The organism is Dyadobacter psychrotolerans, from assembly GCF_004349265.1.
GTDB classification, from domain to species: domain Bacteria; phylum Bacteroidota; class Bacteroidia; order Cytophagales; family Spirosomataceae; genus Dyadobacter; species Dyadobacter psychrotolerans.
This window is the reverse complement of sequence record NZ_SMFL01000001.1, coordinates 288,357-749,729: the sequence shown is the minus strand read 5'-3', so window position 1 is coordinate 749,729 and position 461,373 is coordinate 288,357. Positions and strand designations below refer to the sequence as shown.

The following is a 461,373-nucleotide window of genomic DNA, read 5'->3' as shown; positions in this document are numbered from 1 at the left end:
TGGGCCGCCACTTTCCCGGATCATGTTTTCAGTTACACTTTTTTTGACGAAAAACTCAGCAGTTTTTATGATAAAGAACAAAAGCTGTTTGATCTGTTTAGGATATTGGCGGGTATCGCCATCTTTATCGGTTGCCTTGGACTTTATGGCGTTGTAGCTTTTATGGCCGAATCCAGAACCAAGGAAATGGGAATCCGGAAAGCCATCGGAGCATCGGCGCTCCATATTTTCGGTCTGTTTTCGATTGATTTCGTCAAACTGATCATCGTAGCACTTGTCATCGCGTCACCCATCGCCTGGTACGCCATGAACGAATGGTTGCAGGACTTTACTTACAAAATCGAAATCAACTGGAGTGTATTTGTGCTAACCGGAGTTGCCGTGGTTCTCATTGCTTTAATTACGATCAGTTTCCAAAGCATAAAAGCAGCCTTGATGAATCCTGTGAAAGCGTTGAGGAGTGAATAGCTGAGGCAAAAAATTTAAAAAACAGAGAAGGAGAGCCATTGAGAATCCTTTTCTGCTTTTTACATTTGGGCGTGTCCCTGCGGGCCGGGCTATCACTGCAAGTCCTCGCAGCTCGTGCCTCACTGCTGCGGGCTTTCCGTTCTATCCCTCACGCGGCATTTCAACCGAGAGGTAACGTTATTCTAAAACGCCTGATTCAATAATTCTCTTAATCCTTCTCGTTCCGGAGCCGATTGTTCTGTAACCAATAAATTCTCCGTTTTCCTGTAGATAATCAAAGTCAGTTTGTTCATCGGCAACAAGTCCTACGCCGGAAGCATACACTTTAAAACCCAGCCTGAATTGAGCCTGCCCGGTTGTATCACTGCGTTCCGATACTTTTATCGTTTTGTCAAAATTCAGATTGTTGACAGTAAGAGCCTGGTTGATATTCTCATAATGGTGCTCAGAGCCATATCTTGGGTCCTGGTCATCCATGTTGAAGTACTGATACCCATCCCAGTTAATAGTGGAATTATAAGGGAAAACGAGCGGTAAAAAAACTTCATTGTCCAGATTAACCACCACTCTGTCAGCAAAGTGCTGCACACTGAATTCTTTAATTTTTTGCCACGACTGGGCTGCGGTATTTCTTGTAGAACGGGAGAAAATATAAGTTTTATTTCCGGAAGCATCTTCACTTACACTTGTTACTTCATCTTTTTCCTGCCATTTTTTCGTAACCGGAACTCTGCTGCCGGTAGAGTATACATCTTCATCTACCTGATAAATTTTGTACTGGCCTAGCTGAACCGGATAGTAGTCGTAAGGATCAATGGGATCTGTATCGGAAGTGCTGCATGATTGAACGGCAAGGACCGCCAATACTGCGAACAAAACAGTGGCTGCCTTCAAAAATCCTGATTTTATAGCGGGAGGTAAAGTTTGTTTCACAAATAGAATAATTTATATAAATGGAAAACGGATTTTCCTGTTTTATAGTATGCTACTGCATATTTAAGGAAATAGCCATTCATAATGAAATTATTGCCATTATTTTATCCAAATAAGGCCATCAAACCATTCAAATATTTACTTATATCCGATACAAAAATCCCAATAGAAAAGATGGAAAAATTGCTTTGAATAACATCCCTTATAAGAGTTATCCAATGAAATATAAACAGATTTTACTTCGCCTTAGTGGTGCATTTTTTTTACTGGGCATAATCACATCGGCTTCCGGTCAAACACCAATCTGGACAAAGTTTGAAAAGCAATTTCAGAGTGCCAAAACCTATGAAAATCCGGTTTATAACTTACAGCGTTTTCACGTTCGGTTTGAATCTCCATCCGGCAGGGTTAAAATTATAAACGGCTTTTGGGACGGAGACAAAACATGGAAAGTCAGGTTTTCTCCCGACGAAACCGGTTCGTGGGTGTACCAATCCTTTTGTTCGGACACTTTAAATACCGGTTTACACCATATTGAAGGAACGTTTGAATGTTCAGAGCCAAATAGTACTCTTGCTATTTATTCCAAAGGGCATATCGTTCACCCGAAAGGATCCTATTACTTGTCCCATGCCGACGGAACGCCGTTTTTCTATACAGCCTGCACCGCCTGGAACGGCACGCTTAAATCCACCGCTGAGGAATGGAGCATGTATCTGGACGACAGAGTAAAAAATCATTACAATGTAATTCAATTTGCCGCGACCCAATGGCGTGGCGGAGATAAAAATAGCGAAGGGCAAGTTGCTTTTGAGGGAAGCGGCCGCATTAAAATAAATCCGTCTTACTTTAAGCATCTTGACAAAAAAATAGATGAAATAAACAAACGCGGACTTGTTGCCGCTCCTGTGCTTTTATGGGCTTTACCGGTATCCACAGGAAGAGAGCTCAGCCCTGGTTATTACCTGCCGGACCAGGAAGCGGCTCTACTTGCGAATTACATGGTAGCACGTTATGGAGCCAATCATGTGATCTGGATTTTGGGCGGCGACGGTAAGTACACGGATGAAAATGAGCAGCGCTGGAAAAACATTGGCCGGTCTGTATTTGGCGGAGAACATCCTGGTGTGGTTTCTCTGCATTCACAGGGGAAATCATGGATAGGGAAAGAATATGCAAATGAAGAGTGGCTTGACATTATTGGCTACCAGACTGGCCATGACAATGGAGCCAACACTGCAAACTGGATCACAAAAGGGCCGGTAGCGACGGACTGGATGAAATTGCCACCGAAAGTTTTTATCAACATGGAGCCTTGTTATGAAGATATTTCACCGGCTATTAAAGACAAACAGGTTCGTAATGCGAGTTACTGGAGTTTATTTTCAACACCTGTCGCCGGTATTGCTTACGGTGCCAATGGGATATGGCCATGGATCCGGCCCGGCGAGGAAATTTTGAACCACAGAAAACCTGCTTTCCTGCGTCCCTGGTTTGAAAGTATTAAACTTCCCGGCAGCATCCAGATTGGGTTACTTTCGGATTTTATTGAAAAATATAATTGGTGGAATTTGAAACCGGCTCCTGAATTAAACTTGTCGCAGGTCACCAGGCCTGAAGAATTTGTATCCATTGTAAGATCTGACGGTCATCGGCTCGTCATGGCTTATGTTCCTGTAAAAACGGTTCTACGTCTTGCTAACAGCGGTGGTATAAAATATAGCGGAAGCTGGTTTGATCCTTCAAATGGAGAATCCCGGATCGCAAATGTTCTTTACAAAAAAGGGACAATTGAAATTACATCTCCTTCGGAAACGGACTTTATTCTAATACTGCAAAAGAACTAAAACCATTTCATCGGCGAATTGTAACCGTTCGTCTACTGTGATACTGTTTCGGTAGATTGCTCTTTCAGCCGTTTAAACGTTGATGAAAAAAGGCCCTCTAACTATCATTAACGAACAAATTTAAACATTAGAAACCATGAAAAAGGCAATCTTCGCAATCGCAGCTTTGGCAATACTTACAGTAGGTAATGGTTTTGCTCAAAAGGGTTATCCATCAAAAGAAGTATATCAGTCAAAGGGACACAGCGGTCCGGTTTACAAAAATAATGCACGTGTAGATAATTCAGTTGAAGAGTACGATGTCAACAAACTTGACAACATTGTAAGTTTGACACGCAACCAGGAAATTGAGATTAAAAAAATCGAAAGTTATTATGACCGGGTTGTCAAAAGCAGCAAAAAATCGCAGACGCTGGAAAGTATCAAACGACTTGAAGTACAAAAACAACACGATATTCTCGAAGTACTGACTTCTTACCAACGTCAAAAACTAGTAGCCTTCGAAAACGCTCAGAAATACAATGGTCGTGACAAATTTGACAGTAGCAACAAAAATAACAGCCGCAGAGGTTAGAGTTTAAGAGTAAGCCATGAATTTTAAATAGTTTTCCTCCGACATACCGGTTTCAGGTTTGTCGGAGGATTTTTTTGTTTTATATCTTGCGTTGATATTTTTTTAAAAGCATAAATTAATATGTGTTAGCTGATAACAAACAACTATATTTCTTCAAAAAGGAATTATTTCCATTTATGGCTATGAACAATATTTACAACTACTATTTTGTATTTATTCTTTTTGTTTTTTTCTCCTGCGGTCAGTCTGGGATACGGGAGGCTGCGACTTCAGAACAGGAGGAGGTGATTTTGGAATTCATTGATTACCAAGATTTTGAAAAAGTCTTTAGAGTAAATCGAAATTCGGAACTGATAACAAAAAAATTTGACTTGGTTTCAATTTTACTGCTGGATTCTACGAATGCAGAAATACTCTTTAAGTTAGATCCAAAATTAGAAGAGGATTTTCACTATGCTATGCTTGTGAGCAGACTAAGCATGTCAACCGTAGGTTTTGTAACAGATTTAGAAACATTACGTGATGTGCTTCTTTCGAAGGAAGAAAGAGACATGATCATTACTTGTGTCCATGGAGAGGGAGCGGATAACATGAAATATAATATAGGCAGTCCTGTATACATTAAAAATAACACGGCTATCATTCAAATTCTTGGGCCTTCTTCTGTCGACGATTACTATGTGACGATAAATAGCGGAGTAGTTCAACTTAATTTTTTGGGAGGGATTATTGAGGATTAAAGATCATAAATGGGGATCGACTCGTGAGCGCAGCCTGGAACTGTCCATTCTCATCAAACAACTTTGTTCGTTGCCAACGAACAATTTTATTTGATTTAAAAATCAGCCTACTTAAAAATTTCTCAACCGTGGTCTGTGTCATCACAGAACTAATATCAAGTAAGACTCGATTGGAGACTTACGTTCCCTCTTGCACTAAATGAAGACCGAGTTGAACATGAACATTTTTACAAATAGGTTAAGGTAAACCGTGAACTACAAAAGTTCGGATTTTACATATTCGGGAAATAAAAAAGTGTTCGTTACTATCAAACAATCTTGTTCGTTATAAACGGACACTTTATTTTATTTAAAAAACGAAACAACTCACCCAAATAACCCTGTTGGTCGATTAATACCACCACCTCATCTACTGTAAACCCCTACCGGTAGATTGCCTTTTGTGCCCGTTAAACTACATAGCAAAAAGCCCCTCTAACTATCATTAACGAACAATTTTAAACATATAGAAACCATGAAAAAGGCAATCTTCGCAATCGCAGCTTTGGCAATACTTACAGTAGGTAATGGTTTTGCCCAAAAAGGATATCCATCGAAAGGACACGACGTTCCGGTTTATTCAAATGGTCGTTTGGACAACGCAATCGAGGAATATCAGATCAACCAACTGGATAAAATAGTAAAGCTGACACGGAAACAGGAAAATGAAATCAAGAAAATTGAAAACCGTTATGACCGAATGGCTTTCAACAACAGAAGAGGACAATCGCAAAATACAAAACGTCTGGAGCAGCAAAAACAACGTGAGATACTTTCTGTTTTAACGCCAGTTCAGCACCAACGGTTGATGGCTTACGAAAGAGCGCAAAAGTTTGACCGTTACAACGATCGTCCCCGCAGCAGAGGTTAATAATCAGAAAAGAAGCCATGAATTTTAAATAAGTAGTCCTCCGGCAAACCTGCCGGAGGACTTTTTTGTGCCAAAATATTTACGTCAATTCGCAGGATCGGCAGGCGTGCTGGTATTGTTTTGTCTTTCGTTGGTTGGATAAGGATACCAGGTACGGTTACGTTCTGTTTCCGGCCTTGCAAAGCGGCGTGAATCTTCCAGTTTTAAACCAGACATAAACAGTTCGATACAACGGTTACGATAAATTTCCGTCAAAACAGAGGCTGCATCTTTTGCACCGCTATAAGCCGGCAGACCGGCACCTAATCCCCAGACATCGGTAGTTTTAGTAAGGACTTTATTAAGTTCAGCAATCGACTCATCGAATTTGCTCTGACGGGCCAACACCTCTGCTTTAATAAGCATGATTTCACCGGGAAGGTAAACCGGGACAGCCGCATTGTTTGCCGTAAAAAATCCGGTTCCCAGGTTTTTCGCCGGCGCAGCTGTCTGCGTATAAAATGCTACTCTCTTATCGGCAACAGCTGGTTTCAATGCATCAGGAAGTCCAAGAGATGTATTGATCGGTTCGGTTACATTTCGGTTTCCGAAGGAAAGAAAGAAGATCGGATTTTGACTCACGTCGTCAAAATTAAAGGCTGATTTTTTAGTCAGATCCACTTTGTTGGCTGCGGCAAGCGCCTTGTCATATTGTCCCAGCATAAGCGAATAGCGGGCGATCAGCGCCTGAATTGTATTTGGCATGTCAACGCTATTAACAACACGACTGGTGAATTCGGCCGACGGTGCATTTGTTGCAATGGCGGTTGCTGCACTTTCCAGCACCGTTACAGCCTCTTTCAAAACATCTTCGCGGGAATTGAATGTTATATTTTTCCCGGTTCCAATCGGAGCCTGCTGCCAGAATTCTGCGAGCGCGCCCAAAGACAGCGCTTTAAAAATAGAGGCATAAGCTGTTAAACCGCTTTTTATCGAAGCATCCGAAACGATTCCCAGATTCTTTAAAATGATATCCGCGTTGGATTTGGTCAAATGACTTTGAGCCCATAAGGTGCTGATCGTTGCATTATTGCCCTGAACATTTCCGGAGCCTTTGCTCAAAAGGTCCAGATCCGTATTACCGGCATTAAGTACAAGTAGTTCCTTAGTCGTTAACCCGTTTGCGGAAATGAGACTATAAAGTGCACCGCTAGCCCCGGCACTGACAGTGTAACGATACTGTAAACCGTTTGCCAAAGTAATAAGGCCGTTTACATCGGTAATAACCTGCATTTCACTGGCAGAACTCGGGTTGAGATATTCTTTTTGTTCACAGGAAGTGAATGTCAGAATTCCGGCCGTTAATATTGAAAATATGAATCTTTTTTTCATTTGAATATTCATTTGGATGATTGAAGAGCTGGTTTTTAACTCTTATTTGGTTATCGTGGAAATTAAAAACTGGCTGAAACTTTCAGCTGATAAGTACGCGGAATTGGCACATTACCAAAATCCACATTACGTATCAGATCACTGTTTCCACCTGCGTTGGTTTCAGGATCGTAGCCATCATAATTATCCCAGGAAATCAGGTTTCTTCCGGTGAGTGAAATGTTGATGCTTTTTACATTCTTCATAAAATCAGGAAGCTGGTAGGACAAACTTACTTCACGTAATTTCACAAAAGAACCGTCATCGACACGCCATTCTTCGGTATTGTAAATCGAATAAACATAACCACGCGGCAATTCACCTTTCAGCTCTTTTTCGGAATAATCGCCAATTCCAACACCCTGACGGGTACGACGATCGGCATTAAATACTTCCACACCCTGAACAGCGTCAAGCAGAAAACGGAAACCTAAACGCTTGTAAGTAAGGTTGCTGACAAATGATCCGGTCCATTTTGGATTTGGATTACCGATAATTTTCCTGACGTTGGTATTTGTTAAAAACTGACCATTCGATCCTTTTTCAGCTGGGGTATAATCCAGTGGATTTGTTGCCGACTGAACGCCTTTTTGCGATTGAGGTAAATTTTGGGTTGTTAAAAACGGACTGCCATCTGCATTTTTGGCAAAAAACGTTCCGTAAAAAACACTCGCAGCCTGTCCTTCAATCAGATAAGCAGGTGCTCCGGTAACAGTTGTCAGCGCCACCAAGGGACTGCCTAATTTGGTGATTTTGTTTCGGTTATGGCTATAAATAACATTCACATCCCAGTTGAAATCCTTGGTATTAATGACCATGTAACCCAAACTGACTTCAAAACCCTTATTTTCCATTTCACCTACGTTGTCAACTCTGCCAGTACCACCTTCGGTTGGGGCCAGAACGCGGTTTACTACCAGGTCGGTAATTTTTTGTTTGTACGCTGTCAGGCCCAGCGATAATTTATTTTCAAGAAACGTGAGATCAACTCCTCCTTCATTTTCGGTCATGAATTCAGGCCTGACCTGCGGATTGGCCAGCGTTGAACTTGGAACTATCGTGTTTTTTCCTAAGTATGGAACAGGTTGAAACTGCCAGAAACGGTCATAAGAACCAAGTCCGGTAAGGTTACCAGAGCGTCCCCATGAATAGCGAAGTTTTGCTGTATTGACGATTTTTTCCAGACTTGCCTTTTTCCAGAATTCAAGATCTGATGGAATAAAGCTGGCACTGAATTTAGGATAGGTCTGGTTTGACTCGGAAGGAGAAAATTTTGACGAGCGGTCTCTGCGTACTGCACCAGTTACAAACAAGAGATTTTTATAGCCTAAGGTAGCTTGCGCAAAAACGCCAGACAAATCAAATTGGTCGAAATTGTAGGTGGATCTGATTGCGCTTGTCGCGCCGCTTACAGTTTCAATAAATGGAGATAAATTCTGTCCGCTTCCGTAAGAAATATCCGTTTTACTGTTTTGATAGCTGGTACCGGCGACCACATTCAGCTTCAGAGATGGGGTCAGATCTTTTTCATAGGAAACATTGATATCGCTATTGTATAAAAACGTTGTAGCGTTCACATTCGCAGCAAAACCATTTGGAAAACGTTCGGCAGGCAAGCCCGCAGATGCTCCATACGGATAGGGCGGAATCAGGTTTTTTCCAAGCTGAGAAAAAGCATCAATACCAAAAATCCAGTCGATGTTTAAACCTTTGAGCGGCGTAAGATTCAGCTGTAAATCGTTAACGGTTCGGTTTACAGCTTGTGTAAATTTCATCTCCTCAATAACAGTTAGCGGATTTACACGTGTGGGCTCAACGGCCGGCAGATTCCCGGCGCCATCACGTCTGGTGATATCATAAATGTTGTTGGTGATATTAATCGAGTTGATCGGACTGTAAAATACATTTCCGTTTGGTTTTTCATTGGAAAAGCTGTTTGAATAGGTCACGCCTGCAGAGATTTTTGCCCAGTTGGCAAGACGCTGCTCCAGCCGCACGCGCAATCCGTAGCGCTGAAAATCAGTTCCTTTTATGATACCCTGGTTTTTGAGATAAGATAAAGAAGCAAAGTACTGCGTTTTATCTGTGCCTCCGCTTACCGAGATTGAATTATCCGTTCCTAAACCTGTTTTGTAAATTTCATCCTGATAGTCGTAACGCTGCACATCAACCTGATTTGTAGACAAATCAGCAAAGGCGCCGTCGCGGTTAATTCTTGTTACAGTCGTTCCGGGATTCGCTGCAATTTGAGCGGCAGTTAAACCTGTAATTGTTCCCAATCGAAGACTTGTGAAGCCAAATTGTTTTCCATAAGTACTGATTTTGAACTTCTTACGAAGCTCATTTACACTCAGGCTGGTTGAAAAATTAACCTGCGGAGCTCCGCTTTTTCCTCTTTTGGTTGTAATCAAAACGACTCCGTTGGATGCCCGTGACCCGTATTGAGCCGCGGCAGCAGCGCCATTGATAATACTCATCGACTCAATGTCGGTAGGATTGATATCTGCCATACGGTTTGTACCGATAACGGCTTGTCCAACCTGATCGGCCAGAGCAAACTGTGACACGTTTGCCGAAGAATTGCTGACAATAACACCATCAATTACATAAAGCGGATCGGAGCTTCCCTGCAGGGATTTAATTCCGCGAAGACGGATCGTCATACCACCTGCGGGATCACCCGAATTTTGAGTGATTTGTGCACCTGGGACTTTTCCCTGCAAAGCAGAAAATAAATTACCCGTTCCGGCTTTTTGCAGATCAGTAGAATTGATTGAGTTAATGGAATTACCCAGCTGTCTTCTGGTTGATCTTATGGTAGATCCAGTTACAATAACTTCGTCTAAAAGTGCGATGTCATCACTGATGGTGACGTTTATGGTCAGAGCAGTTTGTGTTCCCAGAGTTAGCTTTTGCGTTACTGTTTTGAATCCCACCGATGAAAAGTCAAGTGAATAATCTCCTGCGGAAAGATCCGTGCTAAGTGAATATTCGCCTTCTGCGTCCGAAATACTTCCCTGGCTGGTGCCCCTTATTTGAACAGAAACTCCCGGCACGGATTGTCCTGACCCGTCTGTGACTTTTCCTTTAATCACATAAGACTGCGCAAATGCTCCCAATGAAATCAGCATCGCTAAGGCAAAAATTGCGATGGATTGGATGGGAGGAAATAAAGAATAGAATTTTTTGCTCATAGATTTGAGTAGAAATGGTGAATAGTGGAAATGAAAGATTGTTATTATCAAATATCTGCATTGAAATTCCATATTCAAGCGGCTATTAGCTTATTTATTTTTGATATGGCAGAACATTCGTTTGCGTAATCGATTTTGACTAAAATAAAATTGGGTAACTGAGTATTACGGTGTGATTTCAATCTCAGATGAAGAAAAATGGAGCATCTCATGACCGACCAGCTTGTCCACAGCCGAACAATGTTGTTCGGTATCGGACACTACTAATATATTATAAATTGTAATTTACTGTAAATCAGATAGTAGGAAAATTGGTATAGCTTTTATATAACTAAGATCTGGATAAACGCCTGAGTTTTAATTTCTGTTTTACTCTTTCTTTTGCAGCTATGATCCGGAACTACTTCAAAATTGCATGGCGGAACCTGTTCCGTAATAAAGTGTACAGCTTTATCAATGTTGGCGGACTGGCAATGGGGATCGCAGCTTTTCTACTGATCCTCGAATATGTAAGTTTTGAAAAAAGTGTAAACCAGTTTCATGCGAACCTTCCGCAAATTTACCGTCTGTTGAATTTTGGGCAAAAGGGTGAAACCTGGACCGAAATTGAACCGGGCTGGGCAGCGAAGGCAAAACAGACTTTTCCGGAAATAAAAGATTTCTGCCGTTTTGCAGAAGGTACCGCCAAAGGAATCGTAAAAAGGGAAGGTGCCAACAGCGAGTCTTTCAGAGAAACGGAAATTGGTTATGCGGACGGAAATTTCTTCGATTTTTTTAGTTTCCCAATAATTAACGGAGATAAATCTGCTTTGAAAAAGCCAAAAGTGGTATTTATTTCAAAAAAGACAGCAGTAAAATATTTTAGTGAACAGGATCCGCTGGGAAAAACGCTGACGCTTTCAAACCAGTTTGGTACGCTGTCTTACTCGGTTGAGGGTGTTTATGATATTCCCGCCAATTCGGATATTCAGTTTGATATGCTCTTTTCTCTCGAAACGCTGGCCAATCCTGCAAATCTGAATGGAAACAGCTGGGCAAGATTGGACAACACCGAATCACAATACATCAATACCTATTTTTTGCTTAATGATCAGGTAAATCCTGCAAATCTGCAATCCAAACTTACGGCGATGCGCACCAGTTTGAAGGCAGATAAAGACGGTGTTCAGTTCAGATTGCAGCCATTAAAAAATATTCATTTGGCCGATAAACTGAGTGACACCTATCAGACCAGCGGAAATTTGAAATATGTGTACATGCTTCTGATCATTGCCGTTCTGATTCTCTGCATTGCCTGGTTCAATTATATCAATTTATCAACGGCTCATGCTTTAAAACGTGCCAATGAAGTTGGCGTCAGAAAAGTAATCGGAGCAACACCATGGAATCTGATCAGTCAGTTTTTGGGAGAGTCGGCTTTGGTAAATATGTTAAGTTTGTCCCTTGCTGTGGTGTTGGTCTATTTACTTCAGCCGCTTTTTAACCAGCTTATCGGAAGAGAACTTACACTGGAAGCGCTGGGAAATTCACCGGTTTGGATTGCCGGTCTTGGTGTTTTGTTTTTAGGGTCGCTGCTCTCCGGAATTTATACAGCCTATGCGCTTTCCAATTTCAATCCCGTCAAAATTCTCAAAGGTAATTTATCTAAAACCTCCAAAGGTATTTTGCTGCGGAAGTCGCTTGTTGTTTCCCAGTTTACGATCTCCATCGTCCTGATTTTAGTAACCATTGTCATTTACACCCAGCTGCGTTTCATGCAAAGCCAGAACCTGGGCATGAAAACGGATCAGCTACTGGTTGTACGCGGGCCGGAAGTTGGGAAAGACAGCACGTATAAAAACAGACAGGCAGCTTTTTGGAATGAACTGGAGCAACAGAGTTTTGTGAAAGATTACAGTCTCTCCGGAACCGTACCGGGAAGCTTCTTTAATTTTGCCACATCCGGTTTCACGCAGCCTGGATCCAAAGCAGGAGACGAGCTGAAACCTTACTTTTTCGCAATCATTGGCGACCGTTACCTGAACACTTACGGCATAGAGCTAAAAGCCGGCAGGAACTTTACAGAGCAGGAAGTAAAAGTGGATTGGGACGAAAACAGTAAAATTCTTTTAAACGAAAAAGCGGTTGAACAGTTCGGTTTCAGATCAGCTGAGGAAGCTATAAATAACAAAGTTAAATGGGATGAGAGATTTCTGGAAGTGATTGGAGTCGTGAAGGATTATCATCACCTAGGTCTGCAAAAAGCAATTAATCCTATCATTTTTTATCCTCAAAACAGTACTTCCTACATCACGATAAAGCTCACGCCTGATCAGATTCAAAACAAAATGGCGAAGCTGGAAGGGATGTATAAAACCTTTTTTGCGGGCAATCCTTTTGAGTACTTTTTTGTGGATGAAAATTTCAATAAACAGTATTTTTCTGAAAATCAATACGGGAAAATATTTACAACCGCCTCTGTCTGGGCAATTTTTATAGCCTGTATGGGATTGTTTGGCCTTGCGACCTTTACCGTGGAAACGCGAACTAAAGAAATTGGAATCAGAAAAGTGCTTGGAGCGTCGGTGGCCAGCATTGTCGGCTTACTTTCATTTGATTTTTTAAAACTTGTCGTTGCAGCCATTCTGATTGCCAGCCCGCTTGCCTGGTATTTTATGACGGACTGGCTGAAAGATTTCGAATACCAGATCAAAGTTTCCTGGTGGATCTTCGCAGCCGGGGGGGCAACAGCAGTAATCATCGCCATCCTGACCATCGGTTTTCAAAGTATAAAAGCAGCGCTGATGAATCCGGTAAAATCTTTAAAAAGCGAGTAGCGGTAAGCTAATAGCTACGGTATTACATATTCGAAACAGATTTACTATTCGATTTTTTATAAACATCTAATTGTTGTTCCTAAATGCTAATCGCTATTAGCTAAAAGCTTCAAAATGTTAAAAAACTATCTAAAAATCGCAGTTCGTAACCTTTTCAGAAATAAAGGTTATTCATTTATCCAGATCACGGGTCTTTCGATCGGGCTTTGGGCATGTATCATGGTGGCGACTGTTGTGATTGATGACCTTTCTTACGATAAAACGTGGAGCCGCAATAACGATCTTTACAGAATTATTTCAGTAAATAAAATGGGTGAGGACCTTCATGAACGAAGTGCATCTTCATTTGCAGGGCTGGCTCCGCAACTTAAAAGGAATTACCCTGAGGTAGAATCTTATTCGGAGTTTTACACGGGCGACCTTCATTTAAAACTAAAAGAAGGAGAACAAAATGGCGTGAAAGTGATGGCGCTGCATGCTGATTCTACTTTTTGGGGAATGCTGGACATAGAGGTCCTGGCAGGTAATCCGAGAAAATTTGTTGCAGATAACAGCAATTTGCTTATTTCCAGATCTTTCAAAGAAAAATTTTTCCCGGGCCAGGATCCGGTTGGGAAAGTGATTTATGATGTGCCGGCTTACAGCACAAAGCCCAAACCTTTTTTAATTACGGGTATCATTGAAGACCTTCCCGGCAACAGCCATCTTCGGGCAGATGTAATATGGGTACATAAAGGCAGGGTGGAAGAGTTGAATCCGAAGGGTTACGGTTCGTTTTCTCAAAATTATATACTCATGCGGCCTGGTACCAATATGGCTGGATTTACGGCTAAGGTAAATAAATGGTATAAAGGTTTTGTCACTGAAAAAAGAACTTACCATTTTGAATTTCAGCCAATGACGGATGTTTACCTGCACTCGGATTTTGCCAATTACCAAACGGTAAAGGGAAATGCCGATAACGTCTATATTTTTTCCGGCGTTGCCATCCTGCTTTTATTTATTGCCTGCGTCAACTTTGTCAATTTGAGTACAGGCAGGACTTTTACACGGTTAAGAGAAACTGGCGTCCGTAAAGTTTTAAGTGCTTCACGTTACCAGATCATATTGCAGTATATGACCGAAGCCATGTTGTATTTCGGGATATCTGCTGTTTTGGCGACGTTTCTTTATTATTTCTCTGTTTTACCTGTCGAGAATTTTCTAGGTTATCATTTGGTAAAAACCTATCTCACAAATCTTCCTTTTACGATTTTTACCCTTGCGGCCATATTTTTAACCGGCTTGTTAACAGGATTATATCCTGCCTGGCTGATGTCAGGATTTAAACCTGCGAATACTTTAAAAGGCATATTTTCTTCATCAGGATCTTACAGGCAAAACTGGCTGCGGCAGGGACTTGTTGTTTCGCAGTTTTCTATTTCGGTTGTGGTGCTGCTTATCATGCTCATGGTTCGCCAGCAGCTTCATTTTCTGGAAGGAAAAGACATCGGTTTTAATCCGGATAATCTTTTGAACATTGACTTTATCAGTTGGGAGAAAAAGGGAGATGCCTTCAAAAATGCATTGCTAAGATTTTCCGGTGTTGAAAGTGCGAGTATGACGCAGTGGATTCCTTCTCAGGGTGCGGGTTACATGTCCAAAGATGTGGAAGATCCTGCTGATCCTGGCAAAAAGGTTAAAGTTTGGTATATATCGGGAGATGTGAATCTGGCCGAAACGATGGGATTCAGACTTAAAAGTGGTCGTTTGCTAAGCAAAAAATTTACAACCGATGCCCTGAATGCCGATTCGCTGCAGAATGTTAGCTGGGAAAAGTATGAAGAGGAGACCAGTCGCCAGGTTTCAATGATTTCGGCGTCCGCAGCCAGAATTTTAAAGGTGAAAGAGCTGAACAAACAAATCCCGAAGGCAAATACAGTTCCTGTTGGTATTATTGAAGATTTTAACAATGAATCCCTACGCGAGCCAATAAAACCTACGGTCATCATTGCGCAAAGATCATCGGATTACGGAGGAATGCTGATCAGGATTAAACCCGGTACAGAGAAAAATGTAATGGCTTCCTTACAAAAAATATGGAAGCAATTTTATCCTGACAAACTTCTGGAAATGAATATGGTAAAAGACATGCTTAATAAACAATATGAAGCTGAAAGTAAACTCCAAAGCATATTTATGTTTTTTAGCAGTCTGACAATGTTTCTTGCAGCTTTGGGCATTTTTGGTTTGGTCGTTCAGGCAGCGGAACAGCGAACAAAAGAAATTGGAATCCGTAAGGTTCTGGGAGCTTCCATTGCGGGAATAGTTGCACTGCTTTCAAAAGATTTCATCAAACTTGTTCTGGTTGCAGTTGTCATCGCCTCGCCGGTTGCCTGGTATGCAATGGAAAAATGGCTGCAGGGATTTGCTTACAGAATTGAAATCAGCTGGACAACTTTCCTCATCGGCGGAGCCACAGCGCTGATAACGGCATTTATCACACTAAGTTTTCAGAGTATAAAAGCAGCGTTAATGAATCCGGTAAAATCTTTGAAGAGCGAGTAGCTAATGGCGGTAAGGTAAGAGTTACAGTCGTACCAATTCGAAACAGATTTACTATTCGATTTTTTGTAAACATATCATTGTTGTTCCTAAATGCTAATCGCTATTAGCTAAAAGCTTAAAAAATGCTAAAAAACTATCTCAAAATCGCCTTTCGCAGTCTTTGGAAATACAAGACTAACTCATTCGTAAGTATCACCGGCCTTGCTATTGGCATCGGGTGTTTTTTACTGTTGGCAACCTATGTGCTTCATGAATTGAGGTATGACAGGTTCCAGGAAAATGGCGAGCGCATTGTTCGTGTGAACTTGTTTTATAAATCAGGAGACAGCGAACCGATAAATGTTGCTGTTACACCCACGGCCGTCGCGCCGTTATTCGTAAGGGAATTTAAGGAAGTTGAAAGCGCGGTGAGGTTGTATGCATACGGAATTGTCCCGGTTCAGTTTGGTGATAAGCTGTTTAATGAAAAGAATATCGTTTTCGCGGACTCCACGTTTTTTGGCATTTTCTCATTTCCTTTTATTGAAGGGGACAGAAAAACAGCTTTATCCCAGCCCAACTCTGTTGTTGTGGATGAAACGACTGCGAAGAAATATTTTGGCGATGAAAGTGCAGTAGGCAAATCGCTGAAAATCAACGACAAACTGACTATGCAGGTAACGGGCGTAGTAGCAGATGTTCCTTCTTATTCGCATATTAAGTTTAATTTTCTGTGCAGTTACAGCACTTTAAGTAAATCCAAAACAGAATCCTTTGATTCGGCGAATGATTACACTTACCTGTTGCTTCAGCCCAACGCGGACATCAAAACTTTACAGTCAAAAGTAGATGCGCTGGTTGACAAAAACATGAATGATCCGAAGGATCCGTCCTCAGAAGTTAAATTACAGCTGGAAGCTTTCAATCGTATTCATCTGTACTCGACGGTTTCCGGAGGGATGGAAGTTTCAGCTAATTACAAATATATTTATATTCTCTCCGGTGTAGCAGTACTAATTCTGGTAATTGCCTGTATCAACTTTGTAAATCTGGTTACGGCACGTTCTGCGGTGCGGGCGCGTGAGGTAGGCGTACGAAAAGTGATGGGTGCAAGGCGGGTGGAAGTATTTCGCCAGTATTTGTTTGAATCCGGAATTATTACGCTTGTGTCGATTCTCGTCGGTATTGTCATTGCTTTACTGGGTTTTTCCGGTTTAAGCAATCTGACTGGCACTTTATTGAACCTTCATGTTTGGCCTTCCTACTCGGTTGTGTTGCTTTTGCTGGGTTTAGCAGTCGTCGTAACCTTGTTATCCGGCGTATACCCTGCAACGGTGTTGTCGGGTTTTGAACCTGTGAAAGTCCTGAAAGGAAAAATATTATCAACTGCCGGCGGAAGCGGATTGAGGAGTTTTCTGGTTGTATTTCAATTCTCGATTTCGATTTTGTTTATCATCGGTACACTCATTGCAAATCAACAGCTCAGCTATATCCAGAATAAAAACCTGGGTTTAAATCCATCTCAGATAATTGTGATGGACCTTGGTTCGGGTATTTCGAGAACCAAACTGGCAGCCATGAAAAGCGAATTGCTGAACAATACGGCCGTTCAGTCCGTATCCGCTTCATACGATTCTCCGCTCAATGTGCAGGGGGGTTACACCATTAGCGCCGCGGACAAACCACAAGGTTTCCAAATGAATATCACCGCTATTCCGGTTGAAAAAGATTTTGTCCCAACACTTGGTATGAAACTCATCGCCGGTGAAAACTTTAATGAGAGCGATGTGCTCCGCGCGGTGAATGACTCTTTTGAACTCAGGAAATTTGCATTTATCCTGAACGAATCTGCAGTGAAAGCGCTGGGCTGGACTCCCGCAAAGGCGATTGGTAAAGAAGTCAGAATGAATGGCAGAACCGGACAGGTTAAAGCCGTCGCGCAGGATTTCCATTTTAGGTCCATGCATGAAAAAATCAGTCCGATTGCTATCATTCCTGAATATAATTATTTTGGCAAAGTGATGGTAAAAGTTAGAGGAGATGATGCTACCAAAGGCATTGATCTGGTGAGACAAAGCTGGAAGGCGAACTTCCCAATGCGTCCTTTTGAATATCACTTCCTGAATGAAGAGTTCGATGATATGTACCGTGCCGAAAGCAGGGTTTCTACAATCCTTACTGTGTTTTCTGTCATTACCATTCTGATCTCATGTCTTGGATTGTTCGCGCTTGTTGCCTTTATGTCAGAGCAGCGTACCAAAGAAATAGGTATCCGTAAAGTGCTGGGTGCATCGGTGGGTGGAATTGTATTATTGTTATCCAAAGATTTTGTAAAACCGATGCTGATCGCAATTGTGATTGCGTCACCCGTTGCCTGGTATTTTATGAATCAGTGGCTGGTAGATTTTGCCTACAGGATCGAAATAAATGCATGGGTTTTTGTGACAGCAGGAGCAATCACCATCGCAATAGCCTTGTTCACAGTAAGTTTTCAAAGTATCAAAGCAGCATTAATGAATCCGGTTGAATCACTTAACATGGAATAGGAACGAAGGAAGAAAGGGAGGAAAGAGCAAACTTCCTTTCTTTCCCTTCTTCCATCTGCCTTTTCTCCCAATTTAACATCATGCTTCAAAACTATCTGAAAATTGCGCTGCGTAATCTTGTGAAAAACAGGATGTACTCTTTTATTAACATTGCCGGACTGGCTACCGGGATGGCGGTGGCGGTTTTAATTGGTATGTGGATTTTTGATGAACTTTCTTTTAATAAATCGCACGCCAACTATGACCGCATTGCGCAAGTAATGCAGAACCAGACCTTTAACAATGTAAAAGGTACACAAACAGCGGTTCCGTATCTGCTGGGTGAAGAAATCCGCAACAAGTTTGGGAGTGATTTCAGACATGTGATTATGTCGTCCTGGATCAGTGAGCACATTCTGTCTGTCGGGGACAAAAAGTTAAGTAAAAAGGGGAATTTCTACGAGCCCGGAGTGACCGAAATGTTGTCAATGAAAATGCTTAAAGGTAACCGTGGCGGCTTAAAAGAGCTGAATTCGGTAATGCTTTCTGAAACCACAGCAAAAGATTATTTTGGAGAAACCGATCCGATAAATAAAGTGATGCGGCTTGATAACCGGTTTGATGTGCGCGTTACGGGGGTGTATGAGGATTTACCATATAACTCTGTTTTTAAAGATCTGAAATTCATTGCTCCCTGGCTGTTATACCTTAACGGTGAAGAATGGTCTGAGAAAAGAACAGATCCATGGCGGGCAAATATGTTCGAAGCTTATGTTCAGGTAGCCGATCATGCGGATATGGATCAAATTTCTGCTAAAATAAAAGACATAAAACTAAACAAGGTGAAACGTCCTGACGCCGAATTTAAACCTGAAATATTCCTTCATCCGATGAGCAAATGGCATCTTTATTCTGAGTTTAAAGATGGTAAAATAAGTGGTGGAGGAATCGGGTTTGTCTGGCTTTTCGGAATTGTTGGTACCTTCGTTTTGCTGCTGGCATGCATCAATTTTATGAATTTAAGCACCGCCCGCAGTGAAAAGCGTGCAAAGGAAGTAGGCGTGCGAAAAGCGATAGGCTCAGTTCGCAGTCAGTTGGTCATTCAGTTTTTTAGTGAATCTCTGATGGTAGCGTTCATGGCATTTGTGCTCTCCATCCTTTTGGTGCAGATAGCGTTGCCTTCTTTTAATGAAATGGCAGACAAAAAAATGATCATTCCATGGGCGAGTCCGCTGTTTTGGTTAACCGGAATTGTTTTCAGTTTGTTAACCGGAGTTGTATCGGGAAGCTATCCTGCTTTGTACCTTTCTTCTTTTCAGCCGGTTAAAATATTAAAGGGCAGTTTCCGGATTGGCAAATTTGCAGCTATTCCGCGAAAGGTTCTGGTGGTTGTTCAGTTTACTGTTTCTATCACATTAATTATCGGCACGATAGTCGTTTACCGTCAGGTTCAGTTTGCTAAAAACCGGCCTATTGGTTACGAAAGAGATGGTTTGATGACCGTTTCAATAAACACGCCTGATCTTCAGGGCCGTTATGGTGTAATCAGGAATGATCTGATGCAGACAGGCGTTGTTGCCGAAATGTCGCAGTCTTCCAATCCGCCAACCTACATCGCTGCGGTTAACAATGGATTTGAATGGGACGGGAAAGATCCCGCAACCCAGGGAAACTTTGCTGCCATGTCTGTTTCTCATGATTTTGGTAAAACCGTCGGCTGGAAATTTGTAGCAGGCCGTGATTTTTCAAGATCATTTTCAACGGATTCTTCAGCGGTTGTCATCAACGAAACAGCCATGAAATTTATGGGACTTAAAAATCCTGTTGGTTCGATAATCAAAGAAGACGGCGTTCCCCATAAAGTCGTCGGTGTGATTGAAGACATGGTGATGGGTTCCCCATATATGCCTTCCTTCCGAACCATTTTTGCACTGGATTATAAGTGGGCCGGCGTTTTTAATATTAAAATAAAACCTGAAACACCGGTGAATGAAGCATTGGGTAAAATTGAACAGGTTTTCAAAAGGTATAATCCCGCCGCTCCATTCGACTATAAGTTTGTTGATGAACAATATGCCAGCAAGTTTGCCGCAGAAGAGCGTATTGGAAAACTGGCTACTTTTTTTGCAGTTCTTGCGATTTTTATCAGCTGCCTGGGATTGTTCGGACTGGCTTCTTTCACAGCAGAACAGCGTACTAAGGAGATCGGAATCCGGAAAGTACTGGGCGCTTCAATCTTCAATTTGTGGCGTTTACTGTCGCGCGATTTTGTGTTTCTGGTTGTTTTATCCTGTCTGATTTCCGCTCCCATTGCCTGGTACTACCTGGATGGCTGGCTGTTAAAATACGAGTACAGGACTCAAATTTCATGGTGGATTTTTGCAGTGACTGCAATAGGTGCGCTTATCATTACTTTGTTAACCGTAAGTTTTCAATCAGTAAAAGCTGCCCTGATGGATCCGGTAAAATCTTTGAAAAGCGAGTAGCCGTTGGCTGTAAACCTCAGAAAAGCCTTTATTACAAAAAAATCATAGGATTAATTAATGTCCGTTATCCATCTATTAGCTTACAGTTAATCGTTAACAGCCCGAAAATGCTAAAGAACTATCTAAAGATCGCCTTAAGAAACCTGGCTAAACACAAGGTTTATTCTTTTATCAACATTGCCGGCCTGGCAACGGGTATGGCGGTTGCGATGCTTATTGGTTTGTGGCTGTATGACGAACTTTCCTACAATCGCTATCATGAAAATTATGACCGCATCGCGCAGGTTATGCAGCATCAGACTTTCAATGGAAATACAGGAACGCAGAATGCCAATCCGTACGTGATGGCGGAAGAGATACGGAATAGTTATGGAGAGAATTTTAAATATGCGCTGCAATCTACCTGGACGGGCAGTCACGTGCTCACATCTGGTGATAAGAAGTTTACTAAAATGGGAAATTACTTCGAACCTCAGGTGACAGAAATGCTTTCTTTGAAAATGTTAAAAGGTGACCGCGCCGGTTTAAAAGAACCTAATTCTATTCTACTTTCCGAATCTGTTGCGAAAACCTTCTTTGGCGAAGCCGATCCAGTTGGTAAAATCATGCAGATCGACAACAAACAGAATGTAAGAGTAACCGGGGTCTACGAGGATCTGCCACACAATTCTGATTTTCGTGAGCTGACATTTATTGCTCCCTGGCAGCTTTTTGTTAATGACTCTCAATGGCTGAAGGAGTTGGATACACCCTGGGGCGCCAATTTTACACAGACTTTCGTTCAGATCGCGGATCAGGCTGATATGGATCAGGTTTCAGCGAAAATCAAAGATCTGAAAATAAACAAAGTGCCCCAGGAAGACAGGAAATACAAACCGGAAGTTTTCCTTCATCCGATGCGTAAATGGCACTTATATTCGGAGTGGAAAAACGGTGTGATTTCCGGAGGCAGAATTCAGTTTGTGTGGCTTTTTGGCATTATCGGTGGATTTGTACTGCTGCTGGCCTGTATCAATTTTATGAATCTTAGTACGGCCCGCTCCGAGAAACGTGCGAAGGAAGTGGGTATACGGAAAGCAGTGGGTTCGCTGCGTAAACAGTTGGTTTTACAGTTTTTTAGCGAGTCGCTGCTTGTTGTATTTTTTGCCTTTGTCCTTGCAATTTTACTGGTACATCTTATTTTGCCATTTTTCAATGAAGTGGCGGGTAAGGAGATGACCATTTTATGGACCAGTCCTTTGTTTTGGCTTTTCGGAATTGGTTTTTGTTTGTTGACGGGAATAGTGGCGGGAAGTTATCCGGCACTTTATCTCTCATCTTTCCAGCCCGTGAAGGTTTTGAAAGGAACATTCCGGGTTGGCCGGTACGCAGCTATTCCCCGCAAGGTACTGGTTGTATTGCAATTTACCGTTTCGGTTACGTTGATTATCGGTACGATTATCGTTTTTCGTCAGATTCAGTTTGCTAAAAACCGGCCGATCGGGTATGACAGAAACGGACTTGTGGCGATGTACATGTCGACTCCGGAAATCCATAATCATTTTGACATAGTCCGCGATGAATTAAAAAAAATGGGTGCGGTGATGGAAATTGCCGAATCGGGCAGCCCGACTACTGAGATATGGAATACCAACGGCGGATTCGAGTGGGAAGGGAAGGATCCGGCCCAGGCCGTAGATTTTCCAAACAATGAAATAACCGAGGGATATGGAAAAACGGTTGGCTGGCAATTTCTAGTGGGCCGGGACTTTTCCAGAGACTTTGCTTCTGATTCAGCCGCCTTTGTAATTAATGAAGCTGCTGGAAAATTTTTGGGTTTGAAGAATTCCGTTGCGGTCGGTTTTACGCTGCACTGGAATGGTAAGCCGTTTAAAATCATTGGCGTAATAAAAGACATGGTGGTGCAATCGCCGTATGAACCCGTAAGGGCGTCTATTTTTCATCTTTCGGGAGATATGAAAGGAGTAGTGCTCATGAAATTGAATCCCGCACGCAGCGCTCACGAATCACTGGCCAAAATTGAAACCATCTTCAAAAAATTTGATCCGGCAACGCCTTTTTCTTATGAGTTTGTGGATGACGCATATGCCAAGAAATTTGGTGATGAAGAACGTATCGGTAAGTTGGCAACCTTTTTTGCAGTTTTGGCTGTTTTTATCAGTTGTTTGGGGCTTTTTGGTTTGGCATCTTTCGTAGCGGAACAACGGACAAAAGAAATTGGTATCAGAAAGGTTCTGGGCGCTTCTGTTTTCAACCTTTGGCGGTTGCTATCTAATGATTTCGTGCTCTTGGTTATTATTTCCTGTCTCATTTCGGCCCCGATTGCCTGGTATTTATTGGATGGATGGCTGATGAAATATGAATACCGGACAGAAATTTCGTGGTGGATTTTCGTCTTGTCGGCAGCAGGTGCATTGGTTATCACTTTGCTGACTGTAAGCTTTCAGTCCATAAAAGCTGCATTGATGGATCCTGTGAGGTCTTTGAAGACGGAGTAGGGGGCTAAGGGAAAAGGGAGAAAGGATTAGGTTTAGTATGACGCCTGATTTTCTAACAAGTAGGCAGGGTTGTAGTTCATTGCTTTGAATAATCTGCCCACATATTTGTGCTTTATTCCGGAAGCATCGTAATCATATTGAAATGTTCTAGTGTCAAGCGTTACCGTCTTCGGTAAATTTAGAAAATTATAGGTTAAAACTGCACCCCTGTTTCCATCGGATGTCATATTCCCATTGGCATTATAAAAAAAGCCACTTGTCGCCAAGTTTCCCAAGCTGAACAAAAAACATATCCTCTATGCGCTCGATGCCATGATCAATAATGTAAAACTTAAAGCTGTTCAAAAGCAAAAGGCCCCGGGTCACCAGGGCGTTTTCATTTTATATTACAGCTATTTTCCTACTTTTCGCTTCCAAAGATATAATAACACTATTGCAACAAACAGAATAATGACGTTTCTCAAAAACGCCATTTCTGTATCTTTTGGAATATTATGCCCACTGCCGTAAGCCAAAAACCAAATGAATAGTTGTCCTACTAGCAGTAAAATTGCCAACCCAAATAAGATTGTTGATAGTAGTTTCATTCTCTGATTTGTACGCACATTAGCTAATTTTAGCCCGCTTCCCGCCTACACATAAAAGAATTAAAACTATAACCAAAATTATGGCTGATAGAATAACAGAGGAATTCGTATCTTCAGGAACGTTGTGTCCGCTCGCATGAATGGCAAACCAGAAGAGAACGTCTAAAATTAACAAAAGGGATACAATCCATTTTAAAACTATTGTAAGTGATTTCATCATTCTAATCCGTTTTGATATTCCCTTGAAAACCTTGTTTTACCAGTAACTGCAAAACCTGTTGAAGTTGCCCCCCGGACATGCCAGTAACATTTAATCTATCTCCATCTTTTAAGTTGGCTTTCTTCCCTTGCAATAAATCTGTAACAATGAGAGCAGATTTCGTAAGATTTGATGCTTGGCGTGTAGAGCCAAACATGTCTGTAAATAAAGTCTGCTTTACTGATGAAAAATTAAATCCTAAATGATCACTGGTTTTCTTCCCTTTATGACCCATTGCGTCTTGTAACGCATGTAGGCCTTGCCCGAGTTTACCCAAGTCTTTTCCGCTATCGGAGTCAAATATATTATCCCAGCCAAATTTTAAGCCTCTATTCATAGCATCTTTTTCTGTCATACCAGCATCAGCTTCTGCATCGCTCATCATAGAGTGCCAATTGCTGTTCGATTCTTCCTGTGAGTTTGCAGTTTTATCATAAGCAATACCTTGACTCATTCTGTATGCAAGAGGGTTTCTTGAAGGGCTCACCCCATGTCCCATATTATCCAGTAGCATCGGACCTGCATTTGGATGATCAGCATAAGTGCTAGAATAATGGGCAATTAAGTCTGCCCTTTCTCGAGAATAGCCTAAGCCAATCAGTGTTTTGTAGGTGATGTCATAATGCACAGAAACGGCATACCTGCCATCCCTATCAACCATACTAATCGGATTGTCGTTGGCGTAAGCATATGGGCTAAAACTCAAAGTTTTCTCCGGCATTGGATCTACCGTTTACCATCTCCCAATCTCTGACATGTACATCCTGGCACCATAATCCAGCCAACCGGTTTCAGGCTGCTTTTCTTTTCCATTGAATAAGTAACGGTTAACCGCATTCCTCGCCGCAGGAGTCTGAACCGGCATATTTCTGTCGATCTCCAACCCAAAAGCAAAATAATCACTTTTCTGAATAATCTGCCCACTTTCATCCCAAACCAGTGGAACGCCACCCCGGCCGTACATTTCCCAGATGATCTTTGAGGAAATAATCAAACCTTAAAGTATCGCCTGATGGAACCAGTTGCCCTTCGCTGGTAGAAACCCTCACTAAATTATTAACCGATCCCACCTGTCTATACTCAAACCTGCCCGCATACTTGATATTTACCGTATCGCCTGCATATTTGTGCTTGTTTCCACCAGAATCGTAATCATATTGAAAATTCTTTCCCCCAACTGCTATGGTCTTAGGCAAATTTAAGTAATTATAACTAAGCGTTGCTCCCCGGTTACCGTCACTCGTCATATTTCCATTCGCATCATAGCCGTAGCCACTGCCCCCACTTTTTACCCCGGTATTATTTCCGGAACCATCGTTGACTGAGGTTAGCCGGTTGCCGGTGTAGGAATAACTCAAATTATCCACCGCAGCGCCGGCCCGGGTGAGCGTTTTGATATTCCCATTTTTATCGTAGGTAATCCCGCTCTGTATCCGCATAGCAACTAATACCGGTAGAAGTTTTCAGTCTGCGAGTGGAAAATTCGGTGTAACTGACCACCTCAATTCGGTTTAAGCTGACCACCTGTTCCGGGCGAAATTGACCACCCGAATTCGGAGTAAATTGACCACCTGAATTCGGAGCAAACTGACCACCCGGAGAGCAAAAAATGCTGTGGAATCAACCTTACTTTTGACACGAACCAATCGTGTGAAGTATGGCTAATTCGACAATCAGCATGAGTAAGATAAGACAGATTTTAAGAATGTACAGTCAGGGTCGCAGCAAACTTTCAATTGCTGAGCAGACCGGTGTTTCGCGTAATACAGCCAAGAAGTATATGGCGACTTATGATGCGAGCGGGCTTACCTTCGAACAGATCAACAGCCTCAATGATAAAGAACTGGACGACTTTTTTGGCACGGTTAAAGAACCTCCATCACAGGACCGCTTACTGACTTTACAGCGTTGTTTCCCCCATATTGACAAGGAGCTAAAACGAACCGGCGTAAACCGACGCATGCTTTGGGAAGCTTATAAAAAGGAATTTCCCGACGGTTTTGCCTATACCCAGTTCTGTTTCCATTTAACCCAATGGAAAGCCAGGGTAAATCCTGTGATGCATCAGGATCACAAGGCTGGCGATAAACTATATGTCGATTTTGCTGGCGTCAAGCTGAGTCTAACGGATAAAGAGACTGGCGAAGTGACTGACGTTGAAGTGTTTGTTGCTATTCTTGGTGCTAGTCAGCTTACTTATGTAGAAGCTGTTATGAGCCAGCAGAAGGAGGATTTTATAGCTGCCTGTGAGAATACACTTCATTATATTGGTGGTGTTCCGGCTGCCATTGTTCCGGATAATCTAAAGGCAGCAGTTACCAAAAGTCACCGTTACGAGCCCACCCTGAATGAAGCGTTTGCTGATTTTGCTGATCATTATGGCACTACTATTTTGCCTGCACGTGCTTACCGTCCGCGTGACAAAGCCTTGGTTGAAGGAGCGGTTAAAATCGTTTACAGCCGCATTTATGCTCCTTTGAGAAAACAGGTATACAGCTCACTGACTGAGTTAAATTCTGCAATCCTTCAAGCTCTTGAGGTACATAACAGTCAGCTCCTGCGAGGACGTAATTACAGCCGCCGGCTTCAGTTTGAAGAGATCGAGCGCTCTGCGCTGGCTCCGCTTCCGCTATTGCGGTATGAGTTTAAAAAGCACGCCCATGTAACGGTAATGAAGAACGGTCATGTTTGTCTGGGGGCAGATAAGCATTATTATAGTGTTCCGTACCGCTTTATTGGTAAAAAAATCAAGCTTTTATACTCCACTTCTCTTGTTGAGATGTACTATCACTACGAGCGCATAGCCCTACACAAGCGTGTCAAAAGTCCCTACAGCTATTCCACAGATAAAGAACATCTGGCCAGCACGCACCGCTTCGTGACGGACTGGACGCCTGAACGTTTTTTGGAGTGGGCCGCATCAATCCACGACGATGTCAGATTATATATTCTTAAAATCCTGGACCGCAAACAGCATCCTGAACAAGCCTACCGCTCCTGTATCGGTATTTTATCTTTTGCAAAAAAGGCTGGTGAGCAAAGGTTGATCAGCGCCTGTCAGAGGGCCTTAAGTTATGGGATATATAACTACAAGACTATCCAGACCATCCTCGAAAAGAACATGGACCAATACGAAGACAGCCTTTTTGCAGATGAATTGCAAATGCCAAAACATGATAATATCAGAGGTGAAGATTACTATCAATAATCCTTTAAACAATCTATACAATGAATAGCAGCACATTAGAAAAGTTACGCAAGCTTAAGTTCTTTGGCATGTTCCATGCCTTTAAAAGCAGCCTGGAAACTGGACAGACCAACAATTATACACCAGATGAGCTTTTGGCTCATCTGGTTGACGCTGAATGGGATGATCGAAACAACCGTCGTGTGGAACGGCAGATTCTGTCTGCACGCTTCCGCTATAAGGCCATGGTTGAAAATGTACATTACCACGCTGACCGGAGTATCGACCGGAATCAGGTTATGCGCCTGGCAGAGTGTACTTTTATCGAGCGCAACGAGAATCTGCTAATCACTGGAAGCACAGGGATCGGCAAAAGTTATGTAGCGTCTGCGATTGGCCATCAGGCATGTATCCTGGGCTACCGCGTATTTTACGCAAGTACTCCCAAACTTTTTGCCAAGCTCAAAATGGCTAAGGCTGACGGATCTTATATCAAAGAAATTGCTAAAATCGAGCGGCAGCAGCTACTGATTCTTGACGACTTCGGCATCCAGCCCTTCGACGCTCAAAGCAGGGCAGCGCTGATGGAAATCATTGAAGACAGGCATGGCAAGACATCGCTTATCATTACTTCTCAATTACCCGTAAGCAAATGGCATGAAGTAATAGGAGAAAAAACAATTGCGGATGCAATTTTAGATCGCATTGTTCATGATGCACACCGCATCGAATTGAAAGGGGAATCTATGAGAAGAAAGCGAAAACCGGAGCCTGAAAACGACTACCTGTAGTTATACTTTTTATTTACTAATTTTGACAACGCTTCTACAGCATTTTTTGCTACCGGCCGCCAGCTAATTTGGTGGTCAATTTGCCACGGAATCAGGTGGTCAACTTCTCCGAAATATCCATGCGAGCTCCATCATAGGTAAAATTTGAACCTTTTGGTTAGTAAAGTAGGTTTCTAAAAAATGCCCGATGCTGACAGAAAGTAGGTTTTTATAGCCATTGACGCACTGATACGTGATTTTAATGCCAAAAGGCAATATGCTGTATAACAAAACAGGCTCCGGTTCCGGAGCCTGTTTTGTTAGTTTAGGGGATACAAATTACTTGTCGGTCTCATTTGACAATAACTCCCTTTCCATTTCAGCTGCATTTTCTTTTGCATAGTCCGTTAAAAACATTTTCGAAGAAGCTTGACCAAATAAGTAGGATCGATTGTTTTTAAAAACTATAACATAGAAGTTCAAATAACTCCTCAATGGCCTAATTTGAACGAAATCACTTTTTACGAAGCGAGTGCTCCCGAAAAAGTTTTGCACAACAATTTCCTCAGAAGTATACTTGATGTTGGAAAACCGGGACGAAATGTACGCTAATAATAAAAACATTACACCCAAATATATCATTACTAACGAGCTATCATCCTCTATAAAGTAAGAGGATATCAAAAATATCGCCGCAAAGCATACAATTGAAATAATTAACCTCATTTGCAAAACGGAACCTTTAGTACTTATATACCTGTATTTCATGGTTTCTTTTCTTCAACTGGTACTCTAAATTTAAAACCAAATTCTGCATTATTATCGGTTACCACTCCAGCACCTCCCTTATAACCAGCACTAACTCCAATTTGAACGGAAGATTGCCCTGTCAATTTATCGGTTTCAAATTTACCAAATATTGCAAAGGGAGGCGCGATGGTGGCAGCAACTTGAACCTCTGTTGTTCCTTCCCCAGATACTCTACCACTAGAATTGACTTGATATTCAGTCTTGGCACCCCCTCCGTATACCAGTGCAGTTCCTTCAACACCATGAGAAATTGTCATGGTTTTTTGACCTTTCGCATCAGGTTTAGATATGTAATCAACATCGACTTTTCCTTTTTTGTTATCCTTTGAATCGTATGAAGCTTCAACTTTCAACAACCTTGCAGATGCTGCATTCATATCTCCCGATGTTGCTTTCCCAATTCCCAGAGCTACTCTATACCCGCCAGTAACTTCGGCACTCCCCTTAGCATACATACTTGCATTTTGAGTCAGATAATTTTTTGCACCATTCCACAACTTCTTAAAGTCATCACAAATAGGGCAATCCCCGTTGGGATCAGAATATCTAATGGGATTATTCCAGCCATACTGATAAACGCTTAATTTCTCCTGACTTTTTGTGACAGGGTCAACTTGAATGAACCTTCCGGTTGCTGGATCGTAAAACCGCCTTTTGAGATCCATGTAACCCGTTTCCGGCTGACTCTCACGGCCTAAGAACGTGTAACGATTGATTCCATTCCTAACAGCCGGTGTTTGAACGGGGTTATTCCGATCAATCTCCAACCCAAAAGCAAAATAATCACTTTTCTTAATAATCTGCCCACTTTCATCCCAAACCAGTGGAACGCCACCCCGGCCGTACGTTTCCCAGATGATCTTTGAGGAAATAATCAAACCTTAAAGTATCGCCTGATGGAACCAGTTGCCCTTCGCTGGTAGAAACCCTCACTAAATTATTAACCGATCCCACTTGTCTATACTCAAACCTGCCCGCATATTTTACGGTCAGCGTATCGGCCATGTATTTAAGCTTGTTTCCACCCGCATCGTAGTCATAAGTTAGTGTTTTTCCTCCGACAATTACAGTTTTTGGAAGGTTTAGGTAATTATAAGTGAGTGTTGCGTTTCGGTTTCCATCGGAAGTCATATTCCCGTTGGCATCATACAAGTATGAACTAGTGCCTATCTTTACACCACTGTTACTGGCGGAAGCGTCTGTAATAGATCCAAGTCGGTTGTCGATGGTACCGTAATTATATGTCAGATTATCCACCGCCGCGCCGGCCCGACTGAGCGTTTTTATATTCCCATTTTTATCGTAGGTAATCCCACTTTCTGTGTCAACGTATGTATAAGTTGCGCCAGCTGGTTTGACGGCTGAAAGTAACCGGTTTGCTTTGTCGTAGGTAAATGATAGCCCACCTGAAAAAGCAGCTTCATCTTTACCGAGCCACTCCATTTTACTGATATTGCCATTAGAGTACTGGGGCCCATAGAGCACGTTGTTATAGGAAAGGCTGAAAGCATAAAACGGTAGATCAGTTCCTTGGGTTACTTGATATGCGGTCTTCGCATCGGTAAGCCATCCCAGGATATTGTTGGTGTAATTGGTGCGGCGGCGGAACCTGGAAGGGTTTGCGGTGTAGCCGTGAAACCATTTTGATTGCAGCTGCCCGAGCGTATTGTAGCGCTGGGCAAGCGTGTAGGCTGTTTTTGTCTTTGCACCGGCAGTCACTGTTTCGGCTACGCTCAAAAGCCTGTCTGCATGATCGTAGGTATTTACAGCAACGTGTGCGTGTGTGATACCGCCTACCAGCTGAACGGTTGTTTGCTCTGCCACGACCGCTGCCAGATCGTATTTGTACAGTGTTGAAACCCGCTCGTCGGCACCCGCCCCCAGGTCATATAATTCCCTGACAGTCTGGATAGGCCGGTATTCGCCGTCATAGTAGGTTACGTTTGTGATCCAGCCGCCAGCCGTCCCGTTTCCAGGAAGCATTCTGGCACGGCCTCCGGTGATCAGGGATTTTACCGAGGTATTTTCCGAGGCCGGATAACCTGCCATACTGCTATACCCGAAACCTGGCGGTTTTGAGAAAGCGTAATCATCATAAAAAGTGATGGTCAACAGATTGGCTTCTGTTGCGGTGGTCGGTGCGGTCAGGTTTAATGAGTAACCTGCAACCGCTGCATTATCACGGTTTTCGTGGTGCGTTGTTCCTGTATCAACCGAACCTGCCAATGCAGCTCTTGTGGCACTCGATGTAATTTCTCCCGTTACAACCGGCCGGTTGAGCTCATCGTATTTGATGAAGGCCCAAACACCCCTGGCAAGCTGATTGGCATCCCTGGAATAAACGGGTCTGTCGTACCTATCGTAAACGATTTCTGTTGTACCTGCTCCGGGAACTTGCTTTCGAACCATTCTTGCCTGGTCATCATAATCGTATAAAAAGGCAGAATTTGCCAAAGAACCGTCGTCCTGAAAATTGGGCTGTAATACACCACGAAGCAGTCCCAGATCGTCGTATATATAATAGGTAGATAATACCACAGCCGGGGTGGCGCCTACTGCATCAGCCGCAAGTACACGCTTGCAGACCAGCTGTCCGAGCATGTCGGTATATTCCCTTGTTTCAAAATCCTGTTCGTCTTTAAAAACGGTGGATTTTAGTGTTCCGGCTGCATAATCGCCAGGCGTGGTAATGAGATTGGTTACAGGATCATAATCATATCGTTTTACTTCGCCTGCGGCGTTTACCTTGTACATATTGGAAGCAGAACGGCTTCTTCCTCCGGGAGTTTGATTCGAAATGACACGGCTCAGCGGACCCGGCTCAAAAACGGTTTCATGAAACGGCCTTTCCAGATCCTGGTAGGTTACGTTGGTTTGCTGTAAGCCAGCCGGGTTATCTTTATAAAATTTAAAAACATTGGGATTGGTAGGAGAATTAACCAGTGCATCGCTTTGGTATTTCCCGCTACCAGCTGCAATGAAAGGTAAATATTGTCTTGGTTGCCTTCCTGCTGCGTCATATGCCCTGGGTATAATGATGTCTGTTCCCGCAGGGCTTTGTCCTACGGTTACTTCTTGCAATGGACGGCCTAATCCATCTATATATTGCACCTGTGTAACAACCTTACTTACGTCGTTTACATTAGCGCCGGCCTGTTTATAGGTTCGTGATATAATGTAGTTCCGGGTCTGGGTCTGCTGACCGGAGGCGGACAGCCAAAAAGCCAGCAGAAACGGTAAAAGGGGAAGAATATATTTTTTGATCTGTTTCATATCGGTTCGTCGTACGATTTGATGTTTTAAACCGACCGCCAAGAACTGACGGCCGAAAGCCGCTTACTGTTTTACTACCCGGTGCGTGCTCAGACTTCCGTCTGTATACGTGATTTGAACCATATACAAGCCGGGTGCGAGTCTGGTCGTGTTGATCTCCCTGGTGGGATTTGACTGATGAACCATTCTGCCGGACGTGTCAAAAATTTTGATGGTGGCTATCTTGTCCAGATCATCGGTAAGCAGCGTCAGCTTTTCGCCGATCGTAACCGGATTGGGGTACAGCGCTACTTTTTCGGAGCTATTAAATGTGACGCTCCGGATCCGGCTGAATGCGAATGTTCCGTCCTTATCGATCATCTTTAAGCGGTAGAGATTTTCGCCTTCACGGTTCGGCGCATTATCAGAGAACTCATAATTTTGATTGTCACTGCTTTGTCCCTTTGCCGCTACGGCACCGAGAGTATTCCATTTTTTACCATCCACGCTACGTTCAATATCGAACCTCTCACTGTTGGTTTCGATGGTAGTCGACCACGATAACTGAACGAATTTTTCAACCTTGGTAGCCTCAAATTCTACAAGGGTAACAGGAAGTGCGCCTGGAATTCCAATTAAGACCAAACCAGAGGGCGCAATGCTTCCCGTGGGGGCAAGCGCTGTGCATGGCGTCAGCTGACCGGCGTAGTTGTAGCAGTATGAAGCCCGGGCATTGCCATTAGGATTTTTAACGGTAATGAGCCTGCCAAACTCATCATAATCATAGTTGATTGTTTTGGAATTGGGGTCTGTGATGGCCTGCACACCTATCAAAGGCGTGTAGTTGTAGGACGTGGCCTGTGATCGGGAAGCGCCATCAGCCAATGTCCGTTGTTTTAACAGATCGGTCTTCCCGGCATCACTGGTCTGATAGTAATCCAGCTTGGTCGTCAGGCCGTTCTTTTCTTTGTAAGTCAACAGATTGCCCCTTGGATCATAGGTCAAAAATTCAATGTCCGTGTTGGTAGCTCCGCTGGCTCCCAGCTTGCTTTCAACTTTTGAAGGCAGATAAGGGGCCGTGGAATTGAATGTCACGGTTTGCAATTTGATTGCAGACGGTGCGGCTTCTGTTCCGGTATATTGGAATACTTCAAATGGGGTAGCTATGATATTGGCCAGTGTCATGGCAGGACCTGGTGCTGCTACCAGATTAGGTGGGTACTTGTACCAGGTCTTTAATGTGCGGCCCCGGCTATCGGTCTGTCCGCTGATATAAAGCTGACCGTTTGGCCAATAGCTTTTACTGGCAGTTTCAGCAACAAACGAAGCGACATTGTCCTGATCGTAAGTGTATTTTGCTTCCTGGGAGGGAAAGAATTTCCGGACATCGATAACATACCCCGTTGCTTCGAAAACACTATTAAACGTGTTGCACAAATAAGCTGTACTCGCCTTTACGGCCCGGGCATTATCAGTTGCGGTGCCGACAAGGGTGTAAGAAATCTCTGACTTTGACGCCAGCTTACCATTTTGAAAGTACCGTTCCTGGACCAGTGTCTTTCCTCTTTGGAAGGCTGTGCTGTTATAGGGTTGATAGGGTGTACTGCTGGGTTGTATAAATCCCGAAGGCGCATTGTCGCGGTAGCCATTGTCAAAATTTGAAAACTTATGTATTGTCCATCCTTCCGTAGAAGTGCGTTCCACGACCTGAGAGTATCCCAGATGTGACCCCATGGAATTCTCGGAAGCAGGCAGTACCGATTGCGTTGAGAAAATTTCTTCTTCTACGTTAATGCCCGCGTTATCTGGCAGCGGCATGTAATCCGGCCAGTAATACTTTGCCCTTCCGCCAAGAATACCACTCGACAGTACCGCTGTCGAGGTATCAGGACTGGCGGGATTAAAATTGGATAAGTAATAATACTTTTTTGAAACGACCGGGCCTGTTACGTTATCGTAGCTGTGAATTTCTTTGATCCTGAGCCCGCCTGCGCGCTGATTGATGGCATGGCTGTCCTCTCCATCCCATCTTTTCAACATGACCTCTTTGGCGAATGTATGGGGCTCGAATATGAACCTGGTCACCCCGCCGGTCGGGTATTGGATTGAGGCTATTGATCCTATTTTCTGGTGCCGTACGTCGGTGGCCGGGCTTCTGTATGTTGTCCCATAGGTCCCCACTGAATTGAAGTCAGTAGCAGTATTGATCAAAAGCCCGTTGTTAAATCCCCAGTGATTCGTGTGCGATTTACTGTAACCCGGAAGTGTAAAGGAGCCATCAGTAAAATAGGTGAAAGTATAAGGAGGGATCACCTTAGTGCCCGACTTTTCCTGAACGGATTGCAGCATAAGCCTGGAAGTGACAACATCGAGGTACTAAAGTTCAAATTCCCGGATAGTCGTTCCGTTACCATTCTGGATTTCGATGTTGTTCAGTTTTCGCCATTTTAGTTTTGCCAGGAGTGTTGCCAGGGTGGTATTGTAGTCACAGGTTCCCGGGGCGCTATTCACATGATAAAAGCAGTCATACAGGAAGGTCAGAAAATCTACTTTGCTCTGACCATTGTTAATCATATAGTTTACATACGGATCAAAAATGTCCTGGTTATATGGGAGTTCATTACTTACACTCGACGTAAATTTGACTTTGAAATTAGTGCCCGAAATTTCTTTGAGATAAATTGGTGAGATAAGCTTTCCGTTGTAAGGGCCTTTTTGGCTCATCAATGAAGACCAGTTTGAGCAGGAGAACCACGAACCCCCGTTAACACGTGCTGATTTATTGTAGATAGAAAAGTACATTTGGGCCACGAAGTCGCCACGCTCATAATTAAAATTCAGGACTTGTCCTGTTTGTCGGGTAATTGATTTGAGATACCAGGCATTGCAAATCCAGGTGTCTTTCCCCTGATCAAAAAAATCCATGCTATACTCGACGTTGGCATTCGAGCCCCCGAACTCGTATTGTGTACCCACGTCATCGGTAAGCCGAAAACCTGCGAGATGGGGCATGTAGTTTCCCAAAGTATACCACATGTTACCGGTCCAGTGCGGTGGAAAGAAGGGCGTGTCGATCAGGATGTTGGTAATGTATTCTACCTTTACGGGCTCGTCGCACTGGATTTTCCACAAACCATCCTGGCCCATATAAAACTTTCCCGAAAGCCCGGGAGCTGTAAAACTGTATTCATCCGGCTCTGTGTCCAATGCGTTCGAATTGTTTGCCAAAGCTTTCAGTTTAGCTGGAGAAACCCAATCAGCGGCACCGTAGTTAAGCAAATTACGTACATTGGGTCTGATATAACCTTCCTGCACCATCGAGATCCCTTCCGGTCCTTCGTCCGGGGCGTCTCTGATCGTCCTCACAATCGCAAAGTTCGTCGACAAATTGAAGTTGAGGCCTACCCAGCCAGGGTGTACATCGGGGCGGACTCCTGAGGCATCATAATTGAGAGATATTGGAATATTCACAGGGCCGTCGGAAACAGCATGCAAATTGATATTGATTTCCGGTTTCCCGGTGTAGAGTGAAACAGGTATTTCACCATAGGAACCTAGCCCGGCGGCATTAGGGCTTTGAATCGTTTGCGGCGCTTTTGGAACGTGTTCCTGGGCAAGAAGACTTCCAACAGCATCTGCAAGTTTGGCAGAATCCTCAGGATTTGGTTTAGGTTTTACATCCTGGGCGATACTGTGGCAAATGCCAAAAATCAGGGCGACAAAGAAAACAGGCAGGCTTTTTCTCATAATTAATGGTTTTGTGGTGTACGGGTGGTAATGAAAAGATTGAAAAAGTGATGAGCCCAGGCATTGAAAGCAATGCATAAGGCGCACGAATTTTGTTCAACGGCCAGGATGGCGTCGAGAGAAGTTTTTCACAAATTGCGTTGAGAGGTCGGTATGCCGTTATAATATTGACTTACCGGGTATGCTTATGCTGTCTTGTTTAATGACAGGAATTTGAAGTTTTCAATTCAGAGTGTTTTTATTTGCCTAGATGATGACGTAACGGTTTACAACTAGTTCTCAAACCTATACTTTTTCTTCTTAACGGCTTGTAGAATAGTGAAAAAAACTTATTAAACGGTAAAACGCAAAAGCGCAGGCGGATCTTAGTGCTCGTACCAGAGGGAGCGGGCACGCGGTCGAAGTCCACAATACAAAGCGAAGAGAACGCTCACGCCTACACGCAGGTACGTCAATTTGCTGCGTCCACCACTGAACAGATGTGTTCGTTTATGAACACTTTATCAAGATTTTTAAGATGTAAAAATCTGATAATTAGTTCTTTGTAAATGTGGCATACATTTTCTGTATTACCATCAAAAGCGAATCGCTTTTAACAAAATAGCCGCGCTGAGCCATGTTAAAAAACTACCTGAAAATTGCATTTCGTAACCTTTGGAAACACAAGGCTTTTTCTTTTATCAACATCATGGGCCTGACAGTCGGGATGTCTGCCGGTTTTCTCATTTTTCTGTATGTTAATTTTGAATTGAGTTACGATGCTTTTAATTCAAAAGCGGACCGGATTTACAGGCTCGTTACCGATCTGAAAACACCTTCTGAAACGATTAATTCCTCAACGTGTTCCTGGGCATTTGCTCCGCCTCTTAAAAATGATTTTCCTGAAATAGAAGCTTTCACCAGATTGTCCGGCGGGAGTTTTCTCGTCAGAAAAGGAGATGTTAAATTCCAGGAAACGAAAACGATATTTGCAGATTCGTCGCTGTTCAGAATCTTCGATTTTAAATTGATACACGGAAATCCGGAAACAGCTTTGAAAGAGCAGTTGAGTATTGTTTTTACAGAAAAGGCTGCGAAGAAATACTTTGGAGACAGCGATCCTGTGGGGCAAACGCTCTTGCTTTCAGGAGAAGGTCTACCGGCAACCGTTACTGGTGTAATGCAGGATATTCCGGAGAACTCTCATATCAAAGCCGATATGTTTGTCTCCATGTCAACCCTCACCCAGCGTTTTAATAAAGGTATTGATGACCAATGGGGAAACTTCGGAGCCGATACCTATTTCCTTTTAAAACCGGGTGCATCTCCCAAATCACTGGAAAAGAAGTTTCCTGCTTTTCTGCAAAGTCATGCAGGTAAGACAATGAAGGAAAGTCAGATGTTTTATACCTTGTTTCTGGAGCCGTTGAAGGATATTCATCTGCACTCAACCAGAGGATCTTTGGATGCGGGTAGTATCAATAATGTCTATATATTTTCAGTCGTTGCACTATTTATTCTGCTCATTGCCTGCATCAATTTTGTCAATCTTACCACGGCCAGGTCGGTCGAAAGGGCGAAGGAAGTTGGTATCCGTAAAGTAGTCGGCGCACCGAAGTCGCTTCTTGCCAAACAGTTTATCAGTGAATCCATTCTGGTATGCCTTATCGCTTTTGTGTTTTCACTTGCTCTCTCTTCCGCGTTGCTGCCTTTGTTTAACACACTTTCGGGGAAAATAATAAGTCAGGGGATTTTTTATGATCTTCCGTTTGTCGGGGCCCTGTTTCTTGCCGCGATTGTAATTGGAATTCTTGCCGGATTGTACCCGGCTTTGGTTTTGTCTTCCTTCGAGCCAGTTGTTGTTCTGAAGGGGCGTTTTACAACCAGTTTTAAAGGAATTTTATTAAGAAAAGGACTGGTTACCCTGCAGTTCGGTATTTCGATTGCGCTCATTATTGCTACGATTGTCGTTTACACGCAAATGGATTTTATGCGAACCCGTGATCTTGGTTTTACAAAAGATCAGATGCTGATTATCAATACAGAGGGCGATCCAAAACGTGACGCTTTCAGGAATTCAATCAGCGAAGTAAGCGGTGTAAAATCTACGGCAACTTCTTCAAGTGTACCTGGCGGCGGAAATCCGGGAGCTTACTCAGAACTGGAAAACAAAAGCGGCGACATGCAGATCGCCAACCTGGATTTATACTTTGTTGACTTTGATTACGTGCCCCAGTTTAATCTCAAAATGGCGGCTGGTCGTGCATTTTCAAGAGAATTTGGTACAGATACAACCCAGGCCATGCTCATCAACGAAGCAGCTGTAAAGCTGCTGGGCTATAACTCGCCCGAGCAGGCAGTTGGCAAACGTTTCAGGCAATGGGGCCGTGAAGGTAAAATTGTTGGTGTGATCAAAGATTTTCATTACCGTTCTCTTCAGGAAAAAATTACCCCTTTAACCATGCGTATCGAACCACGGAGCAGTGATCTGGTATCTGTCAAAATTGACGGGGAAAACATGAAGGAAACAATCGCTGCGATTGAAAACAGATGGAAGACAACGATGCCGGAACGGCCGTTCAGTTATTATTTTATGGATGAGTTTTTTGATCGCCAATACCGAAGTGAAGAGCGTTTTGAAAAGCTGTTTTTTAACTTTTCGATTCTGGCCATATTCATTTCCTGTCTTGGACTGTTAGGGCTTGCTTCATACAGTACCATGCAGCGAACAAAGGAAATCGGTGTCAGAAAAGTAATGGGTGCTTCTGTTGGGAGTATTGTTGGACTTTTATCAAAGGATTTCCTTAAACTCGTATTGATTGCCTTTGTCATTGCATCACCTCTTGCCTATTACGGTATGTTTAAATGGCTGGAAAAATTCGCCTATCGAACGGATATTAAATGGTGGGTTTTTTTAACAGCCGCAGTTCTTTCTTTTATAATCGCTTTTGCAACAGTTAGTTTTCAAAGTATAAAAGCCGCTTTGATGAATCCGGTGAAAAGTTTGAAATCAGAGTAGGAAGTAAGGAGAAGGTATGAGACTAGGAAGAAGGAAAGGGTGACTCTTTTGTAAATATAAACTAGCTGGATGCTGACTGCTGATAGCTAACAGCCAGCTATGATAAAAAACTATTTCAAAATCGGATTCAGGACTTTAATTCGTAACAAGAGTTATGCATTTATCAACGTAGCTGGTCTGGCGTTGGGGCTGGCTGCCTGTATTGTCATTTTTTTAGTGGTTCAAAATGAACTGGGCTATGATCGTTTCCATAAAAAGGCCGACCGGACATATCGCGTGACATTACACGGACTCGACTACAACCCGAGCGTGTCTTTCGCCATTGCGCCTGCGTTCAGGAACGACTTCCCAGAGGCGGAACAGGTTTCTCAATATTATTATCAAAATAATGGGTTGCTGAAAGTAGGACAGGAGCGTTATAACGAAGAAGGTTTTGCCTATGCAGACGGTAATTTTTCTAAAATTTTTGATTTCCAATGGCTTTCCGGCGATCAGTTAACTGCACTCAAAGATCCGAATACAATTGTTTTGACTGAAAGTATTGCAAAAAAATACTTTGGTGAAAAGGATGCATTAGGTAAAATTATCAGGTTGGATAACAGAAATGATCTGACCGTGACAGGTGTGATTAAAGACCTCCCGTCAAATACACACTTCACTTTCAATTTTCTGGTATCCTGGGAAACGATAAAAAAGGATGTTGATATTTCGAATTTCTGGTCCATTCAGGGAGGAATGCTTTATGTAGCTTTACCTGAGGGATTTGCTGCCAAAAACGTTTCCGACCATTTTCCTGCCTTTATCAAAAAGAACTGGGGAGCTGATATTGCGAAAGATACGGAACTGATTCTTCAGCCGCTTACAGATATTCATTTCGATCAGAACTATCTCAATCAGGTTAGTATGCCACGGTCTAAACAAACAGTTTACGGACTTGCCGGCATTGCATTATTCATTATTTTGACAGCATGTATCAACTTTGTAAACCTTGCAACGGCGCAGTCGTTACAGCGCGCCAAGGAAGTAGGGATACGTAAAACATTGGGCGCTTACCGCAAACAGCTTATCGCTCAGGTAATGGGTGAAACGACTTTGCTGGTAGGTTTGGCGGTTGTGTTTGCATTAACAGCGGTTTGGCTTTTTTTACCGTCGACAGAGTCCTTGTTAAACATAAAGATCGATTCTGTTCAGCTTTTTAATCCGCAGATTGTAGTGGCGATAGCGGCCGTGACAGTCTCCACGATACTTATTGCCGGCCTTTATCCGGCATTGATCCAGTCCGGGTTTAAGCCTGTTAAAGCTCTGAAGTCAGGTGTTACAAATCATTCTGTCGGAAATTCAAATTTCAGAAAAGCACTGGTAGTTGTTCAGTTTGCTATAACCCAGGTTCTTATTGTAGGTACTATCGTTGTCGGCAGCCAGATGGATTTCTTTTTAAACCAGGAAATGGGTTTTGAAAAAGACGCGGTCATTACCTTTCCAACGGGTGAAAAAAGAGAAGTTTTAAATCAAAAATTATTGGATAATCCCGGTGTTGAGGAGGTTAGCTTTGCTTCGGGCGGGCCGGTTTATAACTCAAATTTTGCTCCGTTTTCTTCTCCTGAGTTGGGTATGGCGGATACCGATGTTACCGAACTCAAATTTGTAGACGAAAATTACATCCCAATGTATGAGTTGCAACTGCTTGCAGGAAAATCTATTACAAAAATTGTAAAAAAGGATTCTGTTTTTAGCGTGGTTGTAAATGAGACTTTGATCAAACGCCTTGGTATTCAGGATCCTGAAAAGGCGATTGGGAAACGAATATTAATTGGTCAGAGCCCGGCAAGGATCAATGGCGTAGTACATGATTTTCAAAGTGAATCGAAACATGATAAAATAAGGGCCTGTATATTAACATACAATTCAGGGCTGTTCTGGCAGGCAAGTGTGAAACTTCATCCTGAAAACAAACGCCAAACTTTGGCTTCCATCAACAAAGACTGGTCGGAGCTTAATCCCGAATCATTGTTTACCTATGAATTTGTCGATGAGCATATTGCGAAACTGTATGTACAGGAAGAGAAAATGTACAATGCGTTTAAAATCTTTTCGGGTATTGCAATACTGATTGGCTGTTTAGGGCTCTACGGTTTGGTGTCGTTAATGGCGGTTCAAAAAACAAAGGAAATTGGTATACGAAAAGTTCTGGGTGCTTCTGTTCCGGGAATCGTTTTGCTGTTTTTTAATCAGTTTATCTGGCTTATTGTCGCCGCCTTTGTAGTAGCAGCACCGCTTGCCTGGTTTGCTATGGGTAAATGGCTGGAGGAGTTTGCTTATCACATTCAAATCGGTCCCGGAATTTTCACGGTTTCGATTCTGGCTACCGTTATCATTGCTGGTCTTACGATCAGTTATCAGAGTATCAGAGCAGCTTTGATTGATCCGGTTAAAAGTTTAAAATCCGAATAACCGATTTAAGGGGTGTAGGGGGCGAGGGAGGAAAGGGAATTTGAAGAACTTTTATATTCCGGTTTGTTGTTTTTCCAGCTCAATAAAATCTTGCCGCACGGGAGTGAAACAGTCAAGTACTTTGCATTCAGTGAGCGCTTTCGCAGAATGCGGTGCCCAGGAAGGAATGAAGGCAGACATACCTGCGGTCAGAATTTTTTTTTCTCCGGCAATATCAAATTCCAGTTCTCCTTCCAGCACGTGACACCATTGCTCATGAACGTGGCTGTGTTCAGGTAAACTTGTACCGTTATCGATTGTGAATCGGCCAAAAGTTGATGTCCCGGAATGCGCAAGGGTACCGTAAATTCCGTCCCAGATCTTTACTATTGGTTTATGGTTGTAATCTATGAATGGCATGATCAATCTATTTCTGATTTAAAATGCCAAGTTAGTAAAAAGTAAAATCTAACAATACAAATTTGAAAATGCGGTTTTTGCTGTTGGTGATTTTGCCTTTTAATCATTGGTTGTTTTAATCTGCTGACAGCCTGGTCTTTGTTAACTGGCAGCAAGGCCATTCCGTATTTATATTATTATCTACATAGTAAATTCCTGGCTACGCACGAGTATTCCTGACTATTCTATTCTAAATTTATACAGCTTTGTAATCCTAAAATCACTTTTTCACGTACATAACGTGTGCGAGGGATTTGTTAGTGAAATCTTAATCCTGAATAATCCGGGATATAGTGTTTAATATCTACATTTATGCCGTTAAATCAGGCAGTTTGTCAGATTAGATTGATAAATAAACAATACAGGATGGATTCATATTACTGACTTGCATTTATGCGTTTTTTCAAAGCCTCCCTTTTCGTTATATTTTTAGAGATAACCTTTTTGCTCTCAGTTAGTTTTGGTCAGTCACTTACCAAATACCGTATTGGTGCTGAGGTTGAGGTAGGTACAATAGTTTCTTCCAATTCAGCCATTCCCTTTTGGTTAAGAACAAATCAGTTTGGTGTTGTACCGGCTCAGGCTCATGCGGGTACAGGGCAGTTTAGGATTTGGCGTGATTACTCGGTTACGGACAGCTTAAAAAAGAAGAAAAATATATTCGATTGGGGCTTCGTAGTTAACCCGGTATCAATTTACGAAAAAGCAAATGGATTCAGTTTTGTACTTCCGGAAGCACACGTTAAAGTCAGATATAAGTCAATTGAGATTTTTGCCGGAAGAAGGCGTGAGGTGATGGGGCTTGGAGATACAACCCTGTCCTCAGGTTTTTATGCAGTTTCCGGAAATGCGCTTCCCATCCCGAAAATCCAGATTGGCACGGTAGGATACGTCCCTGTTGCATTTAAAAAGTTTCTTGCGATCAATGCAGGTTTTGCCCATGGCTGGATTAATACGCCGCCCTACATTTACGGAGCGCGGTTTCATCAAAAATATTTGTATTTCCGGCTGGGTAAACCTGTTTCCAAATCTAAGTTATATTTTGGTATCAATCACCAGGCTACCTGGGCTGGTCATTCCGATTATTTGGCGCAACGTCCTGATCTGGCAACAGATGGAAAACTGCCCGATGATTGGAAATATTATAAGTACATTGTTTTGGGCTATACGCCAAAAGACTGGCAGGAAAGTACTACCATCACTTATTTTGACAGTTACCGGATTGGGAATCACCTGGGTAGTTATGATATTGCTTTTGAAACAAAAATTAATGGTAATAAACTGCTTTTATATCATCAGCACGCTTTTGAAGATGTATCCAGTCTGGCGTTTCAAAACTTTCCGGATGGGTTGTACGGAGCAAATCTTGTTTTACAAAAAGCCAACAAATTTGGTGATTTCAGCCTTACACGGCTGACTTTGGAATTTCTGACAACCAAGGATCAGTCAGGCTCCGGATTCGATGTGCCGGGAAGCATTTATCAGGGCGGGGATAATTATTTTAATCACACACAGTATTACGAAGGCTGGTCCTATAAAGGCACAGGAATAGGGACGCCGTTTATTACACCTCGTTCAACACTTGACCTTTCCCAGCCTGTATCTCCAAGATTTTTTCCAAATAACAGAGTGAATATGTTGTACCTGGGTGCTCAGGGAACCTACGGTAAGTCGCTTTTGCTTACACTGCGTACTTCATACAGCCGTAATTATGGAATACTGGGAGATGCATTTTCGCCTCCCCGCGGCCAGTTTTCTTCTTTTCTGGGTGCACAACTAAAACTGAAATCGTTTTACAACACGACGCTTTTGGCCAAATTATCAGTGGATAAAGGCGATCTGTTCCGTGATTCTTACGGAGGATATCTGGGGATTAGAAAAAGTTGGTAAAAAGTTTTTAAACAGAATTGCTGCCGACGTTCAGACCCGGACAAAGCTGTTCGTTATCGGACGATTTAATGTTATAATAGTTATTTAAATATCTGAAATTGAGATAGTTGTGTATTTGGCATACATTTGTTGATGCCGGGTTTGCGTATTGGAAATAATGGATTTTTCAGTACTTAAACGCATTTGCAAAAACCAATATGCTTAAGAACTATCTGAAAATTGCTTTCCGTAATATCTGGAAAAACAAGGTATTTTCTGCTATCAACATCGTTGGTCTTTCCATTGGGATGGCTGCCTGTATCATCATCATGCTTTTCGTTTCCTACGAAAGGAGTTTTGATAAAACACACACAAGGAATATTTACCGGCTCGATGAAGTTCAGAAGTTTAAAGGTATGACCGAGCCTCAGAATGTCGCGCTTTCGATGTTTCCGATGGGGCCGATGCTGAAAAATGACTATCCTGAAATAGAGGATTTTTGCCGAATAAATAATTCCGACAAGGTATTGATCCACAATAAGGAGAACAAAGCGGAGCTCCCTCATGTATTCTGGGCTGATGCTAACTTCTTTACCATGTTTGATTATAAACTGATCAGCGGCGAAAGAAGCAATGTGCTGAAGGAACCGAATACCACAGTTCTCACACAGAAAACCGCTGCCAAATTATTTGGTAACGAGTATCCAATTGGTAAAACCATTACGCATTACGGTAATGACACACTTGCTCTGAAAGTAACAGGAATTATGGAGGATGTTCCGGCAAATTCACATCTGCAGTTCGATGCCATATTTTCTTTCAACACCATCATAAAACCCGATTTTATGGAAAACTGGGGCGGCAACTGGCTCGTGACGTATCTTGAGCTTTCCCGCAATGCGAACATTTCAGAATTGGAGAAAAAATTTCCGGCTTTTCTTCAAAAATACATGAAGGGCGATGGTTGGAAAGAGTATGAGTTGTTTTTGCAGCCGCTAACCGAAATTCATTCAAACTCCACAAATATTACACACGACTACATCAATTTCCAGAAGTTTGACGGGAGTTACACTTATATTTTTTCGGTCATTGGAATCATTGTCCTCATTATTGCCTGTGTCAATTTTATGAATTTGTCTACCGCCCGTTCGATGGGCAGGGCCAAAGAAGTGGGAATTCGTAAAGCAATCGGGGCGCAGCGCTTTCAACTCGGGGCTCAGTTTATTGGGGAATCGGTTATGCTATCATTTTTAGCCCTCATTTTGGCTGTTTTGATGGTGAAACTGAGTTTGCCTTATGTTTCTCAATTTAGCCAACGAGCCCTTGAATTTTCTATTTTTAGCAATCCTTCTTTGCTCTTATTGGTTTTGGTCGGGGCGCTTATTATCGGTATATTTTCAGGTTTGTATCCCGCAGTTTTCCTGTCGGCCTTTGAACCCATTAAGGTCCTAAAGGGAACCCTGAGAATTGGGAAGAGCAATCTGAGAAGTTCACTTGTGGTTGCCCAGTTTTCCAGTGCGGTTTTTTTGATTATCGCCACGGCTTTTACTTTGAAACAGCTGCAATTTATGCAGGACAAAGATCCTGGTTTTGTTAAAGATCAGGTTGTTGTGATTCCTCTCGACAGCAAATCACAACCTAAATACGATGCGCTAAAAAAAGAATTGTTATCTGGTTCATTTGTTGAAAGTGTGACCGGTTCGGGCCAACGCCTGGGAAATAACTTCCATCAGACCGGAGTGAAGTTTCAGGGAGATGGTCCGGCGAAAGAAATTGCTTCGTCACAGGTTATTGTCGATCCGGATTATTTGACATTGTATAAAATTAAACTGATTGCCGGAAGAAACTTTAAAGATTCACCAGCGGACAATTCCAGGACTTACATCGTCAATGAATCGCTGGCAAAGGAATTGTTAAAAGATCAGCCAAAGCAAACGATGCAGTCACTCATAGGAAAACCTTTTGGCTTTAATGGCATGGATTCGTTAGGAACCATTGTAGGTGTCGCCAAAGATTTTAACTTCAATTCCTTACATCACAAAATTGAAACGCTTTGTCTATTCAACCAGAAGAATTGGGGTTACAGCGAAATGTCTGTACGGATTAAAGGTGGAGATACAAAACAGGCAATTGCGTCCCTGCAATCGGTTTGGAACAGACAGGTTCCTGAAAAAGACTTCACTTATTCGTTTCTGGATCAGCATTTCGCAGAGTTGTATAAATCCGACAGGCAGGTTAGTGAAATCGTCGGTATACTGGCAGGACTTGCAGTTCTGGTTTCGTGTTTGGGATTGTTTGGTTTGGCCTCTTATTCAGCGGAAAGAAGAATCAAAGAAATTGGGGTTCGGAAAGTATTGGGTGCTTCTGTTGCCGGAATCGTAGCACTTTTATCTTCTGATTTTATCAGACTGGTAGTCATTTCAATACTTATTGCTTCTCCGTTAGCCTGGTGGGCGGTGAACAGCTGGCTGCAGGATTTTGCATACCGTATCGAAATTCAATGGTGGGTTTTTGCAGCAGCCGGTTTGCTTGCGGTAGGTATCGCTTTGCTGACGATTAGTTTTCAAAGTATCAAAGCGGCTTTGGTGAATCCGGTGAAGTCACTTCGTTCTGAATAAATTAACCCTAAATCTGAAAATATAAAAAAATCATTAAACATCATTCGCTATGAGCCACATTGCTATCCCGATCCCCAACCTGCAAGGCAAGCAGGATATCGAAGTACAGGTTACGATCAATGGTTTAAAACAGCAGCTTCATTACCGGGTTGAACTTTTTTATTGGGAGAACTGCTCAAATCCCACTGCGCACCGCGCCGACTGTATCAGCGAAATGCTTTCGCATCAGGATCCGGACTGGACAGTTTATTACATCGGTGCGCCAACGGATGAATTTGTGCCGATTACATTTGTAAAAAACGAAAGCCGCAGTCTGATTAAACAGGCAATGGCATAACTCCAAATTTAATATAATTTTCACCTCTGTGCTATTCGGTACAGAGGTTTTTTGTTAGTATGGATAGGTAATTGATTGCAGGTTTTCAACCCTTTTCGAGGTTGACCGATGCTGGGAATATTTTTCCCTGGGTTGCTCCCCCCCCCGGCTATTCAGGTTGAAACCCTTAAAGGTTTTGCGGGTAACTTTTCCGGAAGATAAATACTTCCGGATTAATAAAACTCGCTATATGGAATCCTTTATGGTTTTGCAGGAAACTAAAAATTCCTAAGGGGATGAATTTGAATATCCCCGGATCCAATCAAGGGAAGATTAATTCCCGAGGTAGTCGATCAACCTGGATTGGGTTGAATCTTAATCTTCTATCACTTTTAATTTCTTTTTAATCTTTCTTGCAACTTAGTTGCACATTTAAATTTCTCATTTATATATTTGCATCATTGTTGCATTTAAATAAAAGGATATGAAAAGGAATTTATTAAAAACGCTGTTAGCCATCACCATCATTTCGTCGCTTGCTTCCTGCGAAAAAGGCAAAGAGGAAGTTGTCAATCCTGTGGAAGACACCGAGTACAAGTTTATCCGGATCCTTGTCAACGATGAAACTACCAAACAGCTATCGCTGGTAGATCCGATTAAACTTTCAACGGAAACATTTGAAGCGCTTCATGCTAAGTCGGCAGTTTACGGAACGCAGGCAGGCCGTTTCGGGGCGCTGGTGAATAGTGCAAACAATTTTGTTCAGCTTTTTGACACAGGTTTTGAAGGTCATGGCGACCATGTGGATGTGAAAGGAACTCCAAAGTTCGGTGCTTTGACCGGCGATGGCAATAAGCCTACACACTTCAAAAGTAAAGGTGATGAGATTATTACCTTTAATGATGGAGATGGTACGCTTGGAATTGCTAAGGAGGCTGAATTTCATGTTGCAGGTGCTAAAATGCAGACGATCCGGGCGACAGGTTACAAGGCACATCACGGGGCTATGACAAAATTTGACAATGGAACTTATGCCATTACTGAAAAAGATGGATCTGTTGCCGGTACACTTCCCGAACGTGTCAGCATAATTGACATATCGGGTAAAATTCTTTTTCAATCTACAATTCAGACCAAAGGAATTCATGGCAATGCCAGCGACGGAAAGGTTTCTCTTTTTGGTTCTTCAAGTGGTATTTTGGTTGTGGAACCAACTGGCGCGCAAAGGTTGATCCCACATCCGGCAAACTTTGGAACGGCCTGGTTCGGATCGATCCTGGAAGCGAAAGGAGCTGGAAGTTTTATTGGTTATTCGGCCGCTGTTGGTGCTTATCTGATTGACGTAACCTTGGGAAAGATCACGCCGATAATTGAAAGTACGGATTTGATTCAGGTAAAAACCGACTATGCCGGCAATAATCTGATTGCATTTCTGCACAGTGGCGAGGTTAAGATTTATGATTTAAAAACCAATACCTTAAAGAAAAGCGGATCGATTTTGCCGGCAACTGCAAAGGATGAAACACAAAAGCCGCAGCTGGAAGCTACATCCAGGTTCTTGTATGTGACACAGCCAAAATCAGGAGAATTGCTTCAGATTAATATCAATGATTTCAGCAAAGTAAATAAGATAAAGGTCTCCGCTACGCCTTACAGACTTAGCATCTTGGGTATTGAATCCAGTGAGAGTCATTGATTTACTGCCTGAAAGACCTGGCAAGTTTTGCAAACTTGCCAGGTCTTTGTCAAAACCACCACCTATCCGATCCGGAAAGTGGTTTCCATTTTTCCTTTGGTTCAAAGTGGTTCCATATAATCTCAGAAACCTTTCGGATTAATACATAACCCTCATTTTCTCTTCCCCATTTCTGATCTGCCTGGTTTTTGGTTGTGATGCAAAAAACATAATCACCATGTGGGGCGTGTACTATCAATGCTTCGGATTTTGCCTGATTTACGGCCCCGCTTTTTGCTGCCGTTTTGATATACGGCGGAATTTGTGAAATTGCTTCTCCATCCCAGAATTGCATGCCCAGGTAGCGGTACATTCTTTCACTGATATCCGGACTAATTGCTTTTCCGTTCCGAATCATGGCAATAAGTTCCGCCATTTCTCTGGGTGTTGTTTGTCCCCAGCCATAGGTCGCCTGTGCCTGTTTTCTGCCCGGTGTGCGGGAGTTTACCCTTGTATTTGTAAAGCCGTTAGTGGCCAGCCAGTCATTAATTGTCGAGCCGCCGCCTGCCATGGCTTGTAACCACAAACTTCCGGTATTGTCGCTCAGGGAAATCATGAGATGAACAACTTTTGGTAGTGGTATCTTTGTGCTGTCGCGGAAAGAGCCAACAATGCCGTTATCATATTTTAGCGAATCACGGTAAATCAGTTCCTCATCAAATTTTACTTCTCCTTTGTAAATCTTATCAAAGATGCCGCAAAGAATAGGCACTTTGATCATGCTGGCGGTGGGAAAGAGGCTGTCTGCATTTACAGCCGCTGTCCGGTTTGTTTTTATATTCCGGACATAAACGCCCACATCGCCATGAAAACCGGATAATGCTTTTTCAAGTTTAGTTTTTAGTTTTTTATCAATTGAAATATCCTGAATAGCTCCGGGCTGGCAAACTGCCCGAAAACTCAACAGCATTAAAAAACAAAGAAAAAAGTGGAAGCGTTTCATTATCCATTTCAGAATTTTAACAAGAATGTAGTCAGGACAGATCTTTCTCAAAGTAAAGCACATCGGAGTAGGGGTTGTAATTATAAGGTTTCGTTTCCAAAAAACCGAAGGATTTGTAAAGCCCGACAGCCGGTGTCATTTTCGCAAGTGTATCGAGTTTTACTGTTTTATAATTAATAGCCTTTGCTTCATTGATCGCGCTTTGCATCAGCATTTTTCCTACGCCCTTACCCTGGTATTCCGGCCTGATGTACATGCGTTTCACTTCACAGGTTTCTGCATTTTCGATCTGGCGTAATCCCACCGCGCCAACATAAAGGGCATCGTCTTCAACCAGCAGTAGTGCGCCCGTTGGGGGGCCATACATAACAGGTAAAATGGTAAGCTCATTATCGAAACTCTGAAATGAGAGCGTAAAGTCCAGTGAATCAGCATAATCCTTGAACAAGAGTGCTCCTGCTTCATACTGCTCAGGTGTGGTTGCCTTGACTATTTTTATCATAATTAATTAAAAATTCCGGTTGTGTATAACATGTTCATGCCCAGGCCGGAGCAGAATGTGGCTGGCATAAATCTTAAAATAAAAAATATTGTAGAAATTTTCATTTTTGAACGCTTCGAAATATTTACGACTCCCCACAATGCCCATCTCAATACACAGGTAAATGACACGAAAACACTGGAACAATATTGATAAACAAAATTCTGCATTCCTGTATTTACAAAAAAATATAACGATAATTCATCCCTGGATAATGAGCCATAAATCTACCTTCACCGAACAAGAACTGGTTTCACAGTTGAAAAGTAATAATCGCGAAGCTTTTGAATATTTGTACGATCGCTATTCTTCCGCATTATATGGAATTATCCTGAAAATAATTAAGGATGAAGAAAAAGCGGCAGATGTGATGCAGGATGTATTTTTAAAAATTTGGAAAAATATTAGCAGTTACAATTCGGAGAAGGGAACATTATTTACATGGATTTTGAATGTGGCTCGTAATACTGCAATAGATAAATTGAGGATGGATGTAAAAATGCAGCTGAATGTTAGCTGGGATGCGGTGAAGGAAATCGAGTTGACACCAGGTGCCATATTTACGCCAACACCTTCGACAATTGATATTCGCGCTATTGTGGAATTACTGCTTCCGGAAAGAAAGCTTCTCATTGATATGGTTTATTTCCAGGGATATACACATGAAGAAGTTTCAGAGAAACTAAGTATTCCGCTTGGTACGGTTAAATCCCGGATTCGCAAGTCTCTTCAGGAATTGAGGGGTGTTTTTGGTGTAAACACTCCTGTTTTTCAGCTTGCCAGCTAGGGTTAAGTTTCCAGTTAATCTTCACGACTGACCTGCAGTCTTTTTGCGAACGCAACCGCCTCCGCAGATTCTTTTTAACCATAATTTTTTACGCTGCGTTAATAATTGAAATAAACGTCATTCGAAGCAGCGGATGTTGGTTATAAGTTCTATACCTTAATTTTCTTTCTATTTCCCTAATTCAGGAAAATCTTCTCTTTAATAAATATTGATTAAGTTATTTTCAGCTTCGCTGCCGGCAAGTTGTAACTACGTATGTTACCAAAAGTGATTTGTGAACATAACCGGGCTCTGACCAGGATACCCGTTTCGCTGCGGACGATTCCAGGCCGGGATTAGGGTATTAGTGCTAACGCAAAAAGCGTAATTAGACCTCTAAGTAAATTTCGGTATTCTATTTGTCCCCTCTCATTGTCTGCCTGGTCCTTATCGTTCACGCTCTCAGTGATATCCATTCAGTTTATTCAAATTTCTGGCTTTGATGGTATATTGGAATAGTACAATTTATTGTTATCGACTGTTTTGCTCTAATTCACTAAGCGATCATTTAATAAGAAAAATTAATTAGCTTAAAAACAGCAAATTACTGTCTTTTTACGATTAGAATTACTTTTAGTAAGTGTAGTAACGTTAATTGTATTCACTGCATAGAATTAATTTTGGAAAAATTGTAATATAAAAAAAATTATATTATTTTATATCCATTTTTCGAATTTCGACTATACCTTTGGCGGTATAATACAAGAAAATATCACTATACTTAACATCATTATTATGAGAAAAACAGTTACTCAATTTATCTGTCTTTTATTCTTCTTAGCCTCTTTTGGTGAAACACTTACCGCCAAAAACCTGACAACAATCCCTAACGATGAGAATATCACTTTGGAAACGAAGGCTGTAACGACTGATGCCTGTGCCTGCAGTAGCCAGGAGCTAACAAACGGAAGTTTTGAAACTACTAAAAGGGTAAATGGTGTTGATGTGCCAACGGACTGGAATTATTCCGGTAATTTCCGAATGACTCAGGATTACGATGTGTGTGGTACCGATAACGGTCTGTTAACAGGTGCAGGTAGTTTTTGGCAGGATGTTGAAAACGTGGTACCTGGTAGTTTGGTGACACTTAATATCTGGGGAGGGTATCACAATAAGAACGGCCAGTTTTTTAAGCTTATTTTCCTTGGCAAGAATGGAGAAGAGCTTTTGGTTAAGGAAAAGGAATTGGTTAAATCTGTTTCTCAAACCGGAGGAATTCTTACAAAGTACACCCTTAGCGGAACTGCTCCTGCAGGAACATTGGTGATACGTGTTAAAGGCGTTGCAACCGGTGATTATTTCAAGGTTGATGCAGCTTGCCTTTCAATTGAAAAACCTGCATTCGACTGCAAAAGCTGTACGGCAAACAAACTTGTTAACCCAAGTTTTGAGACAACGAAAATTTCCGGTCAGAAGGAAGTGCCTACTGATTGGGTTGGAGTTAACTTTATCAAAGATGCAGGTTTTGTAGTATGTGACAGTAAAAATGGTTTAGTAGATAACGGGGCAGGAAGTTTTTATCAGGATGTACGTACGACGCCGCTAAGCAAAGTGACGCTAAAAATCTGGGCAGGTTACCACGTATTTGACGATCACAAACTGGAACTGATATTTTTTAGTGAAACAAGTACAAAGGCGCTGGCTACTACGACGGTTTATCTGGATAAATCTGTGGAAGATCTTAAAAATAAACTTAAGCAGTATACTTTAATGGCAACTGCTCCTGCTGGAACTGCCTATGTAAGAGTAAAAGGATCAGCGGGAGGTAATTATTTTAAAGTGGATGCAGCCTGTCTTACGATCGAAGAGCCGGCTCAGTGTGTGGCTTGTACAGGCAACAAGTTGACAAACCCAAGCTTTGAAACTACTACCGGCTGGACTAAATCAAACAGCGGGACTTTTACTACTTCTGATCAATACGTTGTTTGCGGTTCCAAATCAGGATTTGTAAGTGGTGCTACGACAATTACCCAGGATATTCAGAATGTAAACGAGGGAAGTGACGTGACACTTACAATCTGGGGTGCATATAAAGCAGCAAGCTCACAGAAATTTAGCCTTTATTTTTACAACGCTCAAAATGCCATGATTGGCTCGCAGGGAGCAACCGTTAACCAGAACCTGACAGACAACGTTGAGGGACTTAAACAATATACAGTTACTCAAAAGGCACCGAAAGGCTCGAAATTTGTTCGGGTGGAAATTTCTTCAGGAGGAAGTGAATTCCGTTTTGATAATGCCTGTCTTACAATTACCGCAGGATCTCTGCCGGTTGTGCTAACCGATTTAAAAGTTGTCAAGGCTGAAAGTTCTGCTAAAATAACCTGGAGTACTGTTTCTGAGACAAATTCAAGGGAATTCGAAGTGCAGCAAAGCACAACCGGAAATGATTGGACAACACTTGGAAGTGTGGCTGCGAAGGGCGAAAGTAAAGTGACAGAAGATTATGAATACATTCATTTATCACCTGTTGCTGGAAACAATCTTTATCGTCTGAAAATGATTGATGCAGATAACACGTATTCGTTTAGCAGAATTGTAAGTGTGAAGTTTGAAAATTTGTCAGCGGTGTCGGTTTATCCTAATCCTGCTACCGATCACATTAAAGTAAATGCTGGTACTGACCAATTATCAAGTGTAAGAATTTACAATGTTGGAGGGGTATTGGTGAAAGACGTTACGCCTGCTTCCGGTAGTGAAGTAAACCTCACGGGCCTGGCACAGGGAGCGTACATCGTGAAAATTAATCACCTGAGCGGTTTAACTACTACAAAGCGTATTCAGGTTGTTAAATAAGAAATCAATTTCAGATTTTAATCAGTTAACAAAAGCTTTTTATTGCCCTTCATCTGTTTGTGCGGATGAAGGGCTTATTTTTGATGTACGTTCTGTATTTTCAGATACTGTGCTTAAAGCAATTTTATGAATGTTAAGGAAGAAATTTTCACCAAAGCCGACTTTGGAAGTGATTTTCACTGGGGAGTAGTTACTGCTGCTTTTCAGGTGGAGGGCGCAGTAAGTGAAGATGGTAAAGGGATGTCGATCTGGGATACTTTTAGTCATAAAAAAGGCAAAATAAAAAACGGACATCATGCAGATGTAGCCTGTGATTTTTACCAGAGATATGAGTCGGATCTGGAACTGGTTTCGCAGCTGGGTTTTAGCGATTTTCGGTTTTCTATCTCCTGGTCCCGTATTTTGCCTGCGGGTACTGGTGAAATAAATACAGCAGGAATTGATTTTTACAATCGTTTGATCGATAAGTGTATATCTGTGAATATCACACCCTGGATAACGCTATATCACTGGGATCTTCCCCAGGCGCTGCAGGATAAAGGCGGTTGGAAAAACAGGGAAATTTTAGAATGGTTTAGTGAGTATGTTCTATTATGTACAGAGCGATTTGGTGACCGGGTTAAGCACTGGATTGTACTGAACGAACCGTTAGCCGTTGCCGCGCTGGGTTACACAACCGGTTTGCATGCGCCGGGTCTGAGGGGACTCTGGAATTTTCTGCCTGTGGTTCATCATCTCGTTTTATGCCAGGCAGAAGGTGCAAGGGTCATTCGCCAAAATGTGCAGGATGCGTATGTTGGAACTGCATTTTCATGTTCCTTTATTGAGCCTTTTTCACAGGATACAAAGGACATCCGCGCTGCAAAAAGAGCGGATGCTGTGATGAACCGCCTGTTTATAGAACCGGCATTGGGGCTGGGATATCCCACGGATGCTTTTCCTTATCTAAACAATATTAAAAAATACATGCGGCCCGGCGACGAGGACAAAATGAAGTTTGACTTCGATTTCATAGGTCTGCAAAACTATTTCAGTATTACGGTTAAACATTCATATCTGATACCGGTTTTGTGGTTAAATCAGATTCCGGCAAAATTACGGAATGTACCGGTTACCTTTATGGGTTGGGAGATAAATGGCGATGGGATGTATAAAATTATCAAACAGTTTTCTGAATATCAGGGAATAAAAGAAATGGTGATTTCGGAGAGCGGAGCTGCGTTTGAAGATATTTTGGCTGACGAAGCTGTACAGGACGAAAAAAGAAAAGCGTATTTTCAGGAGTATCTGGCGCACGTATTAAAAGCGAAACAGGACGGCATAAATATAAAAGGATATCTGGCCTGGTCGCTCATAGATAATTTCGAATGGGCGGAAGGTTACGCGGCGCGTTTTGGTCTGGTGCATGTGGATTTTGAAACGCAAAAACGAACTGTTAAAGATTCGGGCAAATGGTTTGCAGATTTTTTGAAAAATTAATTTTCAGGCTGTACCAACCATTTTTGATTTTACTGGGTCAGGAATTAAACGATATAATTTTATGAAAACCTTAACGATTGTATTCGGTTTGTTGCTGGCCTGGATGGGTTGTGATAACCAAAACGATATTTTAAAGGCAGAGGTGCAGGAAGTCGACGCTGTATGGTCAAATCAACTGGCATCGGATGGCTGCGCCTGGCACTTCACAGTAATCTCCGCTGACAGTACATTCTCTTTGGCAGCCTCAGACGGATCTCTGAAAACAATTGAAAAGGCTCTTGGTAAACTGGAAGGTGCTTATAGCTTTACTGATGTCCACCTGAAATACAGCTTGACAGGCGCGAAAAAGGAGGTGCAGTGCGGTTGGGGGAAAAAAGTAAATTATGACGAAATCGAAGTGCACGAAATCGTTAAAAAATAAAATGGCTTACCTGAATGAATCCTGTTTCATTCAGGTAAATTTATTTAACGTTATAAATTCAGAATTTCCTTAGCTTCTTTCTCTGAATAATAGGGCCCAATTTCCGACTCCTCTATAATTTCCTGAACCTGATCTTCCGATGCCGGTTCAGCTTCTTCATCGTCCGTATTCTTTTCAGAAATTTCGATTGTTCCTTTATTTGCAAGATCGTTCAACAGGTTATGAACCAATTCAATGTCTGCATCTGACAATATTTTTATTTGATACGTTTTCATATATTTTTTTGGAAAGGATAAGTGTATAAATAAAAGATTGAAAAAATCATACCCTGAATATTTTTGCTGTACTATTACGGTACATGATTGTCCGGTTTCGGACAGTTGGATTTGTTTAACTATTTGATAGTCAGAGAAAATTTGTAGTGGTTTAGTTTTTTAAATGCTGGTATTACTATTAGCCATTCATAACTATAAAAAAAGTGAAGCGGTCCGGTGCAACCTCCGCTTCACTTTTAACATCATTTAGAAAACTTATTCGAACCTGATCATGAAAACGAAAAATCTTCTTCCCGTAATCCTGGCAATATTTGTTACTTCTCTGGCAAATGCACAGTCTCGTGAAACGCCGTATGTAACTAAAACATTTACCAGCTCATCCCTAAAAGCACTAACTGTTGAAACTTCCGGCGGTTCTATTGCAGTAACCGGCGGACAGAGTAATGGTTTTAAGGTTGAAATGTATGTAGTGCCTAACAACTGGAACGGCAAACAGGAATTAAGCAAGGAAGAAACGGAAGACCGTCTTGAAGATTATGATATCCTGATCGGTACCGAAGGGAACCAGGTAATTGCAACAGCCAAAAGAAAAGCCGGCACGAAATGGGATAATAAAAAAAGCATTTCTATTGGTTTTAAAGTATACGCTCCAAGGGCAATCAGCACGAATATTAAAACAAGTGGCGGAAGCATTAAAATTGCTTCACTTACAGGTGAGCAAAATTTCACAACAAGTGGCGGAAGTCTGAAAGTGGAAGATCTTGAAGGAACGATCAATGGTCGCACATCAGGGGGCAGCATAGAAGTAAGCAATTGCAGAAAAAATATTGAGCTTGTAACAAGCGGCGGAAGTATTAAAGCAACGGACCTGAAAGGAAACATTGAGCTGAAAACTTCGGGAGGAAGCATTGCATTAAACAATCTGGACGGTGACATTGCTGCCCACACAAGCGGTGGAAGTGTAAAAGGTGATGTTATTAAAGGTTCTCTCAATACCGGAACTTCCGGCGGATCGGTTCGTTTGGCTAATGTATCGGGCAGTTTAAGAGCAAGTACCAGTGCCGGAAGTGTGGAGGTGTCTATGGCGCAGCTGGGCCAGTATCTGGACTTGAAAAGTTCTGCCGGCAGTATCCGCGTGACGATGCCTTTGGAAAAAGGACTTGACCTGAACCTGAAAGGCAACAAAGTAACTATTCCTCTGAAAAACTTTGATGGAAGTATTGACAAAGACCGTGTAAGCGGAAAATTAAACGGCGGCGGTATTCCGGTGACACTTTCAGCGAGCAGCGGCAGCGTCTATGTAAATCAGTAAGTCAATACCAATAAGTACCTGAGAAATTTCTATTAGCCAACATAAATAAAGTAACAAGAAAGGCGCCTCGATAAGGGCGCTTTTCTTGTTTAGTATCATTGGTTTTAATAATAAGGAACCTTCCTTCTTCCAAAGTTAATTCACCTCACTTCTTGTTACTCCTGTTGGTACGATAACCAGAAAAATTGCGCTGTTTCCAATTATATCTCTACATTTGAAATTAATCTACAAATGTAGTAGACTAATAATGCTTCGACATGAAAATAAATCATCTTACAACCTTAAACAAGCTGTTTTGAATTTGATACTATACTTCGCAAAGCCGGAATTTTAATTATATTACATAAGAGATTTCTATTGTTTGAAAAATCGGAATTTTATATGAAAAGTAGATTTTTTAATTGCACAAAGTCATGAAATGCCAAAGGAATGCTAAGCAGAAATTAAAATATGACAAATTTTCACCAACTAACCGTAACAATAATTAATGCATTTGAATTCTACGCGTAAAATCATGTTGGCTGTGCTCCTGGGTATAACTTCCCAGTCCATTTATGCCAGCGGAGTACCAGTTTCTCCGCAGAGCAAAAGAGCAGGAATCTCCGGAAAAATTGTTGTGGACATTTCCGGTAAGGTTACCGATAAAAGTAACGGTCAGGGTTTACCAGGAGTAAATGTTCTTGTAAAAGGATCCAATTCCGGTACGATTACAGATGTGGATGGCGCTTACAAGTTGTCCGTACCTAACGGAGATGTAACGCTTGTTTTTTCATTCATCGGTTATGTAAGCCGGGAGGTGAAGGTCGGTATGCAACAAGCCATCGATGTTCAGCTGGATGCAGATGTGAGTAGTTTGAATGAAATTGTGGTGGTGGGATATGGTACCCAGAACAAGCGGGACATTACCGGTTCTGTCGGTTCGCTTTCTTCCAAGAATATCAAGGACATGCCGGTTACCAATTTTGAAAATGCCATTCAGGGACAAATCGCTGGTGTGCAGGTTCAGGAACCAAGTGGTGAACCGGGAGCAGGGACAACGATCCGGGTTCGCGGGTTGGGTTCCATTTCCGGCGGAACCGAGCCTTTGTATGTAGTAGACGGTTTTCCGATATCCAAAAATGTTGATGTGGGTGTTCAGGGTGATGTTTCGAGAAGAACTGTTGCTTTTGCATTGCCTCCTTCAAATCCATTGGGGACCATCAATCCGTCGGACATTGAATCAATTGAAGTTTTAAAGGATGCCTCTTCTGCTGCGATTTATGGTTCGCGCGGTTCCAATGGTGTTATTTTAATTACAACGAAAAAAGGGAAAAGGGATAAAAAGCCGGTTATCGGTTTTGATACTTATTTCGGATTTCAAACGGTAGCTAACCGGGTCGATCTGATGAACTCTGCCGAGCTGACTGCCTATGTGAGGGATGCCAAAAACAATGCATATTTGCAGGACGTTGTTGGTGCCAACGCAGCGGATAACAACGCAACCCGTTATACAAAAACAACCAACACCAGTTATTACATTCCTGACGATTATGCCAATCCGGACGGAACGGACACCGACTGGCAGGATCTTGTATTTCGCACTTCGCCTGTTCAGAGTTACAGCGCCTCCTTATCCGGAGGCAGCGATAACGTGAATTATTATGTATCGGGAGGTTATTATAATCAAAGAGGCGTTGTTGAAAAAAGCGGTTTTGAACGGTATAGTTTCCGGGTGAACCTGGAAGCAAATGCTACCAAAAAACTGAAATTTGGTTTAGGACTGAGTCCGTCTTTTACAAGCAACGACCGGTCACCGGCCGGAGCGCCCTATTTCGCTGATCCTCCAGGTATCGTATATTCCGCTTTGGTTACCTCTCCGACTGTGAAACCGTATCTTGCAAACGGTGCGATCAACCAGACAGACAATCAGTCGCATTTGTATACGGAAGACGGTCGCGGTGCAAACATGACTTCGTCGAGTAATCCTTTGGCGATTATTGCCGGTGTTACCGATAAACTTAATCAGTTTCGCACACTTGGAAATCTTTTTGCAGAATATGAGATCATTCCTGGTCTTAAATACAAGTTGTACACAGGTGTTGACGTAAACAATTATAACAGGAATTTCTTTCGTGCCAACTCGCTGCTTTTTCGTGAAGCTACGGTCGGTGATCCCTATGGACAGTCCAACTTTTCACTCAACTATAACTGGTTGATTGAAAATACGCTATCTTACAATAAAATGTTTGGTCAAAACCATTCAATATCGGCAGTTGCTGGTTACAGCGCACAAAAGGATCACATTGACATCAATCAGGTTCTTGCCCAGAAATTTCCGGATGATCTTGTAGAAACCGTTAGCGGCGGCCAGGTTACCGGTGGAACTTCCACGCAGGAAGAGTGGTCGCTGGTTTCCTATCTGGCACGTGCCAATTATGCTTTTCAAAGTAAATATTTGCTGACCGCCACCATTCGTGCTGACAAATCTTCGCGTTTTGGAGAAGGTAACAAAATGGGTGTTTTTCCTTCTGTTTCGGCAGGATGGAGAATTTCGGAAGAATCGTTTCTTAAACCTGTAACGTTTATCAGTGACCTTAAAGTTAGAGGAAGCTGGGGTAAAACAGGGAACTTCCTGATCCCGAATTATGCATCAATCGGCTTGCTGAATCCTGCCAATTACATTTTTAATAACGTACTGGTAAATGGTATCGCACCAACAACAATCAGTAACAGCAGCCTGACCTGGGAAAAAACAACGCAGCTGGATATTGGTCTTGATTTTGGTATTATCAAAGACAGGGTTTATGTATCGTTTGATTGGTACAAGAAAATTACTTCGGATCTGCTTCTGAATGTACAGGTTCCCGCAGCGGTTGGTTTCCTGAATGCCCTTCAAAATATCGGAGAGGTTGAAAACAAAGGTTTGGAACTGACTGTGTCGAGCCGTAATGTGGTGAGCGCATTTAGCTGGACGACCGATTTGAATTTTTCCACAAACAAAAATAAAGTACTTAAACTTGGACCAACGGGAGATCCGATCCTGAGCTCGGGAGGTGCAGGTATTCGTCACATTACCCGTATTGGCGATGCAATCGGAAGTTATTATGGCTATGTGGTAGAAGGCATTTATCAAAACCAAAATGATATCGACAACGCTCCGAAAGATGAAGTTGCTCCCAAGCCAGCGCCAGGAGATTTTAAATTCAAGGATGTAAATGGTGATGGGAGGATCAATGCGCTTGACCGTACCGTGACGGGCAACTATCAGCCTGACTATATCTGGGGGATTACCAACCGGTTCACATTTAAAGGCTTTGATCTGAGTTTCCTTCTTCAGGGTGTTCAGGGATCGGAAATTCTTAACCTGACCAGAAGGCATTTGGCAAATGGTGAGGCCGGAACCAACTCTTACGCAGTTGAAACAGAACGCTGGATTTCTGCATCGCAGCCAGGAAATGGCAAAATTCCTCGTGCAGACCGGCTTACAGATACACACGGGAACAACAACAGACCTTCGTCGTATCAGGTTGAAGACGGTTCTTACCTGCGTTTGAGAAACCTGGCCTTTGGATATAACTTCCCCAAAAAGGCACTGGGAAGCAAAGTGCAGTCGCTGCGGCTTTATGCCTCGGGAACCAACCTGTTTACAAGTACTAAATATGTCGGATACAATCCTGAGGTGAACAATCAAACGACTTTGAGCGGTGTGCAGGGTGAAGATTACGGTGCTTATCCGTTAGCTAAAACCTTTACGTTTGGTTTGAATGTAACATTTTAATCATCGAAAAATCAGGCTGCTATTTTAATCCCGGAAGCTGACAATTACAAAAACAAGCATATGAAATTAAAGAACATATATATTCCAATTGCCGCATCACTAATCGGTGCGGGCGTATTGATGTCCTGCGGTGATAGTTTCACCGACCTCAGTCCGATTTCCCAGCGTAACGTAAACCTGTTTTACAACACAGCGGGAGATATGAACACGGCAATCAATGCAGCTTACAAAACCCTGCAATTGAACGGAACCTATAATCAAAGTTACTGGATCACGCAGGAAATGCGATCAGATAATACCGATCAGGGCCCCGATGGAACTGGTTTGGGAGCGGATTTAACAGTTATTGAAAACTTTGTTGAAAACTCAACCAGTGAATTGGTAACGCTGGCCTACACAGATTCATATCTGGGAATAGCTAGAAGCAATATTGTACTTAGCCGGTTGGATGCGGTAGATATGCCTTCGGCTGACAAAGAACGGATTCGTGGTGAAGCCCTGTTTTTAAGATCTTTGTTCTTCTACAATCTCGCAGTTTCGTTTGGAAACATTCCTTTACCGCTTACCGAAGCAAAATCCGTAGATGAAGGAAAAGCTTTGCCGCAGGTTCCGGCTGCCGATGTGTATAAACAACTGATTCCCGACTTGATAAAGGCTGAAAGTGGTTTACTTGTTAAATATGATGCAGCTAACGTTGGCCGGGCTACAAAAGGAGCAGCAGCAACGCTTCTGGCAAAAGTATATCTTGCCGCCGGCGATAAAAAATCTGCGGAAACTGTGCTTCGCCGTATCATTGCTTCCTACGGTTACTCACTGGTTCCAAATTATGCGAATCTTTGGGGCCTGGCAAACAAAAATAACGTGGAATCTATTTTTGAAGTACAATTTAAAGGAGGTGCAACGGGAACAGGGAACGCGTTTACCAATGCCTTTTCACCTACTTTGAAACACAGTACCGGCGCTTACAAAAACAGACCAACCCAGAGTATTCTAAAAGAATTTGAAGCCGGAGACGATCGTTTTATAAAGTCGATGGATACAAGTTATGTCAATACGCAGGGTGTTTTGGTTACGAATACAAAAAATGACATTCGTTATGTCGTAAAGTTTGGGCGGGAAAATTCATTTGAAGAAACGGATGCTTCTTACAATTTCGTTGTCTTTCGTTATGCAGATGTCTTATTGATGCTTGCAGAAGCACTGGGAGAAGGTACAGAAGCTTATGCGTTGATTAACCAGGTGAGGGCAAGAGCGAAATTGGCTCCGGTCAGTGCCACAACTACCGGGACTTTTGCGCAAAAACTGCTTCATGAAAGAAGGGTGGAGCTGGCCTTTGAAAATCATCGCTGGGCCGATCTTCTTCGTTTTGGCGTTGCAAAGGATGTGATGCTTGCGCAGGGGAAAACCATACGTCCATTATTTCTGATTCCGCAGAGAGAGCTGGATATTAATAAATCATATAAGCAAAACTGACCTTTCTAAGTCATTTTCTGATCCTGCTGTTCATCCCGACAGCGGGATTTTTTTTGCCTCTATTTTTTTTCAAAATACAATTGAAACAGGACTGCGGTTTAAGTTAAAAAGAGTTAAATACCTAACAGTGAAAGATAAAGCGAAAAGGATTTAATTAGTTTTGGATTAAAAGCAGGAAAGTAACCCCGAACCCTTTTCCCCCTGCCCGAATCTGATGCTAAAAAACTATCTTAAAATCGCATGGCGCAACCTCATGAAACGCAGGTTTTTTGCTTTTGTCACGATTTTAGGATTGTCTGTAGGGCTGACATTTACTTTTCTTATTGCAGGTTTTATCTGTGGAGAAATCCAGGTTAACCTTAATTTGCGAAATGCCGAAAACCAGTATATCATCCGAAGCAAATGGAAGAATCCGGATATGGGTATCGACTTTGCTTCCTTGGGTCCGTTAGGAAAAACGCTGAAAGAGAATTATCCCGACCTGGTCGCAAATTATTATCGCTTCGATGGAATCACGGTAGCGGTTTCTAAAAATGAAAAACATTTTAGAGAAGAAATACAGACCGGCGATTCGACTTTGCTCAGCATGTATGGATTTCCTCTTCTTCATGGCGATCCGAATACAGCCTTAAACAAACCTAACTCGATTGTACTAACAGATGAAAAGGCAATAAAATATTTCGGAAAAACCGATGTGCTTGGCCAAACGCTCACATTACACAATTTCGTAGGCGGCAAGCAGGAATTTCAGGTGACAGGTGTTCTTGAAAAATTACCAGACAATTCTATAAGTCATCTGCAAGTGTCTCAGATAGAAATGTTTATCCCGTTAAGCAGTCTGGATGGCCGCAAAGGTGCCGAGGATAGCTGGGCATTTCCATATATGGTCACTTTTATAGAACTGAAAAAGGGAGTTTTAGTAAAGGATCTTGAAAAACCGGTTAACCAAATCTTAAACACAAATGTTCCTGAAGACTTGCGGGCAAACCTTCAGGTGTATTTTACTCCTTTAAAACAATATTACTGGGAGGCAAATAATGGTTTGGTCAGGAAAATGGTTTATACACTTTCTGCTGTAACGGTTTTTATACTGTTTATGGCGATTGTAAATTTTATCAACATTTCCATTGGTAACTCTTCATCCCGACTGAAGGAAATTGGGGTCAGGAAAGTGCTGGGAAGTTTTAAAGGACAGCTTCTCAGGCAATTTCTTGCAGAATCAATTCTGCTTGCTTTTTTTGCCACGTTAGTCTCGGTTTTATTTTATGAAGTTTTTAGATCCTATTTCGCCGGTATCCTGGGTAAAGAAATCGCGTCGTCATTCTCTTTGCTGCCATTCTCCATTTTAATAATTGTAGTTATAGCATTGTTAACCGGACTGGCTGGTGGTTTTTATCCGGCATTTGTTTTGTCCTCACTACCATCTGTTGACTCGATGAAGGGGAAACTGAAATTGGTGAAAGAAAATATCCGTCTCCGAAGACTTTTGATGGTTTCACAATTCTCGATTGCCTTGTTTGTAATAACTGCAGCAGTCATCGTTTCACAGCAGGTTAAATTCTTTTTTAATAAAGATCTGGGTTACAAAAAGGAATCGCTGATGTCAGTTGCCGTTCCCCGCGACTGGACTCCCGAAGGTGTTGCGAAAATGGCGGCAATCAGGGATCAGTTTTCACATTTGAAAGAGGTTAACCAGGTGAGTTTGTCATATGAAATTCCAAATGGGAATAACGGAAATCAGTTTGGTATTTATAAACCAGGGCAGGATTCTGCAAACGCTATTTATACACAATTTCTGGGAACGGATGAAAAATATGCAGATACCTACCAGATCAAAATGGCAGCTGGAAAGTTTTTTCATGCCAAAGAAGGAGTTTACCAGCCCGGCACTATTGTGCTCAATGAAACAGCGGTGAAATCTTTAGGATTCCAAAATGCAGAAGATGCTGTTGGACAGCTTGTAAATGTTCATTCATTTTCGACTCCGTTTATCATTTGTGGTGTGTCCAAGAATTTTCATTTTGAATCCATGCACCAGTCAATGAAACCACTGGCATTTTTACATATCAATGGTGGAAATGCTTACAGGTTTTTGACGTTCAGGATTGTTCCTTCACATTTGGGAGAATCTGTGGCTGCGGTTGAGAAAAAATGGCGGGAACTCATGCCGGATGCTCCATTTGAGTACGCCTTTATGGACGATACATTACAAAAGCTTTACAAGTCGGAAGTGCAGCTGCAAAAGGCATCACAAGTGGCCACGCTGCTGGCTATTGTAATCGTCTTGTTAGGTGTATTGGGGATGGTGGCGCAAAGCACCGCGAGGAGGACAAAAGAACTGGGAATCAGAAAAGTGCTCGGCGCAACTGCATGGAGTATTATAATTCTTTTTGTAAAAGAATTTCTTCTGGTAATGGGCATATCAGTACTTATATCTTTCCCGTTGGCCATGTTGGGAATGAAAAAATGGCTGGAAAATTACGCCTACCGGATTAATCTGAACCTGCTGACCTTTGCCTGGATCGGTATGATTTTCGGAATCGTAATTGTCGGCGTAGTTTGTCTGCAGACCTATAAAGCAGCATCAATGAATCCCGTAAAATCCATTACTTCAGAGTAATTTAGCAAAGCTGAAAGATTTAGCGTAATCAAGATCGAAATAACGAGGAAAGCCTGAAAGGCTTGAACACGAATAGCCCCGGATGCAATCCGGGGTTTGAGATGCAAATCAATTATTTGCAACCCTGAAAGGGTTAAATATTTCTGATAATTGTGACGCCGGATTGTTTTATTCAAACCCGTTCGGGGTTGGTGACTGAACTGCCTGAAATTCACCCAGGGTGTAACCCGGGGTTATTCAAATTTAAGCCTTTCAGGCTTCATCGAAAATTGCAAACCTACTCTTCCAATGCTGCAAAACTACCTCAAAATCGCCCTGCGGAATCTTCGTATTAACCGGACATACACGATCCTGAACGTGGCCGGTCTTAGCATGGGGATGACGGGAGCCATACTTATTTTTTTGTTTTTGCAAAATCATCTCAGTACCGACAGGCATCAGCCCGGTTTTGACAGGTTGTACCGATTGGTTTTAAATCTTCACTTAGATGAAGGAATTGAGTATAGCTCTGATACGTCCGTTCCTTTGGCAGGAGCATTGGCCATGGATTACTCACAGATTGAAAAAGTAGGGTTTATTAAGAAAATACCGGTCGCAACACTCTTGTCAATTTACCAAAACGAAACCAGAAGATTCACCGAGAAAGAAAACGTGGTTTTTGCTGATCAGGGATTTATGGAAATATTTAAATTCAATGTGCTTGAAGGCAACTTAAATGGCATAATGAAGGAACCCTATGCAGCAGTTATCAGTGAAAAAGTAGCCAGAAAATATTTTGGACTAACAAACGTAGTTGGAAAAATCCTGCGTCTTGACAATGCCACTGATTTAAGAATCGCCGGTGTTTTAAAAGAATCACAAAATCCGACAGATTTAAAATTTGATGTTTATATATCCTTACCAACCATAAAGAAGATTGAGCCTGCTTACGATTTGGATAATTTCGGCTGGTTAAGCTCGCGTAATCAAATTTTTATCCGGCTTGTCCCGGGAGCAGATTTCAAGTCGGTGGAGAAGCTTATAAAAACAAATGGTACAAAATACTATGCTGAGACCGCCAGATATTACGAACACAAACTTCAGCCATTATCTGAAGTTCATTTTGATGAAAGGTATGGTGGCAAAATTCGGCGGCCAATTTTAATAATTTTAGTAGTTGTGGGTCTTTTTTTACTATTCATTGCGTGTATCAATTTTATAAATCTTGCAACTGCGCAGGCAATAAAAAGAGCAAAAGAAATTGGTGTCAGAAAAGTTTTGGGAAGTACAAGACGGCAATTATTCTGGCAGTTCATGAGCGAAACCGCTTTGCTAACCTTGTTCTCCGCTTTCGTCACGCTGCTTTTAGTCGCTTTACTGCTGCCTGTGCTAAACAACTGGACACAGACCCAGGATTTTTATTTCGGAATGGTATTTCAGTTGCAATTTTTGTTTTGCTGGTCGCTGACAATTCTATCTGTTATTCCTATCGCTGGTTTCTATCCGGCCGTCATTATTTCGGGTTTCAATCCCATCACCGCGCTGAAAGGTAAATTAGGAACAAAGCAAATTGGTGGCCTCGGTCTACGCAGGTCTTTGATTGTTGCCCAGTTGCTTATCGCTCAGATTCTGGTTATCGGTACGCTGGTACTTATTCTTCAGCTGAAATATTTTAAAAATGCGGATCTTGGATTTGATCAAAATGCAGTTTTAACGGTTCAGTTGCCGAATAAAAATTCGAAACAGAAAATCAATGGGTCTTTACGAAATAGTTTGCTTCAATTTGCTGATATCAAGTCTGTTGCTTATCAGTACGAGGCGCCAACATCCAGTATGGGATTTGGAGGCCAAGTTAAATTTGATAAAAGCGCAGACTGGGAAAAGTTTGTGATCCGCGAACGTTACGGAGATGAAAATTATATCAGCACCTATAAAATGAAGCTGATAGCAGGGCGCAGTTTTACCGATCGCGATTCGCTGAAAGAATTTGTTGTGAATGAAGAATTGATGTTCAAGCTGGGAATAACGGATCCGCAAAAGGTTTTAGGAAAGATGCTGAACACCGGAATGGGTGATTTGAAAGGCAGGATTGTTGGGGTGGTAAAAAGCTTTCATTTAAAATCGCTTCAGGTGGCGGTGGAGCCTTGTGTCATCTTTGCCAAGCCAGCGCAATACAAAGAAATAGCGATTAAGCTCAATACAAAAGATTTTGGCAAAACAATCCGAAATATCCAGGCGGTTTGGCAAAAGGATTATCCGGACGACGTGTTTTCCTATCAGTTTGTGGACGAACAGATTGCTAAGTTTTATGAAAAAGAAGAGCAATTAACGACACTGATCCGCTCCTTTGCATTGATTGCTATTCTTATTTGTTGTTTGGGGTTGTATGGAATGGTGTCGTTTATGGTCACGCAAAGAACAAAAGAAATTGGTGTCCGAAAAGTATTGGGCGCTGGTGTGGAAAGCATTGTTTTGCTTTTCGGAAAAGAATTTTTGATTCTTGTTTTGGTTGCATTCCTGATAGCAGCACCGGTTGGATGTTATTTTGCTTCGCATTGGCTAACCAATTTTGCCTATCGCATTGATCTGAAATGGTGGATTCCGGCTTCGGGATGTTTGATAATCCTAGTAATTACGTTGCTAACAATTGGATTCAAAGTGATAAAAGCCTCCTTAATGAATCCGGTGAAGAGTTTGAGGATGGAGTAGGGACCTCATTTTATAATTGCTAAAAAGGATTCCAAATCAATGACTGTAAGTTTTGGAAATTCAATTGATTTAAAGATATTAAAATCAGAATCATTGCTAACCAGGTAATTGCAGTTGGAACTTATCGCCAAGTCTGAAAATTTATTGTCATCGGGGTCATTTATTATTAAATTCCATTTAAATGCGGGTTCAGTAAAGACGACATTTGGGGCAATAGCCAATTGGTGCAGGATAAACTGAGAGGTCTTTTGAGAGTAGGTTTTAGTGCGAATTTCATCGTATTCCAACAATATTTCATTGCTCACAAACCATTCAAACTTCTCAGATCTGAAATCAAGATATAGCTGATAAAATGGGCTTTTTGGAGGGATTGACGCTCTTAGACAATTTGTGTCTATCACAACACGAATCATTTGACAAAGGATTTATCGCTTGAAAGCATTTTACGGTAATCCTCATCGGAATATTCTTTAATTTTCAGTACTTCCTCTAATTCTTTCCGAAGCCCCTGATCAAAAAAATCCATTAATATTTTCCGTAATTCCAGAGTCTCGCTGTCACTGATACCCTGATCAAAGAGCCTCAGCAAACTTATTTGTATTTCACTTAACGTACCATTTGATGCTTGCTGTGTTGTAGCCATACCCGTGATTTCCAATTGCCTGAATCAAACAAAAATAACAAATATTTATTAAAGGCAAGATCCAGATAATTGTGTTTCCAACATTTCAACTCAACCTTACAGAAAACAAATCCTTTGACCGCACATAAATCCAGCTCACAACGGCGATTGTGACCACACCGCCCATCATGACTGATGGCACCGTTCCAAAGGCTTTTGCCAGTACCCCGGATTCAAAAGCTCCCATTTCGTTGGATGAACTGACAAAAATACCGTTTACAGCCGCAACACGCCCGCGCATTTCATCTGGCGGATAAATTTGTAAGATTGTCTGGCGGACAATTACACTTACGCTGTCACAGGCTCCGGTAGCGAACAGTGCAGCGCAGGACAAAATGAAGTTGGTTGAAAGTGCAAACATAATTGTAAACGCACCAAAGCCGGCTACGGCAATCAACATGTTACGCCATGCATTGTGCGTAGGAGGGAAGTATGCCATTGCAAACATGGTAAGAAGAGAACCTATTGAAGGTGCTGCGCGGAGCAAACCTAAACCTTCCGGACCAACCTTTAAAATATCTTCAGCAAAAACGGGCAAAATGGCCACAACCCCTCCAAATAACACCGAGAATAAATCCAGTGAAATGGCATAAAGTACAATTCTGGTTTTAAAAACAAATCGGAATCCTTCTTTCAGACTTTCAAGAAGCGGTGTCGTAATTTTAACCACTTCGGGTCTGGTTTTAATCATTCCAAGCAAAAACCAGCAGACGATAAAACTGGCAATTACGATCAGCAACGTATTTTCAAGACCTATAAAAGCATAGAGAAATCCTGCCAATGCCGGACCTGTTATGGAGCCCGCCTGCCAGAAAGAACTGCTCCATGTGGATGAGTTTCCATAAATGGCCCTTGGAACCAGAAACGGTTTCAGAGAGCTTGATGCGGGAGAGTAGAAACCTTTTGCAAATCCAATTAGTCCGAAAACGGAATAAACTGCCGCCAGGTGCTGCGTTTGTGTTAAAGAGTTAAAAATTGCAGGCTGGAAAACGGTGTAAAGTATAACCGAGCCTAAAATTATCACGACAATACTAATGTGCATAATCGTAATTTTATTTCTTTGATCCGCTATGTAACCACCAAATAATGAAGTAATTATAAAAGGAATCACCTCAGCAAGGCCAATCAAACCCAGTGCCAGCGGATCGTGGGTCATTTTATATAATTCATAAGCAACAATTACTTCCTGGATCAGGATGGTTGCTGAGAAAAGAAACGTATTGGAAATGTAAAACCGGAAGTCGGAGTACCGCAAAGCGGCGTAAGGATCTTGTGGGGCAACTGTTTTCAACCTGCTATTGTGTGGTGTTCTGTTTTGTAACACGTTTAAGAACAGATATTGTTCTGCTTTAATTGAAAATTAATGAGGATTGTTTATTTAATGCAGTTTTGATGTACAGTGCAGGCTATTTCAACCTTTTACATTTTGTTTACAATGTTTTACAGACATTTTACCAGTTCAGTTAACCGGTATTCTACATTTGTGAGAGTCCCAAATCGCTTGCTTCAAGTTGTTCAAATCAATCTCATTTAAACCTCTAAAATAATGAAAAGTAAAATCTCAAATCTGCTGCTTGTCGGGTTATGGATGTTTTCGCTTCCTGCTTCGGAAGCCCTTCCCAAAGACGCCAACGAAGATGAATTTATTGCAAACCCTGTTTTACTAAACGGAAAACCTGTTCACCTGGCTGTATTGTCATCGGTTGACAAAGGAAAAGTTAGTTTGGTAAAAGAAAATCCGGAATCGGCAGGAAAAACTGAATTTTTTGTTTATTTAAAACGTGCCGGGAAAATCGTTGACGGTGATTCCTTTGTGCATAATGTTGCGGTTAAAGAGTTTGATCTGGGCGAAGTTCTGAAATCAGCCAGATTAGGTGATGAAATCGTGATTAGCCCAGCCGCTCCGGGTGAGAATGGGGGTCAAAAAATTATTCCTGTAACAAAAATACAGCTTGCACCGCAGTTTCAGTGGTTCTCCGTTTTTAACAAAAGTAAAGAAGGCTGCTGATCGTTTCTTTTTGGTAAATTTACCTGACGGATAGTTTTTTGTTACCCAAAATGGCCAGATCATCTGATTTTTGTTTTAAAGCTGCGACCAGGGCCACATTGACCCTGGTTGTAGCTGTTATTTTCCTATTTTTTCAAACCGCTACTGCAATTGCTAATAACGAGTCCGGGCAGTTTTCAGAAAAAGCAAATCTGGTTTTACGAAGAACTGCACATGGTCTGCTGATAGCTAATGGTGATTCTGTTTCAGTCATTCCTCCCGTTGAGCAAACCGACAACAATACCTTTACAATAAAACTCAACCAGTCATTTGATTATGGAAAGCTGCCCCAATTACTGAATGAATCGCTTGATCTGTATCAGATAACACGGGGTTACAATGTGACGATCGTGAATTGCACCACCGGGCATTTACAGCTTGGATACAACTTTAAGGACATGAGCGCAAAAGGAGGCGTTCCCTGTCTTAATCGGGAACAATTACCGGGCTGCTACAATTTAAAACTTAGTTTTTATCCACCGACACAGCAGGCAACGGCTGGCAATAACTGGTGGTTACTGCCCATTGGAAGCCTCGCTGCCGGTTTGGGATATCTTGTCTGGAGAAAATCAGGAAAATCCGACAATTCCTTTCTGCCGGAAGTTTCCGAAGTAAATACAACCCAGAAAAAGCATTTTGCAAATTCAGTTTTAGATATAACGAACCTCACGCTGGTATGCAGAAATGAAAACCATAAACTCACCTATCGGGAAGCAAAGCTTTTGAATCTTTTTGCCGAAAATAAAAATCAGGTTTTGGAAAGAGACTTTATCCTTAAATCTGTTTGGGAGGATGAAGGTATCATTGTAGGAAGGAGCGTGGATGTGTTTGTTTCCCGGCTTAGAAAAATGCTCCAAAATGATTCCTTGGTAAAAATTTCTGCCGTTCATGGCGTTGGTTACCGGATGGAAGTTGCTGAATAAATATGGGAGAACAGTATGAATGGATTGGAATGGATATCTTTGGAGATCAAAGTTCTCATCAATATCTAAATGTTATCCTTTCGCCATCAGGTATTTTTTGAAGTAGCCAATCTGCTGAGTTTTACCAAAGCCAGCCAGGTACTAAACCTGAGCCAGCCTGCCATCAGCAAGCATATTAAAGCTTTGGAAGAAAAATATAAAACCAGTCTTTTTGAAAGAACCGGCGGAAGTATACGGCTAACTGAGCCGGGGAAAACGCTTTTGGCTCATTTACGGCAGGCACGCGAAATTCAGATCAGGCTGGAATATGAGCTGAGTACGCATCAAAATGAATACAATGCCAAAGGGGAATTACGGTTAGGCGCCAGCACAACCGTTGCTCTTTACATTATTCCCGAAATTCTTTCCGCTTTCAGAAGACAATATCCGAACGTCCACATCACGCTGCTTAACAGGAATTCGGAAAATGTTCTGACTGCATTAAGTAAAAATGAAATTGACCTGGGCATTATCGAAGGAGAAACCAAAACTACTTCTGTGAACTACCGTTACTTTACTTCAGATGAAGTAATAGCCGTCTGCTCTCCAAAAAGTGAACTATGGTTTCGCGAGTCTATTACGCTGGATGAACTCAGAAATTATCCTGTTGCATTACGGGAACGGGGATCGGGCACGCTGGCATCGGTTAACTCGGCGCTGGAAGAAAGAAGTTTTAAGTTATCCGATTTGAAAAACAATATTTCTCTTGGCGGAACGGAAGCGCTGAAAAACTTTTTACTTGTAGATGACTGTCTGGGCTTTTTACCACTTCGCTCAGTTCAGAAAGAACTTTTGGCCAATACTTTAAAACAGGTTTTTGTAGAAGGTTTAGCAATAAAGCGACAGTTCTTTTTTATCCAGCGTCATGGTTCCGAAAACGATCCTTTCGGGCAGGCTTTCGTCAAATTTGCACTGCATGTTCATAACTTAAAGTTATAGTGTATGTTTAAATAGCATTGGCTTTGGTATCGGACGCGGTCTACTTTTGTGAAAAAAAATAGCCAAAAGTTTATGATACCGACAGATTTACTAACATCGCACATCACCCATCTGGAATGTGCAGATAATGAGGAAAAATTCAGTCATCTGGAAATACAGACTTTTTGTACCTCAGCAAACGGAAAGAAATCACCGCTTTATGCCAAATACGGCTCGCTTAATAAAGTTGGTAAAAATGTATTAAAAGAACGCACTGCATCTTTGTGGCGGTATTTTGAATTTCTGCCCGTCTTAAACCCTGAAAATATCGTAAGCCTCGGAGAGGGATTGACTCCCTTGCTGCATCTTGAAAATCTTGCAAAGGAACTGCATATCCCAAACCTTTATCTCAAAGATGAATCGCTAAATCCGACCGGTTCTTTTAAAGCGCGGGGGCAGGCCGTTGCAGTTTCCAAAATGAAAGAACTTGGTATCCGGCGCTGTATCGTGCCCACAGCCGGAAATGCAGGCGGGGCACTTGCCGCTTATTGTGCGAAGGCTAAAATTGATGTCACGGTTGTGATGCCCCGGCACACGCCTGAAATTTTCAAACAGGAATGCAGCTATTTTGGTGCTGAACTGATTCTGGTCGATGGCCTGATTAGTGATTGCGGAAGGGTTGTGGGTGAAATGAGAGCAAAAGAAGATTATTTCGATGTCTCAACCATGAAAGAACCGTATCGTCTGGAAGGTAAAAAAACAATGGGATTTGAAATAGCGGAACAGATGAACTGGCAGCTACCGGACGTGATTTTTTATCCAACCGGTGGCGGAACGGGACTTATCGGAATCTGGAAGGCGTTTCATGAAATGAAACAAGCAGGCTGGATTACCGGAAAATTCCCAAAAATGATTGCTGTTCAGACAGAAAACTGCCAGCCGGTTGTTTGGTCTTTTGCGGGAAAACATGAAAGTGCGGCTGCTTATGTTGCCAGACCTTCGGTAGCAAACGGCCTTGCCGTACCTTTCCCGTTTGCCGAAAGGCAGATACTTCAGGTATTGAAAGAATCCGGTGGATACGCTCTTTCTGTGACCGAAACAGAACTGATGAACGGGGTAAAGTCTTTTGCCAAAAATGAAGGACTGTTTGTTGCTCCGGAAGGCGGAGCTTTGCTGCCGGCAGTGAAAAAAGCGATCGAAAATAAATGGATCGGTGCAGAAGATAATATCCTGCTGCTCAACACAGGAAGTGGTTACAAATACTCAGAAAACTTTATGCAGATATAAAAATATTGACCCTCAACCAGCATTAGCGGACCTCAGCAGATGCTGGTTTTTAGCCGTTCGATACCGTACACATTTGTACGATTTCGGACGGTTTTGTTTTCTTATGCTAATTTAATTATCTCATTTTTAGTTAATTAAATGTCTGGCAAGGCTTTTTAAAAGTATTGGCAACGGGATTGAAGCTCAGGTTTTGTTTTTATGGCGCTGTATGCGTTCTTGTGTAATTCAATCTCACATACCAAAATTTTATGATCAAGCTAGAAAAAATATCGAAGTATTACCCCGCAGGTTTTGGCAAGACTTATGTTTTACGCCACATTGATCTGAATATTAAAGAAGGTGAATTCGTGTCTATTATGGGGCCGTCGGGTTCCGGGAAATCGACTTTACTGCATATTTTAGGTTTACTGGAAGAGCCTTCCGAAGGTGAATATCTTTTTCTGGATTCACCGGTTCAGAAATTGACTGAGAAGAAACGTACAGAATTACACCGCCATCACATCGGTTTTGTTTTTCAGGCATATCATTTAATTGACGAACTAACCGTTTACGAGAACATTGAAACGCCGTTGCTTTACAAAGGAACACCTTCATCTGAACGAAAAAGCCGTGTGGCCGAATTGCTTGACCGGTTTAACATGGTTGCAAAAAAAGATCTTTTTCCGCATCAGCTTTCCGGCGGGCAGCAACAACTGGTGGGTGTTGCAAGAGCAATTGTTCACAACCCCAAAGTGATTTTCGCGGACGAACCAACCGGGAATCTTCATTCGGAGCAGGCTGTCGAAATTATGGAGTTATTTCAAAAACTTAACCAGGAAGACAAAGTAACCATCGTACAGGTAACACACTCAGAATCAAATGCGGAATACGGCCACCGTGTCATCCGCCTTAAAGACGGGTGGTTAGCCTGATAGGGCGAAAGGAGGAGGGAGGAAAGAATAACTGTTCCTCATTTTCTCTTTCCATCCTCCTTTAATCCATTTTCTCTTTTATTAGCCATGAAACATTTATTCTTATTATTCTGTCTGATCCCTTCGCTGGTTCAGGCTCAGACGCGGCTCAGTTTACGTGAATGCGTGGAACTGCTCACAAAAAATAATCTGACCTATAAAGCTGGAAACCTACAGGCGGAGTCAGCACAGGCACAATTGAGGCAGGTAAGGTCACAAATCCTTCCGCAAATTTATATCAGTTCGGGAAATAGCCTTAATCTCGGCCGAAGCATCGATCAGTATACCAATGCGTATATAGACCAGGTTTATAGCTTTAATTCACTTGGTGCGGGCGTTCAGGTGCCGGTTTTTCAGGGATTTAAACTGCAGAATCAGATCCGTCAAAATGTGTTGCTGAAAGAATCGGCACTGGAAAACCGGACTGCCATTTTAAACCAGCAGACCATTTTACTGATGCAGGGCTATGTAAATGTTTTGGCAACAAAAGCATTGTTTGAAGCAGCCGGGCAGCAGGTTGAATCTTCCCTTATACAGGTTGATCGCGTAGATAAGCAGGTAAACGCGGGGGTGCTGGGCGTAAACCTTTTGTATGAAATTAAAGCTCAGCTTGCCAATGACAAGTTTAACCAGGTTACTGCACTGAATAATTATCGTTCTGCGAGGCTGGCGCTATTTCAGCGGATTAACATTCCGGCTGATGATAGTCTGGATTTGGAGCCGCTGGTTCCTGTTGAAGGATTGAGAGAAGCGGTTACTGCAGCAAACCTGTATGAAGATGCACAGAAATCGTTTCCGGAGTCAAAAGGTGCAGACCTCTATCGTCAAAGTTTCGCCTATCAGGTAAAATCAATTAAAGCAGATAATTTTCCCTCACTTTTGCTAGGCGCAGATTTTGGTGCATTTTATGCTTCAACAAATAAAAAACTCGACTACTTTAATCAGTTAAATGCGACAAGAAACGGTTCGATTGGCCTTAGGGTTAATATTCCAATCATGGGCAGGTGGGTTACCCGGCCAAGGGTGGAACTTGCAAAAGTGCAGGAACGTATCGCGCAAAACCAGCAGGATGTCGCGCAGCAGCTTTTACGCCAGGCAATTGAACAGGCAGTGCTGGATCTTAATGCAACAGCAGATAAATTCTCCGCATCCCAAGGCCAGGTAGAATCGCTCAATGCCAGTTTCGCGGTTGTACAAAGTAAACTCAACGCGGGAACAGCTAACGTTTTTGAATATTCGCTGGCAAAAGCAAATCTCGCTCAGGCTCAAGCCAATGCCATCCAGGCGGAGTACGAATATCTGATGCAGCAGCGGTTACTACAATATTATAAACAAGGAAACTGGGACGGTATTTTTTAAAAATTAAGGATCATATAATGCTTCATCTTAGATTTTAAATGGAGCTTTGAATATAGCAGAGCTAATAGCCGGCAGCTGAAAGCTATCAGCTAATAAAGATAGTTTGGTTAAATTTTGGTATCGGTAATATTTAGAGGTAATCGCTTTGGTTACCTCTTTTTTTATATTTTTTGTTAAAAAAAGCAAATGGTTACATCGGTTACATATTCTTTTTTATCTTGCCTGTGTAACTAACTCATACACTTTATGAAAATATACTTACCGATTACGTTACTAACTTTTCTTTGCCTGTCAGATCCGGTGCAGGCTCAGGTGCAAAAGGGAACAAAGTATCTGGCTGCGACAATTAGTTTCGATGGTTATAATTTCCGTCCCTCAGGTTATGCTGTCCAACAGACTGTTTCTAGCCAATTTACCATCAGTCCTTTTTTACAGGCGGGAAAATTTTTTAAGGATAACCGGATGGCGGGCATTGGGCTAGGTTCTTCAAACTACATTTTTTCTGTGTCAAATAATGATGGGCAGAACATATCGAAAAACAGGCAAAGCCGTAATGCTTATACCCTTGCACCTTATGTCAGACACTACAAACCACTCAATACGAAATGGGCGGTCTTTCTAAATACCTCGGCGGAAATTTCATTTTTGAGCCTCCGATACAAGGCAAATGGCAGCAGGGAGTCAGATAATGGATATGGAGTTGGAGTAAAAGTGGTTCCGGGTATTTCCTTTTGGGTAACACCCAGATTTGCACTGGAATCAGACATCAATTTACTTTCATTGGGTGTAAGTTACAGCGACATCGTTGATGTAAAGTCAATCAATTTTAATTCGGCTGTCACCACAAATCTGAACAGTTATTTCTCTGTCCGTGCTTCCTGGTATATCCATCGTCCTCAATAACTTACGTATGAAAAATATTTTCTTTTTTGTCGGAATAATGATTTTCCTCGGGAACGGCACATCTTTCGCACAGTTTGAAGGAAAAAAGTACGTCTCCGGTTCGTTTGGTCTGTCCTTCGGAAACAGCAACCCTGTGTCAGGTCAGGCGGGTCAGCGTTACGAATATAATTTAGGATTCTCACTCGGTAAATTTAAAACTGAAACGCGTGCCAGCGGTTGGAATCTGAACAGTTCATTAAGTGGTACAGAAAACAGTACGCTCCAGTTTGATGGGAGTAATTTTGTAGAGAGCAGTGGTAAAGGGTTAAATTATTTTAAGATCGGTGCCGGTCGTTTCTGGCATTTTTACAAACATATTAATGACAAAACCGGTCTTTTCGGTGGTCCTGAGATCAATGCCAACTATTCGCTCAACAAAGAATATGGTAATATCGGAAGTAGTTTATTGTCTGTCAATACGACAAAGACTATACAGCTTTCCATGGGATTGACTGCGGGTGTGTACTACCGGTTTTCAGACAAATGGTGGGGAACGGCCAGTCTCGCATTTTCCGATCCGGTGTCGGTAGGATATTCTTTTCTGAAACAACTCAAGTCCTTGGATCCGAATACAATTGAAACTACAAAAAATGTTCAGTTAGGATACCGGCTTTCACCGTCGTTTTCCTTTCCGAGCGTAGGTTTAGGTTTTCGTTACTTTTTGTAACCTAAAAATATCTGCATAAATAATCCTGCATCTTACATTAAAAACATGGTGGACATGCCTTCTTGCTATGTCCACCACTTTAATCCAATGAAAAAATACTTTTTTGTTTTTTTAATTGCCAGCCTCAGTGCCTGTCATAAGCCGAGTTATACTGCCCTGGACGCACCGTGGGAGCCCGACTATAAGATAGACCGTTCGGAAAGTGCTATTCTTGCATTTGAGAAAAAAGACGCGGAACAAATGCCTGCACCCGGCGGAATTGTTTTTACGGGAAGTTCTTCTTTTACCAAGTGGACTGATGCGGATAAAGATCTGGCACCGCTTCCGATTATCAACCGTGGTTTTGGCGGATCTACATTGCCGGAAGTGATTTATTATGCCAATCGTTCGGTTGTGAGATACAAGCCTAAAACGGTGGTTATTTATTGTGAAAATGACATGTTCGGTGCTAAGAAAAAAACTCCGGAACAGGTTAGGGATGCTTACGTAGCGCTGACGAAGCTTATTCGTGACCAACTGCCGGATGTTCGTTTGTATGGCGTTTCGCTTAAACCTTCGCCGTCGCGCTGGGCAAGGCGTGAAGATGTAATTAAAGCGAACAAACTGATACAGGAATTTATCAAAAAGGATAGGAAACATGGTTATATCGACGTTTGGCCGGTTATGCTCAAAGATGGCCGTCCTGATGGAAGTATATTCGTAAAGGACAGCCTGCACATGAACGCAGAGGGATATAGGCGCTGGACGAAAGTATTTAAGCCAATTTTAGAAAAAACGGCTTAGATTGACATAAAACGCGTTTTATAAGTTCGTAGATTTGAAAAAGTAATAGTAAGGGTATAGGTTTCAAAGTAAAGTCACTATATTGACCGAAAAATATATTTGGGATAAAAAGTGATATAGCATTCAAATAAATGAAAGTAACTGCGGTTTTTGACATTGGCAGGACCAATAAGAAATATGTACTTTTTGATGAAAATCATCAGATCGTAGAAGAATTCTCCGAATCACTTCCGGAAACAACTGACGAGGACGGCTTCCCGACAGAAGACATCGTGCTTTTAACCAAATGGGTGAAAGATCGTTGGGCAGATTTGCTTGAAAGTACCAAATATGACATTAAAGCTGTGAACGTTGCTGCTTATGGAGCGAGTCTGGTACATCTTGATGCTGCCAACAAACCGCTTACGCCGCTTTATTCTTATCTGAAACCGTTTCCTGATGCACTGTTAAACCAGTTTTACAGTACGTACGGAGATCCGACGCGTCTTTCGCTGCAAACCGGTTCACCGGCCATGGGCATGCTTAATTCGGGTATGCAGATGTACTGGCTTAAATACACTCAGCCGGAAATTTATAAGCAGATTGTTACAACTTTACATTTACCGCAATACATTCTTTATCTGCTTACCAACCGTAAGGTGAGTGACTATACTTCGCTGGGTTGTCACACGGCTTTATGGAGCTTTGAAATGTGGGATTACCATGAATGGGTAAAAGCAGAAGGAATTCATAAAAAACTGGCGCCAGTTTTGGCATCATCTTCTTTTATTTACCGTCATGGAGATAAAGGAATTCAGTCCGGTTTTGGTCTGCACGACAGTTCCGCCGCACTTGTTCCTTACAGGATGGCAGTTAAAAAACCGTTCGTGCTATTGTCAACCGGAACCTGGTGTATTAACTTTAACTCATTCGCATCCAAGCCGTTAACATACTATCAGCTGGAAAGGGATTGTATGAATTACCTCACACCTGAAGGAAGCGGTGTAACGGCATCAAGACTTTTTCTGGGTCGTGAACATGATTATCAGGTAGCGCGTATCGCAGAATATTTTAGAGTAGAACCAGATTTTTACAAAAGGGTTGCATTTAACGGGGAGTTTTTAAAAGCAGATTCACCGCCGTTTTACACAGCTTGTATGACCGGTAACGGACCTTTTCCGGAACCAAGTCCAAGTGAGTGGCAGGTGAGTGCTTTCGCATCGGCGGAATCCGCTTATCACCATTTGCTGAAAGGTCTGACTGATATGCTGACCGTATCGCTTCAGCTTGTAGGAATTAATGACGTTCAATCGATTTACGTAGATGGTGGTTTTGCAAGAAATGCTATTTTTACAAAACTGATTGCACGTAATTTTCCAAATCATTCTGTTTATGCAACTGACCTGCCTTATGCGACTTCGCTTGGTGCGGCACTTCATGTAACCCGTCCGCAGACCTTTGAATTTTCAGGAGATATACATGAAATAAGCGCGGAGTAAATACCGCAATTGAATAAAATGGCTGCAATCAACCTTCCGTTTGGAATAAGATTGCAGCTTTTTTTGTACTAACTAATCCGGCTCCAGTTGGTCTGTTCTTTTTTTATTGTACTTAAATGCGCCTTAATCGGAAGGTTTTCCGGCTGGTTTAAATCGGCGTCATCCTGCAAAATTGCTTCTGCTGACTGGCGTGCGGCTTTTAAGATTTCACCGTCCTGCGACAGGTTGGCAATTAACAAATCCATCAGCCCGCTTTGCTGTGTGCCGGTTATGTCTCCCGGCCCACGTAGCTGAAGGTCGACTTCCGCAATTTCAAAGCCATCATTGGTTCTGCACATGGTTTCAATGCGCAGCCGGGTATCCTTGCTGATTTTATAATCGGTCATCAAAATACAGTATGATTGCTCAGCGCCTCGTCCAACCCGTCCGCGGAGCTGATGTAACTGAGAGAGACCAAATCTTTCAGCATTTTCAATCACCATCACAGATGCGTTAGGTACATTTACTCCAACTTCAATAACAGTTGTCGCAACCATGATTTTTGTTTCTCCCCGAACAAAACGCTGCATTTCGAAATCCTTATCCTTCGATTTCATTTTACCATGAAGGATACTAAGCGGTACATCCGGAAAAGCGCGGGAAACACTTTCATAGCCATCCATCAGGTCTTTCAAATCCATCTTTTCCGATTCCTCGATCAGTGGATAAACCATATAAATCTGTCTTCCCTTGGCAATTTCATCTCTCAAAAAGCCAAAAACGGACAGGCGGTGCTTGTCATAACGGTGAACTGTTTTGATGGGTTTTCTTCCGGCTGGCAATTCGGTAATAGCGGAAATGTCGAGGTCTCCATACAGCGTCATTGCAAGCGTTCGGGGAATAGGAGTTGCCGTCATCACCAGAATGTGCGGGTTAATCCGTTTATTTTTAGCCCAAAGTCTGGAACGCTGAGCAACGCCAAAGCGATGTTGTTCATCGATGATGCAAAGCCCCAGGTTCTTAAACTGAACAATATCTTCAATCAGCGCATGTGTTCCCACGATGATCTGCATGGTCCCATCAAGCAATTCTCTGTGAATGATATCACGGTCTTTCTTTTTCGTTGAACCGGTTAATTTTCCAATACCGATACCTAGTGAATCAGCAAATTTTTTCAGTCCCTGGTAATGTTGATCTGCCAGAATTTCTGTGGGTGCCATCAGACATGCCTGGGCATCGTTATCCAGGGCAAAAAGCATTGTTATAAATGCCACAATCGTTTTTCCGGAACCTACATCTCCATGTAAAAGCCGGTTCATCTGCCGTCCTGTTTTTAAATCTTCATGTATTTCGTGCAAAACTTTTACCTGTGAGCCGGTTAAAGTAAATGGCAAATGATGTGCATAAAACTCCTTCACCAAAGCTGTATGCCCGAATACCATTCCGGGGAATTCTGTTTTATGTAAAAGTTTGTTTTTCAGTAACCGGAACTGATTGTAAAAAAGCTCTTCGAATTTTAACCTGCGCTGTGACTGGTGCAGCCATGCCTGACTTTGCGGAAGATGAAAGTTCCAGATTGCATCAGCCTTGGAAACCATCCGGTACTTTTGTACCAGGTTTGCAGGAAGGGTTTCGTGAATATGCTGACGGGAAATTTCGAGCAGCGTTCGCATCATTTTACTGATGGTTTTACTGTCAATGAATTTTCTGCGAAGTTTATCAGTAAGCGGATAAATAGGCTGCCAGTAACCTCCCTGAGAGTTTTCGGCAGTTAAGAGGTCAAGTTCCGGGTGGGTAATGCTCCATTTCGAGCCAAAAGCGATTGGTTTTCCATAAACGATGTACTCCGCATTAGGGCGAAGATTTTTCTCAAACCAGTTTATTCCCTGAAACCAAACAAGTTCCAGAATTCCCGTGCCGTCGGTAAAGTTTGCGATGAGCCTTTTTTTGCTGCCTTCTCCTGTTATCGACCATTCTCTCAGTCTACCTTTGATTTGAACAGCAGGGAGCTGTTCGTTAATGTCTTTGATTTGGTGAAAAACGGAGCGGTCTTCGTGCCGGTAAGGGTAATACTGGATAAGGTCACCAAAATTGAAGATATTCAGCTCCTGGTTGAACAACGCCGCCTTTTGTGAACCGACTCCCTTTAAGAATTCGATCCTGGTTTCAAAAAAACTATTGCGTACCGGTGGTTGTCCTTCACTACTCATTTTTCAAAAGTACGTGTAATTCATTAAATATGTGCAGGATTAATTTGGGAGCGAAATGAGTTTTTCATTCCTGATATTATCGATCTACAACAACTTTTGATCACTAAACGTCGTTTATGTAACCATAACCACCAAATTTATAGATTTATGAAAGTTACGTTATTGTTATTAGCATTTGTATTCTTCGCGTTTGTAGGAGCTTTCGCACAAACTCCGAGGGTTACTGCAGAAGGGAAAAACATTAGTATTGCCTACGGGCAGCCTTCTAAAAAAGGAAGAGTTGTTTTGGGTAAAGAAGGAAGCGCAGGTCTTGATAAATACGACAAAGTATGGAGGACCGGTGCCAACGCGTCAACAGAAATTACATTTAAAAAGGATGGACAGTTTGGCGGGAAAGCTGTAAAAGCTGGCACATACAGTTTGTTTTCGATTCCGGGAGAGACACAATGGACCGTCATTTTAAACAGCGTTTTAAAGCAAAATGGTGCGTTTGAATATGAGCAAAACAAAAGTAAGGATGTACTTTCTGTGACCGTTCCCGCTAAAAAGTACGCTGCATCAGCAGAGAAACTTACATTTAAAGTGAGTGACAAATCTGTGGATCTTCAATGGGATAAAGAGGGTTTTTCTGTTCCGGTAAAATTCTGATCAAGTAAAAAATTCATAAAAAACGGACGCCCGGTTTATAACCAGACGTCCGTTTTTTATTTCATCTCATTCCCCAAACCCCCTGCTCTATAAATTCTGCCGGATCATATTTTCCAAAACCTGCAAATGGTCGGCAAATGCTTTTTGACCGGTATCCGTTGATTTATATGTCGTAAGTGGTTTTCTGCCTAGAAATTGTTTTTGAACTTCGATATATCCGGTTTCTTCGAGTGCACGCAGGTGCGAGGCCAGGTTGCCATCAGTTAGCTGCAAGAGTTCTTTTAGTTCATTAAAACTTAAAGAATCGTTTACAACCAGCACAGACATAAGCCCAAGCCTTATTTTACTTTCCAGAACCTTATTAAATTTCTCTAACCAATCCATTCACGCAGAGGCTGTGAAGCCTTAAAATATTCATTAATTATCGGCTTCCAGTAAAAGTAAGGCATCCCGGTTCCGAAGCCAAACTGCCTGGTCGCGCTGATTGTTTGCCTGCATCGTAACGACAGATGCGATCAGCCCGGTTCCCAGCGACACCCAAAAGAACTTTTTCAAATTATCACGATTACCCGAAACTAGTGAAACAATGGATCCGGCTGATCCTGCCACAGAAATCAGCAACGCAATGTTACGGGTTCTTTTTGACTTTAAATACAATTGCAATCCACCTTCGGAAATGGAAAATTCGCGACGAAGCGCTTTTTGCCCGCTGTAAACTGTATTGTTTTTAATAAAACTATTACTGCCCTGAAGATAAATTGTCTCTTTGTCGTACCATTTTCTGGCTTGTTTTCCTGTGCTGTCCGAAACATATTGTGCCTGGCTTTTCGGCGAGAGCAAAATCAGTATTAAAATAAGGCCTAAACCACCACCCAATTTGATTTTATCCGAAGCAAGTGTTTTGCGGTCATATTTGTTATACATCGTCAAACCATAAATTATATGCAATACCCCAAACCCAATGGCCCAAAATATGAGCGAATAGCCTGTCAGAAATAATGCAATACAGCCAATGGCGATTTCGGATATACCCAAATAAAAAACCTCCGGATAGGTAAACCTGCTCGCGTTGATGAGCGCAAGTCCATAAAAAATGAGTGTTACCGGAAACACCAGCCATATATATCCGTATAAAAACATAGCCAGACAAAAAATCCCGCCGGTAACGAGGGGAATCAGCATGCTTATTAACAACCGTTTTGATGTTCCGTTCCAAACCTGCAAACCTCTTTTACGGCCTTTCCTGACAGTAAAAATGATTCCGCTTGCTAGTGAAAAGAAAAGTACAAGGCAACCGTCAGTCAGCAGAAACTGAATAACCTCTTTTTGGCGGTATGCATCGTAACCGGTTATAGGTAAAAGGGCGTCGGTATAAAAGTCAGTTTTAAAACGTACATAGGCAAAAGTCGCGCCGATGAGTGCAAAAATTCCTGCAAAAACCCCGCTGAGTCCGCTCAGGGAAAGAAATTTGGACGAGCGCTCCATCAGGTCGCGTATCTCGTTCAAAGTGTTTAAGGAGTCTTGGTTTGAGGACATATCAGATGAGTTCGGGTACAGAATTGAAATAGGGGAACGTTTAAAATGTCAATCCGCAAAGATTGGCAATCTTTGGAACAAAAATAACAGCGCCGGCAATTACCGCAGAGATCGCGAGTATCAGTACGCCTGCGGCAGCGAGATCTTTCACATCCTTTATACCGGGATTATATTCAGGTGAAACAACATCCGCAAGTTTTTCAATGGCTGTGTTCATGGCTTCGGCTGACCAGACAAGTCCAATAAGAATAACCACAACACACCATTCAGTGGCAGAAATATGGACGATCATACCTGCAATCACCACTAGTATGCAGGCAATGAGATGAATCCGGGCGTTATTTTCGTAACGGAATAAACTATAAATTCCCATTCCGGCATATTTGAAGCTGCGAATTGCCTTACGAATATTTATGGGACGGCTCATGTTCTTTTAATTCGGCGAAAAAATGGAACGCAAAGTACAACAACATCAGCACGAACGAAAACGCTAACGTATGTTTTATCGCCAGGGGATCCTGCATGCTGTGATAAATTCCCCGGACCAATGCTCCTGGCTGCGTTAAGACATCCCAGCTGTTCCATCTTCCATATCTTCCTAAAAATATTCCGAACCCGCTCAAAATCATCGATCCGCCAATCGCAAGCCAGGCCAGTAGCTGGTTCCGGCGGCGGGAAATAATCCGGTGTACAATCCGGATGGAATATAAGCCTGTAAGAAATCCAGATGCCGCAAATAAAAATAACATCAGCGTGTCATACCAAATCATATTTTCCGATACACCCCGTAAATGTTTGATGTCTGTTACCACGTAAGGAGCATTAGGGAAAAATAACAGCCAGATTACCAAATAGATCAATAAAAGGATAAACGGAGTTCGCCTGGCTTTTTCCTGCTCCCATACCCATTTGATAAAAACTAATGGAACCCATGCTAAAAACAGATTCCATACCATGAAGAGAAACCCAAGATTTTGCGTGCCGGCAAACCGAAAAACGAGCAGCGCCATGGCCGAAGAAGAAACAACCGCAAGAAGGGCGATTTTCTGGTTGCTTTGAAGATAGGTAGACAGTTTTTTGATTTCCATATTTACTTTATTAAAGTACTTTGAAATGCAAAGTAAAATTAAAAAAGTTTTGTAACCAAATGCATATTAATGTTTGAGAGAAAAAACTTAGTTTCTGACTGAATAGAAAGTTAGCAGAAGGAAATAAGGTGTATCGCTATTTTTTGTTGAGTAATAGTCTGATTTATTTGACAGCAGAAAACGATTTCATCATCGCCCATTCGCGGCCAGCGGTTTTGGCTTTAAAAGTTTCCAGGCATCCGCGATCCTGCAAAGTGATGTAACAGGTCTTGCCGTTTTTACCTCCAAAACAGATGTTGGATACTTTTTTACCGATGGTCTGTATGGTCTGAATCACCTTGCCTTCGGGAGATAAAACAGCAACTTCTCCCTTGCCGTGGCGTGCAATGTATAAATTCCCCTGAACGTCGCAGCGCATACCGTCCATCCCGCCGTCGGCAAACTGATGAATAAGACGTTTGTTGGTTAATTTTCCTTCGGGAGATAGGTCAAAAGCCCAGACATTTCTCTGAACGCTTTCGTTTACATACAGGGTTTTTTCATCAGGGCTCACATCAATACCATTCGTGGTTCCCATATTTTCGGCTGCAAGAGTCGTTTTACCATCCGGCGTAACAAGCCAGATTTGTCCGGTGCTTTCTTTCCAATTGGGGTCAGAACAAAACATAAGACCTTTGGCAGTAATCGCCAGATCGTTAGGCTGGTTCATTTTAGGTTCATTGGCAACTACGGTAATGTCTCTTGTGATGAGGTTTACCTTCAGGATATTGTGTCCTGTGAAGTCCGCAACGTAAAATGTGTTTTTATCTCCAAACCGAATCCCATTTCCTGTGCTTCCTTTTGGCAAGGTAACAAAAAATGAAGTTTTACCTCTCTGATTCATGATAGCAATTGTACCATCTCTTGCGAAATTCACTGCATATACATTTCCGTCTTTATCCACGGCAGGTCCTTCACAGTTACTGGTAAATTCACTCTCTGCTGAGAATTTTTTACTTATAGTCTGTGCATGCAAACCGGAAAGAGTTGTGCCACAGAGGACAAAAAACACAGTGAAAAATCTTATCATAAATCAGAAAAGGGCTTTATTAATTTTTCCATTTGATGGCGCAACCAATGGGTTTAGTGATTGTTGTCACCACGGGTTTGCTGCCTAAAAGGTTTGCAACTGCTTCATCAACATAAAATTTGGCTGCGCCGGCGGGATCCTGGGGATTATCATCGATCATACCGGTATATCTGACAGTAAACGAAGAACCGCTTTTTTGAAGCACATAAACCTGAGGAGTCCGGGCTACACCAAACGCCTTTGCGGTTTGCTGCATATCGTCGGCAAGGTAGGGGTAACCATAGCCTTTGGAAGAAGCACGTTCTTTCATTTTTTCAAACGAATCATCCTGATGCGTGGCGGGATCGCTTGGATTAATTGCGATGACAGGAAAGCCCTGTGATGCATATTTGCTGTTAAGGGCAATAATACGGTCCTCGTACGCTTTGGCGAACGGACAATGGTTACTTGTAAACACAACGATCAGACCTTTTGAACCTGCGAAATCATTGAGTGATACCATGTTGCCGTCAACATTTTTCAATTTAAAATTGGCAACGATATCACCGGGTTCATAGCCGCCGGGCTTTTGGTTTGTTACTGAATTTTCTTCCTTCGTATAATGTATTGTAGCCGCCACCGCAGCGACACCTGAAAGGAGCACTATCGAAAGCCACAGATATATTTTCATTTTTTTATTGTTCATTTATATCACCTTAGAACGTGAATTACTGTAAAGGTAACCAATTACACTGTTAAGGTTTGTTAACGCAGTTAGCGGTGTTTTTACATTCGGGGATGTCGTTATATAAAGGTAACAGGTTACATTACTTTACCCATATCCCGATTAATTTAATTGTAAAACGAATTGCCTACAATTTAAGGAAAAGAATATAAATTTTGTGGTAAAGCATTGTGATTCTGTCGATATCTGTTTATCTTTGCACCTCGAATTTTGAAACAAGTATACCAATAATTAATTAACATGTACGCAATCGTAGAAATCGCAGGTCAGCAATTTAAAGTTGAAAAGGGTCGCGAAATCTTCACGCATAGGCTTGAAGGTGACGTGAACGCTGCACTTGTGTTTGACAAAGTCCTCCTCGTTGATAACGAAGGCGCAGTACAGGTAGGTCTTCCTACAGTGGCAGGAGCTTCTGTAAAAGTAACTGTACTTGAACACCTTAAAGGTGAAAAAGTGATCGTCTTCAAAAAGAAAAGACGTAAAGGTTACAAAGTTAAAAACGGTCATCGTCAGTATTTGACAAGGATCAGCATTGACGAAATAGTAGCGTAATTAAAATTAGTGGCAATGGTATTTAGCCAGAGTCATTCTGTTCACAATCATTAGATTACCATTAAAGTTAAGATATCATGGCACATAAGAAAGGTGTAGGTAGCTCGAGAAACGGACGTGAGTCGGAAAGCAAGCGTCTTGGAGTAAAATTATTTGGCGGAGAACTTGCCAAAGCTGGTAACATTCTTGTTCGTCAGCGCGGAACAAAACACAATCCTGGTAAAAACGTAGGTATCGGTCGTGACCATACTTTGTTTGCTTTGGTTGCTGGTCATGTAGTTTTCCGTAAAACCCGTGCGGACAAGTCTTTTGTTCACATCGAGCCAATCGCTGCTCCTGTTGCAGAAGTTGCAGAAGCATAGTTTAAGATTTTTCATTTACTAATGAAGTAACAAGCCCGCTGGATTTTCCGGCGGGCTTATTTGCGTTCCAACGTTAAACTAATCTCTACTTTATTTTCCAGCGTAAAAAGATCTGTCCGCTTACCGGCTTACTTTTCTTATCCCTGGCCATGTTAGTTAACGGAAAGATTGCTGCGGCACCTATCTTTAAATCTCCCAAAGAATAACCAAGCCCGGGATAAACTGAAATAAAGTAAGGATTAAGATATTTAAATTGATTGGCAGTACCTTTTATCCCAATGAGCGAGTCTGCAATTACCCCTGAGCCGGTTCTGATTGTGGTGCTTTGAAGTAAAGCTCTTTGCTGATATTGCACATTAGCTCCGAGCCCCAAAGACCATCTTTTTGTCAAATGCTGATTGTACTGTAAACCTGCATTTATACCGCTTACTTTAATCAGATTCAGGCTGGTATTAATTCTGTTTCTGGCCGAATCTTGTAACTGAATGGAAGAAGAATCCAGTCTGTTATTATTTCCAAAGTATTGATTAATGGAAGCCTTGATCAGGATTTCTCCGTTGTTTTTCAATGATTTACTGATCCATAAACCAGGAATAAAAGGAAAGTAAACCTGCTGCTTCCCGTTAGCTCCGGTGAAGTAGTGATCATTTTCCTTGCCAGTAACCAACGCACTCCAGTGCATTCCAAAATGGAAGTTTCGAAACAAACTATTTTCTTTTCTGGCAACTGGAAAATTGGATGGAGATGTGGTTTTGTTTAATCCGAAATCAATTATTTTCAGTTTTATGAATGTGGCGTTTAAGTTATTATTCCAGTGAACAGGTCTGATATGCAGATAGTTTGGGCTTAAAAAAATAGCTGATCTACTTGCCTCAATCTTCTGAACAGTAATATTGTTATCAGATAAAGTGGAAAAGCCGGCAGGCGACAATTTCCTATTGGTACTCCCGCTACTGAATGATTTTTTCTCACTATTATAATTTTGAATTCCCGCTTGCAGGTTATCGTGATTTTCGGATAATGGATTTTCGTTTCTTTGGGCGCGACCTGGTGAAGAGGTTATTCTCTCTTTAAAGTTCTTTTTTAATTTTGAATTGCGTTTTAACTCATAACCATTTTTTGAAATTTCTATGTTTGACACATTTTCGGCTCTGGAACTCATGGATGTTTTTTTCGAACCGATGAATTTTTCAGGATTAATGGAAAGTATTGAATCTACATTTTTACCGGATCCCATACTGCTTTCAGAATTTGGCAAATGAGACAGAGCGGACCGATTTGATGGATACTTTCCGGAAAGGTCTGTTTTTCCCGATTCACGTTTATCAATTAGTGAGGGCCTGGTTTGCTTTGAAGTTTCTTTTGTCTCTCTAGATAAATTTGCCTTTTCATTTTTATTAAAATATAGAAAACAGAGCATAATACCGATTATAATCAAAGGAATAGCCATCCAAAGTTTCAGAACTGAAGGTTTGGTACCTTCAGGAGCGGCTTGTTCAGTCTCCGGCATTTGCAAATCCAGCATAGCTTTCATATCAGCCCAGGCGCCATCTGCCGGAACGCCTGGTTCAGGATATTTGCCGTCTGGTTTTTGATTGATATGTTTTTTCTTATCCTTCACCGGTCATTATTTTTTGCCAAAACATCCTTTAACCTTTTTCTGCTTTCATTAAGGTGCCATTTAACGGTTCCGCTCTTAATACCCATTTCCTGTTCTATTTCCTTAATAGAAAAATCTTCAAGATAAAACAAACAGCAAACAGCCCTTGTGACCGGTGGAAGTTTATCCAGACTTATAAAAATGTCTGTCCATCCAGAAGACCCAAACGGATCATAAAGGGTTTCTTCAACAAGATTTTCTGTAAATTCTACTGTTGTATCCGGCTTTCGGTCGCGTAGGATAGTAAGGCAGGAATTCCGCACCACAGTGTAAGTCCAGTTGAAGAAGGATCCTTTTGATGAGTCAAACTGGCTAATGTTTTTAAAAACCTTCATCATCCCGTTGTTTAGAGCGGTCTGGATGTCGTGATCGTCTGCAAAGAATTTTTTGCAAAGATTAAACAGGGCAGGATAAAATTGATAATACAAATCCTTCTGACTTTTACGGTCATTGCGTTTGCATCCTTCTATTGTTTCCTGCAGTTGCTCCATTTAAAATATAAAATCCATTGGAGGCGGAGCCAATGGATTTTATTAAAATTATTTTGTTAAGGTAAGCGTTGAGAATTTAATTCCAGTCGTATAAGGCCAGTTGATGCTGTAACTGTTTCCATTTCTGACTATAAAGCCTTTGTATACCGATCCGTCCAATTCAATTTCCAGGTTTTGCTTTCCTTCCGAAAGAGGATAAATGAAGGTGTCAACGGTTAACTTTTTTGTGCCGGTCTGGCAAAAGCGTGCGCCGGGTTGCACTACATGACTCATGCTGAGCTTGAAATTGCGGCTTTCATTCGCGGAATATTCTCGCCGAAAGTATATGTAACTATTCAGACATTGATACGCTCTTGTGCTTACGATAGTTAATCCAATGCCCGTTCCTGATAATGAATCAATTACGAACGGTGTTATCGTAAACTCGTCACCAGCAAGGCTCAGGAAGACATCGTGCGTGCCAACCGTATCAACCGGCGGCTTAGGCGTAACCGTATCTGCCGGAGGGACGGGCTTAACCGGAACCTGCGGTATTACAGGAACGTGCGTGCTGGTGTCTCCGGCAACATAGGTAGAGGAATCAACGGTTACAGCTGTTCTTGCAACCGTTATCTGATCGGTTGCACTGACAAGATATTTACCGGCTTCACCAAAGAGAATTTTGGCCTGGTAACCGTTACGGAAAATCTGAACATTGCGGTTGGGGCTTACAGTCCACTCCACCTTATCTGCAGATAAGTTCGTTTTAAATGTAAAGGATACCGGTTCGGCTTTTTTTATGGCGCTGGTTTTGGCTGCTTCAAGAGGCACATTGCCTTTGATGTCGTTATTCTGTTCGCAGGAAATCAAGACGATGACCGCCATTATAGCGGCAAATACAATTGCTGACTTTTTCATGAGCATCTATTTTTAAGATAATAAAAATTGCCAAATCAGCTGATCAGCCTGTTGCTTTGGTTTCGAACAGATAAACTACAAGGGTGCAGCCAAAGGTTGGGTATGTTGAAAAAAAATTACGAATGGATAATCATTTCAGGTAACTCACGTCCAATTACGTTTAATAATAAACCAAATTGAAAAGAACCGTGTTGTCAAACAGGAGAAACAGAATCCCTATCACTGACGAATTAATATAACATGTTATCACGCCCCATTTTTGTATATACCGAGTTGAGCCCGAATCCAAATTCGATGAAGTTTGTTTTGAATTTTGAGCTGGCTCCGGATGGTTTATCTTTTGATTACCCTTCTGTGGAATCTACTTTTCAGGAAGGCAGTGCTTCACCGCTTGCATCGGATCTTTTTCAGTTTCCTCACGTAAAAAGGGTATTTATTGCCAGCAATTTTGTCACAATCACTAAAGATGATGCCATTGCCTGGGAAGAGGTTTTACGCGATACCAAGCAGTTTATAAAAATATATTTCGAAGAAAACCATCCGGTTTTTGAAGAAAAAACAATTGAAAAAAATACGGTTATCGTTGATTCAAGAGATTCTGATACTGTTCAGAAAATCAAAGCCGCCTTGGACACTTATGTTCGTCCTGCGGTTGAGTCCGACGGTGGTGCAATCAATTTCCATTCGTTTAACGAAGAATCAGGTGTTGTAAAGGTTTTATTACAAGGCTCATGCAGCGGCTGTCCGTCTTCAACCCTGACTTTAAAAGCGGGGATTGAAAATCTGCTGACCCGTATGGTTCCTGATGTGAAGGAAGTAGTTGCCGAAGGAGTTTAAGATCTGTTTTAGTTATTACAAAGAAACCTTGTCTGACCGGCAGGGTTTCTTTTTTTTGCCGTAATTGGTTAGTTTCGGGTGCATGAAAGATTCGCTGAGTCACTTTATTGAACAAATTGAGATTTCCCAGTCTGCCGGAGATCGTTACTTTCCTGCCGGAATATTTCCTGCATATCGTGTCAATAATTCAATAGCTTATAATCGCCCCGACACCACCATTTTCTTTTCTGCAATTATTGCTTTTACCCTGCAATCAATCAGGCCTAAAACCAGTGCGGTTATTCATAAAAAGATCGACTTGATCTGTGAAAAGGTCATTGGTAATTATCCGGATTTTCAGAATAAGGATGGTTTGAAAACTTACAATTTTTGGAAAACAATACCGTCACGGCATTTTCCAAATGGAAATCTGTTTCGTCATTTTGAACATTTTCGTATTCCTGACGATATCGATGATACCGCTTTTGTTTATCTCACTACAAAACCATCTCAGGAAGAGCTTTTGTGGTTAAAAGAAAAGCTGAAGCTGCACGCTAACGGGGTGCGGCAGTGGATAAAAAATACTTATCCTGAATATAAATCACTCAAAGCATATTCGACCTGGTTTGGTAAAAATATGTATATCGAGTTCGATGTCAGTGTTTTGTGTAATATGCTTTACTGTGTTTTTAAATATGAACTTCCTCTAAATGAAAATGATGAAGCAAGTTTGCTGTACGTCCGTTCCGTTATTGAAACAGATCGTTACCTAAGGGTGCCGTTTCGCTGTGCGCATCAATATCCGCGAACTGCTTTAATTATTTACCATGTGGCCCGTTTGATTGCTGCTTTTGATCCTGAAATTTTAAAAGAAATCAGAAAAAAGCTGATTTACGATACAGTTAAGCTGTTGAATACTGCTACGCATGCAATGGACAGAGTTATTTTATCAACCTCATTGCTGAGACTGGGCGTGAAGCCGGAACGGATTTTGACAGAGAACTTTACAGCTGAGGATTTTAAAGGATTCTATTTTTTTATTGCAGGATTGCTTACGGCCTATGAAAATCCGGTTGTATATAAAATGTCAAACCTTCCGATTTTTCACATGCAATGGATTTGTGAAGCACATTGCTGGACTTTGCTCGCGGAATATGAAGTTTTGTGGAGTTCGGCTGACACGACTCTAGGTAATGTTTAATTGTTACAGGTTTTAATTTATGTCTGATTCAGTTATCAATTTACGGGTTAAGGAGATTATTATTGAAAAATATAATGTTAAAACCTTTGTTTTTGAACAAACTGACGGATTTTCGCTTGTTTATAAAGCCGGCCAGTTTCTTACTTTTTTGATTGAACTGCATGGTCATGAAGTCAGGCGTTCTTACTCCATGAGTTCGGCGCCGGAAGTAGATCTTTTTCCTGCCATCACAATAAAAAGAGTGCCCAACGGGGAAGTATCCCGGTTTTGGCTTGATCATGTGCAAGAGGGAGATGTTTTTAACGCCTTACCACCATCGGGCAGATTTGTGCTTGAAGAATCTGACGGGAAAGCTAGAGATATATTTCTGATAGGAGCGGGGAGCGGCATCACGCCGTTATTCTCCATTTTAAAACAAGCACTTTATTCAGAAGGTGAAAGCGTGGTAACGCTCATTTACGCCAACAGGAACGAAAGTCACACGATGTTTTGGGACAATATCTTAAACTGGCAGCGGCGTTTCCCGGAACGTTTAAAAGTTATTCACATTCACAGTCAACCGCATGACGAATGGAGCGGTATCCGGGGAAGAATTAACAATACCCGACTTGAACAACTGGTAAACAACTCATTGCAATTCCTACGGGAACGAGCCCGGTTCTTTATCTGCGGGCCGTTTGAACTGATGCGATCAATGGAGATTACCCTTCATTACATGGGTTTTTCTTCGGAACAAATCCGAAAGGAAAATTTTGTTATCGAAAAAATGCCGCCTCCGCCACCCGTTTCCAATCCGCATTATATTAATCTCAATTTCAGAGGAAACGCTTACAGGTTACTTGTTCCTGCACATACAACTATTCTGGATGCTGCTCTGCAGGCGGACATTCATCTACCTTACAGCTGCAAGGGTGGAAGGTGCTCGACCTGCGCGGGAATTTGCCAAAGCGGAACATTACATATGAGCGTGAACGAAGTTTTAACAGATCGTGATCTGGCCGAAGGCTGGATACTGACATGTTCTTCTTATGTAGATGGCGATGATGTTACGGTTGAGATTAAATAGAATCCGGTTTGCAAGATTCCTGTTCGTCTTACCAATAGTAAAATGTAAACAAATAGAACGCTAAACGCGGGTAATTTTTATAGCCTTCGTCTTTATAATTGTACTACTTTTGCAGATTTAGCAGATACTGCCTCCAAACAGAATAAAAGATCATTGTGAAAAAGAAAATAGTCAGAATAAAAGATATCGCGGAAAAAGCACAGACTTCGAAAGGAACGGTTGATCGTGTATTACACAACAGGGGGAGGGTGGCAGAAGATGTGCGGGAAAGAATCCTGAAAATTATTAAAGAACTTAATTACGAGCCGAATCTGATTGCGCAATCGCTTAAGTCCCAGCGGACATTTAATATTGCAGCATTAATACCCGATTCTTCGGAAGACTCATACTGGGAAGCTCCGCTGAAAGGTATTGAAAAGGCGGAGAAGGAATTACGTCAATACGGAATCAATATTACGCGTTTTATTTTCAATCCTCACGATGAAAAATCATTTATACTGAAAGCAAAAGAGGCAACAAAGGAAAGTCCGGATGGCGTGTTAATTGCTCCGATTTTTTATAAAGAAGCGTTACCATTTTTTGCAAACTGGAAGAGCCTCCAAATTCCTTACGTACTGTTCAATACACAGATTGAAAGCGTAGATCCGCTTTGTTACATCGGGCAGGATTCTTACAGAAGTGGTTTTCTTGCTGCCAAGATCCTTAGTTTCGGTTTACCTTATCCATGCACCGTTTTGGTTGCGCATATCAATGAAGACATTCCAAACTCGGCTCACCTTATTACCAAAGAAAAGGGATTCCGGGATTATTTCCTGCTCGATGGGCGGGACAAAAAATATAAGGTCGTAAGTAAAGACATAAACTTTATCGAAGGCGGAACACTGGATGCACATCTGGAAGGAATTCAAAAGGAGGAAACCGAGCTTGCGGCTGTTTATGTGACCAACTCCAAAGCATTTGAAGTAGCATCCTACCTCGAGAGAAGTGGTAAAAAGGAAATAAAACTGGTTGGTTATGACCTTTTACCTTCCAACCTGGAATATCTAAATAAGGAAATTATCAATTTTCTGATTAATCAAAATCCGTTGGGACAGGGTTACTGGGGTATTCATCAGTTAGCAAATCATCTGATATTTAAAAAAGATATCCAGCCGATTAAGTTTCTTCCGCTGGATATCATTACAAAGGAAAATCTTGATTATTATCTGGATCCTCAGTGAATTGTTCCATGTCAGAAGTTAACAGTTACTGGTTCACAGTTAGTCCTTATATTAAAATTCGAACTGGCTGTACATTTCTTTAAGTTTTGGCTCGGTTTCTTTGGCGCGGATGTCTTTACGTAAAGCTGTAACGCCTTGGATGTCTGTAAGCAATCCTAAAACCTGGAAAGCACCAAAGCGTACAAAGTATGCTGGATTTTCCCTTGCAAGTCCTTCCAATACAGGTATACTTTGTCTCTGTACATCCTGTTTTGATTTAATCAGGAATTTACCAAAAACCTGAAGAAAATTGTATTTGTCTGTTGGCTTCATCGGTTTCATTTTCTCCAAAAACCACTGGTAGCGTTCCGGTTCGGCAAGTCCTGCGTAATAATTGCCAACCGAAGTGACAATGGCATCATTGGGCGAATCTTCAAACTTCTGTGCAACTTCTTTTGCGTCAGATGGCTGGCCCATCAGGTATTTCTCAATAGCAACAGATACAACCTGGTAGGAACTGTCTTCAAGAGCCTGGCGATAGATACTGTCGCTGTTATTGTCTCCGTAGGAAGCAAGTGTAATGATGGCTTCGGAGCGAACCTGCGGGTGCGGGTCAACGCGGGCACGGTCCTGAATCACTTTTTCGATATCCACAAAACCCTGACCGTCATATTCCGCAAAATTGGAAATTGCCATTTGTCGAAGTTTCCAGAATGGATCTGTCATAGCCTTCACTAGCACGCCTCTTACCGTCGTATCTGCCAGTTTACCTTCCAGCTGCGCAAGTGCCTCATATTTAGCAAGAAAAGTACCTGAATTTTTGTACTGAAATACCATCTCACTGTTTGGCTTCTGATGTTCGATGGTACCCAGTAATTGCGACTCGGCATCAAACAAAACCAGATCCGGTTTTTTGGTTGCGGGAAATTCCAGTGTTTGGTTCGCCTTATCCACCACAACATCATAACGGCTTTTTTTGCCACCAACCCAAACATCTATCTTTAACGGCAGGCGATAAATCGTCGCAGCAAGTGTATCCTGCGTCTGTTTAATTTTAAGAACTACCTTATTGTTTAAGTACTGCTGTTCGACCTTTATCTGCGGATGACCCGGGCGATGAAACCACTGATCAAAAAACCAGTTAAGATCCTGACCGGTTATTTTTTCAAATGACATACGGAGATTATCTATTTCCACCGTACCCCAGGCATTGGTTCTGAGATAATGCTGCAATGAAGCAAAAAATGCTGCATCACCTGTAAGATTCCGGAGCATGTGCAAAATCCGACCGCCTTTTGCATAGGAATGGCTGTCGAACATGTTTTCAGCATCTTTGTAAAAATAACGGATCATCGGCTCCTGCTTGGTTTCAGCTTCACCAAGGTATTGCTTCATTTCAGACAGGTTCTGCCAGTCGGCTTCATTTTTACCGTCGTTATATTCACTCCAGAGGTATTCTGCATAGTTGGCAAAAGATTCATTTAATGGAAGTTGTCCCCATTCTTCACAGGTAACATAATCACCAAACCACTGATGAGCCAGCTCGTGAGCAATAACCCCATCCGAATTTCCGTCGATCAGTGAACGACTGTCGTTTTGTACGCCTTCTTCATGTGTTGTCGCCGTAGTATTTTCCATGGCGCCTGCTACAAAATCTCTTACCGCAATCTGTGCATACTTTTCCCACGGAAAGCTTACACCGAAAATATTAGAAAAGAAACCGATCATTTCGGGAGTTCTTCCGAAAATAGCATGTGCATCTGCGCCGTATTTGGGTTCTACATAATAGCTAAGTTCAAGACCATTTGGCATCATGTCTTTGGCAACAGCAAAATTCCCTACGGCCATCATCACCAGATACGGTGCGTGAGGCAGGCTCTGCTTCCAGTGATCCGTACGCATTCCTTTTTTGTCTTCTTCCTGAGCAACCAGAATTCCGTTCGATAGTGTTTTGTAAGAACTGTCAACGGTCATATAAATGTCCTGAGTAAATCTTTGGTTGGGTGCATCAATTGTTGGAAACCAGCACGAACTTCCATCCGTTTCGCCATGCGTCCAGATTTGTTTTGGCTTATTTTCATCCATTCCGTCGGCGTTGATGAAATACAGTCCTTTGTCTATCGGATGATCTCCTGGCTGGTCACGCGGAATGTCATTTGGTTTTGCTGTATAAGTTATCCTTACAAAAACGTGATCATTTTTGGTATAATCGCGTCCGAGCTTGATGATCAGTTTACGTTTGTCGTAAGTGTATTCGAGTTTTTTTAAAACCAGCTTATTGATTTCTGCCAGAGTAGCCGAACCATAGTCCGATAAACTGTCAAGCTGAACAACCTCTTTTACCTCAAATCCTTTTGCATCCAGTTCCAGTGTATTTTGCGGATAGAAATGCGGACTGAATTTAATAATGGCAGTCGCAGGCATTTGCTGGCGCTGCCAGTCAAACTTCACATCCAGGCGGGTATATTGAATATCGTTTTTAAGAGTACGTTCAGGTCTGTATGGTCCGTTTGGCGTAAGCATGCCGGGTACTCTTCTGTAAAGTGTATCAGCCGGTATAGAATAGCTGTTTGCATTGGCAGCAAAAGCGGCAAATAATAAAGGAATTGCAAAAAGTAGCCAGATTCTGTTCTGTATAAAGCTGTTACTCATTTGACGGGTCATAACCGTTTCTGGTTTGGACGTAAAGTTGAAGTTGTTCAAATTTAATCAGTTAGTATTATTTTTTCAGCCATTGAGCTTGATTAAACACGTTCCATAAGACCGGTTTCGGCTGCCCTTCTGGCCGGAATATAAGATACGGCCACAGTTATGATAACGATAATTGCCCCGGTAAAGAATATATCACCCCAGATTAATTTAACGGGATAGGCATCTACCAGCGAGCTTGCCATGCCCATGGAAACAAAGCCGTATTGCATTTGCAGCCAGCAAAGTCCTGTTCCTAAAATTAATCCGGCCAATGCGCCACTGAATGCGACAATAGCTCCTTCAGCCAAAAATATTTTCCTGATTAATGATGGTGTTGCACCAAGGGCATATAACATGATTACATCTTTTTTCTTTTCAATAGCAAGCATACTCAGGGAAAAGAAAATGTTGATTGCCGCCACTAAAATAATCAGTGACAAGGTTACCGCAACAAATAATTTTTCAACCCGTATTGCCCGAAGCAGATCTGCATTGAGCGCGTCCCGGTCTTTCACCAAAAAATCCTTGCCTAACTTTTCTCCCAATGCCTTACTTACTTTCTTTTCGGAAAATTCGGGTCCTGTCTGAACTTCCAGAGCGGAACGCTGCCCCTGGTATTGCATAAGTGACTCTACGATGGAAAGCGGGGCTATGATGTAGTCGTCGTAGCGGGTTTCAATAAAGAAAATTCCTCCGGGACGGATTGGAATTTGATTAAAAGCCTCAGAAGAAGTTAAATTCAGAGTTTTTGTACCTGAACGAGGGTAGAGCAATTCGATAGGAGTTAGGATTTCAGCCAGGGAAATCGACAGTGCATTTCTAACACCTTCAGCTATAATGGCGTAAGGCGTTCCATTTGAACCATACAATTTTAAGGAACCTTCAATAAGTGCAGAATCAAGCTGACCTCTGGTGATATAACTTTCATCCACACCTTTAAGACGGATGATTGTCTGGAGATTTCCATAACGTGCCAGCGCATTATCCTCAATCACCTGGGTGACCACTTTCACGCCCTCAACAGACCGGACCGCCTTCAAAAGTGAGTCAGAAACATTAAAACGTTTTCCCTCCGTCGGCATTACCCTGATGTCAGAATCGAAGGTTTTGAATATTTTTCGATTCAGATCCTCCATGCCGTTAAATACCGAGAGTACAACAACCATAGCCATTGTCCCCACACCCACACCAGCCATGGCGATGCGGGCAATCAGACTAATAAAACTACGTTTGTTGCGGGAAAAAAAGTACCTTTTGGCAATTCGGTAAGGAAGATCCATTATCAGGCTAGCATGAAATCAATTAGAATCTTCTTCGTCTTCCGGTGGTGCCGGCGGGATAATAATGTCTGAAAACAGCAGATCCATTTTAGCAGCATATTCCGCAGTATCATCAATATAAAATTGGAGATGCGGAACAATCCGTAGCTGGTGGCGAACTCTGTCTGCCAGTTTTTGACGAATGAACTTTGTATTTTCCTGAATCGTCTCCAGAAGGAATTTTTTATTTTTTTCAGGTAAAAAACTGAGGTAAGCTCTTGCTATACCTAAGTCTGGTGTAACCCGCACGGCTGTTATTGTAACAAACGCTCCGCTTGTTAAATGCTGTGCATCTTTTTGGAAAATTTCACCCAGGTCTTTCTGGATCTGTCTTCCTACTTTTTGTTGTCTTTTTGATTCCATTTTGTTGCTGAACGGATGGTGCATGTTTGGTATAATCTGCTGCTGCGAATTCTTACGCGCTACCTGTCATCCGCTATTTCATATTTAAATAACCACAAATATCCATACTTATTTTGTTTTTGTAGAACCCGGCGTTGTAATTTCGTGAAAGTTATTCTGATAGGATACATAACCGACACAATTCTTGCTAAGTTTTTTCAGAGTCAATGCGCGCTATCAGATCATCAGTCTGGTCGTATTTTTCCTTCTGCTCAGGCTTCCGTTCTTTCTTGGCGGAGCACCTTTGCTGATCCCTGAACATAGCTGGATGCTGGTTGGGGAGCAGATGCACCATGGTTTTATGCTTTACAGGGATGTATGGGATAACGTGAGTCCTTTTTCGGGATTGGTTTACTGGCTGCTCGACACACTGTTTGGGAGACAGCAATTGGTATATCAATTGGCTGCCGTAGCAGTTTCACTTGTTCAGATTTTATATTTCAATTATGTAATCCGTGCAAGAGAAGTTTTTCCTGAACGCACATTTATTCCCGGAGCCATCTATGCTCTATTCCTGAATATTTCCTTTGACCTTGGGACTTTGTCGCCTATGCTGATGGCGAACACATTTCTGCTATTTGCATTTGGTTCGATTGTGAAAATACTCGTGAGACGGGAGGTTACCAATCAGGTTTTTGAGATGGGATTATACATTGGTATCGCAACGTTGTTTTATCTTCCGGCTTCTCTGTTTATGGTTTGGGCATTTCTTGCCTTGCTTTTTTATACCGGTTCAACCATCAGGCATCACTTGCTCGGTGTTTTCGGATCTGTTTTTCCTTTGCTGATGGTGGTTCTGTTTTTCTATATGAACAACAGTCTGGAAAGTCTTAACAGAAATTTACTTACCTCTGTTTTTCAGGTAAAACAATATAACCTGAACGACTTTTCATCGCTGCTGGCTTCTTTGCTGCTTCCGCTGGGATTTGGAATAATGGGTTTTATGCGGATTTTTACAACACTGCGCTTTGTGAATTACCAGACCAGGATTCAGCAGGTTATGGCATTGTGGTTTATTATCGCTGTTTTCACTATTCCGCTGATGCAATATCTGGCTCCGATGCAGTTTGTAATATTCATTCCTCCGGCAGCCTTTTTTGCAACGCACTATTTTCAAAGCTTTAAGAAAAAAAGTATAGCGGACGAAGCGCAGTTTATGCTTATGGGAGCGGTAATTATCCTGATTCAGTATCAGGGCTTGAGAGGTGTTCTGCCGGGCGTATCAATGGCAAGATTGGAAAATCTTAGAGTAAAAACCGCTGCATTGCCACCCGACATACAGAAAAAGCGGATTCTTGTTTTAGGGCAGCATTCCGGAGAATATGTGAATAATTTCACAGCAACGCCATACCTGAACTGGGACCTGGCCCGATACGATTTAATGAATCTTGACAATTTCGACAGTGTTATACATGTCTACGATAATTTCCGGAAAGATCCTCCGGATTTTGTCATTGACAAATCTAACATCATGCCGAAATTGTTAAACCGCGTTCCGGCTCTTCAGAAACAATATGAGCAAAGTCCCTGGAAGAATATTTATCAGCGAAAAATTTAACTAACAGGAGATTTTATCAACACGGGTCTGGTGTCTCCCTCCTTCAAATTCGGTATTTAAAAAAGCCTGTACACTTGCCAAAGCAGTTTCCAGCTCAATAAAACGAACAGGCAGACAAATAATATTCGCGTCGTTATGCTGTCTTGCCAGAGGTGCCAGAGGCAAATCCCACACAAGGGCTGCTCTTATTCCCTGGTGTTTGTTGGCAGTGATACAAACGCCCTGCCCACTTCCGCACAAAAGAACTCCTTTTTCAAACTCACCACTTTCTACCGCACTGGCTACCGGATGTGCGAAATCTGCATAATCTGCGGAATCCGTACTGTATGTTCCAAAATCTTTTACCTCGAAACCATTGGTGGTAAGCCAGTTTATTACAGGTTCTTTATAAGGAAATCCTGCATGATCCGAACCGATAGCAATTTTTCTCATTACTTTTTTGTTAATTATAGCCCTTTAATATAAAATAGTATTAAAGATTGAAGTCTGGCTCTTTTGAGTTAAACTTTTGCAAAGTTAATATTATCTGTTCAACAACTAAATTGAGTATAAAGAATGAGTGAAGAAATAAAACCAACCAATGGAGAATTAATAGATGTTTCCTTGCTCAATCCTGCGGTTCCCGAAGATGAAAAAAGAATAAAAGAAGCTTTTGAAGATCGAAACTGGAGTGAAATAAAAAGTGCTGATTCCTGGGTTATCTTTAAAGTGATGGCCGAATTTGTTGAAGGCTTTGATAAAATGGCAAAAATTGGGCCCTGTGTGTCCCTTTTTGGTTCTGCACGTACGCTGCCGGACAACCCGCACTACAAAACTGCTGAGGAAATCGCGGCCAAGCTGGTTCGTCATGGGTATGGTGTAATTACCGGTGGCGGGCCGGGTATCATGGAAGCAGGTAACAAAGGTGCCCACGAACAGGGCGGAAAGTCGGTTGGGCTAAATATTAAATTGCCGTTTGAGCAACACAGCAACATTTATATTGATCCGGATAAGAATATCAACTTCGATTTCTTCTTTGTTCGTAAAGTGATGTTTGTAAAATATTCACAGGGATTTGTGGTCATGCCGGGAGGTTTTGGAACGCTGGATGAGCTTTTTGAGGCGATGACGCTGATCCAAACAAAAAAAATCGGTCGTTTTCCGATCGTGCTGGTTGGCAGTTCTTACTGGTCCGGCTTGCTTGACTGGATTAAAACGACCATGCTGACCGAAAAGAATATCAATGCTGAGGACTTGAAATTAATAAGCGTTGTAGATACCCCGGATGAAGCTGTGAGGGTAATTGACAACTTCTATTCCAAGTATTTATTGAAACCGAATTTTTAATAGCCGCTGGTGCAGACGGAATACCATTGAGGCAAACCTGTTGGGGACGCTGTCAGTGGTATTTTTTTGGGACACACAATCTCTACATCAGAAATCAAGATATGGCCTCAGCTTTTCAATTGTATTTTCATCCAGAACCTTCACTTTTTTTAGATCTTCTGCAGACTTAAAGCTTCCATGCTGAATTCTGTAATTCACGATTACAGAAGCAAGTTTTTTATTTCGGAGGTAAGAATGGCTGCTCAGCTCTTCCGCAGTGGCGGTATTAATATTTATCTTCTTCACCGGAGTCTCCACTTTTGCATAGCGGTTTAATTCTGAAAGAGCCAGCGAATCCAATCCAAAAATTTCACTAAACTGCGCCGTTGAATAAAATCCGCCAAGCGCATCTCTAAACTTTAAAATCCGTACGGAAAGTTTGCTTCCGATACCTTTTAATTTGACCAACTGGGTTGTGTCGGTGGTGTTGATGTCAAATGAAGCGATTGCAGGTTTGGTATAAACTTTCTTTTCCCTGACGTAAATATTGGTAGCCGGCTTTTCCGGGTAGGAAGGTTTGAGTTCGGTTTTCGTGTATGTTTTTGTTGTTGCCGGAAGACTGATGTATGGTTCCAGCGTTTTATAAAGATCAGACGGGAAGTCATAAATGTGAAGCAAGTCTTCTTTTTTACGAAACTGTCCGCCTTTATTACGATACTTATCCATTCTTTTTGCAAGAAAAGGCGGTATGCCCAGTTCTGTTAACTGCTCAATACTTGCTTCATTCGGATTAAAGGTAAAGAGCCTGACAGGCTGTTTGGGTGCTTTGCTGTATTCTTTACGGGGATAAGAATTTTCTGTTCCTTTTGATTCTGCGGAGTTATTCAGTTCAGCTACAATGCTATCCAGTTTCTGAATGTTGGCCGGTTCGGATGGAACCGGAAAGAGAGGGAGGATCCAGCGTCGGAACACAAATGGAGTCCAGATTAAAATGACGATAAGCACCATGAGCACCAGTGTGCCGCGCGCTTCTTTTCTGGAAATATTAAAAAAGTGCTGTATCTGGTCAATAATCCGTTTTAGCATGTGTCAAATTTTCGATGGAAGTGAACCTTTGACGTAAGAATGCTAAATTGGTTTCCAGATTTTTAGCGTAGAATTTTCAGCGATTAGATCAAAGTCGCTGTCATTATGGCAAAGTTCAATATCAAAGTGAATGGCGTAAGCGGCAATCAAGCAATCGTTAGCTTTTCTAATTGTTACCCCTTTTTTTCTGAGTGACCGATAAAGTTGCGCGGCGTCAAACGAAGCAATGTATGGATCAAGTGTTAATGGAAGCAGTGCCTTAAAAGCATCAACCGTTTCATTCATATCACGATCATTTCGGATGCCCTGGAGTAACTCCTGTAAAATTGTTGGGCAATAACATACAAGATCCGTAATAAGTGAATCGTCGAGCAGATCCGTCTGGGCAGATTTAACACCATTTTTATAATCAATCCAGACTGAGGTGTCAAAAAGATGATATGTCATAAGTTCTCATTTGTTCTAAATCGCCTTCCCATCCGCCTTTACCACGGGTTTCCCTCAATCTCTGGCGACGTTTTATATTTATTAACTCACTCAGTGCCAAATCAATAATTTCTTTTTTTGTCCTAAGACTTTGATCAAGATTTCTCAGTTTTTCAATTTTACTTTCGTCTATTTCAACATTAGTTCTCATATTGCTCAAATTTTTATACACACGAATTTACAAAATTTATACACATTCATATTCATTCCTTCTAAATTCCCTATTTTTGCCGATTCGCTGGGCGTAAGCTTTTGCTATTTTCTTTTTGAGACCTAATAATTTACAAAAACATAATGAGCCAAGTACCTGCAACCTCTTTACAAGACATTATCGGGCATGCAAAAGAATATGGATTTGTGTTCCCTTCTTCCGAAATATATGATGGATTACAAGCTGTTTACGACTACGGACAAAACGGTGTTGAATTAAAAAATAACCTGAAAGCGGCATGGTGGAAAGCTATGACGCAGCTTAATGATAATATTGTTGGTATCGATGCGGCCATTTTTATGCATCCGCTGACCTGGAAAGCATCGGGGCACGTGGATGGTTTTAATGATCCGATGATCGATAACAAGGATTCCAAAAAGCGCTACCGTGCTGATCAGCTTCTTGAAGGAAAAGCGGAACAATATGAAAAAGATGGTGAGCCTGAAAAAGCAAAAGCCTTACTTGCTGAAATGGGGCGTTTACTTAGCGCGGAAGACCTGGCGGGTGTCCGCGAGCTGATCATCTCAGAAAATATAAAATGCGCAGTTTCCGGAACCAACAACTGGACGGAAGTACGTCAGTTTAACCTCATGTTCAGCACGCAGGTTGGTTCTGTTGCCGAAGATTCAAGTTTGATTTATCTGCGTCCCGAAACGGCTCAGGGAATTTTTGTGAACTTTCTGAATGTACAGAAAAGCGGCAGGATGAAGGTTCCTTTTGGAATTGCACAGATCGGAAAGGCTTTCCGTAATGAGATTGTAGCCCGTCAGTTTATTTTCCGGATGCGTGAATTTGAACAAATGGAAATGCAGTTTTTTATTCGTCCCGGCACTGAAATGGCCTGGTACGAATCATGGAAAGAAACACGCATGAAATTTCATAAGGCAATCGGTTTGCCAGCAGAGAAGCTGAAATTTCATGATCACGACAAGCTTGCGCACTATGCCAACGCCGCAGTTGATATAGAATATGAATTTCCGTTCGGGTTCCGTGAAATGGAAGGTATCCATTCCCGAACTGATTTTGACCTCCGTAACCACCAGGAACTATCCAAAAAGAAGCAACAGTATTTTGATTCGGAACTGGATGAAAATGGCAAGCCTTATGGAAACTACATTCCTTATGTTGTTGAAACATCGGTAGGAGCAGACAGGCTTTTCCTGGCAACTTTCTGTAATGCCTACACTGTGGAAACAGTGGGTGAGGGTGAAAGTGAAAAACAGCGTACATATTTAAAATTGCATCCGGCTCTTGCGCCGTTTAAAGTTGCTGTACTTCCGTTGGTTAAAAAGGATGGTTTGGCGGAAAAGGCGCAGACTATCGCCAATTCATTGAAATCTTCTTTCCGTACCACATACGATGACGGTGCAGCGATCGGGAAACGTTATACCCGCCAGGATCTGATCGGGACGCCGTTTTGTGTGGTTGTTGATTACCAAACCATGGAAGATGATACCGTTACAATCCGTCATCGCGATACGATGGAACAGGAACGGGTATCAATCAGCGAATTGAAGGAGAAAATTGGCTACCAGGTTGCCATTGAGCGGATTTTGGAAGCGATTTAAACAAAAAAGGTATTCATTGTCAGGGAAGAAATTTCAAAAATCTCGGGTTTGTTGAACATTGAAAGTTATCTGTTGAGCATTAAATATTTCTGGTTTATTTAAAAAAAATCATTATTTCATAAAACAAATAAAGGCCTCAAATCGAGGCCTTTATTTGTTTACTTTATATCATAAATTAATGTTAAGCAAGCTTAACATTAATTGCGTTAAGTCCCTTGCGTCCTTCCTGAAGATCGAAAGTTACATCATCGCTTTCGCGAACTTCGTCCACAAGACCGGATATATGTACGAAATAATCAATTCCTGTTTCTGTGTCTTTAATAAACCCGTATCCTTTTGAGTCATTGAAGAATTTTACTGTTCCCTGATTCATATTAATTATTATATTAGAAATTTCCCAAATGTACGGATTAAGAAAACAGATAAGCAACTTTTGTTTTTACTCGGGAAGATTCAACCCACGGCGTTCTGTTTTGTTTAAACATATTTTTTTCGTTTCAGTCAATCTCCCTACCTTTGCGTTTTAGATAGCATTTACATGACAGAACAGATTCTGATTTTAGATTTTGGCTCCCAATACACGCAGCTTATAGCGCGTCGGATTCGCGAGCTGAATGTTTATTGTGAAATCCATCCTTACAATAATTTCCCCGAACTCACTCCGAATATCAAAGGTGTAATCCTTTCAGGAAGTCCCTGCTCGGTGCGTGACGAAAATGCACCAGGCGTTGATCTCGATAAATTTCGCAAAGTTGTTCCCCTTTTGGGCGTTTGTTACGGAGCGCAATTAATGGCTCAGGTACTTGGGGGCGATGTAAAACCTTCCCAGCACCGCGAATATGGCCGGGCGCATCTGAAAATTGATGATACCGATTCCTCTTTACTAGCTGGTCTTTCGCCGTCTTCACAGGTTTGGATGTCTCACGGCGATACGATCGTTCGTGCTCCTGAGAATATCCGCGTTATTGCTTCAACTGAATCGGTTCATGTTGCAGCCTTCAAAGTGGAAGATGAACTTACTTATGGCATTCAGTTTCACCCTGAGGTAACACATTCCGCAGAAGGTAAAAAGCTGATGCACAACTTTGTAGTAAATATCTGCGGATGTAAGCAAAGCTGGACTTCTGATTCTTTCGTTGAAGAATCGGTTCGTCATTTGCGCCAGAAATTGGGTGATGACAAGGTCGTGATGGCTCTTTCCGGGGGTGTTGATTCTACGGTTGCAGCAATATTGGTTCACCAGGCCATTGGTAAAAATCTGTATTGCATCTTCGTAGATAACGGTTTACTCCGTAAGGATGAGTTTGAAGAAGTTCTTCATTCTTACCAAGATATGGGGTTGAACATCAAAGGTGTTGATTCAAAAGATCATTTTTATCAATCACTTGACGGACTTTCGGAACCGGAAGCAAAACGTAAAGCGATCGGTAAGTCTTTTATTGAAATATTTGACCAGGAAGCACACCTGATTGAAGACGTAAAATGGCTTGGACAGGGAACGATTTATCCGGATGTGATCGAGTCGGTTTCTGTTAAAGGACCATCTGCGACCATCAAATCACACCATAATGTGGGTGGTTTGCCTGACTTCATGAAATTGAAAATCGTTGAGCCTCTGAATACTTTGTTTAAAGATGAGGTAAGAGCGGTTGGACGAACGTTAGGTATTGCTGAAAAAATACTGGAACGTCATCCTTTCCCGGGACCCGGTCTTGCTATTCGTATTCTTGGTGAAATCACTCCGGAAAAAGTAGACATTTTGCAGCAGGTTGACGCTATTTTTATAGGCGGACTGAAAAAATGGAATTTGTATAAGGAGGTTTGGCAGGCAGGTGTAATGCTTTTACCTGTGAAAAGTGTGGGCGTAATGGGGGATGAGCGTACTTATGAAAGTGTCGTGGCGCTTCGGGCAGTAACTTCTGTCGATGGAATGACCGCCGACTGGGCGCATTTGCCTTATGATTTTCTTGCCGAAGTTTCCAACGATATCATCAATAAAGTAAAAGGGGTAAACAGAGTTGTTTATGACATTTCGTCGAAACCGCCTGCAACAATTGAGTGGGAATAAATCCAATATATACAAAAACGAAAAAAGCGGATCGATGTCCGCTTTTCGTTTTATATTCTTGACTTGAAGTGTCAGGATCGCCCGACTCTTCCGCTGATCAGGCTCAACACAAATAACACAAGGAAAACGAAGAATAAAATCTTAGCAATTCCTGCTGCACCGGCAGCAATTCCACCAAAACCAAGTACCCCGGCAATGATAGCCACGATTAGAAATATTACTGTCCATCTAAGCATAATTGACAAAAGTTATATGAGTTGTTAATAAATATCTGTTAAGGATATTAACAATTGTGTGCCAATGGCCAAAGTGGGTAATTGTTGTTGAATAACACTGAAAAGTCTTATTGAACTTAAATAAATTTATATTGATGGGGAGAATGATTCCCATTGGAGTTGATAAAATGAACAATTATACCGGCGTTTAATTAATAGCTGGTTTGCCCATAATTTGTATAAAGTTTTAGTGAACAAAAATGTTTTAGAATGAAAAAGTGGTTTTCAGTTTTTTTTGTAATTACAATATTTAGTACAGTGTCATCAGGGCAGTCAGATCGTTGGCAGCAGCGGGCAAAATATCAGATGAATGTTGATTTTGATGTTACAAACCATCAATACAAAGGTTCTCAGAGACTGGTTTACTCCAACAATTCGCCTGATACGCTTACAAAAGTCTTTTATCATTTATACCTGAACGCTTTTCAGCCGGGAAGTCAGATGGATGTTCGTTCCAGGACTATCAGTGATCCGGATGCGCGTGTGAAAGATCGTATTTCAAAATTATCACCTTCTGAGATCGGATACGAAAAAATCATTTCTCTGAAACAGAACGGAAAAGCATTGAAATCCCAGGTGGTGGGGACAATTCTTGAAGTTACGCTGGCGGAAAAGATCCTGCCGCATTCACAGCACACTTTTGAGATGGAATTTGAAGCGCAGGTGCCGGTTCAGATTCGTCGTACAGGCCGTAATAACAGTGAGGGCATTGATTATTCCATGGCCCAGTGGTATCCTAAAATGTGCGAATATGATTATGAAGGATGGCATGCCAACCCATACATTGCCAGAGAATTTTATGGTATCTGGGGAGATTTTGACGTAAAAATTACATTGGATGCTTCTTTCGTTGTTGCAGCGACAGGGTATCTGCAAAATCCGGATAAAATTGGTTACGGATACGGCAAAAAGGAAGTAAAACACAAAGCGGGAGATAAACTTACCTGGCATTTCATTGCGCCGGAAGTACATGATTTTATGTGGGCTGCCGATCCTGACTACAAACATGACGTTGTAAAAGTAGATGATAATCTGGATCTTCATTTCTTTTATACCGGAGATTCTCTCACAAAAACATGGAGGGAAATGGAGCCTTTGGCGGTAAGGTCTTTCAAAATCATGAATGAGAAATTCGGGCGCTATCCATACAAACAATATTCGGTTATTCAGGGTGGCGACGGCGGAATGGAATATCCAATGGGGACACTGATAGTTGGTCGCCAAAATTTGGGTGGATTGGTAGGTGTAACAGTTCATGAATCGATCCATAGCTGGTTTCAAATGATTTTAGGAACAAATGAATCTAAGTATGGCTGGATGGATGAGGGTTTTACAACTTATGCCCAAAATCTGGTAATGGCTGAATTATTTCCTACGAAGCTGGATGCACAGCGTGGGAGTACTGCCAGTTACCGAAGTTTGGTAAAGTCCGGTTTGGAAGAACCTTTGACAACCCATGCAGACCATTTTAATACAAACCGTGCTTACAGCGTTGCCAGTTATTCAAAAGGCGCCGTTTTCCTAAATCAGCTAGGTTATATCATCGGTAAGGAAAAGCTGGAAATTGGGATGAAACGCTACTTTAATGAGTGGAAATTTAAACACCCAAACCCGACAGATCTTAAACGGATCATGGAGAAAGAATCCGGTCTGGAATTGGACTGGTATTGGGAAGATTTCGTGGGAACAACCAAAACGATTGATTACGGTATTAAAGAAGTAGTCTCCAATACAGGAAAAACAGATATTGTTATCGAACGTATCGGGCAGATGCCTATGCCGCTTGATGTGGTGGTAAGTTATAAAGACGGAAGCCAGGAAAATTTTTACATCCCCCTTGAAATGATGCGTGGAGAGAAAATGGAAAAGATGTATGCTAAAACTACATTACTGGCCGACTGGGGCTGGACATATCCGGAATATAGTTTTGTGATTGATAAAAACCTTGCGGATATCGAAAGAATTGTAATTGACCCTAGTCAAAGAATGGCCGACGTCAATCCCGAAAATAATACCTACCCGTCTTTGCCGAGAACGGTACCACGTTTTAAAGCTGAAAAGGCAGGAACTAAGTAAGTTTTTAACTCAAATGAAATAGCTGCTTTTAATCTCAACGGACTAAAAGCAGCTATTTGTTTATCATGGATATTCAGCAAGAGCACGCTGAATTAATCTTACCATGTCAGCACCACCACTGGCACCGTTTACGCTTGAATTTTGGTAACTCTGTACAGCAACAGTATAGGGTTTTCCATCCCAATAGGCAAAGAAAGGGCCTCCGGACTGACCAGGCCAGATATCACCTCTGTGCGTAATATTTTGTGCCGAACTGGAATTTCCGTCAAGAGCAATCCCGTTTTGATAGATCGGACGCTGAGAACCTGTTAAATCTCCTGGATAACCGGTATGGGTGAAGACGGCCTGCCCGTCCCATGAATCAGAGTAGGTTTTGGATCCAAGCCAGCCAGTCGCGTTTCCTAAACGTTTATCAAGTACAATTACGGTATAATCGAATTTTGCTTCCGTTCCGTCGATCGTGGGTCCGGATACTTTGTAATTGTAGTAAACCTTCACCGCATAACCAAAGCCAAACGGCGGGACACTTCCGTTGTAATACATGGGTGTAAACTTGATCCAGCCCGTTTGGTTATTTGGTCGCCAGTCCACAATGTGGCTGCAGGTAAGCAAGTGACGGGGCCCGATCATAACGCCGCTGCCTGATCCCAGAGCAGATTCCACTTTCCCGCTGCATCGCCATGGATAATTTGTATCGTAAAAAACACGGCGGTTATCCGGTCCGAAGATTGTTTTCAAAGGCCCCCCAGCCAGATTTCCTATGAAGGTGTTTCGGTCAATGAATGCCGGTTTGTGATCCTTTTTTGCCTCAGCCTTTGGAACAGCACTAAATCCTGCCTGTTTTGGTATAAAACCTTCTGTACTCATTTGTTCCTGAGAAGACCGCAATGGACCGCTTTCTGCTTTAACGCCGATTGCCTCTCCGCCCTTTGGATAGGTCAAACCATCAATAACTTCCGTTTCGACTTGTTGGTCAAACTTATTGTCGGCTGAACCTTTCTGCGCAATCTCTGCATCGATGGATTTTAGTTTTTTAATTTCTTCGGCTGTCATCGGATCAGCTGGCTTAACTTTATTCTTGGTTTCCATAATGAATTTTGTTTTAAAAGATTTGATTGTTTGGACATAGTTTTCCTGTCAGACTTTTTTTTTGTCTGTCCAAGGTTTGGTTAAGGGGACTTTGTTCTACTCGACTTTAAACCGGTAAATGGTTTGTTTTATTGGTTTTACATTTTTCTCCCAGCTGCGTGAAAGACTGAAATGCAGGATGGCTGAACCCGTAGACATCGCTGTAATAATGAAGTTTTCGTTAGCGCTTTCACCTGATATAGGAGATTTTTGTTCCTGAATCTGTTTTTCAATTTTAAGGCAGTCATCTCCATCTGTTTCAACAGTCCATTCGTGTCCCGTTGTGCTTTTACCAATAAAGGACAGAGTCGTGTGCGCTCCTTTTTTCAAAACAATCTGGTTGTCATCCTGCATGATACTTTATTAGAAAATTATTCAACCGTACGAATTGTCCACAAATCGCTGCAAAACTGGCTGTTACTGATGTAGGCATAAGGCATCCAGAAGTAACCCTTGATTCCCCAGGTAGTGTTCCATGAGTTACGTACCAGAACAGCCTGCTTTGCATCATCATAGCCAACAGCCACCACTGCATGTCCGCCCATGACGTGCTCAGTTGCCAATTTGGGCATAGGCATAATTCCTGTGCTGGCAACTTTTTGGGTCATGAAACTTGAATAAACAGTAAAACCAAATACAAAAGGAAAACCCTCCGCCAGACAGCCTTTAATCGCAGTGAGATTTACCGGAAGACGCTGGTAAGAAAGGATTTGGTTTTTAAGTGCGGTTGTATAACAGGTTTGTGGTGGTTTTTGGGTGAATTTTGCACCTGTGCCGCTGTTGTCATCGTAAGTCCAGTCTGCTTCGGGGCAAATTCCCTGTTTATTTAAAGATTTAATACCGTCGCGAAGAAAGGCGCCACTGTCCGAATTAACTGTGTTGATCAATACCCGTTCGTTGTAATACAGAAACAAGCGTGAAGGCATGAATGTTGGCTTATTTTGCTTGGTTTTACCAAATTCAAAAGTAGCTCCGAGCGCGTTTGCCGTGCAGCTGCCTAGTCCTCCCTGGTCATAAACCGGTGGACAGCCTGGTCTTAAATCAACTTTTAGCGGGATCTTCTGCATAATTTTCAGCGGGGCCGCATACATAAAATCTCTTGCGTCAGGAAGGTCGGGGAGCCAGCCAAATTTGAAGGCCGGCGCTTCGTCTTGTGCTTTGTCTGCCATTTTTGCCAAATTGTTTAAGGGTAAAAAGCAAGTTTAGAAACTGACTCAAACCGCGTATTTTTTCCGGAGCTCTCGGATATTTACGGTTCGGAAAAGGCAAAGAGCTTTTTCCATCACAAAGGTAAATTGTGCTATGGGGATATTATGCAGGACAAATACTTGATTTTTAGCGTATTTCTACGCCTTTTCACAAATGGTTGGAGTCTTAAAATAAAAATGTGAAGCGCAAGGACTTATTGAAATGAAGTTAGCGGCCAATTCTGATGTTGGTACCGATCCTGAATCCCATGCGCTGATATTTTCCGTTATGGAATTGTGCAACGGCTTCAACACGTACGACCCTGTAAATATTGTCGATGCCATAAACCAGCTCGGAGTAATTGCTGATCGTTGGGACTTTGAGATAATGAACCTGTAAGGTTTCGGATAAGCCCGTCACGCGTAATGGCTCAATACGGGTAAGCAGAAAATGTTGTAACGACCAAACCGCATGTGCCTGGAAAAACCATTCAGAAGTACTGTACTTGTAATAGGGCAGCATCCTGAACTGATAGGGAGGATCGCCCCATTGAAAGAAGAATTCATTGCCCATAAAATGGCGGTAATCCTGAAAGTAAATTTGTTTTTTACTTAAAAATCCGCCACCGTTAAGGCTGTAGTCCAGGCTGCTGCGTGGACCGAGACTTAGATTCTGACGAATTGTTCCCTGTAAAATTGAATAATCGACATCACCTGCGAAAGGTAAACCGCTTTTGTAATTTACAGCGAATGACGGCCCTTTACTACGCAAATATCTCTTTTCTCCGTTCCGGATCAAATACCTGCGCCACGGCCGAATGTTGGCGGTAAGATCCAAAAGCAACGCATTATGCTGAGGAAATCCAGTATTTGCCAGTTCGTCGTTCAGGGGCCGGTTGGGGGTGTAATCGTACTGGCTCCAGAAAAATATCGGTCGTGAACTTGGCTCATTATAAAGCTCTTTTCGTTTTTCATATTCCAGGCTGACGTCAATACCAAGAATGTCAGCAATGTTTTTTATTGAATATTCAGTTCTGATAAAGCGCTGTTGATACAGTTTCATCAGACTTTGGTCAAAAAGCCTTCCTGCCAGACTGTTAGGAAAGGGTAGAATAGGATTATTTCTGTTAAACTGAGACGCCATCTCACCGCCGGTTAAAAGCAAATTCCACTTATTGTTGCCAATATTGGTTTCGATATTTCCGTATAACCTTTTTCTTCCAAATGAATATCTTGCCAAAGGACGGATGCTGAACCTGTAAGACTTATCCCATTTTTTTTGCCATTCAGTAATAATGTTAAGGGAATTGCCTTCCACAGCATTGTAACTTATTGACAAAACAGGGCTTTTAAAATAAAATGTGCTTCGGTTAGCGAATGAATAGGTATTGCCTGTAATCAGATGACGTGCTTTAAAATGAGTAGAATCGGGTTTTTTCTTTTCATTTTCTGCATCTTTTACAACCTTGATACTGTCCTGCTGTGAATAACTGATCACCTCAGATTTTGTCAGCGGGATTGGTCGCAGATTTTGCCAATAGATAGTGTCTTTCTGGTTTGCATTGGGATCTACCACTATAGAATCCTGCCGAACCATCCGGTCGCTGCCGGCTTCCATCTTATTTTCCTTTTTCTGTTCCTTTTCGTATTGTTTAGTGAGTTTTCTGAAATTTTTGGTAGAAAATTCCTTTTGGTCTTTGATTAGTTTTTCAAGATTTTTTGTGCGGTCCCCCGAGCCGGCCGTCGCTTCCTTTTTGTGATCGTTAATTACAATGTCTTCTTTGAGGCCTGGATCAACATCCAGTTTATTGTATGTCAATGAAACCAGGTATCTGAATTCTCCTGCAAAACCCAGGTAACTTCCGTTGATTTTAAACTGCTGATTGACAGGTAACCAAACATTCTGAACCGGACTGAAAATTTGTTTTGCAGAGATATTTAATCCGCTGGTTGTTGTTTGAAGATCATAACTGTGAATAGCCCAGCGGTCTTCAATGATATACAAACTTCCTTTAAAAACACCTTCGCCGTAAGCTTTTGGAATAACTTTTATTTTGTTGACAATCTGTCCCTGGTCTTCAAAATAACCCTCGTATTCGAATTTATAAAATCCGAAAGCTTTTGGAGAAAGCGGTGTAACGGTGCCGGCTATTTCAGGACTATATAAACTGGCAAGAATGTATTCGTTTGGCGAAGGAATGCTGTTGTCGAGACTGTTGCGGGTTGAAACAATGTGTTGGCTATAATTGTTTGGCCGTCGGTATTTTATTTCGGCAACACTTTCGTTCAGTATTGCCTTCCCTTCCTGGACGCCTTCTTTTTTCAACCTTTTTTCTACCAGAAACGGAATTTTTGTAGGTAACGCCGTACTTCTTGAATAAACCTTTGCCGTGTATCCGCGTACCTGCAACTGATGAAAACGGGCTTTTGCAATGGCCTTCCGCATGATACTAAACGCCGGATCTTCCTGGCCGCTGGCTACGCTGGCTTCTTTCAGGTTAAGCGCCTGTTCTTCTAGCTGCACATCCAGTGTTACAAAATCACTCCCGACGATTACTGTTTTTGTTGCACTTTTAAAGCCAAGATATTGAAATATAAGCTCATAAGAACCAGCCGGCATGGTGAATTCGAAGACACCTTCGGCGTTGGCCATGGTACCATTGCTTGTTCCTTTTACGGCGATACCGGCATAGGGAAGTACTTCGCCTTTTTGCGTAGTGATTTTCCCGCGGATGCCGCCGGAAAAAGTTTTACCTGAAATGAAACACAGTAGGATCAGTAAAAAAGCAACGCGCATAAGGTTGAGTGTATAGTCAGATAGAAACGGTTCTTTCACTTTTTATTCGTGCAACTGGTGACCGCAGTTGCTGCAATAATTTGTATTGATGGGCATTGCTTTTCCGCATGAAAGACACTCAATGCTGTTTGTCCGTTTGCTTATCGGCTGGCTTCTTGACATTTCCACAGTTACAATTCCTGTGGGCACTGCAATAATTGCATAACCCATGATCATTACAATTGATGAAATTACTTGTCCCAGAGGCGTTTGTGGTGTGAGATCACCATAACCAACGGTTGTAATTGTTACAATTGCCCAGTAAATGCTTTGTGGAATGCTGGTGAAACCATGCTCCTCACCTTCGACTACATACATAACCGTACCAATGATAAGTACCAGGGCAACAATGGTTAGCATAAAGACCGTGATCTTCTGTAAACTGGCTATAATCGCAGTTTTAAGCACCTGCGCATGATGCACAAAACTGGTCAGTTTTAATATTCTGAAAACACGGAGGAGACGGATAATCCGGATGGTAACAAGAAAATGTCCTGCCGGTAAAATGAAGGTGAGATAAAAGGGAATAATTGAGAGAAAGTCAATAATACCAAAAAAACTGAACAGATATTTCAGTGGTTTTGGATGACTGTAAACACGCAGAAAATATTCAATTGTGAAAATAACTGTAAACAGAATTTCGAGCGTATGCAGCAACGGATGATAATTGGTGCGTATGGAAGGTACACTTTCCAGGCAAACGGTGAGAACGCTTAAAATAATAAGCCAAAGCAGGCAGAGGTCAAAAAGACGTCCCTGACGCGTGTGAGCGCCGAAAATGATAATAAAAAGCTTTCCCCGTAAAGAATTACGATCTATTGCCATGGCTATTTTTTATGTAAGCCGGCAATGTAGCAAAAGCCTTGTAATTGCGCAAAAGTAAAGCGCCACGGATAATCCGGATTTAGAGCCGGTATCTGTGGCGCTTTTTGATAATTTTGGAATTAATTACACTCTCCGTCTGGTGTACAGGTTGCTCCTTCAGTAAAAGTTACAAGTGGTGCAGGATTTGCTTTTTCCCACTCTCCGAAAGATTTTTCCAAAGCGCCCAGGAATGTTTCCGGCTGTTGCGCTCCTGAAACAGCATATTTTCGGTCTAAAACAAAAAACGGGACACCGCGTGCGCCTACCTGTTGTGCTTCATAAATATCATGACGAACCTCTTCACTGAATTTGGTTGTTTCAAGTACCGTTTTTAATTCTGTCGGATCCAGGCCAATCTGTTTTCCGAGCTCAATCAGCGTTTCCAGGTCGGCGGTATTTTTTCCATCGGTAAAATAAGCTTTGAACAATTGCTCTTCTGCATCGTCACCTTTTCCTTTTGTTTTAGCAAACTGCACGAAACGGTGTGCATCGAAAGAATTGGCAACCACCGCTTTGTCCAGATTATATTCCAGACCAACTTCCGCCGCTATTCCGGCGACATGGTTGTTCATTTCGGCAGCTTGTTCGAAACTCCATCCTTTAATTTCCGCGAGATAATCATTGATGTTTTTATCAGGTTCGGTTTTCATGGCTGGATTGAGCTGAAAACTTTTCCATTCAATCTGAATCTTATCTTTTTGAGGAAACTGTTCCAAAGCTGCTTCAAACTTACGTTTGCCTATATAACAGAATGGACACATGACATCACTCCATATTTCAACTTTCATTGTTGTCAGTTTTAAGCGAACTAATATTTTAAAGGGAGCATTGCTAACAGCTAAATCGCTATAAAAAGCTCTTCATCCGGTTTTCTTACTTTTTTGGCTTTTGAAAGTGCATCATTTTCCGAATCCCGGTAACCCAGCGTCATGATGACAACACTTTTTAGTCCTTTTTCTTTTAGTCCCAATATTTCGTCCAGCTTGGCATTGTTGAAGCCTTCCATCGGTGTTGAGTCAACATGTTCTGTTGCAGCTGCTACCGAAGCATGTCCCAAGGCAATGTAAGCCTGGCGTGCAGCCCAGTTGAAATTAACCTCTTCGGTACGGCTTAAAATCCCGCCACTGATCTTGTCGTGATATTGTGATAACGACTCAACAGTAATTCCACGCGTAACGGCCACCAGATTTATATACTCGCTGACCTGTTCCGCCGTAATCTTTTCCCACGCAGCAAAAACAAGCAAATGTGATGACTCTACTATCTGAGGTTGCGGAGCCGCTTCTTTAAAAATCCGGTCTTTCACGTCTTTGTCTGAAATTACGAGCACTTTGTATGGCTGTAAACCTACTGATGATGGTGACAGTTTAATAGCTTCGAGAATCGTGTTCAGTTTATCTTCCGGAACTGTTTCTCCGTTCATTCTCTTTGCTGCATATCTCCCGTTCAGCTTTTCTATTAAATCGCTCATTTTTTGTTACTTTTAAATATTGATATGCAAACTTAAATAAATATACTATACTTTTGTTAGTACTATACAAAAGGATAGTTAAAATAGTTCTTCAAAATGGAAGCAACAGAGGAGAAAGCAAAACATACGGTGGGCGAATGCACGAAAAGTATTCTGCCGGTCAGGGATGCGCTGGAGGTTTTGAGTGGAAAGTGGAAACTACCCATCATAATTTCCCTGATTTTTGGAAACAAGCGTTTTTCTCAGATAGCCAAAGAAATACCCGGCATTACGGACAAAATGTTATCGAAAGAATTACGGGATCTGGAAGCCAACTGTCTCGTAAAAAGATCGGTTTATGATTCAATTCCGGTTGTAGTGGAATACACACTTACTGAGTACGGACATTCCCTGAAGCCTGTGATTGAGGTCTTGAGAAACTGGGGAATTGCTCATCGTGAGCGGATTATGGGGAGGAAGGAAGGGTGACTGACCAGGATAGTTACTGGATGTTTTTATGCAAAATTTTGCTATATTTGAAAATATAGCCATAAATTTCTGAAAGTATGGATCGGATAGTAATTGAAGTGGAGGATAATTTGGCAAGAAGGTGGCGTAATGCTGATCCAGAAACAAAACAAAAGATTTCTCAGGGAGTTGACCATTTTTTAAGTACTATTTTTGAAAAGAAGGAAGATGAAATATGGCCATTTCTTGAAAAATTAAGAGCGAAAGCCGAGCAGAGAGGATTTAATGATGAGATATTGGAACAAATCTTAAATGAAAAATAGATTTGTTTTTGATACCAATACATTGATAAGTGCCGCACTATCTCCTTATTCTACAAATGCACTGGCAATTAAACGAGCTGAATTTTTAGGTGAAATAATTTATTCCAACTCTACTTGGAGCGAATTTCTTAATGTCTTGTTTCGAACTAAATTTGACAAATATTTTACGATCGACGAAAGGGAACTGCTTGTTGAAAAGTTTCTTCTCACATTTCGGCAAAAGAATGTGGACATTATTATTTCAGAGTGTAGAGATGTAAAGGATAATATGTTTCTTGAACTTGCTGTTAGTGCAAAAGCTTCCTGTATAATTTCAGGAGATCCTGATCTACTAATTCTGCATCCATTTAGAGGGATTCCAATAATTAACGCTACTGATTTTTTAAGTAGTTTTTGAATATTGTTAGTTGACAAAAAAGCCTGCAAATTCAAAGATGAACTTGCAGGCTTTTTTGTATTGTTAGACTTGGCAAGTCTAGTACTTTTATCCCAATTGATTAATGCAGTTCAAATCTTCAAACGCAACTTTCAAACGGGAGATCATGCTTTCTTCACCTTTGCGCAACCAAACGCGTGGGTCGTAGTATTTTTTGTTTGGCGAATCAGGTCCGTCCGGGCTGCCAAGCTGTGTTTGAAGATAACCTTCTTTTTCTTTGTAGTATTTCAAAATTCCTTCCCAGGTAGACCACTGAACGTCTGTATCAATGTTCATTTTGATCGCACCATATTCGATTGCTTCACGAATTTCTGCACGTGATGACCCTGATCCTCCGTGGAATACGAAGTTTACAGGAAGGTCACCTGTTCCGAATTTCTGTTTGATAAATTCCTGAGAATTATGAAGAATTTTCGGCTCCAGTTTCACATTACCTGGTTTGTAAACGCCGTGAACGTTTCCAAATGCAGCGGCAATCGTAAAGTTTGGAGAAATCTTCAAAAGCTCTTCGTAAGCATAAGCAACTTCTTCAGGCTGAGTGTAAAGTTTTGAGCTGTCAACATCACTGTTGTCGACACCGTCTTCTTCTCCACCCGTAACACCTAATTCAATTTCAATCGTCATGCCAATTTTAGCCATGCGTTCGAAATATTTTGCAGAGATTTCAATATTTTCTTCAATTGGTTCTTCCGACAAATCCAGCATGTGAGAGCTGTAAAGAGGAACACCATACTGATCAAAGTGTTTTTCACCTGCATCAAGCAAACCATCTATCCACGGAAGCAATTTTTTTGCGCAGTGGTCTGTATGCAAAATAACAGGAACGCCATAAAGTGCAGCCATTTGATGTACATGCTGAGCTCCGGAAATTCCACCTGCAATGGCAGCCTGCTGATTGGTGTTCGGAACGCTTTTTCCTGCAAAGAAAATTGCACCGCCATTGGAAAACTGAACAATAACGGGACTGTTAACAGCCTTTGCAGCTTCTAAAACTGCATTTACTGAATTGGTACCTACCACGTTAACCGCCGGAAGGGCATAGTTATTTTCGTTGGCATGGCGGAAAATTTCGCTAACTCCGTCACCGGTTACAACACCAGGCGCAAAGCGTTTTGTGGTTTCGCTCATAGTAAAATAGGATATTTTTTCAAGAAATAATTTTACAATTCGGATATTTAAAACCGATTGTACGGCAATTGCTGCAAGTTAGGTATTTTAAAGAAATTGGAGGAAATATGAACGCGTTATTATGAAAGGCCGGGTACATTTATTTGCCGGGCTTCATTTTAATCCAATCTGTGTATCTTTGAAATATAATAGGGGCTGAAATAAAGACAGCTTCATTTTTTGTACCGACATATTAATTCATGAATCCCAAACTTCTCAGGACAATATTGCTTGCACTTGCCATTGGTTTTTTTACCATGTGGGTTCTCGAATTCCGGCGGGCGGGAATGTTTGAAAGTTACTGGCTGCTGCTTTTAAGTATTGTTTGTTTACTCACTTTTCAGTTCAGGCGTTTGAAGGCCTCTTTGGAATTGAAAAAGGAAGAAGAATTAAGGCAGCAGAAAAAACAAAAGCCGGTTAAACTGGTAAAAAAATGAGCATTTTACTCTTTCTCACAGCAGTTTGTTTTTTTATCCTTGCAGGTTATTATGGGGCTGTCCGCTCTGTATTGCTTGATATTTCGTTTGACAGATATTCGCTTCGTCACGAAAAGGCGGAGGAGGTTTATCAAACACTTTACTGGCGCAGGATCCTTCGCATGCTTCGGCTGCTTGTTGTTGCCTTGGGCTGTTTGTCAGCGATAGGATTTGTCTACACCATTTTTAAAGAAAGTCCGGGTTGGGCTGAGAATATTTCGGTCACATTTTTGTTTATCGGACTGGCCATTTTCTGGATGTTATCTTACACAAGCTGGGTTAAAATTGGCAGAAGTTTTCCAAAACTTCTGGATTTACAAACCATGGCAGTCCGTTTTGGAGAGTGGCTGATGACGCCTGTTTACTGGCTGGTGGAACCTTTTGTAAAAGAGAATATTTTATCGCCGTCCCTTCGTGACGACGCTATTTCTGCCGATGATCCTGATTTCGACGATCACAGCATTGAAGAGCGCATGTTTATCAATGCGCTTGATTTTAAGGATTTAAGAATCCGTGACTGCATGATCCCGAGAACGGAAATTTCAGCTGTAAACGTAAATGCAAGTATTGAAGACCTGAGAAGAACCTTTCTCACCAGCGGACATTCCAAGATTATCGTTCACCGGGATTCTGTTGACGACGTACTGGGTTATTGCCATGCGCTTTCTCTTTTCAAAAAGCCAAAAGAGATCAGCAACATCATTACGCCAATTTTAATTGTGCCTGAGGCAATGCCGGCAAGTGATCTGATGCTGCGGTTTTTGGAAGAAAGAAGAAGTCTTGCCCTGGTTGTTGACGAATTCGGGGGAACTTCCGGACTTGTCAGCGTGGAAGATGTTGTAGAGCAGATTTTTGGTGAAATTCAGGATGAATATGATTCTACCGAGGACTGGACCGAGCGCCAGATTGATGAGCACATTTACATTCTGAGTGCGCGTCATGAAATTGATTATTTGAATGAAAAATATGGCTGGGAATTACCTGAAGGCGATTACGATACGCTGGCCGGAATGCTTATCCACCATCACGGTGACTTGCCCGATGTTAATGATACGCTGAGTTTACCACCTTATTCATTCCAGGTTGTGTCGATGCAGGATACAAGAATTGAGCTTGTACGGCTGACAGTAGAAGAGAAGGGTGTGAAGAAATCGGAAGTGAAGTAGTTGTGAATTATTAAGAATGAAGAGTTAAGAATTATGTATCGTTTGAAAATGTGTCGAATATTTGCAAAACAGTTTTTTAGAACTGTTGTAATTCTGATTGGTTTCTTTCCAACTGTCAGTATTGCTCAGAAAGCGGAGTTTGCAAAAAAAATTGAGACGATTTCGAAAGAGGCTCGTGGCGTAGTCGGTGTCGGGATCATGGATTTGAAAAGTCGTGAGACGATGGTCTTAAATCCAAGTCACAAGTTTCCGATGCAAAGTGTTTTTAAGTTTCCATTAGCCATGGCCGCTTTAGACCAGGTAGATAAAGGGAAATTTATTTTGTCTCAAAAAATACATGTCACCAGGCAGGATGTCAGTCCGAAAACATGGAGCCCATTATCTAAAAAATATCCGGAGGGCGAGGTGGATGTTACGCTTGCTGAATTGTTGAGTTACACTGTTTCCATGAGTGATAACAATGCCTGTGATATACTTTTCCGACTTTTGGGTGGGCCGAAAAACGTAGAAGATTATATCCGGACTTTGGGTGTGAAAGACATAGCGATTGCAGCTACGGAAGAGGAAATGTCGAAAGATTGGAATGTCCAGTTCACCAACTGGTCCCGTCCGGCCGCGATGCTTCAATTGCTGGACGTCTTTTTTAAAGGTAAAAAGCTGTCAAAAGAGAGTAACGATTTCCTTTGGAAAATAATGACAGAAACGACGACGGGGCCGAACCGGATGAGGGGATTACTTCCCAAAGAAGCCAGGGTCGCTCATAAAACCGGAACTTCGGGTACTAACGAAAAAGGAATAACTGCTGCGTCCAACGACGTAGGAATCATGACACTTCCAGACGGAAAACAGATAGCTGTGGTGGTGTATGTTTCCAATGCCGCTGCTGACGAGAAAACCAGAGATGCTGTAATCGCTCAAATCACAAAAGCAGCCTGGGATTACTATTCAGTTAAATAAATTCAGAAACCAACGCTTCTCAAATTGCATATCTCAGTTGAAAATATCGGCAAGAAGTTTGTTCGGGAGTGGATTTTTCGTCACGCGAGTTTTGAACTGAAAGCCGGGGAGAAATATACTTTTGTCGGTCCAAATGGCAGTGGCAAATCTACACTTTTACAGCTACTTACAGGTATTTTTCCGGTTTCAGAAGGTACAATTCGCTATACCTGTAAAAATGGAAAGGAACTTGAAGTGGATGAATGGTATAAACATCTGGTCATTGCGGCGCCTTATATGGAACTTGTGGAAGAATTTACTTTAAAGGAAATGGTTGAGTTTCATGCCAAATTCAAACCTTTAAAAAATAAGATGACTGTTACGGAATTTGAAGATTTCATAAAACTTTCTCACGCAAGTCATAAACTGATCCGTCATTTTTCTTCCGGTATGAAACAACGCCTGAAACTTGGCCTGGCTTTTATGTCGGATGTACCCGTAATTTTCCTGGATGAACCAACAACCAACCTGGATGCGCAGGGGTTTCAGTGGTACATTGATAATGTTACGCTTCATACTGGAAACCAGATGCTTCTATTAGGTTCTAATGTTAAACAGGAATACGAGTTTTGTGAAAATATCATTTCGGTTTCTGCGTTCAAATAAAGACACAAAAGAATGCAACGGGTATGATAAAAACTGTACTGTTTTTCCTGATTTCTATTCTCACCTTATCCTTTTCTGCCAATGCGGCAGGAATGTTTTTTATTCAAAACCGGGGGCAGTGGGAAGATGATATCCTGTTTCGTACCGAAGTTCCGGGAGGTTTTCTGTTTTTGAAAGATCATTCCCTGGTTTACGTTTTTTATGACGCCTCTAAAATTTCTGCACAGCACGGAAAGGGCGCTTCTGAATCTGCTCTGGCTAAGTTGCCTGACCTGAATACCATTGCTGCACATGGTGTTGAAGTACAGTTTCAGGGAGCGGCCGCTGGTATTAAACACACTGCAAAAAATCCAGTAAGCACACGCTTTAATTATTTTTTGGGGAATGATAAAAACACCTGGGCGGGCGACGTTCAGGGTTTTGAAGAGGTGGTTTATGGAAATATTTACCCCGGAATCGACATGCGTATTTACATGCATCAGTTTACCCTGAAATATGAGTTTATTGTTCATCCTCAGGCTGATGCTTCGAAAATTAGTCTGAAGTATGAAGGTGCATCTGATGTAGTTTTGAGTGAAAAAGGGCAGATTCAGATCAATACACCACTGGGAAATTTTAAGGAAGCAGAACCTTATTCTTTCCAGGAAATCAATAAAACGGCAGTTGAAGTTCAATCGAAATTTACTTTATCGGATGCCAATACGGTCAAATTTTTATTGCCAAAAGGTTATAACAAATCGCGGAAGCTGGTAATTGATCCTGAACTGATTTTTTCAACCTATTCAGGATCGGTTCCCGACAACTGGGGGCATACGGCAACGTATGATGATGAAGGTAACCTTTATTCAGGAGGCACGGTATTCGGAACAAATTTTCCCGCAACGGTAGGTGCTTTTCAGGTTCGCTTTCAGGGTGGGGTAGATGTGGCCATCATGAAGTTTAATCCGGATGGAAGTGATCTTATTTATGCAACATATCTTGGTGGTGCAAGTACGGATATTCCAAACAGCCTAATTGTAAACAGCAAAAAGGAACTGGTTATTTTAGGGACGACTTCTTCCAGGAATTTTCCGACAACAACCGGTGCATTTCAAACGGCTTTTGGAGGAGGAACCGGCATCGTGCCTATTTCAGGGCTGGATCTACCGAATGGCAGCGATATTTTTATTTCAAAACTTTCCCTTAACGGGAGGCAATTAGCAGGCTCAACGTATCTGGGCGGAAGTGGAAATGATGGTCTGAGTACAGAGGACCGGGTCGTGGTAAGAAATTACGGAGATAGTTTTCGGGGAGAAATTATTACTGATAAAGACGACAATATTATTGGTGTAGCGTCAACAAACTCGACAAATTTCCCGTTAAAAAATCCAGTAAAGGGCAGTTTGGGAGGTAGGCAGGATGGTGTTCTTTTTAAATTTTCTGCGGATGTAACCAGCTTGCTTTGGAGTACTTATGTGGGTGGAAATCAGTATGATGCTGCGTTTTCTGTCAAACTTGCAGCGGCAGGAGATATCTACATAACCGGAATTACGCAGAGTACGGACTTGCCAGTTCATTCAGCAGCTTATCAAGCCAAATTAGGAGGCAGTGAAGATGCTTTTATCTCACGTTATAACAACGACAAACAAGCCGGAACAACGTATCTGGGCACCGAACAGGCAGACGGAGCTTATCTTCTGGATCTTGATGCCGGTGGAAATGTATATGTTTACGGGCTTTCGTTCGGCGCTTATCCGGTAACTTCTGGGGTTTATAACAATGCCAAAAGCGGTCAGTTTATCCATTCGCTGGATGCCGGGTTGTCCAAAACTAACTTCTCTACCGTTATTGGATCCGGGCGCGGAACACCGGATATATCGCCGACAGCATTTCTTGTAAATTCATGTGGTAATATTTACATCGCAGGATGGGGAGGAAACGTCAATATTTCTACCAATAATAATCTTGCAAGTAATACCAATGGTCTTGTTGTTACACCGGACGCGATACAAAGTGTTACAAATGGAAATAATTTTTACATTGCCATTCTTGAAACAGGGGCTAAGTCGCTGCTTTATGCCACCTACTTCGGCAGTACAGATCGTTCCGGAAATGCTCAGGGCGATCATGTGGACGGAGGGACCAGTCGCTTTGATAAAAATGGAGTGATCTATCATGCAACCTGTGCCTGTGGCGGAAGTCACTTTCCTGTGACACCGCAGGCCTGGTCCAAAACAAACAAAAGTTCGAATTGTAACAACGCTGCTTTTAAAATTGATATAGACCGGTTGAAAGCAGATTTTGACGTTTATGAAGGGAGTAAAAAAGATGTTGTAACAGGATGCGCCCCGCTATCGCTGTCGTTTGTAAATACCAGTGAAGGCGGTGTGGATTATATCTGGGAGGTAGACGGAAGTACTATTTCAAGAGAAAAGGATGAGGCCGAATATGTTTTCAGAACGCCCGGCACATACACAGTAACTTTGCAGGCCTACAACCGGCTAACCTGCAAGCGGGTTGATATCGCGGAAAAAAAGATCGTGGTTGAAACGATTAATGCGGCAATTAAAAGTGATACAACAGTTTGCGAAAACAGTAAAATACAGCTCTGGGCATCCGGAGGAACAACATATAAATGGACTCCTGCAACCGGTATGGATAATGCTCAGATCGCCACACCCACGGTTACGGTAAATGAAAATGCAACTTATTCAGTAGAAATTGGTAGCGCCGGCGGCTGTAAGGTTGTGCGGGAGGTAAAAATCAATGTTGATAAAAAAACGGATTTTATTGATATGCCTGATACCGAAATTTGTGTGGGCGCCTCGGTCGTCCTGTCTGTAACCGGCGGAGCGGAACAGTTTCACTGGCTGGTAGCAAACGGACTTCCTGAGACTACTGGCAGCTCTGTAACGGTGAAACCAACTGTCACGACAACTTATAAAGTTGAAGGTTTATACAAAGATGGTTGCAGGCCCATCAGGGAAGTTACAGTACGGGTCGATCGTTCGTATGAACCGGATTTTGAAATTGCCAGATCCGGGGAGGCCTGTAACGAGCCGGTCAGATATGGGATGACCAACCTTACCAAAAATGCATCACGGTATGAGTGGAATTTTGGTACAGGAAATACGGTAAACGATCCAAATGTTGAAAACTACGTTTATGAAACTCCGGGAGAATACTCGGTAACACTCACAGCTTACAATGCAGCGGGCTGTTCATTGACAGTCTCGAAAAAACTGGTTGCCGAGCCAGCCTTTATTTTAGCCAATGTAATTACACCCAACGGAGATGGCAAAAATGATTTTTTCATAGTTCCCGTAGCTCAGTCAGCAGTGGAGATATATAATCGCTGGGGTAAAAGAATTTATAAATCAATGGATTATAAAAATGACTGGGGAAAAGGAATTGCCAATGGTACCTATTACTACGTCGTCGATACACCAAACGGGAATCACTGCAAGGGCTGGCTGGAAGTTTTGGAATGAAATCCTGCCGGGCAGTAAGTTTTAATCCGGGAAAACGTTTTGTTTAGCTTATTTATATTAATTTTACATAAGCGACTAAATCAATCAAAGAACATGAAAAAAATATTCACATTTATATTCTCCGTTTTATCAGTTTATGCTGTTCAGGCACAGACTGCTGCTCATTTTGGTAAAGATATCAATGATAAAAAAGCAATAGAGGCCAGCGCACTTCCAAAAAAGATGGGAACCGCCGAAGCAATGCCCGCAAAAGTTACCGGAACTGTGGAATCGGTTTGCCAGGTAAAAGGCTGCTGGATGAAAGTAAAAATGGACAATGGCGAAACAATGCGGGTAATGTTTAAAGATTATGCATTTTTTGTTCCAAAAGATATAGCAGGAAAAACAGTTGTGTTTGAAGGTGAAGCACAAAAGAAAACGGTTCCGGTAGAGCACTTACAGCATTATGCATTGGACGCCGGTAAAAGTAAGGAGGAAGTTGCAAAAATCACCGAACCAAAAGAGGAACTGACATTTATTGCAGACGGTGTAATTGTGAAATAATTACTTCCGGAGTAGTAAATAATACCAGAAAGGGCACTTTTGTAGCGATACATCAGTGTCCTTTTTGTTTTTATGAAAATTAAAATTTTTGCATTCTTTCTTCTTTTTCTTTCTCAGGGTTCTTTCTCTTTCGCACAAAACATTACCTGGTGGAATCCGGCGACTTCCGCAACTCAGGTGATCGAAGGGCAGGCGTGGCCAAAAGAAATTAAAAATCCATATGACAGACTACCGGCTCGCGCTGAAAAAGATGTGAGAAAGCAGGTATGGGATTTATCACGGCAATCGGCCGGACTGATGATCAGGTTCCGGTCAAACTCAGCCAATATTAAGATCAGATATACAGTCGGAGGTAACCTTGCTTTGCCGCACATGCCGTCCACAGGTGTTAGCGGGATGGATTTGTATGCCGTTTCCAGCGATGGCGACTGGCTGTGGTGTGCTGCCAAGTATGCGTTCAAAGACACCATAACTTATGACTTTCAAAATTTGGAGCCGAATGACCGTTATCACAAACAGGGAAGGGAATACCGGCTTTTTCTTCCTTTATACAACAGTGTGAAATGGATGGAAATAGGCGTTCAGGAAGGTTCAAAGTTTACGCCGCTGGCAGTGCGCCCGGAAAAGCCAATTGTTGCTTACGGGACGTCTATCATGCAGGGCGCATGTGCTTCCCGTCCGGGTATGGCGTGGACTTCCATTCTGAGCCGCAAAATGGACCGGCCGTTTATCAATCTGGGCTTTTCAGGAAATGGTAAAATGGAAAAGGAAGTGCTCGATCTCGTGGGCGAGGTGGAGGCGAAAGTTTATATTTTTGACTGTCTGCCGAATCTTACGATCAGAACCGACGCAACTTACAGCATGACGGCTGAGGAAGTGAGAAAACGAATTCTGGAAGGAGTTCGGACATTGCGAAAGAAAAGACCGGAAACGCCTATCGTTTTGGCGGAACATCCCGGCTGTACGGATGGCGAGATCAATCCACAGCGAAGAGGTTATTATCAGGAGATCAATCAGGTGGTAGAGGAGGTCTTTGCACAGCTTAAATCGGAAGGAGTTGAAGATTTGTACATCATTCCCAAAGATGCATTTAACCAGGATATTGAAACGATGGTGGACGGAACACATCCGACGGATCTGGGGATGATGCGTTATGCAGAAGGTTATGAAAAACATTTAAGAAAAATACTCCATGAAGAAGCAGGTGAAGGGGTCACAACAATTCCAAGAACTCAGCTGCGCGAACTCAATAACTATGATTGGGAGGTTAGGCATCGTGAAATTCTTGAACTAAATAAAAAAACAGCGCCGAAAACAATTTTGATAGGCAATTCAATTACGCACTTTTGGGGTGGTTTGCCAAAAGGCCCAAAGGGAGTTGGACAGGAATCGTGGGAAGACACTTATGGAAAAATAAAGGTTTCGAATCTTGCCTATGGCTGGGATAGAATAGAGAATGTTTTGTGGAGAGTTTATCACGGTGAGCTGGACGGATTTCATGCGAACCAGATTTTTATTAACATCGGCACAAATAATCTGCAATACAATACAGATGAAGAAATTGTTGCCGGCTGGAAACTACTGATCGAAGCTATGAAATTTCGCCAGCCTCAGGCTTCTATCGTAATGACCGGAATATACCCGCGGCGAAACCAGGAAGAACGTATTGTACAATTGAACGCGAAACTGGCTCAGCTGACAGGAGAACAGAACGTTGGATACTTAAATCCCGGAACCGTATTTTTGAAGACCGATGGTAAAATTGACGAATCGCTTTTTTCTGATGGCCTGCATCCTAACGCGAAAGGGTATGCGCTGCTGGGAGCTGCGATTAAGGCTTATGTGAAACCTTAATAAGAAAAAGACGTCTAACAAATACACTAAAAACATTAGTTTCCTGATAAGGAAACTTTTAGATTTGTTAGAATCTTATGAAGCAAAAATTTCTAGTGGAATTTTTACCGGATGCGGTTGAGTTTATTGACAGTCTGGATGAAAAAGCGAGAGATAAAATAATCTATAATATTAGAAAATCTCAAATTATAGACGATGCTGAACTTTTAAAAAAGCTTAATAACAATATATGGGAATTCAGGACGCTTTATGGAGGAATTGCTTATAGGTTGTTTGCTTTTTGGGATAAGCATAATGAATCGGGCACAATAATTCTTGCTACTCATGGAATAATTAAAAAATCAAATCAAACACCTGTGAAGGAAATTGAGAGAGCGGAAGAGTTAAGAACAAAATATTTTCAACAAAAAACATATAATAAATAATGGAAAATCAACTTCAAACAGTTTCTCTCGACACACTTGTAGATAAGCATATCGGTAAAAGAGGAACAAAAAAAAGAGAGGATTTTGAAAGTGAACTGAAAATAGAATTTTTAGGCCAGGCTATTAAAGAAGCAAGGCAACAACGAAACTTAACACAAGAAGAACTTGGAGCGTTGGTCGGGGTTCAGAAAGCTCAGATATCTAAATTGGAGAACAGTGTTACAAATGCTCGTTTTGATACAATATTGAAAGTTTTTAGCGCATTGGGTGCGAGGGTGAATTTTAACGTTCAACTTTCAAATGAATAATTTTACCACAATCCTTAATTACAAAACAACGCCTAAGCCAAACAAAAGGACAAACAGCAACGTGGATAGCGCCATTTGTTTTAAATAGGGATCGAGTTCGGAGGCTTTTGTTAATCTTGAAATCGCAAGACCATTTTTGATGAAAAAGGGAAAGCTCAAAAGAAACAGCAAACTGGTATATCCTGAAAAATTCTGAATGGTATAAAAGGTAACGCAAAGCATGCCTAGCGACAGTATCATCCAGTGATAGGCAACTGCTTTACTTCTCCCCAGTCTTACAGGGATTGAATTTTTGCCCGTGGCCTTGTCCGACTCAATGTCACGGATATTGTTGATATTTAAAACACCCACAGCGAACAGACCGCAGCTGCTGGCAGGCAATAATAGGTTCCAGTCCCAAATCAAGGTGTGCAGATAACTGCTGCCGATTACACCAACCCATCCAAAAAAAATTAATACCGAAAGGTCGCCTAAACCCACATATCCGTATGGTCTTTTCCCGGCAGTATACGTTATCGCAGCAATAATACAGGCTATTCCTATTCCAAGAAATACCCAAAATGTGTTAGCAGGAGCATTTTTTAAAGCAATGGTTAGCAATGAAATCCCTGAAATGAGAGCCAGAACCGAAAAAATAATTATTGCCCTCAGCATTGTTGAAGCTGGAATTGCCCCTGAGTGAACTGCTCTTATGGGGCCCTCTCGAAGTTCGGTATCTTTCCCGTTTACAGCATCTCCGTAGTCATTGGCAAAATTAGAAAGTACCTGCAGCAAGATGGTCGTTAATACGCTCAATGCCGCAACAGCCCAGCTAAACTTACCCGTTGATGCTGCCAGAAAGCTTCCCATTAATATGCAGGAAAGTGCTAAGGGTAAAGTTCGGGGACGGGCTGCTTCAATCCAGGATTTCATTCTTTTTGATTAAAAATAATTGGTACTGTAAATACAAAAACCCACAACACGGCATCTCTGCTTAGTTATGGGTTTTTGTTCAATGTTTAAGCATCTTCATTTTTTTACTGATTACATTCCAACTGCTTTCAGGAATTCAGGATCAGTTGGTAATATTTTTGAAGCGAAAAACTCGGTAAGTTCACCTTTTTCATTAATCACATATTTGCAAAAATTCCATGATGGCTCTTTGTCGTTCCATCCGTTCAAGTCTTTGCTTGTTAGCCATTTGTAAATTGGCGCTTTGTTTTCACCTTTCACTTCAACCTTTTCAAACATCGGGAAAGTAACACCATAGGTTGCCGAGCAGAAAGTTGCAATTTCTTCGCTGGTACCTGGTTCCTGTCCGCCAAAATTGTTGGAGGGAAAACCTAATACAACAACCTTATCACCATGTTCTTTGTTGAATTTCTCCCAGTCAGCATACTGCTTTGTGTAACCGCATTTTGAAGCAACGTTCAGGATCACAACTTTTTTTCCTTTGTATTTGCTCAAATCAACCGTTTGGTTACCTACCAAAGATTTAACTTTAAAATCGTACAGAGATTGTTTTGCAACGGCAGCTTCCGCAGGCTTCTTGGCAATCTCACTTTTGTCGGCAAAAATCCCCGTTATCAGAGAAGTGATCATAATGAATACTGTCTTTAAAAGGTCCATAATAAGTAACAGGTTATTGGTTAAAAGATGATAATTTCAATATACGTAAAAACTGAACACAATCGACTGAACTCAATTTTACATTCTTTCGGGAACATCTATTCCCAATAACTCCAAAGCTTTGTGAATCGTTTCAGAAACAATTTTTGATAACGCAATCCTGAATTTTACTGCTTCCGGATTTGGATCTGCAAAGATCGAAACTTCGGCGTAAAACTGGTTATAAACCTTCGCAAGCTCAAAAACATAAAGTGAAATAAGCGACGGAGCAAACTCGTTGGCGGCGGATAAAACCTTTGACGGGTAAAGCGATAATGAGAATATCAATTCCCGTTCTGCCTGATGCAGCTTATATGCAGGGGAGGGCAGCTCTGCCGATAAACCAGCCTGTTCCGCTTTACGGATGATTGAACGGATACGGGCATAGGTGTATTGTACGAAAGGGCCTGTATGTCCCTGAAAATCAATAGATTCTTCGGGGTTGAAAAGCATCCTTTTCTTCGGATCCACTTTTAAAAGAAAATATTTTAAAGCACCCAATGCCAGCTGATCGTACAGTTTGATGGCTTCTGTACTTTCAAAATCATCGATTTTACCAAGTTCCTGTGTGCGGTCTGCGGCGGTTTGAACCATTTGATCAACCAGTTCATCTGCATCCACAACAGTCCCTTCACGTGATTTCATTTTTCCGGAAGGTAAATCTACCATACCGTAGCTGATGTGATAACATTCTTCCGCATAAGGACGGCCAAGCCTTTTCAGGATTGCAAACAAAACCTTGAAATGATAATCCTGCTCATTGCCAACAACCCATAAATAACGGTTGCTGTGGTAATCACTGAATTTTAATTCTGTAGTTCCAAGATCCTGGGTAATATAAACCGAAGTTCCATCGCCACGAAGTACAAGTTTTTCATCCAGTCCTTCTGCTGTGAGATCAATCCAAACCGAATTATCCTTTTTACGGAAGAAAACGCCTCTTTGCAGGCCTTCTTCAATTATATTTTTACCTAAAAGATAGGTTTCAGATTCATAATACGTTTTATCAAAAGAAACGCCGATTTTATTATAAGTCTGGCTAAAACCTTCGTACACCCAGCCATTCATTTTTTTCCATAATGCTACGGTATCGGCGTCGTTATTTTCCCAAAGAAGAAGAAGTTTCTGTGCTGCAAGCATCCATGGGGCGTTTTTCTTGGCAAGATCTTCTGTCATTCCGTCCGAAATCAACTGCGCGATCTGTTGTTTATATTCTTTATCAAAAAGCACATAGTATTTCCCGGCGAGATGATCACCTTTCAGTCCCGATGAAGCTGGCGTTTCGCTGTTTCCAAGTTCCTTATAAGCCAGCATGGATTTACAGATGTGAATTCCCCGGTCGTTGACAAGACAGGTTTTTACAACGTCAAATCCACTTGCTTTAAGGATTTTTGCCAACGATTCACCCAAAAAATCATTTCTAAGGTGGCCAAGATGTAAAGGTTTATTGGTGTTCGGCGATGAAAATTCGATCATTACCGACTGTCCGTTTTCAGGAAATGTTCCAAAAGCAGGATTGGTTTGAATATCGTCAAATAATTCAAGCCACGTGGTATCCTTTAGACTAAGGTTTAAAAATCCCTGTACAACATTAAAATGCGATACTACCGACGAATTTGCTTCAAGGTCTGCACCGATCATCTGACCGATTTCCGCCGGAGCGCGCCTGGCAGCTTTGCTTAGAGAAAAGGTAACGAAAGTATAAAATCCTTCAAATTCCTTTTTGGTAGGCTGCAAAATGATATCATCTGCAGCTACATCGAAATTTTTTTGGATTGCTTTTTTTATGTCCTCTTTTAGAATTGCTTCAATCGTCATGAAAATTATTTTAAATTAACAGCAAGTGCTTATTTTTGAAAATGAAGGATAGATTTCTCTAATTTTTTATTCGAATAAAAATATTCTTCACATTAATATGAATCTTATCCTTTTTGATGCAAAATTAGAGTAAATATTGAACTGACTTACACCCCGACAAAAGAAGTTATAGAATCTGACAGATTATGTGATGTGAATAGAAGAAGATCGGACTTTTCTGCCAGCTTTCCATAGCTTCCAATAAAAATTAATACTAATGAACAAATATTTATCTTTTCATATTTACGCCATTCTGCTGTTGCTGATTTTGCCAGGCAGCGTGTTTGCCCAGCTGGAGCAATCTGACAGGCTCGAAATACCCGCAAGTGCTTTTTCTACCGAGCAGTTTGAAGTCTTTAGTTTGGGAGAAAGCGGTGTGCTGACGGTGATCCGCGGAGACCAGTTTTCCAACAGAAATGAACAATGGCAGTTCGCCAAGTATGATTCAACTTTGAAAGCAGTCTGGAGAAATGCCTATAAACTTGATTTCAGATACATTCCTGTGATGGCTTATCAGGCAGAACATTTTGGATACTGGCTTTTTGCTGAGCCTGATACAGATCATTTTCTGTTCTTGCAGTTAAATTATAGTGATGGAACCATCGATATTCACAAAGGTAATTTGCTGGCGGGCGTTGACGTTCAGCAGTTTAAAGTGATCGGAAGTAAAGCTCTGATATCCGGTTACTATCATTCAAGACCTGTTGTGCTGGTTCATTCTTTTTTTGATCAAACAACAAGAGTTCTTCCCGGGCTCTATGAAAAAAATACAGAGCTGAATAATGTTGATATCAATGAACAGGATGGCTACATCAACGTCATTACTTACGCCTTTCGTAAAAAAAACTGCATTTTTGAAATTAAAACTTACAATTACGAAGGTAAATTGCTCAAAAAGACTTCGTTGAGTGATCCCAGGAATAGTATCATTTCAGGGCAAATTGTTCCGCTGAATCCGGACGATTCCTATCTGATCGGGAATTATTCGGTTGGCTGTACGCAATATTCGCAGGGACTGTATGTGACACACATTACAGACAATGAACCGGATAAACCGGAGTTTATAGAATTTTCCGAACTACAGAACTTCTTCAATTTTATGAAGCCAAAGCGCCGTCAGCGTATGATGGAGCGAATTGGTAAGCGAAAAAGCATGGGTAAGGAAAACCGGTTCCGGTATCGTCTACTGATTCATGAGCTTATCCAGACGGAAAATGAAATTGTTTTGGTAGCGGAGGTTTACTATCCCAACCAGAAAACTTCTACGCCTGTAATCTCGGGAGTTGGTTCGCGGCCGTATATCTCCCGCGCGTTGGAAGGTTACAAGTACACGCATGCAATCGTATGTGGGTTCGACCGCAACGGAAAGTTTAAATGGGACAACTGCATTCCGATCAAAGACCTGACCAGCTTTGATCTTCAGGAAATGGTCCAGGTTACGCGTGTGGATGATTATTTTGTTCTTGCTTATCCACAGGAGGGAGAAATTCACACGGAGGTAATCAGCCGGGATAAGGTTGTCGTCGAAGGTGAAAAATTCAAAATCGCTCCAAAAACAGAGGGCGAGAAAGTGCTGAACAATGAAGACGGCTATTTGTCTCCATGGTATGGACAGTATTTTCTGGCTTACGGGATGCAAAGGATAGGTAGCTCGTCCGTCGGTCAGGGAAGAGAAGTATTTTATATCAACAAACTGAACTACAAAACCACCGACATAGGAAAAGCAAATGACACTGAAGAGGCTGCCAGGCCGAGGGAGTAGTTGAGAGTTGAGAATGAAGAATGAAGAATGAAAAGTTAAGCTAATTCTTAATTCTAACTCTTCATTTATAATTCCTCTAATCCACCATCCAGATGTGATCGGCTTCAAAGCCTTGTTCTTTCCACTCTACCTGTACGCGCTGGCTTTCCAGTGTACTTACCTTCATCCCTACATAATCAGGTTCAATGGGTAATTCCCGGTTGTAGCGACGGTCAATCAGGACCATTAATTCTACCATCTTGGGACGGCCGAAGGCGGTCATAGCATCGAGTGCAGCGCGTACCATACGTCCACTGGCCAGCACATCGTCGATTAAAATAACCCGTTTACCCTCAATGAGAAAAGGAACATTGGTTTTATTTGGCAATAAGGGAGAATCACGTCTCCGAAAATCGTCACGATAAAAAGTAGCGTCGAGATGACCAATAGGAATATCTTTTCCAGTGATTTGGCGAAGTTCGGAAATAACCCGTTCCGCAAAATGAATTCCTCTGGGCTGCAGACCCATTACAACAGAATTGGAGAAATCCTGTTGATTTTCAATGAGTTGCTGGCACAACCGGCTGGTCATGATCTCTAATAATGGGCTGCTTAATATTAATCGTTTTTGGGGCATCATGTGATTTGCCTGAATTTTAGCCTAAATTAACCTCTCAAATATGAAATCTAAAACTTTTTGAGGTAATAGATTTGTTAAACTGTTTCTGAATACGTTACAACATGCGTATTCTATCATACCATTATTTAAAATTGTTCAATGAAATACCTCATTGCGGGCCTTGGAAATATTGGTCCTGAATATGCTTTTACGAGACATAATGCCGGATTTATGGTCCTGGACAGGCTTGCGGCAGAGCATGGCTTTTCCTTTTCTTTTGAAAAACTTGCCTTTGTTGCTGAATGGAAATATAAAGGGCGCCAATTTTATTTTATCAAACCCACTACGTTTATGAACCTGAGCGGAAAAGCCATCCGCTATTACATGGATCAATACAAGATCAGTCCTGAAAACCTGTTAGTTGTTGTGGATGAACTTCAACTGGAGTTTGGAACCCTCCGCTTGAAACCAAAAGGGAGCCACGGAGGACATAACGGACTTAAACATATTGAGGAAATTTTGGGGAATTCTGATTATGCCAGACTCAGGTTTGGGATCGGAAATAATTTCCCGAGAGGCAGGCAGATTGATTATGTTTTGAAACCCTTTTCAAAGGAAGAAATGATTGAGTTGCCAATATTTCTGGACAGGGCAGGGGAGATGGTTGTTTCCTTTTGCACTTTGGGAGTACAATCTACAATGAATAATTATAATCAATGATTGTATTTTTTAAAGAATTTATAAATATTTCAAGATTCTATAACATTTCGTTTTTTGATCTATATCCGATATAAAATGCCGTTAAAGCGGTAATTAATTCGATTTAATTATAATCAATGCCGAAAAATAGTGCTTTTATCCGAAATATTATTCTGTTTGTTGTTTTAAGGTCAATTTGTAATTATAATATTTATTCGGATATTTGTATCATAGATTCTGGAATGGAGAATTGAATAAATCCATGAAAAATTGTTGGAAGTAGATTTATATATTTGTTTGTTTAGATATTAGATTTATAAGTTTGACTTTCAGATAGGTAGATAAATATTTACCCGGAAACAAAACAGTCCTGAATAAAGGATTTTGTATTCAATCTGAAGCTATATTGAACACGTATATTGATGAAAAATTCAGTTCTAAATGTTCAGAAAGAATTGCAGTATTATTGACAAGCCGGTGACTTTATAAATCATTACCACGTCTGAGATTATCGAAAGAATAAATTTGACCGCCGGGATTTTAGAGTTGATTTGGCATAATATCAAAAGTATTCAGTAGGAAATAACCGTAAAGCGCTTATCGAGGGAAATGATTTCCTCCAAAGTGAAGTTGCTGACAGGTTTAAAATTTAAAATAGAAATAATTTCAATAGAGAAGTTGGAACTTACGCTTGTAAAAGAGCCTTATTGTCTCAACTGCTTATCAAGATATTCAAGATAAGAAAAGGTTAAGGGTTTAGGAATAGTCAGTATAAAGCCGTCTCAATGAGATGGCTTTATCTTTTTATTGGCTCTGCCCAGACTTCTACTCTTCTGTTAAGCCGTTTTTGCTCCTCACTCTGGTTTTTGTAACTTGGACGCGTAGGTCCATATCCTACACCTTCGATACGATCATTTGGAATTCCTTTGCTGTTCAGGTAGTTGCGTACCGTTTCAACACGCTGACGGGAAAGCTCAATATTTTTATCAAAATCTCCAATGTTGTCAGTATGTCCTTTTAGCATCAGTTTGAGATCGGTTCTTCTTTGAAAAAAGGAAGCCATCGAATCAAGACTCGTTTTCGCTTCGCTTTCCAAAACTTCCAGACTTTGCGTAAACAGGATCGTGGCAAATGGCCGGTCGTAACGTTCCGCAGCAAGGCTGATAAGGGATTTGACTTCCTCTGATTTATTGTTGGTTTTTACGGAAACACTTTTGGTTTGAAATCCGGGAGCATCAACAGAAATCTTGTAAGACTCATAGGGGCGAAGTTGTACCTGGTAAGTTCCGTTTACTGTTTTTGTCTGCGCCACCAAAGCATCGTCTTTGCTGTCTCGTACCGAAACATCCACATTTTCAACGGCTTGCAAATTTCTTCCGTCAAAAACTTTACCGCTTACGGTTACAAGGTTTGCATCTTTAACAGGTTCGGCAGTTACAGCGGGTTTTACTTCTACCTCTACCTTTTTCTCTGCTACAATTTCCGGCTGTTTTACTTTACTGATTGTCTGATAACTCCTGCGAACGAAAACAGGCGTCATCACACGGTCATAAACACGGATCAGTGCCACAGAACCGGAGCTTGACTCATGGTTAGCAATCAGGTCGTCCTGGAAAAAATTGAGGACCTGGTCCTGATCCAGAACGCCTTCTGTACCCGGATCTTTAAATTCTAATTTTGCCAGTCCATTGATGTACATTTTAATGGTTTTCGTTTCAAAATCTCTCGAATACACATAGTGGATATATTGTTTTGCCCTTACCGGTGCTTTCTCACTGATTGCAAAGTCATAAAAATTGAGTTTCCCGTCGTAGATATAACTTCCATAGTCACTTTTTCGGTTCTTAAAGTCCAGAACCCTTTTCCAGCTTCCGAGTGTATCCAGTTTGAAATAAACTTCGACGGTGAAAGATTTATTCAGAAAACCTTCTGTTTCGGCATTGTTAAACTGAAGTCCGCTGTTTTTTTCGAATCGATATGTTGTCCGGAAAAGATCTTTTACATCGGGAATCGGTTCTTTTACATACTTACCGGGAACTCCAAGTACTTTTAAAGCAGGGCCTCCGCTTTCGATAGCATTAAGACCGTTGTTAAAGTCATAGGTCCACTGGTTTTGTGAGTAGGAAGGAAAACAAATGCAGATTAGAACAAATGCAGAAACCCACTTCAAACTTTTTTTACAAATCATCTTCAAAAATATAAAAACTGCGGGCTGAAGCCGAAATGCTTCCCGTATTTTTGCGGAATAATTACTTTTACGCGTGAAAAATATTGGTATCGGTCTTCTTTTTTCCATTCTGTGGGCTTCGGCTTCCGTGGCAACCAAGTTTGGTGTACAATCGGCAGCGCCTTTAGTTTTGGCCAATGTTCGTTTTTTTATAGCGGGAATCCTGTTATTGGGCTTTTCGTATGGTTTTGTCAAAGATGCATCCTTCCGATTACCCGACAAAAAAGAATTACTCCAGCTTAGCTTGTTCGGTCTGCTCAATACAACGCTTTACCTGGGGCTCTACGTGTATGCGATTAAATTTACTACAGCCGGTATAGGCAGTCTTGCAGTTTCGACCAACCCGCTGATCATCGTTTTGCTTTCGTCCTGGTGGCTTAAACGTAAACCGGGCATCGAAGAATGGCTTGGAATATTTTTAGGAATGGCAGGCATCGGTGTTGCTACCTTTCCTCTTCTGGAGAACAGCGCAACGACAACAGGAGGAATTATTCTGTTATTAATAAGTATGCTGGCTGTTTCGGCAGCAAGTGTCTATTACGCAACAGTTCAATGGAAATTGCCGAATCTTTTGATAAACGGCTGGCAGGTTTTACTTGGAGGAATATTTTTGTTGCCGGTTACTTTGCTTTTTGGAGACACGGCAACCATGCATTGGAACGCACAATTTTGGGCTTCGGTACTTTGGCTCAGTTTAGCAGTTTCGATAATCGGTTTGATCTGCTGGTTTTATCTTTTAAGGATTGACACCGTGAAAGCTTCACTCTGGTTATTTCTATGTCCGCTTTTTGGTTTCTTTTTCGCCTGGTGGCTGATGGACGAACCGATAACAACTTATACCATCACAGGGACAATCCTTGTCATTGCCGGCCTGTATGCCGGACAAAGAAAGAAGCTTTCAAAAAATTAGGTCGTCCCGTTTTAGTACTAAACAGAACGACCTGTTACTTATTATTCTGTTTCTATTTCTCCTCTCAGGTACAGCTTAGCCTGTCCGCCTATCTTTACACGGTCACCATCTAGTTCACATCGTAAGTATCCGCCACGTTTGGAAAGTTGTTTAGCTGTCATTGTTTTTTTAGATAGCTTTTCTGCCCAATACGGTATGAGCGTGGTATGCGCGGATCCTGTTACCGGATCTTCGTCTATACCCGATTGCGGTGCAAAAAAGCGGGATACAAAGTCGACATCATTTCCGGAAGCTGTAACGATGATTCCACGGGCAGGAATTGTAGAAAGCACGATGATATCAAATTCAAGATTTTTAACCTCCTCCTCAGAATCAAGAACAACCAAATAATCCGTTTTGCCCTTGTAAACCTCTGCCATTGTGATAGAACTCAGGCTTTCTACCAAAGCAGGAGGCGGGACGGCAACCTGATAATGATCTGCCGGGAAGTCCATTGTCAGCCAGTCTTCGCTCAAAGTAACTGCCAGTTCGCCGCTTTTTGAATCAAAACGCACCGTTTCTCCTTCGAAATTTTGCAGATTGAATATCACATAAGCAGCAGCCAAAGTAGCATGTCCGCAAAGATCTACCTCCGTTGTGGGTGTAAACCAGCGAATATGAAAACCATTCTCTGTGTGAATATAAAATGCGGTTTCAGCAAGGTTATTTTCCGCTGCGATTTTAAGCATTGTATCATCCGCAAGCCATTCATTCAGTGGAATTACAGCGGCAGGATTTCCGCAAAACAGACGATCAGTGAAAGCGTCAACTTGATATATAGGAAGTTTCATGTGGCGTCGCAAATGGTGGTTATGGTTTACCAAGGTATTAAAAAAATCTTCTATTCAACGAAGATTTGCATCGGAAATTTCAAGATAATTATTAGAATGAGATAAAAATCACATTAGAGTGAAGCCCGTAATTATCTTTTTTTATTTTTCATTCGAAGATACACTCCGTTGGTCCATCCAAATCCTTCCTGAATTTCGTATTCACCTCCGCCGGCAATCAGATTGGTGTCCGAGACGTTGTATTTTTCAAGCATCTTTCCAGAATGTTTAAATTCTTTTTCGATCAAAGAAAGCCATTCTACGCTCAATTCATTTGCGGTACGATGGAAATTATAGTTACGTAATCCTTTGTAAGTAATCCACTGCAATGGTGCCCAGCCATTTGGTGCGTCCCATTGCTGACCAGACTTTACCAAGGTTGTCAGTAGGCCTCCGGAACGCATAAAATTTAGCCTGATGTATGATCTGATGTAATGGGACTGCTGCTTTGTTGCAAGTTTAAAATATAAAGGAAATGTTCCTGCAAGCGTTATGGCATTGGTATTTCGCTTCTTTTTAAAATCAAAGTCCATGTAATAATTCCGAAGATCATCCCAAAAATAATCCTGAATCGCCTTTGCACGTAATTGTGACTTGTGGACGAACTCGTGATGTAAATCGTACTGGTCGTTTAGAAGATAAGCTTCTCCCAGCGTTTTTTCCAGATTGTACATCAGGCAGTTTAAATCTATCGGAAGGATGTCGGTAGTATGAATCGATGCAAAATCGTTTTCATCTCTAAACCACCTGCTGCTGAAATCCCAGCCGGACTCCGCAGCAGCCCGCAAATGGCGATAAACTTCATCTTTATTGGACCGGTATTTTTCCTCTGCCTCATCACCGATTTCTATATCTTCTCCGTAAGATTCGGGCCTTGGCGTTGATTTGTCGTCCCAGTAACGATTCAGTAAAGCTCCGTCGGGCAAGTGAACGACCCGGCGGTGTGCGGTAAACGGTTCAACTTCTAAATCTGATCCGTCCATCCAGTAATCATACTCTTTCCGAAGACGCTGCAGATATTTTTTCAAAACCTTTTTGCCTTCCATTTCGCTGTAAAGATTGACCATAAGCGAGAAAAAAGGAGGCTGTGAACGACTGAGGTAATAAGTCCGGTTGGCCGTTGGGATATAGCCGAATTTATCGATCAGGTAAGCAAAATTATTGATCATGCTTTCGATCAGATCCGTCCTTCCCGATTCTTTCAGACCGAGCATTGTAAAATAACTGTCCCAGTAATATATTTCCCGAAAGCGCCCACCAGGCACAACATACGCATGTGGTAAAGGTATAAGCGATCCTCCCCGTTCCTGATTTTCCGGATGGCGCGTCAATACCTTCCATAAACTTTGGATGTATTGTTCGGTGGAGGAATCAGGATCCGCAACGAAATCTGATTTGATCTCAGAAGCTGGCCTGAAATGAGCTAAAACGAATTCGGCAATGTCAAAATCAGGGTTGCTTTTTTGCTGATAATACTTTTCTATAATTAAAACCGGGTCTTCAAGAGGTATACAGTCGGCAAAGGTTTTAGAATCTTTAAAAACATGTGCATTCTGAACATCCTGAAACAGAGTTCCGTAAAGATCTTCCGGTGATGTATATGATTGACCGTAGATAGTGGCCGGGGCAATGAATCCGTACAAACGACTGAAATTTTAAGGTTCTGATCAACTAGTCGACGCTATTTACATCATTTCCGGTAGAGATGAAATTTTGCCGCGTGTTTATTTCACTTCGGTAAACTTTAACTTTTCAAGTTTTAACGCATTTTCTATCAGCTGTATTTCAATTCCCAGGATACCTGCTTCACCATTTAGGTTTATTTTTTCAAAATCGTCGGTTGGTTTATGGTAATCGTCATGCCCGCCGGTATGGAAAAAAAGTACAGGAATCTGTTTTGCATAAAACGATCCGTGGTCCGAACCACCGCTTCCTGCATTGTCGGTAAAAAACTTGGTGTCCGTTTTAATATTCTTAAAAATTGCCGGCCATTCAGCACTGGTTCCATAACCGCCAATTCCCACACCCCGATTTGGATCCAGACGCCCGATCATATCCATATTGGCCATGAAGTTAATTTTACTGAGCGGCAGGGTGGGGTTATTTACAAAATGGCGTGAACCAAGAAGCCCCAATTCTTCTGCCCCAAAAGCTATGAACAGAAAATTATAAGATTCCCTGATGCTGTTCCCTGAGAAATATCTTGCCAGTTCCAGCAATCCGGCAACACCCGATGCATTGTCGTCGGCTCCGTTATGAATCTGACCTTCCGGTTTCTCTGCTTTTGAACTTCCCTGACGACCTGTTCCCAAATGGTCAAAATGTGCCCCGATTACGATTGTGTATTCCACTCCGTTATCAAGAAACCCGATTACATTATTGGTTTGTCTTAAACTATCCGGTACAACAACCCTGCGAATTTTGGCTGTAAAGGGCTGATAGAATCCATCCGTACCTTTTGGAGCAAGTTTATATTTTTTAAACTGCTTTACAACATATTTTGCAGTCTTGTCATTTTCCTTAGTTCCGGTACCCCGCCCTTTCATTTTATCTGAGGCCAGGGATTTAATATGTCTGGCAATATTTTCCGTGGAAGGATTAATGTTCTGAGAAAACGAATTCAGTGAAAAAACGGCAACGAATACAAAAATCAGAAACTTCATAAAATTGGATAAACGGAATCAAACGTATTTTTGGCAAAAAAGTAAACGGATCAGCGGCGTGCTATTTTAGCAAGGCTTCATAAACCACATCCATAATTGCAGTCCGGATATTAAGCTGTGAAATCTTATTATTTTCCCTTGTCGGATAAACCCGGTTGGATAAAAACACGTAATTCAGTTTCCAGGCAGGATCTGCCCAGGTCATAATTCCGGTATAACCTGTATGTCCAAAACTCGACGGGCTTGCGTAGCGAGGGGCATTTCCTGTGTATTTGAACGAGGGTTTGTCAAAGCCAATTCCGCGCCGACTTCCCATTTCAGGATATTGATACCGGGTGAATTCAAAAAGAGCATCTTTGCTTAGCAACTGCTGCCCGCCGTAATAACCTTGCTGTAAATACATTTGCCAGACTTTCATTACGTCATTGGCATCACCAAACAATCCCGCATGTCCGCTCAGCCCGCCAAGCATCGCAGCTGCCTCGTCGTGAACCTGTCCGTGCAGCTGCGTCATCCGGAAAAATGTATCCCGCTCTGTTGGTACAATTTCGTCAAGGCCATAAAATCTTTTCGGATTAAAAGTTAGGGTATTGGCTCCCAGTTTATGGTAGTAATGATTTTTGAGGTAATCTTCAAAGTTTTCACCGGAAAGGCGCTGAACAATTTGCGGATACAAAATGAAGGAAAGGTCGCTGTAAACATAACCTTCTTTTTCATTCAGAGGAGAGTCGCGTATCGATTTGAAAATTGTTTTATCATAATTTTTATAAATGAATAAACTGTCGCCTACCACGGAAGTTGGGTATTTTTTCGATTTGGTTGTACTGAAAGTCTTTTTCTTAAATGTACCGTCGGCATTCTGCGCTTCTTTCCATAAAACAATAAAGGATTTTAATCTGGCGCTGTGAGTAAGAACCCGTCGCCATGGCAGATCAGCTTTATTTGATTTTTCAAAATCAGGCAGGTAATCCTTCATTGTTGCATCCAGATCAAATTTCTTTGCATCCCACAGACTCATCAGGGCTAGTGTTGAAGCAGTGATTTTGGTTACCGATGCAAGATCATAAAGATCCGTTAGTTTAACCGGTTTCGATCCTTCGTAAGTATGTTTGCCATAAGCTTTTCTGAAAAACACTTTACCATCTTTTGCCAGTTGTACCACACAGCCCGGCGTCGCCTTTTGGTTAACCGCCATGTTGGCAATTGAGTCAATTTTGAATGTGATCAGCCTTGAGTCCAGACCAATTTCTTCCGGAATGGTATATTTTAATCTGCCTAATGCCGGCGTCTCGATACCCGAATTGTACGGAAAGTTACTATTCACCGTCACCGGTAGTTTTCCAACTGCCGGAATTGCCCCAAATATTAGCTGAGCTGAAAGATCCTGCGTGTAAGGTGTCAATTGGTAAGCCATTAACAAAGCCTTCGCTGCCTCTGGTTTTAGTATTTTATTCAAAGCATAAGGGTTGCCAAAAACGGATACAACTGCTTTTTTCGTAGCAATTAGCTCCTGCAGTGTGCTGTTCATGGCATCTGTTAATCCATAATTGCCACGGGGCGAAATGCTGCTTAAATGAACACCTACCAGCAGAAGATTGTAAGAACTCAGTTTGGCGCGAAGTTCGGTCAGCTGTGCTTCAGATGGTTTTGCCGGTATTACAAAATGATCAACGGTGGTGTAAAGCGACAGCGTTTTCTGAAAAGTAGTGATGCTGTCTGCTCCGAGGGAGATGGAGGCGATTTTTAATGTATCCAATTCCCGCAGAGGCAAAATGTTATTTTCGTTTTTTAAAATAGTCAGTGCTTTTTCAGTGAGCAAACGGTTTACCAATTCAGCAGATTTAGGATTCAGATCTTCATATAGATTCGCTGCTTCAACCGGTTTGTAATGATTGAGACCTACCCATGCTTTTGCTTCGAGAACTTTATGACAGCGGAAGTCAATTTCAGCCTGGGATATTCTACCTTCTGCAATGCTTTTTTTAATTTCTGCAATCGTTTTTGAAACATCTTCGGTGAATTCAAGTACATCCATTCCTGCCTCCAGTCCCATGGCATCTGCTTTTCCATTTGGGAAATATTTGGTAACACCCTTCATATTCATGGCATCCGAATAGATCAAACCTTCAAATCCCAGTTTGTGTCGTAAAAGATCCGTAACAATTGGTTTAGACAGGGTAGACGGCAGATTCGGTGTTTTGTCCAGAGCCGGAATACTCAAATGAGCGATCATAACGCCACTTAATCCGTTGTTGATCAGGGCTCTGAAAGGGTACAATTCAAGAGAATCAATGCGCTCCGTGTTGTGTGCAATCAGCGGCAGGTCGTAGTGTGAATCGGTGCCGGTATCCCCATGGCCGGGAAAATGTTTGGCACTTGTAAGCAATCCGTTTTCCTGCATACCTCTCATATAAGCAACCGCCTTTTCAGCAACCTTGTATTTATTCTCACCAAAAGACCGGAAGCTGATAACCGGATTATTTGGATTATTGTTGATATCAGCAACAGGAGCGAAATTAATATGTACACCAAGACGGCGGGCCTGTTTTGCCAGCTGCGCACCCATTTCATAAATCAGGTCGTTGCTTCCCTGTATGGCACCAAGAGTCATTTGGTAAGGGTATCGGACAGTGCTGTCAATGCGCATAGCAAGACCGAATTCAGCATCCATGGCAATCAGAAGCGGTACTTTGGAGGCGGCCTGGAAGCGGTTTGTTATCCGCGCCTGCGGAACCGGACCTCCCTGAAAAAAAACAACTCCACCTACCTTATTTTCCCGTATGAGTTTTTCAACAAAATCAGGATTACTTGTTTTGGGGTCTATAACCGCTCTTTTTACATCTGAAACCGCTGCAACCATGATGAGTTGAGCAATACGTTCGTCTGGTGTCAGACTTTTAAAAACGGAGTCAACCCATTGACGGTTTTTGTTCAGGAAACCCGGCGGTGTACTGATTTGTGCCAAAACATTTTGGAAACACAGGGAAAGGAACAGGTAAAACAGGATACCGGATTTTTTCATGAGATATGGAAAAGCAAAACGATTTTTCAAAGTTTGGAAAACCTGAGCACTTAAACAAAGCGGAAAGGCAAGTTGTAGGATTTAAGCGCTTCTTTTATAGCTAAATTTCAGGGGATCAGTATACCGAGCACTAAACCAGCTATAATAATGAGATATGAAGGGAATTTGGTAAAATTCAGAATGAGCAACGTACCTGCCAAGGTGAGCAGCGATTGCCAGTTGCTTGTCATGGGTTCAAACATGGATATAGCTGCGGCAATGGTGAGCCCGCAGCTGGCCGCATGTATGCCTTGCAGCGAAGCACGGATTCCCCTGTATTTTTTTAACTGATCCCAAAACGGGTAAGCAAAAAAGATAAAGAATGTTCCGGGAAGGAAAATGCCCGCAGTGGATACAAAACCTCCTATAATTTGCCCTGTAATACCTCCCGGTTGCATGGACATGCTTCCGACAAAAGTGGCTATAGAAAAAACAGGGCCGGGAACAATTTGTGTTAATGCCATTCCCGACAAAAATTCCTGATCGGTCAGGTAATGTTTAAATTCGACAAACTCATTGTAAAGGATGGGAATGAGAACCTGTCCGCCGCCAAAAACCAGGCTGCCGTTACGATAAAAGTTTTCGAAAAGACGTACAGGCAGTGAATTGGTTATTTTCCCAATAATTGCGGCTGTAATCAATACGGAAATCCAGAAAATAAGAGGCCGCCAGGTAATTTTTATTGGCCCTTTTTCCATCTTTTCGTGTTTTTTAAAATTAAGCGAAGCAGCTACGCCACCAGAAATGATGAGAACCGGAGTCATATATGGAGAGGGATACAAGTACGCAAGAATGATTGAAATAATCAGAAACGTCCAGGATTGTGCATTATGAATCACTTTTTTAGCAATCGCATATGCTCCAAACATCAAAAATGCAACCGCCATTGGACCGACGAAACGGGTAAAGGACAGAGAAATCTGGTTTTTTTCAAGATAATGTATCCCAATTGCAGCCAATGTCATCAACACCATGGCTGGTAACGACCAAACCACAAGTGATAAATATGCCAGTGGCTGACCGCCGATTTTCAGACTTATGGCGGTTACAGTTTGTGTAGAACTGGGGCCAGGTAGTACCTGGCAAAGAGCCTGCAATTCAAGAAGCTCCTCTTCGGTAATATATCTTCTTTTTCTCACCAGTCTTTCAATCATCATCATCAAATGCACCTGCGGACCTCCGAAAGCTGTACATGACAGCAGCAGGATATCCAACAGGTAGATGATGTACCGAAAACGCCGGATTGGGTGGGTCAATTTGATAGAAATTTCATGATAGATATCCGAGCAATGCGCCGGACTTACAGAAGTTTAAGTAACAATTACTTACTTCTTAAGACCAAGTTCTCTCAAACGTTCATCCAAAAATTCGCCGGCCGTCATATCAACGTAAAGTTTAGGATTTTCGGCGGTAATACAGCTGTCGAGACAGGTCAGATTCATGTCTGCCCGGGGGTGCATAAAAAAAGGAATCGAATATCTGGATGTCCCCATTTTCTCACGTGGCGGATTTACTACCCTGTGAATTGTGGATTTAAGCTTATGATTTGTAAGTCTGTCCAGCATGTCGCCCACATTGACTACGATCTGATCCGGCAAAGCTGTGATAGCGATCCATTTTCCATCTCTGCGTAACACTTCCAAACCTTCTGCACTCGCGCCCATTAAGAGGGTTATAAGGTTGATATCTCCGTGTGCAGCAGCTCTCACTGCTCCTTCCGGTACCAATTCGGGATTTAAGATTGGGAAGTAATGCAATGCACGAAGCAGACTGTCACCGTTGTTAACTTTGTCTTCGAAGTAATCTTCCGGCAGATTTAAATAGATTGCAATTGCACGCAAAAGTGTCTTGCCTGCATTTTCAAAAGTTTTATAGACTTCCAAAGTCAACTCTGTAAAATCGGGAAGTTCTTCCGGAAATACATTGGACGGCATCGTTCCGATCGGTTCTGGCTGTCCGACGTGGTAAAATTCCTTTAAATCCGCAACTTTAAATCCTTTCGCTGTTTCCTTACCTTTCCCTATGTACCCGCGTTGCCCAAAAAGCTCAGGATGTTCGTATTTCTTTTTTATGTCATCAGGAAGTTCAAAAAACCGCTGAACTGCTTCGTATAAACTGATACGGAGCTGATCACTAAGTCCATGATTCTTTATTGCAACAAAACCAATATTTGTAAAAGCTGATCCAAGGTCAGCAACGAATTTGTTCTTTTGTTCAGAATCTCCCGACGTAAAGTCAGCCAGATCCAGTGAAGGTACTTCGTTTAATAATTCCGGTTCCATAGTTTTATTTTTTTGCAAATTATAAAACAATCTGTTGTTCATGCAACTAAATATATGCCTGTCATCATCTTTTCGTACTTTTGCCAGCCTATGGCGAAAAAGAAATCAGGCACTTCTAAAACAGACAAATCTAATTATTTAAAGCCATTACCGGCTAAGGGTTGGGCTATTATTGCCGGAATAGTTATCCTGATTGCCGCCATTTCGTGGTGGAAGGACAGCACGGATGAAAATCAGTGGGAGTTTGTAAGCAAAGCCGGAATAAAACTGCCACTCAGGTATGCCATCCATGGCATCGATGTTTCTCACCATAATTCAAAAATCAACTGGGACAAACTCAAAAAATCGAGGACAGAAAAAGTTGGGATTGACTTCGTTTACATAAAAGCTACCGAGGGAGCTACGCATCTGGACAGGCAGTTTCAGCGAAACTGGGCTGAGGCAAAGCGGATAGGAATGAAAAGGGGCGCTTACCATTTTTACAATCCAAGGGTAATGTCGGATCGTCAGGTTGCTAATTTTATCGGGCAGGTCAGGCTTGAACCGGGTGACTTGCCGCCCGTTCTGGATCTTGAAACGGATGCCCGTAAACCTAACGAAATCATTGTAAAAGGTGTACGTAACTGGTTGATTCTGATAGAAAAACACTATGGTGTTAAACCAATTATTTATGTTAACGAACATTTTTACAACAAATATATCGCCGGAAATTTTGATGATTATCCACTTTGGCTGGCCGGATATTCGCGAACGGATTTAAACGATTTAGCCTCGGACGCGCAGGTTCTTTTCTGGCAGCACAGTGAAAAAGGTTGGGCCGACGGCATTCGTGGTTTTGTGGATTACAATGTCTTTTTGGACGAACCGGGAGAGTGGGAGAGTCTTGGGAACTGATCGTTGGAAGTTATCTTGAGAGGACAACATCACAACGATAGCATCATATCAATTAATCATTTTCTTTTTCCTCGCAAAAAACGGCCAGTTGAATTTTTGTAGAACAAATGCAATCGGGTATTTGAATCTAACCTCCAATTTAAAAAGCAGTATGCTGGTTGAAGCCAGAAAAGATAAATTAATCCCTGCAAGTAGCACAGAATTCACCGTCCCGTAGGAATAGTAGGAGAATAGCGCAATGATGGCAACTACGGTTACGATTAGCAGAGAAATCCGCAGGTAGGCCCAATCGAATATTTCACTAAATGGTATTTCTTCCTTTTTTAAATAAAAGACCACTAAATACAATGTGCTTGCAAAGTGGGCAAGTATCCACATCACGAGAAAGCCATTGAAATAGAAAAGTTTACCAGCTACATATCCCGCGCCAATACTGATAAAAGCAAAAATTAGGGTTCCGTATAAAATGCTGTTAAGCTGGCCGTTTGCAAGATTGTGAATGTAGGCCGTTGTACCTAAAAGATTTACAAAAAGAGACGACAGCAAAGCCAGCGAAATTACATATACGATAGGTGTATTTTCCAGTTTAAGAAAGTGCATGATTATTGGGATCAGCGGAAACACCAACGCGAGTGCCAATAAGGAAAATGAGAAGGTAAAATTGAAAAACCGGGTGAATTGAAGGCCCCCTTTTTGGCTTTTTCCTGCCAAAGTGGGCAGATAAGTATTCATGACCACCACGATAAGCATACGGGCCTGCCAGAAAAATTTGTAAATAATCTCAAAAAGCCCAAGCAAATGAAGTCCGCCGAAATCTTTGATCAGAAATTTAGTAACGGGATCGGTAAGCATTCCAATGACGGAATTAAGCTGGAATTTATAGCCATAATGGAATATTTCCCTGAACACCGATCCGCTGATGTAAGCCGGGCTTAAAATATTATAGTTTAGTTTTCGGGTTACAAAATAGAAAGCAATCGAAAAGGAGATCCCTTCTTTGATAACCAAACCAACTGCTAAACCCCACAGCCCGAATTGCTTCAAAAGGCCGATTGAAAAAACGAAATAGAAGATCTTGCTGATAATGCCGGTTAAACTTCTTTTATTTATTTCCAGCATTCCGTCCAGAGAGGAAATGAAAACCCTTCCCGCCGAGCCTAAAATAAATGAACTGAAAATGATTAAGATGATTTCGTTTAAAAGGCGATGTTCGAATGGTTTAAGATATTTCTCCCCTTTGTATAAAAATGCGCAGTAGGTAAGTCCCGACATCAGCATTGATATTGCCAGAACAGTAAAGAAGGTTGTGGTAATGACCTGCCTTGTTTTTTGATAGTCTCCGTTCGAATAATTTTCGGAAACAAATTTTACTGCACTGCTGGCGAATCCGGAACTTCCTACGGAGGTTAGGGCCATCAGTGACATGGCCAGCGACCAGACGCCAACGTAATTTAATCCTAATGTGGTAATGACAATTCTGAAAACAATGAATACCACGATGGTCTCAAAAATGTATTCCGACAAAGAGAGCAAGTAGGTAGAAATTTTCATTCAGAATATAGTATCGAATTAAATAGAGGGTCGTTATATTTCTATTTTTTAACAATGTATATCTTTATGTAAACTTTTTTAGATGATGATTGATCATTTAAGACGAAGTTTATCAAAAAATAATATATAGTAAAGATAATCAGATTGTTATATCGAACTAAATGTGGTGATTGTCGATACTGTTCTACATTTTTTTTATGTAATATTCAGATGAGCTTATGACGCCGCACAGCCAGCAAAGTATTGATAGAAGATAGAATTTATATATTTTTTGTCGATTTTTTTTGAGAAGTATGCAAATTCGACAAACGAACAAAATAGAACGCCGGTCTCCTTTCTTTGAAGAAAGGGAAATATGAGGAGAAATTTGGCAGTTTTGTGCAAATGACGATTTGTGCACACATCTGTTTCAGACGGTGAGGCTGCATTCCGGCAAGACCAAAATGTCAAACCAGCGGTTCTTGCTGACTAAGACAATGAAAACTTCCCTGGCCCCAGATAATTTCAGTAGCTTCAAGAGGGATTATTTTTCTTCCCGGAAACGCCTGACCAAGAATATCTATGGCAATTACATCATTCGGATTGTTGAAAACGGGTACAATCACACCGGCATTGCAAACCAGGAAGTTGGCGTAAGAACCAGGGGTACGGAATCCATCGATTATAACTGCCTTTGGCATAGGAAGTTCAATGATGTTGAGCTGTTTTCCATTTAGTAAGCGCATGGTTTTCAGCATATTAAGGTTAGTTTGCAGGACGTGGTAATTTTCATCGTGAATGTCATGTTCCACGCAGGCTACAATCGTGTCCTCGTTTACAAAACGGGTGGTATCATCAATGTGGCCATCGGTATCATCACCAACGATTCCATCCTCAACCCACAGCACCTGGTTAATTCCATAATAGTCAGACAGAAACTGCTCGATCTGGCTTTGATTTAAATGAGGGTTCCGGTTTTTGTTTAAAAGGCAGGATTTACTGGTCAGCAGCGTTCCGGCTCCGTTGAATTCGACAGAACCGCCTTCCATGATAATACCAGGGTTTACAGTGGGCAGCCCAAGATACTCCGCGATTACCTTTGGTGTGCGATCATCGTCGTCATAAGGCGGATACTTTCCTCCCCAGGCATTATGCCCCCAGTCAACGATCATTCTTTGTTTTGTTTCCTGGTTAATCAGGAAAGCAGGGCCATGATCCCTGCACCAGGCGTCGTTTGTCGGTTTTACAACAAATTCAATTTTGGATAAATCAACATTAATCTTCTGTAGCTCATCCTGAATAAAACTTTTGAGGATTTCATCATTAGCAACGATTCCAACGTTCTCAGCCTGGCTTATTGCTTTGATAAAAGCAAGATATTGAGGTCGCATGGCTGCAAGGCGATCACCCTGCCAGGAAGATTCATTGTGCGGAAAAGTAAGCCAGGTGGCGCGGTGAGGATGCCATTCAGCAGGAAAAACAAAACCTGATTGTTTAGGCGTATTTATTAAGTTAATTTCGGACACAATGAAGCAGCTAGGCGGATGACAAATTCTATTTGACTTCAAAGGTCGTAAAGGAAACCAAAATTACCGCAAATCGTAATCGTTTTAATCAGATGGTTTTATTGTATTTATTTTTTTAATACAATAAAATGGTAAACTTGTTATATTTTTTTTCATTTTTGTGGGGTATGAAGGACATTATCATTTATGCTATACCGGTATTTATCTTATCTCTCGTTGCTGAGATATGGTATTTCCGGCTGCAGCAAAAACATCATGACCATTATCATACAAAAGACACAACAAGCAGTTTGTCGATGGGAATTGGCAATGTTATTACCGGTCTGGTGTCGAAAGCTATTGTATTTGGTACACTTGTTCTTGTTTATAATTACCGGTTTTTTGATTTAGAAAGAGGTGCATGGTGGTACTGGGTTGCCATTTTTTTTGCAGATGACTTCAGTTATTACTGGTTTCACCGCACAAGTCATCAGGTTCGTTATTTTTGGGCATCACATGTTGTGCATCATTCTTCTGAGTTTTATAATCTGGGAACGGCTTTAAGGCAAACCTGGACAGGAAACATTTCAGGTTCGTTTGTATTTTATTTGTGGATGCCGCTGGTTGGTTTTCATCCGGTTGACATTGTTTTAATGCAGGCAGTAAGTCTTATTTATCAGTTTTGGATACATACAGAAGCGATTCATTTGATGCCAAAACCATTTGAATTTATCTTTAATACCCCTTCTCATCACCGGGTTCATCATGGTTCGGATCTGAAATACCTGGATAAAAACCATGCAGGCATTCTCATTATCTGGGACCGGATTTTCGGGACTTTTCAAAAAGAGAGCGAGCGTCCGCGTTACGGTCTGACGCAAAATTTATCAACTTACAATCTTTTTTCAATTGCTTTTCACGAATGGAGATCAATTATAAAAGATGTATCCAAAGCTCCTGATGTCCGCTCCGGATTCCAATACATTTTCGGACCTCCCGGATGGAGCCACGACGGTTCACGAAAAACAACTGAACAGCTTCGCAACGGGTACGAAACTGAAAAGTCCGCTCTCAGTGAAGTTGAAAATTAAGGGTTGTTGTTATTAAGCTTTTGACGTTTTTAAAAATACTTTGCTCACTACATTGGGAAGTGCTCCGAGACAAATGAAAATCAGTCCGGCCGTAATCAAAGTTGATGTGTGTGCAAAAAAGTCTCCCGAAGAAAGTATAGCCAGGATCAGAATTGTTGAAAACGGAAGAGAGAAAGCCAATAACAGCACAGCTAATTCCAGGTCAAAAGTCCTTTTTTCCTTCGGCAATGCTTTGGCATCTTCTCTCAGATTAAATGCTGAAATATGTGCCAGTGGCCAAAAACTCGCTGCGCTTAAAGGAATAACTACGGCAAGTAAAATCATAGAGAGCTCACTGATATTCAATACATAGATCATCAATGCGCTGATTAACATGGTGATACCGGCCCGAAAGAACAGTATGCTGGCAACGATACGTTTTTTGCCTTCTTTAAGCTGAACAGCCAGGCCGATAAACAGCAACACAAGCGGTGTCATCATCGCGCTGGTTTTATCAAAAAGATCTATGATAACCGGTGGAAGTGTCTTGTAATTGATACCCAGGCTTAGCAAAATAATTGCCAGAAAAATCAGCAGATTAATAGGCTCCTGAAACATGCTGGCAAACAGGCTTTTAAGTTTGCCTCCTAGCTTGGTGTCTTTTTCCTCACTATTTTTCAGGAACATATTCATAGCCAGAATATAAAGTGAAATCAGGACGAAAAACTTGTTTCCAACATCGGCAAGGGCGGCGATGGCGAGGCTTTTTTCACCCAAAAACTCTGCAATAAAGGGAAAACAGGAAAGTCCGGGTGCGAGCGACGGAATCAACATCATCAGTGTCCGGCCGGTTGGGCTGTTCTTTTCAATCCCGAATAGGGTAAAAGCCAGCGGCGCCGAAAAGAACATGAGAAAGTTGAAGACCAGTGTTACGAGCGGAATGATGATCATCGAGGAGTCGATGTCAATCTTCATGAGTGAAATGAAGATTGTCGAAGGCAGTGCAACCGACAAAATGATCTCTTTTATACCATTGGTTTGATCCTTGTTTTTAAATTTACTTTTTAGCAAAAGTCCAAGGCCGATCAGCAGTAGGAGTGTAATGGTTTTTTGTAATGCATCACTCATGATTATAGCGTATTGGAATTATATTTTTTGTCTGAAGATGAGTTAGGAAGAAAAATATTTTAAGCTAAAAACAGAAAAAGAGCGTTTTAAACGCCCGTGTATTTTTGATGCAATTTATGGAAGACAGGAAGCCGGTTATTAAGCCGGCTTCCTGTAGTATTTGATTAACTTAACTGACCAAGGGCGCCTACGAATGCTTTCATTTCATCCATCGTACCAATACTAACACGGCACCATGGTTTGTCCTGGATATCAAATGCACGGATAGAAATACCTTTTGCTGTCATTTTAGCAAGCAGGTCTTTTCCCGGAATACTAACCGGAAACAGTACAAAGTTGGTGTAAGACGGAATGTATTTGTAACCCATTCTGTCAAGATTAGCATATAAATAGGTTTTCGCTTCGTGATTAAGCTTACGCGTGTTTCCCTGAAAATCCTTATCATCCAAACTTGCAGAGGCTGCAAAAATGGAAGTGTAGGCAATCCCCATTCCGCCTCGGGTAATTTTATTGATTTGTTCAAGAAACGCAGGTTGTGCAGCCATGTAGCCAACACGAATACCCGCCATTCCCATAATTTTTGAGAAAGTACGTGCTACGATTACATTTTTTTTCTGAGTTAACAAAGAAACCATGCTCTGAGTATCTGCACCGACCGCAAGCTCGATATATGCTTCATCTACAAAAACAGGCACTTTTTCAGAAACGCGTGAGCAGAAGTCCAGCAAATCTTTTCCCGAGGTAATCGCTCCTGTCGGGTTATTCGGGTTACAGATGTAAACCAGTTTGGTGTCTTTATCAACCGCTGCTTCCATTGCTTTCAAATCGTGCGACCAGTCCGCAGTACAGGGAACTGCTTTCCATGTTGCGCCCACAGCTTCTGCTACCTTAATAAGCGACATGTAGCAAGGGTCAGCCGAAACAACATTTCCACCGTTCATGAAAAGAACAAGTGCGACTTTTTCCAATAGGTCGGAAGAACCTGGGGCCATCATGATATGGTCAGTAGGCACACCTTCCCTTTTAGCAATTTTTTCAACCAGGTCAGACATTTCTTTCCATGCATAACGGTTACCGTATTTTACGGATTCAGCAACCGCTTTTTGGGCAGACATTGGCGGACCATAAGGGTTTTCGTTTGCACTTAGTTTTGCAATGATCTTCGGAGCCTTGCCGTCTTCCGGAAGATAGTGTTCCCTGACCATCGGGCTTCTGTAAATTCGGTTTTCAGGATCAAGGGAAAAAGACGAGTTAGAAAAAGCACCCATGCTCAGATGCGGAGCCAAAGTCATTCCTCCGATTGCCATCAAACCGGATTTCAATAAATTACGACGGTCAATTTTCTGGTTCATTGCTTTAAAAGTTAGTAATAAGTGACGGTGATTTTTTATTAAAGTTAGTAATTAATATTGTTAAACTGTTTGACTGTTAGTGTTTTAGTGCTACTTTCAGTCAAACGAATTGCTTTGAGAAAAAGAAAAGTTATGGCTGTGTGGTGTCCACGTTTCCATGCGCCGCACACACTTTCACGCGGACAGAACAAACACAGCCATAATCTTGCAAAACTGCTTTTTCAAAAAAGCAATACCCTCTTTAATCGAGGACAAACAATTGATAGACACCAGTTGGCTTAAATCCCAAATGTGACAGAATTGCCCGTCCACGGCAAAAAGCGACCTTTATTTAAAAATTTATATTGCATAAATGGAAAAATCATCCATCGACTCGGGAACACCGGTTCGGGATGAGATTATTTCCTCTTTATACCTGAAATATATTCTTGTGCGGCATGAATATATTCGTAGATTAAGAAGTAAAGCCATTCGTTTAACGACTTCTCAAATATACTGAGAAAGGATAAAAACGCAAGACAATGGAGGTAAAACAGGTATTTTTTTGCAATAATAATTGGTTAATTCTTAATCAGAGAAAATATTATTGTAATAATTCATTATTTAATTTTACTTATCCGTCTTCGATGAGTTCTATATAATTTGTAGACTTTTTAGTAATAAAGTGTACTTGAATAAACTTCGTTTTGCTTTAACCACGTTTGTCGGAAAATTGAAATTAATTTTAAAAACGGATTAAATATGGAATTTTTAGATTTGAATAAAAAAAAGACCTTCCACCGGAAAGTCTTTTGTAAATCAAATAGTTAAATTTCCCGATTACTTTGAATCGATGTATCTTTTTAGAATTGGCTTATAAGAATCCACACGACGATCTCTGAAAAACGGCCATGTGGTGCGGTAATGATCAAGCTTTTGAAGATCCAGTTCCTGTACATGGGTAACTTCCTGGTCGTGCGGTGCCAGGTAAAGCAGGCGGCCATGAGGATTCGCAATAAACGATCCGCCCCAAAATTGCTGGTCCGCTTCCCGGCCAACGCGGTTTACCGAAACAACATATATTCCGTTTGCAACTGCATGGCCACGTTGTATCGTCTGCCATGCACCATATTGTTCTTCGTTAATCTGAGGATCTGTTTCATTTGTATCCCAGCCAATGGCGGTAGGGTAGAACAGGATTTCTGCACCCATTAAACTCGTTATTCTTGCAGCTTCCGGATACCATTGATCCCAGCAAATTAAAACCCCGATTTTTGCAAATTTCGTATCAAAAGTCCGGTAACCGATTGGATCCTCCGATTCCTCAGTTTCACCATTTATAGCATCACCAGGTGTAAAATAGAATTTTTCATAGTAACCCGGATCATCAGGAATATGCATTTTGCGGTATTTTCCAAGATAAGATCCGTCAGCGTCAAGCACCGCTGTAGTGTTGTGATACAGACCATGCGCTCGTTTTTCAAATAACGATGCGATGATCACCACACCAAGTTCCTTCGCAAGCGCACCCAATGATACAGTTGATGGGCCTGGAATCGGTTCAGCCAGTTCGAAGTTTTTGTGGTCCTCTACATCGCAAAAATACAGAGATTTAAAAAGCTCCTGAAGACAAACAATCTGAGCGCCTTTAGCAGCAGCCTCCCGGATTTTTTCGGTTGCTTTTATGAAGTTAGCTTCTATATCATCCGAACAGCTCATTTGAACAATTCCGATATTTACCTTTTTATTTGTGCTCATTTTCAATTCTCATTTTCTGTAAAACCAATCTATCAACATCAGGGTTGCGCATCAAGTTCTTCTATTACGAAATCAAAGAAAAGCTCATTCATACATTTAAAATGTTTTTTCGGGCATTCTTTGTATCCTATTTTTGAACATGGCCGGCAGCTTAAATTATTGTTTTCAATCACTTTAAATTCTGTTTTATACGGGTACATGCCAAAAGCCGGAATCGTATTTCCCCAGATTGAGTAGACTTTTTTCTTAAATGCAGAAGCTACATGCATCAGGCCGGTATCATGAGAAAAAACGAACCAGGAATGACTGATAATGGAGGCCGACTGGTTAAAATTAAATTTTCCGCAGGCATTCAGGATCAGCTGATCTCCAAGTGCGGTTCTGATTGCTTCTCCTTCTTCAAAGTCTTCCTTCCCGCCCAGCAGAATAACCGGATAATTGATCTTCCTGCAAAGTTCGATCATTCGGTGAACGGGTAATTTTTTTGTAAAATGCTGTCCTCCAATCGCGTAAGCCACGAAACGATTGCGATGGGTTTCTGCAATCTGTTCCGGTTGGATTTTATCTTTTAAAGGTACAAAATAGTCCAGGCCGGCATTATCGTTTTTGACTCCGAATGTCTGCAGCGTGGCAAGGTATCGGTCAACGATGTGAATGTCCGGTAATCTGTTGATTCTGAAGTTGGTCAGTAAGAATTTCTGAATATTTAATTTGTCAAAACTGAATGAAGGTTTACCCAGTTTCCACTTAATATTCATGGTCCGCAGATTGGTATGCAGGTCAATAATATAATCGAAATTCTCTTTATAAATCGATGGCAATAACTCTGTTAAACTGGCATCCAACAGCCACAGTTTATCAACATAATGGTTGTCTTCAAGAAGAAAGCCAAATTTCTTTTTGGTAAAATAATGAATTTCTGCATTGGCGTATTGCTGCTTAAGGCACCTGATAACGGGAGTAGTCAGGATGATATCACCAATGGATGAGAAGCGCAGGATAAGAAATTTGACAGGTTTACTCACTTTTGTTTTCTTCCAGTAACTGAAATGGCTGCAGATGCTGCGGGCGGTTATGTTTCCAGCGTCTGTGGCTCCAAAGCCAGTTATCAGGTTGTTTTAAAATATCTTTTTCTAAATAATTTATCTGACGTTCGAGAATTACATTTTTAGGTTCGTCTTTCGGGCTTTCCGTAATCAGCTCGAAATAAAATCTGTAAAAACCTCTTTTCCATTCATTCCTTAGAACACCCATATACAAAACCGGAGCGTTTAACCTTCTTGCAATGAGTTCAACGCCGCGGAACACACCGGTTTCCTGATTCAGAAATTTGGTCCAATATGCTTTTTCCGGGATAGGTGACTGGTCATTTATCAAAATATAAATAAAAGGTTTATCCCTGGGCGTAACCGCTTTTACAAATGCATCCTTCATCGGTACCATTTCTGTTCCAAACTGGGTCCGGAGTTTTTTGAACCAGTCTTCAAAAGCGTTGTTGGCGAGTTCGTGATAGACGACTACAATTTGGTAGGATAATTTTGCAGAAGCAAATAAATTCAGCATTTCCCAATTTCCCAGATGCCCGGCAACTACGATCAGATTCTTTTTTTGTTCGTAATATCGATCTAATAAAGAAGTTTCTACCTCAAACCGTCTTAACAAATCATTTTTGGAAATGGAACGTAACTTAATGGTTTCGAATATAATATCAGTAAAATTCCGGTAATATTTTTTAGCGATTTTCCGGATTGTTCTATCATCCTGTTCAGGAAAGCTATTATGTAAATTTTCAATTATAACCTTTTGCCTGTAATGTATTACGTTAAAAATCAGAAACCGAAATATGTCCGAGAGTTTATAGAGGTTTTTCCATGATAACCTCGATATTGCAGTCAGTATCCGCAGTAATAACCAGGTAAATGCTTTTTTCATGTTGATGCCGCCTTTTGCAAAATAATAGCAACTGGCAGGCAAAAATAGTTCCGGTAAACGGGACTATTTGGCGGTCATCAGTTGTTCCGGTTTTAAGTTTTCCGGTCTTTTATGTTTCCATCGTCTGTGGCTCCAGAGCCAGTTGTGTGGCTGGGCGCAGATGTTTTGTTCAAGTATGCCAATTTGCTTTTTTAAAATCATGTTGTTCGCAACCAACTTGGGTTCGTCTGTTATGGTTGAAATTTCGACATGGTAATAACCACGTTTGCCTGGGACCTTACTGAAATCTGCGTAAAGTACCGTCAGATTATATCTGCGTGCAATGGTTTCAACACCCCTGAAAATTCCGGTATCCTGATTTAAAAATGTAGTCCAAAAGGCTGTTCCGGGATTAGGCGACTGATCGTTGGCAAGCACGACTACATAAGGCTTATCTCTTGGTTTTTGTAACTCGCGGAAAATCTGATCCATGGGTACCAGAATTGCACCAAAGCGGGTACGAAGGTCGAGGAACCATGCATCGGATTCTTTGTTTTGCAATGGCCGGTAAACGACTATGCACTCGTGCGTAAAACAAAGTGAAGAAAATAGATTAGCGAGTTCCCAGTTTCCCCGGTGACCCATCAGGTAAATGATATTGGTTTTGCTGGCGTAGAAGTCGTCCATTATGCTGATGTCTCCCTGCAATCTTTCTCGAACGACATCGGCGCTGGCTGTCCGGAACTTGATGGTTTCAACGATTAAGTCAGTAAAGTGAAGGTAAAAGTCTTCGGCGATAACTTCCAGTTCAGCCTCTGTTTTTTCAGGAAAGCTGTTTCTTAAATTGTTGTGGATGACGGCTTTTCTATAACCCGCAACGTCAAATAAGATCCATTTCAAAGCGCTCGACAGTCTGAAAGCATTTTTCCAGGAGAGGCTTGATAACGAATTAAGCAGAAAAAGGAAGATTTTCGAAACGGGTCTATTCATGCAAACATTTTTACAAAACTACATATATAACGTATGTTTATAAAATGTTAGCTTTTCTTTTCAATATTTCTTAGCTTCACCTATTCAAACAATTGTTAATGCGCTGTGTTAGAAGGATTATTTGACATAAAAAACGACAAGCGGCTCAGTATGTATCTTTACCGGATGGGTTTTGGTATGTGGCTGATGTATTTAATTCTGGGTGCTCCTGCACTGCGTAGTTATCTTCAATATCGTACAGACTGCGGAGTTTTATGTTTTGTTTTGATGATTGTCGCTTTCTCGGCATCGATGGTTTATGACTACTTTCACCAGCGCGATGCTTACGAACAAAAGAAAAAGTGGCTTTTTATAAGTTATATTTTACTTGCCGGAATTATTTACTTTTTTGTATTCGAGGGCAAACAAAATATATCGGACCTGAAATGGCTGGTTCGGTTTATATAAAATTATTCAGTTAAAAGATCTCTTCTTTTTATCATTGCCTGCACAGCTTCAAAAGATAAATCAGGCAAAGCGGCAACAGCGCCAACTACAATAATCGCAGGCGATGCAATTTCACTAATCTTTGCCAACGGCTGAATATTACTTATTTTTCCTGAAACCACTTTTTGATTTTCCATCGTTCCGTTTTGGATGATGGCGATTGGTTCATCTAGTTTGCCTATTCCGGCATAGATCTCAACGATTTCATCAAGCTTGTGGAGCCCCATCAAAATGACAACTGTTGCGGTAGATTGAGCCGCCAGGCTGAGATCTTTGGATAAAGCATGTGATTTGGTTGTCCCGGTGATTACCCAGAAACTTTCGCTCACGCCACGGGAAGTTAAAGGTATGCCTGCCAAAGCCGGAACTGCATAACTGCTGCTGATACCCGGAATTACTTCCGAGTCGATTCCAAACTGTGCTGCAAAAACGATTTCTTCATAACCTCGTCCAAAGATAAATGAATCGCCGCCTTTCAGACGAACCACTTCTCCGTATTGTTTTGCATATTCAACAATCAGATGGTTGATATCATCCTGTCCGCAACTGGTTTTTCCATAGCGTTTTCCTACCAGGACTTTGACACAACCCGGAGGGCAGTATTCGAGAAGAGCAGGATGGGCAAGAGAATCGTAGAGTACTACTTTTGCTTTTTGTAAAGCCTTGATTCCCTTCAAGGTAATCAGGTCGGGATCTCCCGGACCAGCACCAATTAGTGTAAGTTTCATTTTTTTAGCTATGAGCTATTAGCATGTAGCCAATAGCCGAAATAAATAAAGAAGTCAGTATAAGAAAATATTCATAACTGACTTCTTATAAGTATTAATCTTTTATTCAAGTTTTAGCTATTAGCTATCTTTTCCAAACGACAATTCCTGCAAAACGGGCGTGCCTGTTTCCATCAGTTGCGCTCCGCGTGTGTTACGTACGAAGTTCAGGAAATGGTCGGCAGTTTTTACGAAATAAGTAGCAAATGCTTCCGTAGGCTCAAATTTATTGATACTGAAAGCAAGGGATCGGAATGGCGTTTCAGCTTTGTCAGCCAGGAAAAACTCAGAAGGCGTTTCATATTCAAACTCACTTCCAAAATTCGTTTCGAAGTCGTTGATGATACCGTACTGGGTATTGGTGTTCACCTCTTTGGTCATCAGCAAACCTTTTGCACCGGTAATCAGGACATTGTAGGCATGATAGATTGCATCAGCCCAGATTCCTGACTCGTAGTTTTCCTTAGCCAGATTAAGTTTTTCCTGTCCTTCTGTAATGGTAGTCGCCACAAGGTCGACAAGCACACTCGCACATTCACCAACACCAATCTCCGTTTTGAACAGTTCATCATGGTCCCAGTCGCGATAATCGTCATCCTGAACGGTTGAGAGGTCAGCGATGGGTTTTAAAAGTTGGAAAAAGTAATTTTTCGTCTGACGATTATAGTATTGATTGAAATATTCACCATCAAATGAATTGGCTTCGTAATCGTTGAAAAGGGTACGAAGCGCTTCTGGTCCGCGTTTAGTTGGGACTTTAATGACTTTATCGCCAATCAGACCAATTCCGTCGCCGGAAAAACCACCGCCTAATAAAACCTGCAAAGCGGGAAGTACCATTTTGCCATTTTTAATTGAGCTACCGTGAAACCCTATGTTGGACGCATTGTGCTGTCCGCAGCCATTCATACAGCCGCTGATTTTTATTTTGATATCCTGGTTATAGATCATTTCCGGAAATTCATCCTTCATGACATCTTCCAGAACGCGTGTAATTCCGTAACTGCTGGAAATTGCAAGGTTACAGGTGTCCGTCCCCGGGCAGGTCGTAATATCCATGGTGCTGTCAAAACCAGGATTCACCAGTCCCAATTTTTCAAGCTCTTTGTAGATCGGAACAAGGTCTTCGCCTTTCACAAAACGGAGAATATATCCCTGATTTACAGTCACACGAATATCATCAGCTGCATATTGACGAACAATTTCAGCCAGGCTGCGTGCAGTATCGGAATTCATGTCACCCAGCAAAACCCTTAACTGAACAGCATACCATCCTTTTTGCTTTTGTTCAAAAACATTCGTTTTAAGCCATTTTTTGAAGTTTTCCAATCCGGCTTGGTCGATGGTCTGTGAGGCTATATCCAAAGTTACTTCGTCACTTACAGATGCGCGCGGAGCATGATTGATGGATTCCGCTTCATTGGTTCCAAACAGATCTTCCGGAATTGTAAATACTTTATTTTTAACTGCAGTGCGTTCTTCTTCCACTTTGGCCATCATTCCTTCAAGACCAAGGTCATTGAGAAGGAATTTCATACGGGCTTTATGACGACGAACGCGCTCTCCGTAACGATCGAAAACGCGAAGTAAAGCTTCTATAAATGGAATAACATCTTTCTCTTCAAGAAACTCAAAAGCAGTCTGTGCCGAAAAAGGCTGAGCGCCTAATCCACCGCCTATCAGAACCTTGAATCCTTTAACTTCTTCACCGTCTTCGTTTTTACCCATCTTGGCTATCAGACCCACATCGTGGATAAATGCGAGAGCAGAATCCTTTTCGGAAGAAGAAACGGCGATTTTAAATTTCCGTCCCATATCCTGATTAATAGGATTACGAAGAAAATAAGTAAATATGGAATGCGTAATTGGTGTAACATCAAACGGTTCATCCGGATCGATTCCGGCTATCGATGATGCCGTAACATTACGAATCGTGTTACCACAAGCTTCTTTTAAAGTAATTCCTGCATCTTCCAGATCAGCCCAAAGCTGAGGTGAATCCGATAGTTTTACAAAGTGCAGCTGAATATCCTGACGTGTTGTGGCATGTAGGTTTCCTGTCGCAAACTTGTCGGAGGTATCGGCAATACGAACCAGCTGATCAGCGGTAACACGCCCGTAAGGCAGTTTAATGCGGATCATTTGAACTCCCGGTTGGCGCTGTCCGTACACACCGCGTGTCAGACGAAACTTGCGGAAAGCCTCTTCCGGTGTTTCGCCGCTGTTGAAAGCGTTGATCTTATTGTTGAGATCAACAATGTCGCGCTTTGCTACAGCTGATACTTTTTCTGAAATTACTAAATTACTCATGGTGATATTATTCTTATAACCTATCGGAATAGTCTATTAACCCTGCATTACTTAAAAAGGTGCAGTTCAAACACCTTATTTTATTCAATCATACAAGCACCAACGGTGACATTCGATGTTTCGTCAATCAAAATTGCAGCACCATTCGCCCTGTTTTTTTGGTAAGGATCATAGGCGATTGGCTGCGCCGTCCGTAAAACAATTCTTGCCACATCATTTAATTTCAGACTTTCAACTTCGTCCAATTTTTCATACGAGTTGATATCGATCTGATATTCAATGTCTCTGACTGAGCAGCGTGACCGCGAAGTTCCATGCTGCAGCACATATTTGTTACCAGCTTTAAGCGTTTTTTTATCGTCCATCCAGCATACAATTGCTTCCAGATCCTGGCTGATTACCGGTGAGTTGTTCAGAGAAACAATTGAATCCCCGCGACTGATATCAATATCGTCTTCCAGTAAAATTGTTACAGATTCCAAGACAGAAGCTGAGTCAATCTCATTTCCGCCGAACTCTATTTTGGCGATTTTAGATTCCTGCTCGGATGGCAAGACTTTTACAGCATCGCCTTTTTTGAAAGTTCCGCTTTGAATACGTCCGGCATATCCGCGGTAATCGTGTAATTCTTCCGTTTGAGGGCGGATGACATACTGAACTGCAAAACGTGCATCATCCTGATTCTGGTCTTTAAGCACATTTACGGTTTCCAGCATGGTTAGCAGCGTTTCACCGGTATACCAGGGCATGTTCTCAGAACGATCAACAATATTGTCTCCGTTTAAAGCACTTACCGGAATGATCGTAAGATCTTTGATATTTAACTTTTCAGCCAGTTCTTTATAAGCCTGCGCAATCTGGAGGTATCCGTCCTCCGAGTTACCGATCAGATCCATCTTGTTAATCGCTACAATTACATGCGGAATACCCAGCATGGAAGCGATCAGAGAATGGCGGCGTGTTTGTTCCACAACACCGTGACGTGCATCAACCAGAATTATAGCAAGGTCAGCATTGGAAGCGCCGGTAACCATGTTTCTGGTGTACTGAATATGCCCGGGAGCATCGATGCTGATAAACTTACGGCTTGGCGTTTGGAAATATTTGTAAGCAACGTCAATCGTAATTCCCTGCTCACGTTCAGAACGAAGTCCGTCAGTAAGTAATGCCAAATCGATTTCACCCACATTACGGCTTTTACTTGCACGTTCAATGGCTTCCATCTGGTCGGCCAGAATATTTTTTGTATCGTAAAGCAAACGTCCGATTAATGTGCTTTTGCCATCGTCTACAGAACCTGCTGTTATAAATCTTAGTAAATCCACGGTATTAGTTAAGAATTATGAATTAAGAGTGAAGAATATTGGTCGTATGCATTTTGTATGCTAGGTTCTTCTCTCAAAGTTTATTGCGCTACTACTAGTAATGGTTGATTAAAGATGATGAATATCTATCGCTATTTTTAACCGCACTGGCGGCCCGGTCTTAATTCATCACTCTTAATTTCTCAAAAGTATCCGCCCTTTTTACGGTCTTCCATTGCTGCTTCCGTTTGCTGGTCATCAATACGGGTTTCGCCGCGCTCGCTGATACGTGAAACAGTAATTTCTGCAATTACTTCATCCAGAGTGGCCGCGTTTGATTCAACAGCCGCAGTACAGGTCATATCACCAACGGTACGGAAGCGAACGGTACGCGTTACAATCTGGTCGTTTTCGTCTTTTTCAATAACAGGCGTGTTATTGAGCAAATGTCCGTCTCTCAGAATTAGCTCACGTTCGTGGGCAAAGTAGATTGATGGAAGTGCGATTTTTTCTCTTTTCAGATAAGCCCAAACATCCAGTTCCGTCCAGTTGGAAATTGGGAAAACGCGTACGTTTTCGCCTTTGCTGATACGGCCGTTAAATAAATTCCAAAGTTCCGGACGCTGACGTTTCGGATCCCATTGACCGAATTCGTCACGGAAAGAAAAAATCCTTTCTTTTGCACGGGCTTTTTCTTCATCACGACGTGCACCACCGATGCAGGCATCAAATTCGAACTCTTCAATTGTGTCGAGCAAGGTAAAAGTTTGCAGCCAGTTGCGACTTGCATTTTTACCGGTTTGTTCTTTCAAACCCTTTGCCTTAATGGTATCTTCAACGTAACGCACAACGAGCTTAGCACCAAGGGATTCAGCAAGTTCGTCACGGTAGTTGATGGCTTCAATAAAATTGTGACCTGTATCAACGTGGACCAGAGGGAAAGGAATTTTTCCGGGAGCAAATGCTTTTTGAGCAAGGCGAACCAGGGTAATGGAATCTTTACCACCGGAAAATAACAACGCAGGTCGCTCGAACTGGCCGGCTACTTCGCGCATAATGTAAATTGCCTCTGCCTCTAGCTGATCCAGATAATCAGGCGTTTTGCGTCTTTCGTCCGCTTCCTGCTCACTGATACCCGACACTTCTTTAACTGAAATTGACATATTTTTTAGCTTTTAGCTATTAGCAACTAGGCTTTTAGCTTTAATAACGACTTTTATTCTAATTTTTGAACTAATAAATATTTAGGCTGATTTTTTTGCTAACAGCTAACAGCTAACAGCTAACAGCTACTTCGCATGCAGCCCGCATTCTTTCTTCGATTCATCTTCCCACCACCAGCGTCCGGCGCGGAAATCTTCACCTTCCTGAATAGCTCTTGTACAGGGTGCGCAGCCGATACTTACAAAACCCTTATCATGTAAGGGATTATAAGGAATACCATTTGACTTTACATAACTTTTAACCTCCTCAAAACTCCAGTCCAGAATCGGATGGAATTTTATCAGGTCATGTGCTTCATCAATTTCGAGCTTACTCATAGACTGACGGTTTCCTGACTGTTCAGCCCTGATACCGGTTACCCATATTTTAGCACCTTTTAATGCTCTGTTCAATGGTTCTACCTTACGGATAAAACAGCATTCTTTTCTGTTTTCGACCGATTCATAAAAGCTCAACGGCCCTTTTGTACTCATCAATACCTCAACCATATCAGTTAGAGGATACATTACTTTAATTTTTGTATCGTACCTGTTGTTGGTTTTTTGCAAAGTCATGTACGTTTCGTTAAACATCCTTCCTGTATCCAGCGTAAAAATGGAAATGTTCAGTTTGTTCTTTAAAATGAAATCGGTAATAACCTGATCCTCGTAACCGAGGCTGGTTGAAAATACGACCTCGCCGGGAAACAGATCAGCCAAAATGGCCAGAGATTCCGTTTCGCTTTTGCCTTCAATGGCAGCGTGAAGAGAGGATATGTTTGTGTTCATGGTGGTTGTTCTTCTTCTTAATATTTAACGCTGAGTAATATGGATTTGAAAAATTGAGTTTCGCAAAGCGCCGAATTGCCTTTCTGCGAAACTCTGCCATCACTCACGTAACTCAGCGTTTGCTCACTCTAATATATCACTTTTAACCGACACCTCTACCGCGTTAGTGAAATCTTCGATCAAGTCTTCAATATCTTCCAGACCAACTGAGATACGAATCAAACCTTCGGTAATTCCCAAAGCCAACTTTTCATCTGGTTTCAGTTTGGCATGCGTCGTTGTATTAGGATTCGTCACTATGGTTCGCGTATCTCCCAGATTGGAAGAAAGCGATGCTATTTCCAAAGCCTCCATAAATGCTGATACACGTTCAAAGCCACCTTCCAGATCAATCGTTACCACAGCACCACCTGCACGCATTTGTCTTTTGGCCAGTTCATGCTGAGGGTGGGAGGGCAGAAAAGGATATTTCACCATCTTTACATCCGGATGTTTGTCCAGAGCTGCAGCAAGTGCCAGTGCATTGGATGAATGTTTTTCCATCCGCAGATTCAGTGTTTCCAGACTTTTACTTAAAACCCATGCATTAAACGGAGACATTGATGGTCCCGTCTGGCGGCAGAAAAACCTTAATTCTTTGATATATTCTTTTTTACCAACAACAATTCCGCCTAATACACGTCCTTGTCCATCCATAAACTTCGTTGCAGAGTGAACAACAAGATCAGCGCCAAAATCTGCCGGATTCTGCAATGCCGGTGAAGCGAAACAGTTATCTACATTGAATATCAACTTATGTTTTTTACAAATTCTGCCAATCATCTCAAGATCTACCAAATCCAAACCGGGGTTTGATGGTGTTTCAAGATAAACCATTTTTGTATTTGGCAAAACTGCAGCCTCCCAATCAGCCTCGCTTGCTTCGGCGTCCAAATAGGTATAGGTAATCCCCCATTTGCTCAAAATCTGTGTGATCACCTGATGTGCTGAGCCAAACAAAGCCCGGCAGGCTAAAATATGATCGCCACTTTTAAGCAAAGCGGCCATGCTGGCAAACACTGCGGCCATACCCGTTGCCGTTGCAACCCCGTCTTCACAATCTTCAAGCAGACAGACTTTGTCTACAAATTCCTGTACACTGGGATTTGAAAAACGGCTGTAAATGTTACCGTCTTCTGTTTCCTCAAAAAGAGCTTTACCTTGTTCCGCGCTTTCGAAGGTGAAACTGCTGGTCAGGAATAGAGGAGTGGAATGCTCACGATATTGCGTCTTTCTGGTTTGGGTACGAATTGCCTTGGTTTGCTTTTTCATTGTTTATGAGCTGTAAGCTTTTAGCGATTAGCTGCAAGCCTGGTAATGGATATTTCTGTTTGTTCGTTTGGTTTAAGTTGCCTGATGCGTTCAGCTAAAAAGAACCATATAAATAATCCTCAGACTGACGATGATCACAATGGTTCCGACCATGATCATCATCGTTTTAATTGGTAATCTTCTTGACAGGTTCGCTGCAATCGGTGCAGCAACCATTCCCCCTAAAATTAAACCTAAAACCACCTGCCAGTGCGAAAAACCGATTATGGTTATAAACGTAACCGAACTGGCCAGTGAGACAAAAAATTCAGCTAAATTAACTGACCCGATTGTATATTTCGGGTGACGCCCCCTGGCAATCAGCGTGGATGTTACAATAGGTCCCCATCCGCCACCGCCAATAGAATCGAGTGTTCCACCTGCCAAGGCAAGCCATCCAATTTTTTTGATCGGACGCTTTTCAATACGTTTCTTCAACGCTTTTTGAATAATAAGAATTCCCAGGATCAGGGTATAAACAGCCACCAAAGGCTTAATAATATTAATGTATCCTTCCAGAGATGAAAGCAGGTACGCACCCAGGATTGCGCCAGCCACACCCGGGAAGAGAATCTTTTTGAATAACTTACTATTTACATTTCCAAATTTAAGGTGCATATACCCGGAAACGCCGCTAGTGAAAATTTCGGAAGTATGCACACTGGCGCTCACTGCTGAGGGTGGCACTCCAATTGTTAATAGAAAAGTCGCAGAAGTAACCCCATAAGCCATTCCAAGTGCACCATCGATCATTTGCGCAACAAAACCGCCAAGCACATAATAAAAGAAACTTTCGTTGAGTTCAAGCTCATTCCATAAAATGGAAAGGCGGTCGTAAGTAAGAAATGTAAAAAGCAAATGACCCACGATCATCAGCGCAATGGCTGAAAAGATATTTACGAAAATTTCAGTTCGCGTCCGTTTGCGTAAAGTTGCCGCCCAGATTTTTTGTTGGATGGTTTCCCAGGTTAGCCGAGCCTTGGGCCCTTTGTGTGTAACAACCGGCGTTACTACGGTACCGGAAGTTTTTTGAAATAGTAGATCGGATTCTTCAGGAAGGTCTTTCAGAAAAACTACCTGACCCTTTTCCCTGGCAAGAGCAGCCAAACGACGGTCTTCTTCCGGGTTGCCACTGGCAATATATGCAACCTGGATAGATTCCCAGCTTGCAGTATCGTTGGTGCCTGATGAGGGTATAGAGTCCGCTGCTTCCTTCAAAGTCTATGTAGTATACTATTATTATAGAGTATGTTTCCATCAAAAATAGCAAACAATTGTTTGCTATTCAGGCCACAAAAGTAGAATCAAATTGTGAATTTTCAAAGAAAACTGTCGGAGAAGGGGTTGGCTTTTGAGTGTGCTACATTATTTAAAATGATTATAATACATTGCCGGTATTTTAATTTCATCACATGAGCAAACTATCGACACACGACAATTTTATCAGATCCATTATGTCTGATAAAAATATAGCAAGAGATTATTTTATGGCATACCTGCCGTCTTTTGTAGCTGACCAGCTGGATTTTGAACATTGGAGCAAAGTACAGAAACTTACATTTCGAAAGAATTACAAAAGACGATGTCTGACATTGTTTATACTTGTCAGAAAAAAGGCAAGGGAGGTTTGAAAGTATGTCTTCTGATTGAACACAAAAGTTTTCCGGATAAAAACACACCTATACAAATCGGTAGTTATATTTTTTCTAGTTTACTAAGGCAGATCGTTAATAAACAGGAGCTCGAAATGATTATTCCTGTTTTGCTTTACCACGGCAGAAAAGGCTGGGAATATCAGACTTTGGCAGATTTGTTTAAAAAAATGGATCCTGACTGGAAAAAGTTTTTGCCTGATTTCGACTATATTTACAATAATCTTGGTGACATTCCAGACCAGCAGGTTGAAGCACTTAATAATAAGTTTCTCGCTGCGTCTATCCTGGCACTGAAACAAAGTTTTGAAAAGGATTGGCTGGAGCAAACTGCTTTAATGTTGCTGGTATGGCTGGAATATGCAGATTGGAATTTACAAAGAGGGTCGATTGTTTATCTGTTTGAAAGAAGCGGATTAGAGGAAGGAAAGATCAGGGAAATTGTTGAAAGATTACCAATACCATTAAAAGACACTGTTATGAATACGGCAGAAATGTTTATGGAGAAGGGTAAAAAGATTGGTTTTGAGGCAGGGCTTGAAAAGGGAAAGGCAGAATTTGTTGTCAACTTGCTCAAAAATACTGATTTTGATGTGAGTAAAATTGCTGCGCTTGCCAATGTTTCTGAGCAATTTGTTTTCGCGATCCGGGAAGAATTACTAAAAAAATAGATATTACAAGTTTCATTTTTCCAAATTGCTTCATTCCCTGGAATAAAGCAATTTGGATTTTTTTGTTACTAATTGACATTAATAGCACCTCACCTCCATCAATGAAATCGGTACATTTGGATTACTTCCTGAAAGTCTGATTTTTAAATGCTGGGTTGTAACCGGTTTTTCAAAAACGACGGTTCTTTTACTTAAATGATTGTCCGTTATTGTGCCGACAACCTGATCGTTGCAGTTCGTTATGGTAATGTCACTCACACAAAACGGCATAACCGTCTCAGGATGCACATAGATGACGTTTTCCATCGGATGATCGTAATCTGTGTCAAACACAAATTCTACTTTTGAGATTGTTGCAGGTTCATTCCAGCTGACCGTAATTAAAGGACTCTTATCATTCAAATCCGCAACCCAGGCATTTGGTTGGGAAACAGGTCGATGCAGACCATTAGTCAGATTATCCGTTCCGAAAACAGAAATTGGCTGGTCAAATCTCATTGCAATATTTCTTCCTTCCGGGCGGCGCTGCGGGCACCAGAACTCAAAAGTATCCACACCAATATCTTCGGTCGGTTCCTGTTTGCCGTAATTCGAAACAGCCGGATTCGTAGCATTAAACACAGAAACCAGTCCTGTTATCCTTGTTTCGCTGTATTGCAGTTTTACCTTTTCATTTTTCATGAAACAGATAAATGCGTAACCTGCTTCATCAAAAGTACTTTCCCAGTCAGCCTGTAATTCATTTATGCCTTTGACCAGCTTGAAGTGTTTTGTCTCAAGGGTAACGTCCGGTGTGTGATTGAATGATTTACTGCTTTTTCTCAGTTCGACTTTAAATTCCATCGCTTCTTCTGCATCAACCCAGAACGTAACTGACGGTGCTTTTCCAGGAACAACAGGCAGCATTTGCGCTACGGAATCCTTTACAGGCGACCAGAAATCGGAGCCAGGAAGTTCTTTTAAATTTAAAGTTGATGATGCGGTAATCTGCACTGCGTTTTGCACAAGATTTTCAGCATCTTTAACTGGAGTCTGCGGTAGGTATTGTCCTGAACGCCATAGTTCAAGCTGTAATTCTTTGAGATGATTTTCTCCTAATTCCCGGGGAGAACAATTGTATTTTTTACACAAAGCAGCTGCAACGGCCACTGCCTGGCCACCAACAGCACTGGTTGCCATCACACGGGTAGATGCAAAAGCAACATGCGTTGCGCTGATGATCCGGCCAGCAATGAACAAATTACTGACGTTTTTACTGTAATAACAGCGGTAAGGAATGGAATAAACGCCCTTGCTATGCCACTGATTACATCCCGACTGATCACTGTAAATTCCATCAGCGGGGTGCAGGTCAAGGCTCCATCCACCAAAAGCGACGGTATCATTAAAAGTCTTTTGTTCTACAATATCTTGCTGGGTCAGCATATAATCACCTTCAAAACGGCGACTTTCTCTTTTACCGGGAATTGTTCCCACCCATTCCAAAGTCATGTTTTCAGCCTCGGGAAATTCGCCTGAGTTTTTAATATAGTTCCAGGCGCCATAAACCACTTTCCATAATTCCCATTTAATTTTTTCGGTGTCATGAACAGTGTCCAGGCGTCCGCCATATTCAAGCCACCAAAGCCGGCAACCGAAGTCTCTTGGGTTAAATGTTTTATACCGGGGAATATCTTTGATATCCTGCAAGGCAAAAGAAGGCGGAACAAACTTGACAGGGCGGCCGACATCTTTGGAATAAAAATACATGGAGTGCCCAAGCAATTCTCCATACGCTTTATCCGGAGCAAATCTTTCGCCAAATTCCTCTACGGACTCAGCGCCCATCCGGAATGCTGCACCTGCCAGAAAACCGACAATCCCGTCACCAGATGCATCGCAAAACAAAGGTGCGCTTAAAGTATACTGTGTACTGTTCTGACTGCAAAAGGCGTGTACAGCAGTAATCTGATCTTCATTTTCACGTCCTTGCGGATTTTTATCCAGATCGTAAACTGCTGTATTTAAAAGCAGTGTGACGTTTTGTTCTTCGACGATTTTTTCAAGTAATACAGTGTCAAAAATCAGTGGATTCCCATCCGGATTCCGGTATATATTTTCCAGCATAATCTCATCGATCACGCCACTTTCCCGTGCCCATCGATTGTTGTTACCCATGTGCGAGGTTGCACCTAAAATCCACAGCCTGACCTCACTCGAGCAGTTCCCGCCCAGTACCGGCCTGTCCTGGACCAGTATTACTGTAATACCCGCTCTGGCAGCGGTTATAGCTGCGCAAGTCCCGGTTAATCCTCCTCCTACAATCACCAGGTCAGCCGATTGGTCAATGCGCTTTAGCATCCTCTTCTCTTTTGATTCTTCCTTAATCATTTGTCAAGTATTTATATCACTGGCCTCAGCAGACCGTTTTTTATTTTAGTATAAATTCAGTCTCCGTGGTCAGGAAACCCGTCGTCTTGTAAATGGAAATGTGTGCCCGGCCTTCAAATCCCCGGATAGGAACAGTAATCTCCCTGCTTTCGCCGGGGTTCAGATCGGGGATCAGAACTTTGGATTGTGCGGTTTTTAAATAATAACCGTAAAGTTTCCGTGCTGGAAAATCGGGCCTGGCCGTCAGCTTTACTTTGAGCGTGTTCAATCCTTGTTCGCCAGATTGATATTCTACTTTTTCTATCGTAATGGGAGATAGTTCTTCCTGGTGAACTTTGTAGGCAGCACGGGGTGAGCGGTTTGGATCCACGATACCCCATTGACGGAAACCGTTTACGTTGGTGCCAAACAATTTACTGCGGTAATCATTATAGGTCCACCACGAAATACCGGCGACATAAGGTCTTTTTCGGATCTCGGACAAGACTTCCCGGATATGTTTAGCCTGTTGTGCCTCGGCTCCGTTTCCGTCCGAGCGTGTACCCCACTCGCTGATAAATACAGGTTTATCAGGATAAAGTTTATGAATATGATCGAGCGACCTGGCATGTCCGCCGTAGGTGTTGGTTGATACAAAATCCACATACTGACTGGCTTCATCTTCTGGTTTAGCGGGCAAGGTGTTCAGGCGATTTGTTGCAAAAGTATAGAGGCGTGTGGGATCGACTTCTCTGGCGAAAGCAATCATGTCTTTCGTCCAGCGCTGACCGCCTGGTTGGTCGGAAAGGTATTCATTACCAACACTGTATGCTATTACACTCGGATGATTCCAGTCGCGCTCAGCCATTTCCCTAAACTGCGACTTGTATTTGGTACGCATCGAATCATTGTCCATTTGCTTTGGTGTAAGCTGCCAGTTTCCGACTTCGGAGATGATCAGCATTCCGTATTGGTCGGCCAGGTCATAGAAATATTCTCCGGGCGTATAATGTGTTAACCGCTGGAACTCCATGCCAGCCTCTTTCATGAGGCGAAAGTCTTTTTCTACAAGCCAGTCCGGCTCCATCGAGCCAAGGCCCGGATAATCCAATACACGGTTGCCTCCCCCGACTTTCAGTGGATTTCCGTTGAGCAGGATCTGTGCATCCCTGATCTCGATTTTTCGTATCCCAAAGCGGGAGTCGATCGAGTCAGAGCCGACAAAGGCCTTGAGTTTGTACAAGTTCGGCTGGTCAAGGTTCCAAAGCTTCACATCCGTGGCCGCGATGGTTGCTTCGGCCTCGATTAAGGCAGTCTGGCCCGCAGGAATGCTCACAGACTTCGTTTTCCAGCGTAATGAAACTGGTCTTTTATCTAAAAATACAGCAAGTTCAACTTTTGGCGTAGCTGCATTTGAAGATGCATTTTTTACCCTTATTCTGGCCGTAATGCTGGCAGAGTTCTTAATAAGATCCGGTGTTGTTTCAATCCTGATATTTTCAACATAAACCTCGGGTTTGATCGTCAGGTAAACCGGGCGAATCAGTCCACCATAATTAACCCAACCTACAAAGGCATCATTGACGTTTCCATTATCCTTTACTCCGGGAATGGTGTTTGTTTTCCATGTATTATTATTGACTGCTACCACCAGTTCGTTATCACCATTTTTCAGCAAAGAAGTCACATCGAAGTTGAAAGGTGTATAGCCACCTTCATGCTCACCAACTTTCTGACCATTCAACCAAACAACGGTTTTGTAATAAGCCGCATCAAAATGCAGGATCACGCGTTTACCCGATGTTGGTTTCCAGGGAAAGAATTTACGGTACCATGCTGTTCCCGTGAAGAATTCATAGCGGGCATCTGTTGAAAAACAGTGCGGTACGGTTACTACATCCTGTCGGGAAGGTTTGGCAGAGTTCTCTTTGTACCACTGATTCGAAATGCCAAGCTCGGCCGGGTCCAGTATAAACAACCAGTCCCCATTCAGCGATATTGCGCCGGGATCCTTGATATGGAACTGGGCAAAGCTGTTTTGACAAATGCAGCAGACAATGACAAGAAGTAAGTTTAGAAATTTATGGTTCATAAAGCGGGTTATGAATTTCAAATGGATTTTGACCAATGCTTGCTATCCGGAATGCCACGAATGGAATGGTGGCAGAAGACAGGAATTATTTTAAATCGATCGTCTCATCAAGAACTCTGAATCCTGTTGGTTTAAAAATGTAAATGCTGATATTTTTATCAAAGCCCCTGATCGGTATCACGATTTCTTTGCTTTCTCCGGGAATAAGGTTTGGGATGTTGATGGATTTGCCTGATATCTGTATATAATATCCCTGAATAGCATAGGCAGGGAAATCGTTACGGGCGGTCACTTTTACGGTGAGCTGATGCTCGCCCTGATCACTGGTTTTAAAACTTACTTTTTCCAGGGCAACAGGCGACATTTCGCGTTGATAGGTTTTGTAGGCAGGCCGGGGTGTGCGGTCAGGACGAACAATTCCCCAGGGGCGATAGCCATTTGGGTTCGTGCCGTGGTAACGACTTTGGTAGTCATTATAAGTCCACCATGAAGCGCCGATTACATACGGTCTTTTCCGGATTTCATTGACAACATCCGTCACATGCTGCGCCTGAGCAACTTCGCTTTCGTTGAAATCGTGAATATCAGAGCGCGTTTTCTCCCGCCAGAATTCTCCTTTGTTGTCAGCTCTTGCACCCCATTCACTGATCAATATTGGTTTTTCAGGATACAGTGCGTGAATATGATCTAAAACCTTAGCGTGATTTCCATAGGTATTGGTACTTACAAAATCAACATATTGGCTGGCTTCGTCTTCCGGTTTTTTCGGCATACTGTTCAGAAACATACTCGCAAAAGTGTAAAGCCGGGTTGGATCAAGTTCACGGGCATAAGTGATCATGTCCTTTGTCCATCGCTTTCCTGCATCGTGTAATGACATATATTCGTTGCCGACACTGTACGCAATCACACTTGGATGATTCCAGTCGCGTTCTGCCATTTCTTTAAACTGTGAACGGAATTTTGTCCGCATCGAATCATTATTCATCTGATTTGGCGTGAGCTGCCAGTTGCCAGCTTCGGTGATAATCAGCATGCCGTATTTGTCTGCCAGATCGTAGAAATATTCGGAGGGCGTGTAATGGGTCAGACGCTGAAATTCCATTCCCGCTTCTTTCATCATACGGAAATCCTTTTCTATCAGCCAATCCGGCTCGAGAGAACCCAGTCCCGGATAATCTACGACGCGGTTACCGCCGGCGAGTTTCAGCGGTTTTCCATTAAGCAAAAGCTGTGCATTTTTTACTTCCACTTTTCTGATTCCAAAATTTGCTGTAAGCGTATCCGTGCCGATAAATGCTTTAAGCTGGTACAGGTTCGGATCGTCGAGGTTCCAAAGTTTTACCTGTGCAGCCGTAAGCGAAGTTTCCGATTCCAGAATTCCGGACTGTCCTGCGGAAATGGGCGAGGAATTTCCTTTCCATTTCATTACCAGCGGCTTGTCTTTAAAAGAAACGGCATAACCGGTTTTGGGAGTAACCGCATCCCTGGAAGCATTGTGAATCCGGAACTTTGTTTTTAAAACAGCTGTACCTTTTTCCAGATCAGGGATGGCCTCAATTTTTATATTATCTGCATAAACCTCAGGTTCAATCGTAAGATAGACAGGCCGGATTAATCCTCCATAATTTGCCCAGCCCATGAATGCATCATTTACATCGTTGTTGTCTTTGGCACCTGGTATCGTGCCTGGTTTCCAGGTGTTGTTGTTTACCGAAACCGCCAGCAGGTTATTTCCATCTGAGAGGAAATCTGTAATATCAAAGCTGAAAGGTGTGTAACCACCTTCGTGCTCACCAACTTTTTTGTTATTAAGCCAAATGTGGGTTTTGTAATAAACGGCATCAAAATGCAGGATTATCCGTTTGCCACCCAATTGTTTCCAGTTGAAAGATTTTCGATACCAAACCGTACCGGTGTAAAATTCATATCGGGGATCAGCAGAAAAGCAATGCGGAACCGTGACCTTATCAAATCGGCCAGCCTGTGAAACCTTATCCGTAAACCATTTTCCCGGAACGCCCATTTCGGCAGGATCCAATGCAAATGACCACTCACCATGTAAAGGGATCGCGTTTGGCTGTTTTATAAAGTACTGAGCGGATGTATTGCCATAAATACATAAAAAGATCAATACCGACAGAATACTAAATTTGGAAGTCATATTTTGATTAAAACAATTCGTAAAGATTTGGTTATTTTTGTAAAAACGATACTGAAAATGGATACTGCCCAGACCATCCCGACAAGATTGAGTAATCTTCAAATGGAACTTTTGAAATTGTATTCCTATAATGTTTCAGAAAATGAATTAAAGGAGATTCAGAAGCTTCTTGCCAACTACTTTTCCAAAAAAATTGATACTGAAATGGATTTGCTTTGGGAAGACAATAATTGGAGCGACGAAACGATTGAGTCCTGGAAATCGGAACATCTGCGAGGAAAGCCTGCGCTATGAAAATAGTTCTGGATACTAACGTTTTACTTATCTCAATTCCGGTAAAATCCAAATATCGCCCTATTTTTGACAGTTTAAGAGATGGAAAATTTGAACTGGTTGTAAGCAATGATATTTTGCTGGAATACCATGAAATATTGAGTTTGAAAACATCCTCATCAGTTGCTGACAATGTCATTAAACTGATTCTTTCTCTTGAAAACTGCACGCTGCAATCAACTTTTTTTGAATGGGGGATGATGCATAATGATCCCGATGATAATAAATTTGTCGATTGTGCTCTTGTTTCCAATGCAGACCATTTAGTATCCGACGACAGACATTTTAATATTTTAAGTGACATAAGCTTTCCTAAATTATCTGTGATCGGGGTTGATGATTTCCTTCGACTGCTCAATATTTGAGTCAAGTATTATCTTCCTCGAAGCACTATATGGTATCAGCGTAGCAATCAAAATTACCCCTGCAATGGTTGCCGTAATACCTGCTCCGGAAGTTGTAAAGGTGCTCAGCACAAATAAAATGAGTGCTGTGAACAGTAGCGCACCGGCAATGACCTGTAATCCAAAACGATTCTGACGTCTTATTTCCAGTGCTTCCTCCGGTGTTGCTTCGATTAGGTTGTGAATCCTTTTTTGTTCACGGGTAACCTGGTAAGTAAGAAATTCCTGTGCAGTTGCATCTTTAGATCTTGCCCAAAGTTCATAAGCCAAAAGCAATAGCAGCGGCAAACCGACTCCCACAATATTTTCCATTCCACGTGACAGTTTGAAATCAAGAAATAACGGAGCCAATATTTTAAAGAATAAATTAACGGTCAATCCGATTCCGGTAACCCAAAGCGTGACTTTACTGGTAAGTCGTTTTGAAAACAACGCCCAGAGCGGAGGCGCAAGCAGCGGACCACCGGATATAGCCGAGATACTCAACACGACTTCAACGATTCCACCTGCAGCGGGCACCATCAAAGCAATACCGATCATCCCCAATCCAAAAAACCAGGACGAGCCTCTTGCTACCCGGATCAGCTGTTTGTCGGACGCACCGGGATTAACCATTCCTTTATAAATATCATTGGTAAAAACAGCTGAAACTACATTCAAAGCCGTGTTGGCGCTGGCTGAGGTTGAAAAGTACATACCCGTCAGCATCAGTCCAAGAAGACCCGGAGGAAGTACCAGTTTGCATATCATGAGATAGGCGTTCTCTGTGTCCAAACCTGTGAGAGATGGATTGATCGCCTTGTAGATCATCGGCGGGAACATCCAGATCACCGGGCTGATCAGGTATAAACCTGCAAAAAGAAAGGCGACTTTCCTGGCCGATTTTTCGCTGTCGACGCTCGTATAGCGCTGAACCATGGTCCAGTTTCCGCCAATATAACAAATGTGGTAAATGATAAAAGCCAGGACAAAACCGATGGTGTATTCGCCGTTTAAAAGATTGAAGAAATCGTCCGGAACATTTTTTACAAAACCGTCCCATCCGCCAACACGATCAAATGAAAGGGGCAATAAGATAAAAACGGCTGCACACAATACAACAAACTGCAAAATGTCCGTCACCATGACAGCCCACAGTCCGCCAACCGCGGTATATGCGATCATGAATAAACCCAGTCCGATTGTGCAGGGAACGAGCGGAAGATCGAGAGACACGCTCACCAGCCTGGCAACCGGGTAAAGCACCGATCCTTTGATAAAAACAGAAACCAGCGTAAAAATAAAAATATAGGTTTTCTGAACAGAAAGCCCCAATCGCTCACGGATAAATTCTGCGGCGGTAAGTGCTCCGGTTCTTTTCCAATATGGTGCCAGAAACAGACCCGTAACAAGCGCGCCGATACACATGGTCCATTGAATTGTAATAGCCACCCAGCCGTGTTTGTAGGCTATTGAACCCCAGGCTACAAAAGTACCGGCTGAGAAAAAGCTCATGAAAAGTGACAGTCCGCCGATGAACCAGGGAACGGCTTCACCTCCGGCAAAAAAGGATTTCAAATTTCGTCCTGTGCGCGCAAACAGCAAACCGATGGCAAGTACAAAGGCTGAAAAAACAACGATTACAACAGTATCAATGGTATTGTTCATATTTAGCTTTAAGCTTTTGGCAATTAGCTGTCAGACTTAGCAATCCCTTCCTGCGAAAGGCTGACATGATTTGTTTTGATTTTATAAGATTGATGTTCGTTAGCGAAAGCTGTTATTCGAATATGACACTGTAAACCTCTATTCCAAATCCGGGTAGTTGAAAGGATACTGTTTTATCAGCATTCGTCAGTGCCTGACCCGAACTGGTCCTTTTTATGGTTTTGATTGTCTTGCCCGCTGCCCATTTCTCCGGATGCAATGAAATTTTTCCATCCGTTGGCTGCGATCTGTTGTTGAGAAGTACCAGATAAGCCTCCTTAGTTTGCGGGTTTTCTGCTAAAACATAATCGACAACTGGCGGATTATCCATAACAAATCCTTCCCGGATAACCAGTTCTGCTTTATTACCATAAATATTTCCGGGTTCAAAACCGTATGTCTGATGTGGCCCGACTTTGGGCGTTACAAATCCTCTTGGGAATGCTACTTTCCCGTCTGACCGTAGTTCGGCTTCGGCCATAATATAGTCGGTTATCCAGCCAACCTGCCACCAGGCATGATGCGGATAGGGGCCGGCTCCCTTGTTCATTGCCTGCCAGTAATAAGAAGCAACGCTGGTTTTGCTATCGACAAAGGCGTCTCGCCCGATGGCCGCGGCTCTTGCCATATCAGCAAAAATCGGCTCTTTGGTTATCTGATACATCCTGATAAACATGCCTGCGTGGCTGGCCAGCTGAATGGGCCCTAATCTTGTAGCAGATCCAAAAATACCGCCATGCTCAAAACTCAAACCTGTCTGGCTGATCTCCCAATCCTGCTTCTGCTTCCCATTGACCGTTTTTATTGCCTGGCTTGCAATGGGATGTGTGTAAATAGAAGTTGTATAAATCTTCGCACAGGTGATTGCAGCATCCTGATAACGCTTGTTTTTGGTCATGTCGTATAAATCCAAAAACGCCTGTGCAGACTGACCTGTAGCAAAATCAGGCGCATATCTTGCGTCTCCGCAGACACCCAGAAAACTTCCTTTTTCAACCGAATTTTTAATGATCCAGTCAGCACCTTTTTGTGCTGCTTTCAAATATTTTTCATCTTTCAGGATTCGGTAGGCAACCATTAAGCCATAAAACGAAGGGCGTACATCTTTAAGGTCTTTGAAAAGTTCGCTTTCCGTTTTACGGTCGTAGGCAACTGCGAAACTTCCGTCGGGCTTTTGCCAGGATAGCAGCCGCTCGGCGCCTAAGCGAAGCCGCTCTTTTAACTCGGTATTATTTGGTTCAAACAAAAGCATATTGCCCATATCCAGCATCACATAGTATGTCAAAGCAATCGGTTCGACTACCTCGCCCCATTCTTCAACAAACTTTTTCTTTTTGGCAAGATAATATTGGCCTTCGATCGCACCATTAAAAAATCCCTTTTCTGTATCCTGCTGAACCAGTTTAAAATTTAAAGCTGGTGGCAAAACTTTTTCTTTCAGCTCCGGATCTTTTGTGGCGTTTGCGAGCATCCACATAGCACCATAATCTGCATTTTTCATGGCGTCTTTATTTGAGCCAACTACTCCGCCCAGGTACGACTGCGCTCCGATCTGCCTGCCTTTATATTCTTCAATATTCCAAAGCGAAGTTTTCGGATCAGTGAGATAGTGATGCATATTTTCAATCCGGCTGGTCAGCGATTGCGTACTTTGGCGCAGCGGCAAGGTTTCCTTAAACTTGTAAATGTCATAGGCAGCATGATTTACTGCCTTGAACCAGTCATCCGCTGTGAGACTATACCGGAAAGAATAGCTGATTTCCTCGCCTTCATTACGTTCAGATTTGTCTTCTCCCAAAACAGGGTAATAAAGCGTTGGTGATAGCTGAGCCTTTCTGTTCATGTGGGACAGGCCAATAAACCAGTCTATTTGCGTGAATTTGTCTTTTGCCCACGGGTCTCTGGCCAAACCCGGTTCCGGAATCACAGAGAGGGTCATGCCATTTTTAGAACTCATCAACGGACTCAGTGTAGTAGCGCAACGTTCGCGATAGACAACCGGGCGGTCCGGAATTCCGTGGCCGTAAGCATAGGCGAGCGCAAAATTTTTCTGTATAAAATTTCCCTGGAAATAACCGGGGACTGAAACCCAGGACATTTTTTCAACAGGCAAAGTAGCAAGGGTCGGTGTGGCCAAAGAAAAAAATCCTTTCTTCTTTGGGATCAGCCGCATCGTAACCAAAATGTCGTTTGGAAACGCAGGGTCCAGTTTCCAGTTTGCGATGATCGTTGCTACCTCCGTTTCCTTTTTGAATTCAAGCTCATTTTTTTTGATCAAAATTCCGGAGGGAATAAATTGGAAAACCTGTCCGGCTGTATTCAACGGCACTTCGGTAATGCTTTCTTTCCATTGTAATTTTTGGTAATGGTAAGACTCTTCGGGGAAAGTGCCTCCGGTAATTTTTTCAAAAGTTTCCTTTGGCTCAGGGGATGGTTTTGTTTCAGAATATAACAAAGTATACTCTCCGGACGGAATCAAACCCTGTATCCATTTCTCATTCTTTTTTACCATGACCTCACTAATGCGCCAGCCGTTTTTTTCGTTTTGCCAGTATACACGAATATTTCCGTTGGTAAGACTTGAAGGGTTTTTCTTTTGGGCAAAAGAGGAAATTGTGATGCCGAGAAAGAGAAATATGAAAAGTTGAAATCTCATTTTATTGTGTTTTTATTTCGGTGCGCTGCACCTTTTATATCACTTCGGTTATTGTCACTCTACAAACATTTCGCCGCGCTGCGGCTCGCTAAATTTCCGTTCAGAATATATTTCCAAGACAGATCTTAATTTACTTTTTTAACAAAATCCTTTATGCCGTCCGAAGCAAAGTCATTTAGTTTTCCATCTGTTCCGGTAAAAATCAGGTATACATCCAGATCTTTTTCTTTTTTGATAAATCGTTTTGTTTCCTCCACACCCATGACAAAAAAGGCAGTATCATAAGCGTCTGCGGTGATCGCGTCTTTGGCAAAAACAGTTACGCTCAGCAATGCTGTTTGCTCCATCGAACCGGTTTTGGGATTGATCAGATGGTTAAAAACCTGACCGTCTTTTTCAAAATGATTCCGGTAATTTCCGGCTGTTGTCATGGCACGGTCGGAGAGCTGAACGGTACTATACAGCGTACCGGGTTTAAGCGGATTTTCAATGCCATTAACCCAGAATTTATCGTCATTTTTTTTGCCTCTGCAAACTATCTCGCCGCCAATCTCCACCATATACCGGTCAATATTTTGTTGCTCCAGAAAACGGCTGATCAGGTCTACCGAATAACCTTGTGCAATTCCGTTAAAATCCAGTCTTACATTCTCCTGGGCTTTCTGCACCATTACAGAGTCGAATTCTATCTGGCCGAAACCCACCAGTTTAAGCAAAGAATCTATGTTCTGGAACTGTGCGTTTTTAGTTTTTTTAGGGCCAAATCCGTAAGCTTCCACAAGCGGCATGATGGTTGGGTCGAAAGCGCCGTTTGTTTTTTCAAAAGCTTCTTTGGACTTTTTTAAAACCGGATAAAAATAGGGTGACCTGAATCTGATTGCATGGGAACGGTTAAATTCGGAAATCTCAGAATCTTCACGATACAGCGACAAACTCTTATCAAAATCATTAAGAATGGAGTCGGTCTGTGTTTTAAAATTTCGGTTTTGTTTGTCAAAATATTTAATATGGTAAGTCGTTCCCTGCGCCTCTCCGCTGACTGAAATCATCGGAATCTGATTCTGGGCTATTGCTGCAAAATGCAGTAAAAAAAACCACATAATGATATAGGCTAATGTTCTTTTTGCCACGAATGCACGAATTTTACACGAATGTTTATTTGCGATTGTCAGATTCAATAATATATTAATCTAATATTCGTGTGTATTAGCGGTCCGCCGTAGCGGTGCATCAGTGGCAAAAAAATCAGGGCTGCGGAGCCAGCGTTTCACCTTTCAAAATGGCAGTAAGTTCAGGTAAATGATGCTCGTAAACACCTCTGGGGGTTGTTTTATACTTGGTTGCAAGCGAGGCTGCAAAACCCACCACTTCGCCCATCATACCACATGTTCTCATCACACGTGTGCTTCCAAAAGCCACATGCGTGGTGCTGATGTTTCTTCCGGCCATAAACAGGTTTTGAATATTTTTGGAATAAAGGCAGCGGTAAGGAATGGTGTAAGGTGCCACTTTGATGTGTTTGGTGCTTGCAAAAAATTCCTGGCCTTCAAAATATTTGCTGTTTTTTGCATCCGGAAAATGAAGGTCGATCGTCCAGGTAGCCGTTACGGAACCATCCGGATAAAACTTGCCTTCCTGAATATCCATTTGGTTCAAGATATGATCTCCGATGATTCTTCTGGATTCTCTTTTTCCGCCGATGTAGGCAACCCACGCCAGTTCTTGTTTAGCGTATTTTTCCTTTTTATTGTTTTTTAAATAAGACCAGTTCCCGTAGATGGCGCGCAGGTTATGATCACGGATTTGCTCTGCCTGGGTAATGGTGTTGAAATTCCCAAAGCCGGTTTCCCATTCCCAATCAGCCTTTCCTTTATCGATATGATATTCATCTGAAAACTGTAATGCCCAGGGCGTTTCAGGGAAAGTGGTGACCGTATCGACCGGAAGTGAAGCCCAGAGATTGGAGGTTCCCAGAGTGAAATTGTCAGCTTTATCAGCCGCCAGCGATTCGCCGGTCTCTGCTTTGCTTTCTCTTCCCATACGGAACTCAGCGCCGGCTAAAAATCCGAGTGTTCCGTCTCCGGTACAGTCTGAGAAGAAGGAACCTTCAAAACGTGTTTCCTTATTTGTAGCAATGTCTCTTCCTACAACTGCTGTAATTATGTCATTCTGAGTTTCTGCTTTATAGACAAATGTGTTCAGGAAAAGAGAAATGTTTGGCTCAGCTTTAATAATGTCGATCTTTCGTTTGTCACCATATTCCTTGGCATCAGGATTTCCGTTTCCCGGATCACCGTTGTCCATTTCTCTCACAATACGACCCAGTTTTGGGTAATGGTTTTTGTCAACATCCCCCATTAAATGCACACGTATTTCCGAGCTGTTGTTTCCCCCCAAAACCGGCCGGTCCTGGATCAGAGCAACTTTCATTCCCATTCTGGCTGCAGATATTGCCGCACAGGTACCTGCAATACCGCCACCGACAACCACCATGTCAAATCGTCCCGGTGAGGACGGTGTTTCACCCAGGTTCAATAGTTTTTTGCGAAAAGCGGTCAGTTCATCGAGTTTATTAGGTGGAGTGAATTTTGGTGCATCCGTAAAAAGAATCGCATCGCAGCGGCCATTAAAACCGGTAAGATCTTTAAGAGAAAGTATTATTTCATTCTTTTTTATATCAGTTTCACCCGCGTCATACCATTTCCACTCATCCGATCCGCTTTCTCCGAATATTTGTTTAATCGGCGTCCCATCAACTGAAACCTGAAACTTGCCCGGTCCTTTTGGAAACGGCGCCCAGTCCTTGGTTCGAACCCAGACATGGTATTTACCTGGTTTAGGAAATTTCACAGTCGTTGAGGCATCCTTAACCGGTCTGCCCATTCCGTGAGCCATGATGTAGGAGGAGTTTAAAACAACAAATGATTGCTGGTCGATCACCCATCCACCTTTATTCTGAAATGATTCTGTTTCGACGAAAACGTGGTTTTGCGCAGACAGCTGTAAGGTTAGGAGTAGTAGGAGTATTGTTACGTTGATCTTCATGGGACATGGGATTTATTTTATCAAATAGTCTTGTTCTTGTTGTTATTCAACCCTTTCCGGGTTGTTAGTCTCGTCTTTTGGTTTTGCAATCCCCGGATTTTAATCCGGGGTTATTCAGGTTAGTCCCTTCGGGATCGTAAGCGATTAATTTTACTGAGCACCAGCAAGCCCAATGGGCCTGAATTTGAATAGCCCCGGGTTTTACCCGGGGTTCATGTCAATAGATCTGACGGAAACCCTAAAAGGGTTGAATATTTCGGCTCATCATTTTCTGCCTTTGTACTGATTCATTTTATCCTTTACCTCTTTACTCTTTGGCTGAAAATGCTCTACTAACTGATAGGTTTTCGCGGCATATTCTTCATTATCGTTTTCCAGATTTTTTGCCAAAACCAACAACACTGGTTCCGGCAATTGTTTTTGTTTTTCTAACAGCTTGATTTTTAATTTAAACTGTTCGCTATTGGATTCTATCGTGCTGGCCGCCAGTTTTTCTATGATATTAGTAGTAAGCGATATGTTTTCCAGCTTTTTCAAAATGGCAATTTGCATAGGATAAGAAGCGGATTGATAAGTCTCCCATAGCCAGTTTTGTTTTGGAATACCTGAAAAAAAATCGTTACCAGTTTTTTGCAAAGCGGTCCTTGCTGTAAACAGGTTTTTCCCCTGTATCACCTTTTCAATATCTTTTTCGTAATCCTTTTTTACCTGTCCGTTTTTATCAATTACTTTTTCCATGGCAGCGTATTGATAGTGGTAATTGTTGCTGCCAAGGAAGTCATGAAGCATTTCGCTATTCAGATAGGTTTCAGTGATATTTTTCATCTTGTCAACAATCAGCTTTGCGTAGGCAATGTGCCATAGTGTGAAGCAGGTATAAACCGCTCCGTCAATCACTTCATTTTTGATCGTTTTTAAGGTAGCGCCCGTTTTAGCATCGACATCGTTGGTAAGGCTGTCTGTGCCTTTTGTCATGAGGTCTTCCATTTTAAGATCGGCAAAAATGGAATTGGGTCTTGCAAGAATTTCAGCAAGCTTATCATAGTCTTCCTGTTTGAATTCATCATGATCCACTTTGGTAAGAATCTTTCCTTTTGGCAGATCATACCGCATATAGTTTCCCAACAGATCCCAGTAAAAATTAACATACACCGGTTTACACTCATTGGTGTAGCAAACCGGTGTAAAAATGTTCCGGAAGAAATATTGCGGTCTTCCGGAATCGTCAAGTGCAAGTTTAAGGGTATAGGAAAGGGTATCGTTTTCGACGATCTTAAATTCCCTAACTTTTTGAACTGGATCGTACTTAGCTTCTCTATTTTCGAAAGGCAACGAATCTTTTATGTTCTTACCAAAAAGATAAGTAACAGATAAAAGTGCCATTAAGAGAATACAAAAGCTTTTCATCACAAATTTTATTGTATTGCCGGTGACTACCAAAGGCAGAAATGCCCGTTAACTACCATCCAGGATTTTGCACCAGGTTCACATCTTTGTCAATTTCGCTTTGCGGGACCGGGAAAAGATAGTTTTTGTCGGTGAAAACACGGGTCTCAAAAACAACTCTTTTGAAAAAGGCAAGGTCAGTAAAACTTGTTCCTTTGTCGATATCCAATCCCCAGAAAGGTCCACCATCGGTTTTTTCTGCTGTTAACCAACGTCTCGAATCGAAGTAGCGGTGTCTCTCAAAGGCAAGTTCAATTCTTCTTTCCAACAGAATTCTTTCGCGCATCACTTCCTTGCTAAGGCCGGCAGCCAGTTCAGGAATCCCTGCTCTTTCGCGGATCAGATTGGTGTATTTTAAAATATCGGCATTGCCGGCAGCATATTCATTCAGAGCTTCTGCGTAACCCAGATAAATTTCGGCAAGACGCATCAAAACAAGCGGCCTTGAAATTCTCTGGCTTGTTGACTGGTTACTGCTTGGATGTATGTTTTTTCTTGCCAGATAACCCGTTCTTGTAAAGTTGTTGTTCCCACCGTTACGACCGTTATTTCCTGTAAAATAAATGCCGATTTTTGCGGGAAAAGCCGTTTTATTCAGGTTGTAGCTGCCGCTGTAAGTAATAGATGCATAAAAACGTGGCTCCCGGTTCAGGTACATATTGTATGTTCCGGTTTCAGTGTAGGTATTATTGGCTGTGGAGAAACCGGTCTCCTGATATCCCGATTTTGCATTGATGATCGGAGTGCCATCTGCATTGTATCCGATAATTGGAATTTCACCATTGGCCATTTGATATGCATCTACCTGCTGCTGAGGTACTCCATTCCCCGAAGTTCCTCCTGCAAATCTTGGCGTAGCTCTCCACTCCCAGTTGCTTCCAAGACCATTGGATTTTCTGGCAAAAATGGTTTCACTGTTCCAAACATCCAGTAATGCGTATTGATAAGACCGGAACGGGTCCAGTTTACCGGCAGCATCATTTACTTTGTAAAGGCTGAAAAGTCCAAGGTCAATCACAGCTTTGGCTGCATCAGCTGCTCTTTTCCACTTTTCGGGAGAATAGGTCTGGCTTACCAGTTGCTTTCCGTCTTTGTTTTTGAAATTGGCATATCTGGTATTGCCGTTCCACTGCGGACTGGCAGCATAAAGAAGCACACGTGCTTTTAAACCCATACAAACTGCCTTGGTCATTTTGCCATATTCATTTGGACTGTCGTACCAAAGCGGCAGATCAGCTCCTGCTTTGTCAAACTCAGAAACGATAAATTCAACACATTCATCATAAGAACTTCTTGGGTAGCTCAGTTCGGTCAGCGGAGTTGAGGGAGACACAACTTCATCGGGCGGAAGCAAAACTGCCGGACCATATTGTTTCAGAATATTGGCGTAAAATTCTGCCCGCAATGCACGCGCTTCGGCGCGGTATCTTTTTATGATTGCTTCACCGCCATCAGCTGCAAGGATTTCTGTGTTTTCACCAATTCGTTGCATGAAGTAAGTTGCAGTACGAATTCCAAGATAATACTGTCTCCAGAAGTTATAAAAGTCCTTACTTGCATCCCAGTTGCCGATATTCATCAGGTAAGTCGGGTGATTGGTATATGTGATATCACCTTCATCGGATAATCCCATGTATGGCGTGCCTACATCCAAAGTTTGGTCAGATTCGTCGCGGATGAAACTGTATACCTTGGCAAGATATTGTTCCGATTCCAGCCGTCTTTGAAATACTTCATCAACAGTCATACGGTCATTGGGAACCTGATTAAAAAAGTCGGGGTTACAGGCTGATGTAAAACAAACCAGAAAAGTAACCAGGATATATATATGTATCTTAAATTTCATATTCGTAGTAATTAAAAATTGATGTCGATACCTACACTAAACGTTTTTACATTAGGATAGTTGGTGCCTCTTCCGCTGCCTAATTCAACATCCCAAAGGTTAAATTTGCTGAAAGTCAACAGGTTGGTTCCGATGAAGAATAATCTTGAACTGCTGATGCCAGTTTTTTTAATCCATTTGTCAGGTATCTCAAACCCGGCTTGAAGCGTTTTAATCCGCAGGTAACCCGTGCTACGCATAAACCATGTGCTGGTTGCATAATTGTCATTTACAAGTCCGAAAGACAGACGTGGGTAAAAGGCATTCGGATTAGGATTTTGTGGAGTCCAGCGATCTTCTACAACATCAAACAGATTTCCTCTTTCTGAGCCGGCCTGGAAAGGAACAAATCCCTCGTCATTCATTACCACATCCACATTGCCGGCGCCTTGGAAGAACGCGCCAAGTGTAAAGCCCTTGTAAGAACCTGTTAATCCAAAACCATAAACGATTTCAGGGTATGGGCCGTAACCAACTGGTTTTACATCAAATTGATTGATAATACCATCTCCGTTCAGATCTTTGAAACGGACGTCACCCGGACGAACATCACCAACTTGTTTTGGTGCTTCAACAATTTCTGTTGAATCTTTAAAAAGACCTAATGCCTCATATCCAAAAACCTGAGTTGTTTTTTGTCCTACACGAGCCATCCATGGATAAGCTTTTGCCGGCTCATCATTACGGATGATTTTGTTTTTGGCATAAGTGAAGTTACCCTGAAATTGAAGCGATACCTGTCCGATTTTCGCATTGTATGACATCGATGCATCGACACCTTTGTTCAAAACGACACCTACGTTTCCATAAGGTTCCTGATTGATACCGATAAAACCAGGAATGGCAGTGCGTCGCAGGAAAATCCCTTCCCGATATTCGCGGAAGAAGTCAGCCTGGAAATTCAGTTTATTGTTAAGCGTGTAAAGTTCAAGTCCAAGGTTGGTTTTGGTAGCCGTTTCCCATGTTACATCCACGGGATATTCGCCGATATCCGTTCCTTTGAAACCGATGCTTGTTTGTCCCTGACCAAATGAATAAATATTGTCAGCAGTTGTTGTAACTGTTCCGATGTATGCGAAACGCCGTCCGCCAATGGTGCTGTTACCAACCAGACCATGTGTAAACCGGAATTTTAGAAACTGGATTATATTTTTTGCAGGATAGAAGAATTTCTCTTCTGACGGAACCCAGCCCAAACCGATGGAAGGGAAGAAACCATATCTGCTTCCTGCTGCAAAGTTTTCGGATCCATTGTATCCAAAATTGACTTCCGCCATGTACCTGTTTTCATACGCATAATTGGCACGGGCAGCAACACCACGTGAACGCTGCGGAAGTGAAGAAATCAAATCGCCTCCAGTTTCAATAAAGTCACGCTGATTGTATAATACAAGTGCTCCTACATCATGCTTTCCAAATGAATGGCTATAGTTTAAAGATGCTTCGTTGTAGAATTGGCGGTTACCAGAGCTGGTTGTGCTGTATCCCAAATATTGGGTTCCTACGTAAGTTCGGATAAATTGCAGATTTCCATCAGCGTCTCTTCCGGTAGCCAGCCAGCGATCCGGTTCTTTCGTCCGGTTGTTGGTGTGGCTGTTCAGTGCATCAAATGAGAACATACCGGTAATGTAAAGCCCTGGTATTACGGCATCCAGTTTTTGTGTCAAACGTAAATTGGAATACAGCTTGTTTGTCCATAGTGTTCTGTAACCGCGTTGTGTCAAACTGTTGTATGGATTAATGATAACGGTTGACGTTGAACCTGCCAGCCTGTCCTCAAACTTCACCGGATGAAAAACAGAAGGAATGGCCATTACATAACCAAAAATGGTACTAACTGTTTCCCCAGGCAAATTCCGGTTGGTCATATTTCCCTGAATACCCAATTCGATTTTAGTCGTTTTGCTGGCGTTTAAAGTCAGGTTGGACGTAAAGTTGTAACGATCCAGGTTTAATCTCGAATTGTATTTGGCAGCATCATCTGTTTTTAATAGACCAGATTCGCTGTAATAACCGGCTGATAAATAATATGTTGCAACTTCTGTTCCTCCTGAAATATTAACATTGGCATTTCGGTTGCTTGCATATTTTTTGAAGATCGTTTCATACCAATCTACGTTGGGATATAGATAAGGATCTTCTCCCGACATAGTTCTATTGATTCTGTCCTGTGTATAATTGGGATTTCCGCCTCTCGTTACCGAAGCTTCATTAGCCATATTCATATAGGTAATACCATCGGCCAGATCAGGTACTTTCGTGAAGGTTGTAACCCCTTCGGTGTATCTCACGCGAATTTTTGGCTTGCCGGCAACACCTTTTTTAGTGGTGATAATAATTACCCCGTTTGCACCTCTTACACCATAAACCGCTGTTGCTGAAGCATCCTTTAATACAGTGAAACTGCCGATATCTTCCGGATCAATGTCATTCATTTGTCTTTCAACACCATCAACGAGAACCAGCGGCTGGCTTAAACCTTTGTCCAGAGTGGCAATACCACGGATAAAAATTTCAGCATTATCATTACCCGGTTCACCGCTTCTCTGCACACCTACTACACCGGAAAGACGCCCAACAAGTGAAGAGGTCAGGTTTCGTACAGGTAATTTAAGTTCTTCCGGGCGAACGGTTGTCTGAGCTCCAACAGATGAGATTTTCTTCTGTGTACCATAACCTACAACGACTACTTCCTCCAAAGCTTTGGAATCTACCTTAATGGTTACGTCTATTTTAGTGCGGTTCGCAATGAGAACTTCTTCTTTTAAATAACCGACAAATGAGAAAACAAGAGTTGCGTTGGATTCGGCAGCAATGGAGTAATTACCGTCCACTGATGTGAGTGTTCCCTGCTGCGTTCCTTTAACTGTAATGGTTGCACCTGGAATTCCTTCGCCGCGGTCGTCGACTACCTTTCCGGTAATGGTTATCGACTGGGCAAAAATTTCTCCAGTGATTCCCTGAATGACGAACACCAATAAAAATAAACAGAGTATTTTTTTTTGCATAAAGAAGAGATTAAGAATTAGATGAATCTTGGAAAAGTACTTGAAACTAAAAAAATGATTAAGAGTTTAGGAATAGTTATCTGTTAAAAGAAAACTATTAAAACTGCCTTTTGAAGCCAATTTTCAATGAAGTTACATTCATCAATTGCAGTTGTCAATGGTGTTTAAAGCCAGTTTTATCCAAAAATAAAACAAAAAGTATCGGTAACGTTTGCGGATACGTTACCGATATATGGTTATGATTATTATTTATATGAAAATTTTATAAAAGAAGATTTTTCTATATTTGAATGATTATTTCTAAAATACTCTTCTTTATATCAGAATAATACAATGATTGCTTGTCCAAAATGCTCCGAAGTTGGTTCGATTATGAAGGCTGGTTACGTACGCAACAAGCAGCGCTACGTTTGCAAAAACTGTAATTACTTTTTTACTTTATCTGCACCGGAACAGCTCTCCTCAACCAAAAAGAGCCGGCGTCATCAAACAACCATTATCGATATTGCCCGGTCTATCGGAGTTTCTAATTCAACAGTTTCCAGAGCTCTGCATGGACATGTTGATATTAATCCGGAAACAAGGCAGGCGGTGCTTGACATGGCGGCCAAACTGGATTATCAGCCAAATCAGCTGGCGTATAATCTGGTGAAAAGCAAGACGAACACGATTGGTATGATCGTGCCGGAATTCCATAATCCGTTTTTCCCAAACGTGATTATCGGTGCGCATGACGTGCTGACTGCGGAAGGTTATAACCTCACGATCATGCAGTCTAACGAATCATATGCTGTTGAGGTCTCGAATACCAAGGCGATGCTTGCCAACCGGATTGACGGCCTGCTGATTTCACTGACACAGGAAACGAATAGTTTTGAACATTTGCAGGTTTTTGAAAAACGCGGAATTCCATTGATTCTTTTTAACAGAGTTTGTGACGATGTAGCTGCACCGAAAGTGGTGGTGAATGATTTTGAAGCTTCCTTTATGGCCGTCGAACATTTGATTCTCAACGGTTACGAGCGTATTGCGCATCTAGGCGGCCCGCTGAATCTGCTGGTGAGCCGGGAACGTTTGCGCGGGTACCGGGCCGCTTTGGAAAAACACGGCAAAAGTATTGAGGAGGATCTGATCATTCAGGGAATGCTGTCCCAGCAAAAGGCCAGGATTTATGGTAAATATCTGCTTGAACTGGAAAACAGACCGGATGCCGTTTTTGCAGTGAATGATTCAGCGGCCATTGAAATTATGCTGATGGCAGCTGAAAAAGGGATTCGTGTACCTGAAGAACTCGGCGTGGTAGGTTTTAGTGATAACCCCGAATCGGCGTATATCGGGCCGGGTCTGACCACAATCAGACAGCCAACTTTGGAAATGGGAAAAACAACTGCCAAATGGATTCTGCAAATGCTGGATGCAGAAGAAGAAATGAATTTTCCTCAGGAGCGGATTTTAAAGACCGAATTGGTTATCAGAGGGTCGTCGCTGCGTAAAGCTTAGGGAAATTAGTTACGAAGTGAACCGTTTTTTTGCCAAAACAAGACTAAAAATTGTGTTAAAATCCTTAATTTTTCGTTACCATAGTTCATTCAAATTATAATATTTAATATGAACAGGATCCAAGAACAGTGCAAAATTATGCCTTATATTGCTTAAATGATTATTTAAATATTGAAATAATACAAGTATTTTCTGTTTCTGAAAACTGGCCTTCTATTAAAAACCAGTTAAATATTTCAAAATAATCCTATAAAAAACTACTTCTGCTCTATTTTGGCAACGTTCCCGACAACGATTGCGTAAAAAAATACCAAGAATAACTTGGCTCTTTCTAACAATAGGTTCATCTTCCTAAAAGCAATCAGAAATAAGTTGATTAAAAAAATCACTTATTTCTTGATTTGATCACATTTCTTTCCAAGCGAAAATTCATCATTAAATAATAATCTCATTTACCCACAAACGATCCGACAGGATTTGCATGTAGTTTCTGATGGTTTGATAATATGAATTAAAGGTGAATAATTAGAATTTTATAAACTGTTATAATGTATGTTAAAAAAACTACAAAGTGCCTCAGCCCTCAGTCTTCTGCTATTAGGTGGTATGTTACCGCTTACCGGTCAGCAGGTTTTTGCCGGAACTGAATTAAGGATAACCAAACATGCAGTGGACGGGAAAAACCAGTCTAGGGCTGTTATTGATGTAAGTGGAAAAATTACCGGTGATAATGGAGAAGAACTGCCGGGTGTAAGTATTCTTTTAAAAGGAACAACCACCGGTGCAACTTCTGATGTGAACGGCGTTTTTAAACTATCCATTCCGGAAGGAAACGGAACGCTGGTTTTCTCTTATGTAGGTTACCTTACACAAGAGGTACAGGTTAATAACCGCTCGATTATTGATGTAAAACTTTTGACCGATACTAAAGCGCTGGAAGAAATTGTCGTGGTTGGTTATGGTACGATGAAAAAAAGCGATGTTACCGGTGCGATTACATCAGTAAAAGCAAAGGACATTACGGCTATCCCAACTACGAATGCACTTCGTTCTTTACAGGGAAAAGTATCCGGTATTGATATTACGCAAACTTCCGGTCAGCCTGGGGCAAATATCAACATTGTACTTCGTGGAAACCGCTCATTAAAGGCAGATAATAAACCTTTGGTACTTGTTGATGGTATTCCTTACGGTTCTTTTATTGACATCAACCCTACGGATATCGCTTCGATCGAAGTCTTAAAAGATGTGGCTTCTACTGCGATTTACGGAACCAGGGGTGCCAACGGTGTAATTATTATTACTACTAAAAAAGGCGTTTCGGGGAAATCAACTTTGTCGGTTAATTCATACGTTTCTATGAATAAAAAGGCATTGTATCCAAAGATGATGAATGGACAGGAATATGCTCAGCAAAAGCGTGAAGCGTACCGGACCACGAACGGCGACGTTTACCGGAAGGATGAGGATATTTTCCAGGTTACAGAATTGCAATACATTAAGGATGGGCAGTTCGAAGACTGGCAGAGCTACATTTTTCACAATGGTTTGATGCAGAACTACGAGGTCAATCTAACCGGCGGAAGCGAAAAGACAACCTTTGCAACTTCCTTTGGATATCAGAGAGATAAAGGTTTATTGCTTGATGATGTTTACAGAAGATTGAACGGAAAAGTGAGCATTGACCACAAGTTAAATAATAGGATCCGTGTCGGTGTAAGCGCTATTTATTCTTACAAAAATCAGGATAAAAGAGATAACCCGCTGAACATGGCAAACAAAATCCTTCCAATTGCGAAGGCTTTCAATGCCGACGGATCATTGATCCTGAATCCGGCTCCTGGTTACAGTGCACAATTTACTCCGCTGGCAGATGAGCAGCCAGGTGTATTTGTCAATAATATCAGGGACAAGAGATTATTTGCAACGGCATACATTGATGTAAAAGTAACCAATGACCTTTTCCTGAAATCGATGATCGGTCTGGATAACCTGGATTACCGACGGGGTTATTACAAAGGTTACAACACCATTGCCAATGCAGGACGCAACTCTGTATCCGGCGTTGAAATCAACAACGGCTTTAACTATACCTGGGAAAATACACTGAATTACACCAAAACCGTTGGAGTTCATCAGATACAGGGATTGTTAGGTACGAGTTCACTGGGAACCAATTATGAAGAATATACTTCGTCGGGTAACAACCAGGCTTCGCCGATTACGTCTTTCCATGATCTTAACTCGAATACTATTTCAAAAGTAATTGGAAGTAAGTTAAGAGAAACGCGTATCGCATCTTTCTTTGGAAGAGTTAATTATAAGCTAAACAACAAATACATCTTACAGGCTTCGCTTCGAACTGACGGATCTTCTGTATTGGCAGCTGGTAACAAATGGGGTTATTTCCCGTCTGCATCTGCTGCGTGGCGGATTATTGAAGAGCCATTTTTACAAAACAGTAAAGTCGTTAATGATCTGAAAGTTCGTTTAAGCTGGGGTAAGTCAGGTAATGCGGCTATTGATCCCTACGCTACTTTGGGAGGTTTGGGTTTATCAGCTTATGCATTTGGAACAAGTGCTGCATTTGGATATGCTCCAAATATCGTGGAAAATCCGGCCCTTACCTGGGAAACAACCGGTACCTGGAATGCGGGCCTTGATTTCGGGTTTTTCCAAAACAGAATTTCCGGTAACATAGATATCTATAAATCTCTGACAAAGGATCTGCTTCTGCCAAGTTTGCTTCCAACACACTCCGGGTACCCCGATATCCTGAAAAATGTAGGGCAGGTACAAAATAAAGGAATCGAGCTTTCGATCACATCACAAAACTTGAATGCTAAATCATTCAACTGGTCGACGGACTATACATTTACACTGAACCGCGAAAAAATTGTTGCCCTGAACGACGGTGTAACCCGAAATGAAGCTAACAGCTGGTTTGTTGGGGAGCCGACAAAAGTATTTTTTAATTACAAAAAAATAGGAAACTGGCAGCTTGGCGAAGAAGAGGCAGCCAAAAACTTTGGAAGCAACAAACCGGGTGACGTCAAGGTTGCCGACATAAATGGAAACGGTGTAGTTGATCCGGGTGACAGAACGACTTTTTCACAAGTACCTAAGTTTTCAATCGGTGTTAATAACCATTTTGAATATAAGAACTTTGATATGAGCGTTTTTGTATTTGCACGGATTGGACAGTTTATTAATTACGAATACAACAGCTCGGCCTACAAACCAAGTGCGCTGGAAAATTCCTCTAATGTGGATTACTGGACACCAGAAAACCCAACGAACGCTTTTCCAAGACCAAACAGTTCTTACTCGACCACCAACTATCTGTACCAGTCAACGCTGGGTTATGTTGACGGCTCTTTCCTGAAAATACGTGATGTGTCATTGGGCTATAACATCCCATCGGCAGTCGTTAAAAGAATCGGAGTGGGAAGAGTACGCGTTTATGGAACTTTACAGAACTATTTCACTTTCAGCAAAATAAAGGATTACGATCCGGAACGTGGCGGAGATTTGAGCTTCCCGCTGGTAAAACAAATGATCTTTGGTGTTAACATCGATTTTTGATCTGAAACACCTGATTTTATCCTGACAAGAAAAAAATATTCAAACTGACATTTCAATGAAAAGCAAAATTATAGCATTATGCATGGCGGTTTCCCTGGCTGGGTTAACATCCTGTGAAGATTACCTGACAGAATCCAACAAAAGCGGTTTGACGGCAGATCCGTTTTTTGCAACCGAATTGGGTATCACTGCAGCAGTGAATGCAAGTTACTCAGGAACCAGATTATGGTATGGTAAAGAATTCCCGATGGCATTTACAGAAACCGGAACGGACCTTTTCCTTCGCGGTGGTGATAACAAGGCCAATCAGATTTCAGATTATACAGTGGATTTAAATGGTGCACAGACAAACCTTAAAGATTCCTGGGGTCATTTGTACAAAGCATTGAACACCTGTAATACGGCGCTTAAAATGCTTCCTTCGCCCGTTTTAAGTGAAGCTTTAAACAAACAATATGCAGGAGAAGTAAGATTTTTACGTGCTCATTATCTATGGCTGATCACCGAAACCTGGGGAAATGTGGTGCTTCTGACTGAGCCTACTATTGGTGAAGTTACAACGGCAAAAAGATCAAGTGTTGAAGATTTTTACAAAGTTATATTTGATGACCTGAACGTTGCTATTGCAAATTTAGCTGCACAAAAGTCTTCAACCGGGCGTATCACCCAGGATGTAGCAAAAGCATTTAAGGCGCGGATGTGTCTGACACGTGCAAGCGCTACCAACAACGCTGCACTGTATGCCGAAGCTGCAACTTTGGCCAAAGAGGTAATTGCAACAGGTCGTTATACGCTGTTCAGCGATTTTAAATTACTTTGGGATATGAAAAATTCAGAAGGCGGAGCAAATTCTGAGGTGGTTTATTATGTCAATTACACCAACGATGATACAATGAATGGTGATTTTGACCCGGCTGCCGGAAAGGGAAATAACAGTCACCTGCACTATATTATGGTTTATGACAAACAGCCTGGTATGGAACGTTCTGTTCTTTATGGTCGTCCTTACCAGCGTTATGTTCCTACTTTGCGTCTGCTCGATCTGTTCAACGAAAAGATAGATCAGCGCTACGACGGAACATTCCAGACCGTATGGAAAGCAAACATGGCTAACCTGAAAGCAGGAACGGTTACAGGATATGCGAAAATGGCATTGGGCGATACGTCTATGTTATTCCTGAAATCCGTAGCTACACCGGCACAAATTGCCAATGCAGCCAATAAATATAAACTGTACGACCGCAACACGATGTATAAAGATGGTGTTTTGCAAACAAGATCCCAGTTTATTCAGATGAGCAAACATATGGATCCAACCCGATTAACAGCAAATCAGGAATGGAGTTCACGTGATGGTTTTGTGATCCGTATTGCAGAAATGTATCTGATCGCATCGGAAGCTTTGATGAGCACTGCTCCAACCGAAGCTTTGAAATACATAAACGATCTGCGTAAGAAACGTGCGATCCCAGGGAAAGAAACTGATATGGAAGTAGCTGCCAAGGATTTGAACATTGACTTCATTCTGGATGAACGTGGTCGTGAGCTTGCAGGAGAAATGCTTCGTTGGTTTGATCTGAAACGTACAGGTAAACTGGTTAGCTACGTTCAGAAATACAACATGGACGCAAAAGCAAACATTAAGGAAACGCACATGTTGCGCCCGATTCCTCAGGTTGAGCTGGATGCGATCACAAATAAAGAAGAGTTCAAACAAAATCCTGGTTATAACTAGTATGTCAGGAAACAGACTCTCAAGACTTTCCAAGTTTTCGAAACTTGGAAAGTCTTTTAAAGGATACCGGTTTGCTCTAAGCATTCCGGTATTTCTTTTTGTTCATCAGATTGTATTTGCCCAGGAAAATGCCAATGCGCTGGCCTGGCGTAATAACATTGCCTACAATACCTACCTGCTGCGCGAGGTTCATCAGCAGTTTGATGACAGAAAAAAAGCTTTTTCGTCAGCACTTTCTTCAAAAAAGGCGATGGAACAATACCGCGACAAATCGATCGAACGCTATCGCTCGATTGTCGGCAGCTTTCCTGCAAAGTCGGATTTAAAAGTGAAGATTACCGGAACGAAAAATTATCAGGGATTTACGGTAGAAAACATTCTATTCCAAAGTACGCCTGGCCGCTACGTAACAGCTAACTTATATCTTCCCGATAAAAAAGGACCATCTCCGGGAATTTTGATTCTTGCCGGACACGGGATGTCGGGAAAAGGCTCTGCGCAAAAAGAAGCCCTGATATTGGTTCAAAATGGATTCGCTGCACTGACGGTGGATCCGGTAGGGCAGGGAGAAAGGGTGCAGTTACTGGACGGTGAAGGAAAAGCCGCGACCAGAGGATCGACCACAGAACATACTTTGCTTAATGCAGGTGCAAATCTGACAGGTACCAGTGTGGCGATGATCGAATATTGGGATAACCATCGCGCGCTCGACTACCTGGAAACCCGGCCAGAGGTTGACAAAAATAAACTGGGGTGTATCGGAAGTTCCGGCGGTGGCACACAGACAACCTACATGCTGGGTTTGGATGAACGGATTAAAGTAGCAGTTGTCTGCAGTTATGTTTCAAAAAGGGAAAGGGTACTTGAACTAAACGGGCCATCGGATGGCTGCCAGCATATCCCTTACGAAGGAAGAGAAGGCCTTGAACTTGCAGATTTTCTTTTGATGTTTTCGCCAAAGCCATTATTGATCATGTCGGGTCTTTATGATTTTGTTGATTACGTAGGGGCGCAGCAAACTTTCGGTGAACTCAAAGAAGCTTACAAGGTTTTAGGAGAAGAAAATAAAGTCAGCATGTTTACCGCCGAAAGCGGGCACGGTATGCCAAGGCCAAAACGCGAAGCGGCGACAAGCTGGTTTAGAAGATGGTTTTACCAGGATAACAATCCGGTTCAGGAAAAAGAAATGACGTCAATTCCGGAAAAGGATCTTTTGGTTACAAACAGCAGCCAGGTTTTGACGGATTTTCAGGATGGTATTTCAACTCTGCTGGAAAACAAACTTTTAACCGAACAGCTCGCAACAACCAGATCTGCTTTTGTTAGAAATGAAATTGGTATTGTCAAAGCAAAAGTGCTTGATCTTTTGGGAATAAAACTTTCTGAAGAAAAAATTACCATAGAGCAAACCGGAACTTCCAGGCAGCGAAATTTTACCATTCATAAATACCAGATCGCAAAAAATGATGAAATTCCCATTCCTGTAGTGGTTATTTATCCTGAAAAAGTTTCTGTGAATGGTAAGGTTACACTTTACCTGAATGAAAATGGAAAAGCTGAAACGCTGGCGAGTGATAGGGCGTTAGAGCCTTTTATCAATCGCGGTGATATCCTTGTTCTTGCCGATCTTCGTGGATTTGGTGAAACTGCCGATCCTTTGGAGTTGAACGATACCAAATACTGGAATAAGGAATACCGAAATGCCATGACCAGCATGCATATCGGAAAGCCGGTAATGGGGCAGCGTGTAACAGATATTTTATCCGTAGTCGATTTTATAAATTCTGATAGTAAACTAAAAGATCATAAAATTAACCTGGTCGCAAACGGAGCTTACGGCCCGGCTGCTATTCATGCGGCTTACCTGGACAAAAGGATTTCGCAAACTGAAATTTCCCGTTCTTTTAAATCTTTTGAAGAGATTGTAAAAAATCCAATGCAGCGGGATGTGTATTCCAATGTGCTTTATGGTGTTTTGAAATATTACGATTTAAAAGATCTGGTAAATCTTACAGGAAACGGCAGGATCAGGTATGTGGATTAAATCGGATATATTACAACATTAAGGAGTTAAGAAAAATTAAGACTTAATGTTTCTTAACTCCTTAATGGTTTTAAAATATTCTCGTCTTTACCTTTGATAAAATCCTAAAAACCATCATGATGATAAAAACTGCTTTACTATTTTCGATTATCATTTTGTCAAACTTCAGGTTAAGCGCGCAATCTCCTGATTATAGAGGCCGGATTGTTGTTATCAACCAAAATATAAACAAGATATTCTACAAACCTGAAACCGGCTTATACATTGAAACGAACGGGAAAAACGATAAACCGCATTCCTATCTCTGGCCATTATGCGCACTCATGCAGGCAGCTAATGAAACGGAACAATTAGAACCGAAAAAGGAATATCTAAAGCCGGTTTTAGCTGCAATACAGCAATACCACAATAACGAACCTCCGGCTCCTGGTTATCAGGCTTATGTAACCAAAGAAGGTAAGGATTCGCGCTTCTATGATGATAATCAGTGGGTTGCTATTGCCGCGCTTGATGCCTACAACCGTACCGGCAAAAAAACATATTTAACCCTGGCCGAAGAAATTTATCGTTTTATGATGACGGGTTTTGACGAAAAAAGCGGTGGCGGGCTGTATTGGAAGGAAGATGAAAAGAATACCAAAAATACCTGTTCCAATGGCCCGGGGATTCTGGTTGCTTTGCAGTTATATAAAATCACAAAAAAGAAAGAATACCTGACCGTAGCAACGCAATTGTACGATTGGACAAACAAACATCTGCGTGCTCCGAATGGCATTTACTGGGACGCGATTAAGATTCCCGACATGAAAATAGATTCGGCCAAATACACTTACAATACCGGTACCATGCTGCAATCCAATGTTTTGTTCTACCAAATTATGAAGGAGAAAAAGTATCTGGATGAAGCCATTTTTGTTGCTGACGCAGCAGAGAAATTCTTTTACAAAAACGGAAAGTTGCCAGGGAATTACTGGTTTAATGTTGTGTTGCTGAGAGGGTACGAGGAACTCTATAAAGTGGACAAAAACAAAGAAAGGTTCCGGTTTTTTGTCAGCGACGCCGAGAGGATCTGGTCCCAGGAGCGGGATGAGAATAATTTGCTTGGAAGAAAAAAAGAAAAAGGTCTTATAGACCAGGCTGCAATAATGGAAATGTATACACGGCTGGAAAGACTAAAATAAAATTTTAGCTTAATTTTTCTTAACTCCTTAATGTTAATTTAAAAACCATTAAGGAGTTAAGGGTCATTGAGTTACTCTGAATCTTTGTAAAAGCCGAATTCGCTGATTGCTACACTTACCGGCGATTTTGTTATACGCAGTCTGAATTTTTGGCCTGTTACCGGAACCGACAGTTTTACCAGTCTTTTCGCACCGACGCTGGTGCCTTTGTGGATTTCTTTCCAATCGGCTCCTTCCCACACATCCACAGCAAAACCTTCAATACGCTGTCCTAATTTAATGTATTCCTGCAAACTGATGATGTCGAAAGTAATTGGCTGGGATAAGTCTATCACTACCTCCGGTGTCGTAAAATCATCGTCGGTTGCCCAATATGTTTCCGGTTTGCTGTCCAGGATATTTTTGGCACTGTAAATGCTGTTATAACCTCTCACGTTCACTGCCTTAGAACCGGCTTTCGCAATCAGATTGGTAGCAAAAGTTTTACTGACATGGTCTCCGAAAGATTTTAGTGAAGCCACATCATCAGCATGAAGCTGTCCGCTCATATCGGGAGCAAGCCCTAAATCAAGAGCAGCACCCCGGCCTACGCTTTTTAGATATAAGTCAAATAACTTTTCAGGTGTTTTTGGTTTTTGATCCGCATGATAAAACCATCCTTTCCGAAGCGGAACGTCACATTCAGCAGGAATCCAGAATTTTCCGTTACGCGTTCCACCCGGATTTTCCTCAGCATTTGCCTGCCCCGGAACGGCCACATTTTTCCCTTTTGAAGGAACCGGCGTCAAAGTTGCCCAGGAAGTTTCATCAACTGATCCATCCTCATTTCCTGCCCAGCGTACGTCCCAGCCAATATCGCTGAAAATGTTAGCAGTAGGCTGAAGCTTACGCGTCAGGTTTGTCCAGGTAGAATCCCACTGGTAATAAGTCGTGTTGTCAATAGAGCGTTTCTCTTTTGCTCCGCCATAATATCCGTCACCGCCATTGGCGCCATCGTGCCAGGACATAAACAGCGGACCGTAATTTGAATAAAGTTCTTTAAGCTGATCGCGGTAAATCTGAAGGTATTCCGGAGTTCCGTATTTGGCATTATTTCGGTCCCAGGGAGAGCAGTAAACGCCAAATTTCAATCCGTGCTTTTTAGCGGCATCGGCCACTTCCTTTACCATGTCGCCTTTTCCGTCTCTGAACGGACTTTTTGAAATATTGTATTCCGTTGTTTTGGTTGGCCAAAGTGCAAAACCATCGTGGTGTTTTGCTACGAAGATGATTCCCCTCAGTCCGCCGGCTTTTGCTGCAAGAATAATCTGTTCAGCATTAAAATCGGTTGGGTTGAAAAGCTTTGGATCTGCATCTCCAAAACCCCATTCTTTATTTTCAAAAGTGGTAGGCGTGAAATGAATAAGGCCATATACTTCGGTTTCGTGCCAGGCAACCTGACGAGGTGCCGGAAGGGCTCCATAAGGTTTGGGAGGAGTTTGAGCAAAGGAGTTAAATCCCGCAAAAAGAACCAGGGCGGCTATTTTTTTTATCATTTTATTAAGGATCAGGTCAGGTAAAGGTTAGATGGATAAACAGCAGGTAAATATCCAATAAATTTTGAAAGGTTCGGCCGTCTGTGGCGAATTTCTATTTCAGCTTTTTGTTATTGATCAGTTCAACACTTTTAATGCTTCCTACGGGCGCTATTTTTATGTTTTTGTTCCCTTTGGTCAGATAAAAATAGTAGGAGCTGTTGTTGTCGAACAGACATACTTCTTCGGTTTTGTCAGAGTCGAAACTGATTTTATGATTATACGTAAGCTTATTCGTTTTGATCTTCTTAACCATTTTCATGCCGTTGCCTATTCCCAGTCCAAAGAAGAATGACGAAAGTGCGGTCATACAGAAAACGACGAATACACGGGAAATAGTAGCTTTGATCTCCTCTTTGGAAAGTACTTTTTCGGAATCCTTTTGACCAATAAATTTTTGAACCCACTTTTTGTGGCTGTTCCTGCTAAGTAAGAATTGGAGCAGTATTGAAAGCGCAATCATAAAAATAACCGCGATGAGAATAATCGGTTCAGAGGTCAGGTCAGCGATCGGACTGATTAAAATATCCATAATCGATGAATATTTCAGGATATTAATGTCCAGCTGATAATAATAAAGGCTCTCTTTAACAATTCCGAGGATGATCAGGTACAGGTAACCTAATGGAAGCAGATTCTGAATTTTATCTAAATTTGTTGTCAATTTCCTTTTGGTTTTAGGAGTGGTATCGTTGAGTCAGGAATGAAATTCCTTGTCGGGGTAAATTTACAAAAGTTTGTTAGAAACAGAAGGCGGATTCCTATATGACACAGCGGAATGAGGAAATGTTACGGCGCGCTGCACCTTTGTCGCTTGAAGGTAATCTTATATCTACAAATATTTCGGCGCTCTGCGCCTGTTCGTTGCCTCCGACTTCGTTGCTATGTTGCCTGGTGCAGCGCATCGGGGTAGTTTGTATTACATATTCAGAAATACCGTTCGAAAATTATCGTGACAAAATATTACTGTGCGCTGCACCTAACTTCTCTCAGGGTAATCTTATATCTACAAATATTTCGGCGCTCTGTGCCTGTCTTTTCCGGTTAACGTATCTTTAAGTTTATTGTATCATCAGGGTGCAGCGCACCCAAATATTTGTAGAAAAGCCGTTCGAACGAAAAGTGTAAGGTGCAGCGCACCGTAATAATTTGATTTACAATGTGGTGCGCTTGCAACTTTCTGGTGAATTAACCAACATCCAAAAGCCGCCGGTGATAGTTTATTTGTCCAAGATGATAGGTTAAATGCGTCGTTAAATGCACCAACAGATATTCCGTCGAGGTCTTTTTGTCAAATACGACAATGGGATATTCCATTTCCAGTTCATGTTCACTTAGCTTTTCCAAAGTTTCCTTTACTACATGAATCGTTTCCTCGATTTTGCTGAGTAATTCAGTTCTGGGAATGTTCTTTGCTGAAAATTCAAGATCTCTGTTTCGGATATAGGTGGTTTGGCCGAGTTGGGCGCCGATGTATGTGTTTAAGTTTCCAATCAGATGCAAACAAAGGTTTCCTGCCGAATTGGTAATATTCTTCTCGAAGTACCAGATTTTCTCTTCGTTGTTGTACTGTTGAATTTCAGCCTTTAACCGTTTAAGATCTCTGTCAAATAAGGTTTGTAAAGTTTGAATAAGCATGGTGATTTTGTAACGAACTTTCGGTTAATGTTTTACAATCTGATCAACCAGGAAACCTAAAAGCATTGCTGAACAGGTAAAAGTAATTACGCCAAACATGTAGGCGATGCACGCTTTCAAAATACTTGCCATTTTTCCATTGTCAAAAAACTGCGCGATTGCCCAGGAACAATAAATAAAACTTAAAATCCCACCAAACTGCATCAGGTCCACTTTGGTCAGACCCTGGAAAATGGCAAAAACAGAATACAGCAACATTGCTACACCCATAATAAAGCACAACAGGATCAGGATCTCGAAGAAGTTGTAATTGCTTTTTTTGAAAAATAACTTCAGCCACAGCGCGATGAAAACGCCCATAATGATATTGGCGTAGCCATAATGATTTTGCACCCAGGCAAAAATGGCTCCGGTGGTCGACTTGGTATCTTCCTGATAATTTACATAACCATCTTCCAGATGAAAAAAATGATTGATTACTGAATAAATTAAAGAAGAAATAATGATAAAGATAATTGGTTTCACCAGCCTGCTGCGGTTATCCGATATAAACTCCCTGACATTCTCTCCCGGCCTGATCAGCAGCTCTTTTACTGTATAAAAAATCCCTTTTTCAAAATGCAGTATATGTTCTATTTCATGCTGAATGTAATGTGCATCAATTCGTTTCAGTTTAGCAGGCTGCCCACAGTTCGGGCAATAGTTTTGGGTTACTTCGTAGGAGCAGTTCTTGCAGGTCATTGGGGTACCTTCTATTTATTGGATATTTGTTATAATTTCTATCTTCTATAAAATATTATTACCAAAATTTATGTCAGTATTTGGATTTTGAGCATCTATCTACGTGATCACCTTTATAGTCAAGGATATGCAACAATGAAATTTCTATATACCGTATATATATTTGAAGGGCTTGATACCTAGCCGTGTTAGTGATATTATTTAATTTTTTTCTCTTTTCCTCTTGTGAATGAACTATGGCATTTCTGATATAGACAATTGCATCAGGAGCATCAATGACGTTTTCTGTTGAATTTTTGAAATTTGTAAGTTCAGTAAAATCTATTGGTATTTCGCTAGAAATATTTAATTGAGAAATTAATAGGCGGATTTTATTTGAAGCACTGATATTTTCCGCATCTCTTCCCAAAATCATCTTTCTCTTTTCAACTATCCACCAGTTATAAACTAATTCCAGTGCTGTCTGAGCTAATATTATTGAGCCTTCTGAAAATCCCGTGTGGCTATTTGCCTCCACATACCAATGTATTAAGGAAGTTAAAAAGTTTTTATCATCCGGCTTGCTCCAAAAAGATCTGAATCTTTTCCAAAGCTCATTGAAACCTTTAATCGAATGCCTTCCTGGCCATGACTTTACGGATTTGTATGAATCAATAAATTTATCTGTAAAGTCAGTCCAAATTACCCGTTCTTCAAAAATACCATGAATAAAAAGTGATGCTGTTCTTCTACCGTTTAGAAAGGTTAAAAAGGTATCGAGGCAGTAAAATAATTCTTCGGTATCCACATAGCTTATTGATTTTTTTTTACTTGTTAATTCTCCATCGTATAAGGTTATGTAACCACCTTTTTCCTGTAAGCTTTCTTTACGATTTTTGAAGTCCGGACATTTGTCAATAATAATCGTGTAAACGTCATCTTCAAGTATTATTCTACCCATTGATGTTGATATGCCACTATCTCTTATTCTTTTTACAGGCAGTCCGAAAAAATCACGAAGATTTGGTATTGAAAACTTTAATTTTGATGCGGATATACTTTTGTCTCCTAGAATCGCATGTTTTGAAATTGCACCTTTGATAGTTATAAAGCTTAGATTTTCTAATGTGAAATTGGTTATAAAACCATTTCCGAATTCTAAGTCTTGGATAATTATTGAATAATCTTCATGACGGTCGATTGTTTTATATAAATTTCCATTATCTGATACTGGATTCCCATAAAAGTAAACTCCTGAGTTTGCAAACCATTCATATGTTATTTTTCCTAACAATTTTATTTCGGCAATTTTATTTTTTAGAAAGTATTCACCTTGATATATGATAATTATCGAGTTTGCTTCTTCCATTACATTTATACCATCAATTGCATCTGGAATTTCTCTGTGTATTTTTTCTATTTCTTTATCCATTAGTTATGCAGAGTTGAACTTTGTGAGAATGGGTCGGTTACTCATATGACTTCGAATTAAGTGAGAATAAAATAGTCTTAACATTGTATCTAACTCTCAATGTATAAGTTTCAATTAGCTATTCGTCATTCCACCAGTCATAATTTTGATCAATAGGGATTTCATATAAATGATCAAGCTTTCTGCCAAACAGTCTTCTTAATCGATTACCATCAGCAGTATTTTGTAGTAGAATATACAAATTGTCCTGAAAATATTTTTTTAACTGTTTATTTAGAATCGTCCTGTCAATAATAATTCTGTTATTTTCTGTGTCCTGGTTTATAAAAATTATTTCATCATCACGATATGTTTTCTTCCCATTTATAACCCATTATCCTTTTGTTCTTGCCTCGTGCATAAGTCCACAACGAACTTTGTTGTAAAATTCAGTTGCAGAGAACGGTTCATCGCATAATTTTTTTCCATTATTATCAAATTTGTAGAAGTGATTTTCAAATATTTGTTCTGAATGGAGAAAAGGAATAAAACATTCGTTTGCTGTTTTGTAATTATATTTGGGGTCAATATTTTTTTTATCGAATTTATGAATCTTTCCATACTTAAATGCTGCAAACATTTCTATTAATGCACATTGTATTGTCAGAATTGTAAATCCTTCACCTTTTAATTCGTTTGGGTCTTTGATTCTGTCAATGGGGGAAAAGTAAAAGTCATTTATACGAGCTTCAAATCTTTTAACTATTTCTGCCCAATGCTCATTGAAGTCATAGGAATTTCTTACGATCTTACGTTCTTCCGACCAGAAGTTAAGATCTAAAATTTGTCGTTTCAATGTATTGTTTAAGTTATGGCTAACTGATATCTTGATCGGCTTACGGAATTTATGTTTTTGAATCAATTACTTTTCTCATATTAAGATTTTATTCAGATCAGCTAATAGAAAAGCACAGGCTAACCTTGGTAATCAAACCACCCACAAAAAAATCCGGAAACGCTATCCCATAAAGATAACATTCCCGGACCATACTCATTGAACGAAACGGAAAAATTTATTCCTGTTTCATTCAATCACAAACAACTCATTCTATTTCAGTTCCTTAACGACAGTCTTATGCCGCAAAAGCGATGTCATTTGCGTTATGGCCATTTGGTTGAGCTGGAATATTCTTTCTGGAAATGAGCCCAATAGCGTTGGTGGTTTCAATCCATCTTTTAGGAGTAAGGACAAAACTATTCAAACCAGCTTGTTTTCTAAACCCCTCGAATTCGAGGGGTTTAAAATCGGGGTTATACAATTGTTCCCAAAACCCAAGCAACTCAATGGTGTTTCGATTCCTTAACCAATTTTGAATAATTATATCCGTATTGGCGGCATCTTTGTATCGCGCAATGTCAGTCAGTGAAATAAAATCATCCATTTCAGCTTTAAAAATGGCAATTTCTGTTCCTTTTACTTCAATGTGTGTGTTCTTAGCCATGGTAGTTGCTAAAACTTTTGTTGTTGATGATTGCTGAACTCCAACGAAAAATCCGGAAATGCTACCCCATAAAGATAACATTCCCGGACTATACTCTTTCAACGAAACGGAGAAATTTATACGGCGGACTTTATCGTCTATTCAATCACAAGCAAATAGGCAGGTTGAACACCAATCTCATCAGCAGTTTTGGCTGGGACCTGGATAGCTCCTTCTTTTTGTTTTAAGGCCTTTTTGTTTCCTGCCAGCGTGATTTTAGCAGTTGCGGATAACGAAATGCCTTCCGGTTTTAGGGAAACAGGGATTTTTTCTCCTGCTTCGGCCAGGTAAAAGGCGTAGGTTGTGTTTCCTTTTTTGGTATAAGCCCATTTGCCTTTTCTATATGGAGACAGTGGTTTGGTTTCGTATATGCCAATGCTGTTCACATTCATCCATTTGCCCATTTCTTCCAGGCGTGTGTAAGCTTCCTGATGCCATTCGCCGTCTGGGCCGGGTGCCACGTTCAGGAGGAGGTTTCCGCCTTTTGCCACGATGTCAACCAGGGTATGAACCAGTTTATGTGTCGTTTTAAAGTTTTCTTTTGGAATGTAAGACCAGGAATCGCCCATGGTCAGGCAGGATTCCCAGGGGATTGACATGTAGTTGTCCGGGATCTGCTGCTCGGGCGTTACGTAGTTTTCAAATTCACCAGTTACAGTCCGGTCTACGACCAGCAAACCCGGCTGATGCGAACGGGCCATTTTGGCAATGCGTGCCATGTCGATATCCTGCTCATAAGTGATGGATTTCTGCCAGCTGATGTTTGGATCGATGGTGTTGAAAGGACGAACCCAGCCGCCATCCAGCCACAAAATATCAACCGAACCATAATCCGACATCAGCTCTTCGATCTGGTTGTAGGTGAAATCCTTGAATTTCTGCCATACTTCCGGTCTTTTTTTAGGGTCGTAGGAAGCATTGCGGTCTTTTGGCGGGAAATAAGGCCACCAGTAAGAATCGGTATGCCAGTCTGGCTTTGAAAAATACGTACCGGTCATAAAACCCTGATTCCTGAAAGCAGACAGGATTTCCTTAGTCACATTGCTCTTCGGATTCGACTTGAATGGAGTGTTTGTAATTTTATAATCCGTGTATTTGGAGTCAAACATCGCAAAGCCGTCGTGATGTTTGGTCGTGAAAACGACGTATTTCATTCCGGCATTTTTTGCTGCAGACGCCCATTTTTCAGGATTGAATTTTACCGGATTAAAGGTTTTAGGGATCTCTTCATAAGCTTTTTTATATTCAAACCAGTCATGCGAATGCGGTCCTCTGCGCTCGCACCAGCCTTCGTCTTCCGGGCACAGCGACCAGGATTCAACAATTCCCCACTGGCTGTAAGTACCCCAGTGCATCATCAGTCCAAATTTAACATCCTGCCACTTAGCAAGTTTTTTCTGAACCAAAGGATCCGTTGGAACTACATATTTGGAATGATCCTGTTCCGCGTGCTGCTGGGCGGATGTTGATAGCGCTGAGAAAAGGGAAAGGGTGGAAAGTAAAATAGTATAAAGTTTCATTGTGGTTTAATTAATTCTGAGGTTATTTTTTACCGCAATAGAGGCAATAGGTATGCGCAAAGGGTGCTATTTTTTTTCTCCGTGTTTAAACTTGGCGCTCTCTGCGTTTAACTTCTTTTCTCTGCGTGAAATTATTCTCACACAAAAAAGCTTTTCGCATTAATCACTTTCCCTTTCCCGCCTTTTTCGGTTACAGTATAATTAAAACCTTTCTGAACGGAGTATGCGCCCACTTCGCCTTGTTTGTTGATGGCAATAAAGCCAACCTGAAAAGTTTTGGCACGTTCGGGATTTGGCTTGATAATACGTTCAACAGCTTTTTTGCAGGCTTCTTCCGGCGAAAGGCCCGAACGCATAAACTCAACAACAAGGTGTGTTCCACAGACCCGGATCACTTCTTCGCCCTGTCCGGATGAAGTTGCAGCGCCTACTTCGTTATCTACAAACAACCCGGCACCGATGATAGGCGAGTCACCCACGCGGCCCCGCATTTTGAAACCCATTCCGCTGGTTGTGCACATGCCGGACAAGTCGCCGTTGGCGTCCAGAGCAATGGTTCCCATGGTATCGTGATTGAAAGAGCCGTCGTCAAAACGGTTGGGAGCGAATGGGCCATGACCTTTTTCCTTCGGGCGTGACTGCTGATGTTCAATGTTAATGACTGGTTTGTATTCTGCCTTTTTGAGCCATTCTTTATAGGTCCGTGCAGCATCCGGTGAAAGTTCTGCCGATTCCAGTTTAAAGCCGTTGGCCAGTGCAAACTGCTGTGCGCCTACACCTGCCAGAAACACGTGAGGTGTGGTTTCCATCAATTTTCGGGCAACCGAAATCGGGTGTTTGATACGTTCCATAAAAGCCACGGAACCGCAATTCGCCTTTTCATCCATGATGCAGGCATCCAAAGTAACATATCCGTCGCGGTCCGGATTTCCGCCCAGGCCTACGCAGCAATTAATGTCATTTTCTATAGCAATTGCTGCCTGTTCTACCGCATCCAGCGCCTTTCCTCCTTTTTCGAGCACAGGCCAGGCGCTTCCGTTGGCAATCTGGCCACTGTCCCAGGTAGAAACGACAATCGGTTTGTTAGGTGCAGGTTTACCAATCAGTTTATTGATTTGGGTAAAAGGAATAGCCAGTGCGGAAAATCGCAAAAAGGAACGGCGGTTGGATGACTTTGTGAGCATTTTAGTTTATTTTTTATCTGGAATAAGTCGATTTGACTATTGCTAATATTAACATATTGCGGGATCTCAGCCCGGCATAACTTAACGGCATCTACTGATGCCGGCAAATGGCTCACAATTTATTAAAAATATTTAAGAAGTAGACCGTATTTTATCTTTCCCTTTAAAAAATTAGTACTTTATTATTTTGCTGATCTCGTAAGAACGCCGGATTTTACAGTCACGGCATGATTTGACCCAATTAATCTACTGCTTTGGAAAAATCGTCTTTCACTGGCGTGCGGTATTCCTGAAACGGAATTTTTAACAGACTGCCGACACGGCTGTTTTCATCTGGTATCGGGTGCGTGTCGATTCCGTAAATGATTTCATTTTGAGGCAGGGTTTTGAAAGTGCCAAAAAGCCGGTCCCAAACCGAGAAAATGTTACCGTAATTGGAATCCGTAAAAGGCTGAACGTAATGGTGATGCACATGATGCATATTCGGGGTTACGATAACCAGGCATAAAATTCTGTCGATCCAAAATGGCAAAACAATATTGGCGTGATTGAACTGGGAAAGAACTACCGATAGGGATTGATATAGAAAAACAAGCCACATGGGAGCTCCGGCTATAAAAATAGCAGCTGCGGTAAAGACGAAACGGATGAAACTTTCGCCCGGATGGTGGCGGTTGGCGGTTGTCGTATCTACATGCTGATCAGCGTGGTGTATGATATGAAATCGCCAGAGCCACTTCGTTTTATGCTGCGTCCAGTGCGCAAGCCAGGCTCCGACGATATCCAGGAGCAATAAGCCGGTCAGGGCGTAAAGCCAGGCTGGCATGTGGGGAAGCCATTGTAAAATGCCCAACTCTTCCTTGATTGTCCAGTCGCTGGTTTTTACCAGAATAAATGCCAGCGGGAAATTTACAAGTATAGTAGTAAGTGTAAAAAAGAAATTTATTCCTGCATGTTTCCATTTGTGATATGAAAACCGGAACAATGGCCATATGCCTTCAAGCAACCAGAAGAACAATATTCCGCCTGCCAAAATAGCGCTTCTGTGACTGGACGGGATCTGACCAAAGTAATCGATGATCGTTTGCATGGAAACGGCGCCTTGTTGATATAGAACAAATTTAACTTTTTTTAGTATAAATACCAGTTGTATCTACAATTTGAGTTTTCCAAAACGGTTAAATAAAAAATGCAACTCAATTTCTGTTCTATATTTAAGATTCTTTTACATATTTGTGGATGGTATTGGAAGTAACAAATTTGAAACAGCAGTACGGGACTCATGAGATACTGAACATGGAATCCTGGAAAATCGATTACGGTATTTATTGGATTCAGGGAGAAAATGGAGCAGGAAAATCGACCTTATTCAGATCGCTGGCAGGTATGTTGCCCTATTCGGGAAGCATTATGCTGAACGGACAGTATGATCTGAAAAAAAACCAGATCGATTATCTATTAAGATTAAATCTTGGCGAAGCCGAACCTTTATATCCGTCATTCCTGACACCCGCCGATCTGATTTCCTTTGTTGCGGAGGCGAAAAAAAGCCCGGCTGGGCAAGCTGATAAACTCATAGATGCTTTGGGGATTAATTATTTGAAAAGCCCATTTGGCAGCTGTTCCAGCGGAATGGTTAAAAAAGTTTCGCTCGCAGTTGCGTTTTTAGGAAATCCATCGCTTATCATTTTGGATGAGCCACTCATTACGATCGATCAGGAAGCGCGGGCAGCTTTATTTGAACTGATCAAAAGTTATCATGCCAGCGGCGTCACTTTTATGTTATCGTCTCATCAGACATTCCAGCAGGAAGGTCTTTTGGTTACGGGCAGTTTTGCATTGAAAAATAAGACGCTCCAAAGTATTTCGTATTTATGAAAACGATTCTGATTTCCACCGTTTCGGAATTTTTCAAACAGCGGGCTGGAATGTTTTTCGTTTTGATCGGCATTCTGTTTGGGTTTTTAAGCGGCCGCGAACATCATGCATTCGCCGCTTTTTTCCTGACAGACCGGTTTGGCATGTTTTATCTGTTTGCAGTCTGGATTTTATATACCGTTTTCTGTATCCACTTTTTAATAAACCTCTGGAAACAGCCGGCGTACCATTTTGTTTATCAAACCCGGCTTTGGAGCGGAACGAGTCGCTTTTTGAGGTTCGGAATTGTAGCATTGGGATTTTTGCAGCCTTTGCTATACTATGGGATTTATATGTTGTCCGTAGCTTTGCAGGATAAACTGCTCGGGCGTGTCTGGCCGATCTTCCTTGTTTACACTGTCCTGATTTTAGGAATTATAATAGGTACAGAATGGCGGATCCGTAATCCCCGTCTTTTTGTCAATAAAAAGCAGACAATAAGTACATGGCAAATTCCCCGGCCAAATTCCTGGATATACTGGTCACTCGAATGGCTGGTAAGAGAAAAAGGTGTTACGCTGCTGGTTTGCAAAACCGGTTCGGCCCTGGTTTTTGTCTGTACTTTGATTTACTACCAAACAGATACTTATGATTTGAGGCTGCCGGCTGTTGGTCTTTCTTTGGCTTATCTTTTAAATATTGGCCTTTCCTTTGAATTGTTTCAATGGGAAAGTGTGGTGTGGTTATGGAACCGTTCACTGCCACTTTCAATAAACAAGCGGTTCGGGCGTATGCTTCTAATTCACGCACTGGTGATCCTCCCCGAAACCCTGATTTGTTTCCGATACAACGTCTTGACTTTTTCTGAAATCGTGCAGCTCTATTGTCTGGGTTTATCAATTCTTCTGTTGTTTCATACTTATTTATACAAAAAAAACGGACTGCTGGAAGATACCATGCAACCCGTTTTAATCGAATTTGTTGTTCTTACGCTTTTGATTTTATATAAAATTCCGGTTTTACTTATTGCAGTTTCCGGAGCTTTTTATTCCTGGTTTGTATTTCAAAAATGGTATTCAGGTCAAAAAGGCTAAAATTTATTTCGGTGGCATCGAAGGGCGCACTTCAATTTTACTTGGTAGTGTACGTGAAGGCATTTTAATCAGGTCGGAAACGATCTGACCGATGTCTTCCGGCTGTATTTTCCATGCATCCTTTTCGGATGGTTTGTGATCGCCGAATTCAGTAGCAACCGATCCTGGCATAATCGTCGTAACTTTTATCCCATCTGCTCTGACGTCCATCATCATGGCCTGGGAAAGTCCAACAAGCCCGAATTTACTGGCGTTATAAGCTGTCCCGCCAGCAAAAAAGTTGGTTCCGGCCAAACTTGCAATATTGATAAAATAACCTTTCGTTTCTTTTAAAGCTTCAATGGAGGCTTTTGCACTAAAAAATACGCCGGTAAGGTTAATGTCAATTGTTTCCTGCCATTGTTCGGTTGTCAGTTCGGCGATGGGTGCAAAATGACCAACTCCTGCATTGGCAATGACATAATTCAGTTGTCCCCATTTATCCAAAACAGTTTTTACCGCAGATTGCTGGGATTCCAGATTTCTGACATCGGATTCAATTCCGATAGCAAATCCTTCTTTAATTTTATTGAGCGATGCCGCAGCTTCATCAGCGCTTTTTTGAGAGCGGCTGGTAATTGCAACATAGATTCCATCTTTAATAAGTGCTTCTGCCACACCATATCCAATTCCTTTTGAACCACCTGTGATAAGTGCTGTTTTAATTGATTCTGCCATGTATGTTAAATTTTCCGACCGCAAAAGGTCATTTAAGTTAAACCAATGGAAAGAGAACAAAGACAATGCCAGGAAGGTTTGGAATGAGGTAGTGGGAATTGAATTTCATGTTGGAAGTAATGAAGAATAGACTTCCACAACTCTTATCAAGAAATTACGCGTTTGCTACGCAGTTCATCAATTTCACTCATGATATCTTCGTCTGACAGGTCAGACGAGGGTGGCAGGGAATCGGAAATCTTTTTCCAACGTTCTTTCCAAGATGGCTCCACGCTTTTAACAGAAATTAATCCCAAGTCAACCATGTTATCAATTAATCTCCTGGCTTCAGGATTTTGAATTTCAATGACTAAAGTTTCCATAAGCACTTCTGGTTTTGGTCTTATCCGAATTTACATAAAAATTTTAATTTTACCCGGCTTTGCAAGGTGACGAGCATTTACATCCATCTCTTTTTTGCCCGTCTCTGTACAATACTCTATTTTTGCCAATCGTAATTCACCTTGGCGGATACATTATGAAACGAAGTGATGTGTCTTTGAATATAATATCTCAATACTTAACAGATGAAATTAGTAGAAAATAAAGTTGCTTTGGTTACCGGAGCTTCCCGTGGTATCGGCCGTTCAATTGCTTTGCGTCTGGCGCAAGAAGGTGCAAATGTGGCTTTTACGTATTTATCAAGCGTAGAAAAAGGGGAGGCTCTAGCGCAGGAACTGGAACAATATGGTATCAAAGCAAAAGGATATCGTTCTGATGCTTCGAACTTTCAGGCTGCCGATCAGCTGGTAACCGACGTAGTGGCAGATTTTGGTAAACTGGATATATTAATCAATAACGCAGGTGTAACCCGTGACGGTTTGCTGATGCGTATGAGCGAAGAAAACTGGGATATTGTTATCAATACCAATTTAAAATCGGTTTTTAACCTGACCAAAGCTGCTACTAAAAGCATGATGCGGGCTAAAAGCGGTTCAATTATCAACATTACATCTGTTGTTGGTATTCGTGGTAACGCCGGGCAGGCTAATTACGCGGCTTCAAAAGCAGGAATTATTGGTTTTACCAAATCCATTGCACTTGAATTAGGTTCAAGAAATATCCGTTCGAATGCAGTCGCTCCGGGTTTTATTGAAACTGAAATGACCGATGCAATTGACTCAAAAGCAACTGAAGACTGGAAACAATCCATTCCTATGAAGCGTGGCGGACAGCCGGAAGAAGTTGCAGACGCATGTATATTTTTGGCATCTGATCTTTCCCGTTACATTACAGGACAGGTTCTTCAGGTAGATGGCGGTATGCTGACCTAGTATATCTGGAAGTAAAACAGCGGTTAACGCACAATTCACAGTAAATCGTAAACAGTTTTGCTGTATCTTGCTACATTGACTATCGCCTCGCGGCCAACTGTCTGTTCCAAATATGCGTTCTGAACTTCTTTTTCAAACTCCTTACTGGTTTATCATTTTCTGTCTGATTGCAGGAGCCGCCTATGCGTGGCTGCTGTATCAGCCGGTGGCATCGTGGAGCAAAAGGCTTAATTATGCCCTGGCAGGATTAAGGGGTTTTACGGTAGCCTGCATTTGTTTTTTGCTGCTAAGCCCGCTGATCAGGAAAACGGAAACTTCTGTAGATAAAGCCAAAGTGGTTTTCGCTATTGATAACTCAGAATCAGTAAAAGATTATGGACAGGCAATCAGCAAGGAACTTGCAGGAGCCACAGCCGAACTTTCAGCTGCCGGATTTGAAGTAAGTATTCAGACACTGGATAAGGCAGTTAAAACTGAAAACGCCGATTCCATTCGTTTTGATAAGAAAAAGACAGATTTGTCGGGATTGCTGCAAACAATCAAAAGTAATTTTGAAGGAAGAAACCTGACAGACGTTGTGTTGCTTTCCGACGGAATTGTGAATGAAGGTGTATCTCCGGCTTTTGTGCGTTACCCGTTTAAGGTGAATACACTTGCTGTCGGTGACACGGTTCCGGATCTGGATCTCAGCATAAAAAATGTTGTCAGTAACCGGGTTGCCTATCTGGGAAATGAGTTTCCGGTCCGGGCAGAGCTGGTTGCCAACGGGCTTGCCGGAAAAAGGACAACTGTTTCGCTGAAACAAAACGGACGAATTATCGAAACTCAGCAGGTTCTGATTGATCGCGAGTCTTTTTTTAAAGCTTACGATTTCAAAACTTCATCCGGCCAAAAGGGTGTTCAACATTATACCGTTGAGTTGGGTGCGGTTGCCGGTGAAGCTACTGTGCGGAATAACAAAAGGGATGTTTACATTGACATCATCGATGGCCGTCAGAATATTCTGTTGCTGGCTCTCGCCCCTCATCCGGATATTAAGGCATTAAGAAGTCTGATCGAGCGCAACGACAATTATGATCTCGATGTCCAGATTCTTTCGATTTCAGCAAATCCGCCTGCAACAAGTAAACCTTATGACCTGGTAATTCTGCATCAGGTTCCGAATATTCTTGGTTTGGGAAATCCGCTGGTGCGCAAATACCTGGATTCAAAAACACCGATCTGGTATATCCTGGGCAACCAGTCGGCGGTTCCACTGGTAAATACATTAAACCGGTCCCTGACGATCAACACTGCCAACGGTCAGACTGATAAAGTAACGGCCCGTTTTAATTCTTCTTTTCAGATGCTCAATCTGGATGTAGAAGCCCTAAAAATTCTGGAAAGACTTCCGCCGCTTTCCGTTCCATTTGGTGACTACAATATTTCTTCCGGAACAGAGCCAATCTTATTTCAAAAGGTAGGTACGCTTAATACAAACAAGCCTTTGCTGGTTTTAAATACGGCGTTGGATCAAAAAACCGCCGTTCTTGCAGGGGAAGGAATTTGGCAGTGGCGTCAGGAAGAATATGCTTTGACAGGAAAACAGGACGTCGTTGATAACCTTTTTCAAAAGCTGATTCAAATACTTTCAGTCAGGGAAGACAAACGTAAGTTTAGGGTTTATCCGGTTCGTGCTGAGTTTGAAGCAGGAGAGGAAGTGGTTTTTCAAACTGAAATCTACAATGACATTTACGAACAGATTTACGGACAGGAAGTGAAGCTATCCTTAACGGATGAAAAGGGTGCGGTAAAACAATATTCCTATATTCACACCGCTGAAAATCCAAGATTCAACATCAGCGGTCTTACAGAGGGAGTTTACAAGTTCCAGGCAACTGCTGCTTTAAGAAGCGGACAGGAAAAAGTAAGCGGACAATTTGTGATCAGAGATGTTGACCTTGAAATGAACAATACCACCGCTGATTTTGGATTGCTTCGTGAACTGGCAGGCAACACCGGCGGAACGTTTATTGCTCCTTCTTCTCTTTCACAGTTTGTAAAAAATTTAAAACAAAACCGCCCCGCTGACCGTCTGGATAGTACCGAAGAGATGGTCGAACTTATCCATTTGAAATGGTTGTTTTTCCTGCTGGTAATCTTGTTGGGAATCGAGTGGGGATTAAGAAAGTACCATGGGGGATACTAAGGAGAGTAGACATCCGGAAGGTTCTGTATTTCATTTTTTTAGATACAAAAGTCAAAGATCTTTTTTTCTCTCTGTTCTGATTTTATTATCGTTTTTCCTATCCTCAGTTTCTGCGGCAATCGGTCAGGCAGATAGCATCCGCATTGATACTTCTGCTAATAAAAGGCCAAATTATAAATTGCTTCGGGGAATTTTTGCAGGACAGTCTGTTTTGTATTTGGGCAGTATTTATGGTTTAAGTAAATCGTGGTACAAAAACCCGCTTACTAAATTTACAGTTGAGGATGATTCCCATGAATGGCTTCAAATGGACAAAATGGGGCACGTTTACACATCCTACCAAATTGCCCGCCACACTGCCGCGATTTATAAAACTACCGGAATATCAAAAAAACAAATGTTGGTTTATGGGACTATTTCAGGAATTATTTTCCAAACACCCATTGAAATTCTGGATGGTTTTTCACCTGACTATGGTTTTTCTCCCGGAGATATGATTGCTAATGTAACCGGCTCTGTATTGTTCTTTGGACAAATGGCACTTTGGGATGAAATTCGTATTCAGCCTAAATTTTCGTTTCATTACACCTCCCTTGCTGCTGCCCGGCCTGGACTTTTAGGTTCGGGTTATACGGAAAGATGGCTGAAAGATTATAATGGACAAACGTATTGGTTATCCTCCAGTCCGGGTTCTTTTTTTAAGAATAGCAAATGGCCTAAATGGTTGTGTTTGTCAGTCGGTTATGGAGTCAATAACATGGTTTCTGCTGAAAAACACAGAAGTGCGGAAATGGGCTATGTGCCTTACCGTCAGTATTATTTATCACTTGATATTGATCTGACGAAAGTTAAAACAAAAAGTAAATTCATCCGGACCATTAGTTTTATGGCTAATTCTATCAAAATACCGGCACCGGCAATTCAGATCAGTAAAAAAGGAATTGATTTAAAGCCATTATATTTTTAAGAACAGTTAAGTAAAGAATTAACGTAATTTTGAAATTACAGTGTAAGCTTATCACGGTCCGCAGTGCGACTAACCGCTAACTGCTAAAAGCCAGACAAAAATGAATATAGGAGATAAAGTAAGATTGGTTCATGGACGGGAAGAAGGTATCATTTATGCTTTTTTACCAGGTAATGTTGTTGAAGTTGAGATTGAGGACGGGTTCAGAATTCCGGTGCTTCGTAATGAAATCGTTACGATTTCACCGATGGAGGCACAACGGCTTAAACCACAGGATACACAAAAGATTGGCAGCCAAAATGATAGGATTGTTTCCCGTTCACCGGTTTTTGCAGAAAAGGGAATTTACCTGGCATTTGCTGCCGTAAACGACCGGGCCGTAACCGTTCATTTGATCAATAACACCGACTGGATTTTACCCTTTACAGCAGTTGCTGTTGATCAATCGGTCCAAACGGGATTGGCTGCCGGAGCTTTGCAGCCACGCAGTTATTATAAGCTGTCAGAGTTGGTGATGAAAGATTTTGAGCTTTGGCCCACTTTTGAATTTAAAATACTTTATTACAGAGAAGGTAAGTTTGCTTTGCCTCAGTCGCTGGTTAAAAAACTGAAATGCCGGGCACAGTCGTTTTATAAGAGTAAAGGACCGGCACCGGTATTGGGAAGGGAAGCATTTGTCTACCAGCTGGATGAAGAAAATTTGAAGAAAGACGAGCCGGTTACAGATGTCGGGTTTTCTGATGCGCTGAGAACCAGCATGATGGGCGGAGCAGAAACCTTGAAAACACTTCCTGAAAAACCAGGTAATGTGATTGACCTGCATATTGAAAAGATACAAAAAGATTTTTCAGGACTGTCAAATGATGCAATACTAAAAATACAGCTGTCGACATTCGAAAACAGTCTGGAACGAGCCATTGCAAACGGAATGGAAGAAATTACATTTATTCACGGTTCAGGTAGTGGTGTGCTTCGTACGGAACTGCACCGGAGGCTGAGCAAACATCAGCATGTTCAGTTTTATAAAGATGCTCAAAAGGAAAAATTCGGATACGGTGCAACCCTTGTCAAGATTAAATAAATTTATCAGCAAACCGTTACTGGCTGTTATACTGGCATTTGTCTCCTGGGGCAACTGGCAATGCCGCTCTACCAGTACATCGCCCAAGGCGCCTATGGAAGAATATAAATATTCGGACAAAGAGATTCAGAATGAGAAACATCTGTCTGCCGTTAACGTCCCGGTAGAAATTCCAATTTCAGAATTGGAAAACCAGATCAACGCCAAGATCAAAGGGTTGATTTATGAGGACAACAGCTACGAGGATGATGATAATGACAATTTGAAAGCAAAGGTTTGGAAAATCAGCCCGATCAAAGTTGTTGCCATTGACTCTTCGTTTTTGTTTGAAGTTCCGTTAAAGATCTGGGTAAGTGCGGGATATAAGATCAGTCCGCTTGGTATAACCATGTCTGGCTACAGGGATACTGAGTTCTCCATACGTATTCGCCTGATCTCAAAAATAGGCCTTGCCTCCAACTGGCAGGTGAAATCGGAAACTTATGTTGACAGTTACGATTGGATCACCGATCCGAATGTAAAAGTGGCAGGATTCAATATCCCCATTAAAAGCATGGCGAGTCGCCTCTTGAATAAGAATTTTGAAAAAATAACAAAAGCGATTGACGAACAGGTAGCTTCCAATATTGAATTGAAGAAAAGTGTCGAGCTTGCCTGGCAGCTTGCCCATCAGCCGGTGATGCTGGCAAAAGAGTTTGATACCTGGTTGGTAATCAAGCCAACAGCTATTGTTATGACGCCTCTACTGGCAAAGAATAATGTATTACGTTCGGTAATCGGAATTAAAGGTTACACGCAAACCATCACTTCTGCGACCAAGCCCGTAATATCTTCCATGCCAAAACTTCCTGATCTGCAGATCGTCAATAAAGTCCCGGAGGATTTTAAGATCGGGTTGATCAGTCTTGTGTCATATGAAGAGGCAGCAAGGCTGGCAACGGCCAAATTTTCAGGAGAAAAGTTTTCTTTTCTTGGAGGTAAGTATAATGTAGAGGTCACTTCGGTGGAAATGTATGGTCAAAATGAAAAACTGATTATTAAAGCGGGACTCAAAGGAAGCATCAGTGGTAATATATACCTTAAAGGCATTCCTTATTATGACCCGGTTAGCCAGAAGTTGTCTTTAAAGGGGCTGGATTACGATTTAGATACAAAAAATACGATTGTTAAAACAGCGGGCTGGTTATTGCAGGGGCAATTTAGCAGGATGATGGAAAACAGGATGGTATTTCCCGTCGGAGAGCAGATTAATGACGCAAAAAAGACGATCCAAAAGGCATTGTCAAACTTTAAAGTAATTGACGGTGTGCTGGTTAAAGGGACGCTTACCGATATTGTACCGGATAAGGTTTATCTTACACCCAAACACATTTATTCGGTTGTTTTTGCACAAGGCAATGTGAATTTACGTGTTGACGGTTTAAAGAGTTTGTGAGTAAGATTTTATGTTAAAAACGAGTGTTTTGTCATATTTTTTTACTTTTTATGCTATATTGACTACTAATCAAAGGAAAGTATTTCTTAGCTTTGTGGTCAAGCGAAAGGAATAAGCTGTTCTACCGCCGCGGCCTTGTGCCGGGGAGGAAAGTCCGGGCAGCGCAGAGTGCCGTACTTCCTAACGGGAAGGCAGCAGGACAGAGATGACCGGCTGACAGCAAGTGCCACAGAAAATTAAACCGCCTGGCATGTTTTTTATGTGTGAGGTAAGGGTGAAAAGGTGGAGTAAGAGACCACCGCCTGTTTGGGTAACCAACGGGGCACGGTAAACCTTACGGGCTGAAAGATCAAATAGGTGTTAGTTTGCGGGGCTACTCGTCTCCGTTCTGAAAAAGAGCATTAACACGGGTAGATCGTTAGAGGTTTCGGGCGACCGGAATCCTGGATAAATGGTAGAAGTCCTGTATCGATGCAAATCGGTTTGGGAGACAGAATCCGGCTTACAGGCTTATTTTTTTTGTTTGAATTATAAAAATTAAGTGAATAATTGAATCACATAACTGGTGTTTCCCATGAAGAAAAAGAATCTTTACATTGCTTTAGTTTGTTTGTTCCTTTCGAGCCTTGACACCTTTGCTCAAAACCGTACCTACGACGGACCCAATAAAATGAATACCTGGTCCATTACGGGATATGGTGGTATCACCAAATTTTTTGGAGATATCAAAACTTATGATTTCAAGCTTGGCCCGGACGAGAAACTAACCGGTGGCTGGGGTCTTTCCGTTAACAAACAATTGTCGCCGATTTTTGGTATACAGTTGACTGGTTATAACGGACAGCTTCGTGGATCGAAAATGGGATATTTTAGTGAAACAAGCTTAAAAACGTATGATGTAACATTCAATAGCCCTTCATTTATTCAGGCAACTATTGATGGAACAGTTAACATCAACCGTCTTTTATTCGGATACAAAAAATTGCGCAGATGGAAAGTTGATGCGCATTTGGGGGGTGGTATTATTTATTACCATACCGACCTTAATGCAGTTAACACCGCAACCGGAGTTAACTGGCCTGTAAGTACCAACACAGATGGTAGTTCTAAAACTGCCGGAACCTGGGAACGTAACGGATCTACTTATACCCGCGAATGGGTTGTTCCGGCTGGTCTTGCTATCCATTATGAATTGAGTTCCCGTTTTGATATTGGTGCTGACTTTACTTACAGCTATGTAAACACTGAGAAGATGGATGCAACGGTTGGAAGTATCAGTGACTACCAGACACAGGCAAATATCTGGACGTTTGTTAAAGGTGAATCCAAAAATGACGGATGGGGAATGGCATCAATTGCTTTGACTTATAAGTTGGGTAAGAATGCAGTAAGAGCAAAAGATGGTAAATATGACGCAGCTAGCGGTCGTTACCACCTTCGCTGGGCAAATCCACAGTCACTTATCCCGGTTCCTTACAACCCGACAATGGATGACGCAGACTCAATTGCAAAAGCAAACATGCCTAAACCTGTTGATCCACGTCTTTACACAGATACAGATGGTGACGGCGTAGCTGATCTATTTGATAAAGAACCTAATACTCCGCTTGGAAGTGTTGTTTCAGGAGGTGGTGTTGCAATGGATCTTGATAAAATTATCCGTGATGCAATTAAAAACAACCTGCCGAAAGACGAATGTGAAGCATTGTTCAGTAACATAGAATTTGATACTGACAAAGCAATTATCCGCAATCCTTCAAAAGAAACATTGAGCAAAGTTGTTGAATTGCTTAACATGCGTACAAACTGCCGCATCGTATTGGTTGGTCATACAGATGCACGTGCTTCTGACAGCTATAACGTAGCGCTATCCCGCCGCAGGGTTGACGCAGCAAAAAGATTCCTGATTCGTGCAGGTCTTGCTGAACCAAGCCGTATCCTTACCGAATACTATGGTGAATATCGCCCGGTTGCAGAAAACACAACTGTTGAAGGTTTACAGTCTAACCGTCGTGTTGAGATCAAAATTTTACCACAAAATACAATTCGTTCTTCTTACCCGGCTGGTTTCAGAAAATAAGAAAACGGAGTGAAGCATACTAAAAAGGAAATCGGGAAACCGGTTTCCTTTTTTTATTAGCAAAGAATGAAAAATTGCATAATATCCTGTACCTTTGCACCCTGTTTAATTTAGGGACGAGTTCCCGATCATAACAAATTCAATAATGGCAGTAAAAATTAGGTTAGCGCGTCGTGGACGCAAGAAGAAAGCGATTTATGATATCGTAGTCGCAGATGCCAGAGCACCACGTGATGGTCGCTTCATCGAAAAATTGGGAAGTTACAACCCGGGTACAAATCCTGCTTTCATCGTTTTGGAAACAGAAAAAGCTGTTGACTGGTTGCTTAAAGGTGCACAGCCAACAGATACAGCACGTTCAATCCTGCAGCACGAAGGTGTAATGCTTCGTAAGCATTTGCAGATTGGTGTTATTAAAGGCGCTATTACGCAAGAAGTTGCTGATACACGTTTTGAAGAATGGAAGTCATCGAAAACAGATCGTAAAGCGACTGCAGCAGATTCATTATCTCAAAAGAAAGAAACTGAGAGAAATGCGAAACTGGAAGCTGAACGTAAAGTGAACCAGACTCGTGCAGAAGCAATTGCTAAAAAGAACACACCTCCTGCTCCTGAAGTAGTAGAAGAAGAAGTTGCTGAAGTAGAAGAAACTGCTGCTGTGGAAGAAGAAACAATTGCAGAAGCTCCGATCGAAGAAACAGCTCCTGTTGAGGAAGAAACTACTGTTGCTGAGGCAGCGGAAACGCCTGCTGAAGAGGCTGCACCAGTTGCTGTGGCTCCCGAAACAGAGGCCCCTGCAGAAGGCGAAGAAGCTCCAAAAGCATAATAATAGCTTTAACCTGATAAATATGAGTCTGTCGGTTTACCGTGCAGACTCATATTTATTTAAAGTCGTTTTAAGTCTATTTGAATTTAGATTGTAATATTGTTTATCGCTCATTTTTTGAGCGACCGTCGCATGGCGAAATAAGGCAAATTTTGCAGGATAGCCCAAGCTATCACGAAAAATTTAACACAGTTGAAGCCAAAAAATAGCATAAACAAGTTATTAGATAAATTTTAAATAGGCTCTCATATTTAAATTAAAGACAGTGACACAAGATAATTGTTACCTGCTGGGTTATATTGTTCGTACACATGGTACGAGTGGGAATGTAGTGATATTTTTAGATGTAGATTATCCGGATGATTACGAAGATCTGGATTCCGTTTACGTCGAATTGAAAGGAGAACTTGTTCCCTACTTTATTAGTAATTTTAATCTTCAGAAACAAAGTAATGCGATCGTTACTTTTGAAGATGTGGATACCATTGAAAAGGCGCAGGCGCTTGTAGGAAGCTCACTTTTTCTTTCACTTGATGAACTTGATGAACTTGAAGGAGAAGAATTCTACTATCACGAAATCAAGGGTTATACCGTGGTCGATGAAACAAAAGGCGAGTTGGGGATTGTAAGGGAAGTTTATTCTCTGAATGGTCAGGATCTTATCGCCATGGATTATCAGGGACATGAGGTATTGATTCCAACTGCTGAGGATATCGTGTTAAAGGCAGATAAGGAAAATAAAAAACTCATAGTGAATTTGCCCGAGGGATTGCTGGAAGTATATCTTGAGGACCCTGCCGATTCAAAAAATGCTCCTGACGATGCGGATTGATATTATTAGCTGTGTTCCTAATCTGCTGGAAAGCTTTTTTGCTCATTCCATTTTAAAACGTGCACAGCAGGGAGGTTATATCGAAGTCGTTTTGCACGACATTCGTGATTACTCGGTAAATAAACACCGGGCGATAGATGATTACGCCTTTGGTGGGGGAGCAGGAATGGTTCTTCAGATCGAACCTATTGCAAGATGTATTCGTGCGTTGCAGGAAGAACGTATCTATGATGAAGTAATCTACCTCACTCCTGATGGCGAATTGATGCAGCAAAAAATGGTGAATCAATTGTCATTAAAAGGCAATCTGATTATGCTTTGCGGGCACTATAAAGGCGTGGATCAACGCGTTCGTGACCTGTTTGTAACAAAAGAAATAAGTATTGGTGATTACGTGCTTTCCGGTGGTGAGCTGGCAGCCGCTGTACTGGCTGACTCGATTATCCGTCTGCTGCCTGGTGTATTAAATGACGAAACATCTGCGCTGACGGATTCTTTTCAGGATAATCTCCTGGCTCCTCCGGTATATTCCAGGCCAGCTGATTTTGAAGGTCATATTGTTCCGGAAATACTAATGTCAGGACATGAGGCGAAAATTGAAGAATGGCGGTATAGTCAATCGGTGAAAAGGACAAGGGAAAGGCGTCCGGATTTGCTGGCATAAATCACAAAGAAAAAATCACCTGAAAATGGATACGATTAGGTATGGTGTCAGGTGATTTTTTCTTGGCTGGAATCAAAAATCCAGATTACAGTTAATCCACTCGTTATCAAAATTAGTGCCGTACTTTCTGTAAAAACCGACAGCCGAAGTATTCCAATCCAGTACCTGCCACATCATTCCTGTGCAGCCGGTTTTTTTAGCTGCGACAACCGTAGCATCAAAAAGAATCTTTCCGATCCCGTTTCCGCGCATTTCTTCGGTAACAATTATATCCTCCATATATAGCCTCTTTCCCTTCCAGGTAGAATATCTGAAATAATAGAGCGATAGACCAATAATTTTGGAATCGGATTCGGCTACAAAGAAATCGAATAATTTTTCGTTATAATCTCTGGTTAATTTATCAACATTGTTGGTCACCTGATCCAGTGCCCGTTCATAAATAGCCAGCTCTTTTACCAGATCAAAAATGGCAGGGATATCATCAATTGTGCCTTGGCGCGTTGAAACGTTCATGTCGAGTCTATTTATACTTAAAAAACTTCTAAGCTAACAATATACTATATTTTCACTATTGATATTTTACATAGGTATCCCATTTGTCAAGAATTGACTGAAAATTCTCAGGAAGTGCTGTATCAAACTGAATCCATTCTCTGGTTGTGGGGTGGATAAAACCAAGGGATTTTGCATGAAGCGCCTGTCCGGGTAAATAACTAAAACAATTATCGACCATTGTTTTATAACTTCCGGTAGAGCCGCCTCTTAAAATTTTATCTCCACCATAAACATTATCGTTGAAAATGGGGTGGCCGATATGCTGCATGTGAGCCCGGATCTGGTGTGTTCGGCCTGTTTCCAGGTTGCATTTGATTAACGAGACATAACGCATCGGTTTGATCACTTCGTAGTGAGTTACCGCATGTTTACCCTGTGAGCCGTCATCAAAGATATCCATCACACGGCGATCTTTTGCACTTCTTCCTATGTTGCCGATTATAGTGCCTTTTTCTTCTTTTGGTTCACCCCAGATCAATGCATTGTAGGTTCGCTCAATGGTATGATCAGAAAACTGTTTTGCAATAAAGGTCATAGCAAATTCGGTCTTTGCAATAACCAGCAAACCGGATGTGTCTTTATCAATTCTATGCACAAGACCCGGGCGACCTTCTCCGTTTCTGCCGGTCGGTAAATTTTGGAAATGATATACCAGTGCATTGATTAGCGTACCGGTCCAGTTACCAAAAGCAGGATGTACAACCATTCCTGTGGGTTTGTTCACAATCAGCAGTACATCATCTTCATAAATAATATCCAGAGGAATATCTTCGGGAATAATTTCCGTATCACGCGGAGGCTGTGGCAAGGAAAGCGTTACAACGTCAAGCGGCTTTACCTTATAACTTGCTTTGGTAATTTGCCCGTTAACTTTTACAGCTTCTGCATCAATTCCGTTTTGTATTTTTGTGCGTGATGCATTGGCAACATGAAGACTCAGATATTTATCAAGCCGCATCAGGCTCTGGCCCTTATCGGCAACAATACGGTAGTGTTCGAATAAATCGTCTTCTTCGGAGGTAATTTCCAGTTCGTTCAATGACATTTTACTTGGTAGCCAGGTGAGATTTCAGAATTATAACAGTGCGAAAATCTCAAGCATCATTACAAAAAGAACAAAATTACCAAATTAAGTGGATAAACTCATTCCTTCGCTCCCAACTCCGTTACAGGAACTTAAAAATGAAGTAATTAAAAATGCCGGTGTACAGCTATACATCAAAAGAGATGATTTGATACATCCGACCGTTTCGGGAAATAAATGGCGGAAATTGAAATACAATCTGATGGATGCCCGACTCGGAATGCTTAACACTTTACTTACCTTCGGGGGGGCGTATTCCAATCATTTGTACGCAACTGCTGCCGCTGGTAACGCTATCGGACTTCAAACAATCGGAGTAGTGAGAGGGGAGGACTTCAAAGAAAGAATGACACCAACACTGAGGTTTTGTGAGGAACAAAATATGATACTGCATTTTGTTTCCAGGCAGGATTACCGTCTGCGCAATGATCCCGAATATTTGAACCAGCTTAGCAGACAATTCAACTTTCCTTATCTGATTCCGGAAGGAGGAAGCTCTCACCTGGCGCTTAAAGGAATAGCAGAAATGACCGCCGAAGTGGACAAGGAACTTGGCTTTAGGCCTGATTACTATGCTGTTGCTGCCGGCACTGGCGGAACTGCGGCAGGAATTTTATCTTCCGGAAATAATGTACTGGCGTTTTCTGCCTTAAAAGGCGGAGACTTTCTTAAAAATGACATTATGAACCTGATTCATGATAACAATGTCATCGGTAAGCTGGATTTACAAACAGATTACCATTTTAGTGGTTATGGTAAATGGACACCGCAGTTAATTGATTTCATCCTGAGATTTAAGAACGAGTTCGATATACAGCTGGAACAAATTTACACTGCTAAAATGTTTTATGGCTTATTTGATCTGATCAGCAAGAATTACTTTACACCCGGAACCATTATTGTTGCTGTTCACACAGGCGGGCTTCAGGGATTAACCGATGAAGCCCGACAGTTGTAGGAAGAACTACACAAGCTCGCTTTCGCCAACATTTCCTGTTTTTTTATTCACAAATTCTTTAATTAAATCCCGTTCACCCGCAATCCAAAGGACATCTTCTATTTCGATCACCATGTAAGAATCAGGATTAAGGATACGCTCTCCGTTGCGTTCCAAACCGACAATCATGCCGTGCGTTTTTTCCCTGATCTGACTTTCCCTAATACTTTTACCACGAATGTTGTATTCGCTTTTAACCTCAATACGTTCAAGAACAATTGTATCCGGGGTCGCAAGATAAGCTTCACCGTTGGTACTGATCTCGACATGGCCCCGAAAAGCATCCAACTGTGCATCCGTTCCGATTACCTCGATACGGTCGCAGGGATAAAGTACTTCGGTAGGTTTTGGCAGCTGAATCGTTTTACTTCCGCGTTCGATAAGCACTACATTAATTCCAAAATTTTCCCTGATTTTTAACTCCTGCAAGGTTTTACCAATCAGATTGGAATCTGCACTTACTTCTAAAAAGGCAAAATGTGCATCCCAGGGTAACAATATTTTTTTAGATTTTCCACTTCCTTCGAGTTGGCGTGCGTTTAGGTTTTGCAGGAAACGGTCTTCAATTTTATGATAAAAATGCTGAAGTCGTTGGTAGAAAATAGCAAATGCCAGAATCATTATCCCGCCAGCAATGCTGAGCGCAGCCGGGGTTGTGTAAAATTGACTTAATAAAAACACCATCAGCAAAATAGCAATAACAACCCGCGATAATTCCAGTAAAAGCAGCGGGCCTCTGCTGTATTTTCGACTAAGCCAAATGGCGGAGTAAGCTTTTTTATTTGACCGTTTGAAAATAAGAGCCCAGAGAAATGGCGCGATCAGTAAAAATGTGATGCCGAAAATTACTGAATTGGTTACATACGTTTCCGGAATCCTGGTATGAAGCAAATCTGCAAGCTGTCTTGATGAGATAAGAATAATTCCGACGACTACTACGGAATTAAGAACCACTGTCTGAGCATAGGATTTCAGGATTTCATTCCATTGTGTGGTCTGCACGATGGTTTCTGTGCTGGTACTGTAACGGTTCAGGTAAGCTTTCCACTTTTCAGGCAGATGTTTGTTCAGCCATTCATAAAGCGGTTCTGAAAGTTTCATCATATACGGCGTAGTGAATGTGGTAATCACGGAAACTCCCACGGCGATGGGGTATAGGAAATTGCTTGTTACATGCAGGGAAAGGCCCAGGTTGGCAATAATAAAAGAGAATTCACCGATTTGCGACATACTCATTCCCGACTGCAGAGAATTTTTGAGAGGCTGACCGGATATTACAGCACCCATTGTTACAAAAGTCGTTTTTCCGATTATTACAACGAGCACCAATATGGCGGTGGGAACTGCATATTCGATCAACAGACTTGGATTGATAAGCATACCAACCGAAATAAAGAAAACGGCACCAAAAAGGTCCTTCACGGGTTTTAGTAAATGCTCAATTTTTTCGGCATGTGTCGTTTCAGCAAGGATAGAACCCATGATAAAAGCTCCCAAAGCAGCAGAAAAGCCAGCTTTTGTAACCAGGAAAACCATTCCAAAACAGAGTGCTACCGAAGTGATCAATACACTTTCATCATTCATTAATTTTCTGTATCGTCTCAGTAGCGTTGGGAAAATGAAAATGCCGCCCAAAAACCAGATGATTAGAAAGAAAAATAGTTTTAGAATTGACTCTAGTAATTCTGCTCCAGCAAACTGCTGACTGATTGAAAGGGTTGAAAGCAAAACCATTAGTAAAACGGCTGTCAGATCTTCTATAACAAGTATCCCAAGTACGACGCGGGTAAACTGCTGGGTTTTGAGACCAAGTTCGTCAAAAGCACGAAAAATGATGGTCGTAGAGGAGATGGCGATGATGCCGCCCAGAAATAAACTGTCAATTTTACTCCATCCTAACAATTGTCCCGTTGCAAAGCCGGTAACAAGCATCAGGCCTACTTCAAAAAGCCCGGTAATCGCTGCCGTGTTTCCAACCTTAACAAGTTTTTTAAAACTGAATTCAAGTCCAAGATTAAACAGCAAAAAGATCACACCAATCTCCGCCCAGATTTCGATCGTCTTGATATCGGTGATGGTCGGGAATAAAGCAAAGTTTGGTCCAACAAGTAAGCCGGCAAGGATATAACCCAATACAATGGGCTGTTTTAATTTTTTAAAGATGAGCGTGATAATACCCGCCATGGTGAGTATTAGCGAAAGGTCAACGATGAGTTGTGGAACGTGGGTCATGAAGGTGTGTCGGTTGGTTCTACTGCGGAAACCAATAAAATACAAAAAGCCTTTGATAAATCAAAGGCTTTTGCAGTATAAACTTGGAAAAGTGACAGTTGTATGATTAACCTACACTTCCTTCGAGACTGATTTCCAGTAGTTTTTGCGCTTCCACAGCAAATTCCATCGGAAGCTGATTTAATACTTCTTTTGCATAACCATTTACGATCAGTGCAACAGCCTGCTCGGTAGGAATTCCCCGCTGATTGCAGTAAAACAATATATCTTCTCCGATTTTTGAAGTTGTAGCTTCATGTTCCACCATGGCAGAGGGGTTGCTAACTTCGATATACGGGAAAGTATGTGCTCCGCATTTATCACCCAGCAGAAGCGAATCGCACTGCGAGAAATTACGGGCTTTTTCAGCCTTCTTGAATACCTGAACCAATCCGCGGTAAGAGTTCTGGCTTTTTCCTGCGGAGATACCTTTGGAAACAATCCGGCTTTTGGTGTTTTTACCAATGTGAACCATTTTCGTCCCTGTATCTGCCTGCTGCATGTTGTTGGTAACCGCAACGGAATAGAACTCTCCGATTGAATTGTCACCCTTTAAAATAACAGATGGATATTTCCAAGTGATTGCAGAGCCTGTTTCTACCTGAGTCCAGGAAATTTTCGAACCTGCTCCGTCGCAAAGACCTCTTTTTGTAACGAAATTGTAAATTCCCCCTTTACCGTCTTTATCACCAGGATACCAGTTTTGTACGGTCGAATATTTAACGTTAGCGTTTTCATGGGCGAAAATTTCAACAACAGCTGCATGAAGTTGATTTTCATCACGCATCGGTGCGGTACATCCTTCCAGGTAACTTACGTGACTGTCTGCGTCGCCCACAATTAGTGTACGCTCAAACTGCCCTGTCCCCGCTGCATTGATACGGAAGTAAGTTGAAAGTTCCATTGGGCAGCGAACGCCTTTCGGAATGTAAACAAACGACCCATCAGAGAAAACAGCTGAATTTAAAGCCGCATAATAGTTATCTTTTGGCGGCACAACCGAACCAAGATATTTTTTTACCAGATCCGGATGCTCACGGATTGCTTCACTGATTGCACAGAAAATGATTCCTTTTTCTCTTAAAGATTCTTTAAAAGTAGTAAAAACCGATTCTGAGTCCATTACTGCATCCACGGCAACGGCAACTCCGGAAAGTCTTTTTTGTTCATTTAAAGAAATTCCAAGACGCTCAAATGTATCACGCAATTCAGGATCTATATCGTCCAGACTATCAACCTGCTTTTTCTTCTTGGGAGCCGAGTAATATTTTATAGCCTGAAAATCGATCTTTGGATAAAATACATTTGGCCATTTTGGTTCAGACATTGTCAACCATAAACGGAAAGCTTTCAAACGCCACTCCAGCATCCATTCGGGTTCGTTTTTCTTTGCAGAAATAAAACGCACCGTACTCTCATCGAGACCCATAGGGGCTTCATCTGCCTCAATATCAGTTACAAAGCCGTATTTGTATTCCGAATTGGTGATCTCTTCCAACAATTCATCTTCTTTGTTCATAGTCTTATTATTATTCTGCTGTATTCCGGTTATATCAGTAACACATAGAAACCGGATTGAGTTTATTGAGAGGGCCAAAAATACACAAAAAAGCCCACAATTTTATGACTAAGGTCATAAGTTTGGGGACTTTAAAGATGTTAAAATGATTATAAATTAGCGGCTGACCGACCGGTTAATCTATCAATATTCAATTATCAACGCCCAATTTGCAATACTCTGCTTTAAATAACCGGGTTTCTGTTAAATCCTGAAATTCAGCTTTGTTGTTATAATATGTAAGCAAACTATTGAGCTTTTATTATCACAAATAGGATCCCGAAGCAAGATAATTTTTAACATAATCTGCCACTCCTTCTTCCAGGGTATGAAAAGGCTTGTCGTAACCAATGGAGCGAAGCTTGTTCATATTCGCTTCGGTAAAATACTGATACTTATCCCGAATGTCGACCGGTGTGTCGATGTAAGAGATGTCAGGCGTTTTAGCCATAGCCAGGAAGGTGTTTGTTACCAGATCTTTGAAAGTTCTGGCTTCGCCGCTGCCCAGATTATAAATTCCGGAATTTTTGCGGTGATGCATCAGGAATATACATACATCGATCAGGTCTTTGACATAAATAAAATCCCGCATCTGTTCACCGTCCTGGAAATCAGGATTGTGTGAGCGGAACAATTTCATTTTTCCCGTGGCCTTAATCTGATTGAAAGCGTGCATAATTACCGAAGCCATTCTCGCCTTGTGATATTCGTTCGGTCCGTAAACGTTAAAGAATTTCAGGCCCGCCCAGAAAAATGGTTTTTTCTCCTGCTGCAAGGCCCAGATGTCAAATTCGTTTTTGGAATCACCGTAAGGATTTAGCGGTTTTAGCTGCGAAAGCGTGGTTTCATCGTCGTCATAACCATGTTCGCCCAATCCGTATGTAGCGGCTGAAGATGCATACACCAATGGAATCTGATAAGCAACACATTTCAGCCAAATGTCTTTGGAATAATTGACATTCAGTTTATCAAAAATTTCTTTGTCAAATTCTGTTGTATCTGTTCTGGCGCCAATGTGAAAGATAAATTCAACATCGCGTTGGTTTTTATCAAGCCAGGGAAAAAGCTCGTCGCGCTCCACCTTTTCCTGAATAATTTTTCCTTCCAGATTTTCCGTCTTTTCAATTTTGGAAAAATCATCAACGGCAATTATGCTTTTGAAGCCATCCTGGTTGAGCCGGCTGATAAGACCGCTGCCAATGAATCCGGCTGCACCTGTTACGATAATCATGGGTGATTATTTTGGTTTAATCTGTAATAATGAATGCAAAATTAATGTTTTGAACGAATAAGCGCTACCCTAATTTTTTGCTGCAAATAGGATTTTTTTTAGTTATCCTCCTGTTATTCTGTAAAACTACGGATACAACGTGTAATTTTGTATTCTATTTATTTAGTGAGAGGAGAGTTTTATGATTTACGTAACAAGAAAAGAGCATTTTAACGCAGCCCACCGGCTATTTAATCCGGCCTGGTCTGATGAAAAAAATCAGGAGGTTTTTGGCCCCTGCGCCAATAATAACTGGCATGGACATAATTTTGAATTAATCGTTACGGTAAAAGGTACTCCCGATCCTGATACGGGTTTTGTAATTGATTTGAAAGTGTTGGGTGATATAGTTAAAGAAAAGGTTGTGGACAAAGTCGATCACAAAAACCTGAATCTTGATGTTGACTTTATGGCTGGTAAAATGGCTTCCTGCGAAATTTTTGTACTGGAAATCTGGAAGATTCTTGCCCCGGCCATTTCAGAAGTGGCAGCAAATGCTAACCTGCATTATATCAAACTGATAGAAACACCGAAGAACTTTGTAGAGTACTACGGAGAATGAATTTCACTGAGCATGAGGCTAATAGCTACATGCCGACAGCTAATTGCGAGAAATGAAGTACTACCTTGTTGCCGGCGAGCGTTCCGGAGATCTGCACGGAGCTAATTTGCTTAATGGAATTAAGGAAAATGATCCGGACGCCCAGTTTAGGGGATGGGGAGGTGACATGATGCAGGCCGGGGGGATGGAGCTGGTTACGCATTATAAGGACACGGCCTTTATGGGCTTTCTTGAAGTTGCCCTGAACCTTCATAAGATCTCAGGATTTCTAAAAAAATGTAAAGCCGATATTCTTTCCTACCAGCCCGATGTAATAATCCTGATCGATTACCCTGGTTTTAACCTTCGCATTGCATCGTTTGCCAAGCAGCAGGGATTAAAGGTGTTCTACTACATTTCTCCCAAAGTATGGGCATGGAACCAGAAACGCGCCTGGAAGATCAAGCAGAATGTGGATCGGATGTTTGTGATTTTTTCTTTTGAAATTGATTTTTATAAAAAATTCGATTACAAAGTGGATTATGTAGGCAATCCTCTGATGGATGCGATTGAGGCTTTTAAACCTGACCCGGATTTTAAACAAAAAAACAAACTGGATGAAAATAAGCCGGTCATTGCGTTGCTGCCCGGCAGCCGGCGGCAGGAAATTATGGGTATGCTCGATCTGATGCTGACAGTTCAGCCACATTTTCCAAATCATCAGTTTGTTATTGCCGGTGTAAGTAACCTTCCGTCTGCTTTGTATGAAAAATACATTTCGGGTGGGAAAGCGCACATCGTTTATGAGTCTACGTATGATTTGCTTTCCATTTCAGAAGCTGCGCTGGTAACTTCCGGAACTGCCACACTTGAAACGGCTTTATTAAATATTCCTGAAGTGGTTTGTTACAAAACCAGCGGGTTTTCTTACGCCGTAGCCAAAAGACTCATTCGTGTCCCGTTTATATCGCTCGTTAATCTCATTATGGACAAAGAGGTTGTCAGGGAGTTGATACAGAATGATTTGAATACCGAAAATCTAGTAAAGGAATTAGCTTTTATACTGTCCGGCGGGTCGAAAAGATCAGTACAGATAAGCCACTATAAAAAATTGCAGGAGGTGGTTGGAGGGGCAGGGGCATCGGAACGAGCCGGCCGCCTGATGGTGAAATATCTCGAAGCGGAAGCGTAGAATAAGATTTATTTAATAGAAATGATTCTACAAGTTGATGATTTAAAGAAATGTTTATATATTTTTAACATCGCGAATATATATACGTAAGCTTTTGCATTCAAAACTGCGAAACTGAGTCTTACAGTATTTCTCAAGTACCGTTCTGAAAACTCTATTATGCTAAGGATATTACTGGTCGGTCAAAATCCTGCATTCATTGAAGGTTTAAGCCTGATTCTAAACGAAAGTGATTTAAGCAGCTGCAAATTAGAAATTGCTGTTCAGGTTGAGGGAGCCATGACAAAGGTTGTGGAACAGGAATTCGACCTGCTTGTCCTGGATCTTGAGATGAAAAATACCAATACCTTAGGTTTTATCGTAAAGATCAAAGATGCAAGACCAGCTCTTCCAATTCTGACATATTCGAAGGAACTGGAATACATCTTTATCAAACGGTATCTTACCAGCGGTGCCCGGGGATACTGTTTTCTTCAAAAAAATAATTATCAGGAAATCATAGAAGCTATATATAAAGTAGCTTCCGGTAAAATTTATATCAGTCCTGCGATGGTGGAACTGATTGTAAGTGAGGCATTATCACCAAAAAAAGCAGACAGGCTCAATTCTCTTGATGAACGGGAATTCGAAATTCTGACACATCTTGTTCGTGGTGAGACGCTGGCAGGTATAGCCCGGATTTTTGCTGTACATACCACTACCATCGATTTGTATAAATCCAGAATACTCGACAAACTTCGGATCAGAAATATCAGTGATCTGAAAAGCATAACACAAATGCAATCGGTTCTTTAAGGTCAATTTCTCATCCTTACCAGCTTTTCGTAGTCAAGCACCGTTATCAGGCTTCCTTTCATATCGACTAAACGTTCGTCTTTAAAATCCGATAGAGTACGGATGACAGTTTCCGTTGCCGTTCCGACCATTGAAGCAATATCTTCTCTGGTGATGGACATTGAAAAAGGTTTGGATTTATCTTCCTGATAACGCTGTACGAGCATCACCAAAGCCTGCGCTACTCTTTTTCTAACTGAATTATATGCGAGCTGAAGGAGACGTTCTTCCCGGTCCTTAATTTCATTGGAAAGCATTTTGATAAACTTGGACGCAACTTCCCGGTTTCCCTGCAGCAGATTAAAAAAATCGTCCTTCGGAATCATCGCAACCTCGGCTTTTTCAAGACAAATCGCTGTTTCCTGATAAACCTCGCCCTGAAGCAAATCGAGATAACCAAAAAAGTCGCCTTCCTTGTATAAATCCGTGATGTATTCTTTTCCGTTATCGTTTGATTTGTAGGCTTTTACTTTTCCTTTTTGCAGAAAAAAAACATTTGATGGATAACTGCCTTCCGTATAAATGGTTTCTTTTTTTTTCAAAACCTTTATTTTCTTATCCTCGGCGAGTTTGGCAATCAGATCAAAGGATTTTGCCTCCTGAATAAACTGATCCAATCCCTCAGCCGAACGATCAAAGTGGCGTTTGATACGCTCACTTTTTTTAAGACGGATTTCGACCGCATTGAGCAGTTCCACATCGTCGTAGGGTTTAGTAAGGTAATCGTCGGCGCCCATGGTCATTCCTTTTCGATAATCATCTTTTTCCGCCTTGGCTGTTAAAAAGACAAAAGGAATGCTGGAAGTTTTATCGTCCTTTCCAAGCATGTGCAACACACCATATCCGTCGAGTTCAGGCATCATGATATCACAAATGATCAGATCCGGATTTGTTTGTGTTGCCATTTGCACACCTTCCTTGCCGTTCTGAGCGGTAACTACCTGGTAATTGGCAAGCTCCAAAATCTCGGCGGTGTTTTCCCGCATCTCGGGATTATCTTCTATCAATAGTATTTTCCTGGCTTCCAAGGTGTTGTCTGTTAGCTTATTAATAATTGGCCTACTAGTCGTTTTTGTTATTGGTAGGCACGTGATTCGGCAGTTTTACATAAAATATAGTCCCCCTGCCAATTTCACTGGAAAAGGAAACTTTGCCTCCCATCAGATCAATATAATTTTGTACGATATTTAGTCCGAGGCCTGTTCCCTGCGCATTTCCGGCATTATGGGCCCGGAAAAAACGATCAAAAATATGAGCCTGGTCTGCCTCCGGAATCCCGATGCCTTCATCTTTTATTTCGATTGAAACAAAAGTGTGATCCGATTTTATGCTAAAAAAAATGGATTTGCCTGCTTCGGAATATTTAATGGCATTTGAAAGCAAATTAAAAAGCACGTTTCGCAGCAGTTGTTTGTCGAGCCAAACTTCTGTAATTCCCTCATAATGGAAATGGATTTGCTGCTGTTCTTTACATAATCCTTTAATTTCTTCTATTAGGCCCTGACAAAATTCCTGTAGATTTGCAGACACCGGTATGCTTTGTACCCTACCTTCTTCCAGCTTACCGATGGACAGGAAGTCATTCAGAATTTCCGTCAGATTCGTTACAGCAGATTTGATACGCTGAACGTGCTTTTGTCTTTTATCTTCTTCCTCCGTTTTAGCATAGCGTCCTATAAGAGAAGCGGAAGATAAAATCGTAGCCAAAGGTGTACGAAACTCATGTGAAGCAATCGTTACAAACTGGCTTTTCATGTTGTTAAGTTCGCGTTCCTTCTTTAACGCGCGAATCACTTCCTCCTGCGATTCTTCCACTTTTTTGATTGCGCTTGCCAATTCTTTTGTTCGTTGATTTACCCGCTCCTCCAACTCTGCGTTCAGTTTTTGAATTTCGAGATTTGCTTCGATTATCCGGTTTTCCTGCTTTTTTCTTTCTGTAATATCGATAACGAAACTTACAACAAACTCTCCGTCACTGGTTTTAAAAGGACTCAAACTTACTTCAACCGGAAACTCACTGCCGTCCTGCCTTCTTGCAAACAAGTCCAGAAGATGCCCCATGCCCCTTGCTCGTGGTGCTTCAAGATATTCGTCGCGATAATCGACATGTTTTCCGCTGAATCGTTGAGGGATAAGTGTTTCAATTTTTTTTCCTACCAATTCTATATCGGTATAACCAAACAGCTCTCTTGCCTTCGGATTAAGCATCACAATTGTTCCTGCCTTATTTACCACAACAATGCCCTCGGTTGCGTGTTTAAACAACGCATCCAGCATCTCGATATGCCGTGTCATCACCTTTGTATGAATTAAAATATCATGATCAAACATACCAAGGTACAGGAGATAGGTGAAGGGAACAAGATTTAAACCGGCAATTGATGTTTGTACTAATGATAACTAACTGATTTTATAGGTATTTCAGAAATATTCAGGTCTCAATTTTCGTATATAATGGTCAGGTAATCAGTTGAAAACTGAATCTTGTAATTTGCTCATCGAATATTGCTCTTGCTTCAAACAGTCTGACTAAAAAGTGCTGTCTGAGGCAGACTTGCCCAGAGTTTTGCATCAAATGCCATACAGACGTTCCTTACAAAGGGTTTTCCTGCTTCGGTCACGCGCAAATGATAAGGTTTAATAACAACCAAGTCGTCAAATTCCATTTCAGATAGCCTTTCAACAGCCCGGTAAACCTCATCACAAACTTCACCTGATGCCGTCCAGGAAGTTTCAAATTGCGTCATCAGATTCAAAATATGTCGTCTCAGGATCAAATCTTCTTTGGTGAGTTCATGTCCGCGAATGATCGGAATTTCTTCTTTGTCAATACGTTTGTAATAATCCTCTACCTTTTTTTCGTTTTGCACATAACCGGTCCAGGTATCGCTGATCGATGAGGCGCCAAGTCCTATCAGCAGCTGTGTACGGGTATCAGTATAACCCATGAAGTTCCTGTGCAAACGCTGTTCCATCTGTGCTTTGTATAATTCATCGGTTTCTAAAGCAAAATGATCCATGCCAATGTCTTTGTAACCCGCTAGTTCCAGCGCGTTTCTTCCGGTTTCGTAAATGGCCATTTTTTTATCAGGATCAGGAAGGTCCAGTTCGGTGAAATTCCTTTGTCCGGGTTTGATCCAGGGCACATGTGCATAGCTGTAAAATGCAATCCGGTCCGGTTTCAGCCTGATAACCTTCATCATGGTCTCCATCATGTAACAGGTTTTTTGCTGAGGCAGTCCGTAAACGATATCATAGTTCACCGATGTGTAACCTATTTCACGTGATTTTTTTGTGAGATGACTTACCTGTTCATAGGTTTGATGGCGATTGATAACAGCCAGAACAAGCGGGTTAAAGTCCTGTACGCCAATGCTGATACGTCGGAAACCAATATTATACAAAGCTTGTAAATGTTCGTCCGTAGTATTGCCGGGATGTGCTTCAAAACCGAACTGAGCTTTTGGATGAACATCGGCATTTTTGAGCAGACCTTTTACAAGCCTGGTTAAATTGTCCGGACTGAAAAATGTGGGTGTGCCTCCGCCCAGGTGTATTTCCCTTATGACAGGTTTTGTTTCACCAAAAATGGAAAAGTACATTTCCCATTCTTTCAAAACCGCATTAATATATTTCGTTTCAACTGCATGATTGACGGTAATTCTGGTATTACATCCGCAGTAGGTACAAAGACTTTCGCAAAATGGTAGATGAATATAGAGACTTATCCCTTCCTTATGATTTGAAAAAGTAAAGGCTTCTTTTACAAGATTTTTCCATTTTTCCTGGGTTGGCGGTGTAGTTTGCCAATAGGGAACAGTCGGGTAGCTGGTGTACCTCGGACCGGGCGTATTGTATTTAAACAGCAAATCCTTATCCATGACAAAAAAGCGGTTTTGAAGTATATAATTATGAATCAAAACTACCAAGGTGATGTACTTTAAAACATGACGTTGGTCATGAAAAAAACTTACTCTTGTGCGGAATTTTTGACGGGTTTGAAGAATAATAGAAGGCACCTGCGGAGCCATTATCTTATGACTCGTTGCATTTTTCTATAAACAGGATGCTTCTGCGAAGCAACTTTCTGGTGGAAACTGGAGTTCTTCCAACGGCCACGGAGTGGCCTCCTGTTTATAAAATGAATTTGATTTTAGGCTTTTGCAGCTCCGTAGGAGCTTCCGGACTTACACATCATTTTCCATGACAAATCGTAATTTGCCCGGAAGGCTGATTGGTCGGGTATTCAATCAAAACGCCCCTTGCTACCAACCATATTCCCGCAGCCGTCAAAACGATTGGTGTAATTTTACGCATACGTGAGCGCAGGGCAGGAGTGAGCCATTGTTTGAAGAATCCGACCATCATCATCATGGGTAAGGTGCCGATTCCAAAAAGCAGCATATAAATTCCGCTGCCAGCCATACTTCCTGTTGCTACTGAACTAATGAGGGCCAGATAGACCATGCCGCAGGGAAGTAGCCCGTTTAATATTCCAAGAAACAGCCAGCCGTGAATAGTACGGCTGCGAAGCATAGCGCCCATTTTGGTCCTGACTGATTGAATTGTTTTTTGCCAAAACATTGGTACGTGAAAATATTTATCAAGAAATGCCGGCCAGAAAACATAACTCAACATGATAATTCCTGCAAAAACAGAAAGATAACGGAGATAGCCGATCCATGCCAGAGATGAACTGACGGAGCCGATTAGTAAGCCAAGGAACGCGTAAGTAAGAGCACGGCCGCTATTGTAAAGTAGCAATCCGGCCAACTGCTGCCAGCGGTTTCCTTTTTGAATGGGTAATGCCAAAGCAATAGGTCCGCACATACCGATACAATGGAAGCTGCTCATCAGCCCCATCGAAATCGCCAGGTATGGAAGTGCGGTTATCATTGCGTTCGGTTAAAACTTAGTTCATTCCTATTAAAACTACATCTTCATTAAAATAGGTTACCCCATTCTTTTTCCAGTCAATTTGTAGTTTATAACGTCCGGCCGGAATTTTAAAAGCTGGGATAAGCTGTTGATTCACTTCCGGGTTTATATCAAAACTACGGTCGTTTTTATCGTTGGATGGACAGTAAAGTTTGATGATTCCGGTGATGTTTTTGCCATCATTTGTTTTAGGATAATGTAGCTTTAAGCCCTGTTCATTTACTTCCCAGGTAAGTGGTTCTGCCAGTGTAATGGCACGTTTTGTTTTATCAATTTTATCCTGAAAGATTAACTCTTCTTCGTAATAGTGCTCCGTAGCCAGGTCAATTTTCTGGCTTGCGCTCATTCCTACCAGTACCAATATCATCACAACAAAGCCCAGATACAGCATGGTAATTCCGAGTCCCCAATTGATTTTCATAATGCTTGTCGTTTTATTGAAATCGAGATTTATTTTATTCTTCAGGAGCCATAAAAGTTGTTTCGAAACTTTCCAGCTTTTTATCTCCCTGATAAACAGACATTTTAAGTTTGGTTTTCCGGTTTGGCAAAGCAGATTTTGGAATGATAATGAACAAAGTTCCCTGCGACATTCCGGCTCCATCCAGAGTCAAATCAGGTTTCCCTGCAAAAATCAGCTTTCCTTTTGGAGATTCAAGATGGATTGTTGGCCTTACAACAAAGTTGGTTTTATTAAATATTTTGAAAGTGTAAAGGTTGCTTATGGTTCCGTCCTTGTTTTCTATGTACTGGCTACCCGGTGCACGAAACAACGTGGTTTGGGTATCGGTACGTTTGGCAATCATAATCCCCAATCCCGACCATAGAAGTACCAATACGATGATGTAAGCGATTACCCTGTTTGTGATCAGTTTATTGGTTTTATTCACTATCACGTTTTCGGATGTGTAACGTATCAATCCCGGCTCAAAACCTACCTTATCCATCATCGAATCGCAAGCATCGATACAGGCCGTACAGTTTACACATTCCATCTGTAAACCATTTCTAATGTCAATTCCGGTCGGACAAACTGCCACGCACTGGTGACAATTAATACAATCTCCTTCTGTGCGATCCTGCCCTTTGTGGAGCTTTCCGCGAGGTTCGCCACGTTGGTAATCGTAGGCAACGGCGATTGAATTTCTGTCAAGCAAAACTCCCTGCAAGCGGCCGTAAGGACATACGACTGTGCAGGCCTGATCACGTAGCCAGGCAAAATTAAAATAGAAAACTGCTGTAAAACCGGCAATCCCTGCAAACAGCGGAACATGTTCGGAAATTGGCTCGCTGATAATTTTTCCAAGTTCATCCACACCTAACACGTACGCTAAAAGCAGATTTGCAATTAAAAAGGATACAGCGAGAAATAAAGTATATTTCAAACCTTTTTTCAGGATTTTCTCTGTTGTCCAGGGTGCTTTGGTTAATAATTTCTGCTTACCTGCATCGCCTTCAATCGCATATTCGATTTTGCGGAAAACCATTTCCATAAAGACGGTTTGCGGACAAGCCCAGCCGCACCACAACCTTCCGAAAATAGTGGTAAACAAAACGATGAATACCATGAAAGAAAGCATTGTAAGTCCGAAAAGCCAGTAGTCCTGAGGTCCGATGAAGATTCCGAAAATGATAAACTTCCTTTCCATCACATTAAACAGAAGCAACGGCTGCCCGTTGAACTTCAGAAAAGGCATCAGGAATAACAGCGAAAGTATCAGAACTGTAAACCAGCTTCTGCGGTTGTGCCACTTGCCTTTTGGCTTCTGCGGATAGAACCAGTTACGCTTTCCATCCTCATTCACAGCATTGAACTGATCGCGAAAGGATTCGTCAGGTTCGTAAATGGGTGTATCGAAAGTTTTCATCTTATTGCTGATTTTGGTTCACGCAGAGTAATAAAGGGTTAGGCGTAGAGTTGGCAGAGCTTTTGTTTATTTGTTTGTGTAAAATTATTTTGCTGCCACGTTAGCATTCTGCACCAGTTCGCCCTGCGGTTCTTTTGGGTTGGCGGGTTTGGTCCCTTTTATAGATAAAACAAAGCTGGCTACTTTTTGAATATCGGTCGGAGAAAGCTGTTTCTCCCAGGAGATCATACCTTTTTCGGGAACACCGTATTTAATAACTTTAAACAAATCCCTGATTCCGTCGCCATGCAACCAGTAAGCGTCTGTCAGGTTGGGGCCCACGGATCCACCTCCGTCCGCGCCATGACAGGCGGTACATTTTTCCTGAAATATTGCTTTCCCCTGAGTGATCGTCGATTCATCGGATAATTGTGTTACGGAGTTTTCGTCCATACTGGCACCGACCTTTTCCATGTATGCTTTTTTCTCGATTTCGGCCTGGGCAATTTCTTTATCCAGCTCAGTCAGCTGCATGTCGCCTACTCCGCCGAAATAATAGGCTGAGTAGGAGATTGCGATGACGATCGTAGCTACAAAAAGCGATTGCAGCCAGGGCGGCATGCGGTTATCCAGTTCCTGAATCCCGTCATAATCATGTCCATCGATCAGAATTTCTTTTTCATCACTCAATGACACACCGGCGCCGCTAAATTTTTTCCACCAATGCGTGCTGAAAACTCCTTTGCTTTCTTTTTGCTCCGTTTTTGGAGTAACCTGTTTCAGAAGACTCAGGGAATTAACAAGTAAAATAACAACCATGACGCCCATAAAAAATAGTACGCCAAGCAGCATGTAAAGCAGGATTTCTGTGCCGCTGATGGCTCTGATTTCTTTCGCTTCTTCCTGTGCAAATGCGGAGGAAGAAACAAAAAGAAACATGATTATGGAGAGTAAGCTCTTTTTGACCACACCGTCGCTTAACGGGATGTTGCTCATTTGGCTAAGCTCTTTTTTATCCAGCCTGAAAACAAAAACCAGCAGGGAAACAAAAAAGACAAAAAATATGATGAGGGAAATCAGCGGGAAGATCTCTATTCCCGCTATGGTTTCCAGATAAGTTCGGAATTTCATGATGATTAATTTTGAATGACAGTTTGAATCTTTGACAGATATGTTATCAGGTTATTTCTCTGCTTTGATATCAGTTCCCAGTCTTTGCAGATAGGCTATCAGCGCGATTATTTCCTTGTTTTCATTGGCTTTGATGCCACTCTGTTTTAGTCTTGCCTGTATTTCTTTGGACTGCCGGTGCAAATCTGCGTTGGCAACTTTATCATAATCTTTTTCGTAAGGAACACCAAGCGTTTGCATAGCCCGGATTTTGGCACCAGTTGTGCTTGTATCCAGGTCATCTTCAAGTAGCCATGCGTAACGTGGCATGATCGAACCCGGAGACATCGTTGTCGGATCCTCCATGTGGTTGTAGTGCCACGAGTCCGGATATTTTCCTCCAACCCGGTGTAAATCCGGACCGGTACGTTTCGAGCCCCACTGATGCGGGTGATCGTAGACAAATTCACCTGATTTGGAATACTCACCATAACGTTCAATTTCGGAACGGAAGGGGCGGATCATCTGTGTATGGCAAACGTAACATCCTTCACGAACGTAAACATCGCGACCCTGTAATTCCAACGGGGTATAAGGTTTGATGGCAGCAATAGTCGGAACGTTTGATTTGATCATAAATGTCGGGATCATTTCAACCATACCGCCGATGGCTACTGCAACCAGGGCGAACACGGTTAATGCCAGTGGTTTACGTTCAAGTAACCTGCGATGCCAGTATTCGTTTTTAGGCGCATGCCAGATCGCACTCAAAGGCATGGCTCTGGCCGTTTCGCTGGCAACAAATTTCCCGGTCAGAGCAGTCATCCACAGGTTGTAAATCATGACTACAAAACCGATGATGTACAACGTTCCGCCTACGCTTCGAAGGAAATAGAGTGGTGCAAGCTGCGTTACGGTTTCCAGGAAGTTAGGATATTTCAATAAACCTTCCTGCGTAAATTCTTTCCACATTGAGCTTTGTACCCAACCCGCCCAGTACATTGGAATGGTATAAAACAGGATACCAAGGGTTCCGATCCAAAAGTGGAATGTTGCTGCTTTTTGTGAGTAAAGCGGACGGTTGTAAAGTCTTGGAAATAGCCAGTACAGCAAACCAAAAGTAAGGAAGCCGTTCCAGCCTAACGCACCTACATGTACGTGCGCAACAATCCAGTCGGTATAGTGGGCAATCGCATTTACATTTTTGAATGAAAGCATCGGCCCTTCAAAAGTTGCCATGCCGTATGCGGTAATTGCGACAACAAAAAATTTCAATACAACATCTTCTCTTACTTTATCCCAGGCACCACGCAGAGTCATCAATCCGTTGATCATCCCGCCCCATGAAGGAGCAATAAGCATTACAGAAAATACGGTTCCCAGCGTTTGAGCCCATTCGGGCAAGGCTGTGTACAGTAAATGGTGAGGACCTGCCCAGATGTAAAGGAAGATAAGCGCCCAGAAATGGACAATAGACAGACGGTAAGAATATATTGGCCTGTTTGCTGCTTTTGGCAGGAAATAATACATCAGACCCAGATAGGGCGTGGTGAGGAAAAAGGCAACTGCGTTATGTCCGTACCACCATTGCACAAGCGCATCCTGTACGCCCGCATAAACAGAATAACTTTTAAATAACGAAATGGGTAAGGCAACACTGTTCACAACATGCAGCAGCGCCACAGTGACAAAAGATGCAATATAAAACCAGACGGCTGCGTAAATATGTTCAGTACGACGGTGAATGGTAGTCATGATCAGGTTGATCAGCGCGGAAACCCATACAACAGCAATCGCGATATCAATCGGCCATTCCAGTTCTGCATACTCTTTGGAAGTTGTAAGTCCCATTGGCAGCGTAATGGCTGCCGCAAGAATGATAAACTGCCAGGCCCAGAAATGAAAACGGCTTAAAACCGGGCTCCACATAGGCGTCCTTAAAACTCTGGGAGCGGAATAATAGAGTCCTGTAAAAAATCCGTTTCCAACAAAGGCAAAAATAACGGCATTCGTATGCAAAGGACGGATACGACTGAAAGTCAGATAGGGAATATCCATGTTCAGGTCGGGAAAGACGAGCTGGAAAGCGGCAAGTAAGCCAACCAGCATGCCTATAAGCCCAAACAGGATGGTTGCGATGGCAAAATTTCGTACGATACGGTTATCATATTGAAATTCGTCCAGCTCAACAGATGCGATACCTGGATGTGGAGCGTTTGACATAAAATTAGTAAAGATTTGGTGAATGGAGTTTTATTTGAAAAGGACTTTGGAGTCAGAGAAAGAAACTAAATTGCAAGGCATTCAAAGTGTCTTTGGATCTCTTTTCTGATCGGAAGTTTTGGGAGTAAGTGTTTCATTTTCATCGAGTAAAATCCTGATTGCCGGTGTGTAGTCGTCATCATAATGCCCTCTTTTTACTGACCACATAAATGCGCCAAGAAAACCAAATGCAATCAGTAAACTGGCGATAATCATTACATAAAAGGCAGTCATGAATGAGCAGGTTTTTGTTCTGTTTTATTTATCAAAACTACTTGCTAATGTCTTTTTGAATGATGACGAACAGGCGCTTTAAGGAATGACATTCATCAGTGTTTGATCCACTTTTGTGCTGCCAGATTGCTGGCAAGTGTTGTGAACGCAACAATCGTGATAGAACTAACGGGCATGAGTATAGCTGCAATTACCGGAGAAAGATTACCTGAAACTGCGAAGGTTAAACCCGCAATGTTGTAGAATAATGAAATTCCAAAACTTACTTTGATGATCCTCTGACCAGATTTGGCAAGTTTCATGTAGGCGGGCAAAAGTGCCAGCTGGCTACCTTCGACAATGGCATCACAGGAGGGTGAAAAGTTGTTGATATCGTCAGAAACTGCTATGCCTACGTCACTTTGTCTCAGAGCGCCTGCATCATTCAGTCCGTCACCAACCATCAGCACATTACGGCCTAGTTTGTTTTGCAGATTTTCGATGAATAGTAATTTTTCTTCCGGTTTCTGCTCAAAGAACAAATTGTAATCCTGTCCGAAAATTGGTGCAAGCAAAGCTTTATCAGTTGGTTTGTCACCGGAAAGAAGATATGTCTGATAGCCGCTATTTTGCAGCGAGCTGATCGTTTCAGCCAGTTCAGGCCGGTATTTGCTTTTGATAGTAAAATAACCGCAGATCACACTCTCAATGGAAATGTAAACATGAGATGCATCAATTTGCGCATTTTCCTGCGCAGAGGCTCCGACCCAGCTGGCTGAACCAAGTCTTACTTTCTTTTGCCCCCATAAAGCTTTTATGCCCGCACCTCCGGCTTCAACATAATGACCCAGACTGCGTCGGCTTGCAGATATTCCGGTTAGCTTTTTCACGATCATACGGCTCAACGGGTGGGAAGACTGCATGGCGATGGTCTTGATCATTACCTGCTCTTGAATGGACAATTCTTTCCCTATAAACTCAACATCAGCTTCATTTGCCTGTGTTATGGTTCCGGTTTTATCAAAAACTACTGTATCAATGTGAGCAAGGCGTTCAATTGTGTCGGCATTTTTTGGATAAAAGCGATGCTTGCCAAAAAGTCCCAAAAGATTGCCATTCGTAAAAGTAGATGATAGCACTAGCGCGCAGGGGCAGGCCACGAGCAAACAGGTTGTGAAGGCACGAAATGCTGTTTCCGGATTTTTTAAAATGATAAACCAAACCAAAAAAGTAATCGCAGCTATGATGAGGACAATCACGGAAAAGTACTTATTGATCCTGGCTGCAAGCGTCTGGCTCTGATCTTCTTTTTCTTTGGAAAAAGTATCATGATTCCAGAGTTGTGTCAGGTAGCTTTGAGATACTTTTCGAAGTACTTCCAGCTCAATCGAAGGGCCGGTTTGTTTGCCGCCTGCGTAAATGGTATCACCGATTTTTCTCTCTACCGGTTCTGATTCTCCTGAAACAAAACTATAATCGATCATTGCTCTCGAACTTAACAGAACGGAGTCTGCCGGAATCAGCTCTTCATTTCGTACAATAATCCTATCGGGCGGACCCAAATCAGTTATGGGTATACGACTTTCTACACTATTTTTTATAACAGAAACGGCCACAGGAAAATACGATTTGTAATCTCTGTCGAAGGAAATACCTGCATAGGTTTTGTCCTGGAAATACCTGCCGATCAGCATGAAAAAAACGGCGCCTGCCAGTGAATCGAAATACCCCGGACCGGTTTCGGAAACGATCTGGTATATACTTGTTAGAAAAACACAGAGCAAAGCAAGTGCAATCGGTGCATCAATGTTCAGGTATTTGCCCCTCAATGCCGACCAGGCCGACTTGAAAAAGTCGGAAGCGCAGTAAAAAAATACCGGCAGACTTAAAGCGAAATTTAAAATAGCGAACATCGTCCGAAGGTTTTCGTCTGATGAAGACCGTCCCAGGTTGAAATATTCCGGAAAACTCAGCATCATAATATTGCCGAACGCAAAACCCGCTATCCCGATTTTGTACAATCTTGTCCGGTTCCATTTTCTGATCTGCTTGCCTTCCACATCGTTCAGGCTGACATAAGGTTCGTATCCAAAACGTGTAAGGAGTTCGGCCAGCTCACTGAGTTTGATCTGACCGGCTTCAAAAGTTATCCGGACTTTTTTCTCAGGAAAATTCACCACCGAACTGCGGACCGCCGGATTGATGCGGTACAATTGTTCGAGCAGCCAGATACAAGAGCTGCAATGTATTTTTGGGATCAGCCAGTTTACCCTGGCCAACCGGCCGTCCGTAAATTCCAGCATCTTTTCGCTGATTTCAGGCAGATCCAGATAATCATACTTTCCCTTAAAATAGGTTTTATCGGGAGAAATCCCCTGCGCACCGTCGATACTGTAATAACGGCAAAGGTCATTCTCTTTAAGTAAATCATAAACCACAGAACATCCGTCGCAACAAAACTCGTGGTCGTCCTGCATGATAATTTCATCCAGACACTCGTCTCCGCAATGGAAGCAGGTATGTGTGGTGTGAACTTCATTTTCAATTGTAAGTTTTTCGGCGTTCATGATTTTGCTCCAATGATTCTCATCCGATGGTGATGAAATGCAATTTTTTGTAAACTGTGGATCAAAATTGGCAGAATCAGGCGGGGGAGAAGATGACCGGGATAGGCTAAAAGAATGACTTTGGTCAGGAAATCAGAATTGGAGTTACAAAATCTGAATTGCTAAATTTTATATATGTAGTTAACTACGTATATTTGCACATAAATAAAACGAAAAATGTATGAATCTATTTGATGAGTCAGGCGCTTTGGCAGTTTCAACACGTTTGCAGCGGTTGAGTGATCAGTTTAGAAAGGATGGGATGCTCATTTATCAGGCAAATCAAATAGACTTTGAACCCAAATGGTTTCCGGTGATTTACGCGCTGCATATCAAATCGTCATTAAGTATTCTGGAGCTTTCGGAAGAAATCGGTTATGCGCATCCTTCCACGATCAGTTTGCTTAAAGAACTTGAAAAAGAAGGTTTGATTGAATCTTTCAAAGATGAAAAGGATGAGAGAAAACGAATGGTCAAATTAACTGTGAAAGCGACTGCGCTTGTTGAAAAAATGCAGCCGGTTTGGGATAAAATACGGCGGGCCGCAACTGAAATTACCAATACCGCAAACAATCTTTTACTGGCTATGAATGAAACAGAATATCAATTGAAAAAGGAAAGTTTTTTTGACCGGTATCAACGTATAAGCCAGGAAGAAACCGAATCTGCGATACAGGTTGTGGATTATAAGCCTGAGCATGCAAAGGCGTTTTACGATTTGAATTTTGCCTGGATTTCAGAAGTTTACGAAGTGGAGCCTGAGGACGAAAAAGTGTTGTCCGATCCCGAAAAATATTATTTAAAAAACGGTGGAGCGATACTGATTGTTTTGTATAATGATGAACCGGTCGGGACCTGTGCTTTAAAATTAAGCAGCGAGGGGATTTTTGAAATGAGTAAAATGACGGTGTCGAAAAAGATTCGCGGTAAAAAAATAGGTGAATTGCTGGGTAATGCAATCATTAAAAAAGCAGGCGAGATGGGGGCCAGAAAAGTCATTTTGTATTCCAATAAAAAAGGTTCGGCTGCCGGAATCAACTTGTATCGTAAGTTAGGTTTTGTTGAAGTACCGTTAATTAGAGCAGATTATAAAAGAGCTGATATTAAAATGGAGCTGGATCTTTGATTGAGATCCAGCTCCATTATGGAATCTAAACTGCTTTGTTTTGCCTATTTAATCAAAATTATTTTTTCGGTTTTAACTCCAAATCCTTTACTTAATGCAACAATGAAGCTGCCTGAGGTATGTGATGGAAGCGTAATTCTTTCATGGTGAGTCCCCTTTCCGTTCAGAACCTTTTTATAAACATTTTTTTCCCTGCATGTCTATCACATTTAAAACTGCATTCTTATTTATTTCCAGAAAGAAGGAAACTTCAAAAGTTCCAATATTGGGGTTGGGAGCAACAATTAAATCTGACTCCATCTCTTGTTGGGAACCCTTATTAGTAAATGCTTCAGCCTGACCAATTCTGGCATTTGGGCTACAATTGATCGTTTTGGGTGAATTGATTAGCTCGTAAGAGCAGCCCGACGCCTGAACCCTGATAGAGCGGTTTTGCCCGTTGAGCAGAAACGAAGGCGTTGCAATTTGAAATCCATGTACACCATTTCCAATGTTAGCATCAACCAAATCCTGGCGGAAAATACTTGCGGGCACATTGCCTTGAATTAACGTGGTACCTTCAAATATATCTACATTGATTACTGTATTTGGTTGACTTGAATCGTATATCCAGCCATTAATTGCTGCACAGCCAGCATCCATATGCCCATACATTGCATTACAGTTTACTCCAGAACTGCTTCCGCCCACAGTAATCGACACCGTGCTTGATTTATTGCTGCATCCGTTTTTACTGGCAGTTACAGTATAATAATAGGTGCCGGGAGAACTGGGTGCGTTAATATTAACCGAAGAATTATTTCCACTTATTCCATTGCCGTCCCACGAATAAGTTACCGCCCCACAGTCCCCTCCGTTACAGGACGCATTTAACTGAATGGGATTGTTAATAGAGGGGGCGCTATTAGAACTACCGGATGAAATATTGAAGTCACAAGTGGAATTATTATTTCCGCATCCTACCGGAGAGAAATAAAAGCGCTGATTATCAGCATTTAGATTACCCCATAAGTGTAGGTAACCGCCATCGTATATACTCACGCTTTCGATATCGGCTAGCAGACCAGCACTATTTTTAGCGCTAGCTGTAAATGTAGCATCTCCTTGCAAACTCAAAATCCACTTTTGATTGTTGGTATTATACCAGTCATATTGATTGATTGTACTACCATAGGAAGATCCTGTTGCATCCCAAACTTTATTCGAACTCTTTGACTGGATTTTGTAGCAGTCGCCATCAACGAAAGAAAGCTGAAAAATTTGATTAGTCTGACCGTTTGCGCCGTATTGCTTAATTGATGCCCCATCATTGTTATTGTCAGGCTGCATGAATTTATTAGAATGCTTGGCCTTGATTGTGTAACATCCGTTAGCCAAACCAGATCCACTACTTCCGGACACAACTGTTACAGTAACATTTCGCGATTGACTGGAGCATCCGCCTTTGCTTATTGTTAAATTATAAACATATGTTCCAGGAGAAGGGGCATTAAGGTTGTAGGAATTCGAATTGCCTGAGATTCCGTTTCCGCTCCATGAATATGTTACTGAACCGCAATCAGATCCTGAGCAGGATGAGTTCAAAGAAATATTTTGCCCAGGTGTCGGATTAGTAGTTGGACCAGATGTAATTACATTAAAATCACAGTTATTGCTTGTTGAGCAATTAGCCGGGTCGAGATAAAAACGTTGGTTATCTGTTCCGAACGGTTGCCATAAATGTAAGCCGGCACCGTCATCCCCGCTAATGCCTTCTGTATCAGCTACCATAGAAGGTGCATGCTTTGGTGAGATCTTGTATGTACCATCTCCCCAAGAGCCCAAAAACCATTTTTGGTTGTTGCCACCTGCATATGTCCATTGTTTCACTAACGTTCCATTTGTTGTTCCTAAACCAAATGCATCCAGACCATGTTTGTCATTTTGGAAGTAATTTTATAAGAATCGCCATCAACAGTTTCAAATTGGAAAATCTGGTTTGTTTGTCCACTTGCTCCATATTGACGAAGTCTGCCTCCATTTGAACCATCCTCCGGTTGCGAGTATTTGTTAGAATGTTTTGCTTTGACCGTGTAACAACCATCTGTAAGAGGTAAGACAGGTGCTGAACACTGTTGATCTGCCAGTGCGAGCTGAGCCTTAACAAAGTCTACTCCGGCCTTTGTCACCTGGGTATGTTCCTCATTGTTGTTTTCAGGAGCATATAATGCATCAAATGGAGTATCTGCCTGAACATTGATTGAACTAAGCGAATTGCCCCAATCACGGTTGGGATTGTTTAAGGCAAAAGAGCTGACAGAAGGAATGAAGGTGGTTTGAGTAAAATTAATTTCTGGAATAATTTTATAAACCCATTTTTCCCTTGCAGCCTTGTCCGTTACCCTGGCAAATAAATTTTGATATGCACCTGGAACCAGATCCATACTTGGCTGGCTGTTTCCTGTTATCACATACCCATCATCGTAATGTCCTGCTACGTGTTTCTTTGCTACAAAGCAACCGTCACTATATGCAGGTGCTGTATATGCCCGCGCTTCAAGTGGCGGGACATCACATACTTTCTCTGTGATCCAGAAAAGTCCTGGTACCAATGCCCAGCAAGTAACTGCTGCACCAAGCGGCTTCAGTTCAGCGGTTACTTTCATAGATTGAACGATGGACTATAATTTTGGAAAATACCTGCCTTGCTTCCATTATTTAGGGCCACCTTACGCATACAGGCAGCCTGAGGAAAACCCATGTTATTCATAGTTTGTGCGAACCTATCTCTGAATCCTGGCGCACCCGATACCAGTGAACTCACTCCACTGACTCCGTGTCCCAAATGATGTTGAATGGCCATTTGTTTAGCAGCCGGTGATTCCAGTTGTTCATGAAGTGCCACTCCTGCTTCCGGTGATATCTTCTCCATCATTTTAAGCCAGAATTGCAACCCCAACGTAACATTGGCTCCGTGATGCGGACTGTCAAACGATACCCACAACTTGCAGTTGGCATTCATATTGTTCTGCTCCATGTATCGCAATGCGTATCTAGATATTAGCCCTCCCATACTTGGGCCAATTACAGTGATCTTTTCATTGCTACCATTGGCTTGCAGTTGTTGGTTAATTCGCTTGATCAATTCCACCAATACAAATGCATTCCGCTCGATGTAATCGCCTCCACCGACACGATACTTTTTAACTTCTTGCAAATAATAACCGTTGGACGGTTGGTACCAGTTCCAAAGAGAACATACATACTCACTTGAAGTATATTCATATTTAGGTAAATTCAGTATGATTATATCATAGCCGTTGCCAGGAGTATTTTGACGTAAATCGTTTCCTAAATTTAAATCTTCTCCGTTATGAATATATTTTAGTCTATCATAGTATATTAAGTGAGCATTTCTATCCTCCCCTGGATCGAACCCGTCAATTATAATGATTGGTTTTCGAAGTTGGGAACGCCCCTTAGCGTAGTATGTTAGATATTGTCCATAACCCAAAGAGGAAGAAGTTTCATCATATCCCTGAAACGGAATAGTGGCCCGGATATCACTTGAGTCAACCAAGGAAATATTGTATGCGTCCATTCTCGGATAATTTAAAGTTCGGGCAACAGATTTGTTAGCATGACTCTGATTGCTCACTACAATAGTGGACCGGGCAGTCTTTTGCAATCCATTGCTCAGATTAATCGTAAACAAAATGTTTTTCTCACCCTCGGTATTGTAGGTGACTGTCTGAGATAGCCCGCCCGGATTAAAAGTTTTAATGGGGTTGCCATCTCCAAAATCAACCTGAATGTTTGTAACATGTTCATTTCTGCATGTGATAGCAGCCCACTGTGGAAAAGTAAAACCTGACGTACCCCTTGGAATTGTAGGCACCAATGCGGCGGCTACGATATTTTCCTTGGATTGAAACACCTGAGAGGATGTGAATCCTGGTTTAATTTCATACATTTTGTTTGCTGTTACATCCAAAGCATTGTAGTTGAGAACGTTGAAGTTAGCTAGTATAACTCCAATAGGGACGGTATTAAGGGTTTCGGAGCTATGGTAAATAAGGTTCCGCATCTGTTCATACGTCAGTTTGTTTTCCTTATTATAGGACGCTTGGTGCAACTCGTAATAGGCATTGAGCCAATGTCCTGAATTAGAAGGCTCTATTGGCGAAAACGTGTCTAAATGTGCGTTTTTGAAGGCACGATCGTATAATATACCTGTAGATACAAGAGATTTGTCGAGATTGGTAAAGGCATAATCTGCTGCTTGCAGGTGATCCTGATATTGTGGTACGTTTAGTACCCGCTCGTTCTGAGCAATTAGGTTGAAAACTGGGCATAACGATGCCAGGCCTAGAAATAGGCGTACAAATTTTTTCATGATTTTACAGTTTAGGGTATACTTTAAAGTGTTTTACTGTTTATATCGAAACGACCGTCTGTGATTTTTGTAACGTTTCCACTCGAATTGGCTGCCGTGAACTCAAAAGTTCCTGAGATTATTCCAGTTAAAGTATCTGCTTTTATCAGTGTAATTGTTCCAGTGTTGATATTAGAGGTAATGAACTCTTTTTGCTGCGAATTTCTATATAAACCATAATTACTTGGTTGAAAGGAAGCTCCATATGGATGTGTTTTTCTATCTAAGTTCTTCGGACCCACGTCAATTGTTTCTAAGAAAAGATGGACTTCTTGATTATCACTAGAATAGGTAGAAATCCAGATTTTACTAATACTGTATTGATCCCCTCGAAAGAAACCGCCATCGATTGGAGGTATGTTAACAAAAATGGAACCCCTGCCATCGGGTATCCATACTTTTCCATTCACTTTGCAGGAGAACGTATTTTTGCCTTCCTGAGTAAGAGGCGTGAGTTCCGGGCCTTTATCGCAGCCCCAGATGAGCAGGAGAGCTACTAACGCTGTCGTGTATAGGTTTGTCTTTTTCATTGATTTGATTAAGTTAGTTGAAAAGTGTTTTGTCAAAAATTTTAAAATTTTACGGTGGTTTCATGGACTGGTTGATTTAAGTTAATGATTTTTGCATAAGCAAGTTAATGTGATAATCAGGTTTTGTATCTTGTTGCTGGACATTAATTTAGGTTGTCTCAGAACAATATTTTCAGTTGTCTCAGAACAATATTAACTTAATAACTATTTATAAATATGTAACTTACTTCATCATCAATATGAAAAATACCAGCACTGTTCAGGAGCTTTCCAAGATCCTTCGCCAATCTGAAACGTTTTCATCACTGTGGCTTAAACCACGTTTTTTTTCGAATGGAAAAATTCTGACAGATGTGGGTGACGTCAGCCACAACCTTTATCTGATCGAAAAAGGAGTAATGAGGGCTTACTATGAAAGGAAGCAGTCAGATATAACTGCCTGGATGGTTTCTGATGGAAATATCGCCTGTATTGCAGATAGCTTTCTGATGCGGTCGCCGTCCAGTGTCGGACTCGAAACACTGGAAGACACATGGGCATATCCCGTTTCTTACGAGCAGTACTGCTCCATACGTGAGCACGACAGTATGACTGCAAGTCTGGTCATTTCGCTTTTTGAAAATTATCTGGTTCTTTCCCAGAAAAGAATCGAATTACTTAGATACAATTCCGTTGAGGAACGGATTGCCAAATATTTGCAGCATTCGGCGTCGCTGTTTCGTCGCATCCCGGATCGTTACATTGCGACCTTTCTGGGAACTACAGAATCCACATTTTGCAAATGCTTGAAAAGGATTTTGAGGGAACACTAATGGTCAATGAAGAAACTATACGATGCGGTACTGATAATAATTAGGCCAATAAAAAAGCCGCAAGTTGGTTAAACTTCCGGCCCGATCTGAGATGTTTGATAAACTTCTTATTTCTTATTCATCATCTGCGGAATCCCAATTTTTCGTGCAGAAGCCGCCGTGCTGTCAACACCGAGATTTTTCAGGATCTCGGATGTAAGTGTGGCAGTGGTATCTTGTGCGTACAAAACAACCGGCCAAAGATCGCCGCCATCGGGATTCAGATCCATACGCAACAGAAAAGTATATCCTTTTTGCCTTCCTGCAAATACGATGGCATCGTTAACTTTCTTTTTGATAGGGGTGAATTTCCTGCCATAATAGTTCCGGAGTTCTGTGGTGGAATTGTTTTGAAATTCCTCATAGGACTTTTTTAAATTTTCCAGCTCAGTTGCCTTATCCTTTAATATCGCATCACTTGCCTGTCCGGACACCAGCTTTTCAAATACTGCTCTTTTTGTTTCGAATTCGTCAAATTTGCTTTTTAAAATTTTATCGTATTGCTCACTTTTTTCAGTGATTTCCTGATTCAGTTTTTTAAACTCAGGAAGATTTGCGAAAATGTACTGCTGATCGACATGGCCTATTTTCATATCCTGCGCCTGTACAAAACCCGCGGCAAGAAACAAAAACGCTGTGAAAAAAATAGAAGACAATGATCTCATACTATTGGGTTGGGTTAAAGAGTGGAAACTTTAAACCAAACGGAACTGCCTGATTTCTATTGTCTTAAAAAATGTTAAAACGAAATTCAGGTTTTCCGCTTCTTTTTTCTGGCTGAGGGGAAAAGTACATTATTTAATATTAACCGATATCCTGGTGAGTTTGGATAGAGATTCAAATCTGTTGGCATTCTGCGTCCGCCGCCGCCGCGTCCTTCGGGATCATGTCCGCCATAAAAGGTCCACTGTCCTCTGCCCATTTCACCATAAATGTACCGGTCCGACTGGCTGCTGGTTCCCATCACCAGCGCACTCGGTTTAACCGTATTTTTTGAAAAGGCAGTTGTTTGTCCAAAAAACTCGCGGATCAGATTCTCATGATTTTGAACGAGCATGGCCGGTATCACATCCCATTTTGCTGAAAAATCAAACAAAGAAAAATAGGCATCGTTGTCACCAAAACCACGAAAACGCCCACCAGCGGAATTGATGTCGGAGAAGTTCATGCCATCATATTCATCCAGCTGTAATTTAAAATTGTGAAAAGCGAAAGTTTTGGTGAAATCCAGCTTGGACTGTGCCTGCGGGTCGACTCCGTCTCCATCGAAATGATCGACAATATCCACACCTTCGGCGGCAAGCGCAATATCAAAAGTTTCGGCACCGGAACACATTGCAAACAGAAATCCACCTCCCGCACAAAATTCCTTGATGCTCTTGGCGACAGCCAGTTTCATGTGTGAAACCTTCGTATAGCCAAAACGGTTTGCTATCGATTCCTGTGCCTTCACGTCCACCTCTGATGTCCGGCGCATGTTACGGCCAAACTGCCCTGTGAAATCCTCATGATGCAGATGCAGCCAATCGTATTTTGGTAAATCTCCTTTTAAAATTTCTTCGTCATAAATCACTTCGAATGGAATTTCCGCATATTTTAATACCAAAAGAACTGCATCGGTGTTTTCAAATTCTGCCGGACTGATTTTGATTGGGGAATAAACGGCAATTTTTGCGGCTTTGTGCAGTTTAATCACATCCATATTGACATCAGGTCGGGTAATCTGGCTTACGATTTGTTGCGTTGCTGCATCGGAAAGAACTTCATAAGAAATGCTCCTGAGCTTGCATTCCTTTTCAACCGACTTACTGTATTGCACCATAAAGCTGCCTCCGCGATAGTTCAACAGCCAGTCCACGTCGATGTCTCCCTTTAATAACATGTATGACAAGCCGTAAGCTTTCAAATGATTGCTTTGGGTTTTGTCCATTGGGATCAACAGGGAATTGGCAAAGGCGATTTGCGGAAAAAGTAGCAGAAATAAAGATATAAACCTTATCATATATGCTAAGCCGGTTAAATTTTGCAGGAAATTTATCAGGAGGAAGTGTTTCAAATTTAATAAAATAATACCAATTATTCCGCTGACAATGAGGGTTTTTATATTGTGGGAACATTTAGTTAATTACTTGTAATCTTTAAACCGGCAGAGCACGTAGGTGTTTTGGTAAACTCAAAATATTAAAACCCCCAAATAACACCAAATGGTAAAATTGGCATTACTTGTCAGGATGGAAGCAAAGCCCGGCAAAGAAGATGACGTTGAAGAATTCCTGAAAAGCGGCCTTTCATTGGTCATGGACGAGCCGCTGACTGCTTCCTGGTATGCGTTAAAAATTGGTCCCTCGACATTCGGGATTTTTGATACTTTTGAAGCGGAAGAAGGACGCGATGCACATCTTTCGGGAAAAGTTGCAGAAGCTTTAATGGAAAACGCTGCTGCGCTGCTAAGCTCGGCACCAGTAATCGAAAAGATTGAGTTACTGGCTGTGAAATAAATCCGGAATATCCTTCCTGTTTGGACCGTTATTTAGCCTAGAAATCATTGGTGTCCGGTGATTTAATCAAATTAAAGATTATTTTTGTTAAAGCCTTCACAAACTGATATTTAATGACAGAAATTGAACTTTTAGGTCATGCTTTTAAAGCATTTTCCGGAATGGATGAAAAGGAATTTTCTTTGTCCTTACCCTATTGGCAACACCGTTCTTACAAAAAGGGAGAGTTTTATAACGAGTACAAAAACGTATGTAAACATCTGGGATTTATTCTCGATGGTGTTTTCCGTACGTATTATATTAATGAAGATTCTGCTGAAGAGAAAAATGTATTTTTCTTCTCCAAAAATCAGGTTGTTGTTTCATATAAAAGTTTTGTGAACCAAACACCATGCGACTATTACACCGAATCCATGGTGGAATCTTCCATTCTGTATATTCACATCAATCATTTACATCAACTTTATGAGCAGTCGCACCAATGGGAAAGGTTTGGCCGGCTCGTTGCCGAAACTGCTTTTAATATTGCCATGACGCGGACTGAACATTTTATGTTTCGTACACCGGAACAGCGTTATCTCGAACTGATTGAAAAACATCCGGATATTTTTAATTCAGTTCCGCTTTACCACATTGCTTCTTATTTGGGTATTCAGGGGCCATCTTTGAGCCGTATCAGAAAAAGAATGGCGAGCGAACGATTTTAACCTGGGTTAAAATTATTGTCTGATATACTGCTGAATTTTGTCCTGTTCAAAACACAAACAGAAATTAAAATTCAACCGCATAACCTGTAAAATGATGAAAAGCAGTAACTCCAAAACCGTCTTGTTTATTACCGGTGCGTTTGTTCACAATAGTGGCTGGGATACCTGGAAAACTTATTTTGAAAGCAAAGGTTATAAAACGCTTGCACCTGCCTGGCCTTATAAAGAATCGGCACCTGCTGCTGAACTTCGTAACCGCCAGCCAAATGATACCGGTCTGGCAGCACTCACTCTGTCGGAGCTGGTAGATCACTATGCTTCTATCGCGAAGTCACTACCGGAAAAACCCATTATTATCGGTCATTCTCTGGGTGGATTAATAACGCAGATTTTGATTAACCGTGACCTCGGCGTAGCAGGAGTAGGTATTCATCCGGTACCGCCGCAGGGAATTATTCCTTATGAATTTTCTTTTCTGAAAGCCGGTTGGAAAGCACTCGGTCTATTCACATCGTTGAAAAAAACATATCTGATGTCACTGTCGGACTGGCAATACGCATTTACAAACGGAATGTCTCTGGAAGATCAGAAATCGTCCTGGGAAGCGAACACAATACCGGAATCGAAAACCGTGGCAAGAGGAGGTTTAACTTCTGCCGCCAAAGTTGATTTTAACAAACCACATGTCCCTCTTTTAATCACTTCGGGAAGTGAAGACAATATCTTACCTCCTTCACTGAACATCAGAAATTTTAAAGCTTATAAGAAAGACAATGGCTCAGTTACCGAGTATAAAGAATTTGCCGGCAGAAACCACTACGTGCTTGGCCAGCCGACCTGGAAAGAAGATGCGGATTACATTTTGGAATGGCTTGAAAGAAACTGAAAACAACCAGCGAGGGATCCGGAAAAGGACCCCTTTTTTTATGAGAATTTGATGGTGTGTTTAAAAGGTGTAAAGCCGGTCAGAAACACTGAGGGGGCATCCATGACGGGTAGCGAGCCACGAAGGACTGTGTTTTTATGCAGGGAAAGTCCGGGGCCAAATGTTATCGTGTCTTTTTCAAAAGTATAAGTTCCCATACCTTCTTTCAATATCCATGAATCCTTGCTTCCTTCAATTTTTAGCGGTCCTTTTAAATCTCCTCCCGGCCTGAAAATGAGTTCAATGGCAGCCGGAACGCCGTCGGTACCACCGGAAACAATTTCTACTTCCATACCTTCTTTTATTTCCCGGATAGTAACTTTTGTTTCAAGATACTGAATTTCACTTTGAGGTCTGTTGAGTTTCGGCATTTTCTCCCAGTCTCCGTCAGGCGAAATCCCTTCTTTTGGATAAGGCTGAAAATAGGGTCCGTCTAGTGTCTGAGTCAATTCCCAGCTGTTTCCCTTTTGTTCGAGTTTGGCTGATTGAAACTGCCCCTTTCCAAAAAATGACGAGGCAAATCGTACTCCCTGCAAAACAGCCCGTCCTTTCATGAAGGTAAACCAGACGGGATTGTTAGCAATAAGTGTACTATCCCACCGGTTTTTTCTGATTCGGACCAAACCGGAGTTGGGGAAGGATTTTACATAATTTAACGGAAGTGCGGTAACCGGCGGAAGCGCCTCCCAAAGTGAAGCGTCTGCAAGCAGATAATCAAGAAAACCGCCTATTTTTGGTCCGGCTGTTTCCTCGATCATTTTGCACATAGCCGAATAAGTTGTGTTTTTATCCAGCATCGCCAGGTAACGATATGGGTAATAATAATTTTCCAAAGTACCGATAGCAGCTTTATCCTGCCTTCCCGAAGCATCTGTCACGATTTCGCCATTGGGATGTACATAATAAAGTGTCATGTTCAGATTTTTTCTGACACTTTCCAGCAGATCGGGCTTATTCAGTCCGGCAGCGATGGTGATCAGCAAGCGGTCGGTAAGGGAAGAGTAAATGAAAGTACTTTTTTCATTGAACTGCCCGTCGATGTCGATGTCAATATGTTCGTCAAGCCATTGATTTATCCTGTCGACATAGCGGATATCCGGCCAGAGTTCATTGAGTTTAGTCAGGGCAGCTGAAACCACCCAGCGATGGTTTGGTGTATGTATTCCGCCTGCAATTAAAGCTTCCCCGGCATTCATCAGAAATTCCTTCAGCGGGATAAGCACTTTTTGATTTTCAGCTGCACCGGATCTTTCAAGAAGTGTGTAGGCAATAGCCAGTCTTTTTACCAAAAAACCCGTATCCGGTGTAGAATGAAAATTGGTCGAAAGAAGATCGATAGTTCCGTCTTTATGCTGAATTTTAAGAAGGTACATGGCGGCCAGCCGCATCTGGCTAAGCAGTGCATCTGACTGGTAAAATTTTGAATCGGGAGAGAATATCGCACACGCACCCCACTGAATAATGGCGGCGGTGCTATGTGGATTCAGGATATCGTAGCCATCTTTAACGCCTCCGAGATCCGGACTATTTTTCTCTTGAACCTGGTAGGTCAGAAGTGATTCAACACCTGTGTCATTACGTTTAACCAACCCGACCAGCCAGTCAGGCATTTTATCTTCTCTGCCAAAAGAAAATACTGCTGATGAAAAAACAGGCAGGGCGCACAATGTTTTACCACTTAATGAGATAAATTTTCTTCTCTCCATGAAAGTAATTTTTAAACTACTTCGAAAAGAGAAAACGTTACGATTATTACTAACGGTTTGTAAAAAATGAAGTGAGCAATCAGGAAGTCAAAGACCTTTTCAGCATAAACGTCTTTGTGAATTTAAATAAAATCAATCATCGTGATGCTGGGATGTGAGCTGTGCAACTTTATATCCCCTTGCTTCACATCGCTCTAAAATACTGTTATAAAGTTTTTTGTCCATGGTCTTTTTCCGGCTCATGATAAACAGCAGCTTATGTTCGGGATGGCCAACCACTGCATACGAATAATCCTGGCCCAACTCAATTACCCAATAATCCAGCTTAAATGGCCAGACAAACTGACATTTCATCTGAGCAGGTTGTTTACCATCTCCTTTGTAAACCTTGGAACTGATGGTATGGATTTCTTCACTGCCTGGCTTTTTGTAGGATGTAACGACATCGAAATACCCGCCTTTCTTATTCCAGGTGTACTTCCCGGTTGTTTCCCTGCTGCCTTTATCATAGGTGGTGGGAATCGAGTAAAGCGAATACCAAGTGCCGGCATAGTGCGACGTGTCGAAAGTATCAACAGTAGCATTGGGAATGCGGGCAGCGATTAGCAGCCAAAAGCAGAATATCGAACAGGTCAGTTTCATGCCATATCATTTTTGGCATATACGCTCTGTTTGTATTGTCAGATTGGTTAACCAACTTTGGGTGCTGAAATTTATCCGGATATGCTTGGTTTAAAAGTTGGTACTGTCCGGTTTTTTGAAGCCTGCTCATAGGCAAAAGCGATGCTGATCAGACCAGGTTCATCGTATGCTTTGCCAAAAAATGAAATGCCAACGGGCAGCTCTTTTATCTTACCCATTGGCAGTGTTACAGAAGGATACCCTGCAAGAGCAGCTGGTCCATAGGCACCGTAACCAGTCCAGGAATCTCCGTTTACGGGATCTATACACCAGGATGGCCCGGTAGCTGGTCCGCACAACGCATCCAGATTATTTTTTTTCAATTCATTATCAATAAGTTTCCTTACGTTGGTGATTTTTGCCAGTGCGGCGAGGTATTCTTCATCAGTCAAATCTCCTTTTGCCTGCGATTCTTCCAGGGTTTCCTGTTTGAAATCAGGCATTACTTTGGCCTCATTCTGTTTGTTAAAAGCGATAACTTCTTCCAGAGATTTTACTTTGGAATTAGCATGTGCCAGATATTTATTCACACCATCCTTGAACTCATATTGTAAAACATCAGATTCTGCACCGTCTGTATCGTTCATTTCTATGAATTCAATTTCGATGATTTCTGCACCCAGCTTTTTCATTTGTTCAAGTGCTTTTTGAAGTAAGTTATCCATTCCTTCGTGTTTTTTGAGGAATGTTTTCTCCACACCTATCCGTTTTCCCCTCAATCCGTTTTTGTCAAGAAACTGCGCGTAATTCGTTTGTTCACGGCCTTTACTTTCTGATGTTACCGGATCATTTGAATCAGCTCCGGCCATCACGGTTAACAAAATTGCGGCATCAGTAACGGATCTTGCAAGAGGGCCGGCTGTATCCTGCGTTTTAGAAATTGGGATAATTCCGGTACGGCTTACCAAACCAACCGTTGGTTTTATGCCGACAATGCCGTTCATGGAGGCCGGACAGGCGATAGAGCCGTTTGTTTCGGTGCCTACTGCCACGACACACAGATTGGCTGCGACAGCAGCGCCTGAACCCGAACTGGACCCGCAGGGAGATCGATCGAGAATATATGGATTTTTCGTTTGTCCGCCACGGCTGCTCCAACCACTGGAAGATCTTGAAGAACGGAAATTAGCCCATTCGCTCAGGTTGGTTTTTCCTAAAACGACAGCTCCTGCTTTTCTCAGTTGCAGCACAATAAATGCATCAGTTGAAGCAATGTTTCCTTCCAGTGCAAGTGAGCCGGCAGTCGTCTGCATTTTATCTGCGGTATCAATATTGTCTTTTATCAAAACCGGTATTCCGTGTAATGGTCCGCGAACTTTACCGCTTTTTCGTTCTTCGTCAAGAGAATCCGCTATGGCCAACGCATCGGGATTTAGTTCGATAATTGCGTTTATTTTTGGCCCGGCTTTGTCGGTTATTGCGATTTGGTCCAGGTACATTTGCGTAATCGAACGGGCAGTTAAATCACCGCTTTTCATTTTGTTTTGCAAACCACCGATGGTTATTTCTGAAAGTTCAAAATCTCCGGCTAATGTTGATTTATCGGGATTTGCACAGTTTATAAATGGAAAAAAGGTAGCCGATATACCTGCAACTGAACTGAGTTTGATGAAATTTCTTCTCTTCATATATTCACTGTGCAAATTTTGAATTTCGTCTCAGCCTTCAAGTTATCTTATTTTTTTCAGGATGTTCTTTACAAATTTGGAAATTATAAAAAACAGAAGAAACGGAGAAGATACGATGGCAGCAACAGCAGTTGCACTGAACAAAATCAATGCCAAAATGGACTTTAAAACGACTTCAAAAAATTTGCTCATCACCTTATTATAAGGAGCTGATCTTTTGGAGGGTAATCAGCCCGGATTGAATAATAATTAATATTGGCGTTGAGCTTGGTACGATCTTTATAAAAATAACGTTTATAAATGTATCAATGAAGAATTGAACTTAAACGTTGTACCCATGAAAAATTTAACAAAGATTATATATAATATCGGTAAATTCTGGCTTGCAATTATATTATTCCTCGCCATGATTATTTCTACAGTTGTATCACTTCCATTTATTGTTGCAGGCAAGCTGGCTGATTTTTGGAGCGAGCATCAGATCCGTACCAATAAAAATCAAATTACAGATTATTCAAGCTGATAAGTATACGTTGAAAATAGAAATTCGGATGTTAAGTGCCTGTAAAATTAATTTTTACAGGCACTTTTTGTATACATCATGCTTTTTTTGACTCACAAAAATGATATCAGAAAGTGATTTGAATAGTAGTAACATTAATTCCGGAACTTATAAGTAACGTTTTACAGCAATTTTAACTTTGGAATGAAACGTTTCATTTTACTTCTCTGCATTCAATTATTGATTGTTTTACCGGCGTTTTGTCAAAATCGGAATCTTAAACTTTGGTACAAACAACCTGCCAGGGAGTGGGAAGAAGCGTTGCCTGTTGGCAACGGGAAACTGGCAGCCATGGTTTTCGGCGGAGTCGCCACGGAGCATATTCAGTTTAATGAAGAAACACTCTGGACAGGCGAACCCAGAAGTTATGCGCACAAAGGTGCGGGTAAATATCTTGGCCAAATCCGGACTTTGCTTAGTGAAGGAAAACAAAAAGAGGCAGAAACGCTGGCGACAAAGGAATTTATGGGTGATCCGGTTCGGCAAATGGCTTATCAGCCTTTCGGGGATCTTTACATTGACTTTCCTGATCATGAAAATTTTACGGAATATAAAAGGGAACTTGACCTGAAAGAAGGTATTAGTAAAGTCAGGTACAAGTCAGGTAATAATGAATATTCGCGTGAGGTTTTCGCCAGTTACCCATCGCAGGCCATTTATGTAAAAATAAACGGAGGCAAAGCTGCCAGGCTTAATTTTAGCCTCAGGATGGATGCACTTCATGTCAATAAAAAAGTATCGGGTGCTAAAAATGAACTGACTTTAAATGTAAAAGTTGATAAAGGAGTTTTAGAAGGTGTTGCCCGGGTAAAGATTATAACGGATGGACAGCTAAGTGAAGTCAATGGTAAAATAACGGTGAAAAATGCCACTTCGGCTACCCTCGTTTTAGCTGCCGCTACCACCTATGTTGATTATAAATCAGTAAACGGCAAGCCGGTTGAAAAAGTGAGCAGGGTATTAAAAACTGCTCCACTGTATGATGAGGCGAAGAAACTGCATATTGCTGACTATCAAAAGTTGTTTGCGAAATTTTCTCTGGATCTACCGCTTAAAGCATCCTCTCAGCTGCCAACGGATGAACGTCTCCGGCAATTTAAAAGTAACCCGGATGATCCTGCGTTTCTGGCTTTGTATGTTCAGTATGCCAGATACTTGCTGATTGCAAGTAGTCGGCCAGGTACGCATCCTGCAAATCTTCAGGGCAAATGGAATGACAAGTTAAATCCTTCGTGGGACAGCAAGTATACCGTTAATATCAACACGGAAATGAACTACTGGCCGGTGGAAATGACCAATCTTAGTGAATGTCATCTTCCACTTTTTGAAATGCTTAAAGACCTTTCAAAAACAGGTGCTGAGGTTGCCAGAGAACATTACAACGCCGATGGCTGGCTGGTTCACCACAATACGGATTTGTGGCGCGGTGCCGCCCCGATCAATGCGGCAAATCATGGAATCTGGGTGACGGGCGGGGCCTGGCTGAGCTTGCATTTGTGGGAGCATTACCGTTTTACACAGGATAAGGTATTTCTTCAAAAAATAGCCTATCCGTTGATGAAAGGTGCGGCGGAATTTTTCACTCAGTTTTTGGTCAAAGATTCAAAAACCGGAAAACTGATAAGCTCCCCATCCAACTCTCCTGAAAATGGCGGACTGGTTGCCGGACCAACGATGGATCACCAGATAATTCGCGGACTGTTCAGGGCCTGTGTAGAAAGCGCCGACATCCTTAAAACTGATCCCGTTTTCTCTTCAAAACTGAAAGCCCTTATTCCTGAAATTGCGCCAAACAAAGTTGGAAGGGCCGGACAGCTTCAGGAATGGATGACCGACGTGGATGACACGACCAACCATCATCGCCATGTATCACATCTTTGGGGAGTTTATCCGGGAGAAGAAATCATACCTAGCAGAACGCCGGAGCTTTTAAGTGCTGCTAAGAAGTCGCTTGAATACCGTGGTGATGACGGAACCGGATGGAGCTTAGCTTGGAAAATCAACTACTGGGCACGTTTCCTGGATGGAGAACATGCCTACACGATGATCCGTAAATTGTTTAATCCGGTTCAGGGCAGTTCTGTGAAAATGCAGGGTGGGGGATCGTACCCGAATCTTTTTGATGCACACCCGCCTTTTCAGATCGACGGAAATTTTGGTGGTGCTGCCGGGATACTGGAATTACTGGTACAAAGTCATCTTGGAGAACTCAATTTGCTTCCCGCCTTGCCATCTGCGCTGCCGGAGGGCAAAGTGTCGGGACTGGTTGCAAGAGGCGCATTCGAACTGACTATGGGTTGGAAAGGCGGCAAGCTTCTGTCGGTTGTTATTTTATCAAAAGCAGGAAATAAATGTAATGTCCGGTACGGAGATAAAACGGTTTCTTTTAATACGGTTAAAGGGAAGACGTATAAGTTCGATGGGAGTCTAATGGGGATTTGAGATAACTGTTTATTAAATTCTTTCTCAAAAATTTCAACTCAGTAATTAGCATAAGTCAACTTGTATTTATTAACTTTGAAATTCAAAGTACTTTTAATATGTTGCAATTTAATAAATTTTACTTTTTGCTGGCACTGTTTCTTTTTCTCGTAGAAGTGCTGATCGCGATGTTTGTTAACGACCAGATTGTTAGGCCGTACGGCGGTGACTTTCTGGTGGTGATTATGCTTTATTATCTGGTTCGTAGTTTTGTTCTTTTGCCGGTAAACCTGACTGCTTTTTTGGTGTTAGCGTTTGCTTATTCTCTGGAAACATTTCAAAATTTCAACTATGTGGAGGTGCTGGGGCTTGAAAAGTTTCGGATAGCCAGAATTGTGCTTGGAACCAGTTTTGAATGGGGGGATATGGTTGCCTATACTTTAGGCATTTTGTTTGTAGTCATTGTTGAGAATAAGTTGAAGACATCAGTATCATGAAATATTTTGTAAATGAAGGTTCCATTGTCAGGCAGATTTGGGGGAAAGCAGATACGATACTCTTCATTTTTGCAGGAGCATCTGCTGAATTTGCTTTGAATAAAGCGGTTGACTGGCTTTATTTCACAGGAAAACTTCCGGCGGATCCTTTGGGTAGACTGTTTTCTACGGTAACCTATGCCCGGCTTATCGTATTTTCAGAATATGATGCTGCGTTGAAATCGATCGATAAAATCACAGCAATTCATCAGGGAGTAGAAAAGCAACGTGGCAGCCAGATTCCTGACTGGGCATACCGGGATGTGCTTTTTATGCTGATCGATTATTCCATCCGTTCATTTGAAGTATTGGAAAGAAAATTAACCAGGGAAGAAAAAAAGGAAATATTTGCCACCTTTTACGAGGTTGGTTTCCGGATGGGGATTAACGGGTTACCTACGGATTTAGATAAATGGGAAACCATGCGAAGAGAGCACTTGCAGGATAATTTACTCTCAAGCGATTTTACCATTGACTTATATAAGCAGTATAAAAAACACCTTGGAGCGATCAGATATCGTATGCTAAAACAGGTACAGATTATGGTTGTTCCTCAAAGGGTAAAAGATCTTTTGTCGCTGGGGGAGCGATCCATGCTTACTCCAGCTTTGCATGCTTACAAGTTAAGCCGCTTTTTTGGGATAGAAAAACCATTCAGAAATGCGCTGTTGCCTGTGGATTACAAAGCAAAGGTATTGGAGTTGGATCTGGTCTGATAAGGTATAGTCTTATGTTCAATGACTTATTTAGATCGCATTTTAGATTCAATAAAATCTTTATGGCGTTTTAGTTCGTGCTTAACAATTTCGTCGATCTCGCTTTCGCTAAGCTGCTCGCCGTAGCTTTTTTCCAAATTAGTTGTTCTTCTGTTACTTTTTATAATAAAGGTATTTGGACCTAACATTACTTGCACTTGGGACAGGAAGTTGAAATTTCCGTATTGCGAATGAATAAATGTATTATAGGAATAGGACATCTCAAATTCTGTTGTGCTTAACGTTATGTTATTTTTAACAGTAGAAATAGCCATTTCAATATTATAAGATGCGTATCCATTTGATAAAACAACATGTTGGGATTTAACATAAAACTTCTCAAATTTTTTACCTCCCTCAATGAACTTTGTAATTAACGGGACAACGGAAGTATCATATAAACTATGTAATATCTCAATAGTTTTTTCAGCTTTTTGATCCGTCTTGGTTAGTTTTAGTTCAAGCAATGCCAGTTCCTTATCAAAATCGTCCGGTTCTTCAATACTTTCCCCCCTGGCTCCGCGAATCATAATTTCCAGAGACCGAACCAGATTATCTGCTATTAAATTAACGAACGGTTCCAAAATCCCGCTGTCAGCTTGTCGCAATGCAGAAAAATATGTTCTTTTTTCTTCTGTTTTGATAATTACAGGAGGGAAATTATTCTGCATTAAAATAAAATTCATCAGAATCCTTGCAGTTCTTCCATTTCCGTCATCAAATGGATGGATCCTTATGAATTTATAGTGAAATTCGGCAGCCAGCAAAATTGGATTGAAGTTGGCAGAGTCATTTTTTTCATGATACCAGTTCATTAAATCATGCATGAGGGCTGGTGTTTCCTCCGGAGATGCAAACCGGAATATTTCGCCCGTATTGGTCAGTACATGATTAGGCTGAGTCTTGTATTGTCCAATTTCAATCTTTTTCTTTGTCGGCAACCCCTCTGGTGTAATTGCATCTACGCTGTAAGATTCTTTCAGTATTAATTTATGTAGTTCTCTGATGAAAGTTTCAGTTAATGGATATTCACCTTTTACGACATCTATAATCCATTCAATAGCCTCGTTATGACCTTCGATTTCGATATGATCTTTTAGTGGCTTTCCCTGAGCGGTCAAACCAAATAAAATCAGAGCCTTCGTTTCTCCATATGTAAGAGAATTTCCCTCCAGATTATTTGAGTGATAATTCCAGTCCAGTCGGAATTTTTGCATTATTCTTAATTCCTGCTCGATACTTATCGGCCTCAAAGTATCTAATTCTTCTTTGAGTTTGATGGCCGTTTCGATAGGTCCCATATTGTAAAATTTGTTTTTTTACAAATCTATTTAATCCTCCTTGATAATAGACAAAATACTTATGTTATGTATGTGCCAGGTATTTTGAATCTGTATCCTGGCACTTTATCGTTGAAATTCTAAAACTTCACCGTGTATCTAACAGACACAGCCCGCCCCGGCAGGTTATAACCTCGTTTTTCGTAGTAGTTCTCATCCGTTATGTTATTGATTTTCAAAGCCAAATCATGATTTTTAGCTACTTTAAATACGGCTGTAAAATCCATGACCATATATTTTGGATATTCAATTTCCGGGTTGATCGGGTCGGTGTAATCAATATCGGTACGTGTTCCGACAGAACGGCCTGATAAACGAACGCGAAGCCATTTCAGATTGTCATATTCCAGGCCGTAATTCAAAGTATTCTTTGCTACATTCTGAATGTCGCGGCTGGTTGCTGACCCGTCGGTTCCAACAATCAGCTCTTTTGCTTTGATAATGGATGTTCCGTTCCAAAAAACACGTAAGGAATATTTGTAATTGTTTAGAGCACCAAAATCATAACTTATTTCTGTTTCCAAACCGTTGATTTCAGCGTCGGCAGCATTAACAAAAGTTGCTCTGGACACGATTACATCATTGTTTGGAAGCGGCTCATTAACAGTTGTAATGATTTTTGCAATGCGATTTTCGACTTTTGTGGAAAAATAAGTAACACTGGCTGACAAGCCCGACTTCGGTTTATTAAAACTTAAACCTATATCCCAACTCACACTGTTTTCATTTTTCAGATCAGGGTTTCCCGCAGTAACAGCGATCCGTCCTCTCGAATCCCGAACTTCGTTATAACCCGCAACACTATAAGCATCGGTTGTAACAAATGCTCGTCCGATTGTTCCTTTTGCTCTTAAAAACGGAACCAGTTCATACGTAATGCCCAGGCTTGGACTGGTAAAAGGATTGGTTTTTTTGCCTGATTTATACGTGGGCAACAAAGCAGTTTCTCTTACATCAAAGGTTATATTGTCGTACCGAATTCCGGGCTGGACTGTTAGTCTGTCGAAATTTAAAAGCGCCTGTGCAAAAAAAGCAGATGAGATAATTGCATATTCCGGCTGAGTCGGTGCCCGTTCGGTTGTGTCGTTTGTCCAGCGGCGGCTATTTGTAGAAGCGTTCAGATAATCATAACCCATAATCACCGAATGCTGCCCGAGTTTCCAGACATCCTTTACCTGAACACCTTTCCAGGCATTATGGCCTTCTGCTGAACGGAATGGAACAACAGGTTTACCCGAAACATTGAGTGTATAGTTTTTAGTATTTTCCTCAGAGCGAGAAACTTTCAGGGTTGGACTGTGATTGCCAATTTGGCCGGTTAACGAAATATCCAGCGCGGCCCGGTCTACATCCTTTGTGCTGGCTTCGGTGCTTCCTGATGATATCTCTCCCGGCGATTCAACATCTTTTGCCTGAAATCTTTCTCCGCGAACATCTACCCGCCATTTGTCATTCAGTTGATAACCAAGGCGCAAGGATCCTGAGAAATAATGCAGCTGAGTAAATTGCCGTCTCAGGCCATCGTTTTTTGTCTCGTCCACTTCCTGAATGGGCTGAGCAGTGTAGTTTTTCTGAGCTGTTGTGTAATCAAAAGCATCACGAAACAGGTTGTCTTTTCCGATTTTATAATCTTTGGCTCTTTCGAAGTAATTGAAAGAAAGGTCATAATCAAGTCGTTTTGTCAGATTGCCTCCTGTGCTTAGTCCGGACTGCAAGGTCTGGAAACTTCCATATTCTACAAACCCATTTCCCTGCGTTTCACCTTTGGTGCGTTTGGTAATTACGTTGATTACGCCGCCCATCGCCTGCGAGCCATATAGAGAAGAAGCTGGTCCTTTTAAGACTTCGATTCGTTCAACACCGTTCAGGTTAATTTGAGATAAATTAGTTGCACCGGCAGCGCGTCCGTCAATCAATAACAAAGTGCGTTGATTTAATCCTGAAAACTGAGGACGAAATCCGCGTATACCAATTCCGGAAGAGAGGTTTGGATACTGAATTACATCTACTGCGGCCATTTTTCTGACTATATCCGTTAGGTCAATCGCAGGAGTCATCTGGATATCTTCTTTGGAAATCAAATCAATTTTTTGAGCGATCTTTTCTTTTTTTGTTTCAAAACGGGTTGCTGTAACAACAACGGGATTGAGCTGGTTCTCACGCGTTGAATCTGGCTGGACGTTTTGAGCATTGGCAGAAAATGTAATAATGAGTAAAGCAGCAAGTCTGATGAAGGATTTTTTGCCTGGTGATTGGTAAAATACTGGTTTCATTGAGTAATTAAAAAGTGAGTTGCTTTGGGAAATCAATGTTGGGAAGAGTAGTTATTTAGTAGTTAAGAAGTTAACCGGGTTAACGTCAGACTTCGAACGCTTCGAATAAAGTCATGAGGCCAATGATAATGGAGAAAGTGCCTACAACATAGTTGATTACAGTCAGAAATATTTCTTTCTTTTTTGCGAATTTGTTTATTGAAAATGCGAAAAAGTAACCATACAATGACATGGACAGGATAATGCCCATACTTTGAATGACAATAATCCATACGGCTGTCGAGGCATCTTTGGCTGCTAGTGTCAAAGCAACTGCACAAGCACCTCCCGTACCTGCCAGACCATGGATCATACCAACCCAAAAAGATCGGCTGAAAGTTGTATTTGCCGGAATTGACTGAGTTGTTGCATTCTTTCTGAAATTTCGCCTGATCGCCACAAAGCCAAGCCAGATCATAAGCGGGCCGATGAGCAATTCAACCTGTCCGGAAATATGAAGTGACAAAGTTGACTTTAGCAAAAGGACCAGAACGGCAAATAAAATAAGTGTAAATGAATGACCCAGAGCCCAGTGTGACGAACGCCAGATAAGCTTCCAGCGCTGCGCCGGACTTTTATTTTCGTCCGCAGCCAGTACTGAGACAGCTGCCATGTGATCGGGTTCAAAGGAATGCTGGACGCCGAGAAGCAGTGAATCAACAAGTAAAAAATTGATCATTTTTTGGATAAAAATTAGCTTGCATTCTGCAAGTTTGAATTGTTTTATCCGGAATGCTGAAGGGAAAATACAGGAAAAGACAAGGCTGTGATTCCGCCTGTCCAATACCTCTTGCTTTTCTTCCCGAAAGCAAAACGGAAATATGATTGACTGGCAGGTCTTCTGGCTCGTTCAGTTCCGACGCCTTCCCGGGATCATTTAACTCCCAGTGGCAATTTTGTCAAAACCTTGTTATTGAACTTACAGCAGCGGGTACTACTCCGGATTTACACCGGATTCCCTATTAATCACGCCGTGGCGCGAACCAATGAATGCGCAAAACTAGCTCTTTTTAAATTATGGAATAAATAAAAAATGATTCACCAGCTAATTAAGGGCATTAAATATGAATTTTATTTTTTTTCAGTTTTAAAAAATCACCATTGTTTTGAAACAACATAATGGACAATTTGTTTGTATATTTGGGTAAAATGTCCATTATGAATTTATCTGCAAGCAAAACAAGTAAGGTGACAGTGAAAGCAGTAGAAGAGGTCGTAATGCAAAAAAAGGCTTCGACAAATGAATTAACCTGGATGATTTTGGGTGGTGAGCAGTTCATGGCTAATGAACCTGTTTCGGGATTAGATTTTTTAACAGCCAGCGCTGAAGGAATTCCTAAACTGTCGGTGGAAAGTCTTGCAGGAATTATGCAAATTCCGATGAAAGACATGGCTGTATTGTTGAACCTTTCTTATAAAACACTGTCAAGAAAGAAACGGACTGACGTTCTTAGTAATTTAGTTTCCTCACTTTCAATCGAAATAGCAAGCACTTTCGCAAAAGGCCTGGCTGTTTTTGAAGATGCTGATCGCCTGAACCGCTGGATGCATAAAGACAATAAAGCACTGAACGGGCAAAAGCCATTCGATTTGTTAAATACACCTACCGGAATAAAACTGGTTAATCAGATTTTAGGCAGAATTGAAGAAGGGGTTTATTCCTGATTACCATGATATTGTACAGGATAGCCAAGAAGCGGGAGCGAGCCAATGATCTGAGTGGGCAGGGAGCAGCAAATGAAGGCGGGCGTTGGAATAGTGAAGGTATTTTTGCGCTTTACACCAGCGAAAGCCGTGCTTTGGCCATGCTTGAACTGCTTGTTCATGTAGACGATACGGAGTTACCGCCAAATCTGTTTGTGATGACAATTGAAGTAGACGATTCTGCACGGTTTTATGAAATATCAGACACTGAACTCTCCGTCGATTGGCGTCTTCCTGAAAATCTTGCACTCAAAAAAGCAGGTGATAATATCTTTCGGGCGCAAAAGTTTATCGGTATCAAAGCCCGTAGTGCTGTAATGCCCCGGGAATATAATTATGTGCTTAATCCTTTATTTCCAAGATTTTATGACCTGGTTAAAGTGGTCGCTGTTGAAGATTATCAAAGAGATGAACGGTTGTAGGTCATCTATTTAAATATCCTTGTTTTATTTTCTATTTCCGATATGCTTTATAACCTTACCTTTGCCACAAGAAATTGTTTTGAATAATTTCCATCAGGAGAAGGTTACCAATTTATTAATAGGGGAATCGTGTGCAATTCACGAGCTGTCGCGCAACTGTAAGTAACGAATGTTACAAGTCAGGACACCTGCCTTTTCTTTGTTGACAATGCTTTCGCGGAATGAAGCTGAGTCAGGTTTTGGGTATTTGTATGCAGGTTATGTACTTCGAACCTTCATACATTTTTTCTGATATCTTCTCCTTCTTTCTCCAAAGCAGTTTACTGAATATCTTGCTATTAATCAATAACTTCTGGTTTTGATTGTCGAAAATATACTGCTGATCGGTCATTAGTGATGAAGAAAAATATCAGGTCCCATTTTCTTATTTCCGCGCCTTCAAGCAATTCCGGTAAGACAACTCTTACCCTGGGTTTGTTGCGTGCTTTGAAAAACAGGGGGATGCAGATTCAGCCATTTAAGTGCGGGCCGGATTATATCGATCCCATTCATCATACAGTTGCGGCAGGAACCCAAAGCGTCAATCTGGACACTTTTATGTCTTCCGAAAAACATGTCAGGGAAATTTATCATGAATATGGATCGCAGGCAGACGTTGCTGTTACCGAAGGCGTTATGGGACTTTTCGACGGTGCAGATAAAATGAAGGGAAGCAGTGCTGCAATCGCTGAACTGCTGAATATACCTGTTATTCTGGTAGTAAATGCCAAATCAATGGCTTACTCAGCGGCTCCGCTGCTTTATGGTTTTAAAAATTTTTACAAAGGAATTAAGGTTGCAGGCGTCATTTTTAATTTCGTTAATACCGAATCTCATTACCGGTTTTTGCAGGAAGCTTGTGCCGATGTTGGTATTGAAGCACTGGGATATTTTCAAAAAAATGAAAATCTGGTAATTCCTTCAAGGCATTTGGGATTACATATTTCTGATGAAATTAATTATGAAAATATTATTGAAAAACTGGCAGAAGCGGTTTCGAAAACAATTGACATAAACAGATTGCTGGAAATAACGGCTTTAAAGTCTGATAGGGCAGTAAACCTTTCGAAAGACAAAGAAACGAGCAATTCAAATCTTAAAATAACAATCGCGAAAGACGAAGCCTTTTCATTTACATATATTCAAAATATTAAGGTTTTGTCCGGGTTCGGGGAAATTACCTGGTTTAGTCCGCTTCATGATAAAGTACTGCCAGAGACAGATTTTCTTTATTTACCCGGCGGATATCCCGAATTATTTGCCGGCGGTTTAAGTGAAAATACCTCCATGCGTGACAGTATCAAATCGTATTGCGAAAATGGCGGATTGACTTATGCAGAATGCGGAGGCCTGATGTATCTGGGTGAAAATATCACAGATCAGGACGGCGAAACTTTTGAAATGGCAGGTGTTCTTGATTGCGCAACTTCCATGTTAAGCTCAAAAATGAAGCTGGGTTACCGGATTGCAAACTGGGAAGGTTTGGAAATACGCGGACATGAATTTCATTATTCAGGCTTAATCGACAATGGTTTAGAATCAGAAAGGGTGTCAATAACCAATGCGAAAGGAGTAAAGGTTGACACAAAATTATATCGTAAAAACAACATCTTCGCTTCCTATATGCACATGTATTGGGGCGAAAACGAAGGATTTATAAAGAAGTTGCTGACTAAAAAATCAACACAAGCAGTCTTTTAGCTACATATGTATGAAACTGGGAAATGTTAAAGAATTCAGATTGTTGCTGGCGTCCATTGCGCAAACCATAGCGTCCATCGCGGTTAATCGATATTGAGATGAAAGAAATAAAAAGGCAGCGCGTTACCCGCTCCGACGGAAAAGCGATTAATCTGGTTCAGCGGCGCGGACATTTGTCCTACTGTTATAACGCCTGTTGCTGCGGAAGGGTGGATCGTGGTTATGCGCCCGTTCCGGTTGAATTATATAAAAGTGAATGGCTGAAAAGGAAATCACGGAATGTGGTGCATATGACAAAAGGCGGCTGTCTTGGGCCTTGTACACTAGCCAACGTAGTAACTTTGCTTTTCGACGGTCACTCTGTTTGGTTCCATTCCATCAACAACGACTGGCAGATCGTTGCCATTTTCGATTACATTGAAAGTATGGTAAAGGCGGATCGTTTTCTGGTACCGCCGTCGGATCTGGCTGAATATGTTTTTCAGTTTTATACCTGGAAAGGTTCGGAAATTGCCACGATTGCAGGGCAAACTGCCTTGCCCACCGAAGGAATTGTTTTTCTGACTCATGCAGATACGGATTTACTCACTTTAAACCGGGCGCTGCAATTGCTTCCGGACGAATTCCCAAAAACACTGGGTTTAAGTTTGCTTGCCATCAAAAGCGAAGCCCAGATGGCGCAGCTGCTGGAACGTGAAATTGCTGAGGCAAAAATTATCATTGTTCGGATACATGGCCGTTTAAGCAGTATTCCGGGTTTTGGGGAACTGGTAAATCTTGCAAAACAAAGACAGCAGCATCTGATCGTCGTCAGCGGAACCGGCGATTTGAATCCGGAATTTGCAGCTGTTTCTACGGTCTCACCTGCTATTTTGCATGAAACACTTGCCTATCTTCAGGCAGGCGGTTACAATAATTTCAATTCACTTTTATATTTCCTTTCCGATCATTTCCTGATGACCGGTTTTGGTGCAGATGCGCCGGTAAATTTACCGGAACACGGAATTCATCATCCCGATCTTCCTGAAAATGCAGATATTTCAGATTGGAAAAAATACTACAATCCATCTCTTGCCACTATTGGAATAACCTTTTACCGGGCGCACTGGATTGCGGGAAATACCAATTTTGTGGACGTTATGATCCGTTCATTGGAAGAGAAAAATGTGAATGTACTTCCTGTTTTTACCTCTTCGCTAAAAGCTGTAAATCCGGATTCAGGAAAACCTTTTGCTTTTGAAATTTTTCAAACACATGAGGCAACGAGAATTGATGTACTGATCAATACGATCTCTTTTGCTATCACCGATATAAAACCAGCCGGAACGGTCAGTCAGCCGGCAGAAGCGTTAACCTCACTGGATGTTCCTATTTTACAGGCTATTGCAAGCGGAATGAGCCGCGGACCGTGGGAGACATCAAGCCGGGGACTTAATCCGCTGGATACGGCCATGAACGTTGCTATTCCTGAATTCGATGGCCGGATTATTACCGTTCCTGTTTCGTTTAAAGAAAAAGGGAAAGAAACAAAAGGTTATGAACCAGTAGAAGACCGAATAGATCGGGTAGCAGGTTTGGCGGTTCGTTTTGCGAGATTACGGCATTTGAAAAATTCAGAAAAGCGGATCGCGTTTATATTTACAAATTCAAATACCAAAGCTTCACAAATCGGGAATGCGGTAGGTTTGGATGCGCCGGCTTCGCTAATGAACATGCTGCATGCCATGCAGGCTGAGGGATATAATATTAAAAACCTTCCGGCGACAGGCACAGAGCTTATTCATACGTTAATTGACCGTTGTTCCTACGATGAAACATACCTGACTCCGGAACAATTGGCGAATGCCGCAGGGCATGTTTCTTTCAGAGAATACGTTACCTGGTTTGAAGAACTGCCCGAACCGCTGCGGCTTAAAATGACAAAGCAATGGGGATCTGCGCCGGGTGAAACCTATGTTCATGATGGAAATATTGCTTTAGCAGGGCTTGACCTCGGCAATGCTTTTGTAGCGTTACAGCCTCCCCGCGGATATGGAATGGACCCTGATGCGATTTATCACCAGCCCGATTTGCCGCCTACACATCACTATTATGCTTTGTATCGCTGGCTGCGGGATGGCTGGGGCGCGGACGCTATTGTGCATGTGGGTAAACACGGCACACTTGAGTGGCTGCCGGGAAAAGGAATTGGATTATCTGAAAATTGCTTTCCCGACGCATTATTAGGTGATTTGCCGCTTTTCTATCCGTTTATCATCAACGATCCGGGAGAAGGTTCTCAGGCAAAACGTCGGGCACATGCGGTGGTTGTCGACCATCTTACTCCACCGATGACTTCCGCTGACAGTTATGGCGAACTTGCCCAGCTTACGCAGCTGGTGGATGAATATTATCAGGTAGAAAGCCTGGATCCTGCGAAGTTACCTTTGCTGCAAAGACAGATTTGGGAGTTGATTAAACAAACAAATCTGGATACGGATCTGGCGGCAATGTTAAGTCGTGATCATGGCGATCACAAACATGACTGGGACGACGACATGACGCCGGAAGGTGTTCCGGTTAGTCTGACGGAGATGGACGGAAAGGATATTGCACATTTGATCGAAGATATTGATGGCTATTTGTGCGAACTCGGTGCCGCCCAGATTCGGAACGGATTACATACTTTGGGAGAAATGCCTGTTGGCAGCGCATTGGTTGACATGCTTCAGTCGCTGACACGGCTCGCTAATGCATCTATACCCGGCTTGCAAACTGAACTGGCTTCGGTTTGTGGTTTTGAAATCAATTCACTTTTACAAAATAAAGGACAAAAAATATCAGCCGTTTCTGATCAACTGATCTTACTAGCTGGCCGGGCTGTTATAACCGGAGCAGACGCAATTGAAGTGCTGGATGAATTAAGTAATCATTTGTTCAGGCTGCTTGAATCGTATCAGTTTCAATCTGACTTGATTGATCAGGTCATTTTTGAAACACTGAATGTCATTCCTTCTGATCCTATTCTTGATGGTATTAAAAAGATTCTGGAATTTGTTTGTACAGAGCTATTACCAAATCTGGCCAGGACAGATGAAGAAATAACGAATTTATTACACGGGCTTTCCGGTGGTTATGTTCCCGCTGGTCCGAGCGGTGCGCCAACACGTGGAATGGCGCATATTTTGCCAACAGGAAGGAATTTCTATGCGGTTGATCCAAGAGTTTTACCCTCCAAAGCAGCCTGGGAAGTAGGTCAGCAACTTGCACGTGAAGTGCTTGACAGGCATTTAAAAGAAACCGGCCGTTATCCTGAAAGTGTCGGAATCAGTATTTGGGGAACAAGTGCGATGCGCACCCATGGCGACGATGTAGCAGAAGTGCTGGCATTAATGGGTGTACGCCCGGTTTGGCAGGCAGAAAGCAGGAGGATTACCGGAGTCGAAATTATGAGCCTTGAAGAAATTGATAGGCCACGAATTGATGTGACAACACGGATCAGTGGATTTTTCAGAGATGCTTTTCCGCATCTGATCGAATTGCTGGATGAGGCAGTGCAGCTCGTGATCGCTCTGGATGAACCGCTTGACCAGAATTTTATCCGGAAACATTATTTAAAAGATCTGGCCGAATTGCAGAAGGATAATTCATTGTCCATTGAAGAGGCTGAGGAACGTGCCGGATACCGGATTTTTGGAGCGGCGCCGGGAAGTTACGGTGCAGGTATTTTGCCATTAATCAATGAAAAAAACTGGCATGCCGATGCTGATTTTGCACAGGCTTATGTCAACTGGGGTGGTTATGCCTATACAAAAACGGCTCAGGGAGTAGATGCAAGAAACGAATTTAAACAGCGGCTTTCGGGCGTAGAAGTGGCGCTACATAACCAGGATAACCGCGAACACGATATTTTCGACAGCGACGATTATCTGCAATTCCATGGCGGAATGATTGCGACGATCAGAAGTTTAACCGGGCAGCAGCCAAAACATTATTTTGGTGATTCTCAGAACCCCGCCCAGCCGGTCGTGAGAGATTTGAAGGAGGAGACTTTACGGGTATTTCGTTCAAGAGTTGTGAATCCGAAATGGATTGAAAGCATCAAAAAACATGGCTACAAGGGAGGGTTGGAATTAACTGCGACGGTAGATTACATCTTCGGCTATGATGCAACCGCCAATGTTGTGGATGACTGGATGTATGAAAAAGTAGCAGAAACCTATGCCCTTGACGCAGATATGCAACAGTTTTTTGAAGAAAATAACCCGTGGGCTCTGAATGCAATTGCCGAAAGATTATTAGAAGCCGTTCAAAGAGGTTTGTGGGCAGAGCCTTCGGCAGAAGCTTTGGAAGGCTTGAAAAATTTGTATTTACACAGTGAGGAATTGCTGGAATTGAGAGGTGAGTGAAAGACAAAAAACATTTTATGAACCATTACCCGTTCTCCGCCATTGTCGGACAAAATAAACTGAAAAGGGCTTTGCTGCTTTGTGCTGTTAATCCTTCTATTGGGGGTGTGTTGATCAAGGGAGAAAAGGGTACCGCTAAAAGTACAGCAGCCAGAGGTTTATCATCCGTAATGCCTATGATTCAAAGAGTATCGGGTTCTCTTTTTAATACATCAGAAAAGGAAAAAAATACTGATATTCAGTTTGTTAATCAAAGTTCGGAACTGGAAGATATCGCAGTTCCATTCGTTGACCTGCCGCTTGGCGCCTCCGAAGACCGTGTTTTAGGAAGTCTCGATCTGGAAGCGATTGTTTCTGAAAAAAAGAAAAAATTCTTACCTGGATTGTTGGCGGGCGCACATCGCGGCATTCTTTATATAGACGAAGTAAATTTATTGCAGGATCATCTGGTCGACATACTTTTAGATGTTGCTGCATCGGGAATCAATACGGTCCAGCGCGAAGGTTTATCGGTAAGTCATCCTTCAAAATTTATCCTGATCGGCACCATGAATCCGGAAGAGGGCAATCTTCGTCCACAGTTTCTAGACCGGTTTGGTTTGATGGTTGAAGTGGAATCACAAATGGATGTGAAGGAAAGAACGGAGGTTGTGAGAAGGAGAATGTCATTTGAAAACAATCCCGAACAATTTTTATCTCAATGGGTTTCATCCCAGCAAACACTGCAAAACCAGATTAAAAAAGCGCAGCAATTGCTTCCGCAGGTAGAAATGCCGGAAGGTTTATTGACCTTGATAAGTCAGCTGTGCATCGAATGGTCGGTATCCAGTTTGCGTGCAGACATTGTGCTTTACAAAACGGCTGTAACCCTGGCGGCACTGGCAGATAGAAAAACCGTTACCGCTGATGATGTAAAACAAGCTGCTGAATTGGTTTTGGTACACAGGAAAGGGAAAAGGCCATTTGAACAAAACAAAAATCCACAAGCCGGCCAGAATCCGGAAAATGGTAATAAAATATCTTCTGATCAAAACCAAGATTCACAATCAGATAGCGAAAGTAAATCAGGCGAAATAGCAGATGGTGAATGCGGAGACGGACCTGAAGGAAAAGGAATTTGTCCACCTGAACAAAGTGAAAAAATATTTCAGCCCCTTTTGCAAAAAGAAATACCTCAAATTCGATTGGAATTACCTGTTACTTCGGAGAATTTATTAAGCGGAAGAAGGACAAAGGCAATTGGAACGGTTAAAGGCTTTCAGGTACGGACAGAGAAAAATCCGGTAACAACAGACCTTGCCTTTTCTGAAACCATTCAGCATGCATTGCTACGTGACCCGGATCATTTACAAATTACAAAAGAGGATCTTCATCAGAAAATCAAAAGTGGCAGAGCTGGTCATTTGATTCTTTTTGTTGTGGATGCCTCAGGTTCCATGGCTGCCGGTAAACGTATGGAAGCAGTGAAAGGGAGTGTGCTGAGTTTGCTAAAAGATGCTTATCAAAAAAGGGATATGGTTGGTGTAATTTCTTTCCGGGGAGTGGAAGCGGAAATTTTACTGGAGCCGACATTAAGTATTGATCTGGCCGAAAAAGCATTGGAAACTTTGCCAACAGGAGGAAGAACCCCACTGGCACATGCCATGCAGTTGGCAGAACAGGTTTTGGATCGATACAAAAATGAACGTGATTTAAAGCCATTACTTGTAATTCTTAGCGATGGAAAAGCCAATGTGCCGGTGCGAGGAGGAGGAGATCCCTGGCAACAGACTTTACAAATTGCAGCCATGATCCAAAAAATGCACATTCCTGCCCTGGTACTGGATACAGAGAATGGCTATTTACGGTTTGGCCGTGCAGCAGAACTGGCAAAGGTTTTGGGTGGAGAATGTTTGTCATTGGATGACCTTTCCTCAGATGAAGTTACACGGACAGTTTCTTTGCGAATTAACAATTAAAATTGGCGTTGCAGCATCAGAGGAGGCTCCTACGGAGCCATTGAAATTGGAAAGGGATTTGGTTGCTAGAAACAGGGAGCTCCTAAAGAGCCTTTTGTAGCATTACTGGATGTGAAAATACTAGTTAATTCAAATTGTAGGGGGTAAAGGCTCCTTTGGAGCCACCTGTTTCTAGCCAAAAAATCGGCGGTAACGTTTGGCTCCGAAAGGAGCCTGCTGATAACTAACCCAAACCTTTTTCATAAATAAAACAAAATTTAAGACACATGAATAGCAAGCCATTACGACCCATTATGTTTGTCGGCACCGGGTCGGATGTTGGGAAAAGTGTTATTACTGCCGGTTTTTGTAGAATTTTCAAACAGGATGGTTATACACCGGCTCCCTTCAAAGCACAAAATATGTCGCTGAATAGTTATGTAACTATTGATGGTCTCGAACTTGGACGTGCTCAGGCCGTGCAGGCAGAAGCCGCCGGTATTCCGTGCCACACAGATATGAATCCGGTGTTGTTAAAACCTACAAGTGATAAGTCTTCGCAAGTTATTTTAAATGGCAAACCCGTTGGTAACCAGTCTGCATACGAATATTTTATGGCTAACGACCGCCGTGAATTATTTGCTTCGGTTAAAGAGGCTTTTGACAGACTTTCTGCAAAATATTCTCCTATCGTGATGGAAGGCGCGGGCAGTATTTCTGAGCTTAATCTGAAACACAGAGACATCACCAATCTTCGGATGGCCGCGCATGCAGGTGCCGCCACTTATCTGGTTGGGGATATCGACAAAGGTGGTGTTTTTGGAAGTGTCTATGGCACAATCGCCTTGCTGACGGAAGAGGAAAAAGCTTGCATGAAAGGAATCATCATCAATAAATTTCGTGGTGACGGTCGTTTATTTGAAGATGGAAAACGCATGCTGGAAGATTTAACAGGTTTACCGGTTGTCGGAATTCTACCTTATTTTCGTGATATTCATATTGAACAGGAAGATTCTGTTTCACTGGAATCGAAGTATAAATCTGCGGTGGAGGGCAAAATCAATGTTGCTGTTATTTTGTTAAAACGCCTTTCCAACTTTACAGATTTTGACAGACTGGAGCGTGACCATCGGGTGAATTTATTTTATACAAATGATCCTGAGGAAGTTTCAAAAGCTGAAATTGTAATTGTTCCCGGAAGCAAAAATACAATTGCAGACATGCTTTCGATTAAAAATAACGGATTGGCCAGAGCGATTCTGGAAGTACATAAAAGAGGTAAAACAGTTATCGGTATTTGTGGAGGATATCAGATGCTGGGTGAAACGATTGAAGATCCATATCATGTCGAAGGAGAAATTGAATCAATTCCCGGACTTGGAATTTTGCCGGTCAGTACCATTTTACAATCCGAAAAGACAACATTGCAGTGTGACTTTACCTTCCGCGAAAGTTCGGAAGTGAATCTGGGTTATGAAATTCACATGGGTGAAACCAAAATTTCGGGAAAAGAATCACCGGTTGCTGTGTTTGCCGACGGAAGAAAAGACGGTTATTTCTTAGATGCAAAAACCTGGGGCACTTACCTTCACGGAATTTTGGATAATGATGTGGTCATCGAAAATTTACTTACGCCGTACACCTCTGAGCTTGCTGAGGGTTATTATAATTTTCAGGAATTTAAAGACCAGCAATATGACCGCTTAGCGGACCTGATTCGGGAAAATGTGGATATGGTGCAAATTTACAGAAGTTTACAGTTTTAAAAATTAAGAATGTTACAAGGGCACGGCGACGACGGGTATACATATCAAAAAGAAATTATTGCAGATTTTAGTACCAATGTCTGGTATGGCGGAGAACCAAAAGGGCTAAAAGAATATGTGTTTGACAGATGGAACAATGTAAACTGGTATCCGGAAGTTGTGGCGGAAAGTTTGCGTGAAAAGATTGCCTCTCATCATCATATCTTGCCGGAACAGGTGCTGGTGAACAGCGGATCCACGGAAAGTATTTATTTGCTTGCCCAGCTTTTTGCAACTAAAAAGACAACGGTGGTAATTCCTGCTTTTTCTGAATACGAAGATGCCTGCAGTATTTACGATCATCATTTAAGTTTTCTTGCCTGGGAAGATGCTTTGCTTGCACCCCGACTGCGAAGCGATGTTGTTTTTATTTGTAATCCCAACAATCCAACCGGACTGATTTTTTCGGAGCTAGCAAATTGGATCAAGAGAAATCCTGCCTGTCTTTTTGTAGTCGATGAAGCTTTTATAGATTTTACTTCAAACGGAGAGTCGTTGATTCCTCTTGTCGAAAAATTTGATAATCTTATTGTATTAAGAAGTCTCACCAAAACTTACGCAATTCCGGGTCTTAGGCTAGGGTATGTGACAGCACAACAGGATTTGATTGAGCAACTCATGAGGATCAAGCAGCCATGGACCGTTAATTCAATTGCGCTTTCCGCAGGAGAGTTCATTTTTGAAAATTTTTCGAGCATACAGCCACCTGTCATACAACTACTTTCAGACAAAAACACATTTGTAAAAAAACTGCAAACCAACGAATCAATCCGGATAGAAGAGAGCGAAACACATTTTTTTCTGGCTAAAACGATTGTCAGAAACGCAGCTCAGCTTAAAACCTTTTTAGTTGAAAATTATGGATTGTTGATTCGGGATGCGGGAAACTTTCGGGGACTTACACGTCAGCATTTTCGTCTGGCTACGCTAAGTCCGGAAAAAAATCAGTTAATGATAAAAGCCCTTGAAGAATGGAAAGAGCTGTATTACTAATTGTGCCGCTGGTAGTTGGTTACCTATTGGATTTATGGCTGGGCGATCCGGATAACTGGCCGCATCCGGTTCGGGTGTTTGGAAATTTGATAGCAAAAGGAGAAACATTTTTGAACAAAAACCAGGGGCGATTTTTCAAGGGTATGCTGCTTGCAACCTTGCTGACAATTCTCTGCTTCGCCTTTTTTTTCTATCTGAATTATCTTTTGCTTCGTGTAAATGACTGGCTGTACATTTCAGTCAACAGTATTTTTGTCTGGTATGGTCTTGCCAACAAAGGATTGATTACGGAAGGACAAAATGTATTTTTTGTTCTTGAAAAAGAAGGCCTGGAAGCAGGCAGGAAACAACTTTCCAGAATTGTGGGAAGAGATACATCACAATTGACGGCACAGCAAATCAGAATTGCCGTACTGGAAACCATGTCTGAAAATCTTAGTGACGGAGTTGTGGCTCCTTTATTTTATTATGCAATTGCGGGCGTTCCCGGCATGATGGCTTATAAAATGATCAATACGATGGATTCTATGCTGGGATATCGGAGTGATCGATATGAATGGTTTGGTAAATTTCCTGCACGACTGGACGACTTTGCAAATTTTATTCCTTCCAGGCTTACGGCTTTACTAATGATCCTTGTAACAGGAAGTAAAAGAGGCTTGCAATTTGTATTGAAATACGGAGATAAACACAAAAGTCCTAACGCCGGTCATCCGGAAGCTGCATTAGCGGGAATTTTAAACTGTCGTTTCGGCGGGCCAAACATTTATCACGGAACAGTCGTGCAGAAACCCTTTATTGGAGAAGCAGAAAGGATCATTCTGCCGGATGAAATAAGATTTGTGAGTGGAATTAATCAGAAGGTATGTTCTGCGATGGTAATTTTGGTCGATTGCACAGTGATGTTAATGAGATAATTTTAGACAATTACAAATGCCAAACATCATTATAACCGGAGGGCCGGGCTCGGGAAAATCGACTTTAATTGAAGCACTCCAGACAAGAGGATTTCTTTGTAAACAGGAAGTTTCACGTCAGCTTATTCGTGAGCAGGTTGCGTTGGCGACAGGCTGTGTCCCCTGGCAGGATTTAGATTGTTTTGCAAATCTTGCTTTGAATAAAATGATAACTGACTACAATTCAGCAGGTATAAAAGATGAGATTGTTTTTTTTGACAGGGGAATTCCTGATGTTATAGCATATCTGAAAGCGGGAGGATTGCAGGTTGAGCAGCGATTTTATGATGCAGCGAAGATATTTCCGTATTCAAAAGAAGTTTTTATCACACCACCCTGGAAAGAAATTTATGTTAATGACGATGAGCGCTGGCAGACTTTTGAAGAAGCCTGTATACTTCACGATACCCTGATTGCGGCTTATGAGAATTTGGGGTATAACATCAAATTCATTCCTTGTACCTCGGTAACTAAACGCGTCGAATATATTTTTAAAACCATTAAGGAATTAAGAAAAATTAAGGCTTAATGAACCTTAACTACTTAATGTTGAACATCTTACTCCGGTATATTCTTGCGAACCTGATCAAACAACACGTTTGGAAGAAAGCGCTTTAAATAAATTGCGGCGACTTCTTTGAACCCGCCAATGTAAATTTCTTTTTTATCTTTTCTGACTGCATTTAAAATCTGCCTTGCGCATTCTTCTGCGGGTATTCCGTTTGCCTGATTTGAATCCATTTTGCCAAATTTGCTTCCGGATTCATTCAGTGCGTTTACAGAAATGTTTGTTCGGATGTAACCCGGACAAACTGTCGTTACTTTAATGTTGTCTTTATAACCTTCGGCCCTCAGAGAGTCATAAAAGCCGTGTAATGCATGTTTGGCAGCATTGTAACCCGAACGCATAATGGTGCCGATTTTTCCGGCTACGCTGCTTATTACAATGAAATGTCCGCTTTTCTGTTTTATCATGTAGGGCAAAACGGCTTTTGTAATCGCTACAGTACTGTAAAAATCAACATCCATCAGTTTCCGGTATACATCCAGATCCGTATCGATAATGTAAGATCTTTGACTCACACCCGCGTTGTGAACCATGATATCAATTCGTCCGAAGGTTTCAATAATCAGATCAGCAGCTGGTTTTGCTTTATCAAAATCCGTTACATCCATGGGCAGGATCAAAATGGAAGAGTCCGGTAAGCCTGTAAGTTGTTTCACCCGATGCAGTTCTTCCTGACGCCTTGCAGTGAGCACCAGTTTCGCTCCCTCTTTTGCAAATGCAAGTGTTATTGCTTCTCCAATTCCGGATGAGGCGCCTGTAATCCAGACAACTTTATTTTGAAAAGTTTCCATAATTTAATGTCAGTTGAAACGATGTTTTTATTTCGGAGTGTATCCAAACTTTACACCTTTGTTGTTTACTTCAAGAAAGGCATTCGCACCTACAACCATTGGTTTATTATCTGACACATGACCGACGGGGAAATCAAAACAAACGGGATAGTTAAATTCTGAAACATGTTCCTGTACGATCTCATTTGCCTCTTTACCAAAAGTAGGCTGAGAGTTATCACGCATGTCAGAGAATTGCCCCACAATCAAGCCTGCCAGTTTTTTCAGTTTTCCGGATCTTTTTAGTTGAATAAGCATCCTGTCCAGATTATAAAGATATTCATTGACGTCCTCTATAAACAGTATTTTACCTGTTGTGTCAATCTCGGTTGCAGAGCCGATAAGATGTGCAAAAAGACACAGATTTCCCCCGACAAGCTGACCCGAAGCAGAACCTGGCCTGTTTAGCGGATGTGATGTTAAGGCGTACTCAGGTAATTCTCCGAATAGGATTTTACCTAAAAAATCTCTTGCCTCTTCTGCACCGGGTTGCATCATAGATTTGACCATCGGTGCATGCAAACTTGCAAACCCAAGATTAAAAAGCTGGGACAAAATAGCCGTCAGATCACTAAACCCGACAATCCATTTTGGCGATTTTTTGAATTTTGTGAAATTCAGCTGGTCAATAATCCTGGAACATCCGTAACCTCCTCTTGCAGCTATAATTGCTTTAATTGAGGAATCATCCAGCATGTGCTGTAAGTCGGTCAACCGATCTTCATCACGGGCAGAAAACTGGTTGAAAGAACTTTTCAAAGTTTTTCCTTCAACTACTTCTAGGTTCCAGGTCTCTTTTAACAGATTTATTCCCGGAACCACATCTTCGTACCTGATCGTACTGGCAGGGGCAACAATTCCAATTTTATCGCCGGCTTGTAAAAATGGCGGAATTACGATTTTGGGCATGTGAAGTTGATCTTTGTATGAGTAGCAGCAGCAAAATCTATATAAAAACCACATCTTCAACCAGATCGCTTTTCATTTCCCGGTTGATCAGTTCAATAATCTTAGATTTCGCCCGTACCAGCTCATTCCTCAACGGAGCTGATTCAATCTGCAAAAACAATATCCTGTCTTTAATGTAGACTGTTTTTGTTCTGGAGCCTATGGCAGATCCCATGATTTTGTCCCAATGAGCAGTGACATAGGACTGGTCAAATCTGGTCCGCAACCGGTATTTTTCCAACATTTGGTCAATAGCGTCCTTAAGAGGCGTTATTCCTGGTCGGCGGGATGCCTGTTCTTTATTAAAACGATATTGCTGTGCCATAGTCAGAGTGGTGCCTCGCTGCAAATGTAAGCATATCGAAATGAATATGGAGAATGGTGGCAGCGGAAGTGGATAAAAAACTAAAAAAGTCAAGTCTATTTTTTAGGACTTCGTGCCCGGATGGTGGAATCTGAATTTAAATTAAAGCGGACGGAATTTGCATTTTCAGCGATCCGGGCTTAATATTGCAGCATCAAGTCAATTGCTTCACAAGACAGCGATTGATTTATAAAGAAGAGGCGAGAGAATGGGCTCAACGAACCTCTGGCAACCTGCTACCACATTGGAGAAAGGTGCTAATTCCCACCTAAATTATTTAGGAGATATAAAATCAATTCGCGAATGAACTTACACATTTCCGTAAGCCGGATGGCTTTAATCTCGTATTTGGCGTTGAGAAAATCTCAATGATCAGATTCATGTTTTTTCGGCTTCATGCCATAAAAAGCATTCTATTAGACTATTTCGAATTTTTTAACCTGTGCTTTGGCACTTATGCAAGCGGAACAAAAAACTTTTAGGTATCCATATACTTATTCCCTCGAACTTGGCCGGGAATTGCCGGGTTTCGAGCTGGCATACACAACATACGGCACCAGAAATGCGAATGACGATAATATAGTATGGGTTTGTCATGCTCTGACCGGAAATTCAAACGTAACCGAGTGGTGGGATGGATTGGTTGGAGACGGCAAGTACTACGATCCGGCAAAATACTTTATAATCTGTGTTAATGTAATCGGGTCGGCATACGGGTCCACCGGACCGGCTTCCATAAATCCTAAAACGCAAAAGCCTTTTTATCGCGATTTTCCAATTATAACGGTTAGAGATGTTGTAGGGACTTTGGAAATCTTGCGTCAGGAACTTCAGATCAAAAAAATAAATATTTGCATTGGCGGTTCGCTCGGTGGGCAGCAGGCGCTGGAATGGGCTGTGGAAGTACCCGATCTTTTTGATGAACTCATTCTGATTGCTTCCAACGCGCTACATTCTCCCTGGGGTGTTGCCTTTAACGAATCACAGCGGATGGCCATCGAAGCCGACCCTACATTTACTGACGATAACGAGGAAGCAGGAAAAATGGGCATGCGTGCAGCACGTTCCATTGCCTTGCTGTCATACCGTAATTATGATACTTATAATTTCACCCAGGCCCGCGATAATCCTGATCAGATAGACGATTTCCGTGCTTCTTCTTATCAGCAATACCAGGGTGATAAATTTGTTAAAAGATTTAATGCCAATGCGTACTGGATCCTGTCCAAAATAATGGACTCACACAATGTAGGCCGTAATCGCGGCGGAATTGTCCACGCGCTTGGGATGGTTAAAGCCAAAACGCTGGTGCTTGGTATCAAGTCGGACTTACTTTTCCCGCTTTCCGAACAGCAGTTTCTGGCCCGTCATATTCCTGATGCGGTTTTTCAGGAAATCGATTCGCTTTATGGTCATGATGGTTTTCTGATTGAATATAAACAATTGACTCAGGTAATAAAAGCCTGGCAGCAGACAAACGGACAGTTACAGGTAGCCAAAATCGGTTGATTCATATTTTAATGATCACAAAAGTACTGTAACATCATGTGCAGGACTTTTTACTTTTAACAACAAACCCGGTAATGCAAAAAGTACTACTTGGCTTACTACTTATAGTTGTAATGTTGATAGTCGTTTGGCTGTGCTTTTTTCGTGAAGCTCAGGTAAATCCGGTTACAGGCAAAAGACAGTATATCGTTCTTACCGTTCAGGAGGAAATCCGGATTGGGTTACAATGCGCTCCGCAACTGGCCGCTAAATTTGGTGGTTTGTATAAAGAAAAACCGGTTCAAACAAGAGTAAAAAACATTGGTGCTAAACTCGTTGGCACGCCCGGAGCCGACAAGTCAGGTTACCAGTTTGACTTCCATGTGCTTGCTGATTCTCAGATAGTAAATGCTTTTGCCCTTCCCGGCGGACAAATATTTATTACACAGGGTTTTCTTGAAAAATTAAAAACGGAAGATGAAATTGCATCTATTTTAAGTCATGAAATTGCTCATGTACTTGGCCGGCACGCCACTGAGAGGCTAACTGGTGAAAATCTCATTAACGCACTGTCTGGTTCTAAACAAGGAAAATCTTTGCAAACCGAAACTGAAAACTATGTTTCCAAGTTTCTGAAACTGAATTACAAGGAAAGTGACGAGATTGAATGCGACAATCTAGCTGTGAAATATTTGTTGGAGGTAGGTTATAATCCTGATGCTTTGCTGCGGCTTATCTCAGTTTTGATTGACTCATTAAAAGAAAACCATACTTTCGGATTTGCTCAGACACATACTGTGACGGAAAGTCGCGAAGAACTTATCAAATCTGCAATTCAAAAATAATCATCCCGCTATAAAAAAATAGGAATTCGATAAACTAAGGCTCCTTTAACATTCTTACTTCGAAATTTTAAGCAGCAATTCCGGTTCATTAGTAGTAATGTAATCCACGCCCTGTTCCAAAAAATATTTCATCATGGCCTCATCATTTACCGTCCAGACGTTGGTTGTCAGTTTCAGATCACGGATTTCTTTGATGTAGTTTTCCTTCTTCTTTAAAACATTGAAATGATAATCGATGCCATCTAAGCCTGCTGATTTTATTTCCTCAGGCGTTTTATCTCCGTTCAGATATTCCACATGTGCTTTTGGAGCCAGTTCTTTTACTTTCAAACAAACATCGAAGTCAAAGGCTATATAGTCCGTTATTTTCTCAACTTTTAATTTTTTGACCATTTCTACACATTTTGCAGCCAATGCAAGTGAACGCTCTTTGCTAACTGACGACGTTTTTATCTCCAGAATGAGCCTTGTTTTTTTCTGCTTACTTCCTGTTTTCAGGTAAGCTTCCAATGTTGGCAATGTTTCGCCATTACCCAGTTTAATTTGGGATAATTCCTGTGAAGTCGCTTTTTCAATATCTGTTCCTTTAATCGTATGGTCGTGATTTACATACAGTACAGAATCTGCCGACATGTGCACATCAAACTCACTTCCATAACACCCCAGATCAATGGCGTGCTGGAGAGCTGCAATCGAATTTTCAGTGGCTCCGGTATTTTTCCATGCGCCGCGGTGGGCGATTACCTTATTTTTATTCTGGGACATACCTTCAGAAGTGATCAGGCAAAATAAAGTGGCTGCAATTATAAAAATATTCTTTCTCATAGCTAGTGAATTAAACCTGGGATACTAAGGCCGTTTTACTCCTCATTTACCCGCAAAGAAAGAGATTATTTGAAATGTATGTGTCATCTAATTGTTAAGAATTGACAGGCTGATGTGCTTTGATTTTGATAATAACCTGTTTAGAAGTTGGCGTATTACTTTTATCAGCCACACTATTGATAGGAACCAAAACATTTGTTTCAGGAAAATAGGTTGCACAGCAGTCTTCAGGAATCGGGTAAGCTATCACAACAAATTTGTTTGCTGTTCTTTCTACGCCGTCATGAAAATTGATTAAATCGACAAGTTCACCGTTTACAAGATCGCGCTTTTTTATATCCTGTTCATTCATCAATACTACGCGTCGTTCATTGTAAATTCCCCGGTATCGGTCATTCAGTCCATAAATTGTCGTGTTAAACTGGTCATGGCTGCGAATCGTCATCATGATTATTTCGTCATCCTCTAGATCAGGACCGGTAACATTTGCCAGGTTAAAATGTGCTTTTGAGGAAGCTGTATCGAAATTTCCATCCCGGTTACAGTTTGGCAGATAAAATCCACCCGGTATTCTAACACGTTCGTTGTATTTGTCAAAACCCGTAATTGTCCTTTCAATATCCTCGCGGATCACATCGTAATTTTCAGTGTAAAGCTGCCAATCGATTTTACTTCTCTTACCTAGCGTAGCTTTGGCCAGCCTGCAGACAATTTCCGGTTCGCTAAGCAGCTGATCGGAGATTGGATCAAGTATGCCTTTGGATGACTGAATAACGCCCATCGAATTTTCACAGGAGATAAACCGGTTTTCGCCATTTTTCATATCCTTGTCGCTTCGGCCCAAACAGGGTAAAATCAGTGCTTCTTTTCCATGAATCAGATGGCTGCGGTTTAGCTTTGTGGAAACCTGAACTGTCAAACTGCAATTTTGAAGTGCCTCGGCTGTGAAATTCGTATCCGGAGTAGCGGAAAGGAAATTTCCGCCCATGGCAAAGAAAACCTTCGCTTTTCCTTCATGCATCGCTTTAATGGACTCAACGACATCAAAACCGTGTTTTTTCGGAGGTAAAAACTGAAAATTCCGTTCAATCGAAGTAAGGAACTTTTCGGATGGTTTTTCAAAAATTCCCATCGTACGGTCGCCCTGCACATTGCTATGTCCGCGTACTGGACAGGTTCCTGCTCCCGGCTTTCCGATACTTCCTTTTAACAATAGCAGGTTAACAATTTCCTTGATGCTGTCCACCGCGTTTTTGTGCTGAGTAAGTCCCATAGCCCAGCAGGCGATGATTTTACTTTTGCCTGCGAGAAGTGTTGCTGTTTGCTGAATAAGTGAAAAAGGAATTCCGCTTATTTTAGCCAGGTCTTCTGCATCTTTGTTTTTTAAATGTTGGTTAAAATCTTCGAATCCGATCGTATTGTTCTGTATAAATTCCTGATTGAGAACGCTACCCGGATTTTTTTCTTCTGCTGCCATTAGCAGTATTTCAATGGCCTGCAAAGCAGCCATATCACCATTGATTTTTACCTGTAAAAAAATATCGGTGAGTGAAGGATTGATCCCCAAAACACCCTGAACCGTCTGAGGATTGTTGAAGCCCATCAGACCCGTTTCAGGCAGAGGGTTAATTGAAATAATTTTTGCACCCTTTGCTTTGGCTTTTTGCAGTGCCGTAAGCATTCTTGGGTGATTTGTCCCCGGATTTTGGCCCAGAATAATAATCACCTCTGCTTCATTAAAATCATCAAGCGTAACCGAACCTTTGCCAATTCCAAGAGATTCGCCCAAAGCAACGCCACTGCTTTCATGGCACATGTTACTGCAATCAGGCAGGTTGTTTGTTCCGTATTCCCGAACGAAAAGCTGGTACAAAAATGCCGCTTCATTGCTTGTTCTTCCGGAAGTATAAAATATCGCTTCATCCGGAGAAGAAAGCCGGTTTAAAGCCAGACCTATTTTTTCAAATGCTGCATTCCAGGAAATAGGCTGGTAAAACGTTGCTCCGGCTGGCAGGAGCATGGGCTGTGCAATCCTTCCTTTTCCTCCGATTTCGTAATCAGATAATTTGGCGAGATCAGTGACAGAATTTTTGGCAAAAAAATCCGCATCCAGTTTTTTTGCCGTCGCTTCTTCCGCAACGGCTCGTGCGCCATTTTCGCAGTACTCAGCAATTCCAGAACGTTCATCGTCGGGATCCGGCCACGCGCAGCTCGGACAGTCAAAACCCCCTTTTTTATTCAGGTTCCAAAGCGCTTTCATGCCGCGTGTAACACCGGCCTCTTTTGCTACTTTTTGAAAACTGGAAACGACGGCCGGAATTCCGGCGGCTGCTTTTTTTATCTCACCACGTTTTAAACCTGTAAGTTTTTCAGGATTTTCCGCACCTTGCACATCAGCAGATTCATTATTCATCTTAACAGGTTAAATTAGGGTTTTCATAATTGTCCGACTGATCCTCGGTAGTATCCAAACATTTAAAATCTTTTTCAAGTAAGAGATAAAGCTCCTTGTCAGCTTCAATCTTCATCCTGGCATCCAGGCCAACAATGTTATTTTCTGCCCAGTTTTTCAGGAAAGTCTCAGGTACGAACATGGTGATCTGGCTGGTATTAAATGAAGCTTCAATTTCGTTCAGCAACGGAGCCCGCTTTACTGCATAACTGAAAATGCTGCTACCAAATGATGTATTTTCCTGAATATAGCCTTCCAGGCAAAGTGTCTCAACTTCTGTTCGGGAAAGTCTTAGTCGCACTGAATTTCCCTGAATCCGTATTTTCATAATTCGCTGATCCGGTGGAAGCCGGAATAAATATTGAATTTTTCCTTACCCAAAAAACCGATAAGTGTAATATTACTTTCTTCTGCAAGTTGTACTGCAAGACTGGAAGGAGCGCCGATAGCTGCAACAACCCGTATTCCTGCCATACTTGCTTTTTGTATCAGTTCAAAACTTGCTCTCCCGCTGAGTAATAGTATCCTGTTGGTCAACGGTAAATTATTCTGGTTAAAAGTAAAGCCGATTATCTTATCTAAAGCATTATGCCTGCCAACATCTTCCCGAAGACAAAGAAAATTTCCTGCCAGATCAAAAAGGGCAGATGCATGTAATCCGCCTGTGCTTTCAAAAATTTCCTGCTGCTTTTTTAATTGAACAGCCAGCGAAAAAATAATATCCCTTGGAATAATAATATCATCGAGTTGCAAGGAGTAAAGTGAAGTCGTTTTAATGGCATCAATACTGGCCTTCCCGCAAACTCCACAGCTGGAAGTCGTGTAAAAATTTCGTTCAGATGTATTTAAATTTGGTATCTGGCCTTCGTGAAGATAAACCGACATTTTATTTTCGTCTAAAACATTTGCACTGACTTGTTTTACCTGACTTTTACTTTTAATAATACCTTCTGTAAATAAAAATCCAAGTGCAAGTTCATCATCATGCCCTGGTGTACGCATGGTAACCGAAATGCTCTTTTTTACCGATTTTTCGCCTTCAAAATAAGATATGCTAATTTCCAGCGGCTCCTCCGCGGCCAGTAAATCTTCTTCATCGGAGGTATCTAAGGATGTCACTTTTCTGATTGTTCGTGTTTCTATTCCGCTGATTTGCATTTTTTTTAAAGGTTATTTACAGAGCCTATTAATGCCTGCGCGGCAACATATTCTTTTGGTGTATCTACGCTGATCATGACTTTTGGATCATCGGGAATAAACTTTTCTGCATTGATTTTTTTTAAAAAATACTGAAGTGAGTATTCTTTATTATTAAAATGCTCTCGTAACAAAGCTCCCGCTTTGCTTGAATAGTAAGCCAGCAGCGGTTCATACTTGTCCTGACTGTTATAAAACGCAGCTGCGATACATTTCCGTCCGGCCTGACTGAGAAAATTTCTGAAATCGCTTTCCTGCAAAAAAGGATAATCACAGCCTGCAACGAGAAAATTATGTTCGGGGTAAAGGTTGAATGCTGTCAGTAACGCAGCTATCGGACCGATGTTTTCAAATTCGGAGAGATCGGTTAAAACCAGGTAATGACCTGAAATGGAGCCGGCCTGGGTTTTATTGCAGGATAAAAAAACTTTGTTGCAAAGCGGCGTCAGTAAATCATAGACATGATAACGCTGAGGTTTTTCGTAGTAGGTAAGCGTTCCTTTGTCTGATCCCATTCGCGAGCTTTCCCCACCGCAAATTACAAGACCAAAAAGGTTATCAGGCGCATTCATTAGCAGATGTTTTAGCTTCTGTAAAGTTAACATTTGCTGATCACTTAAATCAGGACAAACGCCAATCTGACCTGAATTTTATTACTCCAAAATCATCTTCTCATTACCGACGATTATCAGGTTAATTTGATGATCCCAGGAGATTTGAATTTGTTTGTTAGGAAATTTGTAATTTCAAAAACCAACAATTGAAATTATCATCAAAATTAGCGGTCTGATTATTCTGGCTTATGGAAAAAGGGGATGTAACGATACTGAAGAAAAAACCAATTTATCCGGTAAGCTCGGAATTGCGAAAATATCTGCGTTTATATCAGCGTGATGCCAAACTTCCGGTTGGTTATCAGGATCTTCTTCATTTTCATGAGTCGTTTCCGGTGATGGATAAGTTTGGGAAAGATACGCTTTGGGAAAGCCCGATGTATCCGCCTCATGAGATTGAAAGGCTGCATTCCGGTCTTAAAAAGGCCTATGCGATTTTGAAAGCGTCGGGAAATTTGAGAATTGTCGAGCATAAATACATCGACCGGATTGATTACTGTAAATTTGGAAATTCCAATCCTTTCCGGATCAAAATCGTTAACCGGCTCAATGATATTTACGATTATTTTTATGTAAAAAAAGCCGATGCTTCCCGCATTTATGGCCTGGAACTGGAAGAAATTTTTTCACCCAATCAGGTAAATTATCTGGTTGACGGCGATACTTTGATCGAAGAACATATTGCCGGAATTCCTGGTGACGTATTTGCACAGACACGCCTGGGACATACCGATTACAATCCGATACGTATAGCCAAAGAGTTTGTTAAGTTTAATGAACGCTGTATGATAACGCTCCTCGGTGACATGCGTGCCTATAATTTTGTAATGCAAATCACACCAGACTTTGATGACTTTCAGTTTCGCCTCCGTGCCATCGATTTCGACCAGCAGTTTTACGAAGGAAACCTTAAAGTTTACATGCCGCAGTTTTTCAAAGAGAATCTCGCGTATGTGGAACTGGCTATGGAATATCTGACGGATAAAACGGTTTTGCAATACCAGCAGGAAGAGCAATCTTCCATTATGTATCAGGCAAGAAGCGAAAGGTACCGGTTAAAAGAATTAAGGGATGTTTCCAAAAAAGATAATATTTCAACTTCCGATAACATACATCAGCTCAGTTCAGGACTTGCAAAACATTACAAAGATCTGCAATATAATCGCTGTGAAAGTATGACAGATATTATCGAATTGAATATCAAGAATGTGATCAGGCAGGTGAATGCGTAAATGCAAATTCAAATTGTTATAACTTATCCATACCTTTACGGAACCTTTCGGCTGATTTCGGCCGTTAGTTTCTTTCAAATAAACCAAAATCGGAAGGCGTTCAACCTTCGCAGATTCACATCATGAGTAAACACGGACGAATACTGGTCGCCATGAGTGGCGGCATTGACAGCTCTCTCGCAGCTGTTATGTTACATGAACAAGGTTATGAGGTCATCGGTATGACCATGAAAACCTGGGATTACGCCAGCAGTGGCGGAACCAAAAAAGAAACAGGTTGCTGTTCCCTTGATTCAATAAATGATGCCCGCAGCATTGCCGTTGAACTTGGTTTCCCACATTATATTCTTGACATACGAGCTGAATTCGGCGATTATGTAATTGACCATTTTACTGGTGAATATCTTGAAGGCCGTACGCCAAACCCCTGTGTTTTGTGCAACACGCACATCAAATGGGATGCACTCTTAAAACGTGCTGATCGCCTTGATTGTGAATCAATTGCAACCGGTCACTATGCTAATATGCAGTTTAATGACGGTCGTTATTATGTATCCAAAGGTATAGACAGCTGGAAAGACCAGAGTTATGTACTTTGGGGTGTGTCACAGGAAAGTCTAAGCAGGACGAAATTGCCATTGGGATTTTTGCATAAAAGTGAAATTCGTGAGATGGCTCGTGAAAGAGGTTTTATTGATTTGGTTAATAAAGCGGAGAGCTACGAAATTTGTTTTGTGCCTGACAACGATTACCGCGGATTTTTAAAACGCCGAATCCCGGGTCTTGAAGCAGAAGTTGCCGGTGGTAATTTCGTTTACGAAGATGGAACGGTGGTTGGAAAACATGAAGGTTATCCTTTTTACACAGTCGGGCAACGGAAAGGCTTGGGTATTGCATTGGGAAGACCCGTTTTTGTGACCGAAGTACGCAAGGATACCAATGAAGTTGTACTGGGTGATTTGCCTGATTTATTCCGTGACGGAATGTATGTGGGTAAATTAAACTGGCAAAAATATGACGGTGTTACACAACCGTTGGAAACCGTTACGAAAGTAAGGTATAAACATGACGGGACACCTGCTACACTCATTCCCGATGAACCCGGAAAAATAAAGGTTCATTTTCATGACGGTGTTAATGGCATTGCTCCAGGTCAGGCAGCCGTATTTTATGAAGGAGACGATGTTGTTGGTGGTGGCTGGATCATGAAGAATTTCCGGCAGTAAATGTTGATAATAAAAAAAGAAAGGATGTCTGGTCAGCAGCATCCTTTCTTTTTTTTTACCAATATGCTTCAATATTTTACTATTCGTTTGGTTGTAATGTGCCCGTTCTTTTGCCTAAAAGTTAAGAAGTAGATGCCGGCAGATGAATTCGTCAAAGTCATATGTGCTGTTTTTGAAGACATTACATCCACCGAACCCAATTTATTGCCATTGACAGATAACAACTCAATATTTCCCGAAACTACATCAGCGAATTCAATTTCTACATAATCCGGGGTAGGGTTGGGAAATACTTTCCAGACCATTCCGGAAGTGACTGGTTCTGTTGCCAGCAACGGCATTGTCTTTATTGTAGTTTCGGATAGAGGTGATTCTGACAGTGCGCTGTAACTTTTCATCCTGTATGAATAGCTCGAATTAACGGCTACATCAGCATCTTCAAATGCAGATACGGTATTGTCAAATATTTTAAAAGCACTGTATCCCGCTTGTCCCGGCGATTTTTTTTCTAAAATATAGGAAGTTGCTTCAGTTGATTTTTGCCAGCTTAATTGTACTGTGTTTACAGCCGACAATGTTGAGGTTAACATATTGTTAGCCAGGGCAGGACTTATGGTAAATTCATGAAAAGAAAATGCGCCAAGTCCCCTGATATTTTTTATATAGGGTCCCTGATAATATCCCTTTTTATAAGACGGTAAATAATTTAGTTTTGTAGCATTTACGGCCGCTGCCAGATTCAATATAACCCGATTACCCGTCACGTCCCAGCTCAAAACTGTGGCAGGTTTTGTTTCATTACCATCCAGAAAAAATTGATCCTGCAAACGGGTAGTTACTCCGTTTACAGTTGTATCTCCCTGCCATTTTAGTGTTTGATTTTGGTCAAAAACCATTGTAATTGATTTTTTATCATCAGAATAGAAAACCTTTTGAATATCCGGAGAATCTACATTTTGTGTTATTGTTGCTTTGTAATCTTTGGGACCTAAATAATCAAAAATCTGCTTTCCAAAGTTAAAATATCCTTCATCGGAGTAATGAACTCCATCCAGCATCGGTGCTAGCCCAAGAACAGCAAAATGATCTGTTTTGGGATATTTGTATTTGGTTTGTCTCTGAAATTCCCGAAGTGCTCCTGCTTCATAAAAAGCACCATCTAAAATATTGATTTGAACGATCACAAACTTGTCAACCATTGGATAATCGGCTTCCCAGTATTTCATCAGCTTGTCAAAGCTTGCAGGATAAATACCTGGATTATTCCAGGCATCTTCCTCTCCCTGATACCAGAAAAAGGCCCTTATTCTGGTTGCCTGTGATATCTTCGTTCTATGTAACAGATGACCATAAATCGATCCCGGATCGGAAGGATTATTTACATTTCTAATGAGATGATCAGCTATGCGGGAACCCGGAATAGCTCCGTTGAGGATACAAACAGGAATCTTATAAGTTTCGATAATGTGTCGCTGTAATTCTCTTCCCCAGTAACCTTCTTCCGGTGTAACCCACTCCGGAGTTTTCCATATCGTGTCTGCTGCTGTGTAGGCAGGACTATTATCAGGTGTTCTGGCAAGCGTACGTGAAAATTGGTTGACGTATTGCGGAGCAGTAACATTGTACCTTGTAGCTGCTGCGGCGTTTGATTGCCCGTTGATTACATAGAAATCACCGGCAAGGATTGCCGTTCTGGTTGTCATTAACAGAGAATCTGTTGCTGACCTACATGCATAAACTTCTACCGTATATTCTGCCAGTTCTGCCTTGATTTTGGCCGTCATGGCAAAGGAAGTTTTGGAATTGCCGTTATATTGAAGGGTCGCTTTGGAATAGTTAAAGCGTTCACCTTGTTTATAGACAACCATTGACATATGACTGAATCCAGTCACTTCAATTATTCCTGAAACCGGAACAATGGCGTCATTCTGGTCGTCCCGCGCATACAATTGCCTGTCTTTTGGCAATTTGTCGAAGACAATAGATAGAATACGTTCTGCCTGCGAAGGTGAAAAAGTGAATAGCAGACAGAATAGTAAACTTACTTTTAGAGTGTGTTGATGCAGAAATTTCATGGCGATAGAAATTGATCGCTACTAAATTTTTCATTAGTAAATAATAAATAAACCTATCAACTAATATTCGTTATCCGATTATGAGTGATATTCAATATAAATTATTCGGAAATTTAAATAAATGATTGGATTTTAGTAAATCTATTGAGAAATTTTTTCCGGAGCCAGGTTAAGATAATAGAAGGATAGGGGATCTCCCAGGTATTGATTAGCGCCTTCCTCTCCATAATATTTCAAAAGGACCTCATAGGAGTTTGGGAATGTTTTGTATGGCAACGGCTCATATGTTTTTAAAAACACATTTTTTAGGGCCAATTCCCGTATCTGGTATAATGAAGAAAGAGATCCTATAATAACCCAGATAATAATCATCGGATATTTTTTCAGGTAGATTAATATATTGCCAGTTCCACTGGCATTGTATTTAATAGCTTCTGAATTTTCTTTGGATTCTGTATAAAGCTTCTTAAAGATGTTGGTTAGTAAAATAAAAAAAAGCGGCATGCTTCCCCTCATGAAAAGATCATTGTATACACCGAGGCGGTATGTAAGCAGTGCACCTAAAAAAGCCAGGCAACTAATAATGATTGGCAAGGGTATAACGTCATGTTTTTGACGGCCTGATTTAGTCAGACGTAAAGTAATGAATGCCAGAATCACGATTTCAATTAGCGGAAGCCAGCTTCTTACCTCAGTGAAGTTGTAAAAACCATGCACCGGCATTTCATCCGACGAAGTCAGATAAATAAAAGTGGGGATAAAAAACAGGCAGGGTGCAAAGTAGTTTATTGCGAAGTCGCCAGGACTGAATCTCTTATTGTTAATAAAAAAATCGTAAAGAAAATAAATTCCAAAAACCAGGATAAGTAGCAGAGCAGGAAATACACCCCAGTAAAAAGCCAGTGTGATCGGATAAAAAGAAAGCCGGTAATCTTTTAAGTAAAACAAAAACATTCCGCTGCAAATCAATGCCGGAATGGTTTGATTAGGAACATAAATTGACTGATAAAAAAGTGAAAATAACGGATTGTTTCCAAACGAAGTTTGAAATAAAGAGTAGGAAATAAGTTTAAGAGAAAACAGTACACCTCCGCAAAGCAGAAAAGCTACTACGGCATATAAGTTTCTAAACAAAAGCAAATAAAGCCAAATCAATCCTAGAAATATACCTAAACAGGTGTATGCTACAATAACTACAATAGAAAGATCTCCTACGATTTTAAACAGAAGGCCAGGAACCAGATAATATCCATAGTAATAACAGGCAAAGGTTTCTTTTTTATCAAAAGTTATTGGCCATTTGTTTAAAAACAGCTCGTAAAACTTAGTATTATGGGCTACATAGTCAGTGGTTTGTGCGAAGAAGCCTCCGACGCCCATTAATAAAGTCCAGACAAATGCAATTGCAGCTATTCCAAGCAATGATTTTACAGGAACCAGAACTTCACTTTCAACCGAAGATTTAAATGCATAAACAGTAAAAAGCACAACATGACCTACAAGAAAAAAAATAGCGTATTCAATGCGAAACCAGCTATAAAGAAATAGCAAGGTTGATATTAAAAGATATCCAGTGCTCAGTATTCGTAAAATCTTACTATTCATTAATGCTAAATTAACTGCCATCTGAAGCAAATAAACTCCTTAATTTAACTCGGTTGAGCTCGTTAAGGAGTTATACTAAATGACGTATTTACGACTATTTTACCCTTTGTCTCACTGCCTCATAAAGTACAATCGAGCTTGCCACGGAAACATTTAAGGATTCCACATGGCCGCTTAAAGGAATTTTTGCGCCGCTATCTGCCAATTGAATAAACTCTTTTGAAATCCCGTCTTCCTCAGATCCCATGATGATCACGGTCGGAATGGAAAAGTCGATTTCATAAAGTGACTTGTCTGATTTTTCTGTACAAGCAATAATCTGAAGTCCGCTATTACGTAGGTAAAGCAGTGTTTCGTATAAATTTGGTTCACGGCAAACCGGCAGAAAGTTTAATGCACCGGACGATGTTTTCATAGCATCGGCATTGATTTGTGCTCCTCCTTTTGTCGGAACGATTAGCGCCTGTACACCTGCACATTCGGCTGTTCTGGCAATTGCACCAAAATTACGAACGTCAGTAATACGGTCCAGAAGTAATAATAAAGGTGTTTTACCTTCTTCATAAACCTGTGTAAGCACATTGTGCAAAGGCATGTATTGAATCGGCGAGACAAAGGCAACAACGCCCTGATGGTTTTTCCGTGTAACCCGGTTGAGTTTTTCTACGGGTACGCGCTGATAGGGAACACCAAGTTCCTTAGCCAGTTTTTCGATTTCAGAAAGACCTAACTCTCTTTGAATAAATAACCGTTCGATCTCTTTTCCTGAACGAAGGGTTTCAAGTACAGACTGTGTACCAAAAACCATATCGGCCTGGGACTGTCTTGGGGCGGGTTTTCTTACCGTATAGTTCCGTTTCTCCATGCTTCTACTACTGGATACCAAATCGGCTGATACTCGGCGTACCGAACAAGCTCGTAATGGTCGTCCACAAATTGATTGTTTCTGCGATTAAAAGTAAAATTAACATTCTGTGCATTGCCCCGCTGGTCGTAAGTCCACACTTCGCGGTCTTTGCTTCTTTGCACTTTATCCGGAGGACCCAGAACGATGTAAATCATTCCTTTATCCGTTTTCCAGCCTTCTTTATATGTTGTAAATAATTGGTTTGCTTCTTCAACTCTGCCGTAAAATGAACGGATTGACTGTTGGGCCAAAGGTGCATTTCCATTCATTAGGTTAAGCCAGTACTTATCCAATGCCTTTTTATAATCTTCTGCTTTTTTAATTTCATTAATCTCCGTATTCGTGCTCATGTAAAGCAATGGCCCAAGCAGCGCTTCTGGTCTGGTCATCTTTGGGTAACGTTCGTTTACGACAAGTAAACCCATACCTTCGGATTGCGTTGTGTCCGAGAAAATATTATACAAACCTTCTTTTTCAAAACGTAAGGTTTCGTTTGTATTGATTGTAAATGAACTGTCTACTTCAAGGGATTTAGAAACCGTTTTTGGAGCAGTATTCATCGGCGAGCCCGCAGCATCAAAGCTGTGTTTGTAATAAAAGACATGCAGCTGATCCGTACTTTCCGTAATTCTTTTTACTGCGAAAGGTTCATTGGAATTGATGTAATGGCGTTGTAATGGTTCTGTACTGGCAGCTGTATAAACGCCGTAAAGCTCATTTGTAGATTGCTTTTTAAAACGAATGGTAAGGTCATTCAATACTTTTTTCAAAGTTCCTGTCTGACTGATTTCACTCAGCAATACCCCGTAATCTTTATTTGGGCTTTTTATATCAAAACTTACAACAACTTTGTTGCCCACTTTGCTGACATTCGATTCGTTCAGCTTTACATTTCCATATCCAAGCCGGTCACGCGTCCCGTAGTCTGAGTAAATAACGTAATTCAGATTATAGGTTTTCGCAAAGTCGTCGGACGCTATCGCATTTTTTCCTCTGTAGGCATCCACATAAAGATATACCTTCACCTGCGTAGAATCTCTTATCAAATACTTACTTTGAATAGAAATCAGTGATGGTTCTTCATTTACAGGTGCAGTCGAAGCAGTTTGCTGTGACTGCGAAGGATATACTTTCGCCTCCGGAAGGGGCTTGGAAATTTTGCTTGACGATGCGCATCCGGCGATCACCAACGCAGACAACAAAGAAAGATATACTCCGAACGTAGTTTTCATATACATGTTTTCATCATTATTGTCAAATAACGAACGAACAGGTAAAATTACCCAATAAAACCGGAAGAAAATTATTATTCTGATTTCTTACTGCTTCTGTTAGCATTTTTTATCTGTTCTTCAATGTCATCCCATTGTTCTTCCGACACATCTTTCAGGAAATTAAACTGTCCGGCTGCCAGGACTTCGCCTCCGTCAAGCGTTATAACTTCACCGGTCATGTAGGCTGAGAAGTCGGAGATTAAGTAAGCAGCAAGGTTGGTAAGTTCCTGATGATCACCAACTCTCTGTAACGGGATCCTGTTTTCAAATGAAAACTTTTTAGCCAGCTCTTCGGGGAAAAGTCTGTCCCAGGCACCTTTTGTCGGGAATGGGCCCGGTGCAATTGCGTTCAGACGGATCCCATGATCGGCCCATTCAAACGCGAGCGATTTTGTCATGGCTAAAACACCCGCTTTTGCCATCGCGGAAGGTACCACCCAACCAGAACCTGTCCATGCGTATGTGGTGGAAATGTTCAGGACGTTTCCTTTGATTTTATTTTCAATCCAGTATTTACCCAAAGCAAGGGTGAAATAGTAGGTTCCTCTTAAAACAATATCGACTACAACATCAACTGCTTTATAGGAAAGCCTTTCTGTAGGGCTAATAAAATTACCGGCTGAATTGTTAACTAATCCATCTACTTTTCCGAATTTTTCGATAGCCTGGGTGAGCACATTTTCGATCTGCTCTGTTTTTCTGACATCGCAGGCTATTGGTAAAATGTTTCCTCCCGTGAGCTCGGTTAATTCTTTTGCTGTTGTTTCCAACACCTCAATTCGCCGGCTGCATATAACCACGTTGGCTCCCAGCTTCAGGAAATAAGTTGCCATGGATTTTCCAAGTCCTGTTCCGCCTCCGGTAATGATTATCGTTTTACCCTGTAAAGCCCCGTCACGAAGCATTCCTTCCTGATACTGCATTTTATAAAAAATTAATTGATGAGTATAAAGCTGACAAATTCCTGTTGCCTCAGCTAAGAAAGTAAATTAGTATGCATGCATACTAAGAAAGTTGAAATTTAAATCATTTTGATCTTTTGTTCAAATTAAAATGATCAGTTAAATATGCCGGAGAGATTTATTGCTGGGCAAGTAAGTACAGAACTGCCATTCTTACCGCAACTCCGTTTTCAACCTGGTTTAGGATTATTGAATGTTTTGAATCCGCTGCGTCAGAAGTTAGCTCTACTCCCCGGTTAATGGGGCCAGGGTGCATCAGTACGATTTTCTTATTCAAATCATCCAGCATTTGTTTATTAATACCGAAGTAAAGTGAATATTCACGAAGAGAAGGGAAATATTTAATTTGCTGTCTTTCGAGCTGGATCCGGAGCACGTTGGCAACATCGCACCATTGCAGTGCCTCTTTTACATTGTGACCGATTTTGACACCCAGTTCACCCAGATGTTTTGGAATTAAAGTAGAAGGGCCGCAAACCATAACTTCGGCACCTAACTTCTGAAGACAAAAAATATTTGAAAGGGCAACCCGTGAATGTGTGATGTCTCCGATGATAGCGATTTTCTTGCCCGTCAGGTCTCCCAGTTTTTCTCTCATTGAGAATGCATCGAGTAACGCCTGGGTTGGATGCTCGTGGGTTCCGTCTCCTGCATTGACCACATTGGCGGGGATCCTGCTTGAAAGATAGTGCGGAGCTCCCGGGCTGCTGTGGCGCATTACGATCATATCCACCTTCATGGCCAGAATGTTGTTGACCGTGTCGAGCAGCGTTTCCCCTTTTTTTACAGAACTTCCGGAAGCAGAAAAATTAACAACATCTGCGGAAAGTCTTTTTTCTGCAAGTTCAAAAGAAAGCCTTGTTCTGGTAGAATTTTCGAAGAAAACGTTGGCAATGGTAATGTCCCTAAGGGAAGGAACTTTCTTGATCGGTCGGTTGATGACCTCCTTAAATTGAGTCGCTGTCTCTAAAATTGTTTGAATGTCATTCTCGTTCAGGTTTTTAATTCCAAGTAAGTGCCGGACCGAAAGTTTTGTCATTGCTTATGTTCAAGAAGTTTGGCAAAGATAGTAAGGATGGGGCCAATGAGAAAATCGAAATGGTATTTTCTTAGGAATGCGGCTTTGAAAGTTTTCGGGACAATGTCGCAAATCCGAACATTTCCTTAACAGTAATTCAGAATTGAATTTCTAAAATGACAAGACTTTGAGGAAGTTATGGCTGCGGATATATTTGTTTTACTTTTCCTGTCTTCACTTATGTATCTTTGACCCCTTTTTTAAGAATGTGCTAAATTGAAGTGCGTAATTAAATCGTATTTCAAATTTTAAATTAACTGAAATGAATAAGACTGGATTGATTGCATATATGAAGGATCTTCTGGACGAACGTATGCAGGTAGCCTGGACCGCCATGGAAGCTGCTCAGGAGTCGGCCAATGACCAAAGTAAAAGTTCGATGGGGGATAAGTATGAAACATCCCGCTCAATGGGCCAGCTCGACAGAAATATGCACGCCAAACAATACGAACAGATCAGGCTTGAGAAAACGGTGCTGGAAAGAATTGCAGGGAATATCAGCTCTTCAAGAGGGGCAATCGGTTCGCTGGTGCATACAACAGCCGGCTGGTTTTTTGTTTCGGTGAGCTTGGGGATTCTAAAATTTGAAGACGAAACCGTCATCGCGGTTTCGTCTTCATCTCCGGTAGGAACCTCTTTATTAGGAAAGGTCAAAGGGGACCAGTTTCGTTTTCAAAATAAGGAGCAGAAAATACTTCATGTAGAATAACCGGGACGGTGTTACGCCATGTTGTGGTAGACACGCTGTACATCGTCGTCGTCCTCAATTTTCTCAATAAGTTTTTCCACTTCGGCAGCTTCTTCTTCGGATAAGGTTTTGGTATCACTTGGAATGCGTTCAAAGTCCGCTTCAACGATCTCAAAACCGTTTTCTTCCAGATAATGCTGTAAGGTTCCAAAAGCTGTAAATTCCCCGTAGATATTGATCTGATTGGCTTCTTCGTCCAGGAAAACTTCCTCGCCACCGAAGTCGATCAGTTCGAATTCGAGTTCTTCGACATCTTTCGAGCCATCATTTTTTACCTTAAAAATACATTTACGGTCAAAAATGAAGTCCAGCATACCCATCGTTCCAAGGCTGCCGCCAAGTTTGTTAAAATAGCTGCGCACGTTAGCTACTGTGCGGGTTGGATTATCGGTTGTACTTTCTACCAGAATGGCTACGCCGTGCGGACCGTAACCCTCATACACCATTTCTTTATAATCATCCTGATCCTTGGATGTTGCTCTTTTAATGGCCCGCTCAACGGTTTCTTTCGGCATGTTGGCAGCTCTTGCATTTTGAAGAAGCACACGCAATCTTGCATTTGTATTTGGGTCGGCAGTACCGCTTTTAACAGCAAGAACGATATCCTTACCAATTCTGGTAAAGGTCTTTGCCATTTTGTCCCAACGTTTGAACATACGCGCCTTTCTATATTCGTAGGCTCTTCCCATTTTTACTTTTTGATTAAAATGTTGTTATTCTGGTACTTACCTGATTAAATAAGCCATTAAGCTGATGTGCAGCATTAAAACTGATTTGTGTAATTGGCAAGCTATTCCTAATTATGTTGCAAATTTATAAAAGACAGTTTAAAACCGGCATAAAACAGGAACCTTTCAAGACTAATTTGTCAAAAAATGAATTTAAAACTGACGTGGGAGTTGAAATCGTTCAATGAACTCACCAATGAAGCGTTATATCAGGTGCTCCGTTTGAGAAGCGAAGTGTTTGTAGTGGAACAAGGCTGCAATTTTATGGATATGGATAATAAGGACCAAAAGTGCATGCATATACTTGGATCCCTGGATGGCGTGTTGCTGGCTTATTCGAGAATTGTCCCTGCCGGCCTTTCTTACGAACAGCCTTCAATAGGCCGGATTGTAGTTTCGGGAAAAGGACGCGGATTAGGTCTGGGGATCGAGCTTTTGAATGTGTCTATATTAAAACTGGAGGAGCGCTATGGTGCTACGGCTATCAGGATTGGTGCACAATTATATCTGAAACGATTTTATGAGTCCTTTGGATTTGTTCAGTCAGGTGAAGTATACCAGGAGGATTTGATTGATCATATTGAGATGACCCGGGACGTTAAAAATAGTGTGCAGTCATTCTAATGTAACACACTGTGGAAGCTTTTCCCTTTTTTGGTGAAATAGTGAACAGGCTGTTTGCGGATTTTTTTAAGAAATGGGTTTGTCTAAGGATTTTACTTTCATATTGTAGTATTTTAACTACAATTGACGTACAAAACTCTTCTGTAAGTTGTTTATCTGGATTTTCTTTAATACTTTGGCACAGAATTTTAGTTATTAGTATTCAGTCAAGCAAATTGTTGCTTTGGACCTGACGCCCTGTCAGCCTATCCAATTCAACTTTTTTGACGAACACTGATAGAGGAGGGTTTACGTGGAATGGCTTACTGTAATGCGGTAAGCCATTTTTTTGTGCTTTACAAATTGGTTTGGTTATCTAAATGCTGTTCATTTGTAAACTTTTTCCGATCAGCTTAATCCTTACATGACAAAAGTAACCGAGTTTATTAGCCAGGCAAATGGCAAAACTTTATTTTCCATTGAAATCATACCGCCGGTTAAAGGTCAGAATATCAATGAATTATTTGATTCTATTGAGCCTTTAATGGAATATAAGCCTCCTTTTATTGATGTAACCTATCACAGAGAAGAACTCATTGACCGCGTGGGTACAAATGGTTTAATCGAACGGATACCTGTTCGTAAAAGACCCGGTACAGTCGGTATTTGTGCAAGGTTAATGGAACGGTTTCATGTTGATGCTGTGCCGCATGTCATCTGTGGCGGTTTTACAAGGGAAGAGACTGAGGATGTTTTGTTTGATCTTCATTATCTTGGAATTGACAATGTATTGGTCTTAAGAGGTGACCCTGAAAAATCAGCCGGTGTTTTTCAAGCCAAAAAAGGCGGACATACTTACGCTTCGGAGCTGGTAACTCAGGTTCATAATATGAACAACGGAATTCTGCTGAATGCTGAAACAGAAACGGCCCCGACTAATTTTTGTATTGGCGTGGCTGGTTATCCTGAAAAACATTTTGACGCAACCAGTTTTGATACGGACTATGAACATCTTCGCCGCAAGGTTGAGTTGGGTGCCAATTACATTGTAACCCAGATGTTTTTTGATAATCAGAAATATTTCAGTTTTGTAGAAAGGTGTAGGGCGGAAGGAATTACTGTTCCGATCATTCCCGGCCTAAAACCTCTTGCTACTAAAAAACAGCTGTCGGTACTTGCCAGTATTTTTCACCTCGAATTTCCTGAAGACCTCGTAAAGGCAGCTATGCAGTGTGCATCCGACAAGGATGTACGCCAGGTAGGAATTGAGTGGGGAGTGCAGCAGTGCAGGGAATTGCTGGCCTACGGTGTGCCTGTCCTGCATTTTTACACCATGGGAAAATCCGACAATGTTGCCCAGATTGCGAAACAGGTTTTTTAAGGCTATTCTATAATCACCGCAGTCCCGTTGGAGCTAACCATAAGCATGGCTCCGTTACTGCCTATTGTTTCGAAATCAAGATCGACCCCGATGATCGCATTGGCGCCCAGTCTTTGTGCCTGGTCCATCATCTCCCGGATAGCAATGCTTTTGGCCTCGCGCAGTCCCTGCTCGTAGGTGCCCGATCTTCCTCCAACGATATCGGTTATTTTAGCCATAACGTCTCTCATAACGTTAGCTCCTATAATAGCCTCTCCATTAACGAGTCCGATGTATTTAACAATTTTTTTTCCTTCAATGTTAGGTGTAGTGGTAACGAGCATAGGAATGAACGATTGAGTTAAGTAAGCGAGTTTTTGATTAGCGCTGCAAGTTAAAATAATTTACAGGACGCATAAAAATTTCGTGGTTAGTGGTATGCAGGCTCAACCGCTGGTATTTTAAGATTATGAACGAAAAGTAAATACAGCTGCAAATACTGCTTTTCCCGGCAATAGCGCAACAGTTATATTCCTTAGCTTTGCAAAACGTTTTATCAAATTTAAGTAAATTTCAATGAGCAGCGCAGCAGAAATTATCAACGATACCATACGCAGCCGCAGAAGCATTTTTCCGCCAAGTTATATAGAAAAGGAAATCCCGGTAGAAATCATCAATACCATTTTGGAAAATGCCAACTATGCGCCAACGCACAAGCTGACCGAACCATGGCGTTTTATTGTTTTTAAAGGAGACAGCCGTAACAGACTTGCAGGTTTTTTCTCAGAGAGATACAGAACGGTAACATCTGCTGAATCGTTTTCTCAGGCAAGATATGATGCTGCCGGCGATAAAGTTTTGAAGTCAAATTGTGTTATCGCCATCAATGCAGAGCTTCATCCAGAAAAACTTCCTGAGTGGGAGGAAACAGCCGCTGTTGCTTGTGCAGTGCAAAATATGTGGCTGACAGCAACAGCTTACGGCATTGGATCATACTGGAGCAGTCCTGCCATATTAAAAGAACTGGGTCTTTTCCTCGAATTGCCTGAAAATCAAAAATGTCTGGGATTATTTTTCATGGGTTATCATGATGCCGCCGAAGTTCCGGCCCGCCGTACGCCTGTTGAAAACAAAGTGACCTGGGCAGAATAACATGAAAAAACAAAAGCTTACGCTTAAAGCTCAGGAGATTTCAAAACATTATGGCAGTGCAGCGGTGTTGTCAGACGTGACTATTGACCTGCCCGCCGGTGAATGGCTCGGGATATTGGGTGAGAGCGGGTCTGGAAAAAGTACGTTACTGCGCATTTTGGGCCGGTTTTTGGATGCGGATGCCGGTTCGGTTTATTTTAAAGAGGAGCTTTTGCGTCCGGTAAGCGGAGAGCTTATTCCTGGTCATGAGCAAATCAAGCTGATTCATCAGGAGTTTGAGCTCTTTCCGAATCAGACTGTCGAAGAGAATATCGCTTATTCTCTTCGGTTTTATGATCCTGAGTACAAAAAGGAACGCGTTGCTGAATTGCTACAAATTACGGGATTGGAGCCGATCCGAAACCAGAAAGCAAAACTTTTGTCCGGTGGAGAAAAGCAGCGAACTGCTATTGCCAAGTCCCTTGCTGAACAGCCGGATGTGCTTTTGCTGGATGAACCTTTCGCTCATCTAGACAATCATAATCGCAGGGTTTTGGCCGATGCCATTGAAAATTTGCGTCAGGAGCAGAAAATGAGCTGCATTTTTGTTACGCATGAGGCATCGGATGCATTGGCGTGGTCGGATCGAATCGCGGTACTTCGTGATGGCAAGATCATTCAGACGGGCTCTCCCCAGGAAGTTTACAACCAACCGGTTGACAGCTACGTGGCTGAATTAACAGGTGATATCAACTGGCTGGCGGATTCAACAGCAGACAAGAAACGGTTTATACGTCCCGAAAAAATAAAGCGGACAAAGAATCCTGAAAAAAGTAAATGGACAGGTTCCGTTGATGCGATCCGCTTTCATGGAAATCATTGGGAAATCCGCTGTGTAAACAAGCAGGGATCCCTGGCATTTTACCGCAACCGCAAGGATCTGGAAGTAGGAGAGCAGGTCTTTTTAACTTATTCGGAACGTGATGTGATGAAGATTCAGTAATTGATTTTTTTCTTACAAGTTAAACCAGAAGGAGATTTTAACAGCAAAAGGTGTCACATTCGGATTTTGCAGGTAGGTAAGCCGGTGCACGAAATCTATCCTGCCTGCTTTAAAAATATTATCAATTCCGTAGCCAAGTTCTATGTACGGGACATCGTGTAGTTTGTTAAATGTTGGAATAATATTGCCTTCGTTGTCACTGGAAGGAGTGAGATTTAAGTTTGCATCGCTTACGCTGCCATAAAACAATTTTCCGGTAGCCAGCATACGCCATTTCAATTTTCGTATTGCCGGTAAGCGGTTAAAAAGCAAGCCTTCGAAATTGTGCTCCATACGCAAAACGACATAACGGTCACTGATGAACTCAAAATATTTCATCATGTTGAACGCATTGTCAACATAAAACAGTGACTCGTTTCCAAGCGGAGTATAAAGCAAAGGATAGGGAAGGGTTGAAGGAATGTATCCGACGGTAAGGTTGTAATGCGTGCGGCCCAGTATGCCTACACGAAAACTTTGCTTTACATTCAGCGAAAGTTTTTGATAGTTGAAATCCCCGCCAAAAAAATTCTTCATCCCTACCGTGTAGCGTAGTGTAAAAGCAGGCGAGTTTCCATTTCCCATACTGATACGCTCATTGTCATTTTGCAGAAATGTTTCCTTTCTTGCCAACCGTGCTTCAAAGTTTAGCTCTGTGATATCAAATGAACTTTTAAGCGGCGATTCTATACCGGCAGAAGGAAGCGTACGATAGGCAAAAGGAAACAGCGGCTCAAATTCACGGTGTTTCAACTGAACGCTGCCTGTCAAACCTTTTACAACCTCCCGTTTGAAATAGGCGGCAATATCCTCCTGCCAATAGGCCCGGCGAAATGCACCAAATCTGGAAAAAGCACCAAAAAGTGTGTTGGGTCCAATGGTTTCGGCAGAAACGCCAAGTCGTTCAAGATCTTTTGAATACGATATCCCTGCCATTGTCCATGGTTTTCGGGATAAAATATAGTCCATTCCCGCACCATATTTAAATTCCTTATCGCGCGTTCCGTAAGCGCCGTAACCGCTGAAAATCCACTTTCTGCTAAATCCGGGGTCGGTTCTGAAACCCAGCCTGAACCGGTGGCCTTCTACCTTATTATTGGCATACAAATAAAGATAGGGGCCGATATCGATGTTCCACTTATCCAGCTTTTTGTAGCCGTTTACAAATATGTTCAGTATCTCCGTATAAGTTTTTACCACGGGTAAAACTTTCAATGAATCGACAAGCTGAAAACTTAGAATCTCAGAAGGCGTTAGTGATTCAGGCCGGCTTTTAGTCCAGAAAGTGGAGTCGTGCTGCATGTAATCTTCTTTAAGCTCGATAGCCGTATCATAAAATTTGGAACTAAGCGGCTGATTTACCTTGTATTTGGAATTGGAAGAGTAAAATTTAAGCAGCATTCCGGCAGTTTGTTTTGTAGGTTCATCTACATCAATGAGTACTCTGGTTTTTAAAGGCACCCATTTGTTTTCGCCCTCAAAAAGTTCGTAGGATTGCTGAATTTTTATTTTTTCAATAAAATTGAGATTGGCCTTTTTTCCGACGCTGGCGTCAATTTGTGTAAGCGCAAAGCCTTCTCCATCCACCCAGAAAGAACCTGTAAAAGCAAGATCCTGCTCTCTGCGTGGCTCAAATTCGATATGGTAATCGTAACCTTTTCCGTTGGGGATGCTGTCCGCCAGATAATATTCGTAATTTATTTTCCAGCTCTCGGCAATAGGCGAAACAAAGTCTTTTTCAAGAATATTAAGCCAGTTGTTGTAAAAATTATATTGCTGAAAAGATGATCCGACAACCTGAGAAACAAGGCTTCCGTCAGTTAATCCGACACCTGAAACCTTGGTTTTGTTTATGATTTCTTTTTTCTTCTTCGGGTCGTTTCTGTAATAAACATTGGATACCGACTCCGATATGAAAATGGGGATGATTGTTTCGCCATCGTCTCCTTTAACCTCATCGTATTTGTCAACGATGTGTGTCATTTTCTGGATTGCTTTGCGCTTCCTGAATTTTTCCGAGAGATTATCAATATCAATTTGGATTTTGTTATAACTCTCGTACTCATAAGCGCTCAGGTTTTCAGGATTATTCAGCTTACGGTTTGCCAAAATTTTTCGCATGATGGCATAAGCCGGGTTTTCTCCTGCAAAAATATTTACTTCTCTAAGCTGCAGCGATCCGGGGGCAAGTTGTATATCAATCGTCTGTTCAGCTTGATTTTGTACAATTGCTTTGGTTTTTGTTCCGTATCCGACGTATGTAACAATCAGTGAGTCGGCAGGAGGGGTGTACTTTAATTGATAGAAGCCATCGAAATTAGTGGTTCCGCCTGATAGTGAAGACTTTATGGCAATGTTCGCGAAAGGAATCGGATCTCCGCTGGAAGCGTCCGTAATACGTCCCTTAATTGTGTAGCTCGTTTGGGAATAAGCTGCCTCAAAGGTTCCTATCACAATTAAAACCAGGAAAAGTATTATTTTCTTCATCTATCAGTCATTGCCTGTATGGGTAGAATCTATTTATGCTCTTTGAAGTTCCTCATTTTTTTTTAATCTCAGTATTTGACGTAACATCGGCGTTTGGTCTCAAAATATGAACATCCAGAACAGCCTTGGGTCTGGCCAGATATTCTCGGATCAAGGTTCGCATTGAATATCCATCCGGAACATCCTGTGCAGCAAATGAAATAGCGCTTATTCCTTCGTTTCTTGCAATATAAAGCGCTCGGGCGTTGTGGAAGTTTTGTGAAATAATCGTAAAATTATCCTGGTTAAAAACCTCTTTGCATCTCACAATGGAATCGAATGTGCGAAAACCCGCATAGTCCAGTGTCATCACATTTTCCGGTACGCCCAAATTCAGCAGAGCCTTTTTCATGTCCAGCGGTTCGTTATAATATTGCGAATCGTTGTTGCCGCTCAGGATGATGTATTTGATTTTCCCTTCTTTGAAAAGCCTTGCTGTGGCCTCCATACGATACTTGAAAAACAGATTGACTTTTCCCTTTTCGGTGCTCCTGCTGGTTCCCAAAACAAGTGCTACGTCGTTGCTGGGCAGGTTTTCAATGGAAAAGAAACTGAATTGACGGGTACAATAAACAACCCAGAAGTTACACAGCAAGATGAAAACCATGCAGATAAATGCTAATAGAATAATAGCTTTAATCAAATTTTTCACTTCTGTAATTCAGGATAATCTAAATGGCTAACACCGCCTTACCTGTTTCCGGTTCGTTTCACGTTTTATGTTCCCCTAAACTGTACGCTGGCGAGGCGGTGTTTGTTGCTAATGTAGCCTTAAGATACATTTAAATACGAAAGAGTTTTATTCTTTTATTCAAAAAGGCCTAGCTGACTTTTAGGGTCAGTTCCCTTTTTGCCTTCCTTTTTTGATTTGGCTGTTTTGTTTTCCTCCGTATTTTCCTGCTCAGGATCTGTTTCGGAGTCGTCTGCTACATCCTGTGACGGAGCAACTTCTTCTTCCGGCTCATCAGAACCTGAGGTTTCATCAGTTACAACTTCTCCGGTATCTGAATCGTCCGTTGAATCGCTTTCCTCCGAAATTACCTGCTCTTCAATCTCATTTACTGTTTCAGATGGCTGCTCAGCCAGCGGTTCCAGCCAGCGGATTTCTTTGAATTTATCATAAGGTAATTTCGCGCCCATAGCTTTCCATCCACGAATGTCTACCAGTTCTTCAATGAGATATTCAGTGCTCAGCCGATCGGATTGTGCAGTTTTTGGAAGTGAAATTTCAATCCTTGGATGTTTGTCTGTGCTTGCCAGCAGAAGCTTGCTATTCTTGGCATCGCTGATAAACAGAAATTTTTTATCGAGCGAAGTTGTTTCTATGTTAAATCGCTTGATGAAATGTATTTTCTGACCACCGTCAAAGTAAATGGCTGTAATCGGAAGTTTGGCGTCAAACTTTCTGACGAGCAAAACTTCGTTTGAAACATAATGGTTGGTCAGGTCAAAATTGGTGAGCTCGTAAGTCCCGTCTTTGTAAATAACCAGGATGTTATCGGATGCGCCGAAGTTGCCCAGGTATTCACCACGTTCATCCCGGTTCAGCCGGCCAATGATCGGATCAAACCACATGTCGACGCCACCCAGTGTTGACCGGCCCGCTTGTTTCATCGTCAGTTTGCGAACCGGATATTTAGTAAGAATATTACCCATCGCACTTCTGTTTTTGATCAGCAGGTCTGCAAAGTTGAAATCAAACTGCTTCACTTTTGCTTTGCTTTGGGCCGTAAGATTCACCGTGATGATTTCCGCTTCGCCGTTCTCATTAGGCGTGAAATAAGTGATTTTCGATTTCGGCGTTCCTTGGGTAAGATCATATTCCCTGTCACGGGTAACTGCGGTTATCTGGCAGCGTTTGATGTAAGATACACCTGTTTTGCCATCGAGGTAAACAAGGTTGTAAACTTTACGCTCATCATTTTTTACAAAAACTGCACAATAAATAATATCTTTTCCAACAAAAACCTTATCCTGTACCTTGACAACCAGACACTTTCCATCTGCTTTAAAAACGATCACGTCGTCGATGTCGGAACAATCCATCACGTATTCATCTTTTTTTAGACCGTAACCAATAAAACCTTCGGCGCGGTTAACATAAAGCTTCTGATTATTGGCTGCTACTATGTTGGCTGCAATTTGATTGAAAGCACGAATCTCCGTTCTCCGCTCTCTGCCTTTACCATATTTCTTTAAAAGATCCCGGAAGAAATCAATAGCAAACCGGGTGATATGCGCAAGGTTATCCTCGGTTTCGGCAAGTTCATCCTGCCATTTTTTCATCAGTTCATCGGCCTTATAGCCATCGTATTTGGAAATACGTTTGATCCTGATTTCTGTTAATTCAACGATATCATCGTCTGTGATCTCCCTGTAAAACTGTGGTTTATAGGGTTCGAGTCCTTTATCGATCGTCCTGATTACCGCTTCAAAAGTTTCACATTCTTCAATGTCGCGGTAAATTCTGTTTTCAATAAATATTTTTTCAAGAGAACCGTAAAGAATTTTTTCAAGGAGCGCCAGTCTTTTAATTTCCAGTTCACGCTGAAGAAGATGAACGGTCTGCTGGGTGTTGTATTTTAATATTTCGGTTACCCCAACAAAGTGTGGTTTGTCGGCAATGATTATACAGGCGTTGGGAGAAATAGAAACTTCGCATTCTGTGAATGCGTAGAGTGCATCCATGGTTATATCCGGAGATACGCCCGGTGCGAGATGAACCTGGATTTCTACGTCAGCGGCCGTATTATCTACAACTTTGCGAATCTTGATCTTACCGCCATCATTGGCTTTGACGATGGATTCAATCAGGGAAGTAGTAGTAGTTCCGAAAGGGATATCTCTGATTACGAGCATCTTTTTATCCTCTTCCTCAATCCTTGCGCGTACGCGGACTTTCCCCCCACGATGACCGTCGTTGTAGTTGGAAACATCTATTTGCCCGCCGGTAAGGAAATCGGGGTAAATCACGACATCCTTGTTCTGAAGAATATCGATGGATGCTTCAATCAGCTCGCAAAAGTTGTGGGGTAATATTTTAGTCGATAAACCAACTGCAATACCTTCTACACCCAGGGAAAGCGTTAGCGGAAACTTGACAGGCAGTGTAACCGGTTCACGTTTCCGGCCATCATACGAAAGCTGCCACTCTGTTGTGTTGTCATTAAAAACAATTTCCCTTGAAAATTTTGACAGGCGTACTTCGATATACCGCCCGGCGGCAGCGCCGTCACCTGTACGGATATCACCCCAGTTTCCCTGCGTATCAAAAAGGAGTTCTTTCTGGCCAAGATTGACAATCGCATCGTAAATCGAAGCGTCACCGTGCGGGTGATACTGCATGGATGATCCGACAACGTTTGCCACCTTATTGAACCGGCCGTCGTCCATTTCGTTGAGCGCATGTAATATCCTGCGTTGAACGGGTTTAAGTCCGTCTTCAATAGCCGGTACAGCACGTTCAAGGATTACATAGGATGCATAATCAAGAAACCAACTTTCGTATAAACCCGAGATGGGCAATTGTTCATGTAATTCGCTGTCTTCTGCCTCAGGTGCAGATCCGTTTTCGTCCATAAATAAAGGAAGAACCAGGGTTTAAGTATTCTGTAAATTTAAATTTTCGAGTCTTCTCACCGGCTTCGACGAAGAATTCAAAGGCTGCAAAACCACGAACCGGCTTGAAGAATTTCGTAAGGATTATTTTAAAATAAGGCCAATATAGCAAATAAAGGGCATATTTCTAACTATTTCCGGTTGCATCGGTGGCATTAATAACTGTAAGCAATTCGCTGATCATCATTGCTGTGGCACCCCAGATTTTATAACCGTTCACTTCATAATGCGGAGCGACCACCTGTTCGCCGCGAATAAGCAGTGTACTGGACCCGATAATGCTGGCATCAGAAATTTCGTCCAGTGTTATTTCGAAAATATCTTCAACCTCACGGGCATCAGGATAAAAATCAGGGCGGTAGGGCATTGTTGCAATAACAGGCAACACATAAAAATTACTCGGCGGGATGAAAAGCTCCGTCAGGCAGCCTAAAATGCGTACATCTGTAAGTCTAAGCCCAATTTCCTCCTGGGCCTCCCTTAATGCTGTGCGTATCAAATTTTCATCCGTCAGTTCATATCTGCCTCCGGGGAAAGCCACCTGCCCGGAATGTACGCCATCATAAGCGGGCCTTAGGATGAGCGGGAAATAAATCTCTCCCTGGTGTGGATAAAAAAGAATAAGTACCGCGCTTTTTCGTGTTCGGTTATTAGGTTTAAAACTTAATCTTAGTTTGGATGAAGCCTGCATGATCTTATGCGCCGACTCACCCGGAAGCGGATAGGTCAGGTTATTAATTAATTGATCGGTAAATGCGGAAAACGATCCTGCTAAGGCCATATTGGCTATTTTATAATTGGTATATGTTCACTTTAGCCAGCCGATGATTTGTAAGTTGATTTCATATTTGAATTAATCATTTACAAATATAGGCAACTGTTTGATATTTTAAATATCAAACAGTTGATACTGTTTTAATAACTATCAATATTTTTACTTGCAAATTACACACTTGCATACAACTTAACAAGCTGTTCCGCACAACGTTCTCCGTCCATTGCGGCAGACATAATTCCTCCGGCATAACCGGCTCCTTCGCCGCAGGGAAATAATCCTTTTACAACCGGATGTTCGCATGAATCACGTTCCCGGGGAATACGAACCGGAGATGAAGTTCTGCTTTCAACCCCGATTAGCTGCGCTTCGTTGGATAAATATCCTCTCATTTTTCTGCCAAAATCTGCAAGGCCATCCCGAAGCGGATTCGATATATTGGGTGGAAATACTTCGTAAAGGTTAACGGCATGAAGCCCGGGCTGATAAGAGGTTTCTCTTAATTCCGACGAAGTTTTCATTTTTACAAAATCGTTGACAAGCTGAGCTGGCGCTGTTTGTGTCGCTCCGGCGAGTTTACAAGCCATTTGTTCAATTTCCTTTTGGAACTGCAATCCAGCCAATGCACCAAATTCTTTGTACGGAGCAATATCTTCCTCTTCAACAGCAACGACAATTCCCGAATTGGCGTAAGCAGAATCACGCCTGGATGGTGACATGCCATTTACAACTACTTCGCCCGGTGCTGTTGCCGCAGGGACGATAAATCCGCCAGGGCACATGCAAAAGGAAAAAACACCACGCTGCACACCTTTGTATCGGGTTTGTGTTACAAGGCTGTATGAAGCGGCAGGTAGATAAGGTCCGCGGTCCGTTTCACAATGGTATTGTATCTGATCGATTACACGCTGAGGATGTTCGATACGAACGCCCATGGCAAAAGATTTGCTCTCGATCAGAATTTTTTTGTCATTCAATAATTCGTAAATATCTCGTGCAGAATGACCAGTTGCCAGAATAACTCCAATTCCAGTGTGCTCTTTGGCATCATCGGTGACTACACCTTTTAAAATATTTTGTTCTAAAACGAGATCAGTAACTTTCGTGTCAAAATGAATTTCACCGCCGGCCTTTAAAATACTTTCTCGCATGGCAGCCACCACAACCGGCAGTTTGTTTGTGCCAATGTGCGGATGTGTATCGATCAAAATCTGCTCACTTGCTCCGTGGCCAACGAAAATTTCCAGGACACGCCGAATATCCCCTCGTTTGTTGGAACGTGTATATAATTTTCCATCGGAATAGGTACCTGCTCCGCCTTCACCAAAACAATAATTTGATTCAGGATTTACGATATGGTCTTTATTAATTGCAGCAAGATCCCGTCGGCGCGTACGTACATCTTTGCCTCTTTCAAAAAGAACAGGTTTTATACCCAGTTCGATAAGTCTTAAAGCAGCGAACATGCCCGCTGGGCCGCATCCCACAATGATTGCATGCGGGCGGTTGCTTACATCAGGATATTCAGTGGTAAAACTGATGAGTGATGGCGGCAATTCATTGACATAAATTTCAGCCTGCACATTCACTTTAACCTGCCTGCCGCGGGCATCAATGGATTGGCGCGTTCTGCGGATCACCGGTTTATCTCCGTCCCGCAAACGTAATTTTTTTATGATATACTGACGAAAGTTTTCGTCGTCCAACGCTATATCAGGAGTTAGCGTTAACTGAAGTGTCTGCTGCATGTGAAAGGGATTTATCCTTTAATGTGGCAAAGGTACGGATATGGCGTTTTGCATCAAAACTTGAATAAATTCTGATCAGCGAGCAATGATCAAATGGCTTATTTTTTTGGAAATAAACGTCAAACCGTAACTTTATCTTTTTAAAATGTAATCGTCTGGCAAACCGAAAAAATCCTGAATGTGGTATATCTCATCGCAATGATCGAAAATGATGGTGTCGTCGTCGGCTATGGTATATTGTTTTTTTTGTTCTGCACTTAGGTTACCTATAGATGGGAAGCGGGATAAAGGAGCGGATAATATCCTTCCATCAACAAATGACAAGGAAATCATGCTCTTCGACGGAAAACCAATTTTAGCAATAACAGGTTTTTGTCCAATGTAGCTTTCAGGTTTGGTCGTAGTGAATTGTAGCTTTTCCATTTTTATTTTTTGTCTTTGAGATTCAGGATCAATGGGCTTACAGCATAGCCAGCTTTTACTGACTCCCAGTATTTTAGCAAACGGTTTTGATTAGTGGCTACCAGTTTTTGAACAAGGTTTAGATCCTGTTGGTTCAAATCTCCAATATCGGAAAATTCCATTGTTTCCATCCATATTTTGGCAGATTTTCCTCTCCTTTTTGTGTTGCTAACGTGCAGGTAAGGTGGCTCGCTCCCAAACCAATCTGCTGTAAAAAAATAAAAAGTGAGGTATTTGTAAATTGCTATCTTAGGCATTAAGTTATAAATTGAAAACCAAAGATCATTATCAGCATGTGAGACGAAATGCAAATAGAGTAGTAACAAATTTGTTATTCCTGACCACCGAATTTAAAAAAAATGACCCATGCAAACCGACTTTCTCCATATCTCCGACCTTCTCACCCCCGAACAACTCCTGATCGCCCAAACCGTTAAGGAGTTCTCGGATAAAGAAATTAAACCTGTTATTGACGATTATGCACAAAGAGCCGAATTCCCTATTCATTTAATCAGAAAGTTTGGAGATCTGGGTGTTCTGGGCCCGACGATTCCGGAGGTTTATGGTGGCGGCGGTTTGGATTACATCAGTTATGGTTTAATGTGTCAGGAGATTGAGCGGGGAGATTCGGGTATGCGATCGGCGGTGTCCGTACAAAGTTCGCTGGTGATGTGGCCCATTAACGAATTTGGATCTGAGGAGCAAAAACGGAAGTATCTGCCGGGACTTGCAAAAGGAGAAATGCTGGGCTGCTTTGGCCTTACTGAACCCGATCATGGCTCTAATCCGGGCGGTTTGAAAACGACAATTACAAGAACGCAGGGCGGTTACTTTCTGAACGGATCGAAGATATGGATAACCAATGCACCTTACGCTGATATTGCCATAGTTTGGGCAAGAAACGAAGACGGACGTGTTCAGGGGGTCATTGCAGAGCGTGGCATGAAAGGTTTCTCAACTCCTGAAATTCATAATAAATGGTCACTGCGGGCAAGTGCCACCGGAGAATTGGTTTTTGATAACGTACTGATCCCAACTGAAAACATTTTGCCGGATGCACTTGGACTAAAAGCTGCCTTACAATGTCTCGACAAAGCAAGATACGGCATTGCCTGGGGTGCGTTAGGTGCTGCAATGGATTGTTATGAAACCGCTTTAAAATATGCAGGAGAGCGAATCCAGTTTGATAAACCGATCAGCGCCTTTCAGTTGACACAAAAAAAACTGGCAGAAATGCTGACGGAAATTACAAAAGCGCAACTGCTCGCATGGCGGCTGGGCGTCCTCATGAATGAAGAAAAAGCAACCATAGCGCAAATTTCTATGGCAAAGCGAAACAATGTCGCGATGGCACTAAACGTAGCCAGGGAAGCCAGGCAGATTCTTGGAGCGATGGGCATTTCGGGTGATTATCCGGTGATGCGCCACATGATGAACCTCGAATCGGTTATCACTTATGAAGGTACACACGATATTCATCTGTTAATCTTAGGCGCAGAAATTACCGGGATTCCCGCATTTAAGTAGCCTGCCAGCTATCAGCTGGTTGCGATGAGCTGTAAGCGAGTAGCTGCAATACAAGGTATAAGGCAAACTGTGAACTCAGAACTTTTTACTGTTAACTTTTCACAATCTCACTCCCTACTGATTTTCTTCTGTAACTCCTTACTTGTTTGTCTGGATCCGTCCGGAGACCAGCCCGGTGCTTTAAGCAGATATTTTAGCTTTGTCGAAAATGTAATTGGCTGTTTGAAATCTTTCCCAATTTCTCCCCATTCGTGGAAAATAGTTTCTTTTAAACCTTCTTTTTCAGTTTGTTTGGTTAAACCGTAAACCGGAGCAACGGAAGGAATTTCCTCCTGAAAGGTCCCGAAAAGTCGATCCCAGATTATCAGGCACATACCCATGTTTTTGTCCAGATACTCAATGTTGCTGGCATGATGTACACGATGATGTGAAGGCGTCACAAAAATATATTCAAGCCAGCCAAGTTTGTGAATGTACTCTGTATGAACAATGATACCGTAAATCTGTGTGACAGAATACATAATTACGATATCGGCGGGACTGAAACCCAGCAAAACCAGAGGAATAAAATAGATAAAACGATATAAGGGCTGGAAAACCGAAGAGCGAAAACCGGTAGTCAGGTTAAAATGTTCGGAGGAATGATGCGTAACATGTACGGCCCAAAATAACCTGCTGTGGTGATCGACGTAATGTAAAGTATAGAAAGCAAGATCTTCCAATAAAAAAAGTGCAGTCCAGTACAAATAAGGATTCGCAAGCGGTTCAATAACCCGGTAATTGTAAAACCAAATCAATATTCCTACATAAGCGGTGCGGAAAAGCAAATCAACAGCTCCGTTAAAAAGCATCAGGGCCGCGTTCGTTGCACTATCTTTAAAAGAGTAACTATTCCGTTCAGTTCTGTTGGTCAGGAATATTTCCAAAGCAATCAGAATGATATAGAAGGGGGTTGACAGCTTTAAAATAAAATCCTCAAATTCATAAGTGCCGGACATAGCATCATTTTAAAGTTTTTGCAAAGATAGATTGGAACAAAATGGGATTATTTCTATTTACGACTTTTAAGGAATTTTTAATTTAACTTAGTTTAGGTACGAGCAAAAAGTTGTTTCGATCTGATATTTTTGTTCGTTATTAGTTCTAATGCTTAAACAATTATAGTATCTGAGCCAAAGTAAATTGATAACCAATATTACTATCTGATCATTTTTTTGAGCGCCTTTCTTAAAGCTTCGTTTTTAAATTTTTTCTGTAAGATAACAGGCGCAGCTATCCGCTCCCGGCAATCATACAAAGCACATCTTTCACAGGTTTGGTTCACAATTCTGGACGGTATCGCCGGATCATTTAAAAATGCAAGTTTCTCCTTTGTAGCATCATCCAGATAAATACCCATCGAAACACTCACATTCAGATCGGGCGTGGTTGCCATCGGCTGCGCAAAACTGATGACCAGATAGTCGTCTTTTGAATCAAGGTAAGTGGATTTTTGTGCTTTGCAAAGCATGTGTGGCTGTTCTTTATTTTTGGCCAATGAGGCAAGATCATTTAACACAGTTAAAGCTACCCAACGCCGGCAATAATGCTCATCACGTACCGTATGCGGATAATGTTTTCGGGAAATGTGCATCTCCTTCGTCATATCGAACAGATTTTGCCCGGCAAAATTATTAAATCTTGAAAAGAAGATCTGGTTAATACCAAAGTAATTAGGCAGCACATTGCTTACCCGGTAAAAAAAAGATTCAGGTGTGGTGTTGAACTCGCGAATCATGGCGATCAGCTTTTCTGGCTGCCAGGTTTTCTCTGCGAAAAAGTCAGCGAGTTTAGGTACCAGTAAACTTCTTTTTATAATAACCGCGCTGGCAAAATACGAAGCTTTAAAGTTGTTGAGCAATTGCTCAAATGATTCGGCTTCTACCAGATCTGTCGTGTGAAGCCGGTTTTTTAAGTTCAGATAATGATAGCCAAGTTCACGGCCGTAAATAAACAGACGCTGAACTGACGAAAGGCGTGGATTAAGTAATAGTCTGTTTCCCTGCGCTCCCGGAATGGTCAGTGACCTGATGCTGGCAAATTCCGGATTGACCTTTTCGTTGATATGTTCAATTTTATAATGGTACTTTTCAGTTAATATTCCGGATAAAAAATCCTCATTAACCAGCATTTCTTCTGCAACCTGGTGAGTCGTCAGAAACTGCTCTGCTTCCAGTTCGATGTCCTCGAAGTAATTATCGTGCATTTCCTGGTAAGTCCGCAATGCAGAGAAGTAAAACTTCTCTATAGACATGTTGTAATTACGGGCAATTTCGATGAGCGTTCCTACAAAAGCACTAATCTTCATAGGCGCATCGGACAGAATTTCCAACAGGTTTGCAGGGTCTATTCCGAAAAGTTCGAGCGGGAGTTCTGTAAGAATGTTAGAGCTGAGAAGTTCGGAAATTGGTTCAAGACGTTTGCTGAGTTTAAGCGAAACCAGGGTGTCGTAGTCCGTATCCATCGCAGCGGCCAATGCAATGATCTTGTCAGATTTGGGATATTTTTTACCTTTTTCTATCTCATTAATATAGGATAACGACAACCCCGATTTCCGGGAAAGCTCGTTGAGCGATAACCCTTTGTCAAGACGAAGCTGCTTTAATTTTAGTCCAAAGACCAATTTGACGTTATCGGTATTTATAGCCACTGCAAAAAAATGGAAGTTCAGGTTTACTTTGAAGATCTGGGTCTCGCGCTGGAACCAAAGCTGGCAATATAGCTAAATATCAACAGATCCAGAAATTCAACGGGCCTGTTTAAATGGATAAAAAATAAGGCGGAGCTATGTAAAATATGCTCCGCCTGGTCCTTAATGTTTTTATTTTTATCAGAAAATTGCAAATCCAAGCGTTGCCTGGTAAAGATTGCTTTTCTTGCCAAACTGAGAGGCGGTTGTGGCGTTATCAAAATTAATCTTTACAATGTCGGTAAAATTTCCTTCATATCGAACATCAAGACTCAATCTGCCAAAGTCGAAACCTACACCTGCCTGGTAACCATAAGCAAGACGGTTTTTAAATTCCGATTGAGAATTATTTCCGGTAACATCATCAAAGCTATCTCCGATTTTTCCGTTATCCGACAATCTTAAAGACGCCATCGGTCCAACGTTAATACGAAAGAATTTTGCAATTCGCACCCCGAAAAGAACGGGAACATCAAGATTTGAAAATCTTACATCTACTTTGCCGTCAGAATTTTGAACGCCGTCTTCAAATACATTGAATTTACCGCCTTTTTGAGACAAAAGGAATTCAGGCTGGATGTACACATTTCTACCAAATCTAAAAAACACACCGCCTGCAAAACCAAGTGAACGGTTGTCATTATCCTTAAAGTTGAAGGCATTTCCACCTGACGACAAGGTTAAATCGTTGCTGCCGTTGATGTTAGATAGGTTTGCGCCAGCCTTTATCCCAAACCGAAATGCCGGATCATACTGCGCCGAAGCAGAAAAACTGATCACGAGCGCACAAAGTGCAAATACTAATTTTTTCATAGTTTTTAATGTTAAATGTTATTTGGTTTTTAGTTGTTAATAAAAGAATCTAAAAAGCTGTGCCGGGTTCATAACATAACCGGATTACTGCCTTTGGGAATTACTTTCCACACGGCCGTAAAAAGGTCTTTTTAATTTATAGTAAGAGCCGACAACGCTGATTACAAGCAAATCAACTATTTTTGCGGGCGATTTTAACTGACCTTTATTTTGGAATATAGTTTTAAACGGATAGTTCGTTTTATAACCAGTTAATAATCAAATAGAAAGAGAAGTACCGATAATAAATTATAATGATCATGAGTGAGTATAGTCATAGGGATATTGAGAAAAAGTGGCAGGATTTTTGGGAAAATAATGGTGTTTTTAAGGTTGAAAACAAATCTGAACTTCCTAAGTATTATGTGTTGGATATGTTTCCTTATCCTTCCGGTGCCGGTTTGCATGTTGGACATCCGCTGGGCTATATCGCGTCTGACATCTATTCACGTTACAAAAGGCTGAAAGGATTCAACGTTTTACATCCGATGGGTTTCGACAGTTTTGGCCTTCCTGCTGAGCAATATGCGATCCAGACGGGTCAGCATCCTGCCATCACGACCGAACAAAATATTACCCGATATATTGAGCAATTAAAGAACCTCGGCCTGAGCTACGACTGGAGCCGGGAAGTCCGTACCTCTGATCCTTCTTACTACAAGTGGACACAGTGGATCTTTATGGAGCTTTTTAACAGCTGGTATAATAACGATACAAAGCAGGCCGAAGCAATTGAAACGTTGGTTGCGAAGTTTGAAGAAGAAGGTAATAACAATGTTAATGCACCATCAGACGAAGACGTTTCGGTTTTCACCGCCGACAAGTGGAACGCTTTAACGGAAGAAGAAAAATATAAAATTACTTTAAAATACCGCCTGACTTATGTTGCGGATGCGACCGTAAACTGGTGTCCTGCACTGGGTTCGGTACTTTCAAACGATGAGGTAAAGGACGGAGTTTCTGAAAGAGGTGGTTTTCCTGTGATCCAAAAACTGATGCGCCAGTGGATGATGCGTATCACAGCATATTCACAGCGTCTTTTGGATGGTTTGGATACCGTTGAATGGACTGATTCATTAAAGGAGCAGCAACGCAACTGGATCGGAAGGTCGGTTGGAGCACTGGTGAAGTTTCAATTGGTTGAAAAAAAGGAAGAAAGGGAGAATGGATCGAATGGAGAAACGGACAATAACTTCCTCCCTTCCTCCCCATCTTCCTCTTTGTCCCATTTTATAGAAGTTTTCACCACACGTGTTGATACTATTTATGGAGTATCATTTATGGTGATTGCTCCTGAGCATGAGTTGGTAGACGTTATTACAACGCCTGAACAACGCGGTGAAATTGATGCATATCTTGATAAAACAAAAAAGAAATCGGAGCGCGACAGGGTTTCTGATGTAAAAACCGTTTCGGGAGCTTTTACGGGGGCTTATGTGCTTAATCCTGTAAATGGCGAAAAAGTGCCGGTTTATATTGCAGACTATGTTTTGGCAGGATATGGGACAGGTGCTGTAATGGCGGTTCCTTCGGGCGATCAGCGGGACTGGAATTTTGCAGAACATTTTGGTTTACCAATTATTCCGATTCTTGACGCGCAAAAGGAAACGGATATCCACGCAGATTCTACAAAGGAAGGGCGTTACATCAATTCCGGAATGATCAACGGAATGACATTCCATGAAGCCAATCAGACTTTGATCCAGTGGCTCGAAGAAAAGGGTGTTGGTAAAGGAAAAATTAATTACCGTTTGCGTGATGCGGTTTTTGGCCGTCAGCGTTACTGGGGTGAGCCGGTTCCGGTTTATTATAAAAATGACAGCAACGGTCAGCCATTGCCCTATTTGCTGGATGAAAGTGAATTGCCTTTGAACTTACCCGAGGTTGATAAATATTTGCCAACAGAAAGCGGAGAGCCGCCGTTGGGCAGGGCAGAAGGCTGGGCGCATGGATCGGGTAATGCCTACGAACTGAGCACAATGCCGGGCTGGGCAGGAAGCAGCTGGTATTGGTACCGGTATATGGATTCTAAAAACGAAAACGAATTTGCGTCCAAAGAAGCGATTGAATACTGGAAAGATGTGGATTTGTACATAGGCGGAACCGAACATGCAACGGGACACTTGTTATACAGCCGTTTTTGGAATAAGTTTTTGAAAGACAGAGGTTTTGTGCCGGAGGAAGAGCCTTTCAAAAAGCTGATCAATCAGGGGATGATTCAGGGCCGCAGTAATTTTGTTTACAGGGTTAAAAGTGAAAATTATAGCAAACCGGTTTTTGTAAGTGCGGGTTTGAAGTCACAATATGATGTTACGCCTTTGCATGTTGATGTCAATATTGTGGAAAATGATATTCTCGATGTTGAGAAATTCAAAGCGACGCGGAATGACATTGCAGGAGAAAACGCCGAGTTTATTCTGGAAGACGGAAAATATCAGTGTGGCTGGGAAGTGGAAAAAATGTCCAAATCCAAATTCAATGTCGTTAATCCGGATGACATCGTAATCAAATATGGTGCAGATACCTTGCGGCTTTACGAAATGTTCCTGGGACCGCTTGAACAGGCGAAACCCTGGAATACAAACGGGATCGACGGAACGTACCGGTTTATTCGGAAATTCTGGCGGTTGTTCTACAATGACTTAGGCCAATGGATGATTAAAGATGTTCCTGCAAAACCGGAAGAACTGAAAATCCTGCACAAAACAATCAAAAAGATTGAAGAAGATATTGAGAATTTTTCTTTCAACACAGCGGTAAGTGCATTTATGGTTTGTGTAAATGAGCTGAGCAGTTTGAAATGCCAAAGCAGAGCCGTTCTGGAAGAGCTGGTTATCCTTCTTTCACCGTATGCTCCGCATATTTCCGAGGAACTTTGGGACGCGCTGGGCAACGAAAAAGGAATGGTTTCAAAAGCCGCCTTCCCAAAATTCGAACCAAAATATATCGTTGAAGCTATTTTTGAATATCCTATCCAGATTAACGGTAAAGTACGAATTTCGCTTCCGTTTGCATTGGATACTTCACCTGCTGATATTGAGAAAGAAGTGCTGGCCAACGAAGTAGTTCAAAAATGGATGGAAGGTAACACACCTAAAAAGGTGATTGTAGTTCCGAAGCGTATTGTAAATGTGGTTCTTTGAGGAGGATTTAAAGAAGATAAAGTAGTCAGGAGTTAAACGCTCATAAATTAGAAAAGAGGATGTCCGCTGTTTGCAGCAGTCATCCTCTTTTTTTACAGTCCGAAGCTAAGAAGTCAGAATACGCATCAAGCAAACTTCGCTTATTTCATCGAAATTAATCTTTCCGGCTGTTTGTCAAACAATTCGAGCGTTTTGGTTTGTTTTTCACCGCCACTCACGATCTGAAGTTTGTATTCGCCGGAAGGCATGTCGCTCATGTTGAGTGAACGTCTTACTCTAGTTTCATTTTTACCTGTTATTTCACGGTACAAAACTTCGCCTCTGCTGTTTTCAAGCAGGATTACGGTTGGTTTGTTGTTAAACTTGTCAATGCTTACGTTAATTTTTCCGGATTTGGAGGCGTAAACTCCGGTACCGAAACCGGTTGCTTTTTTTGCTTCTTTGTCATTCGCCGAAGCGTTAAAAACAAGAACGGTACTTAATGCGATTGCTGCGATCAGAGATTTAATTGAGATTTTCATGGCTGGCTAATATTTAGAGTTTGATTTTGTTCCCGTTTAAGAACAAGACAAATGTAAGTGTTATACTAGGTACTATGTTATACAAAGTACATGAGTGGTTGATTGACTTACTTGAACGGTATTTGCTGGTTACAGCATAAAAAAACCTGTTCAATTGGCATGGTGCCGCTTAAACAGGTTGGCTAATAGTATTGATGAAGTGCTAACGAATGCTCGGTTTAATCTGCTGATGAAGCGTTTAAATATAATGTGTGTACCCGCGTGTATAGAGCTTGTCTAAGGATGTAGACTGGTTTAACTCTAAATGGTCACACGCCGACCGAAATATTTTTACAGTAATTTTGTAAATAACTATGTGTCAGTTCGTAACCCTTCTAAAATTTATTTCAACAATGCTGTTGCTTTGTCAATTTCAGCTGTGAAAGATTTTAAAGCTTCGCTCACACGCAGAATTCCCTGTTCCGCTTCTGTCCAGTTTTTTTGTTCGATGGCCTCGCGGATCATAGGCAAAGTTTTTACTCCATAACCTGTATAAAAGCCAGGAGCATAAATCTGATGTTTGTACCATGGCCGACGGGGCAGTCCTTCCTGATTAATAAGTGTTCTTTCTGTTTTGTACAAAATCTCATTCAGCTTGCCCAGATTTGCCGCAGGAACGTTTTCTGTTTTCCCGGCTGCCTGTGTGTAAGCCGATGCACTTTTTTCCAAAGTTGCCAATGCATTTTCCAAAGGAGCAAAATTCATATAAGGAGCAACTTTCATAGGTTCCGGTTTTACAAATGCTTTTTTCGGATCTGCTGCCAGCTGGAAACGGTTATCGTTTATAAGCTTGTTATGCTCTTCCGCTTTCGTTCTTACCGTTTCAAGAGCTCGTTTGATTTCGGTAGCATACGTTTGAACCGTGTTTGAGAAATTGCTGAAATCGAATGGCAAAACTTCCGAGTTGGCAAAACGCAGCACCGAATGACCGGCCGTTTTTGCCAGTGCTATTCCGTAGGAGAAATCACCATCTTTAAACCGGACATAATTGTCATAGGAATCATAAATAGAATGGTAATCGCCGCCACTGTCTTCACCGCCAAAACCTAAATTCATGGATGCAATACCTAAATGCTGGATAAAAGGTGTGTAGTCTGATCCCGATCCAAGTGCGCCAATTCTTAAGTCACTTCTTGTTTTGGCGTCCTGTTTCATTGCAGGCGTTCCTTCGATAAGCATTCTTGAACGCAGACGGTCAATTACAGTTCCTCCCTGTTCAGGATCCGGGACACTTGCTCCAACCTGATTGATAAATTTTTCCAGCGTATGCGATCCGCCTGCACCTAAAAATCCACGGCCATTGCCATCGGTATTGATGTAAACAACCGTGTTGGCCGATAATGTTTTCTGGTATTTTTCTACCCATTCAGTTGAACCTAATAAACCCGGTTCCTCGCCGTCCCACCAGCAGTAAACAATTGTACGTTTTGGTTTCCAGCCTGTTTTTAACAATTCTCCCAGTACACGTGCTTCTTCCAGTTCGGACACCGCACCGCTCACAGGATCACTTGCGCCAAAAACCCAGGCATCATGGTGGTTTCCGCGTACAACCCACTGATCCGGAAATTCAGAACCTTTTATTGTAGCAATCACATTGTAAGCAGGCACAATGTCAAAGTTGAATTCCAGTTTCAAATGTACTTTGGCTGGTCCGGGGCCGATGTGGTACGTTATCGGCAAAGCGCCACGCCATGAAGCCGGAGCAACCTGTCCGCCCAATGCTTTGAGTAAAGGAAGTGCATCTCCATAAGATATTGGCAAAACCGGGATTTTCATCATACTGGGTGCTTCCTGAACGGTCAAACGTTTATGATCTTTATCCGCAACAAAACCATTTGTAAGCGGGTCACCTGGCGCTAGCGGAAGATCCACCACCGAGCCGCGCTGGGCACCTGCATCATTTTTGTACGGACCTTTCGGATACACTTCACCCTGGAAGAAACCGTCTTCTTTCGGGTCGGAATAAATGATACAGCCGATTGCCCCATGTTCGTAAGCAACTTTTGGTTTAATTCCCCTCCATGAATTACCATATTTGGCGATCACGATTTTTCCTTTAACGTCTACCCCCAATCTGGCCAGTTCTTCATAATCTTCCGGAATACCATAGTTTACAAAAACCAGATCCGCCGTAACGTCGCCATCCGCCGAAAATGCGTGGTAGGGAGGAAGTACATCTTTTGTCTGACCGGATGTTGCATCCTCTTTCACCGCCCGTTCTGCAAGAGAAGCTTTAAATTTTGTGGGTCCAGTCATTTCCAGTATACGAACCTTTGGAGTAGGGAAAAGGACAAAAGAAGTATCCAGATGCGCTTCAAATCCCCAGGAAATAAGTTTATCACGCAGAAAAAGCGCATTATCAAGTCCGTAAGCCGAACCAAGCTGGTGAGGGAATGCAGTCATTCTTTTCATCCAGTCCTTGATATTATTCACCTGAAGCTGCTTGTCAAAAGAAGCTTCAAGGTCCAGTTCCTTTTTGGCGGCGGCCGGACCAAACCCCATCACTGCCTGGGCATCAGCCTGATTCAGCAGCATTGGACAAATGAAAAGCGCATAAATTGCTTTTTTGAAAATGTGTTTCATAGACGGGAGTGAAATTTGATAGAAAATGTAAAGGTTAGCTCTAATATAAATGATATTATAAAGCGATGCACACCTGCCGCGGGATAATCCTACAATTCATATTATTTCTTCAATGCCGGATGAATTACCTTTCTTGTTTCTTCACTTTCAGTACTTTATAGCACATCAGGTAACTGAGGAGGCACATATGTTGTTTTGGCCGAAGCAATAAGTTTTTTTGTCAAAAACAGAAAACTTAAATGCTAATTGTTATAGATTAGCACAAATATTTCACATTGCGCCTTGATATTGCTGCGAACTAATTCCATTTTGATGTACACTCGTCAGCTTGTATGATGTTAGAAGAACCTGATAATGACTTGTGGGAACAATTTATCTCCGGAAATCAATCTGCGTTTAGCAAATTGTACGCCCGCTATGCAGATGTTTTGTATGCGTTTGGATTACGCTATACAAGTGATACCGATCAGGTGAAAGATTGCATTCATGATCTGTTCATAGATCTTCATCATTACCGGCACGGATTGGCAAAAGAGGTGAATGTAAAGTTTTATCTTCTCAAATCGTATAAACGAAAACTGAATGCAGCCAGCAGAAAATCTTCAATGCTGAGCTTGAATGGCTGGAATACCGAAGAAACACTGCCGATCAGCAACTTTTCTTTCAATATTGAGCAGGAAATTATTCTGGACGAAAGACAAAAAGAAATGCTGCACATGCTGGCTACCCAAATTAATCAGCTTCCCGAAAGACAGCGTGAAATTCTGTACCTAAAATTTACCCATAATCTTGAATATGAAGAAATTGCATCCCTTATGCAAATCTCCGTCCCCACCTGCCGAACCTTTGTTTATCGTGCTTTGAAAGAACTTCGCGGTAAGCTGGAACTGACTACTGTCTTGCTTCTTTTATGGTTTTAAATAAATTTTCTTCTTTTTATTAAAAAAAATCTTTTTTGAAGTCTATATCATTTGAGTTTTCTTCTCTTGTGTATGAAACACGATAAGAAATGGCTCAGAAAGATAGCAACCATGATCATGCAGATGATCCGGAGGATGAAAAAAAGGTGAGTGAAAATACCAGACTTTTGTTTGGTACATTAAAGGAGGACATCCTGCCGGCCGCGGAAAAAGAGCTGATTTGGAACCGCATTCTGGAATACGTCCATGTAAATGATAACACAGTACAGGATAAACCGTTTGGGCGGGTAATCTGGTATCAGGCAGCTGCTGCAATTGCTCTTTTGGTACTGGTTGGTTTGGGATACAGCAAACTGAAACCAAATAGGGAAGAGGAAATGCTAGCTGCTGCTAAACAGGTATCTTTTAATTCGGCTGATACGCAGCTTTTGCTTGATGATAAACGAACAATTGATCTGAAAGGTGAGAACTCCGATGTTGTATATCAAAATGAAGTAATCCGCCTGGATTCCCAGACGATTGCCAGGCAAATTACTGTTGCTCAAAAGCCGGGGCTGAATACACTTGTTGTTCCTTTTGGTAAAAGATCTACAATTACGTTGCCTGACGGAACCAAAATATGGCTGAATTCAGGCTCCAAGCTAGTTTATTCTTCTGATTTTCAAAATGGTAAAAGACAAGTCTTTTTGGAAGGGCAGGCTTACTTTTCAGTCACTCATGATACCGAAAATCCCTTTTATGTTCAGACTAAAAATATGAATGTAAAGGTGTTGGGGACTGAATTTGATGTGAGTTCTTATGATGACGATAGCCGGTCCTATGCTGTACTGGCCCAGGGAAGTATCGAGCTGGCTACGGAAAAGGATGCATTGTTTGGTCCAAAAAAGACCACTCTGATTCCGGGAACAAGAGCAGAATATGGCGAATTGTCAAAAGGTGTTCGGATAGCCAGAGTGAATGTAGAAGATTATATTTCCTGGAAGGAAGGTTACCTCAAATTTACCAATACTCCGCTTAACGAAATTCTTAAGAAGCTTTCGAGATACTATAAATACGATCTAAGTGTGCAGAATGCGGAGGTCGGCGAGGAGACATTTTCGGGAACGCTTGATTTACAGGAGAACATAGAACATGTATTAGACGTAATTTCTACGACAACTTCATTGAGCTATCACAAAACGGAAAGGAGGTTTATTTTAGAAAAAGGCGCTACCAAAGAATAGAAAACGGAAGACGCGGCAACGTCTTCCGCTAAGTCACACTTGCCGGCAAGCAAGTGATTTTTAAACAATTGTGTTCAACAAAAGTCGATTCAAATTTATGAAAAAATTTGTCCATTCAGGGTATTGCCCTTTGGGAGAATTCAACCCACAAAAATTATTCAGAATTATGAAGCTTACGGTTTTACTGTTATGGGTCGCAATGATGGGTGTCCACGCTACGGGATATTCTCAAAAAAACCGCATGGACGTCAAAATCAGGAATGGTAATTTGTCCGCTTTATTCAACCAGATCCAGCAGAAAACAGACTATCTGATTTTCTATAAAGATGATTTAATAAAAAAGGCGTCTAACCGCCCGATTAACCTGGATCTGCACAACGTGAAGGTGTCGACTGCTCTGGATCAGGCTCTACAAAGTACGGATCTGGACTATAAGATAAACGGCAGACAAATCGCTATCATTGAAAGAGAGGCCAGACGCCCCTTACATGATCAGCTTTCCGCTGTTAAACTTTTAGAACCGGAAATCTCACAGATCTTATTGCAGGAAGTGACAGGCGTTGTCCGCGACAGCAAAGGTGCAGGACTACCGGGTGCGGCAGTTACGGTAAAAGGTACGACCAAAGGGGCAACCACGGATGTAAACGGCGCTTTTAAACTCAGTGTGGAGAAAAGCGATATTCTTGTTTTTTCATTTATTGGTTATTTGGGAAAAGAAGAAATTGTGGGAGACAAAACCACTTTTAACATCGAGCTGAAAGAAGATGCGGCAGGCCTGGAAGAGGTTGTGGTTGTTGGATTTGGTACACAAAGAAAAATCACGACGATTGGCGCACAGTCTACCGTGTCGGTAGCAGATCTTAAACAGCCGGTGAGAAACCTTACCACAGTTTTGGCAGGAAGAATCTCCGGCGTTATTTCAGTCCAGAGAAGCGGAGAACCTGGTTATGACAATGCATCCTTATGGGTTCGGGGCGTTTCGACTTTTACCGGTACGAGTCCTCTGGTTTTGGTAGATGGTATACAACGTGATTTTGCCAATATAAACCCTGAAGATATTGAAAGTTTCTCTATCCTGAAAGACGCATCGGCAACGGCGGTTTACGGGGTGAGAGGAGCAAACGGCGTAATATTGATTAATACAAAAAAGGGTAAACCAGGTACTCCGCAGATCAACGTTGGTTTAAGTCAGGGGATAACCTCATTTACCAAATTGCCCAAATTTGTTGATGGCGGTACTTACATGGAAATGGTAAATGAAGCCAAAACGACCCGTGGAAATCCGGCTTCTTACTCTCAGGATGCGATCAATAAAACACGAAGCGGAGAGGATCCTTATCTTTATCCGGATGTGAACTGGATGGATGAGATATTTAACAAAACGGGAAAAAATACGCGGGTTAATTTTAACATTACCGGCGGATCTGAAAATGCGGACTATTACATTTCTACTTCTTATTTTAGTGAAACGGGGCTTTTTAAAACAGATGGCCTGGCCAATTACAATTCTGCCATTAAAACCGATCGTTACAACTTTACCTCTAACGTAAATCTGAATGTAACGAAAACCACGAAATTGAGTCTTGGGATTCAGGGGTACATCATGAACGGAAATTTTCCGGGAACAGGAACCAATACGATTTTTGGCTCGGCTATGCAGGCTCCGCCGGTTATTTATCCTGTGAAATATCCGGATGGCAAGATATCAGGTTTGCAGGCGGGCTCCTCCGTTCAGAATCCTTATGATCAGCTCACACAATCCGGTTATGTGACGGAATGGAGAAATCAGCTGTTTTCAAATATCCGGGTAACTCAGGATCTGGGTTTTTGGGCAAAGGGTTTGACCTTCACTTCCTTATTTTCGTTTGATGCTTTTAATCAACATAATATCAGTCGTACGAAAACATCAGACAACTGGCTTGCGACAGGTCGTAACTCCGCGGGAGATTTAATTTATAACCAGACAAGAATAGGAAGTGAGTATTTGAACTATTCACGCGTGAACACAGGAGACAGGCAGTTTTACACTGAAACTTCAATCAATTACAACCGTAATTGGGAAAAACATGGACTCGGACTAATGGTTCTGTACAACCAAACAGATAAAATACCTGGTTTTGCCGATGATTTTATCTTATCTCTTCCTTTTAGAAACCGTGGATTAGCCGGACGCGGGACGTATTCGTATGCCGACAAATATTTAATGGAATTCAACTTTGGTTACAATGGTTCTGAGAACTTCGAACCTTCCAGAAGATATGGGTTCTTTCCTTCAATCGGTTTAGGGTGGGTAGCGTCGGAAGAAAAATTCTTCAAGCCTCTAACAAATGCTTTTCAGCTTCTTAAGTTCAGATTTTCACACGGACAGTCGGGGAACAGCAACATCGATCCCAATAATTCCCGTCGTTTTGGATTTATATCAACCGTCAACAACAACAGTTCCTACACTTTTGGTAAGGCATATGACGATAAAAGAGATGGTCTGGATATTGCCGAATATGCGGCGAGTGTGAGCTGGGAAGTTTCTACGAAGACCAACTTGGGTCTGGATATCAGAGCGCTTGACAATGCCCTTTATTTACAGCTTGATTACTTTAAAGAAAAGCGCGACGGAATTTTCCTTAGACGATCTTCCCTTCCTGCAATTTTTGGTCTGAGAAATAATCCATACGGCAATTTGGGGATTACTGAAAATCACGGTATTGACGGAACACTGGAATACAACAAAAGAATCGGCAAACTGGATTTTGGTATCAGAGGAACATTTACCTATGCAAAAAACAAAGTGATCGAAGATGATTTGCCACCATGGAAATATCCATGGCTGGAAAGAAAAGGTAAAAAGATCGGTCAGCGCTTTGGCCTGGTAGCCGAGGGTTTATTCGAAACCGAAGAAGAAATCAAATCACATGCGACCCAGGTGGGAAGCGTATTGCCGGGTGATGTTAAATATAAAGATATCAACGGAGACGGTAAAATCGACGCGTTTGATGAGATGCCGATCGGTTTCGGCGCGATTCCGGAGATTGTTTATGGTTTTGGTTTAACACTTGGCTACAAAAACTTCTCGCTGGCTGGTTTCTTCCAGGGAATCGGTAATGTGGATATCCTGCTGGGCGGAGAGGGCTTTGTTCCATTCCAGCAGGGAGGAAACCGTGGTAATTTGTTATCAGAAATTACAGACCGCTGGACCCCCGAAAATCCCAATCAGGATGCGTTTTATCCCCGACTTACTTTTGGTGATGAAAACATGAACTACCGGACCAGTACCAGATGGGTGCAGAATGGCCGTTACCTGCGGCTTAAAAGTCTGGAACTGGCTTACAAGTTTCCTCAGCACTGGTTTAAGGCTATCGGTGTTAAAAATTCACGCATCTATCTTTTGGGTTACAACGTGTTGACATTCAGTAAATTTAAAATGTGGGATGTTGAACTGGGTGACGGTCGCGGAGCTGCTTATCCGAACCTGACAAGTTTTAATGCAGGTATTGACTTTAATTTCTGACATCCGAAACAACGAACGAAAATGAGAAAGATAATAATATTTAGTTTTCTGCTCGCCGGCATTCTTGGAATTTCATCATGCAGTGAAGATTTCCTTAATCAGGTTCCGAATGACAGGCTTACAATAGATCAGGTTTTTCAAAGAAGAACGGAAACCGAACGTTATTTATATGGAGCTTATTCCTACATCAGGGACGAGTCCAACCAGTGGACCGAAAATCCCTGGGCAGGAATGTCCGATGAGGCAGACATGACCTGGGCGAGGAGCGGTTACAACAGCTATTTTGCCAACATTGGCAGTTGGGATCCAACGTCGAATTTCTTTAATTTCTGGAATCATTATTACCAGGGAATCAGAACATCGACCTATTTCATGCAGCGGGTAGGAGAGAATGCGGAAATTCTCAGACTGCCGGAAGGAAAGCAGCTGATCACAACATATACTGCTGAGGCCAGGGCGCTGCGCGCTTATTTTTACTTTTGTTTGCTGAAACAGTATGGTCCGGTAATCATATTAAAGGGAGATGAAGTAATACCTCCCGATCAGGCATTAACCGATGTTCAGTTGCCAAGAAATTCTTATGATGAATGTGTCAGCTACATTATTGAAGAACTTGACAAAGCCGCGGCTGATCTGCCCGAGTGGTATAGCGGGGACCGGGAGTACGGCCGGATGACAAAAATTTTCACTAAGGCAGTTAAGGCACGTTTGCTTTTATATGCAGCAAGTCCGTTGTATAATGGAAATACAGATCAGGCCGGCATGAAAAATGCGGATGGAAAACAGCTGATAAGCCAGCAGTATGATGCTACAAAATGGAAAAAGGCAGCAGATGCTTCGAAAGCAATTATTGATCTCAACCGCTTTTCGCTCTTCAAACAAAATGATGCTGCCGGCGTTTTTGATCCGTACCTGTCATGCCAGAATGTGCTGCTAACGCCCTGGAACAGCGAAGTGATTTTCGCCCGTGTAGATAATGGCTTGCAGGATTGGGAACGACATGCTGCCCCTCGCTTTGGCGGCGGTTGGAGCGGCATAGGTGTTACGCAGAATCTGGTGGATGCATTTCACATGGCCAATGGCAAAAACATCAGTGAAGCAGGTTCGGGTTATGTTGAAGAAGGATTTTCTGCTTCTGCCGATAAATATACAAAAGCCGGAACTTACAATATGTGGACGAAACGCGAACCAAGGTTTTATGTTTCAGTCGTTTATAATGGAAGTCAATGGATGAATACATCCGATGGTGTGAAAACGGTCGAACTATTTAACACAGGTAATACCGGAAAGGCGGGATCCTATGATCATTCTGCAACGGGGTATCTGGTAAGAAAAAATGTGGATCCAAATTCAAATCCAAGAATCAGCCGTTATTCGAGAAGGCCGTTGGTGTTTTTTCGTTTGGGTGAAACTTACCTTAATTATGCAGAAGCGCTCAATGAAGTTGAACCGGCAAATCCCGATATACTTAAATACGTCAACCTCATTCGGGAGCGAGCAGGTATCCCAGGCCTTGCAGCAGGTTTGACACAGGCTCAGATGCGGGAGGAGATCAGGAATGAAAGACAGGTAGAGCTGGCGTTTGAATATATTCGTTATTTCGATACCCGTCGTTGGAAAATCGCTGAACAAACCGATGCGGGTCCGTTTTATGGCATGAATGTGGACGGAGGCAAAAGCGTAAATGATCCTGAGTTTTATAAACGTAAAGTATTTGAAAACCGGGTTTTTAAGAAATCTTATTACTTTTTTCCTTTACCACAATCAGAAATGGACCGGAACAAAAACCTTGTTCAAAATCCAGGATGGTAAAGTTTAAATAAAAAATCAGGGCTGGTCTACCTAATAACCAGCCCTGATTTTTTTATTCCTTTAAACTCTTGATATAAGCAATCGTCTGTGGGATTTGTTTTAAGTAAGACGGACTTTCGTCTTCGATAAAATAGTGAACGATACCCGCTTTTTTTGCTGCTTTCAGTACGGCAGGAATGTTGATGGAGCCGGTTCCCAGGGCCACATCATTGGTGGTAGGAGTGCCGCCTGAAAGATTTCCCTTAACACCTTTCCTCAGATCCTTCAAATGCATAAGTTTCCATCTGCTGCCATATTTCGTAAGTAAAGCAGCCGGATCCTGGCCTGGGAATGCGGTCCAGAGAATGTCCATTTCAAATGAAACGTATTCAGGATTTGTATTTTTTACAATGTAATCAAAGAGCGTTCCGTCTTCGTAAGGCACAAATTCATAGCCATGATTGTGGTATGTTAAAGTAATGCCGTTTTCTTTTAAAGTTTTGCCGGCTTTGTTAAAATCCGCGACTGCCTTTTTTGCATTTTCCAAAGTAAAACTTTTTGAATCATGTGGTATCCACGCAACCATTACATACCTGGCACCCAGAATCTTAGCGTTTTTAATTGTCTCGTCGGCGCTTTGGGCCAGCTGATTGTAGTCCGCTCCGATACTTACCATTTTTATACCTCTTTTATCCAGCTGCTTGCGCAGTTCTTCGGTAGATATTCCTTTAATCGGCCCTCCTTCCATTTCGGTGACACCCAGGGATTTAATGGTATCCAAAGTCGCCTCAATTCCGTTTGGCCAGCTTCCCCGGAAAGTATATGCCTGTAAGCCAATTGGCTTGGTATATAAAGTCTTTTGTGCAAAACCGCTTGTGGTTAACAGAATTCCCAGAAAAAGATAAATCAGTCTGTTCCTCTTCATTTTTTGTATTTAAAAATGTATAAATTCTTTTTTTACAAAAGTATCCGGCTTTCCAAATCCTACTGTTAGAGAACTGCGGTACCATGTTGTCTTTAACAATAAACCCGGAGATCATTTCGACCTTCGGGCTTATTTATTTTTAATTAAAACCGGATCAAAATCCTTCTGCTTTAATCTGTTTCTCAGTTACTTCCCCGTATTTTTTTACCTGATCCCTGATCTCGCTTGCTTTTCCAACCATGATGAATTGCAATTTATCTTTCGGAAAATAATCTGCGATAATCTGTTTGGCCTGGGCAGTTGTTAATCCGTCAACTTTGGTCTGGAAGGTATTGATATAATTTTCGTCAAAATTAAAGACATACATATCTGTCAGCAGTCTGGCTAATGCGCCTGCAGATTCATAATCGGGCGGGAAATCACCTTTTACGTAAGCCTTAGCAGAAGCAAGCGTCTTCTCGTCAATTCCACTTTTATGAAGACTGTCCAGGACACTCAGCGCCATATCAACTGCAGGAACAGTCGTTGAATTTTTTGTAAAAGTGCTGATGGCAAAGGTGCCAGCATATTTGTATCTCCCAAACCGGCTGTTTGCACCGTAAGTCAGTCCTGAGTTGACACGCAGGGCATCATTAAGCCAGGAAGTAAAACGTCCTCCTAAAATAGTGTTTACAACGATAATGGGTACATAGTCAGGAGAGCTGTAATCGACACCCTTTCCGCCGATCAGAAATGTTGTTTCCCGTGCATCGTCTTTATTAACCAGCAACACCCGGCTTTTGTCAAAGGTCAGGTCAGGAGCAACACGTTTGATCATTCTGGATTCTGCTGTTTTCCAACCGTCGAACAAACCGGTAATCCGTTTTTTCATATCCGCCGTTTTGAAATCCCCAACGATGGCAATAGCTCCTTTTCCGGTTGTATAATTACTTTTGTAAAAAGCCTTTGCGTCGTCTGCTGTGATTTTTTCAACAGTTGATTTAATACCGCCTCCGGGAGTAGCGTAAGGGAAATTTTTAAATACAAACGTATTGAAATAATTTCCAATCACCGAACGCGGACTTTCTTTTGCCTGGTCAAGATCCAGTAAAGTTCTTTGTTTGTGTTTATTAAATTCAGTTACGTCGAAAACGGGATAGAGCAGGACTTGTTGAATAATATCAAAAAGTTTATCCTGATCTTTCACTGCGAAGGAAGATGTAAGGCCCGAATTATCTTTTGAAGCATAGGTGGATAAGGAAGCTCCTACAAAATCCGTCAGCTCTTCAATCTGCGGTTTAGTATATTTTTGTGTGCCAAAAAGCAAACCGTCAGAAGTGAGACTTGCCAGCCCGTAGCGTTCGCCGTCATGTATAGATCCGGCATCAAAAACGGCCGATACGTTGATCAAAGGAACTTCGTGTTGTTCCATCAGATAAACTGTCAAACCGTTTTTTAGCTTGAACTTCTCGTATTTGGGTACTTTAAAATTGTTCTGCGCCACAGCCGAAAAGGATATCATGGCCAGCAGTCCAAGGAATATATGTTTCATATTTTTATTAGCTAATGACTATCCGCGATACGCTTTTTAGCCCTTGTTTTTATTATTACCTTTTGGCGATAAATGTTAGTTTCACTTTCCTGATTTCTTATCACCTTTTTCAGGCAAAAGATATCCTGCGGTCCGGTTTCTTTCTGTGAAGTATTTGGCAGCTACACGTTTTATGTCTTCTGTTGTTACTTTCTGGTACGCCTGAGGGGCATCGAACATTTTTTTGTAATCCCCGAAAAATACATCGTAAGTTCCCAGGCTATTAGCCTTACCATTAATGGTTTCCAGAGAATGATAAAACTCCATCAGCTTCTGATTTTTAACCTTTTGCAGTTCATTTTCGGTTACACCGCTTTTTACAATGTTGTCTATTTGTGCGATGATTGCCTTTTCCAGGTCAGGAGCAGAGATTCCATTGCCGGCAACTGCATAAATGTTAAAAATATTGGGATCGAAACCTTCTCCTAAAAAAGTAAAAACCCTTGAAGCGATGGTTGTATCCATCACAAGTGACTTAACCAGTCGGGAGGAATTTCCTGAGGAAAGCAGACTGCTGAAAAGATCCAGGGCGTAGTAATCTTCATGACCGGTTTGCGGCGTATGATAGGCCAGCAAAACATTTGGCGTGGTAATGTCCTTATAAGCGTTGACCCGGCGTTCGCCATTTTGCTGAGGTTCGATCGTCCTGATCTTAGGAGGTAGTCCGCGTGCTGCGATCGGAGCCATGTACTGGTCAGCCAATTTTTTCACCTGATCAAAAGTGATGTCGCCAACCACAACAACCGTGGTATTGTTTGGCGAATAGTAAGTTTTGAAATAAGTTTGCAGATCCTGCTGTGTCCAGCTTTTGATATCTGATTCAAATCCGATCACGGGAAACATATAAGGGTGCTCCTGAAATGCAACGGATTGCACAAGTTCACCAAGCAAGCGGTAATTGCTGTTTTCCAGTCCTGTGCTGCGTTCGGACAAAACTACGCCTCTTTCGCTCTCAACCATTTTGGGGTCAATGTTCAGGTCGGCAATCCGGTCGGATTCAAGTTTGAAAATCGTTTCAAGAGCATCCTTCTGAAACCAGTCGGTATATACAGTAACGTTCTCAGTTGTATAGGCATTGTTGGAGCCGCCATTGGCCTCCATCACCCGGTCAAATTGTTTCGGTCCGTAGTTTTTGGAGCCGTTAAACATCATGTGTTCGAAAAAGTGTGAAAGGCCGGTGATACCATGCACTTCATTGCGTGATCCTACTTTCCAGAACAGATACATGTTGGCTGTCGGAATCGAGTGATCTTCCAGAACAAGAAACTTCATTCCATTAGCCAGTGTAAAGGATTTGACATCCTCCGGCTTTGTTTGTGCATTAACCGTACTCAAACCGGCCAATAATGCCGCTCCAAGCAAAAATTTTCTTAGCCTCATCGAAATGGGTTTTGTTGATTGATGATGTAATGATAAGAAAAAATAATAAGTCAGATTTTAAATAATATTTGGAAGGAATAAAAAACAAACTTAATACTAGTCCCTTTTGTAGAATTGTGTCTGATTGTCAGCAATTTGACACTTGTTTCAAACAATTTCCTATGAATTTTGACTATTCTTGTTACTATTTATTGCCCTCTCAGTCTTAACCGTTAACGACCAATGGTCATGGCCACAGTATTAAATTTTAATTTATAACAAACGTTCGTTACCCATTTATCTCCACATTTTTCTATGAACACACATTCTTTACTCAGGTTATCTTTTTTTGTATTTAGCATCCTGCTTAGCCTGGGCTCTTTGGCGCAGGAATCAGCAAGTTCCATCTGTAATAATCCCAATGGTGGCTGTGATACACTTGCGGTAGAAAAAAAAATAAGCCCCTGGCGGGTTGGCGGATTTTTAGGTCCTGCTGTTGCATTCTGCGGAAGCTGGGAGGGAACATTCAACTCCAATAAATACCGGGACAAGTCACTCTTTAACGGAATAGGTTTTAATGCAGCCCTGAATGCTGATTACTTTTTTAAACCGCAAAAAACCAATCGATTTAAACTGGGAGTTGGTGCGGTTGCCGGTTTACAAAACTTTTTTTTCAGGAAGGATATCAACTCATTTATTGACAAGCTTGTATCAGACGCCGGATCAAGTAACGCGGTGATCCAGAAAGGATCTTCGGAAGATCACTACTTTGTGGTTGGGCCCGTTCTTGATTTTCATTTTACTAAAAAGCCACGTTCTCCTTTTCTTGAAGCGTCATTAAGAGGTGGTATATTCCGCTCTACACCGGCGGCAATTTTTGTCTATGACCGGGTAACGGGCAATAATATCTATTCTGTAACTGCTTCCGATAAACGTTATCATGCGGGTATGCTGGCAACGCTTGGTTTTTTCTATCCAAGTAAAAACGGCCTCTGGGCCTGGGGCGTAGAAGCAATCGGTTTCCGTACTAAAATGAACTATATTTTTCCCGGAGAGACGATTTATCCCTTCGAACGTAAACATGGCGGGTTTAGCGCAGGTATTGCAATGCGCAGGAATTTCATAAGAGATGTTCCTGTCAGGAAAGATCCGACTCCGCCGTTAATTTGTGTATCTCCCGAACTTGATCTGAAAATGGGAAGCGAATCCATCAAAGGATTTATATTCAACACAGCTAAAGATACCACCAAAGCCGAGCCAATATTGCTGACCTGGAAAACCCGCAGCGCTGCTGACACAAACACAACAGAAACCTTTACAGCGAGAATTCATCAGCTAAACGGAGCTGAAGACAAAGTAATTGCTTCGGTTATTTGTCAGGAAGGAAACCAGCTTGCTTTCCCTGCGTCTCATCTGGACGTAAATGGCCGCCCCATAACAGGTCAGTATTATGCGACAGTGACCAGCCAGCGGTTATCTGATTGTGCTTCGTGTACAAGTGAAGCAAGTACAACAGGTTTCTCGGTAATTGTCCCGACAGTAAAACCTGATACTGTTATTGGTTGTTACAAACAATGCAATCTTGAAATTTATGCTTACAAAAAGATCAAATCAACAAGGGTTGTATATGGTAAAACATCTACTTCCTGCGTAGGATGTATTTGTCCGGTCGACACAGTTCCAAACACTTATTCGAAATATTATCTTTTGGGAACGGTTGAAATTAAGGATTGTGATCCTTCAAAACTGAACCTGGACGAAGAAATCGCTAAAAATAATATCAAGATCCCAACATGGGCCGGTACCGTTTATACCTCAGTACAAACCAGCGTAGCAGGAAAATGTGATGTGCCGCAAGGCGTTACGAAAGTAAACTACAAGGCAACGGTTACAAAAAGAAAAGTAGGGCCGTTTATAAAAGTGATTGAAAAGAAGATATAGAATTGTTGTAGAAAGAGAAGCCCTCCTGTTCGGTGAACGGGAGGGCTTTTTTGTTGCGGCCAATTGTGAGGTTGGCTGTTGGACGAACAGGTGTTTGTTGATATAGAGGTATTTGGGTTGTTTATTTTATTAATTTAATCAGTGTTTGGTAAACTGTGCTTTATTCCTGCATCTCTCATTCTTATCGCAAAGCTTGTCTATAAATCAGTTCCTCCTCGAAGGATAACGATATTTGTAAGCAGCACCCAGGCTGAATATTGAGACATGTTTATGGTAATCAAAGTTGCTGATCAAGTCATTATTCAGGCTGATTTCCAGACCGTGGCGTCCTTTGAGAAATATGTTAAAGCCGATACCTGCATTAGGAAAAATGCGTATGGTGGCTTCTGAATCATTTACAATTGCCGCAGACGCGCCAGCTCTCACGAACAACCTTTTCATGAAAGAATACCGCAGCCCTGTGCCTAGCTGGTAAATATTGTGGTCGTTTTCTACACCAGGAGCATCAGCATAGTCTTTAACACCGATCGATGCCAGATCCAAATGCGTGTCAACAGATATTGACCGATTGAGCCCAATATTCCAGTGCAATGAAGTAAACCAGGATGAATTATAGTTTTTTGCTATTGGGTATGTTATGCCGCCACCGATGCTTAGTGAGTTTGGTATCTGTGCAAGCAAACAGCCAGAGGGATAGACAAAAGATAGAATGATAAGGTATAGGTATTTCATGTTGTAATAAATGCCAATGTTCTTTTTGGTAGAACCTGATTAGCGGCAATAATCGTTCATCGGTTAAATCCTAAACCGGAGATTTTTCGAAATCAATACATGATGCTGAATTAAGCCCTGGACCGGTCATATCAGAAACTTTCGCACTTGTATTGTTCTCTTATCTGAGTTAAATTAGAATACCTTCATCTTTGTCACCAGAACATATCATGCTCCCAAGGTGGTGGGACAGCAGAAAATAAAAAATAAGAACCCTGAAAATCAGGGCTCTTATCCGAAAATACTCAACGTTAAAACAGAATTACGCACCAGATATCCAAAAAGATGCCAGGTAGCAAAATATTTATTTTTAACTGCCCTGCCGGTTGTTAATACGAGTTTTTCGGAAGAAAGTTTTTCGAAAATGTTGGTATGCTATATCCCAATCGGATAAATTTTACAGTACTTTTGGCACATGACAATTCAGGAACACGAGCAGGAACTTGCAGATCTTCATCTTTTTTTCAAAGCTGCAACATTTCCCACCCCGCCAGTAAAATTAAACCGGTATATGACGCTTCACGATCCAAAGGGATTTGTAGAGATTGAAGCTGAGGCCATTACAAGATACAAAGGAAATGATGAACTTCGGGATAACAAGTTTAAGCATTTAAGGGAATTGAAGGCACTGATGACCGGAGGGTGAGTGAATTGTGCTTCGTTTTCAAAGGAAATAACTAATTGTCTTTAATCCATTTCACCCGCACAATTCTGCTTTGGACGCCATGTTCTGCAAAGAAGTGCTGCCAGTGCAGCTGACGCGAGGATAAATGATCCGTAGGCGATTTGATTTCAATAAAAGCATACTCATCTTCATTCCAAACCATCAAATCGGGGAATCCACGTGTATTTTCACGAAGATTTTGTGAAATTTCGAGAAGCACCTTATGTATCTGTTCAGGGCTTAGCCTTGATATTAAAACCAATACTTTTTCCAGTGAACCTTCGTACCAGGAAACGAGCACATTGGTGGTCCCGAATTTTTCGTCGTAAGTTTTTACAATCACTTCTTCAATCGCCTCTCTGCTATCCATGACTTTCATTCGTTCCAAAAGCTGGGCCGAGCGTTTGTAATAAAAATCAGGAAGAAAAAAGTCGCTGGGTACCCGCTGCAACGGATTGTGAATGGCCTGCACATTCGTATCATAAATAATATCCCAAAACAAAAGTCCAAACAAAGTTCTCCATGGCTCATTTTCACTAAAGACGGCATTAAACCCAAGCTCGCGGTAATAATGAATGGCTCCCAGTTCAACCTGATAACGGTATATGATCGGGATCTCAATGGCTTCCGCAGATTTGAGTGCCTGCGTTGTCCGTTTTACGATCCGTTTCTTTTTATTGTTAATTTTTTCGTAAAAATCCTGACTGAAATAACGTTCGTCGGCATTTTGAGGGTTTTCTGCTATTTCTTCACAAAGTGCCAGTGCTTCATCAATTTCGCCGAGATTGTACAAAAGCCGGACACGTCTTTCCCTTGCCGGGGCATCATTGGTGAGCTGGTAAATACTCAACGCCTGAGAAAGCATCTTTTTTCTTTCCAGCCAGGCGCTTACCCGAACGATAAAAAGATTGTAGGAAGGAAGAGCTTTCGGACTGAGATCTCCCGAAATACCAACCTGCCAGTTCATAAACCAGTCGAAAATCTCCTCCGGAGGAAACTGCTGTTTCATGACATCAAAAGTTTCTTTCATCAAAGAAACCATCAAAGTGTCATCAACATCTTTCCGGGTTTCAAACTGAATTGACAAATACTGTTCATCAAAAGACTGAAAGCGGACATGGCCCAAATCGCGGATGACAAATTCCGTCATATCTGCGTAACGGTTTCCAAAAAAGAGGAACTTCATAAGCATGACCTCACTTTCATAGCTTACCTTAACAACAGGTTCGGCCTGACAGATGATCGCACATAAAGTTTTAAAATCATAGGTAAACAATAACCACCTCACCAGGTCAGGCTTGCGGATGCTTTTGGAAGGCATAACATCCGGTTTCAAGATTTTGGTAAATTCAAGATGCTGCTCCTTTGTAAAAAGATCCATTACTTCTTCCATCCGGTCAAGATGGTCGTCGCAGAGCATTTCTATAAAATCATTTTCCAGCAGTTCTTCCAGCACAGCAGGAATATCGGTTATTTCAGAATAGGATAAACTGTTGACTCTAAAAAAAGATTTACTGCGGTTACTGAAACGGATAAACAGGCATTGCGCATCTTCGGAAAGTCCGCAGTAGCTGTCGAGGAATTTGATTTCTTTTTCATTAAGTACCTGCACATACCTCTTACGGACGAAATCCAGCACATAGCAAAAGTAATCGTGATAGTATTTTGGAGGAAGATCCTGGGGAAACGTTGTATTTTGCACGATAAAAAAAAAGCAGACTTTGATACTACTATTAACACAAAGTTAGCAGACTTTGGTACAGATAAGTTACGCCTTTTTTTAATATTATCGTAAACAACGACGATATTGTGGCCGTATATTCATTTGCCGTTCACCATTGTTTTGTGATAATTTATCTAAAATCGTTTTTATGATTTATTTAGAAAAATATTTTGTAAAAATAGGATTATTATTATCCAAATTTCGTCATTTCCTGATTGCGTAGTATTTTATAAAGAATTGACTTACATTTGTTTCCAATGGAAAACAATTTTACATGCCCATGACAACATTAGATTCTTACAATTTTTCAGGCAAAAAAGCCCTGGTTCGCGTTGATTTTAACGTACCGCTTAACGACAAATTTGAGATCACGGATGATACCCGTATCCGTGCTACAATCCCTACGATCAGCAAAATTCTGGACGAAGGCGGATCGGTGATCCTGATGTCACACCTTGGACGTCCGAAAGACGGTCCGACTGAAAAATATTCTTTAAAACATCTTGTGAATCCATTGTCCCTGATATTGGGCAAAACAGTGAAATTTGCTGATGATTGTATTGGAGAGAGCGCAACAGAACTTGCAGCTGCATTACAGCCTGGTGAGGTTTTACTTTTGGAAAATCTGCGCTTTTATAAGGAAGAGGAAAAAGGAAATGAAGAGTTTGCTGAAAAGTTATCTAAGCTGGGTGATGTATGGGTAATGGACGCTTTCGGAACGGCTCACAGAGCACACGCTTCGACTGCCGTTATTGGTAAATTTTTCAAAGATAAAGTTTGCGGTTATGTAATGCAGGCGGAGCTGGATAATGCAGAAAGGCTGTTAGGTCATTCTGAACGTCCGTTTACTGCGATCATGGGCGGAGCTAAAATATCTGACAAAATATTGATCATTGAAAAACTGATCGACAAAGTTGATAACCTGATCATCGGAGGCGGAATGTCTTATACATTTTCAAAAGCGAAAGGTGGAAATATCGGTAAATCACTTCTGGAAGCAGACAAACAGGATCTAACGCTTGAACTTGTTCAAAAGGCAAAAGATAAAGGTGTTAATTTAATCCTGCCTGTTGATACCGTAATCGCAAACGATTTCAGTAATGATGCTGAACGTAAAATTGTACCGGCCGGCCAGATTCCTGATGATTGGCAGGGATTGGACATCGGTCCGGAATCGATCAAGATATTCTCTGAAATTATAGCCAAATCTAAAACCGTTCTATGGAATGGTCCGATGGGTGTATTTGAATTCCCGAATTTCGCACAGGGAACCAATGCAATTGCTGAATCGGTAGTTGCAGCGACAGAAGAAAACGATGCCTTTTCGCTGATTGGTGGAGGTGATTCTGCTTCTGCAATCAACAACGCTGGATACGGCGACCGTGTGAGTTATGTTTCAACAGGGGGAGGTGCATTGTTGGAGTACATGGAAGGAAAAGTGTTGCCAGGCGTTGCAGCTTTGGAAGCGTAATTACTCAAAAAATACATTCAAAAAGGGTATCCGGTTAGCCGGGTCCCCTTTTTTTTGTTAAAAGGAATCCATCTTTTCATAATCTATCTCCATAAAATCTGCCACGTCTTTAAGCCAGAAATCTTCTATAAACTGAACATGTTCGGCGTGGTTGGAATAATCATCATATTTTTTCTGATCTTCAAATTCCATCAGCAGGCCGTAGTCAAAGTTGTTTTTTAAACTTTTCTGTTTTAAAACCTGGAAGTTTTCTACACCAGGAATCGCTACCAGCTTTGCTGCTGCTTCTAAAAAGGTTGCTTCCTGCGGAGAATGTTTGGGATGGTTGAGTTTGAAAAATACAGAATGATAAATCATCGCGGTTTATTATAAGTTGGTATGATGTCCAAGATATAAATAATCTTTTTCTTTTCCTGAAAGAGCAAATCCAGTATTGACCTGCTTCAAATAAGAAATTCCACATTTAGTTTGAAAAACGGTCTGGCTCGGATTTTTAATGCACAGTTCATCACCAAAAATGAGAAGTCATGTTATATCCACACGATCAGTCGCCGGTTTTGTTTAAAGACAAAGAAGGCATTAACCGCGAAGGGAAGTATGTGCTGAGCATGCAGGCTTTTATCGAACTTGCCGGCGATGAAGGACCGGAAGATTGCAGCAATGTATTTCCCGAAGCCGATATTATCCAATGGGAGTATCTTGAAAGATCTGAAATGGACGGCGGGCTTATTGAGGCGTTTTAAAAACCTTTTTTAAATTTTATGATATTTCTTAATGGTTTTAGACGAGTAAGTTTTTAAGAATTATTTTCTTAATTTTCATCGCATAAATAATTTGGACAGGCTAAAAGTTTTGTTCCTTTTTCAACTATAAAAATACCTCCGGCGTAAACCCGAATACACATAATGACCATTAGCAAAGTTAAAAAGCGCGTTGCCATTCTTGGCGGCGGACCCAGCGGATTATTTATTTATAAAAGACTTGTTGAATCCAATCCTCAGAATTTTGAGATAACGATATTTGAAACAAAAAAACAACTTGGGGCGGGCATGCCTTACAGCCAGGATGGGGCAAATGTTGAACATGTTACCAACGTTTCGGATAACGAAATTCCCGAAATCGTTACTTCAATTCAGGACTGGATACAAACTGTTCCCGATGACTCTTTGTCTAAATTTAATATAGACAAAAACAAATTCAGTGAATACCGGGTATTGCCCAGGCTGCTGTTTGGCAGATATTTATCTGCACAGTTTGATTTGTTATTATCCCAGGCTGAAAAGTCAGCACTGGCAACCAAGGTTTGCTTCGACAGTAATGTTACCGATATTATCAACAAACCGGATCAGCACGAGGTTTGGGTTGAGATTGGCGGGGAAACTATTTATAAATTTGATTGTATAATTATTTGCACCGGACATAAGTGGCCGGTAAAATATGAAGGCTCAATTCCTGGTTATTTCGACTCGCCATATCCGCCTGCCAAGCTTTCCTTTAAGGCTGATCATCCGGTAGCGCTTAAAGGTTCATCGCTGACTGCCATCGACGCAATCCGGACACTTGCCCGCCGTAATGGGAAATTTTTGAAAAGTGAGACTAATAAACTTTCTTTTCAACCGAATGATGATAGCCTTGAGTTTAAAATTGTGATGCATTCCCGTAACGGATTGCTTCCTGCAATCAGATTTCATCTTGAAGAGCCTCAGTTATCGGCTGATTCACTGCTTACTCAGGAGCAGATCGTTGAGAATATGGTTCAAAATGAGGGATTTTTGTCCTTGGATTATGTTTTTGAAAAAGACTTCAAAGAAAATTTCCGTGAAAAGGATCCGGCGTTTTATAACCAAATTAAAGATCAGGGTATCGAAGATTTTGTTGGGGCGATGATGGATTTTCGGGAAAAAAAAGACCCGTTTCAGCTTTTCAAAGCAGAGTACGCCGAGGCTGAACAATCTATTAAAAGAAAAGAATCTATATACTGGAAGGAAGTACTGGCAGTTCTAAGTTTTGCCATGAACTACCCGGCAAAATACCTTTCAGCCGAAGATATGAAAAGGCTTCAGAAGGTTTTAATGCCTTTGATTTCGGTGGTTATCGCTTTTGTTCCGCAAAGTTCCTGCGAAGAGCTGCTTGCACTTTATGATGCAGGAAAACTGGAAATTATTTCGGTAGGAGAGGATAGTAACGTTGAACCACAAAAAGATGGAGGCATAATTTATAATTATGCTGACGAAAACGATCAGCCGCTTTCCGTTTATTACAAAACTTTTGTGGACTGTGTCGGTCAGCCGCATTTATCTTTTGAGGATTTTCCTTTCTCAGATTTGATTAGAAGCGGAAGAATCAGTCCGGCACGTTTGAAATTTAAATCTGTAACCGAAGGAGAAATTGCTTTGGCAAAGGATAGTAAAAATGTAGAAGCCAGTGAAGATGGTGCGATATACCTGAAAGTTCCAGGGCTGACCATTAATGACGATTTTGAGGTGATAGACCAATCCGGAAACGCTGACAACCGGATTTACATCATGGCAGTTCCTTACATTGGCGGTTTTAATCCAGATTATTCCGGATTGGATTTTTGTGAAGAAGCCTCTTCCCGAATAGTTGAAAGTATCATTTCGAATTTGTCATGAATTCAATGTGCAGGCTGACTGTGTAACCTAGCTCATGCAGTCAGCTTGTTATATCCAAGCCAATAGTTAGATATCAATTCCAAAAGTTTGATAAAATCCTCCGGTTCGTAAGGCTTAATTATAACAGAATTTGCTCCGGCCTGATAGCATTCATTAATTTGAGCATCACTTGCCTGATTTGTAAAAATCACAGCGGGTAATATTGTCCAGGAAATATTTTTGGTGTTTAATCTTTGTCGAATCAGTTTTAGCAGGTGATAGCCATCGATTCCCGGCATATTTAAATCAAGTAAAAACAAGCCGGGCGTTGGTCCTTTGTACCCATCGGCCGAAATCGCAATTAAGTGAAGGTAAAGCGCCTGTCCGGAATCAAAAAAGCGGATCGGATGATTTGGAAGATATGTCTTGAATATATTTCTTACAATAAAGCGCTGGTCTGCATTATCATCAACAAAATATATTTCTTTTTTAAGTTGGGAGCCTGGCAATATAGAGATATCCATGAAATATATTATGATTAGTGAAGTGGCCTGCCTTTAACATATCTGGCTTACGGATGTACGAAAAGCATACCAGTAACCAGGTTTACACACAATTATTCTCCAGCTCAACTCCTTTAAATAAGTAACATGGCCAATCGGAACAGCCAACCGTGCCGCAGTAGTAAAAATAATCTATTTTGCGCTAACAAAATAAGTTGGTGACCGTGTCACTTTAACTATTCGCAGTTTTTAAATTTTGTTTGAGAGTACAGCAGAAGCTATTCGAATTTCAATTGAAGCTTAGTTCCTTACATCTACCCAAAAACTAATGAGGTCAAACCCTTCACAGGAAACTGATTTGCGGATTTTGGAAATTGCGTATCTTGTGGGGATGGAAAGTCCACAGAATTGTTGCAAGCGACTTTCATGGAATCCCAATTTACTCCAACTGAATTTAGCAACCAGGTTTTTATGGAAAAAAATACAACATTAAATACAGCAACTAAAAAAGTATCGATTGCTGTTTTACCTTTTTTGAACCTAAGCAATGATATTGAACAGGACTATTTTAGCGACGGAGTAGCAGAAGAGCTCATCAATGTATTGAGTCATGTCCCTGATTTGCAGGTGGCAGGGCGAACATCTTCATTCACATTCAAAGGAAAAAATCAGGACCTTAGATTTGTTGGAGAACAATTAAATGTCAGCCACATTCTGGAAGGAAGCGTTCGAAAATCTGGTAATAAACTTCGCATCACTGCGCAGCTGATTAATGTGGCAGACGGATATAATATCTGGTCTGAGAACTACGACCGTGAATTACACGATATTTTTGATATTCAGGACGAAATTGCGCTGGCGATTTTAAAGCAGGTAAAAATACAATTATTGAGTGAGGGACCGAGTTCCGCGCTCAAACGGTACACCAATAACGCAGAAGCCTACCAGCTTTATTTACACGGTCGTTTTTACCATAATAAGTTTGGAGGAATTGAAGAGTATCATAAAGCAATCGGATATTTTCAGTCGGCCATTGAACTGGAACCGGAATATGCGCTTGCATATGCCGGCATCGCTTCCTGCTATTTAAATACCTGGTTTTACCGGTTGCTTCCGGCAAGTTATTGTCTGCCGTTGATGAAAGAGGCAACAGAACAGGCATTGGCTTTGGATGACCGCATCGCCGAAAGTTATCTGGCTCTGGCGCGTATGCAGATGTTATACGAGTGGGACTTCACCAGTGCTGCCAATGCATTTAAAAAGGCTCTTGAGTTAAGCTGGAATGGCGCCGATCTACACGGGCAGTTTGCTTTGTATTCAGCTCTTAAAGGAAATCTTGCCGTAGCGGAGGAACATCTGGAAGAGGCGCTGTCGCTTGAACCGTTTTCTTTGATCAATAACTTTTATGCGGCATACGTATACTGGATATTGGAAGACTTCGAAAAAGCGGTAGCTCAAGGAAGAAAACTGGTTGCACTTGAGCCAACATTCTGGGGCGGTCACATGATCAGTGGGCTAAATTTAATTACACTAGAAAATTACCCGGATGCTCAGGAGGCACTGGAAACAGCCCTTGAAATAAATTATAACGGCATCACGCTCAGTGCTTGCGGCGCTTTATTTGGCTTATCCGGGGAAACGGAAAGTGCTCAGGATATTCTAAAACAGATGGTGTCACTCAGCAAAACCCAGGTGGTGTCTAATTATGACATGGGAATCGTACATGCCAGTATCGGCGATGCGGATACAGCTGTTGGTTATTTCCAGAGTGCCATAGATCAGCACGAGCCGCCTATGCTGTTTTTTAAATTCATTGTAAGAGACTGGCTTTTCGGTGATCTGCAGGATGAGCGCTATGAAGCATTTATTCCTCCGGTAGTGTAATGAAGATTTTTTGGTAAAACAATCATTTGAATTCACAAGAGTTTCCTGCACCCATTGAAGAATAGCTGAATGTCCCAGAAAAAATCATTTCCGCAGCCACTTACGATCCTTATGGTTGCTATTGTATTGTCCGCAATCAGCACGTGGCTTTTGCCTGCAGGAGGATACAGTAAGCTGTCGGTTGTTGATAAGTCATTTTCGATATCTGATTCAAAAGGCGATACACTTTTACCTTTAAACCAGGAAACGCTTGACCGGCTTGGGCTGCGGATATCTGTGACGAAATTCACAAATGGCGAGGTGCTCAAACCGGTATCAGTTCCCAATACTTATCAACAGGAAAAGAGCAATCCACAAGGTTTTATAAATGTTATTCAGGCACCAGTCAAAGGTATTTACGACAGCATCGACGTGATCATGTTTATTCTGGTCATGGGTGGGTTTATCTGTATTTTTAATGAAACACGGGCAATTGAAAAAGGTGTTGCTTCACTCTCTTATGCCATGAAGGGGAAGGAGCCCTACCTGATTGTTGTTCTTACATTCCTATTTGCATTTTGCAGAGCCAGTTACGGCATGGAAGAAGAAGCCCTGATGTTTTATCCCATCCTGGTACCCGTTTTTCTGGCGGCCGGTTATGATTTGCTAGTACCGTTTGCAGTTATTTTCGGGGGAAATAGTGTGGGTGGTATTGCTGCTTTTTCAAATCCGTTTTCTACGATTATCGCTTCCAACGCCGCTGGTATCAATTGGAAAGACGGCATTTATGAACGTGTGATCATTTTCTTTTTGCTTACGGCACTATTTACCTGGTATGTGTTGCGTTACGCAGCCAAAGTGAAAAAAGATCCTTCTGCTTCGCTGGTGATCAAAATTGACGGGCTTGTAAAAGTACCCTATGATTTAGGTTTAAGTGAACAACCGGTTCCCGAAAAGCTGGAATTAAAGACGAAAATGCTTTTGCTTATTTTTCTGGCTACTTTTTTAGGCATGATTGGCGGGACTATATTTCTGCAATGGTGGACCCTTGAAATGTCTTCACTATTATTGGCTGCGTCCATTCTAACCGGATTGCTGGCCAATATGAGTGAGGCAAAAATTGTCAGTTCGTTTGTAAGAGGAGCGGAAAGTTTACTGTCTGTGGCATTTATCATCGGCGCGGCCAGAGGCATAACGATCATATTAAATGATGGCCATGTCGGCGACTCCATTTTGTATTATACTGGTAATGTGGTGGCCCAGGTACCGCAGAGCGTTTTCATCCTGATGCTGTTTGTGTTTTTCTTTTTCTTCTCGCTATTTGTTACTTCCACATCAGGAATGGCTGTATTGACCATGCCGATTATGGGAACACTGGCAATCATGGTCAATATCCCCGGCAATCAAATTGTCAACAGTTATTTATATGGTATGAACATCATGTTTTTTGTTTCACCCACCGGCTTGTTACTGCCGTCGCTGGCTTTGGTAAATGTGAGTGTCAAAGTGTGGATCCGATTTATTACGCCCATACTTGTATTTCTGTTTTTGCTTTGTGCCTTGTTTCTGGTTGCAGGTATTTATTTATAACAGTTTAATTCAGGTTAAAAACGATTTGTAAAAATATACCGCAAAGGAAGCGGCCTCACAGGATAATAAGGAGTATCGATTGAATCAGAAACGTAAACATCAAACCTCAACTCATGGAAAATACTTTACAACCCACCTCTGTTACTGAACGCCACAGCTTTCTGGATGTCCTCCGCGGTTTTGCATTACTTGGTGTTTTGCTGGCGAATATGGTAACTCATTCAGGATACTATTTTTTATCAAAAGAGGGAATGGAAGCGTTAGGAACAATAGAAATTGATCACCATTTCGAATGGATCGAACATTTCCTGATCGATGGGAAATTTTATTCCATTTTTTCCATGCTTTTCGGAATCGGTTTTGCCTTGCAGTTAAAACGCTCCTCGTCGATTGATACCCGGTTTCCATCACTTTTTCGGCGGCGTTTGGTAATTATGTTTATCCTGGGGTTGCTTCATGCGGTTCTGCTTTTTGTGGGCGATATCCTTACCGTATATGCATTGACCGGTTTTGTGCTTATCCTTTTCCGTAATTTGTCCGACAAAGTATTGCTAAGGAGTGCATTCATACTCATGTTGCTTCCCATTGTTCAATATTCGATTCTATGGGGGATCAATCTGGTAGATCCGGCACCGCCCGTAGTTGAGGAAGGGCCACGGTTTTTTGATGAGGTTATAAGAGTCTTTCGATCAGGCAGCTATCCTGAAATTATTCAGATGAACGCGGGTGGATTAATTTTAGGCCGATATCCCGATCTGTTTTTTACCGGAAGGTTTTTCAGGGTATTGGCGATGTTCCTGATTGGGTTTTATGTAGCCAAAAATATGATTTATGCAAATATTGAAGCCAATCGTCCGCTCATCCGGAAGGTAATGATATGGGGGGCCATTATCGGAATTCCCTGTAACATTGTGCTTGCCATGATGATGACCACAGAGGCATACTACAACCTCGAACCAACGGGAATTATTCAGCCGCTGGTTTATGCATTTGGTGTGCCGGCGCTGGCCCTGTTTTATGCCGCAGTCTTTGCCCTGCTCTATGTAAAACCAGTCTGGAAAAAGTTACTGATGGTTTTTGCGCCCGTTGGACAAATCGCACTGACAAACTATCTGATGCAATCTTTAATCTGCGCAATTATTTTTATGAGTTATGGATTTGGACTGGAAGCACAGGTCGGACCAGCCAGGCTTTCTCTGATTGCTTTTGCGATCTATATTTTTCAGGTTGTCTTTAGTCATATATGGGTCAGGTATTTTCGTTTTGGGCCAATGGAATGGGTTTGGCGTTCACTTACTTACAAAAAATGGCAGCCGTTCCGAAAATAAGTGTTTAAGGCTCTTTTGCACTTCTTTTATTGCTCTGTTTATGAACTGATCCTGCGATTCGTAAAGGTGCAGAGTACTATAATATTTGTATTTATTAAACGAGTAAAAAGAATAAGGTGTAGCACACCGAAATAAAGTGCTAACCCCTCCAAAGACTCTTTAAAGCCAGATTATGAACACATTAATCAAACCCCGAATCGAATCGATCGACCTTTTAAAAGGGATTGTAATGGTGTTGATGGCGCTTGACCATACCAGAGATTACTTTTACCAGACCGGGGCATTTTACGATATTACAAATCCGGCAACTGCATCGGTACCCCTGTATGTAACGCGCTGGATTACGCATTTCTGCGCACCTGTATTTAGCTTTTTGGCCGGGATTTCTGCCTATATGTCGGGTCGGAAAAAGACGAAGGCTGACCTCTCGGTTTTTCTAATAAAACGCGGTTTGTGGCTCATCGTAATGGAATTAACGATCATATCATTTGCCTGGTATCTCGATGTCCAGTTTAGCAATTTTGATCTCGCTGTTATCTGGGTTTTGGGGGCCAGTATGATCTTCCTGGCCGGATTTGTACATCTTCCCAATTTCCTGATTTTAGTAATTTCATGCATCCTTATTTTTGGTCATAACCTTTTGGATCAAATTCATTTTGAACGAAGTATTTTATGGAGTTTGGTTCACGAAACCGGGTCATTTAAAATTGCCGGAGGACGTACGCTGAATTTAGTCTATCCCATTATTCCCTGGGCAGGTGTTATGGCGCTGGGTTATTATTTCGGGCAGTTTTATGATATTTCCATAATCAGTGAAAAGAGAAAAGGACTTTTCAACCTGATTGGAATCGCATGTATTTTACTTTTTTTGCTTATCCGGTTTACTAATCTTTATGGCGATCCGGCCTCGTGGAAATATTACGAAACCACAAGCCAGACTGTCATGTCGTTTATGAATGTGAATAAGTATCCTCCTTCGCTTCTTTATCTTTTGGCAACCCTATCCGGCGCCTTTATTTTTCTTGCAAATTCAGAAAAATGGAGGGCGAAGCTCGTTGATTTTTTTTGTGTTTTTGGCAGAGTGCCTTTTTTCTATTACATCCTGCATCTGTACTTTATCCGTATCCTAGCTATGATCGTAGCTGAATTAACAGGTTTTGGCTGGGACATCATGGTGCAAACCAGCTTTGATATTGACCTGCACGGTTTCGGTTTTAGTCTTCCAGTCGTTTATCTGATCTGGATTTCAATCATATTAATTTTGTATCCGATTTGCAAAAAGTTTGATGCCTACAAACGAAGTCATAAGGAAAATTGGTGGCTAAGTTATTTGTAAAGCCTTTATCAATTCTCCTCAATCAGTTTTTGATTGTTCGTTGTCTTCAGCTGCGTCGCGGCTCCAGCCCGTATTTCATCTTATCAATCTCTGTTCTTGTTTCTGACTGGCCAAAAACAACACCGGTTAATACTGAACCCTTACTGATCAGATTTTTTTGCTTTTTTTTTCGGTCGGATGGCGAACGAGCCCTCCGACCGAAAGCACCCGTCCGATAGCTTTTTTGATGTCGGACTGGTAAATATTTAGTGGAAACTGGCATTACTCAGGTGCTTTACATGGTTCGAAATTGCAAATGCTTTTCCGGTTCTATATTCAACGGAAATACTGCCAAGTAAGCGAACCTGATCCTGTATTTTATTTTTGTATCTGTTTATCAGTGTTTTATAAAATAGTTTAAGGAAAGTGAAATTATTTTAAAGTAAAAAACGAAGTAGTCCGTCTGCCTTAAAAACGAATAAATTAAAACGGTTAAGGTAAAAATTTAAGTCAAACGTCATCTTTTAAAACAACCATTAAAGAACAAAAACATGAAAAATAACTTTCGTTTTATATTCCCCCGCCTGATTGGCGCAACGGTATTGGTCGGTCTGGCATCACTGATCCTGGTTACAATTTTTAAACTTATGCTGGGAATACTCCTTATCGGTGGCGTGGTGGCCATGTTCAAAGGATTCTTCGGCAGACGCAATGAACTTGCCGGAGGTATGTATGGGGAGTATCAGCACAGGGGAATCAACCCGATGTCAAACAGCGGTCATTGGTCGGAACGGGTGTCGGTCAACGTGAATCCGGTGCAGCATCAAACCATTGTACCTATTAACTAACGGTGATTTTGAGTCACTGAATCAAACAATTTTAACATTAAACAAACAAAGTCATGAATAACCAACAAACAGCAGGAAATACTCAAAATCAGCAGGGATTTAGTCGCAGGGGTCGCGGATGCGGACCGTTTGGTAAAATGTTTGCAGGCCAGTTTGGCGGCAAAGAAAACTGGGGGAAATTTCCGGGACAATTCGGAAACAGGAAAGCGGCTAATATCGAAGAAAGCGATTCGGCTTTTGTTATTTCACTTTATGCAGCCGGACTTGTTAAAAGCAACTTTAAGATTTCGGTTAGCGAAGATGTACTCTCCATTGCCTATAATCTGCCTGAAAACAGCAATACCGATTCAGCCCGTTATACGCACAGGGAATATCAGCCGGGCTCTTTCGAACGGTCTTTTCAGCTGAACGGAAAAGTTTTGACGGACAGCATCAGTGCGTCCTATACCGACGGAGTTTTGTCTGTTACCTTGCCTAAAAATCCTGAAACCAATAAGCCGGCACAGGAAATAGGGGTCAATTAACCTGATACTTGCAAAAGCCCGTCATCGAAAATTTTCGGTGACGGGCTTTTTATAATTCTTTGTCAGATTTAAGTACAACAATAGGTTTAATCTACCCTTCCGATTTCCTTCTTAAGTTTATACCAATTGTCAATATCTCCCTCCTCGGCATCAGTATAATTATCAGCCACAAATTTCAGGAAATGGAATTTCTCTTCGTCCGATTCCAGATGCAGGGTATCTTCATTTCCTTCAGCTTTTATTAGATATTCATTGCCCGTATTGGTTACTTCCTTGGATGTATAAAATGTGCCTGAGCCTTCATAATTGCTAACGGAGTTATAAAGATTGTACACATCTTCATGTTCTTCAAGGTTTACTCTGGATAACCAGTCCTGATAATCAGTTACTTTTCCCATGCTTGTTTTTATTCAAATGAAACTTATGATCAGGGCAGCACTAAAACTATACCATTCAACTTTTCAGTGGTGGTTTTACTGAAATCCTGAAAAACATATTTATATCGAATCTCTATTTGGGGAAGTGCCGGCAGGATGGCACAGTATTAGAAAAGGGTCCGTAGTATTTGAATTAATATATCTGTTATCGAAATAAAATGACAGACATCAAAACCGGTAAAAATGAGCAAACAGTCTGTCCACACCAATTATGGTTCTTCTAAAAGCAAAGAAGAAACTTTTGATCCGGAAATCTATCCTGATAATTTACCCCGCGCAGTGCTTCGTCCAAATGAACATATCTTACTTGATGGTATCTGGCGGTTTGCCGTTGATGCCGATGACCGGGGAATGCGGGATAGCTGGTTTGTCAGTCATCAGTTTGAGCAAAAAGCGCACTGGCCGGGAAGTGTTGAAACGCATTTGGCTGAACTGAAACAGGATGTAACTTCCTGGAAAGATAAAATTGTGGTTTGGTATGAAAGAGAGTTCGATCTGCCCAAACATATCAATGAGGAAGAGCCGGATAACTCGCTTCTTCAACTCACGTTCGGGGCATGCGGATATGAAACCCAGGTTTGGTTAAACGGTTTTCCACTTTCAACGATTGAGGGAGAGCTGGTGCATGTAGGAGAATATACTTCGTTTTCTTATGAACTCGAAAGTGAAGTCTTACGACCTGTGAACAAACTAACCGTGCGCGTAGCAAGCTCAATGGATGCGGATATTACCAGGGGAAAACAGGAATCGCATGTTTATAAAAGGGGAGGAATCTGGTATCAGACTTTTACCGGTGCTGTAAGAAGTGTCTGGCTTGAAACGGTTGAGAGAAACCGCCTGCGCACGCGGGTAGGCGTTGTCAGCATTATCGAAGATAGTCTGGTGCGTTTTAATCTCACGACCAGAATTCATGATCCCGGTTCTTATAAAATCAAACTCAGGGTTTATGATGTAGATAAAAATGCTGATATTCCCTCTGCGATTTCCGAGGATGAATATCCGATTATTCTGGAGGCCGGACAGAAATCCCAGCGTCTGGTCCTGGATATTCCGGATGCGCAGCTCTGGTCGCCGGAAAATCCGAAACTATATCGTTTGGTAGCACAACTGATTGATGAAAAAGGCTTCATTTCAGAAATTGAGACAAAGTTTGGTCTTCGAAAATTTGAAGCAAGAGGCAGCCGGCTGTACCTTAACAACCAGCCGATTTACATGGATGGGATTCTTTACCAGCCTGGTAATGCATCATATCAGCAGATCCAAAAGCATCTTTATGCAATGAAAGAACTTGGGTGTAATCTGGTGCGTATCCACATTGCCGGGGTTGATCCGCGTATCTACAAGCTTGCCGATAGAATTGGACTTTTGCTTTGGGTTGAGGTACCCAGTCCACACAGATCCAGTACCAAAAGTCGTGAAAATCATCAAGCGGAACTGATGCGCATGCTGGCCCTGATCGGTACACATCCGTCGGTAGTTATATGGAGCCTTTACAACGAAGACTGGGGCGCTCAGGACATTGCTTCCAATCCGGAAACGAGGGGATATATCATCAATATGTACCACTACATGCAAATTGCCTATCCGCAATTTTTGGTCGTAGATAACGACGGATGGCAGCACATTTCATTTGAAGGGAGACTGAAGTCTGATCTGCTGACGGCGCACTTGTACACTCCTGATCTGAATCATTGGAAAAACCTGCTGGACGAACTAACAGCAGGCAAACTGGAAACTGTGGCTGCCTTGCCGCTGGTAGTGGGAGATCCGTTTTTTTATAGGAAACAAGTGCCTCTTGTCGTGAGTGAATGGGGCGGTTTTGGCTTTGAAAATTATGGCGGACCGCAGGATGACGAATCCCGCACTGAGCAAATCAGGCTTTTTAAAAAGGAGCTGAGGGCAAGATCCATTGCCGGAGATGTGTATACCCAGGCAACTAATATTGAAGAAGAAAAAAACGGGCTGATTGACTTTGAAACAGGGGTGCTGAATGTTCCTGTAGGATTGCTGGCTTCCACGCTGGAAGAGTAAAAGGGATTAGGATTTATCTTACTGTGTTAGTATTAAAACGAAAGAGATAAATTTTAATCTTATGTTATGCAGGCTTTCCGCAAGGCTTTTTCTGTTTTTTGTTTTGATTATAACCGGTTTCAAAACATCGGCTCAGAAGGTAACATACAGTGACGGGCGACCATCTGCTTTGTTGCGGGTTAATTGTCAGGATGAGGGGATCGTGATGCGTTATAACGGAGGTCCCGATAGCTGCGATACTTACGGTGCACGGGAAGCAGTTGTAAATAAGGACGGAGATAAATATTATCTCTTTTATGACGGAGCCGGTAAGGACGGCTGGATTTCCTGCCTGGCCAAAAGCAGTGATTTACGAAATTGGGAAAAGAAAGGAGCAATACTCACACTCGGAGAGCCGGGTAAAAACGATTCAAAAAGTGCGTCTTCTCCCTGGGTTATCAAAGAAAAGGATATCTGGCACATGTTCTACATAGGCACTCCCAACACAACACCTCCGCCTTACAGAATTCCCGCATTCCCGTATCTGACGATGAAAGCCCGCTCAAATTCGCTTGGCGGACCGTGGATTAAACAATACGATGTAACGCCTTTGCCGCCAAAAGAAAACAGTTATTACACTGTTACATCCAGCCCGGGATTTATAGTAAAAAATGGCAAACAATATCTGCAGTTTTTTAGCGGTGCCATGCAGGATTCTACCGGAACAAAAAGGACCCTTGGTCTTGCCCGGACCCATGACCTTAACCAGTCCTGGGAAATAGAACCAACTCCGTTATTTCCTTTGACCGAGCAAATAGAAAACTCATCCGTTTTTTTTGATAAACAAACGAAGACCTGGTATTTGTTTACCAATCACATTGGTATCAACGAAAGAAAGGAAGAATATACAGATGCAATCTGGGTATATTGGTCGAAGGATATCAATAAATGGAATTCTGAAAATAAGGCCATTGTCCTTGATAAAACCAATTGTTCCTGGTCAAAAGGTGCAATAGGAATGCCTTCTGTCATTCAGGTTGGGAACAAGCTCGCTTTGTTGTATGATGCAGCCGAGGGGAATAGTATCGGCCACATGAGCAGAAACATTGGACTGGCCTGGATGGATTTACCTTTGAAAATCTTAAAATAAAACGTCCCTGAACAACGGATCGGGCAGGGACATTTTATCATAATATCGTTTAAAATTTATTGTCTGCTTCGGCCTTCATCCCGGATCTTTTGCAGGATGGCTGCCAGTTCCTTCACGATTTCTGGGTGTTGTGAAGCTAAATCTGTTTTCTCACCAATATCTTTTCTGAGATCGTAGAGCTGCGGGTCATCATTTGTTCCGGATTCAACATTGGTTAGTTTTTCAACCTTGGGTCCTTTCGCAGGTTCGATATACTTCCAGTTTTCTTTAACCAATGAAAAAGCGGCGCCCTGCTGAACGAGTATCTGTCTTCCTTTCAAGTTCTTTCCGGTAAAAGTTTCAAACAGATTCTGGCTATCCGGCGCATCTTCCTTTGCCAGGGTTTGTCCAAACAAATTGGCAAAAGAAGCGATCAGATCTATCTGGCAAACAAGTGCGTCCGATACGGCGCCAGCCTTCACTGTTCCCGGCCAGCGAACCAGAAAAGGCACTCTGGTTCCGCCTTCAAAAGCACTGTACTTCCCGCCGCGCAAAGGTCCAAGCTGGTTGTGCCCGTTAAGCTGAGTTACAGCGCCGTCTGCATAACCGTCATCAAGTACCGGGCCGTTATCGCTTGTGAAAATGATCAGCGTGTTTTTTTCAATACCCAGTGCTTCCAGTTTTTTCAGGATTCTTCCTACTGTCCAGTCGAGCTGTAAAATGGCGTCACCACGTAAACCCAATCCGCTTTTTCCTTTAAACATTGTACTGGGCATTCTTGGTACGTGAATATCATTTAATGAGAAGTACAAAAAGAAAGGCTCCTTTTGATGCTGTTCGATAAAAGATTCAGCCCTGTCGACAAAGACGTGTGCTACTTCTTCGTCCGTCCAGCGTGCTTTTTTTCCTCCCGACATGTATCCGATCCTCCCAATACCGTTTACAATTGTGTTGTTATGACCATGGTTTGGTGACGATTGCAGTTTAAGCAGTTCCGGATGATCTTTACCCGTTGGTTCATTGCCGACAGGCTGCTTGTAATCTACCTCGATCGGATCATTCTCTTCTCTTCCAACAACATTATCGTTTTCAATAAAAATGGTAGGAACGCGGTCAGAAGTTGCGGGAAATACAAATGAATAATCAAATCCGACGGAGTTTACACCTTTTTTAATGGGTGCATTCCAGTTGATTTTCTGGTCAGCTTCTCCCAAACCCAGATGCCATTTTCCGACAGCACCGGTTTTATAGCCCGCTTTCTGAAAAACAGACGGTAGTGTTTTATGCTCCAGCGGAATAATCAGCGCTGCATCTCCCGGTAAAATGCCCGTGCCCTTTTTTCTCCATGGATACTGGCCCGTCATTAAAGCATAACGGGAAGGTGTACAGGTTCCGGAAGTACTGTGGGCATTGGTGAACTTCAATCCTTCTTTTGCCAGCCTGTCAACGTTCGGCGTACTGATTTTGGTTGCGCCATAAGAGCTCAGATCGCCGTAACCGAGGTCATCGGCATAAATATAAATTACATTCGGACGTGGCTTTTTTGCGGTTTGTGCTGAAACCTGTACTGAGGTTACGCACAGACAGAGCAAGGCTGCTTTTACTAATTTTTTCATTAAAATTATTTAAGGTTAGGATTAATGCTTACTTCGTTTTGCGGTACCGGCCATAACTCGTCAGTTCCTGTCCTGAAATTTTTGGTCGTTACATACCATCTTCCGTATGGATCTACCGCCGTTCCTTTTTTACGGAGATTTACTGCACCCGGAAAAGCTGCTCCGTAAAAATCACCTTTTAGAACTTCTCCTGCAATTTTCCAGCGCAAAAGATCCCACAACCTTAATCCTTCAAATGCAAATTCGTTTCGTCTTTCTCTGCGCAGGATTACTTTCAATTTTGAGGGATCGGTTTCAGTAACCTTTGCAATATTAACCGTTGCCCTTCCGCGAACAGCGTTAATAGTCTGATCCAAAAGTGCCTGGTTAATGGCGTCACCGGCTTCCAGTTTCGCTTCCAGATAACTTAACAGCACTTCGGCATAACGAATAATGGGCAGGTCTACTCCTGAATTCTGAAGGTCGCCGCTTAGTCCTTCCCAGCCATATTTTCTGATGCCAAAACCAGTTCTCGTCGCCTGTTTTGAAGTGGTAAGCTGGTCGACTGATTTCGCTGAATCAGGATGGGTAATGTACTTTTGATTTTGAAATGTTTGTAAATTGTACAAAACAGAAAGTTTAAGACGGGGATCCCGATTCGCTCCCACATCGTTAGGTTTGTATCTCGGGTCGGTGTAGGAAAATGGCGTTCCGTCCGTGAACTCGTAGGAATCAACCAGGCTTCCCAGTGGATTAAAAAGATGCCATCCTCCGTTTATTGCAGGGAAGAAGTGCTGGCTCATTGCGTTTGGAGCCTGGTCTTTCAGATATTGAGTCGCAAAAATGATCTCTTTACTCGATTCATTGGTCCCGTTAAAAAGACCTGAATAATCGGCTTCAATGGTATTTTGAGCAAGATCGATGATTGTTTTGTAAGTTGCTGCCGCTTCTTTATATAAACCGCCTCCAAGCTGTGCTCTTCCAAGAAATGCCAGTGCTGCCTGTTTGGAAGCCCGTCCACGTTCCGCGGAGGTGATGCTGGCAAAAGCAGGCAGATCAGCGGCTGCGGCAGTAAGTTCAGCTAACGCGTACGATAATATCTCTGCTTTTGGCGCCTTGAAAACCGTATTGGCCTGCTGCAGACTCAGTGTGGTTTTTACTAATGGTACAGATCCGAAGAATTGGGAAAGATAAAAGTACTGGGTCGCGCGTAAAAAACGGGTTTCTGCAATGAACCTCTTGAGTTTATCAGCGTCCAGGGGAGCTTTTGAAACATTTTCCAGGAAATAATTACAGCGGGCAATACGTGCATAGCTTACTGTCCAATAGCTATTCACGTTGGCATTTACAGCCGTTAGATTTCCGTTGGTCAATACGTTGAAGGCCGCCGATTCCCCGCGCCGGTCATAGGCATTGTCGGTTGCAACATCCATCATAATCAGTCCGTGATATGACCACCAGTCCGTTGGAGAAAATTCCGCATTGGTTGTTGGGGCTGCCGTCATTTGAATTCCACCGCGGTATACACCCGTCAGGGCCAGCAGCGTATTAGACTCGGAAGTCCAGAAGTTTTCATTGACATAACTGCTCAACGGATTTTTATCCAGTTCATCCCGGCATGCACTCAAAAAAAGCAGCGTTACAAGGATTGGGTACAGAGTTAATTTTTTCATTTTTAATAATATCAGAAAGTAATGTTAAGACCGAAAGTGAAGTTTGCAAGAATCGGATAGTAAGCTCCTCCGCTGTTGATTTCCGGATCCCAGCCTTTACGGTATTGACTCCACGTATGTAGGTTTTCAGCGTTTGCATATAACCTCACATGATCAATTTTAAGCTTTTGCGTCAGCACCGAAGGAATTGTATAACCCAATTGTATCGCTTTCAAACGAAGGAAAGAACCATTCAATACCCAGAAGGAAGATTGAAGTGTATTGTTTGTTCCCTGATTTGTAATCACTTCCATACGCGGGTAAGCCGCGTTTCTGTCTGGATTGTTCGTAGTCCAGTGATTGTCTGCCTGCCATTGCTGGACATTTCCCTGGTTGTAAAAAGCCCATCCTGCATAATTGTTCAGGTAACCGCTCACGCCCGAAACGCCCTGCAAAAGGATCGATAAATCAAATCCTTTGTAATTGGCACCCAGGTTAATGCCATAATTAATTTTTGGAATGGTGCTGCCCAGCACTTTCCTATCGTAAGTAGCATCAACTTTGCCGTCTGGTACGCCTTCCGGGCCGCTGATGTCTTTGTAACGGATGTCTCCGGGTTTTGCATTTGGTGCGATTGCTGTTTGGTTTGCCCAGGCCGTAACATCTGCTTCGTTGGTAAACAGCCCATCCGTTTCATAACCATAATAAATATTGAGCGGCTGCCCGATAAACAGTGTACTTACGTTTCCTACCAGGCCGTTAGGCTGATTGATGTTTCCTACACCCAGATCAAGAATCGAATTTTTCAGATAGGTCAGATTGGCTCCAACCGAATAAGAAAATTCACCAATCCGGTGGCGGTGTTCCAATGTGAACTCCCATCCTTTGTTTGACAAACTGCCCGAATTCTGCTGTCCGACTGTGAAGCCCAGTACATTGGAAACACTTGCCGAAGGACTAACCAGGATATCATATGTGTATTTATCAAAATAGGTAGCCGAGAAAGAAAGGAGTTTTTTGAACAAACCCACCTCGATACCAATATCCTTGGTCCGGGTAGATTCCCAGTGCAGGGTTGTATCAGTAATGGTCGTTCTCGCCACACCGCTTGCAATGGTGTTGCCAAAAGCATAATTGTAACCCGTGTTCAGCAAATTCTGGTAAGGGTAATTTCCAATGTTCTGGTTTCCAAGAACACCGTACGATGCTTTTAGTTTTAATTCATTCAGCCAGGTAAAATTGTCTTTGATAAAACGTTCTTCCCCCAATCGCCAGCCCACAGCAATGGATGGAAATACCGCATACTTTTGGGTTGATGGAAAACGGGAAGATCCATCATAACGGACAGTACCTTCCAGCAAATATTTATGGGCAAAATTGTATTGGGCTCTTCCAAAATAAGATTCCAGCGCCCACTCTCCTGCGTCACCGCGGGTAGTTTGAGAATTTGCATCCCCTGCATTAATTACAGTTACAGCATTAGAAGGCAGGTTGGCACGGCTTAGCGACAGCGATTCTTCAAAGAACGTTTCGAAAGAATATCCTGCCAAAATTCCAAACGAGTGATTGCCAATTGATTTTTTATAATCAGCAAAACCCTGAAATGTTTTGTAGCGATTATTGCTGTTAACCTCGGTTAGTGACGACGGTCCGAGATTAATGGTTGATGTCAGTTTTTGTGATGCTAAAAAACGCGTTGATCTTTCAGTTAGCTGTGTGTATCCGCCTAAGGCTGATAAGATAAGACCATCCGTAACAGTCCAGTCCAGGCGTGTGTTTGCTGCCAGATCCGTTGAGCGGCTTTTGTAAAATGACTCACTCGCCAGATAAGAAACCGGTGTTCCCTTGTTTGTAAGGCCTGTTCCCCAGTCGCCGTTACTCTGTTTGATGCTGTAAATGGGAGCAAAGCGAACCACATTGCTGATCGTATTCAGCATATCGCTAAAATCCAGCGTAGCCGGAGGAGCGGGCTGGTTGTCGAGAGCCTGCACGCCGCTGATACGGGTTGTCAGTTTCAGGTTTTTTTTAAGGTCATTGGTCAGGTTCAAACGCAGATTGTAACGGTCAAATTTATTTTTTACGACAATTCCATCCTGATGAAGATAACCGAACGAAAGCAGATATTGTGAATTGGCACTTCCGTTTGTAATGGTTGCGTTATGTGCCGTTTGGATGGTACTGTTTTTTAAAGCCGCTTTTACGAAATTACTGTTTGGGAAGTTATCCGGATCGCTTCCGCTGCGAAATGAATTGATCTGCGCTTCGGAATAGGTATTGGGAATTGCCTCGTTCATGAGCTCGGCATACCTGGCCGAATTTACAAACTGCGGGGTTGCGGTCATCTTTTGAACCCCGACATAACCGTTGTAAGACACTTTTAGCTTTCCTTCTCTACCTGTTTTTGTAGTGACCAGAATTACTCCGTTAGCTGCACGGGCTCCGTAAATGGCTGCCGAAGAAGCATCTTTTAAAACAGAAATCGATTCGACATCATTGGCATTGATATTATTGAAAGAACTTGTTGGAATACCGTCCACCAATATCAAAGGGTCCGTGGAAGCACCAAAAGAACCTACACCTCTGATCTGTATTTGCGTTCCTCCGGATCCGGGCTGGCCGGATGTCTGCCGGATATTTACACCCGGAAGCTGGCCCGTCAATCCCTGGGAAAGCTGCGGGACAGTACGGTTGTTGATCTTTTCTGCATTTAGCTGCGCAACTGAGCCAATGAGTTCTGCTTTCGATTGTGTTCCGTATCCAACTACAAGCACTTCATTTAATCGGGAAACATCTTCTTTTAAAATAACTGAAACTGAAGTTTTTCCGCCAATTTGTACCTCCTGCGATTGGTAGCCTATGAAACTAAATACGAGAGTTTGATTATCGGTATCGACCTGGATAGTAAAATTCCCGTTTTGATCGGTCGTAACACCACGTGAGGAACCCTTTACTAAAATGTTGACACCCGGCAAGGCTTCTCCGCGTTCGTCTTTTACGGATCCTGTTATTGAAAATTCTTTGGATACACGAAGTTTTGGCCTGGCTGTTCCTGACCATTCAGTGACTGAATGCTTTTCATACTCCATAACGGTTTCAACAACTGCTGATCCGGATGGATTTTCTGCCAGCAATGGAACAGGATTGAAAACGATGATACCCGGTAGAAACAGTTGAAACGCCGTTTTCAATCCGGTAAAGGAAATTGTATACTTTTGGGACATACTTAAATTGTTAATCGTGAGTCTTAGGTTACTATTGAAATAAGTATAAATCTATAAAGACTATATACTTAATGGGACAAAGTAAAAGCATACGGTTAACATTTCAATGCACAAGTATCAATAGATATGAAGAAAAATTTGAAAGATTGTCTATTACGCCTGAAATCTATGTTTTCGAGCAATTCTATACTAATGGCTTTTTTATTAAAATGGAAAGTAGTTTACGTACGTGAAGAATCAGTTACAAGAAAGGGTAAAAAGTCAAGTTTGAACTAAGGTTCAGAGAGGAAGATTGACTCTACTTTTAATAATTCAGGAAAAGCGCTGCTGAATTTTTTACAAACTCATTGGTACTTTCGAGAAGGCTTTTTGCAAATGACGTCACTTTGTCGGTATGGGTAGGGCTGTTTTTGAGGACATTCAGAATCTTAACCGAAAGCCACTCATTTTGCGAATTGAGATCTGCTTCCAGTGCTTCATAAAGTTTTTTGTCTGACAGGTTAAACGTTTTTAAAGAAGTCAAAAGCTCCACTTTCTCACTGATTTGAGCTGTGGAGTAAATTTTACCAATTTCGTTTTGAAAACGGGGATCATCCAGAGTTGGTTTTGTAATGGATTTAATGGCAAGATCGCGGTAAACCGCATCGTCGCTGGTGGTTAAACCTTTTAGAATCAGATCCTGTATTTGCCTGGTTTGCGGAAGTTTTCCCTGCTGACTTAAATCAAGCAGAAAGTGCTGGTATTTTTTATCCTTGTCGTTGATCAGCCTGGTAATCAGATCGGTAGATTTTAAAAATTCCAGCGTTAAGGTACTTAGCTGTTCCTGTTCACCGAGGTGGATCAGGTGCCAGATTGTGTAGGTGGTGTACACAGCATCACGCACGGCCTCGGAGGCAATCTCACTTTTGGTAGCTCCCGAAATGCCATCCACACCAGCTGGTTTTTCATCGAGGAGATCGGTAAATTCATATTCGCGCAGACTGGACCAGTCGTTACTCAGGATGGAAATCAGTTTGGTATAATCGGCGGGAAAGAAATTGCTATGGTCGGTTTTTGTCAATGGTTCGCGGTATACTTCCAGGCCATAAAAACTCCCGGTACAATCCCAGTAAATTCCGACATCGATCCGGTTGCATTCCCCGGTTAGACAAACTTCCGTATCCACGCGGCGATACCAAAACAGCATTTCGTTTTCATCCTTAAGTGCTGCAACCGCTACTTTTTCCTGCTTGTCATCCTTAATGAAAAATTCACCAGGCATCGGGTTCAGATTGCCTTTTTTTAAATTTTCACTTTGATAAAATGCCCTTTCAGTCTGGGAGCATACGGCTCCCAGAAAGCATAGATTGATTAACAGCGCTTTTAAAAATATATTGAACATAAAGTCTAAACCTCTATTTCAGCTTTGAGACTTTGACCAGGCTGAGGATAACTCAGTTTTGCCGTATGCTTTTTCCACGCCGCCGCATTGAAACCGTAATCCGATTTTGTCAGCGTTTTTAACTCAGAAGCAGCAAAATTTTTGAAATTATAATGAACATCATCCAGATACTTTACCAAAAGATCGTAACCTGTTTTGGACCCGCATCTTGCCAAAGCTGCCGCGATGTTCAGTTCCAAACCGCCGCCAAAAACCCGCCAGCGTACTTTGTCGTATTCTTCTGTCTGAAAACCACGGATGTTTGGGTCTGTTAAGAGTTTTTCAAATGCGGTGATAAACTTTGGATCAGCAACCCTGTCGGCGTAGAAACACAAATTTAAAATACGGTTATGAAAGGGAATGATCTTTAAATCGATCCTTCCGTTGTAATATTCACTCGTCCGCTCAACCATTCCACCTCCTGAGGCTGTATTCTCGATAATGTACTGAATTGTGTCGTTATTTTCCGGACTGGGCGACATGGCCAGCAAAGCAATATTCTGGTTTATTTTCCAAAAAATTCCTTCGAGCATGTTTTTCTTCCGGCCACGAATCGAATCATATTCATCAACATAACCTTTTGGATAACCCATTTCCAGTTCCTGTGCAAAGAGGTCTTTCAATTCCGTTTCAATCAAATCATTTCCTTCTGTGCTGCCAAACCAGGCAAGTGCTTTGGCAACTAGTAACTTACCTTGTGGGGTTGGCGCTGTTTTAAATTGCGCCGTTAAAAGCGGCAGCGCTTTTTCTTTTGGAAGCCTGCTGCATTCATATAAATATTCCGGTGCTCCTTTTGCAAGTTCAGTAATCCTGCGGTTAATTTCGGCATCGTCATTTCGCAAATCGCCTTTCGGCTTTTTTGCATAATCGGCAGGAAGATAACCGAGGTCCGCCCATTCCTTTTGCAGACGCGAAACATCATATTTTCTTGGCTGAATATTTTTCCAGGCAACATCAGCAGCAATCTGTCCGGTCATGTAACCCAGCACGATCAGGTCGGCCGTCATACGGGTAAATTGCAAAGCATTGTGCGTCTGACTTATTCCTCTGCCGGAAATCAGCAGCCCGTCCAGAGTTTTTGGCACGATACATCTGTAAGGAATTTCAACCGTGATATCATTGGAATGGGGGAGTAGAAAACCGCATTTGGTAAACTCCGAAGTGCCGGTATTATGCGGGTCAAAATCGCTGCTCGCCAGGGCAAGTACATCTTCAAAATGCCTGCCTTCTACTGCATCAATCAAATCCAGAATGTGAATCCCTTCGATACGGCGGGATTCTCTCACGGTCAGGAAAGGGTGAAAATCGTAATGGTGCGCCTCGTGATGCGAAAGGAAAAGCGCCCTTTGTAATTCCGATATTTTTGTATTGTCGATAATGTCATAATCCCTGTTTGTAGCAGAAGGTAACTTTCCTGTCGCTGCTACATCCCATTGACTGTAATTCTGAGTTTCGCCGGTGCGGGAACTACCCAGCGCGAAAGCTGCTCCTGCAAAGGCTGCAATGTCGCCATCGCCCGTTCCGTCAACGGTTACGTTACTTTGAATTACTTCCAGCTTACCATGACGGCAAATCAGTATTCCTTTTAAAGTGTTGCCGCCGACAACGGATCCGCACATCATGGCTCCGGCTAAAAACCTTCCGCCGCCTTTTGTAATTCCCTGAAGATGATAAAGTTTACGGCCGGTTTTTTTGGACATATTGGTTTCAAAAGCAATACGTTCGGCTTCGTCGTTTTGCTTTTTGAAAAACTTATGTTCTTTCACTCCGTGATAATATCCCATCACACCGCCCATCGTTTTGGTGCCGCCAAGATCATTGAAATAATCAACAACAATGGTGTTGGCTCCTTTGTCAACAGCGCCCAAAGCTGCGAGTGCACCGGCCGTTCCGCCGCCTGCTACCAGAACCTGGCATTGCTGTTTATTTTTAATTAATTGTTCATAATTAAAAGCACAGGTCTGCAATGGAACGGACAGACCAGGCTCATCAACGTCGGTAAATGTTAGTGAGCTGGCAGGAATTTCGGAACCGATGATTGCCAGGGTTTTTATTTTGGTACCTGTTTTTCCAAATTTAAGTCCGTTTACGATTGCCTGGGCAGCAGCTTCGGTTTGCAGTAATGATTTGCCTGTTATTTCGTTAACGGAATCTGCCAGTAGATAATGACCTTTTAATTTCGGAACCGGTAATTTGCTGTCTTCAAGATAAATAGAGGTTTCAAGGGGAAACTGATTGATGTTTGCCTTTTTCAACGAGGCGTCCATTGTCGGCAGACTTGCGCCGAGTTTTCCGGAAATAAGTCTTGCCTGATGTTCTATTTCTTCCAGGTTTTGCGAAGAAACAGGGAATTCAAATTCAATCATCAGCTGGTCTGCTGATCTTTTGCCCTGATGAAATTTTAAATTTCCCTCCGAAATACCAAACTGATCAGTAACTTTTAGGCTTTTCTTTTGAGGTTTATCGGCTTTTAAAACTTCCAGTACAAAACCTGCTTTTTTGATTTTGTAAGGTTGCCCCAACAACGCGCGACTGAAAAGCAGCTGATCGGAAGCATCGATAAAACTCTTGCATTTAACAGAATGGATACCATGTTTGCTGGCGAGAACCACACCCTGTACCTGCTGGTCGTCCGACAAAATCCCGCAGACGTCCGTCATCATCAATACGTGAACTTTATTTGCTAAAAGGCTTTTTAACAACCCTTTACGTACACTTCCTGAAAAAAGCAGCACTTCGTCACCAAACTGGCTGTTACCAAAACCTTTACCTGTTTTGTTCTGTAATTCCTCAGCTTCTTCCGCAGGTAGCAATACTTGGGTAAATTCAGGACGCAGTTTATCAAAGCCATCTGCTCCCAGCCATAATTTTCCCTTGGCTGTAATCTCATAACCTGGACTGGACCGCTTTTCGACAAGCAGTACTTTATGCCCTTTTTTTGCTGCATGAATGGCGGCAAAGTAACCCGACATCCCGGCTCCGTTGATGACGACATCGTATGCATCAAAATCACCTTTGCCTGAAAACTGCTGGTGAATATCGGCCAGTGCCTGGGATTGTATCAGACTGGTGCCAATCAGGATGGCCCCTGTGGCGGGCAAACTTATATTGAGGAAATTTCTTCTGTTCATAAGATGGATTTTTTTAACAGCTGTGAAAAATGCTGGCTAAACTGTTCGATGTTAATTGTAACCCGGATTTTGGTCCAGTTTAAATCCTGTATTTGAATCAATTACTTTTAATGGAAGCGGCCATAAAGCATTATTTGGCTTAATGGTTCCTGCTGATGCAGGGTTGTATTTGCGAACGCGATCGTACAGAACACCCATTCGCGCCAGTGTTCTCCTGCGTGGTTCTTCAATGATCAGTTCGCGCGCTCTTTCGTCCAGAATAAAATCAACTGTTACATCCTGTGCGGTTATCAGTTTCGCTCTGGCACGGGTGCGGATTGTATTCAAATCTGCGGCAGCCAGCGTTTTGTCCCCTTTTCGGAAGTAAGCTTCTGCCCGAAGCAAATAGGTTTCAGCGAGTCGCATCACGATAATATCGTTTGAAGTTCGTCCGGCAGTCACATCATTATTGTAAGCCAAACCATCAATTTTACGGATCCAAGGATAGTACATGCGTGCCGTATCGAGTATTTGCGTAGTAAGTGTTCCGTTTTCAAGTGCTACAACCAGGCGGCCCTGTGCATCTTTTTTAGTCAGGATTTTCTTGCCAAAATATTGCGGATCTGCGGGGTTGTCATAGTAAAATTCACGACGGATATTGTAACTGGAATTCCTCATGTCTTTCGGATCGAGTTTCCAGATGTCATATTTAAAATAGTTCGTTGGGATAAGCACCCCAATTCCTCTCTGAAGACTATCTGATGAAATATTGGCTACGGCATTTGGTGTTCTGATCCTGTCGTATTCCATAGCCCAAAGCCTGAGATGGTTGTTACCTCCGTTGATACCGGCTGTGGTACCAGTTCCGCCTCCTAATGTGAAACTTTCAAATTGCCAGGCCCATATTACTTCCAGATTTCCGGATGCCCTATTTTGCTGATTGGTCCAGAAAAGATCTGAAAAAACATCACCGGGTCTTGTTAAATCACCAAACCGCTGGGTCATTAGCTGATATTTTCCTGCCGCGCCGGAAATGACTGTCGTGGCGGCGGCTATGGATTTATCATAAAAAGTTACATCACCGGTTTCCATTCCCAGGCTTAAATAAACCTCTGAAAGTAAATGGTTGGCGGCTGCTTTGTATATTCTTCCGTTTGATTCGTTGGTCACAGCCGGCAGATCAACTGCGGCTTCTTCCAGGTCTTTTCTCACAAATTGAAGTACTTCCAGTTTCGTAGACCGCTGGAAATCAAATTTCGGCTCAGAAATCTGGCTTTCTACGATAGGAACACCTCCGTACAATGTGGCCAGAATGTTGTATGCATAAGCTCTGAAAAATTTCGCCTGGCCCGAAAAAGATGCTTTGGCAGCAGGGCTGAGTGTAACATTTGGCTTGTTGATGTTGTCCAGGATCAGGTTGCTTTGTCTGATCATATTCCTGTATGCCCAGTCCCAATAGGTATTTACGGCATCAAATTGTGAATTCAGCAAAGTGTAATCCTTAAAGCCACGACTGTCGGGTCTGCCCCAAACGGCTACGTCGGTTCCCAGATTCATATAGTCAAAGTTTACTCCGCCGAGTGTATGCTCCTCGCGGGCGGCCTGGTAAAGAGCCACAACCGCCGTTTCAAAACCTGCTTCGTCAACCAGCAAATTTTCAGGACTAAACCTGTCAAGCGGAACTTCATCCAGAAAAGATTCCTTACATCCGGATCCGCTCAGACAAAGCACAGTCGCTATAATTGCTGTGATTTTTATTTTTCTGATCGATTTTATATAATTATTCATCATGATTTTGAGCGTTATAGCTGAATGTTTAGTCCCAGTGTGAAAGTTTTGAGCAACGGGCCATTTTCACCCGGACTTCTGCCTCCTACGCCATGTTCAGGATCCCAGCCGTTCCATTCGGTCCAGGTTACCAGGTTTTTCCCACTCACGTATACTTTAACTGCCTGAATTTTAGCCCGGTTAATGAGCTTAGAAGGAAGATCGTAAGAAAGTGAAACATCCTGCAAGCGGACAAAACTACGATCCTGGTAAAACGCATAACCCAGTGGGTTTCGGTAATTGATAGCGGCGTTGGTATTGCTGCGGTTTTCCGGCGTCCAATAATCGATGTTCAGGGTGTTGAACAGATCATAATAATTTGTTCCGGGATTCAAAGTGGCATTGGGGCTTTGACCGCCCTGACGAATGTTAAACAAAACCATCAGGCTGAGACCTTTGTAAGAAAATGTATTGGTAATACCGGTTGTGAACGTAGCCTGACTGGAACCGATCACTTGTCTGTCAAGCGGAGTGATTGCACCGTCTCCGTTAAGATCTTTAAACCGGACGGCGCCAGGCACTGCACCAGTTATTGTCTTTAAATCGTCATCGGTCTGGTAAATTCCATCAAACACGTAATCGAAATTCGAACCAAGCGGATGTCCGATAAACCATTTGCTGGTAATATCATCGTCTTCTACACCATCCTTATTTAGATCGTTGCCCGTTAGTTTGGTGATTTTGTTTCTGTTTAACGTGAATACAAACCGAGTGTTCCAAACGAAACCAGCTTTTTGCAGGTTAGTTGTGTTAATTGAAACTTCAAGTCCCTTGTTTTTCGTTTGACCAATATTTCTTAAAAAAGTTGTAAAGCCGGTCATATTTGGTATACTCTGAAGCAGCAACAGATCTTTTGTACGAGTTTGATAATAGTCAACCGAACCGCTGATTTTTCCGGAAAACAAACTCACATCTACACCAAAGTTTGTACTCACAGTGGTTTCCCAGCCCAAATTCGGATTTCCCAGAGAATAAGTGTACAATCCTACCGAAGGTGCGGCACCATCTCCAAATACATAATTTGTCTGTCTTATTTCACTTAGGGACGAATATCTGTCTACACCCCGATTTCCGTTTTTACCCCAGGAAGTTCTTAATTTTAGATTGTCGACTGCCTTGATATTTGCCATGAAAGCTTCGTCTGATAAATTCCAGCTAACGCCAATTGCAGGAAACAGACCATATTTTTTACCATCACCAAAGGCTGAATACCCATCTCTCCGCATAGTAAGATCGAGTATGTACTTTCCTTTGTAGCGATAGCCAATACGTCCCATTGTGGAAACCTGCTGGCTTTTTCCTGCATCCGTATTGATCGAAAAATTTTCCCCGATTTCAAGACCGTTGTAACCTAGCACATCATTAAAAATATTCGTACTGCTCAGGAGTGACGATTCGTCCTTGGCTACATAGGTTCCATACAAGAAGGTGAAATTGAAAACGTGATCTGTTGCCACCGTTTTGTCATATCTCAAGATGTTTTCTATTGCCAGGTTTTGAAAAGAATAATGTTTTTTATTTCCGCTCCCCAGATTAAAAAACTGTTCTCTTTTAAACGAGGGCGTATAATTAAATATCTCCTGTCCCTTTTGTGTAAAACCGATGTTTAGTCGGTGAGTCAGGCCTTCCAGTGGAAGTTTGATATCCGTATAAGTATTTGTAAAAAGTGTTTTAGTTACATCATAATTTCTGTTCAACAGTGTTCTTGTCAATGGATTCCCTACCGCACCAATGTTCATCGGAAGCGGACGCGGAACTCCATCTTCATAGTACAGATTGGCATAAGGGCTTATTTGGCTGGCTTGTGCCAGATCAACCCGGACACCGGAATTATCTTTGACGCTGTAACCACTGTTTGTTCCGATACTGAGCCAGTCGGTAATGTTTACATCGAGGTTAATCCGTGCTGAAACGCGATTGAAATTGTCTCCTTTAACCGGAGATTTAATGTCGGTATAAGATCCTGAAAAATAATAGTTTACACGTTCTGTTCTTCCGGAAACACTCAGCTCATTACTTGAAATAGGTGCTTTTCGTTTGATTTCTTCCCAGGGATCAATCGTGATACCGGCCTTTATATTAGCTTCTTCCAAAAGCTGAAACGGCAACGGGCCCTTATCGGCAATTTCGGCATCTTTTCTTGCCTGTAAATACTGTTCAGCATTGCGATAATCCGGCGCATGGGCAAAGTCCGAAGTTCCAAAATAGGAGTTGATTGAAATCCTTGGTTTTGAAGTACTTCCTTTTTTTGTGGTGATCAAAATAACACCGTTTGCTGCAAGAGATCCATAAATGGCGGAAGAACTCGCATCTTTAAGAATATCAATGGATTCGATATCATTTGAATTAATATCCGAAAGGCTACCGCCGGCATAAATTATTCCATCTAACACAATCAAAGGACTGTTACTGGCAGAAATTGAATTGCGTCCGCGGATGGTGATGGAGGCGTCCGAACCGGGGCGGCCGTTATCCGTAATGGTAACTCCGGCTACGGTTCCGCGCAGGCCCTGTACCGGATTTACATTCGGCTGAAGGCGGCTTTGTTCCAGATCGACCCGGGTGACGGCGCCGGTAAGGTCTTTCTTTTTGGAAGATCCATAACCGACAACAACCATTTCTTCCAGCGACTTTGCATCGGAAACCAGGCTTATGTCAAATAAGGATTTATTTCCGGCGGTGATCTCCTGAGACAAATAACCAACGAATGAGAATATCAGCGTCGCATCACCTTCCGGCAAACTAAGCTCGAAGACTCCCTTTGTATCCGTTGTTGTTCCCCGCTGGGTCCCTTTCACAACAATACTTACGCCGGGTAGACCTTCACCTTTCTCATCCGTTACTTTGCCGGATACATTCCGGTCCGCTTTTTCTGCTTTTACAATTTCCGTGGCAGGCCTGACATTTTGATATTGACTGGTAAGTTCGGAACCTGTTGTTTGTTCGGTTTGCAAATCCTCAAATATGGCCTGAGCTGTTTTTTTCTGCTTTTTGTCAGCGACGATCAGGTAGGAGGTTGCATTTACTTTTCTGTACTTTAAGCCAAGCGGAGTAAGTACCTTTTCGAGGTTTTTCTCAATATTCTGGCTTCTGTTGATAGCGTCAGCCGGAATGTTAAGTCCTTCAACAGATTTTAATTCAAACATGATATCCACCTGATAGCTGCTCTTCAGATCGTTGAGTGCGTCACGTAGTTTTAGTTTTGGCTGCTGTCCGTTTTTCGTTTTTTCCTGCGGCATCATTTTCGCCATAGCAACGGTTTGTGCGAATCCCGGAGGTTTGGCAATAAGCAAGGAGATGACTAGCAGCCCCCATATAGAGGCTCTGGTAAATGGTTTTTGCATTTTTTAAGGGGTTTAGGAATAATGTTAGATATAGGAATTATTTATCTGTAAGCTGCACATGGTTACCCTGCCTGACTACGTTGATATCCAGCAATTCGGAAATGGACAAAAGAAGTTCATCTACGTTTTTTGCCTTAAAAGAACCCATCAGCATTCTTTCAGAAAGCTCTTTTCCTTTGATTTCAACTTCAAGTCCATAGTTTTCCTTTAAGAGGTAAGCTACTTCTTCAAGACTGGTTTCTTCAAACACAAAACGCTTTTCTTCCCATTCGGAATAGTTTTGGGCGTGTTCGGTTGTTTTCAGTTTAATGTGATTCTCTTTTGAAAGCGTCACCAGTTCGCCGGGTTTCATCGTTATTTCCTTATTACTATTGTCTTCCTGATAAAGGAGACGCACTTTACCGTTTTTGAGCACTACCTTTGAAAAATTGGTGCGGGCATGCATGGTAAACTCGGTTCCTAAAACAACCACCTCGAAATTCTTATTTGTTTTTACAATAAACTTCTGATGGTCAATGGTATGTTTTACAGAGAAGTTAGCTTCCCCAATCAGTAACACCTCACGTGTTTTTGTTCCAAATCCCCAACGCGGTACTTTCAGAGTTGAATTGGTGTTTAGCTTAACCGTACTTCCGTCAGCCAGAGTATAATTGGAAACTTCACCATAGGCGGTTTTATACGTTTTGAAGAACAGGTCGTCGCGCAGGAGCCAGGCCGACAAAACACAAAGCAGCATAACCGATGCGGCAATCCAGTAACTTCTGCCCAGCGCTTTTACCGGCTTTTCAAGCTCAGGATTCGACAGATCCTGATCGGAAAGGGAAATATGTGGATTAACGTCCAAAAAAAGACTGTAACTGTTTAAGGCTTTATCCGTTTCGGGATTATACTGGAGGTGTGTATTTTCCCATTCTTCAAGCCATTCATAATAAAGCTCTTTTGACGGTTCCTTTGTTAGCCATTCGTCAATTGCACTTCTCTGTAAAGGAGAAGTTTTTCTTGCGAAATGTTCGAAAATAAGCTGTTTTGTAATATCTTGATTCATGTCTTTCGATGTCAAAGTATCAGACTAAGTTTCTGTTTGTCAGGAGATCCAATGTTCTCTGAGTCCGTTACGCATTGTGCCAAGCGCTTTTCCGATATGTACCTCAACCGTTTTGATGGAAATCCCAAGTTCGTCGGCTATTTCCTGATACTTTTTACCTTCGAAACGGTTCATGAGGAAAATTTTCCGGCATTGTGTTGGTAAGGTTTCAACAATGACTTCCACCATTTTTAGCATGTCTTCATACTGTGCAATGTTGTCGGGCTGCTGGCTACGGGACGATTCCTGTAATTCGGCCGCCTCAATGTTTTCCATTTTTTTGAATTCGAGGCGCAGATAGTTGTAAGCTTCGTTGCGAACGGAACGAAACAGATAATAACGGAAAGAAGTGGTTACAGATTCGAAGGAACGTGTTTTCCAGAACTTGCAGAATACATCACTGACCAGATCCTCAGCGATTTCTCTTGAATAAACAAACCTGACGGCGTGGCTGCACAAGGCTTTATGGTACCTGCGGAACAATAGCTCGCAACCTTTTTTCGCATTTTCTTTAAATGCCAGACGGATGAATAATTCGGTATCCGTTTTCTCTTCCTGAACAGCATCCTCTTCATTTCGAAAGACAGTTTGCTGTTCATTATTCAAAGAAGTTTTGGAGTCTTCAAATGATAATAATTTTTGCATAGTCGGGAATTCCTCAAATTATTCTTTGAAATAGTCAACTCTCTATAATGACAGACAACTTTTAGAAAATTCCCCCTTAGTCTATTTTAATTATTTTTACATTTTTTTGAATTATTGTTCTTTGAAGCGATTTGAAATGATTTTATCAAAAAAGGCGGATAGCTCTGAAAGATCGAACTATCCGCCTAAAAAATTTGAAGTGAGTTACTGCAATTTCACGTGAATACCATTTCCGGCTACACGTTCCTTGACAACGGTGCCGTTTGGAAGCTCAACTTCTATATTGTGCCAGACGTTGTCGGCAAATGAATTGAGATAAAACCAGGCAGTTTTACCATTTTTGGTTTGAGAAAATACAAAACCACGCTTGTCGTGATAGGCGTCTACAATTTCTTCTGCGCTAAACTGTGAAGGGGGCAGCCAATTGCCGTTATCAATTTTGTATTTCAAAAATTTCCTGATACCTCCATCGGTTTGCCCGAACGTATCATTATAAAGTTTTTGGCTGAAATAAGAAAAATCTGAGCTGCCGGTATAGCCAGGATATGAACCTTCGCCCGGCTTTTTGTAATGCGAAAATCCGGGCTGCGGGTCTGTTGCTCCTTTCGGAAACCATACGCCCTGCGTCCACTCGGGATCAAAGTTTTTGTTTGTTGATTTACCAAACCCTCCCCATTCAACATACAGCTTACCGAAAACCTGGGCGATAAATCCGTTGGCGATGATTACATTCGGATCGAGAGGTAGTTTGTTGGATGCATAAAAAGTGCCTTCCGGATATTTGTACTGGTAGAGATTATTTGGACGCCACTCGTGTACGCCGAAAAGGAAAATTCCTGATTCATAACCCAAATTTTTTATAATGAACATCCTGAAAATACTTTCGTAAACCTGTCCCTGCTGTATATCCGGCGGACCGATATAAACTGCCTCTGTAATCAGGTTGGTCTGTGAAAGCGTTCCCCCGGGAGAAAAGTTGGTTTTGGGAAGTTGGGCTGCTGGCAGGTGCAGGAGATTTTTGAAGTATTCTTTGTTTCTGTTTCTTGATAGGGAAATTTCCTTTGGCCAAAACATAAAGTAGTTATGTGCAATATAAAACGGGATTTTTCTGGCTTCCCATTTTTCCTGATAACGCTCACGCAGCCTTTTGTAAAAATGCCCCCACATTGCAGCGTCCGGCGGCATGTATGATGTCCCCTCCATCGTTTCACCTATCCAGATTGCATCGCTGATGTCTGCTTCATTGGCTTTTTGTATGGCCTGTTCCTTCGACAATTGACCCTTTGGCCAGAATTTTAAATTGTAACCATCCCTCATCTGGTCCGGTCCGCTTGCCTTTAAATTCATGAAATGCTCAATTCGGGGAACGTTGTTGTACGTCACACCCAAATCTTTCATTTTCATTACAGTAGTTAAACTTGTGGAAGTGAGATCATGTTTTGCAATATGCGTAACGCCTTTTGCGCGAAGTTGTTCAACGGGCCAGGCGCCTGGTGAGGCAATCCATACATGTCCGTCCGGGAGTTTCATGTCGGGAGCAATGTCGGCCCACTGACTATTTTGTGTTGACGGATTAAAATTTTCAGGAACTGGATTGAGAAATCCGCCTTTAATATGAACGGTCGGGAAAACAAGCGTACGGAAAGCGGCCGTAGTATTATGAGAGAAAACTTCGCCGGCGCTAGTGCTGTAATATCCGTTATTTTCTCTGTCCGACCAGCTATTGGTGCTTTCGAGACCGACTTTGGTTTTCATTTTCCAAATCCTCAACGGATTGTTGCCGGCAAAAAAATAGTTTTTAAGAGGTTGATTTGATTTGACAATATCCGCACCGATCATGTAGCGGTATTCGTACCCGTTGCCGAGCGGGGCCGATGCGTTATCCGAAATTAGGTAAACATCATTCTGGCGGGAGATGAAAAGATTCATGTGTTCATCCATTCCTTTGGCAACCGTTTGCGGAGCGTAGGTGCCCATACGAGCATTCATTTCAGCCATTGACAGCACGACCGGTATGATAAATTCTTTGCTGCTGGGTTTTGAGGTACAGTTTTTACCTGAATAAGTCAGGATATATTTTCCGGTTGGAAGTGGTTTAAAAGTAATAAGCGGATTGTTACTTCCCGGCTCCTGTTCACCCTGCCGTAAGATTGTCCCCTTAGGATCCTTAATTGTCCATGAAATCCGGAAAATATCTATACCGTAAAACTGTCCATTCAGATTCGAAGAGGAAATATCGGTGATCGCCATAATCCTCGGTCCGGCTTTACAGGAATCCGCCATGCTTACGAAAGGCGAATTTTCGGATGCGTCGTTGTTGTTGTTAATCAAACCCTTAGCCTGAAACAAAGACAAACCCAGAACCGGGATCAAAAGAAAAGGAAGCGTCTTTAATAGTTTTGATTTCTTAAAGTTAAGCATATCTAATGTATGAGGACTGATGTGTGAGGGTTCCGGGAAACAATATCGGCAAAAAGTAATCTTGAAGATAACCGCTCTGAGTTTAACGGGGAGGGGAGTGTAATATTTTATTTTGGAGAAGCGTTAAGTGCGTATGACGACAGCTTACAGGATCAATTAACTTTCTAAATTTATTTTTACTTATTCCCCAAACCAAAAAAATGACCACCCGGCTTTCGAAGGGCAGCCATTTTATTATTTGGTGTTTTCTTAAAATATAAACTTCGTACTTAAAAAGTTTGAGCTGTCGTCATGGACGATTTCGTTGATCAGTTGTTTATTGGTTTCATTCATTTTGAAAGCTACCAGTGAACGGATGGAGAAAGACCGGATTGCATCGGCAACAGACAGGGTTCCTTCGGCGCTGTCTTTTCTTCCTGTAAACGGAAATACATCCGGCCCGCGCTGACATTGGCTGTTGATATTCACGCGGCTCACCTGGTTTACCAGCGGATCTATCAGTGCAGCAACTTCGTTGGCGTTATCGCTGAAAATACTTACCTGCTGACCGTGCGTTGCTTCAATCAGGTATTCAATCGTTTCTTCCAGGTCGTCAAAAGGAACAACAGGTACGATTGGACCAAATTGCTCTTCATGATATAATCTCATTGCCTTAGTAACCGGATACACTACCGCCGGATAGAAAAATGTACCTGCCGATGTACCGCCGTTTTCGTTTACAACTTCTGCACCGTGCGCTTTGGCGTCAGTAATACAATCGTTGAGATAATTTATTTTGTTGTTCTCGGGAAGCGGAGTAAGCGACACGCCTTTTTTCCACGGCATTCCGTATTTCAATTCTGAAACAGCAACATTAAACTGTTTTAAGAATTCTTCGGCAATGCTGCGATGCACCCAAACGATTTTAATTGCAGTACAACGCTGACCGTTAAATGACAAAGATCCCATTAAGGTTTCCTTCACCGCAAGACTGATATCCGCATTAGCCGTAATAATGGCTGCATTCTTGGCATCAAGACCTAAAACTGCACGCAACCGGTTTACCTTCGGATGCTGCTTTTTAAGTTCGTTGGCAACTTTGCTGGATCCGATTAAAGTCAGCACGTTGATTTTTCCGGATTGCATCAGCCCCGGAACAATCGTATTCCCGCGACCATAAATTACATTCACCACACCTTTTGAAAAACAGGTTCTGAATGCTTCCTGCAAAGGGTAGTGCAGCAGCGTACCGAATTTCGGAGGTTTGAAAAGGATCGTATTACCCATGATCAGCGCCGGGATCAGGGTTGTGAAGGTTTCGTTAAGGGGATAATTAAATGGCCCCATACATAACACAACACCAAGCGGAGACCGGCGAACCTGTGCGGCAATTCCATCCACAATTTCAAAAGTGGATGAATCTCTGTCGAGGTTTTTTAGTGAATCTATGGTTGCGTAGATGTATTCGACAGTACGATCAAATTCTTTTACCGAATCGGCAAATGACTTGCCAATTTCCCACATGATGAGTTTAACGATAATATCCTTTTGCTCGATCATCATACCCGTAAACTGTTCAACGCAATGAATACGCTCAGCGACACCCATGGTCGGCCATTCACCGCGCCCGTTGTTGTAGGCGGCAACAGCTGCTTCAAGTGATTCCATTGCTTCTGTTTCTGTACAAATCGGATAACTTCCGATGAGTACGCGCTGAAGACCGCCCGGGGTTTGTACGCTGATCGGAGAGAACACTTCGTGCACCTGGCCTTTCCAGGTTTTCATTTCTCCGTTGCTGAGATATTCGCGCTGGTGAATTTCGGCGGGAAGCTGAAACTCTGCCGGAATATCTTCTGCCTTGAAGAAAATTTCTTGTAGGGTAGAACTAAACTCCATTTTGATAAAATTATGTATAAAAGATTTGGATATTAAACGTCAGTTAGACAATTAATAAATTGTCCGTATTTTGGGTGTTTGGAATTGCTTTGATTATTTAATAGTTAGGTTGTTTTTTTTGCTAAATTACTTTCGAAGAAACAGACAATGTGTTTGATAAGCCCGAGCCGGTTACTTTATACTTTCTAAATCCTGAAATTTAATTCATTTGAAGAAGTGAACATAGTGATGCTTTCCATCAGGACGAAGGATTTGAAATGTTAACCTGAAAGAAACTGGATTTTACTTTTAAATTTTAATTGTCAATGAAAACTAATATGGATTTAACTGATTAATTTTCAGATAATTGAAGATCAGTTTGCGGTTTGTTTCTTTTGCTCATTTTGAAGAAACGCATCATAAGAAAAGCAGAGGCCAGTGTAAGGCCTAAAATCAATCCCAGCCACATACCGGCGGCGCCCATGTTAAAGTGAAAAGCGAGCAGATAACCAACCGGGATACCAACAACCCAATAGGCAATACCGATCAAAATGGTAGGGGTTTTTACGTCCTTAATCCCTCTCAGCAAGCCAGCGCTGATAGCCTGTGTACTGTCGGAAATCTGAAAAACAGCAGCGAAGAGCAGCAGCAGAGCAGCTAACTGGAGTACTTCCGCATTGTCATTAAATGCCTTGGGTAATTGGTAGCGAAAAACGCTGAATGCGATTGCACAAAAAATTCCATAACCAAGTGCCGTGTAAACCGTGCTTTTCCCAATTAAGAATATTTTCCCCCAATCATTTCTCCCAAACGCGTTACTTACACGTATAGAACCAGCCTGCGCAAGTCCCATGGACACCATAAAGGTAAATGAAGCACAACTCAGTGCAATTTGATGTGAAGCCTGAGCAACAGCACCAAGCGTTCCGATGATAATCCCGGAAATAGCAAATGCGCCTGCCTCCATGCCAATCTGTAAGCTACTGGGAACACCGATGTGCAGCAATTCACGCATGGTCTGGCCTTTCACAAACCATTGGTTTTTGCTTACGGCGATGTATTTACTAAAAGTTTTATGTTTTAAAATAATTACTAAAAGGGCCAGAAACATACAGGAACGGGTAATGAGCGTTGCCCAGCCGGCACCAGCCAGTTCGAGTCTTGGGAATCCCCAGTTGCCGTAGATCAGCAGCCAGTTGAGCAGAATGTTAAGCGGCATGCCAGCCAGGGAAAGGATCATGGCTGTCCGGGTATATTCCAGTCCGTCTGCAAATTGTTTTAATGTCATAAAAAGCAGCATCGGTATGATCGAAATTCCCATCAGCTGCATGAAGGGCATTGCCAGTTTTACTACTTCCGGATCCTGGCCAAGGTGGTACAGCAGGTCTTTTCCAAAAACCAGCGTAAGTGAAATGATCAGCGCTGTAAGTGCACAAAGTATGAAGCCGTTAAACAAATAATGTGAAACCAGCTTTGCATCACTGCGGCCATGAGCCAGGGAAACCATCTGGGAAACAGATATAGTCATCCCAATACCAATCACAAAAGGAATATTCATCGCATTGATAACCAGTGCAGCAGCGGCCAATTGTTTATAGCTGATTGCTCCTACCATCGCACTGTCGATGAGGTGAAGTGCCATTTGGGCAAGTTCTCCGATAATGATGGGAAGTGCTAATCTTATCGTCTGTGATGCTTCGTTTTTCATGGCTTGTGTATGCTGAATCTTAAAAAGGGCTGCAAAGTTAAGGAAGTTTGGCGGAAGGAAAGGTTGATTAAAAAAGATAATGAGAAGTTAACGGTCAGCTGTGTTTTGCGCCGGGGAGAAAGTCAATTTTGTCGTCGAGCTACAAACCATAGAGTAAAATAAGTTGAGAATACAGTTTATATATATAGTACATCATTGATTAAATATTGAATTGAAATTTACTTTACATACAATGAAATTTAAGGAGGGAATACAACCGGGCATTTTTCAGTACCCTGCAAAAAAACGGGCTTGCCAGGTGTTTGTGATACTATTTTTGAATGCTTTTTTTAGTAATCAAATTCATGCCCAGACTACGGGCAAACTGAAAGTGGTTGGTAAAATCACAGACAGTCAAACCGACACTCCGCTGGCCTATGCAAATGTCCGGTTATTCAAATTGGTAGACAGCGTTTTTGTTGCCGGTGCGATCACGGATGAAACGGGTAGTTTTGTGGTCGACATAACGGCCGGTAATTACTACGCACTTTCAGAATTTATCGGTTACAAATCGAATTATAAATCTGCAGTTCACCTCACAGCTGTCAATTCTCCCCTCGATTTGGGAAAAATAAAACTGGCAGCCTCTGCCAGAAATCTGGAAGAGGTTACCGTGCAGGCGGAAAAAAGTACGATGGAACTGTCTCTGGACAAAAAGATATTTAACGTCGGGAAAGACCTGGCAAATGCAGGCGGAACAGCCGTGGATATTCTTACAAATGTACCATCGGTGGCTGTGGATGTGGAAGGTAATGTAAGTCTCAGAGGCTCCGGAAATGTGCGCATCCTGATTGATGGAAAGCCTTCCGGTTTAGTAAGTATCAAAGGTGGTGCGGGCCTTCAGTCTTTGCAGGGGAGCATGATCGAACGCGTGGAAATTATTACAAATCCTTCTGCACGTTATGAGGCCGAAGGGATGGGAGGGATCATTAATATTGTTTTGAAAAAAGAGAGAAAAGAAGGCTTTAATGGCTCTTTTGATATCATTACAGGTTATCCGACAAACTACGGAGCGGCAGCAAACGTAAACTACCGCAGGAAAAATCTGAATTTTTTTATCAATTACACCATGTCTTTCCGGAACACGCCGGGGCGTAATTATCTCTATCAGGAAACCTACCGGAATGACTCAACTTTCATCATGGAGCGGGACATGCATAGTAAGCTGCGAGGCATGAACAACAGTGCCAGGGGAGGAATTGATTATTATTTTAATACAAAAAATATTCTCACCGGTGCTTACACCTGGCGAACCAGTAAGGGGAAAAGGTTTTCTACTTTGAACTATAAAGATTATCTGTTCAGCACAGCAAATCCTACCGGAATTACCACCCGGACTCAGGATGAAACAGAAACGGAACCAAATGCTGAATATGCCCTCACTTACCGGAAAACTTTTAATCGCAAAGGACAGGAGTTTACGGCAGATGTGCGGTATCTCGACAATTGGGAAAATTCTGACCAGTATTACAGAGAGAATGTATACAAGCCGGATGGAAGTCCTTCGGGCATACCGTTCCTTTTGCAGCGGGCGGTAAATTATGAAACGGAAAAACAATTGCTTTTCCAGGTAGATTATGTTCATCCTTTTGGGAAAGACGGAAAACTGGAGGCCGGTTTACGAAGTAGTTCCCGTGACATGACAAATGATTATTCAGTTACACAGCAGGGCGAAAACGGTGAATGGTTTGTTTTGCCAAACCTGACAAACGACTTTTTGTACGAAGAAAATATCAATGCGGCTTATGGAATTGTTGGCAACAAATTCAGGAAACTATCTTACCAGGCTGGTTTGCGCGCAGAATGGACGGGTGTTACAACCGAACTGAGAACAACAAAGGAAGTGAATGAGAGGAAATATGCCAACCTCTTTCCAAGTGTGCACCTTACCTACGATCTGGCAAAGCAAAACGCGATGCAGCTGAGTTTCAGCCGACGTGTGAGGCGACCACAATACAATGATTTGAGCCCGTTTGCGACATATAGCGATAACCGGAATTACTGGAGCGGCAACCCCGACCTGAACCCCGAGTTTACCAATGTGTTTGAAGTCGGGCATATCAAGTATCTTGATAAAGGATCAATTACATCATCCATTTACTATCGTCATACAAACGGAAAAATTATCAGTATTCGTACTGTTCAGGATAACGGGAATTCGTACACAAGACCGGAAAACCTGGGAACAGAAGATGCCTACGGTGCCGAATTTACGGGTTCATTTGTACCATATCAATGGTGGAAACTGGATGGGAGTCTTAATTTCTTCAGGGCTATTACGGATGGGACGGAAGTTGATCAAAGCTTTAAAAGTGATACTTATAGCTGGTTTGTGCGGATGACGTCGCGGTTCACGCTCTGGAAAACAACGGATCTTCAGTTCAGGGGAAACTACGAAGCGCCGCAGCAAACGCCGCAGGGCCGGCGCGAGGCTTTGTCAACGCTTGATCTGGCGGCAAGTCGCGATATTCTTAAAAATAACGGAACGCTTACACTAAGTGTGATTGATGTTTTCAATTCACGTCGTTTCCGAAGCATTACGGAGGGAGCAAATTTTTACACGAGAAATAATTCCCAGGGCCGGTTAAGACAAATCAACTTAACCTTAAACTATCGTTTACATCAGGCAAAGAAGAAGGCGAAGGATGGTATTGACGGAGAATTTTAATCAAATATTTTCTATTTGCCGGCTTCAATAATATAGCCTTGAGAATGTACAATGCGTGCTAAAATATTGTAAATCTGAATTTTATATTTTATCTGGAATGTATTTGACAAATATTCTGTTTGTATCTGAGAAATAGAATTTATTTTGTTTTTGAAATTAGTTGTAACTACGTATCTTGTAGAAGCTTAATTGTAATTTGCTTGATAAGCTGTACTTGTCCTGCCTGCTAAAGGCAACGTGTTTCGGGTTGCTGTGTAAAAATTTGTTTAATTTTGAGGTATGAGTATTAAATCAGGTAAATCCATTTTTCTTGCGGATGACGATGCAGATGACTGCATGCTATTTGAAGATGCGCTGCGTGAAGTTTCTGAAAGCGTTGAGCTGACAACTGCATACGATGGCGTGGAGCTAATTAATTTGATGAAAACAAATGTTCCACCGCCGCCGGACGTGATTTTTCTTGATCTGAATATGCCAAGAAAAAATGGCTTCGAATGTTTGGAGTATATTCGTAAAACTTCGCAGTGGAAAGATATTCCGATCGTGGTGTTTTCTACAACCGGACAGGAGGATATGGTAAAAAAAGTATATGAGCAGGGCGCTAACTATTTTATTCGTAAACCCGGGTCATTTCCAAAATTAAAGCAGGCAATTCGCCAGATTCTGGATATTGACTGGACAAGTCATAGCTGGAAACCTGCATCAGATAATCTTCTTTATCATTTCTAAAACGTTAAAAACTTCAATTCAAGGCAGGTATTTCCTGCAAACTCAACACAACCCTTCTGATTCTTATACCCATCCGTCCAGGTATGAATGTTGTTGAACTTGATTTTGAAAGGGCAAAAACCCGTCATCTTCTTTTTAAAACGCGCCTACAATCCATATTTTACGGCTCTGATGTCGATCAGCAGCTGTGTCTTTCTTATCGAAAATGTCCTGTTGGTCAATGGCTTTATGGTCATGCGTCAAAGCAATATGGACACATTTCAGAGATACAGGACCTTGAACTGGTTCATCTGGAGATTCATCTGGTAGCGACAAATATTATTGATCTTTACAAACAAGGTAAAGCTGAGGAAGCGTATGCCAGGTTTTCAGAAATGGAAGCAGCTACTAATCGCTTTACCGATTTGCTGTTAATCGTTGAGCAAAAGGTAATTTCTGAGGGGAAGTTTGTGTCTGACCAAAATATCTCCGAAGAAATACGTATAAACTACGAAGAGCTATTGGAGCTGAATCGTTTAAAACAGGATCTGGCTCAGCGTATTAAATCAAAAACCCCAAGAGATTCTGCAAGTTTCATCAATACTGGTGATAGTAAATTCCGAAGCACAATGATGCAGGCTCCTGTTGGTATCACCATTTTAAGAGGGGATCAGCTAGTGGTGGAGATGGCAAATAACAGTTATCTTGAAATTGTAGACAGGCGCGAAGATGAATTGATTGGAAAGCCATTGTTTGACGCACTGCCGGAGGTAAAGGAATTCATCGAACCTATTTTGTTAGATGTTTTAAAAACCGGAGTGCCGTATTACGGCAATGAGTTTGAGGTTATTTTGAAAAGGTTTGGGCAGGAAGAAAAGTGTTATTTCAATTTTGTTTATCAGCCGCTGATTGAAATTGGATCTGAGATCGACGGAATTATTGTTGTTGCGACAGAAGTAACTGCACAGGTTGAAGCAAAAAATGCTTTGCAGAGAAGTGAAAATCAGTTTCGGAATCTGGTTACGCAGTCGCAGTTTTCAAAAGCAATTTTTAAGGGAGAAGATTTTATCATAAGCCTGGCCAATGAAAGTATGCTGCGTATGCTTTGGCGCCGGGAGCTACATGAAGTTGAAGGTAAAATGCTTCTGGATGTCTTTCCTGAACTTGCAACACAGAAATTTCCTGCCATTTTGAGGAATGTTTTTAAATCCGGTAAAACCTACCGCGAAAATGAGGCCATTGCTTTTGTGGATGGTCCGGGCGGAATTAAAAAACATTATCTGGATTTCCAGTACGCACCCATGTTTGAGATCGATGGGACGGTATCGGGAATTATGGTTTCTGTAAATGATGTAACTGAAAAAGTGGAGGCCCGGCAACAGGTTGCAGATGCGGCTGACCGGCTTTCTTTGGCAACAGAAGGTACACAGCTTGCCACCTGGGATCTGAATCTTCGGACTTATAACATCATTTATTCCAGCCGGCTGGCAGAAATTTTTGGATTTGAAGGCAGAAAGAAAATCACTCATGTGGAACTCAGGAGCAGCGTCCATCCCGACGACGTCCACAATGTCGTAGAAGACGCTTTTGCAACTGCTTTAAAAACAGGTGTATATTATTACGAAGCGAGAATAATCAGACCCGACAAATCGGTTCGCTGGATACGCACACAGGGTAAGGTTTTGTTTGATGCCGGTCATGTCCCTTCACGTATGCTGGGAACTATGATGGATATTACGGACAGAAAACAGGCCGAAATTGCAATAGCAACGAGTGAAGGCAAGTTCCGGACGCTGGCTGATTCAATGCCTCAGTTTATCTGGACCGGCGATACTGAAGGGAATCTTAATTATTTTAACAAATCAGTTTATAGTTATTCAGGTTTAGCGCCGGAGCAAATTGAAAAAGAGGGCTGGCTTCAGATTGTTCATCCGGAAGACAGAGCAGAAAACATTCGTCTCTGGCAGGATTCTATCACCACAGGAAATAACTTTCTTTTTGAACACCGTTTCCGAAGAAGCGACGGGGCATATCGCTGGCATCTAAGTCGGGCAATAGCTCAGAAAGATGCAAATGGTTTTATTCAGATGTGGGTAGGTACAAGTACCGATATTCACGATAGCCGTATGTTTATCGATCAGCTGGAAGCAAAAGTACAGTTGAGAACAAAAGAACTTACTGTTGCCAATGACGAGTTGGTGAAAACCAATATGGAGCTGGCACAATTTGCTTATGTTGCCAGTCACGATTTACAGGAACCGCTGCGTAAGATACAGACATTTGCTACCCGTATTGTGGAGACAGAAAGTGCAAATCTGTCTGATAAGGGCAAGGACTATTTCCAAAGGATGCAATCTTCTGCCACCAGAATGCAGCAGCTTATCGTCGATCTGCTGGCCTTTTCACGTGCCAATGCGGTGGAGAAACACTTCGAGATGACAGACCTGAATGTTGTTTTGAGTAATGTTAAAGAGCAGCTGTTGGAAAATATTCAGCATAAAAATGCCGTCATCATCTCAGATAAGCTGCCAGTTCTACCGATTATTATTTATCAGTTTGAACAGCTCTTTACCAATCTGATTGCCAATTCATTAAAATTTGTTCCGGTTGGTGTAACACCGGTTATTGAAATTACATCAGGACTGATTGCCGGCAGCAAATTAAACACGCCTGTCCCAGCTATTTACAAGGAATATTATTTCATTTCCTTTCAGGATAACGGTATCGGTTTTGATCAGCAGTTCAAGGACCGGATTTTTCAGGTTTTTCAAAGGCTGCATAACAGAAATACCTATGAAGGAACCGGAATCGGCCTGGCTATTTGTAAAAAAATCGTAGAAAACCATCACGGCTTTATTGATGCTGTGGGTCACGAAGGTCATGGAGCCACTTTTACGATCTATCTCCCGTCAGATCGCTGAAGTTTGTAATTATCTGTTTCTGTTATCATTTTTACACAAGTAAAAGTAATTTGAATAGCAGAAATTATGGGTCAGCAACTTATTCCGGCAAATGAATGGATAAAAATAATTGTGTTATCCGGCATTATCGGTACCGCCGTAATGACGCTGTCGATGTATTGTCTCACATTTCTTACAACCAAGGTAATGCCGGTGGCCCGGGTACTCGGAACGATGATTACCTGTCAGACTACGGATGATGGCCATCTTTCCGACAGCCGGATTGCAATAGCTGTCGGAATCCTGGCGCACTATGCGGTCGGGATTTTTTTTGCGTATTGTTATCACGTTTTGTGGATGTTCGGAGTAGGTGAGCCGGGTTTTTGGAACGGCCTGCTGCTCGGTTTACTGAGCGGGACATTTGCAGTTATTTTTTGGTTTACATTTGTTGCTGTTCATCCTTTTCCACCCAAAATAGATTTGAAAGATTACATTCCCGCATTATTTCTTGGCCACTTTATTTTTGCATCAACGGCCGTTGTGGCTTACATCTTCCTGATTGGAAAGATTTAGCTAGGCGTGGAGGGTCGATTTAGGCTTTTTAAAAGTTATTCCTATGCCAGAGAGGATGACAATTCCGCCAATAATCATTTGAATCGTTATTACCTCATCAATAAAAACCCAGGCTATGAGTCCGGTCACAACAGACTGGCTAAGCAAACTAAGCGAAACGCGCTCTGCATCCAGTTTTTTAACCGCGTAGCTAATCGCAAGCCATCCAAGTAACTGTGAGATCACACCCTGAACAGCAAAAATGCTCCATATCGCTGGAGTGAAGTTCCATAGGGGCTGATTTGTAAAAAGACAGATAGTTAGCAAATACAAACTGGAGACGCCCATACTGTAAGTCATAAAACTGACAATGCTAATCTGGTTAAGGACTGTTTTGCTGATGAGCATATACGTTGCATAAAGCATTCCTGACAAAACTGCCAGCATAAACCCTTTATCAAATTGCATATTCAGGAAAGTATCAGGACCGATTAAAACGACAAGTCCCGCCATGGCAATTATTGTTCCGATCCAGAATTGTAATTTTGGTTTTTCTGTTAAAAACAGAAAGGATCCAATACCCACCCAAACGGGCGATAAGTTGGTAAGCAACGTGGCCTGGGTTGCGTTTGAATAATGAATTGATAAATTCCAAACAGCAATATCGGTTCCAAATAAAATACCACAAGTCAAAATTCGCAGCCATTGTGAGCGGGAAGGTATTTGTAAATTTTGCTTAACCAGTACAAAAGGCAGCAGGCAGATAAAACCGATGAACATCCTGTAAAATGCAGAACTGATGCCTGAGACCGGTGCCCATTTTACCAAAACAGGAAAAATACTGATACTTAAAACACCAATAACAAGGCTGATACGCGGATTCAACATAATCTGTAATTTCAACACAAAGATATGAATTGGGAGTTCACTGTTTGAAATAAGTGTGAATTTGGCTTTTTAACGAACAGGAGTGTAAACAAAAATAACTATAAGGTGACCGCAGCAGATAACTATTTCTATAGTAAGGAAAAGCCTTTAAGCGGTTGTCTGCTGGCTTTAAGGCAGATTATCCTAAATCAGTCCGGTGAGATATCTGAGATCTGGTCTTACAAAATGCCATTTTATTGTATTACGAAGGGTAAAAAGACAAAACGCTTCTGTTATTTATGGACTGACAAAAAGTCAAAACTGCCCTATCTGGGAATTGTTGACGGCTATTTGCTAAATCATCCGGAACTGGTTTCAGACAATCGAACAAAAATGAAGATCTTTTACATGGATCCTGAAAAAGATCTGCCTGTTGAAAAGATCAATCTGATTCTTCAACAGGCAATCGGACTAATAGAGAAATAGAGACTATTTCGTTGGTTTTGCTCTTTCGTACTGAACCGGCCAGGTAAGGTCATCACCCAATTCTGTTGCCGCGTGTAGCGGGAAGTAAGGATCTCTCAGGAATTCTCTTGCCATGATAATTAAATCGGCCTCGCCGTTTTCAAGTATACTTTCCGCCTGTTTTGCATCTGTTATCATGCCCACCGCGCCGGTTGGCATTGCTGTAAATTTCTTTATTTCTGCCGAAAACGGAACCTGGTAAGATGGCCCAACCTGGATTTTGGCATACGAAACCGATCCGCCAGTGGACACATCTATTAAATCAACATCTTTTTCCAGCAGTGTGTCTGCCAGTCTAACTGACTGCTCCTTATCCCAGCCATTCTCCGCCCAGTCGGTAGCTGATATTCTGACAAATATTGGCAAATGTTCAGGCCATACGGTTTTGACGGAATCAATAATTTCTAACAAAAGGCGGATCCTGTTCTCGAAACTTCCACCATACTCATCCTCACGCTGGTTGCTCAATGGAGATAAAAACTGATGAACAAGATATCCGTGAGCTGCATGTATTTCGATTACCTTAAAACCGGCGGCCAAAGCGCGTGATGCCGCGGTGGCAAAATCAGCGATTACTTTCTGAATAGCGGATTCATCCATTGCCAAAGGCGTGTCGTATTTATCGCTGAAAGCAATCGCGGACGGACCAAGGGTTTTCCAGCCACCGTTATCCACTGGTACCAAACCGTGTCCCTTCCAGGACGAATAAGTGCTGGCCTTTCTTCCCGCATGAGCAAGCTGAATTCCGGCAACAGAACCCTGAGCTTCAATAAAATCAGTAATCTGTTTTAATTTTTCAACGTGTTCGTCTTTGTAAATACCAAGATCGTCCGGAGAAATTCGTCCTTCTGCTGAAACTGCGGTTGCCTCTGAAATAATCAGCGCTGCACCGCCAACCGCTCGGCTACCCAGGTGAACCAGGTGCCAATCCGTGGCAAATCCATCCTCTGATGAATATTGGCACATGGGAGATACGACGATACGGTTTTTTAATGTGATGCTTTTAAACTGTATAGGAGAAAATAATTTTGAGGACATTTTTTGATCTTTTATTTATCTAAACTGGTAAATGAAAATAATAAGTTTGTCAGCCAATTTCTTTAACGCGGCCCACTTCGCCGTTTTGTAAACGTACTTTTATGCCATGAGTATGGTTGGGTGACTTTGTCAGGATGTCTTTTACAATTCCGCGTGTAAGTTTTCCTGTTCGCTGATCTTGTTTCAAAACAATGGCGACGGATAGTCCAACGGTGATATTTTTTCTTTCAGTTCCGGATAACATTTTACTAAACTTTAACAGGTGCTACTTTTTGTAATATTTTAATTTCATCGATGGTAATGGTGCTGATCAGTTCAAAGAGACCATTTATCGTTTTTAATTCTGACAAAACCTTTCTTGCGGGCGACTGTGCCGACTTTTCAATTCCCAGTTCTCGTATTTCTTTTTTTCTCTTGATAAGCAGTTCAGCCAGACGATGGTTTTGCGGGAGCGACTCACGCACAATTTCAAGGTTGCCGTGCAGTTTGCCATCTACCACATCCTCCGCAGCCTGAAATTGTCGGTCAATTTGGCGGATCATCAATTCAAACTCCGTGAAAAACTCGGTCTGGATGTTATTTTGGGCGTAAGTTGAAAGCGATGCAACATAGGAAGTTAGCATATGGCTGGTGGCAACAAACTGGTGATATTCTTCCATTTTCAACTGTTGCCGTTTCGGTTCGGACAGCATCTTTTGAAAATTGTCAGATAGGTTCGCCAGCGCAATGATCGCATCTTTTCTGGTAACTTTCAGATCGTTAATGTCCAGATTTTTACCAGTGAATTTCGCTGCCACAATATCAAAATATTTCCGATTTGCCTGTAAAGCCTCTTTGATGTACTGGTTAATTTGCGAATGTTCCCAAACCGGCAAAACATAGGATGAAATGAAATAGGCAATTACCGAGCCAATTACAGTATCAATCACCCTGTCCTGCAAAACGGCCGTGATATGCGCCGGGTTTAAAAAGTTAAACCAAAGCAAAACGTATAATGTGATACTCACAGATGCAATAAAATAATTGACTTTGAGAAAGGTATATGCCAAAATCATGGCGAGCATCATTAAAACGAAATGAACGGTACCATCTTTGATAAGATAAAGTATAAGAAACCCGGAAACCGCACCCACCAGTGTTCCTGCGATCCTGTACAGATTACGTTGTTTCGTTATACTAAAAGCAGGTTTCATGATGGTTACGATCGTAAGCAGTATCCAATACCCATGCCCGAAATCGAAAAACAAAGATGCAGCATATCCAATGAGAAGCCCCAATGTAATGCGCAGCGCATGGCGAAAATGACTTGATTTTAGTGACAGGTTGTCCAGCAAAGTCTGTGGTTCGTACTCTTGTTTTGGTACAAAATTATCGACCCCTACATTTAGTTTATGGTCTTTGCTTATTTCTGCATCATATGTGGTTGCGCGATGAAGTTTTTTAATGCGTTCGGTAATATCCTGTAAACTATTCAGAATCTGACGCAGCATGATATAATCCTCCATGTTTTCGTGCGTCATGCGGTCCTGTCTTACTCTTTCAAAAGCCGCCTGGCATTTGTTAAAGGCTTCATCAAGATCCCGTTTTGGCCGCGAAGAGTAGCCTCCCTGTATGGCCAGACCAATCTGCTGAATCTCAGCAGCCAGCCAGTTGATGTATGTGCCAAATAATCTAAGGACCTTGGTGTCGTCAAAGGCGCGGTGCAGGTTGGTGTAATTTTGCTGAGAATTTAAAATTCGCTCAAACAGGTCAATACTGTCTAGAAACATCAGCATCAATACCCGGCTTTTGTTGGTTGACTCGGTTACAAACTCTCTGGTTTTAAAAATAATTTCACGCAAATGTTCATGATTTTCTCTGAGCAGAACCTGCTGATGGATCATCTGCGTGAACAGCTCATCGTAATCCGGTTTGGCAAAATAGTATCCTGCCTTTATGGAAAGGAATTTGCCGAGCTCAGTAAAATTTTCACCTAAAAGCTGTTGTATGAGCAGGTAAGGCCGTAAAGTTTGTATGACAAGAAATAAAATCAGATACCAGACACCTCCCGCGGAAAAAATAAGCGCGTTTCTTAATACGGCGTCTCCGCTCATGTGGTCGTCGATATTAAAAACAAAAACCAACAGGGATATCAAACCGATGCTGTTTGCCCTGTTTCCGTAAACACCGATGAGGGAAAAAAACATACCAAAAACAATAATTTCGGCAAAAACAATGAAGTGGATATGGCGAAGAAATCCTGTAATACAGGCAACCGCAAAACACATTACGATCGCAATTGCAAGTGCATTTCTTCTTCTGTGAAATGGGCCGGGGTTATCAGTACTTCCAATCAGCAAAGTGCCCAGCGGGAAGGCAATCATGTCGCTCAGAATGCCAAAATGCTGAAAAATGAGGCTGGGAATTACCGCTCCCAGTGTTAACCGAACACCGGTTGAAAGATAATGGCTGGAAAGAAATTTCTTAAACTCGTCTAAATAATTCATGAAGTGCTGTGATAGCCTGCGCAATACTACCAATATATAATTTGGCACAAAAGCTATACCAATATTTTATTCGGGCTGCTGATAATATTTAACTTTGTCTGTTTATAATTTGTCTGTTTATAATAGGATATGCCTCAATTGATTTTTCTAAATCTTACTTTTGTTATAATCTCCTAAAGAAACAACCATAATTGTTCCGGTCGGGTTCTTTAAAAGAAAGAAAATGTAATTATTTTAAGTTTTGAGAAAACGTTTGAAAAAACATGTGCGCATGGTGCGTTATGTGATTTACAAAGAAACACTGATTGATTTTAAGGATCATTTCTGGACTTTTGTAGGTTCCTTTCTCGGTATTGCCCTAATCGGTTTTATTAATAAAGAAAGTTTCAGTGTTACCGATAACGTTTTCCTGATTGGCTCATTTGGTGCTTCCTCGGTTCTTATTTACGGAATTGTAAACAGCCCGCTTGCTCAGCCCAGAAATTTAATTGGGGGACACGTCATATGCGCCGTGGTTGGTGTAACGGTTCACTATATCATTCCAAATGAAATCTGGCTTTCATCCGCATTTGCCGTTTCATTATCGATCGTGTTTATGCAAATAACCAAAACGCTGCATCCGCCTGGAGGAGCCACAGCGCTAATCGCTAACATCGGATCTGAAAAAATTACGAGTCTTGGTTACCTTTACGTGTTCAGTCCGGTGCTTTCAGGTGTGATCATTCTTCTGCTGGTAGCACTGCTGGTCAACAACCGCGCCGCACACCGAAAATATCCTGCTAACAAAAACTGGTACAAAATCTGGGAACGCCGTTACCGGTAGCAACCTGGAGCCTAACCGGTCATAAAAAAGAAGTTTCAATAAACGCCAATTGTAGTGTTCCGGTTTGTAAATTAGAGAGTTGGTACTGCTTCTCTTTAACTTCTGATATAGATGTTGTTTTTAAGATTTGACCCTTTCCCGGTGCTCGAAACGGAGCGGCTTGTTCTGCATGCGCTGACTTGGGAAAATTCCGGAGACATATTTTTACTGAGAGGAAACCCGCAGGCGATGAAATACATCGGAAAACCAACATTGCAAACGCTCTGGGAGGCGGAGCAATTAATCGTTGCTTATCAGGAGAACGTACGTGATAAAATTGGTATTACGTGGGGAATCACGCTCAAAAGTGAGAATACCGGGCTGGTCGGAACCATTGGTTTTCATAAAATAGACAGACCAAATTACCGGGCAGAAATCGGTTACATTTTACATCCTGACCAATGGGGAAAGCAAATCATGAACGAGGCGATCAGAAAAGTTGTAGATTATGGTTTTCAGGAAATGGATCTGCATAGCATTGAAGCGAAAATCAATCCTGAAAATAGCCAGTCAGCGAAGGTTTTATTAAAAAATGGTTTTGAAAAAGAAGCTTATTTTAAACAGGCCTTTTATTCTGAAGGTAAATTTGTTGATACAGAAGTTTACTCACTGATAACTAATGTTGAACACTAGCCTTTAAAAGAGAAGCCACGAAAAAAATCCGTGGCTCTCTATGTAACTACAACTCTAATTACTCACTAACTATTTATAGTTGTTTTCAAAGTCACTTCCACATTACCGCGGGTTGCGTTGGAGTAGGGGCAAACCGTATGTGCCTTTGCAACAAGTTCTTCAGCAACGGATTGTTCAACATCCGGTATATTAACTTCCAATGTGATCACCAATCCAAAACCATCAGTTTCATTTTTGCCAATACCTACCTGGGCTGTAACTTTCGTTGTTCCTGTTTTAGCTTTCGTGGCTCTTATTACATGGGAAAGCGCGCTGTCAAAGCAAGCCGCGTAACCCGCAGCAAATAGTTGTTCCGGGTTGGTGTAAGCCCCGCCGGCACCACCCATTTCTTTTGGTGTTCTTACTTCCAGTTCTAAAACGCCATCCGAAGAAACAACTTTGCCGTTCCTTCCGCCGGTTGCTGTCGCAGCAGCAGTATATATTGCAGTTACCATTTGTGGTTATTTATTTGTTGTTTAATTACTTCTTATTAATTCCAGGTTGTTGATTTTATCCAGCATGCCTTTTGCCAGCGTTCGCATCTGATCCAGTTCCTGATAAGAAAGCTGTAAGCTGCATTTAATCTCTTCCGGTATTGCGGATGCCTTTTCTTTTAAGTTTTCGCCAGCTTCGGTAAGAGAAATAATTACCACACGCTCGTCTTCCTTTTGGCGCTGGCGTGTAACCAGATTACGGTCTTCCATTTTTTTTAAAAGAGGTGAAAGTGTACCTGAATCCAGCATAAGTTTACATCCCAATTCTTTCACACAGAGTGAATTTTCTTCCCAAAGCACAAGCATGACAAGATATTGAGGATAGGTGAGGCCCATTTTCTCCAACAGAGGGAGATAATGGCTGGTTACTTTCCGTGATAATGCATAAAGTGGAAAGCAAAGCTGATTAGAGAGTTTTAATAATTCCATATCGTTAATTAATTGCACAAAATTAAATTGCATACAATTCAATTACAAGCGTATCAGGAAGTATTTACAGAATGCATAAAAAAAGAGCTGCCTTTGGGAGCAGCTCTTCTATGAAAAATCTGTATCAGAATTAGCTCTCAGAGCTAATTTTTAAAATTGCTTTGTCGATGTGGTAACGGCCTGTACCTTCTTCGCCAATTACGTCGAAAAGTTCGATGGCGCGACGAGCGTTATCTTCCTCTTCGATTTGTTCGTTTACAAACCACTGGATGAAGTTCTCAGTACCGTAATCTTCTTCTCTGCGGCTTTGTGTTACAATGCGGTTGATAGACTGAGTCACGCTGATCTCGCTTTGCAAAGCTGCTTCGAAAACACTTCTGAAAGAGGCAAATTCCTGTTTAACAGGAGCAACTTCCGGAGAGATTGCAGTTCCGCCAACGGTCATGATGTAGTTGAAAATTTTCAGCATGTGGCCACGTTCTTCGTCCGATTGTTTCAGGAAGTATGCAGCACTGTTTTTGTACCCGTTGCGGTCGCACCAGGAAGCCATGGCTAAATATTTAGAAGAAGCTTCCGCTTCCATTTTAACCTGGTTGTTTAAAAGTATCTCTATTTCTTCTTTTAAAGAAGTACGTTGTCTAAGTAGGTCTCTCATGATTATATATTGTTACTGCTTTCAATTACTAAGCACAAATATCACATGAAAGTTCACGATTCCAACGTATACGTTGAAATTTGGAATTGGTCTAAAATGAAGGGAATGAGCTATTTAGACTAATTCTGATTCCTGATAAAGCAATTCATGCAACATTGAATTTAATTCAATGGCAAAATGCGTGCCGTTTACCAGATCCCGTAATTGAATCAGTTCACAGAGGGTAAGTTTTTGGTAAATATTTAACTGAGGGGCTTCAACGAACTCATAATCAGATTCGTCGGAAAGGTCAAATATTTTGCTGCGGATGTCTATTTTGTTAATGAACCTTCTGAAATTGAGGAAGTCCAGGATACGGAATGAAGCTTCCATCTCACCGAAATTCACTACAATTCTTGAACTCTTGTCACACTGAAAGCTGTAACCCTTAGAAGTACTGAACAATTCATTCGAGATAATCACTGCAAGCCTTGTTTGAAACGTGGAAATTATTCCGCAAAGATAAGTGCTAACTCAATTGCAAGCAAGTTTATTTAAAGGCATTCTAATTATATTTTGTGGGAGCTGTTGTTGTTTCATGCAAAGGAAGGTGAGAAAAAGTAAAGCACGCAAAGATTTTCTCTGCGTGCTTTATGATAGTGCTTTGGCCTTTTCTTCTATCTTTTTATTATCCGTCCGACGGCTGTTTCGCCATCAGACCGGTAATAAAAATTATTGATGAATTTTTCTAAAAAAAATTACTTCTCCGCAGCTTTCGCCCAGTTGTCACGAAGTGTCACAGTTCGGTTAAACACCGGTTTTTCGGTTTTGCTGTCTGTATCGGTTGCAAAATAACCTTTGCGTAAAAACTGAAAGGCCTCGCCTGGTTTTGTATCGGTTAAAGCTGGTTCTGCATAACCAGTAATGATACTCAATGATTCGGGATTGATGTAATCTTTAAAATCTCCTTCTTCGCCGGAAACATTTTCAACTGAAAATAACCTGTCGTACAAACGAATTTCAACAGAAACTGCATGCGGTGCCGAAACCCAGTGAAGCGTACCTTTTACATTTATTCCGGTTGTATCCTGTCCGCTTTTGCTGTTTTCAATATAGGAACAGTGTACTTCGGTTATTTCTCCGTTTTCATCCTTTACAAAATCATCACACTGAATGATATAGGCGCCTTTAAGCCTCACCATTTTACCTGGTGCCAGGCGGAAATATTTCTTCGTCGGGATTTCCAGAAAATCTTCTTTTTCAATAAAAATTTCTCTCGAAAAAGGAATTTCCCGCATACCCGATGCGATATCTTCCGGATTGTTTTCACTGTGGCACATTTCTATAACACCCTCCGGAAAGTTGGTAATCAACACTTTCAATGGATCCAGAACCACCATCCGGCGCAAAGCTTTTTTGTTCAGATCTTCACGAACACAGAATTCAAGCAAACCTACGTCGATCATATTTTCACGACGTGCCACCCCGATCCGGTCACAGAAATCGCGGATACTTTCCGGTGTGTAACCTCTTCTACGCAATCCGCTCAGTGTCGGCATCCGCGGATCATCCCATCCATTTACATGTCCGTCCTGCACGAGCTGTAAAAGTTTTCTTTTGCTTGTAACGGTGTAATTCAGATTCCGTCTTGCAAACTCGTACTGATGCGAAGGATAAATCTCAAGTTTTGCTATCAGCCAATCGTATAATTCACGATGCGGTGCAAATTCGAGTGTACAGATTGAATGAGTCACATTTTCTATGGAATCACTTTGCCCATGTGCAAAATCGTACATCGGATAAATGCACCATTTGTTTCCCGTCCGGTGATGATGTGCATGTTTGATCCTGTACAAAATCGGGTCACGCATCAGCATGTTTATATGCGCCATATCGATTTTGGCACGAAGCGTACGACTCCCATCCGGGAAATCACCGTTTTTCATTTGCTCGAAAAGCGCCAGATTTTCCTCAATGCTGCGGTTACGATAAGGGCTGTCTTTACCAGGTTCAGTAGGCGTGCCTTTTAATGCAGCAATTTCCTCAGAAGTGGAATCATCAACATAAGCCAGCCCTGCATTGATAAATTTCAGTGCGAATTCATAAAGCGTATCGAAATAGTCGGAAGCGTAAAGTTCGTTTTTCCACTCAAAACCCATCCAGCGGATGTCGTTTTTGATGCTTTCCACATATTCTGTATCTTCGGTAACCGGATTGGTATCGTCGAAACGGAGGTTGGTGTAGCCGGGAAATTTTTGTGTTAATCCAAAATTCAGACAGATACTCGATGCATGGCCAATGTGCAGATAACCATTGGGTTCAGGAGGAAAGCGCGTTACAATTTGCTCATATTTGCCTGATTGTAAGTCTGCCTCAATAATTTCCTCAATAAAATTCAGGTTCTTCTCTTCTTTTTTTTCTTCCGTAATCATACTTGGCTGACAATTTTTCGATAAGCAAAGTTAACGTTCTTCCTGTCAACCCGGAAATATTTTATTTTGTTCGGAAAGATAACAGTGGAAATAAAACCTTAAGATGGCTGAAAAATTCGCTTTCAGGAATGTTTAGTTCATATTTTCCCTTATTCAGCTACTTTTGTATCATGCGTTATTTTATCGAACTAAGTTACAAGGGCACCGCTTACAATGGCTGGCAAAAGCAAAACAACTCTCTGGGAGTTCAGCAGGTTTTAGAGGAGGCAATGAGTAAGATACTGCGAAAACCACTGGAATTGACGGGCAGTAGCAGAACGGATACCGGTGTACATGCAGAACAGCAGTTTGCTCATTTTGATTTTGATGAAATTCAGGATACCGAAAAACTGGTGTATAACATCAACGGCATGATCCCCCGGGACGTGGCTGTTCAGAGAATTTTTTCAGTTCCTGAAGATACAAATTCCCGTTTCGCGGCTACCCATCGTCGTTATCAGTATCGGATCAGCAAAATAAAAAATCCGTTTCTGATGAATCAGGTTTATGTTTTGAGGGCCGATCTGGACCTGGAAAAGATGAATCAGGCTGCTGCGCTATTGTTGCAGTATTTTGATTTCGAGAGTTTTAGTAAAATACATACTAGTGTTAATAATTTCCGGTGCAGTATTTCGCAGGCGGAATGGTCCGTGGAAGATGATCTGTTGATATTCAGTATTCAGTCAAATCGGTTCCTTCGGGGGATGGTACGTGCTTTGGTTGGAACGCTTCTGGAAGTAGGGAAAGGCAAAAGAACTGTTGCCGATTTTGAAGAAGTTATCAAATCCAGGGACAGAAAAAAAGCCGGCGCACAAGCACCGGCCGAAGGACTTTTTTTAGTAGAAGTAGGTTATCCAGCCGAACTGATCCCAACAAGCTAACTTTTTAACTCTTCCTAACTTCTTATTTTAAATCTATTTCGCCGGAGTAATTACAATATTCCTGTATTCCACCGGTCCGTGGTCACCCTGGATCAGCAGCGGTCCGGGTTCTCCCTCGTTGCTGTCGATCGCTCCGCCTGTGATTCCCGGAATTTCCTGGTTTGTAATAACTGTTTTTCCATTTGCAACAAGTGTAAGGAAACGGCCAATCAAAGTAATGTCGAGGGTATTCCATTCACCGGCTTCTTTTGCAACCATTTCGCTTGGTGTGATAAATCCGTAAACAGCTCCCATTTGGTCCAATGCAGGTTCCATTCCTTTGCTATCAGTTACCTGCACTTCGTAACGACCGCGAAGGTAAACGCCGCTATTGCTTCCTTTTGGAATGCGGAATTCAATGTGAAGTTTAAAATCGTCATATTTTGTTTCTGTCACAAGATTCGCTCCTGATTTTGGACTTTGCAGAATACCATTTTTCGCTATCCACTGATTTTCTCCTTCTGCATGCCAGCCCTTCATGTCGTTTCCGTTGAAAAGCGTAACTGGTTTCCCCCATACCGGAGCTGTCTGACGGCGCAGAGACGGAGCGCGGACACCTTTCCATTTGTATGACTTTCCCTCGCTGGTGGTAAGCGTTCCAGTCAGTTTTTCACCTTCGAGTGTACCTTCAACGGTCATGTCATTTGTTCCTTTTTCCCACTGTGGTGGAATGGCGAAGCTCATTTTGCCATCTTTAAAAATAACACGGGAAATGGGGCGGGCGCTTCCAACGATGCCGGTGAACTGTCCGATCAGGGTGCTGGTTCCCGAATGCCTTACTTCAAGCCACGAAGGCGAGGCTTTCCCGTCAACATCAATGGTGATATCCCATCTTCCTTCAATAGGAGACGCAGCCATACTTTTATTGCCAAACTGTGCAGTAAAAATGACTAACAGTAAAAATGCAGTTGGTAGTAACCGTGGTAAATTTGATGGTTTAATAAATCCTGAAAGGTTCATAGGTTTTTGTTTAAGCGGCGAAAATTTATTTGAGATTAAAACTTAAGGAACAAAGGTAAGCATGAAGTTCTCTAGTCTTGTGGCTGATATTCTGGTATCTTTTTCAAAAGACTTTCCACCTGCCAGTCACCAAAGCCATAAATACCCTCACGCGCACCAAATTCTTTGAAAATGGTTTTGAAATCCTGCGTTTTTTTATCCAGAATGATTTCTTTCAAAACCTTCTCAGGACGACCGGATGATTTGTCATTTGAAAAGCGATCCAGCTGAGCCTTGACCACTTCATGCAAGAAAGGAAAATGTGGGGCATAAATACCAGAGAGGTTTTCCAATTCAGCCCTGTTTTGTTTTTTGTAAGCAACCCACAAATCCGAAAGTAATTTGACTTCACCAGCCGTGAGTCGCTGCCGTTCCTGATAGGCTTTTGCAAGTCCGTCACGGTCGAGCGCACCAAAGCCGCGCCAGTCAGCCTTTTCATCCAAAAGCGGTGGTTTTACAAGGTTGATTTTTAAAGTAGCTGAAATTCTTGTTAAAAGTGAAACACAAAACCAAAGGTTAACCTGGCAGAAAAGATCTTCTTCAAACCATAAATTTACTTCTGAACCTTCCGGTATTAAAGCAATTTTATTGAATTCAGGGACAACATCCAGGAAGTAAAATTCTTTTTCTTCACCATATTCCCCTGCTATAAAGCTGGCTCTGGTTTCCCAAAATTCTTCCAGCGTTTCACCGTTTTGCGGTCCGTCGACAAGGCATTCGCGGGCAACAATAATTTCACCCGATAGAATTGTTTCAGGAAAAAAATCCAGCAGCGCATCACCGTTTAGAATATGATATGTAGCCATAATGATAGTTTGTTAGGTTAAATCGCCCGGGCTGTAGTTTCATTGTTGACCAACCTGAAAATACCAAGCGGGTTGCTGTTTTTTAATTCATCGGGGAGCAGCGAATCCGGCCAATCCTGAAACGATTGGGGTCTCACAAAACGTAATATTGAATGTCTACCGACCGAAGTAAAATGCGAAATGCTAGCGGCAGGGAAGGGGCCGCCATGAAACATAGAAGGACAAACTTCCACACCGGTTGGAACGCCATTCATGACAAACCGTCCGCATATTTTTGATAATAAATGCAAAATATCCGGATTGGCCGCTGCTTCTTTTTCCGAAGCCATCAACGATGCAGTCAGCTGACCTTTCAAATGCATCAGTGCGTCCTGCAATTCATCTAGATCGCTGCATACAACCAGTAGCGAAAATGGCCCGAAAACCTCTTCATGTAATTTTGGATTGGCGATAAAATCTTTGCCTGAAACCTTTGCTATTGTAGCCTGAGACTGGTTTTGCTGTTCGGATGATAATCCGGACACCGCAAATTTGGTGACATTGTCCTGCTCCAAAGCCTCTGAACTCAACTTGTAAAAAGCCTTGCAAATACCTGCGGTAAGCATTGTTGCAGGTGCGATATTGGTTATTTCAGACTTATATTGTTCCTCAAAAGTCTCCAGGCCTTCGGTTTTCGTCACAAAAACAAGTCCGGGATTTGTACAAAATTGTCCCGCGCCTAATGTTACCGACCCGGCAAGCGTTTTGGCAAGTGATACAGCGTTAGTTTTCAAATATTCCGGCAAAACGACTATTGGATTAACACTGCCCATTTCTGCATAAACCGGAATAGGTTCCTCTCTTTCCTGAGCCATCCGGTACAATGCCATCCCTCCCTTGTATGAACCTGTAAAACCGACAGCCTTGCTGGCAGGATGTTTTACAAGGGCAGCACCCACCTCAAAACCATCATCATACAACATAGAAAAAATGCCTTCCGGCATTCCGGTTCTCTGGGCAGCCTTCACAATTGCCTGTGCAGTAAGATCGCTCACACCGGGGTGGGCCGCATGAGCTTTAACGATTACCGGATTTCCGGCAGCCCAGGCAGGGCCTGAGTCAACACCCGCCACAGAATAGGCAAAGGGAAAGTTACTGGATCCGAACACGACCACCGGTCCGATGGGAATAAACATTTTACGCAAATCCGGCTTAGGAACAGGAGTGCGGTCAGGGGCGGCGGTATCAATACTGGCATCAACCCATGAGCCTTCACGGATAAGTCCGGCAAATTGTGTCAGCTGATTGATCGTACGGGCACGTTCGCCTTGTAATCTAACCATCGGCAATCCTGTTTCCAGATTCGCTCTTTCCAATAACACATCACCAATTGCCATGATCTCCTCAGTAATAGCAATCAGGAAGTCGGCACGTTTGGTGGTTGGCAATTTAGCAAGTTCGTTAAAAGCCTTTTCTGCCAGCTGCATTGCCTTATTTACTTCATCAGGCGTGGCACAGTGAAATTTTTCAGGGAGATTGGTATCCTGCGCAGGTAGGTATGACTGAAAAGTTTTATCGCTTTGGGAGGAGAGGGAATAACCAATATAATTTTGTCCTTGAATGTTCATTTCGAATCAATTTTTATAAATAAAATTTGGCCTAAAGACAAAAATTTGTGCCATTCCGATTAGACTGACACAAATTCGTATTTTGTTCAAATGCGTTTTCGTCTGATTATACAAGACGTGCGATGATGTCATCTACTGAAATTCCTTCTGCTTCTGCCTTGAAATTTCTGATGATTCGGTGCCTGAGAACAGGCAGCGCCACGGCTTTAATATCTTCGATGTCCGGTGAATATTTTCCTGATAAAAGTGCATTACACTTCGCTGCCAGAATGAGCGCCTGAGAGGCACGAGGGCCAGCTCCCCATTCAAGGTAATCGTTGGTGTCTTTTACCGCATGGGTCGATGTCGGGCGTGTTTTGTGTACCAGCTTCACTGCATATTCAATAACATGATCAGTAACCGGAACACGTCTTACAAGATGCTGGAAATCCATAATTTCTTCAGCAGTGATAACTTCCTTAACCTGATATTTATTATCTGAAGTTGTGCTCTTTACAATACTGACCTCTTCTGCATAAGAAGGATAATCCAGCTGAATCATAAACATGAAACGGTCAAGCTGTGCTTCCGGCAACGGGTATGTTCCTTCCTGTTCAATCGGGTTCTGGGTTGCCAAAACAAAGAATGGACGGTCAAGCGAATGTTTGGCTCCTGCAATGGTTACTGAATATTCCTGCATTGCTTCCAGAAGCGCAGACTGCGTTTTGGGAGGTGTACGGTTAATCTCATCAGCAAGGATAATGTTTGCAAAAATAGGTCCCCTGATAAACTTAAAGTTCCGGTTCTGATCCAAAGTCTCGGATCCTAAAATGTCCGAAGGCATTAAGTCGGGAGTAAACTGAATCCGGTTAAATTTCAAATCAAGCGAAGAAGCAATGGTCTGGATCAGCAGGGTTTTGGCCAGTCCGGGAACACCTACAAGTAAACAATGTCCCTGACAAAAGATCGCAGTAAGTAATTTTTTAACAACATCATCCTGTCCAACAATCACTTTTCCTATTTCACTACGGATTTTTTCATAAGCTATTTTCATAGCTTCAGCTGCTTCAACGTCCGATGAGTACTTCACAAATTTATCTGATTAGTTTCCTTAAATGATACTCGTTTTCAGGGGCACTACTTGTTACTTCAGGAATCTTCACCGGAAGCCATGTCCAGTATTTTACAGTTTTTAAATTCAGGTTCTACGCTGATATATACATCACCCTGCGCTTTCTTGAACCATTCTTCCAATGCCTTGTTACGTTTATTATTAATTACAATTTGCGAAAGTTTTTCGTAATCTTCACGGATACTTGCTGTATGCGGCTCTGTTTTACTTTTGTACCAGATAATCCGCATCGCGCTTCTTCCGTCTTCGGTTCTGAAAGATATAGGTTTGCTAACGCTTCCTACTTTCATTGTATCAATTGCAAAGTATAAAGAAGGATCCATGGAAGCATCCAAGGCAAGCCGGCCCATTCCCGTATTTCTGTCCTGAAGCAGACCGCCTGCTTCGGAAGTTTCTTTATCTTCTGAGTTTTCGCGTGCAGCCTGTGCAAATGACAGTGTATCGGTGGTGATCATGTTACGAAGGCTGTCGAGCTTCTTTAGCGCATCGGTCATGTCAGTTCCTTTGTTGTAATCCGGTCTTAAAAGGATATGGCGTGCGTGGTATTCAGCTCCCCGTGTTTCGATCAGTTTGATTAAATGATAACCGTACTGTGATTCGATGATGCTTGACATTTCCCCTGGTTTCAGCGCAAGTGCTGCTCCTTCAAATTCAGGAAGCATTTTTCCACGCTGCGCAAAACCTAAGTCTCCACCCAATTTGGCAGATCCAAGATCTTCGGAATATATCTGGGCAAGCATAGCAAAGTCCTCGCCTTTTTCGGCCCTGGACTTTAAATCATTCAACTGCTGCACCAATTTATCTTTTTGTTCTCTGGTTACCTGTCCCACACGGACGATGTGCCCGATTTCAACTTCGGCAGGAATATACGGTAAGCTGTCTTTTGGAATTGAGTTGAAAAATTTACGCACATCACTAGGAGTAATTTTTACGTTACCGGTAATTGTACGCTGCATTTTTTCAACAATTTTCTGCTCCTTTACCTGATTTCTAAGCTCAGTTTTTAGATTTTCAATGCTTTTACCATAGGCTTCAACAATGTTCTTTTCTGATCCAAAACGCTGAATCATATAACCCATCTTACCATCCAGTTCATTGTCTACTTCTTTGTCTTCAACGGTTACGGAGTCAATTTCTGCCTTGGCAAGAAGCATTTTGTTGATAATAAGCGATTCCAGAATCTCACATTTTTCCGGAGCTTTTTGTCCGCTTGCTTTGTAGCTGGCGTACATCTCCTCGAGTTCGGAATTTAAAATGTAGTGGTTGTCTACACGGGCGATAATTTTATCGATTGTAACACCCTGCTGGCCCTGTGCGAAAACATCCAGATTAACACCGAATGAGAAAATTGCAAACAGACCGATTGCAACAAGTTTATTTATGTTCATATTGATTATTAAGTTCTTCTGTTTAAGCAGGGTTTTTTGTCTGATAAAAGACGGTTACGGTAATAAAATGCTAAAATACGTTTTAACGCTTAATTTTTTCTAATTCCTGGTCATTGACTTTCACAGGAAATTTTTGGTGCAGGCCTGATAACCACTGTTTTTCCAGTTCTTTCTGGTAAGCATTGATCACACTTCCGCGGGCTTCCATAAATGTTTTCAGCCGTGGCGGTTCAATTGCCTCCACGCGTATCCAGGTTGCCTTGCCGTTATTTGTGATCATTTGTTCTCCGGCCTCCCACTTTACTTTGCTTAGCAACGGGTTTTCTTTGGTAAAATAACCTTCCTGAATCATAACGGATTCCGGGGTTTCAGAATTATAAACTTTCTCTACATCTTTCCGGGAATTACTGTAAAATTGAAAAGCGATTCTGCGGTTACGTGCAGGTTCCATAGACGGGCGGAACGATCCGTAATCTTTCTCAATAATTCTAACGATAGAAATGTTTTTTGAGTTGAGATATTTAATCACATTTTTTATCCGGCTTGCCGAAGTTGATTCCGGTTCCTGAGCAGAACGGTAACCGGCTACTTCCACCAGATAATCCGGATTTCGCTGCATGATTGCAAACAGATCAAACATCTCTTCGGTCTGCTGTTGATTCAGATCGCTGATACCCTCGGCAAATAACAACTCACTCCCTTTTCTTTCCAGGCGGTAAGGGCGTTGGGCAAGTGTTTTTTTAATGGAGTTAATGGTCTGCGTATCCGGAGCCATAATCAGACTGGCTTTTGCCCGTTCTGGAAATGAAAACTGTGTTTTGTTTTTTTCATAAAAAGCTTTTTGGCCAAGAGAATCTGACAGGGATTTTTGCCAGACATGTTCTTCCATTACCTGCGATAACAGAACGCCTTCCCTGATTTCATTAATCAAACTGCGGAATTCAGGACTGGATTCTTCCAGATGTTCTTTTTCGTATGCTGAAAGTTTGCTGGTAAGATAATCCTGGTAGTATCGTCTGAAAACCACTGTCGGAGAAGACCCTTTTAGTTTTACTTTTTGCTGCGATTTCAAAGCGTTAAGAAATTCCAAAGCGTAATAAGGTCGTTGTTCAATATTAAAAAGCACAGTTGTAGACCAGTCGGCAGATACAGCTCTTGCATAGTCCCACTTCGCTGTTAAAATACTGCTGTCAGCTAATGCAGAAATGATTTTCCAGGCTTCCGGTGATTCGGTGACAGTGTATTTTTTTCTCAAACGCTGAGCATTGGTTTCATCAATTACTTTTCCGCGTGAGTCTGTCACCACCTTTTGCCTTAACGAAGATGCCATCGCTGCGTACGGTTCTATCGATTTTTTCTCTACAAGTTTCACAATATGCCAGCCATAAATAGTCAGCACAGGTTTCGAATAGTTTCCAGTTTTATTCAGATTAAATGCTGCTTCTTCGATTTCAGGCACCATTTGTCCTGTACCAAACATAGGAAGTAACCCCTGATTTTTACGTGACTGGCTGTCTGTTGAATATGTTTCTACTACATTATCCCAATCATTGCCCGCCTGTAATTTTGCATAAGCTTCGTCGATTTTTGATTTTGCCAGTTCTTTCTGTACTGGTGTAGAGGTAGAATCCACCTGGATCATAATATGTGCAACCCGGACCATCCCTCTGCTGGCGCGTCTGTCAATAACCTTGATAATATGATATCCGGTTTTGGAACGTACCGGGTTAGATATTTTGCCGACAGGTAAACTGTAAGCTGCATTTTCAAAAGGATAAATGGTTTGGAAAGAAGTGAAATAACCCAGGTCTCCCTTATTTTTTACTGCGGAAGGATCTTTGGAAAAACGTTCAGCCATTTCCCCAAAATCAGCTCCTTCTTCCAAACGACCTCGCAGGGCGATTGCAGCACGGTAGGCTTCCAGCGTATCGGCCGGTGACGCATCTTCGGGTACGGCTATCAAAATATGTGAAGCCCGTACTTCCTGTTTCATTCTGTTGTAAGCCTCATTGGCCAGCTTTTCAACAAGCGCTTTGTCGACCAGGAAATTTTTGGCCAGCTGGTTATAGTATGAATTTATTTCTTCTTTGTAGTCTGAAGTCGTATCACGGCCTTCTTTTTTTGCCTGCATCACCTTGATTTTCACATCAGTGTAAAGATTCAGGTATTCTTCGGGAGTCAATGATCGCGATGAGTCGGATGCGGCCTTATTTTTTTCGTATGAATCCAGGAAATCTGCCTGGGAGAATTTCTCGTTTCCGATTTCTACTAGTGCAGGAGCTTCGGCAGTAACAGTTTTTTGTGTTGAGGCGGGCTTGCGGCAGGAAGTGAAAATGCAGGTCAGGAGCAGGCAAAATATCGAAATTCGTTTAAACATATCAATCTTGGATTCTTAACTGGTAAAACTTAAAGCTTTGTTAAAACTGATTATACAGCTTTCTATTATGATTAACCCGGTAAAGTTATGCTGTTTCCATACAGTATAAAAATGTGAGCGCCTTTCGCACGCTATTTGAGGATCTCATTTTTCATTTCCTGTGGGTTGAACCATGGAAGTAACACCTCAATTACATTACGCAGAAAAATCGAAAATGTGGCTAACATAAAGTTTTTTGTCACTGCATGTAACTAATTTAACTTTAACTTATATTAAAGCTATAAAGTGCCTTTTTAGCCTGTTTTGGGCATAATTATTGTGAGTTATTTTTCATATTCAACTTTTGGAGGACGGTTATGGAAAAGGCACAGGCAAGTGAGTTTGTATTAAAAATCAGTGCACTTTGGAGCGCACAAAAAAGGAGAGAAAACCTGTATCTGGAAGCATTGAGAAAAGATAGCATGGGACCTTTAAGAAGGATGCTCACACAGGGGCATATCAGTGCCGTATTATTCCAAAAGGAAATTCGCTGGATTTACGACTACTTCAAATGTTTTATGACTGATAAGGATCTGGGAGAGCTGTCTTTAACTAATTCAGACAAAAATCTGATGAAAGGTATTGAGGAAAAAGAAGAGATAGCAGGTTATCTGAAAAAGAATGAAGGGAGAAAGTACTTCAGTCCTATAAATCGTTGGTTTCAAACTTGGAAAGCGACTCTGAAACGCGTCGTGTATTGGGAGATCATTTGGACAGAATTTCAGAATTTTATGAAATACTGTCCAAACAAGAAGGGAATAACATCAAAAGTTTACAGCTGAATACTGCTGCGTAATTAGTCTTCTGAATTAAGAAATTTATATACAATTCCAGCAAAAATCGCTCCTGCAACAGGGGCTATAATAAACAGCCACAATTGTTCCAAAGCCCAGCCGCCCACAAATATTGCCTGACTGATACTTCTGGCCGGATTGACCGATGTATTGGTTACCGGAATACTGATCAGGTGAATTAAAGTAAGAGCCAAACCAATTGCCAGCCCGGCAAAACCTATGGAGCTTTTTTTATCCGTTGCTCCTAAAATAACGATCAGAAAAATAAATGTCATTACAAATTCAGTTACCAGGCCAGCGGCCATGCTGTATTTGCCGGGAGAATGCTCTCCGTAACCATTTGCTGCGAAATCACCAATGACACTTCCGTTGCCTGTTACGATAAACTGAAGTACAGCGGCTGCAACAATACCTCCGAAAATTTGTGAGATAATGTAGGGAAGCAAATCCTTCGCGGAAAATCTTCCGCCAATCCAAAGTCCAACGGAAACGGCCGGGTTGAGGTGTGCGCCTGAAATGTGACCAAGCGAATACGCAATAGATAACACGGTGAGCCCGAACGCAAATGAAACGCCTAATAGCCCAATACCAACATGCGGGAATGCTGCTGAAAGAGCAGCGCTGCCACATCCGCCAAGAACAAGCCAGAACGTTCCGATAAATTCTGCAAAATACTTTTTCATAATCTTAATAGTGTTTGTGATAATTTGAGAAATAGACGTGTCCGTCTACTGTTCGTCACAATTTTTCAAGATATGAAACAGAATATTTAGAAATGTTCAGGGAATATTTTGGATTCTGTGTCAGGAAGCGTCAATCAAATTTCGTAAAGTTCAATTGGCAAGTCGTCAGGATCTGCGAAGAAGGTAAATTTCCTGTCCGTGAACTGATCGATTCTGACTGGCTCTGTTACAATTCCTTTTGACTGAAAATGGCTGATCGCTTCTTCAATGTTGCTCACCTGAAAAGCAATATGCCGTAAACCACATGCTTCGGGACGTGAAGGCCGGGCAGGAGGATTTGGGAAAGAAAACAACTCGATACAGTATTGTCCATGTAAAGAAAGGTCAAGTTTGTAGGAATCTCTTTCCTCCCGGTAAACCTCTCTATCGGTATCAAAACCCAGAATTTCAGTGTAAAAATTTTTAGACTTTTCGTAGTCCGAACAAATGATGGCGATGTGATGAACTGATTTTAAAAGCTGCATGCGTTTGGTTGTCTGTAATTTTTTCAAAGATACAGAAGAATGAATAGTTGATCTTGTAAGATATTGGGTTCGGCTCAGTTTAATGAAATTATATTCTGATAAATACTTTTCTTTTGTAAAGACTATACAAAACCCAGAATTCAATCAATAATACCAGTCCTCCGCTGATCAGGGAACGGTAAGCTTCTCCAAACAAAACATCATAGTTTTGCCCCAGATGAATCCGGAAGGAATGATTAATAAACCCGGCCAGTGTATCAGCAAGAATATAAGCGGCAATCGAGTTGCTTCCGATGACGATCAGTAATTTGAACCATGAAGCATTTTGTTTTATATCAACAATAAAATAAAAACCTGACAGCAACAGGAAACACCAGCCGCCGCTGAATAAAGTCCAGGCCGGTGTCCAGATTCTCTTTACAATAGGGTTGATACCGAAGAGATCTAATAAAACGGCAACTGCAAAAAGTACCGCTGAGGTAACCAGATACCTGCCTATCAAAGATGAACCTGCCAAATTGTTTTTAAGCCATTTTCCTGCAATAAGTCCAAGAATCATTGTGCCTAGTGTCGGAATAAAGCTAAGCGTGCTATAACCTCCTCCATTAAAACGAAAAGGGGATTCCCTTGAAAACAGGTTCAAAAACCAGCGATCAAAAGCCCAGGCAGCATTGGTGTTTTTATTCCAGTGCGCTGCAAAACCGGTCAGGTTATGTTCCCAATCTGCAGTAATGCCTGTTTCTGCCCAGTCGAAGTAGAGGCCAGGCAATGGATAGGCGGCAAAGAATATAAAGTAACCGACAAGAATAGAAATCAGAGCTGCCCATTGAACCCGTTCAGATCGGAATCCAAGCGCAAACAACACTGGATAGCCAAGTCCAATCTGAGTCAGTGTGTCTTCAAAAGTGAAGTTAGTTTGTTCCTTATGAAGGGAGCGCAAAAAGAAACCCAGGAGAATCAGGATCAGTGACCGGCGAAATGTATGAAACCACATCATTGTACGACTTTGTTCCCGACCAGCCCGGCTGGCGATGGAGTAGGGCAGGGCTACTCCGACGAGAAAAGAAAACGATGGTTGGATCAGATCGTGAAGCGAACAGCCAACCCAGGAGACATGGCTTTGCTGGAAATCGAGAAATGCCCAGAACGTACTTTCCGGTAAGGCCTCAGCAACCTGCCCGAAGCGCAATACTTCTGCCATCATCAGCAGCATTACAAATCCGCGGTAAGCATCAATGGAAGATACACGCTGAACGGGAGATAGAGGAGAATCTTTCAATAGCGGATGCGGGGTTATATTGAATATTTATTCGCGGCAGATAAATTACGCTTTTACGCATGATTCGGGCCATGCAGTTAAAAAGAAAAAACCTCATCAGATTTACCCAATGAGGTTTTTATATAAAAAATATTCTTTCTGAATCGACTAAACGTTCATTTTCTTTAATTCCTTCACAGCGTGATCGGCTGCACGTGCCGTCATGGCCATGTAGGTAAGCGAAGGATTGACGCAGGATGCAGATGTCATGAACGCACCATCCGTTACGTAAACGTTTTCAGCTCCCCAGATCTGGTTGTGTTTATTCAATACCGACGTTTTAGGATCATTACCCATTCTGGCTGTACCCATTTCGTGTATACCAATTCCGGGATGCTTGGATTCGTCGTTGTACGGCGTTACGTTGGTTAACCCGGCAGCTTCAAGCATTTCTGCCGCATCATTCATCATATCTACCCGCATTTTTTTCTCATTATCACCATAAGCAGCATCAAAAACAACAACAGGAAGTCCCCATTTATCTTTTTCTGTCGGGTGAAGCGTGAAACGGTTTTTTTCGTCCGGCAGCATTTCACCAAAACCACCAAGGTTCATATTCCACGCGCCAGGTTCTGTAAGTGCCTTTTTGAAATCGGCACCGAATCCGTCCATTCCTGCGCCACGTCCCCAGCTATCACGGCTTGCACCACCCTGGTAACCAAATCCGCGCAAATAATCACGTTTGTCAGCGCCCCAGTTACGATACCTTGGTACATAAATTCCGTTTGCACGGCGTCCGAAATAATATTTATCTTCATAACCCGGCATGGTACCGCGTGCACCCACAGCAAGGTGATGGTCCATGATATTACGGCCAAGCTGGTCGCTTTCGTTACCCAATCCATTTGGGAATCGCTTCGACTTGGAATTCATCAGAATAGATGCAGAAGCAATGGCAGAAGCATTCATAAAAATGATCTTCGCGTAATATTCTTTTGTTTCCAGCGTGTTCTGATCTATAATACGCACACCGGTTACTTTACCTGCTTTGTCATCATAAATCAATTCAGAAACGATTGAATCATTTATTAAAGTAAGGTTACCTGTTTTTTGTGCAGCAGGCAAAGTGGAAGACTGCGTACTAAAATAGGCACCATACGGACAGCCACGCATACACATGTTGCGGAACTGACAGGCAGCACGGCCAAGTTCGGTGTGAAATGCCTGAGGCTGTGTTAAATGTGCAGCACGTCCCATGATCATGTGACGCCCGGCAAATTTCTTTTCGATTTCTCCTTTTACTGTTTTTTCAACGCAGTTCATTTGCATTGGTGGCAGATATTGTCCGTCCGGCAATACATCAAGACCGTCTTTTGCACCACTGATTCCGGCAAATTTTTCAACATAATCATACCATGGCGCAATTTCATCGTAACGTACCGGCCAGTCGATGGAGATACCATCTTTGGCATTGGCTTCAAAATCCATAGGATTCAACCTGTAACTCTGGCGTCCCCACAACAGTGAACGGCCGCCGGTGTGGTATGCACGAATCCAGTCAAAACCACGGGTTTCTTTATACGGATTCTCTTTATCGTTTTCAAAAAGATACCGGTGCTCAGAGTTGGCGGTATATCCGGTACGCATTCCTGCCCAGTATTCTTCTTTGGCAACGGTCGTTACACGGCCACGCTGTTCAAGTTCCCACGGAGCAAGTGTTGCTGTTTTGTAGTCTGTTATATGTTTGATATCACGGCCTCTTTCCAGCATCAAAACTTTTAAACCTTTTTCACAAAGCTCTTTTGCTGCCCATCCGCCGCTGATTCCTGACCCAACCACGATCGCATCGAACGTAGCCTGTTTGGTCGCTTTAATATTTAAATTCATGATGAATAATTTTCAGATTTGATATTTTTGAAAAAACCGAACGTTCAAAGGATTTTTACTTTCTCCTTTTCTCCATCCTCCATTATTTACATTGCGTAAGCTTTCTGGCCCGGTTTTAAATCGATGCAGCCGTCATATCGCCCCGGTACCGCCACATAATCCAACGCCTGTGTAGCGCCTGGTTCTGAGGTAAAATAGCCCAGCAATGTCAGTTCTTTCATAAGTCTGAAAAAAGGAACTCCGGCATCTGTATATTCTTTACCAGCTTCGGTGTATTTTTTCTTTTCTTCTCCGGCTTTGGTCATTTCTGCTTTTGCAGAAGCTTCCATTTCTTTAAGGATATTGGTCTGCTCCGCAGGTGTAGCTTTCAGGAAATCCTTTTTCTCGAGTTCTTCCAATCCTTTGTTAAAACTGTTCTGGTCTTTCTCTGTGTAACAGTCTTTTAACATCATCTCCACAAACTCGCCAACCTTGGCATCTTTTGCGCCCGGGGTATCGGTCTTGGGAATGATTATTTCAGCAATTTCTGAAACCATTGTCTTTCTTTCCGCGGGAAACGGGAAGGTAATTCCGGTTGCAGTGTCGCCTGCTTTTTTGCAGCCTTCAAGAAAAGCCAGCATGGTGGGGGCGGAAAGTGCACCACCCATTATCAGCGCCACACGGCCTAGTGCATCACGTCTTTTCATTTGATATATTTACTATAGGTTAACAATCCAAAAGTGTAAAAATACATTAGATAAATGCAATTAAAACAATCCGGCTAATTTAGGAAATATTCTCTGTTATTGATTTGTTAGAACAATTCTATATAAAGGTCAGAACGATATTTAGCTACAAATCAATTTGATACAAATATTAAAATTAAATTAATGTTTGGCCAAAAGCAGAATGGACGAGATTTGCGGATTTAATAATGGTTGTTAAATGCGCTTAAAGTACCATAAGGTTACATCCGCGTATGTCTGAATTGTCAAAACGACCCATTACGTAAAAAGTACCCGGTTCCGTTCCAAATCTGCCAAGGTCCTGCGTTTCTATAAAGGAACATGTATCCAGATTGGCTAAGTCTATGGCGTTGATGCCTCCGGTTTTGGAAACCGACAGATTGTGATCATGAAGAGAAAAGGGGTCGTTTATGTCCCGCAGCAAAATGCGCATCGTGTAGCCGGGGTTAAAAAGCCCTTCACCGTTGGAATATCCCTGAGAAAGTAACTCGGTCATTCCATACTCTGAATGGATGGAAGGAACACCAAAGCCGGATGTTAAAATATCGTGCACTTCTTCGCGCAGCAATTCCTGACGGCGTCCTTTCATGCCGCCGGTATCCATGATGATCAGATTTTTGATGTTTTTTAAAAAAGAAAAATCAAGATCACTTTCCGCGAGGTCAAGCAATGCGAAGGTTACTCCCATGAGCAGAACCGTTTTGCCGTCCGGATTTTGGGAAAGATAACGGAGTCTGTCCAGCATTTCTCCGGTATTGTTCAGATAAAACCCGGACAATTCTGAGGCTGTCTGATCAATAAAATTGTTCATCATATACACCAGAGACGAGTTGTTTCGTTCAAGGTATGATGGCAGCAGTGCGAGAATATGGTAGTTGGTCAGGTCGCCGTAATGCTGCTGAAAGATGCTGGTGGAAACCGAGTTGTAGAGTGGGGCATCAAACAGTGTATGACGGCTTGTTACAGGTGCCATGGTTGCAGTAGCAGTACGTTCCGGCGTCTGCTTTGCAGTAGTTCCGCTGCTTTCGAATGTAGCCGCAGGTGCGGGTGGCTGACCGGTTTGGATGAGGTGGTGCTTGAAGAATTGGATGGGAAGAAACGGAATCTCCGTCAGCTGCTCCACACGGGTTACATCGGTTTTGAGATTGGTCAGGTACTGATGGTAAATGGGATTATGTGTTGCCTGGTAACGGAAAATCTGCAAAGCTAGGTTTTCAAAATCCGGCGCTTTCAGATCGGTGATCTGTTGCCGCAGTGCGCTGCGTAATTGTACAGAAGATTTGTTGCTTGGCAATTCCAATACTGTTACTTTCGTAGATGAAAGACAAAGTTAGAATTTGAAAGTCAAAAACACGAAGCAGGAACAGAAAGTTGTAATGTGAATATTGTCTTTAATGCCTTAACGTAAAAAAAATGAAGTTTAAAATACTCCTCTTTTTTGTTTCCGCCATTGCACTTGCAAGCTGTGTAGACATTCCTGATTTTAGCGATACGCCCACGATTTTTTATAATGGTATAGATCAGTTTACGGTGACGGATGAGTCTGGAACCCGCGAGAAAGTGGTCATAACTATTGATTTTGAAGATGGTGACGGCGACTTAGGCGCGACCGATAGTGAAAGGGATAATGACGCTTTTAAAAAGCCTTATGGTAAATGGGGGAATTATGAACTGGTTACTGCTAGGAAGCTGGCAAATGGCAAATGGCTTGAGACTATTCTTTCGGAAGATTCGGTCAAATGGATGGACATCCTTAAACCAGACGGTAAGCCGGGTCCTATTAAAGGTAAACTTGATCTGAATACTTACTTTGCGAGAGGAAATAACACTATCCCTATAACACTCAAATTTAAGATCCGCATTCGCGACCGGGCTCTACATGTCAGCAATCAAATTGAGACAGATAGCGTAGTTGTTCCGGGTTATCCGTTGTGATCAATCCTCAATCACCTTAGCAGGCAACACAATTCTGAAAGTTGTTCCTTTTCCAATTTCGGAGCTTTTGACAAAGAGCTTTCCGGAATGGTAGTTTTCGATGATCCGTTTGGCGAGTGTAAGTCCAAGTCCCCAGCCGCGTTTTTTTGTGCTGAATCCGGGATCAAATATCTTACTCATGTTAACCTTGGTCATGCCTTTTCCAGTATCAGAAATGTCGATCCTGATCTGATTTGTCAGAGGAGGTGCCTGCAGGGTTACATTGATCTCACCAATACCACCCATGGCATCCACTGCGTTTTTGCAGATGTTTTCAACAACCCATTCAAACAGGTTTTTATTCAAAGAAGCAGTTTGTTCAGGAACGAGCTGGTTATCAACTGTAAATTTTACTTTTGAAGAAACTCTTCTCTGCAGATAAGAAACGAAGTTGGAGACAATTTCTGCCACAGGTTCTTCCTGCATAATCGGTACAGAACCAATGTTTGAAAAACGCGTGGTGATCATTTCCAGCCGGATCACATCCTTTTCGATTTCTTCTGCAATCGAAGGGTCAATATTCGGATCACTGCGAAAATATTCCACCCAGGCCATTAATGAAGAAAGGGGAGTTCCAAGCTGATGGGCAGTTTCTTTCGCTAACCCAACCCAAACCCGGTTTTGCTCCGCTTTTCTTGCAGAGCTAAACGCGAGATAAGCCAGATAACCGATCAGCAGCATCACCGAAAGTTGTATAAAGGGATAATATCTCAGCTGTGTGAGCAAAAATGAATTGCTGTAATAAATGTATCCCGCTCTGCCTTTCCCGATTTCCACAGGAATGGGAGGATGCTCCTGTTTCATAAGTTCCAGCTTTTCATCAATGATCTGCTCTCTTTCTCTTAAAGAAGCAGTTGGAGGAAAATCGATATTGATGGTTTGACTGGCAAGATTGTTGTCGTCCACATAAATAACCGGGATCTGATAAAAAGAGACAGCGTCCTGGATCACCTGAAGCAGAACAGTTATATTCTCATTAATCGAACTGGTTGTTATGGTTCTTACCAGCTCTGCATATAAAATCACTTCACGTTCTTCACGCTCTTCCAGCTTGTCAACCAGATCGTTCGTGTAAAATAGTGACCCGATACTGAGAATAAGCAGTATCACCGCAGTCATATATTTTAGAAAATTCCTTTGGTCATACGTATCCGCAAGAGACCTCCTCAACCTGCTGCTGTTGAGAAGTGCCACCGGATGCAGGCGAAATTTTGGTTTTGGTTTCTTGGGATCGGTAATCATTAATGTCGGAATCCGATGAGTGTAATGCGAGAATATCAAAATTCTGAACGAAGATAACCCGCTTCTATTCAAAATCAGTTAAACGGAGCGAGGGAATTTCTAACCCGGAGACTTCGTTACAACCTTTACAAGTAACGAAAAATAATCGTGCTTAGTGGATTAAGCGTCTTTAAAACATCCGGTTAAAGGTCATTAAAAGAACTGATCTGAATCATGAATGAAGCGGAGCAGGCTCAGGAAATTTGTAATGCGGGAGGCTTTTTATTTATATGTTTTCTAAATAAACATCCGCGCTTGGTTATACTTTCCTATTGTAAGTTTTGTGCTGTATTTTTGTAAATAGAATTAGAAATAGTGATGTATAATCATTTCAAATCAATAAGTTTATCACACCGGAAAGCACCTCTAGCGATTAGAGAACAGCTGGCATTGAATGAGGAGAGCGCTAAGGGAATCATGCTCCGTTTGAAGGATTTCTTTGATGTGACTGATGTTCTGACGGTTTCTACCTGCAATCGTACTGAAATATATTATTCTTCTTCTGAGGATTTGAACGAGGAGATTATCAAGCTTTTGCTGATTGAAAAAGGAATTTCTGACGTTCAGCCCTTTCTTGATTATTTCGAAAAATATTCAGCCGGCGAAAGTGCTGTTCAGCATTTGTTCGAAGTTGCAACCGGGCTTCATTCACAGGTTGTGGGTGACATGCAGATTCCAAATCAGATCAAGCATGCTTACCAATGGACTGCGGACCTGAACCTTGCCGGTCCTTTTTTACACCGTTTACTTCACACAATCTTTTTTGCCAACAAACGCGTTGCCCAGGAAACGTTTTTCCGGGATGGCGCTGCTTCTGTTTCTTATGCGGCAGTTGAGCTTTTGGACGGCTTGATGCCAAATCCTAAGATTCTGGTTGTAGGTCTTGGAGAAATAGGAAGCGATGTTTGCCGCAACCTGGCGCAAAAAACCGGTGCGGATGTAACGATTATCAACCGGACCCGCAGCAGGGCGGACGCGCTGGCAGCAGAACTTGGTTTCCGGGTTGCCGATGTAACGGACATCGACGCGGAAGTTTCCCGTGCCGACATTATTGTATCTTCTATTGCGCGTTATGAGCCTTTTTTTACAAAAGAAATGATGGTTCGTCTTCGGGGCATGTCGTTTAAATATTTTATTGATCTTTCTGTACCACGCAGTGTTTCTCCGGATGTTGAAGAAATTCCGGGCGTGATGTTATATACTATTGATTCAATCCGCAGCAGAGCGGACGAGGCGCTCAACCGCAGGCTGGCAGCAGTTCCGCACGTTCGCGAGATTATTGACGAAGCGGTTCTTGAGTTTAATGACTGGTCAAAAGAAATGATCGTTTCACCGACTATCCAAAAACTGAAAGGTGCTTTGGAACAGATCAGAAAAGAAGAACTGACACGTTTTACTAAAAATTTGAGTGATTCTGAACTTGAAAAAGTTGAGCGTATCACAACCAGCATGATGCAGAAAATTCTCAAGCTGCCGGTTCTTCAGCTTAAAGCGGCGTGCAAAAGAGGAGAAGCCGAAACGCTGATCGATGTGCTGAATGACCTCTTCAATCTGGAAAAACAGAAAGAGAGTCACTGAAGTTTGAATAATACTATGGCGATAAAAAAGCCCCTGTACCACAAAATGGTTTACAGGGGCTTTTACATTAAAAGAGCGGAAACCTGTTGATTTCCGCTCTAAGCATTACCTTACCCTCCACAATAATCTAGAATTTTTTTATATCAGTCCCGAGAAGGACTTTCAATTAAATACTTCTCAATTATCTAATTAGTGTAAATGTCAATTTGTCTAGCGACAATCTTCATGTTCCACGAATTGTAAAGACTTACGATAAAAAAACGCCTGTGGATGTGTGGTAATAAAAATATTCTTCACGAAATGTACTTTAAATTTCACTGATTTTGAATTTTAATTATAATTAATGGCTAATAGATGCATTTGTATTGTCTTATTCCGTGAAAAATATTTTTTAGAATAATTTTATTTTGTTTAAATTATTTTGATCCTCCAACAATCAGGCCTACTTCAGATGGATGATCTCGCACGTTTTCTTCTGCTTTTAACTTTCGCATCATCCAGATGATCATCAGGTCACCACAGGCTGCGAAGGTAAAAATCATTCCAAAAGTCAGTAACCATCCGGAACCGTTCAATAGCGATACCAGGTAAGGAATGATTCCTAAAATAATCAGAGGCATGATAACCACAATACGATATTTGGCGGCGGTCATCGGTAGTTCGCTGTGAAAATAAGGAGTGAGAGACTGCCAATGGAAGCCAAACTTTATATTCTTCCAGCGCACTTTTGCATACCAAACTGCCGTGAGTCCGTGAATCAATTCATGAATAAGCGTACCTGTAACAAGCATAGCGAGCCCATACATGGTGTATGAAAAAAGATTTGTTTTCAGGTGGTTTAGGTCAATTTTCCATATCAGATGAAAAGGGAGAAGCATTACAGGTATTAAAATGATTGTTGGGATCAGGCTATACACTTGTGCCTTCACCGGAGATATTGTCAGATCAAAAGGTTGATTTTTCATATGAGTAGGGTTGGAATATGTTTAAGATAATCATTGAGTGGGTTTTCTTCCTGCCAGGCCGTCCGAAAATCCGGAAACAAAACTGGATGATACATCATAAATCTTAAATCCGATAAAAAATCCAAGTCCGAGCATTCCCACAACAACCATTGCTTTTCTTACAGCAAGAGAGGGACTGAAAAACGGAACCTGGTATTTGCCGATTAAAACTAAGGCGAAACTTAGAAAAAATGTGATTAGTAACATGACCTTTAAAGTTAATGTGTTTGATAAAAATGTTTTCCTGATGACCTGACAAAAGTGGCGTGTAAAAACAGTTTTTACAATTCGATATGATTAACCTCTTTAAATTGGTGATGAAGCTGTAAACGCGATTGATAAAGCCGGTTTAACCTTTGTTTTGGGAATTAGTGATCGTTAAAGTAGCTTCGTCATTCGGATAAGGAGTTTCGTCAAAAAGATTACAGCGTTTCCGGGATGACTATTAGTTTTGATGCTTACTCCGTATTTATAACCGGTTTTCATGTCAAAGTTTTTTACGAATTTATATAAGAATCTTTTTTTTATCGGGATGTATACCATCCTGATAGTCATTTTTTCCTGGGACTATCCTGGCTACTTTTCACGGTGGAGCTATATTGGATTGCCATTGACGCTGCTTAATTCATATCTGTTATACGCAGCGATTTATTATATGATTTATCCGGCAGTCAGAATAAGTAAATCATGGCTGCTGAATGTGGCGTTCATTATGCTTACCATGGTTTTTTCAACCGCATTTTATTATCTGATCAGCCGCGTTTCTGTTTCAGATGAAGAACTGCGTGCGTCATTTGACGGTATGCAAAAAAAGATGCAGACACCCATGAAGCCCTACTCGGTTAATCGTGTTGGAGAAGTTCTGGGCGGTTCATTTGTCACTTTCTGGATATTTTTCGGTATTACATGGTTTCTGGTTCACTGGCATAGAAAAAAACATTTGTCGTTTCGTTTGAGAAGATGGTGGAAGCAACAGTCGTTAAACACGTCCGGAATCCATCTTTTGTATTTAACCATGGGATGGGTATTCTGGTTGTTTTTTACTCTTTCACCAGTCTTGTTTACAGGGAAACCAATTTCATGGCAAACAACCTTGCTTATGATGCTGCCATCGGTCTTGTTTTTTTATATTAATCTTAAAACCAGCTTCAAGTTATTAGCCGATAATAAATTGTTTCTTGCCTTGGTTGTAACATTGTGCTGGTGGGCAGTTCTACTTATTGTGAAGGCGGTGCTTTTTGTAATACTTACAAAAGGATTTGGTTTGCCAGCGGTTTTGGATGGTAAAAATGTTTACGATGCTGTTGCAAATGCAGGTGACAAGATGAGCGTTTCATATAACTTAGGAAAAGCGATTGGGACAATCCTGTCGGGTGCTGCTTTTAAGGAGCTTGTTATTCTATTGGCCAGCTTTATTTATGGTTATGATAAAAGAATCACGAAGTATAGAAAGGAGCTTGTGACTATTTCCGAATCGCGGCAACAGGAACAGCTTCGGCAAAAAGTACTGGAAAAAGCGGTTGTAGATGCACGGCTTCAGTCACTGAAATATCAGATTAACCCGCATTTTTTATTCAACAGTCTTAATTTTCTTTATTCTCAGTCTTTGCCTTTATCCGAAGAACTGGCACGCGCCACAATGCTTCTTTCCAAGATGATGCGGTATGGTTTACAGGAAAATAACGATGAGGCCAAAGTGTCTCTCTCCGGAGAGGTAGAACATCTTCAAAACTTTATAGAGTTTAATCAGCTTAGATTTTCCAACCAGCTGCAAATTGATTTTCGGACGAACGGACAGATTGCCATCCGCCGTATTATGCCGCTTTTACTGATTACTTTTGTTGAAAATGCTTTTAAGTACGGTGAACTTCACCAGTCAGAATTTCCTTTACAGATACATTTGACCGTAGATAGCCAAAAACTTATCTTTTTTGTTAAAAATAAGAAACGCACAGGACCAAAAGAAGACTCAACCGGAATCGGGCTCGAAAATATCCGTAACCGTCTCGCACTGGGTTATCCGGGCAAACATACGTTATCAATCTCGGACGGGCAGGATTTTTACAGTACCGAACTGACAATAATATTGTAAATACTTGATAGTCAGATAATAAGTCTATTTACCTTAAACTTTTTACTGTTAACCTAATACCAGTTATGAATTTACGCTGTCTGATTGTTGATGATGAGCAAGCTGCTTTGAATGTCCTGACGAATTACATTTCAAAAACTCCTTTTCTTGAACTGGCCGGCGCATTTACCGATCCGATTGCCGCGCTTGAAGTCATTTATAAAGAACAAATTGATATCGTGTTTTTGGATATACACATGCCGGAAATATCTGGGCTGGAATGGATTAAGCTTCTCAGAGGCAAGTCAAAGGTAATTTTGACTACTGCTTACAGTCAGTATGCGTTGGACGGATATAATCTGGATGTGGTGGATTATCTTTTAAAACCGGTTCCCTTTGACCGTTTTTTACATGCTGTGCAAAAAGTGCAGGACATTCTTACTGTCAAGCCGATAGCTACGCCTGAACCTGTTCCTGTCCCAGTTGCGCCCGCAGCTTCAAGCGATCACGTATTTGTGAAAGTGGACAGCAAGATTATGAAAGTCAGGTTTCAGGATATTTTGTACATAGAAGGACTGGGGAACTACGTAAGTATTTTCACCGAAACCGGTCGTTTGGTGACACTTTCCACCATGAAAGAAGTTGAGGAATATCTTTCGGATACCTACTTTATGCGTGTCCACCGTTCTTATATCATTGCTTTTAATCGTGTTGAATATATCGAAGGCAATCAGATTTTCCTTAATAAAAACACCAATGTGCCTCTTGGTGAAACATACCGTGAAAGGTTTTTTAAGTTGTTGGAAGAAAGTATGATGAACAGGAAATAGGACGCTGACTTCCGGGTTTGATTTAGACTATCCCAAAGGGATCAAATTGAATAGCCCCGGGAGAATCCCGGGGTTATTATAAAAGGCTTGAATTTTTGCTGAGGTATTACACTAACTACCCATTCTTAATTCATCATTCTTAATTTCTCATTTCTTCCCTGACCGTTTTATCGGTCTGCCGTATTTCTGCATTTTTTCCAATGCGTGATTTCTGCGAACGTTTACCTTTTGATTTTTTGCAATTTTTTCGTGGAAGGCTGAGCCTGTGCTTTCACGCTTTGGAAGTTTAAAATCAATATTTTTCATGTTGATCTTTGGCTCCTCGTCCGGTGTCAGAATATCCGATATTTTCAGGTCTTCCGGCAATGTCAGAACCGGAATTTCATAATGCATCAATTCCTCGATAGCTTCCCGGTATTCCTGGTCTCTTTCCGTAATAAATGATATTGCCTTTCCTTTCCTGTCTGCACGGCCTGTTCTTCCGATACGGTGGATGTAGTTTTCAGGAATTTCAGGAATGTCAAAATTGAATACATGAGAGACTTCGGCCACATCGAGACCTCTCGCAATAATGTCCGTTGCGATCAATATCCGGTACGTGCCTTCATGAAATTGTTTGACGGAATTGAAACGGTGATTCTGTTCTTTGTTAGAGTGGATGACTCCAATTCTGTTCAAATAACCCAGTTCAAGCTGGTTAAAAAGCTGGTCTGCCAGTTTTTTTGTCGCCACAAAGATCAGGACTTTACTCATCTCAGGATTTTCATCCAGAAGTTTGTCAAGCAAGTTAACCTTCGTATAAAAATTGGGAACCAGATAACCCGTCTGTTCAATATTTTCCAGCGGAGTTCCCACCGGAGCAGCTTCGATCCGAACCGGACTATTGAAATAGGTTTGCATCAAAACTTCTACTTCCTGTGTGATGGTAGCCGAAAACAAAAGATTTTGCCTTCTTTGCGGGAGTAGGTCAAGTATGTTTTTTAGCTGCGTCCGAAATCCCAGATTCAGCATTTCATCTACTTCATCAATAACCAGTTTTTTGATTGCCTTTGTCTTAAGCGAACCGTTTAGAGCAAGATCCACCAACCGTCCCGGCGTAGCCACCACAACGTCTGCACCTTGTTTCAGTTCGGCCATTTGTACTTTTATGTTGCCACCACCATAAACGCCAACGGCCTGTAAAGTCATATAAGCGGCTAATTTTCTTACTTCTTCCACAACCTGCACCACTAGTTCCCTCGTTGGAACGATGATGAGCAGCTGCGGCAACCGGTCTTTGGAAAACTCAAGCTGGCGCAGTGTAGGTAATAAATATGCAAACGTTTTTCCGGTACCTGTCTGCGCAATTCCGCAAACATCTTTTCCGGACATCATGACCGAAAATACCTTTTCCTGTATCGTTGTTGGTGTTGTATAACCTAAATCAGTGAGCGCACTTAAAAGAGGTTTGGTAAGATTTAAATCTGCAAAAGTCATAACATTCTTCATAAATAGAATGCAAAGTTACTTTAATCTTGCTTCTGAAAGAATTTAATACAACTTCATGCGAAAAAACCGTGGTGCAGTTAAGAAGAATTATTGTTTTGTATAAGTCCAGGCCCACCAGATCAGTACTAATTGCAGCGGCAGCCTGAGTATCGTGAGCCAAAAATATGGATTGCTTTTTTGATAAAAGTTAACGGCCATTTGAATGTTGGCCGGAAGTATAACAATTAGAAGCAGTATCGTGAGCCACGCACCGGCAGAACGGGTGACCGGGAAAAGAAGCAGTAGCCCGCAAAGAATTTCAACAGCGCCGCTGATATAAACCAACTGCAGTGGAAAAGGGAGAAAGCCAGGCATGATTTTCAGGTACCCTTTTGGCTTAAGGAAGTGCATTACACCAGCCGCAATGTAAAAAAACGACATTATGTAAAGTGATAAAATTTTCATCAGCTATTCATTGGTTAACTTGTACCATTACCTGAAATTAAACCTACGAATTATAAATGGAAAACCAGAATTATAAAAACCATATCCGGTTTTATGTCCCGCATCATTTTGTGTTTTATCCTGTGTTAATGATTTTAACCGGATTGAGTATCTATTGCATTTTTCATCCTACAGTACAGTCAGTCATTTACCTTTTTATCACAATATTATTTTTTATGGTAGGCTGGCTTTCTTTTATGCTCCGGCAGCATTATGCACTGAACAACCAAAACAGAATTGTACGATTGGAAATGCGATTCAGATATTATGTACTTACCGGTAACAGGTTGGAAAATCTTGAAGACCGCCTGTCTTTTAGTCAGATAGCCGCGCTTCGTTTTGCTTCTGACGACGAACTTCCGGCCCTGACGGAAAAGACTTTAACTGAAAACTTAAAACCGGATGAGGTCAAAAAAATAATTACGAACTGGCAGGCCGATCACATGCGGGTTTAAAAAGCTACGATAAACAAAAACGGTGGCCCAATTGAGCCACCGTTCGATTTCAGTAAGTTGATGTTGAATATTTTTTGCCTGATTCTATCTAGTTCTCAGACGTCCTGAATTTTTGTCATAAGTTCCGAGTGGAAAGCTGATACCTGCGTTGATTCCCCAGTTGCTGTTCATCATTTTGGTGCCGCCATTACTTACATCTAAAAGTCCAAGTCCATAACGTGCATCTAGGTTTAACCAAATTTTTGGACTTAGTTCAATGTTCACTCCGGCACCGAAAGTAAGTCCCAGGTCGAAGGGATTGTAAACACGCGAGCCTCCCTCAGGATTAAGATTGTTGCCATCTTTGTCTTTCGCTCCAACCATGAAGTTCAGGGAAGGCCCGAGGAACAATTTAGGACGAACAGGTGCGCCCCATTGTCCAAAAAAGAATGTAGCAAACAAAGGAACCTGAATGTAGTTAAGATTGATCTCGTTGGTTTTGTTGTTGATTTGAGCGCCCATTTGTGTAAACAGTACCTGACCGCTAAATCCAAAACCGGTTTTTGAACTGTAGTTGTAAAAACCACCTACCGTCAATCCTGGTTTCCAATCTGTGTTTCCCCCTATTGCGTCGGTATTCCCTCTGAAATTAGCGATCGATACACCGGCAATCGGACCGATAGAGACATTCTCCTGAGCCCTTAACTGGGAGGTAGAAAGGATACCTGCCAGTAATAGAATAATACAATTTTTCATTTAGTTCTGGTTAAATTAATGTGAACCTGAACTATCAATTGCTGTGCCACTGGAGCGTACTGACGTACGTATAGTAGTCAGTTAGCTAGTTTAGAGGGATATAAGAGGATTGCAATTTTTGATGGTGTTGTTAAAGCTGGTAAAGTTGAGGCAGTATATCCACATATTCAGAGAAAAATTCGTCAATCATCACTTTATTTGAATATAAATTACTTCCCAAGTTTTTGTAAAAGGAAATAAAGAGGTACTCCTCCCAGAAACAATCCCCACCCAACAAGTGCAGATGAAGGGTCGGTAACGATGACGTTGACAGCAACCGTTAGTAGGAAAAGTACAAAAAAAGCAGGCAGAATCGGGTAACCGGTCATTTTAAATCCTTTGTGTAAATCAGGTTTGCCGGCTTGTTTCCTGAATACAAAAATCGTTGCAGCTGCACTCGCCAAAGCAATACTGTCTACCGACATAACGTAGTTCACGATTTGCTCAAATGTGTCCAGCATCAGCAGAGAAATCAGTGTAGTGACGATCAAAAAAGTTAGCGCAAATTCCTGCACCTGTGTTTTTGAATTTACTTTTTTGAAAATCGGGGGAAGAATATTGTCGTCTGCAAGGGCATAATAAACTCTTGGCAGAGAAAGCATGGTTGCATTGATAAAACCTAAAACAGAAACAAAAATAGCGACAGAAAAGAAAATCTCACCCCAGGGACCAAACAAAACGCGGGCAGTATCAGCTGCAATCAGATTTGAGTTTTTAAGTCCGTCGAAACCAAGGACGTTAAAGTATGTGTAGTTAAGTGCCAGATAAAGCCCGAGGATCAAAAAGATACCCAGAAATATTCCACGCGGCGTATTCCGGACGGGATCTTTAATATCTGCCCCGAAATTAAGGGTCTGCTGATAACCTCCGAATGTGTAAAATACAGCGATCAGACTTGCGCCAAAAGCGGTAAGCCAGTTGTTAGTTTGAGGCAGGGGCTTAGGGGCTAGGATAAGTTTAACAGGTTGTGAATAAAAAATCCCGGTGCAGAGGACGAGCATCATCAGGATTTTTAATGTACTTAAAAGATTCTGAGTGCGCGAGCCGGATTTGATACCCAGCATATTGATGGTATAAAAAAAGAGCAGCGTAACAACTGCCGTTCCCTGGATGCCAGTTTGGCTGTGCAGTGAATCAGGCAGCAGCGGATTGATGTATTCTGAACCGATAAGCGCCACACCGGCCATTCCTGCGCCATAAGTAAGGACAATCACCCAGTTGATCATAAAAGAATAAAGCGGGTGAAAGGCGGTTGAGATAAGTTTGTAGAAACCTCCGGGAAAGTGATGCCTTGAACCAATTTCTGCAAAAACCAGAGCGCCCAGCAAACTAACCACGCCACCTGCAATCCAGGCTGAAAAGAATATTTCCTGTGTTCCTGCCTGACGTGCTACAATCGCAGGCGTCCTGAAAATGCCGATTCCAATAACCAGACTAATGACGATCATGCCCAAATCGAAAACACCAATTTGAGGGCGGATATTATTGGAATGCTCAGGCATCAGGCAGGTTTTATGAATGAGCTTTTAAGATAAAGAATTATTTTCAATCAATCCTCGTCTTCATCAAGCACAGTCTCATTCGGTATCTCATACGTTTTTAAATACACTTTTAGCTGGGAAGGAATCTTCCATTGTTTTAGCGTTATTTTAATGTTTTTGATTTCTGCTTTTACCTCATTCACATTGGTATTAAACTTCACAATAGCCGTTGTGTACGAGTTCGCATGCTGATAAGGTAAACCGCAAAGTGCCGAAATCTCCTTTTGCACTATTTCCTTTTCCAGTTCGAGCTCCTCTACCTGCTGTTTTAAAACTTTGTTGTAATAATTCAGCTGGTTTTTGGTAAGGTTTTCCAGATGATCCTGATCGATGCGGTCAAATTCAATTTGTAGTTTTAACAATCCAAGCAGATTATTTTCCTGATAAGCGTGGGTCACACGCTGCATAATCTCTGTTTTACGCAATTTTTCTCCTTCATCAGTTTCGCGGTCCGGATGAAATGCTTTTACCAGATCCATGTACACAGTGCGTACCGATTTGGTTGTTTTCTGTTTTTCCAGATTTTGTTTTGCTTCCAAAATCCTTTCCTGTACTCTTTCTGCGCGCCTTTCTTCTTTAAATCGCTGCTGCTCATCTTCCGGCCACTCATGAAAATGTTCAGGAAACTCTTTTACAGGCTGGGCTTCTTCTTCGATCAGGAAGGCGGGGTCGGTGATCTTTCCTTCTGTTTTTTGTTTTAAAGAATCCAGCGCAGTTTCAATATCGATTTCACTGTATTTATTAAAAACGGGTTTTAATTCATCAAAACCATAATTGGCTATCAGATCAAATGCATTTTCTACAATGAGATAGGAAAGTTTGGTCAGATATGCTTTCCGGTATAAATCAGCCTCATAAGTACGGTCCATGACCTGCACAAGCTCAACACGAAAACTTTGGTATTCCATGATCAGCGGGTTCAGGTCGGTTGGAATGCGACTGATCATCTCGTCTCTCGCCGTTTTTAGCTCAGGTATAAGCAGATCGAGCTGTTCAATTTTCTCTGACAGCTGGTTAAATTCTTTTTGTCTTTTATTCAGATCCGACTTGGGCTGTCCAATTCGCAGTAATGATTCGTTTGTCATTGGTCAATTTTTAACCATGATGGTTATATGTAAAAGAAGAACACCGGTTTTCTGTTTTTTGTTTAGAATCCGAGTTCCTGATAGGAGATCAATATAATGGCAGCTACGGCCACCGCCAGTCCAAGCCGGTTGTAATTGTTTAGTTTTTCTTTATAAATTGCCCAGGCCGTAAAAGAAGAGACCAGCATGGTAAGAATGTTGTAAACCGGGAAAACATAGGCTGCGCTATTGCCAAAAGCAGAAAGAGCATGCAAAAGAAAATATAAATAAAGAAAATTAGGAATACCTAAAACCAGTCCTCCGATCACACTTCTTAACTCCAGCTTTTCTTTAACAATAACAATCTTGTAAATCAATAAAAGCGTTCCAATGAGCACAGCGCCGGTACAGGCGATGATCATAAAAACGGTTGTTTGTCCGGGGGGATAAAATGTTACAGACAAATAATTGATGAGCGTATTGTTGGTTCCGCTTCCCAAAAAAGTCAGAACAGGAAGAAGCCATAAGAGCTTACTCACTTTAACTGGTTCAGCAGGTTTATTAGCAGCGATTTCCTTATTTTTAGAGGTTTGCATGGCACCTAAAGCCAATGCAGCAAGTGCAAGAATAAGCCCGGAATAATTAAGAAAAGTAAAATCTTTATTGTTGTTTTTAAAAACAAACAAACCAAAAAGCACAGGGATTACCAGTGACATATTACCAGCCAGAGAGGCGGCAGTAACACTTACTTTCTGGGCCGTAAGACCAATTAACATGAATGCAATTACAAACATGGTCCCCAGTGAAAGTGTGAGCAGTGTACCTGTTGAATCCCATTTAACATTTTGGAACACGCCGACATCGGGAGTTAGTACAATGCCGGTCAGTACGCAGGAGTAATAATTAAAAACAATGGCATGAAACGAATTGACCTTGTAACGCGGATACGCACGCATGATCAGGTAAAGCGCCACCGTAAACAGTACGGAAAGGATAAAGTTGATCATCGTTTTGTTTCTAATTTGGCAACAACTTCGTCGATTACGCGGGGATAATGCTGATGTTCAAGTACCTGAACTTTTGCTGCCACGTCATCGGGAGAATCTGTTTTCAACACGTCACAGGTGGCCTGGAAAATAATATTTCCTTCGTCGTAATGTTTATTTACAAAATGAATTGTGATTCCGGATTGTTTATCCTTTGCTTCTACCACGGCTTCATGAACAAAATGTCCATACATGCCTTTTCCGCCATGTTTAGGCAACAGTGCAGGATGAATATTAACCATTCTGTCGGGATAACCTTTTACCAGAAATTCAGGAATCAGCATCATAAATCCTGCCAAAACGATAAAATCTACGCCTTCATTCTGAAGTAAGTTCAGAATCCTTTCTGTTTCATAAAAAGTTTTCCTGTCAAACACCACCACCGGAATATGTAATTTTCTGGCACGCTGGATAACGCCTGCCTGAGGATTGTTGGTTAGTATCAGCGAGACTTCCACATCTGTTCTGCCGTTAAAATAGTCGCAGATTTTCTCCGCGTTTGAACCGGAACCTGATGCAAAAATGGCAATGCGTTTCATTAAATAGAATGTCGGTTGGAAGATAATAAACTGCTTTTTTGGCAAAGCTATAAAAAAGAACGGCTTTCGGGGAATCGAAAGCCGTTCAGAGTTTGAATCAGTAGCTAATGCTCAATAAATTTTGCTTAGTTCGGTGGTACCAACCAGTTTGCCCTTCCGATAACTTTCTGTTTTCAGGTCCCATAAGATGTTAGGGGCCCGATAGGATACGGTCTGGAAATCAAGTTTTATTTTCATTCCCATCTGCGACTCCATAGTCATATCTGACGTCACTTTGTAAGCATCAAAGGTTCCGGCCGGTATGGTAAGTTTTTCCTGACTCTCGACTTTTCTATTAAAAATCAACATGTTTGTGGTGATAGCCAATGGTCCCGAAGTCCCTTCACCTTTAAGGGAAGCATCCTTAAGTTTTTCACCGACAGTCAGTTTAGCGGGATACTCGATATCATCCGAAGTGAATTTCATTTGAAAGCTTTCCAGAGATTTCATCTGTTCCGAGCTGATAAGCGATTTTGCATCCATGGAAAGGGTATTGCCTTTGCAGCGCATCTTGTAGGTATTCTTCATTTCAGATTTTCCCTTGCTGTTAACTGATTCAAAATCAATCGTGTAGACAACGGCTCCGGCCTCATTCGACACATTGGCAATTTTATATCGCATTGTGGTGATAAGTTTGCCTTTTGCGTCGTAACTGTTCATATCGAAACCGCTTCCGGCTTTCATATTAAAGCCCATGCAATCCTGTGCCTTTAAGGTGCAGACACCAACCATTACAAGCAAAAAGCTTAGCAATATATTCTTCATCATTTTAGCAGCTTGTTTAGATTAGAAAACAAAGGTATATTTTCAATCTCTCGAAAGCAGAAGGGTGGTCAGAATTTGATTTAACGGTAACATTACGCCCAAAGCATGGTCATCAAACCCAGCAGCATAATGATCTTGCACAGATTACTAATTTCCTTGAACTCTTTTCTTGTATCCGATTTGGAAAGTTTAAACACCAGGAAGCCTATGGGTACCAGGAGTAATAAAAAAAGCCAGATCAAAGTCCTGTTTTCGAGTACACCTCCCATAAAAAAAAGTGTTACAACAAACAGGAAAAGAACGACATATAAAAAAGTTTTTGTTCTCCTGATTCCCCAGACAATAGGCAAAGTCCGGCAGCCGTGTGCTTCATCACCTTTAATGTCTTCCATGTCTTTGACGACTTCCCGTATCAGCGATATGAAAAATGAAAATACAGCATAAATAAAAACCAGATGACGGTTTTCAGGGTAGTAAACGGTTAGAATGAGAAGAGAAAAACCGGTTAGCAGCGACACGATGAAGTTTCCGATGAATGCTTTTCTTTTAAATCTTTCGGAATAAAACCATAGTAACGTTATGGAAAAGACATTTACCAAAAATACCCATGGGCTCACCAAAAGCCCCAAAGCAGCTCCCAGGACATTCAACACCTGGTGTGCACCCATTGCCCAGCGCCGTTTAAGGTAACGGCCAACAACTACACGCTCCGGTTTGTTTACGATATCGATTTTTATGTCAAAATAATCATTGATGATATAACCGGCGGCTGCAATACAAACGGTTGAAAGAGATAAGAAAAACATATTAGGATCAGCAATAATCTGCTTCCAGTTATGCCTTGGGCCAATTAAAAGAATACGGGTAAAATACTGTGTCATAGCCACGATGACCAGGTTCGTCATACGAACCAGGCGCACGCTTCCTGCAACAAAATCCCGTAAGGTTACTTTTGGGCGGGCAGACACATTCATGGATAATTTGATTCAAAATAGAATTGAGACATTAAAATTATTCATTTTACGGCACTATTGGCAATAATTCACATCTTTCTCTGATACTTTGGGATAAAATGAGCTGAATATGTGTTAGTCGTATGTCATCAATTGAAATATTGCGTAAAACCGCAATTGTTTTCAAAAATTTCACCACGATTAGAAATATATTTTATGAAAATTGGTATTGTATGTTATCCTACCTTCGGAGGAAGCGGAGTGGTGGCTACCGAACTTGGTAAAGCGCTCGCGAAAGTAGGTCATCAGGTTCATTTTATTACATATTCACAACCTCAGCGACTCGATTTTTTCAATGAGAATTTATACTATCATGAAGTAAATATCCCGACTTATCCACTCTTTCAGTATCCGCCATACGAATCCGCATTGTCGAGCCATATGGTGCATGTTGTTCAAAGTGCCAAGCTGGATCTGCTTCATGTGCATTATGCGATCCCGCATGCATCTTCTGCTTACCTGGCAAAACAGATTTTGGCGCAACAGGGTATTCACATTCCGGTTATCACTACACTTCACGGTACGGATATTACATTGGTTGGCAAAGACGAATCCTACGAGCCGGTTGTTACTTTTAGCATAAATCAGTCTGATGGGATAACTGCGGTTTCTGAATCTTTAAAAACAGATACTTATCGCCACTTCAATATTACCAAAGACATAGAGGTTATTCCCAACTTTATTGATCTTGACCGTTTTAACAGACAAAAGAAAGAACATTTTAAACTGGCGATTTGTCCGAATAACGAAAAACTGATTGTTCATACTTCCAATTTCAGGAAAGTAAAAAGGATTGACGATGTGATTATGATATTCAGTAAACTGAGGAAGTTACTTCCAAGCAAGCTGTTACTCGTTGGCGACGGACCTGACCGCGCCCGTATCGAACGCCTTTGCAAAGATCTTGATATGCTTTCTGATGTTCGTTTTCTTGGAAAACTTGATGCAATTGAAGAGGTACTTTCTGTTGCAGATTTATTCCTGATGCCGTCTGAATCAGAGAGTTTTGGTTTAGCTGCCTTGGAGGCGATGGCTTGTGAAGTTCCTTTGATCACATCAAATGCCGGCGGACTGCCAGAACTGAACATACCGGGTGTTACAGGATTTTTAAGTGACGTAGGTGACGTGGATGATATGGTCAAAAATGCAGAATTTATTTTGCGTGATGAAAATCTGCCAACGTTTAAAGCCAATGCTTTGGCACGTGCAAGGGAATTTGATGTAGCCAAAATCCTTCCACATTACGAAGCTTATTATGAACGCGTTGTAGAGAACAGTAAGGCTGTTGTCTGATCAGGTACGGTATTTTTAAATATCGTATTGAATAAAATAATTTTGATATGCTACCTAACATTCCGGATACAAATTATAAAAGAGTAGTCATCATCGGAGCCGGTTTTGGTGGATTGGCTTTGGCAAGAGAAATTGCCAAGAGGGAAGATTTACAGGTTGTCCTGATCGACCGTAATAATTATCACCAGTTTCAGCCTCTCTTTTATCAGGTGGCAATGGCTGGTCTCGAACCAAGTTCAATATCTTTTCCGCTCAGGAAGGTTTTTCAATCCAAGAAAAATGTCCATATCAGAATTACCGAAGTACATGGCGTAAACCCCGATCGGAAGTCGGTTGATACGGATCTTGGAGAAATCACGTATGATTATCTGGTTATAGCCACCGGTGCGAGTACCAACTATTTTGGGATGAAGGAAATTGAGGAAAGGGCTATCCCAATGAAAACAGTTTCCGAAGCACTGGCACTGAGAAACCGTATTTTACAAAACTTTGAAGATGCTCTGTCCGTTGATTCAGACGACCAGCGTGAAGGTTTGATGAGTGTAGTTGTTGTAGGAGGTGGTCCTACCGGAGTTGAACTCTCGGGTACACTTGCAGAAATGAGAGCATTTATCCTGCCAAAAGATTATCCTGAACTGGATTTTACGGGCATGCAGATCCATTTGCTTGAAGGTTCCGGTAAGTTACTTGGAGCAATGTCGGAAGAATCGTCAGCAAAATCGAAAAAATACCTGGAAGAAATGGGTGTGATTATTCATACTGAACAGGTAGTTACAGGTTTTGATGGCAAATATGTGAGTACCAAACAAGGCTTGCGGTTAAGGGCTGATAATCTTGTATGGGCTGCTGGTATCAAGGCAAATCCTTTAAACGGACTTAATCCGGATGTGATCGTCAGGGGAGGAAGGATCAAAGTGGATCAGTATAACCGTGTTCAGGGGTACGACAATGTTTTTGCTTTGGGCGATGTAGCAACCATGAGCGAAGGTAAATGGGAAAACGGTCATCCACAGCTAGCACAACCTGCAATGCAACAGGGAAAAGCCCTGGCACGTAACGTCTGGAGGGTGATGGATGGCAAAAAAGCAATTCCTTTTGTTTATAAAGATTTAGGTTCTATGGCCACGGTGGGAAGAAACCGTGCTGTGGTGGATCTTCCTTTTTGGAAGTTTCAGGGTTTTTTCGCCTGGCTTACCTGGATGTTTGTCCATCTGATGTCGATTGTCGGAGTAAAAAACCGGGTATTAACTTTGATAAATTGGGTTTGGAGTTATATAACGTATGACCAGTCGCTCAGACTTATATTAAAACCAAAAACCATCGCACAGATAGCAGATAAAGAAGAAAAAAATACGGAAGTGGTGTAGTTAGGAAGTATCTAGTTTTGTTAAAACCTGATTGACGCCGCTTAACTTATTATTGGTTCGTTCAGCAGGTTTTTGTTATATTCGTGTGCGAATTAATGCGAGGTTTACGTTATACATTGCAGTAATAAACTATTGAAAGATGAAGATAGTATTCAATATTCTGATCATATTTATGCTTCTGATTGCCTTTGTGCCGTTGTTCAGAAGATTTATTTTTCACTTACTGGTAGGCCGTCAATTGGTGAAGGAACAAAAAAGGCAATATCGTGCGCAGAAACAACGTGCAAAACAGCCTGGTGTAAGAGTTGAGAGCGTTCCTCCTGATATTAACAAGTCTAAATTTAAAGGTGGGGAGTATGTGGATTATGAAGAGGTGAAATAAAAGTAAGAATATAAAAAGTAAAGCCGGCACTCTAGAGAGGGCCGGCTTTACTTTTATAATATAAAAATCACAATCTTGGGCTAATGCTCTCCTGGTGATGAGTCACTGGTAACCCCAGGCTTAAGCCTGGGGTTAAGTGCTCGTAGGTGATGTCGGCTTTAGCCAAAGCTATTACAATACTATCGGCTCAAATACAAATTTCGCTCGCTGTAAATCTTCTGGAAGAAATCATCCTGCAAATCATCGATGAAGTAAATTGCTTCGCCGGTTGATTTCATTTCAGGACCTAATTCCTTATTTACATTTGGAAATTTATTGAACGAAAAGACCGGTATTTTGATCGCCCAACCTTTTTTAACAGGGTTGAAAGTAAAATCACTCAATTTCTTGTCTCCCAGCATCAGCTTTGTGGCGTAGTTAACATATGGTTCCTGATATGCTTTGCAGATAAATGGAACAGTACGTGAAGCTCTTGGATTCGCTTCAATTACATAAGCAATGCCGTTTTTGATTGCAAACTGCACGTTGATTAAGCCTTTCACGTTCATTGCCAAAGCAATTTTGCGTGTGTATTCGTTGATCTGGCGAATAACATCATCAGTCAAATCAAAAGGAGGTAGTGCCGCGTGCGAGTCACCCGAGTGAATACCGGCCGGCTCGATATGTTCCATCACACCAATGATGTAAGCATCTTCGCCATCGCAAATTGCATCTGCCTCTGCTTCAAGAGCTCCTTCCAGGAAGTGATCCAGAAGAATGTTATTATCCGGAATATCACGAAGAATTTTTACAACATGTTGTTCCAATTCTCTCTCGTTGATCACAATTTTCATGTTCTGACCGCCTAATACGTAACTTGGACGAACTAAAAGCGGGAAGCCAAGTGTCCGTGAAAGTTCTACGGCAGCGTCAGCAGTTCTTACTGTTCCGAATTTTGGATATGGAATTCCAAGTTCTTCAAGCAATGGAGAAAAACGTCCGCGATCTTCGGCCCAGTCAAGTGAATTATAGCTGGTTCCGATGATTTTGATTCCGTATTTGTCCAATTTCTCTGCCATTTTAAGAGCAGTTTGTCCACCAAGCTGAACAATCACACCTTCCGGTTTTTCATGTTCGATGATGTCAAAAACATGCTCCCAGAAAACCGGTTCGAAGTATAATTTGTCTGCAATATCCGGATCGGTTGAAACCGTTTCAGGATTACAGTTGATCATAATCGTTTCATAGCCAGCTTCTTTTGCTGCTAAAACACCATGGACACAGGAGTAATCGAACTCAATTCCTTGTCCGATACGGTTAGGCCCTGAGCCTAAAACGATCACTTTCTTTTTATCAGATACGATCGACTCATTGTCAGGTGTTTCCTGAGATGAATTGAAAGTAGAGTAGTAGTATGGCGTTTTTGCTTCAAATTCAGCTGCGCAGGTATCTACACATTTATAAACACGTTTAATGCCCAGTTCTTTACGTCTGTCGTACACTTTACTTTCTTTTGTCTGAAGCAAATGCGCAATCTGACGGTCAGCATAGCCCTTTTGTTTTGCCGTTAAGAGTAATTCCTTTGGCAGGTCAGTCAGGTCAAATTTCTCGATCTCATGTTCAAGTTCGATCAGTTCTTCAATCTGGCGCAGGAACCAGGCATCTATTTTGGTAAGTGTCTGAATTGTTTTGAAAGACAAACCGATTTTGAAAGCATCATAAATATGGAAAAGACGATCCCAGCTCGGATGTGCCAGACTGTATTTGATAGCTTCCACATCGCGTAGCTCACGTCCGTCGGCTCCAAGTCCGTTTCGGCGAATTTCCAGGGACTGACAGGCCTTTTGCAATGCTTCCTGGAAATTACGCCCGATACCCATCGCTTCACCAACCGATTTCATCTGCAATCCCAATGCACGGTCAGCGCCCTGGAATTTATCAAAGTTCCAGCGGGGAACCTTAACAATCACATAGTCGATCGAAGGTTCAAAAAATGCAGAAGTGCTACCGGTAATAGGATTTATTAATTCATCAAGATTATAACCAATTGCCATTTTTGCAGCAATTTTTGCAATCGGGTAACCCGTTGCTTTCGATGCAAGTGCAGAAGAACGGGAAACACGAGGGTTAATCTCAATCGCAATAATCATATCGTCCGCCGGATTTACCGAAAACTGAACGTTACATCCGCCGGCAAACTTTCCAATTCCGTCCATCATTTTGATAGCCAGATCGCGCATTTGCTGATAAAGCGTATCGGGTAGCGTCATGGCAGGTGCTACCGTAATACTATCGCCGGTATGAACACCCATCGGGTCAAAGTTTTCAATCGAGCAAATGATAATGAAGTTCCCGGCACCATCACGCAGCAATTCAAGCTCATATTCTTTCCAGCCGTATACACTTTGTTCTACCAAAACTTCATGTGTTGGAGAAGCGTGTAAACCGTTATTCAACGCCTGGTCAAAATCTTTTTCGTTTTCAACGATGCCACCACCTGTACCACCAAGTGTGAACGAAGGACGGATAACAAGTGGGAAACCGATTTCCTGAGCTATTTCTTTTCCTTCCAAAAATGATCTTGCTGTACGCCCTTTGCAAACATTCACATCAAGTTCAAGCATTTTCAGGCGGAATTTTTCTCTGTCTTCTGTGGTTTCGATCGCTTTGATATCGACTCCGATAATATCTATATCATACTTTTTCCAGATACCTGCTTTGTCGCAGTCGATTGCTAAATTCAAAGCTGTCTGACCACCCATGGTTGGTAAAACTGCATCAATCGGCCTGCCAAGCGCTTTGTGTTTTTCAAGAATCTCGATGATGTATTTCTTCTCCAATGGAAGCAGATACACATGATCAGCGCTGATCGGATCCGTCATGATCGTTGCCGGGTTAGAGTTGATTAGAACAACTTCTATACCTTCTTCACGAAGTGAGCGGGCTGCTTGTGAACCTGCATAATCGAACTCACATGCCTGCCCAATGATGATGGGACCAGAACCGATAATTAGGATGGACTTGATATTCGGATTTTTGGGCACAGTAAATGGTAATTTGTAGAAAAGTGGAAATAACGTTTTAATAACTTTTGGAGTTGCCTGATACTTTCCGGGCAGGGGTACGTCCAAAAATTCCACAAAGTTAATTCACATATCGGAAAAAGAACAATTCAGGTTCAAAAAATGTGCATGACCTGAATTTGTAATATTTTGAAGCCGCGGGAGCGAAAGCAGGAAAATGTGAATTTTGCCACATTTTGATATGGTTTTCATGAAACTGATCGTGTGTAACGTTGGGAATGTTAATCAAAGACAGAATTTTCAATAACTGTAAGTCAACTGCTGGTTCATGCGTAGAAAAAATGATATACTGCTCAAAAGTGCCTTCGAAGAAGCGTTTCCAGGTTTACTGCGATTCTTTTTTAATGATACTGATTCAGTTTTTAAAATGGAAAGGGGTTTCGAATTTATGGATAAAGAGCTGCTGGAGCTTTTTCCTGAACTGGCAAAGAAGGGTGGAAGCCGTATCGCAGATATGCTCGTTAAGACCTATTTAAGGAACGGAAATAGTGAGCTTCTACTAATTCATCTGGAAATTCAGGGAGAAGGGACCAGGGATTTTGCCAGGAGAATGTTTACTTACTGGTACCGAATCTATGATCGTTATGATGTTAATCTAGCTGCTTTGGCAGTTTTTACAGGAGGTAAAAACCAAAAACGTCCTGATCATTTTCACAAAGAATTCCTGGGAACAGAAGTGCATTATAAATACAATGCCTACCACATTCTGGACCATAGCGAGGCACAGTTACTTGCAATGGACAACCTGTTTGCTTTAATCATTCTTGCAGCGCAGAAAGTGTTGTTAAACAGTAAGATTTCGGAAGAAGAACTGGATGTGCAACGTCTGGTAATAGCACGTGCCCTTATAGAGAGTAAGAGATATGATTTACCTAAAATCAGACGCTTTCTGTTCTTTTTAAAGACATTTATACACATAGGAAATCCTGAAATAAATAGTAATTTTGATAAGCAGATTGATTTGTTAACCGGAAATAAACGGACGATGGGAATTATAGAAACTATTAAGATGCTGACTCTGGAAGAAGGTATCGAGAAAGGAAGAGAAACTGAAAAAGTAGTTTTTGTGAAAAATCTGCTTCGTCAAACGGATTTCGATGCTTTGAAAATTGCTGAGCTTGCCGGTGTGTCTGAGGCATTTGTTATAGAAATTAAACACAGGGGTTTGTAAAGTAACTATTGCAGCGGCAGAATTGAAGGCGCTGAAATATCAAAATCCTTAAGCCTAAGTGGCACATTACCATCAATCCCATACCGGAAAGGAGAAGAGAGAGCCGGTACATTTGGGTAATAACTAATGCGCAGCTGTAATGTGTTGAAAGTAAGATTTTCATTCCGCAGTCTCATTCCCAACCCATAACCTTGGTAAAGCGGACTTTCCCGCAGTCTTTTCTTAGGTCCGTTTACTACCCCAAAATCAGCAAAAACAAAATAGGCAATACGGAATCCCAGGATACTTTTGTCTGAAAAGAATACTGTTTCTGTTGATAAGGTTAGCCGTTTTGTTCCGATCAGCTGATCATTGTAAATTCCGCGTATTCCCTGTTCTTTGCTGATGTTCAGATAATCAAGTGAATCTCTGCGAATTCCCTGCGTAAAACGTGCCGTGACAAACTGCCGGAAAAAACTGTAACGAAACGGAATCAGATTACTTATATAGTCCATTTGACCTCCGACAACTCCCTGCTGTGCCATGCCATTTTGAACATAAGAACCAACATTTACGAGCCCGTACATATAACCCAGGTTGTGTGGCATGTATTTCCCCGCAGCATACTGTACTCCTGCATAGCCCCTGCCGCCATATTGGGTATTCTCCTGCCCGACAGTCATAGCAAACAGAGTTCCTACCGGAACGTCTTCTGTTCTACCAAAGCCATAGATAAGTACGTCTCTTTTGTAGTTTCTATTTGAATAACCGATGCTTACCAACGTCGCACTACGATTCCAGTAAATCTTATTGAGATTCGGACCTACTTCCGGTCTTTTGTCATAGACAAATTTATTATGTCTGATGGCAGTTACCAGCCTCGCATTTTTACTTAAAAAGCTATTTACAAAAGGGAATTTAAAAGACCTTCCAAGCCAGATGTCATAGTGATTATATTCAATCGGGAACAAAACCTGCACTTCGGTGTTGTTGACCGACCGTTTATATTGCTGAAGCCAGGTATGCCCTGCTTCAAATGCACCTGCGTATTTGGTTTCACTCGTCAGGAATGGCCGGAAAAATCGGATTGATTGTTCTCTTATATCCCTTTCCAGAATAAAACTGGCCTGTCCGGTGATAAAAGTTTTGGCAATATAGGGAACCGTGTAAACGGTTCGGAACTGAAATTTCCTGACCGTATCCTGCGCATTCCAGCGTATAGCAGTTAGCTGCGAATGTGTTGTTCCTCTTGTATTGATATTATTTAACCCGATGTTAAACTTGTTAAAAGAACTAAATCCACCGGAAAAGTTTAGCGACCAGGCATCCTGTATCAATACAACAACGTCTGCCATCCAGGTCACGTCCTCACGGGGAATCACGATAATACGCGCGTCCGTTATTAGTCTGTTTGATCGTAACAAACGTTCGGTATCTTTTAAAACCTGTGCTTTGATGTCGTCGCCTTCTGAAAAACGCAAAAATGATTTTCGAATGATACCTTCACGTGTATTTGTATGCAGGTTTGCACTGAAGAACCTTTCCAAACGATTACCCTTCCGGGTTGTATCGTAAACAGACTGACCCAGCATATTTAGTTGCCTGATGATAATTTTTCTTATTACCATCCCTTCATAAGGCGTGAAGGGATTGGTTTCGATCTGTTTAACCTCGGTTACTTTACCCTGATTATAAACATCTCTGAACAAAAGCCGGTACACCGCTTTGGAGAATTTCGTTTTTGACATACGAAGTTTAAGATTCGTATACCTCGTGCTGTCCCTCGAATAAGTAACCGTTTTCAGGCTGTCGGGTTTCTGAGCCGACGCGATCGTGGTTAAAAATAAAAGGAAGAACAAATATCTATACATGACACGAATAAGGCAAAACCGCAGACTTTAAGTTATGTACGTATGATAGATATAACCGGGGTTGGTAGTTAAGTTACTAAAATCTAAATTAAAATTAATATTATTTCGAGCCAGCCTCCATAATTACCTGAACTGTTTTTTCCATAGCTCTTGGACCGGGCGCATTTTTTGAGAAAAATTTACCATTTGGTTTGATCACGGCAAATGTTCCAGGCTCAATAGGGTTCAATTTAAAGAGCAGGTCCATAGTCTGTCCGCTGTTAAGAAACAGATGTGTCCCTTTTAAACGGTGGCGGACAATATATTGTTTTACCAAATCTCCTGAAACGAAAGCATCGTCTGCGGGAAGGTGGAAATAAATAAAGACGATATCCCTTGGGAGCTGTGCCTGTAAAGCGGTCATAAATTCCATTTCCTCGCGGCTTCTGGCATCTTCAAAATTCCACTTGACCAGATAAATGGTTTTGCCTTTATACTTATCTAAAATACGGTTTGCCCACGCTGTACCACGCTCATTGGAAGCGCTCATAAAGTAGCCCGGTAAGGTTTCCACAGGCTCCGAACTGATGGATCGGAAGTCGATCATCTTTTTGATATCAGCACTGTCTTTTACTTCAATCCTGACAATTTCATCCAGTGATTGTGCAAACTGTGGAATCGTTAAAGTCGATTGAATGTGCTTACTTAATACAATCTGCTGACGATAAGTGTATTTGTAGAAATTCTTGGGTAAAAATCGGGCTTTGAGAAATTCTCTTGCAGTGCTATCGTACAGTTCCCCATAAGATCTGCTCTCTCTTTCGTAGCCAAACAGTAGATTCAAAACTGTTTCATTTTTGGCGAAAAGCTTGTTTAAAAAGTCCAGTTCACTTTTTTCTGCGACGCCCTTTATAGCAATTTCGTCCAGTCTTGTTTTTTCTTCACTGGTAAGTTCTGTGGCATTATTACGAATAAGCGTAGCCATTCTGCGAACGGGCAGTGAAGAAGACCGTCCGGGATTTGCATATCGTTTCTCTTCTACCATTCTGTCCCCGAAAGTCCCGAACCGGCTGGCCAAGGTCACTCTCTGTGCGGTGAGGGGAGAAACTGAAAGTCGTTTAAGGCTATCCAGCAGGTCTGTTCCTAACGCATAACCGTTGCTAAGGGCATATTCATAAAGATTCTGTAACATTTCATCATTTGCCACAGATTGTATCCATTGTCTCAATGCAGGATCAACAACGCCGGCCGATCCTACTTTTGACAGCGCAGAAACTTTTAATTCCGCTCTTTTTGCAGCTGCTCCCTGCACCTCATTAGCCGATTTTTCCCAGAATGTGTCATAGAATCTTGATCCCAAGGCTGGGTTTGCTGCAAGTCGTTTGTTTTCTTCAGCTAAATAGATATGATATTGATTATTGGCCCCGGCATTTTCCCCTGCAAAATAAAACAGTCGTTTTCCTTTGGCCAGTGAATCGCCGTCGAAAGTTATTTCAACAGTACCGGGAGATCCTAGAAATGTAGTGAAAGCTTTGCCGCTGTAATCCAAGTATATTTCTTCTTTTGTAAAAAGCATGGGTAGCGAAACCCTGAAACTGCCATCAGCTGCCAGCGGTGCCTGTTTGCTTAATTCCGATTGGGGCTGTAAAATGTTATTTCTTGAAAACGTAATGGCAGGAGCCTGTCTGTACAGCCTTCCATTTAGATTAAGTATTCTTCCCTGTATGATTAGTGAGTCGGTAGCCGCAAAGGCAGATGTTGATATTCCCGCCAGGATCAGGGTAAAAAGTATGAAGCGCATTCGAGTAATTGTTAGGAATTGATAACGGAAAATAGCGAGCCTTTCCTAAGCAACCAAATTTGTTCTGTTTATTTTGGAACCCGGGAGGATATTAGCATTATCGTGTTTATACAGATTTTTTTTCTGCATTTCTTTAAAACGAATTAAAATATACTTGTAATGCGCTGCTAAGAAAAAACATTAAATGTTGTATTCCGGGTGAGCTTAATCAAGTCTGGGGCCGTCTTCATACCGGACATATATTCCATGATAGCGATCCTGAACCTTATAATCTTTTCTTAAAGGATGGCCTTCCCAGTCCTCGGGTAACAGTATTCTTCTCATGTCCGGATGTCCTTCGAAGTGAATACCAACCAGGTCAAATGCTTCACGTTCATGCCAGTCAGCAGTGCGCCAGATATGACTGACGGTTGGTACAACAGGTAAAGTTTCTTCCGGAAGATTTCTTGGAAAAATGGCTTTGATCATTAAATCATGGCCGTAGGGAATAGAAGTCAGGTTATAGATTATCTCCATGGTTGCCAGTCCGGCACCGTTGTCAATCGCTGTAATACAGGCAAGATAATCGAAATACATGCGGTCATCTTCGTGTAAAAACCGGCATACAAGTGCTATTTGTTCAACCGGAATGATCAAAATTGGCTGAGGTCCTTTTATGTCCGTATTGATGTCGTGATGACCAAACTGTGCAGCAACTATTCCTGTAATTTCCTGAAAGTTCATTTGTTAAATGAAGAATTGTGAGTTAAAACGGATCACCGTTCAGCTGGGTTCAGCTGCCAGGTTTGATTCCATTTCTAAAAATAATTCCGGTGCAAGCGGATGTTCGCCCCTGATCTTTTCCTGCAGCTTCATAAAGCCGCCGATCAGTGCTTCGGGTCTTGGCGGACAGCCAGGTACATACACATCCACAGGGATGATCCGGTCCACACCTTTAACCACATGATATCCGTGTTCCCAGTAAGGCCCTCCGCAATTGGAGCAGCTCCCCATTGAGATTACGTAACGCGGTTCGGGCATTTGTTCGTAAAGTCTCCGTATACGGTCGGCCATTTTAAAGGTAACCGTTCCCGCGACGATCATTACATCAGAATGCCTTGGAGAAGGGCGGGGAAATATTCCGAAACGTTCCAGATCATAATGAGAAGCATAGGAAGCCATCATTTCAATCGCACAGCAAGCCAGTCCGAAACCCATTGGCCACAAAGAAGATAGCCTTGCCCAGTTCATCAGGTCTTCTGCATTGGTTAATATAATGCCACCGTCACCGGTTTTAATTCTTTCACTCATCTGTTTGTTACTTTCGGTGATTAGCGCTGGTATAATAATTGCTCATTAAGGCTAATCTGTTTCTAAGCAAAAGTAATTATAAATGGCCAGAAACGGGCTCGCAATTTTAACAGATTACAAATACTTCAACACATTACGTTATGAAAAACAACTTACTATTAGGCTTACTTTTTATTACTGTTTTTTCCAGAGTCAATGCGCAGTCCGACATGGACACTACTTCATCAGTTAAGAAATTCAGTTCCGGAATGGCAATTTATGCAGAACTTGGTGTGTTGTCAAACAGCAGTTTTAAATCTATTCGGGAACAAATGAAGGCTTTGAATATCAAGCCGTTTGAGCCGGTTATGGCATCTATTGTTCTTGCCAAAAGAATAGAAACGGAAAAGTTTTATTTTGAAAACCGTTTGATCCTGATGAACAGCACAAAACACGGCGATGACGATAATGTAAGAAAGGGAATGTTCAGGGGGATCGGAATTGGTGTGGATGCAAGTCCAAAATTTGTGAATTCCACACATTGGAATGTGCTGATCCCAATTGGATGGGACCTGATGTTATATCAGTTAAAAGTAAAAAACAACCAGTCTGCAAGTTTGAATCAGGTAGTACAAAATCCAAACGATTACAGATCTGTAAAGCTGCACAATGGCAGTTTTAATCTGCATGCCGGAGTTGGTGTGGATTATAAGATGAATCTTTTTCCCAAGGTTTATGACAAAGTGTATATCAGTGCGAAAGGAAGTTATCATTTACCTGTTTTCAGAATGGGGAGATGGCGCGGCGACGATGTGAAGGTAACCGATCTTGCGTCGTTCAAGCCGAACCAGCTTTATGCACAGCTTGGCCTGGTTTTCTTTCCAAAAAGTACACACCGGATGTGGGGCAGAATGCACTGATAAAAGTAAAATACAACTGAGGCTTTTCGAAAGAAAAGCCTTTTTTATGAGTTATTTCAGCCTTTATTTCTCTTGTATTTTTCATTCACCTGGTCATACAACCCGGCAGGAACAGGGGATTTTACTTCCGGGATCTGTGGCTGGGGGCGAACCCATTCCAGATATCCTTTTGCCCAGGCGTAAGCGAGTCCCAGGACAAGTATGCCCACAAAAACAGTCATTTCAGCCAGTGCAAACCATCCCCATTGGCCGTTGGTTTGGGCTATAAGGTCTTCATTTCCAAAAACTACAGCCCAGGGAAAGAGAAAGAGAAGTTCTATTTCAAATAAAACAAAAATTAATGCTACAACGTAAAACCGAACATTAAACTGAATGTTTGCATTCCCGGATGGATCTTCACCTGATTCGTAAGTAGAAAGTTTTTCTTCATTTGGACGGCTCGGTCGAAGAAACCCGGCAATGGTTAGCATTAATCCAATAAAGGCAATGCCGGCAATGATGAAGAGTAGGATGTAACCGAAATCAGTGAGCATGTTGCAAAGTAAAATTTGTGCAAAGCTAATGAATTAGATTGGGTCAAAGAAGGCAAAGAAAACTATCAAATTAAACCGAGACTTTGCAGAATAGTACGAGAGCTCAAAAGGATAACCAGTATACCAACAGTAAGCATCAATGGTTTTCTTTTAATTTTTCCAACCACCAAAGCGCCAACCGGAGCTGCGATAACACCGCCAACGATCAGGCCAAGAACGACCTGCCAACTGTTCACACCATGAAAAATTAGGAAAGTGATACCGCTTGCAAATGTGATTCCAAACTCAGCAGCGTTTACCGAACCGATAGTATAACGCGGATCGCGTCCTTGTCCCAGCAAGGTGGAAGTAACAATAGGTCCCCAGCCACCGCCGCCAATTGAATCAAGAAAACCACCGGTTGCAGCCAGGAGGCCAATTCTTTTGGTTTTGTTTTTTACAAAACTTTTCTGAATCGCTTTTCTGATTATGATCAGTCCCAGTATAAGCATGTAAAATGCCATGAAAGGTTTGATCACGTTTCCATCAATAACATCCGAAAGAAGGTAAGCGCCTGTGACAGCGCCAAGTACACCCGGTATCAGCAGACTTTTGAATAATTTTTTATTGATGTTTTTAAAACGGAAATGAGAAATCGCCGAAGCCCCGGTTGTGAACATTTCGGCCACGTGAACACTTGCGCTGCTAATTGCTGGCGTAACGCCCATGCTTAGCAAAAAAGAGGTACATGTCACACCATAAGCCATTCCCAGCGCGCCATCCACAAGTTGAGCGGCCAGTCCGATCAATAAATATAAAGCAAAATCACTTTCCAGAAAGGACTGAAATCCAGGCTGATCAATTACGAATGTGCTGTTTAAAAACAAAATACCAATAAGTAAAACAAGCGCACCAAGAGGCAAAATATACCAGACAGGTTTGGTCGGAAGTTTTAGAGCGAGGACTTTTTGTAACATTATAATTGGTATTAAATAGTTCGGCGTGGACGAAGTCTGTTGCAAAACTACTAAAACTATTAACTCTACCAAATTGATAGAGTTAAATTAATCTGAAATTAATAATTATTTGCCATCTGGTTGACGGAATTTTACCAGGAAATTTTCAAAAATGAAACAGCCTGACGGGGAAGCGGGAACTGCATTTCCAAGGTTCCGTTTTTAACATTTATCCATTCCGGAAATGTCAGAAGCTGTAACTGTCCGGCTTTTTCCAAGATAGAAATTTGCTCTTCTGTAGGTGTTTTGGGTGATCCCATTTTCTTCCATACTTCATAGGAATTGCTGAACTTTTGGTCAATCCGGTAATGCTGTACGAAAACTCTGGAAGCGGTAATTCCTTTTAAATCCACTTTGACGGGTGCATCCGTTGCAGGTTTGTTATCATCATGGTAATTCCAAACCATCACAGCTGCCGATTTTTCACTTTTAGATGCAAGTGCATTCACATCCGGTTCACCACGGACGCTTCCATCGCGTACTTTCAGATAGTCGTATGCCAGATTTTGTTTTACGTCCACACGGTTCCCCTGCATCATACCAAACATCCTGAAAACGTTTAATACCGGTTTGTCAACCCCGTTGGTAGCGAGGTCCCTGAACCCGCGGAACCAGGCCTGGTCTTCGAATTCAAACGCCCAGGTAACGGCTCCGAGTAAATTTACGCCCCGTGAAGCAGCAAGATCAAACTTTCTCGCAAAGGATGCAGCTGTATAACTTGAGTACATGGTTCCGTTGCGATAGGCATTCTGCGGACTTAAATCTTCGGAGCATGCAGCACAGCCTTCGGGATCCGATTCACCGATGATAATCGGTAACTTTTTCAGGGTAGGATAAGAAGCCACAATTTCAAAACCCTTGTCGATATCCCGCAACTGAGCGCCCATATCCATCCGAACGATTCCATCGACCAGTTTAGGAGCACCTTTGGCGTGATAGGTTATAAAATCAAGCGGAGAACCAATTTTGCCGGTTTTGTAATTTTTCCCTTTTGTTACATGATCAAGAAAAGTTTTCAGGAAAATTGCTGCGTCTTCCCAGTTTGGTCCGGTCACTTCCGGTCCGCCGATTCTGGCTGTTGGTAATGCCCGTTTTACTGCATCGGCTGAATAATCATACATCTTGATATATTCTTCTGTGGTACCCTTCCAATAGCCAATGTTAGGCTCGTTCCAGAGTTCCCAATACCAGCTTTCGACTTCTTTTTTGCCATATTTTTCAACCGAATGTTTTACCCATTGGTAGACCAGCTCACCAAATTTTTCATAATCTTTTGGAGGGTAAGCCCAGCCGGTATAAATATCATTATAGTTGTCGCCAGGTTTCCAGAAGTGCCGGTAAGGTTGCGGTTTGGATGACAAAGCTTCCGGCATAAACCCGATTTGCGCAATGGGTTTCATACCACGCTCAATAAATGTATCGAAAATCTTGTCTACGATGGTCCAGTTATAAACCGGTTTTCCATTTGCATCTTCAGTATATGCATTGGTTGATCCCCATTTCAGAGCGGCAACGCCGTCACCGGTGACAAGCAAACTATGCACACGCACATAAACAGGCACTTTACTAAGTTGGGATATTTCTGTCAGCAGTTTTTTGCCGTCCTTCATGTAGGTATAGTTTGGCTCGTCGTAACCAAACCATGCCCAAATCGGCTTCAATTCACCTTTTTCTTTGTTTAGATCAACCTCGATGGAAATTGGTTTTGTTTCCGTCTGAGCTATTGTTTTTTGGGAAGAAACAAGAAGGAATATGCAAATACAGGCTGAAAATAAACTCCACCGGCATACTGATTTGGAAACACGCATAAGAAAAGCTATTGAGATTGTAAAAAGCCGATGAAACGAAATGGCCATCGGCTTAACCGCAAAGCAGCAACTTTGGTGTATTTACTGTCAATTAGACAATTATTTATTTAGAGTTAATTTTAATGACTCATGTTATTTTTAGCCCAGTAACTTTTTCCTGTAAATCCACTTTTGATTAGCAGATCTGTGGCCAGCTTACTTCTCTTTCCGCTATGACAATAAAAAACAACCGTTTTGTCGGCGGGCATGGTATGCAGGTTTTCCGGGAGTTCGGGTAACGGTATGTTGATGCCGCCAATAAAGTCCTCTTCAAACTCATAATTTTCCCGGACATCAATCAGAAACACATTTTCGTCCCCCGATTCCAGGAGATTTTCCAGATCTTCGAAAGGCATTTCGTTCGTTTGCCTTTTTACATTTTCCTCAATACCTGTTTCAATGTTAAGATTTTCTTGTACAGGAAAATCAGAAGATCTGCTGAAACTGAAAATATTGTTTGTGTTACCAAGCGCATTTAAAATCAGTAACTTACCGGAAAGTACTTCACCAATATCGCAGATAATTTTAATTGTTTCATTGGCCATATAGGTGCCGATAATTCCCGGCAAAATTCCGATCACACCGGCAACTTCACAATTATCTCCTTCTTCCGCTTCGGGAAAAAGACAGCGATAAGTTGGTCCGCCCTTGTAGTTAAAAACAGAAACCTGTCCTTCAAAACGTAAAATCGAACCAAAAACAAGCGGCTTATTTAACCCAACACAAACATCATTGGCAAGATAACGGGTCGGGAAATTATCCGAGCCATCAATTACGAGATCGTAACCGGCAATAATTTCGGCAGCGTTCGATTCATCCAACCGAACTGCAATAGCTTTCAGATTGACATAAGGATTCATGACTGTCAGTTTCTGGACTGCCGTTTCTGCTTTTCCCTTGCCCAGGTCATCCGCAGAATATAAAATCTGACGATGTAGATTGGTAACATCTACCGTATCGTCATCCACAATGCCAATCGTTCCAACTCCGGCTGCAACGAGATACTGCAAAACAGGACAGCCCAAACCACCCGCGCCAATCACAAGGACCTTCGCAGCTTTCAGTTTTTCCTGACCCGCCATACCCATTTCCGGAAGAATTATCTGTCGGCTATATCTTTTTCGTTCTATTGGTTCCACTGATATCTATTTCTGTGCGCTGCACCTAATCTTCAAAGTGGCGACTTGGTTTCTACAAATATTTCGCAGCTCTGCTGCTTAAATTTCAAACTCCTCACCCAATTTTATCATTCACTCATTCTATCATTAACATTGCATCACTCGATCCCAGTCTTTCCAAACAGGCTCATATCCCTTTGACCTGATCATCGTCGCAATTGCCTCCGGGCTTCGTTCGTCTGATATTTCGAACTGTTCCAAAGACTCCGGCTCAACGGCATAACCACCCGGGTTCGTCTTTGAACCAGCACTTATTGACGTGATTCCGAGCTGTATACAATGATTTCTGAATTTTTCAGATTCCCGTGTTGACAATGAAATCTCCACTTCCTCATTAAACAAACGATAGGCACAAATGAGTTGCACCAGTTCGCGGTCATTCATTTCTACTTTTGGTTCCAAGCCGCCGGAAAAGGGGCGTAGCCTGGGAAATGACAAACTATAACGCGTTTGCCAGTATGTTTTTTCAAGATAATTAAGATGCAGCGCGGTAAAAAAACTATCCGTTCGCCAATCTTCCAGTCCTATTAGAACACCCAATCCCATTTTATGAATACCTGCCTGACCTAATCTGTCCGGCGTTTCCAAACGGTAATTAAAGTTAGATTTTTTTCCTTTGGGATGATGCTTTTTGTAATCTTCTTTGTGATAAGTTTCCTGATAAATTAAAACAGAAGTTAGGCCAAGCGGAATTAATTCGGTGTATTCTTCGGTATCCAGTGGCTGAACTTCCATGGAAACCTGAGCGAAATAAGGACGGATTAATTTCAGCACCCTTTTGAAATATTCAACATGCACCGTTTGGTTCGCTTCACCAGTAACGAGCAAAACATGCTCATAACCAAGCTCCTTAATTACCGCAACTTCTTTTAAAATCTCATCATCCGAAAGTGTTTTTCGACGCACTTTATTATCCAGACTAAATCCGCAATAGGTACAAATATTGGTGCACTCATTGGAAAGATACAGAGGAATATAGAGCTGGATAATTTTCCCAAACCGCCTTTGTGTCAATTCCTGACTAAGCTGGGCCATAGGCTCCAGATACTTTGCGGCGGTCGGAGAGACAAGTGCTTTAAAATCTTCCAAAGTGCGTCTGGAAGAATGCAATGCATATTCCACATCTGTTTTTGTTTTGGAATAAATACTTTCCTTAACCTCGGCCCAGCTATATGATTCGAATAAATCTTTAAAATTCTTCATCTAAAAAAGCGGTTAACGGGCTGCTCGCAACGGCGAAATTTCCCTTTTGTGCAAGTCTGGCTTTGTAAGCCATCCGCCCGGCTTCGACGGCCATTTTAAAAGCAATTGCCATTTGAACAGGGTTGCCTGCGACAGCAATAGCCGTGTTCACCAAAACAGCATCAGCCCCGATTTCCATTGCTTTTGCAGCATCGGAAGGCGAGCCAATTCCGGCATCGACAATCACGGGAACGTTGCTTTGTTCAATGATGATTTCCAGAAAATCAATGGTTTTTAAACCCTTGTTACTCCCGATCGGCGAACCGAGCGGCATTACGGCAGAGGCTCCTGCATTTTCCAATCGCCTGCATAACACGGGATCTGCATGAATATAAGGCAGAATTATAAAACCCAATTTTGCCAGTTCTTCCGTTGCCAGTAAAGTTTCAATCGGGTCGGGCATCAGGTATTTCGGATCCGGATGAATTTCCAGCTTAAGCCAGTTTGTTTCCAGTGCTTCTCTTGCCAGCTGTGCAGCAAAAACGGCCTCTTTTGCCGTTCGGACGCCGGAAGTATTTGGTAACAGATTTATTTTTGGATGGTTCAAATGCAGAAGAATGTCGTCGTCCTGGCTGTTCATATCAACACGGCGAAGTGCAACGGTTACGAGTTCTGAACCTGAAGCAAGCAAGGCTTCTTCCATTAACTTTGATGAACTGAATTTCCCCGTCCCCGTAAACAGGCGTGAGGAAAAGTCTTTATCAGCGATTTTTAACATAATATTTTATTGATTTTGTGAACCACATTTCCGGGATTTGCAGCATTAATTATCGACCCGGAAATCGCGATTCCATACATGCCGGTTTCGATAATTTCAGGAATATCTTCCTGAGTAATTCCGCCAATTGCGATCAGTGGAATTGTATGTTTCAGATTTTTAAGTGATTTTGTCAAATTACTGTATCCTTCCAAACCCAGGATCGGACTCAGGTTTGGTTTGGTCGATGTAAAACGGAAAGGGCCAAGACCGACATAATCGGCACCTTCTTTGATTCGATCCAGAATATTTTCCAGTGTATTTGCAGTCCCGCCAATGACCATTTTTGTACCGACAATTTCTCTTGCAGAAGATATAGGCATGTCGTTTAACCCAAGGTGTAAGCCATAGGCACCAATTTCTTTTGCAATAAACGGGAAGTCGTTGATAATGAGTTTTGCCTGGTAATTCTCACACAGATTATTCGCTTCGATGGCCGTTTTTAGAACGGATTCGTAGGGTTGATCTTTAATACGGAGTTGGATCCATCGACAACCGGCATCCAGTGCAATTTTGATGCTATCGGGATGTGTGAGGCCTTTTTTTTGGTTTGATATGAACTGGAGTTTATCGATCATTATTGATTGATTATGTATGACCCAGGGTAGAAACCCTGGGTTGAGATATTACGCCTTTACAGGGCTTGAGGCCAAATCTGTCAACGGCTGATCAGACTTCACAAGTCTTCAAGACTTGGGAAGTCTGGCGAAAACTGGAAATTACATTAATCGGATTTTTCCAGAGTGCTCCCAAGATAGCCGCTCCGTCAAAATTCATTTTCTTTATCTGATCCAGATTTGTATGATCAATACCACCCAGAGCGATTACCTGTACTTTTTTTAAATTATCCTTCAAAAAGAAATCGTCCTGAATAACCCTTGAATAACCCGTTTTTGAAATGCTGTTAAACACCGGCCCGAAAAACGTATAGTCAAAATGAGGCGAAAGATTATCCATTTCGGCTAAATCATGGATCGACGTGCTTAGAAGAAAGTTGCGAGATTTCAAGGTTTTGAGCATTTCAGGATCAGCCATTTTTCTGTTTTTCTCGGTAAAATGAAGTCCCTTGACTCCAACTTCTTCCGTAAGGTTATGATGCTGATGAATCGCTATTTTTCCCAGAAAATCAGGCTCAATTTGAGATAATAAATTGGCAAAATTATCCTCTCTACTTTCCGGTTTCCGTATATGTAAACACACCAATCCTTCCCTGAAAAGACTGTTGATTAGTGCAGCCTCGTCAGGGATAAATTCAGGATTGGATATGGCTAATAGTTTCATTATAAATAGATTTCGCTGCCCTTGTTAGCAAATTCTCTGGCCTTTTCCAACATGCCTTTTTCCAGCACAACCTCTTCCATCAAACCGTTTTCCTGAGCATAATCACGTACATCCTGTGTGATTTTCATCGAGCAGAAATTAGGCCCGCACATGGAACAGAAGTGAGCGATTTTAGCACCTTCGGCTGGCAAAGTTTCATCGTGAAACTCTTTTGCAGTGTCGGGATCCAGTGAAAGATTAAACTGATCTTCCCAACGAAATTCGAAGCGGGCTTTACTTAATGCATTGTCGCGGTACTGCGCACCCGGGTGCCCTTTCGCCAGATCCGCTGCGTGGGCAGCGATTTTGTAAGTGATCACGCCGTCTTTTACATCTTTTTTATTGGGCAATCCAAGGTGTTCTTTTGGGGTAACGTAACAAAGCATCGCTGTTCCAAACCAGCCGATCATTGCCGCTCCGATGGCCGAAGTGATGTGGTCGTAACCAGGAGCTATGTCGGTTGTTAATGGTCCCAAAGTGTAAAACGGAGCCTCATGACAATGTTCTAACTGCTTCTCCATATTTTCTTTGATCAAATGCATCGGTACATGACCGGGGCCTTCAATGATGGTTTGCACATCGTGTTTCCAGGCAATTTTTGTCAGCTCACCCAGCGTTTCCAGTTCTGAAAATTGTGCAGCATCATTGGCATCCGCGATGCATCCCGGACGTAAACCGTCGCCCAGCGAAAATGCAACATCATAGGCTTTCATGATCTCGCAGATTTCCTCAAAATGCGTGTAAAGAAAGTTTTCCTTATGATGCGCCAGACACCATTTTGCCATTATCGAACCACCTCGGGAAACAATTCCGGTAAGTCGTTTTGCAGTCAGCGGAATATATCTCAGTAAAACGCCTGC

General features: G+C 41.9%; 370 protein-coding genes, 1 other RNA gene, 1 pseudogene and 3 riboswitches (2 of these 375 running past the window's edge). Of the genes and pseudogenes, 158 read left to right on the top strand and 214 right to left on the bottom strand.

The window, feature by feature from the left end:
• A protein-coding gene (locus tag E0F88_RS03160; RefSeq protein ID WP_131956566.1) for an ABC transporter permease crosses the window boundary here: on the top strand, positions 1–468 show its 3' end. The gene continues 1,947 nt to the left of window position 1, outside the view; the window shows 468 of its 2,415 coding nt (coding positions 1,948–2,415); the start codon falls outside the window, past its left edge; its stop codon occupies positions 466–468.
• Positions 469–645: 177 nt separating this feature from the next.
• Here E0F88_RS03160 and E0F88_RS03155 read toward each other — a convergent pair whose 3' ends face one another.
• Positions 646–1,401 carry a hypothetical protein gene (locus E0F88_RS03155; RefSeq protein WP_131956564.1) on the bottom strand — a complete coding sequence of 252 codons (756 nt, stop codon included), beginning with the start codon at positions 1,399–1,401 and terminating at the stop codon, positions 646–648.
• A 218-nt stretch (positions 1,402–1,619) separates the two neighbouring features.
• Here E0F88_RS03155 and E0F88_RS03150 point away from each other — a divergent pair, with 218 nt between their 5' ends.
• The 4 genes from E0F88_RS03150 (at position 1,620) to E0F88_RS03135 (ending at position 5,472) form a co-directional block, all read left to right on the top strand.
• On the top strand, positions 1,620–3,248 hold the full coding sequence (locus E0F88_RS03150; protein WP_131956562.1) for an apiosidase-like domain-containing protein: 1,629 nt from the start codon (positions 1,620–1,622) through the stop codon (positions 3,246–3,248).
• Positions 3,249–3,384: 136 nt separating this feature from the next.
• On the top strand, positions 3,385–3,822 hold the full coding sequence (locus E0F88_RS03145; RefSeq protein WP_181956068.1) for a hypothetical protein: 438 nt from the start codon (positions 3,385–3,387) through the stop codon (positions 3,820–3,822).
• A 122-nt stretch (positions 3,823–3,944) separates the two neighbouring features.
• A complete protein-coding gene (locus tag E0F88_RS03140; RefSeq protein WP_131956560.1) occupies positions 3,945–4,562 on the top strand; it encodes a hypothetical protein in 618 nt (205 codons plus the stop codon).
• Positions 4,563–5,076: 514 nt separating this feature from the next.
• The gene (locus E0F88_RS03135) at positions 5,077–5,472 is read left to right on the top strand and encodes a hypothetical protein (protein WP_131956558.1); all 396 of its coding nucleotides are present in this window, start codon (positions 5,077–5,079) and stop codon (positions 5,470–5,472) included.
• A gap of 84 nt (positions 5,473–5,556) precedes the next feature.
• On the opposite strand, the gene E0F88_RS03130 is transcribed toward E0F88_RS03135, so the two are convergent.
• A complete protein-coding gene (locus E0F88_RS03130) occupies positions 5,557–6,843 on the bottom strand; it encodes a RagB/SusD family nutrient uptake outer membrane protein (protein WP_131956556.1) in 1,287 nt (428 codons plus the stop codon).
• Between the two features lie 62 nt (positions 6,844–6,905).
• The gene (locus tag E0F88_RS03125) at positions 6,906–10,076 is read right to left on the bottom strand and encodes a SusC/RagA family TonB-linked outer membrane protein (protein ID WP_131956554.1); all 3,171 of its coding nucleotides are present in this window, start codon (positions 10,074–10,076) and stop codon (positions 6,906–6,908) included.
• 389 nt (positions 10,077–10,465) lie between these two features.
• Here E0F88_RS03125 and E0F88_RS03120 point away from each other — a divergent pair, with 389 nt between their 5' ends.
• From E0F88_RS03120 to E0F88_RS03100, 5 genes are all read left to right on the top strand, one after another.
• Positions 10,466–12,892: an ABC transporter permease gene (locus E0F88_RS03120; protein ID WP_131956552.1), complete on the top strand. Its 2,427-nt coding sequence runs from the start codon at positions 10,466–10,468 to the stop codon at positions 12,890–12,892.
• A gap of 114 nt (positions 12,893–13,006) precedes the next feature.
• Entirely contained in the window at positions 13,007–15,439 is a 2,433-nt protein-coding gene (locus E0F88_RS03115; protein WP_131956550.1) for an ABC transporter permease, read from the top strand.
• A 122-nt stretch (positions 15,440–15,561) separates the two neighbouring features.
• Complete coding sequence (locus E0F88_RS03110; RefSeq protein WP_131956548.1) at positions 15,562–17,964, top strand: ABC transporter permease; 2,403 nt, start codon at positions 15,562–15,564, stop codon at positions 17,962–17,964.
• Between the two features lie 80 nt (positions 17,965–18,044).
• Positions 18,045–20,429, top strand: a complete 2,385-nt coding sequence (locus E0F88_RS03105) for an ABC transporter permease (protein WP_131956546.1) — start codon at positions 18,045–18,047, stop codon at positions 20,427–20,429.
• A gap of 107 nt (positions 20,430–20,536) precedes the next feature.
• Entirely contained in the window at positions 20,537–22,927 is a 2,391-nt protein-coding gene (locus E0F88_RS03100) for an ABC transporter permease (protein ID WP_131956544.1), read from the top strand.
• Positions 22,928–23,735: 808 nt separating this feature from the next.
• Here the strand turns inward: E0F88_RS03100 and E0F88_RS03095 are convergent.
• The 3 genes from E0F88_RS03095 to E0F88_RS03085 are packed head-to-tail and all read right to left on the bottom strand — an operon-like array spanning position 23,736 to position 25,212.
• Complete coding sequence (locus E0F88_RS03095) at positions 23,736–24,494, bottom strand: hypothetical protein (protein WP_131956542.1); 759 nt, start codon at positions 24,492–24,494, stop codon at positions 23,736–23,738.
• Between the two features lie 12 nt (positions 24,495–24,506).
• Entirely contained in the window at positions 24,507–24,737 is a 231-nt protein-coding gene (locus tag E0F88_RS03090; protein ID WP_131956540.1) for an RHS repeat domain-containing protein, read from the bottom strand.
• Positions 24,700–25,212 (bottom strand): hypothetical protein, encoded by a 513-nt coding sequence (locus tag E0F88_RS03085; protein ID WP_131956538.1) that lies wholly within the window; start codon positions 25,210–25,212, stop codon positions 24,700–24,702. Before E0F88_RS03085 ends, E0F88_RS03090 begins: the two co-directional genes overlap by 38 nt.
• 218 nt (positions 25,213–25,430) lie before the next feature.
• Here E0F88_RS03085 and istA point away from each other — a divergent pair, with 218 nt between their 5' ends.
• Together istA and istB are read left to right on the top strand one after the other, a co-directional pair.
• Complete coding sequence (istA, locus tag E0F88_RS03080) at positions 25,431–26,981, top strand: IS21 family transposase (protein WP_131956536.1); 1,551 nt, start codon at positions 25,431–25,433, stop codon at positions 26,979–26,981.
• A 20-nt stretch (positions 26,982–27,001) separates the two neighbouring features.
• A complete protein-coding gene (gene istB / locus E0F88_RS03075) occupies positions 27,002–27,751 on the top strand; it encodes an IS21-like element helper ATPase IstB (RefSeq protein WP_131956534.1) in 750 nt (249 codons plus the stop codon).
• 743 nt (positions 27,752–28,494) lie between these two features.
• Here the strand turns inward: istB and E0F88_RS03070 are convergent.
• From E0F88_RS03070 to E0F88_RS03055, 4 genes are all read right to left on the bottom strand, one after another.
• On the bottom strand, positions 28,495–29,418 hold the full coding sequence (locus E0F88_RS03070) for an RHS repeat domain-containing protein (RefSeq protein WP_131956532.1): 924 nt from the start codon (positions 29,416–29,418) through the stop codon (positions 28,495–28,497).
• Complete coding sequence (locus E0F88_RS03065; RefSeq protein WP_131956530.1) at positions 29,351–31,813, bottom strand: DUF6443 domain-containing protein; 2,463 nt, start codon at positions 31,811–31,813, stop codon at positions 29,351–29,353. The genes E0F88_RS03070 and E0F88_RS03065 overlap by 68 nt, the downstream gene beginning before the upstream one ends.
• 63 nt (positions 31,814–31,876) lie before the next feature.
• Positions 31,877–34,141, bottom strand: a complete 2,265-nt coding sequence (locus E0F88_RS03060) for a T9SS type A sorting domain-containing protein (protein WP_131956528.1) — start codon at positions 34,139–34,141, stop codon at positions 31,877–31,879.
• Between the two features lie 27 nt (positions 34,142–34,168).
• Positions 34,169–35,539 carry a hypothetical protein gene (locus E0F88_RS03055; protein WP_131956526.1) on the bottom strand — a complete coding sequence of 457 codons (1,371 nt, stop codon included), beginning with the start codon at positions 35,537–35,539 and terminating at the stop codon, positions 34,169–34,171.
• Positions 35,540–36,155: 616 nt separating this feature from the next.
• Here E0F88_RS03055 and E0F88_RS03050 point away from each other — a divergent pair.
• Together E0F88_RS03050 and E0F88_RS03045 are read left to right on the top strand one after the other, a co-directional pair.
• A complete protein-coding gene (locus tag E0F88_RS03050; RefSeq protein ID WP_131956524.1) occupies positions 36,156–38,537 on the top strand; it encodes an ABC transporter permease in 2,382 nt (793 codons plus the stop codon).
• A 99-nt stretch (positions 38,538–38,636) separates the two neighbouring features.
• Positions 38,637–40,988: an ABC transporter permease gene (locus E0F88_RS03045; RefSeq protein WP_131956522.1), complete on the top strand. Its 2,352-nt coding sequence runs from the start codon at positions 38,637–38,639 to the stop codon at positions 40,986–40,988.
• A 51-nt stretch (positions 40,989–41,039) separates the two neighbouring features.
• On the opposite strand, the gene E0F88_RS03040 is transcribed toward E0F88_RS03045, so the two are convergent.
• Positions 41,040–41,387, bottom strand: a complete 348-nt coding sequence (locus E0F88_RS03040) for a cupin domain-containing protein (protein ID WP_131956520.1) — start codon at positions 41,385–41,387, stop codon at positions 41,040–41,042.
• A gap of 432 nt (positions 41,388–41,819) precedes the next feature.
• Between E0F88_RS03040 and E0F88_RS03035 the strand changes: the two genes are divergently transcribed.
• From E0F88_RS03035 to E0F88_RS03020, 4 genes are all read left to right on the top strand, one after another.
• Positions 41,820–43,316: a capsule assembly Wzi family protein gene (locus tag E0F88_RS03035; RefSeq protein WP_131956518.1), complete on the top strand. Its 1,497-nt coding sequence runs from the start codon at positions 41,820–41,822 to the stop codon at positions 43,314–43,316.
• Between the two features lie 197 nt (positions 43,317–43,513).
• Positions 43,514–45,913: an ABC transporter permease gene (locus tag E0F88_RS03030; protein ID WP_131956516.1), complete on the top strand. Its 2,400-nt coding sequence runs from the start codon at positions 43,514–43,516 to the stop codon at positions 45,911–45,913.
• Between the two features lie 49 nt (positions 45,914–45,962).
• Positions 45,963–46,250, top strand: a complete 288-nt coding sequence (locus E0F88_RS03025; RefSeq protein ID WP_131956514.1) for a hypothetical protein — start codon at positions 45,963–45,965, stop codon at positions 46,248–46,250.
• A gap of 463 nt (positions 46,251–46,713) precedes the next feature.
• On the top strand, positions 46,714–47,925 hold the full coding sequence (locus E0F88_RS03020; RefSeq protein ID WP_131956512.1) for a hypothetical protein: 1,212 nt from the start codon (positions 46,714–46,716) through the stop codon (positions 47,923–47,925).
• A gap of 49 nt (positions 47,926–47,974) precedes the next feature.
• On the opposite strand, the gene E0F88_RS03015 is transcribed toward E0F88_RS03020, so the two are convergent.
• Both E0F88_RS03015 and E0F88_RS03010 read right to left on the bottom strand, forming a co-directional pair.
• Positions 47,975–48,907, bottom strand: a complete 933-nt coding sequence (locus tag E0F88_RS03015) for a serine hydrolase (protein ID WP_131956510.1) — start codon at positions 48,905–48,907, stop codon at positions 47,975–47,977.
• A gap of 31 nt (positions 48,908–48,938) precedes the next feature.
• Positions 48,939–49,409, bottom strand: a complete 471-nt coding sequence (locus tag E0F88_RS03010) for a GNAT family N-acetyltransferase (RefSeq protein WP_229213659.1) — start codon at positions 49,407–49,409, stop codon at positions 48,939–48,941.
• A gap of 253 nt (positions 49,410–49,662) precedes the next feature.
• On the opposite strand from E0F88_RS03010, the gene E0F88_RS03005 reads away from it, so the two are divergent.
• The 4 genes from E0F88_RS03005 (at position 49,663) to E0F88_RS02990 (ending at position 54,970) form a co-directional block, all read left to right on the top strand.
• Positions 49,663–50,235 (top strand): RNA polymerase sigma factor, encoded by a 573-nt coding sequence (locus tag E0F88_RS03005; protein ID WP_131956508.1) that lies wholly within the window; start codon positions 49,663–49,665, stop codon positions 50,233–50,235.
• Between the two features lie 774 nt (positions 50,236–51,009).
• Positions 51,010–53,070: a T9SS type A sorting domain-containing protein gene (locus E0F88_RS03000; protein WP_131956506.1), complete on the top strand. Its 2,061-nt coding sequence runs from the start codon at positions 51,010–51,012 to the stop codon at positions 53,068–53,070.
• A gap of 126 nt (positions 53,071–53,196) precedes the next feature.
• Positions 53,197–54,549: a GH1 family beta-glucosidase gene (locus E0F88_RS02995; protein WP_131956505.1), complete on the top strand. Its 1,353-nt coding sequence runs from the start codon at positions 53,197–53,199 to the stop codon at positions 54,547–54,549.
• Between the two features lie 61 nt (positions 54,550–54,610).
• Entirely contained in the window at positions 54,611–54,970 is a 360-nt protein-coding gene (locus E0F88_RS02990; protein ID WP_131956503.1) for a hypothetical protein, read from the top strand.
• 50 nt (positions 54,971–55,020) lie between these two features.
• Here the strand turns inward: E0F88_RS02990 and E0F88_RS02985 are convergent, their stop codons facing one another.
• Complete coding sequence (locus tag E0F88_RS02985; RefSeq protein WP_131956501.1) at positions 55,021–55,245, bottom strand: hypothetical protein; 225 nt, start codon at positions 55,243–55,245, stop codon at positions 55,021–55,023.
• 271 nt (positions 55,246–55,516) lie between these two features.
• On the opposite strand from E0F88_RS02985, the gene E0F88_RS02980 reads away from it, so the two are divergent.
• The 5 genes from E0F88_RS02980 to E0F88_RS02960 all read left to right on the top strand — a co-directional run bounded on the left by E0F88_RS02980 (position 55,517) and on the right by E0F88_RS02960 (position 67,095).
• Positions 55,517–56,557, top strand: a complete 1,041-nt coding sequence (locus E0F88_RS02980; RefSeq protein ID WP_131956499.1) for a DUF4097 family beta strand repeat-containing protein — start codon at positions 55,517–55,519, stop codon at positions 56,555–56,557.
• Positions 56,558–57,044: 487 nt separating this feature from the next.
• Complete coding sequence (locus E0F88_RS02975) at positions 57,045–60,314, top strand: SusC/RagA family TonB-linked outer membrane protein (RefSeq protein WP_131956497.1); 3,270 nt, start codon at positions 57,045–57,047, stop codon at positions 60,312–60,314.
• Positions 60,315–60,374: 60 nt separating this feature from the next.
• Positions 60,375–61,787, top strand: a complete 1,413-nt coding sequence (locus tag E0F88_RS02970) for a RagB/SusD family nutrient uptake outer membrane protein (protein WP_131956495.1) — start codon at positions 60,375–60,377, stop codon at positions 61,785–61,787.
• Positions 61,788–62,040: 253 nt separating this feature from the next.
• Positions 62,041–64,407, top strand: a complete 2,367-nt coding sequence (locus E0F88_RS02965; RefSeq protein ID WP_229213658.1) for an ABC transporter permease — start codon at positions 62,041–62,043, stop codon at positions 64,405–64,407.
• A gap of 288 nt (positions 64,408–64,695) precedes the next feature.
• Positions 64,696–67,095 (top strand): ABC transporter permease, encoded by a 2,400-nt coding sequence (locus tag E0F88_RS02960; RefSeq protein ID WP_131956491.1) that lies wholly within the window; start codon positions 64,696–64,698, stop codon positions 67,093–67,095.
• Between the two features lie 5 nt (positions 67,096–67,100).
• On the opposite strand, the gene E0F88_RS02955 is transcribed toward E0F88_RS02960, so the two are convergent.
• The 3 genes from E0F88_RS02955 to E0F88_RS02945 form a co-directional block, all read right to left on the bottom strand.
• On the bottom strand, positions 67,101–67,508 hold the full coding sequence (locus E0F88_RS02955) for a putative toxin-antitoxin system toxin component, PIN family (protein WP_131956489.1): 408 nt from the start codon (positions 67,506–67,508) through the stop codon (positions 67,101–67,103).
• Positions 67,505–67,738, bottom strand: a complete 234-nt coding sequence (locus E0F88_RS02950) for a DUF8507 family protein (protein WP_131956487.1) — start codon at positions 67,736–67,738, stop codon at positions 67,505–67,507. The genes E0F88_RS02955 and E0F88_RS02950 overlap by 4 nt, the downstream gene beginning before the upstream one ends.
• Positions 67,739–67,823: 85 nt before the next feature.
• Positions 67,824–69,068: an MFS transporter gene (locus tag E0F88_RS02945; protein WP_131956812.1), complete on the bottom strand. Its 1,245-nt coding sequence runs from the start codon at positions 69,066–69,068 to the stop codon at positions 67,824–67,826.
• Between the two features lie 255 nt (positions 69,069–69,323).
• Here E0F88_RS02945 and E0F88_RS02940 point away from each other — a divergent pair, with 255 nt between their 5' ends.
• The 10 genes from E0F88_RS02940 to E0F88_RS02895 all read left to right on the top strand — a co-directional run bounded on the left by E0F88_RS02940 (position 69,324) and on the right by E0F88_RS02895 (position 79,170).
• Complete coding sequence (locus E0F88_RS02940) at positions 69,324–69,785, top strand: hypothetical protein (protein WP_131956485.1); 462 nt, start codon at positions 69,324–69,326, stop codon at positions 69,783–69,785.
• A gap of 50 nt (positions 69,786–69,835) precedes the next feature.
• Entirely contained in the window at positions 69,836–70,747 is a 912-nt protein-coding gene (locus E0F88_RS02935; protein ID WP_131956483.1) for a winged helix-turn-helix domain-containing protein, read from the top strand.
• 69 nt (positions 70,748–70,816) lie between these two features.
• Positions 70,817–71,725, top strand: a complete 909-nt coding sequence (locus tag E0F88_RS02930) for a LysR substrate-binding domain-containing protein (RefSeq protein ID WP_131956481.1) — start codon at positions 70,817–70,819, stop codon at positions 71,723–71,725.
• A 72-nt stretch (positions 71,726–71,797) separates the two neighbouring features.
• Complete coding sequence (locus E0F88_RS02925; RefSeq protein ID WP_131956479.1) at positions 71,798–72,991, top strand: threonine synthase; 1,194 nt, start codon at positions 71,798–71,800, stop codon at positions 72,989–72,991.
• Between the two features lie 248 nt (positions 72,992–73,239).
• Positions 73,240–73,902, top strand: a complete 663-nt coding sequence (locus E0F88_RS02920; protein ID WP_131956477.1) for an ABC transporter ATP-binding protein — start codon at positions 73,240–73,242, stop codon at positions 73,900–73,902.
• A gap of 87 nt (positions 73,903–73,989) precedes the next feature.
• Positions 73,990–75,300: a TolC family protein gene (locus E0F88_RS02915; RefSeq protein ID WP_131956475.1), complete on the top strand. Its 1,311-nt coding sequence runs from the start codon at positions 73,990–73,992 to the stop codon at positions 75,298–75,300.
• 246 nt (positions 75,301–75,546) lie between these two features.
• A complete protein-coding gene (locus E0F88_RS02910) occupies positions 75,547–76,203 on the top strand; it encodes a hypothetical protein (protein WP_131956473.1) in 657 nt (218 codons plus the stop codon).
• A 7-nt stretch (positions 76,204–76,210) separates the two neighbouring features.
• Entirely contained in the window at positions 76,211–76,909 is a 699-nt protein-coding gene (locus tag E0F88_RS02905) for a hypothetical protein (protein ID WP_131956471.1), read from the top strand.
• Positions 76,910–76,996: 87 nt separating this feature from the next.
• The gene (locus E0F88_RS02900; protein WP_131956469.1) at positions 76,997–77,692 is read left to right on the top strand and encodes a GDSL-type esterase/lipase family protein; all 696 of its coding nucleotides are present in this window, start codon (positions 76,997–76,999) and stop codon (positions 77,690–77,692) included.
• 131 nt (positions 77,693–77,823) lie between these two features.
• Positions 77,824–79,170 carry an FGGY-family carbohydrate kinase gene (locus E0F88_RS02895; protein ID WP_131956467.1) on the top strand — a complete coding sequence of 449 codons (1,347 nt, stop codon included), beginning with the start codon at positions 77,824–77,826 and terminating at the stop codon, positions 79,168–79,170.
• Positions 79,171–79,238: 68 nt separating this feature from the next.
• Here E0F88_RS02895 and recG read toward each other — a convergent pair whose 3' ends face one another.
• Positions 79,239–81,359 (bottom strand): ATP-dependent DNA helicase RecG, encoded by a 2,121-nt coding sequence (gene recG, locus E0F88_RS02890; protein WP_131956465.1) that lies wholly within the window; start codon positions 81,357–81,359, stop codon positions 79,239–79,241.
• A gap of 147 nt (positions 81,360–81,506) precedes the next feature.
• On the opposite strand from recG, the gene E0F88_RS02885 reads away from it, so the two are divergent.
• The gene (locus E0F88_RS02885) at positions 81,507–82,007 is read left to right on the top strand and encodes a DUF2911 domain-containing protein (RefSeq protein WP_131956463.1); all 501 of its coding nucleotides are present in this window, start codon (positions 81,507–81,509) and stop codon (positions 82,005–82,007) included.
• 87 nt (positions 82,008–82,094) lie between these two features.
• Here E0F88_RS02885 and E0F88_RS02880 read toward each other — a convergent pair whose 3' ends face one another.
• The 6 genes from E0F88_RS02880 to E0F88_RS02855 all read right to left on the bottom strand — a co-directional run bounded on the left by E0F88_RS02880 (position 82,095) and on the right by E0F88_RS02855 (position 86,370).
• Positions 82,095–82,391 carry a winged helix-turn-helix domain-containing protein gene (locus E0F88_RS02880; protein ID WP_131956461.1) on the bottom strand — a complete coding sequence of 99 codons (297 nt, stop codon included), beginning with the start codon at positions 82,389–82,391 and terminating at the stop codon, positions 82,095–82,097.
• Positions 82,392–82,424: 33 nt separating this feature from the next.
• On the bottom strand, positions 82,425–83,543 hold the full coding sequence (locus E0F88_RS34645) for a hypothetical protein (protein ID WP_131956459.1): 1,119 nt from the start codon (positions 83,541–83,543) through the stop codon (positions 82,425–82,427).
• Positions 83,544–83,583: 40 nt separating this feature from the next.
• Positions 83,584–83,970, bottom strand: coding sequence for a diacylglycerol kinase family protein (locus E0F88_RS02870; RefSeq protein ID WP_131956457.1), 387 nt, complete (start codon positions 83,968–83,970; stop codon positions 83,584–83,586).
• Positions 83,945–84,631, bottom strand: coding sequence for a DUF1361 domain-containing protein (locus tag E0F88_RS02865; RefSeq protein WP_131956455.1), 687 nt, complete (start codon positions 84,629–84,631; stop codon positions 83,945–83,947). The genes E0F88_RS02870 and E0F88_RS02865 overlap by 26 nt, the downstream gene beginning before the upstream one ends.
• Positions 84,632–84,794: 163 nt before the next feature.
• A complete protein-coding gene (locus E0F88_RS02860; protein WP_131956453.1) occupies positions 84,795–85,700 on the bottom strand; it encodes an SMP-30/gluconolactonase/LRE family protein in 906 nt (301 codons plus the stop codon).
• A gap of 19 nt (positions 85,701–85,719) precedes the next feature.
• The gene (locus E0F88_RS02855; RefSeq protein WP_229213657.1) at positions 85,720–86,370 is read right to left on the bottom strand and encodes a thioredoxin family protein; all 651 of its coding nucleotides are present in this window, start codon (positions 86,368–86,370) and stop codon (positions 85,720–85,722) included.
• A gap of 294 nt (positions 86,371–86,664) precedes the next feature.
• Between E0F88_RS02855 and rplU the strand changes: the two genes are divergently transcribed.
• Together rplU and rpmA are read left to right on the top strand one after the other, a co-directional pair.
• On the top strand, positions 86,665–86,976 hold the full coding sequence (gene rplU, locus E0F88_RS02850) for a 50S ribosomal protein L21 (RefSeq protein WP_131956449.1): 312 nt from the start codon (positions 86,665–86,667) through the stop codon (positions 86,974–86,976).
• Positions 86,977–87,053: 77 nt separating this feature from the next.
• A complete protein-coding gene (rpmA, locus tag E0F88_RS02845; RefSeq protein WP_131956447.1) occupies positions 87,054–87,338 on the top strand; it encodes a 50S ribosomal protein L27 in 285 nt (94 codons plus the stop codon).
• A gap of 85 nt (positions 87,339–87,423) precedes the next feature.
• Here the strand turns inward: rpmA and E0F88_RS02840 are convergent, their stop codons facing one another.
• From E0F88_RS02840 to E0F88_RS02830, 3 genes are read right to left on the bottom strand one after another with little or no spacing between them, the layout of a single operon-like run.
• The gene (locus E0F88_RS02840) at positions 87,424–88,959 is read right to left on the bottom strand and encodes a hypothetical protein (protein WP_131956445.1); all 1,536 of its coding nucleotides are present in this window, start codon (positions 88,957–88,959) and stop codon (positions 87,424–87,426) included.
• Positions 88,956–89,489, bottom strand: coding sequence for an RNA polymerase sigma factor (locus tag E0F88_RS02835; RefSeq protein ID WP_131956443.1), 534 nt, complete (start codon positions 89,487–89,489; stop codon positions 88,956–88,958). The genes E0F88_RS02840 and E0F88_RS02835 overlap by 4 nt, the downstream gene beginning before the upstream one ends.
• Before the next feature lie 48 nt (positions 89,490–89,537).
• Positions 89,538–90,386, bottom strand: coding sequence for a hypothetical protein (locus E0F88_RS02830; RefSeq protein WP_131956441.1), 849 nt, complete (start codon positions 90,384–90,386; stop codon positions 89,538–89,540).
• Positions 90,387–90,626: 240 nt separating this feature from the next.
• Here E0F88_RS02830 and E0F88_RS02825 point away from each other — a divergent pair, with 240 nt between their 5' ends.
• The 4 genes from E0F88_RS02825 to E0F88_RS02810 all read left to right on the top strand — a co-directional run bounded on the left by E0F88_RS02825 (position 90,627) and on the right by E0F88_RS02810 (position 94,689).
• Positions 90,627–91,223, top strand: a complete 597-nt coding sequence (locus tag E0F88_RS02825) for a NifU family protein (protein WP_131956439.1) — start codon at positions 90,627–90,629, stop codon at positions 91,221–91,223.
• An 82-nt stretch (positions 91,224–91,305) separates the two neighbouring features.
• Positions 91,306–92,403 (top strand): hypothetical protein, encoded by a 1,098-nt coding sequence (locus tag E0F88_RS02820; RefSeq protein ID WP_131956437.1) that lies wholly within the window; start codon positions 91,306–91,308, stop codon positions 92,401–92,403.
• A 19-nt stretch (positions 92,404–92,422) separates the two neighbouring features.
• Positions 92,423–93,469: a ferredoxin--NADP reductase gene (locus tag E0F88_RS02815; RefSeq protein WP_131956435.1), complete on the top strand. Its 1,047-nt coding sequence runs from the start codon at positions 92,423–92,425 to the stop codon at positions 93,467–93,469.
• A gap of 155 nt (positions 93,470–93,624) precedes the next feature.
• Entirely contained in the window at positions 93,625–94,689 is a 1,065-nt protein-coding gene (locus E0F88_RS02810; protein ID WP_131956433.1) for a substrate-binding domain-containing protein, read from the top strand.
• Positions 94,690–94,740: 51 nt separating this feature from the next.
• Here the strand turns inward: E0F88_RS02810 and E0F88_RS02805 are convergent, their stop codons facing one another.
• The 3 genes from E0F88_RS02805 to rbfA all read right to left on the bottom strand — a co-directional run bounded on the left by E0F88_RS02805 (position 94,741) and on the right by rbfA (position 99,041).
• The gene (locus tag E0F88_RS02805; RefSeq protein WP_131956431.1) at positions 94,741–97,332 is read right to left on the bottom strand and encodes a M1 family metallopeptidase; all 2,592 of its coding nucleotides are present in this window, start codon (positions 97,330–97,332) and stop codon (positions 94,741–94,743) included.
• A gap of 80 nt (positions 97,333–97,412) precedes the next feature.
• Positions 97,413–98,639: an FtsX-like permease family protein gene (locus E0F88_RS02800; RefSeq protein WP_131956429.1), complete on the bottom strand. Its 1,227-nt coding sequence runs from the start codon at positions 98,637–98,639 to the stop codon at positions 97,413–97,415.
• An 18-nt stretch (positions 98,640–98,657) separates the two neighbouring features.
• Positions 98,658–99,041, bottom strand: coding sequence for a 30S ribosome-binding factor RbfA (rbfA, locus tag E0F88_RS02795; protein WP_131956811.1), 384 nt, complete (start codon positions 99,039–99,041; stop codon positions 98,658–98,660).
• A gap of 184 nt (positions 99,042–99,225) precedes the next feature.
• Between rbfA and E0F88_RS02790 the strand changes: the two genes are divergently transcribed.
• The gene (locus tag E0F88_RS02790) at positions 99,226–100,638 is read left to right on the top strand and encodes a hypothetical protein (RefSeq protein WP_131956427.1); all 1,413 of its coding nucleotides are present in this window, start codon (positions 99,226–99,228) and stop codon (positions 100,636–100,638) included.
• On the opposite strand, the gene rpiB is transcribed toward E0F88_RS02790, so the two are convergent.
• On the bottom strand, positions 100,639–101,070 hold the full coding sequence (gene rpiB / locus E0F88_RS02785) for a ribose 5-phosphate isomerase B (protein ID WP_131956425.1): 432 nt from the start codon (positions 101,068–101,070) through the stop codon (positions 100,639–100,641).
• A 123-nt stretch (positions 101,071–101,193) separates the two neighbouring features.
• Between rpiB and E0F88_RS02780 the strand changes: the two genes are divergently transcribed.
• A complete protein-coding gene (locus tag E0F88_RS02780) occupies positions 101,194–101,964 on the top strand; it encodes an LOG family protein (protein ID WP_131956423.1) in 771 nt (256 codons plus the stop codon).
• Between the two features lie 87 nt (positions 101,965–102,051).
• Here the strand turns inward: E0F88_RS02780 and E0F88_RS02775 are convergent, their stop codons facing one another.
• From E0F88_RS02775 to E0F88_RS02765, 3 genes are read right to left on the bottom strand one after another with little or no spacing between them, the layout of a single operon-like run.
• Entirely contained in the window at positions 102,052–103,029 is a 978-nt protein-coding gene (locus E0F88_RS02775) for a ComEA family DNA-binding protein (protein ID WP_131956421.1), read from the bottom strand.
• A 42-nt stretch (positions 103,030–103,071) separates the two neighbouring features.
• Positions 103,072–103,476 carry a type II toxin-antitoxin system VapC family toxin gene (gene vapC, locus E0F88_RS02770; protein WP_131956419.1) on the bottom strand — a complete coding sequence of 135 codons (405 nt, stop codon included), beginning with the start codon at positions 103,474–103,476 and terminating at the stop codon, positions 103,072–103,074.
• On the bottom strand, positions 103,457–103,666 hold the full coding sequence (locus E0F88_RS02765; RefSeq protein WP_131956417.1) for a type II toxin-antitoxin system VapB family antitoxin: 210 nt from the start codon (positions 103,664–103,666) through the stop codon (positions 103,457–103,459). The genes vapC and E0F88_RS02765 overlap by 20 nt, the downstream gene beginning before the upstream one ends.
• A gap of 143 nt (positions 103,667–103,809) precedes the next feature.
• On the opposite strand from E0F88_RS02765, the gene E0F88_RS02760 reads away from it, so the two are divergent.
• The gene (locus E0F88_RS02760) at positions 103,810–105,294 is read left to right on the top strand and encodes a glycine--tRNA ligase (protein WP_131956415.1); all 1,485 of its coding nucleotides are present in this window, start codon (positions 103,810–103,812) and stop codon (positions 105,292–105,294) included.
• Between the two features lie 181 nt (positions 105,295–105,475).
• Here E0F88_RS02760 and E0F88_RS02755 read toward each other — a convergent pair whose 3' ends face one another.
• Positions 105,476–105,667, bottom strand: a complete 192-nt coding sequence (locus E0F88_RS02755; protein ID WP_131956413.1) for a cold-shock protein — start codon at positions 105,665–105,667, stop codon at positions 105,476–105,478.
• Positions 105,668–105,832: 165 nt separating this feature from the next.
• Here E0F88_RS02755 and guaA point away from each other — a divergent pair, with 165 nt between their 5' ends.
• Positions 105,833–107,362: a glutamine-hydrolyzing GMP synthase gene (gene guaA / locus E0F88_RS02750; RefSeq protein WP_131956411.1), complete on the top strand. Its 1,530-nt coding sequence runs from the start codon at positions 105,833–105,835 to the stop codon at positions 107,360–107,362.
• Between the two features lie 71 nt (positions 107,363–107,433).
• Here the strand turns inward: guaA and E0F88_RS02745 are convergent, their stop codons facing one another.
• Positions 107,434–107,598, bottom strand: a complete 165-nt coding sequence (locus E0F88_RS02745) for a DUF1328 family protein (RefSeq protein WP_131956409.1) — start codon at positions 107,596–107,598, stop codon at positions 107,434–107,436.
• Between the two features lie 249 nt (positions 107,599–107,847).
• Between E0F88_RS02745 and E0F88_RS02740 the strand changes: the two genes are divergently transcribed.
• Positions 107,848–109,713 carry a M1 family metallopeptidase gene (locus tag E0F88_RS02740; RefSeq protein WP_131956407.1) on the top strand — a complete coding sequence of 622 codons (1,866 nt, stop codon included), beginning with the start codon at positions 107,848–107,850 and terminating at the stop codon, positions 109,711–109,713.
• Positions 109,714–109,776: 63 nt separating this feature from the next.
• Here the strand turns inward: E0F88_RS02740 and E0F88_RS02735 are convergent, their stop codons facing one another.
• The 7 genes from E0F88_RS02735 to E0F88_RS02705 all read right to left on the bottom strand — a co-directional run bounded on the left by E0F88_RS02735 (position 109,777) and on the right by E0F88_RS02705 (position 117,199).
• Positions 109,777–110,802, bottom strand: coding sequence for a trypsin-like serine peptidase (locus E0F88_RS02735; protein ID WP_131956405.1), 1,026 nt, complete (start codon positions 110,800–110,802; stop codon positions 109,777–109,779).
• 96 nt (positions 110,803–110,898) lie between these two features.
• Positions 110,899–111,195 carry a protease inhibitor I42 family protein gene (locus tag E0F88_RS02730; protein WP_131956403.1) on the bottom strand — a complete coding sequence of 99 codons (297 nt, stop codon included), beginning with the start codon at positions 111,193–111,195 and terminating at the stop codon, positions 110,899–110,901.
• Between the two features lie 17 nt (positions 111,196–111,212).
• Positions 111,213–112,010 (bottom strand): C1 family peptidase, encoded by a 798-nt coding sequence (locus E0F88_RS02725; RefSeq protein WP_131956401.1) that lies wholly within the window; start codon positions 112,008–112,010, stop codon positions 111,213–111,215.
• Between the two features lie 247 nt (positions 112,011–112,257).
• Positions 112,258–114,864: a DUF5686 and carboxypeptidase regulatory-like domain-containing protein gene (locus E0F88_RS02720; RefSeq protein ID WP_229213656.1), complete on the bottom strand. Its 2,607-nt coding sequence runs from the start codon at positions 114,862–114,864 to the stop codon at positions 112,258–112,260.
• Positions 114,865–114,867: 3 nt separating this feature from the next.
• Positions 114,868–115,689 carry an ion transporter gene (locus E0F88_RS02715; protein ID WP_131956399.1) on the bottom strand — a complete coding sequence of 274 codons (822 nt, stop codon included), beginning with the start codon at positions 115,687–115,689 and terminating at the stop codon, positions 114,868–114,870.
• A 119-nt stretch (positions 115,690–115,808) separates the two neighbouring features.
• On the bottom strand, positions 115,809–116,516 hold the full coding sequence (locus E0F88_RS02710) for a DsbA family oxidoreductase (RefSeq protein ID WP_131956397.1): 708 nt from the start codon (positions 116,514–116,516) through the stop codon (positions 115,809–115,811).
• Between the two features lie 50 nt (positions 116,517–116,566).
• A complete protein-coding gene (locus E0F88_RS02705) occupies positions 116,567–117,199 on the bottom strand; it encodes an NAD(P)H-dependent oxidoreductase (RefSeq protein ID WP_131956395.1) in 633 nt (210 codons plus the stop codon).
• Between the two features lie 96 nt (positions 117,200–117,295).
• Between E0F88_RS02705 and E0F88_RS02700 the strand changes: the two genes are divergently transcribed.
• The 3 genes from E0F88_RS02700 (at position 117,296) to E0F88_RS02690 (ending at position 118,366) form a co-directional block, all read left to right on the top strand.
• Positions 117,296–117,667: a winged helix-turn-helix transcriptional regulator gene (locus E0F88_RS02700; RefSeq protein ID WP_131956393.1), complete on the top strand. Its 372-nt coding sequence runs from the start codon at positions 117,296–117,298 to the stop codon at positions 117,665–117,667.
• Between the two features lie 77 nt (positions 117,668–117,744).
• Positions 117,745–117,969: a hypothetical protein gene (locus E0F88_RS02695; protein WP_131956391.1), complete on the top strand. Its 225-nt coding sequence runs from the start codon at positions 117,745–117,747 to the stop codon at positions 117,967–117,969.
• On the top strand, positions 117,959–118,366 hold the full coding sequence (locus tag E0F88_RS02690) for a putative toxin-antitoxin system toxin component, PIN family (protein ID WP_131956389.1): 408 nt from the start codon (positions 117,959–117,961) through the stop codon (positions 118,364–118,366). The genes E0F88_RS02695 and E0F88_RS02690 overlap by 11 nt, the downstream gene beginning before the upstream one ends.
• Before the next feature lie 87 nt (positions 118,367–118,453).
• Here the strand turns inward: E0F88_RS02690 and fbaA are convergent, their stop codons facing one another.
• Positions 118,454–119,533, bottom strand: a complete 1,080-nt coding sequence (gene fbaA / locus E0F88_RS02685; protein WP_131956387.1) for a class II fructose-bisphosphate aldolase — start codon at positions 119,531–119,533, stop codon at positions 118,454–118,456.
• 239 nt (positions 119,534–119,772) lie between these two features.
• Between fbaA and E0F88_RS02680 the strand changes: the two genes are divergently transcribed.
• The 9 genes from E0F88_RS02680 (at position 119,773) to E0F88_RS02640 (ending at position 129,416) form a co-directional block, all read left to right on the top strand.
• Positions 119,773–120,009 carry a hypothetical protein gene (locus E0F88_RS02680; protein WP_131956385.1) on the top strand — a complete coding sequence of 79 codons (237 nt, stop codon included), beginning with the start codon at positions 119,773–119,775 and terminating at the stop codon, positions 120,007–120,009.
• Entirely contained in the window at positions 120,006–121,214 is a 1,209-nt protein-coding gene (locus tag E0F88_RS02675; RefSeq protein ID WP_131956383.1) for a hemolysin family protein, read from the top strand. Before E0F88_RS02680 ends, E0F88_RS02675 begins: the two co-directional genes overlap by 4 nt.
• Before the next feature lie 48 nt (positions 121,215–121,262).
• Positions 121,263–122,171, top strand: coding sequence for a class A beta-lactamase, subclass A2 (bla, locus tag E0F88_RS02670; RefSeq protein ID WP_131956381.1), 909 nt, complete (start codon positions 121,263–121,265; stop codon positions 122,169–122,171).
• 24 nt (positions 122,172–122,195) lie between these two features.
• Positions 122,196–122,816: an ABC transporter ATP-binding protein gene (locus E0F88_RS02665; protein WP_131956379.1), complete on the top strand. Its 621-nt coding sequence runs from the start codon at positions 122,196–122,198 to the stop codon at positions 122,814–122,816.
• A 23-nt stretch (positions 122,817–122,839) separates the two neighbouring features.
• Positions 122,840–126,286, top strand: a complete 3,447-nt coding sequence (locus tag E0F88_RS02660) for a DUF7948 domain-containing protein (RefSeq protein ID WP_131956377.1) — start codon at positions 122,840–122,842, stop codon at positions 126,284–126,286.
• A 93-nt stretch (positions 126,287–126,379) separates the two neighbouring features.
• A complete protein-coding gene (locus E0F88_RS02655; protein WP_131956375.1) occupies positions 126,380–126,829 on the top strand; it encodes a DUF4920 domain-containing protein in 450 nt (149 codons plus the stop codon).
• Positions 126,830–126,901: 72 nt separating this feature from the next.
• The gene (locus E0F88_RS02650; protein WP_131956373.1) at positions 126,902–128,683 is read left to right on the top strand and encodes an SGNH/GDSL hydrolase family protein; all 1,782 of its coding nucleotides are present in this window, start codon (positions 126,902–126,904) and stop codon (positions 128,681–128,683) included.
• Positions 128,684–128,760: 77 nt separating this feature from the next.
• Entirely contained in the window at positions 128,761–129,108 is a 348-nt protein-coding gene (locus E0F88_RS02645; RefSeq protein ID WP_131956371.1) for a type II toxin-antitoxin system RelE/ParE family toxin, read from the top strand.
• Positions 129,108–129,416: a helix-turn-helix domain-containing protein gene (locus E0F88_RS02640; protein ID WP_131956369.1), complete on the top strand. Its 309-nt coding sequence runs from the start codon at positions 129,108–129,110 to the stop codon at positions 129,414–129,416. Before E0F88_RS02645 ends, E0F88_RS02640 begins: the two co-directional genes overlap by 1 nt.
• An 18-nt stretch (positions 129,417–129,434) precedes the next feature.
• Here E0F88_RS02640 and E0F88_RS02635 read toward each other — a convergent pair whose 3' ends face one another.
• The 3 genes from E0F88_RS02635 to argS all read right to left on the bottom strand — a co-directional run bounded on the left by E0F88_RS02635 (position 129,435) and on the right by argS (position 132,881).
• Positions 129,435–130,328 (bottom strand): 1,4-dihydroxy-2-naphthoate polyprenyltransferase, encoded by an 894-nt coding sequence (locus tag E0F88_RS02635; protein ID WP_131956367.1) that lies wholly within the window; start codon positions 130,326–130,328, stop codon positions 129,435–129,437.
• A 111-nt stretch (positions 130,329–130,439) separates the two neighbouring features.
• Complete coding sequence (locus tag E0F88_RS02630) at positions 130,440–130,997, bottom strand: glutathione peroxidase (protein WP_229213655.1); 558 nt, start codon at positions 130,995–130,997, stop codon at positions 130,440–130,442.
• Between the two features lie 105 nt (positions 130,998–131,102).
• A complete protein-coding gene (gene argS, locus E0F88_RS02625) occupies positions 131,103–132,881 on the bottom strand; it encodes an arginine--tRNA ligase (RefSeq protein ID WP_131956363.1) in 1,779 nt (592 codons plus the stop codon).
• Positions 132,882–133,137: 256 nt separating this feature from the next.
• Here argS and E0F88_RS02620 point away from each other — a divergent pair, with 256 nt between their 5' ends.
• Positions 133,138–134,682, top strand: coding sequence for a hypothetical protein (locus E0F88_RS02620; RefSeq protein ID WP_229213654.1), 1,545 nt, complete (start codon positions 133,138–133,140; stop codon positions 134,680–134,682).
• Between the two features lie 76 nt (positions 134,683–134,758).
• Here E0F88_RS02620 and pyrR read toward each other — a convergent pair whose 3' ends face one another.
• The gene (gene pyrR / locus E0F88_RS02615) at positions 134,759–135,298 is read right to left on the bottom strand and encodes a bifunctional pyr operon transcriptional regulator/uracil phosphoribosyltransferase PyrR (RefSeq protein WP_131956808.1); all 540 of its coding nucleotides are present in this window, start codon (positions 135,296–135,298) and stop codon (positions 134,759–134,761) included.
• A 141-nt stretch (positions 135,299–135,439) separates the two neighbouring features.
• Here pyrR and pth point away from each other — a divergent pair, with 141 nt between their 5' ends.
• The gene (gene pth, locus E0F88_RS02610; RefSeq protein ID WP_131956361.1) at positions 135,440–136,000 is read left to right on the top strand and encodes an aminoacyl-tRNA hydrolase; all 561 of its coding nucleotides are present in this window, start codon (positions 135,440–135,442) and stop codon (positions 135,998–136,000) included.
• A gap of 775 nt (positions 136,001–136,775) precedes the next feature.
• Here the strand turns inward: pth and E0F88_RS02605 are convergent.
• Positions 136,776–138,167: an OmpA family protein gene (locus tag E0F88_RS02605; RefSeq protein ID WP_131956359.1), complete on the bottom strand. Its 1,392-nt coding sequence runs from the start codon at positions 138,165–138,167 to the stop codon at positions 136,776–136,778.
• A 73-nt stretch (positions 138,168–138,240) separates the two neighbouring features.
• On the opposite strand from E0F88_RS02605, the gene E0F88_RS02600 reads away from it, so the two are divergent.
• Positions 138,241–139,116 carry a DMT family transporter gene (locus E0F88_RS02600; RefSeq protein WP_131956357.1) on the top strand — a complete coding sequence of 292 codons (876 nt, stop codon included), beginning with the start codon at positions 138,241–138,243 and terminating at the stop codon, positions 139,114–139,116.
• Positions 139,117–139,157: 41 nt separating this feature from the next.
• Here E0F88_RS02600 and E0F88_RS02595 read toward each other — a convergent pair whose 3' ends face one another.
• The 6 genes from E0F88_RS02595 to E0F88_RS02570 form a co-directional block, all read right to left on the bottom strand.
• Complete coding sequence (locus E0F88_RS02595) at positions 139,158–139,946, bottom strand: PhzF family protein (protein WP_131956355.1); 789 nt, start codon at positions 139,944–139,946, stop codon at positions 139,158–139,160.
• Between the two features lie 131 nt (positions 139,947–140,077).
• Complete coding sequence (gene treF / locus E0F88_RS02590) at positions 140,078–141,628, bottom strand: alpha,alpha-trehalase TreF (RefSeq protein ID WP_131956353.1); 1,551 nt, start codon at positions 141,626–141,628, stop codon at positions 140,078–140,080.
• Between the two features lie 81 nt (positions 141,629–141,709).
• Positions 141,710–142,648, bottom strand: a complete 939-nt coding sequence (locus E0F88_RS02585; protein WP_131956351.1) for a M20/M25/M40 family metallo-hydrolase — start codon at positions 142,646–142,648, stop codon at positions 141,710–141,712.
• A 61-nt stretch (positions 142,649–142,709) separates the two neighbouring features.
• Positions 142,710–145,670, bottom strand: coding sequence for a serine hydrolase domain-containing protein (locus tag E0F88_RS02580; RefSeq protein WP_131956807.1), 2,961 nt, complete (start codon positions 145,668–145,670; stop codon positions 142,710–142,712).
• A gap of 107 nt (positions 145,671–145,777) precedes the next feature.
• The gene (chrA, locus tag E0F88_RS02575) at positions 145,778–146,965 is read right to left on the bottom strand and encodes a chromate efflux transporter (protein WP_131956349.1); all 1,188 of its coding nucleotides are present in this window, start codon (positions 146,963–146,965) and stop codon (positions 145,778–145,780) included.
• A 69-nt stretch (positions 146,966–147,034) separates the two neighbouring features.
• Positions 147,035–147,991 (bottom strand): isopenicillin N synthase family dioxygenase, encoded by a 957-nt coding sequence (locus E0F88_RS02570; protein ID WP_131956347.1) that lies wholly within the window; start codon positions 147,989–147,991, stop codon positions 147,035–147,037.
• Between the two features lie 54 nt (positions 147,992–148,045).
• Here E0F88_RS02570 and E0F88_RS02565 point away from each other — a divergent pair, with 54 nt between their 5' ends.
• Positions 148,046–148,885 (top strand): glycoside hydrolase family 25 protein, encoded by an 840-nt coding sequence (locus E0F88_RS02565; protein WP_229213653.1) that lies wholly within the window; start codon positions 148,046–148,048, stop codon positions 148,883–148,885.
• Between the two features lie 48 nt (positions 148,886–148,933).
• On the opposite strand, the gene E0F88_RS02560 is transcribed toward E0F88_RS02565, so the two are convergent.
• Both E0F88_RS02560 and E0F88_RS02555 read right to left on the bottom strand, forming a co-directional pair.
• Complete coding sequence (locus tag E0F88_RS02560; protein WP_131956344.1) at positions 148,934–150,436, bottom strand: MATE family efflux transporter; 1,503 nt, start codon at positions 150,434–150,436, stop codon at positions 148,934–148,936.
• 446 nt (positions 150,437–150,882) lie between these two features.
• Positions 150,883–151,941, bottom strand: a complete 1,059-nt coding sequence (locus tag E0F88_RS02555; RefSeq protein WP_131956342.1) for an agmatine deiminase family protein — start codon at positions 151,939–151,941, stop codon at positions 150,883–150,885.
• A 167-nt stretch (positions 151,942–152,108) separates the two neighbouring features.
• Between E0F88_RS02555 and E0F88_RS02550 the strand changes: the two genes are divergently transcribed.
• Entirely contained in the window at positions 152,109–153,011 is a 903-nt protein-coding gene (locus E0F88_RS02550) for a sterol desaturase family protein (protein ID WP_131956340.1), read from the top strand.
• A gap of 12 nt (positions 153,012–153,023) precedes the next feature.
• Here E0F88_RS02550 and E0F88_RS02545 read toward each other — a convergent pair whose 3' ends face one another.
• Positions 153,024–154,118: an AEC family transporter gene (locus E0F88_RS02545; RefSeq protein WP_131956338.1), complete on the bottom strand. Its 1,095-nt coding sequence runs from the start codon at positions 154,116–154,118 to the stop codon at positions 153,024–153,026.
• Positions 154,119–154,282: 164 nt separating this feature from the next.
• Complete coding sequence (locus E0F88_RS02540) at positions 154,283–155,470, bottom strand: pyridoxal phosphate-dependent aminotransferase (RefSeq protein ID WP_131956336.1); 1,188 nt, start codon at positions 155,468–155,470, stop codon at positions 154,283–154,285.
• A 352-nt stretch (positions 155,471–155,822) separates the two neighbouring features.
• Here E0F88_RS02540 and E0F88_RS33570 point away from each other — a divergent pair, with 352 nt between their 5' ends.
• Positions 155,823–155,969 (top strand): hypothetical protein, encoded by a 147-nt coding sequence (locus E0F88_RS33570; RefSeq protein WP_165939977.1) that lies wholly within the window; start codon positions 155,823–155,825, stop codon positions 155,967–155,969.
• 320 nt (positions 155,970–156,289) lie between these two features.
• Here E0F88_RS33570 and E0F88_RS02535 read toward each other — a convergent pair whose 3' ends face one another.
• The 4 genes from E0F88_RS02535 to E0F88_RS02520 form a co-directional block, all read right to left on the bottom strand.
• Positions 156,290–157,207: a carbon-nitrogen hydrolase gene (locus E0F88_RS02535; RefSeq protein WP_131956334.1), complete on the bottom strand. Its 918-nt coding sequence runs from the start codon at positions 157,205–157,207 to the stop codon at positions 156,290–156,292.
• Positions 157,208–157,245: 38 nt separating this feature from the next.
• The gene (locus E0F88_RS02530) at positions 157,246–158,232 is read right to left on the bottom strand and encodes a glycosyltransferase family 9 protein (protein WP_131956332.1); all 987 of its coding nucleotides are present in this window, start codon (positions 158,230–158,232) and stop codon (positions 157,246–157,248) included.
• On the bottom strand, positions 158,225–159,139 hold the full coding sequence (locus E0F88_RS02525; protein WP_131956330.1) for a lysophospholipid acyltransferase family protein: 915 nt from the start codon (positions 159,137–159,139) through the stop codon (positions 158,225–158,227). The genes E0F88_RS02530 and E0F88_RS02525 overlap by 8 nt, the downstream gene beginning before the upstream one ends.
• Before the next feature lie 63 nt (positions 159,140–159,202).
• Positions 159,203–160,108: a lysophospholipid acyltransferase family protein gene (locus E0F88_RS02520; protein WP_131956328.1), complete on the bottom strand. Its 906-nt coding sequence runs from the start codon at positions 160,106–160,108 to the stop codon at positions 159,203–159,205.
• A 105-nt stretch (positions 160,109–160,213) separates the two neighbouring features.
• On the opposite strand from E0F88_RS02520, the gene E0F88_RS02515 reads away from it, so the two are divergent.
• Positions 160,214–160,555 (top strand): hypothetical protein, encoded by a 342-nt coding sequence (locus tag E0F88_RS02515; RefSeq protein WP_131956326.1) that lies wholly within the window; start codon positions 160,214–160,216, stop codon positions 160,553–160,555.
• Between the two features lie 2 nt (positions 160,556–160,557).
• On the opposite strand, the gene cobA is transcribed toward E0F88_RS02515, so the two are convergent.
• From cobA to E0F88_RS02480, 7 genes are all read right to left on the bottom strand, one after another.
• Complete coding sequence (cobA, locus tag E0F88_RS02510; RefSeq protein ID WP_131956324.1) at positions 160,558–161,322, bottom strand: uroporphyrinogen-III C-methyltransferase; 765 nt, start codon at positions 161,320–161,322, stop codon at positions 160,558–160,560.
• A gap of 120 nt (positions 161,323–161,442) precedes the next feature.
• On the bottom strand, positions 161,443–163,671 hold the full coding sequence (locus E0F88_RS02505; RefSeq protein WP_131956323.1) for a ferredoxin-like domain-containing protein: 2,229 nt from the start codon (positions 163,669–163,671) through the stop codon (positions 161,443–161,445).
• Positions 163,672–163,751: 80 nt separating this feature from the next.
• Positions 163,752–164,996 carry a sulfate adenylyltransferase subunit 1 gene (locus E0F88_RS02500; RefSeq protein ID WP_131956321.1) on the bottom strand — a complete coding sequence of 415 codons (1,245 nt, stop codon included), beginning with the start codon at positions 164,994–164,996 and terminating at the stop codon, positions 163,752–163,754.
• Between the two features lie 182 nt (positions 164,997–165,178).
• On the bottom strand, positions 165,179–166,138 hold the full coding sequence (cysD, locus tag E0F88_RS02495) for a sulfate adenylyltransferase subunit CysD (RefSeq protein WP_229213652.1): 960 nt from the start codon (positions 166,136–166,138) through the stop codon (positions 165,179–165,181).
• Between the two features lie 126 nt (positions 166,139–166,264).
• The gene (locus E0F88_RS02490; RefSeq protein ID WP_131956319.1) at positions 166,265–166,966 is read right to left on the bottom strand and encodes a phosphoadenylyl-sulfate reductase; all 702 of its coding nucleotides are present in this window, start codon (positions 166,964–166,966) and stop codon (positions 166,265–166,267) included.
• Between the two features lie 123 nt (positions 166,967–167,089).
• Positions 167,090–168,277 (bottom strand): trans-sulfuration enzyme family protein, encoded by a 1,188-nt coding sequence (locus tag E0F88_RS02485; protein WP_131956317.1) that lies wholly within the window; start codon positions 168,275–168,277, stop codon positions 167,090–167,092.
• Positions 168,278–168,367: 90 nt separating this feature from the next.
• The gene (locus tag E0F88_RS02480) at positions 168,368–169,534 is read right to left on the bottom strand and encodes a sulfite exporter TauE/SafE family protein (protein ID WP_131956315.1); all 1,167 of its coding nucleotides are present in this window, start codon (positions 169,532–169,534) and stop codon (positions 168,368–168,370) included.
• A gap of 194 nt (positions 169,535–169,728) precedes the next feature.
• On the opposite strand from E0F88_RS02480, the pseudogene E0F88_RS02470 reads away from it, so the two are divergent.
• Positions 169,729–170,639, top strand: a pseudogene (locus E0F88_RS02470) (Rpn family recombination-promoting nuclease/putative transposase).
• Positions 170,640–170,717: 78 nt separating this feature from the next.
• On the opposite strand, the gene E0F88_RS02465 reads toward E0F88_RS02470, so the two are convergent.
• The 3 genes from E0F88_RS02465 to E0F88_RS02455 all read right to left on the bottom strand — a co-directional run bounded on the left by E0F88_RS02465 (position 170,718) and on the right by E0F88_RS02455 (position 177,244).
• Complete coding sequence (locus E0F88_RS02465) at positions 170,718–173,009, bottom strand: FAD-dependent oxidoreductase (protein WP_131956309.1); 2,292 nt, start codon at positions 173,007–173,009, stop codon at positions 170,718–170,720.
• Positions 173,010–173,049: 40 nt separating this feature from the next.
• Positions 173,050–175,080, bottom strand: a complete 2,031-nt coding sequence (locus tag E0F88_RS02460) for a glycoside hydrolase family 2 protein (protein ID WP_131956307.1) — start codon at positions 175,078–175,080, stop codon at positions 173,050–173,052.
• Between the two features lie 85 nt (positions 175,081–175,165).
• Entirely contained in the window at positions 175,166–177,244 is a 2,079-nt protein-coding gene (locus E0F88_RS02455; protein ID WP_131956305.1) for a glycoside hydrolase family 2 protein, read from the bottom strand.
• A gap of 57 nt (positions 177,245–177,301) precedes the next feature.
• Between E0F88_RS02455 and E0F88_RS02450 the strand changes: the two genes are divergently transcribed.
• A complete protein-coding gene (locus E0F88_RS02450) occupies positions 177,302–177,538 on the top strand; it encodes a DUF8507 family protein (RefSeq protein ID WP_131956304.1) in 237 nt (78 codons plus the stop codon).
• The gene (locus E0F88_RS02445; RefSeq protein WP_131956302.1) at positions 177,535–177,942 is read left to right on the top strand and encodes a putative toxin-antitoxin system toxin component, PIN family; all 408 of its coding nucleotides are present in this window, start codon (positions 177,535–177,537) and stop codon (positions 177,940–177,942) included. The genes E0F88_RS02450 and E0F88_RS02445 overlap by 4 nt, the downstream gene beginning before the upstream one ends.
• Here E0F88_RS02445 and E0F88_RS02440 read toward each other — a convergent pair.
• The 7 genes from E0F88_RS02440 to E0F88_RS02410 form a co-directional block, all read right to left on the bottom strand.
• Positions 177,895–179,628, bottom strand: a complete 1,734-nt coding sequence (locus E0F88_RS02440; protein WP_131956300.1) for a sodium:solute symporter family protein — start codon at positions 179,626–179,628, stop codon at positions 177,895–177,897. The two genes, E0F88_RS02445 and E0F88_RS02440, sit on opposite strands and share 48 nt — an antisense overlap.
• Positions 179,629–179,740: 112 nt before the next feature.
• Positions 179,741–182,323, bottom strand: coding sequence for a prenyltransferase/squalene oxidase repeat-containing protein (locus E0F88_RS02435; protein ID WP_229213651.1), 2,583 nt, complete (start codon positions 182,321–182,323; stop codon positions 179,741–179,743).
• 125 nt (positions 182,324–182,448) lie between these two features.
• A complete protein-coding gene (locus E0F88_RS02430) occupies positions 182,449–183,453 on the bottom strand; it encodes an FAD:protein FMN transferase (RefSeq protein WP_229213650.1) in 1,005 nt (334 codons plus the stop codon).
• Between the two features lie 115 nt (positions 183,454–183,568).
• A complete protein-coding gene (locus tag E0F88_RS02425; protein WP_131956296.1) occupies positions 183,569–185,368 on the bottom strand; it encodes an FAD-dependent oxidoreductase in 1,800 nt (599 codons plus the stop codon).
• 264 nt (positions 185,369–185,632) lie between these two features.
• Entirely contained in the window at positions 185,633–186,775 is a 1,143-nt protein-coding gene (locus E0F88_RS02420; RefSeq protein ID WP_181956067.1) for a hypothetical protein, read from the bottom strand.
• A gap of 52 nt (positions 186,776–186,827) precedes the next feature.
• A complete protein-coding gene (locus E0F88_RS02415; protein ID WP_131956294.1) occupies positions 186,828–188,660 on the bottom strand; it encodes a RagB/SusD family nutrient uptake outer membrane protein in 1,833 nt (610 codons plus the stop codon).
• Positions 188,661–188,671: 11 nt separating this feature from the next.
• Entirely contained in the window at positions 188,672–191,707 is a 3,036-nt protein-coding gene (locus tag E0F88_RS02410; protein WP_131956292.1) for a SusC/RagA family TonB-linked outer membrane protein, read from the bottom strand.
• Between the two features lie 333 nt (positions 191,708–192,040).
• Here E0F88_RS02410 and E0F88_RS02405 point away from each other — a divergent pair, with 333 nt between their 5' ends.
• From E0F88_RS02405 to E0F88_RS02385, 5 genes are all read left to right on the top strand, one after another.
• Complete coding sequence (locus E0F88_RS02405; RefSeq protein ID WP_131956290.1) at positions 192,041–193,207, top strand: LacI family DNA-binding transcriptional regulator; 1,167 nt, start codon at positions 192,041–192,043, stop codon at positions 193,205–193,207.
• Positions 193,208–193,759: 552 nt separating this feature from the next.
• Complete coding sequence (locus E0F88_RS02400; RefSeq protein ID WP_131956288.1) at positions 193,760–196,792, top strand: SusC/RagA family TonB-linked outer membrane protein; 3,033 nt, start codon at positions 193,760–193,762, stop codon at positions 196,790–196,792.
• A gap of 55 nt (positions 196,793–196,847) precedes the next feature.
• Positions 196,848–198,527: a RagB/SusD family nutrient uptake outer membrane protein gene (locus E0F88_RS02395; RefSeq protein WP_131956286.1), complete on the top strand. Its 1,680-nt coding sequence runs from the start codon at positions 196,848–196,850 to the stop codon at positions 198,525–198,527.
• A 1-nt stretch (position 198,528) separates the two neighbouring features.
• On the top strand, positions 198,529–200,571 hold the full coding sequence (locus E0F88_RS02390) for an alpha/beta hydrolase family protein (RefSeq protein ID WP_131956284.1): 2,043 nt from the start codon (positions 198,529–198,531) through the stop codon (positions 200,569–200,571).
• 116 nt (positions 200,572–200,687) lie between these two features.
• Positions 200,688–201,752, top strand: a complete 1,065-nt coding sequence (locus E0F88_RS02385; protein ID WP_131956282.1) for a glycoside hydrolase family 76 protein — start codon at positions 200,688–200,690, stop codon at positions 201,750–201,752.
• Positions 201,753–201,823: 71 nt separating this feature from the next.
• Here the strand turns inward: E0F88_RS02385 and E0F88_RS02380 are convergent, their stop codons facing one another.
• The 10 genes from E0F88_RS02380 to E0F88_RS02335 form a co-directional block, all read right to left on the bottom strand.
• Positions 201,824–203,287, bottom strand: coding sequence for an alpha-L-fucosidase (locus E0F88_RS02380; RefSeq protein WP_131956280.1), 1,464 nt, complete (start codon positions 203,285–203,287; stop codon positions 201,824–201,826).
• A 94-nt stretch (positions 203,288–203,381) separates the two neighbouring features.
• A complete protein-coding gene (locus tag E0F88_RS02375) occupies positions 203,382–203,990 on the bottom strand; it encodes a hypothetical protein (RefSeq protein WP_131956279.1) in 609 nt (202 codons plus the stop codon).
• A 524-nt stretch (positions 203,991–204,514) separates the two neighbouring features.
• Positions 204,515–204,964 carry a DinB family protein gene (locus E0F88_RS02370; RefSeq protein WP_131956277.1) on the bottom strand — a complete coding sequence of 150 codons (450 nt, stop codon included), beginning with the start codon at positions 204,962–204,964 and terminating at the stop codon, positions 204,515–204,517.
• 24 nt (positions 204,965–204,988) lie between these two features.
• Entirely contained in the window at positions 204,989–205,705 is a 717-nt protein-coding gene (locus E0F88_RS02365) for a DUF3667 domain-containing protein (RefSeq protein WP_131956275.1), read from the bottom strand.
• 73 nt (positions 205,706–205,778) lie between these two features.
• Complete coding sequence (locus E0F88_RS02360; RefSeq protein ID WP_131956273.1) at positions 205,779–207,116, bottom strand: YopA family protein; 1,338 nt, start codon at positions 207,114–207,116, stop codon at positions 205,779–205,781.
• Positions 207,117–207,489: 373 nt separating this feature from the next.
• On the bottom strand, positions 207,490–207,951 hold the full coding sequence (locus E0F88_RS02355) for a hypothetical protein (RefSeq protein WP_131956271.1): 462 nt from the start codon (positions 207,949–207,951) through the stop codon (positions 207,490–207,492).
• Positions 207,952–208,228: 277 nt separating this feature from the next.
• A complete protein-coding gene (locus E0F88_RS02350) occupies positions 208,229–208,699 on the bottom strand; it encodes a KilA-N domain-containing protein (protein WP_229213649.1) in 471 nt (156 codons plus the stop codon).
• A gap of 35 nt (positions 208,700–208,734) precedes the next feature.
• Positions 208,735–210,156: an alpha-L-fucosidase gene (locus E0F88_RS02345; protein WP_131956269.1), complete on the bottom strand. Its 1,422-nt coding sequence runs from the start codon at positions 210,154–210,156 to the stop codon at positions 208,735–208,737.
• A gap of 137 nt (positions 210,157–210,293) precedes the next feature.
• On the bottom strand, positions 210,294–211,340 hold the full coding sequence (locus E0F88_RS02340; RefSeq protein ID WP_131956267.1) for an isoaspartyl peptidase/L-asparaginase family protein: 1,047 nt from the start codon (positions 211,338–211,340) through the stop codon (positions 210,294–210,296).
• Positions 211,341–211,581: 241 nt separating this feature from the next.
• Positions 211,582–212,430 (bottom strand): sterol desaturase family protein, encoded by an 849-nt coding sequence (locus E0F88_RS02335; RefSeq protein WP_131956265.1) that lies wholly within the window; start codon positions 212,428–212,430, stop codon positions 211,582–211,584.
• Between the two features lie 149 nt (positions 212,431–212,579).
• On the opposite strand from E0F88_RS02335, the gene E0F88_RS02330 reads away from it, so the two are divergent.
• Together E0F88_RS02330 and E0F88_RS02325 are read left to right on the top strand one after the other, a co-directional pair.
• On the top strand, positions 212,580–213,218 hold the full coding sequence (locus E0F88_RS02330; protein WP_131956263.1) for an ABC transporter ATP-binding protein: 639 nt from the start codon (positions 212,580–212,582) through the stop codon (positions 213,216–213,218).
• On the top strand, positions 213,215–214,291 hold the full coding sequence (locus E0F88_RS02325) for a hypothetical protein (protein WP_131956261.1): 1,077 nt from the start codon (positions 213,215–213,217) through the stop codon (positions 214,289–214,291). Before E0F88_RS02330 ends, E0F88_RS02325 begins: the two co-directional genes overlap by 4 nt.
• A gap of 3 nt (positions 214,292–214,294) precedes the next feature.
• Here E0F88_RS02325 and E0F88_RS02320 read toward each other — a convergent pair whose 3' ends face one another.
• Complete coding sequence (locus tag E0F88_RS02320; RefSeq protein ID WP_131956259.1) at positions 214,295–215,008, bottom strand: SDR family oxidoreductase; 714 nt, start codon at positions 215,006–215,008, stop codon at positions 214,295–214,297.
• On the opposite strand from E0F88_RS02320, the gene E0F88_RS34505 reads away from it, so the two are divergent.
• The gene (locus E0F88_RS34505) at positions 215,007–215,138 is read left to right on the top strand and encodes a hypothetical protein (RefSeq protein ID WP_262709853.1); all 132 of its coding nucleotides are present in this window, start codon (positions 215,007–215,009) and stop codon (positions 215,136–215,138) included. The genes E0F88_RS02320 and E0F88_RS34505 overlap by 2 nt on opposite strands.
• A 16-nt stretch (positions 215,139–215,154) precedes the next feature.
• Here the strand turns inward: E0F88_RS34505 and E0F88_RS02315 are convergent, their stop codons facing one another.
• Positions 215,155–215,370: a hypothetical protein gene (locus tag E0F88_RS02315; RefSeq protein WP_131956257.1), complete on the bottom strand. Its 216-nt coding sequence runs from the start codon at positions 215,368–215,370 to the stop codon at positions 215,155–215,157.
• A 204-nt stretch (positions 215,371–215,574) separates the two neighbouring features.
• On the opposite strand from E0F88_RS02315, the gene fabG reads away from it, so the two are divergent.
• The 10 genes from fabG (at position 215,575) to trmD (ending at position 226,394) form a co-directional block, all read left to right on the top strand.
• Positions 215,575–216,321: a 3-oxoacyl-[acyl-carrier-protein] reductase gene (gene fabG / locus E0F88_RS02310; RefSeq protein WP_131956255.1), complete on the top strand. Its 747-nt coding sequence runs from the start codon at positions 215,575–215,577 to the stop codon at positions 216,319–216,321.
• A gap of 112 nt (positions 216,322–216,433) precedes the next feature.
• Positions 216,434–218,509 (top strand): VWA domain-containing protein, encoded by a 2,076-nt coding sequence (locus E0F88_RS02305; protein WP_131956253.1) that lies wholly within the window; start codon positions 216,434–216,436, stop codon positions 218,507–218,509.
• On the top strand, positions 218,496–219,476 hold the full coding sequence (locus tag E0F88_RS02300) for a DUF2279 domain-containing protein (protein ID WP_131956251.1): 981 nt from the start codon (positions 218,496–218,498) through the stop codon (positions 219,474–219,476). Before E0F88_RS02305 ends, E0F88_RS02300 begins: the two co-directional genes overlap by 14 nt.
• A gap of 100 nt (positions 219,477–219,576) precedes the next feature.
• Positions 219,577–220,557: a Smr/MutS family protein gene (locus tag E0F88_RS02295; protein WP_131956249.1), complete on the top strand. Its 981-nt coding sequence runs from the start codon at positions 219,577–219,579 to the stop codon at positions 220,555–220,557.
• Positions 220,505–221,992, top strand: a complete 1,488-nt coding sequence (locus E0F88_RS02290; protein WP_229213648.1) for a DUF4403 family protein — start codon at positions 220,505–220,507, stop codon at positions 221,990–221,992. The genes E0F88_RS02295 and E0F88_RS02290 overlap by 53 nt, the downstream gene beginning before the upstream one ends.
• 108 nt (positions 221,993–222,100) lie before the next feature.
• An RNA gene (gene rnpB / locus E0F88_RS02285) (RNase P RNA component class A) lies at positions 222,101–222,513 on the top strand.
• A gap of 53 nt (positions 222,514–222,566) precedes the next feature.
• Positions 222,567–224,072, top strand: a complete 1,506-nt coding sequence (locus E0F88_RS02280) for an OmpA family protein (RefSeq protein ID WP_131956248.1) — start codon at positions 222,567–222,569, stop codon at positions 224,070–224,072.
• A 145-nt stretch (positions 224,073–224,217) separates the two neighbouring features.
• Positions 224,218–224,898 (top strand): 30S ribosomal protein S16, encoded by a 681-nt coding sequence (locus E0F88_RS02275; RefSeq protein WP_131956246.1) that lies wholly within the window; start codon positions 224,218–224,220, stop codon positions 224,896–224,898.
• A gap of 265 nt (positions 224,899–225,163) precedes the next feature.
• Entirely contained in the window at positions 225,164–225,730 is a 567-nt protein-coding gene (rimM, locus tag E0F88_RS02270; protein ID WP_131956244.1) for a ribosome maturation factor RimM, read from the top strand.
• Positions 225,720–226,394 (top strand): tRNA (guanosine(37)-N1)-methyltransferase TrmD, encoded by a 675-nt coding sequence (gene trmD, locus E0F88_RS02265; RefSeq protein ID WP_131956803.1) that lies wholly within the window; start codon positions 225,720–225,722, stop codon positions 226,392–226,394. Before rimM ends, trmD begins: the two co-directional genes overlap by 11 nt.
• A gap of 72 nt (positions 226,395–226,466) precedes the next feature.
• Here trmD and E0F88_RS02260 read toward each other — a convergent pair whose 3' ends face one another.
• Both E0F88_RS02260 and E0F88_RS02255 read right to left on the bottom strand, forming a co-directional pair.
• Complete coding sequence (locus E0F88_RS02260; protein ID WP_131956242.1) at positions 226,467–226,910, bottom strand: GNAT family N-acetyltransferase; 444 nt, start codon at positions 226,908–226,910, stop codon at positions 226,467–226,469.
• 55 nt (positions 226,911–226,965) lie between these two features.
• On the bottom strand, positions 226,966–227,997 hold the full coding sequence (locus tag E0F88_RS02255) for an RluA family pseudouridine synthase (protein ID WP_131956240.1): 1,032 nt from the start codon (positions 227,995–227,997) through the stop codon (positions 226,966–226,968).
• A gap of 88 nt (positions 227,998–228,085) precedes the next feature.
• Here E0F88_RS02255 and E0F88_RS02250 point away from each other — a divergent pair, with 88 nt between their 5' ends.
• Complete coding sequence (locus E0F88_RS02250; RefSeq protein WP_131956238.1) at positions 228,086–228,994, top strand: 1-aminocyclopropane-1-carboxylate deaminase/D-cysteine desulfhydrase; 909 nt, start codon at positions 228,086–228,088, stop codon at positions 228,992–228,994.
• A 6-nt stretch (positions 228,995–229,000) separates the two neighbouring features.
• Here the strand turns inward: E0F88_RS02250 and E0F88_RS02245 are convergent, their stop codons facing one another.
• From E0F88_RS02245 to rfaD, 3 genes are all read right to left on the bottom strand, one after another.
• Positions 229,001–231,265 carry a cation:proton antiporter domain-containing protein gene (locus tag E0F88_RS02245; RefSeq protein WP_131956236.1) on the bottom strand — a complete coding sequence of 755 codons (2,265 nt, stop codon included), beginning with the start codon at positions 231,263–231,265 and terminating at the stop codon, positions 229,001–229,003.
• Positions 231,266–231,371: 106 nt separating this feature from the next.
• Positions 231,372–232,823, bottom strand: coding sequence for a Fe-S cluster assembly protein SufB (gene sufB / locus E0F88_RS02240; RefSeq protein WP_131956234.1), 1,452 nt, complete (start codon positions 232,821–232,823; stop codon positions 231,372–231,374).
• 304 nt (positions 232,824–233,127) lie between these two features.
• On the bottom strand, positions 233,128–234,093 hold the full coding sequence (gene rfaD / locus E0F88_RS02235; RefSeq protein WP_131956233.1) for an ADP-glyceromanno-heptose 6-epimerase: 966 nt from the start codon (positions 234,091–234,093) through the stop codon (positions 233,128–233,130).
• Between the two features lie 181 nt (positions 234,094–234,274).
• On the opposite strand from rfaD, the gene E0F88_RS02230 reads away from it, so the two are divergent.
• From E0F88_RS02230 to E0F88_RS02220, 3 genes are all read left to right on the top strand, one after another.
• Positions 234,275–234,694, top strand: a complete 420-nt coding sequence (locus E0F88_RS02230) for a 6-pyruvoyl trahydropterin synthase family protein (protein WP_131956231.1) — start codon at positions 234,275–234,277, stop codon at positions 234,692–234,694.
• A 52-nt stretch (positions 234,695–234,746) separates the two neighbouring features.
• Entirely contained in the window at positions 234,747–235,865 is a 1,119-nt protein-coding gene (lpxB, locus tag E0F88_RS02225; protein WP_131956229.1) for a lipid-A-disaccharide synthase, read from the top strand.
• 159 nt (positions 235,866–236,024) lie between these two features.
• Positions 236,025–236,660 carry a response regulator gene (locus tag E0F88_RS02220; RefSeq protein WP_131956227.1) on the top strand — a complete coding sequence of 212 codons (636 nt, stop codon included), beginning with the start codon at positions 236,025–236,027 and terminating at the stop codon, positions 236,658–236,660.
• Positions 236,661–236,662: 2 nt separating this feature from the next.
• Here the strand turns inward: E0F88_RS02220 and E0F88_RS02215 are convergent, their stop codons facing one another.
• From E0F88_RS02215 to E0F88_RS02170, 10 genes are all read right to left on the bottom strand, one after another.
• Positions 236,663–237,727 (bottom strand): response regulator, encoded by a 1,065-nt coding sequence (locus E0F88_RS02215; protein ID WP_131956225.1) that lies wholly within the window; start codon positions 237,725–237,727, stop codon positions 236,663–236,665.
• Positions 237,728–237,761: 34 nt separating this feature from the next.
• The gene (locus tag E0F88_RS02210; protein ID WP_229213647.1) at positions 237,762–238,994 is read right to left on the bottom strand and encodes a PAS domain-containing sensor histidine kinase; all 1,233 of its coding nucleotides are present in this window, start codon (positions 238,992–238,994) and stop codon (positions 237,762–237,764) included.
• 221 nt (positions 238,995–239,215) lie between these two features.
• Positions 239,216–240,580, bottom strand: coding sequence for an oxygen-independent coproporphyrinogen III oxidase (gene hemN, locus E0F88_RS02205; RefSeq protein WP_131956221.1), 1,365 nt, complete (start codon positions 240,578–240,580; stop codon positions 239,216–239,218).
• Between the two features lie 313 nt (positions 240,581–240,893).
• The gene (locus E0F88_RS02200) at positions 240,894–241,595 is read right to left on the bottom strand and encodes a sulfite exporter TauE/SafE family protein (RefSeq protein WP_229213646.1); all 702 of its coding nucleotides are present in this window, start codon (positions 241,593–241,595) and stop codon (positions 240,894–240,896) included.
• Positions 241,596–241,611: 16 nt separating this feature from the next.
• Entirely contained in the window at positions 241,612–242,058 is a 447-nt protein-coding gene (locus E0F88_RS02195; RefSeq protein ID WP_131956219.1) for a FixH family protein, read from the bottom strand.
• A gap of 34 nt (positions 242,059–242,092) precedes the next feature.
• A complete protein-coding gene (gene ccoG, locus E0F88_RS02190; protein ID WP_131956217.1) occupies positions 242,093–243,505 on the bottom strand; it encodes a cytochrome c oxidase accessory protein CcoG in 1,413 nt (470 codons plus the stop codon).
• Between the two features lie 84 nt (positions 243,506–243,589).
• A complete protein-coding gene (locus E0F88_RS02185; protein WP_131956216.1) occupies positions 243,590–244,615 on the bottom strand; it encodes a c-type cytochrome in 1,026 nt (341 codons plus the stop codon).
• A gap of 51 nt (positions 244,616–244,666) precedes the next feature.
• A complete protein-coding gene (gene ccoN / locus E0F88_RS02180; protein WP_131956214.1) occupies positions 244,667–246,817 on the bottom strand; it encodes a cytochrome-c oxidase, cbb3-type subunit I in 2,151 nt (716 codons plus the stop codon).
• Between the two features lie 81 nt (positions 246,818–246,898).
• A complete protein-coding gene (ccoS, locus tag E0F88_RS02175; protein WP_131956212.1) occupies positions 246,899–247,090 on the bottom strand; it encodes a cbb3-type cytochrome oxidase assembly protein CcoS in 192 nt (63 codons plus the stop codon).
• 95 nt (positions 247,091–247,185) lie between these two features.
• Positions 247,186–249,636, bottom strand: coding sequence for a heavy metal translocating P-type ATPase (locus E0F88_RS02170; RefSeq protein ID WP_131956210.1), 2,451 nt, complete (start codon positions 249,634–249,636; stop codon positions 247,186–247,188).
• 220 nt (positions 249,637–249,856) lie between these two features.
• Here E0F88_RS02170 and E0F88_RS02165 point away from each other — a divergent pair, with 220 nt between their 5' ends.
• Entirely contained in the window at positions 249,857–250,801 is a 945-nt protein-coding gene (locus E0F88_RS02165) for a bifunctional helix-turn-helix transcriptional regulator/GNAT family N-acetyltransferase (RefSeq protein WP_131956208.1), read from the top strand.
• A gap of 174 nt (positions 250,802–250,975) precedes the next feature.
• On the opposite strand, the gene E0F88_RS02160 is transcribed toward E0F88_RS02165, so the two are convergent.
• Genes E0F88_RS02160 through E0F88_RS02145 form a run of 4 tightly spaced genes read right to left on the bottom strand, consistent with a single transcriptional unit; the run spans position 250,976 to position 255,745 of the window.
• Complete coding sequence (locus E0F88_RS02160; RefSeq protein ID WP_131956206.1) at positions 250,976–252,670, bottom strand: RICIN domain-containing protein; 1,695 nt, start codon at positions 252,668–252,670, stop codon at positions 250,976–250,978.
• Positions 252,671–252,690: 20 nt separating this feature from the next.
• Positions 252,691–253,446 (bottom strand): RICIN domain-containing protein, encoded by a 756-nt coding sequence (locus E0F88_RS02155; protein WP_131956204.1) that lies wholly within the window; start codon positions 253,444–253,446, stop codon positions 252,691–252,693.
• The gene (locus E0F88_RS02150) at positions 253,443–255,176 is read right to left on the bottom strand and encodes an esterase/lipase family protein (RefSeq protein ID WP_131956202.1); all 1,734 of its coding nucleotides are present in this window, start codon (positions 255,174–255,176) and stop codon (positions 253,443–253,445) included. Before E0F88_RS02150 ends, E0F88_RS02155 begins: the two co-directional genes overlap by 4 nt.
• A 23-nt stretch (positions 255,177–255,199) precedes the next feature.
• Positions 255,200–255,745 (bottom strand): Riean_0653 family protein, encoded by a 546-nt coding sequence (locus E0F88_RS02145; protein ID WP_131956200.1) that lies wholly within the window; start codon positions 255,743–255,745, stop codon positions 255,200–255,202.
• 239 nt (positions 255,746–255,984) lie between these two features.
• Here E0F88_RS02145 and E0F88_RS02140 point away from each other — a divergent pair, with 239 nt between their 5' ends.
• Entirely contained in the window at positions 255,985–256,557 is a 573-nt protein-coding gene (locus E0F88_RS02140) for a Crp/Fnr family transcriptional regulator (protein WP_131956198.1), read from the top strand.
• Between the two features lie 107 nt (positions 256,558–256,664).
• Here the strand turns inward: E0F88_RS02140 and E0F88_RS02135 are convergent, their stop codons facing one another.
• Positions 256,665–257,261: an OmpH/Skp family outer membrane protein gene (locus E0F88_RS02135; protein WP_131956196.1), complete on the bottom strand. Its 597-nt coding sequence runs from the start codon at positions 257,259–257,261 to the stop codon at positions 256,665–256,667.
• An 86-nt stretch (positions 257,262–257,347) separates the two neighbouring features.
• Positions 257,348–258,598: an asparagine synthetase B gene (locus E0F88_RS02130; protein WP_131956194.1), complete on the bottom strand. Its 1,251-nt coding sequence runs from the start codon at positions 258,596–258,598 to the stop codon at positions 257,348–257,350.
• Between the two features lie 202 nt (positions 258,599–258,800).
• Here E0F88_RS02130 and E0F88_RS02125 point away from each other — a divergent pair, with 202 nt between their 5' ends.
• The 3 genes from E0F88_RS02125 (at position 258,801) to E0F88_RS02115 (ending at position 260,687) form a co-directional block, all read left to right on the top strand.
• Positions 258,801–259,094: a putative quinol monooxygenase gene (locus E0F88_RS02125; RefSeq protein ID WP_131956192.1), complete on the top strand. Its 294-nt coding sequence runs from the start codon at positions 258,801–258,803 to the stop codon at positions 259,092–259,094.
• 113 nt (positions 259,095–259,207) lie between these two features.
• Positions 259,208–259,801, top strand: coding sequence for a Crp/Fnr family transcriptional regulator (locus E0F88_RS02120; RefSeq protein ID WP_131956190.1), 594 nt, complete (start codon positions 259,208–259,210; stop codon positions 259,799–259,801).
• A 94-nt stretch (positions 259,802–259,895) separates the two neighbouring features.
• Positions 259,896–260,687: an alpha/beta hydrolase gene (locus tag E0F88_RS02115; RefSeq protein WP_131956801.1), complete on the top strand. Its 792-nt coding sequence runs from the start codon at positions 259,896–259,898 to the stop codon at positions 260,685–260,687.
• 38 nt (positions 260,688–260,725) lie between these two features.
• Here the strand turns inward: E0F88_RS02115 and E0F88_RS02110 are convergent, their stop codons facing one another.
• From E0F88_RS02110 to E0F88_RS02100, 3 genes are all read right to left on the bottom strand, one after another.
• Positions 260,726–262,432, bottom strand: a complete 1,707-nt coding sequence (locus E0F88_RS02110; protein ID WP_131956188.1) for a hypothetical protein — start codon at positions 262,430–262,432, stop codon at positions 260,726–260,728.
• 132 nt (positions 262,433–262,564) lie between these two features.
• Positions 262,565–263,074 carry a lipocalin family protein gene (locus tag E0F88_RS02105; protein WP_131956186.1) on the bottom strand — a complete coding sequence of 170 codons (510 nt, stop codon included), beginning with the start codon at positions 263,072–263,074 and terminating at the stop codon, positions 262,565–262,567.
• A 71-nt stretch (positions 263,075–263,145) separates the two neighbouring features.
• On the bottom strand, positions 263,146–264,741 hold the full coding sequence (locus tag E0F88_RS02100; RefSeq protein WP_131956184.1) for an amidase: 1,596 nt from the start codon (positions 264,739–264,741) through the stop codon (positions 263,146–263,148).
• Between the two features lie 337 nt (positions 264,742–265,078).
• Between E0F88_RS02100 and E0F88_RS02095 the strand changes: the two genes are divergently transcribed.
• From E0F88_RS02095 to E0F88_RS02080, 4 genes are all read left to right on the top strand, one after another.
• Positions 265,079–265,264: a hypothetical protein gene (locus E0F88_RS02095; RefSeq protein ID WP_131956182.1), complete on the top strand. Its 186-nt coding sequence runs from the start codon at positions 265,079–265,081 to the stop codon at positions 265,262–265,264.
• Between the two features lie 183 nt (positions 265,265–265,447).
• Positions 265,448–267,745, top strand: a complete 2,298-nt coding sequence (locus E0F88_RS02090; protein WP_131956180.1) for a glycoside hydrolase family 95 protein — start codon at positions 265,448–265,450, stop codon at positions 267,743–267,745.
• A gap of 98 nt (positions 267,746–267,843) precedes the next feature.
• Entirely contained in the window at positions 267,844–268,221 is a 378-nt protein-coding gene (locus E0F88_RS02085; protein ID WP_131956178.1) for a ribosomal maturation YjgA family protein, read from the top strand.
• Positions 268,218–268,976 (top strand): oxygenase MpaB family protein, encoded by a 759-nt coding sequence (locus E0F88_RS02080; protein WP_131956176.1) that lies wholly within the window; start codon positions 268,218–268,220, stop codon positions 268,974–268,976. The genes E0F88_RS02085 and E0F88_RS02080 overlap by 4 nt, the downstream gene beginning before the upstream one ends.
• Positions 268,977–269,002: 26 nt before the next feature.
• Here E0F88_RS02080 and E0F88_RS02075 read toward each other — a convergent pair whose 3' ends face one another.
• From E0F88_RS02075 to E0F88_RS02065, 3 genes are all read right to left on the bottom strand, one after another.
• Entirely contained in the window at positions 269,003–270,316 is a 1,314-nt protein-coding gene (locus E0F88_RS02075) for a Fic family protein (RefSeq protein WP_131956174.1), read from the bottom strand.
• A 119-nt stretch (positions 270,317–270,435) separates the two neighbouring features.
• Positions 270,436–272,628, bottom strand: coding sequence for a TonB-dependent receptor plug domain-containing protein (locus E0F88_RS02070; protein WP_131956172.1), 2,193 nt, complete (start codon positions 272,626–272,628; stop codon positions 270,436–270,438).
• Positions 272,629–272,713: 85 nt separating this feature from the next.
• Positions 272,714–273,346 (bottom strand): cytochrome c biogenesis protein CcdA, encoded by a 633-nt coding sequence (locus E0F88_RS02065; protein WP_131956170.1) that lies wholly within the window; start codon positions 273,344–273,346, stop codon positions 272,714–272,716.
• Positions 273,347–273,481: 135 nt separating this feature from the next.
• Positions 273,482–273,670: riboswitch (cobalamin riboswitch) on the bottom strand.
• 155 nt (positions 273,671–273,825) lie between these two features.
• Here E0F88_RS02065 and E0F88_RS02060 point away from each other — a divergent pair.
• The 9 genes from E0F88_RS02060 to E0F88_RS02020 all read left to right on the top strand — a co-directional run bounded on the left by E0F88_RS02060 (position 273,826) and on the right by E0F88_RS02020 (position 287,141).
• Positions 273,826–274,332 (top strand): Xre family toxin-antitoxin system antitoxin, encoded by a 507-nt coding sequence (locus E0F88_RS02060; protein ID WP_165939975.1) that lies wholly within the window; start codon positions 273,826–273,828, stop codon positions 274,330–274,332.
• A 5-nt stretch (positions 274,333–274,337) separates the two neighbouring features.
• Entirely contained in the window at positions 274,338–274,793 is a 456-nt protein-coding gene (locus E0F88_RS02055; protein ID WP_131956166.1) for an RES family NAD+ phosphorylase, read from the top strand.
• Positions 274,794–274,877: 84 nt separating this feature from the next.
• Positions 274,878–275,003, top strand: a riboswitch (cobalamin riboswitch).
• A gap of 186 nt (positions 275,004–275,189) precedes the next feature.
• On the top strand, positions 275,190–276,533 hold the full coding sequence (locus tag E0F88_RS02050; RefSeq protein WP_181956066.1) for a cobyrinic acid a,c-diamide synthase CobB: 1,344 nt from the start codon (positions 275,190–275,192) through the stop codon (positions 276,531–276,533).
• A gap of 98 nt (positions 276,534–276,631) precedes the next feature.
• Complete coding sequence (cobN, locus tag E0F88_RS02045) at positions 276,632–280,921, top strand: cobaltochelatase subunit CobN (protein WP_165939974.1); 4,290 nt, start codon at positions 276,632–276,634, stop codon at positions 280,919–280,921.
• Positions 280,922–280,938: 17 nt separating this feature from the next.
• Positions 280,939–282,879 carry a magnesium chelatase subunit D family protein gene (locus E0F88_RS02040; RefSeq protein ID WP_131956164.1) on the top strand — a complete coding sequence of 647 codons (1,941 nt, stop codon included), beginning with the start codon at positions 280,939–280,941 and terminating at the stop codon, positions 282,877–282,879.
• A gap of 266 nt (positions 282,880–283,145) precedes the next feature.
• Positions 283,146–284,624 (top strand): cobyric acid synthase, encoded by a 1,479-nt coding sequence (locus E0F88_RS02035; protein ID WP_131956162.1) that lies wholly within the window; start codon positions 283,146–283,148, stop codon positions 284,622–284,624.
• 9 nt (positions 284,625–284,633) lie between these two features.
• Positions 284,634–285,656: a pyridoxal phosphate-dependent aminotransferase gene (locus E0F88_RS02030; RefSeq protein WP_131956160.1), complete on the top strand. Its 1,023-nt coding sequence runs from the start codon at positions 284,634–284,636 to the stop codon at positions 285,654–285,656.
• Positions 285,635–286,573: an adenosylcobinamide-phosphate synthase CbiB gene (gene cbiB, locus E0F88_RS02025; RefSeq protein WP_131956158.1), complete on the top strand. Its 939-nt coding sequence runs from the start codon at positions 285,635–285,637 to the stop codon at positions 286,571–286,573. The genes E0F88_RS02030 and cbiB overlap by 22 nt, the downstream gene beginning before the upstream one ends.
• Before the next feature lie 16 nt (positions 286,574–286,589).
• Positions 286,590–287,141: an AAA family ATPase gene (locus tag E0F88_RS02020; protein ID WP_131956156.1), complete on the top strand. Its 552-nt coding sequence runs from the start codon at positions 286,590–286,592 to the stop codon at positions 287,139–287,141.
• Positions 287,142–287,170: 29 nt separating this feature from the next.
• Here the strand turns inward: E0F88_RS02020 and E0F88_RS02015 are convergent, their stop codons facing one another.
• Genes E0F88_RS02015 through E0F88_RS02005 form a run of 3 tightly spaced genes read right to left on the bottom strand, consistent with a single transcriptional unit; the run spans position 287,171 to position 289,283 of the window.
• Positions 287,171–287,971 (bottom strand): SDR family oxidoreductase, encoded by an 801-nt coding sequence (locus E0F88_RS02015; protein ID WP_131956154.1) that lies wholly within the window; start codon positions 287,969–287,971, stop codon positions 287,171–287,173.
• A 27-nt stretch (positions 287,972–287,998) separates the two neighbouring features.
• On the bottom strand, positions 287,999–288,919 hold the full coding sequence (locus E0F88_RS02010; RefSeq protein ID WP_131956152.1) for a S66 peptidase family protein: 921 nt from the start codon (positions 288,917–288,919) through the stop codon (positions 287,999–288,001).
• Between the two features lie 37 nt (positions 288,920–288,956).
• On the bottom strand, positions 288,957–289,283 hold the full coding sequence (locus E0F88_RS02005; protein ID WP_131956150.1) for a DciA family protein: 327 nt from the start codon (positions 289,281–289,283) through the stop codon (positions 288,957–288,959).
• Positions 289,284–289,506: 223 nt separating this feature from the next.
• Positions 289,507–289,615: riboswitch (SAM riboswitch) on the top strand.
• 163 nt (positions 289,616–289,778) lie between these two features.
• On the opposite strand from E0F88_RS02005, the gene E0F88_RS02000 reads away from it, so the two are divergent.
• Both E0F88_RS02000 and E0F88_RS01995 read left to right on the top strand, forming a co-directional pair.
• On the top strand, positions 289,779–290,831 hold the full coding sequence (locus E0F88_RS02000) for a homoserine O-acetyltransferase family protein (protein ID WP_131956148.1): 1,053 nt from the start codon (positions 289,779–289,781) through the stop codon (positions 290,829–290,831).
• A gap of 74 nt (positions 290,832–290,905) precedes the next feature.
• The gene (locus tag E0F88_RS01995; protein ID WP_131956146.1) at positions 290,906–291,655 is read left to right on the top strand and encodes a M48 family metallopeptidase; all 750 of its coding nucleotides are present in this window, start codon (positions 290,906–290,908) and stop codon (positions 291,653–291,655) included.
• A 54-nt stretch (positions 291,656–291,709) separates the two neighbouring features.
• Here the strand turns inward: E0F88_RS01995 and E0F88_RS01990 are convergent, their stop codons facing one another.
• The 5 genes from E0F88_RS01990 to mobA all read right to left on the bottom strand — a co-directional run bounded on the left by E0F88_RS01990 (position 291,710) and on the right by mobA (position 296,734).
• Positions 291,710–292,480, bottom strand: coding sequence for a glycerophosphodiester phosphodiesterase (locus tag E0F88_RS01990; RefSeq protein WP_131956144.1), 771 nt, complete (start codon positions 292,478–292,480; stop codon positions 291,710–291,712).
• Between the two features lie 94 nt (positions 292,481–292,574).
• On the bottom strand, positions 292,575–294,893 hold the full coding sequence (locus E0F88_RS01985) for an FdhF/YdeP family oxidoreductase (RefSeq protein ID WP_131956142.1): 2,319 nt from the start codon (positions 294,891–294,893) through the stop codon (positions 292,575–292,577).
• Position 294,894: 1 nt separating this feature from the next.
• A complete protein-coding gene (locus tag E0F88_RS01980; protein WP_131956140.1) occupies positions 294,895–295,260 on the bottom strand; it encodes a DUF7009 family protein in 366 nt (121 codons plus the stop codon).
• On the bottom strand, positions 295,257–296,090 hold the full coding sequence (gene fdhD, locus E0F88_RS01975; RefSeq protein WP_131956138.1) for a formate dehydrogenase accessory sulfurtransferase FdhD: 834 nt from the start codon (positions 296,088–296,090) through the stop codon (positions 295,257–295,259). Before fdhD ends, E0F88_RS01980 begins: the two co-directional genes overlap by 4 nt.
• A 5-nt stretch (positions 296,091–296,095) precedes the next feature.
• Positions 296,096–296,734, bottom strand: coding sequence for a molybdenum cofactor guanylyltransferase (mobA, locus tag E0F88_RS01970; protein WP_229213645.1), 639 nt, complete (start codon positions 296,732–296,734; stop codon positions 296,096–296,098).
• Positions 296,735–296,931: 197 nt separating this feature from the next.
• On the opposite strand from mobA, the gene E0F88_RS01965 reads away from it, so the two are divergent.
• Positions 296,932–297,975 (top strand): hypothetical protein, encoded by a 1,044-nt coding sequence (locus E0F88_RS01965; RefSeq protein ID WP_131956136.1) that lies wholly within the window; start codon positions 296,932–296,934, stop codon positions 297,973–297,975.
• A 122-nt stretch (positions 297,976–298,097) separates the two neighbouring features.
• Positions 298,098–299,201, top strand: coding sequence for a tRNA 2-thiouridine(34) synthase MnmA (gene mnmA / locus E0F88_RS01960; protein WP_131956134.1), 1,104 nt, complete (start codon positions 298,098–298,100; stop codon positions 299,199–299,201).
• 68 nt (positions 299,202–299,269) lie between these two features.
• Here mnmA and E0F88_RS01955 read toward each other — a convergent pair whose 3' ends face one another.
• From E0F88_RS01955 to E0F88_RS01930, 6 genes are all read right to left on the bottom strand, one after another.
• Positions 299,270–301,276: a sialate O-acetylesterase gene (locus tag E0F88_RS01955; protein WP_131956132.1), complete on the bottom strand. Its 2,007-nt coding sequence runs from the start codon at positions 301,274–301,276 to the stop codon at positions 299,270–299,272.
• A 141-nt stretch (positions 301,277–301,417) separates the two neighbouring features.
• Positions 301,418–302,881: a hypothetical protein gene (locus E0F88_RS01950; protein WP_131956130.1), complete on the bottom strand. Its 1,464-nt coding sequence runs from the start codon at positions 302,879–302,881 to the stop codon at positions 301,418–301,420.
• A gap of 94 nt (positions 302,882–302,975) precedes the next feature.
• The gene (gene rlmB, locus E0F88_RS01945) at positions 302,976–303,746 is read right to left on the bottom strand and encodes a 23S rRNA (guanosine(2251)-2'-O)-methyltransferase RlmB (RefSeq protein WP_131956128.1); all 771 of its coding nucleotides are present in this window, start codon (positions 303,744–303,746) and stop codon (positions 302,976–302,978) included.
• On the bottom strand, positions 303,722–305,020 hold the full coding sequence (locus E0F88_RS01940) for a GWxTD domain-containing protein (protein WP_131956126.1): 1,299 nt from the start codon (positions 305,018–305,020) through the stop codon (positions 303,722–303,724). Before E0F88_RS01940 ends, rlmB begins: the two co-directional genes overlap by 25 nt.
• Positions 305,021–305,094: 74 nt before the next feature.
• Positions 305,095–305,985, bottom strand: coding sequence for an SDR family oxidoreductase (locus E0F88_RS01935; RefSeq protein ID WP_131956124.1), 891 nt, complete (start codon positions 305,983–305,985; stop codon positions 305,095–305,097).
• A 157-nt stretch (positions 305,986–306,142) separates the two neighbouring features.
• Positions 306,143–307,063 carry an aspartate carbamoyltransferase catalytic subunit gene (locus E0F88_RS01930; protein ID WP_131956122.1) on the bottom strand — a complete coding sequence of 307 codons (921 nt, stop codon included), beginning with the start codon at positions 307,061–307,063 and terminating at the stop codon, positions 306,143–306,145.
• Between the two features lie 301 nt (positions 307,064–307,364).
• On the opposite strand from E0F88_RS01930, the gene E0F88_RS01925 reads away from it, so the two are divergent.
• A complete protein-coding gene (locus tag E0F88_RS01925; protein WP_131956120.1) occupies positions 307,365–307,811 on the top strand; it encodes a transcription elongation factor in 447 nt (148 codons plus the stop codon).
• Between the two features lie 11 nt (positions 307,812–307,822).
• Here E0F88_RS01925 and E0F88_RS01920 read toward each other — a convergent pair whose 3' ends face one another.
• The gene (locus E0F88_RS01920; RefSeq protein WP_131956118.1) at positions 307,823–308,539 is read right to left on the bottom strand and encodes a YebC/PmpR family DNA-binding transcriptional regulator; all 717 of its coding nucleotides are present in this window, start codon (positions 308,537–308,539) and stop codon (positions 307,823–307,825) included.
• A gap of 186 nt (positions 308,540–308,725) precedes the next feature.
• Between E0F88_RS01920 and E0F88_RS01915 the strand changes: the two genes are divergently transcribed.
• Both E0F88_RS01915 and metF read left to right on the top strand, forming a co-directional pair.
• Positions 308,726–309,202: a GNAT family N-acetyltransferase gene (locus E0F88_RS01915; RefSeq protein ID WP_131956116.1), complete on the top strand. Its 477-nt coding sequence runs from the start codon at positions 308,726–308,728 to the stop codon at positions 309,200–309,202.
• 403 nt (positions 309,203–309,605) lie between these two features.
• Positions 309,606–310,562 carry a methylenetetrahydrofolate reductase [NAD(P)H] gene (gene metF / locus E0F88_RS01910; protein ID WP_131956114.1) on the top strand — a complete coding sequence of 319 codons (957 nt, stop codon included), beginning with the start codon at positions 309,606–309,608 and terminating at the stop codon, positions 310,560–310,562.
• A gap of 2 nt (positions 310,563–310,564) precedes the next feature.
• On the opposite strand, the gene E0F88_RS01905 is transcribed toward metF, so the two are convergent.
• The gene (locus E0F88_RS01905) at positions 310,565–310,885 is read right to left on the bottom strand and encodes a heavy metal-binding domain-containing protein (RefSeq protein ID WP_131956112.1); all 321 of its coding nucleotides are present in this window, start codon (positions 310,883–310,885) and stop codon (positions 310,565–310,567) included.
• Positions 310,886–311,117: 232 nt separating this feature from the next.
• Between E0F88_RS01905 and E0F88_RS01900 the strand changes: the two genes are divergently transcribed.
• Both E0F88_RS01900 and E0F88_RS01895 read left to right on the top strand, forming a co-directional pair.
• Positions 311,118–311,693 carry a nitroreductase family protein gene (locus E0F88_RS01900; protein ID WP_131956110.1) on the top strand — a complete coding sequence of 192 codons (576 nt, stop codon included), beginning with the start codon at positions 311,118–311,120 and terminating at the stop codon, positions 311,691–311,693.
• A gap of 1 nt (position 311,694) precedes the next feature.
• Positions 311,695–312,675: an ABC transporter ATP-binding protein gene (locus E0F88_RS01895; protein WP_131956108.1), complete on the top strand. Its 981-nt coding sequence runs from the start codon at positions 311,695–311,697 to the stop codon at positions 312,673–312,675.
• A gap of 12 nt (positions 312,676–312,687) precedes the next feature.
• Here E0F88_RS01895 and E0F88_RS01890 read toward each other — a convergent pair whose 3' ends face one another.
• The 7 genes from E0F88_RS01890 to E0F88_RS01860 form a co-directional block, all read right to left on the bottom strand.
• On the bottom strand, positions 312,688–315,201 hold the full coding sequence (locus E0F88_RS01890; RefSeq protein WP_131956106.1) for a DUF5686 and carboxypeptidase-like regulatory domain-containing protein: 2,514 nt from the start codon (positions 315,199–315,201) through the stop codon (positions 312,688–312,690).
• Between the two features lie 52 nt (positions 315,202–315,253).
• Positions 315,254–315,847 (bottom strand): SanA/YdcF family protein, encoded by a 594-nt coding sequence (locus E0F88_RS01885; protein ID WP_131956104.1) that lies wholly within the window; start codon positions 315,845–315,847, stop codon positions 315,254–315,256.
• Between the two features lie 200 nt (positions 315,848–316,047).
• Positions 316,048–318,819, bottom strand: a complete 2,772-nt coding sequence (locus tag E0F88_RS01880; RefSeq protein ID WP_131956102.1) for a DNA gyrase/topoisomerase IV subunit A — start codon at positions 318,817–318,819, stop codon at positions 316,048–316,050.
• Positions 318,820–318,985: 166 nt separating this feature from the next.
• Positions 318,986–319,639 carry an NUDIX hydrolase gene (locus E0F88_RS01875; protein WP_131956100.1) on the bottom strand — a complete coding sequence of 218 codons (654 nt, stop codon included), beginning with the start codon at positions 319,637–319,639 and terminating at the stop codon, positions 318,986–318,988.
• A 164-nt stretch (positions 319,640–319,803) separates the two neighbouring features.
• Positions 319,804–321,381: an NAD(P)/FAD-dependent oxidoreductase gene (locus E0F88_RS01870; protein WP_131956098.1), complete on the bottom strand. Its 1,578-nt coding sequence runs from the start codon at positions 321,379–321,381 to the stop codon at positions 319,804–319,806.
• A 132-nt stretch (positions 321,382–321,513) separates the two neighbouring features.
• Positions 321,514–321,804: a DUF2442 domain-containing protein gene (locus E0F88_RS01865; protein ID WP_131956096.1), complete on the bottom strand. Its 291-nt coding sequence runs from the start codon at positions 321,802–321,804 to the stop codon at positions 321,514–321,516.
• A gap of 2 nt (positions 321,805–321,806) precedes the next feature.
• A complete protein-coding gene (locus E0F88_RS01860) occupies positions 321,807–322,100 on the bottom strand; it encodes a DUF4160 domain-containing protein (protein WP_131956094.1) in 294 nt (97 codons plus the stop codon).
• Between the two features lie 109 nt (positions 322,101–322,209).
• Between E0F88_RS01860 and E0F88_RS01855 the strand changes: the two genes are divergently transcribed.
• On the top strand, positions 322,210–323,370 hold the full coding sequence (locus tag E0F88_RS01855; protein WP_131956092.1) for an acyl-CoA dehydrogenase family protein: 1,161 nt from the start codon (positions 322,210–322,212) through the stop codon (positions 323,368–323,370).
• A 107-nt stretch (positions 323,371–323,477) separates the two neighbouring features.
• Here E0F88_RS01855 and E0F88_RS01850 read toward each other — a convergent pair whose 3' ends face one another.
• The 3 genes from E0F88_RS01850 to E0F88_RS01840 all read right to left on the bottom strand — a co-directional run bounded on the left by E0F88_RS01850 (position 323,478) and on the right by E0F88_RS01840 (position 326,911).
• Complete coding sequence (locus tag E0F88_RS01850) at positions 323,478–324,368, bottom strand: sterol desaturase family protein (RefSeq protein WP_131956090.1); 891 nt, start codon at positions 324,366–324,368, stop codon at positions 323,478–323,480.
• A gap of 200 nt (positions 324,369–324,568) precedes the next feature.
• Positions 324,569–326,059: a helix-turn-helix domain-containing protein gene (locus E0F88_RS01845; RefSeq protein ID WP_131956088.1), complete on the bottom strand. Its 1,491-nt coding sequence runs from the start codon at positions 326,057–326,059 to the stop codon at positions 324,569–324,571.
• A 180-nt stretch (positions 326,060–326,239) separates the two neighbouring features.
• Positions 326,240–326,911 carry a porin family protein gene (locus tag E0F88_RS01840; protein WP_131956086.1) on the bottom strand — a complete coding sequence of 224 codons (672 nt, stop codon included), beginning with the start codon at positions 326,909–326,911 and terminating at the stop codon, positions 326,240–326,242.
• A 299-nt stretch (positions 326,912–327,210) separates the two neighbouring features.
• Here E0F88_RS01840 and leuS point away from each other — a divergent pair, with 299 nt between their 5' ends.
• Positions 327,211–330,093 (top strand): leucine--tRNA ligase, encoded by a 2,883-nt coding sequence (leuS, locus tag E0F88_RS01835; RefSeq protein ID WP_131956084.1) that lies wholly within the window; start codon positions 327,211–327,213, stop codon positions 330,091–330,093.
• Between the two features lie 140 nt (positions 330,094–330,233).
• On the opposite strand, the gene E0F88_RS01830 is transcribed toward leuS, so the two are convergent.
• Together E0F88_RS01830 and E0F88_RS01825 are read right to left on the bottom strand one after the other, a co-directional pair.
• On the bottom strand, positions 330,234–330,614 hold the full coding sequence (locus E0F88_RS01830) for a T9SS type A sorting domain-containing protein (RefSeq protein ID WP_131956082.1): 381 nt from the start codon (positions 330,612–330,614) through the stop codon (positions 330,234–330,236).
• Between the two features lie 381 nt (positions 330,615–330,995).
• Positions 330,996–333,236 (bottom strand): M28 family metallopeptidase, encoded by a 2,241-nt coding sequence (locus tag E0F88_RS01825; protein ID WP_131956080.1) that lies wholly within the window; start codon positions 333,234–333,236, stop codon positions 330,996–330,998.
• A gap of 332 nt (positions 333,237–333,568) precedes the next feature.
• Between E0F88_RS01825 and E0F88_RS01820 the strand changes: the two genes are divergently transcribed.
• The 4 genes from E0F88_RS01820 to E0F88_RS01805 all read left to right on the top strand — a co-directional run bounded on the left by E0F88_RS01820 (position 333,569) and on the right by E0F88_RS01805 (position 340,696).
• Positions 333,569–334,156, top strand: coding sequence for an RNA polymerase sigma factor (locus E0F88_RS01820; RefSeq protein ID WP_131956078.1), 588 nt, complete (start codon positions 333,569–333,571; stop codon positions 334,154–334,156).
• An 89-nt stretch (positions 334,157–334,245) separates the two neighbouring features.
• Entirely contained in the window at positions 334,246–335,379 is a 1,134-nt protein-coding gene (locus tag E0F88_RS01815) for a FecR family protein (RefSeq protein ID WP_131956076.1), read from the top strand.
• 97 nt (positions 335,380–335,476) lie between these two features.
• Positions 335,477–338,884 (top strand): TonB-dependent receptor, encoded by a 3,408-nt coding sequence (locus E0F88_RS01810; RefSeq protein ID WP_131956074.1) that lies wholly within the window; start codon positions 335,477–335,479, stop codon positions 338,882–338,884.
• 21 nt (positions 338,885–338,905) lie between these two features.
• The gene (locus E0F88_RS01805) at positions 338,906–340,696 is read left to right on the top strand and encodes a RagB/SusD family nutrient uptake outer membrane protein (protein WP_131956072.1); all 1,791 of its coding nucleotides are present in this window, start codon (positions 338,906–338,908) and stop codon (positions 340,694–340,696) included.
• Positions 340,697–340,748: 52 nt separating this feature from the next.
• Here E0F88_RS01805 and E0F88_RS01800 read toward each other — a convergent pair whose 3' ends face one another.
• The 3 genes from E0F88_RS01800 to E0F88_RS01790 all read right to left on the bottom strand — a co-directional run bounded on the left by E0F88_RS01800 (position 340,749) and on the right by E0F88_RS01790 (position 344,550).
• Positions 340,749–341,600, bottom strand: a complete 852-nt coding sequence (locus E0F88_RS01800; protein WP_131956070.1) for a sugar phosphate isomerase/epimerase family protein — start codon at positions 341,598–341,600, stop codon at positions 340,749–340,751.
• Positions 341,601–341,754: 154 nt separating this feature from the next.
• Positions 341,755–343,131, bottom strand: coding sequence for a M16 family metallopeptidase (locus E0F88_RS01795; RefSeq protein ID WP_131956068.1), 1,377 nt, complete (start codon positions 343,129–343,131; stop codon positions 341,755–341,757).
• A gap of 81 nt (positions 343,132–343,212) precedes the next feature.
• Positions 343,213–344,550, bottom strand: a complete 1,338-nt coding sequence (locus E0F88_RS01790) for a M16 family metallopeptidase (protein ID WP_131956066.1) — start codon at positions 344,548–344,550, stop codon at positions 343,213–343,215.
• A gap of 294 nt (positions 344,551–344,844) precedes the next feature.
• On the opposite strand from E0F88_RS01790, the gene E0F88_RS01785 reads away from it, so the two are divergent.
• On the top strand, positions 344,845–346,470 hold the full coding sequence (locus tag E0F88_RS01785) for a hypothetical protein (RefSeq protein WP_131956064.1): 1,626 nt from the start codon (positions 344,845–344,847) through the stop codon (positions 346,468–346,470).
• 204 nt (positions 346,471–346,674) lie between these two features.
• Here the strand turns inward: E0F88_RS01785 and E0F88_RS01780 are convergent, their stop codons facing one another.
• Entirely contained in the window at positions 346,675–347,202 is a 528-nt protein-coding gene (locus tag E0F88_RS01780) for a hypothetical protein (RefSeq protein ID WP_131956062.1), read from the bottom strand.
• Between the two features lie 454 nt (positions 347,203–347,656).
• On the opposite strand from E0F88_RS01780, the gene E0F88_RS01775 reads away from it, so the two are divergent.
• Positions 347,657–347,887 (top strand): DUF6965 family protein, encoded by a 231-nt coding sequence (locus E0F88_RS01775; RefSeq protein WP_131956060.1) that lies wholly within the window; start codon positions 347,657–347,659, stop codon positions 347,885–347,887.
• Positions 347,888–347,918: 31 nt separating this feature from the next.
• On the opposite strand, the gene E0F88_RS01770 is transcribed toward E0F88_RS01775, so the two are convergent.
• Positions 347,919–349,607, bottom strand: a complete 1,689-nt coding sequence (locus E0F88_RS01770; protein ID WP_229213644.1) for a VRR-NUC domain-containing protein — start codon at positions 349,605–349,607, stop codon at positions 347,919–347,921.
• Between the two features lie 301 nt (positions 349,608–349,908).
• On the opposite strand from E0F88_RS01770, the gene E0F88_RS01765 reads away from it, so the two are divergent.
• Positions 349,909–351,099: a phosphoglycerate kinase gene (locus E0F88_RS01765; protein WP_131956057.1), complete on the top strand. Its 1,191-nt coding sequence runs from the start codon at positions 349,909–349,911 to the stop codon at positions 351,097–351,099.
• Positions 351,100–351,156: 57 nt separating this feature from the next.
• Here E0F88_RS01765 and E0F88_RS01760 read toward each other — a convergent pair whose 3' ends face one another.
• Positions 351,157–351,456: a Dabb family protein gene (locus tag E0F88_RS01760; RefSeq protein ID WP_131956055.1), complete on the bottom strand. Its 300-nt coding sequence runs from the start codon at positions 351,454–351,456 to the stop codon at positions 351,157–351,159.
• Between the two features lie 170 nt (positions 351,457–351,626).
• Between E0F88_RS01760 and E0F88_RS01755 the strand changes: the two genes are divergently transcribed.
• Entirely contained in the window at positions 351,627–351,842 is a 216-nt protein-coding gene (locus tag E0F88_RS01755; protein ID WP_131956053.1) for a hypothetical protein, read from the top strand.
• A gap of 162 nt (positions 351,843–352,004) precedes the next feature.
• Complete coding sequence (locus E0F88_RS01750; protein ID WP_131956051.1) at positions 352,005–353,732, top strand: FAD/NAD(P)-binding protein; 1,728 nt, start codon at positions 352,005–352,007, stop codon at positions 353,730–353,732.
• Between the two features lie 32 nt (positions 353,733–353,764).
• Here E0F88_RS01750 and E0F88_RS01745 read toward each other — a convergent pair whose 3' ends face one another.
• Positions 353,765–354,235: a response regulator gene (locus E0F88_RS01745; protein WP_131956049.1), complete on the bottom strand. Its 471-nt coding sequence runs from the start codon at positions 354,233–354,235 to the stop codon at positions 353,765–353,767.
• 450 nt (positions 354,236–354,685) lie between these two features.
• Here E0F88_RS01745 and E0F88_RS01740 point away from each other — a divergent pair, with 450 nt between their 5' ends.
• From E0F88_RS01740 to E0F88_RS01715, 6 genes are all read left to right on the top strand, one after another.
• Positions 354,686–356,098 (top strand): AraC family transcriptional regulator, encoded by a 1,413-nt coding sequence (locus E0F88_RS01740; protein WP_131956047.1) that lies wholly within the window; start codon positions 354,686–354,688, stop codon positions 356,096–356,098.
• A 69-nt stretch (positions 356,099–356,167) separates the two neighbouring features.
• Positions 356,168–357,667 carry a YfcC family protein gene (locus tag E0F88_RS01735; RefSeq protein WP_131956045.1) on the top strand — a complete coding sequence of 500 codons (1,500 nt, stop codon included), beginning with the start codon at positions 356,168–356,170 and terminating at the stop codon, positions 357,665–357,667.
• Between the two features lie 113 nt (positions 357,668–357,780).
• Positions 357,781–358,995: a DUF418 domain-containing protein gene (locus E0F88_RS01730; RefSeq protein ID WP_131956043.1), complete on the top strand. Its 1,215-nt coding sequence runs from the start codon at positions 357,781–357,783 to the stop codon at positions 358,993–358,995.
• A 172-nt stretch (positions 358,996–359,167) separates the two neighbouring features.
• Positions 359,168–360,331 carry an acetyltransferase domain-containing protein gene (locus E0F88_RS01725; RefSeq protein WP_131956041.1) on the top strand — a complete coding sequence of 388 codons (1,164 nt, stop codon included), beginning with the start codon at positions 359,168–359,170 and terminating at the stop codon, positions 360,329–360,331.
• Positions 360,332–360,861: 530 nt separating this feature from the next.
• Positions 360,862–361,158, top strand: coding sequence for a hypothetical protein (locus E0F88_RS01720; RefSeq protein WP_131956039.1), 297 nt, complete (start codon positions 360,862–360,864; stop codon positions 361,156–361,158).
• Between the two features lie 53 nt (positions 361,159–361,211).
• Entirely contained in the window at positions 361,212–361,682 is a 471-nt protein-coding gene (locus tag E0F88_RS01715) for an Hsp20/alpha crystallin family protein (protein ID WP_131956037.1), read from the top strand.
• Between the two features lie 86 nt (positions 361,683–361,768).
• Here the strand turns inward: E0F88_RS01715 and E0F88_RS01710 are convergent, their stop codons facing one another.
• Positions 361,769–362,080, bottom strand: coding sequence for a hypothetical protein (locus E0F88_RS01710; RefSeq protein ID WP_131956035.1), 312 nt, complete (start codon positions 362,078–362,080; stop codon positions 361,769–361,771).
• A 222-nt stretch (positions 362,081–362,302) separates the two neighbouring features.
• On the opposite strand from E0F88_RS01710, the gene E0F88_RS01705 reads away from it, so the two are divergent.
• Both E0F88_RS01705 and E0F88_RS01700 read left to right on the top strand, forming a co-directional pair.
• Positions 362,303–364,150 carry a glycoside hydrolase family 2 protein gene (locus E0F88_RS01705; RefSeq protein ID WP_131956033.1) on the top strand — a complete coding sequence of 616 codons (1,848 nt, stop codon included), beginning with the start codon at positions 362,303–362,305 and terminating at the stop codon, positions 364,148–364,150.
• A 61-nt stretch (positions 364,151–364,211) separates the two neighbouring features.
• Complete coding sequence (locus tag E0F88_RS01700) at positions 364,212–365,279, top strand: glycoside hydrolase family protein (RefSeq protein ID WP_131956031.1); 1,068 nt, start codon at positions 364,212–364,214, stop codon at positions 365,277–365,279.
• Between the two features lie 56 nt (positions 365,280–365,335).
• On the opposite strand, the gene E0F88_RS01695 is transcribed toward E0F88_RS01700, so the two are convergent.
• The 12 genes from E0F88_RS01695 to E0F88_RS01640 form a co-directional block, all read right to left on the bottom strand.
• The gene (locus E0F88_RS01695) at positions 365,336–366,874 is read right to left on the bottom strand and encodes a sulfatase family protein (RefSeq protein ID WP_131956029.1); all 1,539 of its coding nucleotides are present in this window, start codon (positions 366,872–366,874) and stop codon (positions 365,336–365,338) included.
• 5 nt (positions 366,875–366,879) lie between these two features.
• Positions 366,880–368,526 carry a RagB/SusD family nutrient uptake outer membrane protein gene (locus tag E0F88_RS01690; protein ID WP_131956028.1) on the bottom strand — a complete coding sequence of 549 codons (1,647 nt, stop codon included), beginning with the start codon at positions 368,524–368,526 and terminating at the stop codon, positions 366,880–366,882.
• A gap of 11 nt (positions 368,527–368,537) precedes the next feature.
• Positions 368,538–371,726: a SusC/RagA family TonB-linked outer membrane protein gene (locus E0F88_RS01685; protein WP_131956026.1), complete on the bottom strand. Its 3,189-nt coding sequence runs from the start codon at positions 371,724–371,726 to the stop codon at positions 368,538–368,540.
• A 304-nt stretch (positions 371,727–372,030) separates the two neighbouring features.
• A complete protein-coding gene (locus E0F88_RS01680; RefSeq protein WP_131956024.1) occupies positions 372,031–373,107 on the bottom strand; it encodes a hypothetical protein in 1,077 nt (358 codons plus the stop codon).
• 5 nt (positions 373,108–373,112) lie between these two features.
• Positions 373,113–376,277 (bottom strand): FAD-dependent oxidoreductase, encoded by a 3,165-nt coding sequence (locus E0F88_RS01675; RefSeq protein ID WP_131956022.1) that lies wholly within the window; start codon positions 376,275–376,277, stop codon positions 373,113–373,115.
• Positions 376,278–376,328: 51 nt separating this feature from the next.
• The gene (locus E0F88_RS01670; protein ID WP_229213643.1) at positions 376,329–378,047 is read right to left on the bottom strand and encodes a RagB/SusD family nutrient uptake outer membrane protein; all 1,719 of its coding nucleotides are present in this window, start codon (positions 378,045–378,047) and stop codon (positions 376,329–376,331) included.
• Between the two features lie 11 nt (positions 378,048–378,058).
• Positions 378,059–381,427 carry a SusC/RagA family TonB-linked outer membrane protein gene (locus tag E0F88_RS01665; protein ID WP_229213642.1) on the bottom strand — a complete coding sequence of 1,123 codons (3,369 nt, stop codon included), beginning with the start codon at positions 381,425–381,427 and terminating at the stop codon, positions 378,059–378,061.
• Positions 381,428–381,464: 37 nt separating this feature from the next.
• Entirely contained in the window at positions 381,465–382,472 is a 1,008-nt protein-coding gene (locus E0F88_RS01660; protein WP_131956020.1) for a FecR family protein, read from the bottom strand.
• 39 nt (positions 382,473–382,511) lie between these two features.
• Positions 382,512–383,156, bottom strand: coding sequence for an RNA polymerase sigma-70 factor (locus tag E0F88_RS01655; protein ID WP_131956018.1), 645 nt, complete (start codon positions 383,154–383,156; stop codon positions 382,512–382,514).
• Positions 383,157–383,360: 204 nt separating this feature from the next.
• A complete protein-coding gene (locus E0F88_RS01650) occupies positions 383,361–385,577 on the bottom strand; it encodes a hypothetical protein (protein ID WP_131956016.1) in 2,217 nt (738 codons plus the stop codon).
• Between the two features lie 249 nt (positions 385,578–385,826).
• Positions 385,827–387,452 (bottom strand): NADP-dependent glyceraldehyde-3-phosphate dehydrogenase, encoded by a 1,626-nt coding sequence (locus E0F88_RS01645; RefSeq protein WP_131956014.1) that lies wholly within the window; start codon positions 387,450–387,452, stop codon positions 385,827–385,829.
• A 331-nt stretch (positions 387,453–387,783) separates the two neighbouring features.
• Complete coding sequence (locus E0F88_RS01640) at positions 387,784–389,139, bottom strand: MATE family efflux transporter (protein WP_131956012.1); 1,356 nt, start codon at positions 389,137–389,139, stop codon at positions 387,784–387,786.
• Between the two features lie 232 nt (positions 389,140–389,371).
• Here E0F88_RS01640 and E0F88_RS01635 point away from each other — a divergent pair, with 232 nt between their 5' ends.
• From E0F88_RS01635 to E0F88_RS01620, 4 genes are all read left to right on the top strand, one after another.
• A complete protein-coding gene (locus tag E0F88_RS01635; RefSeq protein ID WP_131956010.1) occupies positions 389,372–391,846 on the top strand; it encodes a TonB-dependent receptor in 2,475 nt (824 codons plus the stop codon).
• 279 nt (positions 391,847–392,125) lie between these two features.
• Positions 392,126–392,575, top strand: a complete 450-nt coding sequence (locus E0F88_RS01630) for a response regulator (protein ID WP_131956008.1) — start codon at positions 392,126–392,128, stop codon at positions 392,573–392,575.
• Positions 392,576–392,658: 83 nt separating this feature from the next.
• Positions 392,659–395,475: a PAS domain S-box protein gene (locus E0F88_RS01625; RefSeq protein ID WP_131956006.1), complete on the top strand. Its 2,817-nt coding sequence runs from the start codon at positions 392,659–392,661 to the stop codon at positions 395,473–395,475.
• Between the two features lie 66 nt (positions 395,476–395,541).
• Entirely contained in the window at positions 395,542–396,027 is a 486-nt protein-coding gene (locus E0F88_RS01620) for a hypothetical protein (RefSeq protein ID WP_131956004.1), read from the top strand.
• Here the strand turns inward: E0F88_RS01620 and E0F88_RS01615 are convergent, their stop codons facing one another.
• Complete coding sequence (locus E0F88_RS01615; RefSeq protein ID WP_131956002.1) at positions 396,028–396,894, bottom strand: DMT family transporter; 867 nt, start codon at positions 396,892–396,894, stop codon at positions 396,028–396,030.
• 105 nt (positions 396,895–396,999) lie between these two features.
• Here E0F88_RS01615 and E0F88_RS01610 point away from each other — a divergent pair, with 105 nt between their 5' ends.
• Entirely contained in the window at positions 397,000–397,359 is a 360-nt protein-coding gene (locus E0F88_RS01610; RefSeq protein WP_131956000.1) for a DUF1801 domain-containing protein, read from the top strand.
• Between the two features lie 3 nt (positions 397,360–397,362).
• Here the strand turns inward: E0F88_RS01610 and namA are convergent, their stop codons facing one another.
• Genes namA through E0F88_RS01595 form a run of 3 tightly spaced genes read right to left on the bottom strand, consistent with a single transcriptional unit; the run spans position 397,363 to position 400,922 of the window.
• Entirely contained in the window at positions 397,363–398,436 is a 1,074-nt protein-coding gene (gene namA / locus E0F88_RS01605) for an NADPH dehydrogenase NamA (RefSeq protein ID WP_131955998.1), read from the bottom strand.
• 49 nt (positions 398,437–398,485) lie between these two features.
• Positions 398,486–398,680 (bottom strand): YwbE family protein, encoded by a 195-nt coding sequence (locus E0F88_RS01600; protein WP_131955996.1) that lies wholly within the window; start codon positions 398,678–398,680, stop codon positions 398,486–398,488.
• Between the two features lie 4 nt (positions 398,681–398,684).
• The gene (locus E0F88_RS01595) at positions 398,685–400,922 is read right to left on the bottom strand and encodes an FUSC family protein (RefSeq protein ID WP_131955994.1); all 2,238 of its coding nucleotides are present in this window, start codon (positions 400,920–400,922) and stop codon (positions 398,685–398,687) included.
• A gap of 241 nt (positions 400,923–401,163) precedes the next feature.
• Between E0F88_RS01595 and E0F88_RS01590 the strand changes: the two genes are divergently transcribed.
• Together E0F88_RS01590 and E0F88_RS01585 are read left to right on the top strand one after the other, a co-directional pair.
• The gene (locus E0F88_RS01590) at positions 401,164–401,745 is read left to right on the top strand and encodes an HPP family protein (RefSeq protein ID WP_310589671.1); all 582 of its coding nucleotides are present in this window, start codon (positions 401,164–401,166) and stop codon (positions 401,743–401,745) included.
• Positions 401,746–401,856: 111 nt separating this feature from the next.
• The gene (locus E0F88_RS01585; RefSeq protein WP_131955992.1) at positions 401,857–402,417 is read left to right on the top strand and encodes a GNAT family N-acetyltransferase; all 561 of its coding nucleotides are present in this window, start codon (positions 401,857–401,859) and stop codon (positions 402,415–402,417) included.
• A 65-nt stretch (positions 402,418–402,482) separates the two neighbouring features.
• On the opposite strand, the gene E0F88_RS01580 is transcribed toward E0F88_RS01585, so the two are convergent.
• The 5 genes from E0F88_RS01580 to E0F88_RS01560 all read right to left on the bottom strand — a co-directional run bounded on the left by E0F88_RS01580 (position 402,483) and on the right by E0F88_RS01560 (position 406,445).
• The gene (locus tag E0F88_RS01580; protein WP_131955990.1) at positions 402,483–402,911 is read right to left on the bottom strand and encodes an organic hydroperoxide resistance protein; all 429 of its coding nucleotides are present in this window, start codon (positions 402,909–402,911) and stop codon (positions 402,483–402,485) included.
• Positions 402,912–402,932: 21 nt separating this feature from the next.
• Positions 402,933–403,379 carry a MarR family winged helix-turn-helix transcriptional regulator gene (locus tag E0F88_RS01575; RefSeq protein WP_131955988.1) on the bottom strand — a complete coding sequence of 149 codons (447 nt, stop codon included), beginning with the start codon at positions 403,377–403,379 and terminating at the stop codon, positions 402,933–402,935.
• Positions 403,380–403,509: 130 nt separating this feature from the next.
• Entirely contained in the window at positions 403,510–404,034 is a 525-nt protein-coding gene (locus E0F88_RS01570) for a ferritin (RefSeq protein WP_131955986.1), read from the bottom strand.
• Between the two features lie 114 nt (positions 404,035–404,148).
• Complete coding sequence (locus E0F88_RS01565) at positions 404,149–404,496, bottom strand: hypothetical protein (RefSeq protein ID WP_131955984.1); 348 nt, start codon at positions 404,494–404,496, stop codon at positions 404,149–404,151.
• Between the two features lie 275 nt (positions 404,497–404,771).
• Positions 404,772–406,445, bottom strand: a complete 1,674-nt coding sequence (locus E0F88_RS01560) for a glutamine--tRNA ligase/YqeY domain fusion protein (RefSeq protein ID WP_131955982.1) — start codon at positions 406,443–406,445, stop codon at positions 404,772–404,774.
• Positions 406,446–406,615: 170 nt separating this feature from the next.
• On the opposite strand from E0F88_RS01560, the gene truA reads away from it, so the two are divergent.
• Positions 406,616–407,365 carry a tRNA pseudouridine(38-40) synthase TruA gene (gene truA, locus E0F88_RS01555; protein WP_131955980.1) on the top strand — a complete coding sequence of 250 codons (750 nt, stop codon included), beginning with the start codon at positions 406,616–406,618 and terminating at the stop codon, positions 407,363–407,365.
• 33 nt (positions 407,366–407,398) lie between these two features.
• On the opposite strand, the gene E0F88_RS01550 is transcribed toward truA, so the two are convergent.
• The 6 genes from E0F88_RS01550 to E0F88_RS01525 form a co-directional block, all read right to left on the bottom strand.
• Positions 407,399–408,364, bottom strand: a complete 966-nt coding sequence (locus tag E0F88_RS01550) for a 3-keto-disaccharide hydrolase (RefSeq protein WP_131955978.1) — start codon at positions 408,362–408,364, stop codon at positions 407,399–407,401.
• A gap of 71 nt (positions 408,365–408,435) precedes the next feature.
• Positions 408,436–409,209, bottom strand: coding sequence for a DUF1835 domain-containing protein (locus E0F88_RS01545; protein ID WP_131955976.1), 774 nt, complete (start codon positions 409,207–409,209; stop codon positions 408,436–408,438).
• Between the two features lie 17 nt (positions 409,210–409,226).
• Positions 409,227–410,816, bottom strand: coding sequence for an aldehyde dehydrogenase (NADP(+)) (locus E0F88_RS01540; RefSeq protein WP_131955974.1), 1,590 nt, complete (start codon positions 410,814–410,816; stop codon positions 409,227–409,229).
• 106 nt (positions 410,817–410,922) lie between these two features.
• A complete protein-coding gene (locus E0F88_RS01535; protein WP_131955972.1) occupies positions 410,923–411,885 on the bottom strand; it encodes an AAA family ATPase in 963 nt (320 codons plus the stop codon).
• 59 nt (positions 411,886–411,944) lie between these two features.
• Positions 411,945–413,315 carry a peptidylprolyl isomerase gene (locus E0F88_RS01530; RefSeq protein WP_131955970.1) on the bottom strand — a complete coding sequence of 457 codons (1,371 nt, stop codon included), beginning with the start codon at positions 413,313–413,315 and terminating at the stop codon, positions 411,945–411,947.
• Between the two features lie 82 nt (positions 413,316–413,397).
• Positions 413,398–415,692 (bottom strand): peptidylprolyl isomerase, encoded by a 2,295-nt coding sequence (locus E0F88_RS01525; RefSeq protein ID WP_131955968.1) that lies wholly within the window; start codon positions 415,690–415,692, stop codon positions 413,398–413,400.
• Between the two features lie 356 nt (positions 415,693–416,048).
• On the opposite strand from E0F88_RS01525, the gene E0F88_RS01520 reads away from it, so the two are divergent.
• A complete protein-coding gene (locus E0F88_RS01520; RefSeq protein ID WP_229213641.1) occupies positions 416,049–416,513 on the top strand; it encodes a hypothetical protein in 465 nt (154 codons plus the stop codon).
• Positions 416,514–416,527: 14 nt separating this feature from the next.
• Here E0F88_RS01520 and aqpZ read toward each other — a convergent pair whose 3' ends face one another.
• From aqpZ to E0F88_RS01490, 6 genes are all read right to left on the bottom strand, one after another.
• Positions 416,528–417,229 carry an aquaporin Z gene (aqpZ, locus tag E0F88_RS01515; RefSeq protein ID WP_262709858.1) on the bottom strand — a complete coding sequence of 234 codons (702 nt, stop codon included), beginning with the start codon at positions 417,227–417,229 and terminating at the stop codon, positions 416,528–416,530.
• 113 nt (positions 417,230–417,342) lie between these two features.
• On the bottom strand, positions 417,343–417,732 hold the full coding sequence (gene gloA2, locus E0F88_RS01510; RefSeq protein WP_131956794.1) for an SMU1112c/YaeR family gloxylase I-like metalloprotein: 390 nt from the start codon (positions 417,730–417,732) through the stop codon (positions 417,343–417,345).
• 88 nt (positions 417,733–417,820) lie between these two features.
• Positions 417,821–419,011 (bottom strand): acyltransferase family protein, encoded by a 1,191-nt coding sequence (locus E0F88_RS01505; protein WP_310589669.1) that lies wholly within the window; start codon positions 419,009–419,011, stop codon positions 417,821–417,823.
• A 147-nt stretch (positions 419,012–419,158) separates the two neighbouring features.
• Positions 419,159–420,877 carry a GMC oxidoreductase gene (locus E0F88_RS01500; protein WP_131955964.1) on the bottom strand — a complete coding sequence of 573 codons (1,719 nt, stop codon included), beginning with the start codon at positions 420,875–420,877 and terminating at the stop codon, positions 419,159–419,161.
• An 86-nt stretch (positions 420,878–420,963) separates the two neighbouring features.
• Complete coding sequence (locus E0F88_RS01495; protein ID WP_131955962.1) at positions 420,964–421,563, bottom strand: gluconate 2-dehydrogenase subunit 3 family protein; 600 nt, start codon at positions 421,561–421,563, stop codon at positions 420,964–420,966.
• A gap of 244 nt (positions 421,564–421,807) precedes the next feature.
• Positions 421,808–422,902, bottom strand: coding sequence for an acyl transferase (locus E0F88_RS01490; protein ID WP_131955960.1), 1,095 nt, complete (start codon positions 422,900–422,902; stop codon positions 421,808–421,810).
• A gap of 113 nt (positions 422,903–423,015) precedes the next feature.
• On the opposite strand from E0F88_RS01490, the gene E0F88_RS01485 reads away from it, so the two are divergent.
• Complete coding sequence (locus E0F88_RS01485; protein WP_131955958.1) at positions 423,016–423,537, top strand: hypothetical protein; 522 nt, start codon at positions 423,016–423,018, stop codon at positions 423,535–423,537.
• Here the strand turns inward: E0F88_RS01485 and E0F88_RS01480 are convergent, their stop codons facing one another.
• Positions 423,538–424,818 carry a sensor histidine kinase gene (locus tag E0F88_RS01480; protein ID WP_131955956.1) on the bottom strand — a complete coding sequence of 427 codons (1,281 nt, stop codon included), beginning with the start codon at positions 424,816–424,818 and terminating at the stop codon, positions 423,538–423,540.
• Between the two features lie 357 nt (positions 424,819–425,175).
• Between E0F88_RS01480 and hemA the strand changes: the two genes are divergently transcribed.
• Positions 425,176–426,435 (top strand): glutamyl-tRNA reductase, encoded by a 1,260-nt coding sequence (gene hemA, locus E0F88_RS01475; RefSeq protein WP_131955954.1) that lies wholly within the window; start codon positions 425,176–425,178, stop codon positions 426,433–426,435.
• A 416-nt stretch (positions 426,436–426,851) separates the two neighbouring features.
• Here the strand turns inward: hemA and E0F88_RS01470 are convergent, their stop codons facing one another.
• Complete coding sequence (locus tag E0F88_RS01470) at positions 426,852–427,400, bottom strand: DUF3267 domain-containing protein (protein WP_131955952.1); 549 nt, start codon at positions 427,398–427,400, stop codon at positions 426,852–426,854.
• A gap of 30 nt (positions 427,401–427,430) precedes the next feature.
• Positions 427,431–427,646 carry a hypothetical protein gene (locus E0F88_RS01465; RefSeq protein WP_131955950.1) on the bottom strand — a complete coding sequence of 72 codons (216 nt, stop codon included), beginning with the start codon at positions 427,644–427,646 and terminating at the stop codon, positions 427,431–427,433.
• A gap of 277 nt (positions 427,647–427,923) precedes the next feature.
• Here E0F88_RS01465 and E0F88_RS01460 point away from each other — a divergent pair, with 277 nt between their 5' ends.
• On the top strand, positions 427,924–429,531 hold the full coding sequence (locus tag E0F88_RS01460; protein WP_131955948.1) for a sensor histidine kinase: 1,608 nt from the start codon (positions 427,924–427,926) through the stop codon (positions 429,529–429,531).
• Between the two features lie 65 nt (positions 429,532–429,596).
• On the top strand, positions 429,597–430,340 hold the full coding sequence (locus E0F88_RS01455; protein WP_131955946.1) for a LytR/AlgR family response regulator transcription factor: 744 nt from the start codon (positions 429,597–429,599) through the stop codon (positions 430,338–430,340).
• Positions 430,341–430,487: 147 nt separating this feature from the next.
• Here E0F88_RS01455 and E0F88_RS01450 read toward each other — a convergent pair whose 3' ends face one another.
• Both E0F88_RS01450 and E0F88_RS01445 read right to left on the bottom strand, forming a co-directional pair.
• Positions 430,488–431,816 (bottom strand): DEAD/DEAH box helicase, encoded by a 1,329-nt coding sequence (locus tag E0F88_RS01450; protein WP_131956792.1) that lies wholly within the window; start codon positions 431,814–431,816, stop codon positions 430,488–430,490.
• Positions 431,817–431,915: 99 nt separating this feature from the next.
• Positions 431,916–432,272: a DoxX family protein gene (locus E0F88_RS01445; protein WP_131955944.1), complete on the bottom strand. Its 357-nt coding sequence runs from the start codon at positions 432,270–432,272 to the stop codon at positions 431,916–431,918.
• Positions 432,273–432,328: 56 nt separating this feature from the next.
• Here E0F88_RS01445 and E0F88_RS01440 point away from each other — a divergent pair, with 56 nt between their 5' ends.
• Positions 432,329–432,766, top strand: coding sequence for a DUF6526 family protein (locus E0F88_RS01440; RefSeq protein WP_131955942.1), 438 nt, complete (start codon positions 432,329–432,331; stop codon positions 432,764–432,766).
• An 84-nt stretch (positions 432,767–432,850) separates the two neighbouring features.
• Here the strand turns inward: E0F88_RS01440 and E0F88_RS01435 are convergent, their stop codons facing one another.
• The 7 genes from E0F88_RS01435 to E0F88_RS01405 form a co-directional block, all read right to left on the bottom strand.
• Positions 432,851–433,501 (bottom strand): porin family protein, encoded by a 651-nt coding sequence (locus E0F88_RS01435; protein ID WP_131955940.1) that lies wholly within the window; start codon positions 433,499–433,501, stop codon positions 432,851–432,853.
• Positions 433,502–433,710: 209 nt separating this feature from the next.
• Entirely contained in the window at positions 433,711–435,042 is a 1,332-nt protein-coding gene (locus tag E0F88_RS01430) for an APC family permease (RefSeq protein WP_131955938.1), read from the bottom strand.
• 47 nt (positions 435,043–435,089) lie between these two features.
• The gene (locus E0F88_RS01425; protein WP_131955936.1) at positions 435,090–436,166 is read right to left on the bottom strand and encodes a hypothetical protein; all 1,077 of its coding nucleotides are present in this window, start codon (positions 436,164–436,166) and stop codon (positions 435,090–435,092) included.
• Positions 436,167–436,228: 62 nt separating this feature from the next.
• Entirely contained in the window at positions 436,229–437,152 is a 924-nt protein-coding gene (locus tag E0F88_RS01420; protein ID WP_131955934.1) for a hypothetical protein, read from the bottom strand.
• Entirely contained in the window at positions 437,149–437,730 is a 582-nt protein-coding gene (gene purN, locus E0F88_RS01415) for a phosphoribosylglycinamide formyltransferase (RefSeq protein WP_131955932.1), read from the bottom strand. Before purN ends, E0F88_RS01420 begins: the two co-directional genes overlap by 4 nt.
• A 111-nt stretch (positions 437,731–437,841) precedes the next feature.
• A complete protein-coding gene (locus E0F88_RS01410; protein ID WP_131955930.1) occupies positions 437,842–438,537 on the bottom strand; it encodes a TapB family protein in 696 nt (231 codons plus the stop codon).
• A gap of 89 nt (positions 438,538–438,626) precedes the next feature.
• Positions 438,627–439,508: a geranylgeranylglycerol-phosphate geranylgeranyltransferase gene (locus E0F88_RS01405; RefSeq protein ID WP_131955928.1), complete on the bottom strand. Its 882-nt coding sequence runs from the start codon at positions 439,506–439,508 to the stop codon at positions 438,627–438,629.
• 195 nt (positions 439,509–439,703) lie between these two features.
• Here E0F88_RS01405 and bshA point away from each other — a divergent pair, with 195 nt between their 5' ends.
• From bshA to E0F88_RS01390, 3 genes are all read left to right on the top strand, one after another.
• Entirely contained in the window at positions 439,704–440,840 is a 1,137-nt protein-coding gene (gene bshA / locus E0F88_RS01400; protein WP_131955926.1) for an N-acetyl-alpha-D-glucosaminyl L-malate synthase BshA, read from the top strand.
• Positions 440,841–440,887: 47 nt separating this feature from the next.
• A complete protein-coding gene (locus tag E0F88_RS01395; RefSeq protein ID WP_131955924.1) occupies positions 440,888–442,207 on the top strand; it encodes an NAD(P)/FAD-dependent oxidoreductase in 1,320 nt (439 codons plus the stop codon).
• A 139-nt stretch (positions 442,208–442,346) separates the two neighbouring features.
• A complete protein-coding gene (locus tag E0F88_RS01390; protein ID WP_131955922.1) occupies positions 442,347–442,589 on the top strand; it encodes a DUF4834 domain-containing protein in 243 nt (80 codons plus the stop codon).
• Between the two features lie 179 nt (positions 442,590–442,768).
• On the opposite strand, the gene carB is transcribed toward E0F88_RS01390, so the two are convergent.
• Entirely contained in the window at positions 442,769–445,612 is a 2,844-nt protein-coding gene (gene carB, locus E0F88_RS01385) for a carbamoyl-phosphate synthase large subunit (protein WP_131956791.1), read from the bottom strand.
• A gap of 307 nt (positions 445,613–445,919) precedes the next feature.
• Here carB and E0F88_RS01380 point away from each other — a divergent pair, with 307 nt between their 5' ends.
• A complete protein-coding gene (locus E0F88_RS01380) occupies positions 445,920–446,822 on the top strand; it encodes an RpnC/YadD family protein (RefSeq protein ID WP_131955920.1) in 903 nt (300 codons plus the stop codon).
• Positions 446,823–446,827: 5 nt separating this feature from the next.
• On the opposite strand, the gene E0F88_RS01375 is transcribed toward E0F88_RS01380, so the two are convergent.
• From E0F88_RS01375 to nuoB, 4 genes are all read right to left on the bottom strand, one after another.
• Positions 446,828–448,672 (bottom strand): BamA/TamA family outer membrane protein, encoded by a 1,845-nt coding sequence (locus tag E0F88_RS01375; protein ID WP_131955918.1) that lies wholly within the window; start codon positions 448,670–448,672, stop codon positions 446,828–446,830.
• A gap of 100 nt (positions 448,673–448,772) precedes the next feature.
• Positions 448,773–450,452 carry a hypothetical protein gene (locus E0F88_RS34975; RefSeq protein WP_131955916.1) on the bottom strand — a complete coding sequence of 560 codons (1,680 nt, stop codon included), beginning with the start codon at positions 450,450–450,452 and terminating at the stop codon, positions 448,773–448,775.
• A 204-nt stretch (positions 450,453–450,656) separates the two neighbouring features.
• Complete coding sequence (locus tag E0F88_RS01365; RefSeq protein ID WP_131955915.1) at positions 450,657–451,175, bottom strand: NADH-quinone oxidoreductase subunit C; 519 nt, start codon at positions 451,173–451,175, stop codon at positions 450,657–450,659.
• A 39-nt stretch (positions 451,176–451,214) separates the two neighbouring features.
• Positions 451,215–451,742 carry an NADH-quinone oxidoreductase subunit NuoB gene (gene nuoB, locus E0F88_RS01360; protein WP_131955914.1) on the bottom strand — a complete coding sequence of 176 codons (528 nt, stop codon included), beginning with the start codon at positions 451,740–451,742 and terminating at the stop codon, positions 451,215–451,217.
• A 140-nt stretch (positions 451,743–451,882) separates the two neighbouring features.
• Here nuoB and E0F88_RS01355 point away from each other — a divergent pair, with 140 nt between their 5' ends.
• Positions 451,883–452,641: a hypothetical protein gene (locus E0F88_RS01355; protein ID WP_131955913.1), complete on the top strand. Its 759-nt coding sequence runs from the start codon at positions 451,883–451,885 to the stop codon at positions 452,639–452,641.
• 56 nt (positions 452,642–452,697) lie between these two features.
• Here the strand turns inward: E0F88_RS01355 and E0F88_RS01350 are convergent, their stop codons facing one another.
• From E0F88_RS01350 to thiC, 9 genes are all read right to left on the bottom strand, one after another.
• On the bottom strand, positions 452,698–453,174 hold the full coding sequence (locus tag E0F88_RS01350) for an NADH-quinone oxidoreductase subunit A (protein WP_131955912.1): 477 nt from the start codon (positions 453,172–453,174) through the stop codon (positions 452,698–452,700).
• 65 nt (positions 453,175–453,239) lie between these two features.
• Positions 453,240–454,130: a sulfite exporter TauE/SafE family protein gene (locus E0F88_RS01345; protein WP_131955911.1), complete on the bottom strand. Its 891-nt coding sequence runs from the start codon at positions 454,128–454,130 to the stop codon at positions 453,240–453,242.
• Between the two features lie 131 nt (positions 454,131–454,261).
• Positions 454,262–455,977, bottom strand: a complete 1,716-nt coding sequence (locus tag E0F88_RS01340; protein WP_131955910.1) for a GH39 family glycosyl hydrolase — start codon at positions 455,975–455,977, stop codon at positions 454,262–454,264.
• Positions 455,978–456,096: 119 nt separating this feature from the next.
• Positions 456,097–457,155 (bottom strand): HesA/MoeB/ThiF family protein, encoded by a 1,059-nt coding sequence (gene moeB / locus E0F88_RS01335; protein ID WP_131955909.1) that lies wholly within the window; start codon positions 457,153–457,155, stop codon positions 456,097–456,099.
• A gap of 126 nt (positions 457,156–457,281) precedes the next feature.
• Entirely contained in the window at positions 457,282–458,397 is a 1,116-nt protein-coding gene (gene thiH / locus E0F88_RS01330; RefSeq protein WP_131955908.1) for a 2-iminoacetate synthase ThiH, read from the bottom strand.
• On the bottom strand, positions 458,384–459,154 hold the full coding sequence (locus E0F88_RS01325; protein ID WP_131955906.1) for a thiazole synthase: 771 nt from the start codon (positions 459,152–459,154) through the stop codon (positions 458,384–458,386). The genes thiH and E0F88_RS01325 overlap by 14 nt, the downstream gene beginning before the upstream one ends.
• Positions 459,148–459,771 carry a thiamine phosphate synthase gene (locus E0F88_RS01320; protein ID WP_220466206.1) on the bottom strand — a complete coding sequence of 208 codons (624 nt, stop codon included), beginning with the start codon at positions 459,769–459,771 and terminating at the stop codon, positions 459,148–459,150. The genes E0F88_RS01325 and E0F88_RS01320 overlap by 7 nt, the downstream gene beginning before the upstream one ends.
• Before the next feature lie 91 nt (positions 459,772–459,862).
• Entirely contained in the window at positions 459,863–460,474 is a 612-nt protein-coding gene (locus tag E0F88_RS01315) for a thiamine phosphate synthase (RefSeq protein WP_131955904.1), read from the bottom strand.
• A protein-coding gene (gene thiC / locus E0F88_RS01310; RefSeq protein WP_131955902.1) for a phosphomethylpyrimidine synthase ThiC crosses the window boundary here: on the bottom strand, positions 460,474–461,373 show its final stretch. The gene runs 984 nt beyond the window's last position; the window shows 900 of its 1,884 coding nt (coding positions 985–1,884); its start codon lies off the right edge, out of view — the gene reads right to left on this strand; the stop codon is at positions 460,474–460,476. The genes E0F88_RS01315 and thiC overlap by 1 nt, the downstream gene beginning before the upstream one ends.

What these genes read in the sequence shown, in the direction of transcription:
- E0F88_RS03150 (WP_131956562.1), top strand. Translation starts at nt 1,620, where the DNA reads ATGAAATATAAACAGATTTTACTTCGCCTTAGTGGTGCATTTTTTTTA.
- E0F88_RS03145 (WP_181956068.1), top strand. Translation starts at nt 3,385, where the DNA reads ATGAAAAAGGCAATCTTCGCAATCGCAGCTTTGGCAATACTTACAGTA.
- E0F88_RS03135 (WP_131956558.1), top strand. Translation starts at nt 5,077, where the DNA reads ATGAAAAAGGCAATCTTCGCAATCGCAGCTTTGGCAATACTTACAGTA.
- E0F88_RS03130 (WP_131956556.1), bottom strand. Translation starts at nt 6,843, where the DNA reads ATGAAAAAAAGATTCATATTTTCAATATTAACGGCCGGAATTCTGACA.
- E0F88_RS03125 (WP_131956554.1), bottom strand. Translation starts at nt 10,076, where the DNA reads ATGAGCAAAAAATTCTATTCTTTATTTCCTCCCATCCAATCCATCGCA.
- E0F88_RS03120 (WP_131956552.1), top strand. Translation starts at nt 10,466, where the DNA reads ATGATCCGGAACTACTTCAAAATTGCATGGCGGAACCTGTTCCGTAAT.
- E0F88_RS03115 (WP_131956550.1), top strand. Translation starts at nt 13,007, where the DNA reads ATGTTAAAAAACTATCTAAAAATCGCAGTTCGTAACCTTTTCAGAAAT.
- E0F88_RS03110 (WP_131956548.1), top strand. Translation starts at nt 15,562, where the DNA reads ATGCTAAAAAACTATCTCAAAATCGCCTTTCGCAGTCTTTGGAAATAC.
- E0F88_RS03105 (WP_131956546.1), top strand. Translation starts at nt 18,045, where the DNA reads ATGCTTCAAAACTATCTGAAAATTGCGCTGCGTAATCTTGTGAAAAAC.
- E0F88_RS03100 (WP_131956544.1), top strand. Translation starts at nt 20,537, where the DNA reads ATGCTAAAGAACTATCTAAAGATCGCCTTAAGAAACCTGGCTAAACAC.
- E0F88_RS03095 (WP_131956542.1), bottom strand. Translation starts at nt 24,494, where the DNA reads ATGCCGGAGAAAACTTTGAGTTTTAGCCCATATGCTTACGCCAACGAC.
- E0F88_RS03090 (WP_131956540.1), bottom strand. Translation starts at nt 24,737, where the DNA reads ATGTACGGCCGGGGTGGCGTTCCACTGGTTTGGGATGAAAGTGGGCAG.
- E0F88_RS03085 (WP_131956538.1), bottom strand. Translation starts at nt 25,212, where the DNA reads ATGCGGATACAGAGCGGGATTACCTACGATAAAAATGGGAATATCAAA.
- istA (WP_131956536.1), top strand. Translation starts at nt 25,431, where the DNA reads ATGGCTAATTCGACAATCAGCATGAGTAAGATAAGACAGATTTTAAGA.
- istB (WP_131956534.1), top strand. Translation starts at nt 27,002, where the DNA reads ATGAATAGCAGCACATTAGAAAAGTTACGCAAGCTTAAGTTCTTTGGC.
- E0F88_RS03065 (WP_131956530.1), bottom strand. Translation starts at nt 31,813, where the DNA reads ATGAAACAGATCAAAAAATATATTCTTCCCCTTTTACCGTTTCTGCTG.
- E0F88_RS03060 (WP_131956528.1), bottom strand. Translation starts at nt 34,141, where the DNA reads ATGCTGCAATCCGTTCAGGAAAAGTCGGGCACTAAGGTGATCCCTCCT.
- E0F88_RS03055 (WP_131956526.1), bottom strand. Translation starts at nt 35,539, where the DNA reads ATGAGAAAAAGCCTGCCTGTTTTCTTTGTCGCCCTGATTTTTGGCATT.
- E0F88_RS03050 (WP_131956524.1), top strand. Translation starts at nt 36,156, where the DNA reads ATGTTAAAAAACTACCTGAAAATTGCATTTCGTAACCTTTGGAAACAC.
- E0F88_RS03045 (WP_131956522.1), top strand. Translation starts at nt 38,637, where the DNA reads ATGATAAAAAACTATTTCAAAATCGGATTCAGGACTTTAATTCGTAAC.
- E0F88_RS03040 (WP_131956520.1), bottom strand. Translation starts at nt 41,387, where the DNA reads ATGCCATTCATAGATTACAACCATAAACCAATAGTAAAGATCTGGGAC.
- E0F88_RS03035 (WP_131956518.1), top strand. Translation starts at nt 41,820, where the DNA reads ATGCGTTTTTTCAAAGCCTCCCTTTTCGTTATATTTTTAGAGATAACC.
- E0F88_RS03030 (WP_131956516.1), top strand. Translation starts at nt 43,514, where the DNA reads ATGCTTAAGAACTATCTGAAAATTGCTTTCCGTAATATCTGGAAAAAC.
- E0F88_RS03025 (WP_131956514.1), top strand. Translation starts at nt 45,963, where the DNA reads ATGAGCCACATTGCTATCCCGATCCCCAACCTGCAAGGCAAGCAGGAT.
- E0F88_RS03020 (WP_131956512.1), top strand. Translation starts at nt 46,714, where the DNA reads ATGAAAAGGAATTTATTAAAAACGCTGTTAGCCATCACCATCATTTCG.
- E0F88_RS03015 (WP_131956510.1), bottom strand. Translation starts at nt 48,907, where the DNA reads ATGAAACGCTTCCACTTTTTTCTTTGTTTTTTAATGCTGTTGAGTTTT.
- E0F88_RS03010 (WP_229213659.1), bottom strand. Translation starts at nt 49,409, where the DNA reads ATGATAAAAATAGTCAAGGCAACCACACCTGAGCAGTATGAAGCAGGA.
- E0F88_RS03005 (WP_131956508.1), top strand. Translation starts at nt 49,663, where the DNA reads ATGAGCCATAAATCTACCTTCACCGAACAAGAACTGGTTTCACAGTTG.
- E0F88_RS03000 (WP_131956506.1), top strand. Translation starts at nt 51,010, where the DNA reads ATGAGAAAAACAGTTACTCAATTTATCTGTCTTTTATTCTTCTTAGCC.
- E0F88_RS02995 (WP_131956505.1), top strand. Translation starts at nt 53,197, where the DNA reads ATGAATGTTAAGGAAGAAATTTTCACCAAAGCCGACTTTGGAAGTGAT.
- E0F88_RS02990 (WP_131956503.1), top strand. Translation starts at nt 54,611, where the DNA reads ATGAAAACCTTAACGATTGTATTCGGTTTGTTGCTGGCCTGGATGGGT.
- E0F88_RS02985 (WP_131956501.1), bottom strand. Translation starts at nt 55,245, where the DNA reads ATGAAAACGTATCAAATAAAAATATTGTCAGATGCAGACATTGAATTG.
- E0F88_RS02980 (WP_131956499.1), top strand. Translation starts at nt 55,517, where the DNA reads ATGAAAACGAAAAATCTTCTTCCCGTAATCCTGGCAATATTTGTTACT.
- E0F88_RS02975 (WP_131956497.1), top strand. Translation starts at nt 57,045, where the DNA reads ATGCATTTGAATTCTACGCGTAAAATCATGTTGGCTGTGCTCCTGGGT.
- E0F88_RS02970 (WP_131956495.1), top strand. Translation starts at nt 60,375, where the DNA reads ATGAAATTAAAGAACATATATATTCCAATTGCCGCATCACTAATCGGT.
- E0F88_RS02965 (WP_229213658.1), top strand. Translation starts at nt 62,041, where the DNA reads ATGAAACGCAGGTTTTTTGCTTTTGTCACGATTTTAGGATTGTCTGTA.
- E0F88_RS02960 (WP_131956491.1), top strand. Translation starts at nt 64,696, where the DNA reads ATGCTGCAAAACTACCTCAAAATCGCCCTGCGGAATCTTCGTATTAAC.
- E0F88_RS02955 (WP_131956489.1), bottom strand. Translation starts at nt 67,508, where the DNA reads ATGATTCGTGTTGTGATAGACACAAATTGTCTAAGAGCGTCAATCCCT.
- E0F88_RS02950 (WP_131956487.1), bottom strand. Translation starts at nt 67,738, where the DNA reads ATGGCTACAACACAGCAAGCATCAAATGGTACGTTAAGTGAAATACAA.
- E0F88_RS02940 (WP_131956485.1), top strand. Translation starts at nt 69,324, where the DNA reads ATGAAAAGTAAAATCTCAAATCTGCTGCTTGTCGGGTTATGGATGTTT.
- E0F88_RS02935 (WP_131956483.1), top strand. Translation starts at nt 69,836, where the DNA reads ATGGCCAGATCATCTGATTTTTGTTTTAAAGCTGCGACCAGGGCCACA.
- E0F88_RS02930 (WP_131956481.1), top strand. Translation starts at nt 70,817, where the DNA reads ATGTTATCCTTTCGCCATCAGGTATTTTTTGAAGTAGCCAATCTGCTG.
- E0F88_RS02925 (WP_131956479.1), top strand. Translation starts at nt 71,798, where the DNA reads ATGATACCGACAGATTTACTAACATCGCACATCACCCATCTGGAATGT.
- E0F88_RS02920 (WP_131956477.1), top strand. Translation starts at nt 73,240, where the DNA reads ATGATCAAGCTAGAAAAAATATCGAAGTATTACCCCGCAGGTTTTGGC.
- E0F88_RS02915 (WP_131956475.1), top strand. Translation starts at nt 73,990, where the DNA reads ATGAAACATTTATTCTTATTATTCTGTCTGATCCCTTCGCTGGTTCAG.
- E0F88_RS02910 (WP_131956473.1), top strand. Translation starts at nt 75,547, where the DNA reads ATGAAAATATACTTACCGATTACGTTACTAACTTTTCTTTGCCTGTCA.
- E0F88_RS02905 (WP_131956471.1), top strand. Translation starts at nt 76,211, where the DNA reads ATGAAAAATATTTTCTTTTTTGTCGGAATAATGATTTTCCTCGGGAAC.
- E0F88_RS02900 (WP_131956469.1), top strand. Translation starts at nt 76,997, where the DNA reads ATGAAAAAATACTTTTTTGTTTTTTTAATTGCCAGCCTCAGTGCCTGT.
- E0F88_RS02895 (WP_131956467.1), top strand. Translation starts at nt 77,824, where the DNA reads ATGAAAGTAACTGCGGTTTTTGACATTGGCAGGACCAATAAGAAATAT.
- recG (WP_131956465.1), bottom strand. Translation starts at nt 81,359, where the DNA reads ATGAGTAGTGAAGGACAACCACCGGTACGCAATAGTTTTTTTGAAACC.
- E0F88_RS02885 (WP_131956463.1), top strand. Translation starts at nt 81,507, where the DNA reads ATGAAAGTTACGTTATTGTTATTAGCATTTGTATTCTTCGCGTTTGTA.
- E0F88_RS02880 (WP_131956461.1), bottom strand. Translation starts at nt 82,391, where the DNA reads ATGGATTGGTTAGAGAAATTTAATAAGGTTCTGGAAAGTAAAATAAGG.
- E0F88_RS34645 (WP_131956459.1), bottom strand. Translation starts at nt 83,543, where the DNA reads ATGTCCTCAAACCAAGACTCCTTAAACACTTTGAACGAGATACGCGAC.
- E0F88_RS02870 (WP_131956457.1), bottom strand. Translation starts at nt 83,970, where the DNA reads ATGAGCCGTCCCATAAATATTCGTAAGGCAATTCGCAGCTTCAAATAT.
- E0F88_RS02865 (WP_131956455.1), bottom strand. Translation starts at nt 84,631, where the DNA reads ATGGAAATCAAAAAACTGTCTACCTATCTTCAAAGCAACCAGAAAATC.
- E0F88_RS02860 (WP_131956453.1), bottom strand. Translation starts at nt 85,700, where the DNA reads ATGATAAGATTTTTCACTGTGTTTTTTGTCCTCTGTGGCACAACTCTT.
- E0F88_RS02855 (WP_229213657.1), bottom strand. Translation starts at nt 86,370, where the DNA reads ATGAAAATATATCTGTGGCTTTCGATAGTGCTCCTTTCAGGTGTCGCT.
- rplU (WP_131956449.1), top strand. Translation starts at nt 86,665, where the DNA reads ATGTACGCAATCGTAGAAATCGCAGGTCAGCAATTTAAAGTTGAAAAG.
- rpmA (WP_131956447.1), top strand. Translation starts at nt 87,054, where the DNA reads ATGGCACATAAGAAAGGTGTAGGTAGCTCGAGAAACGGACGTGAGTCG.
- E0F88_RS02835 (WP_131956443.1), bottom strand. Translation starts at nt 89,489, where the DNA reads ATGGAGCAACTGCAGGAAACAATAGAAGGATGCAAACGCAATGACCGT.
- E0F88_RS02830 (WP_131956441.1), bottom strand. Translation starts at nt 90,386, where the DNA reads ATGAAAAAGTCAGCAATTGTATTTGCCGCTATAATGGCGGTCATCGTC.
- E0F88_RS02825 (WP_131956439.1), top strand. Translation starts at nt 90,627, where the DNA reads ATGTTATCACGCCCCATTTTTGTATATACCGAGTTGAGCCCGAATCCA.
- E0F88_RS02820 (WP_131956437.1), top strand. Translation starts at nt 91,306, where the DNA reads ATGAAAGATTCGCTGAGTCACTTTATTGAACAAATTGAGATTTCCCAG.
- E0F88_RS02815 (WP_131956435.1), top strand. Translation starts at nt 92,423, where the DNA reads ATGTCTGATTCAGTTATCAATTTACGGGTTAAGGAGATTATTATTGAA.
- E0F88_RS02805 (WP_131956431.1), bottom strand. Translation starts at nt 97,332, where the DNA reads ATGACCCGTCAAATGAGTAACAGCTTTATACAGAACAGAATCTGGCTA.
- E0F88_RS02800 (WP_131956429.1), bottom strand. Translation starts at nt 98,639, where the DNA reads ATGGATCTTCCTTACCGAATTGCCAAAAGGTACTTTTTTTCCCGCAAC.
- rbfA (WP_131956811.1), bottom strand. Translation starts at nt 99,041, where the DNA reads ATGGAATCAAAAAGACAACAAAAAGTAGGAAGACAGATCCAGAAAGAC.
- rpiB (WP_131956425.1), bottom strand. Translation starts at nt 101,070, where the DNA reads ATGAGAAAAATTGCTATCGGTTCGGATCATGCAGGATTTCCTTATAAA.
- E0F88_RS02780 (WP_131956423.1), top strand. Translation starts at nt 101,194, where the DNA reads ATGAGTGAAGAAATAAAACCAACCAATGGAGAATTAATAGATGTTTCC.
- E0F88_RS02775 (WP_131956421.1), bottom strand. Translation starts at nt 103,029, where the DNA reads ATGCTAAAACGGATTATTGACCAGATACAGCACTTTTTTAATATTTCC.
- vapC (WP_131956419.1), bottom strand. Translation starts at nt 103,476, where the DNA reads ATGACATATCATCTTTTTGACACCTCAGTCTGGATTGATTATAAAAAT.
- E0F88_RS02765 (WP_131956417.1), bottom strand. Translation starts at nt 103,666, where the DNA reads ATGAGAACTAATGTTGAAATAGACGAAAGTAAAATTGAAAAACTGAGA.
- E0F88_RS02760 (WP_131956415.1), top strand. Translation starts at nt 103,810, where the DNA reads ATGAGCCAAGTACCTGCAACCTCTTTACAAGACATTATCGGGCATGCA.
- E0F88_RS02755 (WP_131956413.1), bottom strand. Translation starts at nt 105,667, where the DNA reads ATGAATCAGGGAACAGTAAAATTCTTCAATGACTCAAAAGGATACGGG.
- guaA (WP_131956411.1), top strand. Translation starts at nt 105,833, where the DNA reads ATGACAGAACAGATTCTGATTTTAGATTTTGGCTCCCAATACACGCAG.
- E0F88_RS02745 (WP_131956409.1), bottom strand. Translation starts at nt 107,598, where the DNA reads ATGCTTAGATGGACAGTAATATTTCTAATCGTGGCTATCATTGCCGGG.
- E0F88_RS02740 (WP_131956407.1), top strand. Translation starts at nt 107,848, where the DNA reads ATGAAAAAGTGGTTTTCAGTTTTTTTTGTAATTACAATATTTAGTACA.
- E0F88_RS02735 (WP_131956405.1), bottom strand. Translation starts at nt 110,802, where the DNA reads ATGGAAACCAAGAATAAAGTTAAGCCAGCTGATCCGATGACAGCCGAA.
- E0F88_RS02730 (WP_131956403.1), bottom strand. Translation starts at nt 111,195, where the DNA reads ATGCAGGATGACAACCAGATTGTTTTGAAAAAAGGAGCGCACACGACT.
- E0F88_RS02725 (WP_131956401.1), bottom strand. Translation starts at nt 112,010, where the DNA reads ATGGCAGACAAAGCACAAGACGAAGCGCCGGCCTTCAAATTTGGCTGG.
- E0F88_RS02715 (WP_131956399.1), bottom strand. Translation starts at nt 115,689, where the DNA reads ATGGCAATAGATCGTAATTCTTTACGGGGAAAGCTTTTTATTATCATT.
- E0F88_RS02710 (WP_131956397.1), bottom strand. Translation starts at nt 116,516, where the DNA reads ATGAAAGTTGAAATATGGAGTGATGTCATGTGTCCATTCTGTTATATA.
- E0F88_RS02705 (WP_131956395.1), bottom strand. Translation starts at nt 117,199, where the DNA reads ATGAGCGATTTAATAGAAAAGCTGAACGGGAGATATGCAGCAAAGAGA.
- E0F88_RS02700 (WP_131956393.1), top strand. Translation starts at nt 117,296, where the DNA reads ATGGAAGCAACAGAGGAGAAAGCAAAACATACGGTGGGCGAATGCACG.
- E0F88_RS02695 (WP_131956391.1), top strand. Translation starts at nt 117,745, where the DNA reads ATGGATCGGATAGTAATTGAAGTGGAGGATAATTTGGCAAGAAGGTGG.
- E0F88_RS02690 (WP_131956389.1), top strand. Translation starts at nt 117,959, where the DNA reads ATGAAAAATAGATTTGTTTTTGATACCAATACATTGATAAGTGCCGCA.
- fbaA (WP_131956387.1), bottom strand. Translation starts at nt 119,533, where the DNA reads ATGAGCGAAACCACAAAACGCTTTGCGCCTGGTGTTGTAACCGGTGAC.
- E0F88_RS02680 (WP_131956385.1), top strand. Translation starts at nt 119,773, where the DNA reads ATGAATCCCAAACTTCTCAGGACAATATTGCTTGCACTTGCCATTGGT.
- E0F88_RS02675 (WP_131956383.1), top strand. Translation starts at nt 120,006, where the DNA reads ATGAGCATTTTACTCTTTCTCACAGCAGTTTGTTTTTTTATCCTTGCA.
- bla (WP_131956381.1), top strand. Translation starts at nt 121,263, where the DNA reads ATGTGTCGAATATTTGCAAAACAGTTTTTTAGAACTGTTGTAATTCTG.
- E0F88_RS02660 (WP_131956377.1), top strand. Translation starts at nt 122,840, where the DNA reads ATGATAAAAACTGTACTGTTTTTCCTGATTTCTATTCTCACCTTATCC.
- E0F88_RS02655 (WP_131956375.1), top strand. Translation starts at nt 126,380, where the DNA reads ATGAAAAAAATATTCACATTTATATTCTCCGTTTTATCAGTTTATGCT.
- E0F88_RS02650 (WP_131956373.1), top strand. Translation starts at nt 126,902, where the DNA reads ATGAAAATTAAAATTTTTGCATTCTTTCTTCTTTTTCTTTCTCAGGGT.
- E0F88_RS02645 (WP_131956371.1), top strand. Translation starts at nt 128,761, where the DNA reads ATGAAGCAAAAATTTCTAGTGGAATTTTTACCGGATGCGGTTGAGTTT.
- E0F88_RS02640 (WP_131956369.1), top strand. Translation starts at nt 129,108, where the DNA reads ATGGAAAATCAACTTCAAACAGTTTCTCTCGACACACTTGTAGATAAG.
- E0F88_RS02635 (WP_131956367.1), bottom strand. Translation starts at nt 130,328, where the DNA reads ATGAAATCCTGGATTGAAGCAGCCCGTCCCCGAACTTTACCCTTAGCA.
- E0F88_RS02630 (WP_229213655.1), bottom strand. Translation starts at nt 130,997, where the DNA reads ATGATCACTTCTCTGATAACGGGGATTTTTGCCGACAAAAGTGAGATT.
- argS (WP_131956363.1), bottom strand. Translation starts at nt 132,881, where the DNA reads ATGACGATTGAAGCAATTCTAAAAGAGGACATAAAAAAAGCAATCCAA.
- E0F88_RS02620 (WP_229213654.1), top strand. Translation starts at nt 133,138, where the DNA reads ATGAACAAATATTTATCTTTTCATATTTACGCCATTCTGCTGTTGCTG.
- pyrR (WP_131956808.1), bottom strand. Translation starts at nt 135,298, where the DNA reads ATGCCCCAAAAACGATTAATATTAAGCAGCCCATTATTAGAGATCATG.
- pth (WP_131956361.1), top strand. Translation starts at nt 135,440, where the DNA reads ATGAAATACCTCATTGCGGGCCTTGGAAATATTGGTCCTGAATATGCT.
- E0F88_RS02605 (WP_131956359.1), bottom strand. Translation starts at nt 138,167, where the DNA reads ATGATTTGTAAAAAAAGTTTGAAGTGGGTTTCTGCATTTGTTCTAATC.
- E0F88_RS02595 (WP_131956355.1), bottom strand. Translation starts at nt 139,946, where the DNA reads ATGAAACTTCCTATATATCAAGTTGACGCTTTCACTGATCGTCTGTTT.
- E0F88_RS02585 (WP_131956351.1), bottom strand. Translation starts at nt 142,648, where the DNA reads ATGAAGTTTCTGATTTTTGTATTCGTTGCCGTTTTTTCACTGAATTCG.
- E0F88_RS02580 (WP_131956807.1), bottom strand. Translation starts at nt 145,670, where the DNA reads ATGAAAAAATCCGGTATCCTGTTTTACCTGTTCCTTTCCCTGTGTTTC.
- E0F88_RS02570 (WP_131956347.1), bottom strand. Translation starts at nt 147,991, where the DNA reads ATGGAACCGGAATTATTAAACGAAGTACCTTCACTGGATCTGGCTGAC.
- E0F88_RS02565 (WP_229213653.1), top strand. Translation starts at nt 148,046, where the DNA reads ATGCCTGTCATCATCTTTTCGTACTTTTGCCAGCCTATGGCGAAAAAG.
- E0F88_RS02560 (WP_131956344.1), bottom strand. Translation starts at nt 150,436, where the DNA reads ATGAAAATTTCTACCTACTTGCTCTCTTTGTCGGAATACATTTTTGAG.
- E0F88_RS02550 (WP_131956340.1), top strand. Translation starts at nt 152,109, where the DNA reads ATGAAGGACATTATCATTTATGCTATACCGGTATTTATCTTATCTCTC.
- E0F88_RS02545 (WP_131956338.1), bottom strand. Translation starts at nt 154,118, where the DNA reads ATGAGTGATGCATTACAAAAAACCATTACACTCCTACTGCTGATCGGC.
- E0F88_RS02540 (WP_131956336.1), bottom strand. Translation starts at nt 155,470, where the DNA reads ATGAACCAGAAAATTGACCGTCGTAATTTATTGAAATCCGGTTTGATG.
- E0F88_RS33570 (WP_165939977.1), top strand. Translation starts at nt 155,823, where the DNA reads ATGGAAAAATCATCCATCGACTCGGGAACACCGGTTCGGGATGAGATT.
- E0F88_RS02535 (WP_131956334.1), bottom strand. Translation starts at nt 157,207, where the DNA reads ATGAGCACAAATAAAAAGGTAAATATCGGAATTGTTCAAATGAGCTGT.
- E0F88_RS02525 (WP_131956330.1), bottom strand. Translation starts at nt 159,139, where the DNA reads ATGAAAAAAGCATTTACCTGGTTATTACTGCGGATACTGACTGCAATA.
- E0F88_RS02520 (WP_131956328.1), bottom strand. Translation starts at nt 160,108, where the DNA reads ATGAATAGACCCGTTTCGAAAATCTTCCTTTTTCTGCTTAATTCGTTA.
- cobA (WP_131956324.1), bottom strand. Translation starts at nt 161,322, where the DNA reads ATGAAACTTACACTAATTGGTGCTGGTCCGGGAGATCCCGACCTGATT.
- E0F88_RS02505 (WP_131956323.1), bottom strand. Translation starts at nt 163,671, where the DNA reads ATGAGTAATTTAGTAATTTCAGAAAAAGTATCAGCTGTAGCAAAGCGC.
- cysD (WP_229213652.1), bottom strand. Translation starts at nt 166,138, where the DNA reads ATGTCAATTTCAGTTAAAGAAGTGTCGGGTATCAGTGAGCAGGAAGCG.
- E0F88_RS02490 (WP_131956319.1), bottom strand. Translation starts at nt 166,966, where the DNA reads ATGAACACAAACATATCCTCTCTTCACGCTGCCATTGAAGGCAAAAGC.
- E0F88_RS02485 (WP_131956317.1), bottom strand. Translation starts at nt 168,277, where the DNA reads ATGAAAAAGCAAACCAAGGCAATTCGTACCCAAACCAGAAAGACGCAA.
- E0F88_RS02465 (WP_131956309.1), bottom strand. Translation starts at nt 173,009, where the DNA reads ATGATTAAGGAAGAATCAAAAGAGAAGAGGATGCTAAAGCGCATTGAC.
- E0F88_RS02460 (WP_131956307.1), bottom strand. Translation starts at nt 175,080, where the DNA reads ATGAACCATAAATTTCTAAACTTACTTCTTGTCATTGTCTGCTGCATT.
- E0F88_RS02455 (WP_131956305.1), bottom strand. Translation starts at nt 177,244, where the DNA reads ATGACTTCCAAATTTAGTATTCTGTCGGTATTGATCTTTTTATGTATT.
- E0F88_RS02450 (WP_131956304.1), top strand. Translation starts at nt 177,302, where the DNA reads ATGGATACTGCCCAGACCATCCCGACAAGATTGAGTAATCTTCAAATG.
- E0F88_RS02445 (WP_131956302.1), top strand. Translation starts at nt 177,535, where the DNA reads ATGAAAATAGTTCTGGATACTAACGTTTTACTTATCTCAATTCCGGTA.
- E0F88_RS02440 (WP_131956300.1), bottom strand. Translation starts at nt 179,628, where the DNA reads ATGAACAATACCATTGATACTGTTGTAATCGTTGTTTTTTCAGCCTTT.
- E0F88_RS02435 (WP_229213651.1), bottom strand. Translation starts at nt 182,323, where the DNA reads ATGAGATTTCAACTTTTCATATTTCTCTTTCTCGGCATCACAATTTCC.
- E0F88_RS02425 (WP_131956296.1), bottom strand. Translation starts at nt 185,368, where the DNA reads ATGAAGATCAACGTAACAATACTCCTACTACTCCTAACCTTACAGCTG.
- E0F88_RS02420 (WP_181956067.1), bottom strand. Translation starts at nt 186,775, where the DNA reads ATGAAAAGCTTTTGTATTCTCTTAATGGCACTTTTATCTGTTACTTAT.
- E0F88_RS02415 (WP_131956294.1), bottom strand. Translation starts at nt 188,660, where the DNA reads ATGAAATTTAAGATACATATATATATCCTGGTTACTTTTCTGGTTTGT.
- E0F88_RS02410 (WP_131956292.1), bottom strand. Translation starts at nt 191,707, where the DNA reads ATGCAAAAAAAAATACTCTGTTTATTTTTATTGGTGTTCGTCATTCAG.
- E0F88_RS02405 (WP_131956290.1), top strand. Translation starts at nt 192,041, where the DNA reads ATGATTGCTTGTCCAAAATGCTCCGAAGTTGGTTCGATTATGAAGGCT.
- E0F88_RS02400 (WP_131956288.1), top strand. Translation starts at nt 193,760, where the DNA reads ATGTTAAAAAAACTACAAAGTGCCTCAGCCCTCAGTCTTCTGCTATTA.
- E0F88_RS02395 (WP_131956286.1), top strand. Translation starts at nt 196,848, where the DNA reads ATGAAAAGCAAAATTATAGCATTATGCATGGCGGTTTCCCTGGCTGGG.
- E0F88_RS02390 (WP_131956284.1), top strand. Translation starts at nt 198,529, where the DNA reads ATGTCAGGAAACAGACTCTCAAGACTTTCCAAGTTTTCGAAACTTGGA.
- E0F88_RS02385 (WP_131956282.1), top strand. Translation starts at nt 200,688, where the DNA reads ATGATGATAAAAACTGCTTTACTATTTTCGATTATCATTTTGTCAAAC.
- E0F88_RS02380 (WP_131956280.1), bottom strand. Translation starts at nt 203,287, where the DNA reads ATGATAAAAAAAATAGCCGCCCTGGTTCTTTTTGCGGGATTTAACTCC.
- E0F88_RS02370 (WP_131956277.1), bottom strand. Translation starts at nt 204,964, where the DNA reads ATGCTTATTCAAACTTTACAAACCTTATTTGACAGAGATCTTAAACGG.
- E0F88_RS02365 (WP_131956275.1), bottom strand. Translation starts at nt 205,705, where the DNA reads ATGACCTGCAAGAACTGCTCCTACGAAGTAACCCAAAACTATTGCCCG.
- E0F88_RS02360 (WP_131956273.1), bottom strand. Translation starts at nt 207,116, where the DNA reads ATGGATAAAGAAATAGAAAAAATACACAGAGAAATTCCAGATGCAATT.
- E0F88_RS02345 (WP_131956269.1), bottom strand. Translation starts at nt 210,156, where the DNA reads ATGAAACTTTATACTATTTTACTTTCCACCCTTTCCCTTTTCTCAGCG.
- E0F88_RS02340 (WP_131956267.1), bottom strand. Translation starts at nt 211,340, where the DNA reads ATGCTCACAAAGTCATCCAACCGCCGTTCCTTTTTGCGATTTTCCGCA.
- E0F88_RS02335 (WP_131956265.1), bottom strand. Translation starts at nt 212,430, where the DNA reads ATGCAAACGATCATCGATTACTTTGGTCAGATCCCGTCCAGTCACAGA.
- E0F88_RS02330 (WP_131956263.1), top strand. Translation starts at nt 212,580, where the DNA reads ATGGTATTGGAAGTAACAAATTTGAAACAGCAGTACGGGACTCATGAG.
- E0F88_RS02325 (WP_131956261.1), top strand. Translation starts at nt 213,215, where the DNA reads ATGAAAACGATTCTGATTTCCACCGTTTCGGAATTTTTCAAACAGCGG.
- E0F88_RS34505 (WP_262709853.1), top strand. Translation starts at nt 215,007, where the DNA reads ATGTATGTTAAATTTTCCGACCGCAAAAGGTCATTTAAGTTAAACCAA.
- E0F88_RS02320 (WP_131956259.1), bottom strand. Translation starts at nt 215,008, where the DNA reads ATGGCAGAATCAATTAAAACAGCACTTATCACAGGTGGTTCAAAAGGA.
- E0F88_RS02315 (WP_131956257.1), bottom strand. Translation starts at nt 215,370, where the DNA reads ATGGAAACTTTAGTCATTGAAATTCAAAATCCTGAAGCCAGGAGATTA.
- fabG (WP_131956255.1), top strand. Translation starts at nt 215,575, where the DNA reads ATGAAATTAGTAGAAAATAAAGTTGCTTTGGTTACCGGAGCTTCCCGT.
- E0F88_RS02305 (WP_131956253.1), top strand. Translation starts at nt 216,434, where the DNA reads ATGCGTTCTGAACTTCTTTTTCAAACTCCTTACTGGTTTATCATTTTC.
- E0F88_RS02300 (WP_131956251.1), top strand. Translation starts at nt 218,496, where the DNA reads ATGGGGGATACTAAGGAGAGTAGACATCCGGAAGGTTCTGTATTTCAT.
- E0F88_RS02295 (WP_131956249.1), top strand. Translation starts at nt 219,577, where the DNA reads ATGAATATAGGAGATAAAGTAAGATTGGTTCATGGACGGGAAGAAGGT.
- E0F88_RS02290 (WP_229213648.1), top strand. Translation starts at nt 220,505, where the DNA reads ATGCTCAAAAGGAAAAATTCGGATACGGTGCAACCCTTGTCAAGATTA.
- E0F88_RS02280 (WP_131956248.1), top strand. Translation starts at nt 222,567, where the DNA reads ATGAAGAAAAAGAATCTTTACATTGCTTTAGTTTGTTTGTTCCTTTCG.
- E0F88_RS02275 (WP_131956246.1), top strand. Translation starts at nt 224,218, where the DNA reads ATGGCAGTAAAAATTAGGTTAGCGCGTCGTGGACGCAAGAAGAAAGCG.
- trmD (WP_131956803.1), top strand. Translation starts at nt 225,720, where the DNA reads ATGCGGATTGATATTATTAGCTGTGTTCCTAATCTGCTGGAAAGCTTT.
- E0F88_RS02260 (WP_131956242.1), bottom strand. Translation starts at nt 226,910, where the DNA reads ATGAACGTTTCAACGCGCCAAGGCACAATTGATGATATCCCTGCCATT.
- E0F88_RS02255 (WP_131956240.1), bottom strand. Translation starts at nt 227,997, where the DNA reads ATGTCATTGAACGAACTGGAAATTACCTCCGAAGAAGACGATTTATTC.
- E0F88_RS02245 (WP_131956236.1), bottom strand. Translation starts at nt 231,265, where the DNA reads ATGACCCACGTTCCACAACTCATCGTTGACCTTTCGCTAATACTCACC.
- sufB (WP_131956234.1), bottom strand. Translation starts at nt 232,823, where the DNA reads ATGAACAAAGAAGATGAATTGTTGGAAGAGATCACCAATTCGGAATAC.
- rfaD (WP_131956233.1), bottom strand. Translation starts at nt 234,093, where the DNA reads ATGATTATCGTAACAGGTGCAGCCGGATTCATTGGCAGCGGTCTTATC.
- E0F88_RS02230 (WP_131956231.1), top strand. Translation starts at nt 234,275, where the DNA reads ATGATTTACGTAACAAGAAAAGAGCATTTTAACGCAGCCCACCGGCTA.
- lpxB (WP_131956229.1), top strand. Translation starts at nt 234,747, where the DNA reads ATGAAGTACTACCTTGTTGCCGGCGAGCGTTCCGGAGATCTGCACGGA.
- E0F88_RS02220 (WP_131956227.1), top strand. Translation starts at nt 236,025, where the DNA reads ATGCTAAGGATATTACTGGTCGGTCAAAATCCTGCATTCATTGAAGGT.
- E0F88_RS02210 (WP_229213647.1), bottom strand. Translation starts at nt 238,994, where the DNA reads ATGACACGGCATATCGAGATGCTGGATGCGTTGTTTAAACACGCAACC.
- hemN (WP_131956221.1), bottom strand. Translation starts at nt 240,580, where the DNA reads ATGGATAAGGATTTGCTGTTTAAATACAATACGCCCGGTCCGAGGTAC.
- E0F88_RS02200 (WP_229213646.1), bottom strand. Translation starts at nt 241,595, where the DNA reads ATGATAACCGCACTTCCATACCTGGCGATTTCGATGGGGCTGATGAGC.
- E0F88_RS02195 (WP_131956219.1), bottom strand. Translation starts at nt 242,058, where the DNA reads ATGAAAATCAATTGGGGACTCGGAATTACCATGCTGTATCTGGGCTTT.
- ccoG (WP_131956217.1), bottom strand. Translation starts at nt 243,505, where the DNA reads ATGAAAACTTTCGATACACCCATTTACGAACCTGACGAATCCTTTCGC.
- E0F88_RS02185 (WP_131956216.1), bottom strand. Translation starts at nt 244,615, where the DNA reads ATGAAATTCCGAACTTATCTGGAAACCATAGCGGGAATAGAGATCTTC.
- ccoN (WP_131956214.1), bottom strand. Translation starts at nt 246,817, where the DNA reads ATGTCAAACGCTCCACATCCAGGTATCGCATCTGTTGAGCTGGACGAA.
- ccoS (WP_131956212.1), bottom strand. Translation starts at nt 247,090, where the DNA reads ATGACTGCCTTTTATGTAATGATTATCGCCAGTTTACTGATTGCATTT.
- E0F88_RS02170 (WP_131956210.1), bottom strand. Translation starts at nt 249,636, where the DNA reads ATGAACGCCGAAAAACTTACAATTGAAAATGAAGTTCACACCACACAT.
- E0F88_RS02165 (WP_131956208.1), top strand. Translation starts at nt 249,857, where the DNA reads ATGAATCTATTTGATGAGTCAGGCGCTTTGGCAGTTTCAACACGTTTG.
- E0F88_RS02155 (WP_131956204.1), bottom strand. Translation starts at nt 253,446, where the DNA reads ATGAAAGTAACCGCTGAACTGAAGCCGCTTGGTGCAGCAGTTACTTGC.
- E0F88_RS02150 (WP_131956202.1), bottom strand. Translation starts at nt 255,176, where the DNA reads ATGAAAAAATTTGTACGCCTATTTCTAGGCCTGGCATCGTTATGCCCA.
- E0F88_RS02145 (WP_131956200.1), bottom strand. Translation starts at nt 255,745, where the DNA reads ATGAAAAAGACAAACCTATACACGACAGCGTTAGTAGCTCTCCTGCTC.
- E0F88_RS02140 (WP_131956198.1), top strand. Translation starts at nt 255,985, where the DNA reads ATGAAAAATACCAGCACTGTTCAGGAGCTTTCCAAGATCCTTCGCCAA.
- E0F88_RS02135 (WP_131956196.1), bottom strand. Translation starts at nt 257,261, where the DNA reads ATGAGATCATTGTCTTCTATTTTTTTCACAGCGTTTTTGTTTCTTGCC.
- E0F88_RS02130 (WP_131956194.1), bottom strand. Translation starts at nt 258,598, where the DNA reads ATGATAAGGTTTATATCTTTATTTCTGCTACTTTTTCCGCAAATCGCC.
- E0F88_RS02125 (WP_131956192.1), top strand. Translation starts at nt 258,801, where the DNA reads ATGGTAAAATTGGCATTACTTGTCAGGATGGAAGCAAAGCCCGGCAAA.
- E0F88_RS02120 (WP_131956190.1), top strand. Translation starts at nt 259,208, where the DNA reads ATGACAGAAATTGAACTTTTAGGTCATGCTTTTAAAGCATTTTCCGGA.
- E0F88_RS02115 (WP_131956801.1), top strand. Translation starts at nt 259,896, where the DNA reads ATGAAAAGCAGTAACTCCAAAACCGTCTTGTTTATTACCGGTGCGTTT.
- E0F88_RS02110 (WP_131956188.1), bottom strand. Translation starts at nt 262,432, where the DNA reads ATGGAGAGAAGAAAATTTATCTCATTAAGTGGTAAAACATTGTGCGCC.
- E0F88_RS02105 (WP_131956186.1), bottom strand. Translation starts at nt 263,074, where the DNA reads ATGAAACTGACCTGTTCGATATTCTGCTTTTGGCTGCTAATCGCTGCC.
- E0F88_RS02100 (WP_131956184.1), bottom strand. Translation starts at nt 264,741, where the DNA reads ATGAAGAGAAGAAATTTCATCAAACTCAGTTCAGTTGCAGGTATATCG.
- E0F88_RS02095 (WP_131956182.1), top strand. Translation starts at nt 265,079, where the DNA reads ATGAAAAATTTAACAAAGATTATATATAATATCGGTAAATTCTGGCTT.
- E0F88_RS02090 (WP_131956180.1), top strand. Translation starts at nt 265,448, where the DNA reads ATGAAACGTTTCATTTTACTTCTCTGCATTCAATTATTGATTGTTTTA.
- E0F88_RS02085 (WP_131956178.1), top strand. Translation starts at nt 267,844, where the DNA reads ATGTTGCAATTTAATAAATTTTACTTTTTGCTGGCACTGTTTCTTTTT.
- E0F88_RS02080 (WP_131956176.1), top strand. Translation starts at nt 268,218, where the DNA reads ATGAAATATTTTGTAAATGAAGGTTCCATTGTCAGGCAGATTTGGGGG.
- E0F88_RS02075 (WP_131956174.1), bottom strand. Translation starts at nt 270,316, where the DNA reads ATGGGACCTATCGAAACGGCCATCAAACTCAAAGAAGAATTAGATACT.
- E0F88_RS02070 (WP_131956172.1), bottom strand. Translation starts at nt 272,628, where the DNA reads ATGAAACCAGTATTTTACCAATCACCAGGCAAAAAATCCTTCATCAGA.
- E0F88_RS02065 (WP_131956170.1), bottom strand. Translation starts at nt 273,346, where the DNA reads ATGATCAATTTTTTACTTGTTGATTCACTGCTTCTCGGCGTCCAGCAT.
- E0F88_RS02060 (WP_165939975.1), top strand. Translation starts at nt 273,826, where the DNA reads ATGAATTTATCTGCAAGCAAAACAAGTAAGGTGACAGTGAAAGCAGTA.
- E0F88_RS02055 (WP_131956166.1), top strand. Translation starts at nt 274,338, where the DNA reads ATGATATTGTACAGGATAGCCAAGAAGCGGGAGCGAGCCAATGATCTG.
- E0F88_RS02050 (WP_181956066.1), top strand. Translation starts at nt 275,190, where the DNA reads ATGAAGAAAAATATCAGGTCCCATTTTCTTATTTCCGCGCCTTCAAGC.
- cobN (WP_165939974.1), top strand. Translation starts at nt 276,632, where the DNA reads ATGAAAGAAATAAAAAGGCAGCGCGTTACCCGCTCCGACGGAAAAGCG.
- E0F88_RS02040 (WP_131956164.1), top strand. Translation starts at nt 280,939, where the DNA reads ATGAACCATTACCCGTTCTCCGCCATTGTCGGACAAAATAAACTGAAA.
- E0F88_RS02035 (WP_131956162.1), top strand. Translation starts at nt 283,146, where the DNA reads ATGAATAGCAAGCCATTACGACCCATTATGTTTGTCGGCACCGGGTCG.
- E0F88_RS02030 (WP_131956160.1), top strand. Translation starts at nt 284,634, where the DNA reads ATGTTACAAGGGCACGGCGACGACGGGTATACATATCAAAAAGAAATT.
- cbiB (WP_131956158.1), top strand. Translation starts at nt 285,635, where the DNA reads ATGGAAAGAGCTGTATTACTAATTGTGCCGCTGGTAGTTGGTTACCTA.
- E0F88_RS02020 (WP_131956156.1), top strand. Translation starts at nt 286,590, where the DNA reads ATGCCAAACATCATTATAACCGGAGGGCCGGGCTCGGGAAAATCGACT.
- E0F88_RS02015 (WP_131956154.1), bottom strand. Translation starts at nt 287,971, where the DNA reads ATGGAAACTTTTCAAAATAAAGTTGTCTGGATTACAGGCGCCTCATCC.
- E0F88_RS02010 (WP_131956152.1), bottom strand. Translation starts at nt 288,919, where the DNA reads ATGCCCAAAATCGTAATTCCGCCATTTTTACAAGCCGGCGATAAAATT.
- E0F88_RS02005 (WP_131956150.1), bottom strand. Translation starts at nt 289,283, where the DNA reads ATGGCACAGCAATATCGTTTTAATAAAGAACAGGCATCCCGCCGACCA.
- E0F88_RS02000 (WP_131956148.1), top strand. Translation starts at nt 289,779, where the DNA reads ATGCAAGCGGAACAAAAAACTTTTAGGTATCCATATACTTATTCCCTC.
- E0F88_RS01995 (WP_131956146.1), top strand. Translation starts at nt 290,906, where the DNA reads ATGCAAAAAGTACTACTTGGCTTACTACTTATAGTTGTAATGTTGATA.
- E0F88_RS01990 (WP_131956144.1), bottom strand. Translation starts at nt 292,480, where the DNA reads ATGAGAAAGAATATTTTTATAATTGCAGCCACTTTATTTTGCCTGATC.
- E0F88_RS01985 (WP_131956142.1), bottom strand. Translation starts at nt 294,893, where the DNA reads ATGAATAATGAATCTGCTGATGTGCAAGGTGCGGAAAATCCTGAAAAA.
- E0F88_RS01980 (WP_131956140.1), bottom strand. Translation starts at nt 295,260, where the DNA reads ATGAAAATACGGATTCAGGGAAATTCAGTGCGACTAAGACTTTCCCGA.
- fdhD (WP_131956138.1), bottom strand. Translation starts at nt 296,090, where the DNA reads ATGCAAATCAGCGGAATAGAAACACGAACAATCAGAAAAGTGACATCC.
- mobA (WP_229213645.1), bottom strand. Translation starts at nt 296,734, where the DNA reads ATGTTAACTTTACAGAAGCTAAAACATCTGCTAATGAATGCGCCTGAT.
- E0F88_RS01965 (WP_131956136.1), top strand. Translation starts at nt 296,932, where the DNA reads ATGGAAAAAGGGGATGTAACGATACTGAAGAAAAAACCAATTTATCCG.
- mnmA (WP_131956134.1), top strand. Translation starts at nt 298,098, where the DNA reads ATGAGTAAACACGGACGAATACTGGTCGCCATGAGTGGCGGCATTGAC.
- E0F88_RS01955 (WP_131956132.1), bottom strand. Translation starts at nt 301,276, where the DNA reads ATGAAATTTCTGCATCAACACACTCTAAAAGTAAGTTTACTATTCTGT.
- E0F88_RS01950 (WP_131956130.1), bottom strand. Translation starts at nt 302,881, where the DNA reads ATGAATAGTAAGATTTTACGAATACTGAGCACTGGATATCTTTTAATA.
- rlmB (WP_131956128.1), bottom strand. Translation starts at nt 303,746, where the DNA reads ATGGAGAAACGGAACTATACGGTAAGAAAACCCGCCCCAAGACAGTCC.
- E0F88_RS01940 (WP_131956126.1), bottom strand. Translation starts at nt 305,020, where the DNA reads ATGAAAACTACGTTCGGAGTATATCTTTCTTTGTTGTCTGCGTTGGTG.
- E0F88_RS01935 (WP_131956124.1), bottom strand. Translation starts at nt 305,985, where the DNA reads ATGCAGTATCAGGAAGGAATGCTTCGTGACGGGGCTTTACAGGGTAAA.
- E0F88_RS01930 (WP_131956122.1), bottom strand. Translation starts at nt 307,063, where the DNA reads ATGACAAAACTTTCGGTCCGGCACTTACTTGGAATTAAAAACCTGAAC.
- E0F88_RS01925 (WP_131956120.1), top strand. Translation starts at nt 307,365, where the DNA reads ATGAATAAGACTGGATTGATTGCATATATGAAGGATCTTCTGGACGAA.
- E0F88_RS01920 (WP_131956118.1), bottom strand. Translation starts at nt 308,539, where the DNA reads ATGGGAAGAGCCTACGAATATAGAAAGGCGCGTATGTTCAAACGTTGG.
- E0F88_RS01915 (WP_131956116.1), top strand. Translation starts at nt 308,726, where the DNA reads ATGAATTTAAAACTGACGTGGGAGTTGAAATCGTTCAATGAACTCACC.
- metF (WP_131956114.1), top strand. Translation starts at nt 309,606, where the DNA reads ATGACAAAAGTAACCGAGTTTATTAGCCAGGCAAATGGCAAAACTTTA.
- E0F88_RS01905 (WP_131956112.1), bottom strand. Translation starts at nt 310,885, where the DNA reads ATGCTCGTTACCACTACACCTAACATTGAAGGAAAAAAAATTGTTAAA.
- E0F88_RS01900 (WP_131956110.1), top strand. Translation starts at nt 311,118, where the DNA reads ATGAGCAGCGCAGCAGAAATTATCAACGATACCATACGCAGCCGCAGA.
- E0F88_RS01895 (WP_131956108.1), top strand. Translation starts at nt 311,695, where the DNA reads ATGAAAAAACAAAAGCTTACGCTTAAAGCTCAGGAGATTTCAAAACAT.
- E0F88_RS01890 (WP_131956106.1), bottom strand. Translation starts at nt 315,201, where the DNA reads ATGAAGAAAATAATACTTTTCCTGGTTTTAATTGTGATAGGAACCTTT.
- E0F88_RS01885 (WP_131956104.1), bottom strand. Translation starts at nt 315,847, where the DNA reads ATGGTTTTCATCTTGCTGTGTAACTTCTGGGTTGTTTATTGTACCCGT.
- E0F88_RS01880 (WP_131956102.1), bottom strand. Translation starts at nt 318,819, where the DNA reads ATGGACGAAAACGGATCTGCACCTGAGGCAGAAGACAGCGAATTACAT.
- E0F88_RS01875 (WP_131956100.1), bottom strand. Translation starts at nt 319,639, where the DNA reads ATGGCCTTAGCAGGATCGTTTTCCGCATTTACCGATCAATTAATTAAT.
- E0F88_RS01870 (WP_131956098.1), bottom strand. Translation starts at nt 321,381, where the DNA reads ATGCAGCAGACACTTCAGTTAACGCTAACTCCTGATATAGCGTTGGAC.
- E0F88_RS01865 (WP_131956096.1), bottom strand. Translation starts at nt 321,804, where the DNA reads ATGGAAAAGCTACAATTCACTACGACCAAACCTGAAAGCTACATTGGA.
- E0F88_RS01860 (WP_131956094.1), bottom strand. Translation starts at nt 322,100, where the DNA reads ATGCCTAAGATAGCAATTTACAAATACCTCACTTTTTATTTTTTTACA.
- E0F88_RS01855 (WP_131956092.1), top strand. Translation starts at nt 322,210, where the DNA reads ATGCAAACCGACTTTCTCCATATCTCCGACCTTCTCACCCCCGAACAA.
- E0F88_RS01850 (WP_131956090.1), bottom strand. Translation starts at nt 324,368, where the DNA reads ATGTCCGGCACTTATGAATTTGAGGATTTTATTTTAAAGCTGTCAACC.
- E0F88_RS01840 (WP_131956086.1), bottom strand. Translation starts at nt 326,911, where the DNA reads ATGAAAAAATTAGTATTTGCACTTTGTGCGCTCGTGATCAGTTTTTCT.
- leuS (WP_131956084.1), top strand. Translation starts at nt 327,211, where the DNA reads ATGAGTGAGTATAGTCATAGGGATATTGAGAAAAAGTGGCAGGATTTT.
- E0F88_RS01830 (WP_131956082.1), bottom strand. Translation starts at nt 330,614, where the DNA reads ATGAAAATCTCAATTAAATCTCTGATCGCAGCAATCGCATTAAGTACC.
- E0F88_RS01825 (WP_131956080.1), bottom strand. Translation starts at nt 333,236, where the DNA reads ATGAAACACATTTTCAAAAAAGCAATTTATGCGCTTTTCATTTGTCCA.
- E0F88_RS01820 (WP_131956078.1), top strand. Translation starts at nt 333,569, where the DNA reads ATGATGTTAGAAGAACCTGATAATGACTTGTGGGAACAATTTATCTCC.
- E0F88_RS01815 (WP_131956076.1), top strand. Translation starts at nt 334,246, where the DNA reads ATGGCTCAGAAAGATAGCAACCATGATCATGCAGATGATCCGGAGGAT.
- E0F88_RS01810 (WP_131956074.1), top strand. Translation starts at nt 335,477, where the DNA reads ATGAAAAAATTTGTCCATTCAGGGTATTGCCCTTTGGGAGAATTCAAC.
- E0F88_RS01805 (WP_131956072.1), top strand. Translation starts at nt 338,906, where the DNA reads ATGAGAAAGATAATAATATTTAGTTTTCTGCTCGCCGGCATTCTTGGA.
- E0F88_RS01800 (WP_131956070.1), bottom strand. Translation starts at nt 341,600, where the DNA reads ATGAAGAGGAACAGACTGATTTATCTTTTTCTGGGAATTCTGTTAACC.
- E0F88_RS01795 (WP_131956068.1), bottom strand. Translation starts at nt 343,131, where the DNA reads ATGAAACATATATTCCTTGGACTGCTGGCCATGATATCCTTTTCGGCT.
- E0F88_RS01790 (WP_131956066.1), bottom strand. Translation starts at nt 344,550, where the DNA reads ATGAGGCTAAGAAAATTTTTGCTTGGAGCGGCATTATTGGCCGGTTTG.
- E0F88_RS01785 (WP_131956064.1), top strand. Translation starts at nt 344,845, where the DNA reads ATGAACACACATTCTTTACTCAGGTTATCTTTTTTTGTATTTAGCATC.
- E0F88_RS01780 (WP_131956062.1), bottom strand. Translation starts at nt 347,202, where the DNA reads ATGAAATACCTATACCTTATCATTCTATCTTTTGTCTATCCCTCTGGC.
- E0F88_RS01775 (WP_131956060.1), top strand. Translation starts at nt 347,657, where the DNA reads ATGACAATTCAGGAACACGAGCAGGAACTTGCAGATCTTCATCTTTTT.
- E0F88_RS01765 (WP_131956057.1), top strand. Translation starts at nt 349,909, where the DNA reads ATGACAACATTAGATTCTTACAATTTTTCAGGCAAAAAAGCCCTGGTT.
- E0F88_RS01760 (WP_131956055.1), bottom strand. Translation starts at nt 351,456, where the DNA reads ATGATTTATCATTCTGTATTTTTCAAACTCAACCATCCCAAACATTCT.
- E0F88_RS01755 (WP_131956053.1), top strand. Translation starts at nt 351,627, where the DNA reads ATGTTATATCCACACGATCAGTCGCCGGTTTTGTTTAAAGACAAAGAA.
- E0F88_RS01750 (WP_131956051.1), top strand. Translation starts at nt 352,005, where the DNA reads ATGACCATTAGCAAAGTTAAAAAGCGCGTTGCCATTCTTGGCGGCGGA.
- E0F88_RS01745 (WP_131956049.1), bottom strand. Translation starts at nt 354,235, where the DNA reads ATGGATATCTCTATATTGCCAGGCTCCCAACTTAAAAAAGAAATATAT.
- E0F88_RS01740 (WP_131956047.1), top strand. Translation starts at nt 354,686, where the DNA reads ATGGAAAAAAATACAACATTAAATACAGCAACTAAAAAAGTATCGATT.
- E0F88_RS01735 (WP_131956045.1), top strand. Translation starts at nt 356,168, where the DNA reads ATGTCCCAGAAAAAATCATTTCCGCAGCCACTTACGATCCTTATGGTT.
- E0F88_RS01730 (WP_131956043.1), top strand. Translation starts at nt 357,781, where the DNA reads ATGGAAAATACTTTACAACCCACCTCTGTTACTGAACGCCACAGCTTT.
- E0F88_RS01725 (WP_131956041.1), top strand. Translation starts at nt 359,168, where the DNA reads ATGAACACATTAATCAAACCCCGAATCGAATCGATCGACCTTTTAAAA.
- E0F88_RS01720 (WP_131956039.1), top strand. Translation starts at nt 360,862, where the DNA reads ATGAAAAATAACTTTCGTTTTATATTCCCCCGCCTGATTGGCGCAACG.
- E0F88_RS01715 (WP_131956037.1), top strand. Translation starts at nt 361,212, where the DNA reads ATGAATAACCAACAAACAGCAGGAAATACTCAAAATCAGCAGGGATTT.
- E0F88_RS01710 (WP_131956035.1), bottom strand. Translation starts at nt 362,080, where the DNA reads ATGGGAAAAGTAACTGATTATCAGGACTGGTTATCCAGAGTAAACCTT.
- E0F88_RS01705 (WP_131956033.1), top strand. Translation starts at nt 362,303, where the DNA reads ATGAGCAAACAGTCTGTCCACACCAATTATGGTTCTTCTAAAAGCAAA.
- E0F88_RS01700 (WP_131956031.1), top strand. Translation starts at nt 364,212, where the DNA reads ATGTTATGCAGGCTTTCCGCAAGGCTTTTTCTGTTTTTTGTTTTGATT.
- E0F88_RS01695 (WP_131956029.1), bottom strand. Translation starts at nt 366,874, where the DNA reads ATGAAAAAATTAGTAAAAGCAGCCTTGCTCTGTCTGTGCGTAACCTCA.
- E0F88_RS01690 (WP_131956028.1), bottom strand. Translation starts at nt 368,526, where the DNA reads ATGAAAAAATTAACTCTGTACCCAATCCTTGTAACGCTGCTTTTTTTG.
- E0F88_RS01685 (WP_131956026.1), bottom strand. Translation starts at nt 371,726, where the DNA reads ATGTCCCAAAAGTATACAATTTCCTTTACCGGATTGAAAACGGCGTTT.
- E0F88_RS01680 (WP_131956024.1), bottom strand. Translation starts at nt 373,107, where the DNA reads ATGTTCAATATATTTTTAAAAGCGCTGTTAATCAATCTATGCTTTCTG.
- E0F88_RS01675 (WP_131956022.1), bottom strand. Translation starts at nt 376,277, where the DNA reads ATGAACAGAAGAAATTTCCTCAATATAAGTTTGCCCGCCACAGGGGCC.
- E0F88_RS01670 (WP_229213643.1), bottom strand. Translation starts at nt 378,047, where the DNA reads ATGATGAATAATTATATAAAATCGATCAGAAAAATAAAAATCACAGCA.
- E0F88_RS01665 (WP_229213642.1), bottom strand. Translation starts at nt 381,427, where the DNA reads ATGCAAAAACCATTTACCAGAGCCTCTATATGGGGGCTGCTAGTCATC.
- E0F88_RS01660 (WP_131956020.1), bottom strand. Translation starts at nt 382,472, where the DNA reads ATGAATCAAGATATTACAAAACAGCTTATTTTCGAACATTTCGCAAGA.
- E0F88_RS01655 (WP_131956018.1), bottom strand. Translation starts at nt 383,156, where the DNA reads ATGCAAAAATTATTATCATTTGAAGACTCCAAAACTTCTTTGAATAAT.
- E0F88_RS01650 (WP_131956016.1), bottom strand. Translation starts at nt 385,577, where the DNA reads ATGCTTAACTTTAAGAAATCAAAACTATTAAAGACGCTTCCTTTTCTT.
- E0F88_RS01645 (WP_131956014.1), bottom strand. Translation starts at nt 387,452, where the DNA reads ATGGAGTTTAGTTCTACCCTACAAGAAATTTTCTTCAAGGCAGAAGAT.
- E0F88_RS01640 (WP_131956012.1), bottom strand. Translation starts at nt 389,139, where the DNA reads ATGAAAAACGAAGCATCACAGACGATAAGATTAGCACTTCCCATCATT.
- E0F88_RS01635 (WP_131956010.1), top strand. Translation starts at nt 389,372, where the DNA reads ATGAAATTTAAGGAGGGAATACAACCGGGCATTTTTCAGTACCCTGCA.
- E0F88_RS01630 (WP_131956008.1), top strand. Translation starts at nt 392,126, where the DNA reads ATGAGTATTAAATCAGGTAAATCCATTTTTCTTGCGGATGACGATGCA.
- E0F88_RS01625 (WP_131956006.1), top strand. Translation starts at nt 392,659, where the DNA reads ATGAATGTTGTTGAACTTGATTTTGAAAGGGCAAAAACCCGTCATCTT.
- E0F88_RS01620 (WP_131956004.1), top strand. Translation starts at nt 395,542, where the DNA reads ATGGGTCAGCAACTTATTCCGGCAAATGAATGGATAAAAATAATTGTG.
- E0F88_RS01615 (WP_131956002.1), bottom strand. Translation starts at nt 396,894, where the DNA reads ATGTTGAATCCGCGTATCAGCCTTGTTATTGGTGTTTTAAGTATCAGT.
- namA (WP_131955998.1), bottom strand. Translation starts at nt 398,436, where the DNA reads ATGTCCTCAAAATTATTTTCTCCTATACAGTTTAAAAGCATCACATTA.
- E0F88_RS01600 (WP_131955996.1), bottom strand. Translation starts at nt 398,680, where the DNA reads ATGTTATCCGGAACTGAAAGAAAAAATATCACCGTTGGACTATCCGTC.
- E0F88_RS01595 (WP_131955994.1), bottom strand. Translation starts at nt 400,922, where the DNA reads ATGAATTATTTAGACGAGTTTAAGAAATTTCTTTCCAGCCATTATCTT.
- E0F88_RS01585 (WP_131955992.1), top strand. Translation starts at nt 401,857, where the DNA reads ATGTTGTTTTTAAGATTTGACCCTTTCCCGGTGCTCGAAACGGAGCGG.
- E0F88_RS01580 (WP_131955990.1), bottom strand. Translation starts at nt 402,911, where the DNA reads ATGGTAACTGCAATATATACTGCTGCTGCGACAGCAACCGGCGGAAGG.
- E0F88_RS01575 (WP_131955988.1), bottom strand. Translation starts at nt 403,379, where the DNA reads ATGGAATTATTAAAACTCTCTAATCAGCTTTGCTTTCCACTTTATGCA.
- E0F88_RS01570 (WP_131955986.1), bottom strand. Translation starts at nt 404,034, where the DNA reads ATGAGAGACCTACTTAGACAACGTACTTCTTTAAAAGAAGAAATAGAG.
- E0F88_RS01560 (WP_131955982.1), bottom strand. Translation starts at nt 406,445, where the DNA reads ATGATTACGGAAGAAAAAAAAGAAGAGAAGAACCTGAATTTTATTGAG.
- truA (WP_131955980.1), top strand. Translation starts at nt 406,616, where the DNA reads ATGCGTTATTTTATCGAACTAAGTTACAAGGGCACCGCTTACAATGGC.
- E0F88_RS01550 (WP_131955978.1), bottom strand. Translation starts at nt 408,364, where the DNA reads ATGAACCTTTCAGGATTTATTAAACCATCAAATTTACCACGGTTACTA.
- E0F88_RS01545 (WP_131955976.1), bottom strand. Translation starts at nt 409,209, where the DNA reads ATGGCTACATATCATATTCTAAACGGTGATGCGCTGCTGGATTTTTTT.
- E0F88_RS01540 (WP_131955974.1), bottom strand. Translation starts at nt 410,816, where the DNA reads ATGAACATTCAAGGACAAAATTATATTGGTTATTCCCTCTCCTCCCAA.
- E0F88_RS01530 (WP_131955970.1), bottom strand. Translation starts at nt 413,315, where the DNA reads ATGAACATAAATAAACTTGTTGCAATCGGTCTGTTTGCAATTTTCTCA.
- E0F88_RS01525 (WP_131955968.1), bottom strand. Translation starts at nt 415,692, where the DNA reads ATGTTTAAACGAATTTCGATATTTTGCCTGCTCCTGACCTGCATTTTC.
- E0F88_RS01520 (WP_229213641.1), top strand. Translation starts at nt 416,049, where the DNA reads ATGGAAAAGGCACAGGCAAGTGAGTTTGTATTAAAAATCAGTGCACTT.
- gloA2 (WP_131956794.1), bottom strand. Translation starts at nt 417,732, where the DNA reads ATGCAGCTTTTAAAATCAGTTCATCACATCGCCATCATTTGTTCGGAC.
- E0F88_RS01500 (WP_131955964.1), bottom strand. Translation starts at nt 420,877, where the DNA reads ATGAATTTAAATATTAAAGCGACCAAACAGGCTACGTTCGATGCGATC.
- E0F88_RS01495 (WP_131955962.1), bottom strand. Translation starts at nt 421,563, where the DNA reads ATGAAAAGACGTGATGCACTAGGCCGTGTGGCGCTGATAATGGGTGGT.
- E0F88_RS01485 (WP_131955958.1), top strand. Translation starts at nt 423,016, where the DNA reads ATGAAGTTTAAAATACTCCTCTTTTTTGTTTCCGCCATTGCACTTGCA.
- E0F88_RS01480 (WP_131955956.1), bottom strand. Translation starts at nt 424,818, where the DNA reads ATGATTACCGATCCCAAGAAACCAAAACCAAAATTTCGCCTGCATCCG.
- hemA (WP_131955954.1), top strand. Translation starts at nt 425,176, where the DNA reads ATGTATAATCATTTCAAATCAATAAGTTTATCACACCGGAAAGCACCT.
- E0F88_RS01470 (WP_131955952.1), bottom strand. Translation starts at nt 427,400, where the DNA reads ATGAAAAATCAACCTTTTGATCTGACAATATCTCCGGTGAAGGCACAA.
- E0F88_RS01465 (WP_131955950.1), bottom strand. Translation starts at nt 427,646, where the DNA reads ATGTTACTAATCACATTTTTTCTAAGTTTCGCCTTAGTTTTAATCGGC.
- E0F88_RS01460 (WP_131955948.1), top strand. Translation starts at nt 427,924, where the DNA reads ATGTCAAAGTTTTTTACGAATTTATATAAGAATCTTTTTTTTATCGGG.
- E0F88_RS01455 (WP_131955946.1), top strand. Translation starts at nt 429,597, where the DNA reads ATGAATTTACGCTGTCTGATTGTTGATGATGAGCAAGCTGCTTTGAAT.
- E0F88_RS01450 (WP_131956792.1), bottom strand. Translation starts at nt 431,816, where the DNA reads ATGACTTTTGCAGATTTAAATCTTACCAAACCTCTTTTAAGTGCGCTC.
- E0F88_RS01445 (WP_131955944.1), bottom strand. Translation starts at nt 432,272, where the DNA reads ATGAAAATTTTATCACTTTACATAATGTCGTTTTTTTACATTGCGGCT.
- E0F88_RS01440 (WP_131955942.1), top strand. Translation starts at nt 432,329, where the DNA reads ATGGAAAACCAGAATTATAAAAACCATATCCGGTTTTATGTCCCGCAT.
- E0F88_RS01435 (WP_131955940.1), bottom strand. Translation starts at nt 433,501, where the DNA reads ATGAAAAATTGTATTATTCTATTACTGGCAGGTATCCTTTCTACCTCC.
- E0F88_RS01430 (WP_131955938.1), bottom strand. Translation starts at nt 435,042, where the DNA reads ATGCCTGAGCATTCCAATAATATCCGCCCTCAAATTGGTGTTTTCGAT.
- E0F88_RS01425 (WP_131955936.1), bottom strand. Translation starts at nt 436,166, where the DNA reads ATGACAAACGAATCATTACTGCGAATTGGACAGCCCAAGTCGGATCTG.
- E0F88_RS01420 (WP_131955934.1), bottom strand. Translation starts at nt 437,152, where the DNA reads ATGATCAACTTTATCCTTTCCGTACTGTTTACGGTGGCGCTTTACCTG.
- purN (WP_131955932.1), bottom strand. Translation starts at nt 437,730, where the DNA reads ATGAAACGCATTGCCATTTTTGCATCAGGTTCCGGTTCAAACGCGGAG.
- E0F88_RS01410 (WP_131955930.1), bottom strand. Translation starts at nt 438,537, where the DNA reads ATGATGAAGAATATATTGCTAAGCTTTTTGCTTGTAATGGTTGGTGTC.
- E0F88_RS01405 (WP_131955928.1), bottom strand. Translation starts at nt 439,508, where the DNA reads ATGAATGTGTCTGCCCGCCCAAAAGTAACCTTACGGGATTTTGTTGCA.
- bshA (WP_131955926.1), top strand. Translation starts at nt 439,704, where the DNA reads ATGAAAATTGGTATTGTATGTTATCCTACCTTCGGAGGAAGCGGAGTG.
- E0F88_RS01395 (WP_131955924.1), top strand. Translation starts at nt 440,888, where the DNA reads ATGCTACCTAACATTCCGGATACAAATTATAAAAGAGTAGTCATCATC.
- E0F88_RS01390 (WP_131955922.1), top strand. Translation starts at nt 442,347, where the DNA reads ATGAAGATAGTATTCAATATTCTGATCATATTTATGCTTCTGATTGCC.
- E0F88_RS01380 (WP_131955920.1), top strand. Translation starts at nt 445,920, where the DNA reads ATGCGTAGAAAAAATGATATACTGCTCAAAAGTGCCTTCGAAGAAGCG.
- E0F88_RS01375 (WP_131955918.1), bottom strand. Translation starts at nt 448,672, where the DNA reads ATGTATAGATATTTGTTCTTCCTTTTATTTTTAACCACGATCGCGTCG.
- E0F88_RS34975 (WP_131955916.1), bottom strand. Translation starts at nt 450,452, where the DNA reads ATGCGCTTCATACTTTTTACCCTGATCCTGGCGGGAATATCAACATCT.
- E0F88_RS01365 (WP_131955915.1), bottom strand. Translation starts at nt 451,175, where the DNA reads ATGAACTTTCAGGAAATTACAGGAATAGTTGCTGCACAGTTTGGTCAT.
- nuoB (WP_131955914.1), bottom strand. Translation starts at nt 451,742, where the DNA reads ATGAGTGAAAGAATTAAAACCGGTGACGGTGGCATTATATTAACCAAT.
- E0F88_RS01355 (WP_131955913.1), top strand. Translation starts at nt 451,883, where the DNA reads ATGAAAAACAACTTACTATTAGGCTTACTTTTTATTACTGTTTTTTCC.
- E0F88_RS01350 (WP_131955912.1), bottom strand. Translation starts at nt 453,174, where the DNA reads ATGCTCACTGATTTCGGTTACATCCTACTCTTCATCATTGCCGGCATT.
- E0F88_RS01345 (WP_131955911.1), bottom strand. Translation starts at nt 454,130, where the DNA reads ATGTTACAAAAAGTCCTCGCTCTAAAACTTCCGACCAAACCTGTCTGG.
- E0F88_RS01340 (WP_131955910.1), bottom strand. Translation starts at nt 455,977, where the DNA reads ATGCGTGTTTCCAAATCAGTATGCCGGTGGAGTTTATTTTCAGCCTGT.
- thiH (WP_131955908.1), bottom strand. Translation starts at nt 458,397, where the DNA reads ATGAAGAATTTTAAAGATTTATTCGAATCATATAGCTGGGCCGAGGTT.
- E0F88_RS01325 (WP_131955906.1), bottom strand. Translation starts at nt 459,154, where the DNA reads ATGTTAAAAATCGCTGATAAAGACTTTTCCTCACGCCTGTTTACGGGG.
- E0F88_RS01320 (WP_220466206.1), bottom strand. Translation starts at nt 459,771, where the DNA reads ATGATCGATAAACTCCAGTTCATATCAAACCAAAAAAAAGGCCTCACA.
- E0F88_RS01315 (WP_131955904.1), bottom strand. Translation starts at nt 460,474, where the DNA reads ATGAAACTATTAGCCATATCCAATCCTGAATTTATCCCTGACGAGGCT.